Genomic DNA, 453906 nt, shown 5'->3' on the forward strand with positions numbered 1-453906 from the left:
CTGGAGCAACGGCATCTGGGTCGCCAACGGCAACCTGGCGATCCGTCACCTGGGCGTGCCGACCGTTACCGTGCCGATGGGTGTGATGGCCGACATCGGCATGCCGGTGGGCCTGACCTTTGCCGGTCGCGCCTACGACGACTCGGCGCTGCTGCGCTTCGCCGCCGCCTTCGAGGCCACCGGTTCCAAGCGCCTGGTGCCGCCGAGCACGCCGCCGCTGGGCTGATCGGCTCGTCGCTTCACGTCGTATAAGAAACCGCGCCCCAGGGCGCGGTTTTTTATGGTTGGCGGTAGGGCCTCTTCGTAGACACGGGTCAGTGCGGTGCCTTGTAGGATGGATGGAGCGCAGCGATACCCATGCTGTCGTGCGAAACCCAGATGGGTATCGCTGCGCTCCACGCCATCCTACGAACGTGTTCTATCGAGGGGGGCGGCATCTTCGGCGAGGTATTCCAGGCAGTCCCGTAGGGTGGATAACGCCTTCAGGCGTTATCCACCCATTCAGCGCATAACCCGTTCCGGGTTATGCGCCCTACGAGGCTGGTGCCGCAGTCAACCTGTAGGAGCGGGCCATGCCCGCGATTCGCGCGCATGGCGCGCTCCTACAGGGTTCGTTGGGCTTTCACGCAGCCGTGGCGCGCTTCCTTGGACGGCGAGTAGCCATAGAAGGACGTGTAGCACTTGCTGAAATGGCTGGGCGAGACGAAGCCGCAGGCCAGCCCGACCTCGTACATCGGCAGGCTGGAATGCTGCAGCAGGCGGCGGCTTTCGGTGATGCGCAGCTCCAGGTAATAGCGCACCGGCGTGGTGCCCAGCTGCTCCTGGAACAGCCGCTCGATCTGCCGTTTTGAACGCCCCACGTAGCTCGACAGCTGGTCCTGGCTCAGCGGCTCCTCAATGTTCGCGCTCATCAGGTTGATCGCCTCGCGCAGCGGTTCGCTGAGCTTCTCGTGCAGCGCCGGGCGGGTGCGGCGGAAGCGCGATTCTTCGAAGGCGAGGATATCGACGATGGCGTCCACCAGTTCGCGGCCGTGGCGGGCGTTGATCCACTCCAGTACCAGGTTGAAGGCGCCGGTGGGGCTGGCGGCGGTGAGGCGGTCGCGGTCGGCCTGGTAGCTCTCGCTGGTGACCTTGCTGTGCCGCGCGATCTCCGCCAGCGCTGCGCGGTTCTCGGGGTGGATGGCGCAGCGGTAGCCGTCGAGCAGGCCGGCCTGGCCGAGGAACCAGGCGCCGTTCCACAGGCCGGCGAGGGCGATGCCCTTGTCGGCGGCCGTCTGTAGCAGGCGCGTCAGTTCGGGCATCGCACGCAGCGGTGTGCGCAGGCCGCCACAGACCACCAGCAGGTCCAGGTCCGCAAGCTGCGCCGAGGTCAGCGTGGCGCCGGGGCAGATCACCAGGCCAAGGTCGCTGGTGACGGACTCGCCGTCGAGGCTGAACGTCTCGGTGGCGAAGGATTGCACTCGGATCAGGTTGGCGGTGACCAGCGTATCCAGCGCCTGGGTGAAGGCCGGCAGCGAGAAGTGTTCGAGCAGCAGGAAGCCCACCCGCGCGAGGCGGCTGGGCTCCTGGGGTTCGCCCTCGAGATAGCGCAGATTGCGGCCCTGCATGGCCCCACTGAACTGGCGGCGTTCGACCAATCGGCACCTCGTCTGCGTGTGGGTGGCTGGCTCAGCCGCGCACGGCGCGGCGGCCGATGGCGGTCTGGTGAGGGGGTGAAGTGCGCCGGCTGGTCTGGCTGAGCAGGATGATGATGACCGTCAGCGCCAGGGTCGAACTGACCTCGATGCGGTGCGTCGGCATGATGAACATCACCGCGAGGATGAAGCTGATGATCCCGATCACCAGCCAGGTCAGCCAGGGGAACAGCCACATGCGAAATACCAGCTCGTGGTTGCGCCGGCGCAGGATGCCGCGCATGCGCAGCTGCGACACGGCGATGGCGAGGTAGACGAGCAGGGCGATGGAGCCGGAGCTGGCCAGCAGGAATTCGAACAGCCGGCCCGGCGCAAAGAAGTTGAGCAGGGTGGTGAACATGCCGATCAGCGTGCTGGCGATCACCGCCGCGCGCGGCACGCCCGCCGCCGAGGTGCGCTGGATGAAGGCCGGGGCGTCGTGGCGGCGGCTCAGCGAATAGATCATCCGCGAGGCGATGTACACCGAGGAGTTCAGGCAACTGGCCACGGCGACCAGCACCACCAGGTCCATCAGCAATTGCGCGTTGGGGATGTTCAGCAGTTCCAGGGTGCGCTGGTAGGAGCCGATCTCCACCAGGCGCGGATCGTTCCACGGCACCACCGAGATGATCACCAGGATCGACAGCAGGTAGAACACGCTGATGCGCCAGATCACCGAGCGCGTGGCCTTGGCGATGTTGCGGCTGGGGTCGCTGGATTCGGCGGCGGCGATGGTCACCGCCTCGGTGCCGATGAAGCTGAACAGGGTGGTGATCAGCGCGCTGAAGATGGCTGTCCAGCCGTTGGGCATGAAGCCGCCGTGCTCGCCCATCAGCTTGTGCAGGCCGCTGACTTCGCGTCCCGGCAGCAGACCCAGCAGCGCCGCCGCGCCGAGGCCGATGAAGGCGACGATGGCGACCACCTTGAGCATGGCGAACCAGAACTCGAACTCGCCGTACTTGGCGACGCTGAACAGGTTGGTGACGGTGAGCAGCAGCGTCATCGACAAGGCGAAGACCCAGGTCTCGACCTGCGGGAACCAGTTGTTGAGGATGACCCCGGCGGCGATGGCCTCGATGGGAATCACCAGCACCCAGAACCACCAGTACAGCCAGCCGATGGTGAAACCGGCCCAGCGGCCGATGGCCTGGTCGGCGTAAGCGGAGAAGGAGCCGGTGTCAGGGCTGGCCACGGCCATCTCACCGAGCATGCGCATGACCAGCACCACCAGCAGCCCGGAGAGGGCGTAGGCGACTATGGCCGCGGGGCCGGCGGCGGCGATCGCGTGGCCGGAGCCGACGAACAGCCCCGCGCCGATGATCCCCGCGATGGAGAGCATGGTTACGTGGCGGGGCTTGAAGCCCTGCACCAGATCGCCATTGGCGCCTTTTGCATGGGGAGCACTCATCTGTCGGCCTTTTCTTGAAATTGTTAGGTCGGGCGCGGTGACGCAGCGCGGTGCGCTTCACGCGGGACTCAAGCTAAGGCAGAGGGTGGGTGGCGAGTTGCTCGAAATCGCCGTGGGCATGACCAAAAACGACATGGCCGGCAGACGGGGTGCTGGCCAGGAGCCGCTCCGGGAGACCGATTCCTGCGTGCGCAGGCCCGCCGGTGCAATCGGCGCAAAGGCTCTCAGCGATCGTCTTCGGACAGGCTGGCGAGGAGTTTTTCCAGCAGGCCGGCGAGCTTCTTCTGCTCGGCGGTGCTCAACCCGGAGAGTACCCGGCGCTGGTTGTCGACGTGGGCGCCGACAGCCTGATCGATCAGCGCCAGGCCGGCATCGCTGAGGCCAACCAGCGAACCGCGGCCGTCCTCCGGGTTGGGCAGGCGCTGCACCAGGCCCTGTTTCTCCAGGCGGTCGAGGCGGTTGGTCATGCTGCCGGAGGAGATCATCGCCGCCTCGTAGAGCACCGTGGGCGTGAGGCGAAAGGGCGGGCCGCTGCGACGCAGGGTGGCGAGCACGTCGAACTCGCCCGGCTGCAGGCCGAAGTCGGCGAACAGCGGATTGAGGTGGTCGCGGGCGATCACCTGCGCGGCCTCGCCCAGACGGCCGAGCAGGAGCATGCCGTCGGTATCCAGCTCGGGCAGTTGCTGGCGCCATTGCTCGACGGCGAACGCGGCTCTGTCCATGGGGGCTTCCTTTTTATCTTGATGTCGAGATACATTGAATTTGTCTTGATGTAGAGATATTCGCCTGTGCCGCCGCTGCGATCAAGTGCCGGCGCCCCACTGAAAGGATGCGTCCCATGCCCCGAAGCATTTCCCTGACCGCCTGCCTGCTGGCGGTCGTACTGGCCGGCCTCAACCTGCGCCCGGCACTGGCCTCCATCGGTCCGCTGCTGGATGCGCTGCAGGCGTCCGCGAAACTGTCCGACAGCCTCGCCAGCCTGCTCACCAGCCTGCCGGTGCTGCTGATGGGGCTGGGTGCGCTGGGCGCCGCCCAGTTGCTGCGCTATCTCGGCGTACGCGGTGGCGTTGCGTTCGGCTTGCTGCTGATCGCCCTGGCCTGCGCGCTGCGCCTGCTGCCAGGGCAGGTCGGGCTGCTCGGTGGCGCGGTGCTTGCCGGCCTGGGCATTGCCGCCTGCCAGGCGCTGCTGCCGGTATTCATCCGCCAGCGCTTCGGCGCGCGGGTCGGTGGTGCGATGGGCGCCTATTCCACGGCGATCATGGGCGGTGCGGTGCTGGCCAGCGTCGCGTCTCCCTGGCTGGCGAAAGCCTGGGGCGAGCTGCCGGCGCTGGCGTTCTGGACGCTGCCCGCCGTACTGGCGCTGCCGGTCTGGATGCGATCCGCGAAGGGCGAGGCGTCTGTCCGTTCGGCGGCGCCGGCCTTCTCCGGGATCGCCCGGCGCGGGGCGTGGCTGGCGCTGTTCTTCGGCCTGGGCACGGGTGCGTACGTGCTAGTGCTGGCCTGGTTGCCGCCGTACTACACCTCTCTGGGGTGGACTCCGGCCCAGGCAGGGGCCTTGCTGGGCGGGCTGACGTTGACCGAAGTAGTCGCCGGCATGCTGGTGTCCGCTTTCATCGACCGTCTGCCGGACCGTCGCCCGGCTTTGCTGCTGGCCATCTTGTTGCTGCTTGGCGGTCTGCTCACGCTGGTGATGTGGCCGCAGCAGCTGGTACTGGTGGCGATGATCGGGCTCGGGTTGGGCATCGGCGCGCTGTTCCCGTTGTCGCTGATCGTCGCCATGGACCGCGCCCGCAGCCCCGCCGAAGCTGGTGCGCTGGTGGGTTTCGTGCAGGGCGTGGGCTACCTGATCGCGGCGCTGTTCCCGCTGCTGGCGGGGCTGGCCCGGCAATCCATGGCCAGCCTGGCGCCGGCCTGGATCGGTATGGCGCTGGTGTGCCTGGTGATGTTCGCTCTCGCCAGCCGCTTCGCACCGCCGCGCTCGCTCCAGGGGCAGGCGCCGGCCTGCTGAGCAATCCATGGCGCGGTCATTCGGGTCTACGCTGAGTACTTTCGTCTGCCCCCGGTGACCCCGCCATGTCCCTTGTCCTGTTCGGCCACCCGTTTTCCTCCTATACGCAGAAGGTGCTGATCGCCCTCTACGAGAACGCCACGCCCTTCGAGTTTCGCGGCCTCGGCCCGGACGAGCCGGAGAATGGCGCGCACTGGCTGCGCCTGTGGCCGCTGGCGAAATTCCCGGTGTTGCTGGACGGCGAACACAGCGTCGCCGAGACCAGCATCGTCATCGAGTACCTGCACCTGAAGCATCCCGGTCCGGTGCGCCTGCTGCCGGACGACCCGCTCAAGGCGCTGGAGGTGCGCTTTCTCGACCGCTTCTTCGACTGGCACGTGATGACTCCGGTGCAGCACGCCGTGCTGGGGGCCATGAGCGGCGAGGCAACCAAGCGGGCAGAAGGCCTGGCCCACGCGGTGAGCAAACTCGAACTGGCCTACGCCTGGCTCGAAGAAGAACTCGCAGGGCGCACCTGGGCCGCGGGGGACAGCTTCAGCCTCGCCGACTGCGCTGCGGCTCCGTCGCTTTTCTACGCCGACTGGACCCATCCCATCGGCGATCAGTACCCGACGCTACGTGCCTATCGCTCGCGCCTGCTGGCGCGCCCCTCTTTCGCCCGCGCGGTGGAGGAAGCGCGACCGCACCGGCCGCTGTTCCCGCTGGGGGCGCCGGATCGGGATTGAGCTTCTCCAACGGCGGGCCGCCCGCCGTTGTTGGAGCGCGCTTGCTCGCGAACAGACGTACTGGCGACTTGGGGGCTGGGCGGTTCGCGAGCAAGCTCGCTCCTACAGAACGCGCTCGGTTTGGCTCCCGCTCAGGGGTTGGGAAACAGAAAAAAATCCCCCGTGCGCTGCCGCGACCGGGGGATGCAAGACCCGCGCAGGGGGACCGCGCGGGCGAGGTAGACAAGCGGGCTGTTACAGGCGGATCAGCACCGACTTCAGCTCGGTGTAATGCTCGATGGCGGCGGCGCCCATCTCGCGGCCCACGCCGGACATCTTGAAGCCGCCGAAGGGCAGCGCCGGGTCCAGCGCGCTGTGGCAGTTGACCCACACCGAGCCGGATTTGATGCGCGGCACCATGCGGTGCACCGCCGCCAGGTCGTTGGACCAGATGCTCGCGCCCAGGCCGTAGGGGCTGTCGTTGGCCAGGCGCAGGGCGTCCTCGATGTCGTCGAAGGGCATGGCGACCAGCACCGGGCCGAAGATTTCTTCCTGCACCAGCGGGTTCTTCTGGTCGACGTCGACGATCACCGTGGGTTTGACGAAGTAGCCGGGACCGAACTGCTCGCCGCCGCAGGCGATGGTCGCGCCCTTGTCACGGCCCAGTTCGATGTAGTCGAACACGCGCTTCTGCTGCTTGGCGGAGATCAGCGGGCCCATGTCGATGCTTGGGTCCAGGCCGTTGCCCAGCTTCATCCCGTTGGCGATGCCGGAGATGTCGGCGATCACGTTGTCGAAGTGCTTGCGCTGCACGTACAGGCGCGAGCCGGCGCAGCAGACCTGGCCCTGGTTGAAGAAGATCGCCTGGGCGGCGCCGGCGGCGGCGGTGGCCAGGTCGGCGTCGGCCATGACGATGGTCGGCGACTTGCCGCCCAGCTCCAGGGTCACGCGGGTCATGTTGTCCATGGCCGCCTTGCCGATTTCCTTGCCCACCGGGGTCGAGCCGGTGAAGGTCAGCTTGTCCACCAGCGGATGGTGGGAGAGGGCGGCGCCGGCGGTGATGCCGGCGCCGGTGACGACGTTGAACACGCCGGCCGGGTAGCCCGCTTCGAGCACCAGCTCGGCGAGCTTCAGCGCGGACAGCGGGGTTTCGTCGGCGGGCTTGAGCACCACCGAGCAACCGGTGGCCAGCGCCGGGCCGAGTTTCCAGCAGGCCAGCAGCAGCGGGAAGTTCCAGGCGACGATAGCGCCCACCACGCCGACGGCTTCGCGGCGGATGTAGCCGTGGAATTCGCCATCGGGCATCAGCGGCATGGACACGTCCACGGTGGTGCCTTCGATCTTGGTGGCATAGCCGGCCATGTAGCGCAGGAAGTCGATGGCCAGTTGCACGTCCATCACGCGGGCGACGGCGGCGCTCTTGCCGTTGTTCAGGCACTCCAGCTCGGCCAGCAGGTCGGCGTCGCGTTCCATCAGGTCGGCGAGCTTCCACAGCAGGTTCTGCCGCTCGCGCGGGCGGGTGCGGCTCCAGGCGGAGTCATCGAAGGCCTGGCGCGCGGCGCGTACGGCGCGGTCGACATCGGCGGCGGTGCCGGCCGGCACCTGGCAGAGCACTTCGCCGGTGGCCGGGTTGCGCAGGTCCATCAGGGCGCCGTCGCTGGCGGAGGTCCAGTCGGCACCGATCAGCATCTTCGGGGCGCGCTGCAGGAAGGCGCGGGATTCGGGCTTGATGGGCAGGGAAGCGAGCATTGCGGTGGCCTCTTGTTGTCTGTTTCAGGAACGTTGAGGCGGAGCATCGCAACGGCTGTGCCAAGGCTGCTATTTTGGTTTAACTGATTGAAATTAAAATAGTTATTTTGTTTATGAATAACGACGAAGTGGAACTGCTGTCGCACATTGCGACAGCAGTTGAGACGTTTGAAGGGTTGTTTGTGGAGGGGCGCGGAGCAGGGTGAGCCCTCTCCCTGAAGGGGGAGGGGACTGTTCGGCGCTGGGTCATGGTCTGCCTTCAGCCGGCAACTCAGTCAAAGACGCGCATCAGGATTCTGCATCGTACGGAAACCCCCTCTCCCTTCAGGGAGAAGGCCGGGGAGAGGGGGCCGGCGTGGCGTCGCAACCTCAGTGGGTGATATCCCGATCCTTGGTCTCCGGCAGGAACAGGATGCCCAGCACCGCCGTCATCACCGCGATGACGATGGGGTACCAGAGGCCGTAGTAGATGTCCCCGGTGGCGGCCACCATGGCGAAGGCGACGGTGGGCAGGAAGCCGCCGAACCAGCCGTTGCCGATGTGATAGGGCAGCGACATGGAGGTATAGCGGATGCGCGTCGGGAACAGCTCGACCAGCCACGCGGCAATCGGCCCGTACACCATGGTCACGTAGATCACCAGGATGGTCAGCAGCACCAGCATCATCAGGTGGTTGATCTTCGAAGGATCTGCCTTCTCGGGGTAGCCGGCTTCCTTGAGCGAGGCGGCCAGCTGCGCGGTGAAGACTTCGGACTGCACCTTGAACTCTGCCGCCGGCATACCGGCCCCTTCGAAGCTGGCGATGACCTTGTCGCCGATGTGCACCTGGGCGACGGCGCCCGTTTCGGCCTTGAGGTTTTCATAAGGGATCGCGCGTTTCGCCAGCAGGCTTTTCGCCATGTCGCAGGAGCTGACGAATTTGGCCTTGCCCACCGGGTCGAACTGGAAGGCACACGCGTTCGGGTCGGCCACCACCGTCACCGGGTTCTTCTCCTGGGCGGCGAACACGTCCGGGTTACCGAACTGGGTCAGGCCATGGAAGATCGGGAAGTAGGTGAGAGCGGCCAGGATGCAGCCGGTCATGATGATCTTCTTGCGGCCGATGCGGTCGGACAGGCTGCCGAAGAACACGAAGAACGGCGTACCCAGCAGCAGCGAGCCGGCGATCAGCAGGTTGGCGGTCTGCGGGTCGATCTTCAGGGTCTGCAAGAGGAAGAACAGCGCGTAGAACTGCCCGGTGTACCAGACCACGGCCTGGCCGGCGGTGCCGCCAAGCAGCGACATGATCACCACCTTGAGGTTGTCCCAGCGGCCGAAGGATTCGGTCAGCGGCGCCTTCGACGCCTTGCCTTCTTCCTTCATCTTCATGAACACCGGCGACTCGGCCAGTTGCAGGCGGATGTATACCGAGATGATCAGCAGCAGGATCGACAGCAGGAACGGAATCCGCCAGCCCCAGGCCTCGAATGCCTCGGTCCCCAGCACGGTGCGGCAGGCCATGATCACCAGCAGCGAGAGGAACAGCCCGAGCGTCGCGGTGGTCTGGATCCACGAGGTGAAGAAGCCGCGCTTGCCCTTGGGCGCGTGCTCCGCGACGTAGGTGGCAGCGCCGCCGTACTCACCGCCCAGCGCCAGGCCCTGCAACAGTCGCAGGGTGATGAGGATGATCGGCGCCGCGACGCCAATGGTGGCGTAGGCCGGTAGCAGGCCGACCACGGCGGTGGACACGCCCATGATGACGATGGTGATGAGGAAGGTGTGCTTGCGCCCGATCATGTCGCCCAGGCGGCCGAACACGATGGCACCGAAGGGCCGCACCGCGAAACCGGCGGCGAAGGCCAGCAGGGCGAAGATGAAGGCGGTGGTTTCGTTGACCCCGGCGAAGAAGTGCTTGGCGATGATCGCCGCCAGGGAGCCGTAGAGGTAAAAGTCGTACCACTCGAAAACGGTGCCCAGCGAGGAGGCAAAGATGACCTTGCGCTCCTCCTTCGTCACTCCGGTGGAAGGCGCGTTGCCCGCGGACGGGCTGTATGTCTGTGCCATGTTCGTCTCCGTTTTGTTCTTGTGTTGGGCCGGAGTCCCTCAATACCGTTACCGCACTCGAGCCCAGGGCTGATGTCAGGTCGTACGGATTGCGCAAAGCGTGCATACAGGCAGCCCTGCGGCACGCCGCAAGGTCATTGAAAAGCATAATCGGCCTGCCACGGATATCCACTGGCCATCACCGGCAATCCCCCGGCTGGCGCGGATTGGCACCTGTTCCGGACAGCCGATGCACAGCGACGTGTCTGGCTGGCGCCTTTCTCGCGATCACTGCTGGAGAGTGGCGCAGTGCCATTAGACCATCGTCTATAACGGGTAAAACTGTCTCAGGCTGCTACAGCTGTCGCGATCTGCCACGTCGCGTCGCTTGCTGCCTTGGCTCATATTGCTGATTCACAAGGTTTTTTCCCTCTGGCACGCAACGTGAAGCGCTGGCTGTTTCGCCCGGCGCCGCATCGGCGCTGCACAAGGAGGCCTGGCTTGAAGAGGATGCACCTGTCGTTGCCGTGGAGGACGGGGCCGCTGGCCGCCGCGCTGATCTGTCTTTTGCTGTGGCTGCTGCCCGGTACGGGCAATGCGTTGCTTTGGGGGCTGGCCGCGCTGATTGCCCTTGGCGCGGTCCGCCAGGAGTGGCGCGCGCTCGCATGGCCGGTGGCGGTCGGCGCGCTGTGCGGCGCCTGCCTGGCACTGGCGCTGCACCTGGTGGCCGACCACTTCCAGCTGCGCTACGCCTGGCTCTACAGCAGTGCGGCGCTGCCGGCTTACCTGAAGTTCTCCAACCTCTGGGGCGGCGACGAAGGCACGGTCCTGTTGCTGGGAACCTTCTGCATGGCAATTGCCCTGAGGGGCGCTGGGCTGCCCGGTTGGGCAGGGCGCGGCATGGCGCTGATCGCCGCCTGGTACGTGGCGACTGCTGCCTGGCTCGGCCCCTTCAGTGCGACGCCGGCAGAGTGGCTCACCGCGCAGCCGAGCCAGGGCATGAACGCCCACCTGCAGACTTTCTGGATGTCGCTGCATGCACCGCTGATCCTTTGCGCCTACGCCTGGGTGCTGGCACCGGCCGGTGCCGCGCTGGAAGCGCTGGGACGAGGCGGCCATGCCTATGGCTGGGTGATGCCGCGCTACAGCCGCTGGGCCTGGCTGATTCTCAGCGCCGGGATTGGCGTGGGCATGGCATGGGCCATGGAAGACTTCACCTACGGCCAGCTGTGGCATTGGGACCCGGTGCAGACCTCGGCGTTCATCATCTGGGCGCTGCTCGGCGCGGTGTTGCACGGCGCCCGTCGCTGGCGCGCGGACGGCGCCTACGCTCGGTTGCTACCAGCGCTCAGCCTGCTGGCGGCAGCCATGGCCTGCGGCGCCATGGCGGTAACCCGCAGCACGGTGCTGGCCAGCTCGCACCGCTACATCGGCACCACCTCCTGGCTCAGCCATCTGGCTCTGGCATTCATCCTGCTGGCCTTCGCAGCGTTCTATCTGCTGTCGGGGTGGCGCTTGCGCAAGCGGGCAGGGCGTCGGCGTGGGGCCTCGGACTGGACGTTGGACGTGGCCATTTACCTGTTCGCCGGCATCGGGCTGCTGGCCCTCGGTGCGCTGCTCCAGGCGCACCTCTACGAATGGCTGGGGATGGAGCGGCCGAGCGAGCTGAAACCCTTCTTCGAAACCCTGACTGCCTGGGCCACCACCGCCGAGATGGACAGCCTGCGCCGCGCCTTCGACCAGTGGGACGTCAACGGCTACGGCCTGGCCCACTGGGTCGTACCGCTGCTGGCGGCGATTGGTCTGATGGGCGGCTACAGCTTCCTTCGCCGTTGCGGGCGACCCCGGCTGGCGCTGCTGGCGACGGTACTGATGGCCGCCGTGATGTTCTGGACCGGCTGGCGCGGCGGTTGGCTGAGTGACGGCTACAACGGCGATGGCATGCTCTCGCAGAACATCGTGCGGGTGCTGCCGTGGTTGGATGCGGCGCTGTTGGGCGGTGCCTTCCTGATGGGCAGCTGCCTGCTCTGGGGCATGCAGAGCCTGTGGCGCAGCCGGCGGGTGGGCAACCTGCGCTACAGCGGGGGGCTGGCGCTGGTACATGGCGGCGCGGTGATCGCGCTGGTGGGCGGGCTGGCCGCCACGGCACTCAACAGCTACCAGCAGATCAGCATCCCGCCGGGCACTTCCTTCGAGCAATGGCACGCGGTGATCGGCGGCATGCAGATGCGCGTCTCGCCGGACTCCAGCCGGCCGGACTTCTCCGGCTACCACGCGGTGGCCAAGGTCGAGCTGCGCGATGGCGAGCGCACATTGGCCGGGCACGCGCTGTTCCAGGACAGCCGGGGCAACCCGCCGGCCTACCAGGGGCCGGTGCGCCAGCTCTGCGAAATCCTAGACTACCACTACGCGCGCTTCGCCTCGGACCGCGGCTATGTGCTGCATCCGTTCATCGTCCGTGGCTGGAGCGGTGATCTGCAGATCTGGGTGCCGGCCTCGGCGCGTCTGCTCAAGGAGCCTGGCGACGACATCGAGAGCGTGGTGGTGGTACGCCGCTTCCCGTTCCTCTCGCTGGTCTGGGTCGGCTTGATCACCATGCTGTTCGGCGCCCTGATGCTCCCGGCGGGCGGCGCTTTGCGCAAGCCGGACCATACTGCTTCGGAGGGTGTCTCACGGGCCCTGTCTCAGAGTTAGACAGCAATCGCGAAATGTGACGTCGCAACCCCGGTGGTATCCACCGGGTGTGCCTGCAAATACCGCCGAAGGCCTGATTTGGCGGGGTTTGCGCAGTAGTGGCACACAACCTGCAAAACTGCTTTCAAGAGCTCGCTCTTAGCCCATCGGTGGGCGCGAATAACCAACAAGAATACCGAGGAGGCCTGACCTTGAAGATGACACGACTTCGGCACTATCTGGGTGCCGGAACCCTGGCCGCACTGGCCCTTGCGCTGCACCAGACGGCCCAGGCCGCACCCGAGGGCCAGGCGATCATCAACGCCAAGTGCCAGGCGTGCCATACGCCCGAAGGCAACAATTCCCTCAGCCGTATCAGCCACCAGCGCAAGACGCCCGAGGGCTGGCTGATGAGTATCGGCCGCATGCAGGTGATGTATGGCCTGAAGATCACCGACGAGGAGCGTCGTGCGGTGGTCAAGTTCCTCGCCGACAAGCAGGGCCTGGCGCCCAGCGAGACCGAGGGCGTGCGTTACGCCCTCGAGCGCCGGCTGAACACCGTCGAAAAATTCGATACCAACTTCGAGCAGATGTGCGCCCGTTGCCACTCGGGCGCGCGCATCGCCCTGCAACGCCGCCCGGCGGCGGAGTGGGAGAAGCTGGTGAACTTCCACCTCGGCCGCTGGCCGTCGCTGGAGTATCAGGCCCTGGCCCGCGACCGCGACTGGTTCGACCTGGCGAAGAAAGAGATGGTCCCGGAGCTGGCCAAACGCTTCCCGCTGGAAGACAAGGCCTGGAGCGACTGGCAGAAGAACCGGCCCAAGGCCGAGACACTGGCGGGCGAGTGGAGCTTCGCCGGGCACATGCCGGGCAAGGGTGATGTGGCCGGCAGCATGAAGGTGGCGAAGGATGGCGACGACGCCTTCAAGGTCAGCGTGACCGGCAAGTATGCCGACGGCTCGCCGTTCGACGGCGAGGGCAGCGCGGTGCTCTACAACGGCTACGAATGGCGCGGCGCGGTGAAAGTCGGCGACGTGACCATGCGCCAGGTATTCGCTGCCCTCAACGGCCAGATGCAGGGCCGCATGTTCGACAAGGCCCACGACGAGCGCGGCCTGGACTTCGTCGCGGCGAAGGACGGCACCAGCCACGTGCTGGGCGTGCAGCCTGCCTACCTGAAGGCCGGTGCGGAGACCGAGGTCAGCGTCGTCGGCACCGGGCTCAAGGGCAAGCCGTCGTTCGGCAAGGGCGTGGAAGTCGTCTCGGTGGTTTCCGAGACGCCGGAGCGCGTGACCGTCAAGGTCAAGGCCGATGCCGCTGCTGCCGTGGGCGAACGCGATGTCAGCGTGGGCACCGCCAAGGGTGGCAGCCTCGCCGTGTACAAGGACATCGCCGAAGTGAAGGTGGTGCCGGAGTTCTCCATTTCCCGCATCGGCGGCAATGGCGGCTCTACTCCCAAGGTCCAGGGCAGCTTCGACGCCGAGGCCTGGGGCAAGGGCGCCGACGGCAAGCCGTTCCGCATCGGTGTGTTCCCCGCGCAGTGGTCGGTCGAGCCGTTCGATGACCGCGCCAAAGAAGACGAGGACGTGAAGTACGCCGGGGTGATGGACGCCGACAGCGGCATCTTCACGCCGGGCGACGCCGGCCCGAACCCGGCGCGCAAGATGATGACCAACAACGCCGGCAACCTGAAGGTGATTGCCGCGGTGGACGACGCTGGCCAGTCGCACAAGGGCGAAGGGCACATGATCGTCACCGTGCAGCGTTGGAACAACCCGCCGATTCCGTGATGCGGGATCGGATGAACTGAACGCGTGTGGCCCGCCTGCGGGCGGGCATAACAAGAAAGTTCCGGGAGGTCGCCATGGGCGCCATCTTGAATCTGGTCGAGCGCAACCTGCATGAAGTGCAGGTCGACGCCGACCGCCTGTTGTTCCACATCCCCAGCTCCTCGCTGTTCGCCAGCGACGAGTTGACCGGCGGGATCATCGACGCGCTGCGCGGGCATGCCTGCTCGCCGGACGAGCTGACCCAGCGTCTTAGCGGGCGCTTCGGCGCCGAGGAAATCGACGAGACCCTGCGCGAGCTGATCGCGCTGGAGCTGGTCAGCGACGGCTCGCCGCTGACCCCTGAAATCGGCATCAAGAAGGTTGACCGCACTGCGCTCAACACCGTGGTGCTGAACGTCAACACCGGCTGCAACCTGAGCTGCACCTACTGCTACAAGGAAGACCTGGACAAGCCCTCCGCCGGCAAGAAGATGGGCGCGGAAACTGCCGAAGCCTCGGTGGAAATGCTGATCCAGGAATCCCCCGACGAGCAGCGCTACACCGTGGTGTTCTTCGGCGGCGAACCGCTGTCCAACCGCCCGCTCATCGAGCACATGGTCGCGTATTGCGAGCGCCGTTTCGGCGAGCTGGGCAAGACGGTGGACTTCGTTATGACCACCAACGCCACACTGCTCACCGAGGAAATCGTCGACTGGCTCAACGCCCATCGCTTCGGGCTGTCCATCAGTATCGACGGGCCGAAGACGGTGCATGACCGCAACCGCATCACCGTAGGCGGGCAGGGCACCTATGACGTGGTGCGGCGCAAGGCCGACATGCTGTTGTCGCGCTACACCGCACGGCCGGTCGGCGCGCGGGTGACCCTGACCACCGGCGTCACCGACGTCGAGACCATCTGGAACCACCTGTTCAACGAGATGGGCTTCGCCGAAGTCGGCTTCGCCCCGGTCACCTCGGGCGATATCAGCAGCTACAACCTCACCGGGGACGAGCTGAAGGAGGTCTTCGCCGGCATGAAGGCCCTCGGTCGCCGCTACCTGGACGAGGCGCTGGAAGGGCGCAACATCGGCTTCTCCAACCTGCACCAACTGATCACCGACATCCACGAAGGGCAGAAGAAGGCCCTGCCGTGTGGTGCCGGGTTGAAGATGCTGGCGGTGGACCACAAGGGCGAACTGAACCTGTGCCACCGCTTCACTGGGTCGTCCTTGCCGACCTTCGGCAACGTCCATGAAGGGGTGAAGCAGGCCGAGCTGAACGACTTCCTGTCGCAGCGCCTTGACCGTACCGATACCGGCTGCGCCAGCTGCCACATCCGCAACCTCTGCTCCGGCGGCTGCTACCACGAGAGCTACGCGCGCTATGGCGACCCGGCGCACCCCACCTACCACTACTGCGAACTGATGAGGGACTGGGTCGATTTCGGCATCGAGGTCTACAGCCGGATCATGGCTTCCAACCCCAGCTTCATCGACCGCCACATCACTCCGCGGAAGGCGCACTGACATGAAACATCTGAAAGCGATCAACACCAAAGCACAGAAGCTCGAACAGGCCGCCGCCGAGGATCGCATCGAGGACGTGGTGGCGATGAACTCCGTGGCCGGCTGCGCGGCCACCACCGACCCGGGTTGGGAAGTCGACGTGTTCGGCGGCGTTTCTTCGCTCTGCCAGCCGATGGAAGCGGACCTCTACGGCTGCTCCGACCCTTGCTGGTGGCCGGCCCAGGTGCCGGACATGATGAGCACCTACCCCGACTGGAACAAGGATGCGCAGGCTTCGGCCGAGAACTGGCGCAACCTCGGCACCGTATTCCCGGACGACAAATGAGCAGTCAGAAGAACAAGAGGAAAACCTGCATGTCCAGAAAAGCATTCGCCGCCGCGCTCGGCGGCCTCTCGCTGGCCTGCGCGCTGCAAGCCGTCGCCGCCGATGCCGGCGCCGACACCGGCAAGGCGCTGGAAAGTGGCCACGAGTACCTGATCAGCACCAACTACCCGAACAACCTGCACGTCATCGACATGCAGACCGACAAGCTGTTCAAGACCTGCACCATCCCCGGTGCCTATGGCCCGGGCATGACCCAGCTCTCGCCGGACCGCAAGGTCGCCTACATCCTCAGCAACCACTATGCGGACATCTACGGCATCCAGCTCGATGACTGCAAGCCGGTGTTCCACGCCACCATCGCGCAGAAGCCGGGCGAGAACGCGCGGGCGATGTTCTCCATGACCGTCAGCCACGACGGCAAGGAGATCTACGCCATCGCCAACCCGACGCTGATCCTCGCCGAGCACTACGAGGTGCAGCAGCCGCGCCTGCAGGTGTATTCCGTCGCTGATGGCATGGGGGCCAAGCCCGTGCGCACCTTCCCGGCGCCGCGCCAGCTGACCATCATGCAGAGCGGCGACGACGGCACCCTGTACGTGGCGGGCCCGGACATCTACAAGGTGGACGTGAAGACCGGCAAGTTCGACGTGGTCATCCCCAGCCGCAACTGGAAGCGCCCCAACTACGCGCCGCCAGATGTGCTCTACGTGTGGAACCAGCAAACCTACCCGCGTGACTTCTCGCTGCTCTACACCACGGCGAAGTTCAAGGACGCCAAGCAGGACATGGCCACGGCCGATTTCCTATACGGCTTCTTCAACATCGACCTGGCCACCGGCAAGACCGAGACCGTCGACTTCGGCCCGGTCACCGAGGTGTACTTCAGCGGCATCCGCTCCGCCAAGGACCGCAACATCGTCTACGGCGTGCTGAACCGTCTGGCCAAGTACGACATCAAGGAGCAGAAGCTGGTCAAGGCGGCGAACCTGGACCACTCCTACTACTGCCTGTCGACCAACAAGGCCGGCAACAAGCTGTACCTGACCGGCACCCTGAACGACGTGGCGATCTTCGATGCCGACAGCCTGGAGCGCATCGGCGACCTCAAGCTGCCCGGCGGCGACATGGCGATCACCACCAGCCAGGCCTTCGTGGCCAACTGATCTTCAGCCAGCAACACCCCGATGCCCGGAGCACCTGCGTGCTCCGGGCTTTTTTTGCGGCCGACCTCAGCCGTCCGGCTCGGGGCTCAGATAACGCTGCGCACCGCAGCGCATACAGCGTTGGCAAACCATCGGCACATGGCCGACCTCGGTCAGATTCCCTTCATCCCAAACACAGCCCAGGAAAAAGCAGCGCAATCGCATGTGTCCTCCTCCGGCATCGCCGGTGTTGAGACAGGCAGAAAGGTGCAGGGGTGGCTCCCGGTTTGTTCTTGTGTGGAGACGCCGGAAAGACTCTCGCGAGCGCTCTAGAATGGGCAATCTAAACTGCCGGAAGGCTGTAGGCCGCGGCGTGCGTGGGTTCTGCCGATTTCCCGACCACTCGTCACCCTTGCGAGGAGGGTGTTGACAGATAATATTATGAGCATAATATTCAACTTCAGATGACGGTCGACATCCAAAGCGCGCCGGACATTCCAGACGGCCTGCGGGCCCTCACATCCCTTGCATGCGGGCGAGTCGCCCCACTGGAGAAAGAACCATGAATGCCAAATCCGAACTGGGCCGCGCTCTGATCACTGGCGCTTCTTCCGGCATCGGCGCCACCTATGCGCAACGCCTGGCTGCCCAGGGCTACGACCTGCTGCTGGTGGCCCGTGACCAGCAACGCCTGGAGGCGCTGGCCGCGCGCTTGGGTGAGGAGTACGGCGTCTCGGTGGATGTGCTCAAGGCCGACCTGACCCGCCGCGAGGATCGTGCTCGCGTCGAAGCGCGCCTGGCCGAGGACACCAGCATCAGCCTGCTGCTGAACAACGCCGGCGTGGCGATCAACGGCACTCTGCTGGAGACCGACCTGGACCGCCTGGAAAGCATGATCGAGCTGAATGTCATCGCCACCGCGCGTCTGGCCGGCGCTGCCGCCAAGGCCTTCGCCGGGCGCGGTCGCGGCACCATCATCAACGTGGCCTCGGTGCTGGCGCTGGCGCCGGAGCTGTTCAACGGCAGCTACAGCGCCACCAAGGCCTTCGTGCTCAACCTGACCCAATCCATGCAGCAGGAACTGGCGCCGCAAGGGCTGCGCATCCAGGCCGTGCTGCCGGGTGCCACCCGTACCGAAATCTGGGACCGCGCCGGCACCGACATCTCCGCACTGCCCGCGGAGATGCTGATGGACGTGAACCACATGGTCGACGCCGCGCTGGCCGGCCTGGCCCAGGGCGAAGTGGTGACCTTGCCGGCGCTGCCGGATGCGAGTGAGTTCGAAGCCTTTACCGCCGCACGCCTGAAGATGGCGCCGAACCTGTCGCGCAGCGCTCCGGCGCAGCGTTATGGCGTCGCGGTGGAATAACCGAGCAATTGAGTGGCGAAAAGCTTGCCCCGGCCTTGTGCCGGGGCTTTTTTATGCGCGGCTCTTTGTAGGAGCGAGCTTGCTCGCGAACTGCTTGGCACCGTGCCTTGCAGGTTCGCGAGCAAGCTCGCTCCTACAGGGTCCGGGCGCAGGGCTGGCCGTACGTCAGTGGCGTAGGGCGAATAACCTGGAACAGGTTATCCGCCGGCCCTTGATTGGCGGATAACGCTGGCGCGTTATGCGCCCTACAAAGATGCCGCATGCATCTATCGTGGGGAATTCACTCCGCCGCACCGATCTCCCGCTTCAAATGCCGGCGCGTGCTGTCCAGGATGCGGTCGGACATCTCTGGGTCGGCCACGCTGCGCGACAGCACCAGCGCACCGATCAGGGTGGCGAGGAGGGCGACGCTTTCATCTTCCGAATGCTCGGTCGGCAGCGCCTTCTCGATGGCATCGATGCGCGCCTGGACGATGGCATCGGTGGTGGCGCTGGCGTGGCCGCGTGCGCCCAGTTCCGCCGAGATGGTGGGCAGCGGGCAGCCCTTGCCCGGCGCATTTCGGTGGCCGGTGGAAAGGTACTGGTCGATGAAGCCGGGCAGCGGGTCTTCCTTCTCGAACTGCTGATCGACGACCGGACGCAGCTGCGCAGCAGCCTGCTGCAGGGCGATTTCCACCAGCTCGTCCTTGGACTTGAAGTGCGCATAGAAGCCGCCGTGGGTCAGGCCCAGCGCCTTCATAAGGGTCTGCAGGCCGGTGGCATCGACGCCTTCGCTGCGGAAGCGCTGCGCGGCTTCGTTGATGATGCGTTCGCGGGTCTGGGCCTTGTGGTCTTCGGAGTAACGCATGACCGGTTGTCTCCTGCGGTGCATGGAATGCTGGATGTCATTCTAACGCAGGGTGGGCGCAGGGGGGTGATTCAGGGCAGGCAGCAAGATGGCCAGGGCCCAGAGGCGATCCGTTGATAGGCTGCGCCAGTGGTTTCCCTCTCCCTAACCCTCTCCCTTCAGGGAGAGGGCATGCTCAGGCAGAGGAGCATTTCGAGACGATAAGCGAGTGTTCAGCGCACGGCTTCCAGCAAAGTCGCCACCCCTTGTCCGCCACCAATGCACTGGGTGGCGATGGCATAGCGCCCGCCGGTTTCCTTCAGCAGCGCCGCTGCCTTGCCGGTGATGCGTGCGCCGGTAGCGCCCAGCGGATGGCCGATGGCCAGGGCGCCGCCATGCAGGTTGACCCGGTCGATATCCAGTTCCAGGCCGCGCAGGCAGGCCAGGGCCTGGCTGGAGAAAGCTTCGTTGATCTCCATCAGGTCGATGTCGGCCATCCGCAGTCCACTGCGATCCAGCAGTTTGCGGGTGGCGTAGAGCGGGCCCATGCCCATGATTTCCGGCGGACAGCCGACCACGGCGACGGCTTTCACCCGCGCCAGGATGTCCAGTCCGTTGTCGCGGGCGAAGTCTTCGCTGCACACCAGCACGGCCGCTGCGCCATCGGTGAGCGGCGAGGCGGTGCCGGCGGTGACACTGCCGCCAAAGGCCGGCTTGAGCTGCGCCAGTGCTTCCAGGCTGGTGCCGGGGCGGATGCAGCCATCTTCGCTGACCACGCCGTTGGGTGTGTCGATGGGCACGATCTCCGCTGCCAACAGGCCTTGCTCACGGGCGCGGGCAGCCTTGGCGTGGGAGCCCACGGCCATGGCTTCCTGGTCCTCGCGGGAGATGCCGAAGCGCTCGGCGACGATCTCGGCCGTCTGCCCCATGGGCATGTAGGCCTGTGGGAATTCGGCCAGCAGGCGCGGGTTGGGCGCGAGGTTGAAGCCGCCCATGGGGACGCGGGTCATGGACTCCACGCCGGCACAGATGAAGGCCTCTCCGGCGCCGAGCTGGATTTGCCCGGCAGCGAAGTGGATAGAGGTCATGGACGAGCCGCAGAAGCGGTTCACCGTGGCGCCCGCCACCGTCTCCGGCAGCCCGGCGAGGAAGCCGGTGATGCGCGCCAGGTTCATGCCCTGTTCGGCCTCGGGGTAGGCGCAACCCATGATCAGGTCCTCGATCAGGTTGGCATCCAGCCCGCTGCGTTGTACCAGTGCCTTCACCGTCTGTGCAGCGAGGTCATCCGGGCGCACGTCGATCAGCGCACCTTTCTTGGCGAAATGGAACGGGGAGCGGGCGTAACCCGCGATGACGACGGAAGTCATGGTCGTTCTCCTGGGAAGTTCAGCGCCCGAGGATCAGGCAGGTCGTGGAGCCGGTGGCGTACAGGCGGCCGTCCACGTCGTAGAGGCGGCCCTCGGCCAGGGCGGTGGAGCGGCCGACATGCACGATGGTGCCCTCGGCGCGAATCGGTCCGGTGTCGCGGGTCAGCGCACGGATGTAGCTGATGCGCAGGTCGGTGGTGGTGTAGCCCAGTCCCGGTTCGAGCATGGTGTGCACCGCGCAGCCCATGGCCGAGTCCAGCAAAGTGGCCGCGTAGCCACCGTGCACGGTGCCCAGCGGGTTGTAATGGCGCATGTCCGGGGTGCCCTGGAAGATGAAGCGGCCCTGACCCCATTCCAGCGGAACGAAGCCGATCAGCGCGTTGATCGGCGGGGCAGGCAGCTCACCCGCGCCAATACCGTCGAAGAATTCCTGGGGGGTCTTGCCACGCATCTCCTGCAGTGACACCACGCCGGGCTCGGCCAGACGCTGGCGCATCTGCGCGGCGACCGCTTCCCAGGCAGCAATCTTCTGTTCACGGGTCAGTGTCAGTTCGGTCATCGCGGGCTCCAGCGCTTGCAGAAATATTATGGTCGTCATACTAGCATTGAATGACGGTCGGCATATAAGTGACGGAAGCGCCATCCAGCAGGGCTGAAGCGACAGAGCGAGAGGAGGAAGGAGAGGGGAAACAGGAGAGGGCAGCTGGCGGAGCGGGCTCCGCCAGCGCGATGGGGCTTACTCGGCGGTGGCCGTCATGCTGGCGGCTCGCGCCTGGCTGCGCTGGGCCTTGTACTGCAGGGCGACGGCGGGCACCGGCGAGGCGACGCCGGTTTCCACCCAGCGGCGGATACGGGCGGCGTCGGCCACGTGAGTGCGCTTGCCGAAGGCGTCTAGCAAGGCCAGGGCGACGGGGCGACCGTTCATCATGGTGACCATCACCAGACAGTGGCCGGCGTCGTTGGTGAAACCGGTCTTGGTCAGGCGGATGTCCCACTTGCCGCTGCGCACCAGCGGGTTGGTGTTGAAGAAGCTCAGCGAGTAGCTGGGCTTGCTGAAGCGCGCGTCGCTGGTGGCGGTGGTGCTCAGCTGGCGGATCTGCGGGTAGGTGTAGGCGGCCTTGGCCAGGCGGATCAGGTCGTTGGCGTCGGAGACGTTGTGGATCGACAGGCCGGTGGGCTCGACGTAATGGGTGCTGGTCATGCCGAGGGATTTCGCCTTGGCGTTCATGGCCGCGACGAAGGCCTTCGAGCCGCCCGGATAGTTATGCGCGAGGCTCGCGGCAGCACGGTTTTCCGAAGACATCAGGGCCAGCAGCAGCATGTTCTGGCGGCTGATCATGCTGCCCAGGTGCACGCGGGAGAACACGCCCTTCATCTCGGCAGTCTCGGAGATGTCCACGGGGATCAGCTCGTTCATCGGCAGCTTGGCGTCCAGGGTGACCATCGCGGTCATCAGCTTGGTCACCGAGGCGATGGGCACCACCAGGTTGGGGTTGCTGGAGTAGAGGGTCTTGCCGTTCTCCAGGTCGACCACCAGCGCGCTGCCGGAGGCCAGCACCAGATCTTTCGGGGAGGCCGCCTTGGCAGGAGTGGCGGCGAAGGAGTTCGATGTACAGACAACAGCGGCGCAGGCAAACAGCAGGCTCAGTATCGAACGACGAGTAGTCATGGATGTGATTCGCAAGCGTTGAGTGGGATTTTGTCTACATCCATGTAGGCATTTTCGTCGAATTCTACTGCAAGGCCCGTGCTAGCGCACGTGGCGCGGGGAGTCTCAGATTGCGACAACCTGAGACGTATCGACGGCTTTCCAGCCAGGCCGCTAGGACTGCTGGCGGCGGTGGCGCGGCAGCTTGCCCGAGCTGTTGCGAAATGCAACCGGAAAGCGTTCGCGGGGCAAGCCTGGAAATCTTCTCAAAGCCTTGTCGCATATGGCTTTCAGGACGGATGGCACGGTTTGTGAGTAGCTATCCTGAATGAAGCGGAGGCGCCCGGCTGACCGCGTGATCGAAGGTCGGGGTTGCGTTTACCTTTACGTTAACGTAAACATGCCCTGCAGCCCGCGACCGGTCAGTCAGTCCGAAGGTTGCAGTTGAGTCAGCCTGGTCCTCGGCGCTTTGCGCCGCTGCCTGGACCGATCGTTCAGCGTTGATCCCAGAACAAGCACAACAAGGGAAAGCCATGAACCACCTGAGTTACACCCGCGGCCCCCAGGACAAACCCCTGCTGGCCATGACCGTCGGCGCTGCCTTCGACGCCACCGTCGAGCGTTTCGCCGCGCGCGAGGCCCTGGTCGTGCGTCACCAGCAGCTGCGCTACACCTGGGCCGAGCTGGCCGAGGTGGTCAATGGCATCGCCCGCGCCTTCCTCGCTCTCGGTCTGCGTCCCGGTGACCGCCTGGGCATCTGGGCGCCCAACTGCGCGCAGTGGTGTATCACCCAGTTCGCCAGCGCCAAGGTTGGCGCCGTGCTGGTCAACATCAACCCGGCCTACCGGGTGAACGAACTCGAATACGCGCTCAAGCAGTCCGGTTGCCGCTGGCTGGTGTGCGCGGATGCCTTCAAGACTTCCGACTACCACGGCATGCTCGCCGACCTGTTGCCCGAGCTGGGGCAGGGACGGCCGGGCGAGCTGTCCAGCGACCGCCTGCCGGAGCTGCGCGGGGTGATCAGCCTGTCCGATACCGCGCCCACCGGCTTCCTGCGCTGGAGCCAGCTGGAGCCGCTGGGCCGTGGCATCGCCGCGGCCGAACTCACCGAGCGCCAGGCGCTGCTGCAGTTCGACGAGCCGATCAATATCCAGTACACCTCCGGCACCACCGGCTTCCCCAAGGGCGCCACGCTCAGCCACTACAACATCCTCAATAACGGCCTGATGGTCGGCGATAGCCTCGGCCTCACCGAAAACGACCGCCTGGTGATCCCGGTGCCGCTGTATCACTGCTTCGGCATGGTGATGGGCAACCTTGGCTGCCTGACCCACGGCTCTACCATGATCTACCCCGCGCCCAGCTTCGAGCCCGAGGCGACCCTGGCGGCAGTGGCGGAAGAAAAGGCCACCGCGCTGTACGGCGTACCCACCATGTTCATTGCTGAACTGGATCATCCGACTCGTCGCGACTTCGACCTGTCGAGCCTGCGCACCGGCATCATGGCCGGCGCGACCTGCCCGATCGAAGTGATGCGTCGGGTCATCGACGAGATGCACATGGCCGAGGTGCAGATCGCCTATGGCATGACCGAGACCAGCCCGGTGTCCCTGCAGACCGGCCCGGAAGACGACCTGGAAACCCGCGTCACCACCGTCGGTCGCACCCAGCCGCACCTGGAAAGCAAGATCATCGACGGCGACGGCCGCATCGTTCCGCGCGGCACCATCGGCGAGCTGTGCACCCGTGGCTACAGCGTGATGCTTGGCTACTGGAACAACCCGCAGGCGACTTCCGAGGCCATCAGCCCGGCGCGCTGGATGCTCACCGGCGACCTTGCCGAGATGGACGAAGCCGGCAACGTACGAATCGTCGGGCGCAGCAAGGACATGATCATCCGTGGCGGCGAGAACATCTATCCGCGCGAGATCGAGGAGTTCCTCTACACCCACCACGCTGTGGCCGACGCCCAGGTGATCGGCATCCCCGACGAGAAGTACGGCGAGGAGCTGGTGGCCTGGGTCAAGTTCCACCCCGGCCATAGCGTCGCCGAAGACGAGCTGCGTACCTTCTGCAAGAACGCCATCGCCCACTTCAAGGTGCCGCGCCACTTCCGCTTCTGCGACGAGTTCCCGATGACGGTGACCGGCAAGATCCAGAAGTTCCGCATGCGCGAGATCAGCATCGAAGAGGTGCGCAGCAAGCGTGGCTGAGCGTCCGGCAGCTTCCTGCGCCCACGTGCGCGCTCCTGAACACGGGGCGCCATGGGCGTAGAGAAGGGCACCATCTCGATCCGCCTGGTCAGCGAAGCGCTGGCCGAGTTTCGTCGCGCCAGTCGCGATGACGGGCCGTTATTGGCGGCCGCCGGCATCGCCCCCGATCTGTTCGGCAAGCCTTACGCGCGGGTTTCCAGCCAGGCCTACGCGCGGCTATGGCTGCGCCTGGCCAAGGAGATGGACGACGAGTTCTTCGGCATGAACGCCCGGCGAATGAAGTCCGGCAGCTTCAACTTCATGGCCGCCGCGGCCATCCGCGAACCGACCCTGGAAGCGGCAATGAATGCCGCGCTGCGCTTCATGGGGCTGGTGTTCGATGGCTTCACCCCGCGCCTGACTCGCCAGGACGGGTTGGCCGCCATCGTCGTCGATGAACCCGAGAGCCCGGCGCCGCGTGCCTTCTGCTACTTCACCCTGTGGCTGATGCTGCATGGGCTGGCCTGCTGGTTGGTGGGGCGACGCATTCCTGTGCTCGCCATCGAGCTGCGCTGCCTGCAGCCGGACTTCATCGCCGACTACCGGGTGATGTTCACCGAGAACCTCAACTTTGCCCGTCGCCAGTCGCGGCTGCTGTTCAATGCCGAAGCGCTCGATCTGCCGGTACGCCGCGACGAGCGCGAGCTGCGGCGATTCCTCGGTGGCGCACCCGCGAACATCCTGGTGCGCTACCGCGATCCGCAGAGCCTCACCGCACGCACCAAGGCCTACCTGCGTAGCCTCAAGTTCGAGCGCTGGCCGGACCTCGATGCCCTCGCCGGGCACTTCTACATGGCACCCTCGACCCTGCGCCGCAAGCTGGCTGCCGAGGGGCAGTCCTACCAGGCGCTCAAGGACCAGCTGCGCCGCGACCTCGCCATCGCGCGGTTGGACAGCGGCGACGGCAACTTCGCTGATCTCGCCGAGGAGCTGGGTTTTGCCGACACCAGCGCCTTCTACAAGGCCTTCCGCAAATGGACCGGCTCCACGCCGGGGCAATACCGCGCGCTGATCCGCCAGGAGCCCTGACATTTAAGGGCGTGGCTCAAGTGGCCGCCCTTGTAGCCGATACAACAACACAGATCCGCTCTCTCCCAAGGACGTCCCTCCATGCCCCTGTCCCGCCTCTCGATCCAGTGGAAGATCACGCTGCTGACCGGCCTCTGCCTGCTCTGCATCGTCTGCCTGCTGGTCGGACTCTCGCTGTTCCGGATGAACCACGACGCCGAGCTGATCAAGGCGGCCAACGCCGACATGCTCAAGGACGCCGCCAAGTCGCGGATGCAGGCGCGCAGCGAGCAGCAGGCGGAGATCATCCAGCGCTTCTTCACCGACGTTTACCACTTCGGCAACCAGTTCTCCCGCCAGGTCGCCCAGCTGCGCGATCAGTCCACCCAGCATGGCGCGGACACTGCCGCCGTACGCAAGGACCTCAACCTGCTGGTGCGCGACGGCCTCAAGAGCAATCCGAACCTGCTCAGCCTCTACGTGGTCTTCGAGCCCGATGCGCTGGACGGGCAGGACGCCGCCTTCCATGACCAGGCCGACGCCGGCAGCAACGAGAAGGGCCGCTTCGGTGCCTACTGGGCACAGAAGGCCTCTGGCGAAATGACCGGCCTGGCCGTCACCGAGGACATGATCGCCGACACCTCGGCCATGCTCGACGGCAGCCCGTTCAACACCTGGCAGCTGTGCCCGCTGCAGACCCGCAAGGCCTGCGTGCTCAACCCCTATTTCGACAGCGCCTCGGGCACCAAGGTGCTGATGACCACCGTGACCTTCCCGCTGATCGACCAGGGTAAGGTCATTGCGGTGATCGGCATCGACATCAGCCTGAGCCGTCTGCAACAACTGGCCACCGATGGTGACCGTCAGCTCTACGACGGTGCCGGCAGCATCAGCATCGTCAGCCCGGCCGGCCTGCTCGCCGGCTACAGCAGCGACGAAGGACTGCTTGGCCAGCCGCTGGCCAAGGCCATCCCCGACCAGGCTGCGGAGCTGCTGTCGTTGCAGGCCGGCGGCCGTCCGCAGGTGCTGGAGCAAGGCGGCCAACTGCGCGTGCTGGAGCCGCTGCTGCCGATCCCGGATGCTACCAAGCCCTGGGCCGTGGTCCTCGACGTACCGCAGGATGTGCTGCTGGCTCCGGCGCTGGAACTGCAGAAGCAGCTGGATGAACGCAACTCCAGCGGTGCGCTGTGGCAGACGATTTTCGGCCTGATTGCCGCCATTGTCGGCCTGCTGCTGGTGTGGCTCACCGCCCGTGGCGTAACCCGCCCGATCCTCAACGTTGCTGCCATGCTGCGCAACATCGCCAGCGGCGAGGGCGACCTGACCAAGCGCCTGGACTACAGCGGCAAGGACGAGCTGGGCGAGCTGGCTGGCTGGTTCAACCGCTTCCTCGACAAGCTGCAGCCGATCATCCGCGACGTGAAATCCTCGGTGCAGGACGCCCGCGCCACGGCCGACCAGTCCTCGGAGATCGCCAGCCAGACCAGCGCCGGCATGCAGCAGCAATTCCGCGAAGTCGACCAGGTCGCCACCGCCTCGCAAGAGATGAGCGCCACCGCCCACGACGTCGCCAACAGTGCTGCCATGGCCGCCGACGCCGCCCGTGGCGCCGACGGGGCAACCCGCGATGGCCTCAATGTCATCGACAACACCACCCGCCTGATCGATGAGCTCGCCAGTGACATGAGCAGCGCCATGAGCCAGGTCGAAGGGTTGGCGGCGAGCAGTGAACAGATCGGTTCGGTGCTGGAAGTGATCCGCGGCATCGCCGAGCAGACCAACCTGCTGGCCCTCAACGCCGCCATCGAAGCGGCCCGCGCCGGTGAAGCCGGCCGCGGCTTCGCGGTGGTCGCCGACGAGGTACGCAACCTTGCCAAGCGCACTCAGGATTCGGTGGAGGAAATCCGCCAGGTCATCGAGGGCCTGCAGAACGGCACCCGTGACGTGGTTGGCGCGATGAGCAACAGCCATCGCCAGGCGCAGGACAGCGTGTCCCAGGTCGAGCAGGCCGTGGCCGCGCTGAAACGCATCGGCGATGCGGTGGGTGTGATCACCGACATGAACCTGCAGATTGCCAGCGCCGCCGAGGAGCAAAGTGCGGTGGCCGAGGAGATCAACCGCAACGTGGCGGGGATTCGTGATGTGACCGAATCGCTGTCGAGCCAGGCGCAGGAGTCGGCGCAGGTCAGCCAGTCGCTGAACAAGCTGGCCAACCATCAGCAGGGGTTGATGGATCAATTCAGGGTTTGATGCTTGCTGTTGGTGCTCGGGCTTTTCCCTCTCCCCAGCCCTCTCCCTGAAGGGAGAGGGAGCCATTCGGCGTGATGCGACGAGCGTAGTCCGCCGGCAAGCGCAGTGCTATCAGAGCGCTCCGAACAGTCCCCTCTCCCTTCAGGGAGAGGGTTAGGGAGAGGGCAGCCCGCGTAGGGAACGCCCCGGTAGCACAACCGCTGTCCAATCCGCTCATCCAGATTGGCGGCTTTCGACATTGCCCGCGCCCCCGCGCGGCGGGAACATTAGGGGACTCCAACAAGAACAAACCGGGAGTCCCCAGTGATGCGTTCCCATACCGCCGCCACAGCCGAGTTCGACTACCGCACCACCGCCGATGCCGTCCTGGCCGGCAACCTCGATGCCCTCAATGCCTGTGTCGAATGCTGCGACCGCCACGCCATGCCTGGCCGCATCGCGCTGTTCTGGGAAGGCAAGGACGGCGACAGCGCTTCCTACACCTTCACCCAGCTCAAGGAACTCTCCGGCCGCTTCGCCAGCTTCCTGCACAGCCTCGGCGTGCGGCCTGGCGACGTGGTCTCCGGCATGCTGCCGCGCACCCCGGAACTGCTGATCGCCGTCCTCGGCACCTGGCGCCTGGGCGCGGTCTATCAACCGCTGTTCACCGCCTTCGGGCCGAAGGCCATCGAGCACCGAGTGAAGCTGGCCGGCAGCAAGGTGGTGGTGACCGACGGCGCCAACCGCGGCAAGCTCGACGAGGTGCCCGACGCGCCCATGCGGGTGACTGTCGGCGGGCCGAAGGGGCAGGGCATCCGCCATGGCGACTACAGCTTCTGGGCCGAACTGGAACGCCACTCCCCGGACTTCGAACCGGTACTGCGCAGCGGCGAGGACACCTTCCTGCTGATGTTCACCTCCGGCACCACCGGGCTGGCCAAGCCGCTGGCCGTGCCGCTGAAGGCCATCGTCGCCTTCGTCGGCTACATGCGCGATGCCGTGGGGCTGCGCGAGGAGGACTCGTTCTGGAACCTCGCCGATCCGGGCTGGGCCTACGGGCTCTACTACGGCGTCACCGGGCCGCTGGCCATGGGGCATCCGATCACCTTCTACGAAGGCGCGTTCACGGTGGAGAGCACCTGCCGCATCGTGCACAAGTACGGCATCACCAACCTGGCCGGTTCGCCGACCGCGTACCGCCTGCTGATCGCGGCTGGCGAGGCAGTGTCCAAACCGCTCAGGGGCCGCCTGCGTGCGGTGAGCAGTGCCGGTGAGCCGTTGACTCCGGAAGTCATCCGCTGGTTCGCCAGCGAGCTGGGTGTGACCATCCACGACCACTACGGCCAGACCGAGCTGGGCATGGTGCTGGCCAACCACCACGAGCTGCAGCACCCGGTGCACCTGGGCGCCGCCGGCTTTTCCATTCCCGGCCACCGCGTGGTGGTGCTGGACGAGCAGGGCAACGAACTGCCCGCCGGCCAGCCGGGCATCCTCGCCATGGATCGCAAGCGTTCGCCGATGATGTGGTTTGCCGGCTACCAGGGCATGGAGACCAAGTCCTTCGTCGGCGACTACTACCTGAGCGGCGATACCGTGGAGTTGAACGCCGACGGCAGCATCAGCTTCGTCGGCCGCGCTGACGACCTGATCACCACCTCCGGCTACCGCGTCGGCCCGTTCGACGTGGAGAGCGCGCTGATCGAACACCCGGCGGTGATCGAGGCGGCGGTGATCGGCAAGCCGGACCCGGAGCGCACCGAGTTGGTGAAGGCCTTCGTGGTGCTCTGCTCGTCCTACCGACCGGGCGCGGAGCTGGCCGAGGAACTACAACAGTACGTGCGCAAGCGACTGTCGGCGCACAGCTACCCGCGGGAAGTGGAGTTCGTCGACGAACTGCCCAAGACCCCCAGCGGCAAGATCCAGCGCTTCCTCCTGCGCAACCAGGAGATCGCCAAGCAACGCGAAGCGGCCGAGAAAGCGGCGGCTCACTAAGTCCAGCGGAGAGACTCCATGCAGATCCAGAACAAGGTATTCCTCATCACCGGTGGCGGTTCCGGCCTCGGCGCGGCCACCGCGAAGCTGCTGGTGAGCGCCGGCGCCAAGGTAGTACTGGCCGACATCAATGCCGAAGCCGGCGCGGCCCAGGCGGCCGAACTGGGCGAGGCCAACGCGCGTTTCATCCGCACCGACGTATGCAGCGAGGCGGACGGCAAAGCCGCCGTGCAACTCGCCCTGGATGCTTTCGGCGCTCTGCATGGCCTGGCCAACTGCGCGGGCGTCGCGCCCGCCGAGAAAGTCCTCGGCCGCAACGGCGTGCACGGGCTGGAGAGCTTCGCCCGTACCATCAACATCAACCTGATCGGCACCTTCAACATGCTGCGCCTGGCCGCCGAAGCCATGGCGAAGAATGAGCCGGACGCCGGCGGCGAACGCGGCATCATCATCAATACCGCCTCGGTTGCCGCCTTCGACGGGCAGATCGGCCAGGCCGCGTACTCCGCCTCCAAGAGCGCGGTGGTCGGCATGACCCTGCCCATCGCCCGCGAACTGGCGCGCTCGGGCATCCGTGTGATGACGATCGCCCCCGGCATCTTCGAGACGCCGATGATGGCCGCCATGCCCCAGGAAGTGCGCGACTCCCTCGGCGCCAGCGTGCCGTTCCCGCCGCGCCTGGGTCGCCCGGACGAATACGCCGCGCTGGCTCGCCACATCATCGAGAACAGCATGCTCAACGGCGAGGTGATCCGTCTCGACGGCGCCATCCGCATGGCCGCGAAGTAAGCAGGAGAATTGCCATGAACGATCCCATCGTCATCGTCAGCGCCACCCGTACTCCCATGGGCGGCTTCCTCGGCGACTTCAAGGACGTCACCGCCGCCACCCTCGGCGCAGCCGCGATCCGCGCGGCCGTCGAGCGCGCCCGTCTGGGCTCGGAAGAAGTGGATGAAGCCGTGCTTGGCTGCGTGCTCGCTGCCGGCCAGGGCCAGGCGCCGGCACGCCAGGCAGTGCTGGGCGCGGGCCTGTCACGTGGTACGCCGTGTTCCACGGTGAACAAGATGTGCGGCTCGGGCATGAAGGCCGCGATGATGGCCCACGACGCCATCCTCGCCGGCAGCGCCCGCGTCGCCCTGGCTGGCGGCATGGAGAGCATGTCCAACGCGCCGTACCTGCTGGAACGCGCCCGCAGCGGCTACCGCATGGGGCACGGCCGTGTGCTCGACCACATGTTCCTCGACGGCCTCGAAGACGCCTACGACAAGGGCCGCCTGATGGGCACCTTTGCCGAGGACTGCGCCGAGAAGTACGGCTTCACCCGCGAGCAGCAGGATGACTACGCGATTACCTCGCTGACCCGCGCGCAGAAGGCCATGAGCGAAGGCCGCTTCGCCGACGAGATCGTCCCGGTGACGGCCAAGGCCGGCAAGGAACTGCGCTCCATCAGCGAAGACGAGCAGCCGCCGAAGGCGAAGCCGGACAAGATCCCGACCCTGAAGCCGGCCTTCCGCGAAGGCGGCACCGTGACGGCGGCCAACGCCAGCTCCATCTCCGACGGCGCCGCCGCACTGGTGCTGATGCGCCTGTCCGAAGCAGAGAAGCGCGGCCTCACGCCGCTGGCGGCGATCCGTGGCCATTCGTCCTTCGCCGATGCGCCGAACCTGTTCCCGACCGCCCCGGTGGGCGCAGTTGAGCGCCTGATGCAACGCACCGGCTGGGCAATCGGCGACGTCGATCTGTTCGAGGTCAACGAAGCCTTCGCCGTGGTCGCCATGGCCGCCATGCGCGACCTGGATATCCCCCACGACAAGCTCAACATTCACGGCGGCGCCTGCGCCCTCGGCCACCCGATTGGCGCGTCCGGCGCGCGGGTCATCGTGACCCTGCTGTCGGCCCTCAAACAGTACGACCTCAAGCGCGGCGTGGCCTCGGTGTGCATCGGTGGCGGCGAAGCCACGGCCATCGCGGTCGAGCGCCTGGCCTAAGGAGCGAATCATGATTCCCAGCGAAGAAGACCTCCAGATTCGCGACGTTGCCCGCCAGTTCGCCCAGGAGCGGCTGAAGCCCTTCGCCGCCGACTGGGACCGCGAGCACCGCTTCCCGGCCGAGGCCATCAAGGAAATGGCCGACCTCGGCTTCCTCGGCATGCTGGTGGCGGAGCAGTGGGGTGGCGCACAGACCGGGCACCTGGCCTACGCCATGGCGCTGGAAGAGATCGCTGCCGGCGACGGCGCCTGTTCGACCATCATGAGCGTGCACAACTCGGTGGGCTGCATGCCCATTGCCAAGTTCGGCAACGACGAGCAGAAGCGCCAGTTCCTGGTGCCTCTGGCCCGTGGCGAGATGATCGGCGCCTTCGCGCTGACCGAACCGCAGGCCGGCTCCGACGCCAGCTTCCTCAAGACCCGTGCGCGCCGTGACGGCGACCATTACGTGCTGAACGGCAGCAAGCAGTTCATCACTTCCGGCCAGCATGCCGGCCTGGTGATTGTCTTCGCGGTGACCGACGCCGCGGCCGGCAAGAAGGGTATCAGTGCTTTCATCGTGCCCACCGACACGCCCGGCTACCGCGTGGTGCGTGTCGAGGACAAGCTCGGCCAGCACGCCTCCGATACCTGCCAGATCGCCTTCGATGACGTGCGTATTCCGGCGAGCTATCGGTTGGGCGAGGAGGGGCAGGGCTACGCCATCGCCCTGGCGAACCTGGAAGGCGGGCGTATCGGCATTGCCTCGCAAGCCGTCGGCATGGCCCGCGCGGCGTTCGAATACGCCCGCGACTATGCCCACGAGCGCGAGACCTTCGGCAAGCCGATCATCCAGCACCAGGCCGTGGCTTTTCGTCTGAGCGACATGGCCACCGAGATCGCCGTGGCGCGGCAGATGGTCCATCACGCCGCCAGCCTGCGCGAAGCCGGCCTGCCGTGCCTGACCGAGGCCTCCATGGCCAAGCTGTTCGCCTCGGAAATGGCCGAACGCGTGTGCTCCGCAGCGATCCAGACGCTCGGTGGCTATGGCTATCTGCAGGACTACCCGGTGGAACGCATCTACCGCGACGTGCGCGTGTGCCAGATCTACGAAGGCACCAGCGACGTGCAGCGGCTGGTGATCGCACGGAGTCTGTAAGGGGTTCGCCGGCAGACCCCGGCCTGTTCGTTGGACAGGCACTTCGGCAGGGCGGGGTCTGCGGGTGGCTTGTCAGGCGGAACGGATTGTTTTTCGTAGGAGCGAGCTTGCTCGCGAACAATGCTCGCCGGCAATTCTGCGGCTGGGCGGTTCGCGAGCAAGCTCGCTCCTACCAGGTCGGCCGCATCACGCGATCCAATCTTAGTAAACGTAGGATGGCGTGGAGCGCAGCGATACCCATCAATGGGCATCGCCTGAAGCATCAGGCGCGCTCTGCCGCCTCGCGCGCTTCCCGCGCCGTCACCTGCTGGCACAGCTCGATGATCTGCTCGCGCATCCAACGGTTGGCGGGGTCCTGGTCGGTGCTTTCGTGCCAGTACAGGTGGGTTTCCAGCTTGGGCACGTCGTTCACCGGCAGATCGACGAAATGCAGGCCGTGATGGCGGGCGAAGCGCTCGGGCACGGTGACCACCATGTCGGTCTGCTGCACCACGGTGGAGGCCATCAGGTAGTGCTGCGAGCGCAGGGCGATCTTGCGTTGCAGGCCCATCTTGCCCAGCGACAGGTCGACGTATCCCAGGCCACTGCGGCGGCTGGAAATCTGGATATGCGCCACCGACAGGTATTCCTCCAGCGTCACCTTGTCCTTGGCCAGCGGGTGGCCCTGGCGCATGGCGCAGACGTAGCGGTCTTCCATCAGCTTGACGTGGCGCACCTGCGGGTCGGTGTTCAGCGGCGCATCCACGGCGAAGTCCAGGCGGCCGGCGGCCAGTTCCTTGGTGGTCTCGCGGCGCTTGGAGAGGAAGCTTTCGATGTGCACGTTCGGCGCCAGGCGGCGCAGGCGCTGGAACAGCGGCGGCAGGACGATGGCCTCGGTGAGGTCGGTCATGCTGATGCGGTAGGTCTTGCTCGCCTGGGTTGGCGTAAAGGTGCGGCTCTCCTGCACCGAGACCCGCAGCAGCTGCAGCGCGTTGCGCACCGGGCCGATGATGTTCTGCGCCATCGGCGTGGGCACCATGCCCTGGGCGGTGCGCACGAACAGCGGGTCGTTGAAGGTTTCACGCAGGCGGGCGAGGGCGTTGGAAACGGCGGGCTGGGTAATGCCGACAATCTGTCCGGCGCGGGTCAGGTTGGCTTCGGTGTAGATCGCGTCGAAGACGATGAACAGGTTCAGATCGACCTTGCTGAGGTTCATTCCAGGGCTCCCGCTTGTCATTGTTTTGGCCCGATCATACCCGAACCTGCGCTCAGGTCCATACGGGTTATGAATGTTCATTGATTCGGATAATAGGCTGGGTAAATGCCCTTGGCTGTTCTAGCATCATCACCACACAAACAACCGCCGCCAGAAGGTTAGCCCCCATGGATTTCGCTTATTCCGCCAAGGTTCAGGACCTGCGTGAGCGCCTTACCGCGTTCATGGAAGCCAACGTCTATCCCGCCGAGAAGGTGTTCGAGGAGCAAGTGGCCCAGGGTGACCGCTGGCAGCCCACGCAAATCATGGAAGACCTCAAGGCCAAGGCCAAGGCCGAAGGCCTGTGGAACCTGTTCCTGCCCGAGTCGGAACTGGGCGCCGGCCTGACCAACATGGAATACGCGCCGCTGGCCGAGATCATGGGCCGCTCGCTGATCGGCTCCGAGCCGTTCAACTGCGCAGCGCCCGACACCGGCAACATGGAAGTGCTGGTGCGCTACGGCTCCGAAGAGCACAAGCGCACCTGGCTGGAGCCGCTGCTGCGCGGCGAGATCCGTTCCGCCTTCGCCATGACCGAGCCGGGCGTGGCTTCGTCCGATGCCACCAACATGGAAGCCAACGCGGTGCGCGATGGTGACGAATGGGTCATCAACGGCCGAAAGTGGTGGACCTCCGGCGCCTGCGACCCGCGCTGCAAGATCATGATCTTCATGGGCCTGACCAACCCGGACGCGCCGCGCCACCAGCAGCACTCGATGATCCTGGTGCCCACCGACGCCCCCGGCGTGAAAATCCTTCGCCCGCTGCCGGTATTCGGCTACGACGACGCCCCGCACGGCCACGCCGAAGTGCTCTTCGAGAACGTTCGCGTGCCCTACGAGAACGTGCTGCTGGGTGAAGGCCGCGGCTTCGAGATTGCCCAGGGCCGCCTCGGCCCAGGCCGCATCCACCACTGCATGCGCTCCATCGGTATGGCCGAACGCGCGCTGGAACTGATGTGCAAGCGTTCCGTCAGCCGCACCGCCTTCGGCAAGCCGCTGGCACGCCTGGGTGGCAACATCGACCACATCGCCAACTCGCGCATCGAGATCAACCAGGCCCGCCTGCTGACCCTCAATGCCGCATACATGATGGACAAGGCCGGCAACAAGTTCGCCCAGAGCGAGATTGCCCAGATCAAGGTCGTGGCGCCCAACGTTGCCCTGCAGGTGATCGACCGCGCCATCCAGATGCACGGCGGTGCCGGTGTCTCCAACGATTTCCCGCTGGCCTACTGGTACGCCATGCAGCGCACCCTGCGCCTGGCCGACGGCCCGGACGAGGTGCACCGCGCAGCCATCGGCAAGTACGAGATTGGCAAATATGTGCCCAAGGACGCTCTGCGCAGCAGCCGCTGATCGCTAGTCCCCAATAAAAAGGCCCGCTGATGCGGGCCTTTTTATTGGGTGGGGAGTGGCTTTTTTCGTAGGAGCGAGCTTGCTCGCGAACAGTCGTTTCCAAAGAACAAAGCCAGCTTGCGCTGGCCTTGTTCATTCATGGCGTAGGAGAAGGCTCCGGCCCATCGGTCATGGACCGCTGCTCGATCAACCACTCCCGCCGCGTGTGCAACTGGGCGGCAAAGGCGCGCGCGGCGGCCTCATGGGGGAAGCGCAGCGCGCGACGACCGAGACGGACCTGCCAATAGGCCCGGCCGCGAAACTCAACGGCTTCGATCCTCACCTCCAGCGCTTGCATGGATGCTCTCCTGGCTGACGATTTCCAGCGGCTCCTCGCTGGTTCTGCGGGTCTTGAGCAAGGATAGCAGTATGCCACCCGCCAAAAGTCCGAAGGTTACGCCAAGGGACAGGGCCGCGGGAACCTTGCCGATGAATCCATGCAGGAAAATCTTCGTGCCGATGAACACCAGCACCAGCGCCAGGGCGTACTTCAGGTAGACGAAGCGGTGGATCATCGCCGCCAGCGAGAAGTACAGGGCGCGCAGGCCGAGGATGGCGAAGATGTTCGAGGTGTAGACGATGAACGGGTCCTGGGTGATGGCAAAGATCGCCGGCACGCTGTCCACGGCGAACACCAGGTCAGCCAGCTCGATCAGGATCAGCGCCAGGAACAGCGGAGTGGCGTAGCGCACCAGCTTGCCCGAGGCGTCCGGCTTCCTCACGAAGAAGTGGTGCTCGTGAAGAGTGTCAGTCATGCGGATGTGCCTGCGCAGGAACTTCAGCACCGGGTTGTTGGCCAGGTCCGGCTCGGCTTCATGCTTGGCCAGCAGCATCTTCACGCCGCTGAACAGCAGGAAGGCGCCGAACACGTACATGATCCATTCGAATTCCTTCACCAGCGCTGCGCCCAGGCCGATCATCAGCGCGCGCATCACGATGGCGCCGAGGATGCCCCAGAACAGGACCTGGTGCTGGTAGCGGCGGGGAATGCCGAAGAAGCCGAAGATCATCGCCATGACGAACACGTTGTCCATGGACAGCGACTGCTCGACGAGGAAACCGGTGTAGTACTCCACCGCGCTGGTGGCGCCGAACTCGTACCAGACCCAGCCACCGAAGGCCAGGCCGCAGGCGAAGTAGCCGGCGGAAAGCATCAGGCTCTCGCGCACGCCGATCTCATGGTGATCGCGTTGCAGGACGCCCAGGTCGAGTACGAGCAGAAGAATCACGATGGCCAGGAAGGCCAGCCAGAACCAGGTGGCGGTTCCGAGGAATGGTTCGGTCAAAAAGGCGTGCAGAGCTGTCATGTGGCCCCTCCCTTAGTGTCGTTGTCGAAAAGTGACTCCGACATGGCGGTTGGTAACCGTCAGAGGGGCCCGGCGTCACTGGCGGGAAAATAGCAGAGCGCCCGACAGAGACAAGCGAAGGAACGTAACAAGTTCCTACATCATTTCCGGATCGGGCGATCAGCTTGCTTCAGACAGTCTAGACGCTGATCACCAGAAGGATCAGTAGACCCAGACTTCGACACGGCGATTCTTCACCCGCCCGTCATTATCACTGTTGGCTGCTACCGGCAGGGCGTCGCCCATGCCGCTGATCTCGCGGAACATCACGCCTTCCTTCGCAAGTTCGCGGCGTACGGCCATGGCGCGCAGCTTGGAGAGCAACTCGGCGCGGGCCGGGTCCTGCTTGGGGTCGCCGAAACCGACCAGCACCGCCTGCTTGTCCATCTTGCCGTTCTGCTGCAGGTAGGCGAGCAGGCGGTCGATGTCGCGCTGGGCCTTGTTGTCCAGGGTGGCGCTGCCCTCGCGGAAACGGAAGTTCACCGACAGGCGCTCGGCTTCACGTGCCAGGGCCTGGTAGTTCTCCGGCATGCTGGCGCGCGGAGCCATCTTCACCGCCTGTACGCGCTGGCCAACGAAGCCGCTGGCGCTCACCAGGGCCTGGCCCTTGTCGCCTTGGGCGAATTGCAGCAGGGCGCGGGCCCAGCGGTTCGGTTCCTCGGGTTTCATGTAGAGGAACAGGCGGCGCGACAGCGGGTAGTCCTCGGTGGCAATCAGGGTGGTCGACGGCGGCATGGCCTGGGAGTCGCCATCGGCGATACGCAGGGCCTTGGACTTCTGGATCGATGACAGGCCGACGAAGCCGATGCCTTGCGGGTCCTTGCTCACTTCGGTGGACAGCTGGTCGCTGGATTCGAAGCGCTGCACGCCACTGGCCAGCGCCTTGCCGTGGCTGGCCAGCACCAGCTCCTTGAAGGTATCGAAAGTTCCGGAGTTATCGTCGCGCGAGTACAGGCGGATGGCACCGCCGCGCCCGCCGATTTCCTCCCAGGTCTTCACCTCGCCCGAGAAGATTTGCGCCAGCGTATCGGTGGTCAGTTCGTCCAGCGGGTTGGCTGCGTTGACGATGATCGCCAGGCCGTCGATGCCGATCACCTGTTCGGCCTTGGCGCTGCGCAGGTTGCCCGATGCCGACAGGCCCGCGACCTCGGTGTCCTTGATCGGCCGCGATGCGGCGGCCAGCTCGGCGGTATTGTCCTTCAGGGCAACGAAGCCGGTGCTGGAACCATGCGCGGCGAGGTCGATGACGGCCTCCTTGCCTTCCTTGCTGCGGCCGATGATGCGTTGTTCGTTCTCCGCCTTGCCCGGCTTGGCGCTGACGTCGCTGTAGCCCTCGGTGACCAGCAGCCCCTTCACCAACTCCGGTAGCAGGTGTGCGCCGATGGTGTTGGAACCCTGGATGCGCAGCACCGGCTCACCGTCCTGGGACGAGGGCAGGGCGGCAAAGGCCGACCAGGGAAACGCGTAGCAGATGAACGCGATGGTGAGCCAGGCGATGGTGACGGGCCAGGGTTGGGTATCGCTGGGGCTCGACTTGTACTGCATGGGTCAACTTCCATTTGAGGCATCGTTGGCGCGGCAGATTAAGTCGGAATCATTGCATCGATATGACGCTTCGCAGCAGGACAGAGCAGTTCCAGCTGCCTTCAGACATGACTGCTGGATTGCCGGAAGTTTCCGATTTCGATCTCCTTGGTCCGTGGCTATACAGGTCACTCGAATCGACCGTGCCGGAGAACGAAATGGACGAGACCCTCGATTTTGCGTCGGTCCTGATGAAGCTGGTACTCATCCTTCTGGTAATGCTGATGGCCGGCACCCTGGTCATCGCTCCGGAAAGAGCGCTCGTGGCGGCAGCCCCGATGCTCCTGCTGGTGAGCCCGATTTTCGTCCTGGTGCTGCTGCTGGATCTCGCGAGCCTCGTTCAGCGCTTTTCCGACACTGGGGCCCGAAAGCCCTTGTCGCATTGGCGCCAGGACTGAGCCGGGCCTTGCCGGTGCTGATGACAAAAGGGCGCTGACGAAGTGATAGGAAAAATCTCCTGGCTCATCAGGAAAGTCTGATAACACCCGTTTTCCGGCCAAGCGAAACTTGCGTCGTTTCAATGTCCCCGCCCGGAAAGTGACCATGACCCAATCCCATAGCGCGCCAGCCTCTACTGGCCCTGAGCATCGCGTCAAACCGACCTCGCTGACCGTGCATGTCGCATCCGCCACCGCTTGGGGGCGGCCGTGGCGCCGCCGTGCTCTGAGTCTGCCGGCGCCTCGGGCATTGACCTTCCAGGGGATTCGCTTGCCACTGCAGCCGCTGCGTTCCTGGCTGCATTTGTTGTCCAGGGCAGGAATGCTGAGCGTTCGGCCGCCTGTAGCAAGTGTCCTGAGACACCCGGAGGAAGACGAGGATGTACCCGCCAGGATCGAGGACGTGGGATTCGAACTGGCCACCGAGATGATCCTCGACTTCGCGAATTTCGCCCGGCAGTCGAGGATCAACGCCGTCACTGAGCAGCTACCGCCGGAGGCAGGGAGCTCCGACGTCAATGAACCGTCTGCGATGGACTCTACTGCCGGTATCGACGAACTGCACGCGCTTGGAATGGCCGGCAGTGTCTCGTCGGAATCCGTGGATCAGGACTTCCTGACGGTTGGTGGTCACGAAGCGCAGGAAAGCCCCGAGGCCGCTTCGGTTCCCCAAGGGCAGGTTGCCGAACCGATTCCGACGATCGAGCAGCAGGTTGCAGCGGATGGGTGCCGGATTGTGGCGACCGCAGATGTGGCTGATGCTCCTGTCCCGACTGACCGGCTCGAGTCCGTTGCGGTACCTGCTGCACAGCAAACCCTGGAAAGCGTCGAACTACGCGAAATCCCGTCGCCCGAAACCGTTGCTCAGGTGGAGCTATCTGCAGAGACCGTTGCCGAGTTGCCTGCGCAGGAAGTCACCCTTAACGACATGCTGGAAATGGAAGCGCAAGTGGCAATTACCAAGATGGAACCTGAGCTCGAACTTTCAGCGGGTGTGGTGGCGGAAGCTGCGCAACAAGCCACGGCCCTACTGGAGGCTGGTGTGCTGAATGCAGAGACTAATGAACAATCCGAGCAATTGCAGTCGCAGAAGATAGGCTCCACCCAGGTGTCGGAAGCAGAAGCCCCTGAGGTTGTGGCAGAGATTGAGTTCGGCCTTCAGCCTGAGCCTGAGCCTGAGCCTGAGCCTGAGCCTGAGCCTGAGCCTGAGCCCGAGAGCGTATTGGAAGTACCGAAAGCGGCGACGCCAGTCATCGTTGTCAGCGGCGTGCGTCTTGCCAGGAAACCGGCTGCTCGGGCGCAGGTGTCGGCGAAGCTGGAGTCTTCTGCACCGATCGTTGATCGAGCGCAGATGGAGAGCATGAGCGAGGACAGGGTCGAGGCTGCGGTCGAGCAGTCCCCGACGGGAGGTGTGGCGGTAACCGGCGAGCCGGAAGTGGTTGCACCCGAAACCATCAATGTGCGCGCGCCTATTGCCGAAGAGACTGTCGGGCAAGCTAAGGCGGAAATCACTGATGCCTCGGCACAGCAGGAGATGGAGAGCCCTGCGGCCGTCGTGCCCATGCAACCCACCGAGTCGGATCACGAGGCCGAACCGGCCCCGGCGGCCGGGCAGGTAATGGTCCAGCCCGACGACGCAGCTGTCACCGGCGATTTTGGTCTCGAACCAATGATTGCGAGTCTCGAGGACGCGCTGGTCGTGCTGGCGGCGACCAATGCTGGGCACGAACAGCCTTCGATGGCGCAGGTCGATCCGGTTGTGGCTGCGAGTCCGGCGCAAGGCGCCTCCGCCCTCCATGTTGCCAACGTCCAGCAGGCCGACGACAGCATCCCCGAAGCAGCGGCGCTTCAGGGGATCTTTATCCAGAAGGAAACTGATATGACCGAAATGCACGATGAGTCAATCGAGGTTGATGCGCAGAGCACTGCTCCTATCACTTCGGTGGAACTGCAGGAAGTGGCGGCGACCTTGAGTGTGCCCCAGCTCGAAGCTGATCCCGACGATGTGCTGTCCGATGTGCAGAGCACCTTGAATTCCCTGGCGGGCATGGCTCAGGGACTGACCCAGCAGAAGCAGGCGGCGGGACGTTTACAGGAAGAGCTGGAGGAATGGAACAACCAACTGCAGGAGCGTGAGCGCCTAGCCAGCGACAAGGAGGAACGCCTGCAGCAACTGGAGAACCATCTCAAGGAAGCCAAGACCAATCTCGATCGCATGGCCGCCGAGAACAATCGCCTGCTTGCCGAGCGCAGTGAAGCGCTCAAGGAGTTGGCCCAAACCGTCGACCTGCGTGACAAGACCACGATCAAACGTGCCGAGTCGATCCAGCTGGAGCAGCAACGCATCGATGAGCAGGCGGCCGGCCTGCGCCATCGCGCCAGCGAGCTGGATGAGCGCGAGAGTGGCCTCAAGCGCAAGAACGAGGAACTGGGCGTTCGGCTCAAGCAGCTGCAGAGCGCCAAGGATAAGTTCAGCGCCATCGTGAAGAGCTTCAACGAGACTGTGCAGTTCAACAGCACTCTGTCTGCCATTTCCAAGACGGTTAGCGAATGACCGAAACGACTGGCGTGTCGTTGGGCGCGCTGGTCGAGAACTGCCGCTGCTGGGGGGGCTGGTGCAATGGAAACTGCCGAGACATGGAGTTGTCCGGCCCGTTCCGTTGCGCCAGTGGCGTATCCCCCTAGGGCAGGCCTTCAAAGACATTTCTGCGGGAACGACTGCTGCGGTGGGTTCTTTAAATACGCCATGTAGCACCCGGCCCGCGGGGCCTTCGCTGCAAGGAGTAACATGGCCCGCATAGTATTGATCGAGCCGTCGCGGCGTGATTTCGTCACGATTCGCCGGTTCCTGCTGGACCACGGCCATCAGTGCGACGTGCACTTCAAGTATGCGCGGCAGGCGTTGATCGGCCTGGATGCCAGTGAGTGCGATCTCCTGGTGGTGACCTTGGAGCTGCCGGACATTCATGGCATGGAACTGGTTACCATGCTCCGGCGCGATGGCAGGCTGAAACCGACCACCCCAGTGCTGGTGTGTTCCAGTCTTGCTTCGCCGCTGAACATTCAGCGAGCGATTCGTATTGGCGTGTCGGGCTTTTTGCTGATGGATGACCGTTCGACGCTGCTCGGTCGGGCCGTCGATGCCGTTCTGGCCGGTGGCAAGGTGTTTCCCGAACACTATCGACTGCCAATGAGTGGTGACATCAGGTTGGAGTCGGCGTTGGCGCTACCTACTCATTTGGTTGCCGTTCTGCACGGCTTGCATCGGGGGCGTTCGGTCGCTTCGCTGGCAGAGGTCCTTGCGTCGTCGGGTGCGAGCATCGGTCAGCACAAGCGGCAGTTGATGCGAAAGCTTTCGGCGACGAGCCTGGATGAGCTGTTCAGCATCAGCCAGGAGATTGGCCTGCTCTAAAGGGCATCATTCGGTCCTTTTTTGATAGGTCCGCCGCAGGTTTGAATGGAACGGTGCGCCTCGGGTATGAGGCGTCCCAGTCAGACTGGTCTTGCATAGTTTTCCTTCGTTCATGCAAGAAATTACTGACATTAAACCTAGAGCCGAGTTGTAAGAATTCTTCCTGCAACCTGTCCTGCTCTTCTGCAACCAAGGAAGAACGGGGCAGCTCATCGATTCTTTCCGTTGGCCTCGATGCCTTGTATTCCAAGCGGCATCACCATTGAGCCTGCGGTCCCGTTCGAGTTGTCGAACGGCGCGCAGGGGAGATGCGGCTGACCACCCTCAAGGTAGGACGTTTCATGACTTCAGATGCGAAGCGGTTCGAAGGAAACTTGGAGGAAGGCTTGTCAGCCATTACTGCCTCCCAGTCATCCGATCAGGTAGCCGTACTTCTTTCTCCGGGCACCGACGACGGGCTGTCCTGCCTCAAGGCGCACCAGTTCTCGTCCACCGAGAGCATCAAGCGCCCCGCGTTATCAGCGGGGTATATCCCGATCCCTGGTGGTACTAGTTCGCCTGCCGGGCAGTCCGCAGACCCGCAAACCGTCGAGGCCTTTGCAAACCTCGAGCGCGATCTCGCCGAATTGGCTTCGGCCTGCTCGGGGCTAGGGGCTGTAGGGGCTGATTGCTCCGAGACCGTCGATCCGCTGGAGCCGGCGGCTGGTGTTTCCTCTGCGGAGCACGCGGTTTCCGAAGCCGAAGCGGCCGCCATGCTGCTCGATTCGCTGCGACTGCCGGAGTCGCCACTGGATCATGAATGTAATAAGGCTCTGGCGACACCGACTTCGCCAGCCAGCCAGCCTACCTCCTACTTTTTCCACGAGGAACTCCCCACCATGAATGCTCAAGCCCAAGCCGCCAACACCGAAGCCGCGAACACCCGGGTATCCGTGGAGTCCGCAGTGTCCACGTACCAGTCTTCGGCTCTTGAAACCGATGGTGTCCTGCACGACGTGCAGTCCACCCTCGACTCTTTGGCTGGCATGGCCCATGGTCTGTCGCAGCAGAAACTGGAGATCGTGAAGATGCGCGAGGCGCTTGAGGAGCGTCGCCTGGCGACGCTGGAGCGTGAGCGTCAACTGGTCGAGCGGGAAGAGCGCCTGAGCCAGCAGGAGCAACGCCTGCAGGAAGAGAAGCAAGGTATCGAACGCGTCGCCGAACATAATGCCGCTGTTCTTGCGGAACGCAGTAGCGCTTTGCAGGCCCTGGCGGAAACTGTCGACAGTCGCGACCGTGCTACCACCAAGCGCGCCGAGGTCCTGAGCCAGGAACAGCAGAGCATCGACCGCCAGCAGACCCAGTTGCGTGCGCGGGGGCAGGAGCTCGACGACCGCGAGGCCGGCTTGCAGCGCCAGAGCTCGGAACTGGCCGATCGCTTCAAGCAATTGCTCGATGCCAAGGAGCGCTTCGGTGCCATCGTCAAGGGTTTCAACGAGACCGTGCGCTTCAATACGACCTACAGCGCTATCAGCAAAACGGTCGGAACTGGTGCGGACGAAGCCTGAGCTGTCACCGAGAAATGAAGAAGCCCGGCATTGGCCGGGCTTCTTCGTTCAGGGCGATTACTTCAGCTGCAGCCAGATCGGCGCGTGGTCCGAGGGTTTTTCCATCCCGCGGATGTCGTAGTCCACACCGGTTTCAGCGATGCGGCCGCGCAGGGCCTCGGAGGCGAGGATCACATCGATGCGCAGGCCGCGCTTGGGAGTGTCCTCGAAACCACGGCTGCGGTAGTCGAACCAGCTGAATCGGTCGTCCACGCTCGGGTTCTGCAGGCGGAAGCTGTCCACCAGGCCCCAGCCCTTCAGGCGCGCCAGCCATTCGCGTTCCTCCGGCAGGAAGCTGCACTTGCCGGTCTTCAGCCAGCGCTTGCGGTTCTCTTCGCCGATGCCGATGTCGCAGTCTTCCGGCGAGATGTTGATGTCGCCCATCACCACCAGCGGCTGGTCGGGCTGGAAGCGGGTTTCCAGCAGATCCTGCAGGTCGGCGTAGAAGCGCTGCTTGGCGGGGAACTTCACCGGATGGTCGCGACTTTCGCCTTGGGGGAAGTAGCCGTTCATCACGGTGATCGGCTGGCCGTCGGCGTCCTTGAAGGTCCCCCAGATGAAGCGGCGCTGGGAATCCTCACCATCGTTGGGGAAGCCGCGTTGCAGCTCCAGCGGCTCCTGGCGGGAGAGCAGGGCGACGCCGTAGTGGCCTTTCTGGCCGTGGTAGTGCACGTGGTAGCCGAGGGCTTCGATCTCCTCACGGGGGAACTGCTCGTCGGCGACCTTGGTTTCCTGCAGGCCGATCACGTCCGGCTGGTGGCGCTCGATGATCGCCTGGAGCTGGTGGGGACGTGCGCGCAAACCGTTGATATTGAAGGATACGATTTTCATCCTGAGCGCCCTAGCAAAAGCACGATGCTAGCCCAGGTTGGCCGACCCTGGCGACCCCGGCGAGGCGCTGCTAGGGTTTTGTGGCTGGACTCATAACCATAAGAAGAACTCACACGAAGAGGCGTCCGCATGCCTGATACCCTCGCCGAAGTCCGTCTGCTGGACGGCAACTACAGCCGTGAAGTCCGCTCGCTGCTTTATCACGCCTACCGCCACGAACCGACCTTCGCCTACCTGTTCGAGTCCGACCGCGCCGGATTCGACCAGCGCGTGCGGGCGACCGTCCGCGAACTGGTCAACCAGCACTTCCTCGAGGAACTGCCGGCGATTGGCCTGCTGGTCGAGGATCGCCTGGTGGGCGTGGCGCTGGTGGTTCCACCGCAACGTCGCCTGGATGTCACCGAGAGCTGGTTCTGGCGCATGCGCATGCTGCTTACCACCGGCCTGGGTTGCACCCGACGCTACCTGGACTACCACGCCGCCGTGATCGGCTGCCTGCCGCCGGGGCCGTATCACGTCGTGCCGCTGATCGGCGTGTATCCGGAGTTTCAGGGCAAGCACCTGGGAGAGCAATTGCTGGACGCGCTGCATGCCTGGTGCGCCGAGGACGGTGGTTCGCAAGGGCTGGTGCTGGATACGGGCAATGCTCGCTATCTGGAGTTCTACCGGCGCCACGGCTACGAGGAGCTGGGAGAGGTGGCGCTGGGGCCGATCCGCGAGCATGTGTTGTTCCACCCCAACCATAGGCAAGAGGCGGCGAAAGTCTCTGCGGGATAGGCCTGAAAATGTTTCCTCAGACCTTTCCTGCGCTCTAGGGGAAGGCATGGCGGGGAAAACCCGTGCTAGCATTTCGCGCCATGAGAGTTGTCCAAGGATTGCTTGGGCTGCTGCTGGTAATGGCCTTCTGCTTGCAGAGGGCCCTGGCGGCCGAAGCCCATCTCGACGTTCGTGTCACCCCCGCCAACACTGCGCTCAAGGCCAATATCGAGGCCTATGTGGGCAGTCTTGGCGAGCGTGATCAGGCGGCCCTGCAAAGATTCCGGCGCAATGCCGTGGAGCAGGCGCAAAAGGCCGCCCAGGCTTTGGGCTACTACCAGGCGCGCATCCGTGGCCGGGTGACCGATGACAAGGTGCCCACCCTGCGCATCAATGTCCGGCCCGGCGAGCCCATTCACCTGCGCAATGTCACCGTGCGCGTCGATGGCCCGGCAGCCAAGCTCAAGAGCTTCCGGGTGCCCGGGGGGGACGCACTGAAGCCCGGCGCGCAGCTCAACCACGGTGCTTACGAAGACGCCAAACGGTTGATCCAGAACCAGGCCTCGCGCTTCGGTTTTTTCCGTGGCCAGTTCACCCAGCAGCAATTGCGTATCGACCCCGAAGCCGGCGTGGCGGACATCGAACTGGTGTACGCCAGCGGGCCGCGTTACCGCCTGGGCAAGGTGGATTTCGCCGGCGATTTCCCCTTCGACGAAGACCTGCTGCAACGCATGGTGCCGTTCAAGGAGGGGGCCGACTACGACTCCGAGCAGATTGCCGACCTCAACCAGGCGCTGCAGTCCAGCGGCTACTTCGATGGCGTGCGGGTGGATGCCGCGCCGACCAATGCCGATGGCGAGGTGGTGCCGGTGCACGTCCATCTGGAAGCGCGCAAGCCTCGGACCATGGGGCTTGGACTGGGCTTCTCGACCGACGTCGGGCCGCGTGCGCGGGCCACCTGGACCCGCCACTGGGTCAACCCGCAGGGCCACAGCCTGGGCTTCGAGGCTGAGGTTTCCGCGCCCCGTCAGAACGTCGGTGCCTGGTACGAGATTCCGCTCGATCCGCCGCTCACCGACAAGCTGCGCTTCACCAGCGGCTATCAGTACGAAGACCTGGTGGACACCGAGAGCAAGCTGCTGACCCTCGGCGGCGAGTGGCACCACAAGCTCGACAGCGGCTGGCAGCGGGTCGTCTCGCTGAACTGGCAGCGCGAGGAGTACAAGCTTGGCGATGATTCGGGCCTGAGCAGCTTCCTGATGCCGGGCATCGGCTACTCGATTCTCGAAGCCGATAACAAGATCGACCCTGGCAAGGGCTATCGCCTGCAGTTCGAAGTGAAGGGCGCCAAGGAAGGGCTGCTGGCGGACGCCGATGTTGCCCATATCAATGCCATGGCCAAGGGCGTGACCAGTTTCTGGGGAGGGCAACGGTTGCTCGGACGCATCCAGGTGGGCGGTATCGCCACCAACGACTACAGTGCGATCCCGCCGTCGCTGCGCTTCTTCGCCGGCGGTGACCAGAGCGTGCGCGGCTACGACTACCAGACACTGTCGCCGAAGAACTCCGACGGCGACCGCATCGGTGGCCGCTACATGGTTGCCGGCAGCGTCGAATACCAGTACCCCATCGCCGAGCGCTGGCGCATTGCCGCCTTCGTCGACCAGGGCAACTCATTCAACTCGCTGGACTTCCCCTCGATCAAGACCGGCGTCGGCATCGGCATCCGCTGGATTTCCCCGGTCGGCCCGCTGCGCCTGGACCTCGCCGACGGCCTGGACGAGGACGGCGGCATCCGCCTGCACTTCTCCATGGGGCCTGAGCTGTGAGCCGCGCGGGCTGGATGCGCACGCTGCGCTGGAGTCTGGTCGGCCTGTTCGGGCTGATCCTCCTGTTGGTGATAGCGGTCGGGCTATTGATCGGCACGCCCGCTGGCAGCCGAGCGGTGCTGAGTTGGGTGCCGGGCCTGAGTGTCGATGAATTCGACGGCCGCCTCGCGGGCGGCTTCAGCGCCAAACGCCTGGAATGGACCGACGGCGCCACCCACCTGGTGCTGGACCAGCCGCAGATCGACTGGTCACCTGCCTGCCTGCTGCGTATGACCCTGTGCCTGCACAAGGTCGTGGCGAACGAAGTGCTGCTGACCCTGCCGCCGAGCGAACCGAACGAGTCATCCGGCCCTATCGAACTGCCCGACCTGAACCTGCCGCTGTCGCTGGAGCTGGGTGATATCCGCATCGGCCGCTTCCTGCTCGATGGCCAGGAACAGCTGCGTGACGCCGAGTTGGCGGCACATTGGGACCATGAAGGCCTGCACATCGACTCGGTGAAACTCGCGCGCGATGGTTTGAGCCTATCGCTCAAGGGCCTGCTGAAGCCGACCCAGGGCTGGCCGTTGGAGGCGGAGGGCACCCTTGGACTGCCCGCGCCGGGCGAGAAGCCCTGGACCTTGCAACTGCAGGCCAAGGGCGAGCTGATGGGGCATCTCAAATTGCAGGCGCAGAGCAGTGGGTACCTGAACGGCAACCTGGACGGCGACCTGCAGCCGCTGGCCGAGAACCTGCCGGCCACTGCACTGGTGACTGCCGACGGTTTCAAGGCAGATGCCTCGCTGCCCGATACCCTGACGCTGAACCAGCTGCGCCTGAATGCCAGCGGTAACCTCAAGGATGGCTATCAGCTTGCCGGCGCCGCCGTGCTGCCCGCCGAGGAAAGCCCGGTGGTGCTCACCCTGCGAGGCCGTGTCGATGCCGAGGGCGCGGACATCGCCGCGCTCGACCTGAGCGCCGCCCAGGACCAGCGCGTGGCGCTGACCGGCCGTCTGGACTGGGAGGATACCTTCGCCGCCAACGCCCAGCTCGACTGGCTCGACTTCCCCTGGCGTCGTCTGTACCCGGCAATCGACGAGCCGCCGGTGAGCGTGCACACCTTCAAGGCCGAAGTGAGCTACAGCGACGGCGCCTACCTGGGCAACTTCGACGGCGCCTTCAAGGGGCCAGCCGGCGACTTCACCCTGGCCAGTCCAGTGTCGGGCAATCTCTCGGAAGTCTTCCTGCCGTCGCTGAAACTGGTGGCGGGGCAGGGCAAGGCCGAAGGGCACCTGAAAGTTGGATTCGCCGATGCGGTGACCTGGGACGCCGCCCTCGACCTGTCCGATCTCGACCCGGCGTACTGGCTCGAAGAGATGCCCGGCCGCCTCGGCGGGCCGTTGCGCAGCAAGGGCTCGCTCAAGGGCGAAGCGCTGAACCTCGACGCCAACCTCGACTTGCAGGGCCGCCTGCGTGGCCAGCCGGCCACCTTCAAGGCGAACGCCACGGCGGCGGGGCAGGCGTGGAAGGTCGATGGCCTGGCGCTGCAGTTGGGCGACAACCGCATCAGCGGGCAAGCCGCGCTGGACCAGCGGCTCTCCGGTCGACTCGATATCGCGCTGAATCGTCTCGGCCAGCTGTGGCCGCAGCTGTTCGGCCAGGTCAGCGGTCGCCTCGATCTGGCCGGTACGCTGCAGGCGCCGCAAGGGCAACTGAAGCTCGACGGCCAGCGCGTCGCCTACGCCGACCAGGGCTTGCGCACACTGGACCTGAGCGCCTCCCTCGATGCCGCCCAGCGCGGCCGGGTGAACCTGACGGCCCAGGGGTTGCGTAGCGGCGATACGGATTTCGGCGTGCTCAAGCTGGACGGCAGCGGCGACCTCAAGCGCCAGCAGATCGCCTTGAACCTGCAAGGCAAGCCGGTGGTGCTCGACCTCGGTCTGGATGGCAACTGGAACGGCAAGGATTGGCGCGGGCGTCTCGCAAAAGGCGATATACAGAGCGGCGGCCAGGACTGGCGCCTGCAGCAGCCGGCGCGCCTGGAGCGCCTGGCGGACGGGCGCATCAACCTCGGCGCCCATTGCTGGGCTTCCGGCCCTGCCAGCCTGTGCATGGAAGACCAGCGGCTGATGCCCGACCCGCGCCTGCGCATGCACCTGCGCGAGTTCCCGCTGGACAGCCTGGCACGCTGGCTGCCCGACGACTTCGCCTGGAAGGGCAAGCTCGACGGCGATGTGCAGCTCGACCTGCCCGCCAGCGGCCCCAACGGCTCCATCCTGATCAATGCCAATAACGGCACCCTGCGCATCAAGGAGCAGGAGGAGTGGGTCGACTTCCCCTACCAGCGCCTGCAACTGGAGAGCCGCCTGACGCCCCGGCGCATCGACACCAGCCTGCAGTTCCTCGGCGACAAACTCGGTAGTCTGCAGGCCCAGGTCCAGCTCGATCCGCGGCCCAAGGCCAAGCCGGTTAGCGGCACCTTCAGCCTCAATGGCCTGGATATTTCCGTGGCGCGGCCCTTTGCGCCCATGGTGGAAACCCTGAAGGGCCACCTCAATGGCAGTGGGCAGATTTCCGGTGGCCTGCTGGCGCCACGGGTGGATGGCGAGCTGCGCCTGAACGACGGCGAAATCTCCGGCGGCGACCTGCCGACCCGTTTCGAGCAGTTGCAGGTGACCGCGCGGATTGCCGGTGAGCAGGTCGATCTGAGTGGCGACTGGAAGGCAGGAAAGACCGGCAACGGCAGCCTGTCCGGACGCATCGCCTGGGTCAGTGGCCTGGAAGTCGACGTGAAGCTGCGCGGCAGCCGCCTGCCGGTGACCGTCGAGCCCTACGCCAACCTGGAAGTCGAGCCGGATCTCACCGTGCAGATGGCGGGCGAAAGACTCGCGGTTTCCGGCTCGGTGCAGGTGCCGCGCGGCGCTATCACTATCCGCCAGTTGCCGCCTTCCACGGTCAAGGTCTCCGATGACACCGTGATCGTCGGCGAGAAGCAGGAGCCGAAAAGCGCCCTCGCGCTGAACATGGATATCGACGTCAGGGTCGGCAGCGACAAGCTGACCTTCAGTGGCTTCGGCCTGAACGCCGAGCTGGCCGGGCAGGTACACATCGGCGACAACATGGACACCCGTGGCGAGCTGCGCCTGAATAACGGCCGCTACCGCGCCTATGGCCAGAAGCTGACCATCCGCCGTGCGCGCCTGCTGTTCGCCGGGCCAATCGACCAGCCGTTCCTCGATGTCGAGGCTATCCGCAAGGTCGACGATGTGGTGGCCGGCCTGCGCCTGACCGGCAATGCCGAGCAGCCGCGCAGCGAGGTGTTCTCCGAGCCTGCCATGAGTCAGCAGCAGGCGCTGTCCTACCTGGTGCTGGGCCGCCCGATGTCCAGCGGCGAGGACAACAACATGCTCGGCGAAGCTGCCCTGGCGCTTGGCCTGGCCGGCAGCGCGCCGCTGACCGGGGAAGTGGCGCAAAGGCTGGGCATCCAGGACTTCCAGCTGGACACCGAAGGCACCGGCAACAGCACCAGCGTGGTTGCCAGTGGCCAACTCTCCGACCGACTGAGCCTGCGCTATGGGGTGGGTGTGTTCGAACCGGCCAACACCATCGCGCTGCGCTACCTGCTGAGCAAGAAGGTCTACCTGGAGGCCGCCAGCGGACTGGCCAGCTCGCTGGACATCTTCTACAAGCGCGATTTCTGAGTGCGGTCGGCAGCGGTGCTTCACGCTGCCGATTCGCTGCGCCTTGGCACTCTGCCAGCCTTCATGGCCCCTTAAGGTAGCCAGCACAGACTGCCCCCGCCGCCGGACGATGTGGCGCACAAGGGGAGAGTCATCATGCGCCTGGACCTGATCAGGACCCACCTGCTCGAATTCATCAACAAGGGCTTCCCGGCCCGGCAACTGCGCCGGCTGGCCGCGCGCGACCTGCTGCGCGGTTCCGCCGCCGGGAGGCAGGCGCCCAATTCGCTGACTGCGGCCCTGCTGGAGTGGTCCGCGCTGGAATCGGCTACGGTGCTGGAGCGCCTGGAAAGCCGGCGCGAAGGCCTCAACGAGACCCAGGCGAGCGAGCGCCGCCAGCGCGACGGGCTCAACGAAGTGGACCAGGACCGCCCCATCGGCGCCTGGATGCACCTGTGGTACTGCTACTGCAATCCTTTCAACCTGCTGCTCACCGTGCTGGCGACCATTTCCTGGTTCACCGAGGACGTCGAGGCCGCCGTGGTGATCGGCAGCATGGTGGGTATCTCCACGCTGCTGCGCTTCATCCAGGAGAAGCGCTCCAACCGTGCCGCCGAGAAGCTCAAGGCGATGGTCAGCAACACCGCCACGGTGTTCCGCAGTGCCGAAGGCGATGGCCCCGCGCTGCGGCTGGAAGTGCCGATCCGTGAGCTGGTGCCCGGCGATGTGCTGTGGCTTTCGGCTGGCGACATGGTGCCGGCGGACGTACGCCTGCTCAGCGCCAAGGACCTGTTCGTCGGCCAGGCTGCACTGACCGGCGAATCCCTGCCGGTGGAGAAATTCGCCCAGCTGCGCGACGCCCGCCAGGGTAACCCGCTGGAGCGTGACAGCCTGTGCTTCATGGGCACCACGGTGGTCAGTGGCTCCGCCCTGGCGGTGGTGATCGGTACCGGTACGCGCACCTACTTCGGCTCCCTGGCCGAGAAGGTCATTGCCAGCGACCCGACGCCGACGGCCTTCCAGACCGGCGTCAACCGCGTCAGCTGGCTGCTGATCCGCTTCATGCTGGTGATGGCGCCGGTGGTCCTGCTGATCAACGGTTTCACCAAGGGCGACTGGCTGGAGGCGGCGCTGTTCGCGTTGTCCATCGCAGTCGGTCTGACCCCGGAAATGCTCCCGATGATCGTCACCTCGACCCTGGCCAAGGGCGCGGTGGTGCTCAGCCGGCGCAAGGTGATCGTCAAACGCCTGGACGCCATCCAGAACTTCGGCGCCATGGACATCCTCTGCACCGACAAGACCGGCACCCTGACCCAGGACCGCATCGTCCTCGAGCGTCACACCGACGCCTTCGGCCAGGTGCAGGACCGCGTGCTGCAACTGGCCTTCCTCAACAGCCATTACCAGACCGGGCTGAAGAACCTGCTGGACGTCGCCGTGCTCGAGCACGTCGAGCTGCGTCATGCGCTGAAGGTGGACAGCCGCTTCCGCAAGCTCGACGAGATTCCCTTCGATTTCGCCCGCCGCCGCATGTCGGTGGTAGTCAGCGAGCGCGAGGACAACCACCTGCTGATCTGCAAGGGTGCGCTGGAGGAAGTGCTGTCGGTCTGCGCTACGGTGGAAACCGCCGATGGCATCGAGCCCCTCACCGGGGCGCGCCTGGAGAACATCCGCGCGGTCGCCGACGAGCTCAACCAGGAAGGCCTGCGGGTGGTAGCCGTGGCCACCCGCGAGCTGCCGCCAACCCGTGACACCTATGGCGTGGCGGACGAGAGCGACTTGTGCCTGGCCGGCTACATCGCCTTCCTCGATCCGCCCAAGGAAACCACCGCCCCGGCGCTGCGAGCACTGGCGAAGAACGGCGTGGCTGTGAAGGTACTGACCGGGGACAACGACCGGGTGAGCCTGAAGGTCTGTCGCGATGTGGGGCTGGTGGTCGAGGGCGTGCTCCTTGGACCGCAGCTGGACGAACTGGATGATGCGGCGCTGGGCGAATTGGCCGAGTGCACCACGCTGTTCGCCAAGCTGACTCCCAGCCACAAGGAGCGCCTGGTGCGTGTGCTGCGCGAGCGCGGCCACGTGGTCGGCTTCCTCGGCGACGGCATCAACGATGCCCCGGCGCTGCGCACGGCGGACATCGGCATCTCGGTGGATTCGGCGGTGGACATCGCCAAGGAAGCCGCCGACCTGATCCTCCTGGAAAAGAGCCTGATGGTTCTGGAAGAGGGCGTGATCGAAGGGCGCCGCACCTTCGCCAATATGCTCAAGTACATCCGCATGACGGCCAGCTCCAACTTCGGCAACGTGTTCAGCGTGCTGGTGGCCAGCGCCTTCATTCCCTTCCTGCCGATGCTGCCGCTGCAACTGCTGGTGCAGAACCTGCTCTACGACCTGTCGCAGATCGCCATTCCCTTCGACCATGTCGACGACGAACTGCTGCGCAAGCCACAGCAGTGGAACCCGGACGGGCTGGGGCGCTTCATGGTGTTCTTCGGACCGATCAGCTCGATCTTCGACATCGCCACCTTCCTCGTGCTCTGGCACGTGTTCGGTGCGAATTCGCCGACGCACCAGACGTTGTTCCAGTCCGGCTGGTTCGTCGAGGGACTGATCTCGCAACTGCTGGTGGTGCACATGATCCGCACCCGACGCATTCCGTTCCTGCAGAGCCGTGCTGCCTGGCCGCTGCTGGGCATGACCCTGGTGATCGTCGCGGTGGCGATCTTCCTGCCCATGGGGCCGCTGGCGCATTCCTTCCGCATGCAGGCGCTGCCGCTGGGCTACTGGCCGTGGCTGGTGGCAATCCTGCTGGGTTACATGGCGCTGACCCAGGCCGTGAAGGGATGGTTCGCCCGGCGCTACGGCTGGCAGTGAGCGAGGCGGGACCAACGTGCGAAACAGATCAGTGCTGGCAAGGCGGGCACCGGGTTCAATACACTCCGGGCATCCGCCTTCTCCAGCCGTGAGTCGTGATCTTGCCGTTGCAAGCCTTTCGCCTGCCATTCATTGCGCATGCGCGCCTGAAGCGCCTGGTCCTGTTGGGCCTGGCGCTGGCCAGTGTGCCGCTGGCCGCCTGCGAAAAGACCCTGCGCTGGGATGACGACCCACCCTTCAGCATGCAGCTGCCCGACGGTAGCGTCGGTGGCCTGTACGTCGATTTGAACCGTGAAGTGCTGGAGCGCCTGGGTTGCGAGGTGCGGATGGTCAAGCTGCCCTGGGCGCGGGCGCTCAAGGAGCTCGAGCTCGGTCGCCTCGACGTGCTGCCCGGTGCCTTCCGCAAGCCCGAGCGCGAAGCCTACGCCTGGTTCTCCGGCACCGTGTTGCCGCCCTCGCGCAATATCCTCTTCGTCCGTCGCAGCCTGGCCCAGCGCGACAGCCTGCAGCAGCTTTCCGACTTGCCCGGCAGTGACTTCCGCCTCGGCGCGCAGATCGACGTCTCCTATGGCGAACCTTACCGCCAGCTGATGGCCGACCCGGACTACGCGGCACGGGTGTTCTTCAACCCCAGCCGCAGCAACCTCTGGCACATGATCGACAAGGGCCGTATCGACGGCATCATCGCCGACGAACACAGCGGCCAGTACGAGCTGCAGCAGCTGGGTCTGGCCAAGCGCATCGAACCTACCGGCGTGGTGGTTTCAGCGGAGTCGGCGGAAGTCGCCTTCAGCAAGCGCACCCAGGACGAGGACTTCGTCCGTCGCTACGCGCAGACGCTGAAACAGCTGGTCGAGGATGGCGAGGACCGCCGCATCCTGCAGCACTACGTCAGCAATTGAGCTCAGGGCTTGCGCCAGAGGTTGGTGCGGCGTGCCTTGGCCTCGTGTTCCTCGAACTGGTACTGGCCGACTTCCTCAGGCGTCTGCGCGTCGCTCTGCCGCCAGCGCGCGAGGCCGATGCTCAGTTGTGCGCGACCGATATCCAGTGTGTGACCGCAGTTCGGGCATTCCGCCGGGGTGACCCAGACCGCCGCGCGCAGGCTGCCGTCGGGAAGCTGCTCGGCGTGCTTGAGGGTGGCGCTCTTGCCCAGGGCGAGTTGCACCAGGGCCGCGCGGGAGCGCTGGCCGAAGGGCTGTTCCAGTTCCGGGGCGGTGATGCCGCGCAGGTGGATGGTGGTATCGCCGCCGTCCGCGCGCTGGCAGGTCAGCTGGTCGCCGCTGAACACGGCTGTCACCTGGCATTCCTCATCCGCGTGGGCGGCGAGGGGAAGGAAGGAAAGCAAGAGCAGTGCGGCGGGAACGAATCGCATGGAGCCTCCGGTAGACCTCGTCAGCATAACCGCTGCGAGCGTCCACCGGAGCCCCGATGCAGAGCTTTTACTGGATCAGCGCCATCACCTGTTCGCTGTAACGCCCGCCAGCGGCTGCCCCGGCCGGGAAGATCGCGTCCAGTTCGAGTCGTTCTGCCTGGGTCAGCGCCAGGTCCACGGCGGCGACGTTCTCTTCCAGGTACTTGCGTTGCTTGGTGCCGGGGATCGGCACCAGGTGCTCGCCCTGGGCCAGCACCCAGGCCAGTGCCAGTTGCGAGGGCTTCACTCCGCGGGCGGCGGCCAGCTCGGCGACCTTGTCCACCAGACGCAGGTTCTTCGCAAAGTTTTCCCCGGTGAAGCGCGGACTGGAGCGGCGGTAATCATCCTCGGCGAAATCATCCGGGCTCTTCAGCGCGCCGGTGAGGAAGCCACGACCCAGCGGACTGTAGGGCACGAAGCCGACACCCAGGCGTTCGCACGCGGCCAGCACACCGTTCTCTTCCGGATCGCGGGTCCACAGCGAGTACTCGCTCTGCAGTGCGGTGATCGGGTGCACCTTGTGCGCGCGCTCCAGGGTTTCGGTCGAGGCTTCGCTCAGGCCGAGATAGCGCACCTTGCCGGCCTTCACCAGCTCGGCCATGGCGCCGACGGTTTCCTCGATGGGCACCTTGGGATCGACGCGGTGCTGGTAGTAGAGGTCGATGTGGTCGGTACCCAGGCGCTTCAGGCTGCCTTCCACAGCCTGGCGGATGTACTCGGGGCTGCCGTTGGCGCCGCGCACCTGCGGCTGATCCGGGGTGCGCACGATGCCGAACTTGGTGGCGAGGAAGACCTGTTCGCGCTTGCCCTTGAGGGCGCGGCCGAGCAGTTCCTCGTTGGTGTGCGGGCCATAGATGTCGGCAGTGTCGAGCAGGGTGACGCCCAGCTCCAGCGCGCGGTGCAGGGTGGCGATGGATTCGGCCTCATCGCTGCCGGTGGTGTAGAAGTCGGACATGCCCATGCAGCCGAGGCCGATGGCGGAGACGACGGGGCCTTGCGAGCCCAGGCGACGGGTCTTCATGCGGGATTCTCCGGGGTGAGGAAAGGGGCAGGACCATTCTTGTTGTTTGTCAGGCATGGATAAACTGGCAGATTGCGGTTTAACTATTCGGCCTGGATGAATAATCGGAGCGCGCCATGGACCGCTTGCAGGCCATGCAGGTCTACACCCGCATCGTCGAACTCAAGGCCTTCGGCAAGGCGGCGGATAGCTTGCAGATGCCGCGCGCCAGCGTGACCCAGCTGATCCAGCAACTGGAGACGCACCTGGGGGTGCAACTGCTGCGCCGCACTACGCGGCAGGTCAGTGTCACCGCCGATGGCCAGGCTTACTACGAGCGCTGCGTGCGCCTGCTGGAGGACCTGGAGGAGGCGGAGAACTGCTTCTCCGACTCGCCTGACAACCCGCGCGGCAAGCTGCGCATCGACCTGCCCAGCTCGCTGGGGCGGCTGGTGGTGATCCCGGCGCTGCCGGAGTTCTGCCGGCGCTACCCGCAGATCGAGCTGGAACTGAGCCTGAATGACCGCCAGGTGGACCTGGTGCGCGAGGGCGTGGACTGCGTGCTGCGCGCCGGTGAACTGCCGGATTCCAGCCTGGTCGGTCGACGCATCGCCGAGCTGGAGCAGTTGACCTGCGTGAGTCGCGCCTACGCGCAGGAGTTCGGCCTGCCCGAACATCCGGATCGGCTCGAAGGACATCTGGCGGTCAATTACCAGTCGGCCTCCAGCGGGCGCATCTTCGACCTGGAGTTCCGCTTCGACGGCCAGTTGCGGACCCAGCGGCTACCCAGCCGCATCGCGGTGAACAACGCCGACGCCTACATCGCTGCCTGCCGTGCCGGCTTCGGCCTGATCCAGGCGCCGCGCTACCACCTGCGCGAGGGCCTGGCCAGCGGTGAGCTGGTGGAGGTTCTGCGCGCCTGGCAGCCGCCGCCGCTGCCGGTCAGCGTGCTGCATCCGGTGCGCCGGCAGATGTCGCGGCGCCTGCGGGTGTTCTCCGACTGGCTCGGCGGGTTGTTCGCGGCGGGTATCGGCTGAGCCGTCGCTCGTCGGAAAGCTGCCGGGAGCGGGTGCCGGCGTCACCGCGCTGGCTATGCTCAAGGCCGCCGTAGAGCGCTCCGCTATCGCTGAAGTTGCGGCGTTTCTTTTCAACCACTCCCTGAAGGAAACGACCTAAATGAGCTTCGTCAAAGCGAAAGATGGTACTGAGATCTTCTACAAGGATTGGGGCAGCGGGCAGCCGGTGGTGTTCTCCCATGGCTGGCCGCTCAACGCCGACGCCTGGGATGCGCAGATGCTCTTCCTGGTGCAGAAGGGCTACCGGGTCATCGCCCATGACCGGCGCGGCCATGGCCGCTCGGGCCAGCCGGCCAACGGCAATGACATGGACACCTACGCCGACGACCTGGCGGCGGTGATCGAGGCGCTGGACCTCAAGGGCGCGACCCTGGTCGGCCACTCGACCGGTGGTGGCGAGGTGACGCGCTACATTGGCCGCCATGGCACCAAGCGCCTTTCCGGCGCGGTGTTGATCGGTGCGGTGCCGCCGCTGATGCTCAAGACTGCGGCCAACCCCGGTGGATTGCCGATCGATGTGTTCGACGGCATCCGCAAGGGCGTGAAGGAAGACCGTTCGCAGTTCTTCAAGGACCTGGCAGTGCCGTTCTACGGCTACAACCGGCCGGGCGCGAAGCAGTCCCAGGGGGTGATCGACAACTTCTGGCTGCAGGGCATGACCGGCGGGCACCTGGGCCAATACCTGTGCATCCATGAGTTCTCCGAGGTGGACTACACCGAGGACTTGAAGAAGATCGACGTGCCGGCGCTGATCCTCCATGGCGACGACGACCAGATCGTGCCCATCGGCGCCGCTGGCCAGCGTTCGGTGGAGCTTGTCCAGCGCGGAGCGCTGAAGGTTTACAAGGGGGGCGCCCATGGCATGTGCACCACCCTGGCCGACCAGGTGAACGAGGACCTGCTGGCTTTCCTCAATCGCTGAGGTCATTCGCGAACAGGTTCGCTCCTGCAGGTGCCTGGGTGCTCCTCCTGCAGGAGCGAGCTTGCTCGCGAACCTTCTTCAATGGACGTGCTGCAGCACGTTCACCAGCGTCCCCAACGGATCACGCAGGAAGAAGCGCCGCACGCCCCACGGCTCCAAGGTCAGTGCGTAGGTGATCTCGTGGCCAGCTGCGAGGGCGCGCTCGTGTACCTCATCGAGGTTGTCTACCTCGATGGACAGGTCCGGTACCGGCGCTCCCGAGCCGCCTTCACTGGCCAGGCTCAATTGCGCCGGCGCGCTGTCGCCGCTGGCGAGGGTGATCAGCCAGCCGTGGTCCATCACCACGTCCAGGTCGAACAGCTCGCGGTAGAAACGCGCGACCTCGGCAGGCTTGCCGGTGGCGAGGTTGGCGACGATGCGGCGGACGGTCATGGCGGCGCTCCGAAAAGGGGACGCCGCCAGCATAGACCCTTAGTGCGCCGGGCGTGCCGGTGGCATGCGGCGGCGATGGATGCGGTAGAACTGGTAGAGCACGCCGATGATGAAGACCAGCAAGGCGATCATCACGGCCGTCTGTACCGGCGGCGAGTCCGGGCCGTGGCCTATGGGGTTGGACGGCGGCAGGCGCGACAGGGATTCGTTGAGCGTGGGGATCATCATCAGGAAGAAGCTGAAGCTCATGGCTGCGGTTTCCAGGTATTCGCCCAGTCCGCCGAGCGCACTGATCCGTTGCGCGTAGCTGCCCACCGCGATGGCAATCAGGCAGAGGATGCCGATGGCGTGGCCCGCATTGAAGCCTCCCGTGCTGGAGAGTCCGAACGCGGTGAGCACGCCAAGGATCATCCCGTAGACGTACCAGCGTCCGGCCGGGCTGCGCGGATCGATGCGCCCCGCCTGGTAGAACGCCCACAACCCGGCGACCAGCGGCACCAGGCTGATGGCGGTATGCACGATACCCAGGGTGGAAAGGGGGTTGGCCATGACGAACGCCTCCGCAGTGAGCACAGGGACGCCACGCATCCACGAGCTGTGCCGGGGCACGGAGGGGCGGGTGTGTTGTCAGGTTAGACGCAACCCGCGTGGGAGCAGGGCCGTGGCGGACTCAGCCGACGAACGTCACAGGCGCTTGTTGAGCCAGCGCGCAAGGCGGTCGCCGCCGAACTGGATCAGCGTCACCAGCGCCACCAGCAGGATGATCACGGTGAGCATCACCTGGGTATCGAAGCGCTGGTAGCCATAGCGGTAGGCGAGGTCGCCCAGGCCACCGGCACCGATGGCGCCGGCCATGGCCGAGGAGTTGATCATGGTCACCAGGGTGATGGTGAAGCCGGCGACTATGCCCGGCCGCGCTTCGGGCAACAGCACGTTCCAGATGATGTGCCGGGGCTGGCAGCCCATCGCTTGCGCGGCCTCGATCAGGCCGTGATCGACCTCGCGCAGGCTGACCTCGGCGATGCGCGCGAAGAACGGTGTGGCGGCGATGGTCAGCGGCACTACCGCGGCCCACACGCCATAGCTGGTGCCGACGATCAGCCGGGTGAAGGGAATCAGCGCGACCATCAGGATCAGGAACGGAATCGAGCGCAGCACGTTCACCACGCTGCCCAGACCCTGGTTGATCAGGCGGGCCTGGAAGATCCCGCCGGGGCCGGTGGTGACCAGCACCAAAGCCAGCGGAATGCCCACCAGCAGGACGATGGCCGAGGACGCGCCGATCATCAGCAGGGTGTCGAGCAGGCCTTGCAGCAGGCGTTCAGGCATGGGTGAGCACCTCCAGGCGGTCGGCGACATCGCGGGCACGTTCGAGCAGTTGCGGGGCGCTGGCGGCGGGCACGGCGACGCTCAGCAGCAGGCGGCCGAGTGCCCGGCCCTGGATGCGTTCGATGCCACCGTGCAGCAGGCTGACGCGGCTGCCCAGGGCCTGGGCGATGGCCAGCAGGTCCGGCTCCTGTTCGCGCACGCCGGTGTAGTGCAGGTCGAGGATGACTTCGTTGTCCGAGGGATGCTCCAGCCGCGCCAGCAGGTCCGGCGGCAGGTGCTGTTGCAGCGAGCCGAGCAGGGTGCGGCTGACCTCGTGCTGCGGATTGCCGAAGACTTCCCAGACATCGCCCTGCTCGACGATGCGCCCGCGTTCGAGTACTACCACGCGATCACAGATCTCACGGATCACCGCCATCTCGTGGGTGATCAGCACGATGGTCAGGCCCAGGCGACGGTTGATGTCGCGCAGCAGTGCAAGGATGGCCTGGGTGCTCTCCGGGTCCAGCGCCGAGGTGGCTTCGTCGCAGAGCAGGATTTCCGGCTGGTGCACCAGCGCGCGGGCGATACCGACGCGCTGCTTCTGCCCGCCGGAGAGCTGCGCCGGGTAGGCGTGGCGCTTGTCTTCCAGCCCAACGAGCTGCAGCAGTTCGTCCACCCGCTCGGCGATGCGCGCCTTGGGCACGCCGGCCACGCGCAGGGGCAGGGCGATGTTCTGCGCCACGGTCTTGGCTGACATCAGGTTGAAGTGCTGGAAGATCATGCCGACGCGACGGCGCAGGCCGACCAGTTGCTGGGCGTTGAAGGCGCCAATGTCCTCGCCGTCGATCAGTACCTGGCCGACGCTGGGTTGCTCCAGGCGGTTGAGGGTGCGGATCAGCGAGCTCTTGCCGGCGCCGCTGCGGCCGATGATGCCGAATACTTCGCCACGGCGGACGGAGAGTTCGATGTCGCTCAGTGCCTCCACCGGGCCATGGTGGCCGGCGTAGGTCTTGCCCAGCCCGCGCAGGGCGATGTGCTGGGTGGCGAGTTCGAGATTGCGGTTGAAGCTGACCATGGTGGGGGCCTGTTCTGGAGTTCGGAGCGGGGCTGTTTCCCTCTCCCTAGCCCTCTCCCTGAAGGGAGAGGGGACTGGTTCGGTGTGTGCGGCCAGTCTGGCCTTCCACCGGAAATGCCAGCCTTGCACGAGGGCTTTTCGTAGGAGCGAGCTTGCTCGCGAACCAACTCCCGCGCCGGGGCGGTTCGCGAGCAAGCTCGCTCCTACAGATACGGGATGCGTCGGCGGTTACTGCCATCCCGGCTGGTAGAGCGAGCCATGGGCCTTGTCCAGGGCGGCGCGGACCTGCGGCGAGTGCTGGTAGAGATCGACGAATTGCTTCAGCCGGCCGTCCGGGTCCTTGAAGTCGTCACGGGTGACGAACTGGATGACATACTCGCGGTTCTCGATGCCGTCGAACAGCAGCGCGCTGTTCGGATCGATGGTCCCGGCAAGGCGGATGTAATGCGGGTAACCCTGGGCGAGGTCGACGTCATCCAGCGCGCGCACCAGCTGCACGGCCTCCAGTTCGATGATCTGGAGGTTCTTCGGGTTGGCCACGATATCGTCCAGCGTCGCCTTGTAGCCCACGCCATCCTTGAGCTTGAGCAGCCCGGCTTTCTGCAGCAGCTGCAGGCCGCGACCGCCATTGATCGGGTCGTTGGCGATCGCGACCTTGGCGCCATCGGGCAGGTCGGCGATGGCCTTGTAGCGGGTCGAGTACAGGCCGACGTTGTTGATGATTCCCGGCGCGAACGCCTTCAGGTGCAGGCCGCCTTCGCGGTTGGCGTTCTCCAGGAAGGGCGTGTGCTGGAAGTAGTTGGCGTCGATGTCGCCGTGATCGAGGGTGATGTTCGGCGCGTTCCAGTCGGTGAATTCCACCAGCTCGACCTTCAGGCCCTGTTGGGCGGCCTCCTTCACCGCCACTTCCAGCGGCGGGGCAAAGGCGGCGGTGGTGCCCAGGCGCAGGGTGTCGGCGGCTTGGGCCAGGCCAGCGGCGAGGAGGCTAAGCGAAAGGCCGAGTGTGAGCTTGAAGCGTGCATGCATGGCAACGAATCCTTTTTAGTTTTCTTGAAGAGAGAAGGCTGGAGTCGCTCCAGTGGCGGTTGCCTGGCGGTAGCTCGCGCCGACGTGCCGCGCGGGCAGTCGGGCGCGGCCGGCGCCGAAGAGTTTTTCCCGCAGGCTGCCGTCGGCGTAGGCGGTCTTGTAGGCGCCGCGGTTCTGCAGTTCGGGCACCACCAGCTCGATGAAGTCGGCGTAGCTTTCCGGCTCCACGGTGCGGGTGAGGTTGAAGCCGTCCAGGCCCGCCTCGTTGATCCAGCCCAGCAGCTCATCGGCGACCTGCTGCGGGTTGCCCACCAGCGTGGTGTAGCGCCCGCCGAGGGCGAGCTGCTCGAGCAGCTGGCGCACGGTGGCGTCGGTGCGGGCGACGGTCAGCGCCTTGGTGGCGGACTCGATGGCGTTGGTCTTCTCGTAGCGGATCGGCTCATCCAGCGCATAGCGCGAGAAGTCGATACCGGTGGTGCTGGCGAAGTGCGCAAGCCCCGCCTCGGCACTGGCGAAGCGGCGGTACTCGGCGAGCTTGTCGCGGGCCTCGGCCTCGGTTGGTGCGACGATGACGTTGATGCCCATGAACACCTTGATGTCGTCCGCCCGGCGGCCGGCATCCACCGCCGCCTGGCGGATGCGGTCCACCAGAGCGCGGGTGGCTTCGCGGGTCTGCGCCGAGACGAACACGCACTCGGCGTGGCGCGCGGCGAAGGCCAGTCCGCGATTCGATGCGCCAGCCTGGAACAGAAGAGGCGTGCGCTGCGGCGATGGCTGGCTGAGGTGGTAACCCTCGACGTCGAAGAACTCGCCATGGTGACGGACCTTGTGCACCTTGCCCGGCTGCGCATAGAGGCGGCGCTGGCGGTCGGCGAGCACCGCGTCGTCTTCCCAGCTGCCCTCCCAGAGCTTGTAGAGCACTTCCAGGTATTCATCGGCGCGGTCGTAGCGACGGTCGTGGTCGATCTGCCGCTCCTGGCCCATGGCGCGGGCGGTGCTCTCCAGGTAGCCGGTGACGATGTTCCAGCCGATGCGGCCGTCGCTCAGGTGATCCAGCGTCGAGAGCCGCCGGGCGAACGGGTAGGGCGCCTCGTAGGTGAGGTTGGCGGTGACGCCGAAGCCCAGGTGCCGGGTAACGCCGGCCATGGCCGAGACCAGCATCAGCGGATCATTCACCGGCAGCTGGATGGCTTCTTTCGCGGTGAGCTCGATGCCGTTCTGGTAGACGTCGTAGACGCCGAGGATATCGGCGAGGAACAGACCGTCGAACAGGCCCTTCTCCAGCAGGCGGGCAAGGTCGGTCCAGTGGCTGAGCTTGTTGAAGTCCGTCGAGCGGTCGCGCGGATGGGTCCACAGGCCGTGGTTGATGTGGCCGACGCAATTCATGCTGAAGGCGTTGAGGAGAATCTGCTTCTGGCTCATGGGAAATCCTCGCTGGCAGAGGTCCTGTAGGAGCGAGCTTGCTCGCGAACCGATTGGCGCTGGGGCTGTTCGCGAGCAAGCTCGCTCCTACGAAGAGCCGATACGGCAAAGGGCATCACAGCGTTCCCCGGCGCGGCGGCAACTGGCCGTTGAGGTAGTAGTTGCCCACCGCGAAGTACTTCCAGCGCGCCGGATCGTGCAGGGTGTGCACGCGGGCGTTGCGCCAGTGACGGTCCAGGCCCAGTTCGGCGAGGCTGGCGCGGCTGCCGCCCAGTTCGATCAGCTTGCTGCCGGCCAGCAGTGAAACTTCGGTGGTGATCGCCCGCGCCTCGGCCACGGCAATGGACGCAGCGGCAACGCTTTCGGCCGTCGGTTCGACGGTGGCGGCATCGAGCACGCGGCCGGAGCGATCCAGCAGCGCCTCGGCGGCATGCAGGCGGATCGCCAGGCGGCCCACTTCGTTGATCGCCAGGGGATCGTCGCTGGCCTTGTCGACGCCGGCGTCGATCCATGGCCGCGCCTTCTCGCGCAGGAACACCAGCGCATCCTCGTAGGCGCCGCGGGCGATGCCGACGTCGATGGCGGCGTGGAGAATCTGCGCGTACGGGCCGACTGTGGTCGGGCGCTCGAAGGCACTCTGGAACGGCACGATGTCGCGCTCGTCCACCGGCGCGCCGTCGAACACCACGCTGCCGCTGCCGGTGGTGCGCTGGCCGAAGCCGGACCAGTCGTCGATCACTTCCACGCCCTTGGCATTGCGGGCGATGAAGGCGAACTGCTGGACGCCGTCGTCATCGATCACCAGGGTCGGAATGCGCTGCGCATAGAGCGCGCCGGTGCTGTAGAACTTGCGGCCATGGATGCGCAGTTGGCCGTCCTCGCGCTTGAGGCGAGTGGTGCGGTCGTGGGCGGTGCGCGTGCCGATTTCCGCCAGCGCATTGCCGAAGCGCACACCGACCAGGACCTCGGCGAACAGGCGAGCCTTCTGCTCTTCGCTGCCGTTCACCCGCAGCAGTTCGACGGCGTAGAAATGATTCTGCGGAATCTGCCCCAGCGAGCCGTCGGCGGCCGAGATGATCGCGATGACGCGGGCCACCGTGACGCGGGAAACGCCCGCGCCACCGTGTTCGCGCGGCACGGTGATGCCCCACAGGCCTGAGCGGCTGAAGCGCTCCAGTTCGTCCCAGGGCAGGCGGCGCTCGCGGTCGCGGGCGATGGCGCCCTCGCGGAAGTCGGCCGCCAGGGCGCGGGCGACGTCGAGGGCTTCGTCGTCGCTGCGGATAATATGGACGGGAGTGATCGGCTTGGGATTGTTCAGTACGAGGCTGTTCATCGGCGCTCCTCAGATCCAGGAATGACGCGCCGGGCGGGCGCCGTTGAGGTGGTAGGCGCCGACCGCCTGGACCTTCCACCGCACCGGGTCGTGCAGGGTGTGCACGCGGGCATTGCGCCAGTGGCGGTCGAGGTTGAATTCGGCGAGGGTGGCGCGGCTGCCGGCCAGTTCGAAGAGCTTCTCGCTGGCGGCCAGGCTGATCTCGGTGGTCAGCACCTTGGCCTCGGCCACGGCGATGGAGGCGCGGGCGGCGGACTCGTCGTCGATGGGCCGCGCGCTGACTTCGTCGAGCGCATGACCGGCGCGCTCCAGCAGTGCTTCGGCGGCGTGCAGTTCGACCTGCAGGCGGCCGATCTCGGCGATGGTGAAGGGCTCTTCGCTGGCCTGCTCGACGTTCGCATCGATGAAGGGGCGGGTGCGCGTGCGGATGAAGTCGATGGCATCTTCCAGGGCGTTCGCCGCGATACCCGCATCGATGGCGGCCTGGATCAGTTGCGAAACGGCGCCCTGAATGTTGGGCACGTCGGCCAGGCGGCCGTTGTGGATCACCAGCGAGCCTGCGACGGGGGCATTGTCCAGCAGCACGGTGCCGCTGGCGGTGGTGCGCTGGCCGAAGCCGGACCAGTCGTCGACGATGCGCAGGCCTTCCACGCCGCGCTCGACGAAGCCCATGACCGCGCGGCCCTCTTCATCGATGGCCTTTACCGCGACCCAGTGGGCGAACAGCGCGCCGGTGGAATAGAACTTCTCGCCGCTGACGCGGAAGTGTTCGCCGTCACGCACCAGCCGTGCCTTGAGTTCGAGGGTGTTCCTGGTATTGCGCTCGGGCCCTGCGTTGCCGATGCGCCGACCGTTGAGTACGCCGCCGAACAGAATGCGCTTCTGCGCGTCGCTGGCGACGTTGTCGATGACGTTGAGCAGGCCGAACTGGTTCTGCGGAATCTGCCCCAGCGCGGGGTCGGCGGCGCAGATCACGCGGAAAACTTCGGCCACGGTGGCGTAGGAGACCTGGGCACCGCCGTACTCGCGGGGGATGCTGATGCCGCCCAGGCCCAGGGCCGTGAAGTGCTCCAGTTCACTCCAGGGCAGGGCGCGCTCGCGGTCGCGGGCGGCGGCGCCGGGTTTCGCCAGGCGGGCCACTTCGTGGGCGGCTTCGATGGCCTGGGCGTCGTTGAGGATGCGGCGCGCCGGGAGTTGCCGGGGCGCCTGGTCACGAAAGTCCTTGGGTGCGGATTCGTTGGTCATGCATTGCCTTCTTGTGGCTGAAGTTACGACGTGGGTGGTCCCTCACCGCACGGGCTTTTCGTAGGACCGAGGGGGGCGCCTCAGCCCTTGCTCGCGAACGAACCCCGCTGCGGGGCGAAAGGTTCGCGAGCAAGCTCGCTCCTACAGGGTTCGGCGTTCGCTTAGAACGCCGGGGCGATCTCGCCCTTGTAGCGGGTCAGGATGAACTGGCGGACTTCCGGCGAATTCAGCGCCTTGGCCAGCTTCTGGATGCCCGGGTCCTGGATGTTGTCCGGACGGGCGACAAGGAACTCGGCGTAGAGGTCCTTGCCTTTCTCGACGATCAGCGCGCTCTTGGTGTCGATGCCGGCTTCCAGGGCGTAGTTGGCGAAGATGAAGGCCAGGTCGACCTGCTTCACCGCGCGGGCCAGCAGGGCGCCTTCGAGTTCACGAATCTTCAGGTGCTTGGGGTTGTCGGTGATGTCGCGCTCGGTGGACTGCGGATTGGTCGGATCCTTGAGCTTGATCAGGCCGCTTTCGGCCAGCAGCACCAGGGCGCGGCCGGTGTTCACCGGGTCGTTGGGGATGGCCACGCTGGCGCCGTCGGGCAGCTCGGCGAGGGACTTGTACTTGGTGGAGTAGGCGCCGAACGGCTCGATGTGGATGCCCACCACCGGCACCAGGTCGGTGTGGCGGGTCTTGTTGAAGTCATCGAGGAAGGGGCGGTACTGGTAGTAGTTGGCGTCGAGGTTCTTCTGCGCGAGCTGCAGGTTGGGCTGGATGAAGTCGGTGAAGACCTTGATGTCCAGGTCGACGCCTTCCTTGGCCAGTTCCGGTTTGACGAACTCGAGAATCTCGGCGTGGGGCACCGGGGTGGCGCCAACAACGAGTTTCTCCCCTGCGTGGGCAGAGAAGGCGACGACGGCTGCCAGAATGGCGATGGCCTTTTTCATGGGTGTTGCTCCTTGGCAGTAGTGGGTGGGCCGTCGTGGTGTGGACGTGGGGCCTTGATGGCAGCGGGGCCCGGCTGCCGGCGGGTGTTCTGGATGCCGCTCCCGGAGAGGGAGTGGGCGGGGAATTCAGCGTCGGGTGTAGCGTGCTACAAGTCGGTCGCCGCTCATCTGCAGGGCCTGCACCAGCAGGATCAGCAGGGCGACGGTGATGATCATCACGTCGGTCTGGAAGCGCTGGTAACCGAAGCGGATGGCCAGGTCGCCGAGGCCGCCGCCGCCGATCACGCCGGACATCGCGGTGTAGTCCACCAGCACGATGGCGGTGACGGTCACGGCGGCGATCAGCCCGGTGCGTGCTTCCGGCAGCAGGGTGTGCCAGATGATCTGCCAGGTGCTGGCGCCCATCGCCTGGGTGGCTTCCACCAGGCCGCGGTCGACTTCGCGCAGGGCGGTTTCCACCAGCCGCGCGAAGAACGGTGTGCAGCCCACCACCAGCGGCGGGATGGCGCCGGGCACGCCCAGCGAGGTGCCGGTGACCAGCGTGGTGACCGGGATCAGCACGATCAGCAGGATTATGAACGGCAGCGAACGCAGCATGTTCACCACCACGGAAAGCGCGCGGTACAGACCGGGTTTTTCGTGTAGCTGGCGCTTGCCGGTGAGGTACAGCAGCACGCCCAGCGGCAGGCCCAACAGCACGGTGAAGGCCAGCGCGCCGCCGAGCATGGCCAGGGTGTCCAGGCAGGCCTGGGCGAGGTCATGCCAGTCGAGGTTGCGGAACCAGCCGTCCATCATTCGGCGCCTCTTCGAAGCTTCGCGGCGCGGTGCGAGGCGCCGAGACGGTCGCCCTGGCCGAACAGCTTGTGGCGCAGGGTGCCCTGCTCGTACTCGCGCTTGAACAGGCCGCGTGCCTGCAACTCCGGCACCAGCAGGTCGACGATGTCGACGAAGGTTTCCGGCGCCACCAGGCTGGAGAGGTTGAATCCATCGACATCGGTTTCCTCGACCCAGGCCTGCAACTGGTCCGCCACGGTTTGCGGCGAGCCCACCAGCAGCGGGCCGTCACCGCCCAGGGCGCAGTAGTCGGCGATCTCGGCGGCGGTCCACTGGCGCTGTGGGTCGGCAGCGCTGAAGGCATCCACCGCGGACTGGATAGCGTCGCTCTGTACGTGGCGCAACACCTGATCCGGTGCGTACTCGCCGAAGTCGATGCCGGTCCAGCCGGAGACCAGCGCCAGGGTGCCTTCGCGGTCGCTGTACTGGCGGTAGTCTTCCAGCTTGGCCAGGGCCTCCGCGTCAGTGGGCGCGACGATTACCGTGAGCTGGTTCAGCACCAGCACGTCGCTGGCCTGGCGGCCGGCTTCCACGGCGAGGCGGCGCAAGTCGGCCACCTGGTCGCGGAGAATGTTCCTGGTGGGCGCGGCGACGAACACACACTCGGCATTGCCGGCGGCGAAGACCTTGCCGCGGCTCGACGCGCCGGCCTGGTACAGCACCGGGGTGCGCTGCGGCGATGGCTGGCTGAGGTGGAAGCCGGGCACTTCGAAATGCTCGCCCTTGTGCTCGATGGGATGCACCTTGCGCGGGTCGGCGTAGACGCCGCTGGCGCGGTCGGCGACCACCGCGTCATCGTCCCAGCTGGCTTCCCAGAGCTTGTAGCAGACCTCCAGGTATTCCTCGGCCAGGGCATAGCGCTGCTGGTGGTTGAGCTGCTGCTTCAGCCCCAGGTTGCGCGCGCCGCTGCTCAAGTAGGAGGTGACGATGTTCCAGCCGGCGCGGCCACCGGTCAGGTGGTCCAGCGTGGAGATGCGCCGGGCGAAGGGAAACGGATGTTCGAAGGATACCGAGGCGGTGATGCCGAAGCCCAGGTGCTCGGTGGCCGCGGCCATCGCCGGGACCAGTTGCAGCGGGTCGTTGGCCGGCACCTGCGCGCCGGCGCTGAGCGCCGCGTCGGCGTCGCCGTGGTAGACGTCGTAGACGCCCAGCACGTCGGCGAGGAACAGGCCGTCGATCTTGCCGCGCTCGAGGGTTTTCGCCAGCTCTATCCAGTAGTGGATGTCGGTGTAGCGCGCAGCCTGCTGGTCGCGCGGGTGGCGCCAGAGGCCGGGCGAAAGGTGGCCGACGCAGTTCATGGCGAAGGCGTTGAGGCGAATCTGCTTGCTCATGGCGAGGGCCTCAGTTCCAGTCGTGGCGCGGCGGGCGCTGGTCGTTGAGCAGCCAGTTGCCGACCAGGTGGTACTTCCAGCGCACCGGGTCGTGCAGGGTGTGCACGCGGGCGTTGCGCCAGTGGCGGTCGAAGCCGTGGCGGGCGAGGGTGGAGCGGGTGCCACCCAGTTCGAACAGCTTGTTGGTGGCGTCGATGGCGACTTCGGTGGTCAGCACCTTGGCCTTGGCCACGGCGACCGAGGCGCGGGCCACGCTGTCTTCGTCCGGCGCCGGGCGGGCGGCGTCCATTACCTTGCCGGCGCGCTCCAACAAGGCGTCGGCGGCTTCGATGCGGATGCCCAGTTCGCCGACCTGGATGATGGTCAGGGGGTCTTCACTGGCCTTCTCCACGCCGGCGTCGATCCACGGGCGCGCCTGCTCGCGGACGAAGGCGATGGTGTCGCGCAGGGCGGCGCGGGCGATGCCGGCGTCGATGGCGGCGGTGGTGATCTGCGCGAATGGGCCGGCCAGGGTCGGTACGTCGTAGGAGCGGTGCGTGGGGAAGACATTGAACGCTGGTACGCGCAGGCCTTCCAACAGCACGGTACCGCTGGAGGTTGTGCGCTGGCCGATGCTGGCCCAGTCGTCGACGATCACCAGACCCGGCGTGCCGCGCGGGACAAAGGCCAGTTGCGCGTTGTTCTGCTCGTCCAGGCCGAGCACGCCGATCCAGTGGGCGTAGAGCGAGCCGGTGCAGTAGCCCTTGCGGCCATCGATCAGCACGCTGTCGCCGTCGTGGCGCAGGCGAGTCTGGATGTCCTGGACGTTCTTGCCGCCGGTTTCCGACAGGGCGTTGGCGAAGCGGTTGCCCTTGAGCGCGAGGTCGAAGAAGAAGCGCTTCTGTTCGTCGCTACCCTGCAGGCGGATGTCCTCCAGCAGGCAGTAGTGGTTCTGCGGAATCTGCCCCAGTGACGGGTCGGCGGCGGAAACGATGGCGATGACTTCCGCCAGCGTGGCGTAGGACACCTCGGCGCCACCGAACTCGCGCGGCACAGTGATGCCCCACAGGCCGCTGTTGGAGTAGACCTCGACGACCTCTGGCGGGACTTCGCGGTTGCGGTCGCGCTCGGCGGAGCCTTCGAGCAGGAAGGCAGCGATCTGGTGGGCGACTTCGATGGCTTGCGCATCGGAAACGATCCGCTGGGCGTTGGGTTCGCGGATGTCGTAGTGGGCGGATTCGGGGAGTGGGGGCATGGCAGTACAGCGACCTCGGCAGATGAATCGACCCGGCGTTCGGGTCTGTCTGATCAGGTCATTGCACAAGCTGTGCCGGAAATTAAATTACATATAAATCAACGACTTGGGAGTTTTGTCCAACAGTTGCGCGGCTGGGCAGGCAGCAAAGTGTTGGGCAGGTGTTGCTGTGGCAACAGCGCTGGAGCACACCGGCAGTTCATGGGGCGGGGAGGTAAAGCGTTCGCGAGCAAGCTCGCTCCTACAAGGTGTGCGCCGACGCTGGCCTGTAGGAGCGAGCGTGCTCGCGAACCCGGTCAGGAGAGCAGGGGCTTCAGGCAAGCTCCTGGCACACGTCTATCCAATCGGCCTCGACCAACTCCAGCATGCGTTGCAGTTCGATCCTTACCGCGCTGTGCACCGCTCCGGCGGCTGGCAGAACCTCGTCGAACGCCTGCAGCGACACATCGCAATACACCGGCAGCGGCGTAGCCAGGCCAAACGGGCAGACGCCGCCCACCGGATGGCCGGTCAGTTCTACCACTTCCTCGGCGCCGAGCATCTTGGCCTTGCCGCCAAAGGCTTCCTTGAGCTTGCGGTTGTCCAGCCGCGCATCGCCGCGGGCGACCACCAGCACGGTGCGCTCGCCGACCCGCAGGGACAGGGTCTTGGCGATGCGGCCCGGCTCCACACCGTGGGCCTCGGCGGCGAGGGCGACGGTGGCGGTGCTGGTTTGCAGCTCGATGATGGCGATGTCGGGGGCCTTTTCGGCGAAGAAGGCGCGAACCGATTCCAGGCTCATGGGGCAATGCTCCGTGTCATGCGAAAAGGACTGAATCTAGGGAGCACGACCGGGGCTGTCCAGTCAGCCATTCGTCTGTCGGTGTCGGTAGGGAGGCTGGCTGGCGAGAAGATTGAACTCGCTCCCGGCCTTGATGGACGGCCGTGAATCCGTGGTCCGTCCACAGCGCCAACGCGATCGCCGGCCTATGCTCAGTGCCCCCGTAGCCCTGCCCGGAAAAATAATGAAGTGGTCTGTCGAAATGCCGGCGCGCCCTTCGACTACTTGTCAGGAACCGGTAACCACCGGCCGCCACGCTGACAACGACAAGAGAATGACAAGAGGAGAAAGACCATGCGTTTCATGGTGATCGTCAAAGCCACCGCCGACTCCGAAGCCGGTGTGATGCCCAAGGAAGAGCTGCTCGCCGCCATGGGGGCCTACAACGAGGAACTGGTGAAGGCCGGTGTGATGCTGGCCGGCGAAGGACTGCACCCCAGCGTGAAGGGCGCGCGGGTGCGCTTCGATGGCGCGTCGCGGCAGGTGATCGACGGCCCGTTCGCCGAGACCAAGGAGCTGATCGCCGGCTTCTGGATCATGCAGACCGCGTCGTTGCAGGAGTGCATCGACTGGGTCAAACGCTCGCCGAACCCGTTCGACGGCCAGTCGGAGATCGAAATCCGGCAGATATTCGAGGCCGAGGACTTCGGCTGCGAATTCACCCCTGAACTGCGCGAGCAGGAAGAGCGCCTGCGCGCCGAAATCGCCAGCAAATCCTGAGCCTGGAGGATACCGCCATGTTGATGAATGCCTACCTGGTCTTCGACGGCAACTGCGAAGAAGCCTTCCGTTATTACGCCGAAGTGTTGCGTGCCGAGCTGCCAGCGCTGATGCGCTTCTCCGACGCGCCGGGCTGCGAGGACATGCCCGAGGCGTTGAAGAACCGCATTATCCACGTCCGCCTGGAAGTGGACGGCCACGTGCTGATGGGCTCGGATGCTTCGCCCCAGTGCGGCCAGTACGAAGGGGTGAAGGGCGTATCGATCACCCTCAACGTGAACAGCAAGGCCGAGGCCAGACGTCTCTTCGAAGCGCTCGGCAAGGGCGGCAAGGTGACCATGCCGCTGGACCAGACCTTCTGGGCCGAGCTGTTCGGCGCCGTGGAGGATCGCTTCGGGGTGCCCTGGATGATCAACTGCGAGAAGGAAGCCTGATGCGGCTGCCCTTGTAGGATGGTGTGGAGCGAAGCGATACCCATCGATTCTCGATCAGGCGCAATGATGGGTATCGCAAGCTCCACCCAGCCTACGGTTGCTCCTTCCCCCCATTGGCACGGAATCGCTCCGGCGTCGTCCCGGTAAACCGCTGGAATGCCCGGTGGAAACTGGTGACGTGCTCATAGCCGAGCAGGAAGGCAATTTCCTGCAATGCCATCCGGCTGGCCAGCAGGTAACGCTGGGCCAGCGCCATTCGCACTTCCAGCACGATTCCCTTGAAGGTCAGCCCGTATTCGCGCAGTCGACGTTGCAGCGTGTGCGGCGGCAGGCGCAGCCAGGCGGCCGTCTGTTCCAGGTCCGGCAGCGGGATGCGCGCGTTCTGCAGCAGGTAGTAGCGCACGTCATCGGGCAGCGCCGGGCCGCGTTCGAAGCTGGCCAGGGTCGCCGCGCCCTGTGCCTGGCACAGCCGGCTGACCGAGGGGTTGGCGGTGGAGAAGGGCAGGTCATGGAATGCCTTCGGCATCCACAGTTCCGCCTGCCCGGCATTGAACTGGCAGGGGCCGGGAAAGAGTTCACCATACAGGGCCGCATGGGCTGGCGGCGGGTAGGGCAGGTGCAGTTGCATGCTGGCGCAGTGCTCCAGGTCCGGCAGGCGCTGGCACAGCCAGCGCCAGGTGCTGCTCAGCCATTCCTCGCAGAGTGCGATACGTTCGACCTCGCTGAAGGGTGGCAGCTGCAGCGTCAGGCGGATGTGCTCGCCAACTTCCTCGCGGTGGGTGTGGATCGGGTGCGGCATCAGGCTCGACGGCTGGCCGAGGGAAATGTCCCAGGAACGCCGCAGGTTGGCCGCGCTGATCAGCGCGTAGCCGATCACCCCCAGGTCATAGAGGTTGTAGCGCTGGCCCAGGCGCAGGAAGAAATCGCTTGGGCCGAGCAGCCCGGCGGCTTGCTGCAGCAGCCGGTAATAGCGGGCGAAGTTCATCTCGGCGGCTGCCGCCTCGCTGCCGGTAGGCAGGCCAAGACCACCCAGCAAAGGCGCCAGTGCCGGCAAGGCGGGGCGGGCGCGCCACTCGTCGAGGAAGTGGCGGAACAGCTGGCGGGCGGCGTAATCGATGTCGAAGGAAGCGGCGGGCATGGCGCAGGCTCAGGCTGTCTTCTTGTGCTAGTGAGTTGTCATCTTATGCTAGTCGGTGGCCGAAAGCCGAGCCCTATACTGCCTCCACGGACAAGAACAACAAGGGCTTCCCATGACCGCTCCGGATCGCTTCCGCTCCTCCAATTCCCCCACCGACCGCTTCGCCGAACTGCTGTTGCACAACGGCCGCTTCTATACCCTGGACCCCGCCCAGCCCTGGGCCGAGGCCGTGGCCATCCGCGATGGCCGGCTGCTGGCGGTGGGTCGTCGCGAGGACATGGAGCACCTGATCGGCTCGGATACCCTGGTGCGTGACCTCGAAGGTGCGTTCTGCATGCCCGGCCTGCACGACATGCATACCCACCCGGACCTGGCGCTGAACCCGCGCTACGCCGATGACCTCGATGTCGGTATCGAGGATCCGACCCCGGAGCAACTGGCCAAGGCGATCCGCGACTACGCCGACAGCCACCCCGGCGACGGCTGGGTCTACGGCCAATACTGGGTGCGCTACACCTTCCGCGAAGCCGGGCTGAAGCCGGGCCGCGAGTGGCTCGACAGCATCCTGCCGGATCGCCCCGTGGCGCTGCTGGACCGCATGTGGGGCACCATGATGGTCAACTCCCGCGCGCTGGAGCTGGCCGGCATCGACGCCAGTACTGCCGACCCGCGCAACGGCTACCTGGAGCGCGACGAACTGACCGGCGAGCCCAACGGCCTGCTGATCGACGGCGCCTACGCGCTGATCCACGCCGCCATGCCGCCGACCCCGGCCAAGGTGCTGCGCCAGTCTTACCGCGAAGGCGTGCACTTCCAGAGCTCGCGCGGCGTCACCGCGGCCAAGTACCTGCACGTCTGCGAGAACCGCCTGGACGCCCTCAAGTACCTTGACGACGCCGGTCAACTGACCCTGCGCGTGGAAGCGGCGATCAGCTGGCAGGACGACATTTTCCCGGTGCGGCGCCGCTGGGAGCTGCTCGCCGGCGAGCGTCACTATTACCGCAGCGCGCGGCTGTCGGCGAACGCGGTGAAATTCCACTTTGACGGCACCGTCGAACCGCGCTCTTCCTTCCTTATTACGCCCTGGCCGGGTGAGGACGCCTGGCGCGGCAAGCTGAACCTGACGCCGGAGCACATCACCGACATGGTGGTGGACATGGATCGCCGCGGCATCCGCGTCATCGCCCACTGTACCGGCGACGCGGCGTCCGACGTATTCCTCGATGCGGTGGCCGAGGCGCGCCGGCGCAACGGTTTCAGCGGCGTGCGCCACCAGTGCGCGCACAGCACCATCCTGCATCCGGGCAACCTCAAGCGCTTCCGCGAGCTGGAAGTGATCGCCGAGTTTTCCCCGGCGGCCTGGTACCCGACACCCTTCGCCAGCGGCGCGCGCTCGGGCTACGGCACGGATCGCCTGACGCGCATCTATGACTTCAAGGGTGTGCTGGCCGCCGGCGGCATTGCGGTATTCGGCACCGACTGGCCGGTGGCGTCCATCGACCCGTGGCTGGCGCTGGAAACCCTGGTGACCCGGCAGAACCCCTGGAACGACGACCCGGCCTGCTTCGGCGAGCCGATCAGCCTGGAACAGGCGATCCGCGTGGCGACGCTCAATGGTGCCTACGCCATGGGGCTGGAGAGGCTCACCGGTAGCCTGGAGGCGGGCAAGTCGGCGGACTTCATCGTGCTCGATCGCAACCTGTTCGAGCAGCCGGCGCGCAATTACATCCATCGCACCGAGGTGCAGCTGACGTTCGTCGAGGGCCGTCCCGTGTATGACCGCCTCGGCCAGTTCAGCGATACCGCGCTGGCGGCGGTGTGGCAGGGCGAGCCGCCGCGCATCGAAGGGGTCAACGCATGAACGCCGCGAGCATCCCGGTGACGGTGGTCGCCGGCTTCCTCGGCGCGGGCAAGACCACGCTGCTGCGCAACCTGCTGGAGCGCTGCGAAGGCCGGCGCCTGGCGGTGATCGTCAATGATTTCGGTGAGCTGAACATCGACGCCGGCATGATCGCCGAGCAGACCGAGGCCGTGTACAGCCTGGAGAACGGCTGCATTTGCTGCAGTGTTCAGGATGACCTGCTGGCGCAGCTGGAACGCCTGGCGAATATGCATCCGCCGCTGGAACAGGTGGTGATCGAGTGCAGTGGGGTGTCCGACCCGCAGCGCATCGTGCAGACGCTGGGCTACCCGAAGCTGCGCAGGCGCCTGCACCTGGACGCCGTCCTTACGGTGGTCGATGCCGCCCGCCGCGAGCCGCTGGAAGGCGAATACGCGCGACTGGAGCGCATGCAGGCGGCAGCTGCCGACCTGCTGCTGCTGAACAAGTGCGATCTGCTGGATGCCGATGAGCGCGCCAGCCAGCGCGAGCGCTTCGCTCGTGGCGCGCGGGTGCTGGAAACCATTCAGGCGCAGATTCCCGATGAGCTGCTGCTTGGTGAGCCGTCCCGCAAGCTGCGCCCCCATGGGCAGGAAGGCATCGACCATGGCGATCTGTTCGACAGCTGGAGCTGGCAGGGCGACTCCACCTTCGATGGTGCGCGGCTGAAACACTGGCTGGAGGCCTTGCCGCGCGGCCTGTTGCGCCTCAAGGGGCTGATTCACCTGGCGGGGCAGGGCGAGGCGGTCTGGCTGCAGTATGTGGGCGGGCGTTATCAGCTGCGCCCGGCGACAGCGGCCGAGGCTGCGCAGGGCTCGCGACTGGTGTTCATCGCGGAGAAGGATGCGGGGTTGCGGGCTGATCTTGAGGCCGGGCTGCACAGGTGTATTTCGTAAACGGAGGCTCCTGGGACCCTGTGCCTGAGTTTTCCCCTCTCCCTGAAGGGGGAGGGGACCGTTCGGCGCAGGTTGAAACAATGGCCGCAGCCGGCACGGAAAGCTCCCTCTCCCTTCAGGGAGAGGGCAAGCTCCCCAACCGATGTTTCGTCAGAGCTTTGCGCGGGCAATAAAAAACCGGCCACCAGGGCCGGTTTTCATGACGCGCCGAATTCAGCGGTATTCGCAGAGGTAGGCGGTGTCCTGGGCGACTTTCAGCTGGAACTTGCTGTTCGCCGGCACGGTGAAGTTGCTGCCGCCTTCGAAGGTTTCCCAGCTGTCGCTACCCGGCAGCTTGACGGTCAGCGCGCCGGCGACGACATGCATCACCTCCAACTGGCTGGTGCCGAATTCGTATTCGCCGGGAGCCATCACGCCGATGGTGGCGGGGCCTGCGGTCATGTCGAAGGCGATGGATTTGACGGTGCCGTCGAAGTACTCGTTGACCTTGAACATGGGCTTCTCCTGCTAGAGGGGTGAAAAAGGGCCCGCCAGTATGCCCAAGGCCGCAGGCCCCGTCACTAGAGCGGCGCAGGCGACCGTGCGGTCAGAAGGTGAAGGGTGCTTTCAGCCGGCGACCGGCAGTGTCAGCGGTAACAGGCGGGCAGTGTTGCGGGCGTCCTCCAGGGCCCGGTGCGGCTGCCCCTGGAAGTGCAGGCCGGCCAGGTGCAGCGCGGCGTTCAGGCCCACCTGGCGTTTGAGCTGGCGGGCCTGGGCGAAGCGCTGCTTGAGGTTGACGTGGGGGACGCGGGAAAGGTGGCTGTCCAGGTGCTGGCGGCGCCATTCCAGTTCCAGCTGGTGACGGTCGTAATCGCCCCAACTGGTCCAGCCGGCCAAGCGCGGGCTGTGCTGGGCGAGCCAGCGCTCGAATTGCGGCCAGACCTCGTGCAGCGGCGCGGCAGCATCGACGTTGGCCTGGGTGATATGGGTGAGTTCGCGGCAGAAGCTCGTCAGCAGTGGGCGTCGCTGCGGCCGGACGAAACGCTGGAAATGGTCCAGCTCGCGGCCGTCTGCCTCGGCGACCAGGCTCGCGCCGATTTCGATGATCTCCATTTCCTCGACCGGCCAGCCGCCTTCCTCGGTGGTGGCTTCCAGGTCGATCACCAGCCAGTGGGGCATAGTCGGTGCTCGTGGTTGGGTTAGAAAATTGGGTTCGAATCGAGTATGGAAGGCGTTTGCGGGACCGGCAAACCGCTGTGCTAGGCTGACCGGCTACAAGGACAAGGGGACTGCAATGGCGAAAGTGGCATTCATCGGTCTGGGCGTGATGGGTTACCCCATGGCCGGGCATCTGGCGCGCGAAGGGCATGAGGTGTGCGTCTACAACCGCACCGCGAGTCGCGCCGCCCAGTGGGTCAAGCAGTTTGGCGGGCGCTCGGCCGAAACCCCGCGTGACGCCGCACAGTGGGCCGATTTCGTCATGTGCTGCGTGGGCAACGATGATGACCTGCGCAGTGTGGTGCTGGGCGAGGAGGGCGCGTTGGCCGGCATGCAGCCCGGCGCCGTGCTGGTGGATCACACCACCGCTTCGGCCGAAGTGGCCCGCGAACTGGCAGTGGCGGCGGCCGAGCGTGAGCTGGGCTTCCTCGATGCGCCGGTGTCCGGCGGACAGGCCGGCGCCGAGAATGGCGCGCTGACGGTGATGGTCGGCGGCGACGCGAACCTCTACGCCCGCGCCGAGCCGGTGCTCGCCACCTATTCGCGCATGGTTCGGCGCATGGGGCCGGTGGGCAGCGGCCAACTGACCAAGATGGTCAACCAGATCTGCGTTGGTGGCCTATTGCAGGGGTTGTCCGAGGCGCTGCACTTCGCCCAGAGCGCCGGCCTCGACGGCATGGCGGCGATGGAAGTGATCAGCAAGGGCGCCGCGCAGTCCTGGCAGCTGGAGAATCGTCACCAGAGCATGCTGGAAGGTCGCTTCGACTTCGGCTTTGCCGTGGACTGGATGCGCAAGGACCTGGGGATCGTCCTTGACGAGGCCCGTCGCAACGGTGCGCAACTGCCGGTCACGGCGCTGGTGGACCAGTTCTACGCCGAGGTGCAGGCCGCTGGCGGCGGGCGCTGGGACACTTCCAGCCTGATCACCCGCCTTCAGGACTCGTCCGAGTCCTGATCTCCGTTCAATGCCGAAGGTGGCGCCATCGGTCGCAGAGATCGTCGTGCGCCGCTCCTGATCGCTTCAGGCGCGGAAGATAAAGTACACCGCGCCCAGCAGGCACAAGCCGGCCCATAGATAGTCGAGCTTCAGTGGCTGCTGCATGAAGTACACGCTGAACGGCACGAAGACCGCAAGCGTGATGACCTCCTGCATGATCTTCAGCTGCCCCACCGACATCACTGTGTAGCCGATACGGTTGGCAGGCACCTGCAGCAAATACTCGAACAGTGCGATGCCCCAGCTGACCAGCGCCGCGATGATCCACGGCTTGCTGCTCAGGGTTTTCAGGTGGCCGTACCAGGCGAAGGTCATGAACAGGTTGGAAAGCGACAGAAGAAACGCGGTTTGCAGCCAGACCGGCATGGCAGCGGCTCCAGTAAGGGACTGCGCCTGAGCCTAGTGGATGCGCGACGCGACAGCCAAGGGGCGGAAGATTGATCAGGTTCGTATGGCGGGGAATGGCGGCGCTACTGGCGCTGGGGTTGCTGGCGTTGGGCGGCTGGAAGGGGTGGCAGTGGTGGCAGCAGAGGCCGGTCTGGGCGCAGTTGGCGGTGGCGCCGGCCATGGCGGCCGGGCAGAGCTGGCAACTGGCTGACTATCGCCTGGAGTGGGATGGTGCTTCCTTTGCCCTGCGTGCCGGCGAGCACCCTGCGCAGACGCTGTGGCAGACCCGTGGCGGATTCCTCGCCGCGGGCATCGGTCGCGTCGAGGCCGAAGAGCATCGCGGCGCGATGTTCGTCCACGAACACCGTGAGCTGCTGTGTCGCCAGCAACAGTTGGCCGCCGTGCGCGCTGAAGCGGACAGATTACTGATCTCCGGTACGCTCAGCTGTGCCGATGGCCGGCGGGCTCCCTATATTCTTGCGCTGCGTGCCGATGGCGAACGTGGCGTGGTGATGGATGTGAGTCTGGACGATCCGGCGCTGAACCGTCTCTACCTGGCGTGGGCGCGGGAGGCAGACGAGCAATTTCATGGGTTCGGCGAGCAGTTCACCCGTTTCGACCTGAGCGGGCGCCGCCTGCCGATTCTGGTGCAGGAGCAGGGCGTTGGACGCGGCCTGCAACCGATCACCCTGGCCGCCGACCTGACCAACCGCGCCGGTGGCGATTGGTGGACCACCTATGCGCCAGTACCTTTCTATCTCACTTCACGCTTGCACGGCTTCTTCAGCGAGGCAGCGGAGTACCAGGTCTTCGACCTGCGCGACGAGCAGCGGGTGGCGCTGGAGGTGCATGCCAGCAAGCTTCAGGCCCACTTCTATAAAGGCAACAGCCCCAAGGCCCTGATCGAGGCGCATACCTCGGTGGTCGGGCGCATGCCGCCGTTGCCGGCCTGGACCCAGCAGGGCGTGATCCTCGGGCTGCAGGGCGGCACCGAACGTGTGCGCGCCATCGTTCGGCAATTCGAAGAGGCGAAGGTGCCGCTGGCGGGCGTCTGGGTGCAGGATTGGGTCGGCCAACGGACGACCAGTTTCGGCAAGCAGCTGTGGTGGAACTGGGTGCTGGATGGCGATCGTTATCCGGGCTGGTCGGCTTTCAACGCCGAGCTGCGCGCCAGGGGTATTCGCAGCCTGGCCTACGTAAATCCCTTCCTTGTGGACACGGCGGAGAAGGGCGGGGCGACCCGCAATCTCTACCGGGAAGCGCTGGAGCACGGCTACCTGACTGTGGGTCCGCAAGGGCAGCCGTTGCTGTTGCAGAACACCAGCTTCAGCGCCGGCCTGGTCGACCTGACCAATCCCCAGGCAGCCGATTGGCTGCGCAGGGTGATGCGCGAGGAAATGCTCGGTGCCGGCTTTTCCGGCTGGATGGCGGACTTCGGCGAGGCCTTGCCCTACGAGGCGAAGCTGGCATCCGGCGAGTCGGCTGCCGTCCTGCACAATCGCTATCCGGAGTTGTGGGCGAAGCTGAACCGGCGACTGGTGGACGAGGAGGGGCCCGGCGACCTGCTGTTCTTCATGCGTTCGGCGTACAGTCGCAGCCCGGGCCTGACCACCAGCCTGTGGCTGGGCGACCAACTGGTGACCTGGGATGCCGACGACGGTCTGCACAGCGCGCTGCTGGGGCTGCTGTCCGGCGGCGTCTCCGGTTTCAGCCTGAATCACAGCGACACCGGTGGCTACACCACCATCAGCAGCCCGATCAGGAACTACCACCGTAGCGAGGAGTTGCTGCTGCGCTGGATGGAGTTCTCGGCTTTCACCAGCCTGCTGCGTACCCACGAGGGCAATCGCCCGGACGACAACGTGCAGGCCTACAGCACGCCGGCCACCGTGGCCCAGTTGCAGCGCTTCGCCACGGTGTTCCGCGAGCTGGCGCCCTACCGTCAGCGCCTGATGGAGGAGGCGGCGCAGCACGGCTGGCCGCTGGTGCGCCCGCTGTGGCTGGAGTTCCCCGCTGATCCGGCCAGCTTGGCGGAAACGCCGACGAGCTATATGCTCGGCGACCAATTTCTGGTGGCCCCGGTGCTGGAGCCTGGGGTGCAGCGTCTTAACGTGGCGTTACCCGAGGGCCGCTGGGTGCACCTGTGGAGCGGCAGCGCCTTCGAGGTAGCTTCCGGCGGGATGGTCGACGTCCCCGCGCCCATTGGTGAGCCGGCGGTGTTCTACCGCGCTGGCTCTGCCGAGGGTGAGCACCTGGTGGCGGCGCTGCGCGAGCAGGGGCTGCTGCTCCCCCGGCCCTGAAACGCCCTGACGTCGAATAGAGAGTTCACCCATGCAATGCCGTATCGGCTGTGGCGCCTGTTGCATAGCGCCGTCGATTTCCTCGCCCATCCCCGGCATGCCTGACGGCAAGCCGGCGGGCGTGCGCTGCGTGCAGCTGGATGAACGCAATCTGTGCAAACTATTCGGCGATTCGCGGCGTCCAAAGGTCTGTGCGGCCTTCGATGCGGACGCCGAAGCCTGCGGCAGCAGTAATGAGCAGGCGTTGCAGATCCTCACCGAGTGGGAACGCATCACCGCCGCCTGATGTGACTTGGAAGTCACGTTTTCGCGGTCCATACTGACGCCCCGACCCGCTCAAGACCGCGGATTGCGACGGGGCAGCGGCATTTGCTGCCCCCACAAGATCAAGAATAAAGAGAGGTAAGACGATGCGTGGTGTATTGCGTATGACCCTGCTGGCCACTGCCGTGATGGGCTTTGCCGGTGCTGCCCTGGCGGAAGACTGGAAGCTGGAGAAGGAAGACGACGGTGTGAAGGTCTTCCTCAGCCCGGTGGCAGGTTCCAAGTACAAGGCCTACCGTGGCGTCGTCGACATCAAGGCCGATGTGGCCAAGATCAACGCCCTGCAGGAAGACGTGGCCGGCTCCTGCAAGTGGATTCATGCCTGTGCCGAGATGCGCCTGCTGAAAACCGAGGGCGACAATTCCTGGACCTACTCGAAGATCGACATGCCCTGGCCGGTGACCGGCCGTGACGTGGTGATCCATGTGACCACCGAGAAGACCGCCGATGGCGGCCTGATTCGTCACCTGAAGGCCGAGCCGACCTACATTCCGGAAGAGAAGGGCGAAATCCGCGTGCCGAAGCTGATCGGCGAGTGGAAGCTGGTGCCCAAGGGCGCCGGCGTGACCGAAGTGACCTACCAGGTACAGACCGAGCCGGGTGGCAGCATCCCGTCCTGGCTGGCCAACAGCTTCGTGGTCGATGCGCCGATGAACACCCTGAAGGGTCTGCGCAGCGCTGCCGAGAAGTAATCGGCGCTGTTCTTCCCCTCCATGAAAAAGCCGCCTTCGGGCGGTTTTTTTGCATCTGCAGGAGCGACGGGCACCCAGTTGTTACTCGCGAAGGGATTGCCCGGCCGCACCGGCGTGAAGCGGTTCGCGAGCAAGCTCGCTCCTACAGAAAAGCCAGGGCAATAAAAAAGGCCGCCCGAAGGCGGCCTTTTCTCGTACGCCGTTGCGCTTAGCGGGCCTTGAGGTCCACGAAGTCGCGCTGGGTGGCGCCGGTGTACAGCTGACGCGGACGGCCGATCTTGTACGGACCGGAGAGCATTTCCTGCCAGTGCGAGATCCAGCCCACGGTACGCGCCAGGGCGAAGATCACGGTGAACATGCTGGTCGGAATGCCGATGGCCTTCAGGATGATGCCGGAGTAGAAGTCCACGTTCGGATAGAGGTTGCGCTCCACGAAGTAGGGGTCGTGGCGGGCGATTTCTTCCAGCTTCATGGCCAGTTCCAGTTGCGGGTCGTTGATGCCCAGCTCCTGGAGAACTTCGTCGCAGGTCTGTTTCATGACCTTGGCGCGCGGGTCGAAGTTCTTGTACACGCGGTGGCCGAAGCCCATCAGCTTGAACGGATCGTTCTTGTCCTTGGCCTTGGCCACGAACTTCTCGATGTTCGATACATCACCGATCTCGTCCAGCATGCGCAGAACGGCTTCGTTCGCACCGCCGTGAGCCGGTCCCCACAGGGCAGCGATGCCCGAGGCGATACAGGCGAACGGGTTGGCACCCGAGGAGCCCGCCAGGCGTACGGTGGAGGTGGAGGCGTTCTGCTCGTGGTCGGCGTGCAGGATGAAGATGCGGTCCATGGCCTTGGCCAGCACAGGGCTGATCGGCTTGGTCTCGCAAGGGGTGTTGAACATCATATGCAGGAAGTTTTCTGCATAGTTCAGGTCGTTGCGCGGGTACATCATCGGCTCGCCCTTGGAGTACTTGTACACCATGGCAGCGATGGTCGGCATCTTGGCGATCAGGCGATGCGCCGAGACTTCGCGGTGCTTCGGATTATTGATGTCCAGGGAGTCGTGGTAGAAGGCGGAGAGGGCACCGATCACGCCGCACATCACGGCCATCGGGTGCGCATCACGGCGGAAACCGTTGAAGAAGGTCTTCAGCTGTTCATGAACCATGGTGTGGTTCTTGATGGTGCCGACGAACTTTTCCTTCTGCTCGGCAGTGGGCAGTTCGCCGTTGAGCAGCAGGTAGCAGGTTTCCAGGTAGTCGGACTTCTCGGCGAGCTGTTCGATCGGGTAGCCGCGATGCAGCAGCACACCTTTATCACCGTCGATGTAGGTGATCTTCGACTCGCAGGAGGCGGTGGACATGAAGCCGGGGTCGAAAGTGAAGTGACCCGTGGAGGTCAGGCCCCGCACGTCGACGACATCGGGACCCAGCGTGCCGGAGAGGACAGGCAGTTCGACGGGGGCAGCGCCCTCGATGATCAACTGCGCTTTTTTGTCAGCCATGATGGCCTCCTATTTATGCTTGAAATCATCTGTACGACCCCCCACGCAGGGCCCGCACCACTATAGAGAGATAAATCCGAATGTCAATTTGCACAATCGGAGAAGTTTGGCTCCTCCAAGCCTCTGTTTTGCCGGAAAAATTTGCCTGTTTACGCCTTTTCGGGGGGTGCGGCAATTAGTCCTTAGGTGAAGGTCTTTCCGTTGTCATTAGGAGCCTAACTGTCTATACTCGGCGACCAGCCGCCAAGGGCCGTCCGGCCTCGCTTGATTGGTGGTTGTCACTCCCGAAGGTGATGGGTACCTGACAAGTGCACCTCCCGACAACTAGCCCTGATCCATAGAAGGGCTCTCAGTGTGAAAAAAGCCGTGAATAGCAAACGACCCGTAAACCTAGACCTAAGGACCATCCAACTCCCTATCACTGCTTACACGTCGATTCTCCACCGTATCTCTGGCGTCATTCTGTTCGTGGGTATCGCAGTGCTGCTGTTTGCACTGGATCGTTCCCTCGCTTCGGAAGAAAGCTTCGAGCAGGTGAAGGCGTGTCTGACCCATCCGTTGGTCAAGCTTGTGATCTGGGGCCTGCTGTCTGCGCTGCTGTACCACCTGGTAGCCGGTATTCGTCACCTCATCATGGATGCAGGTATTGGCGAAACACTGGAAGGCGGTAAGCGTGGTTCGAAAATCGTCATCGCTGTCGCAGTGGTGCTGATCGTTCTGGCGGGGGTATGGGTATGGTAACTAACGTCACTAACTTGTCGCGTTCGGGTCTCTATGACTGGATGGTCCAACGCGTCTCCGCGGTCGTTCTCGCGGCTTATGTTCTCTTCCTGCTGGGCTTCCTGATCGCTCACCCGGGTATCACCTACGCCGAGTGGCATGGTCTGTTCTCCCACAGCCTGATGAAGATCTTCAGCCTGTTGACGCTGGTTTCCCTGAGCGTGCACGCATGGGTCGGTATGTGGACCATCACGACCGACTACCTGACTCCGATGGCGCTGGGCAAGTCCGCGACTGTCGTGCGTTTCCTCGTCCAGGCGGTATGCGGCATGGCCATGTTCGCATTCTTCGTCTGGGGTGTGCAGATTCTCTGGGGTAACTGATCCATGGCTAGCATTCGTACTCTTTCCTTCGACGCCATCATCGTTGGTGGTGGCGGCGCCGGCATGCGCGCTGCGCTGCAACTGGCCCAGGGCGGTCACAAGACTGCCGTGGTGACCAAGGTCTTCCCGACCCGTTCGCACACCGTATCCGCCCAGGGCGGCATCACCTGCGCCATCGCTTCGGCCGATCCGAACGATGATTGGCGCTGGCACATGTACGATACCGTCAAGGGTTCCGACTACATCGGTGACCAGGACGCTATCGAATACATGTGCTCCGTCGGCCCGGAAGCCGTGTTCGAACTGGAACACATGGGCCTGCCGTTCTCCCGTACCGAGCAGGGCCGCATCTACCAGCGTCCGTTCGGTGGCCAGTCCAAGGACTTCGGCAAGGGTGGCCAGGCTGCCCGTACCTGCGCCGCAGCCGACCGTACCGGTCACGCCCTGCTGCACACCCTCTACCAGGCCAACCTGAAGAGCGGTACTTCCTTCCTTAATGAGTGGTACGCCGTTGACCTGGTGAAGAACCAGGACGGTCATGTGGTTGGCGTCATCGCCATCGACATCGAAACCGGCGACACCGTTTATATCCGCTCCAAAGCCGTGGTCCTGGCCACTGGCGGTGCCGGCCGTATCTACGCCTCCACCACCAACGCCCTGATCAACACCGGTGACGGCATCGGTATGGCCCTGCGTGCTGGCGTGCCGGTGCAGGACATCGAGATGTGGCAGTTCCACCCGACCGGCATCGCCGGCGCTGGTGTACTGGTCACCGAAGGCTGCCGCGGTGAGGGTGGCTACCTGATCAACGCCCATGGCGAGCGTTTCATGGAGCGTTATGCTCCGAACGCGAAAGACCTGGCCGGCCGCGACGTGGTTGCCCGTTCCATGGTTAAAGAAGTGATCGCCGGCAATGGCGTGGGCCCGAACAAGGACCACGTACTGTTGAAGCTCGACCACCTCGGCGAAGAAGTTCTGCACAGCCGCCTGCCCGGCATCTGCGAGCTGTCCAAGACCTTCGCCCACGTTGACCCGGTCGTCGCTCCGATCCCGGTTATCCCGACCTGCCACTACATGATGGGCGGCGTTGCCACCAACATCCATGGCCAGGCCCTGACCATGGACGCCAACGGCAACGAGCAGATCATCGAAGGCCTGTTCGCCGTAGGCGAAGTGGCTTGCGTATCGGTACACGGCGCCAACCGCCTGGGCGGCAACTCGCTGCTCGACCTGGTCGTGTTCGGTCGTGCCACCGGTCTGCACCTGGAAAAGGCCCTGAAAGAGGGTATCGAGCACCGCGGTGCTTCCGAGTCCGACCTGGAGTCCGCGTTCAATCGTCTGAATGGCGTGAACGAGCGCACCAGCGGCGAAGAAGTCGCCCCGCTCAAGCGCGAGCTGCAATCCTGCATGCAGAACTACTTCGGTGTATTCCGTACCGGTGAATACATGCAGAAAGGTATCGCTCAGCTGGCTGATCTGCGTGAGCGTATCGCCACCGTCAAGATCAACGACAAGAGCCAGGCATTCAACACGGCGCGTATCGAAGCGCTGGAACTGCAGAACCTCCTCGAGGTGGCCGAAGCCACTGCGATTGCGGCCGAAGCCCGCAAAGAGTCCCGCGGCGCGCATGCCCGTGAAGACTTCGAGGAGCGCGATGACGAGAACTGGCTGTGCCACACCCTGTACTTCCCGGGTGAGAAGCGTGTAGCCAAGCGTGCCGTCAACTTCGCGCCGAAAACTGTTCCGGCATTCGAACCCAAGGTTCGTACTTACTAAGGGTGCCCGCCATGTTGCAAGTGAGTGTTTACCGCTACAACCCTGAGAAGGACGCTGCACCCTACATGCAGGACTTCCAGGTCGATACCGACGGCAAGGACATCATGGTCCTGGACGTGCTGGCGTTGATCAAGGAACAGGATGAGGGCTTCTCCTACCGTCGTTCCTGCCGTGAAGGCGTGTGCGGTTCCGACGGTATGAACATCAACGGCAAGAACGGCCTGGCCTGCATCACCCCCCTGTCGGCCGCTGGCCTGAAGGGCGGCAAGCTGGTCCTGCGTCCGCTGCCGGGCCTGCCGGTCATCCGTGACCTGGTCGTCGACATGCGCATCTTCTACAAGCAGTACGAGAGCGTGAAGCCGTTCCTGCAGAACAAATATGCAGCCCCGGCCATCGAACGTCTGCAAAGCCCGGAAGAGCGCGAGAAGCTGGACGGTCTGTACGAGTGCATCCTGTGCGCCTGCTGCTCGACCTCCTGCCCGTCGTTCTGGTGGAACCCCGACAAGTTCCTGGGTCCCGCCGCGCTGCTGCAAGCCTATCGCTTCCTGGCCGACAGCCGTGACACCGAAACTCAGGCGCGCCTGGCGAGCCTGGATGACCCGTTCAGCGTCTTCCGCTGCCGCGGGATCATGAACTGCGTGAACGTCTGCCCGAAGGGTCTGAACCCCACCAAGGCAATCGGTCACATCCGTAACATGCTGCTGCAGAGCGGCACTTGATCTGAGGGCCCAGCGCCCAAAGATCATTGCAAGAGCGACACCTGTGCCGCCGGAACATTGTCCGGCGGTACAGTCCCTAGGACCCAAGCCCACAAAGCGGGGGTCCTGTTTTGAAAACGTATATATGACCAGCAGGGGCATCCGGGCTGGTACCCGGACTATCTGCGGGGATCGGTGGCTTGAAGTCGCTGTGTATGACTTCGCGCCAGAGATTCCACAGGTGGAGTCCCCTTACCGAGGGTGACCAAGCATGCACGAAAGCGTAATGCAGCGGATGTGGAACAGTGCCCATCTATCCGGTGGAAACGCTGCCTACGTCGAAGAGCTCTACGAGCTCTACCTGCACGACCCGAACGCTGTGCCAGAAGAGTGGCGCACGTACTTCCAGAAGCTCCCCGCCGACGGCAATCCTGCCCCCGACGTCTCGCATTCCTCTATCCGTGATCATTTCGTACTCCTGGCCAAGAACCAGCGCCGCGCCGCGCCTGTTTCCGCTGGCAGCGTAAGCACCGAGCACGAGAAAAAGCAGGTTGAAGTCCTGCGTCTGATCCTGGCATACCGTCTGCGTGGACATCAGGCAGCATCGCTCGATCCGCTGGGTCTCTGGGTGCGTACTGCTCCCTCCGATCTGTCGCTCGAACACTACGGGCTCACCGCTGCAGACCTCGACACTACATTCCGTACCGGTGAGCTCTACATCGGCAAGGAAGAGGCGACCCTGCGTGAAATCATCGATGCGCTGAAGCAGACCTACTGCAGCACCATCGGCGCCGAGTTCATGCACATCGTCGACTCCGAGCAGCGCCACTGGTTCGCCCAGCGCCTGGAAAGCGTGCGCGGCCGTCCGACGTACTCCGCCGACGCCCGTTCCCACCTGCTCGAGCGCCTGACCGCTGCCGAAGGCCTGGAAAAGTACCTGGGCACCAAGTACCCGGGCACCAAGCGCTTCGGCCTGGAAGGCGGCGAGAGCCTGATCCCGATGGTCGACGAGATCATCCAGCGCTCCGGCTCCTATGGTGTGAAGGAAATCGTCATCGGCATGGCCCACCGCGGCCGTCTGAACGTCCTGGTCAACACCCTGGGCAAGAACCCGCGCGAGCTGTTCGACGAGTTCGAAGGCAAGAAGCTGGTCGAGATGGGCTCGGGTGACGTGAAGTACCACCAGGGCTTCTCCTCCAACGTCATGACCACCGGCGGCGAAGTCCACCTGGCCCTGGCATTCAACCCCTCGCACCTGGAAATCGTTTCCCCGGTGGTCGAGGGCTCGGTACGCGCTCGTCAGGACCGTCGCAAAGACGGCACAGGCGACAAGGTCGTACCGATCTCCATCCACGGTGATGCCGCCTTCGCGGGGCAGGGCGTGGTCATGGAGACCTTCCAGATGTCGCAGACCCGTGCTTACAAGACGGGCGGCACCATCCACATCGTGATCAACAACCAGGTCGGCTTCACCACCAGCCGTCAGGACGATGCTCGTTCCACCGAGTACGCGACTGACGTGGCGAAGATGATCCAGGCGCCGATCTTCCATGTGAATGGCGACGATCCGGAAGCGGTCCTGTTCGTGACCCAGCTGGCCGTCGACTACCGCATGCAGTTCAAGCGTGACGTGGTCATCGACCTGGTCTGCTACCGCCGCCGCGGCCACAACGAGGCCGACGAGCCGAGCGGCACCCAGCCGCTGATGTATCAGCAGATCGCCAAGCAGCGCACCACCCGCGACCTCTATGCCGACGCATTGATCGCCGCTGGCGTGCAGACCACCGAACAGGCCCAGGAGAAAGTCGACGAATACCGCGACGCTCTCGACAACGGCCTGCACGTGGTGAAGAGCCTGGTGAAGGAGCCCAACAAGGAGCTCTTCGTCGACTGGCGCCCGTACATCGGCCACGCCTGGACCGCGCGTCACGACACCCGCTGCGACCTGAAGACCCTGCAGGACCTGTCCAACAAGCTGCTGGAAACTCCGGACGGCTTTGTCATGCAGCGTCAGGTACAGAAGATCTACGAAGACCGCGCCAAGATGGCTGCCGGTGGCTTCCCGATCAACTGGGGCTTCGCCGAGAACCTGGCGTACGCCACCCTGCTGTTCGAAGGTCACCCGGTCCGCATGACCGGTCAGGACGTCGGCCGCGGCACCTTCTCGCACCGCCACGCGGCGCTGCACAACCAGAAGGACGACTCGGTCTACATCCCGCTGGCCAACCTGTTCGACGGCCAGCCGCGCGTCAGCCTGTACGACTCCTACCTCTCGGAAGAAGCTGTACTGGCGTTCGAATACGGCTACGCCACCACCACCCCGGATGCACTCGTGGTGTGGGAAGCGCAGTTCGGTGACTTCGCCAACGGTGCGCAGGTCGTGATCGACCAGTTCATCACCAGCGGCGAAACCAAGTGGCAACGACTGTGTGGCCTGACCATGCTGCTGCCGCATGGCTACGAAGGCCAGGGTCCGGAGCACTCCTCCGCGCGCCTGGAGCGTTACCTGCAGCTGTGCGCCGAGCAGAACATCCAGGTCTGCGTGCCGACTACCCCGGCCCAGGTCTACCACATGCTGCGCCGTCAGGTGATCCGTCCGCTGCGCAAGCCGCTGATCGTGATGACGCCGAAGTCGCTGCTGCGTCACAAGCTGGCCATCTCGACCCTGGAAGATCTGGCCGACGGTTCGTTCCAGACTGTGATCAACGAGATCGACAGCCTGGATCCGAAGAAAGTCGACCGCATCGTGCTGTGCAGCGGCAAGGTGTACTACGACCTGCTGGAGAAGCGTCGTGCCGAAGGTCTCGAGAACATCGCGATCGTTCGTCTCGAGCAGCTGTATCCGTTCCCGGAAGACGATCTTGCCGAGGTGCTGTCGCAGTACAAGAACCTCAAGCACATCGTCTGGTGCCAGGAAGAGCCGATGAACCAGGGCGCCTGGTTCTGCTCGCAGCACCACATGCGTCGTGTCATCGCCGCGCACAAGAAAGGTCTCAACCTGGAATATGCGGGCCGCGAAGGCTCGGCAGCTCCGGCTTGCGGCTACGCTTCGATGCACGCCGAGCAGCAGGAAAAACTGCTGCAGGACGCCTTCACCGTTTAACGCCAACGCGCAGTTGATACCGAATTTAAGGAAACACACATAATGGCTATCGAAATCAAAGCCCCAACCTTCCCGGAATCGGTTGCCGACGGCACCGTCGCAACCTGGCACAAGAAGGTCGGTGAAGCCGTCAAGCGTGACGAGCTGATCGTCGACATCGAAACCGACAAGGTCGTGATCGAAGTACTGGCCGAAGCCGACGGCGTCCTGGCTGAGATCGTCAAGAACGAAGGCGACACCGTTCTCTCCAACGAGCTGCTGGGCAAGCTGAGCGAAGGCGGTGCTGCCGCTGCCGCTCCGGCTGCCGCCTCGGCTCCGGCTGCCGCTCCGGCCGCTGCTGCCCCGGCTGCCGCCGCTGGCGACGACAACATCCTCTCGCCGGCCGCCCGCAAGCTGGCCGAGGAGAACGGCATCGACCCGAACAGCCTGGCCGGCACCGGCAAGGGCGGTCGCGTGACCAAGGAAGACGTCGTAGCCGCTGTTGAAGCCAAGAAGAACGCCCCGGCTGCTGCTCCGGCCGCCAAGGCCGCCGCTCCGGCTGCTGCCGCCGCTCCCGTGTTCGCCGCTGGCGACCGCGTCGAGAAGCGCGTTCCGATGACCCGCCTGCGCGCCAAGGTTGCCGAGCGTCTGGTCGAAGCCCAGTCCTCCATGGCCATGCTGACTACCTTCAACGAAGTCAACATGAAGCCGATCATGGACCTGCGCAACAAGTACAAGGACCTGTTCGAGAAGAAGCACAACGGCGTTCGCCTGGGCTTCATGTCGTTCTTCGTCAAGGCCGCCACCGAAGCCCTGAAGCGCTTCCCGGGCGTCAACGCCTCGATCGACGGCAACGACATCGTCTACCACGGCTACCAGGACATCGGTGTGGCAGTTTCCAGCGACCGCGGTCTGGTCGTACCGGTTCTGCGTAACGCCGAGTTCATGAGCCTGGCCGAGATCGAGAACGGCATCGCCACCTTCGGCAAGAAAGCCAAAGACGGCAAGCTGTCCATCGAAGACATGACCGGTGGTACTTTCACCATTTCCAACGGTGGCGTATTCGGTTCCCTGCTGTCGACTCCGATCGTCAACCCGCCGCAGACTGCCATCCTCGGCATGCACAAGATCCAGGAACGCCCGATGGCCGTTAACGGTCAGGTCGTGATCCTGCCGATGATGTACCTGGCGCTGTCCTACGATCACCGCATGATCGATGGCAAGGAAGCGGTAAGCTTCCTGGTCACCATGAAGGATCTGCTGGAAGATCCGGCTCGCCTGCTGCTGGACGTCTGATACGTCAGTTCACACGACGGCCCCGTACTACACGACGGCCCCGAAAGGGGCCGTCCGCTTCACCGGAATAAGGATTGAGACATGAGCCAGAAATTCGACGTGGTTGTGATTGGTGCCGGCCCTGGCGGCTACGTAGCCGCTATTCGTGCCGCCCAACTCGGCCTGAAGACCGCTTGCATCGAGAAATACATCGGTAAAGAGGGCAAGGTCGCTCTCGGCGGCACCTGCCTGAACGTAGGCTGCATTCCGTCCAAGGCCCTTCTGGACAGCTCCTGGAAGTACAAGGAAGCCAAAGAAGGCTTCGACATCCACGGTATCTCCACCGGCGGCGTGAAGATGGACGTTCCGGCGATGATTGCCCGCAAGGCCAACATCGTGAAGAACCTGACCGGCGGCATCGCCACCCTGTTCAAGGCCAATGGCGTAACCTCCTTCGAAGGCCACGGCAAGGTCCTGGCCAACAAGCAGGTCGAAGTGACCGGCCTGGACGGCAAGACCCAGGTTCTGGAAGCCGACAACATCATCATCGCCTCGGGCTCCAAGCCGGTCGAGATCCCGCCGGCCCCGCTGACCGAAGACGTGATCGTCGACTCCACCGGCGCCCTGGAATTCCAGAGCGTGCCGAAGAAGCTGGGCGTGATCGGCGCTGGCGTCATCGGCCTGGAACTGGGTTCGGTCTGGGCTCGCCTGGGCGCTGAAGTCACCGTCCTGGAAGCCCTGGACAAGTTCCTCCCGGCTGCCGACGAGCAGATCGCCAAGGAAGCCCTGAAGGTCCTGACCAAGCAAGGCCTGAACATCCGCCTGGGCGCTCGCGTCACCGGTTCGGACGTGAAGAAGAAGCAAGTCACCGTGACCTTCACCGACGCCAACGGCGAGCAGAAGGAAACCTTCGACAAGCTGATCGTGGCCGTGGGCCGTCGCCCGGTGACCACCGACCTGCTGGCCGCCGACAGCGGCGTGACCCTGGACGAGCGCGGCTTCATCTTCGTCGATGACCAGTGCAAGACCAGCGTTCCGGGCGTCTACGCCATCGGTGACGTGGTTCGCGGCGCCATGCTGGCGCACAAGGCCTCGGAAGAGGGCGTGATGGTTGCCGAGCGCATCGCCGGCCACAAGGCCCAGATGAACTACGACCTGATTCCGTCGGTGATCTACACCCACCCGGAAATCGCATGGGTCGGCAAGACCGAGCAGCAGCTGAAAGGCGAAGGCGTCGAAGTCAATGTCGGCACCTTCCCGTTCGCCGCCAGTGGCCGTGCCATGGCTGCCAACGACACCACCGGTCTGGTCAAGGTCATCGCCGATGCCAAGACCGACCGCGTACTGGGCGTCCACGTGATCGGCCCGAGCGCCGCCGAGCTGGTTCAGCAGGGCGCGATCGGCATGGAATTCGGCACCAGTGCCGAAGACCTGGGCATGATGGTCTTCTCCCACCCGACTCTGTCCGAAGCGCTGCACGAAGCGGCCCTGGCAGTGAATGGCCACGCCATCCACATCGCCAACCGCAAGAAGCGCTAAGGAACGGGACCACGGCGGGGAGGGCGGCAGTCTTTTGCGAGGGGCTGCCGCCCGACCCGCCGGATCGTTTCTCCCCCGAGGGGGACTCGGTCACAGGTGGCGTGGTGCCACGAGCGCCGCGCCGAATGCGCAATACCCAAGACGAAAACGGTAGACAAGCATGAATCTCCACGAATATCAGGGTAAGCAGCTGTTCGCTGAGTACGGCCTGCCCGTATCCAAGGGCTTCGCCGTCGACACACCCGAAGAGGCCGCAGAAGCCTGTGAAAAGATCGGTGGTACCGAGTGGGTCGTTAAAGCCCAGGTACACGCCGGTGGCCGCGGTAAAGCGGGCGGTGTGAAGCTGGTCAAGAGCAAAGAGGACGCCAAGGCGTTCGCCGCCAACTGGCTGGGCAAGCGTCTGGTGACCTACCAGACTGACGCCAATGGCCAGCCGGTCAGCAAGATCCTGGTGGAATCCTGCACCGACATCGACAAGGAGCTGTACCTCGGCGCCGTTGTCGACCGTTCCAGCCGTCGCATCGTCTTCATGGCCTCCACCGAAGGTGGCGTGGACATCGAGAAAGTGGCGCACGAAACCCCTGAGAAGATCCTCAAGGCCACCATCGATCCGCTGGTTGGCGCTCAGCCCTACCAGGGTCGCGAGCTGGCCTTCCAGCTGGGCCTGAAAGGCGATCAGATCAAGCAGTTCACCCACATCTTCGTCGGCCTGGCCAAGCTGTTCCAGGACTACGACCTGGCGCTGCTGGAAGTGAACCCGCTGGTGATCAAGAAAGACGGCAACCTGCACTGCCTGGATGCCAAGATCAACATCGACTCCAACGCCATGTACCGTCAGCCCAAGCTGCGCGCCATGCACGACCCGTCCCAGGACGACGCTCGTGAAGCCCATGCGCAGAAGTGGGAACTGAACTACGTCGCGCTGGAAGGCAACATCGGCTGCATGGTCAACGGCGCTGGCCTGGCCATGGGCACCATGGACATCGTCAACCTGCACGGCGGCAAGCCGGCCAACTTCCTCGACGTTGGCGGCGGTGCCACCAAAGAGCGCGTGACCGAAGCGTTCAAGATCATCCTGTCCGACAGCAACGTCGCTGCCGTTCTGGTGAACATCTTCGGCGGCATCGTTCGCTGCGACATGATTGCCGAAGGCATCATCGGCGCCGTGAAAGAAGTCGGCGTGAAAATCCCGGTTGTCGTTCGTCTGGAAGGCAACAACGCCGACCTCGGCGCCAAGGTCCTGGCCGAAAGCGGTCTGAACATCATCGCGGCGACCAGCCTGACCGACGCTGCCCAGCAAGTCGTCAAGGCCGCGGAGGGTAAGTAATGAGCGTCCTGATCAATAAAGACACCAAAGTCATCTGCCAGGGCTTCACCGGCTCGCAGGGTACCTTCCACTCCGAACAAGCCATCGCCTACGGCACCAAGATGGTTGGCGGCGTGACCCCCGGCAAGGGCGGCACCACCCACCTGGGCCTGCCGGTGTTCAACACCGTCAAGGAAGCCGTGGAAGCTACCGGCGCTGACGCTTCGGTCATCTACGTTCCGGCTCCGTTCTGCAAGGACTCGATCCTGGAAGCGGCCTTCGGCGGCATCAAGCTGATCGTCTGCATCACCGAAGGCATCCCGACCATCGACATGCTGGAAGCCAAGGTCAAGTGCGACGAGCTGGGCGTACGCCTGATCGGCCCGAACTGCCCGGGCGTGATCACTCCCGGCGAGTGCAAGATCGGCATCATGCCGGGTCACATCCACCTGCCGGGCAAGGTAGGCATCGTGTCGCGTTCCGGCACCCTGACCTATGAAGCAGTGAAGCAGACCACCGACGCCGGCTTCGGCCAGTCCACCTGCGTGGGCATCGGTGGTGACCCGATCCCGGGCTCCAACTTCATCGACATCCTGAAGCTGTTCCAGGAAGACCCGAAAACCGAAGCCATCGTCATGATCGGCGAGATCGGTGGTTCGGCTGAAGAAGAAGCCGCTGCCTACATCAAGGCCAACGTGACCAAGCCGGTGGTGTCCTACATCGCTGGTGTCACCGCACCGCCCGGCAAGCGCATGGGCCACGCCGGCGCCATCATCTCCGGCGGCAAGGGCACTGCGGACGAGAAGTTCGCCGCCCTGCAGGACGCTGGTGTGAAAACCGTGCGTTCCCTGGCTGACATCGGCAAGGCCCTGGCCGAGCTGACCGGCTGGCCGGTCAAGTAAGCGCCTCGCTTATTTAACCGTCCGTCAACAGAGGCCACCTTCGGGTGGCCTCTGTCGTTATGGCTGCGTCTACAAAGTGTCGTTCAGGCGACATCGCCGATCATTGCGCGGACGATCTGACGTATGTCAGTGCAGTTCATCGGAATAGATCGTTAGGCTAGCAACTATATGAAGCGTCGCGTTCCCCACAAGGGAAGGCTCGCTCACCGTCAATTCCTACCCGGAGGCGACGGCGATTCCTGACCGGCAAGGATGTCGGGATAACCAGAATGCAGGAGCAAACGGGCCACGAGCCCTTGGAAAACCTCTGCTATCGGACTTCCAAGAACAACTCTCCGTACCGATGACAGCAGCATCACAGGAGGCGCAGGCGTGAGCCGGCCAATCCCGTTCGATGCGGCTTTGTCACGTCCGTACGGCGTGCGTGCCTTGGGAGACCACGAAACCGTTTCAGCACTGTGGTATTTCCCTTCATGAAAGTCTTGAAAGGCCAGGACGTCCTGGCACTTGGTTTTATGACCTTCGCGCTGTTCGTCGGCGCGGGCAACATCATCTTCCCGCCGATCGTGGGTCTGCAGTCGGGACCGCACGTGTGGATGGCCGCGCTGGGCTTCCTGATCACCGCCGTTGGCCTGCCGGTGATTACCGTGGTTGCCCTGGCCAAGGTCGGTGGTGCGATGGACACGCTGAGCCACCCCATCGGCAAGGTCGCCGGTGGGTTGCTGGCGGCTGTCTGCTACCTGTCGGTTGGACCGCTGTTCGCCACCCCGCGTACCGCCACCGTCTCCTTCGAAGTCGGCCTGGCGCCGCTGACCGGGGAGGGCGCGCTGCCGCTGTTCCTCTACAGCCTGGTGTACTTCCTGATCGTGCTGGTGATCTCGCTGTATCCGGGCAAGCTGCTCGATACTGTTGGCCGCTTCCTTGCGCCGCTGAAGATCATCGCCCTGGCCGCACTGGGCATCGCCGCCTTCATGCTGCCGGCCGGTCCCATCGGCGTTGCTGAGCCGGCCTACCAGACGGCCGCGTTCTCCCAGGGCTTCGTCAATGGCTACCTGACCATGGATACCCTCGGCGCGCTGGTCTTCGGCATCGTCATCGTCAATGCGATCCGTTCCCGTGGCGTGCAGTCGCCGCGGCTGATCACCCGCTACGCCATCATCGCCGGCCTGATCGCCGGGGTGGGCCTGGCGCTGGTGTACATCAGCCTGTTCCGCCTGGGTGCCGGCAGCCACGACATCGCCGCTGGTGCAGCCAATGGCGCAGCCGTGCTGCACGCCTACGTGCAGCACACCTTCGGCTCGCTGGGCAGCACCTTCCTCGCCGTGCTCATCGCGCTGGCCTGCCTGGTCACCGCCGTGGGCCTGACCTGCGCCTGCGCCGAGTACTTCTGCCGCATCCTGCCGCTGTCGTACCGGAGCCTGGTGATCATCCTGGCCGGCTTCTCGCTGCTGGTGTCGAACCTGGGTCTGACCAAGCTCATCCAGTTCTCGATCCCGGTGCTGACCGCCATCTACCCGCCGTGCATCGTGCTGGTGGCGCTGAGCTTCTGTGCCAGCCTGTGGCGTTCGCAAACCCGTATCGTCGCCCCGGTCATGGTCATCTCCTTCGTCTTCGGCATCATCGACGCGCTGAAAGGCGCCAAGCTCGATGCCTGGATGCCAGCCTGGATGGAGCACCTGCCGCTGGCCGAACAGGGCCTCGCCTGGCTGATCCCCTCGGTGGCCATGCTGGCCGTGATGGTGGTGATCGACCGTCTGCTGGGCAAACCCCAGGAAGCGATGGCCTGATATCCCGCCATCCCTGAAAAAGGCCGCCCACAAGGCGGCCTTTTTATTTTCCCAGAATATCTCAGAACGTCCCATTTTTCGCCTGGAGGCCCCGTGTTTGCTGGGTTTCGTGATCGAGTGAGTCTCAAGACGTCCCAAGACGCTTGACTGAATCCCAGTGAAAGTGGGGGAATAAGTGGGGGGTTGAGTGGGGGGTTGGCAGTGAGTGGCCTCCTTGTTTTAAGACGATAGAGGAGCTCTGGGGATGGGGAAGTTAACCGCTAAGCAGGTGGAGAACCTTCTGCAGGCAGGTAGCTATGAGGATGGAGAAGGGTTGCGGATAACCGTCCAAACCTCGGGCAGGAAGAGCTGGATATTCCGGTATCAACTAAATGGCCGTCGCCGCGAGATGGGAGTGGGCGCCTATCCCCAGGTGGGGCTGAAGGACGCTCGTCTGGCATGCAGCGCTCTTCGCCTTCAAATCAGCTCGGGTATTGATCCTTTAGAGGCTCGCGATGCTGAACGGCGAGCTCGTGAAGATGCCGAGAGAGAAAGGCTGGCTCGGCTGAAGACATTTGAGCTAATTGCAAGGGAATACTTCGAAGCGCATAGCGGGGGGTGGTCTGATCGTTGGCGCAAGGGGTGGATTCGCAAGCTAGAAATCTACGTCTTTAGCAGCATCGGTAAGCTCAGTCCTAGAGACGTATCGACCGAAGATGTCTTAGGTATTTTGAGACCAATCTGGGCTGTCAAAAGCCGTACTGCGGATGAGGTGCGCTCGCAAATTGAGCAAGTTCTAGATGCTGCTAAAGCCCGGGGTCTTCGAGACGGTGAGAACCCTGCGCGCTGGAAAGGCCACCTGGACAATCTTCTGAGCAGGTCTGATAAGAAGAAGGCACGGACCAGTAAGAGCTTTGTTGCTCTAAAGTGGAAAGACGCTCCAGCATTGATGCGCAAGCTTGGTGAACTGAATATTAGGAACGCTCAGGCTTTGCAGTTCCTGCTACTCACCGGTGCACGCAGTCATATGGTTCGGTTCGCCAAATGGGATGAGTTCGACTGGGAAAAGCGGACCTGGAATCTCGAAGGCTCTCGGATGAAAACACGCCAGCCATTTACAGTTCCTTTGGCTGACGAGGTTGTCGCGTTTCTTGAATCAATCCCGAGGGTAAAAGACTCCCCGTATGTATTTCCTGGGCATGGTAGGTCTGGGGTTATGCACGCAAATGGCATGCGAAATCTTCTGCTCGATGATTTGGGGTATGAGGATGTGACTTGCCACGGTTTCCGCTCGACGTTCCGGGATTGGGCGGGGGAGTGCACCAACTATCCGAGAGAGGTCTGCGAGTTGTCTTTGGCGCATGATGAGCGGAGTAGCACGGAGAGCTCGTACTCACGAACCGATTTTTTAGAGAAGCGCCGACCTTTGATGGCCGACTGGGCGAGGTTTCTTTTGGAGGTGACTGATTCGGTAAATTGATGTTCTTCTTTTCGATCCCGTCACCGGAGGGCATTTGTGCTTACCAGTAGGACAGTATCTTTTGCTTAGGTGTTGGGGTTCTTAGGGCCTGCGTCGGTGAATCGAGAGATCGCTCGGCTGTAACCATTGCGTACCCCAGAAGAGAAGAACCCTCCACACTGCGATTTACGTGTGCAACCGTCGCATTCAGGAACATATTCGTTTTTCCAGTCACTGATGGACTTGCGGTAATAGGGGAGTACGTCGTCGTTCACCAGGCACAGCTGGTGGTTATAGACCGAGACGTTCATGCGATAGGCCGCCAGAATTCCTACTGCCTCACTCAAGACGTCTCGGTAGTCCGCGGGGTCAATCCATAGGGCGTCCAGATTGGCGCGTGTGAAGCCGATCATCTCCAGCCCCATCAGCGTCACGTGATCGACGAACAGTAGGTTCCTTGCGATGTATTCGCACAGCTGCGGCAGGCGACTGATTGACTGCTTGTGCACCACGATCCGAATCTCAACCTTCTGACCAAGACGCTTGAGGTTGAGGATTCCTTGTACGGTTTCCTGGAATGCCCCCGGTGCTTGAACGATGTAGTCATGCAGGTCGGGATCATCGGAGTAGAGCGGGATTCCGATCATGATGTCGGGGTGATCGATCTCGGCATACTGGCGAGCAAAATTCTCGTCAGCGAACGTACGTCCATTGGAGAGCACATGGACGACAGTCCTCGGCAGATACGACTTCATCATCCGGATGAGATTGATGAATCGAGCGCCGGCCAGCGTCGGTTCCCCGCCTGAAAAACCTACCTCAGGTGTCTCCCTGGGGATCAGGGGAATCAGCGTCTCAAGTTCATCGAGGATCCAGCTGTCGTCGATGTTCTTGGGGGGCTGAGAGCACATCAGGCAGTAGTGGTTGCACTGCTCTGTCACCAATAGCGAGTTGTGACCGGAGTTGGCCCTGAATAGCACTCGGATCGCCTGGCCGTCCAGCCGGATGATGTCGTTGTGGCCTAGGTAGTCGTAGTCATTGGGCAGCAGAGTGAAGGAGCTTTTGCCTTCCAGTTCTTGGGTACGCCAATCAAGAGATTCCGGGAATAGGTAGTGCTGGTAGCCTGCCGGAATATCTTGCGAAGAAACCAGAAATGCTCGAGTCGTTCGTAGCACCATCGGAAGCTCCGGGTTGGTGCTGACCTGCAGAAGCAATGGCCGATCCTGGACTTCGACGAGTTGGATTCGACCGACTTTCCCAGCGAGTTTCAGCATGCGTTTGCCCACTGCATGAAGAGGCGGCGAGTGGATGCATCAGACTGCATCAGGCCGATGAGATGTTTGAAGATGGTCATGTTCCGCTTGCAGAACGAGGACTCAGCTTTGCGGCCCAGGACGTCTTTGAAGATGGCGTGATGGAAGACTGGCTCAGCGCCGCAATAGGACTCAAAGGCACAATCGGAGCACATCGGCGCACTTAGCGTGAAGGACTGCTCCAAAGCATCGAGCAGCGCATCGGAGAGGATGATGTCTTCGTAGCTGCCAGTCAGGATGTTGCCCAGCCGGAACGACTGGTCACCCATCTCTGCGAGCATCCGGCTCTCGTCCGAGGCGTAGACCGAACCGTCGTAGTTGAAGACGATCGCAGCAATGCCGGCGCCGGCGGGGTTCATCAGGTCGACGTAGCCCGGATCATTGCTAGTCAGCATTTTCTTCAAGACCAGCGATGCATAGTGCTCAACGAAGGGGATGCCTGCCTTGTTCAGCTCAAGGATGTACGCGAGCCCTTCCTTGTAGAACTCCAGCCAACGCTCCGTATCGTAGGTCATGAATTTGCGTGTTTTGATCGCAAATCCATACGGAGAAAGTGCTCGCAGAAAGATGCCGTTGAAACCCAGGCGGACGTACTCATCGATGATCTCTCGGACGCGAGCCAAGCTCTTATCTGTCGTAGTCATCAGGGCGCTGACTCTGTCCACGCCGAGGACATTTCTAGCCTTGGTCAAGCCTGCTTCGAAGCGCTCGTAGCTATCACGACCGACGCGCGGGCGATTTGCGTTGTGCAGGTCTGCTGGGCCATCGAGCGAGGTTGACAGGATGATGTCGTGCTCGTGGCAGAACTCAAGGACTTCGTCCGTGAGCAGTGAAAGCGTGGTGGCGATAACAAATTCCAGGTCGCGCTTTTCAACCAGGTTGCGCCGTTTGGCGGCCTCGACCACATAGCGCACCATCTCGAAATTCAAGAGCGGCTCGCCGCCCTGGAACTCGATCTTGATCGCTGGGTTGGGGGATCGGAAAACGAAATCCAGCGACTTATCTGCCATCTCTGGCGTCATGTCGAACGAGGTTTCCCCGTCCATCTGCCGGGACACTTGGCAGTATGGGCAGCTGTGGTCACACCGCAGGGTCACGACAAAGATGTGCAGGCTGGTGAAGCCGGCTAATCGCGAAAGTCGTGTGCGTAGTTTCAGCGCAAGCAGATCCAGCGGTGCCTGCTCATCGGCGTATCGGATGAAATGCTTGGCACGTAGCGACGCGTACAGCGGATGCTCAGCGGTCAGATCTTTGGAGAGGAGGGCGCGCAACTCCGGCATAGGCACGACAAGGTGTTCGCCGGTCATGTTGGTAATGACATAGTCATCACCCTCGAGACGATCGAATTTGAACGGCAGCAGCTCGTACCCATCTCGCCGGGTATAGGCATCCAGTCCCTGGAATTTACTCACTTCAGTTCAGCCTGGCGTTGGAGAAAGCCAATCCCATGATGAGGTTTCGGATGGGAGCGGTTTCAGTCTGAAGCTGCGCACGCAGCTGGTAGTCGAGGACGTCCTTGCGGAATTCTTCGACAGCGCGTTCAAACGCGTCTTGCTCAGTTGTGATGTTCCCGATCAGCCTGCAAATCATGCTCCCGCCATCGACCTTAAGATCGAGCGTGAAGGCGTGCATAGAGCGATATGCCGCCTTCTGGATCGCTTCGGCACCGTACAGCTGACTGTCGAAGGTCAGCTCAGCGAGACCAGCCATTAGCGGCTCGAATAGTGCGAGCTGTGAGAGCTATGGGATGCATGCGAGCTATGCGAGTAGTGAGCAGCAACCATCTGGCCGTCTTCACCACGCTTAAGGATGAAGCTGAAGAGGTTCTCACCTTGGCGGCCGGTGACCACTTGCTCGCCGACGTTGACGATAGGCAGTGCCGCAGCCTGGTTCTCAATGACGGTGTCTTCCGTAGCTTTATCGGTATTGGTGATGGCAGTGGATGCAGATGCTTGGTTAGCGGTTACCGCAGCGGTAAGCGTGGCGAGCGGCAGTAGGAATTCGCGCTTTTTCATCTCAACGTCCCTTTGAGTAGTGTGGATATGTCGGCACTATATCGATGTTACAAAAAGAGTCAAAGTGCCATTAGTCAGTGTGGGCAGTAGCTGCCGTTGAGCTCCTAACCTAGCTGGGCAGTCGCTAATGCCTTTTTTGCTTACCGGGGTGGTTAAAGGTGCTCTCCTTTTGCCCTTCCGATGCTGTTGATCGCTTGAGCTAAGGCTTGAGTGCGCCCGACGCAGGAGATCTGAATGCGCTCCAGCAAACCTGTGCTGCTCGTAAACTGCACCTCTTCGTAGCGTACGACGGGCAGCTTGCGGTTATTTTTGAAGCGCTTGTCCGGTCCACCTTTCTTGTTCACGAATTTCCAAGTCGTGCTGACGATCTCAGAGTCCTTAGGGACGGCGCCGTCTTCGATGAAATTTGTCGTGGAGATGTCGATTCGTAGGTTTTCGTAAGAGACAGCACCGACACCATTGGCTTCGAATACCAGTACCTTGTCCGGGAAAAAATACAGCGTCTGACGGCCAACCGGGATGCTTGGGGTTGCGACATTGGTTTTGACGAAGGGTGGATTTTTCAGTCCCAGGGCTATCGAGCTTCTGGTGACTAAGTGACTGGCGCCGGCGTGGTACTTGCGATCTGTTACTTTCCCCTGGGCTTGTAAATGCCAGGTCGCACGGCAGCTTCTGACTCCTTCGAAGGCCGCATGCAACTGCTCGACAACACCTGAAAATTCCGACTCGATGTCGTACAGCATTACGGTCGTTTTTCTCAATTGATCCCAGTAATAAGCTGCCGCCGTCAGCAAGCCACCTGCGATTAGCACAGTGAGGCCAGCCCAAGACGGTAGTTGCTTGTTGGCGATGAGAACGTATGCGCCGACCGTGAGAGCAGTGATAAAGGGCCAAAGACGTATACGTCTGCGCTTGGTGTTGAGTTCTTCGACGAGCGCCTGAGATGAAGAGTCCACCATCAGGCCGATCTCGCCACTGTCAATTTCCCTGAGGGGCTCATGCGTGCTTGATTGGATCTCCTGTGCGGGAGGCGGAGTGGGCCTCGATTTGGGGGTAGCAGTAGTGGGGGGAACACCTTGCGATGAGAGCGTTTGGCGGTAGTAGAAACCGCCGCGCCCCATGTGGATGTAGTTTCCTTTTGGGCCGGTCCCAACCCGCAGTCCTTTGATGCCTGCTGAGACCCCTATCCCGGATTTTGACAAGTTGAACTTGAATGGCCCGACGCGAACGGACTTGCGAATGTATAAACCCATGTTCCCTCCGGGTATGGCGACGGACGCCATACGGCTGGAGAGTCTTCCACCGTATGGCCGTCGTTTTGCGCGATAGCTGGTTCTGGAGCGCCGCCAGCTGTTCAGGAGAACAGCTTGTCGATCACCCCTTGGATCCTTGCTCGTGCTGAGGCAGATACTTTGCTCAGTCCGAGTTCCCGCGCCATGGCATATAGCAGGTCATCGCCAACAAGACTCTGATCAGCTAACGAGCGAGCGAGCGCAAGAAGCTCCAAGCCGCATATCTCGTCTACCGGGCGAATACTGTTGGCATCGGCTGGTTGCCGGTACACGATGGACTCGCGATCGGCTAAGCGTCGAGGCCAGTAGAACTGGCCAAGTTCGTCTTCAACCTTGCTTTGTTCACGATCTGCCACGGAGGCTACTCGATCACGAATTCTTGCCCCGGTTTTCTTCCATCCGTGAACACGGGCGATTCGGCGTGCAAGCGTTGTGTCGAGAATAGGGCCTTCTTCTTCGATGACGTGCTTGATCATCATGTCCAGGACGGTGTCATAGCTCGCCTCGAAGAATGCGTCTGGGTCTACACCTTCCACGGCGCTCAGCGGGTCGCTCTCACGGTAGAGAGCGAAGCCAATTGCGGTACGCCCTGTGTCGTTTTGGGGGCGCGCATAGCGCGCCATCGGCATCTCGGCCTCTTCGGGTTCAGCTTCCGGCTCTACGGAGCCGTCAGCTTCTTTGAGATGAGAGCGGTCGACTGGCAATTCAACGACATTGTCTTCAAGTGGAACTTCGCTCTTAGCTGCCATAGCCGCCAACTGCTCTTGGACTTCCCGTGCCGCGCGGTGCTGTCTGCTTTCGACCAACAGAGTTTCAAGGCGCTCGTGAATCTTCTGAGCGGTACCCTGGCCGTCGATCCACCAGTCAGTCGACCAGATGCGAAGGATTTCCCATCCAAGGCCTCTGAGTACCTGTTCGCGGAGCTTGTCGCGATCACGAGCTGTTGCGCTGCGGTGGTAGGTTGCTCCGTCGCACTCTATGCCGGCGAGGTAACGGCCTGGGGCATCGGGATCGACTACTGCCAGGTCGATTCGGAATGACGACACGCCGACCTGAGTGACAACTTGCCATCCCTTAAGGCGCAACGCGTTTGCAACGGCCTCTTCGAAAGGACTGTCGTATCCGCCCAGGCTGCCAGTGTCTATCTCGGCCAGTGCACGAGCACCGCGGTCTGCAAATTCAAGGAAGTGCTTGAGATCGCGTACACCCAATGCCTGAGTGCGTGCCAAATCGATTTTCTCGGCTCGCAGTGTGCTGAAGACACGAAGCTCATGGCGGGCTCGGGTAACGGCAACGTTGAGCCTGCGCTCGCCGCCAGTACGGTTGAGCGGGCCGAAGTTCATCGCCACATTGCCCGCTGCATCTGGTCCGTAGGTGATCGAGAAATACATGATGTCTCTCTCGTCACCCTGCACGCTCTCCAGGTTCTTCACGAAGACGGGTTCTAGCTCGCTCTCCGAGAAATAGCTTTCCAGCGCGGGATCCTTTCTACGCTCGGTATCGAGAAGGTCTTCAATTAGCTTCTGCTGCTCACCGTTGAAGGTCACGACACCGATGGTCAGTTTGCTCTCTTTGAATCCGGGGCTGCGAAGACGGCCGATCAAGTCGCCAACCAAGGCTTTGGCCTCAGCCGGATTGGTACGTGCCGACCCTTTCTCATAGACACCGTTGACGATGTGCAGGCTGACAGCGCGATCGGTGGTAACAGGGGAGGGGAACGTTACTAGCTTGGATTCGTAGTACCTTTGATTCGAGAACGCGATCAGGCTTTCATGCCGGCTGCGGTAGTGCCAGTTAAGGTTTCGGATTGGCAGGTTAGCACTGATGCACTCGTCCAAAATGCTTTCAAGGTCGGCTTCGACATCAGCGTCATCCTGAGTTGATTCAGCTCTATCAAAGAACGATGTTGGTGGAAGCTGTTTGGGGTCTCCGACCATCACCACTTGCTTGCCTCGAGCGATCGCACCGATCGCGTCCCATACCGGAATTTGCGACGCCTCGTCGAAGATCACTACATCGAAGACGCTCGAGTTTGCGGCCAAGTACTGGGCGATGGAGAGAGGGCTCATCAACAAGCACGGCGTAAGCTTGGTGAGCGCGTCGGGGATCTTCGACATCAGCTCACGCAGCGGCAGGTGGCGAGTTTTTTTCGTGATCTCGTGCCTAAGCACACCCCATTCCGAGTTCTTGCTCACCGAGTCCTGGGTAGGTAGTTCAGCGCAAAGGCGTGCACGCAACAGATCGCGAGTAAGCGCGGTGAAGCGATCGTCCAATGCTCGGAAGTCGCGAATACGTTGCTCATGCTCGACGCTGACGAATGTGCGAATGACAGGCTCATGATCAACAGCCGTGTTGAGCCACCAACGCGCGTAGTTTGTCTCGAAGGACTTGCGTACGGATCCCTGCGGTACGTGGCCGGCTTTTAGGGCATCAACTAAAGGCAGCAGGCCAAGCGCTGATGCTTCATCGCATGCCTTCTTCCAAGCACACCAAGCGCGTAAGCCATTGCCAGCTTGCACAATTTGCTCGCAGTGAAGGCGCTGCTGGGTGAGGTCTTGTTCACCAAATCTTGCCGCATCCTCTGCTATGAATTGCCCAGCTTCGACAAACGTGTGTGTCTGCGTGATGTAGTGGTCCAGCGAATCTAGTAGCTCGCGTCCTGCTTGAGTTAACGGAGCTTCGGGTTCGAGTAGTGCGTTGGCGTCGCCGAGCAAGCGCGCCAGGGCAGACTTCACACCTTCGACATGCTCAGGCGTTTGGACAAGTGCGGAGATTGCTCCGGCTAAGTGTGCATGGAACTTCAGTACGCGAGAGACCGCATCCTCTTTTGTTTGCAGCCCCAGCCAGAGACCCGAGGTTAGCTCACGTAGGTCAGTCAGATTGCCCAGCTCTCGCTCGATTGTCTCACGTTGCCTGAGAGTCCTTAGTTCGCTCTGGAGCGAATCGCCACAAGCACCGCTGGCGACGAGCTCATGCTCTTCCTCAAGTCGACCCTCGTGCTGAACCGGCCGCCGTGCACGTTGGAATGCCATCGCTGCGTTGAGTGCCTTTGCCTCAGTCTGCAAGCCGGACCAGAGCGAGCCCGTGGCCTTGGAAAGTGGCTCCAGCGTAGAAATCTCACTCTCGATAGAACGAATTTCCCGCATGCGCTCAAGTGTCTCTTTGATCGCGAGGCCGGCTTTCCCTTGAGTGATGAGATCGAACCCTTCATCTGACCATTGACGGCCCTCAGCAGAAGCTGCAAGCGCTGCCTGTGCTCGCATGGTCACTGCAAGAAGTGCTGGATCTGTTTTGGAGCCATTCCAGACAGGGCTACCGGCCTGTCCTGGATCGATAGCATCCAATCGAGCTCGGAGCTCGCGAATAGCGATCCAGCGTTGAAGGTCCTCAGCTATGGATGTAGGCGACGGGGATACTTGAGTACCTGTTAATAAGCCTCGAATCTTGCGCTGGACGAGCCAGGATTTGGGCCAGAATGCCTCACTTCCTATTTCCCATTCTTTCAGAAGGGCTTGGACATCCAAGGCTTCGATCGTGTCGTTGTAGGCGACAGATAGGGACTGTTTGATTCGCTCAGCCTCTGTGAGGGTCTCCAAGCCTTGGTTGAGCAAAATCATGCCCGCCACTGGCCAGGGTTCGGGGAGGCCGGATCTAAGCTCCGCATGCCGAGCCAATAGACCGACTCCGCGCTGACAGTCTTCCAGCGTGCTGGATGTCCAGAAGGCTGGGAGTTTTTGATTGAGGGCACGGTGTTGCTCAATGAGCTTCACGCCTGCTTCTAAGCGTTGCCCGATGGCCCGTGCATCGGGGCGTAGGACAAAGCTCCAGTTCTGTCCGGCGGCAGAAGGAAGGAGTTTCGCCAACGCACCCAGTCCCCTGAGAGTCCTGCTATTGGCTGGCAGCGAAGGCAAACCCGACATCTGGCAATAGCGCTCACTCGCCTTTTGCACAACAGATATGGATGGGCCAAGTTCACGTGCTGATTCGATGACCTTGTGCTGCCAAGTCGGAGACCAATCGTTTTTCCCGATCAGGTGCAACGGGTGTTGGTTTAACGTACTGAATCCGACAGCTTGCGCATTCACCTCGAGCCGATCCGCAACTTCTCGTAGTGCAAGCATGTCAGCGGATTGGTGCTGCGAATGAGATAGCCAGGCGAGATTTATGGGTGCGAGATCCTGGTTGGTACTGACGATGCCAATAGCGTTGTAGATCGTGTACCCGTTGGGATAGCACTCATGTAGCCGTTCGACATACAGGTTCAGGACGTCGCGATGCCCCTGGAGGCGCTGGGCCTCGATTTGCCAAGTCGCGGCATCCGCAGTGCCGCGAGCCTCCCATGCAGAGTGTAGTTGGGAGAGAACTTCGGTTTTCTTCGACTTGCTCGAGTGAACCTCAAGACAAAATTCGCCCAGTCCGACTTCTCGCAGTCGTCGATAAACTACGTCTAGTGCAGCGATCTTCTCGGAGACGAACAGCACTCGTTTCTGCTGAGCGATGAACTGGGCGATCATGTTCACGATCGTCTGACTCTTGCCGGTGCCAGGTGGGCCGATGAGCACAAAATCGTGCCCTTGAGCCGCCGACAACACAGCTGATAGTTGTGACGAATCAGAGGGAAGAGGGCAGAAGACCTTCTGTGGGCTGTACTGCGAATCCAGTAGACGTTCTTCTGGGAATGTGCCGCTCCCGCCACCGTCAAACGCATCGCGGGGCGTATCCAGTAGATGCTTGACCACGGGACTCTGACGGAGGGCTTCAGAACGCTCCGATAGATCCTTCCACATTAGGTATTTGGCGAACGAGAACATCGATAGCACGACGTCTTCGCTGACTTCCCAACCTTTGATGTCTTTGACCGCTTGAGCGACCGTTCGCCAAATCAGCGCGACGTCCAGACCTGAATCATCTTTTGGAAGCTCACCCTCACCGATCCCCAGGCTAAGTTCAAAGTCCTGGCGAAGCATTTCCTGCAGGGTTGGGTTGAATCGCGGCTCGTCATCGTGAATGACCAGCGTAAAGCCCGCGCGCGCGCTCTTTCGCTCTAGCGTTACGGGGACCAAAATCAGTGGGGCCCGATAGCGTTGGCTTTCTCGGTCTTCTCGTGTCCAGGTCAAGAATCCAAGTGCTAAGAAAAGAGTATTGGAGCCCCCCTCTTGAAGGTTCGTGCGCGCACCGCGATAAAGCTCGGTGAGTCGGGTGTCGAGCTCCGAGACGGGCAGACCCACGAACACCTCTTTGCGCTTTAGTGCGTCCAAGGCGTGCTGACGTCGCACATCTTCTCGCTCTCGCTCTTCATGCAATGCTTGGTCGCGAGGATCAGAACCATCCATGAGGTCTGGTCGAGTCAGCAGCTTCAACTGCTGACCGCTGGCGAGAATGTCCTCCAGTGCGGCAGCGTCGGGAGCCTCCAGGCGTACCGCTTTCTTCCCTGCTTTGAAATTCAACAGGTTGTTGCGCAAGGACAGGTCCAGCAGCTTTCGTTGCCAGCGCGCGAGGCGGTCCTTTGGATCCAGCGAGGCAACATCAAACTCCACGGGGGCTTCATCTGGAAGCTCAGGTGGCAGGTCGATAAGTAGTTCCTGCCCCTCGTTGTGCTGCTCGTGATCCGTGCTGCTCAGAACTGGTGTCGCCTCCGCACTGGCCAAAGGCTTGATTCGCTGTAGCCGAGCACGACGGATATCTAGTGCGAGCTCAAAGTCGTGTTCCTGTCCTTCAGCGAGGTGCTGAGCGCCGCGCTCGATCGCGTAAGAAAGTGAAGGTGTGTTTGGTTGGGTGATCAGCGTGGTTTCGAAAAGTTTCAGTTCGTTGAGCTTTACCCGCTTACGCAGAGCGGTGATGTCGTCGACGGTGCTGTTGGAGAACTCCTCAGCTTTGAGCCAGAAGCCTGAAAATGCGTGGCCACGAGTGAAGATCAGCAAGGAGTTTAGGCCCGCCTGCTCCAGTGCGGCGCAGAACAGCAGAGACAGGTCAAAACAGGTTGCCAGACCACTCTCAAGGATGTGGCTTGGGCTACGGACTTTCTGGCCGAACTGTTCGAAACTGGCGGGCGGAAGGGCATAGTCCAACTTGAGGGATGCGACTGCAGCCCAAATGGCTGAGGCAATCTCCCACGCATGTGCGGAGCCGCCGGAGTAACCATTGAGAGCGGGATCTTTCCCTTGTGCTCGTAGCAACTCCGCTGCCTTCTTCAACAACCGTTCGACTGCAATGTCGTTAGGTTGAACAAAAGCGGCTGTCATGTCGGGAAGATGTGATAAACCGCCCCAGTGGTTGCGGGGAAGGAGCTCCAAAGCCAACTCAAGGCGAGCGATTTCTTGGCGCTCTGTGTCACTAGTGCCTTGAGCTGTCAGAGCTAGGGTGACAACCGCTTGCTCGGCTTCAGTAAGCCGGGCGAGCAGGGCACCATCAATTTGTAGGTCTAGGCCTGGAATGGGTAGGAACGTGCCAGGCGAAAGCGTGTCGATGTGCCATGTTTTGGCTTTAAAGACGAGCGGGTCAGAAAGGAGTTGAAGTTCTAGGCCGCTGTATTTCCGATCCGTGTCGTTGACCAGACGCAGCTCTCGAATCACCGGTACCGAGTTCTGGAAGTCTGCCAGGTTTAGCTTTGCAACCAACGTGGCCTGGATGCGGACTGTTTTAATCGGAGCAGACTCAACAGCCTGAACGATTGCTTGTGTGTCCTGGGGCAGTTCGCTATCGGGCTGTTCAATCACTTCGTCACTCATACGGCTCTCCTTGTACCTACCCGACCATACGGCCAAGCGGCGGAAGGCTCTCGAGCCGAGTCCTCCCTCGGCACGCGCTTCCTTGCATAGCGCATCCTAGCCAAGGGGGAATGTGATGGCGAGTGGCCAAAAGATTCTGCTGACGAGTTGTTGCGCACATAGCGGATATAGCAGGTAGCGCGCGATGAGAGCGTGTCTTGACTGTCCTGAAATGCACAGCAAGGCCCGCCTCAGCACGAGTCTTCGCGCTGAGGCGGGCCTTTGGTCTAGAAAATTAGGATCTTTGGGCTAGAGGTTTATTTCTTCTTAGGTTTTCCAGCGTCGCTGCGTTTTTCACGTATACGGCCGTCGTTATTTCTGGACCGGGGCTGCTCTCCACCTCCGGGCTTGGGCACATTGACGTCGGGATTGATTGGGCGTCTGTCGGTCATAATCTCTTCCTAAGATTCAGACATATCATTGTCGCTAAGCTCGTTGCAGAGCTTACGACCCCTTGTTCCAATGAGGGCCAGGATCCAGGCAGATCAAAATTGTTGGGCCCATAATGCGGATCCCTGGCGCATGTTCCTTGATAGATCCACTGTTGTAGATTGTCCAGAGTCGCGGCCAGGATTTGTTGTACGGCAGCCTTCGCCTACAGCTCGTTAGGATCAGTTTGGCAGCGTTGTAGGACATATTGGACTAGTGCTCTGCCGCTAGATATCACCAATTGCTTCTACCGCATAAGTAATCCGCTTCGGTGGTTGCTCTCTGCCGCGAATCACGTCGACCTCCATGCGCCATTCAGTGTCTTGATGACGCAGGTTGCGTATTGCACCAAGCGTCGGGCAGGTTGCGGAATAGGCTGAGTACGAAATCCCGATAATCCAGGTACTTTTCGCAGAATTCCCTAGCGCGCAAGCTCATGAATACATAGGCGTCGGTATGTGGAGTGATCAAGCAAGCCTCTAGCGTGGGGTTGGCCAGCGCGACGTACTTGCGCTCTATTCGCAGGCTTTCGAAAGGATGCCTTGAGATAGAGGCTTTGATAGATAATTAGGCGTTCGCTTGGAGAAAGGTAGAAACACTTGACGGGCATTCCGAAGTCCATGTCGATGTCGTGGAGTGGTCGCTTTCAGATTCGTAATCTACTTGAAATAAATTTCTTGATATCAACTGCTGCTGCCTGGCCTGAAAATGGTGAAATCTCTTCGCTCTTGAGCGGATTCGAATAATTGTAAATTTGAATCCGGGTAGTGGTTGAAGATTACTATTTTTTTAGCTATTGTAATTGACCTATCCAGCTGTAGAACTAAAGGAAACCAAGTATGTCTAGACTCGCTGAGTTTCGTGCCGCAGAAAAAGCCCTCCAGGAGCAGCTGGCCTATCTGGAGTCTATGAAAAATGATGCTGGCCTCAAGCGTGAGATAAAATTCGAGGAAGACCTGAAGAAGCTGATGCAGGAATATGGTAAGAGCCTGCGTGATGTCGTTTCCATTTTGGATCCCGAGTCCCATCTTGCGGTTGGGAGGTCCGTGGTTCGAGGTTCTGCGACTCAACGTAAGGCCCGTGCCATTAAGGTCTACAAGAACCCGCACACCAACGAGGTTGTCGAGACCAAGGGTGGCAATCACAAGGTTCTGAAAGCTTGGAAAGCTGAGTACGGCAACGATCTTGTTGAGTCTTGGTTACAGCGCTGAAAAAGAGGCCGCAATCGCGGCCTTTTTTTTGGCCTGAGTTCAGATGTCTTCTTTACAGAAGGTGCGAGATGCTCCACGGGCGGCGCTTTTCGCATAACTCCTAATAGTATCAATATTAGTAAAGGCCGGTGCCGTAGATGTGCGCAAAGCCATCGATGACTCGGTGTATTAATTAATAGTAATTCTGTATGTCCATAAATTTCTGAATTTGGATGTGCCCTTGAGATATGGCGGTTATCTCGTCCGTGCTGCTGTTTTTGTAGTATGTCGCTATGGAAAAGGAGCGTGATTACCAATTTTAGATGTGAAACTATATTGTCGTTCCGTCGATGTCGGTGTGTCAGCTATGAGGGCCTGCTGTTAATGTGCACTTTTGAGGCGCGCCTGGTTTAACTTGGTCGTGCTTTTATGTCTTTAATGTTTTCTCCTTGTTGTGCAATCTTGCGGGCTATAGATTGGTTTTTCCTATGGTTTGGTCGGGTGTATTTCATGCAGGTTGGGGGGTGGAAGGCTAATGTTTAATTTTGAGGGTTTTCTCGATTTTGGTGTAAAAGTCTGTCGATTTTATTTATTCGTAAATAGCTTGTGAGTCATCCTTAGCGATCCTGCAAGGCTCCCTCTGTCTCCCAAATGCTAGTCATCGGCTATTTCACTGCCTTGTGTCGAATTTTTTAGATGTCAAGCGTAATATTGTCGAAATTAAGGTCGGCAATTGCTCTTCTGAAAGTGTCCTCTGGTGCCGGATTAATGTCCCTGGATGACAGTGCTTGACTTAAAAGTATTGTGCTTTGATTTTGGTTAAGGGGGTAGTCAGGTTAATAGCGATTGGATGGCTCTTGTCTGGAGTTTTGAAGGGAGGAATCAAGTGTTCAGAATAAGCTCAGGATTGATAAGTCAGCTAGTGAATGTCTTAAAGTATGAAGGCTTAGATACTGAGCGTTTGTGCCAGGAAGCGGGTGTTGACCGAAATAAGCTGCAAGCTACCGGCGGCTTCTTCGATTCGGATGATCTTGTCAGGCTGGCAGATATATCGGCTAAGGAATGTGGGGTGGCTCATGTTGGGTTGCGTGCCTATGAAAATTTCCTTCCTGGTGTATTTCAATTGGTGGGCTACGTCATTCTGTCGAGCCATAGTTTGATGGAAGGATTAGAGTACTTAGTGAAGTACTCGGAGTTGATAGGGAATGGATTGATAGTCGGACTGGATGACGAGGGGGGAGGGGTTAGAATTTGGTCGGTTGTTTATCAAGAGAATAAAAGCGAGGCTTCCCACGTCCTGCAGGACATAGCGGTTTCCTCGCTGTTAGGTTTCTTGAAGTGGGCCTTAGGAGGTCGGGAGGTACTGATTGAGGAGGTTGTTTTCTCTTATGAGGAGCCGTTGGATGTATCTGAGCACACGCGCCTATTCGGTAGCAATGTGAAGTTTGGCGCAGGTAGGACCAGCGTCGTGCTTGATAAGAAAATGCTATTAGAGCCTTTGAGTACTGCTGATGAAGGCTTGCTGATGATGCACGATAACTTTGCGAGATCGCAAGTAGATAGGCTCCGCCGGCTGACCTATAGCGATTCAGTGAGGAAAGTGCTTCTGGAGCAATTGGCACAAGGCGTGAGTGACATGAAGTCAGTTTCAGTGGCTCTAAAACTCGGGGAACGAACCTTGCAGCGTGGTCTGGCAAAGGAGGGGAGTAATTTCAAGATTCTATTGGATGAAGTTCGCAATCAATTGGCTGAATATTATCTGGCTCATGGTTCGCTAGATATCTCTAAGATATCGGAGTTGCTAGCATTTAAGGAGGTTAGCAGTTTCCATAAGGCCTGTCGTCGCTGGTTTAAGATGAGCCCTGGAGTGTTTAGAGCTAACAAGCTGAAGAGGATACTGCCTGCGCAGAACTAGCGAAATGGGGCGCGGGCCTTAGTGCGCTGTGACAGCGAGAGATTTCAGGACGTTTAGGTGTGAGGGGACACCTTGGCGGTTTCGTGGGATATTGCTTTATTATTCCAGCTTAGCGATCATTGATAAAAAGCAATGACCTATGTGTTGCCTTGGGTTTTTGTGCTTGTTTGTTTATGGTTTTTGTCTGGGCTGACTGTTTGTGAGCTTTTGAAGTTTTTTATAGTTCCTTTGTCATGGTCTGTTGTTTGTTTTTCCTGAGAGGCTATCCGCCTTTTTATGTGATTTCCTCAGGATTGACGCCTGGTTAGTTTAAGCAAGGTCAGTACGGACGCTGAGGCTGATGTTGATGGGGCAGTTTAATAGAAAGATTGTTCGGAGAAGGGTCCATTGTGGAGATTGCACCCTAGCTGAGCTTTGTCTGCCTTTTTCACTGGCGCATGATGAGGTTGACTTGCTTGATAAGTTGGTTAAGCGCAGTCGGCCAATTGAGCGGGGAGAGTTTTTGTTTCGCCAGGGAGAGGCTTTTCAGGCAGTATTTGCTATTCGCAGTGGGTCAGTTAAGAGTTTTTGTATCACTGACAGTGGCTTGGAGCAGATTACAGGTTTTCAATTTCCTAGTGAAATACTTGGAATGGCTGGTATGGATGAAGGTTTTTATCCAATGTCTGCGCAAGCACTTGAGTCTACATCTGTCTGCGAAATTCCCTTTGAACAGCTCGAGGAGCTGGCTGAGAAAATTCCCCAATTGCGGCGTCAGTTGATGCGGACGATGAGTCGCGAAATTAGGGTAGATCAGCAAATGATGTTGCTCTTGTCAAAAAAGGCTTCTGAAGAGCGAATAGCCACTTTTCTACTGAATTTTTCTGCTCGACTTAGTACTCGTGGGTATTCTGCGAACGTCCTTCGTCTCAGCATGTCCCGCAGTGAAATCGGTGATTATTTAGGGGTCGCGATGGAGACGGTCTCGCGAGCATTTGCGAGGCTGCAGCAACGTGGGTTGATTACGGTGCACGGAAAAGAGCTGGAGATAGTCGATTATACAAGATTGTGCCAGTTGGCCGGCGGAGCAGGTGATGGGTCTACATGATGAAGAAGGTCTTTTCTTCCTGCGGGTTTTCGCATGTTTGTAAAGCTCTGGATGATATTGGTTGCTGTTACTTGCACTCTCTCAGCCATACTGCTTGCAGTGGCTCTTGTTTTGGGGTTTGTACTCTTCATGGAGGGATTTGAGAGTGGGACTTTAAGTGAGCGGGCCATGTCCTTCTTGGGGGGAGGTTTGGTCATTTTTCTTGTCGTGGCTATAGTTTATTCGGCTGCTCCCTTGAAGCGTCTTAGCGACTTGTGGGGGGGGAGGTTCTGATCAAGTTTCTTGCTTGTTTTGTTGCGTGGGTGTCTTTCCTGTTACGAGATTTCCATATACAAGCACCGCGGTAGCGCCTGAATAGTATTTACGAAAATTCTTAGCCCCCCCCTTACTATTCATCCTTCGCAATATGTGATCCCAACGCGGTGGACAGCAAAGTTTCGGCTAACGTTGGGGTAACCGCAGGCCGGCTAGGCGGGAGTACTTATGTGCTGCCGCATAGCCGATGCTGGAGCAGGTTAACTTTGATTAATGGGTATGGAGCACTGCGTGCCTCCGCATGGTGTATGGGCGATAGAAGGGGGGGTGTCCCAACCGATCAGTGCACCTCCACGAACGCTACCCGGGGCGTGGTCACAGGTGGCCAAAATGTCTCCACCCGGTGCAGGGCTACCAGGTTTCAGCAAGCTCCAACGATTATGGTCCCAGTCCGCACTGTTGTGCGCGCTCACGCCCTCGGAAGTTGGGTGCTGGACAGACTTTCCGTGTTTGTTGCCTGGGCCAAAGGAGTACACCAGTCGCTTGTAGTCAACGTCTGCAGGCGGTTTGGGAATGGGGCTTGCTTTGTCGAGATCTGCTCCGTGGTGAGGCGCGACCAAGCCCACAGGGGGAAGCGGAGCCAAGCTCTCCATGAAGTATAGATAATCGCAGTCGCCGGTAAGCAGCCAGCTCCTAGCAGGTACGTGGTTAGGTTCCTCGATAGCTAGGACGATGCCTGTTCCATTTCGGTCCGCACCCTCTCCGCGCATAAAGCGAATTCGCCTTTGAGGCGAAAGTGCCGCATTGCCAATCTCACCTGGTGCGGGATCGTAGATGAAAAATTCCCCGCCATTTCTGATTACATCATGGGCGAAAGCGATGTGCAGTGGTCCGACGTCCTGCATCGGGGCGATCCATTTTCTTTTAAGCGCAGGGTAAGTGTTATTGACCATGACCGCGTAGGCGCCGGCCCAATGATCGGCATCCCAGTGGGATAGCAGAATTGGCGGTTCCATCGTAAAGCAGAATGCGAGCGGGTAAGGGGTTGTGTGCTGGTTTCGATAAACCCCTGCACCGAGATCGTAGTAATGCGTTGGTATTCTTGCGTAGGAAAGCAGTGCATTGGCATTGCCTTGCCCTACGTCATATACCGCCAATAGGTCGGCCACCGCGGTGGATAGCTCGCTCTCCAGCTGCTTGGTGGTTAAGGTTGGAAGGTGTGCCAGCGAGAAGATCGCCGACAGTGCCCGATTCTTTCGCGACGACGGCATCCTCCCGCGCACGTAAATCGGCGTTGGTGCGCTGAAAAGCCCAGGATAGAGCTGTGCCACGACGCCTTTTGGATCCACCTGGCGGGAGACAATCACCTCAAACCACATTTTCTCAAGATCTCCGGCTACGTTGCGCAGGGCTCGAGGGTTGTCTATCGGAGGTAGAGACGGCTGGCCGAAAAAGCCTTGCCCATCGCCCAGTTTGAGTTCTAGTCGGTACATTGGCATCGACTCAAACGGATTGGGTGCGTCATGTGGACTTAATCGCTTCCACTCCTTCCAGGCATCTGCTGTACCCATGGGGTTCGCCATGTTGAGTAGCGGATTCTGTTGCCCTTGCTGGTCGAGCCATTTCGCATCGACCAGATCAAACGCCAGAAGAACGGACTTGGCGTCTGTGTCTATTTCCAGATGATCGAAGCGGGCATAGGTGCGCGAGGGAATTCGCGCATCGGGGGGTACCTCTTTGGGGTATTCCTCTTTGGGGAGGTCTTCATTTGGACGAGCGCTGCGGCGAAAGTGAGTATTCATCGTTTCTAATCTCGGCGGGTAAGTAGTGGAAAAAGCGTTTCACCAATGACGCTGCGCTACCCGTCAAGGGGCGCGTTATCCAGCTTGTGGTTTACCCGAGCGCGTGCCGGGAGCAGGTCCATTACATCGCAGAAAAGTGGCCGGTTGGCCCAGTCATCCCTATCGCCAATAACATAGAAGCGCCGTTTGGCACGAGTAGCTGCGACGTTCAGCAAATTAGGGGTGGAGACCACCCAGTCACGAGCTCCAGGGCTTGCGGTGTTACCACCCAGCACCATGATTACCACAGGCGCCTCTTTGCCTTGCATGGTGTGGATCGTCCCGCGGGTCGTCTCTTCGGGTAGCATGGTATTGAGACGACGGCGTACGTCCTGGAAGGGCGTGATGACAGAGATATCTTTGTCAGGCACACCATCGTCTTTTAGCCGGGCCATCAGGTGCTGTAGCGCGTCCCCTTCGGCATCCACCCAATTGCCCGTGGATATACCCGTCGCATGAATCCAGCCGGTGGATAGCTTGGCTTTGGTTTCTTTTGCAGGGGAGGGGGCCAGCGTCCCGTACACCATGGCATTGTCGTAGGCTATTCGGTTGGCAAGATCGAACATGGGGCGATCACATCGGCGATGGACCACGAGAGGCAAGCCTACCCAGTTCTTGGAGTCGCGAGGGCCGAGCATGTTTCCCCAAGGGGTAGCTTGGTCGGCGAGGGTTTGTGCTGATTGCCGGTTAGGCAGCCAATGTGTCCCTACTCCAAAGCACTTCCGCATATGCTCCAGAGCAGCATCAGACACACTGATGATCGGGGGCAGTTGCAAGGGGTCTCCTACAAGCACTGCGCGCCTTGAGCGCCACAATGCGCCAACGGCCGCCTGTGGTGTCGCTTGCCCGGCTTCATCGACCAAGAGCCAACCTATCTCGCCTGCATTTAATGAACCGAAAGACCGCGCGAAGGATGCAAAGGTACTGCTCAGCACCGGGACAACCATGAAAAGCGAGGCCCAAACTGAGCGGATCGCGTCTCTGGAAACACCTGAGTAGCGTCCACCACCCAGCATATCGGTGACGAAGCGCAGGTTCGCTCTGATTCGCTTGGCTTCGATTTGGAAGAACGTGCGGTGCAACTGCAGGGCTTGTAGGAAGACCTTGGCCCTGGCTTGACGCCAGTCTTTAATTATCCAAGGCTCTGCCAGTTCAATCTCGTTACCTCTGCCGATGACGTCGGTGTCGAGCCAGGAGAGTAGATGGACCGCCTGACAGGTGATGGCCAGCGCCCGGGCTTTCGCGAATTGCGTTTGGGCGTGTTCGCGCAATTTCTTGAGCTCATCTTGTCCATCCCTCTGGAGCTTCTCCTGGACCATCTGCTCGGCGTGCAATCGTATCTCAGCCGAGGCAATAGGCTGATGTGCCTTTTTTGCCAGGTCGTACTGCAGTTGCAGAGGTCCGAGCAACGCGGCCCAGCGTCGATAGGCGCCCCAGAAGCTGAAGAGATTGGCCCAGAACCCCGGTTTGCGATTCTGGTGATTCTGCAGCGCCACCGAGCGAAGTCGCAGATTGTTGTTAGCGATCGGTAGACTGCCCTTCTGGAGGGTGGCTAGTTCAGATTTGGCAGCTGCAAGCTTTTGGGCCTGCAGTTGCAAGCTTTCTTCCTTCTGGCGGGCCGCACAATCTGTCTTGAGGAATGCCTCGATGATCTGGCCAATTTCCGCTGCACTGGCACTGAGTTTGTTGGCCCGGCTTATGGCCGTCTTATATTCTTCTACTGCAGACTCCCAGCTGCTTTGGTGCTGCTCCTTTGTCCGCCCCAGATCGATTTGCTTGCTGAGCCAGTCCAAGAATCCTTTCGCATGGCTTTTGGCTTCGGACGCTGTGCCGGAGTATTCTGGCTCCGGTGTTGGCTCATCTTCCGGAGCCTCGACATCAATCTCGTCAAGGTTGGGCTCGATATCGTTTGCTTTTGTGTCTTTCGGTACATCCTTGGAGCTGTCGCCATAAAAGAAACGGCTTACGAACTGGGTACGCTTGGCCTTGCTGCCCAGTGCGGCAGAGATGAGGCCCCAAGCCGGCTTTCCAGTTACCAGCTCGCCAATTTCGCTGAAATAGTCCGCCTCTTTGAGCCAGCTTTCATCAATCTTGTCTCTCTGCGGAAGCTCAAGGGTGACGTTCTCGACGGCGCCATTGTTAGAGGAGGCAACCACAATTTCATGGCCGTATAGCTTGGGGTTCAAGTTGTAGCTGATCAGCTCTTTCCCCCCACTATTCGCCTTCTCCCTCCCGTTCTTCAGGAAGGCCTCCGACGGCCGTGCGAACGAGGCAAGTACATCGGCGCGTTGAGTGACGATAGCTGCAATAAGGTCACGCAATAGCGTAGTTTTGCCGGTCCCGGGCGGCCCATTGATCCCGAGCAGTCCCTCGCTGTTGGCGAGCTCGGTCAGGATCGTGTTGACGGCCAGTTGCTGCGAATGAACAAGCCCTAAGTGTTTTTCAGCAGGCCAACATCCCTTTGAATAATGTGTGGGGAAGAGGCGCTCCACGAGTGCTCTAGAGTTTCGATCTTCGCTTATGTGCAGACGCTTCGCGGAATCATGGAGGCTGAGGTAGCCAGTTAGTGGAGCGCTGCTGATGCCTATTGCCAAACTGTCTCCAACATCGGCCAAGTCGCCCATGATGAAGCTGTTTAGTGGGTCATCTTCCAACTCTGGTTTGCTGGGGTTGGTAGGCATCGATCGCACGCGATGCGAGCGCTTGCCTAGGGGGCCGAAGAAGCTTTCAAGCCCGAGGTATTTCCGGATGAAGTTGGTCAGACGAATAATGCCGCTATCTGTGACTTCACCACCCAGATGAGCCTTCGCCCTTGCTCGGACAGCGTCCTGATCCTCATCGAAACCGCGCGTCCAATCCTTGTTGGCCATCGCCTTCGCCAGAAACCAGGCTTCGCTGGAGAGCACTAGGCTCTCATCAATCATGTGGCCGCTGGCATCGAACTTAACTGAGAACAGGGCAGAGTCGCGTTTTTGCGGCTCCTTGTAGCCTTCGTCCTCACCATAGAGCTCTGCCAGCTTCTTGGCGATATCGCGGCTGTCGTAGAGATGGCAAAAGAGCGTGTGGCTCCAGACCCTACCTTTTCGAATCGCCTCACGCGCTAGAGGGCTGTTTGCTGACCAAGGAAGTACAGGGGCAGCCGCCGATATGTCATGGAAGAAGGCTTCGTAATTCTTGTCCCGTTTCTTAATGGCGGGAGCGGCCTGCGGTTGCAACAGTTCCACCGCTTGCCAGTAGTGGACGATACTTGCTTGGATCATTGGATTCCTTTCAACGCACTCATTGCCCAGTCATTCCTGATTCGCTCTGCTGCGCTAAGCGAGGGGGATAGGATTATGCCAAAGTGCCACCATGTCGTTCAAAGTTTGCTTAGGGCCCATCCTGATCGAGCCATTGGCTGGCCATCTAAAGTAGGCTGAGCGCTTTTGGTGGCGAAGGGCGCACTGAGCCTGTCTAGGATTGACTCTCAATGCCGGGATTTAGCTGGCTATTCTCGAGGTGACCTGGAGCCATCCCCTGCCTGGGTATTGCACGTTACTGTTGCCGCATAGGCAGACCTAATCGCATCCACGCGGGTCTATCTGTGGGCCTTCGCAAGGGGCTGGCAAAGGCTGCAAATGGCATTGATTCACGCAACGTGGAGTGCCTCGAATCGTGGTGGCTACGCCACATCGAACTCTATCCACACGCGACGAGGGTCACCTCCCTTGCCGACACTACCTAACCGTACTTTCTGGATGGAGCCCGAAGGAGCGCTAAATGGGGCGGTTCCGCCCAGCAATTGAGGGTCGTCCGCACGAACAACGCGTGGTCCACAATGATCCCCAAGAGCTTTAAGCAACGAAGGGAAGGGCATTTCACCCCAGCGAACTTTTTTCGCATCGCTCTCGTTGGTAGGTATAAATGCCGAAAGATCTTCGCTGGTCATTAGCTCGAGACCTTTGGCCTTTGCCGTGGCATTTTCGCTGCCATGGTGCCCCACCTTGTAGTAGACCGTCCGCTCTAGCAGGTCAGGTCCTGTAACAACTGAACCGTTGGCCATAGTCCACTTTGTGTCTTCCCAGCTCAGCCAGTTGCCTATCTGGGCATCAGCGGCAAAGAGGAATACGCGTCCTGATTCAACAATTTCGAAGGCCAGCACGAGGCTTGTGTTGTTGATTTTATTGTCGAGTTGCATTGCCAGAGCACCGGCCGAGCTAAGCCAGTCAAAATCGATTCGACGCCATTGCTGGTCCGTTTCATTTGTGTCGGAAGTCCGCCGACGTTTTTTGGAGGCAACGAGAGGGCCGGGCTCACAGGGGCCAAAGTAGTGCGAGGACGCAAAGTCGCAGATGGGATTCCCGCGAGACTTGGTTACCTGGCGAAGCTCGTCGAGCGGTGTACCCGCGGCAGGATCAAACGGCGCTGTTATGTCAGTGAAGCTGCTATCCGGCCTGGCCGCAGAAAACGCATTTGAAAGTGTCTCGGCAATACGTAATCCATCCTCGTCACTGGCCATTTGGTAACGCTCACCCACTCTGTCGACGATATTCAGGTAGGTCGCGTTTCGTGAAGGTGCTAAGACGAATGCACGGATGGCCGGGTCGCTAGGAATGTCCAGCGGGGCCAGTCCGGGCTCAAGGTAGCGGATGCCATTTTTGGCCAGTCTGCCGGCAGCATCGCGCATGCCGCGCACCGTCTCTCCTTGTGCGCCGAAACTAAAGCCCAGGAGCTCATCGATGCCGTCGCGTAGCGTCGTGGCTGAGTTTTCCACTCCGAAAGGGAGGGCCCCATGCAACTGACGGCTGGCACTGGAGAGTGCGTTCAGCGCCTGCTTCTTGAACTTGTCCAGTTCCTGGGCTTTAGGGTCGCTCGGAGATTCTGTCCAGGCCATCCACACTTGATCGACAGTGAATTTCTCAAACCGCTTTGAGGACTCCCTAAAGGCTGAGATGTGATCAGTATGCTCGTGGGTGAGCACCAGAACGTCGATTCTTCCGTCAGTGCGTTGGTAGATATCGGCGACTATGTCGTCGATGATTTGGGAGCCTCCCGTAACAGCCGTATGGATCCCGCAGTCGATGAGCATCCAATACGATTGGCCGCCTTTTTTCCGAAAGCGAAGCAGGTGACAGTCTCCGATGCCTTGGCAGTAATGGCGGATGGTGAAGCCAGAGGGCTTAGCGGGCATGGCTGAGCCCTCCATTGTGTGCGTGCAGAAGAGCAAACGGTTCGTTCGGCGAGGAGGCAAAGTAGAGTGCTTGTAGCGCTCCCAGAGACTGGTCAGAAGCGCTCCGTCGCTGCCGATCTAGACGAGTCTCGCTGCCGCTATCCTTGATGATCGCGTAACGGATACTGCAGTCGTTTACTCGCGGGTCCAGTAGTAGCGTTGCCCCGCCGCGGAACCACATTTGGGGCCCATCGGGGTCCGCGGGATCCACCGGGACGCGTCGACGCTGCAGGACGGTGGCAACAACTTCGGTGAGAAAACTTCCATCGGGGGCAACCCGCCTCGCAGGGCGAACGCTGGGGACATCAAAAGTGGTTCTACCCACGTCTGCTTGCCCAACGACTGCCCCTGCGGCTGAGTATCGTGGTACGCCAGGAAGCAACCCGAACACTGGATAAAGTGAGGGATCGTGTTTGAGCAGATCAGAAATACGCGTCCACAGCAGCCAGCGGTTGGATTCGTTGAGCTGGTGGATTTCCTCTCTATTCAGTTTGAGATCCCATCCAAAATTCAGCCCTTTCAGCAGCTCTCCTAACCACGTCGGTTGCGGGTTCGCTAACGAGCCCCATGCCAATGAATCTTCGGAAATTGTTCGCACATCACGAGGCAGTAGGTTGCGCTTGCGGAATGCGTCCATGAAGGCCACGCGGTAGTAGTAGCGATCAACCGGTACTAGGTCGATATCTGCGGTTATTAGTGCCCGCAGATACTCACCGAACGTGATGTCCACTGCGGGGCAATAGTCCAGTGCGCGGATGCACATTCGCAGTACGTGACGGGCCGTCTTACAGGTTTCCTCGGTCAGCCGTTCGACCAGGTCGCTAGACAATGTTCCTTGGGGAGTATGTCCGACGCCGTTGGTGGCGATACGGATAAGGTCTGCGGTTCGGCGGTCAACGATGTTGAGGAATGCCTCATAAATCGCCGATACGAGGATCGAGCCACGCGCGTGTACATCTAGTTCTTCTGGGTAGATGGGTTTGTCGCCCACGGCGAGATAGGCGCGCAATGGTCCGCCACGATTAATTCCCTCACCGAACTGCTTGGCTAGAGAACCCAACAAGGCAGCGGCGCCCAGTGCACCCCGGGTCTGTCGGATCTGAAAGCGAACGAGCTCGGGAATGGAAAAGTGCTGGAAGATCGCCACGATGTCGGCGAAGGCCTCGTGGAACGCCGGCACGTCCGGATTCGATGCATCCTGGAAGCGGCGGTGTAAGCCATCGAGTAAAGCATGCGACATCTCATGGGCGATGATGTCACTCGATAGACAGGAAAAAACCATGGTGCCGTTTGGCGTTGGGTCGTTAGTCTGAGACTTCGAAGGGAAATAGCCGAACAGAAGCGCGACCTTGTCTGGACTGTAATAGGCATTGTCAGTGCGCAACGCATGGGGATAGATGCGCAGTCGGCGCACGCTATACGCTTTGAGCTGCGATTGACCATTGCGCTTAGTGACCTTGGCCCAGCGCGGCGCCCAAAGCACCCGTCGGCCGAGGGCTTCCTCGAAGTTCTTGATGGTCTTCATTGCCACTGCATAGACCATCTGTTGATGAAAGGCTGGATCCCCTTCGGAAGGCGGCAATCCGTGTTGTCTCAATACCTTGTCATTGTTCAGATCCACCGGATCGTAGAGACGGTTGGAGGCCGGATCGATGTCCACTACCTCCAGGTATTCGCCAACGGGTCCGGGTTTCAGGTCTTCTTCCCAGGGGACACTGATGGTGGTTTGGTTCACCTCAACAGCATCTAACGATTGGGCTATGGAGGGGTCGAGGGCATAGACGCGCAGGAGGCGAGGCGGTGATGGTAGTACCTTGGATTTGCGCTCGATCTTTGGTCTTGGCGCAACGGGGGTAGGTGCGATTCTCACCGCAACAGATCTGCGGCCGAGATGCTGCTCTAGGAAGGCTTTCAGTTGTGTGGAGGGGGTGCCAGCATCCAGTGCTGCTTCGAAATAGCGGTTGAGTGATGCTGGTGCGATGCCGGTGGTAACCCCAGTGTCTGCCAACGCTTCATCGACCTCCCTATAGCGCTGTGCCATTTGAGTTAGCTCGAGCGCGAACATTTCGGCTAGCACTGTTGGCTGATTGGAAGCTAGGCTCACGCCGCCGACGCCAAATATCAGATTCAACCATCCCCAGCTGGATTCTGCTGGAGGGGTCTTGTGAAGATCTGCTGCATTGGCCGGAGCAAATTTGAGCGCCGCATCGGCCTGCAATATGCCTCTGCCGATCTTCTCAAATGTTTCTTCCTTGCCCATAACCGCGGTGTTACTGAGTGCCGTTTTGAATAGGGCCATCCGCGTAGCTTCGATGCGCATCCAGGGCTTGGGGTAGGCGGCAAGTGCCTGTGCATGTGCTGCCATCCATAGGGCTGCGGCGGCGGCCAATTGCGGTGTGGCAGACGAGGTGCCGGCACCGTCCATGCTCACCAGGCTTTTACATCCAAACTCCGCCCATGGAACGTTTGGCGTGAAAGCGCCCATAGCAGTCTGCATCGCCGACATCGGCCCATAATTTCCTTGCATTGTGCCGAGGTCGAGGCCTGCATAGGCTCTGCCGTCGGCCATCACGCCACAGGCTGCGAGTACACGCTGGTATCGTGCCGGGAAGACAATGGAACCAGGCGTTGGCATCTTCGCGTAATTGTTGCCTGCGGCGGTGACCATAAAGAGGCCATGCTCGTAAGCAAGATTGACCGCGTCTACCAGCGCGCGTGAAGTCAGTCCCCCCATGCTCATCGACAGTACATGGGCTCCTTGGTCTATTGCATATTGAAAGCCTTGGACCATGGTGCTGGTGGAGAACCGCACGACCCAGTCCGCGATGCGGACGGGGATGACTGTCGCGTAAGGGGCTCCACCAATAAATCCAGCTATGGCATTTGTGGCGGGAAGGGGCTGGATCTGGTTGCCCGCCAGCAGACTCAGCGTGGCGTGACCATGGCCTTGATTTCGAATGCTGGTCCAACCAGACGGTGTGCGATCGGCCGCATTGTTAGGAAAGCCAGGATCGCGGAAGTTTCGCTGATTCTGCCTGTCCAGGTTCAGCGGCAAGGAAGCATGATTGGGGTCGTAGCCGGTATCTAAATGGGCTATCCGAATAGCCTGCTGTTGTGCACGGCCGACAAGGTTCCTCGCAAGGTCTAACTGCGAGTACTGGCTCTGTAAATGCCAGTCGTTGCCTGCGTGTGCTACAGCCTTTTGGCCGGACGGGTCCTGAGCGTGAAAAGTGCAGGCGGCAGCTCCCAGTGCTTGCATGGCGTGTGTAGCTTCAGGAAACCAGGCCTGCTCGATATCCGGTTCGATGAATTCGATTTGTGCGCCAGCGGAGCCCGCCAGGGCGGCTCCCTGGGCCTGTAGTAGCATCGCATGGGCTGCATCCCATGGGTTCGCTCCAGGCTGCAAGGGCGCCCTGTACCAAGTCGAACCTGGGGGCGCCGCTACGCCTGCTGCTCCGGCGATTCCCCGTTGGGCGGGAATCTTTAGAATTTCCTCCAAGCCTGTGCTGCCAACTGATGCAGCAATGCCTTTCATCTTCGTTGCGTTCAAGCTCCCACGAACCTTGACTAGCAGTGCCTTACTCATCCTGATTCTCCCTTGCGGGCGGCGCAGTTTCGATTGCCAGAGCGAAGGCCAACTGCCTGCATTCACTTTGAAGCGGGCTTAGTCTCGAGGCCGGAGTTGAGATGCGCATACGTTGGATGGATGCGCCAGAATTTGTAGCTTTTACCTTAGTTGAGCGGAGCAAAAACTCATCATTCAAATGAATGAACGGAGAGTGCTCCTGACGGCTGCTATCAACTGTGGATTCAACCGGTGAACGCAACACACTGAACCCTGTGTAATCAGGAGGAGTGTTGCAGATGAAGCAAAGGCCTCGGATCTACTACACCGAAAGCCAGAAAGCACTGATGTGGGATCGCTGGAAGGCAGGTGATTCCCTCCAGCAGATTGCCCAGCTGTTTGACCGGAATCATTCCTCGATCCAGCGGATTCTTGCGGAGACAGGCGGTATTCGCCCAGCTACTCGACGACGTTCCAGGTTGGCGCTCACACTAGCTGAGCGCGAGGAGATTTCGAGAGCACTTGCTGTTGGCCAGTCGATTCGGCATATAGCGATGCGCCTGGAACGAGCTCCATCCACCATCAGCCGCGAGATCAGCCGTAACGGTGGTTGTCGAAGCTACCGTGCCAACCAGGCTGATCAGGCGGCATGGGATAGGGCCCGTCGCCCCAAGCTTTGCAAGCTTGCCCAGTCCCCAAAGTTGGCGCAGCTTGTTGCCCAGAAGCTTCAGATCCAGTGGTCGCCCGAGCAGATCGCTGGATGGTTGAAGCGTACATATCCGGACGTGGCCGACCAAGTGTCACACGAGACCATCTACCGTAGCCTCTTCATCCAGGCCCGCGGCGCATTGAAGAAAGAGTTACTGGAGTATCTGCGCCGTAGCCGTGCGATGCGCCGGTCGCGTCACCACACCCAGAAAACCGACAACCATGGTCGCATCAGCGATACGCTTTCCATCAGCGAACGGCCGGCCTGCGTTGAGGATCGTGCGGTACCAGGGCACTGGGAAGGCGATCTGTTGTGCGGCAGTAAGAACAGTCAGATTGCCACGCTGGTTGAGCGCCGCAGCCGCTATGTGATGCTGGTGAAAGTAGATGGAAAGGACACCGAGACAGTGGTGAATGCACTGATCGAGAATGCCCGGCGATTGCCTCAGGAGCTCTACCAATCCCTGACCTGGGATCGAGGCCAGGAGATGGCTGCTCACAAGCGCTTCACTCTGGCGACGGATATCCAAGTTTACTTTTGTGATCCACAGAATCCTTGGCAACGCGGGACGAATGAGAACACCAACGGCCTGCTACGGCAGTACTTTCCGAAGGGAACTGATCTCTCGCTGTACTCGCAGGACTCGCTGGATAAGGTCGCTCGGCGGTTGAACGAACGACCCAGAAAGACCCTGGGGTACTCGACTCCCGCCGAGTGTTTTAATCAGGCTGTTGCGTCGATCGGTTGAATCCACAACCTATAGCGGACATTCAGTCTCTCAAGATCGCCCCACTTGAGGTGTCTACTTACCGTGGGGTGGAGTCAGCCTGCAACCTTGAGCATTTGAGTGGTGCGGGCGATAACTGAATCGATCATGGTTGTGTCCTGGTAGATCCGCGCTAGCAGGATGGCCCCTTCGTAGTCCGCCACAAGTTGTCGGCCAAGCGCCTGGGCGCGCACCTCGCCGTGGCTGCTTGTCAGGACGTAGGCAAAGGCCGCCGCCCAGTCATCCATGAAGGCGCGGATTGGCTCCATCAAGTCTGTATTGGCGTAACTCGCATCGACGGCCACCACACCCATCAGGCAGCCGATCGTGTCGTCCTGGAAAAGCTTCTTCGCCTTCTTGCCCAATACCGTCATGCGCTCAACCGGGGGCTTGCTGTCGTCATAGGCAATTGCGAACAGGGATTGCTTCAGCTTCTGGTGAGTTGTCTCCAACACATCCCTCAGCAATGACTCCTTGTTCGGGTAGTGGTGATAGAAGGACGCTTTCGTCAACCCGCAAGCAGTGGACAGCATGTCCATGGTCGTCCCGTGGTAGCCATGGCGTTTGAAGGTGCTAGCGCATCGGTGCAGCAGCTCATCTCGACTGATTTTCAACGGGCGCACGGACAAATCCTGGTCATGATTAGGTGCGCTGATTGTATGTCATAAGCCTGGCTATCTCAATTTGACGGTTACCGAATGTTTGGTTAGTTTCCAGTAACCGAACGGGTGGTCAGTAACCTGAGTTCGGATTTCAATTATCCAAAGGAGGTCAGCAGATGAGCGAAGCGAACAGTGGGCCGGGGCGTGTTTCCCGTGGGCAGAGAGGTGCAGTTCTCCTGATTGGTCTGGACAGGGCCGGCAAACGCAATGCGTTCGACAGCGCCATGCTGGAAGACTTTTCACTGGCTATGGGCGAGTACGAACGCAACGATGAGCTGCGCTGTGCAGTTGTATTTGCCCACGGGGAAAACTTCACCGCTGGGCTCGATCTGATGGAGCTCACTCCGAAACTGATCTCGGGTGGCTTCCAGTATCCAGCGGATGGAATCGATCCCTGGGGTGTCGCTAAACCTCGCCGTACCAAGCCGGTGGTCATCGCTGTTCAGGGCACCTGCTGGACGGCGGGGATCGAGCTGATCCTGAACGCTGATATCGCTGTCATCGCCAGCAATGCGCGCTTTGCGCATTTGGAAGTCTTGCGCGGGATTCCGCCCTCGGGGGGCTCCACCGTGCGGTTCACGCAAGCAGCTGGCTGGGCAGACGCCATGCGCTACATGTTGACCGGAGAGGAGTTCTCAGCCGCTGAAGCTTTGCGCATGCGACTGGTTAACGAGGTGGTCGAGCCCGGCCGGGAGCTCGATCGTGCCCTTGAGTATGCAGATCGAATCGCCAAGGCCGCGCCGCTCGCCGTCAAGGCCACGCTGCGTTCGGCGTTTCAGGCGCGAGATGAGGGTGATGATGCAGCGCTTTCTCAGCTCAATGAACTGCTCTTCGCTCTGATCCGCACGGAGGACGTACGCGAAGGTGTGATGGCGATGATGCAGAAGCGGGAGCCGGCATTCAAAGGCCGCTAAACCTCGCCCTGAGGGGGCTCTGACTTTCAGGCCACCTCTTCGTCAAATCGGTTCTGATCGTCTGGATTAAAGGTATGAACACAAGGCAGGAATACAGCACTCTGGCAATCGAGATAGTCCCGCTGCGAGTGTTGGCCAAGGACGGATTCAGCCTGTCCGCCTACCGCTATCGCGCTTTTGGTGTCGCGAGGGGCAATTTGCTGATGGCGGGTGCAACAGGAGTCTCTCAGAGATTCTATCGACGATTTGCAGAGTTTGCGGCCAGCCAAGGATTCAACGTCCTGACCCTGGACTATCGCGGAGTCGGAGAGTCAAAACCAGCCTCCCTTAAAGGGTTCGAGATGTCCTATCTGGACTGGGCTTATCTTGACCTGGCGGCGGCAGTTGATCTGCTAGGCGAAGAGGCGTTGCCGATCTATTGGGTAGGCCACTCCTTTGGTGGTCACGCCATCGGTTTGCTGCCCAATCATCAGAAGTTGGCGGCGGCGTACACCTTTGGTAGCGGAGCAGGTTGGGCGGGCTGGATGAGCAAGGCTGAAGCGCTGAAGGTCAGGTTTCTCTGGCGCTTCGTTTTGCCCGCCATCGTGAGGTGGAAGGGGTATATGGCCTGGAGTTTGCTCGGCATGGGGGATGATCTCCCACTCGGTGTATACAAGGACTGGAAGCGGTGGTGCGCCTATCCGCACTACTACTTCGACGCCCCCGACATGCAACACCTGGTTGACCTCTATGCGCAGGTGCGCACGCCTTGTGTATTTGCAACGGCGATCGATGACCCATGGGCGCCACCGCAATCGAGAAATGCATTCGTGAAGGCCTACCAGAATGCGCCTTTACTTCGCCGAGATATCACGCCTTCCGCCGAGCTGCCGCAGATTGGTCACATGGGCTATTTCAGGGCGAACGCGCAGCCATTATGGGCGGATGTGCTTCGATGGCTTACTGCTCAGCCAACAGCCACCACTGGGCATTTTGGGGCCAAGTCGTGAGGTCTCTATCCGGGCAGGGCTTTGCCGAAACGCAGGCCACGAATTTCCGTGCTTTGGCAGAAAGCAGGCGCGCTGTTCGCCGGTTCACGTCAGAGCCAGTTCCTGATGGTGTGATCTGGGATTGCCTGCAGACTGCAGTGCTGGCGCCCAGCTCGTGCAACCTGCAGCCATGGTCATTCGAGGTGGTGCGCAATCCACAGTTGCTGCAAAAGCTGCATCCAGTCTGTCTGCGCCAGAGTGCATCAAAGGCACCGCTGCTGATCGCGATCTTAGCGCGCCCTGATACCTGGAAGCAGGCCTGCTCCGACATTCTAGAACACTGGCCAGAACCTTTGATCCCGGAGCGTATTCAGCACTTTTACCAGACCATTGCACCCTTCCAGTACAACCAAGGGCTCTGGGGAGTCCGTGGATTTTTCAAACGCATTCTTCTTCGAGTCTCGGGACTGAGTAACCCTATCATGCGCTCCCCGAATAGCCATGAGGAAATGCGGCTATGGGCAGTCAAGTCTTCGGCTCTAGCTGCTCAGAATTTGATGCTGGCTTTCCAGAGTCATGGGTTTTCGACTTGTCCGATGGAGGGCTTCGACGAGGTCAGGTTGCGTGAAGTCCTACCGATCCCGCAGCAGGCGATTCCCATCATGGTGCTCGCAGTGGGGATGGCCGGTGAGCAGGCGGTCAATAGCCCGAGGCTTCGCTTTCCGCTCGATGCTCACGTGCGGTGGCATTGAGAAATTCACTCATACCCGAGGCAACGCAATGTCCTTGCTATTGCAGCTGCATCTATTCGGCGTCGCCTTTTGGCTGGGCGTCGTGTCGGTCGAGTTTCTTTTGGAGAGAAGCCGTAGTCAAAGCAGAGCCCAGGGCTTCTCGGTGGCTGCGATGCATAGAAAAATCGACTTGATGTTCGAGACGCCGGCGTTTTTGCTGGTGCTGGTGAGCGGCTTGATGCTGGTGGACACCGACCGGTTTTCGGGCCTGTACGCAGTGAAGATCGTGGCAGGCTTGATTGCCGTTGTCGGCAATATCCTCTGCGTAATCCCTGTCCTCCGGCGAAGCAGGGCTGCCGAGATGGATGACCTCACTGACGTCATCAAGCGCTCGCGACAGATCGACTTCATATCACTACTCGCAATTCCCGCCGGCCTGGTTGCGCTAGCCGTCGGCATCCACCTGGCAAGCACTCGATGACGGTAGTACTGCCAGGTATGCGCTCAGTTCCGGAGCGCTTTGGGCTGCCGTCAGGCGGCCCCTTTTTCATCCGCAGGCAGCGCGCTTACTACGGAAGGCTGCAGAGACCTTGCACCGACCAGCCTATTTTCGATTTTCACCAGGGAGGCTAAAGTCCGCCAATGTTGCCCCTGACGAGAGGCAGCTACCGACCCAGGCTGTGTGAAAACGTCGTCCTCGCCTAGAGTTGCTGGAGCAACCTCAGCGGGGCGGCGTATGAAGCGATTCATCGAAGAGACGAGCCGGGCACAAGTCAGCTTGCTTCCCGAATGCCTGGATGACTTCGTCGCCGAAGACAACCCGATCCGCGTGGTCGAAGCCTTCGTCGAGCAACTCGATCTGGTGGCCCTGGAGTTCGATGGGGTCACTCCTGCCGTAACTGGGCGACCGTCCTATCACCCCGCCGTACTGCTGAAGGTCTACATCTACGGTTACCTCAACCGCATTCAATCCAGCCGTCGCCTGGAGCGCGAATGCCAGCGCAACCTCGAGCTGATGTGGCTGACTGGGCGACTGGCTCCGGACTTCAAAACCATTGCCGACTTCCGGCGCGACAACGGCAAAGCCATTCGCAATGTCTGCCGGCAGTTCGTCGTGCTGTGTCGCCAACTCGATTTGTTCTCCCAGTCGCTCGTGGCTATCGACGGCAGCAAATTCAAAGCGGTCAACAACCGTGATCGCAACTTCACCCACGGCAAGTTGCGCGCCCGGATGGAGCAGATTGAAAAAAGCATCGACCGCTATCTGGCAGCGATGGACACCGCCGACCGAACTCAATCCGATGTCGCCGAAGCCAAGGCCAGTCGCCTCCAGGACAAAATCGAGAAACTCCGCCAGCAGATGCAGGCGCTCAAGGAGATGGAGCAGCAGCTACGTGAAGCACCGGATGGGCAAGTCTCGCTCACCGATCCGGATGCACGCTCCATGGCTACCAGCGGCAAAGGCACCGGCGTAGTCGGCTACAACGTGCAGACTGCGGTCGATACCCAGCACCACCTGATCGTTGCGCACGAAGTCACCAACGTCGGCCATGACCGTGCGGCGCTCGCCTCGATGGCCGAGCAGGCTCGAGAGGCCACCGGGTCTGAAAGACTTAGTGTTGTTGCCGATCGAGGCTACTTCAGCGGGGTGGAAATCCTCGCGTGCGAGCAGGCGGGCATTACTCCCTTCGTGCCCAAGCCGATGACCTCCAGCAGCAAGGCTGAAGGGCGTTTTGGTAAACAGGACTTCGTCTACATAGCCGCTGATGATGAGTACCAATGTCCTGCTGGGCAGCGTGCAATCAAGCGCTTCTCGACGGTGGAAGATGGCCTCGAGTTGGATGCTTACTGGAGTTCTGCCTGCCCGAGCTGCCCGATACGCAGCAGCTGCACCACGAGCAGTTATCGCCGACTCAAACGCTGGCGGCACGAGGCGGTGCTGGAGGCCATGCAGCAGCGGCTGGATCGCGAACCCGAGATGATGAGCGTGCGCCGCCAGACCGTGGAGCACCCGTTTGGCACGCTCAAACATTGGATGGGCGCGACGCACTTCCTGACCCGAACACTCCCCCGAGTCAGCACGGAAATGAGCCTGCATGTGCTGGCCTACAACCTCAAGCGGCTGATGAGCATCTTTGGCGTCACCGGTGCAATGGAGGCAATGCGGGCCTGAGGCCGGCCATTTTCCGGCGTCTCTCCACCACAAAAACCGCTGCAGATCGCCTCAGCAGGTACTGGCAGCGGCTAACAGCCTGTGGTCGATCCAGTCGCACGCTCCTTCGGGGCCCAATTCCAAATGCGGTTCTGATGTAAGTACTTCGACGTTTTCACACAGCCTGGACCCATAGCGGACATTCAGGCGCTGGAAAAAGGCGGCCCCCACTAGTACTGGGCAGCCCGTCACCGAATGAGTTTTGTATGATCAGCGAGTTCGGCTGATTTCAGCCTGGAGGGCAGTCAGCTCGCTGGATCGATGACCGCTACGCCACACGAGATGGGTGCGGCTGCGTGCGAATGGCCCGGGGAGGGGAAGGACTCGCACCAGGTGCTCGGCCTGCACTGCTCGCAGGACAGAAAGAGGCATAATAGAGACCCCTGTCCCCGCAGCGACGCAAGCAGTGATCGCGTGATAAGAGGCCAGCTCCAGGACGCGTGCAGGGGCAATCTCGCAGGCAGCCAGCCACCCCTCCATTACGCGTCGATAGGAGCATCCCTCGGAAAAGGCAATGATGGTCGTACCCTGCAGATCTCGGGCGTTGCTCACCGGACTGCTGCGGGACACGATCAACGCCAGTTCTTCGACAAATGCTTCCTGACAATCGAGGCCCAGGGCGTTGAAGGGATCAGCAACGAAAGCGGCCTCGATATCACCCCGATGCACTTTGCTGATCAAGACGTCCGACGATCCTGAAATGAGTTCAAGCAGTACGTCCGGAAAGCGTTCGTGATAGCTCGACAGCAACGGAGGCAATCTGGCTGCTGCCGTGCTTTCGAGTGTTCCTATACGCAACGTGCCTCTCAGAGCTCCGCTGCGAAGGGCGGCCTCAGCCTCCGCAGAAAGGCGCAGCAACTTTTCCGCATACTCGTACAGCAAGTTACCTTCCGTGGTCGGAATCAGCTTGCCCCCAGTACGGTGGAAGAGCTCGACGCCCAGGCGTTGCTCCAGATTCTTCACACGGGTTGTGATGTTGGACTGCACCCTGTTGAGCTGGGCGGCGGCGTTGGTGATGCCGTTGAAGTCCACCACCGCCTTGAATATCTGCAGGGAGTCGAGATCCAGGTTTCTCAAAACAAGAACTCCGTATTTCAATAATTCATTTTTTGAGAATCATACGTCAGCCTAAACTGCCTCTCCATCCACAGGCGACAAGCGATGCAGGAGACTCGGGTGCGAAAAATTGGGCTTATAGGTGGCATGAGCTATGAAGGCTCGGCGGTGTACTACCGCGAACTCAACCAGGCAATCAACCAACGGCTCGGCAAGCTGCATTCTGCGCCTGTACTACTGCACTCCGTCGACTTTCAAGACATTGTCGAGCTGCAGCGATCTGGCCGTTGGGATGAAGCTGGTCGACAGTTGGCAGGTGTAGCCAGAAGCCTGGAACTGGCTGGTGCCGAATGCGTGATGATTTGTGCGGTGACGATGCATCTGGTCGCGGAAGAGGTCGCCGCAGCCACTTCGTTACCTTTCATCCATATCGTCGATGTGATGGCGGATAAGCTTAAAAAAAATGGCTACAACAGGCCCTTGCTGATCGCTACCCGCTACACAATGGAGGGCGACTTCTATCCAGCCCGGATGCGCAACCGTGGGATCGAAGTGATGGTACCGGCGCAGCCAGATCGCGAGCGCATTCATGACATCATTTTTGACGAGCTCAGTTTGGGTAGAATTCTTGAGTCGTCTCGCTCGGCTCTGGTCGAGATTGTAGAGCGCGCAAAGGCAGGGGGAGCTGACTCAGTAATTTTCGGTTGCACCGAGATTTGCTTGATTCTCCATCCAGATCGATTGCCGCTGCCCGGCTTCGACTCCACAGCCACCCACGTTGAAGCCGCAGCGGAATTCGCCCTCGGCGATTGAACTCCCGATAGCACTTCTGGCCACCTGAACGCGAATTCGCGGCAAGGGCAAGCTGAATGGCCAAGCCTCAGGTCTCTCCATGCAAATTCATTCAATCCTGCTGCTGCAGGTAGGTACTCCGCCGGCGGAGATACGCGATGTCCATGGCGATCTCTGCGACTGGTTCAGTCGGCTGCTCGCCGTTCCTCTGGATGAAATGATGGTAGTGCGAGTGTTTGAAGGCGATCCTCTGCCACCACCTGATCCAGATCGAATTGCCATCATCACCGGCTCCTGGGCGATGGTCACAGAACGGCTGCCTTGGAGTGAATTGACGGCTCAATGGATTCGCGATGCCTTGGCTTTGGAAATGCCGTTGTTCGGTGTTTGCTATGGCCACCAACTCATGGCCCACGCCTTGGGTGGTCGAGTCGACTACCACCCTGACGGACGTGAGCTGGGGTGCAAGCGGGTTCTGTTACTGTCGGACGCCAGCGATGATCCGTTGCTGGAAAGCTGTCCCCAATCGTTCTTCGCTCAACTGACGCATGAGCAGAGCGTTCTCGAAGCGCCTCCTGGGGCGACAGTTTTGGCGCGAACGGAGCATGATGGACACCAAATCATTCGCTATGGACGAAACGCGATTTCGGCGCAGTTCCATCCGGAATTCACCCCTGAGATCTTGTCGGCTTGCATCCGGCGTCGGGCGCCGTTGCTCCGATCCGAAGGGTACGATCCTCAGCAGATGATTGATGCCATCGTGCCTGCGCCGGAAGCAGCAGAACTGCTCAGAAGATTTGTGGCGACACATCGTGAGCAGCAAGTATTGAGCTAGGACTCGTCGAGCCGGTTTCCGCTTATGGTCAACAGACGCCCTCCGTGGAGGGCAGCCATTGAACGGGGTCGGTTATCGGAAGGGGAAGGGCAATACCTACAGAGGCGAGCTTGCTCCTCGTAGTTCTTCGCACGAGTTTGAGACCGGGCTCTCTCCTGTGGCGGCCGGTACGTCAAATCATCGGATCCCAGCGCTGTGACCAGTCCGGGTCCTGCGACACCACCTCGCGCAGCAGCTCGAACGCCTGCTGCAGCGCCTGCGAATCGCGGTCCCGCGAATACACCAGATAGGTCGGGTAGCTGAACTCCGGCGCCTTGGGCACCCGGCGCAGCACCTTGCGGTCCAGGTAACTTTGCACCACCCGCGTGCGGAAATAGCCCGAGCCACCGTTCTCCAGGATGTACTGCAACGCCAGCGGGCCGAGGTTGAACGACACCGGCGCCTTGGACAGTTCCGGCAGGGCACTGTCGTGTTGCTGGCGGAAGCCTTCGCCCCAGTCGATGTAGACGTAGGGCTCGGGGTTCTGCGCACGCACCAGGATCAGTTTCTCCTCCAGCAACTGCTCCACCTGCATCCCCGGCCAGTAGGTTGGCTGGTAGACCAGGGCTGCGTCGAGCACCCCCAGCTCCAGCTGGCGCAGCAGGCTGTGGCCGTCGCCGATCTCGGCGCGTACCGCGTGGTCGCCGATTGCCTGGCGGATACGGCTGACCCAGCGCAGCATCAACGGGTTGCACAGGCTCACTTCGCCACCGATGTGCAGCACGTTGTGGATGCCTTCGGGCAACGGCAGGTCGCGCTGGGCCGCCTCCCAGGTCTGCAGGATCTGGTTGGCGTAGGTAACGAAGGCCTCGCCGTCCGGCGTCAGGCGTGCACCGGCGCGGTTACGCACGAACAGCGTGCAGTTGAGATGCGCCTCCAGCTTCTGCACCCGTGCGGTGATCGCGGTCTGGGTGACGTGCATGCGTTCGGCGGCGGCCACGAAGCTGCCGTGGCGGACGATTTCCAGGAAGGTACGGGTGAGGTCGATGTCCATGCGGAGGCTTCTGCGCGATTCAGTCGGCCAGTGTAACGGAAAGGTCGGTCAGCCCAGATGACTGAGCAGGTCGCGTTCCAGGGCGGCGATCAGGTCGGTCTGGGTGATCACGCCTACCAGTTCGCCGCGCTCCAGCACCGGCAAACAGTGCAGACCGTGGTCGGAGAGCAGCGGGATCAACTCCACCGCATGGGTGTCGGCATCCACGTGCAGCACCGGGCTGGTCATCACCTCGCCCAGCAGACGGTCGCGGCGCAGGCCGATGCCGCCGAGCAGTCGCGTCCACCAGACGCCCCTGGGCACCAGGAGGTCGATCAGGCTAACGATGCCCACCAGCCGGCGCTCCTCGTCAAGGATCGGCAAGGCCTTCAGGTGGTGCTTCACCAGCAGGCGCAGGGCGTGACTGAGCGGGGTTTCCGGCGAAGCGCAGATCAGGTCGCGGGACATCACCTCCCGCGCGCGGGTCTCGCCCATGCTGCGGCGCAGGGCATGTCGCTCGGTACTGCGCACCAGGCGTTCCAGGTCGTCGCGGGTGATGTCGATGAAGGAGTCCAGCTCGTCCAGCGCCTGGTCGAGGTCGGCGGCCTGGATGCCGACTCGCGCACCGGGCGCCGGGTCCTGGGTCTGGTGGTTGTCCGGCGCAAAGCTTCGGCGGCGCGGGTAGGGCATGCGCGTGAGGTTGTTGAACAGCAGGGCCAGGAGCACCAGGCAGAGGCCGCCGCTGATGGCCGGCAGCGGCGCCATCCAGCTGGGCTCGCCGGGCAGCGGCGAGGCGAACACCATGCAGAAGGCCAGCGCGCCGCCCGGCGGATGCAGGCAGCGCAGTGGGTACATCAGCAGCAGGCTAAGCCCAAGGGCGAGGGCCGCGCTGGCGATGCCGGCGGGTAGCCATAAACCGATCAGCAGCGCTACCAGTGATGCGCACAGGTAGCTGCCGATCACCGACCAGGGCTGGGCCAGGGCGCCGGAGGAAACGGCGAACAGCAGCACTGCCGAAGCAGCCCAGGTTCCGGCGAAGTGCAGGGCCACCGCGGAGCCGAACAGCAGGCCGCAGGTGGCGGCACTGAGCAGGAAGCCCAGGCTGGCGCCTAGCGAGGCGCGCAGCCATTCGCGCGGGCGGGTGTGGGGAATGTCTGGCAGGTACGCGGCGGCGCGGTGCCGCCAGCCGGTGAGGGCGGGCATCGGTAGGTCCGTGGAGCGAAGTTTGAAAAAAACGGGCTCTCGCGGGGAAGAGCCCTGCAAGGTGCCAACATCGGCACTCGGGGAGGCCCCGTCCATGGGGCTGGGAAACCAGAAGGCTGGAAAACAGGAGCGCTGGAGATCAGGCGCGCATTCGGTACGGTGGTGGTGGTTCCGGCAGGGGCTGGACGATCCGCTCGCAGTGCCGGCCGGTGGCCGCGCTCATGCGCCGCGCGGCATTCGGGTCGTCGGCGAAGGGCAGCAGCGCCGCTTGTTCGCCGTCGCTGCGGCAGGTCCGCCAGCAGGCGGCTGTACAGGCGATCAGGCCGATCAGGCTCAGCAGCATCGTCGAGTCCTCAGGCCGCAGCCGCTGCAAGGTTCGACACCGGCTTGCCGGAGCGCACTGTGGCCCAGGTGTTCCACGCCATCAGCAGCATGCCGCTGGCGAAGGTGGAACCGCCGATCAGCCGCACGATGTAGCCCGGATGGCTGGCAGCCAGCGCTTCGACAAAGGAGTAGGTCAGCGTGCCGTCCTCGTTCACCGCGCGCCACATCAGGCCCTGGGTGATGCCGTTGACCCACATCGAGGCGATGTACAGCACGGTGCCGATGGTAGCGAGCCAGAAGTGCGCGTTGATCAGCCCGACGCTGTGCATCTGCTCGCGGCCGTAGAGCTTGGGAATCATGTGGTAGAGCGCGCCGATGGAGATCATCGCCACCCAGCCCAGGGCGCCGGCATGCACGTGGCCGATGGTCCAGTCGGTGTAGTGCGACAGCGAGTTCACCGTCTTGATCGCCATCATCGGTCCTTCAAAGGTCGACATGCCGTAGAAGGCCAGCGACACCACAAGGAAACGCAGGATCGGGTCGGTGCGCAACTTATGCCAGGCACCCGAGAGGGTCATCATGCCGTTGATCATGCCGCCCCAACTGGGCGCCAGGAGGATCAGCGACATCACCATGCCCAGGCTCTGCGCCCAGTCGGGCAAGGCGGTGTAGTGCAGGTGGTGCGGGCCGGCCCAGATATACAGGGTGATGATCGCCCAGAAGTGCACGATGGACAGGCGATAGGAGTAGATCGGCCGCTCGGCCTGCTTGGGCACGTAGTAGTACATCATCCCGAGGAATCCCACCGAGAGGATGAAGCCCACCACGCTGTGGCCGTACCACCACTGGATCATTGCGTCGGTGGCGCCCGAGTAGATCGGGTAGGACTTGAGCAGCGTCACCGGAATCGCCAGGTGATTGACCACGTGGACCATCCCGGTGACCACGATGAAGGCACCGTAGAACCAGTTGCCGACGTAGATGTGGCGCACCTTGCGGCGGGCGATAGTGCCGAAGAACAGGTAGGCGTACACCAGCCAGAGGAAGGTCACCCAGACGGCGATGGGCCACTCCATCTCGGCGTATTCCTTGGACGTGGTGATGCCCAGCGGGTAGCTCACCAGCATCGACACCAGGCTCGCCTGCCAGCCCCAGAACAGCAGGTTGGCCAGGCTGTCGGAGATGATCCGCACGCGGCAGGTGCGTTGCACCACGTAGAAGGAGGTGGCGAACAGCGCGCTGCCGCCGAAGGCGAAGATCACCAGGTTGGTGTGGATCGGCCGGATGCGCCCGAAGCTGGTCCAGGGCATCTCCAGGCTCAGTTGCGGCCATACCAGTTGGGCGGCGATGAACACGCCCATGAGCATCCCGAGGATGCCCCAGCCCAGGGTGGTGAGGGTGAAGCGGCGAACGATGTCGTAGTTGTATTCGGCGTCGCGGGAGGTGTGCTGATCGAGGGGTATCGCGCTGTCCATCTTGATTCCGTCGTACTCCGGTTGACTGACGGCTCCCTGCCCGCACGAATGCGGCAAGGCGAACTAGGCAGTTAGGAGGCAATTCGCCGCAGGGAGCCCGATCAGTCTGAACAGACGCGATGGATGCAACAAACGAATAATAATGCTGCATAAGTGCAGTAACTTTGATCTTAAGGTGGGGTGTTGGCATGCGGCGGCTCTGCAATGCCTTGTCCGGGATCAACGCCGACGAGCGACGCAGCGGAAATGAAGAGGTACAGCGCAAGCTGGATGCATTCGAGAAATTGCAGCGTCAGTGCAATTCAATTCATTTAAAACCGCTTCATGAGGCAGTCTAGGATGGGCTCTCGCCAAGACCTGGAGGGCTTCATGTCCGACGAACTGATTGACTGGTTGCAGACGCTGATGCGCGCCGAGCGTGCCGGTGCGCGGGTGATGCTCGACAGCCTGCGGCAGGCCGAGGAGTTGGTGGCACGTAATCGCCTGGAGCATCTGCATCAGGGCGAGGCGGAAAGCTGCCGGCGCCTGCGTCGATGCCTGGAACGCCTTGGTGTCACGCCCGATACCGGCGTCGGTGACTTCCACGCCAGCGCCATGGCCATTGATGACCTGGAACTGCGCTTCGACTTCATTGGTCGCGGCCAGCGCTGGGTCGCCCGGCAGATAACCCAGCGCCTGCCGGAGATCGACGAGCCCTGGCTGCGCGAGGAGTTGGAGGCGGTGTTGCGGTTGCATCGGTGAATGGAGCGCTGAGGTTATCCGCGATGCCTTTCGGGATCGTCTCGCGGCGAAAACCAACAATGCTGAACATGGTGCGCGTTACATCGCTGCGTGCCTTTCCAGGCTGCTGCCCCGACCAGTTGAAGCGATAGCCGAAATCCGACTCGCTCAGAAAGAACGTACTGCCGGGCTGGCCAGGTCCTGCAAGTAGGTGAGGTCGCACAGCAGCCATTGCCGGAGTCGCCCCTGGATGCGTCCGGCCTGCTGCCAATCGGACAGCAACCGGCTGAGTGATTCCGGGCGAATACCCAGGTGTGTGGCGAGCTGGCGCTGACTGATCGGCAGGTTGAGACGCTCGCCTTGGCGACGGTGCAGGCCGAGCAGATAGGCGGCCAGACGCTGGGAGGCGGAACTCGCCGTCAGCCAGTCGACCTCGTTCACCTGGCGGTAGAGGCGCAAGCTGAGGTTTTCCAGCATGCGCATGGCCAGCGGCGGATGATTCTCGCAGGCCTTGCGCAGCGCGTTGCGGCTCAGTCGGAAGAACTCGCCGCTGCCCTGGCTGCGGGCGTTCATCGGGTAGCGGCCGTGAGGCATGAACATGGCCGCTTCAGCGATCAACTGACCTTCGCGGAACAGGTGGAAGACGCGCTCCTCGCCATCGCAGGTGAAGCGCAGCATTTCCACACAGCCACGCCGTACCAGCAGGAAATGCTCGGCAGGATCGCCTTCGCGGAACAACAGCCTGCCGGCTTCAGCGCGGAGCAAGGTTGCCGACTCACACAATCCGGCCATGAGGGCGTCCGGCAGGTCGGCGAACTGGGGGAGGGCGCCCAACAATCGCAGGCATTCACCACGATCTGGCGCGAACTTAACATTTGTCATTCGTGATGAGCGTGCGGGCTGCAATGATTTGCGAATGAAGATAAGACTTATTCGCATATCAATCAATCGGAGGCTACCGCGCCTCTTCCTTTCACTTGCACTGGTCGCCGGCACCTGCCTGGCGTCCCCGGCCGGCATGGCCCGGGAAAAGGTTTTGCGGTTGGGTGGCCCCGGCGCGGTGGTCAGCTTTCCGCTGCTGCACATGGTGGAAACCAATGCCCTGGCGGAGTACGCCGAGCGCGTCGAATTCCACCTCTGGCAGAACCCCGACCAGCTGCGCGTGCTGCTGGCCAAGAACGAACTCGACTACAGCGCTGTCCCGGTGAACCTGCCGGCGCTGATGGCTGGGCGCGGGCAGCACGTGCGGCTGCTCAACGTCTCGGTGTGGGGAATCATCTGGCTGGTGAGCCGCGACCCTCAGGTGAAAGGCTTCGCCGACCTGGCCGGCAAGGACGTGGTGCTGCCTTTCCAGCGCGATCTGCCGGCGATCCTGATCGATGAGCTGTTGCTCAGCCATGGCCTGAAGCCGGGCAAGGACCTGACGCTGCGCCCGGTCCGCGACGGCCAGGACGCCCAGGCGCTGCTGCTGGCCGGTCGCGCCGATCACGCCCTGCTGGTGGAGCCGGCGGTGTCCCTGCTGCTTTGGCGCAACCGCAGCAAGGGTGGGGCGCCGCTCTACCGTGTGCAAAGTCTGGAGAGCGCCTGGAAGCAGGCCTTCCCTCAACAGCCTGAACTGCCTCAGGCAGGACTGATGAGCAGCCCGCAGCGCGCCGAGGACGGCGAGTTGGCGCGCGCCGTGGAGGCCGCCTATGCCGAGTCCGCCCGCTGGTGCAGTACGCAGCCGCGGGACTGCGCGGAGCTGGTGCATCGGCACCTGCCGCACTTGCCGGTGGAGGCGGTCGAGGAGTCCATCCGCGTCACGCGCCTGGACAGTGTTGCCGCCAGCGTCGCACGCGGGCCTCTGGAGGCGCTGTTCGGCCTGATCGCCGAACGTCATCCGCAGGCCATCGGTGGCTCCATGCCACTTGCCAGCTTCTATGGGCCGTGAGATGAGTCGAATGACTTCCCGACGCTGGGCCGTGCTGGGTGGCGCCTTGTTGCTGGTGGGCTGGCAACTGCTGGCGATGCGCCTGGGCTCGCTGCTCATGGCAACTCCCTGGCAGACGCTGCAAGCCATGGCTCGCCTGCCTTTCGAGGCCGACTTCCGTCTTCATGCCGGCGCCAGTCTGCTGCGCATCGTCTTGGGTGTTGGACTGGGTTGCCTGCTGGGCTTCTGTCTGGGCCTGCTGGCCGGGCTGGACGCTCGTGTACGCGGTCTGCTGGAACCCCTGCGCTGGCTGTTGATGTCGGTGCCGCCGGTGGTGGTCGTGGTGCTTGCGATGCTGTGGGTCGGCCTGGGCTCGGCCATGGTGGTGCTGATCAGCGTGTTGATGCTGGCGCCGGGCATGTACGTGAACACCGTCAAGGGCATGCAGATGGTTGACCGCGGCCTGCTGGAGATGGCGCGGGTCTACCGCTTCAGTCCCTGGCAGAAGTTGCGGCGGCTCTATATCCCTTCATTGACCGCGCCGCTTGGAGCGGCAGTGTTGATCGCCACCTGCGGCGGCGTGCGCCTGGTGGTGATGGCTGAAGTGCTTGGCGCGGAAAGTGGAGCCGGTTTCGCGCTGGCCAACGCGCGCAGTACGTTCGACAGCGCCGGGCTGTATGCCTGGACTCTGCTTATCCTGCTGCTGGTCGCTGCACTGGAGTTCCTCCTGCTGCAACCGCTGCAGCGGCGCATGGGCCGTTGGCAGGAGGCCGCCCATGCTTGAGTGGCACGGAGTCGATCTGCGGCTGGGCGAACGGCAGGTACTCGCCGACGCTTCCCTGCGCCTGCTACCCGGTGAGCGGGTTGGCATTCTCGGGCCCAGTGGCGCCGGCAAGAGCAGCCTGCTGCGCCTGGCGGCCAGCCTGCTGAGGCCCCATCGAGGGCAAGTGGACAACGGATTCCGCCATCCCGTGCTGGCCTTCCAGGAGCCGCGCTTGCTGCCCTGGTGCCGGGTCGCGGAGAACCTGGAAATCCCCCTGCGCGCCATCGGCCACGACCGTACGACGGCGCGTCGGCTGGCCAGCCTTTGGCTGGAGCGAGTCGGCCTCGCCAGCCACGGGCGCGCCTGGCCGAATCAATTGTCCGGGGGCATGGCACAGCGCGTTGCCCTGGCGCGCGCTTTCTCGGTTGAGCCGGACCTGCTGCTGCTTGACGAGCCATTCAGCGCGCTGGACCCGGCCCTGCGCGAATCCTTGCTCGAGCTCTGCCGCGACTGGCTTGCCAGCTCGGGTGCTGCCCTGCTTTGCGTCAGCCACCACCCCGCCGAGCTGGTCGGTCTGGTTGAGCGCTTCGTACTGGTCAATAACGGCGCGCTGCTGCCGTTCTACCTCAATGGACACACCGCCGATCAAGCGGTGGCGCTCCTCCATCAGACCCTGCTGGCCCTGGAGATACCCGCGCGATGCTCTATCCGATCCTGCTGACCCTGCACCTGTTCGCCGCGCTGATGTTCATCGGCACGGTGTTCTTCGAGGTGCTGATCTTCGAGAGCGTGCGCAAGCACGTGCCGGCCGCGGTAATGCGCCAGGTGGAGCAGGGTATCGGCAAGCGTGCGCGGCGGCTGATGCCCTGGGTGTTGCTGGTGCTGTTCAGCGCCGGCCTGGGCATGGTCTGGACGCGCTACCTGCCGCTACTGGCAGACCCGCTGGCGTCCTCCTTTGGCACCTTGCTGAGCCTGAAGATCCTCCTCGCTCTGAGCGTACTCGGGCACTTCTTCACCGCCATGTTCCTGCTCTACTGCGGGCGCATGAACTCGACGTATTTCCGCCGGATTCACCTGAGTGTCTTCAGCCACATGGTCGGCATCGTGCTGCTGGCCAAGGGCATGTTCTACCTGAGCTGGTAAGTCAGATTTCGTGCAGACGGAGCTTGTCATGAGTCGTTGCTTGTCCCCCAAACGCCACTTCCCTTCGAAACTCTCATTTCCCCTGCTGGCCCTCGGCCTGCTGCCGCTGGCGGCGTTGGCGGAAGATCGCATCGAACTGGAGCCGATGCAGGTCAGCGGGAAAAGCCCCGCGCCGGTCAGCGTTTCGGCGCAGACCGAAAGCGAGCGCCTGGCCCGCGTGCCCGGCGGAACCAATCTCGCCGAGCCGCAGCAGGAGACGCGCCTGGCGACCCTGCGCGACGCGCTGGACTACCAGCCCGGCCTGGTGATCCAGGACTTCTTCGGCGGCACCGATCAGCCGCGCCTGAATATTCGCGGCTCGGGTATCCAGAGCAACCCGGTCAACCGCGGCGTGCTGTTGTTGCAGGACGGTCTGCCGCTCAACGAGGCGGATGGCTCCTTCATCATCGGTCTGCTGGAGCCGCGCAACGCCTCGTGGATCAGCGCCCGACGCGGTACAAACGCCGGCAGCCCCGGTGCGACTGCCCTGGGTGGCGAACTGGAGTTCAACTCGCTGACTGGCGCCGACGAAGCCGGACGTGTCCGACTGGAGACTGGTAGTTTCGGCCGCCAGGGCCTGCAGGCCGCCGCCGGGCTGGATGGAGGCGGGCACGATGCGCGGTTGAGTGTCAGCCATGACGAGTACGACGGCTATCGCCATCACTCCGCTTCCCATCGCACGGTGGTGCAGAGCAACGTCGGCCTGGACCTGGGCAACGGCGTTCAGAACCGCAGCTACCTGTCCTACAGCGACCTGACCTTCGAGATCCCCAACGTCATCACCAAGGCTCGCTTGAAGGACGATCCACGCAGCGTGCTGGGCGACGGCAACACCCCGCAGGACCGCCTGCTGAACATCTACAAGCGCGATCCGCACCGCGACACCCAACAACTGCGCCTGGCCAACCGTACGCAGTGGAGCGGGGCGGGCTGGCAGCAGAGCTTCGGCGTCTACGGGCAGAACACCCAGGACGACTTCACCGACCCGCTCAGCCACACCCTGACCGACAGCGATACTTTCGGCGCGCAATGGCTTTTCGAAGGCGAACAGCGCCTGTTCGGCTATCGCCTGGGCACCAGTTGGTCCTACAGCGACATGACGCGCGAGCTGTATGCCAACAATCCGCAGAACGGCAGCCGCATGCAGCGCTTCGGCAACTTCGACCTGGAGGCGTCAAACCTGGATCTGCTGCTCGGCGTGGACTGGCACCTGGCGCCGGACTGGACCCTGGTCACCGAGGTGAAGTGGAGCGATGTCCGCCGCGATGCGGACTCGCGTGACGGCGCCGGTCACCTCGATCAGGGCTGGAACTTTGCAACGCCGAAGATCGGCCTGAACTGGACGCCCAGCCCTGACCTGCGCTGGTACGCCAACATCAGCCGCAGTCACGAAGCGCCGACATTCTGGGAAATCATTTCCGCCGAAGTCTCTCCCGTGGCCCCCGCGGCGGCACAAGCGCAACTGGTCAACCTCGACGTGCAACGCGCTACCACGTATGAGATCGGCGGTACCGGACGCGTCGCCCAGACCGACTGGAGCCTGACGCTGTACCAGAGCGACGTGGAAGACGAACTGATCTCCACCAGCGACTCCTACGGGGTGAAGGTGGGAACCTACAACTACGGATCACGTACCCGCCACCGCGGTGTCGAAGCGGGGCTGAACGGCCTGCTGCCGACCTCGGCCAGCATCGGCGGCGACCTGGCCTACCGAGTGGCCTGGACCTTCAGCGACTTCCGTTTCCGTGGCGGCGAGTTCCAGGGCAACCAGATCGCCGGCGTGCCGCGTCAGCTCTGGGCGGCGGAGCTGCTCTACCGGCGCGGGCCTTGGAGCGTCGGACCGAACCTGCGCTGGCTGCCGCAGGACACTCCGACCGACCACGCCAACACCCGCAACAACTATCAGGATTCCTACGCGCTCTGGGGGCTCAAGGCCAGCTATAAGGCCCGCGAAGGACTGAGCGTGTACGTGCAGGGCGACAACCTGGCGGACAAGACCTACGCCAGCAGCTACGTGATCCGCAACCGTGCCGATGCCAGCCAGCCGACCTTCCTCAGTGGCAACGGGCGCAGCCTGAGTGTGGGGGCGGAGTACGCCTTCTAGGATGGCTGTCTGCGGGGCAATGAACCGCGGTGAGGGTGGTGGGCTTTCGCCGTTATCAGAAGATACCGAGCAGGTTGGGCGAAATTGTGTGGCTCCTGGTCATACACCAGCCGGGCTGCACCCGTGCCAACCCGACGGCGATGCTGGATTGGTTCTCTATCTTCGGTGTGGGCTATTCCGGAGGAGGACGCGAACGTCTGTTCGGCGCATCCGATCGCGCTGACCACCGTGCTGCGACTCATTGGGATCCTGATGGTAAGGCACTGCGGTGGTCCATGGATTCGATACATGGGTGATCTGAAACGCAATCTCCGTAGCGGGCAGGATTGTCTCAGTCGAATCGAGGGCAAAACCTAGGTCAGAGATGCCCGGCTACGCGATGTGCAACCGGGCATCAGCCAAGTCATGATGTCCTTGTGGCTGGCGCACCGGTTTCTTGTAAGGTCGGGACGCTCCGAGAGCTTGGATGAGACCGCTACGCGATGGCAGCGAGACGAGCCTGAATCGACATTCTCCTGCTGCTCAACTTGTCTTTGCGGATGTCCGCTTCTGGCCGATTGCTGACCGAGGCTAAGGGCCTCAACCTAGAGCGGAGGGTCATAAACGTCCGCGAACGGTTACAAAGCAACCCGGCCGAAGCTTGAAGCCAATGTTGCGATCTCGCCGCAACCCGTTGGGCTACGGCGAGGCTGGAACACCTCAGTTCTCGTATCGCAGGGTGATGGCGAAGTTGCGCGGCTCGCCGTAGTAGTTACCCAGGTTCGAGTTATAGATCGAGGCGTAGTATTTCTTGTCGAACACGTTGTCGAGATTCAGTTGCGCACTCAGGTTGCGGCTGATCTGGTAGTTGGCGTTCAGACCGACTAGGTTGTAAACGCCTTGCTCCACGTTGCCCAGGTAGACCTTGCTCTGATGGTAGAGGTCGCCGCCCACGCGCCAGTCGCTCAACTCTCCGGGAAGACGATAGCTGCTCGCCAGTTTGAACAACCGCTGGGGGGCGGTTTCAGTTGCATAATCAGTGCCCTTGCGGGCTCCAGCTACATATTCGGGGTGGCTGTAGGTGTAGCCCACTACCGCATTCCAACCCTTGAGAATCTCGCCGGACACCTCAGCCTCGAAACCGCGATTGCGTACCTTGCCGCCTTCCTCATAGCAGGTTGAGGTACGCCCCGGCCCGCAAATACGTGCTGCGCCAGTAACCGCCTGGGGCATATGGCTCTGGTCGACCTGGAAAATCGCCAGCGAGGTATTGAGCAGCCCGTTGTAGAACTCGTTCTTAAGGCCTATTTCGTAGTTACTGCCAGTGATCGGGTCGAGCAGCTTGTTGTCAATGTCGTAGTTGTTTTGAACCTGATAGATCTCGGTGTAGCTGGCGTAAACCGAGGCGCTGTCAGTCAGGTCATAGACCACACCGGCGTAGGGAATGACTTTTCCGTCTTCCTTGAAGCGGTCCTCATAGTCGGCAGAGGCGTAGTCGACCCAGCTGAAGCGGCTGCCAAGGATCACATGCAGGTCGTCGGTGGGGTTCAACCGGGTGGCGGCATACACTCCCTTGTCCTTGCGCACGTTACGGTACTGGATGCGCTCGTAGCCATAAGTGGGCGAGGCCACTTGCGACGGGGCGAAATCAAGGATGTCGACCACGCTTGGGTTGTTGTTGTAGCGCGATTCGTTGATGAAGCGATCCTTGCGTGCGTTAGCGCCGAACACCAGTTCGTGGCGTTGGCCAAGCAGGTAAAACGCGCCGTTCAGCGCCGCATCCAGGCTGATTTGCTCATCGTCGTATTTGGTGTCGTTGGTGAACAGGCGGAACTGGTCATTACCAATGTTGTTGCCGTAGAGCCCGAGAAAATCTGCGTTCGACCAGGTCAGGTTGGTGTTGACCGTCAGTTTCCAGTCGTCGTTGAACGTATGCTTGATGTCAGCAAATACTGTGCGATTAATTTTGTTTAGGTGGGCCCAGCTCGGCGCAAAAGAGCTGGAGCGCGACAGTGGATAGAAGCTGCCATTGAGTTGAGTGGGAAGACCGCCCCAGTCATAGCCGCCGTGATAATCCTTTTGCAGCACGGTACCCAGGCTTACGGTAGTGGCTTCGCTCAAGTCGGCTTCACCGATGGCGTAAAAGAGTTGGTTCTCTTTGTCAGCGCGGTCTACAAAACTGTTGCCGGCGTTGTACAGCAGCACTGCTCTGGCGCGCAGTGTGCCCTGTTCGTTTAATGGCCCGCCCACATCGATCTGGCTGTGATAATTGTCCCAGGAGCCAGCGCCAATTTCTGCTTTGAACTTGTAGGTGTCCGTTGGGCGCTTACGCACCAGGTTGATGGCTGCCGAGGGGTTGCCAGCCCCCTGCATCAGACCGTTTGCGCCGCGAACGAACTCTACACGGTCGTAGATTGCCATGTTGTTCACCGAGGTCACATCCATCGAGTAACTCTCGGAAATACTCGTTGGCACGCCGTCGTATTGCAGGTCGTTTACCTGGAATCCACGAGAAAAGTAACGCGAGCGCTCGGTGCCAAAGTCCTTGGCTGTGCTGATGCCGGTGGCAGCCCTGGCAACGTCCTCCAGAGACTGCATATTCTGATCGTCCATTTGCTGGCGCGTGACGACGCTGACCGACTGTGGCGTTTCCCGCAGCGAGAGGTTCAGCTTCGTCGCGGTGCTGGAGCTGCCGGTGGTGTAGGAGCCGGTGCCTTCGGTCACCGACCCCGGGGACAACCCCGAGATAGTCAGAGGATCCATTTCCAGGGCACCTTCGGCGGCGGGAATGGGCTGGATCAGCCAATTGCCGCCGGCGCTCCTTCGAGCTGCCAGCCCACTGCCGCTCAGCAACTGATCCAGGCCACTCTGTACGTCGAATTCTCCATGCAGCGCTGGCGCCTGCTTGCCCTGGGTCAGTGATGGATCGAAAGGCAGCGTGATCCCGGCAGCCTGGGCAAACCCGTTCAGAGAATCCTCCAGCGCGCCGGCGTGTAGGTCGTAGCGATGAGTCCCGTTTTGATCAGCGTGCACGCCGATGCTGGCCAGTGACACGACGGCGGTGCTGCTGAGGAGAATGCCGCGAAGGGTGAGGGCGAGGGTGGTGCGACGCAATGCTCGCGACGGCGAGGAAAGGGATGGCATGGACAACAAGCTCCTTGGCAATGGCAGTGTGTTTTCCTGTCTGCCGAAGGGCTCGGAAAAAACCGTAATCGTTATCGAGAATTTTTTGCATTTAGCTCAGCGAGCGACGATGCGAATCCACAGCGGCGTGAAGCGCTGGACGCGCAGCGGCATCGAATCGGCGAGGGCGTCGAGGACGTCATCGATGCTGTCGAGCTGGAATACGCCGGAGACCTCCAGCGCAGCAATCGACGGGTCGCAGCTGAGCCATCCCTGGCGATAGCGCCCTAGCTCCTCGATCAGGTCGGCCATGCGCATGCGCTTCGCCACAAGCTGGCCGCGTGTCCAGGCGCTGGCATTCATGGTGCTGTGTTCGACCCGTCGGGTGCCTGAGCCGAGGATCAGGTATTCCTCGCCCGCCAACACCCGGATCGGCTGTGCGTCTGCGCGATGGATAGCGACGATCCCGTCCTCGACCCGCAAGCGCGTTCCTTCGGCTTCATCGCGCACAGCAAAGGCGGTGCCGATGGCCTGTAGTCGAACATGGCGGCTCTCCACCCATAGGCTGCGATAACCCGCCGGTGCCTCGCTGTCCTTGCCCGAGTCGATGAAGATCTCGCCGCGCAGCAATGCGATCGTCCGGCGCTGTGCGGTGAAGCGCACGTCCACCGCGCTGGAGGTATTGAGCTGCAGACGAGTGCCGTCGCTCAGGAGGAACTGCTGATGCTCACCAACACCGGTGACGTAGTCCGCCCCCCAGGTTGCTAGCGGGCGCTCACGCAGTCCCCAGCCACTGAGGCTGCCGATTGCCACGCCAAAGCCCAGCACCTTGAGTGCCTGGCGGCGGCCGTGACGCTTGCCCTGCAGGCGTTGCAGGATGTCCAGTGCGACACCGCCGGGTAGTTCGGCCATGCGTCCGAAGGCCGACTCGCTGGACTGCAAGGCTTGCCAGGCGGTTTCGTGAATCGGATCTGCCTGCCGCCAGAGCAGGCAGGCCGTCTGCGTTTGCTCGTCCGCATAGCCCGATTGCAGACGCACCAGCCAGCCGATGGCCTGGTCGAGTACTGCGTCCGGCAGTTCCCTGGTGCTCATTGCTGTGCCAGAAAGCAGTGGCGAATGGCGGTGGCCATGTACTTCTCCACTGAGCTCAGACTCACGTTCAGGCGCTCGGCTATTTCTTTGTAGCCCAGGCCCTCGAGCCGTGACAGCAGAAACGCGTTACGTACCTTCGGCGCCAGGCCATCCAGTACCGCATCGATTCGCGCGAGGGTCTCCAGCAGGATCAACTGCGACTCTGGGGAGGGCATCTCCGCTTCGGGGAGATGGGCAATGGCTTCCAGATAGGCCTTCTCGACGCGCTGACGGCGCACCCGGTCGATCAGCAAACCGCGGGCGACGACGCTCAGCCAAGCACGTGGCTGCCTGACTTCCTGCAGTTGCGTTGGCTTGCCGAGCAGGTGGACAAAAGTGTCGTGGGCCAGGTCGGCTGCATTGTCTGCGTGGCGCAGGCGTTTGCGCAGCCAGCCGAGTAACCAGGCGTGGTGATCGAGATACAGCGAGTGAATGTCGGCGTGATGGACGCTGGGAGCGGGCGGAGATGTCAACGCGAATCCTTGCGTGATAACGGCTTGCAGATGCGAATTTGTCGCATCTTAAGTGGGCGTTATCCAGACGGCAAGAAGGACGGTTACTGGAAATAGGGAGATGGGGACGCGTTTGGGCTTTCCGAGACTGGTCGATCGCCCTAGCTGAAGAGGGTCTGAGATCGATCCATAGCGGGCATCCAGGCAAAAAATCCGCTGCATAGTTCTTCCTGCAGCGGAGAGTGTGAGAGCTATGATTCTCTTTAGCCGGCGCGTCAGGCGTGGACGCGCGAGTCATGGCCCTCGGATTTTCGCCGAGGACCAGATTGCGCTTAGATTCCGCTAGCTTCAGACAGTGAACGGCCTTTGGTTTCCGGTGCCAAGAAGTAGGAGATGACGAAGCCAACTGCTGTCATGGCCGCCATGATCAACATGGTACCGCCGTCGCCGTAGTGCTCCAGTGAAAGTGGCAGCAGGAAGGTTCCCAGCGCTGCGCCGATTCGGCTGACCGCAGTGATCACACCCATCGCGGTAGCGCGGATGTCGGTGGGGAACAGTTCGTTCGGATAGGACCATTCGAGGATGTTCGGGCCGCCCGAGGTTACTGCGTAGAGACAGAACCAGAAAACGATCAGCCCAACGGGGGCCTCAGGAGCAATGCCAAGCGCGAGGAACGGGAGAATCATCAGAGCGAAGGACCACAATAGAAGTGGTCGGCGTCCGACGGTTTCCGAAAGGCGTAGTGCCGGAAGGCAACCCAACAAAAACAGCAGGGAGATCAAGGCGTAGCCGATATTGCTGAGATTTCCTTCGCTCAGCCCGAATGCCGACAGCATGACGGGGCCAAAGGTGTAAATCGCAAAGACCGGTGTGACAGCGCAGAGATAGAACATTCCGCAGAAGAACGTACGTTTGAGGTACTCCCCCTGGAGAAGCGCCGAGTATCCGAGACGCTTCGGACGAACCGATTCGGCATCGCGGATGGACGAAAGATCTGCCTCTTGTCCATAAATCTTTCTTACGACTGCCTGTGCTTCTTCGATCCGGCCTTTGGATATCAGCCACCGCGGGGATTCCGGGGTACCGATTCGCATCAGTAGGATAATCAGGCCTGGTACACCTGAGCTGGCCAGCATCCAGCGCCAGGAATCCTCGCCAAGATACTCGACCATTGTAAAGCCCAGGAAGGTCGCGACGGTTGCTCCCAGGAACCATGCAACCACCAGCGAACCGAGCATTGCTGCACGCTGTTTGGTGGGAAGCCATTCGGCGAGCAATGACGTAGCGATGGGGTAGTCGGCACCAATAGCCACCCCGATCAGGAAGCGCAGCAGAATGATCTGCCAGGCATGATCGACGAAGGCGCAGAGCACGGACCCCACAACCAGAACGATGAGGTCGATCGTGTACATCAGTTGACGCCCGATGATGTCGGTCATTCGACCGAAAATCAGACCGCCGAAGAAAATGCCGATGAGTGCAGCCGCGCCAGCCAGACTTAGGTCCGTACCGGACAGACCGAGCGCTGGCGTCATACCGATCAGCGCAACGCCGATGATGCTCAGCAGCCAACCATCAAGGAAGGGGCCGCCAGCGGATTGAAAGAGCAGCCGCCAATGGAAGAAGGTCATTGGGCTGTCGTCGATGATGGAGGAACCACGATTAGCCGCTGATGAGGAGTCAGCGAGTGTTGTTGAGTCGGATCCGGTGATCACTGTCATTTCATTCACCCGTTCTAATTGTTTTCATTCGTGGGTTCGGCAACGACCTGCTCGTTCATCGAGCGGCGCCGATCAAGGACATTTCGCGCGCAAGTAGATGTACGGACGGGACTGGATCCTCCGTGAGAAGCTTAAAGGAATCCGGCCCGTGAGAACCGGAGTGGGGGATCAGGCGTTCAGGAAGTCCTGCCAGCGACTTTCTGCAACGAAGTCGAGTTCCTGACGAGCCTTGTCGCCGGAGAAGATCGAGGCGTAGGGGTCGCGCTCGTAGCGTTCCTTGTCGCGAATCTCCGGGAGCTTGCCGTGTACTCGTTCCACCCATTGCAGGGTTGGCTCCGCACGGCAGCTGTCCTGGGCGGTGATGAAGAAGTTACCGCTGTTGACGTGAGTCGCTCGCAGCGCAGCCTCGAAGGCGCGCGCGCAGTCCTCGGGGGTGATGTAGTAGAACAGCCAGCGAGAGGACTGATCATCGGCGCGCTCGATGGTCGGCGCGATGTTCTCAGGAATCAGTACCATCATTGGGCGCAGGCACACGACCTGGATGTCGCCGCGGCGAACAAAGCTGGCGGCCATGTTCTCCATCAGCTGCTTGCTGACGCTATAGGCCTGAATGGGGTAATGAGGATGTTCTTCGTCGACCGGCAGATATTCCGGAGTGAACGACGGATTCGCTTCGGAGAGACCACAGGCCGAGATGCTGGAGCAGAGAACGACGCGCTTGATGCCCAGTTCATTGGCTGCCTGAAGCACGTTCCAGGTTCCCTGGACGTTGACGTGAATATAGTCCTCGGGCTTCGCCTGGTGATCAAAATCGATGGCGGCTAGGTGGACTACTGCGTCTGCACCCACGAACTCTTTACGAAGAGTATCTAGGTCGAGAACATTCGCCTCTGCGAACTCGACATTCTGTTTGGGCGGCCGAAGATCAAGAACTTTGACTTCGAAGTTTTTGTGAAGTTGCTCGACTACATATTGGCCGAGACGTCCGCTGCCACCGGTAACTACAACTTTGTGCGGCTGGGGTAGGGAAGTTTCACGCACTGCATATCTCCTGCTCAGAAATTATTAGATTTATGAGGCAGGAGGGTATGGAATTCGTGCCGAAGGCGCGAAGTATAAATACTTGGTCACCTGTGAGAATTTTTCATTGGCTTGGATGAGATCCACTCATCGGGGCCACGGCCATCCAGCAGATGGCCGCAATCGCGTATCCCAAGAGTTATCGCAGAGCTATCAAGTCACTCAGGCGGCTTGGGCCTTGAGCCACTCGATGAAGATACGCGCCTGTGGATTGTTCAGGACGTCTGGGCGGTACAGCAGGTAGTAGGAGTAGTGTGGTAATGCCGTGTGGAATGGCGCCACCAGAGTACCCTCACTCAGCTCCCGATCCAGCAGCGACAGGCAGGTCAGGATGAAGCCTTGGCCATCGATCGCTGCATGCAGCCTGACGTTCGTGTCGTCGATGCTCACCCGCTTGAACGGTTTCAGACGTGGCTGCCCGGCCATTTCAAGCCAACGATCCCAGTTGTCCGGTGTTTCCTCGTCCAGCAGGACTTGCCCCGCGAGCGAGGCCGCAGTCACTGGCTCTCCAAGGGCCGTCAAAGTGCGAGGGCTGCAGACAGGTGTGAGGTCGCCATTCACCAGAAGGTACGACTCCAGGCCCGGGAAATGCCCGCTGGCCCACGCAATGGCGATGTCGTAGGTGTCGAGGCTGGTTGGTGAGAACTGGATGGTGTGGTGCAGGCTCAGCTCGATTTCAGGGTGTTGCTGCCAGAAGGACGATACACGAGGCATCAGCCATTTCTGTGCGAAGTACGGGCGTAAGGCGATGCTGAGTGGGCGGTCATTCCCCAGCTCACGGACCTTCTGGGTGACATCCAGCAAATGCGCGAAAGTGCGGCTGCACTCCGGCAGCAGATAGCTACCCGCATCCGTAAGCAACAGGCGATTGTTCTCGCGACGGAACAGCCGGATCCCGAGGTTTTCCTCCAGCAACTTGATCTGATGGCTGATTGCGGAAGGAGTGACATTCAGCTCCAGGGAGGCCTGTGTGAAGCTGAGGTGTCGCGCCGCGACCTCGAAGGTCTTGAGGGTGTTCAGGGGGGGAAGTCGATTGGTCATGATTCTTGTTCTGTATGCAGCAAGGCTAGATCGACGTACGCATTGAGCGCTATTCGAGTGTTGGGCAAAAGACTTTTTGCGTCAATCATTCCTAGCCGATGAGTCATGTCATCTCTGTCCCATTTATTTTTTCTCATCCGCCTTTGAATTCTTATCGTTTGTTCCCCTGGTAGTGCGTTTTTAGGATGAAGGTCGAGTCATTCAAACTCGCCATCAGCCTGACCAGGAAGGAATAAAAATATGTCAGTCGTTGAAGAAGTTATTCGCATTCGTGAGCAGTCGTTCACCGAGGAGCCCGGTAATGTTCTCCCCGGGCTTTCCCAAGGTGCCTATATCAGCGAAGAGTTCTATCGTACGGAGCAAGACAAGGTATTCGCGAAGAACTGGGTCTTCGTCGGTTTTGTTCATGAGTTCGTCGAGCCTGGTACCTGTGCTCCGATCGAGGTCGCTGGCCAGCCGCTGCTCATCGTCTCCAACGACGATGGAGAGGCTGGCGTCTTCCATAACGTTTGCCGTCATCGCGGACTGAAGCTCGTCACCGATCGCTGCAACGTCCAGGGCTCGATCAGCTGTCCTTATCACGCCTGGTCCTATTCGCTCGATGGCGGGCTCGAAGCGGCCCCGCACTTTGGCGGCTTCCGCAAGCAGGACGTACCCGGCTTCTCCCGCGCCGATCACGGGCTCAAGCGTGTACGCCATGTGGAGTGGAACGACTGGATCTTCGTCAACCTGTCCGGTGATGCCGAGGACTTTGAGGAGTACTCCCGCTCCTTCGCCGAGCAGATCAAGATCCTCGACGTGAAGCTGCTCAAGCCGATCGGCAAGATTGATCTGGGTGAGGTGAAGTGCAACTGGAAGTTCCTGATGGAGAACTTCATCGAGCCGTACCACGTTCCGATCGTGCATGACGAGACCGCGTCGGGCCAGCCGCTGAAGGACCATTACACCATCGTCGACGGCCGCTGCCTGGGCTCGGCGATCGACCTTGAGGCGGAGAAGAAAACGACCGCGAAGTCCAGTGCCTTGGATATGAGCGCTCGCTACCTGACGTTGTTCCCCAACTTCGTCCTGGGTATCTACCTGCCGGACCAGGCGGGTGTGCATCTGAACATCCCGGTCTCGGCCGATCGCACTCGCCAGTTCCGCGTTCTCTACAGCGTGGGCGAGCAGCACTACACCGACTCCGACAAAGAGAACCTCTGCAACCTCTGGTACAGCGTGCACAAGGAGGACCACGAGATTGCCGAGCTGCTGCAGGAAGGTCGTCGTTCCTCGGTCATGAACGATGGTGGCGTGATGTCGCCGCACTGGGAAGACAGCGCCAATCAGTTCCAGAACCTCGTTCTCCAAGCGATGAAGGACTGATCCATGCAGGTACGCCTGATGCACACGATGCTGCGGGTCATGGATCTGCAGCGTTCGTTGGACTTCTACGTTGGCCAGTTGGGAATGCGCCTGCTGCGCAGTACGGATTACCCCAATGGTCGTTTCACCAACACCTTCATCGGATTCGAAGAGGAAGAGCGTGGAACAGTCCTGGAGCTGACACATAACTGGGATCGAACCGAGCCATACGAACAGGGGACGGCTTGGGGGCATCTGGCATTCGGTGTGAGTTCTCTCCGTGATTTTGTGGAGCGTCTGCGCGCCGCCGGCGTATCGGTGGTGCGGGAGCCTGGTCCCATGTCGGGCGGTACCCGGGAAATTGCGTTCGTACTCGACCCGGATGGCTATCGGGTCGAGTTGCTTGAGTCTGTGGTGGAGGACGCCTGATGACCGTGCGCGAAGAGGATTGGGCTGTCGCTTGTCGGGTAGATGACATCGGCGACGAGCAGGCCAAGCGAGTTCAGATCGGCGATGAGGCGATTGCCGTCTTCAACCTCAATGGTTGCTTCCATGCGCTGGCAGATCGCTGCCCCCATGGCGATGCGTCGCTGGCCGAGGGCTGGATCGAGAACGGCGAAGTGGAATGTCCTCTGCACCAGGCGCGATTCGATATCGCGACTGGCGAGGTCCTCTGCGCGCCCGCCAAATCCTGTGCCCGGCGCTATCCGGTCAAGGTTGAAAACGAGGTGGTGTTGATCGGTCTGTTCGAGAACACCCTGCAAATCGCATAACAAGAATTTAGGAGTCTACGCATGCCCGTCATCCAGAATGGTGTCGTCAGTTGGTCGGGAGAAAACCCGGGTATCTACCTGAAAAGTGCTTCCGATCCCCAGGGCGATTGGCAGGTCTTGGCCCTTTATTTCCGCGTGATCGCATCTGAGTACGGTCGTGGTCGCGGCATTCTCCTGCTGGGTGATCCTGCCACAAAGGCTGGGTATCCCGCGGCAAGGAATCTGTGCATCGGCGATAACCTGAAACTGATGGATTACCTGCTGACCAACTTCGTGCCGAAATTCGGCGCTTTCCGCGGACGTGAAGCGCTGCCCCACATCACGCTGCTGCAGGCCACCTGTGGGAGTACCGATGAGAAAGATCCGACTCAATGGGTGGAGACCATTGCAGCTGGTGATGTGAGTCTGTCGCTGGCCTGGAAAGGACTGCAGAGCCCTTTTGCTGCTGACGTCGGGCCGAGTATTTCTGCGACTGGTGAGCACCGGATGTACAGCCTGTTTCAGGGCGCGGACAAGGGAGAGATCCGGCTCAACGGAGAAATGCTCAACGGCGTGGTGGTGGAGCGCGACTTCCTCGACGGCAAGCTCAACTCGGCGTTTCTCGCCTTTGCGGAGACCTGGGTCGAAGAGGGGAGTGAGTAATGAATCTTGCCCTGCGCCGTCATCTAGCGGACTCCATGGCGGTCGATGCCATGATTGGTTCTCGCCCCCGTTGGACCACTATTGCCTCTGCCAGAGCGGTGCTCAGTCTGGAAGGGCGCTATCTGCTCCACGCAGGCCCGCCGATCACCGAGCGCAGCCTGATCTCACTTCCGCAGAAAAACTCGATGTTGATGGCCATTCTGTTCGAGGAATGGGCTACTGACCGGCAGGTTGCCGAAGAGCTGCTGATGTCCGGCAAAGTGGCTCTGTATGCCGCCCAGGATCACGGCTGTGCTGTTCCGCTGGCGGATGCGCTGTCTCCGAGTATGCAGTTGCTGGTGATCGAGGATGGCAGCTGCCCATCTCGCAAGAGTTTCAGCACCATCAACGGTGGTGACGGCCCAGTGATGCGCGTCGGGCAATACAGCGAGAATGTTCTGGAGCGCCTGCGCTGGATTAATCGGCATCTGGCGCCCCAGCTCCAGACCGTCATCGCACGCAGCCCGATAGATCTGCTCTCGGTAGCGGATGCAGCGCTTGCTGCGGGGGATGATTGCCACGGTCGGACACAGCAAGGCAGCCAACTGATTGCACAAGCGCTCCTGCTGCGTGCCGGCTCTGACGGCTTTGACGATGAAGCCAGACGTTTCCTTGAGCACTCCGCGGCATTTTTCCTGAACCTGTGGATGGCGGCTGTGAAGTGCTGTTTCCTCGCGGCGGAAGAGGTTCCGGGCAGCAGTGTCGTGACCGCTATTGGTGGCAACGGTAGACAGTTTGGTATCCAGATATCTGCGATGCCGGGTCGCTGGTTCGTGACGGCCGGAGATGCGCCGCTGGTTCCCGGAGCGGATGAACAGGTTCGTCAATGTGCGCTGGGAGCAATTGGCGACAGCGCCATTGTCGATGCCTTTGGTAGTGGAGCGATGGCGCGTGATCTCGCTCCGCTGACAGCAGAGCGTCTGGCGAAGACCTGCTCCGAGTATGGAAGGGCTTTCCCGAGCAAACTGCTCCAGTATCCGCACCCGCAACTGCTCAAGTCGCAGGCTTACCGTACCGGGCTGGATGCGAGGCAGGCCTGCCGGCTGGAGCTCGGGCCGATTATCAGTCTGGGCGTGCTGGATAAGCAAGGGCTATTGGGTCGTCTCGACGGCGGCTTCTTCTTCAGTCCGCTGAAACCCTTCCAGGCCGCCCTGGAGGCGTTGGAGGCTGCTGATGCGCCCGCATGAGCTTGGCCTGGTACAGGCAGCGGAGGCTATTGCGACCCGGGAGTTGAGTTCCGTGGAGCTGGCAACGGATTGTCTGGCTGTTGTTGCGGCGAAAGAATCTAAAGTGGGAGCTTGGGTCCATATTGACCCGGATCAGGTTCTGCGCGAGGCTCGGCGGTTGGACAACGAGCTGGTTCGTGGTCCTCTCCACGGCGTGCCTGTTGCCATCAAGGACATCATCGATACCTGCGATATGCCGACCTGCAGCGGCTCTTCGATCTATGCAGGCCGTCGTCCAGCAATGGATGCTGCCTCCGTGGCGCTGCTAAAGCGCGCGGGCGCCTTGATGATGGGCAAAACCGTCACCACTGAGTTTGCCTATTTCAAAGCCGGCAAGACCAGAAACCCGCACCACCTGGATCACACGCCAGGTGGCTCCTCCAGTGGCTCTGCTGCAGCCGTTGCCAGCCTCATGGTGCCGGCGGCATTGGGCTCGCAGACGGCAGGTTCGCTGATTCGCCCGGCGTCCTATTGTGGTGTCGTGGGTTACAAGCCGACTTACGGCGATTTCCCGACAATGGGAGTGAAGGGGCTCTCGCATTCGCTGGACACGCTGGGCGTCCTTACTCGCTCTGTCGAGGATGCTCGTCTGCTGCGCTCGGTGCTCACGGCTGACACCGTATTTCCCTTCAGTAGCAGTGAGCGCTGGATTCCTTCCATCGGGCTCTGCCGCACACCGGATTGGCTGCAGGCCTCTCCTGAGACACGCCACGCACTGGAGCAGCTGCTGTTGTCGCTTGGTGCCTGTGGTGCCCGAGTTGGAGATGCCCAGCTACCGCCCAGCTTCGCGCTATTTGCGGATATGCAGCGCAAGGTGATGGCCTACGAAACAGCACGCAGCCTAGCTCCCGAGCACGACGGCTATCGGGATCAGCTCAGCGAGCCGCTACTCGCGCTCATCGAATATGGTCAGAGCCTGTCCACCGAAGAGTACAGCGAAGCGCGTTCCAGCGCCGAGCAGGGTATGGCTGCGACTTCTTCGGTCTTTGACGAGTGGGACGTGCTGTTAGCCCCGAGCGCTCCTGGAACCGCTCCGCTTGCCAGCGAGGGTACGGGTGATCCGTTGTTCAGTCGGTTGTGGATGTTGCTGGGTGTGCCGACCATCTCGCTGCCGGCGCTCACAGGCCAGAACGGGCTACCCATTGGCATTCAATTGGTGGGGTCGCGCTTTGGCGATGATCGCTTGTTGCGCGCTGCGCAATGGGTCGAGCGAGTTCTTTTAGATCGCCCCAAGTTTTCGCTTCTCTAGGAGTACGCCATGCATGCGGATTATCTGATTGTCGGTGCGGGCCAGGCTGGTCGTCGTGCTGCTGAGTCGCTTCGTTCCCTGGCTCCTGCGGCGCAGGTTTGCCTCGTCGGAGAGGAGGCGGAGCTTCCTTATGATCGCCCCATCCTCTCCAAGGACGCGCTGTTCAACGTCGAAAATGAAGCCAAGGCTTTCATCCAGGAAAAGAACTTCTACGAGAGTCAGCAGATTGAGCTGCGCCTCGGGAGCCGTGTGGCGAAGATCGATCGTGGCGCCAGGCAGGTCGAGCTGGCGAATGGGGAAACGATCACGTACGAGAAATTGCTCCTGGCAACTGGCTCACGCGCGCGTCCTTACCCTGGACAGGTCGGCGAGGGGGTGGAACTGCTCTACCTGAGGACCCTCGAGCAGGCTCGTCAGTTGCGTGAACGATTGGTCGCTGGCAAGCGGCTGGTCATTCTCGGGGGTGGCTTCATCGGTCTGGAGGTCGCTGCCAGCTCCTGCAAGTTGGGTTGTACAGTCACCGTGGTCGAACCCGCGCCTTCGCTGCTACAGCGTGTAATGCCCAAGGTCATCGGCGATTACTTGTTGGAACTGCACCGCCAGGCTGGTGTAGACGTGCAGTTGGATACCCTCCCGAGCAAGATCTCGCGAGGGGCAAACGGCTTGGTCATAGAGACAAATCGGGGCACTCATGAGGCCGATGAGATTCTCGTCGGTATCGGTGCTCTGCCGAATGTCGAACTGGCGACCGAGATGGGGCTGCTGGTTGAGAATGGCATTGTGGTCGATGCGCAGTGCCGAACCAGCGATCCGCATATCTTTGCCGCTGGTGACGTGACCAGTCACTTCAATCCTCTTCTCGGCCGTCATGTGCGGGTGGAGTCCTGGCAAGTAGCCGAACATCAGCCCCAGGTGGCCGCGGCGAACATGGTCGGAAACGAGGAGAGTTACGCGCAAATGCCGTGGCTGTGGTCCGATCAGTATCAGTGCAACCTGCAGACCCTCGGATTCTTCACTGGTACTGGGCAGGTGTTGCTGCGCGGCAAGATGGGGGACGGTGCGTTCAGCGTCATTGAGCTGGATGCAGAAGGGCGTTTGCTCGCGGTGGTGACTGTGAACCAGGGGCGCGATATGGCCGCTTTCAAGCGCATGGCGGCTTCCGGAAAATCCATTGATGCGGCCACATTGACGGACAGCACCACCAATCTGCGTAATCTGCTTTAGGGTGGCGGCCACAAGAACATGGCGCCCCCAGTCTTACTTCTGAGGCGCCATGTTCTTTTGTGGGGCCCCAGTTTCCACGGTGTTTGTTAAATGCGCCTTACAAGCTTGCAGCGGCGTGTCCGAGAAACCCAAGCTATAACCCCCTTTAGAAGGTTGAACTGCCTGCGAGAGTTGGGCCCTGCATCGACTCAGTCGTTGTGTTTGTGCCAACGTGTCGACCCCGAGCGGATGCCCTGACTCTCCTAAATTGCCGTAATTGAGGCTGTTTTGGTATTCAGGTAGGCCTCTAGGGCTTCGCTGCCGCCCTCAGTTCCATAGCCAGAATCCTTAACTCCGCCAAAGGGCAGTTCGGCATAAGGGGTCGCTCGCTGGTTGATCCAGACCATCCCCACCTCAAGACGATTGGTGAGCGCATGTGCGGTCTTTATGGATCGCGTGTAAGCGTACGCGGCGAGTCCGTATGCTAGGCGGTTGGCCTCATTTATCGCTTCCTCGAGGTCATCGAACCCTCGAATGCCAGCGATTGGCCCGAAAGGCTCGTCGTTGAATAGAGACGCGTTCAGCGGCACGTCGTCCAAGATGGTGGGTGCGTAGAAATTGCCACTTTTGCCGACTTGTTTTCCACCAGTCAACAGCACTGCACCCTTGTCCTGGGCATCCTCAACGCAGGCGAACATGGCGCTCAATCTCCGTGCATTCGCCAGTGGGCCTAGGGTGGTGTTCTCATCCAGGCCATCACCTATTCGCAACGCTTCGGCGTGGCGTACCAGCGCTTGGCTGAACTCAGCTTTGCGGCTGTTGTGTACCAGGAAGCGAGTAGGAGAAATGCAAACCTGGCCCGCGTTGCGGAACGCAGATAGCCCTGCAGTGCTGACTGCCAATTCAACATCGGCATCCTCTGCGACGATCACGGGAGCGTGGCCACCCAACTCCATGGTTACCCGCTTCATGTGCGCGCCGGCCAAGGCTGCTAGTTGCTTGCCAACGGGAGTCGAACCGGTGAAGGTGACCTTGCGAATGATTGGGTGTGCGATCAGGTGCGAGGAAATCTGTTGCGGATCTCCGTAGACGAGGCCCAGCACTCCTGGGGGAAGGCCTGCATCTAGGAACGCCTGGATCAATGCAGCCGGCGAGGCAGGTGTTTCTTCCGGGGCCTTGACCAGGAAGGAACAGCCGGTAGTGAGGGCTGCGCTTAGCTTACGTACGATTTGGTTGACCGGGAAATTCCACGGAGTGAACGCAGCGACGGGTCCAACAGGCTCTTTGAGCACCAATTGCTGAACATCGAGCGAGCGTGAGGGGACAATTCGGCCATATACCCGCAGCCCTTCATCGGCAAACCACTCGATGATCGGAACTGCTGCTGCTAACTCAGCGCGAGCTTCGAGCAACGGCTTGCCTTGTTCTTGCGTGATCAGCGGGGCGATCTGTTCGATTCGCTCTCGAAGCAGACCTGCCGCGCGCCGCATCAGGACTGCTCGCTCATGGGCGGGGGTTGCTCGCCAAGTTTCGAAGCCTTTTTGCGCAGCAGTCAAGGCAAGTTCCAGATCATCGACGGTGGCGTGCGCTACTCGGCCGATGCACTGGCCGGTGGCGGGATTGATGACTTCAATCCAACGATTATCACTCCCTGGCCGCCAGACATTGTCGATAAGCAGCTTCGTATCGGGATAAGCGAGTGCATTCATGGTGGCCATTTCCATCCTGTTGAGGCAGAGACCCTTCGGATGTGTCGGAAGGTCTGCTGTATGACGAGCCAGGCTCGTCGCTGGGGGCTTCAGTGCTTTCTCAGATACTCCTGGCTCTCGACCCAAACCGCCAGTTCCTTGCTCATGAGATCCACCTCGCTTCCGATTGCTTCGGAGGGACGCACAATGGCGTTCCAAGCGATATCCAGGCCGTCGTTCAGCTGTGCCCATGCTAGCTCGCCGCGCTCGATACTGGGCGTTACCAAGTCTCGCTGCAGGATGCTGATGCCATAACCAGAGCGTACTAGCTCCACGATGGCTTCGATAAGTTCAACGGTAATCATGCGCCGGGGCAGGATACTGGCGGGCGCAAAGAAGCGGTCGTACTCCCAACCGGCCGCGCGGTCGGTGGAATAGGTGATCAAGTTGTAGGTCTTGAAGTCCTCGGCAGTGATGCTCGTGCGCTCGGCGAGCGGATGATCCGTTGCCATGATCGCGATCAGGTCGTCGCGGAACAGCGGCAAGCGGGCGACACCGCTGGGTACCATGCCATCGTCGACGATGGAGACGTCCAGCCGTCCTTGCATCAGGCTGGCGTAAACTTCGTTACGCGGCACCGTCACCAAGGTTATTTCGATGTCCGGGCGCAGGTTGGTGTAGTGCTTGATGAACTTCGGAATCCAGCGGAACGGCCCGTAGGAGGTGACGCCCATGCGCAGGAACGCGGTGACGCCTCCGCCCATTGACCTGGCTTCCGCCTCAGCTTCGCGCAACGTGGTGATGACGTCGCGCGCGGCGCGTTCGAGCCTGATGCCGGCAGGGCTCAGTCGCAATTTTCCGCCCGTGCGTTCGGTCAGCTCCACGCCTAATCGGCGCTCTGCCTCGCGCAGGCGATGGCTAATGGCCGAGGGGGTCAGCCATAACCGTTCGGCCGCTGCAGTCAGCGAATCAACTTCCGCCAGCGTCTGCAGCATCACCAGGTGATCCAGTGTCAGTCTCATCGCTCAGGCCTGAAAATTTTTCACAAAAATCCGTAAAATTATGAGCGTGACTTGATTTTCCCTCCAATGCAATCTGCTTTCGCAGGAGCCACTGGAGAACAACAATCATGACGACCCACCCCCTCGCTAACCCCGTACCACTGGCCGAGATCGTCGATCTTGAGCTGTACCCGATTACTGACCGCAACAGCATTGCCTATAAAGACCTGGTCACTCGCAGCCGCGCCACGCTGGAGCAAGAAGGGGTAGCTATCTTCCCCGGCTTCGTCCGTGACGATGCGGTGGAAACCACGGCGCGGCAGACCCTGGCCCTGCACCCGAAAATGTTCCGTTTCCGCGAGCAGCACACTGTCTACTTCAAACCGGCCGTGGACGACGTCGATGCAGGGCACCCTCTGCGTCGATTGATGACTACTGCCAAGGATACGGTCGCTTACGCCGACATCCCCGAGGAGAACCTCACCCGACACATCTATCAGTCGGATGACGTGCTTGCGTTCATCAAAGACGTGCTGGGTCGCGACGTGCTTTACCGTCACGCCGACCCATTGGCGGCACTGAACCTGCAGGGCTTTTCGGTGGGACAGGAGCTGGGCTGGCATTTCGATCGCTCGGACTTCAGCGTCACGCTGTCCCTGCAGGCGGCAAACGCCGGCGGCGACTTCGAATACGTGCGCATGCTTCGTCGGGAGGGTGATGATTGCTTCGAAGCAGTGCGCCAGTTCCTCGATGATCCGTCCACCCAGAAGGTGGAGGCGCTGCCCCAGGTGCCGGGCACACTGACAATGTTCCGTGGTCGCTATTCACTGCACCGTGTCTCGCCAGTGGAGGGCGACCGTTTGCGTCTCAACGCCGTCTTTGCCTATGTCGATCAACCCGACGTTGAGTTCAGTCCTTATGCCCGCCAGCTCTTCTACGGGCGTACGACCGCATGACCACAGCCACCAGAGCTGGGCAGTACAACTAGCAACACCGTTGATACGCTTGCGTGCGCAGGCGCTCAGAAGATCCACATTCCAGGCAGGGTGATGCCCGCTGCCACCCAGAGTGGCGGCGCGCGGAATCCGACTCAGATGGCTATGCAGGAGCGTCCGAAAATGAACTACAAGAAAGCCCTGATGGTGTCGTTGATTTCCTTGGGGGTGCTAGGTGCCAGTGGGTCGAGCCAGGCCGCCGGATGGTGCGAGTCTGGTAAGCCGGTGAAGTTCGCCGGGCTGAATTGGGAAAGCGGCATGCTGATCACCGATCTCATGATGATCGTGCTGAAGGAAGGCTACGGCTGCCAGACCGACGAGATGGTTGGCAATACGCTGATCATGGAGACGGCGCTGATCGGTAACGACATCCAGGTCTTCGGTGAAGAGTGGATCGGCCGCAGCGAGGTTTGGAACAAGGCTGCCGCTGCCGGCAAGGTCGTGGCGGTCGGCGCGCCTATCGTTGGCGCCGAGCAAGGCTGGTACGTACCTCGCTTCGTGGTGGAGGGAGACGCCAAGCGCAACATTCCCGCCAAGGCGCCGGATCTCAAGTCCATCGCTGACCTGAGCAAATATGCAGCGTTGTTCAGCGACCCGGAGGAGCCTTCTAAAGGCCGTTTCTACAACTGTCCCGCCGGCTGGGTATGCGAAGTAGACAACACCAATATGCTCAAGGACTACGGCCTATCAGAAAGCTACACCAACTTCCGCCCCGGCACCGGCGCAGCTTTGGACGCCGCTGTGCTGTCCAGTGTCAAACGCGGCGAGCCTGTGCTGTTTTACTACTGGTCGCCGACGCCGCTGATGGGGCAGGTGGATGCCATCAAGCTGGCGGAGAAAGCCGGCGGTATTGATCGCACAGTGAAAACTGCGGTTGGCCTGTCTCGCACCTTCAAGGACGAGGCGCCCGAGCTGGTGGCTGTGCTGGAGAAGGTCAACATCCCCATCGGTTTGCTGAACCAGAACTTGGCGCGCATGAGCCAGGAACGGATCGACTCGGAGAAGCTGGCCCGCCTGTTCCTCAAGGAGCATCCGGAGGTCTGGCATGAGTGGGTCAGCGCAGATGCCGCCCAGCGAATCCAGGCCTCGCTCTAACCGACGATCCGGGGCACGGACGCCCCTTTCTTACTAGCGGCCAGCACGCCGTCATTTTCTCATCGGAAACGGCCCGCCCAGGCGGCGGGTCGCGTCCGAGCTCATCCAGGATTTCTACATGATCAAGTCTCGTGCCGCCGTCGCCTTCGCTCCAAACCAGCCGTTGGAAATCGTCGAAGTGGATGTGGCGCCGCCGCAGAAGGGTGAAGTGTTGGTGCGTATCGTCGCCACCGGTGTCTGCCACACCGATGCGTACACCTTGTCCGGCCAGGATTCCGAGGGCGTATTCCCGTGCATCCTCGGCCACGAAGGTGGCGGCATCGTCGAGGCGGTGGGCGAGGGCGTGACCTCGCTGAAAGTGGGCGACCACGTGATCCCGCTGTACACCGCCGAATGTCGTGAGTGCAAATTCTGCAAATCCGGCAAGACCAACCTCTGCCAGGCCGTGCGCGCCACCCAGGGCAAGGGCCTGATGCCCGACGGCACCAGCCGCTTCTCCTACAAGGGCGAGCCGATCTACCACTACATGGGCTGCTCGACCTTCTCCGAGTACACCGTGCTGCCGGAAATCTCCCTGGCCAAGATCCCTGAGGAAGCGCCGCTGGAGAAGGTCTGCTTGCTCGGCTGCGGCGTCACCACCGGCATCGGCGCAGTGCTCAACACCGCCAAGGTGGAGGAGGGTGCCACCGTCGCCATCTTCGGTCTCGGCGGCATCGGCCTGGCGGCGATCATCGGCGCGAAGATGGCCAAGGCTTCGCGCATCATCGCGGTGGACATCAATCCGGCCAAGTTCGACATCGCCAAGGAACTGGGCGCCACCGACTTCGTCAATCCGAAGGACTATCAGAAGCCGATCCAGGAAGTGATCGTGGAAATGACCGACGGCGGTGTGGACTATTCCTTCGAGTGCGTGGGCAACGTCCAGTTGATGCGCGCGGCGTTGGAGTGCTGCCACAAGGGCTGGGGCGAATCCACCATCATCGGCGTCGCCGGCGCTGGCCAGGAAATCAGCACCCGTCCGTTCCAGTTGGTCACCGGTCGTATCTGGCGCGGTTCCGCTTTTGGCGGCGTGAAGGGCCGTACCGAGCTGCCGAGCTACGTGGAAAAGGCCCAGAAAGGCGAGATCCCGTTGGATACCTTCATCACCCACACATTGGGTCTCACCGATATCAATCACGCTCTCGAGCTGATGCACGAAGGCGAGAGCATTCGCAGCGTTATTCATTTTGGTCGCTGATATCAGGCGATCCTGCTCGACCATCCCACACCACGAACCTCACAGGAGAACATCCTCATATGGGCGTCTTCACTCACGTCACCGTCGGAACCAACCACCTGGGCAATGCCCGAACCTTCTACGACAACGTACTGGGCCGGCTCGGTCTGAAACGCATTGCCGATCTCGACGACAACGGCTCAATCTGGGGAGAGGCTGCGCCGTCGTTCTTCGTCCTCAAACCTGCCAATGGCGCCGCTGCCAGCGTCGGCAACGGCGTCACCGTTAGCTTCGAGGCACCTGATCGCGCCGCAGTGGACGCTTTTCACGCGGCGGCCGTCGCAGCCGGCGGTGTTGATGAAGGCGCACCGGGGCCGCGCGGTTGGGCGCCCCACGCCTATGCGGCATATGCCCGCGATCTGGATGGCAACAAGCTGGCGGTGTACTGCTTCCGGCCGGTCTGACGTGCGGCAACGCTGATCTTTTTCGCTAGCAATTTAGCGTCTTCGGCAACGAAGGCGCTTAACTCACAACGGTTAAAGCTCTTTCCGTCGGAATGGGGGGGGCGGCAACCATCACTTCATTGCCGTCTCGTTGATCGCCGATTCGATCGCCAGCATCCAGTCAGTTTTGCCAGCTGCCTGGGACAGAGCACGGGCACCAACCATCGCAGAAAAAAGCACCAGGGCATTCCGCTGCTGGTCAGTCCCCTCTGGGCTGAAAGCTGAGCAACCGATCTCGCTGAGGAACGTGTCGAGCAGATCTTTCGTTCCCACCTGGTAGGCCTTCCTGGCGGGCGCGGTGGAATTGGCATTAGCGACATGGGGGGCGAATGCCAGCAGTGGACAACGCCGTTTCGGCGACTTGTTGAGCAGGTACTGACGAACCAGCGCGACCGAGCGGCTTTCCTCCTTCCTGTCTGCCTGCTGAAAAACGCCTTCCCACGCCGCACGAGAGTCATCAAATGCCTGTGAGAGCGCTTCCGTTACCAGAGCGTCCTTCGAATCGAAGTGTTTGTAGAACCCGCCAACGGTCATCCCTATGGTAGACATGATGTTGGCCACCGAGACTTGATCGACGCCAAACTCGCGGAACAGAGCCGCCGCCGTATCAATGATCTTCGCGCGATTCTCTAAGGCCTTGGCGTGCGACGAGCGTCCCATGAGTTCAGTCCTTTCTCCGGAAGCACAGCACCTTGGTTACCAGGCGCTGAAGCACGTTGCCCTCCTGGTTCTTGGTGATGCACTCGACGACGATGATTCCGCGATCAGGTTTGGAGCGAGAGGGGGTGATATTGACAATCTTGCTGGTGACCTGAAGCACATCGCCTGGGCGAGTGGGTTGGGGCCAGGAAATCTCTGCGCCAGCTCCGATTACACCGGAGGCAAGGGGGAAACTCTTCACAAGCAGGCGCATGGTGATCCCAGTCGTATGCCATCCGCTGGCGGCCAGCCCTCGGAAAAACGAGTCTTCGGCAGCCTCGGCATCCAGATGGAAGGGTTGTGGATCGAACTCCGACGCGAACTCGACGATCTGCTCGGCATTCAGCGAATGCGTCTCGCTGATGAACACGTCTCCCACGGACAGGTCATCGAGGTACAGCGGTTCTGCCCTGTTAGATGCTTCCATTTCATGTCCTCTCGCACGCTGGCATTTATCGGCTTGGCTTGAGAAAATAGATTACTGTCATTATCTTTTTTGACGCAACCTTGGCAAAACCAAACTGCCTGCTCCTCATGGCATTCGAATACTGGCCACTGTATGACGCTCGAGCTGCACGACCCCACAAGTCAGGACTGGATCCGAGTTCGCCGCGATCAGGACACCGGCATCGAGAGCTTGCACGCCCATTTCCAGGGGCATGCCTACGATCCTCACGATCACGATGAGTTGCTGGTGGGCGTCACCTACCAGGGCGCGCAGCAGTTCAACTGCCACAGAGCCGTTCATACCAGCACTCCCGGCAGTGCAATGCTCATCGAGCCGGGTGCTGTACACGATGGACATGCAGCGGAACAGGATGGCTTCACCTACGGGATGCTCTACCTTCCGCAGACCTACGTCTCCGGCATGACTGAGCGGCTGGGGCTCGGAGACGCGTCCAGTCTTCAGGCTGCTTTCCAGCACACCTTGAGCGACGATGCCCAGTTGATTGGGGCAATCCAACAGGCGTTCCTCGCTATTCACAACACGGAGGGCCGCCTGGCACGAGACCAGAGCATGGATGACTTGCTCCGCCTGCTTTCTCGGCACCTTTGCCTGCGCGCGCCTTCCATCAAGCAAGACTCCAATGCGGAGATGCAACGCGTACGGGATTTTCTCCATGCGAACATGGCCGAAGATGTTGGGCTGGACGAATTGGCGACTTATTCAGGGATCGATCGCTTCAGGCTCACGCGGCAGTTCAAAAAAGCCTTCGGCCAGTCGCCGCACGCCTATCTCGTAAGGCTTCGCCTGCGCAAGGCGCGCGCACTTCTGGCGGCGGGACTCACACCATCGGCGGTGGCTGCCGAGGTGGGCTTTGCCGACCAGAGTCACCTCGGTGTCTGGTTTCGCCGCGCATACAGGCTGACTCCAGCAGCCTATCAACGACAGTGCACGAACCTTACAGACTGAGTCTTCCCTGTCTCCGAACATGGCATCTCCGCTTTGCATGGAGATTGCGATGTTCGACACCAAGATAGCCTTCATCGTCCGAGACGACCTGCCGACCTGGCAGCGTCTGAATGTAGTCGCCTTCCTTGCCACCGGGATCGCTACAGCAGCTCCCGAAATCATGGGCGAGCCGTATGTGGACGCGGCCGGCCATCATTACGGCAAGCTTTCCGGACAGCCGATGCTGATCTTCGAGGCCGACCTTGCAGGCTTGCAGAAGGCCCGACGTGTTGGTCTGGAGCGCGAGCTGACGATGCTGCCGTACGTCTTCGCGATGTTCACGACCTACCACGATGAGGCAAATCGCGAAGTATTTCGCGCTGAAGACGCTGACGGCATGAACCTGGTCGGGCTGGCGGTGCGTGGCCCGAAGAAGGCGGTGGACAAGGCGATCAAGGGCCTTGCACTGCACAAGTGACTGCCGGGTACCGACGATGAGTAGCGCAACGCTGTTGGCCTTCTGGGCTTTTTCCCTTCTGTTCGTCTTCACACCAGGGGCCGATTGGGCCTATGCGATATCAGCGGGAATTCGTGGGCGGGGAGTCATGGCCGCTGTGGGTGGATTGTTGGCGGGTTACGTCGTGCTGACGCTGATCGTGGCAACCGGCTTTGGCATGCTTATCGCGGGCAACCGGACGGTCATGCTGGCCCTGACGATTTTCGGCGCGCTCTATCTGACCTGGCTCGGAATCAGCCTGCTACGCAATCCACCAGTGCCGCAGGCTTCGGATGCGGCCGACGCCTGTGGGAGCAGGTGGAGGATGTTCCTGCGTGGCGCGCTAGTCAGTGGGCTGAACCCCAAGGCATTTTTGTTCTTCCTGGCATTCTTGCCGCCGTGGACGAGCCTGACGGCTGCATGGAGTCTTTCGACTCAAATACTGGTTCTCGGCCTGCTCTATACCGCCAGTTGCGCCGTCGTGTATTCCCTAGTGGGCGTTGGGGCTGGAATCATGCTCGCGGCGCGCCCATCGGCTGCGCGGCTAGTGGGGCGAGTTTCTGGCGTGATGATGCTCGGATTGGCCGTACTCTTGGTGTGCAAGTAATGCTGAGTTTCCTCATCCGCAGCACTCACAAGAAAAGCGACTGCTGCTTCCTGGTACTCGCGAGCATCGTTGGTATCGCAGCGGGGCGCGTCGTATCGCAGTTTGCGCCAGTGACCTCCATCCCATTCAGCGTTGGGGCAATCCTGCTGCTGTATTTCATGTGGCGCACGCCCCTCAGGAAGTGAATATCTCAGCGGCCGCTAATGGCCGGTAGCAGACCTTCGGAAGCGAGGTTCTATGGACGCAGATGATCGTCAATGGTGCTGGGTACGGGGATGGAGGGGATTGATGTCATCCGCGGCTGAAACGACGGATGTTTCAGTGCTTCTCCTACAGCTATTGGCTGGGAGCTCTGATCGAGCAGATGGTGGGAACTCGCGGCCTGCGGCCATTCGTGATACTTCCCTGAATGAAGCTGATAGCATCGCGCGCCTTCGAACTATCAAACTTTGCGGTGGGGGGGCGGTTGCATCAGTACCCTGGTCAGTTGGCCCTTACAGCTGCATAGAAGCACGGATATTCAAATGAAACGGCTCAAGCTTGACCGCATCAATCAGGCCATTCTCGAACAGCTGCAGAACAATGCGCGCATCAGCAATCTGGAGCTCGCGGAGAAGGTCAACCTGTCCCCCAGCGCATGCCTGCAGCGGACCAAAGCGCTCGAGGAAGCTGGCTACATCCGCCAGTACATGGCCTCCATCGACCTCGATGCGATCTGCATCAATGTCATGGCCTACGTTATGTTCCGCCTGCGCGATCACGCCACCCACCTGCGGGTGCAGTTCGAGCGCTACATTCGCCAACGGCGCGAGTTCGTCGATTGCCTGAAGGTCGACGGCGAGTACGACTACATCGCTTTTGCCACCTGTTCGACGGTAGGTGATTTCAACGCCCTGTGCGAGCAGTTGATCGACGACAACCCCAATATCCAGAACATCAACAGCCACTTCATTCTCGACAAGCCCAAATGGTTTGCCGGCTACCCGCTGGATAACCTGATCTGGCGCGAGTGATGCTCGGCGGCGCATAAATTGCGGCGGCCGGTGGCGAAAGACGCAGCATCTGCGGTATGACCCCGGCAACTTCGACTTCCCAGCAGGGCCTGCTGACGACAATGGGGCACCACCCGATTGTCGAGGTCCGAATGCTTAACATCCAACCTGTCGTGACTCTGGAAACCTCCATGGGCAGCTTCAGCGTGCGTCTGCATGCTGACCGCGCACCGCTGACCGCTGCGAACTTCCTGGCTTACGTCGACTCCGGTCGTTACGACGGCAGCAGCATCTTCCGCATCGTCAACCCCCGCAACCAGACGCCGAGCGATCCGGTCCGGATCAGAGTGATCCATGGTGGCACGCGTCCGCTGGCGGCGAGCAACTTGCCGATGATCCCTCTGGAGTCCACGCTGCAGACCGGTCTCAGCCACCGTCATGGGACCCTTTCCATGGGGCGCGAGGAGCCCGACAGCGCCGAAGGTGACTTCTTCGTCTGCATCGGCGACCAGCCGCATTTCGACCATGGCGGCGCCCGCCAGCCCGACGGGCAGGGCTTCGCCGCATTCGGCGAAGTGTGCGAAGGCATGGCGGTGGTGGAGGCGATCTTCGCCGCCGCCGGCCCCGAGGAATACCTCGCGCCCGAGGCAGAAGTCCGCATCCTGCGCGCCTACCGGAGGGCCTAAAGCATGTATGCAGAACGCCTGGAAGCGCTGCGGCAGTGCATTGCCGAGGTCGGCGCCGCTGCTTTCCTGCTGCCGCGCAGCGACGAATACCTGAACGAGGATCTGGCCCCCGCTGACGAACGCCTGCGCTGGATCAGCGGGTTCACCGGCAGCCAAGGGCTGCTCGCGGTGGTGGCGGACGGCGGCGCACTGCTGGTCGATGGCCGTTACAGCCTGCAAGCCCAGCGGGAATGCGCGCAATGGCTGGAAGTCCTGGAACTGGACGACGACGAGCTGTTCGCCTGGTTGGAGCACCGGTTGCCGGCCGGTGCCGGCCTGCTGGCCGATGCCAGGTTGCACAGTGTGGCGCAGTGGCAGGCCTGGGAGCGTCTGGCCGGCGCGCGTGGCTGGAGCCTGCGCGGCTGCCCGGGCAACCCGGTCGATACGCTGTGGCGGGAGCGTCCTGCTGCCGCAGCCAGCAAGGTGGTCGCCCAGCCCCTGGAGTGGGCAGGAGAAAGCGCCTCCAGCAAGTTGCAGCGACTGTCCGCACAACTGCGCGACAACGCTTGCGATGCCCTGTGGTTGCCGGCGCCGGACATGCTGGCCTGGTTGCTGAACGTGCGCGCCCAGGACATCGCCATCGCGCCGCTGCCGTTCAGCTGCGGCCTGCTCTATGCCGACTGTGGGCTGGACTGGTTCATCGATGCGCAGCGCCTGGATTTGCCGGATGACTGGTTGCCGGAGGCGGTGCGCCTGCTGCCCCCAGGCGCCAGCGGGCGCATGGACGAATTGCTGCGCCAGCGCGGTGCCCTGCGTGTCTGGGTGGACGAAGCCGGCTGCAATGCGGACAGCCTGGAACTGTTGCGCGCCAGCGGCTGCGCGTTGCACCTGGCGGCTCACCCGGTGCTTCTGCTGCGCGCCTGCAAGAACGCCACGGAGCTGGCCGGCACTCGCGAGGCGCACCGCCGAGATGGTTTGGCGTTGTGCCGCTTCCTGCACGCATTCGACAACCGACCCGAGGACTTCCTGGGCGCGGACGAACTCGCGGTTTCCGCCGCGCTGGAGCGATGCCGGCGGATGGATGCCGACTATCGCGGCGCGAGCTTCGACACCATCGCAGCCAGCGGCGCCAATGGCGCGCAACCGCACTATCTACCCGTGCCAGGGCAGGCTGCCACCCTGCGGCCGGGCGACCTGCTGCTGATCGATTCGGGCGGCCAGTATCCCCAGGGCACGACGGACGTCACCCGAGTTCTGTCGTTGGGGCTGCCCACGCCGCGCCAGCGTGAGCTTTACACCCGGGTCCTGAAAGCTCACATCGCCCTGGCCGACTGCCGCTTCCCGGCAGGCACCAGCGGTCGGCAACTGGATGTCGTTGCACGGCAGGTAATGTGGCAGGCCGGTCTGGACTATGCCCACGGCACCGGTCACGGGGTCGGCAGCTACCTGCAGGTTCATGAGGGGCCGCAGCGTATTGCACCGCATGCCAGTGCCGTGGCCCTGTGGCCGGGAATGATCACTTCGATCGAGCCGGGGGTTTACCTGGAAGGGGAGCTGGGGATTCGCCAGGAGAATCTCTACGAGGTGGTCGAATGCCCGGTCCATCGCGGTTTCCTGGGTTTCCGGGCGCTGACGCTGGTGCCGTTCGAGCCGGGGCTGATCGATCGCGATCAGCTCTCGGCGAGCGAGCGAGACTGGCTGGATGCCTACCAGCGCAATGTCTGTCGGCAGCTCGCGGCGGACCTGGAGCCGGAGGTCGCCGCCTGGTTGCGGGCGAAGGTCGCCGGCGCCGAACAATCTGCGGCCAGGGCCTGAAAATCCGTCGGATGTGCATTCCGCCACCGCTAAAAACGAAGTTTACGTTTGCTCCGGGCAGATAAGATTCTCTCCGCGTTCGCGAGCGCCTCATAACAATTCCAATGACTGGCTGGAGTCCCTTCTGTCACGGCGGGGACCGGCATTGCCCTGTGAGAGGCGAGCATGAGCAATAGTGAAAGCGTGATAACCGAGGGGTACACCCGCAGACCGGTTCCGCAGGAAGAGACGGTATCGGGCTACGGACTGGCGTTGATCACTTTCGGCATCGGCATGACCCTGCCTGTGTTCTGGCTGGGCGCCGATGTCACCGCCAAGGTGGGTTTCCACTCCGCGTGCTGGGTTTTCATTGGCGTCTGCGCCGTGCTCGGTGTGCTGGCTGCGCTCGCCGCGCTGGCCGGTGTGCGCAGCCGCCTCAGCACCTACATGGTGCTGCAGTTCTCTTTCGGTCGACATGGTGCCAAGCTGCTCAATGTGATCATGGCGGTAACGCTCCTGGGCTTCTATGCCGCCACGGTGGACATCTTTGGTAGCACGGTGGCCAGTGCGCTGCACGGCGCCTTCGGGATGGACACCCCGGCATGGCTGCACAGCCTGTGGGGCAGTGTGCTGATGACGCTGATGGCCATCTTCGGCCTGCGCGGGCTCGATCGCTTGTCGATCTGCGCTGTGCCCTTGATGGCGGCGTTCCTGCTCTACACCCTGTACCTGGGGCTGGGCCGCGCCGCTTCCGGGCAACTGCTCGGCTTTGCCGGCAGCGGCGACAGCGTCGCGCTGGCGATTTCCAGCACCATCGGCATGGTGGTGCTGACCCCGGTGCTGATGCCGGACTTCACCCGCTATGCACGCAGTGATCGGGATGCCCTGATCACGCTGCTGGGCATGGTGGTCGGCTTCCCGTTCGTGCTGATCGTTGGCGGGCTACTGTCGATCGTCAGCGGCAAGGGCGAAATCATGGAGATCATGGCGGTCCTCGGCGTGCTGTTGCCGGCGCTGGTGGTGCTGGTGTTCTCCACCTGGATCACCAACACCGCCAACCTCTACTCGGCAACTCTGACCCTGGCCACCGTGACCCCCGCCGCCAGCTGGAAGCTCAGCGTTCTCGGCAGCCTGGTCGCCACGGCGCTGGCCCTGGGCGGCTTCATGAGTCATTTCCTCGACTTCATCCTCGCGCTGAGCATCGTCATCCCGCCGCTGGCGAGCGTCTACTTGGCCGACTTCTTCATCCTCAGCCACCAACGCTACCGCGTCGAGGACCTGGAGCGCCTGCCGGGCTTCGGCTGGCCGGCTCTGTTGAGCTGGGCGCTGGCCAGCGTCCTGGCGTGGATGACCACCTACGAAGGCTGGACCCTCACCACCCAGCCGACCCTCGACTCGCTGCTGGTGGCGCTGGTCGCCTACCTGGCGCTGCAGCGATTGGCCTCTGGCCTGCGCAGCCAGGGGCGCGTCCACCGCGAACGCAGCTGATCCCTCACTGAACCGCTGAACCAGGGCACCGGGCCCGGCCCGGAGGGCGAAGCCTTGCCCGCAGGAAACCGACAGAGACGCTCGGCTGGCTTCGCTCGCCCCACGACAACAAGAATGCTTCAGGAGCAGATTCCCTTGAACAACAGCAAATCCCTACTTCTCGCCGGCCTGGTCTGCTGCGGCGCGGCCCAGGCGCAGATCTCCAGCACGGTGGCGCTGACCAGCGAGTACCAGATGCGCGGCATCGGCTACTCGGGCAATGACCCGGCGCTCAGCGCAACGCTGGACTGGGCGGGTGAGAGCGGCGCCTACGCCGGCACCTGGGTGTCCAACACCGACAGCTTCAGGGATGGCGACCCCTACGATGACGGCTCCGACATCGAGGTCGACCTCTACGCCGGGTACAACCTCCAGATGGCCAACGGCATGCGCTATGGGATGATCGGTTACTACTACTACTTCCCCGACACCAACTACAACATCAACTACACCGAGGTCGGCTTCAGCGCCGGCTACGGCAACTTCAATGCCTATTACTACTACTCCGACGACATGATCAGCACGTCGCTGGAGTCTCACTACGTGGCGGCCGACTACACCTTCAATCTGCCCTGGAAGACCGATCTGTACCTCATGGCCGGCCATGCCTTCGGCGAGTACTACCGCGAGACCGCGCTGACCGGCGCCCACGAGTACAGCAACTGGGAAGCCTCGCTCAAGCGCAGCTTCGGGCCGATCGACACCAAGCTCAGCTGGGTCGACACCGACCTGCACGGGCGCTTCCACAACAGCGGCGAATACCTGCGCAACGACGGCCGCTTCATCTTCAGCGTTTCCCACACTTTCTGAACGCCAGCGTGCCGGCCGCCGCCGGCACGCCTGGCCCTAGCAACCGGAGCAAGCCATGGCAATCCGCGTCGCCACCGATATCGGTGGCACCTTTACCGACCTGGTCTATCTGCAAGACGGCGTGATCCATGCCGTCAAGGCCGACACCACACCCCCGAACTTCGAGCGGGGCCTGCTCAATGCGCTGGACAAGAGCGGCGTCGACAGTGCCGACATCGCATTCTTCGCCCATGGCTCCACGGTGGTGATCAACACCCTGACCGAGCGCAAGGGCGTGAAGACCGCACTGATCACCACCCGTGGCTTTCGCGACGTGCTGGAGATCGCCCGTGGCAATGCACCGGACATTTTCAATCCGCGCTACCAGAAGCCGCCGCCCTTCGTAGCGCGCCAACTGCGCCTGGAAATCAGCGAGCGCCTGAACCATCGCGGCGAGGTCCTGACCCCCCTGGCCCTGGAGGAGCTGCCGGGCCTGCTGGAGCCGCTGCGCCAGGCAGAAGTGCAAGCCATTGCCATCTGCCTGCTGCACGCTTATCGCAACCCCGAGCACGAGCAGCGCCTGGTCGCGGCCATCCACGAGTACTGGCCGGAAGTGGCGGTGATCGCGTCCCACCAAGTCAGCCGCGCCTGGCGCGAATACGAGCGCAGCAACTCCTGCGTCCTTTCGGCCTACGTGATGCCCGCCACCTGCGCTTACCTGGACAACTTGCAGAAACACCTGCTGGAAAAGGGGCTGCGCCAGGCGCCCTTCATCATGAAGTCCAACGGCGGCATCGCCCCAGTGGCTGCGGTGAAGAACGACCCGATCAGCCTGGTGGAGTCGGGCCCGGTGGGCGGCATGCTCGGCGCCCAGGCCTACGGTCGGCTGATCGGTGAGACCGAGCTGCTGGCGCTGGATATCGGCGGCACCACCGCCAAGTGCTCCTTGATACACGAGGGCAGCGTCGAAATCAGCAATGACTACGTGATCGAGAAGACCCCGACCAGCTCCGGCTACCCGATCATGACGCCGGTGGTCGACATCGTCGAAATCGGCAACGGCGGAGGCAGCATCGCCTGGGTCGATGCCGCCGGCAGCCTGCGGGTCGGCCCGCAGAGCGCGGGCTCCACGCCGGGACCAGTAGCCTATGGGCGGGGTGGCCAGGCGCCGACCACCACCGACGCCAACCTGTTCACCGGGCGTATCAACCCGCGGCGCTTCGCCAATGGCGAAATCGAGCCTGATCTCGACGGCGTGGAACGGGCTTTCGCCGAACTGGGTGAGCGCCTCGGGGTTTCCGCCGGGCTGCTGGCCCATGGCGTGCTGCAGATCGCCAACGCCAACATGGTCAACGCGCTCAAGCTGATCTCGGTGAATCGTGGCTACGACCCGCGGGACTTCGCCCTGATGGCCTTCGGTGGTGGTGGCGCCTTGCACGCGACTGCGCTGGCCGCAGAACTGGGAATTCCGAAGGTAATCATCCCGCCGTTCGCCGGGGTGTTCTCCGCCTGGGGCATGCTCATGCTCGACGTCCGTCGCGACTACATCCAGACCCACTTGCAGGTCCTCGACGAAGCCGGCCTTGCAGAGCTGGAGCAGGCTTTCCAGGCGCTGCAGGCGAGCGCCGAGGCCGAGTTCGCCGGTGATGGCCTAGCTCGCCAGAGCCTGCGCTTCGAGTGGCAACTGGATGCCCGTTACCTGGGCCAGGAGCACACCGTGAAGATCCCGCTGCAAAGCCGAAATCTGGAGGAGGTGCTGGATACCTTCCACGAGCGCCACCGGCAGAACTACACCTTCCGCCTGGACGGCGCAGTGGAGGTGGTCAACCTGCACATGGTGGCATTCGCCGAGGTGCCCAAGTCACCCATCGCGCCGCTGGCGCCGTGTCTGGGCGTGGGCGCCGAGGTGGCCCGCGACGGCGAGCGCCTGGTCGAATTCGAACCCGGCCAGGCGTTGCCGACGCCGATCTACCAACGCGAGGCACTGCTGGCGGGCATGCGCTTCGCCGGCCCGGCAATCATCGAAGAGGCCACCACCACCAGCGTTGTGCGCCCGGGCGACAGCGTCGAGGTCGACGCCTACGGCGGCCTTCACATCCATATCCAGGCACAGGAGGCATGACGATGCCGCACGCCAACCCCTTCACCCGAGAGATCATCAAGAACGCCCTGGTGGCCATCGGCGAGGAAATGTTCATCGCCCTCAAGCGTACCAGCATGAGCCCGATCATCTATGAAGCCTTGGACTACGGCATCGGGCTGACCGACGCCGGCGGCCAACTGATCTCCCAGGGCAACGGCATCCCCGGCTTCATCGGCACCCTCGATGGCGCTGTGCGCAGTGTGCTGGAGAAGTTCAAGGCCCAGGACATCCACCCCGGTGACATGTTCATCACCAACGACCCCTATGGTGGCGGCGGCACCCACCTGTCCGACGTCTCGATGATCATGCCGGTGTTCCATGACGATCGACTGATTGCCTGGACCGCCAACAAGGCACACTGGACTGAGGTGGGCGGCAAGGACCCAGGCAGCTTCAGCTCCGACGCCAGCGAGATCTATCAGGAAGGGCTGCAGTTCCCAACTGTCCGTCTTTACGACCAGGGCCGGATCAACCAGGCGCTGGTCGACATGATCGCCGCCAACGTGCGCCTGCCGGAGATGACCATCGGCGACATGCACGCCTGCGCGGCGGCCCTGCGGGTTGGTGAGCGACGTCTGCTGGCCATCGTCGGTAAGTACGGCGAGGCCACCACCCTGGATGCCATTGAGCGCCTGCTGGAGCACGGCGAGGCGATGACGCTGGAGAGTTTCAAGGCGCTGCCCAAAGGTGTCTTCCACGCCGAGGAAGTTATCGACGAGGACGGCCTCGGCAACGGTCCATTCCAGGTCAAGGTGCGCGTGGAAATCAGCGACACTCGTTTCCTGGTCGACTTCAGCGGTTCCAGCCTGCAGGCACCGGGGCCGATCAACAACACCCTGGCTGGCCTGCACTCGGCAGTGCGCGAAGTATTCATGGGTGTGGTGCGCCCGGGTGTGGCGGCCAACGCTGGATGCTTCCGCCCCATCGAGGTGATCTGCCCGGCCGGCACCATCTGCACGGCGCAGCGTCCGGCGCCGGTTTCGGCCTATTTCGAGTCGATGGTTGCTGCCGCCGACGTGATCCGCCGGGCTCTGGCGCCGCTGCTGCCGGACCGCTTGATCGCCGGCCAGCTAGGATCGGTGTGTTCGATGGTGCTCAACGGCCACGACCGCCAAAGCGGCGAGGAATACCTGTTGGTGCAACCTCTGGTCGGTGGCTGGGGCGCCGCCCAGGATGCTGATGGGCAAAGTGGCCAGTTCTGTGTCGGTAATGGCGAAACCAGCAATATTCCGGTGGAGATCACCGAGCGCTGTTACGACGTGTTAGTCGAGCGCTATGCCTTCAATCCCGAGGGCGGCGGAGCAGGGCGCCAGCGGGGTGGGCGGGGAGTGGTGCTGGACTATCGCATACTCTCGGACAAGGCCTGGATCTCGACCTTCTTCGGCCGGGGTGTGACCCCGCCGTGGGGCGTGGATGGCGGCGGCGAAGGAACCTGCAATTACGCGGAAGTCCTGTCGGCCGACGGGGGCCGCAAACGCTTCAGCCGCGCCAACCGGGTGCCCTTGCAGCAGGGCGATCTGTTGCGCCTGGTGACGGCCAATGGCGGTGGCTGGGGACAGCCGAAAGAGCGGCCGCTAGCGGCCATCGAGGCCGATGTGGCCGCCGGTTATCTGCAGCGCGACCAGGCGCTGGCGGAGTATCCGCAGTATCGGCCCAACGTGGGCGATGCCTGATCAGGACGTGGCCGGCCATGGAAGTGGCCGGTCACCCGGTTCACGGAGCGTCCTATGACCGATGACAGAGGCGAATTCAACTTCATCAATGGAACGGGCCGGCAGCTGTTACTGGTGCTGGAGCCTAAATCCCATGAGTTCTGGATAGCGCCCGGAGCCCTTCTGCAAATCCGGACTGATACCGAAGAAGGCTCATCATCGTTCGACATGGAGTTTCTCGCCCGCGCGGTGGTTGTGTACTTGCCGGAGGGACAATCAGCCCGTGTGTTCCAGGACGGAAAGGAGGTGCTGCCTGCCCCTCATAGCAGAAGGCGCTGGCGAGCTATTAATTGATGAGCAAGCCACACGGACCTGATGGTAGCAGCGCCTTCTGCTCCGGGAAATTCAGCTGTAGGGCAAAAGGGGCCACAACTTTCGGGGTTAGATCGTCCGCTATCTGCCCATTTTTGCTGTTGGCGAGAGGCGGCTCCCGACCCAAAGCGGACTTTCTTTCACACGCATCCTGCAGGCTAGCCTCTTGGCCTGTGCAGTAGCAGCTCGCCCTTAATCGAGACGTAACCTAGGGCTGAAGCAACTCCCCTCGAAGAATCGTGATCTGCTTAGGTGCATCAATGCTTACTCGAATTTGGTTTGGGTTCGAGGTTGCATTGATTTGGATAGTGATGCCGTTGCGCAGAAGTTCTTGGAACAGGATCTCGGCATTGCTGCCTGGCTCAATGATCAATCGGATTTGCTCCCCATCGCGGCGATTTAGGCCCAGAAATCCCATAAGAAAAATCCTTCTTGATTGAGGAAGCCAGATAGTGCTGATGCCAGCTTAGAGCATGAAGAGAAGTGGGACGAACAGTCGGACTGTAGGGCAGACGAGGGGCAGCCATGAGCGACAGCTTCGCGCTGCTGCTTTACAGCATCTGTTATCGACCCATGGCGGACGTTCAGCCTGGGAAACTCAGCGCTTCACTGACCGTTCTTCGTGAGTCGTGCCTTCAGCTTGGTCTTCGCCACGAGACAATCGACGCTGGCGAAATGCATTCCAGCCACTCCAGATCAGTCCCACTGCAACCGCCGCATAGGAGGCGAAGAGGGCAATTTGGTTGAAGGGGGCCAGAATCTGATCCAGACCGTTCGCGGAGATCGTTGTTGAGCCAATCAGCGTCGTGCCGATCAGCCCGACCAGTACGAGAAATACAGGGAAACCATACAGGTATAGGCTTCTCTCAAAACCTCTCATGACGGAGCTATCCTCCCTTGATCGATGCAACTCCGTCCCTGGGAGTTGCGGTTATCCCTGACGTCAGGCAAGACCGATGCCATGAACCTTTCTCAAGACAGATGCCATGCCAGAGCCACGCCTGCCCGTTGTGCTTTATCGCCTCAACGAGAACATCAATGCCATCGGCGCAGCTGTCGAGGAGTTGGCAATTTGGATCGAGCTGCAGCATGGGGATAGCGAAACCGCCGCGCTAGTCAAAAGCCATCTTCAGGTGTTGGTGCGGAACTCCGACGTAATTGTCGACGCACTGGCTGAGCTCATTACTGAGGAAAATTAGCAGTGCCTGCGAGGCCTGCAAAGTTACTCAGAATGGCGCGAGCAGTCATACTGGCATAGTGCAATTATCGGTAAATTCTTTATGCGCCTGGCAGAAAGGAAGCTGAAGGCGTAAGGCGACATCCGCAAATGTGGCCTTTGTCCTTGCATAGTTTTTCAGGCCAAGCCGGTCGTAGAAAGCTGGCTAATCTGGACTACATTCGTCATTCGCGTCCCGTGCTACCCGGCTCGCCCCCCCGAGTCGGGTAGTTTTTTATCGACGCATAGCGGACGTTAAGCATAAGAAGCTCAGTGCTCGCCTGACGAGCTGGCGGCGCTATCAGTCAACTCCATTAACGCCTTGAACTGGTCGGCCTTGATCGGAACGGTGAGCAGCTACCTACCCATATCGGACATCGCGAAAGCCCATTTGCAACTAGCCATGCCTAGAAGGATCGAACCGCGCTGAAGCGATAGGCGGGCGAGTTGTGGACACATTTATTGATCCAGGTCGATGAAGCCTGCAGGTTGATTTGTCCGTATTTTTTGCGTCCTACAGACTGGTTGTCTTGTGTACAGTTCTGAGGATGAAATGATGCGAAAGTCTCTCTCTGCCCTTGCAATCACTATTTTGGCCTCGCAAGGCGTCATGGCTGGTGAAACCGCTAACACGGCAGTTGGTGGCGGACTGGGTGGTGCATTGGGCAGCGTTGTTGGTAATGCGGTAGGTGGCAGCACCGGAGCAGCAATCGGCGCAGGGGTTGGCGGTGCGGCTGGTGGCGCTATGTCTGCGAAAGATGGAAAGAAGACTGAAGCTGCAATCGGTGGTGGCCTGGGGGCGGCGGGTGGCCAAGTGATTGGAAGCAATGTGGGTGGTTCTACCGGAGGTCTAATCGGAGCCGGTCTAGGTGGGGCGGCAGGCAGCGCAGTCGGCAATAGCCTAGCGGACGATCACGACCATCATGACAGCCACAAACATAAGCATAAGCACCACTGACAGTTTCGGGGCGCTCTTGGGGGGCGCGGATCAGCGGGATCTGCCGAGCTAGTTTCCCTATTGTCGCCGCCCATGATTCGCTTGGCAGCGTCCGTTGCCACGAGCACTCTTTCAGAAAAGAAAGCCGCCCGGCCATGGAGTAACCGGGCGGCTAAAGTGTCTTGGTCAGAAGACATTTGCAGCGTAGCTCAATGGTTAATGAGCATCCGGGATGAATGTGCCCTGACCGGTCGGCAGCACGGGCCTTGTAACGTAGATCTCCCGTAACACCTCCTGCCTCTTTGCTGACATAGATCCCTATCACTCATTTCGCGTCAGTCGATGAGTGGCGCTACGTTTTATCACTCCCATGAGCCCCGCAGACAGCGCTCTTTCCACGACAGCAATCATCGGAGTTGAGCTGCCTTTATGCACCTTCCCGTGTCGTGCATTACGTCTTAATCGCGTCTTGAATCAAAAGCCAGCTTGCACATCGCGATTGGCTATCTAGGCTACTTTGACAGTCAAAGATTCCTTTGGGTCTAACCAGTAGTCGTCTCCAGAGTGCATTCGGAGCTATGGCCTACCGCGCATTGCGTGTGTGGTAGGAGGTATCAGAATGAGCAAGGAGCGCTAAATGAACTCTGATCAAAGGCGAGCCAAGTGGGCGTCGCTACCCTTGGTTCCTGGCCTGCTCCTTGTTGGCTTCTGCAGTCCCACGTTCGCTGGCGGCATTCTGATCTACGAGGCTGGCCAGGAAGGAAACGGCCTCGCCAACGCTGGCTCGGCAGCATTGGCAAGCGATCCCAGCATCCTAATGAGCAACCCCGCCGGCATTGCACAGTTGGCCGGTACCCAGCTCAGCGTGAACGCCCAGGTCATCCTTGGCGATCTGCGCTTCTCACGCGACAGCAACAATCAGTTCGATGGCAACGAAGGCGGCAACGCCTTGGAATGGCTGCCGGGTGCAAGCCTGTTCATCAGTCATCAGATTGATGACCGCTCAGCTATCGGCTTCGGTATGTATGGCAACTTCGGCCTGGCGGTGAACTACGACGATGACTGGGCCGGCCGTTACTTCAGCCAGGAGTCGGCGGTTATCGGTGTGTCCTTCCAGCCCACCCTGGCGCACAAGTTCACCGACCAGCTCTCTGTCGGCATTGGCCCCCGCATCGTCTACGGTTACTACCGCACTGAGATGGCCATCAACAACAACTTACTGGGATTGCGCGACACCCCCGACGGCCAGTTGGAATACAAGGACACTGACGTCGGCACCGGCGTGAATATCGGATTGCTCTACGACCTCAGTGAGCGCACCAAGATCGGCCTCACTTACACCAGCAAAGTGAAGCTGGAGTTCGAAGACAGCCCGAATCTTCGCAAGGTCAGCAATCCGATCATCAATGCGGCGCTCAATCGGCTGGATGTGGATTCGCTGGAACTGGATATGAACATCCCGCAGACCGCAACTCTGAGCATCGCCCACCAACTCGACCCGCAGTGGAAACTATTGGGCAGCCTGGGCTGGCAGGACTGGAGCGACTTCGGCCAGATCGGCGTGGAGGTGGATGCGAACGCAGGTGGGGTGGATCGCACTGTAGACCGCCAATACAAGGACACCTGGCACGCCTCCATCGGCACTCAATATCAGGCCAACCCTCGCCTGCGTTGGAGCTTTGGTCTGGGCTACGACAGCTCGGCTGTCGATGACAAAGACCGCACCGTCGACAACCCCATGGCCGAGACTTGGCGCCTCGCCACTGGAGTCAATTACCAGCTCGATGACGGGCTGGACGTTCACCTGGCTTACACCCTCGTATGGCTGGGCGATATGGACGACGAGCAGACCAAATCGCGCTCTGGCGAAACCCTTTCTGGCACATACAACAACGCCGCTCTGCACATCATCGGCGGGGGCGCGACGTGGCGCTTCTGACAGCACGCGGCAAGAAGACCGTGGCCCTGACACTGAATGAAAATCCGTCCACAAGGAGCAACTCGATGAATTGGAAACTGTTGGCGTTACCGCTGTGTCTGGCCACATTGACGCTCGCGGGGTGCGCGAGCAAATACGTGGCTCCGGAGGAGTACTCCGGCTTCCTCAAGGACTATAAGGCGCTCAAAGAAGAGAAATCGCCCTCGGGCGCCCCGGTAATGCGCTGGATCAAACCTGGTGTGGACGTAGGCAGTTTTACCAGTGTGTACGTTGAGCGCAGTCAGCTGTACCCGCAACCGCAGCCGACCGAGAAGATTCCGGAGAAGACCCTGCAAGGCATTACCACCTACTACGACCAGGTTCTCCAGACCCAGTTCGCCAAGGCACTGCCACTCGCCAATGGCCCAGGCCCGGGCGTGCTGATAGTGCGCCCGGCGATTACCGCCGTCAGCGCTTCGACCAAGGGGCTGCAACCCTACGAAGTGATCCCAATTGCCCTAGTCGCCGCTGGCGTCAGCGCAGCTACTGGCATCCGTGACCAGGACACCAGCATCGCTACCGAGGCCGCTTTCCTCGACGGCGGCAATGGCGAAGTGGTTGCCCAGGTTGTGCGTAAGGGCGCGGGCGCTGAACTGGATAACTCCTCCCAGGTCATGACCGCCAACGACGCCAAGGCCGTGCTCGATGGCTGGGCGCGCGACATGGTCAAGTCCTACGAGAGCCTCAAGAACAAGTAACCCCGGCACCGGCACCGGCGCCGACGTTGTTGGTGCCGGGTGCTTTGCAGCCTTCAAATAGAAAGACCCAGAGCCAAATGGCTCATCGATCACCGCTGGCAGTTGCCCCGGAGGGTACAGCGCACCCCCGCAAGGAGCTTGAGATGAAAACGATCATGCAATCGACCAGCAAGGAACGAGCTACCAATGGCCTGTGGAAGCTGAGCGCCTCCTTCCTCCTGTCTGCCGCCATTTCTATGACCACCCAGGCCTGGGCCGCTGAAGCGCCCAAGCCGGCCACCGACGCCACCAAGGCCGCTAACGATGCCCTGCTGCAGGAGCTGCCGTTCAACGACAAGACCTCGTTCGAACTGGCCCACAAGGGATTCATTGCGCCGTTACCCACCGAGCCGGTCAAAGGTGAAAAGGGCAACTTGATCTGGGACCCGGCCAAATACAACTTCATCAAGGAAGGTGAGGCGGCGCCGGCCACTACCAACCCCAGCCTGTGGCGGCAATCGCAGCTGATCAATATCTCCGGCCTGTTCGAAGTCACCGATGGCATCTATCAGGTGCGCAACTACGACCTATCGAACATAACCTTCATCGAAGGCAAGAAAGGCATCACGATTATCGATCCGCTGATTTCCACAGAAACCGCCAAGGCAGCGCTGGATCTCTACTACGCGCACCGACCGAAGAAACCGGTGGAAGCGGTGATCTACACCCATAGCCACATCGACCACTACGGCGGTGTGCGCGGCGTGGTCGATGAGAAGGATGTGAAGTCCGGCAAGGTGAAGATTTACGCACCGCTGGGCTTCCTCGAACACGCCGTGGCAGAGAACGTCATGGCCGGCACCGCGATGAGCCGGCGTGCCAGTTACATGTATGGCAACCTGCTGCCGCCAAACGCGAATGGTCAGTTGGGTGCAGGTCTGGGTACTACCACCTCCACCGGTACTGTGACACTGATCCCGCCGACCGATATCATCGGGAAAACGGGTGAGACGCGCGTCATTGACGGTCTGACCTACGAGTTCCTCTATGCCCCAGGCAGTGAGGCGCCCGCCGAGATGCTTATCTACATCAAGGAGAAGAAGGCCCTCAACGCGGCAGAGGACTCCACCCATACCCTGCACAACACCTACTCGCTGCGCGGCGCGAAGATCCGCGAGCCGCTGCCCTGGTCGAAGTACCTCAATGAGTCGTTGAAGCTGTGGGGTAAAGACGTGCAGGTCATGTACGCCCAGCACCACTGGCCGATCTGGGGCAACAAAGAAGTCCGCGACCAGCTGTCCTCGCAGCGCGACATGTACCGCTACATCAACGACGAGACCCTGCGCCTGGCCAACAAGGGCCTGACCATGACCGAGATCGCCGAGCAGGTGAAGCTGCCCAAGGGCATCGCCGATCGCTTCTCCAACCGTGGCTACTACGGCTCGCTGAACCACAACGTCAAGGCCACCTACGTGCTCTACCTGGGCTGGTTCATCGGCAACCCGGCGACCCTGTGGGAACTGCCGCCCGAGGAAGAAGCCAAGCGCTACGTCGACATGATGGGCGGCGCCGACGCCGTGCTGAAGAAGGCCAAGGAGTACTACGACAAGGGCGACTTCCGCTGGGTGGCCGAGGTGGTCAACCACGTGGTCTTCGCCGACCCGAACAACCAGGCGGCGAAGAACCTGCAGGCCGATGCGCTGGAACAGCTTGGCTACCAGGCCGAGAGCGGCCCGTGGCGCAACTTCTACCTGACCGGCGCGCAGGAACTGCGCAACGGCGTGCAGAAGCTGCCGACCCCGGACACCGCCAGCCCCGACACCGTCAAGGCGATGGACCTGGACCTGTTCTTCGACTACCTGGCCATGCGCCTGAAAGGGCCTGAGGTCGCCGACAAGCACATCACCCTCAACTTCGACTTCACCGACCTGAAGCAGAAGTACACCCTGGAGATGGTCAACGGCGTGCTCAACCACACCGAGGGCATGCAGGCGAACGATGCCGACGCCACCATCACATTGACCCGCGACACCCTAAACAAAATCATGCTCAAGGAGACCACGCTGAAGGACGCAGAGGGCTCGGGCGAGATCAAAGTGCAGGGCGATCAGGGCAAGCTGGACGAGTTGATGAGCTACATGGACAACTTCGACTTCTGGTTCAACATCGTCACCCCCTAACGCTCCTTCTGATGCCGGACGGTATCAACGGCAAGCCATCAGCGACGGCGGATGGCTTGCCGCTTTTTTCACAGGGAGCGCCGCAGCATGGACACCATTCGCGGGACTGCATTTCTGCAATTTGGTGAGTTACTTGCTGAACGAGGGGGCTCACTTCGCGAGCACCTTTCACCGCATCGGATTGGTATGGATGTGGTCGGCAATTACGAGAAGAAGTTTTCGTACAAGAGCCTTGCGCAGATTTTTGAGGGCAGCGCCTATGCGCTCGGGATGCCCGAGCTTGGACTCGAACTGGCAACCCGGCAGAAATCGACATTGCTGGGACCTCTGCAGCATCTGGCTCAGACTGCCCCCACGGCTGGGGAAGGGCTGATTGCCGTTGTACGCTACATGCGTGTTTATAGCCCCTCAATTCTGTTCCACCTGGAGCGCCGGCCTGGCTGCACCTTGCTTTGCTTCGACAACGCCCTGCCGTGCATTCAGGACATACCGCAAATCGTCGAAAAATCGCTGCTGCACGGACGTCTGCTGATGTCGGAGCTATTAGGCAGCCCCCTGAGACCGGCGATGGTACTGCTGCGCCACCAACCCCAAGCTAGCCTCGATGTTTACCAGCGTTACTTTGGTTGCCAGGTGCTATTCGGCCAGGATCACAACGCAATTGCGATCAGCCAACGTGACATGCAACAGCCGTGCTCTCGGCATGACGCAATGCTGCATTCCATCGTTCGGTTCTACTTGGAGGCCCATACGAGTGCCGACGAGAAGTTGGGCTTCGAAGTTGAGAGGCACATCCAAGCTTTGTTGCCTAAGCAGACGTGTAGCCTGGAGCAGATTGCCAAGCTACTTGATCTACACCCGCGGACTCTTCAGCGACGCCTAGCCAATGACGGAATCGATTTCGAGGAGCACGTCGATGACATACGCCGTCGGCGAGCCGAAGAATTGCTCAGCGAGTCAGACTTGAGCATCGGACAAATCGCCTCGGAACTGGGTTATCGGCGCACTACCTCGTTCTGTCGTGCACACCACCGATGGTTCGGTGTTCCCCCAATAGAGCGACGACGGCAGCTCAAGGTGGGTAAAGGAAATAGTGATTGATGCGCTTACTCAGCATTCTCGCTGGGGTTTTAGGAAACGTGTTCAACCTCATCAAGACGAATATTTCCACCTCGGTTTAGATGTACTCGGTGGCACTCAGCGAAAGCGATCGCCTGTTTGTCAGGGGAAGGTTAGGTATGTCTACCTTACCTACACTCAGGGTTGTCGCAGCACATAGAGGCGGGATACTCGATGCGCAGATGGCCTGCTGTCCTACTGATTTCCTGTATTGCCGGAGCGGCCATCGCCGATGAAGTACCGGATGCGGTCCAAGCCTGTGCCGTGTGCCATGGAATGCATGGCGAGGGTACGGCGCAAGGGCCCGCGCTGGCGGGGCTCTCAGCCGAATATATTTCGGCGCAAGTGGCGCATTTCAACTCACGACAGCGCAGCAATTCGCTGATGGGGCCGATGGCCGAAGCCTACGCCTCGGCCGATCTGCTGCAGCCGGCTGCCGCTTACTACGCCGCCCAGGGCAAGCTGCCGGCGCTGCAGGTTCGCGGGCAACAGCCCGCCGCCTCGCCGGCCGAGAGGCTCTATTACCAGGGCGACCTGTCCCGCGACATTCCAGCCTGCTTCAGCTGCCACGGCCCGTCGGCCGTCGGCTCGGGGCCATTCCCGCGGCTCGCCGGGCAACAGGCGGCCTACCTGCAGGCGCAATTGCAGGCCTGGCGCAAGGGCGAGCGTGGCGGTGACTCGGGGGGCATGATGGGCGCCATTGCCAAGCGCCTGAACGACAAGGACATCACTGCGCTGGCCAGCTATCTGGCGGCGATTCGCTGAGGAAAGCTCATGAACAGAACCCTGCTCTGCATGACCTTGGCGGGAAGCCTCGCGCTGCCGGTACACGCGGCCGATGTGGTGACCACGGCGATGGAGGAAATCAGCGCACAACCCAAGACCCAGGACTCCCATTACTTCACACCGCGTGACCTCTCGAAAGTCCCTGCCGGCGCCTTTGGCGACAAGGTTCGCCGTGGCTACCAGCTGTTCGTCAATACCCAGCAACTCAAGGGTCGCTATGTGGGTAACCAGCTGAACTGCACCAACTGCCACCTGGATGCCGGCACGAAGGCCTATGCCGCACCGATGTGGGCGGCGTACCTGGCCTACCCGGCCTTTCGAAAGAAAGACAACCGCGTGAACAATTTCGCCGAGCGCATTCAGGGCTGCTTCAACTACTCCATGAACGGGAAGGCCCCCGAGTTGGGCTCTCCCGAGCTGGTGGCGATGTCTGCCTATTCCTATTGGCTGCTCATGGGCGGTCTGCTGGATATGTACGGCATGCAGAATAAGCCGGTGCCGGAACTCAGCGACGATGAACTGCAGCGTGGCGGCCGAGACGAGTCCTTCGTCTTGCCGGGCCCTTTGGCTGACAGAGTAAAGATGGAAGGACGCGAACGCATGCCCGGGCGCGCTTTTGCCGCCTTGCCAGCCCCGCCCCAGACCTACTCTCCGGAGCGGGGCGTGCAGGTCTATACGGAGTATTGCGCGATCTGCCATGGCCAGCAGGGTGAAGGGCGCAGGATGGCGGGTCTACCGGTGATTCCTGCGCTGTGGGGCAGCGAGTCCTACAACTGGGGTGCAGGCATGCACCGGGTCAATACCGCCGCCACTTTCATCTACGAGAACATGCCCCTGGGCAAGAGCGTGCAACTCAATGTCCAGCAGGCATGGGATGTGGCGGCTTACATGAACAGCCGGGAGCGGCCGCAGGACCCCCGTTTCAAGGGAGACGTTGCCAAAACGGCGAAAGACTTCCATGCGTCCGACCAGGGCTATTACGGCAAGTCGCTCAACGGAGGAGTGCTTGGCAGTAAGGCCTACCCAGCAGGTGTGAGCCCCTGAATCGCAACGATGAACGTCGCCGGTGTCCGCATGGCCTGATGACCTCCAATGTTCGCCCACAAGGAATTAATGAACGAGTCTTATCTCAGCGCATCGCCAGTAGAAGGGAAAACACATGAATACGGTCTTGCTCAAGATTAAACATGAGTTCATGAAGGCACTTCCGCCGACCATTTTTTTCTTCGTCATCCTGCACATCGTCGCTGCCATTCGCGCGCTCATGATCAAAGGAACGGGCGTACCACTTCCCGTGACAGCTTCGGTTCTGATCGCCTCGCTGGTACTTGGCAAGTCGGTACTGGTGGCCGACATGCTGCCATTCATCAACCGCTTTCCCGAAAAGCCGCTGATCTGGAACGTCTCTTGGAAGACCCTGATGTACGCTCTGGTTGCACTTTGCGTGCACTACCTGGAGCGGCTCTACGAGTACTGGAAGGAGGCCCCCAGTCTGATGGATGCAAATTCCTTGCTGTGGACGTCCATGAACTGGCCGCGTTTCTGGGCGGTGCAGATTCTGCTCGTCACCTTGATATTCATGTACTGCGTAATCGCGGAACTGGCGCGGGTGATCGGCCATGAGCGCCTCAGGAAGATGTTCCTTGGACCGCTGCCCGAGGGGCTCGGAGGGGATAGCAGGACCAAATAAAGGGTCCATTGTCCCTCCAAGCGGTCTACTAGATGCAATGCCATGGAAAGCAACGTCGGGCGGACTAATGCTGGTATCGAGATTCAGCGGGAGGGCGTTGCAATGCGCCTGATTACGGATAGACCCGGCCCAATCAGCTATATCCACCCGAACGGAGCGAAAGCCCTCATTGAGTTCGAGTGGGGAGCTCCAGGTGACCTGGTACCGCGCGAAGTGTTGGTAAGAGCCGCCAACCAAATCGTCTGCTCTGCCACGGGCCCTTGGAAATGCTTTGCTGATGCGCGAAGGCAAGGTATTGAAATGGCAACTGTCTGGTGCGAGCGGCGCCATTGATTGAGAGTCTGCGCGGGATTTGGTGGGGATCGCCGTTCTGCCCAGACCTCTGTGGGGCGGAAATGGCGTCGCATCTGGGGCAGAAATCGACCCATAGCTGACATCGACAGGTACTAGGTGACACGCCCTTAGGCCCTGTGTTCAACCAAATCGATTGCAGAATCAGAGATAAGGGAGGAGTGTGACCTCATAGCGCCCGAGTTTTGGCGGAAATCCCTTCCCCCGTTCGGTCGTCAGCCGAGGACGGTATGGACGATCGACGATTCACCTCTGGTCTAAACATCGCTACGTGCTTTCTGAGGATGTTGGCGGATGAGCTCTCTACAGAAGCCCCCCCATCTGATCCCCCCTTTTCTGCTCAGCGCTTCAACGAGCTTCGGCGCAACATTGAGTGCTGCGTATTTATTTTGGAGAGCCTACAAGCGAGTCACGGGCATTCACCGGGCATTCAAAAGCAGCCTGAAATTACCCACAGCTCTGGATGGCTCGCAGCGAGAGGTCAGAGTACTGGCGTAAACCTGATTTGGCTGAGCTACCCATCAACTCCACCGTGCGTCGGATAAAAAACGGGTAACGCGAATAATGTGAACGTAGGCGAGGCAGTGCCTTCTACCGCTGCACACGCAGGAGATTAGGCATGGAAACGCTCCGAGGCCCACCCACAGAATGCGTCACATACGTACTCATTCTCGATGATGATTCGACTCTTGCCAGAGTCCTGGGGCTGGCGATGGAAGATTACGGAATCCCCGCCATCGTTCTTGGAAGTGCTGATGATGGACTCGCGTGGATCAATGCAAATCCAAGTCAACTTGCCCTCCTGCTCACTGATATCTCAATGCCAGGAGAAATTGACGGCTTGGAGCTAGCGCGCCAAATTGCGCAGAGATCCCCAAGCATCCCCATTATCATTATGTCAGGTGGCTCCTGGAGTAGAGACTTCCCGGCCTACCGCTTTCTCGACAAGCCATTTGATCTCACGGCACTCATGACCACAGTAAAAGAGGCTCTTGCGCTTCCACACTAAGCGAGTGGATCGCATGGGCGCCTATCCAAGTAGTTTGAGTAGATCCCCGGGGGGCAGCCGTCTGTCCTGCGCAAGGTCACGACGATACAGCTCTATCACCTGGCTCGCGTAATCCATTGGTTGAATGCCTGCTTGCTTTGCCGCATGGCACAGCTCTGACCAGGCTTTATGCCGAAAGAAAGACGCAGCCTCCTCGCGAGACATCGAAGCAGGAATTAGCAGTCTGATCTGTTCGCGTAAGGAGGGAGTCAGCTCTAGGAAGGCTAGGGTTGCGAGCTCGATCATTTCACGTTCGGTGTCTTTCATGGCTGCTGTCCGGAAGCAAAAATGAAAGTTAAGCGATTGTTTGGGCTGGTCTTCCGCGGTTGCGGCGTCTACAACGACCAGAGCCTTTTCAACATAGCTCAGCATCGGAAAATCATCACCAGCTACGCCGCAGAAGAAGCTATGAGCTGCTACGACGGTCCGCTAGTGGCCGATTGCTGCCCCTGGGCAAAGGCAGCTTCCGGCCAGAAGCAGGTACCGATCTCGATGAAAAAACGATCTCCGTGCGGGCACCGTGCGCACCGTTGAGATCACCGATCTGGCCACGTGTGCACGCCGCATTCCACGAAAAGCATTCGAGTGACCTAAAGGTAAATGCTTGCTGATGCGGCAAGTAGCGTTTTACTGAGCGGTGCCATAAAGCGCTGAGCGGAAATACTCGTTGATCGGATCTGGGAGGAGGTCTTGAGGATGGTCGCCACCCAGGGTGGCAATCCCACTTTTGCCATCAATCACAGTGGAGCTTTCCGCTTCACCGGAGAATACATCCACGATATCAATTTTTACTTCGACCTTATCGCGCATGAAATTCCATTCAGTGGCGCGGTCTTCCCAATGCAGGATGGTCGGAAAAACCAGATAGCTGTAACCGCCGATACGGGCGCTGTTGAGGGCTTGATCGAAGTCTTCAACGCGACTTGAACTCGTCACCTTCTGGGAGTTTTTCTGAAGTGCGGATTTAATGATGCTGGAGGTCATCTTGCCCGAGCCAGGGTAGGGCTTCGCGCCGTACTGCCCATCTTCAGGGAGAGCCACGTAGTAGCTCGAGTGGGCGGGCAGGCCGGTCGACTTGCCGTCTTTGACAAAATGAGTCGAGTCCATGCAGCCCACTGACAAAACCGCGAACGCTGCGACTGCTAGAAGCCTTAAGCCTGAAACCGAGATCATCTTCTTTCCTTAGAGTGATGTGCAGCCACCCTCCGATGAGGGTGAAATTACCGAGCTCAAAGAGTACCTGCCCGCGCCATTATTTCGCCATGGGTTTACAGCGCCTGGATACACGGCCCGACTGGTTCAGCCTTGGAGTATGTCCTGGTCGGCTGGTGGCGACTTGTCACTTGAGGCAGAGCAGCTGACATTAGCCGAAGCAGCAAACATCAGGTCGCCGTGTGTGCTTCGCTGCAGCTTTGGTCCGCTAACGGCCGATTGCAGTAGTTGGCTTGCGAAGACTGCCGCCCCATTTCTGTCATTTAGCTTTCGCCCTCTGGATTCGGCTCCGGCTCCGGCACCGGCCTCGAAGCGGAAGCGCTTCCTGCAGCTGCGGGCGGTGTTAGTGCTTTTTTTTTAGTGCTCGGCCTGCAGCTCTGCAACCAACTCTTCTCTGGTCGTGGTGGTGTAATCGCCTCGTTTGAGCTTGAGATTGTCGAGCATGAAGCCGTGCGTCAGCTCGAAGCCATCAAGCAACGTGTACCAGTTCATGACATATAGCTTCATGCGCGGGTCATCAGTCACTAAGCCTGGATCGTTGCGCAAGACATGATCTTTCAATCGGCTTTTGATGATAGAGTCCGCTGAGGAAATCTGGCGACCAAGGAGGATGAGTTCGAAGTGAATCTTCTCCGACTTGAACTGTGGTTCCCTGGCAATGATTTCTGCGTAATCCTCAAGCTGCCGAAGGTGCTTCTTATTAAGAGATATCGCCGGCCGTTTTATCTCTACCACGATGCATTTGTAGATTCTGTTCCCTAGCGAATCAAAGGCTGGAAACTTGCGAGCCATGAAAAGGTCGACTTGCCGCTGTGCGCCAGGGAAATCGGCCTCTTCATCTATGTCTTCCAGGCTCAGCGGCGACCGGGCAATGACTTCATCCCGCATACGGCGAGCAATCTTGGCAAACGTATCCTCCTCCGCGCCTATGGTCTCGTAGCGCGGCCCGAGTAGCCATGTGTTGCTCTCTATGATCTTTTGCAGGTCAGGCGTTTCGAGAACCTCGCGGTAGTGCTCATTCATCACATACCGCAGCTGCTGCACCGCAGTAGCTCGTCGCTGCAGCACCTCGATGCTCGCGACGATATTCTCAAGCGTCGTGCGATGCAGTTGTTTCGCTAGATCCTGCATCGATTTTTCGTCGAGATCGAGCGCGCTTTCAAGCACATCAAGTAGGGCATCGTTCTCGTTTGAAACGGCGAGCCTATCTAGAAGGCGAATGATCAGCTTCGCCTGCTTCTTGTTGGTATTGTGGAAGACTCGCGGTTCAGCGATGTAAATCTTTCGCACCAGCTCGCGGGTGTGCTTGTGTCGCCATGCTCTCTCCGATTCATCCATTCCCGCGTAGCTAGGGAAGTAACCTTCATCTTCGTAGCCCTGAACCACCTCCTCGGCACGCAGGCGCAGGAAGTCGTCATAGACGGATTGACTCAAACGGTCCAATTGGGACTTGAACTTCTTCCAGGTAGGTGACGCCGGAGTGTGCGCGTCCGGATTCAGCAGATCCCTCTCTTTCGAGAAGGTGTCAGCCCATGCTGATGTCACACATATACTGGTAAAAAAATTCGGCTTCTGATTGAGCGAGCTCAGTATTTTTTCGACAGGTGCACCTTTGGAATTGAGCAGGTATAGGTACGACAGCTCCGAAGTGGGCCGTTGCTCCCAGCGAAACACCTGGGCCAGGAAGATAGCGTCGTCAGCTGCAATTTCCTTCTGAACCACTTCATGTTTCGGGACCTGAACGGGTACTCCATTCAGCACAACCAGTTTTTCCGGATGCACCGCAAGGTACCAACCGAACTCGACGGAGAATTTTTCGCGAAGCTTATCCAGTTCTGGCAGAGCTCCAGTGAAGTGCGTTAGCTCTACCAGAGTACCTTTCCCCTGCGTCAGCAGCTCCTGCTTCTGCTCGGTCCTATCTAGAAGTCGCCCTTCAAAATCTTTGATGGTTGGCTCAGCGACGTCAATTACAGCATCAATGTTGTTGAACCTAGTGAACCATGATGCGTTGCGACAAAGCAGATGGAACGCGAGGCGCCCGCGTCCGTGCTCGCCCTTCATTGAAAGGTTGGCTTTCTTCGCTGAGTCATTAAAGCTGCCAAACGTATCGCTCAAGGTGTCAAACTCTATGCCGTCACCATTGTCTAGTACTACGACACGCTCCACGCCGTGCATATCGTTCTCGACCACAGTGATGGATACGATGCTCGCGGCAGCATCGAAGCCATTCCAGACGAGCTCGAATAGAGGTTGCCAAAGCTCCGCCTTTTTGAAGTGCTTCTTGATACCGGAGTTGCCGATTGAGGCACTTCCCTTGAAAACAGCATTCGCTTTCATACGTATCCCCGTCACATTTCGGACGATTTTTGCATACCTCCCGGAGCAAAAGGGAGGCCGCTTTCAGTCTGTAAAGGCCGGCAGAGGTTATGAGGCGACCGGCCGTTTCTGGCTGAATGCGGATGAGCCAGCGGAGCTAGATTACTGATTCGATTACGGGATCTCGTAGGTGCACCACGCTGCAAACTCATTCCCATCTCGTTCTCCCACCTGCCGGCCACCGGCATAGATGCGAACATCAGTTGTAAGGCGGCCGCTGTCCCGAAGATTATTGGCGGTGTGAACGACCACGCCCTGGTGGGAGAGGGCGCTGAGCTTTTTACCGAGAATATGCCAGCGCCCCATCACCGAATGAGCCGGATTAATCAGGATGTCGAAAGGAAGCTTGATGCCGGATTTTTCTGATCCATCTGCTTTGAAGGCATTAATCTCGCCGCACAGAATGAATGAGACCCAATGCTTTCCGACTTGCACGGTCCGGTATGGGAAGCACGACTCAAGGTCCAGAAGATCTTGCTTGGTTGGCGAGGTGCCGAATACCTGTTTAGGGAGCTTGTCGATTGCGGAGAAGGAAATCAGATAAGGCGAAGCCTGCTGCTTTTCACCGGCCTCAAGAAAGACAAACGTGCCTTGTGGAAGAGCCCTACGGACTCGCGCTGCGGAGGGAGTGTTGGCACAGTGCCCTGGAAGAATGATCAGGTTTGCGTCGAGCGTCTTTATCAGCGCGAGGATCTGCCCCGCACTGGAGCTTGCTAGTGGAGCTATAGCGATAATTTTCAAGCTGGTAGCCTTGCTGCGAGTTCAACAGACGACGATTCCCCTTCAATCATCGCTAACCGCACAGAAGAGGGCTAGCCTTGGCCGGAGCTATCGGCGGTGGTTCGTGATTGCGCGGCGTAGGGGACATCAGTGTGTGTTTGCCTGTCGCTACCTTTGGCGACTCAGCGACGATGTCAAAAGCACTTTTTCCTCACGAAGCTGCATCGAGCAGGATATCGATGGCAGTGAGAATTCCCGGCACTGAAAATTTTCAGGCTAGGTAAATAGCAGGTAAATTAGCGCCTCACCTCTCGTCTATCTGGTATTTCGCAGAGCGCTTGAAACGCTCCAACTGAGCGTGAAAACCAGACCTGCAGTATGAATTGGAGACACACCATGATTCGGCTCCGCGTCAAGAATTTCGGCCCTATAGGCCCCGGTCTTGGGGATGACGGCTGGATTGAGTTCAAGCGCGTTACCGTCTTCATCGGCAATCAAGGCTCCGGGAAGAGCACCTTGGCCAAGCTCTATTCCACGTTCGCTTGGATCGAAAAAGCTCTGGTTCGTGGGGACTATGAGAAGAAATGGTTCGAGCGTAAAGGCCGATTGAAGAGCCAATTCCTGAGCTATCACCGCCTAGAAAATTATTTGGAAACAGGTGACCGAGGGGATACGCAGATTGAGTACGAAGGCGACGCGTACTCGATCAGTTACGCCAAAGGCCAATTGAGCATCATGGAGTCTCCAAGCCGGGTCTACAAACTGCCTCAGGTGATGTACGTCCCAGCAGAGCGAAATTTCATCTCTTACGTCAGACATCCCAAGGAGTTGAAGCTCTCTTCTGAGTCGCTGAAGGAGTTCCTCACGGCTTTCGATCTGGCCAAGCAGAGCATGAAAGGATCGGTCAAATTGCCGATCAACGACACCGAGATCGAGTACGACAAGCTAAATGACATCCTGAGCCTCAAGGGTACAGGGCATAAGCTGCGGCTTACCGATGCATCTAGCGGCTTCCAATCCCTCGTTCCTGTATATCTGGTGAGTCAGCACCTTGCCAGAACCGTGCGGGAAGGCGCCGAAGAAAGTCAGCAGCTCATGAGTACACAGGAGACAGATCGCTTCAGAAAAGAAGTGGAAGAGATTTTGTCGAACTCAGCCTTGACGCCAGAGCAGAGGCGAGTGGCGATGTCAGTGCTTTCGTCACGCTTTAACAAGCAGGCCTTCATCAATATCGTTGAGGAGCCTGAACAGAACCTTTTCCCATCATCACAGTGGGAAATGCTCAAAAGTCTGTTGGAGTTCCAGAATGAGGGGGCGCACAACCGTCTTGTGCTAACCACGCACAGCCCCTACATCGTCAATTACCTCAGCCTTGCGATTCAGGGAAGGCACCTCCAGCAGCGCCTTCTCAAGGAAAAGCGAGAGGATCTGTTGGCAAAGCTCTACGGGATCGTTCCTGAGGAAGCCTTGCTGGAGGCTGATGATGTGGCGATTTATCAGTGCAACGAGCGCGATGGCAGCATCAGTCGACTGCACACGTTTGAGGGTATACCTTCGGACGGAAATCTACTGAACAACTGGTTGAGTGTGGGGAACGAGCTGTTTGACCAACTGCTGGACTTGGAAGAGGAGATTTAGGTGAATTTCTTCGATTCACAGTGCCAGAGCGGCCCTCACACGGAAGCGCAGTTTGGGGTGTGTGATGATCAGAACCATACCCGCGCCTATGTCGACACTGCTACTCAGAAAAAGTGGGTTGCCACGGTCCACAACCCCTCACAGCACGACGTTTTCTTCACCGCAATCGACAAGTGCGTGATGCAGGATGCCGATGAGCCAAATCGAGGGCGCTGCGATGGAATGCTGACCACAGACCGGGCCCTGTACTTGGTGGAGCTAAAGGATCAGAGGGCCCATTGGCGAGAGCACGCCGTCTCACAATTGTTCTCGACGGTTGAGTTTCTCCACCAACATCACTCAGCTGAACTGCAACGCTTCCAATACAAGAAAGCGTTCGCTTGTAACAAGCGTCATCCTGCCTTCGTGGTTGTCCAGCACGCGGAGAAGCGTCGCTTTCAGCGTCTTGGATTTCGAGTCGACATTCAGGCGACTGTGGTCGTGGTCCCAGCCACGTTGTGACTGCCTCCGCGGGCCGCGGAAGCACTCCATCATTAGCTCTCGCTTGAGGCGCGGATTTCCACTACAACCCATGTCTGCTCTGCGACTTTGCAGTCTTGGAACCGGTCATTCGAGCCCTCAAGAGAGTCGAGTCCGTAGCTGAGTCTTCGTCCGGCTCCGCACGTTAAAGCGACTGCGGGGATGACGAGCTGGTCCAAATTTAATGTCTGGCGGTAGATGCCTGTCGACCAAAAAAGAAAAAGCAGCAGGAGCCCGGCGGGCTCCTGCTTATGGCGCTTTATCTCTTAGATTTGTGAGCTGACTTGGGCCTAAATTGAAATAGGACAAGGGTCAGCACGATGACCAGCATCAGTGGCCAAAAACGCACCGCGATGATCACCAGCGCCACTACGGCTGCACTACCGGCGAAGATGCTGATCAACACAAATAGCAGGCCTAAAAAACGCATCAAACCCATGGATGATCTCCTGCGAGACTGCCTAGCAGCAGGGCGGTGCCGGGTTAGCTTGGATGCGGCGATAGACTTCATCGCGATGCACCGTGATGTGGGGCGGCGCGGAGATTCCGACTCGCACCTGGTTGCCTCTGATGCGAAGAATGACGACCTCAATGTCATTGCCAATGCGAATGGTTTTGCCGACGCTGCGTGTGAGGCTAAGCATGGTTCTTACTCCTGTGGGTATAGGTCGGCCTCGAGCTGATCTCGATGCCTGTCGTCGTCCATTGGTGAATTACTGATTGCGTGCTTGGGCCCTATCACGCAGGAGCGCCGAGAGCGTGGGGCGTGTGGTTAAGCTGTCAGGTGTGCCCGCTGTGGTTGGGGATATGCCTGCAGCGGTTGGGGCTTCTGGAAGGAGCTCCTGGACTATGACTTCACACGCATCTTCGCTGTCCTCGAATGCTCCATTGGCTAACCCCAAATGCGCTGCTGCGTCCAGGGAGCTCTGATCAAAGCCTGCAGCCTGTCGTGCCTCATCGACTTCACGAGCATGGTGAAGCGCTTCTTCCATCGACATGCCGTTACGTACAGTGATGTCCACGTAGAAAATCGGCAGCCCATGACTTTGTCGTGTCGACTTTCCACGAAGACGTAGCTCCAGCGGAAGACAGGCCAAACGATTGCCGGAAATTGCCTGGAGGTACTGCAGTCGAGCCGCCAAGGTACGAATACTGTTGAAGCCCGTCGTGCGAAACACAAAGCTGCCTAGCGAGTCCTCATCTCCGATGGCAACGTTGAGCCGGCCATAGGGCTTACAGGCGCCGCCCTTGGCGAGTGGGCAGCCGTCAGGCGAAGGGCAGGGCATCGACTCGACTCCGTCTTTACCGCGGCGCCTGCAGGTCTCGCCATCACCCACGCAGACAGGGCGACCAGTCTGGCGATCGAATAGGTAGTACTCAGCACGAAAATTTAGATCTGGAGCATTGAATAGCAGGCGGATCGGGATGCTGCGGATCTTGCCGCCTTGAGCATTGCGTAGCTCTTCATCGATAGGGTGTAGCAGCCAGTGATCCCGCACCTGAACCTGGGTGGTGATAGTGAATTGGTCGTCCTTCTCCGGTAGGCGTTTGCCGTTCTTTTCGACGACCTTGCCGATGGAAATCCGCCCGATCACTGGCGGGGTGATAGCCAGGCCTTTGAGCATTGGTGGTTCTCCAGTGGATGAATAAAAAAGGCCACCCGATGAGCAATCGCATCGGGGTGGCCAATGGGGGAATCGCATTCAGAGAATCAAGAAACGGCGGCTGCCCAATTTGGTGGTGGGGTAGCGTGCGAGGAGATAGGGTTTCTCTTTTAGGGCTTGAGCGACATCGAATACGACGCTGTCTTTTGCCTTGCGCCAGGACACCATGCCATTAGCGAACACCGCTCGACTGGCATCGCCCATTGCCTGTTGCAGCTGCTGTTTCAGTTCCGCCTCACGTTTGCTCTGGCGATCGAGAGTGGCGCGTAGAGATTTCAATTCGTTGAATGCCGCCGATAGGACGACGTCCTCAGAGAAATCCAATGTGCGCCCTTGGTCGAGAGGGTACAGGCAGCGCAGAGCGCGCTCGGCAGATTCCGATCCGTCAGCCGGTGGAGGCGTGTCACGTTGGACATAGCCCCAAAACTCCTTCTCCAGTTCGATGAGCCAATGGATGAGCTCGTCATCACGCTCGATGCGGTGGATCTCCAAGTGCTGACCACCGAGCAGTACGGCGACGTCCGCCGCCGGCTTCCCCGTGACCGCCAGTTGGTGCATTACCTGCAGTTGTACGTAGACGGGTACTCCTTCTCTCCAAAGGATGGCGCCATTGATCCCAGCGGTCTTGCACTCGAGGATTTGGACTTCCTCTGAGCCGATGACCTCACGATCGATGTTTGCGAGCATCCAATCGAGCTTCGCGTCAGGATGCTGCAGCACGGCATTGACACGGCGTACTCGATTGCCGGTGCGCTGGGTGTAATGCCGCGCAACGATCGATTCCAGGATGTTGCCCCAGTAGGTGGGGCTTTCCTCATCGTTCACATCACACTTAGGCAATCCAGAGTCGCGGCCAGTTTTCTCCAGCCATAACTCCAGCTGTGACTTGTAGGGGTTAAGGCCGACAGCAGCGGCTGCATCGGAGCTGCCAATGCCGCGTTTGCGGACAGCAAGCCAGTCATCGCGAGACAGATCCTTCGTGCTTACCAAGCGTAGGGCTGGGCGAGGTAGGTCCGAGCTGGGGGTGAAATAGGCGTGAGCCATAGAAGCCTCCGGGCATAAAAAAGCCCAGCAGGTCTTCACCGGCTGGGCATGCAAGGGATTTGCTGCTGATGCGTTGGGGCGCTTAGCCCTGGTGAGCACCAATGCTGATGAAGAAACAGACGATCCAGGTGATGAAGTAGGCGAGGTTTTGGTTCAGCAGTTTGGAGCGCTGATACAGGTAAACCGGCACCACAAATACCCAGCCTTTGAAGCGGCTGACATCATGACCGGCTTGCTTGAGGCGCTTGGAGTCGAGCACGGATAAGCCAATGTTCAATGCCAGGGTGACGTACCAGTAGCGGTTCTCCGACATGGCTCGCTCCCACTGTGCTTCATTCGCACCGAACAGACCGGCAACGAAGGACTCCAGCAGATAGCCAATGATCGGAGCGAAGGCGATCAGCCAGACAATCTTGTTGTTTACGCCGGAGCCGGTGAGGGGCGGCGGCCCAAACTCGTCCAGGTGCTGGCGAAGCTCGGTTTGCTCGATCTTGGCCCATGCGGTCATGCCTTTCTTCCAAACCATCGAGCCGTGGGTCAGCGTTCCACTGCGGATCAAATCGATGATCTGCTGTTGATCGAAGCCGCCTTTACGTTCGCCGTTCTGCTCGTAGTGCCATTGATTGCCGACGGCGTCAGCGCCGTTGGATTGGGCGTTATCAAAACTGGTGCTCATGTCATTTCCTTAGGGTGAGCGAGCCCGCTGCGGAAGATGGCTTCCACAGGGCATTGGGGGGATTTAGGGGGTTATTTTTTCGGGAGCATGTCGGCATTTACGCCGATCTGATTGCCGTTCTTGTCGTAGCACATGGGCAGGGAGTCGCAGTTCCCTCCTTTGGCTGCCACATCCGCTTCATTGACGGCCGGAATGCCAAAAGTGGGCAGATTGGCGAGCTTCACCGTGACAAACCCCACAGGCGTATCGACGGTGCAGTAGTCGCTGTCGTTGATAGGGCAGACGGCATGGAATTTTTCACCGGGCTCTCGCTTGCCTAGAGAGTTGGCAGCCTGACGGTTCCCGTTGAAACCCGGGCCTGTGCCGTTGGCATAGGAAACCGGGTTGCCGGCCGTGTCGACGCCCATGTACCAACCTGCCGCGACGACATAGTTTCCTTTGGGCGCATTGCCATAGAAATCCTTGCCCAGGGCGCAGATTCCATCATCACCACAGGTGACCGGCTTGTACCCGGAGACGAACCGTACTTCGCCATTAGGCATGACGAGGCGAGCGACTTTAGGGGCATCGAGCGGTAAGCACGTACTGACCGGCCCCTCAGCAGCAGTGAATAGACCGTCAAATGGTGTGCTTTTCAGATTCCACGGCTTCGAGCAGGGCATGACGTTGTTAGCCGCTTGAGTGACCGTTGCTGCGGTAGCCAGAACAAGGGCTACGATTACTGCGATTTTCATTGGGTTCCCTCTTTGAATTTCCTTGCTGGGTAGATTTGTTAAGAGGGGGCTCGCTCGTTGCCAGCCCCCAGTTCGTCTTGTCGAAACCGTCAAACCTCAGTCACTTAGAGCTAGGTCCACGATCTGCTGTCTCACGAAGCTGCAGTTGCGTTCGTAATGCCCTCTCCTGGCCGATCACACTCCTTTTGTTGAAATTCCACTCATAAGGTGGATATTCAAATTTCTATGTACTTAATGTCAACCAGGCGATGGCCAACCATTCGAGTTGAATGGAGGGTTGTATGCTCAGTGACGATGTAAAACGACTGGCGCTGCTGACAGGTCAAGCGATTGCCAAGCAGCGGAAGCGGGCGGGAATGACTCAGGAAGAAGTGGCCGAGCTTTTGGGGCTTGGTAATGAAGCTGTGTCTCGGATCGAGCGCGGGCTCGTGAAGCCCAATATTGAGCGGTTGATCGAGCTTTCTTCGATTTTTGAGTGCGATCTCGTTGAGCTATTGACCGAATCTAGCCCGCGTGCAGTCGATCAAGCCAATCGCATTCATGATCTCTTGGAGCCGCTTGCCGTTGAGGACAGGGAGTTGTTGGTTGAAACTCTTGAGCGCTTTGCCAACCGATTGAAGCCTCCAAAGAAAAAGCGCTGAACCCGGGATCGGAGTCAGCGCTTTTTCTGGCCGTATCTACCTAGTCAGGCTGCGAGCGCAAGAGCAGCATCCAGCGCCTTCTGCTTGATCACCGCCCCCTGACCAAACCACGCCGAGTCAATGCGGTACTCATTACTGCGCGCGCGCCGTTCGTGATCCACGTACTCAGTGACTGCGTTGAGCAGTCCCCACGCGGTTCCCTTGGCTGCTTCCAGATGCGAACCGCGCCCGGCACCCTCATATAGTTCGTGCACCTTACGCAGGGCGCGCTCGTTAACGAGCTTGTCGGGTATCTCCTGGTTTGCTCTCACGTCGCATAGGACGTTCATGAAGAAGCTCGTTGCTTCGCGCGGGTGCACCTCGGTGTCAGCCAAGATACGCATGCGGTACATGAACTCGTCCCATTGCGAGACTGCGATGCCTAGTTGCTTCTTCACAGCCTGAGCATCGAAGCGGGTGCTGTGCGGCACTTTGATCGCCCGGGTGGCGCCGTCGACGGCGATGGTGAGGGTGTTATTGCACACGACCCGCACAGTTGTCGGAGTTGCAGTGGTAGCCAGAGTCCCGTCGCAGGACGTAGCCAACAGCAGATAACCGTTAACCAGATCGTTGCCCTTCAGCGAGGTGTTCTGTCCGGTGCGAGCCAGTGCCCAAAACTTACGACCGCCTTTGAGCACGCCGGCGGTTTCAAGCTCGTAGCCGGAGACTTGTGTGAGGTCCCGGTAGAACTCCAACACCTCTCGCGGTTGCACAACTTGATAGCGTTGTGAGACGACGGAGAGGGGGGCCTTCGTATCAGAGCGATAGAGAACTTTCTGCTCGGGGAAAGAGTGGATGCTGCCGAGATGGCCAGCGGCGTCTGATTTGAAGTGAACGGGGCTTTCCTGGATTTGCCAGTTCATGCCGGCTTCACGCTGCCAGACTTCCAGCGGCTGCCGTTGAGACAATCGGCTACCTAGGCCGTGCCAGGGCGCTGCACCGACATACGCCATGCTTTCTACGAGATGAGCCATGATGAGTTTCCTTGTGAACAATGGCCGGCATAAAGCGCTGCGCAACGCGCAGCACCGGCGGAATGAAAGGGAAGGGGAGAAGAGGAGCGAAGTTGATCAGGCTGGTAGGTTGAAACGATGTCCGCAGGTCAAACAGAGGTGATCGGCGAGTAGCTGGCGATCGATTTGCTCGCCGAGTTGTACGCCGAGTACGCATCCACTAATGGCCCCGGTCAGACCTCGTAGAATGACCGCAGAGAGAAAGCTGAGGGAGATAGTTAGAGGGCTGGCGAGGGGGCCTACGACGCTGAATCTATTAGCAGCCAACGCCGCGGATGCGCCACGAGCTGCGCCACAGAGAGTCCCGACAATAATGCCGGCCTTCATAGTGGGCTTTGCAGATATGATCCTGAGCGAATGACAGCTAGGGCAGTGCAATGACATGGTCGGAGGATCTCCTGGTGGTATGTCATTGCAGTGATGTATGACTGAGTTTTTTTCGAATCAGATCTCTACTGGAGGTAAGACAGATGGGTAACGTCTGTTGCTAGATATAGATCTAAGTGGCTTCGATCTCGCTCTCAGCGTTGCGCACGCGCTTGGGGCATCAGCAATAGGGGGGGCGACGCTATAACACGCAGCGCCAATTCGAAGTGAGATTGTTCAACGGCGACGTCAGGCGGCCGCGCTAAGCCATGTTTTTTGTTTTGCATGGCGCACGCGGATCCAGTACATGGGGAGAGTGGAGGCATTAGTCCTGAATGAAGTTACTGATGCCTCGCACTCCTGATTGCTCGCGTGCGCTAGGCGAGTGCAGCAGGCAAGGCGCGACGTGCGGTCAAGTCGTCTCTCCACTTCTTCAGAGATTCGAGATCAGCTCGCAGCTCTGGTTCCTCAGGGATAAATGCTGGTGCCTCTGCAGATTGGCTGTGCTCGTAACAGCTGTACTTGGTCATCAAGCTGTCAATGAGTTTGCAATCATCAATAGTGACGCTTGGAACGCCTCCGAGCCGGCCCTCGGTTGTGACGCTTCTGCGATGCCGCTGCACCACTTTGTTCAGCAGGTCGTCCTCCACCGAGCGCTCCACGAGCTTGCGGAACTCACTACAGATGCCTTGGGCAAGTGCCCTATACATAGCTGCACCATCGGAGTCTCCGGCCTTCTTCGCTGCATCAAGCCTCGTTAACAGAATGTTATTGGCCTTCTTCGTGGTAGCCCTCCAAACGTCTTGGTCAGCAGGATGGCCGGCAGCGCCGCTGTACGCTTCGATGCACATTGGTCTGTAATGCTCGTCCTTCCATTTATCCCCTGCCTTTCTAGATACATCCTCCAGGATGCCGTATAGGGACAAGCGGTGTGTCAGGACAATCACCTGCCGTGTCTTGGCTAGCTCAACCAAGCGGCACGCGACAGACCATTCGAAGTCTTGGTCCAAGGAGGAGATTGGGTCGTCAAATACAAACGGAGCAACGCCGGGCTTGTCGCAAACGTCGGCCAAGAAAGCTGCTAGAGAGATAATCCGACGCTCACCCTCGCTCAGTACACTACCAACGATTTCCCGCTCATTGCGAGCTCCCCTCAAGCGGATCTGGTGGAAGACTTTCGCGCTTCTGGTTCTCGTTTTGACCAGCTCGACTTGGATTCTGGTTGCACCGAGGGCTTGTAGCTCTCGATTGAAACGGGCGATGTACGCGTCGGTAACTACCTTCTGTGTGACGTCAGCAGCTTTCAACGAAATAGCGCGTGAGCCCGCAGATCCTTTCCAAGTTTCGTACTCATTTACCTTGGTGACGCGTGTGGCCTCAGCACGAATGGCAGCTGCTTGCTCTGTCACCCATTTTTTAGCTTCTAGCTCTAATTTGTCTCGAGATGCTTGGGCGCGATCGAACCCAACAGCGTCTTGATCGTACTGAGCTGCTGAGCCTTCCAACTGGTCTTGATAGCCAATCAGGACCTGTATGTGAGCTGAGATATCACTCAGCGGCACAGCCGCTTCTACCTGTTCATGGCTGCGAAGCGCTATCTGCACGAGGGAGGCGTTGTGCCAGAAGCCCTTGAAGAATTGATGCCAATCATCAGATGTGAGGCCGGCAGCCTCACACTGCGTTTGAATCTGTTGCGCTGTGACGATAGCTGGGAGCTGCGCAAGATTCTGGCTATAGAGCGCTTCGGCAGTTTCGGCGTCGGACTCCAGCTTGCTGTGGACGAAAGTCTCGAAATCCTTGAGGCGCTGCTGGGCCTCAGCGGTTAGTTCTTGATGGCACAAAAGGCAGCGTGCTTCTTCCGTTACGGGGTATGGTTTTTCTGGATAGGGGGTCGAAGAGTACTCTCGAGCCGCCTCCCACATCGCGCGCCATGTCGGAGTTCCTATGCCGTCAAGTACCGCCGATTTTACTTGGGCTCCTTCAATCGCGATCTGCCGCTTTTCATGGGCCTCGGCTCTTAAATTACGCAGCGTCTGCACATTATTGGCCCCGTACAGGATCGAGGCCTGGTTTAGAGCGTTGACAGTCTGTTGCACCTGAGCTTTTGTGCGGCGCTTCTGCGCTGCCAAGCCACTTGGGTCATCTGCCTTCAATCGCTCAGTCAGGTCAACCAAGCGCTGCTCATCCTCTGCCTTCCAAAGCAAAGCGGAATCTAGAGCTGCTGCCTTAAGGGTGCCCAGGGTGGAATAGGTTCGACTGGTCTCTGTTCCTTGATATACAGCTGGTAGCGCTGGCAGCGTGCTGATCAGCTTCGATTGCTCAGCACTCAGCAGTTCCCGGACCTGTTCGGTAACGCTTGCCAGCTTTTCGAATAACCCCACCATTGGCGGTATATAGGTGGCTGCACTTTCAGCAGTGAGGTAGTGGCTGGCTTCGTCGCTGTCGAAGATATCAACGGCCATTAAAATATCGATTGGGGCGTCGCCGACACGCCACGTAGAGCTGCTTTCAACACCATTCTGGAGAGAAGTGATCTGACATTTGCTCTCCTGAGGAGGAGCTTTGAAGACGTTTGGCTTCAGCTCTAGAGCTCGCGGCTTGCCCGTAACCTTCTTGAGAATGCGGGTGTAGCTGGATTTTCCCGAACCATTATGGCCGTAGATGACCGTCAGGTTCGCAGACTCAAATTCGAGTGGGCTCCTAGGCTCGAGATTCTCGATACCACTAATTTCTCCAATGCGTACCAAGCGGAGCGTATCTGTGGCGTTTGGGGCCTTCAGCAATGCGTCGAACTGTCGATGTTTCGTTGGTTTTTGGCCGGCCGGCGTCTTGATAAGAGCCACTAAGGCAGCCAGATCATCTGCCCCCAATTCTCCTTTATTCAGTAGTCTCTCGGTTGCTTCCTGTAGCCAATCTGGTTGATTGAGCAACCATTCGCGAATTTCATCCTGGATAGCCATTTTACCTTCCTTGTCATGGGGGGAAGGCAAAAAGCTATCAGAGTGACTTGGCTACATCCAGAGCATTGCAGGAAGGTGTTTATGGGGATGGAACCCTGTCGACGCCTCGCCCTGGTCGTTGATTGAGGGGGCTGCGGAGCATCCAAGGACTGTGCGGTTCAACGGGGGGATCTTGCTATGCAGCAAGGTGATGCGCGTTCAAGTCGCCGCGATAAGCAGGGAGGGTGCAAAAGGGGCGGCGGTCGCCATGCAAAACTCTACCTTAGGATGCATTAGAATTTGATACAGCTAGAAGGGGCTGTTAGGAGTGCAGCGGGTGAGTGAGAAGGGAGATCGATGCTTGCAGCATTACCAGCAGATCTTCAGGCGGAGTCAGTCGGTAGGAGGTAGTAGCCGCGCTCTAGATGAGTGCCTGCATCACTTTCTGGATCAGCGACCTGCCGGTAAGCACACTTCGGCTCATGACCGAGCTTTAGGCTTGGCTTCAGCACCGTTCTGGCGGGATCAACAGACTGTCCAGGACTCCAAGCTAGCAAGCCTCGCATTAAGCCGAGTGCTGTATTTCGACGACGCAATTAGTCTCGATCTATTGGTGCATCTGGCTACCCAAAACCCTGAGACACTCAGGTGGGCGATTCGCTATTCGAAGCTCTTTGAACGTGTAGATTCGCCTCTCTTGATTGGCCTTCGAACCGCGCTGGATGATGAGGAGTGGCGCGTCTTCTTCGGAGTTTGCGACCGCCTCCTCGAGCAGCTAGAACCCTTCGATGCGCTCATTCTTCAGGCCGAAAATCAGCTGAAACAATTGTCACTGTTCGAGCTGCTTACGTACCTGAGCATCCTCGCTTATCAGTCGTTCGCTGATGCTGCTGGAGGCGATCCCGCTGGTAGGCAGTGGGAGGTCTACAACCGCATCATTCTTCGCAAGCTCCAAACCTGCCAGGAAGAGGATTTTCGCCTGAGCGAGCAGCGATTGGGGCAGTCCTTGAAACAGCATTGCGCTCCGATTCTCTTCACGGAGCCAGGTACCGTGATCCCGGCAGCGACCCGTACCAATCTAGAGTCGCTAGCCGTGCTGACGACAGCAATGCAGGAGCGAATTGATTACGAAGGCTCGATTAACTGGTTCTGCTTCGACCCTGATTGCCGTTACCAGTTAAAGCCAGGCGAGCCTGTCATCTACAACGGCTCGGAGGAGGGGGAGCAGCAGTGGCGTCGCACTGGGCGTAAGTACGATCTGCTCTGGCACTACTGGATGAACCGTGCTGTACAGGAGTTCATCGACTCCGGCATGGCAGGAGAAGTGATCGGCTCGGCTGAGAATCATGAACTGAACCAGCTGGCATACATCAAGACGATTCGCAGCAAGCTACAGCTGCAGCAGGTCTACGGCATCGGAGATGAACTATCACTCGGTGATGGTTCATGGGTCCAGCTTCAGCACGTTTTGCTGGCGAGCGAGCTGACGTCGGTGTTTTTCCAGAAGGAGTTTATCCAGCCCTTTCAGGACCACTTCCGTGAGTCTGGAGTGGTTGCTCACGCGCTTGGTCGACTGGCTATGAAGGGCATGGAGGTGGGCGAGAATAGGTTCCCGATGACATGGTCTGAGGGTGAGGAAAAGCTACTGCGAATTAAGGCATGGACTGCCTGTGAGGAGCACCCCAAGGGCAGCATAGATTCGGCCAGGTCGATCCTGAGATTCTGGAGCAGCGACCTAAAGTCCTTATCAGAGCAGCTGAAATTGCAGCCGCGGATGCCCGTTCCAAGGCTCTATGAGCGACCCTTCTACAAAATTGGGCGCTACAGTTTTCAATTCCCATGGGTTGTTGCACTCCAAAACAACGTGACTGCAGCGCTGAATAATTTGCGGCGTGTGGATGCGCGTCGCTCTAGCCTGCTCGCAGAGACTCAACGCGTGGAACTCATGCTGGCCGAGCGTCTGAGAGAACGTGGCTTCGCTGTTGAGGTTGGATATCGCCCGCCGGCGTCAGAGGAGGAGGACGCTGGAGAGGTGGATTTGATCTGCCAACTGGATGGGGTGCTCTTGTTGCTTGAGGTCAAGTCGGGATACATCCGCTCGACACCCCACGAGGTCTGGCTCCATCGGACGACCACACTGCGTAAGGCTGCGTGGCAGCTGCGTCGTAAGCGCGTTACAGTTGCTGATGCACTGAGGACAGATCAGAGTTTACGTGCCAGGTTGAGCTACCGCGGTCAGCATCCAGAAGTGGACATGCATGCCTGGATAGTCGACACATCCATCGAGTTAGATGGACAGTCAGTGGATGGGTTCAGAGTTGTGTCTCGTGAGGTGCTTGAAGTCATTCTGAGGGACGAAAAGCATCTTCTGCGCCCGGTGGGGCAGGCTAGTGAGGACGACCACGGCTCGATGTACGCCGAAGGTTTCTCTGCTGAGCGATTCGTCGAAGTCGTTGAGTTGGGAGAGCTTTGGCGAGGGCTTGGTTGAATACTGCCTGGCCTCGTTTAGAGAATGACAATGACTCGCCAAGCGATCTCGACCCTTTGCCCGCAGCAATTTTGCGGGGGGGGCTGAGCAATTTTTTTTGCAACGAGCCTCTACTGAGGCTCGTTAGGCTCGAGAATATAATTATCTAGAGACAGTGATGTAGTAATGCCCTTTCTCGTGTCGTCCGACGCGCCGTTCAAGTTCTACGAACTCTTGATCGTTGAACAAGGGGAGGGCGTTAACTGTTATGTCGATTCCATTTCTGAGCCTTGGCGGCTCATCTAGCAAGATGGATTCTTTGAATTTGTAGTGGGGGCCCTCTTTTTTTAGGTGGCCAATTTTAGTGAGCAGTTCAATAGCCGCTTGAAGCCTCTCGGAGTTAGCCCTGCCTCGAAGTCTATTGGGGCCGTATTGCTTGATTTTTGTAAGGGTAACCGTTGCTCTTGCTCCCTGCTTGAGATGAGGGGGGAGAGTCGAGTTCGCTGCGCGCTCTCTGGCTCCGGGTAGACCATCATCAATAATGTCCTTATTTCTTGTGTCTTTATGGCACTCTTGCAAGAGATAGTTCGCAAGCTCGCACGCGTCAGTGACAATTTGCGGCTCATTCGCTAGATGTTTTGCAAAATGCCTAGAACAGGTCTGAGTAAACTTCCAACTGAATTGCAAAGTGAATAGGTCTATCTCGGTATCATCATTAGAATCGCGCTCAAATGCATGCAGAACTGCAGCTAGGCGGCTGGTGTTCTCTAATAGTTTTGATGCATGGTCTTTCATGTGGTAGTACAGTCCGTCTTCATCCATGTTTTTCTCAATATATTCGTTAATTTCAAACCAGAGGCTTTTGGCTGGCTCGGAGAATTTCAGTATTTGTCGATTTTTTGGCGCTGGGGTGTTCATGATTTTTCGGAGTTTGTTGCCAAATGCTTCTTTTCGTGGCCATTTGGATACTCCTTGTTTACTTGACCGTTTACCGGCCATGGATTTAGGTTTCACAACAAAGAAACGGGCAAGAAAACCTGTACCTCGAGCCTCTTCTCCTCGTCGTCCCATGAACTTTGATATTACGCTTGGCTGTGTCATTAACGACAATGTAAGCCGAGCGCCGCTGAGCGTGATTGGCTCCCTGGATAGACGGTCGACAATCAGGGTTCCGCCGTCCCAGAGCGTATTTAGTTTGTCGAGATCATTCAGAGCTTTTCCGTTGAAGATGCTGTTGGCTTCGCTGCTCAATAGGCAGCCGTGCTGAGCATTCTCATAGAGAAACTGAACTAGCGCTTGAGGGGTTGTGTCCTCATAGAGGAATTTTTGTGATGCCTCGGGAGCCGGCTCATTTTGTAAATGCTCCCGAATACTCTCAATGGCTGCATCGGCAGCTTCCTTTTCACCTGCACTTGCATGCTTGCTATACATTCGCTCTAACTGTCGCTTCTGAGTTCCCCAGATCTGGTGCTGGATGCGGTGTTCTCGGAGTGCATCATTGTTAGAGTCGAGAGCCTTCTGATTGATAGCGATGATTGGCTCAAAAAAGTACTTCTGAGCAGTGGTCTTGCGCTCGCCGGAGTCTGCAATCGTTAACAGCATCAGGGCGATCGGCGATCGGTTCCCTCGAGGCATTTCAACATCAACGTACTGCTGACAAACCGTTGACATGGCACCGAGCGCGCACATCATTGACATTTCTCGGGGCACTTCCTGCTGGCGGGAAGATTCCTCCACCGCACTCTCAAAAAGGCTGTGCTCTCGGAAGCATGGCCATCCATCGCTCCATCTCAGCTGCTCGTTTTCTATGGATTCAGTCTTCGCGTCGCTCATCTCGTTTTCCTAAAAATCCGCTATTGCTGCTAGGCGTAGCAAAAATAGCAGGGGTGCAATGACGATTGGCCTTAGGTTTTTGGGAGATTCCGGCGCGTATTGACGTGGCTCAAACTTTCCGAAAATTCAGGTCTGAGCGACCATTTTCCTGCGGGATGGACGGTTTGATAGCTGCTGAGGAGCATCCTTAGCGTTTTTTTTTAAAGACTCCGCCAATCCTCTGAACGAACAGGAGGGCCACGTTCATGAGGATCATGCGACTGCGAGAGGTAATGACCACCACGGGTTTGCCCAGGTCGACCATCTATAGATTTATCGCTAATGGGACATTCCCCAAGCCTGTCTCTTTGGGTGAACGTTGCACGGGCTGGGTAGAGGAGGAAGTACTTGATTGGGTGCTCACCAAAATTGATGAACGTGACTCCGATCTGAGTGTTGCGTAGAGCGGGTAGGTATTCAGTAATTTGGCATAAACACCAGGGCTGCGCTCAGCGCAGCCCTGGTGTTTATGCCGAAGTGGTAGGAGAGACAAGGAATGGCCGTAACTACGATAAAAGAGAGGCTTGAGGGTGGTTGAGGGGATGTGTAGTTAAGGTGTGCGATGATATATCTTCGGAGTGATTGGGCTGTTGTGGGCGTCAAGAAGTCTTGGGTTTTTGAGATTTGATATCCATGTCTGTCGAGGTTTTCTTCTTCGGTGCGGGTAATATGAATCTTACACCTCTATAGATTCTTCGGGGTCTGGTGTGTATATTGCCTTATAGACTGTCTGTATTTAATTTTGGTTAGAGTAAATTATTTATTTGTTAAGATTTAATCATTTGGTGAAGAGTATGAGACTTACAAAGGAGTTAGTTCCATGCCTCGCCATTCAAGCAACACAAACCTCCGGCTCCACAGCGCTGAGACCTTTCAGGGGCTTCCCGTAATGGTTGAGGCGGGAGCACTTATTGAGCAGTATCTCCAGCGCTTCTTGCGCACAATTGAGCGAGCTATAGATCAATATCCACGGGTTTTTGCATTCAGAGTGGATCTGCGTTTGCCGTTGGGTGTTTCTCTACCAGAGCACGCTTACACCAACGAGGTCATCAATCTTTTTCTAGAATCCTTTAAGGCAAAGATCAAGCATGATCGACAGCGTGCTCAGGCTCGTAATCAATACGCTCATGACAGCAGGGTGAGATATTTCTGGGCCAGAGAGGTGGGTAAGGGAGAGCGACCACATTATCACCTGCTAATACTGCTCAATGCAGATGCCTACTTCACGATAGGTAAGAAAACGTCCTGCGAGCAGAACATCTTCAATCGACTCCAAGAGTCTTGGGCCCGTGCATTGGAACTGCGTGTAAGCGATGTCCGCGGCTTGGTCGAGATCCCTGGAGGCGCCGGGTACAGACTCAAACGGCATGGGTTTTATATCGAAGGATTAGACGAGTTTTTCTATCGGGGTAGCTACCTCTGCAAGGCCTCCACAAAAAACTATGGCGATGGACGGCATGGCTTTGGATACAGCCAAGGCTAGTCCTCATCACAAGGCTAGGACCGAGAGAATAGGCAGACGCGGTTCGTGTAGATCAATGTGAGAAAGGTGCTCAGTCTACTAGTGCGTGTCGATGATTACTGTGTAATGGTGGAGCGCTAATTGGATCTCAGGATGTTGAAGAAGGATCTGCTCGATGTCGCGTTTTGCCAGCTTGCGCCACTCTCCACACGAGACCCGTGCCATTTTACGAGAACGCTTTGCCAGCAAGCTCAGCGTCGGCCCACGGCATGGTTCGTACCGTGCCAACGTGAGAGTGGTCGAGGACGAAGTGGCTCGAAGGTTCTTGGCTGGCCTGGTGCTTCATCCCAATTCAGAGTGGTCGACTGCTTGCACGTCCTACAACCGGCTATCTGCAGATAACACAGTTTTGGCAGACCTTGAGGCAGCAGTTGATGCGGGGTGGCTTCGTTGCATTTGGGGGCGCGTCGGAGCCGAGCGAAGCCTTCGCTACGCAATAGCTCAGTCGCAGCGAGGAGATTTAGGCGCCGTTCAGAGAGTGTTGTCGGATCTACATTGTTATCGACTCGAGTTCGAGGTTGAGACTCGCCATGACCCGGGCGTGGCAGAGCTTGTTGAGTCATTCGCGTCGACCGACGGAAACCTGCCAAAGATCGTTGTTCGGACGCCGGAGTGGGTCGCTGCAAGGCTATGGGAAGACTTCCTGCAGAAAGAGACCTCTCCTGCTCAAGCACTGCGCCGATGGGTCGACTGCTGGAAGCTCTTGGAGTGCCCATCCTTGGTTCCTCGAGTGGTATGGAGCGACGCTGACGCTGAGATATTCCAAGAGACGGTCCTCACGTTATTGTTTGAGGAGCCTGAACTCCTCTCGTGGGAAAAGTCACGCGACAGATATCTCAGGCAGGTGGAGCTAGCACCAGAAGGGTTTCGACTCTTTGGTGACATTCGGCCTACGCCTTGCACTGCGGTAGAGAAGGCACTCTGGACTCAATCCAGGTCAGTGGAAGGATTCACTTTCGAGTCTTACGTGCTGTCTAGTGATTTGGTTGCTTTGATGAGGATTCTCCTCTCAGACGTGGTCAATGCTGACCACTCTCCGGCGCCATATCCTCTCGCGACGCGACTGGTCACCCTTGCTATTGATCGCGCAGTGCTTTTCAACACGCTACTGCTTGATGTCAAAACTTCCCCGAGCCTACTTGCCGACTTGGTGCTGGATCCTAGGTGTTCGGGTCTGGTGTGCCTGGTCATCGCACAGTGGGCATCTCCGTCGGGAGGCTGGGAGCGCGAATTGCTGAGTCGTACGCATCTGCTCGATCGGGCGGAGGCTTTTGATGACGCAGTCTCGATTCTCGGTGAGCACCTGCGGGCGAACAGTGCTGACGTCCAGGATGTTGCAACACTCCTTAGGTGGTTCCATGAGCGAGCGCCACGAGCCTTCATCGACGATGCTGCTCTTGGCGATTCGTTGTATTTGGCATTCAAGCGAGAGCTGGCCACATGCAAGAGTGGGGTACTGATCGAGCTCGCCGAGTCGTTAAGTCATGATGAAGTTCAGCGTGGCTTAGGGGAGCCAGCCTTCGCTGCGGTATTAGACTTGTGTGTCATTGGCGCGCTTGATGAGCAAATTGATGCTGACGCAGTTGTCCGCGGCTATGCAGGCTCGATTGCTTCTGGCAGCTATTCATTAGAAACGCACCGAATTGGATCCGCGGCAGCGGCTGCACTAGGGCGAGTCTCTCTACGAGATGGACAGTTGCGCCAAGCGTTTCTCTATCCACTCGATGTACGGGCTAGGCTGAACGCTTTACTCGACGAGTCGGGGAATGAGTACATTGCCGCGACAACGATTGCTCGGTCCATTCGCGCCCACATTCGAATTCTATGCCGAGCAACCGTTGGTAGCGCGGCGGATGTTGCTGAAGACCTGTTTCAAGCGCTGATCTCAGCCGTCAAAGTTGGTGCTATTGAGCACAAGGAGAAGGGGCGCGTTGCTGCATTTGCTCCGCGTGAGGAATCTCGAGTCGGTGTGCAACCGCAAGATCGCCCCTTGGCCTTTGACTTGGCTGCTGTTCTAGGGAAGGTCAACAGGGCTCATCAGGAGCGCCTTTTGGCTGCGATTTTGGAGACCGATGAGCCGCTGCTTCTGGCACAGATACTTCAGCGGAGTCCTTCTCACCTGCGACTCCAGATCGAACAGCGTATTGCTGATCTTGCACCGGGTGATGCAGGAGCCATTTATTCCCTACCGGAGATGCAAGCGCGAATCACCCAGCTGATCGCGGCCGGAGCAGCAAAAGCTGCAATGAAATACATGGAGGCGGAGGAGCAACTCAGAACCTGGGGACAGGTACCAGGGCGAGAGCTAGAGCGGTTTCAAAACAACCTCCAGATTCTTTGTTTGCATCAGGATTGGGATGCTATTGCTCGTATCGAGGTGCCTGCCCACTTTTCTCAAGTGGACCGACAGCAAGCCCGGGAGTCGTTGGAGTTTACCCAGGCAATCTCAGCTCTGAATGGCATCAACGGAAGCCCAATGGGCGCAAGATCCACTTTCGCTCAGCTTTTTTCCAGGCGCCCATCTTGGGCAGTAGCAACGAACTGGTTTGCTGCTGCACTGCGAGCTCTTCTGGGGAGTGACGGATTCTGTTTGCTAGAAGGGAAGCAGGTCCGAGAAGGTCAGCAAATACTCATGGAAGCCCAAGGCATGACGTCAAAGCTGCAGGGAGGAGCTGAAGGAGCAGACGAGGCGTTTGAGTGCAATAGGGCTCTCCTGCTGCTAGCTCTATCCGAGCCCGCGCAGGCACAGGCAAGCTTGGCTGCCGTGACTTTTACCCGACTGCAAGATACTGCATCAGCCTATCGGGCTGTTGCTTTGGCAAGAATGGGCCAAAAGTCCAAGGCAACAACTGAGCTGGACACGGCAGAGCATGCTTGTGGCCGAACACCCATCCTTGCTGCCGCACGATCTCATATTGCTAGCGGCGCGCCTTATCTGTCAGTTCCGGAAGCCTCGATATACGATAGCCTCAGGGACGAACTTCCTTCCGCCCTTGCGCGCTTTCTTGCGTTAGACCCTCAGCAGCAAGCCCAGATGCTTACGCAAGAGGAGAATGCATTTGAGTCGCTGCTAATTGAGTTCGTGCGAGCTGCTGGAGATGCTCTGATCTCCCTGGTACCCATGATGAAAGGCGTTTGTATCGACTCTTGCGAGGACGATCTGAACGCGTTCATCCAGCAGATACTTGCCGCCCGTGTGCGATTCCTGGGTTGGACTGTGGTGGATCAATCCAAAGGTGGATTCACCGCGAAGGGCAACCCCGGAGAAAGGGACCTCCAGGTCATGTGGGGGAGCACAACGCTATCGGTGATAGAGGCGCTCATCTGCGAGAGGTCGGTAAACCAGAACGCAGTGAGAGCTAATGTCGAAAGCCACTTCCAGAAGTTGCTTGGCTACAGCACCACGCGAATGTTCTTCCATCTTAGCTACGCCTACCTGGAGGATAAGGTGTCGCTTTTGTCGTTCCTGGAGACTGCGTGCGAGGCTGCCTGCCCCCCGGAGTTTACGTATTTGGGGCAGGAGGCTTTAGCACATGTGGACTCCCGCCCGCCCGGATTTGTAGCGCGCTACCAGGGAGATTTCGGAGAGGTGAAAGTCGTGTTTCTCATCTTAAACCTTGGTCAGCAGCGCCAGAAGGGGGCGGCTAAAGTGGCGGCGACCACGAAGGTTCGGAAAGCGCCAGCTAAGGCCAGTGTTAAGGCAGCTGCGAAGCCCAAGCCAGACCCAAAGCCTAAATCCAAAACTTGAGTATGAGGGTAGGTTGGTCTGTCCCGGGCTGAGTGAACACTGACTTAAGGTGGATAATGGCCACCGCAAGGAGTGTTCATGACCCAGACCAGACGACGTTTTCCCGAATCCTTCAAACGCGAGGCGGTAGACCAGGTGCTTGCCGGCACGCCGCTTCGTCATGTAGCCGAGACGCTCGGTATCGCTGAAAGTCTGCTGGGCAAATGGAAGCGCCAGTACGAGCAGCAAGGTGACGATGCCTTTCCGGGCAACGGCAGGCAGCGGGGCGAGAGCGCGGAGCTGCGTCGTCTACGCCAGCAGTTGGCGCAGGTCACCATGGAGCGTGATGTTTTAAAAAAGGCGCTCGCCATCTTCTCGCAGCCCACGAAGTGAAGTTCCGCGCGATCGAGGCGTTGGCCGGTCGCTATCCCGTAGCGCCGATGTGCCGGCTGCTGCGGGTATCCCGTAGCGGCTTCTATGCCTGGCAGCAGCGGCCTCCCTCGGCGAGAGAGATGGCGAATCGGCGCCTGAGCAAGGAGATCCGTACCATCCACCATGAGGTGAATGGGATCTATGGCCATCGCCGAATCAAGGCCGAGTTGGCGGCCATGGGGCATGCGTGTGGTCGACACCGGGTTACTCGACTGATGCGCGAGGCCGGTCTGCGCGTTCGCTCGCGCAAGCGCTGGCGGTTGGTTTCCAGCAGTCGCCATGCTCTGCCGATTGCCCCGAACCATCTGGATCGCCAGTTCGCCTCGGATCGCGCCAATCGGCACTGGGTATCGGACATGACCTACGTGCGGACGGATCAAGGCCGGCTGTATCTGGCCGTCGTGCTCGATCTCTACTCACGCGCCGTCGTCGGTTGGGCAATGCACCACCGCATGCAACAGGGTTTGGTACACGCCGCGCTGGAGATGGCCGTTGTACGCCGACAGCCGAAAGAAGAAGTGCTGCTGCACTCGGATCGTGGCAGCCAATACTGCGCGTACGACTACCAGGCTTTGCTCCGGCGCCATCGAATCGTGCCCAGCCATTCACGTCCGGGGAACTGCTGGGACAACGCTGCGATGGAGAGCTTCTTCCGTTCGCTGAAGGCTGAGCGGGTGCACCTGACGCGCTATGCCAGCTATCACGAGGCGAAAACCGACCTGTTCGACTACATCCGCTTTTACAATTACCGTCGCCGCCATTCGACGCTGGGCTATCTCAGTCCGATGGATTTTGAGCGGCGCTATGCGAGCAGTAACTCTTAACTACCTGTCCACCAGTTCCGGGACAGACCAGGGTGTACCAGGTATCTAAGTCATTGTCACTTCGTGGTGGTGTTTACAATCTCGGAGATAAGACTATCAGATATGATGATTATGGTTACGTCGAAGACGGTCGCCGATTTTATGTTGGCGCAACGTTAAAGTTCTAAATTGCGGCTTTAAACGAGCAGGGCAGCTGCGGATATAGCTGCCCGCTCGTTACTCTAGTAGACCCTCCACACGAGCAGTGGCTCTGTCGAAGCAGCTGAAGTCGCCGTAAATTCGAGAAAGGAGTATCGCTCCTTCATAGTCTGCCACAGTCTGCTTGGCCTGTTTCAGGGCCATAGTCTTGCTCATTCGAGTCTCGAACAGATGTGCGAGTGCCTCGGCCCAGTCGTTGAGGAATTGGCGGATCTGGGGCATCAGCTCTGGGAGCGAATACGTAGCATCCACCGCGATGACTCCCATGAGGCAGCCGATACTATCGTCTTTGTAAAGGTTCTTTGCCTTTTTAGCCATGTCCAACAGCCGCTTCTTAGGCGTCCTGCTCTCGTCGTATGCAATGCTGAAAACTTTTTCGTTTACCCACTCGTGAGTCCAGACGAGGACGTCGCTCATCAAGGCTTCTTTATTGGGGTAGTGATGATAGAAGGAGGCTTTCGTCAAGCCGCAAGCGCCGGCCAGAGCATCCATCGTCGTGCCGTGGTACCCGTAACGCTTGAACACGTTGGCGCAAAGGCCAAGCAATTCAGCGCGCGAAATTTTCTGAGGTCGCACCGATTGACTCCTGGGTAGGTTGAGATAGGTGGTCGTTGACCACTTACCGAACGTTTGTTTAGATTAAGCCGAACAGATGTTCGGATACTTTCTACCTCAATGGATAGGCCTGCAACTGTCTTGCAGGTGACACAGCGTGTGTCGATGTGACGAACAGACTGCTCTCGCATGACCACCGATGGGAGCCAGAACAAGAATGAGCGGCTTCAACTGGATCGAAGACCTGAGTTCAGGGGTTCGCGCTGCGTTGCACGCGAATGCGCGGATCAGAAGCTACGGCGATGGCACTACTATCTACCGCCAGGGGGACCCCGTCATTGAGGTGTTCCAGATCATAGCTGGGGAGATACGTCAGTGTATCTTCACTGAGGATGGCCAAGAGGTTCTGATCTACATCTATCAACCTGGCGACATGGTAGGGGACAGTTCCGTCTCCGATGGCGACCCTTCGTCAGTGTCTTTCATCACTCGCGGTGAGGTTCAGTTGAGGGCCTGGCCGGTCAGAGATTTTAACGCACTGTTGGCGGCTCATCCTGAGGCAGCCGCTGCCGTTTCTGCTCAGTTGAGCCGTCGTTTGCGAGGGGCGCTAAGGCTTTTGGAAGAGCTGCTTACGCAGCCTGTCCCAGCGCGAATTGCATCTCGCTTTTTCTGGATTTCTGATGCCCAAAGAGGAACCAATATTCCTCTGTCCCAGGCTGACATCGGATTGATGGTTGGTTCGACTCGCCAGAGCGTAAATCGCGTGGTTACTGAGCTGAGGAAGCTTGACCTCATAGAGACCAATTACGGAAAGGTCACTGTGAAGGACCCCGATGGCCTTCGTCGGTACATCACAGCCAATCAACGTCATGGGCGAGATCACTGACAGACTAGTGGCAGCGAAAAATGCTCAACGAAGTGTCATCTGGAAGACGTTGTTGAGGTCCGGGTTTTCCTAGCATCGATTCCTGAAAGCGCCATCCAAAAATAATCACGGCGCTCAGGAGATACGTTGATGACTGAGTTGACCCTCGCGGACGTCGCTCGCGCGAACTCTGCTTTGCCGCCTGATCAAACAGCTCTTGTCTGCGGAAATGCTCGCACCACCTTTGTGGAGTTGGACTCTAAAGCCAACAAGGTGGCTAACGGCCTCGCAGCTTTTGGCGTGACAGAGCAAGAGCGTGTCGCGATCCTCGATTTTAGCAGTGACCAATTCTATGAGGTATGGATAGGCTCTGCTCGAGCCAACCTTGCGTTAACCCCGCTCAATATCAGGCTTTCCGCAGCCGAAATCGCTCAGGTCTTGACCGATTGTCGCCCTCGAGTTCTTTTCGTCGGTGTGGCTTTTGAGGCATTGCTCGACCAGATCAGGCCGCAGCTTGATTTCATCGAGCAGGTAATTGTCATGGGCGATGCCTATGCGTCATGGCGTGACAAGTACTCGGACACCGCCGGCCAGTCGACGATGCGTGAGCGCGACGACTGTCTACAGATCTACACCAGTGGGACAACGGGCCTTCCGAAGGGGGTTCGCCTTTCCAGCGAAAGTATCTTCAAGGCGCCTCTTTCGTCCCTGGTCACTGGCGAGCGGAGTCCTTGCGGTCAGATTGGTCACGGCGATGTCGTGCTTCTCTGCCTGCCACATGCACACGTGGCAGGTTCCCTGCTCGGCATCTTCGGGCTGGCACGAGGTGCACGGTTAATTATTGTCAGCGACTTTGTCCCCGCAGATATCGTCGCGACCATCGAGCGCGAGCAAGTGACCATGACGCTCATGGTTCCTGTGATGGTTCGCGGTTTGATTGCCGCCATGGAGCAAACTGGCAAGTCGTGCAAAAGCCTCAAGAAAATTCTCTACGGCGCAGCTCCGATGGCTACATCGCTGCTGAAAGAGGCAATGGCCGCGCTGCCTCACACCGGCTTTGGGCAGATCTATGGACTGACGGAGACCTCGGGACCGATCGCTTATCTGACGGTCGATGACCACGAAGAGATTGCGGCAGGTGACGCTGATCTTGCGCTTTCCTGCGGCCGTGCGACTGCAGGTGTAGAAATCCGTGTTATCGACGAATTCGACCAGCCCCTACCGTCCGGGGATATCGGCGAAGTCGTCTGCCGCTCCACCCAGATAATGACAGGCTACTGGAATCGCGAGGATGAAACGCTCGCGGTGATTCAGGATGGCTGGTTCCGTACCGGCGACATGGGCTACATCGACGACCGTGGGTATCTCTACATCTACGATCGCAAGCGGGACATGATCATTACGGGGGGAGAGAACGTTTACCCCGCAGAAGTAGAGAACATCCTCTACAGCCATCCCGCAATCGCTGACGTCGCAGTGATTGGTGTTCCCGACGAGAAATGGGGCGAAGCAGTTAAAGCCGTAGCCGTCCTCAAACCGGGAGTCGCACTCTGTGCTGAGGAGCTCATTGCCCACGCACGAGGAAAGGTTGCTGGCTTCAAGATCCCTAAGACAGTCGATTTCGTCGCAGACCTTCCACGTAACGCCACCGGCAAGATCCTTCGCCGCCTAATCAAAGAACCCTACTGGAAGCAACAGGGACGCGGTGTCGCCTGACGCTACGCGAACGCGAGCGTGTTTCCGATTGGTTTATCAGCAGCCCCTAAAGGAAGGATTACTTCATGAGCGAAGAGAAAAAAGCTGGCGAAGTTCGCATGAGCGTCGAGGATCACATTGCCGTTATTTCCGTCGACAACGTCGCCAAGCTCAACTCATTTAGTCCGGAAATGATTGAGCAGTTGGCTGAGCACCTGACCACGGTTAACAACGACGATGACATCTGGGTTGCAGTGCTGTGCCCCGAAGGTGAACACACTACTGCCGGCCTCGATATGCCGAAATTCTTCGGTCCGAATGCGACCGTCAAACCGCTACCCGAGGGTTGGGTGGATCCGTTCGGTCTGTACAACCGCTGCACAAAGCCAGTCATTTCTGTGGTCCATGGCAAAACCTACACCGTAGGCATCGAAATGATGCTGGCGGGCGACATCGTGATTGCGGCGGATACAGCCACGTTCTGCCAGATGGAGTCGAAACGCGGTATCGCTCCGCTCGGTGGGGCTCACTTCCGTTACCTCACCCGCACGGGTTGGGGCAACGCGATGTACCACCTTTTCCTGTGCGACGAGTTTGACGCCCAGCGCGCACTGGAGATCGGTTTCGTCCAGGAAGTGCACCCCTTCGGGCAGCACAAGGAGCGCGCAATGGAGATTGCCCGTCTTATCTGCAAGAACGCGCCGATCGGCCTGCGTGCGGCCAAAGCCGCTGCGCTCAAGTATCTGCAAGAGGGCGAGCAAGCCGCTATCGACTGCATTCCCGAAATTCAGAAGAAGTGCTTCTCCTCGGAAGACTTCATGGAAGGGTTGCGCTCCTTCGCCGAGCGTCGGCCGGCTGTCTTTAAGGGACGCTGATTTTTCATTTTTCCTGCCTGCTCTTCGTGAGCGGGACGCTACCGGCTTGCCCGGTGAAACCTGCACTTAGGAGTTAAAAGCATGACCGTTAAATTCGAAATGGATGGCGCTCTGGCGATTGCAACTTTCTGCGGCGGCCCAATGAACCTGCTGACCAACCAATCCTTCCGCGGCTTGATGGATGCGGTGGATCAGGCAATTGAGGCCAAGGCCCGTGCGTTCCTGACGATCGCTGAAGGTGATCACTTCTGCGCCGGGGCCGATGTGATCAGTAACTTCACCGGCAGCGATGCCAATTTCGCTCGCCGTATGCTCAACCGCTCGATCCCGGAAATGCAGCGGTTCGAAAACCTGCCGTTCCCGACGGTAGTCGCCGTGCGGGGCATGTGCCTGGGCGGCGGCTGCGAAATGGCGCAGATCCACGACATTATCTTCGCCGGCGAGTCGGCCAACTTCGGTCAGGTGGAAGCACGTATTGCCACTACCACCCTGCTCGGAGGGGCCCAGCGTCTGGTTGCCCGCGTTGGCCTGGCTCGCGCCAAGGAGATGGTCTTCAGCGCCGGGATCTACGATGCCAAGACGATGCTCGAGTGGGGGCTAGTGAATCGCGTAATGCCGGACGCCGAAGTCGAAGCCAAAGCCCGCGCTTACGCCGCCAAATTGGCGAATGGCCCCACCGTCGCCTATGCCGCGTCCAAGCACCTGATCAACACCGCAGTCGCTCATGGCTTGGGCGCTGCCGATCAGCGTCTGCTGGAGTCCGGCCCCGCCACCTTCGCCACCGCCGACATGATCGACGCTGTAGACCGTTTCACCAAAGAAGGTGCTGCTGTTCTGCAGAAAGGCCTGACGTTCAAAGGCGAATGAGGACGTAGGCGATGACTACCTACCAAGCCCCTGTGGGTGAATACAAATTCCTGGCCGGCCACGTGCTGGCCAAGGAGTACGAGGCGATTTCGGGCGAGGACGCTTCGGCAGAGACGCTCGGAACCGTGTTGGAAACCCTGGGGCAGTTTGTCTCCGAGCGGTTGGTGCCGCTCATTGCATCTGCTGATAGTGCGGGCTGCCTGGTTACCAATGAGGGTGTGAAAGCGCCTGCTGGATACCACGAGGTTTACAACGACTTCGTAACGGATGGCTGGGGTGCCTTACACACGGCTATCGAGGATGGCGGACAAGGGCTTCCCTTACCTTTTGGTTTTGCCTGCGACGAGCTTCTGAGTGCAGGCTCCATGTCGTTCGCGCTGTATGCGTCGATTCGACTGGGCGTGTACTCGGTGCTGAAGACAATTGGCTCCCCTTATCTGCAGGAAACCTATCTGCAGAAAATTGGTAGCGGGGAGTGGAACGGCACCATGTGCCTGACCGAGCCGCAATGCGGTACCGATCTCTCCTTGATACGCACCATCGCGACCGAGGCTGAGGACGGTACTTATAGACTCTCGGGCACCAAGATCTTCATCACCGGTGGCGATCACGACCTCACCCCAAATATCGTGCATCTGGTCTTGGCACGAATCCAGGGTGCGCCAGCTGGCCTGGCCGGGTTGGGCTTGTTCATCGTGCCTAAGTTCAGCGTTGCTGCTGACGGGGCGCTGGGAGCCCGCAACGGGGTGACTTGTCCTCGCGTAGAAGAAAAGCTCGGCATTCATGCATCAGCTACTGCTGAACTGCTCTTTGAGGGGGCCCAAGGCTGGATTGTGGGCGCGCCCGGAGCAGGGCTGATGGGCATGTTTAGCATGATGAAGCTGGCCCGGATTGGTACCTCTTTCCAGGCTATCGGTGTGGCGGAGATTGCTAGTCAGAATGCAATCGCGTATGCCCTGGAGCGAATTCAAGGCCGCGATTTGGTCGGTGGCAATAAAGGTTCGATTCCCATCGCTGACCACCCCAACATCCGCCGCGAGATCGTGCGCATGCGTACGCTAACTTCGTCGGCGCGGATGCTGGCATTTATGACATCGCTGGTGAATGAGCAGTCGCTTGGTCCCAAAGGGGCTGACTCGACGAAGCGTGCTCAGGTCATCCTCCCGGTCTTGATGTCCGCATCCAAGGCCATCAGCAGCGAGATTGGTGTCGACGTCGCAACAGCCGCGATGCAGACACACGGCGGCCACGGTTACATCCGCGACACCGGCATCGAAGTTCTTTTGCGCGACGTGCAGATTCTGCCGATCTACGAAGGCACCAACGATGTTCAGTCTTTGGATCTGATTCTCCGGCGCCTTGATGACGGTCGACATCAAGCTATCGACGCAACAGTGGATTGGCTACGCAGCCAGATAGCGGAGCTTCCGAGCAACGAGAGCCACGTTGAGTACGTAAAGCGGACACTCAAGCTCCTTAGCCGTATTGAAGATGTGGTGAGCGTGCTGAAAGAAGAGCTGCAGCGCTCTCCTTTTGCGGCTCTGCAGTGTGCACGCGAATTCCTCTGGCTAGTTGGTCACGGTGTCATGGCCACGCTTTGGCTACGCGTGCTCTTCGCCTTGGATAGCAACAACCTTCCGATCGATAAGGTCGCAAAACGCGCTCAGGCCCAGTTTTACTTCGCCTACCTGCTGCCAGAAACCGAGGTTCGCGTCAGTCGTTTAATGGCGGGTCTCGAGATCGAGCAGTCCCTTCGCGCTTATCCAGTAAGCCTCAATTTTTAATTGGAATTTGTTGACCATGAGAAATGATCTGTTTGATGTGAGCGGAAAAGTCGCGCTGGTGACCGGCGGCACACGTGGTATTGGCCTGATGATTGCCAAAGGCCTGGTTAAGGCCGGCGTGAAGACCTATGTGGTTTCCCGCAAAGCCGAGGCATGCGCTGAAGCTGAAGCCGAACTTAAGCAGTACGGCGAAGCCATCGGAATCGCAGCAGACCTCTCCTCAATGGAGCAGGTGAACGCATTTGCGGAGGAGTTTCTCCGCCGCGAGCCAAAGCTGCACATCCTGGTAAACAACGCCGGCGCAACTTGGGGCGCCAAGTTCGGCGAGTTCCCGGAGAACGGCTGGGACAAGATCATGGACATCAACCTGAAGTCCATTTTCTTCCTGACTCAAAAGCTGGGAACTGCCCTGCAGAGTGCCGGTACCGATGAAGACCCCGCCCGCGTCATCAACATCGGCTCCATTGATGGTCTGACCAGTCCCGGCTACGGCAACTACTCCTACTCGGCAAGCAAAGCCGCCGTGCATCACCTCACTCGCCATCTGGCCGCGCATCTGGCCCGCGCGAACATCAACGTGAATGCCATCGCCCCGGGCCCGTTCGAGACGAAGATGACTGAGTTCATGTTGAAGGAGAACGCGGACCAAATCACCGAGACGATTCCCCGCCGTCGCGTCGGCTTGGCATCTGACGTAGCCGGGACCGCGATTTTCCTCTCGTCGGCGGCCTCGGCTTACATCACCGGCGCCATCATCCCGCTGGATGGCGGCTACTCCACCACCCGCTGAAGGACTCGGTCATGACCAATCGTACTGTCTCCGCTGACGAACTCCGCCAGCTCATTGGCAAGGATCTGGAACCGTCTCCTTGGGTGCTTCTGGACCAGGAGCGAATCAATGGCTTCGCCGATATCACCGAAGACCATCAATTCATCCATATCGATCCAGTTAAAGCTAAGGGAACACCGTTCGGTGGAACCATCGCTCACGGTCTGCTGACGTTATCGATGCTGCCTTCCCTGATCGAGAAGACCCTTCCTGCTCTCGAGGGAATGAAGGCCAGCATCAATTACGGATACAACAAAGTCCGCTTCCTGGCTCCTGTACGCAGTGGCAAGCGCATCCGCGCCAAGTTCGTGATTACGGACTTCACCGAAGCTGGCGAGGGCCGCTATCAGGTCATCACATCCATCACCGTTGAGATCGAAGGCGAAGAAAGGCCGGCACTTGCTGCTGAGTGGATCTCGATGATCCTGGTCTGACCCGACGTACAGAAGGACAAGAAATGACTATTCGTTTTGACGGTCGAGTAGCGATCGTAACTGGTGCAGGCAATGGTCTTGGGCGTTCTCACGCCCTTGGCTTGGCAGCTCGTGGTGCCAAGGTCGTCATCAACGACCTCGGTGGAACTCGGGATGGAAGTGGAGCAAGTTCAGACGCTGCTCTGGCAGTGGTGGAGGAGATCCGCACAGCCGGCGGCGAAGCGATTGCCAATGGTGCCAACGTGGCCAATTACGACGAAGTCGAGGCCATGGTGGAGCAGGCTCGATCCAAGTGGGGGCGCGTTGACATTCTGATCAATAACGCCGGAATCCTTCGCGATGCGACCTTCGCTAAGGGATCTCTCGACGACTTCTGGAAGGTGATTGATGTTCACCTCCGCGGCACTGTGAACTGCACCAAGGCTGTATGGGATCTGATGCGCGAGCAGAACTATGGCCGCATCGTTCTGACCTCGTCCGCGTCGGGCCTCTACGGCAACTTCGGCCAGGCGAACTACGGTACCGCAAAGGCCGCGATGCTGGGCCTGATGAACGTGCTGCATTTGGAAGGCCAGAAAAACGACATTCGCGTGAACGTATTGGCGCCCACAGCGGCAACTCGGATGACCGAAGGACTGATTCCTCCACCTATCGTGCCGCTTCTTGCTCCGGAAACCATCACTCCAGGCCTGCTGTTCCTCGCCAGTGAAGAAGCACCGTCCAAGGTCATCCTGGGTGCCGGCGCAGGTGTATTTGCCTGTAGCCACCTTTACGAAACCGATGGCCTATTCCTACACGAGCAGGAGCGCACTCCCGAAGTAATCGCCTCGCGATTTGGCGAGATATCCAACCCTGAAGGTGAGGCGGCGCTGGAAGGCGCTTTCGATCAGACCATGCGCTTTGTCCGCAAAGCTGCCGGTGCCCTGGGCGTCAAATTGCCCAGCTAATTCGAGGATCTCGCAATGCGTGAGGCTGTTATCGTTTCGACTGCCCGTACTCCGATTGGCCGGGCATTCCGCGGCGCTTTTAATGACACAAAATCACCGACCCTCATGGCGCACACTATTCGCCATGCGGTGGAGCGCTCCGGCCTTGAAGGTGGGGTGTTCGAGGATGCAGTAATCGGCACTGTACTGGCAGCAGGTACTGCCGGCGGGAACATCGCTCGTAATGCAATCATCGCAGCTGGCCTGCCAGTCACAGTGCCGGCGCAGACTATGGATCGCCAGTGTTCCTCTGGTCTGATGGCCATTGCGACGGCAGCGAAACAGATCACTTTCGATGGAATGGAAGCTGTCATTGCCGGCGGCCAGGAGAACATCTCCGCTGTGCAGAGCGAATACTTCGGTTGGGTCGCCAAGGAGGCCGATCCGAACGTCGTGGCAGCGGTAAAAAATGCTTACATGCCGATGCTTCACACTGCTGAGTTTGTCGCGAAGAAGTACGGCATCTCCCGGGAGGAGCAAGACAGCTACTCACTGGAGTCGCAATTGCGTACGGCGCGCGCCCAGGATCTAGGTCTCTTCGGCAATGAGATCGTTCCGTACCAGGCTCGCATGAAGCTGCAGGACAAGGAGTCTGGCGAGATCAGCTTCCGAGACTTGCTGCTGGACAGGGACGAGGGCAATCGCCCGGATACTTCTTATGAAGGACTCTCTCAGCTTAAGCCTGTCCTCGAAGGCGGCGTCATCACCGGTGGTAACGCAAGTCAACTGTCGGACGGCGCATCCGCCTGCGTACTGACTGAGGCACGATTTGCTGAGCAACGTGGCCTTGAGCCGCTCGGTATCTATCGGGGAATGACCGTTTCGGGTTGTTCTCCCGAAGAGATGGGCATCGGTCCGATCTATGCCATCCCGAAACTACTAAAGCAGCATGGCCTGAAAGTGTCGGATATCGGCCTGTGGGAGCTGAATGAAGCTTTCGCGTGCCAGGTGCTCTACTGCCGCGAAAAGCTTGGAATCGACCCAGAGCTTTACAACGTCAATGGCGGAAGCATCTCCATTGGACATCCGTACGGTATGACTGGCGCGCGCTTGGTTGGTCACGCGCTGCTTGAAGGCAAGCGCCGGGGCGTGAAGTTTGTTGTCGTCTCGATGTGCATTGGCGGCGGTATGGGCGCAGCCGGTCTTTTCGAGGTCGTCTGAGAAATTTTCCTTCCCTTGTCCCAGGGCTTGAGAGCTGTCGAGGGCCACGCACCTTCGACAGCTCTCGTTTTTTTGGGCAAATCACCGATGGTAGTACCTATGTGGAAGCACATTCAGCTCGATGCAATTGAGTCCGTCGCGGTGGTCAGACTGAACCGCCCTGATAAGCACAACTCAGTCAGCACGGAGATGCTCCTGGAGCTAATTCGGTGTGCTGAATACCTAAAGACCAACCTCGAAATCCGCGCTGTGATCATCACAGGTAATGGTCCGTCTTTTTGCTCAGGCATGGATCTCAAGTCCATTCTCAGTGGCGGTAAATGGGCAAAGCTTCGAGCGTTCATTCCCCTCTGGAAACCCACAGAAAACCGCTATCAGCGTGTTTCCATGATCTGGCGAACGCTGAGCGTTCCCGTGATTGCAGCTATCCATGGCAACTGCTTTGGCGCAGGTCTGCAGATATCACTTGGAGCCGATGTTCGCATCTCGTCTCCGGATGCTCAGCTCTCCATCATGGAGTCCAACTGGGGACTCGTACCTGATATGGGGGGATCGGTGCTATTGCGTGAGCTCTTGCCCAAGGACGTGGCTATGGAGCTGACCTTCTCTGGAAGGACCATATCTGCTAGCGACGCAAAAGAGCTTGGGCTGATTACGCACATTGCCGAAGACCCGATGTCCGCAGCCTATGCACTGTGTGCGGAGTTTGAAAAGCAGTCCCCAGATGCAATAGCAGCGGGGAAGCGCTTGCTCGTCGGTGCGTGGTCGGGGACGGAAAGATCTGCCCTGAGCCTGGAGCGACTTTGGCAACGGCGGGTGATTGGTAAGCGCAATCAGACCATTGCGACCATGCGCCGTCTGAAGAAGTCCGAACAGAGCTATGTCAGTCGAACCTGGTAGTGCCAGGAGTCAAGCTATGAGCAAAGCATCAAGCGAGAAAGCCGCGCGTACCCGGCAAGAAATACTGAGCGTCGCCGTCTCTCTGTTCCGCTCGCGTGGGGTAGATGCAGTGAGTATCTCCAATATCATGGGCGCATTGGGTATGACGACAGGTGGGTTTTACAAATACTTCGAATCGAAGGAAGCGCTTGCGCATGAAGCCTTCCAACAAGCATTCAAGGATGCGCTTAATTTCTGGGAGTCTTCGGCAGAGCAGGCTACGGAGAGTTCTCCTATCCATAGCCTGACTTCCGCCTATCTTGCGATTGCTGAAAAGGGACTCTGTCCGGTGCTTGCTTTTAGCCGAGACGCTCCAGATGAAGACCACGCCGTATCGTTAAACCAGGAGTTCAGAGTCGGCGTGGAGCGATTGCTTAACACTGCAATCAGGGCTGCTCTAGACTCTGGAAGGAACCGTGAAGAGGCGATGAGTCACTTTGCTGCAATGCTGGGAGCAGGGCTGCTGATTCGGATCGCAGGGTCTGAATCTTGGGCTAGAGAGGTTGCAGAGGCCACAGAGTACTCGATGGACTATCTGGCGTCCTATCCCAGCATTCCAGGCCTGTACTAGGGGAGATCATGAACACTGCCTTGAGCTACCCCTTCGCAAAGCCAGAACTGGGCTCAGTGACTGCGGTTTCGCCAGAGGTACTCTGGATACGCATGCCACTCCCGTTTCGTCTGGACCATGTAAACCTATGGGCGATTAAGGACGGTGATGGGTGGGCCATCGTCGACACCGGCATTCGTAATGACATCGTCGAGTCAACCTGGCGTTACGTGCTTGACGAGGCACTCTGTGGTGCTCGTATTTCAAAGGTCATTTGCACGCACATGCATGCCGATCACGTTGGTATGGCTGGTTGGTTGGTGCATCGTTTTGGCTGCGAGTTATGGATGACCGCAGGCGAGTACCACGGGTGCCAAGCACTGCTCGAGCCGGAGTTACAAGCGCCACCAGCGAAGATTGAGTTTTATCGCCGCGCCGGGTGGAGCGATGAGGCGTTGCAGAGTTTCCAACAATCGTACGGCGGCTTCAGTAGCTCGGTTCACCCACTGCCGAGTTCTTTCAGATGTCTGTCAGATGGGGATCTGATCTCGATAGGAGACGTCGATTGGAAGGTCATTGTAGGTAAGGGGCACACGCTAGAACACGCTTGCCTCTACTGCCCACAGCTTGCGCTTTTCATCTCCGGTGACCAAGTCCTCCCCAGAATCACTTCCAATGTATCGGTTCCATCCCTGCAGCCTAATGCCGATCCCATGCGGGATTGGCTTGCTTCCTTGAGCAAGCTTAAACAGTCTGTAAGTGATGATGCGCTTGTGCTGCCATCTCATAACGAGTGTTTTAGGGGATTGCACGCGCGCCTTGATCATCTGAGAGACATACAGAGCTGCATCTTCGATGAGTTGCTCAAGCTGCTGCAGCGACCTCACCGAGCCGTGGACATATTCGAATGCCTTTTTGGTCGACCGATTACGATGTCTGATGGCTTTCTGCTGACTATGGCTACAGGTGAAAGCGTCGCTAACCTCAACTATCTGATTTCAGATGGCTTGGTCGATAAAAGCATCGACGGTGCTGGTATTGCTTGGTATCAGAGCACTTCAGGCGACATGTAGTCAGGTAAGAAAAGTCGCTTACCAGCGCCCCTCTTAGGCTTTCGATCCGCACGACTTTCAGCACTAAGGGGGCCTCCCTCCCGTCAACTGTCACCTGGCCGACACTTCGTTCCCAGGGTTCTCAATAGGATTTCGGTCGCCATATTTCGAGACGCGTTTGCCAAAAACGTCGGAATGCGGTTGCGACCATCTCAGTAGTCACGAGATGGCCATTTTCCGAATCGGAGTCAGCTGACAATGTACAAGAAGACTTTTCCGGGTGCCGTGGCCCTTGCGGCCTATGCTTTTTCGCTGCAAGTACACGCGAACGGCTTTGCCTTGAATGAACAAAGCGCCAGTGGAGCTGGTACCGCTTACGCTGGCCGAGCTTCAAGCGCCCTGGATGCCAGCACTATCTTTGGTAACCCTGCTGGACTGGTGAAGCTCAAACGTGCCGAGGTGAGCGGGGGATTCGCTGTCATCGATCCCAGTGTTGACATCAGCGGAGTGTCCAGCGATGCCTCTGGGTCCAATAAGGGCGACTCTGCGCCGCTTGCAGCGGTTCCATTCGGTTACGCCTCAACCCCGTTGAACGATGACTTTAGTGTCGGCATCGGCGTATATGCCCCTTATGGGCTAGTCAACGATTATGAGTCTTCGTTTCAAGGGCGGTATCACGGCTCGTATAGCATGGTGAAGGTCGTCACCTTTCAACCAACCATAAGCTACCGCATCAACGATTCCATCTCCGTTGGCGGGGGCGTCACTATCAATCGCATTGACGGCGAGCTGAAAAACAACTTGGCCACTGCAGCATTGAACCCTGCTGGCAAGGACGCAGAGATCAAAATCAAGGGGGACGACACCGCAGTCGGATATAACCTCGGCGTGATGGTTGAGCTTAGTGATGCTGCAACGTGGGGGCTTACGTATCGATCGAAGGTCGATTACACCCTAAAAGGCCATACGACGGTTTCAGACTCACCTGCTGCCTTTGGCCTTAACGGCCGCTATGGCACTAGCTTAGACGTAACCTTGCCAGAATCAGTAGACACCTCTCTAACCTATCGTTTCGACGATAAGTGGACGGGCTACCTGGGGACGACCTGGACGCGATGGAGTCGCCTCAAGGCGTTCGTTGCTGAGAATGAAGGCGTCCCTCCGCTTGGCCTGGCTTTGGGATTTGGAAGTATTGGTGAGGACGTGGACTGGCATGACACTTGGTCTGTAGCACTGGGGACGTCTTACCAATTGAGCCCGCAGTGGGTGCTGCGGACCGGCTTCGCCTATGACCCATCTCCGGCAACAAACGAGAACCGTTCGGTGCGCATTCCAGTAGGGAATCGTCATAGTGTCACGCTAGGAGCCGGTTACTCGCCGGCGGATGATCTGACGATCGACTTCGCCTATGCCTACATATGGGAAAGCACGGCCTCGATTAACCAAGAGAACACTTCCGGCCTGCAGCCGGCCTACAGCGCTAGGTACGACAACAGTGCTCATGGCCTCACCGCGCAGCTGACCTACCGCTTCTGACGAGTCCGATGCCGCCAGTTGGAATGAGCTGGCGGCATCCACAAAGCAGTAGCGACTACTTCTGAACCGGCGAAAAAGAGTGCAGCAAGAACTGGCTGACCACAGAAAGGATTTCCTTGGACAGCTTGTCATCCGATACGGCGCGAGATAGGCCAAGTGCCCCCACCATGGCGCAGAAAGCGACCATCGCATCCGCACTCACAGCCTGTTTCTCCGACTGCCCAATTAGTCTCGAGATGCCGCGCAAATTTGCTTTCACCTTCTGGGTATAAAGGTCCTTTGCCTCTCCCTGGAGTCGACCTACATCGTTGACCAGTGCCCCGACAGCGCAGCCGGTCCCCACCGCATCTCGATGACTATCGCTTAGGTACTCTGAAACAAGAGATTTAAAGGTGACTTGGGTTGCCCGCGGTGGTGCTTCCGAGCGCTTAAACGCGCTCGCGAGTGCCTCTGCTACCAGCTCATCTCGCGAAGCAAAATGCTTGTAGAAGCCACCGTGCGTGAGGCCGGCTTCCTTCATCAGGTTGGCGATGCTTAGGCCATCGATACCCAACTCGCAGAAGCGCTCGGCCGCAATCTCCACGATGCGATCATGCGTCGACTCTTTGCTGGCCTGTGAGTGCCCCATTGCGTCTGCCTCTCAGTTGATGCTGGGCCGGAGCATACCATCCGGCCCAACGACACAGACTTACCACTTTTCGCCGAAGGGGCGTATCTCGGCGAGGAAAGTCCATGCGCTCCTGGGCTGATGAATGAGATGGGATATCTCTGCTGCAATGTCATCTGACTGGATGAAGAAATCGTCAGCCGCATCGGGACGCATTTTCCGAGTCCACTCAACATCGATGACGGCATCGATGACTAGATAAGCCACATGCACGCCTTGCGGCCCCAGTTCACGTGCGATGGATTCAGCCAGAATCCGCTGAGCCGCCTTTGTGGGAGCGAAACCTGCAAAATGACTTTTGCCTCGGAGTGCAGACGTATTCCCTGTGACGACGATCGCTCCTTCGCCTTTCTCGATCATTGAAGGGGCAAGCCGCCTGACCAGGTGCAGCAGCGCCATTACGTTGGTTTGGAAGTTGGCCTCCAAAGCCTTGGGATCGATCTGCTGGAAATTGCCAAAGGTACCTCCCACAGCGTTGTGCACCAGTACGTGTGCACGCCCCAACTGTTCCTCAATACGACTCAATGCGTCATCAAGTTGGTTGGTATCGGTCACATCAACCGCGAAAGCCAACGCACCTGGCAGCTCTTCTTCAAGTTTTCTCAGCCGCTCATTGTTGCGGGCGATCATGGCGACCTTGAAACCGTCTGCGACCAAGCGACGGACAATGGCAGTTCCTGTACCAGGGCCAACACCGGTAACGATTGCGATTTTTTGCTCGTTCATTTCACGCCTCTTGTGCTGATTTCAATGCAGCTCTGACAAAGTCGAGCCGGTCGTTTCCGAAGAATTGCTCATCCCCACAGAAGAACGTGGGTACGCCGAAGACTCCCCGGCTAGCCGCTTCATCGTTGGCTTCGGCTAGCTGTTCGCGAACAGGCGCGGAGTCTGCTATCTGCCAGATATCTACTTCGACGCCGAGCCGCTCTAGAAACGCCTTTCGTCCATCAACGCTGAGCAGGTCGTCGTCGCCGGCCCAAATGGCCTCGAAAAGTGTGGGGTGGACGACTTCAAAAGCACCGAGCAACTGAGCAGCAATCCCCGCCCTGGAAAACAGTGAACCGTCGAATTCTTGGCTGCGAAGTGCCTTGAAAAGCCGGCTATTGGGCTTCAATGGAACTTGGTAGAGCGCTGCCCACCGGCCAGCATCTACACCCGAGTACCTGGATTTTGCAGGGCAAGCCGGTGAGGGCTGGTTATTGACCTTCTTCATGACCGCGACGATGTCCACGGCACAGTACTCAACTGGGTGATTCAGGCTCGCCAGCTGGGTATTTGCCAGATAGGCGTAAGGGCTTCGGTAGTCGTAGACGAACTGAAGGTGCATTTGAGTTGTTCCTTGCCGTAAGTGACGGGGACTGCCTAATGCATCGATCTGGATGCTATTCATCATCCATTCTGGATGTCAAATAACATCCAGAATGTAATCTGCATGACACTTCGCTCGAACGGTGAATCCTAGGATTGGTGATTCCTCATTCCTAACGTTCTGGAGACGAACGCCATGCTCGCCCTTAAGCATCACCACGTGTTCACTAACGGAATCCGCATGCACTACGTCGAACAAGGCGAAGGCCCTGTTGTGGTTCTCCTTCATGGATGGCCGGAGTCCTGGTACTCATGGCGGCACCAGATCGAGCACTTGGCAAATGCGGGATTTCGCGTAATTGCACCTGACCAGCGTGGGTACGGTGACACAGAGGTCCCTTCGGATATCCCCAGTTACCACATCATGAATTTGGTCGGCGACGTGGTTGGGTTGCTCAATGAGCTGGGGGTCCGCGATGCAGCGGTGGTCGGCCACGATTGGGGATCGATGGTGGCTGCAGCCTGTGCGCTGTTACGCCCAGATCAGTTCACTAAGGTTGGCTTGCTCAGCGTGCCATACATGCCCAGGCGAGGAGCGCGCCCAAATCTGAGATTCGCTCTAGCGACGCAGAAGAAGCACTTCTATCAAGATTACTTCCAGAAAATTGGGCTGGTAGAGAAGGAGTTTGAAGAAGACGTCCGTCGTAGTCTTCTGGGGATCCTCTATGCCGGCTCCGGGGAAGCGAAGCTGAGCAGCAACCCGCCGAACTTCATAGCCTTCAGTAAGACGACTCGCCTGGTCGATAACCTCATCCAGCCGGAGCAACTTCCGTCCTGGCTCACCGAAACCGACTTGCAGGTGTTTGTCAGCCAGTTTGAGAAGTCAGGCTTCGTTGGAGGGATCAACTGGTATCGCAACATGGACAGAAACTGGGAGATGACTCCGTTCTGGAATGGCGCCGTCGTCACCCAACCCCTGCTCTTCATCTCAGGAGAGCAAGATGGTGTCCTAACCATGACACGTGAGGAGTATGACGCCCTCGAGTTCAATGCCATCCAGCTTTCGGGCAAGTACCTGATTGAGGGGGCGGGTCACTGGATACAGCAAGAGCGTCCGGTTGAGGTGAACCAACTGCTCACCGAGTTCCTTGCGCAGAGCTGACGATTGAAAGGCTAGGGCTAGCCAGCCCTAGCCTTTTAACCGCACATGAGCGCCACATACCAAGGCCGTTAATCCGCTTAGAAGGCTATGCACTGGTTCAGCCTCGCTGGCAATATCAACAACCGCGTTTTCTTCGTCTAACACGGCAGCTTCATTCGCCATCAACTTCGGAAAGTCGCTGCGTAGATCGGCGCTCTTGAGTTTTATAGGGCAGGGAGAGCCGCTGGCATCCCATGAGTAGCTCTGCAGCACAACATCGCCAATCCAGGGGGAGACTTCATTCGCGCAGTCGACCTGGCTCGACCTCCAATCGGCGAAGTGCTGTCCGGCGACAACAACCAGCTCTACAAAATACAATTGCAGCCTGATCCGTTCGAGCTTTTGCATTGACTGCGGCGATACAAAAATAGCCTTCGGTCGACAGTCTTTCAGAGCCTCCAGAATTTTCTCTGCGGAGAGGCTGTGAGCTAGTGGCACGAGCGTAGCTCCAGCACGCGCGGCCCCTATGCCTATCTCGTACAGCTCTGTGCAGCCATCAAGAACTGTCGCCACTTTTCGGCCGCCGTATACGCCCGCGGCCCACAGCCCGCGAGCTACTTGATCCGCCCTACGATTCAGCTCTTGGTAGGTGATGTGACGGCTTTCGAAAGAAAGTGCAAGACGCTTGGGCATTTCTTGGGCTTGACGGCGAGCTATACAGGCAAGCGGTGAGGTATTCATTGGACTCTCCAGAGGCACTTGATTTGTTTTTGTGGGGCCTTCGGATCTGATCGTAGAGAGCTTGCGGAGAGAGAAACGTCTTCTGGACGACACTCGATTGGCGGGTAGGGTGATGCTGCCGGCTGGATGAGTTACTGCTTGTTTAGAGTGGGGGCAAATTTGCCCCCACTCGATCTTTCGTCAGGGGCGTACTGCCACCACCTCGATTTCCACTAGATAGCCGGGATTGGCTAGACCAGCGACTTGGAATGCCGAGCGTGAGGGCAGGTTGGGTTGCTTCGCTCCTCCGAAGAACTGCGTATAGCCCTTCATGAATCCAGCGAAGTCCATCTTGCCGCCCTTGGCCGGGTCACCCACCAGGTAAACCTGCATCTTCACCACATCGCCCATCTTCAGGCCGAGGGATTGCAGGTTCTTCTCGATGCTCTGCAGCACATTGACCGTTTGCGCCTCGGTGTCGCCATAGGCCTTGAGGCTGTCTTTCGGTGCGTTGGTGTTGATCACGCCGGGCACCACGCCACTGAGGTTGACCACGGTGGCGGAGGCCGGGATTTCCACCGCCAGGGCGATGGGAAAGTCCGAGCCCGGTAGTTTGTGTCGGATCACTTCCGCGGCCTGTGTCGTGACGCTTGCGGCCAGCGTGGCGCAGGCCAATCCTAGGGTTAGCAGAGTCTTGTTCATGGAGTCCTTCCTGTGTGATGCGCGAGTCTCAGCGCTGGGTGATCTTCTTCACGTCGTCGACCTTCACGGTGTCGGCGTAGTGATTGTCGAAGTGGGTTCGAACGTAGTTCACCACCTCGGCGATCTGTTCATCGCTGAGGTAGTCCTTGAAGCTGGGCATGCCACCGTTGCCGTGGCTGACCATATAGATCGGGTAGGCCGCCGCGGCCAGGCGCGAGTTGTGGGCCAGCGCGGGGTAATGGCCGGCCCCTTCGGCGCCTTGCGCCTGCGGCATGTGGCAGCCCTGGCAGATGCCCTGGAACAGCGCCTGCCCGCTGCTTTCGTCGAAGTGGTCGGGACCTGAGAAGGGGGGCTGTTCAGCGGCTTGAGCGGCACCAGCGGACAGGGCTGCACAGAGTGCCAGGGCGGCGAGTGGTGAGCGGGGGCGGGTCATGGGCTTCTCCTTGCCTCAGGCGGCGCGCTGGCTGGCGACGATGTGGGTGTGCAGTCGGGTGATCGCATCCAGCGAGGACAGCACGGCTCCTTCCTGCCACGCTGGAATGTACGAGGCGTGTTCGCCAGCCAGGACGATGCGTCCGTCGATCTGGCACAGGTTGCGGTAGTGTTGGGCGCGGGTTTCCTCGGTCCACATGCCATAGCAGCCGTTGGTCCAGGGCACGCGATGCCAGCCGACGGCAATACCGTTGTCGAACTCGGCGGTGTACTGCGGGTGGATCTGCGCGCCGTACTCGACGGCCTTCTTCACCCGTTCCTGTGGGCTCATGGCGGTGAATTCGTAGGCGTTTGGTCCCCAGACGTAGCCACCCAGCAGCACCCCCTTTCCAGGCTTGCCGTAGTCGGTGCTGGGATAGCTGATCTTCTCGATCGGCAGGTCGGTGTAGCTGATGCCGCCGAAGATGCGCTCGTCTTCCTCCCAGAAGCGCCGCTTGAACTGCAGACCGATCTTCACCGAGGCGTCGTAGGGCACCGAGCGGATCGCCGCCTGCATGTCCTGGCTGACGTTCAGTGGCAATTGGCCGAGGATCGACAGCGGCAGGGTGCACACGCACCAGTCGGCCTTGGCCTGCATCGGTGCGCCGGCGCCTTCGCGATCGACATAGGTGACGGTGACGCCCTTGTCATCCTGCTGGATGGCGGTGACTTTGCTGTTGTAGCGGATCAGGTCGTTGACCTGGCGGGCGAAGGCCTGGGCGATCATGTCCATGCCGCCGACAGGCTGGAACAAGGTGGTCTGGTAGTCGTATTCCTGGCCATCAATCAGGTGTCGCCAGAGGCCGGAGCGCACCAGCTCCGCGGCGTCCAGCGGATCAGAATCCTGCGCCAGCGGCATCAGCCCGCCGGCTGGGTCGGAGACATAACCACGGCGCAGGCTCGCTGCTGGCGACTTCAGGTAACGCCCCTGACCGTCCAGAGCGCCCCAGTCGCGCAGGGCTTCCAGTAATTTGTCGCCATCCTCGCGGGTCACGCTGGCCGACAGCGCGTTCTGGCCGACGGCCTTGTGCAGCAGTTCGGCGATGTGTCCCTGGAAGTCGGCCTGTACAGCGCGTATTTTCTGTGGCTTTCCGCCGAATGCCTTGCTGGCGTGGAACACCGCGTTGTGGTTGACCTGAACGAAGGGCTCCAGGTGCACGCCAAAGCGCTTGCAGTAATCCAGCACCGCGTAATGGTGATACGGGATACGCCACGGCCCGGGGTTGAGGTAGAGGCCCGAGTCGAACTCGCAGTGCTGGGTGGCGCCTCCCATTTCGGTGAAGCGGTCGCCGCCACGCAACGTCCAGCAGCGGCCACCGGCTTTGGCGTTGTATTCAAGTACCTGCACCTTGTAGCCGGCCTTGCGCAGTTCGTAGGCGGCCGTCATACCTGCCAGACCCGCTCCCAGCACGAGGACGCTGGCACCCTTGGGTGCCCCCTGGAGGTGTATCTCACCGTGGTAGTCGGACTCCGCTGCGAAGCCCAACGAAGTCATTGCCTGATACATCGCTGCCGCGCCCGCGGTCTTGCCAATCAATGCCAGCAAGTCGCGCCGGCTCATGCCTTGTCGTGCTTCCATACAACCTCCTTGGCTTTCATTCGGGCAAAACTTTCCCCTCCCGGCGGGCCTTTTCTGCCGCAGGTTGAGTGCTTGGAAATTTAATTAGCAAGCAAACGAACCATTGCAACCGATATGCCAATTTGCTGAGTCGCGTTCTTCCGTTGAACGCTCGATCAATAGTTTCAAGGTGTCGCGGAGAGGGTCTGGCAAGATGCCATTAGAAGCGAGGGATGTTGACGGTATGCACTGAGATAGAGCCTTCGAGGCCTATCAGCCTATTGTTTGCACCTAGGTGGGGCCGTTTGGCTGTTTTGTAGCGAAGATTAATTCGGGAAACAGAGAATCGGCACTCAGCCGAAAAGTACGATGGTGTAGGGGCGATTTACGGGGTGGATGTGGTGCTAGGGCTAGCTCCACTGGCAAAAGTCAGGATCAAGGTGTATGTCCGTTTTCTTGAGCCCTGTGTTTTATTTACGGGGGGCAAGAGTGTCGCTTAGGCGACACTCTGATGGAAGTCGTTTCCGCAGTATGGCAATGACTTGCAGGGTGAGGGGGTGGATTGCAACGAGGAGGGGGTGGTGGATTCAGAATCCCTCAGTTTTCTGTGCATCCTCCGAGCCCTGGACGTGATGTTTTGCAAGCTCCTTTTTTAATGGGCCTCCTGCTTCGGCAGGAAGCCACGCCTCGCGGGCAGAATTCATATCCAGATTGACGGGGGCCCTTGTCTTCGCTGCATAAAGACCACCTAACTCGATGCGCCTTAATAGATATCAATGTCGTGATCAGTCCTGTCGTGGATCCTGGGTGGCACGGAGATTCGCGCCTGAGTCGGTAGCACGCTTTGGTGGCTCGGGCCGCAGTAATCTGTGAATCAAAAAACAAGGAACGTCATCGACCATGAAACTGCAAGCGCTTCGTCTGTCGAATTTTCAATCTTACGGGCTGGAACCTACTGAGCTCACTCTCGAAGACATTACGTACCTGATCGGCCCGAATGGATCGGGGAAAACAGCCGCGCTCCAGGCCATTTGCCGGCTATTCGCGTTTGATCCTGCTCTTCGGCGGGTACAGCGTTCTGATTTCCACGTGCCGTTCGACGAGCAGGCAGCTCCAGACGAACGTCAGCTTTGGGTCGAGGCCGATTTTGTGTTCCCGGAGCTAGGGCTCGACTCTGATAACAGTACGGTCGCCCCTCATTTTGGGCACATGCGCCTAGACGAAGCGGATGGCCTGGCCCGGGTTAGGTTTCGCCTCACTGCGACGATGGGGCTGGATGGCGACATCGAGGAAAGTCTGGTGTATGTCCTGGACGTCAATCCTGACGGTTCGCCTCTGTCGACCACGAAAGTGCCACGCTCTGAGCGGAACCACATCCAGGTCCACTACCTACCTGCACGCAGAGACCCTGCTGATCACATCACCTATGGGGCGAATGCCTTGCTAGGTCGGATGCTTCGATCAGTTCAGTGGAGCGCCGAGCGAGAGGCCGTTAAGGAGCTCACGGATCAGATCAGTGGCAGCTTGGAGGCTAACCCTTCAGTTGGCATGCTGAGCGAACAGCTAAGGGCAGCATGGGCGCGGCTCCATAAAGGACAGTTTTTTACTGATCCAAAAATTACCTTCGTGGCTTCTGAGATTGAAGCGCTTTTACGCCACATGTCGGTCTCTTTCACACCTGGCCATGATGACCAAATGGTCGATTTCTCTCGGCTTAGCGATGGCCAAAAGTCGATGCTGTACCTGTCGCTTGTTCTTGCATCTCAAGCCATCGGACGTGCTGTTCTCTCGGAGGCCGATACCTCATTTGACGTGATAAAGCTTCGCCCCCCTGTGTTCACTATTGTGGCGGTCGAGGAGCCTGAGAACAGTCTGTCGCCGCATTATCTGGGACGGATTGTCAGTGCTCTAAATAGCATGACAAGTCAGAACGATGCTCAGGCCTTGATCGCGACCCATGCACCCTCAATGCTGCGGCGGGTCGAGCCTGGTCACATTCGGTACCTGCGACTGACTGGGTCCAGGCACACTAAGGTCACCACGATTCAGCTTCCGGCTTCGACCGATGATGCGCACAAGTTCGTGCGTGAGGCTGTCCAAGCGTTTCCCGAGATCTACTTCTCTCGACTGATCATTCTCGGAGAGGGCGATAGCGAAGAGATTGTGTTGCCTCGACTCTTTCGCGCGAAAGGGGTGCCCATCGATGAAGCTGCCGTAACGATTGCTCCTTTGGGTGGGCGTCACGTTAACCACTTCTGGCGCCTATTGGAGGCGTTGGAGATCCCTTACTTGACGTTGCTGGATCTCGATACTGCGCGCTATGCCGCCGGCTGGGGACGAATCAAGTACGTTAACGACAAACTGGCCATCTTCAAGCCAGCGATGGTGCTGCCTTCAACCCTCACCATTCACCCCTGGAACCACCCTACTGAACTTGTACGCGACTACCCGGAGCACCTCAGCGAGCTAGAGGAGCGGGGCATATTCTTCTCTTCGCCCATGGACTTGGATTTCGCAATGTTGCTTGCGTATCCAACAGCCTACTCTGTTTCCTACGGCGCTCCAGACACAGCTACGATCAAGGCGGTCCTAGGCAAGAGTCACGTTAACTCCGCCCAGTACAGTGCCTCTGAGCTGAGCCTTTTCGATACCTATCACCAGCGCTTTAAGCTCGGGAGCAAGCCTGCTGCTCACATCGACGCGCTTGCAAAGCTAGAGGATCAAGACCTACTGGCGTCTATGCCGCCCTCACTAAGCCGACTGATTGATGCAGCAATCACGAAGTTGGAGGGGCTGCCCGAATGATCAAGGCAGAGGATTGGACGCCGGCAGATGGGCTTCAACTTGAGCCAAATGCACTTGCGGCTGCTAAGGCGCGTAAGCAAAGCCTCGCTCTGACGGCGGGGCCAGGTGCTGGTAAGACGGAAATGCTGGCGCAGCGGGCCGACTTTCTTTTACGAACCGGAAACTGCCGCTACCCGAAGAGAATTCTGGCCATCTCGTTCAAGGTCGACGCCAGCAAAAATCTGAAGGAACGTGTCCTCCAGCGCTGTGGCACGGATCTCGCGGTGCGGTTCGATAGCTACACATTCCACGCGTTTGCGAAGCGGATCATCGATCGCTTTCGGGCAGTATTGACCGGAAAGTACGCATTGGCTCCGGGCTACAAAATCAGCGATAGGAAGGTAGACGGGGTAAAGAATCAGATTGAGTTTTCTGATTTGGTGCCGCTGGCCATTCGAATCTTGAGAGAGTCTACGGTTGCGCGAAATGCAATTCGCCAGACCTATAGTGATGTCTTTTTGGATGAGTTTCAGGACTGTACAGACCGCCAGTATGAGCTGATCAAACTGGCCTTCCAGGACACGCCAATTCGCCTGACAGCAGTCGGCGACACGAAGCAGAAAATCATGGGGTGGGCAGGTGCCCTGGATGGGATCTTCGAGGCGTTTGCCAAGGACTTCAATGCGCTGCCTTTGAACATGTACCGCAACTTCCGCTCCAAGCCCCGCCTGTTGCGCATGCAGAACGAAATTGTTCGCGTGCTTGACGAAGCCGCCGCAGTACCTGAGTCGCAGATCAAGGGAGGCGAGGGGGAGATCATTGCCTGGAATTTCGAGAATAGCGGAAAGGAAGCTGAGTACCTGGCGGACCTCATTGCCGGCTGGGTGAATCAGGAAGGGGTGCCTCCCTCAGAGATTGCTGTTCTGGTTTCAAAGCAGCCAGATCTCTACGTTTGGCAGTTGGTCGCCGCCCTGGAGAAGAGGGCAATACCTTACCGAAACGAACAGCAGATGCAGGACATTTCGGTAGAGCCTGCCGCACGTCTCATCGTGGACTACTTGTCTTGTCTATATGGACAGCGAGAGCCGAAGGCCTGGGTTCGATTGATAAATCTGTTGGCACCATTTGCCGACGACGAAGACGTTCAGTCCAGCGCCCGAAAAGAGCTTGATCGCCTGATTAAGCAGCAGCGAGCCGCGATCGCATTGGCGGAGCTACTTGATGATCCATTTTCTGGTTGGTGGGAGGCTGCAAGAGCGTTCCTGCAGCATGTGCAGATTGAGACGCTGATGGCCCTGTCGCCTGACTACGAAAGCCGTGAGCGGCTTGTCGAGGTCATTCGATTGACCAAAGAGCGAATTGCTGAGCTGCTCAAGCTTGAGCCTTGCCTGCCAAAGGCCTTGGAGCGCTTTGCTGATGATCAGTCAGTGCGGATCCTGACGATGCATAAGAGCAAGGGGCTGGAGTTCGATTCAGTGATCATCCTAGGGGTCGAGAAAGAGACCTTCTGGGGCAAGGCCGCAGAAGAGCGCTGCACATTTTTTGTTGGGGTCTCGCGAGCGAAGCGCCGTCTTGTAATGACAGTCTGCGAAGAGCGAGAGACTCCGCCCTCTGAACCGAGGCGTTGGAATGTGAAGCGCTCCGTGCATGAGGAGTTCTACGGTTACGCTAGGCCGTTTTTGACCAGCGTCTGAACGCGCCGCTCACACCAGAATGCGCTCCCGTGCTGCCTCGGAGATCCGTAGTTCCGGTCTCTCTTTTTCAGTGGAAACCCCCGCTTGGAGACTGGGAGCTATCGGCGATCTATTTCGGTCCAGCGTAACGCACGAGTCCGGCTTAAAGTCGCGTGCTAGACGGTCGCTATAAGGAGATATCCATTTGACCGGAGCTCGCATGCAGCACGAAAATATTCCAAACGTCCAAGGGCAGGGGTTAGCCCTTTGGGTCTTGAATGTCGTCAAAGATCACTACGGCTGGATTTTCGCCGTTGTTGCGGCATTGTCGCCTCTCGCCGGTATCGTCAATTTGGCGATTTACACCCATTACATCGGTCGTCCTGATGCGCTCTTGCCGTCGCTTGAGCTAGGCCCCGGGCTGGTAGTTCTCTGGCTCGCCTACATACTGGCCTTCGTGCTTATCCTCGGCGCCATGCTGATCACTTCCCTGATTCTGTCTGGGCTTTTTGGTTGGCTGCGGCCTTTTCCGGGTCAGGCCGAAAAGGTTGTGCGCCAGGTAATCGCTCTGACAGGAGCGGCCATGCTTGGAATTATCGTTCCCATCGGCGTTGCTTATGCGGTGGATGGCTCAGCAGGACCTGCTTGGTTGCTAAGTGTCTTCATACCGCCCGCGGTGTTCTCCTGGTCCTTCATCCGAGCTAATGGCACAAGGGTTGAAGCTTTGGTTGCAGCTCATACCCTACCGAGGAAGCTTCTAGCCTGTGCGACGTTAACGGTGATGGTCGGTGCTACGGCGTTTTGTGGAATGTACCCGGCAACCTTCGTGGAAGCCTCTTTTGAGGCGAAATTGGGCGTGGGTGATTGGCAAGAAAAGCTGCTGTTCTGCTTTGTCACGATGATTGCCTCTATGTCTCCGGCCATTGGCTACTTCATCGCAGCATCGAAAGGGAAGCGAGCTCAGATCAAGGCCGCACTGTCCGGCGTTCTGCTGTTTCTGGGGGTACTGGTACTGACGATGCCTAGCCTACTGAGCCTGCCATCGCTCGCTGCAGCCAAGCTCCTAGGAGTCAGCGACCGTACGGTAAAACGCTACTTAATTAGCAATGAGGAATACCCAGCGCACAGCTTGGATGCCAAGAAATGGGCACTCTCCTTCAGTCAGGAGAAGCAGTATCTAGTGGAAGGTTTCGCCTTGTATTCGTACGGGGCGGTTGTGCTGCTGTGTCCCGCTTCCCTGGCAAAAATTTGGGGGAAGGATCTGGATCAGTACACCGCGCAGTGCATCGCGTTTGAGCGCCGTGCTGTGAAGTCCCTGGATGTGGCTCAGCGTGACTCTCAGACAGCCAGCGCTAACTGACGTGGAGTTGAGATTGCACAAGATCTTCGATGCTCCGCCCGACCAGCGTGCCCCAATATCCAGCGCGTGCCCAATAAAAAAAGCTGGAGAGATGGCCATAAGGCATCATGCTCGCTATCGTTCCGACTTTTATCAAAGTGCGCTGAGTCGCACTGACATAACCTGTCAAAGGTAGGCGCTAGATTTCCTGTTCAACGCTTATTGGAAGAGCATCTGAATGGCATCTGAGTTCCATGACACCCTTGCATGGCGCCTGGCGGAGATCCTGCGCCTGCTACATCTGGGCGAGCAATTGGACCGTCAACAGCTCGCCGAGCGCTTCGGGGTAAGTGAACGCACGATTTATCGAGATCTGAACCGATTGGGTGACGTGATCGCTCCACTGGGGAATGGCCGCATCCAACTCGCTGCTGAGTACCAGAGCGAGCTCTCCCCGACGGACCTGCAGGCCTTTGCCAGACTCAGTGGTGTCGAGCAGATGTTTCCCTCTGCGATTAGTCGTCGCTCCTGGCTGGAATTGTTGAAACAAGGCAATACCAGTTTTCTGGTGCGTAACGGCCATTTTGAGGCCAGCCAGCCGCATGACCAGGTGTTTCGCCAACTGCGCCAAGCCATCGAGCGACGCCAACGCTGCCGAATGCTCTACACCGACAAGGCTCGGCAGGTGGAGCCCTATCTGCTGATCCACAACAAGGGTATCTGGTACTTGGCTGCCACTGAAAGTGGCCACCTGAAGAGCTTTGCTCTGGGGCGTATCTGCGACCTACAGGTGATGCAGGAAGTCTTTGAGCCTCTCCCTGAGGTGCAGAATCAGATCCATGAGGATGACGATATCTGGTTCGGTCAAAACCGATTCGAAGTCACCTTACAAGTAGCCGCCGACAATGCTCATTACTTTCTGCGGCGTAATGTGCTCCCTCGTCAGGAGCTGATCGAACAGCGAGAAAACGGTCAGCTGCTCCTGCGTTGCCAAGCCAACCATCCCAATCAATTGCTACCCATCATCCGCTATTGGATTCCACACGTACGGATCATCGAACCCGTCTGGCTGCAGCAGAAGCTGCTGGACGAACTAAACGACTATCTGCAGTGAAGCAGGACACACCATGACTGAAATGGAAAAGCCTTTAGGCGACGACTACGACAAGGACAGCAGCGTTAATCTTGATGAGATCGCTGAGGGCCAAGCGGCTCGCATTGAAGGCACTCTCTTCGGAAGCGAAGAAAACGTCGACAAGGCCACCTCAGTAGTCGCCTCGTTCGTCGCCTCGTGCAATGAGCGCGGTGAGAAGCCGTTGGAAGAGTGGCTTAGCGACGAGTTCCGCAAGTACCCGGAGCTTTGGAAAGACGAAGAAGAGCTGCTGGAAACAAGCCGTCAGGTGATCCGGTCCACTGCCGTCTTCAATGACACCCGAGAATCGCTGCAGACCCATTTGGACAAAGGGCGCAGCAAGGCGTCGTGGCTGGCTGGAGAGATCGAGACGAGTGCTGCTGTTTCTGGCTCGGTGCACGTGGGCCTGTATGCCGGCAACATCGATGAAGCGCTGGCTAAAGCCACTGAAAATGCCAAAAGGATCGTGACCACCCAAGCTGGTGCGATTAACCAGAATCCCCAGCTGAATGGATTGATTGCTGAGCAGCATCACGTTGATACCTTCAACATCGATGCGGCTGTCAAAGGCAGCCCCTACCGTGCACGGATGGTCCACTCGCGCGAGTTGAATTCGGTCGACATCGAGATCGTCGACGGTAAGGGCAATGTCGTAGGCAGTTACCAGTCGAAGTACGGGGCTGACGCCAGCGCGACCAATAGTCAGTTCGAGCGTGGTGACTACGGTGATCAGCAGCGTTTGGTTCCCGAGGGGCAGGGCGCTGATGTGCCCAATAGCACCGAGGTAATCGAAGCTGGCGGTGTGAAATCAAAGCCGTTGTCGAAGGAGGAAGCTCGGGATCGACAGCAAAAGGCACAGGCTGAAGAGGAAGCTCGGCAGTACGATTGGAAAGACACCAACCGTATCGACATCGCTAAACAAATTGGTAAGCAGGCTTTGCTCGGCGCCTGCATCGCTGCGGGCATGCAAGGTGCGCGGATCCTGGCTCGCCGCGGTTGGAATCGACTAAATGGTCGAGAGAATCCCAGTGCCAGTGAAGACCTCAAGGAGTTCTTCGAGAGTTCGCTCCGCTCCGGCACGAACATCGCCGCTCAGGTTGCGATCTCTGGTGCATTGGTTGTTGCGGCGAAGAATGGCTTCTTGGGTGCCGCCTTGCGCAATACCCCTGCGGGCTTGATCACCAACATCGCTTGTGTAGGTCTGCAGAACGCGAAGGTGCTTTACAAGCTGGGCAAGGGAGAGCTCACAGGGCAGGAAGCCATCGATGAAATCGGGAATACCACTGTCAGTGCGACTATGGCGATTGCAGGAGCCACTAAAGGGGCAACAGTTGGGGCCGCTATTGGCACCGTGCTGGGTCCGATAGGCACGGTCGTCGGTGGGTTCGTTGGTGGTGTAGCCGGTGGGATGGCCGGTGGGAAGATTGGCGAGGTGATCTACAGCGCTAGCAAGATTGTGGCGAAGGTTTCGGTCCGGGTGGCAGCTACTGTCGCTCAGAGTGCGGGACGGGCCATTGAGTCTGTTGGTCGCGGCATCAGCGATTTTGCCTCGAATTTTCTTTCGTCCTGGTGACCACGATGAGCCTTCTCGAACTCAAGGATAAGATCAAGTCCCACCTGGTTGCCGGTTACCCCGGGTTGTTCATTCAGTCCGGTGAGGAGGCCAGGGTCGACGCCATGCTGCAGGACATCTCCAGTGACCTAGGCCTGCATCCTAAAGAGTGGAATCTGGGCTATGGATGGGTGGATTTCTTCAACAAGCAACCACGCTCCAGCGAGACGTCGAACACTGACTTGGCCACCAGCTTACCGTCGCTGCTTGATGATGATTTGGACGGCAAGCTGTTTGTCATCAAGGATGCACGGAGTGCATTGGAGAACCAGCCACTAGCAGTGGCTCGGCTAAAGCAGTTGCTCAACCGGATCCAGCGTCATCACAGAGGGACAGCTGCAGTGGCGCTGGTCTCTGAAACGCTGCATATCCCGCCTCAGATTGAAGCGCAGATAACGCTGCTTCCTATGCAACTGCCTCGTGGTGATGAAATCGCTCAACAGCTCGATGCGGTCTGTCAGGAACTCGAGCTGTCGGTACCTGAAAATTTTCGCCAGCGTCTGCATGCTGCCTGCAGCGGCCTAAGCCAAGAAGATATCCGTTCGGCGTTGGCGATGGCTCGCCAGCAGCATGAGCAAATCAACGACGCCGCGTTGTCTCTGATCCAGTACGAGAAGGAGCAGGTCATTGCCAAGAGTGGCGTGCTGGAAATGCTCAAGGTGAGCGAAAGTGCCTCGGACATCGGCGGCCTGGAGAATCTTAAGCAGTGGCTACGCCGTCGGGAGCAGATTTTCCGCCGGCTGAGCGAGGCACATGAGTCTGGAGTACAGGCACCTAAAGGGGTCCTGATTGCAGGCATGCCCGGCTGCGGTAAATCGCTGACTGCCAAAGCTGCGGCCGGCCTTTTTCAATTGCCGCTGCTGCGCCTGGACATCGGATCGCTGCTAGGTAAGTACGTCGGAGAAAGCGAGCACAACATGCGCCGTGCTCTGTCCATGGCGGAATCTGTGAGCCCTTGCATTCTCTGGATCGACGAACTGGAGAAGGCGTTCGTTGGTATGAATAGTGGCAGTGGCTCGGAGGTCTCCTCACGGCTATTTGGCTACTTCCTCACATGGATGCAGGAGAAAACCGGTGCGGTGTTCGTAATTGCCACTGCCAATAACATTACCGCACTACCTCCAGAGCTCCTCCGCAAAGGTCGATTTGACGAGGTGTTCTACGTTGGCTTCCCCAATGCAGTGGAGCGAGGAGCGATTCTCGATATTCACCTTAAGGGGGAGCAGTCAAATCTAACTGCAGAGGCTCGTAGCAAGCTGGTCAGTCAGTGCCGTGATTACGCCGGTGCGGATATCCAGAACGCGGTCAACGAGGCGCGGGAGACTGCATTCTTAGAGGGGCGCGAGCTTCGCTTCGAAGATCTGGAGGCTGCCATCGAGCGGACAGTACCGTTACGAGAGACCCTGCGTGATCAAGTAGCGAAGTATGAGGAGCTGTTTGAGAAGCTCAAGCTGAAGCCAGCCTCCACGTGTGACGGGCTAAGTGTGGCTCAGTTGATCCAAATGGCTGAGAACCCCAACCCGCTGCGCCGCGAAGAAGTTGCTAAGAGTGAGGACTGCCCAGACGACCTTTTGGAGAAACTGGCGGGTGACGGCGATCTGAAAGTCCGGACCGCGGTGTATCGCAACCCCAACTGCCCAGAGAAAGTACTCACCCTAAGAATCAACATTGTGGAGAGTGAGGGTGGCTTCGACCCTGAGCTACTGCAGTTGGCATGCATGCATGCACACGCGCCCCAGGATCTGCTAGCAGCTCAATTTGATCGACTGAAACTGGAGCCTCTACAGAAGCTTCAGTTGGCTCGCAGAAGTACACATGAAGCGCTCCAGCAGAGGCTCGCTGCAGATGAGGATCCGGTCGTGCGCAGGGCACTAGCCTTGGGTAAAAGTCTGAGCAAAGAGCTTCAGCAGCGGCTGGCAAAAGATCCAGCAACCACTGTGCGCAACTTCCTCGCCAGTAATGACATTCTGCATCCGGACGTGCAGATGACGCTGGCTCGCGACGAGTCTTTTGAAGTCCGCGAAAGCCTCGCTGAGCTAGTGGGTTTAAGCGAAGCCATGCAGCTAGTTCTAGCTCGTGACGAGAATCAAGACGTGCGGGAAGCGCTGGCTAATCGTGATGGCGAGGCGATGCTTCCAGATTCAGTTCAGTTGAAACTGGTCACGGACTGCTTAGAGGTGCGTCGCGCGTTGGCACGCAACAGCAATCTGGGGGCTCCCGCACAGTTACTGTTGGCACAGGACCCCAGCGTGGCAGTGCGCTGCGACCTGGCTGAACATCCGGCTCTGGCTAGTGCGACTATCCAATGCCTGATGAAGGACGTCGAAGATGTGCAGGAGAAGTTGGCCGGCAGCCGCCACCTAGCTTCGCCATTGCTGCAAATCACCTTGAGTCGGCACGAGTCGCGCAGAGTACGCACGGAGTTGGCTGGTAATAGTGCACTTAACACCGATGTTCAGGCACAGCTGGCTAAGGACAGTAGCCCCTCCGTGCGTGAGGCGCTTGCCGGTAACGAGGCTCTCACGGCTGCCGTCGCCGAGAGACTGATGCACGACACGCATGAAGACGTTCGTAAATGTTTGGCACGGGGGCGGAGAAAGATATTTCCGAGTGTTCAACTTCACCTAGTGAATGATTCGGCTCTTGACGTTCGCGTATGCCTTGCCTCTTCGGCCGATTTACCCGATGAGGTCCAGAAAATTCTTGCTGGCGACTTGCCGGAAGTGAGGTGGGCTCTGGCAGAGAACACCTCAATCAGCGTCGATGTGCAGCAGGACCTATTCGATAGCGGCGACCTGATTACACGACTGTCGCTGGCGCAAAATAAGGCCTTGGCAGGTTCGATACAGGCACAAGTCGCTGACGACAAGGTAATCGATGTTCGCGCGCGCTTGGCTAGCATTCCTGATCTGACCGCATCTGTTGTTAACAAGCTCATCCATGATGTCGAAGATGTGCAGACCGCGCTAGCGCATAACCCAAGCCTTGTGGAGTTCGAGTATGAGCGACTCTTTAAGGCAGGGACTCAGCAGGTGCGGGAGGCTTTGGCAGGTAACTCTGCAATTGGGCCGGCCTTGATGGCAGAGATTTTTCGGGTCGAGTCAGCCCAATCAATCTTCGGAGTGGCTATGGGTTTTTGGGGGACAGCAATCTCCGGAAGTACCCAGACGCAAGCGCTTAGACTCAAGCTGGCCCTGGCTAGTAACCGTAAGTTGCCCGCTGAACTTCAAGCGACCTGGGTTGAGAGCTCACCGTCACTGGAAGTGCTTCAGGCACTAGCGAGCAACCCCGCGCTGTCGAAGGACCTGCATGAGCGACTGGCTACTCACCACAACGCGAAGGTGCGTGAGATGGTGGCTGGAAATGACAGTGTCGGTAGAGACGTCTTGATCAAGCTGCTAGCCGACCCCGAGGCGGGGGTACGTGCAGCATTGCTTCGTGATTCGCGGATGGATCGTGAGCTGGAAATACAGTTGGCCCAGGATCAGGAGGTTGCCGTTCGGCGCGCCGTTGCGGCCCTGAATCGTCCAAGTAAAGCTGCTCAGCGATTGCTGGCTTTTGACCCCGATAAGACTGTGCGCGCTCGTTTAGTCCAGCATTCGGATCTTCCGGGAAAGTCCATTTCCCTTCAGGTGCAGGAAGTGCTTGCTCGCGATGATGAGCAGCCGATTCGCCAACTACTTGCGACTTATCCAGCTCTGGAGCCTAGTGTGCAGGTACTACTGACAGGTGACGAGTCGATTAGCGTCAGAAAAACTCTGGCCAAATTTCCTTGGCTTGGAGAGTTGTGCGAAGAGGCACAAATACGTCTAGCCCAGGACATTGATTTGACTGTGCGTTTGGCCTTTGTCGAGAGCAAGAAAATGCTACCGAACGCTCAGGCGGTTCTCGCTGAAGACTCGTTCCAACAAGTGAAATTGAAACTGATAGCTGAGGCTGCACCTCGGTCTCAGTTGGGGCTTGAGGCGCAACAGGTACTCGTCACGGACCCTGACAATAAGGTTCGAGTTGCTCTGGTGGATGCGCTTCTGAGTTTTCCTCAATTCGTGGGTAGTGAAGAGGCTCTGTTGGAGCTTGCGGGTGACCCGGACGAGGAAGTGCGAGACCGGTTTATCTCCCGTCCCATGAACCCACAGCTGGGCGATAGTTGCATCGCCGCTGTCAAAGCACGGTTACTTGAGGTCGCTGATCATGTCCTTCGAGCGAAACTGGAAGAGGCGGATAGGCTTCGAGAGTCTTGAATCCGTTCCATCATGAAGATGCCAGTGCAGACTATCACCGAGTGTGCCGGCACCCAGTGATTGAAATGATGGTACGCCGTCTCTGCGTGCTAGCTCCTCTTCGTCAGAGCGCCCCCGACCAGACTCCTCAGTGAGAGTTTCTGGTCAGGGGGCATACGAGCGGATTAGTCGAGGTTGGACGCGATGTGATGGACCATTTTTAACGGTTCACGGCTCGTCGCAATGTTGTGGAGGATGTCGCGTTTGCTGCGTGGGAGCTGCTTAGCACAGCGCTTCGCTGTTACCCTGAGGGCGCTATCGGTACCGTGAATTTTTGCGGCGAGCAGTAATGCAAGAATTGCGTCTTGGAGGTTCACGCTTGAAACGAGTTCCGATTGAGGTGTGCATAGGCGCAACGAGGGAGGGCTGCTCGCTGAGTTTGGCATTCTGAGCTGATTTACCCAACCTTGCATTGCTCGGTTAGTTCGACAACTGCCCCTAGCGGAGAAAAATGCCCGCGGGTGCCCGTGAGAGTCAGGGATAGACACATGAAAGGATCAACAGGGTTTTTCGTAAGGCTTGCTCTTGTTGCTACGCTGGCTGGCGTCTCGAGCTATAGCTCTGCCCAGGTATACAAGTGCAAGGATGCTGCAGGTAACACCACTTTTGGGCAAGTACCTTGCGGTGGTGTAATCGATGATGCCGACAGTCAGTCAAAGAGGAGTGATGTGCAAGAGTCGCTCGTCAGCAGTACGGCGCCCAATGCGCCGCGAGTAACTTACCCAGCCCCCGAAGGTAGTGAGTCTAAGGCAGTCAACGCGCTTTCTGCGAAGCTAAAAGACCCTGGCTCATTACAGGTGCGGAACCTTGTAGCTAAGGGTATCTCCCCAGACCCGTCAAAGTGGGCTATTTGCGGGGAGTACAACGCTAAGAATGGATTTGGTGGCTATGTGGGATTTCAAAGGTTCGCAGTCATCGATGACAAGGCATACTCAAGTGGCGATGACATCCAAAACATCATGGTGGTCGCACTCTGCGGCGAGTAGTGAGCTAAGGCCAAATCCGAATTTAGAACTGATTGCCGCGTCCTGCTCAGGTCCAGATATCTAATCTTCGCTGTACGCTTTCAAACGAATTTATATGCAGTCACTGGCGGAGGCGCGTTAGCTAATATACCGTCCAGAGCAGTCTATATGGTAATCCCCGCCAGCACGGCTCGATGGAGCATGCTGGGGAGGATATGCAAGTATCACTCTTGCGTCAGTCCGCTTGCTATTAATCGTACAGTCAGGAGGCAGCCGAATTAAACTGAAGTCTATTAAATTCCTTTGTATCCAGGAATTTTAAACCAGATAGTTCCGGATTCGGTTTTCCAGATGTCGTAAATATATACTATTCCGTTTTCGGTGATGGCGCCTCCGTTTGTCTTTCTTCGGATATCTATGCTGCTCCCTGTTTCGGTAAGGTATTGGTAGCTTAAAGCTATGGCTTCTTGGCTTGTTCTTGCGTTCTTAAAGAAAAATGCTGTCTCTTTTGAGCGTCCGTCGCCTTGAGGGACTGGCTTCTTAGTAGAGAAAACATTAGTGATTTTTGCTCCTTTTTGAAGGCAGATCTCCACGTAGTGGTGTGCTTGCCAGGTAAGGTAAGGGTAGGTGGTGTGATTAACTTTTCGGCTAAAATTCAGTAGATTGCAACTGATGGATGCAATCTTTTTTATGGACTCGTCGGAGTTTTCGCGACTTCCTATCTTACCCGTCCCTATTACTCCACTTGAAATCAGTAGGTTGTTTCCATAGTTTGGATGGACAAATTCGCACAGATAATCGTAAGACTGCTGTGCGTCAGTGATTATTTTCTGTAGCTCTCTTATGGAGGAGCTTACGTGTATAGCTTCCTCCTCTTTTGGTCCACCTTTTTTACCTCCCCGGCCGGCATAGGTTCTTTGTAGTGTTGTCTCTGCTTTTAGAATTATATTGTTAATTTTTTCTAGCGCTCCTTGGTCCTTTAGGTCGTTAATCATCTCCTCAATCGCTTGCATGCAATAATTTAGTGTGGCTATCTGTTCCAAGAGGGAATGGCAATTGTTTGCCAGTGAGAGAGGGTTGCTGGTTTCTAGAGCGTGAATAATTCCCTTGGCTAGTAGGTAACACTTATAGTTAAAAAGCTCTACGCAGTAAAAGGAATGGTCTGCAATCGTGTAAAGACGCTGCGAGACGACGTTAAGTGGTGGGCGGAGGTTCGCAGATTTTTTCTTTACTGAGCTCCTTAGCTCTTGGAATCTGGAGTCATGATCTCTAAGGAATTCATTTTTTTCTGCTTCTGAAATGTATTCCATTAACAAGGATGACACTATTTCCATGGTTTCCATTTCTTTTCCCCGGGTGAAGATTTCAGATTCTTGGGTGTGTGCTGTTCGCTGGTGAGCTTCAGTGTCGGTCGGCTAAGTGGTGGCAGAATTGAAATTTAATTGCTTCAGATTCAAGGGCCTTCCAAAGGAGATTTTTGTCGTTGTAGAGCTACCGATTTTATCCAGGAGGCGCAATGGGAAAGAGGGGGGGTACGCTTGGAAAATTTCCGTTTGGTTTGATAAAAATCAAACCTTCATTTATTGATAGCAGGCTCCTGAGGCTCCATTATTGGGCTGATGGGGCGGTAAGATGTGATTTCCGCAGCTATCCCCTCCAGCTGGGTAGTCGCCCTAAGGGATGAGGGGATTAGGGCACCGGATGGTTGGTGTAATTCGAGTAGTGAAGGACTCACGCGAGATACTGACATGGAAGAGAGCACTCAGCAGCTTACCGAGCGTTATGTCTCCTCTCGCAGCCAGCATCCGGCTTGGCTGCTTTTGGCCTCGCGACGGGCGCCTTTAGTCCTTAGTTGTCTCCGCACGCTATTCGAGAAAGCCAACGATGGGATCGTTGTAGAGGATGCGCTTCAAGGCTTGTCAGAGCTCCTTGCCAGCTACGCAAGCCAAGAGCTTTTCGAGATCGATGCTGACAATGTCCACCTCCAGGCAGGGCGTGAGTTGCGGGAGTGGATCAAGCGACGCCTGATCGTCGAGCGCGAAGGTCGTGTCTACGCGACGGATGCTCTAGAAGTCGCGATTCAGTTTGTAGAGTCACTAGACAGCCGAATGATGACGTCTACCGCATCACGACTATCCGTCGTGCAGCGCGAGATCGAGAATCTCGAGACCAATCTGAACCCCAGCCCGACGGGGCGCATTGCTAGCCTGCGTCGTCGTATCCAAGATCTCGAGCATGAGCTGAAGCAGGTGGAAGCTGGCCACATTGTCGTTCTTGATGAGGCCCAGGCGATCGAGGGGATCCGAGAGGTATATAGCCTGGCGACGAGCCTGCGCGCGGACTTCAGGAGGGTTGAGGACTCTTGGCGCGACGCAGACAGAGCACTTCGCCAGTCGATCATTAGCGAGCAGTACCACCGTGGCGACATCGTGGACCTTCTACTCGATGGACAGGACTCGCTATTGAGCACACCTGAAGGGCGGGTGTTCGACAGCTTCCAACAGCAACTGCGACAGTCCATTGAGCTGGACGAGATGCGCGTGCGAGTTCGAACAATTCTTCGTCATCCAGCTGCTTCCAAAGCCCTCCAGCGTGGCCAGCAGAAAGAAATGCGATGGCTCGTCCTGCGACTGGTCCAGGAATCTCAGTCGGTGCTGCAGGCAAGAGCGCGCAGCGAGAGGGACGTCAAAGGGTTCATGAAGACTGGGCTTGCCCTCGAACACCACCGAGTAGGCCAGTTACTTCACGACATTTTCAGTGCGGCGTTGGGGCTGGACTGGCAGCGCCAAAGCGAGCGCCGCAAAGCTGTGCCATTGCCTCCTATTGGGATCCCAATTTCCGGTGTCCCGTCTGTTGAGCGTCTGCGGTTTAAGGACTTCAGTACGGAGGGCGACGCAGAGTTGAATCTGGATGTCGTTTCAGCTGGTTTGGACGAAATTGATTCGGACTTTTGGGATGCATTTGATGGGTTGGATCGAAATGCACTCATCCAAGAGACACTGTCGGTACTGGCTCAACAGGGACGACCGTTGAGTCTTGGCGAACTAGCCGCATTGCTGCCACCAGCGCACGACCTGGAGACATTCTCCCTGTGGCTAGGAATGGCGCGTGAGGCGGGGCTCCATGTTTACGAGGATGAGGCTGAAAGCGTCGAGCTGGTTGACTCAGAACAGCAACGCTGGCGGTTCCATCTTCCTCTCGTCGGTATGGATAGCGCTGCACTCAAAGACATTGATTGGGAGTTGTGAGCATGGCGGGAATTTTCGATCAATTGGCAAGTTCGGCAGGGGATGATCCGCGGCCGGAAGGTTTGCCTGCTGATGAGTCAGAGCAAGCGACTCCCCCTCAGACTCACGAGCCATCCGACGATAGTCATCGTACTCATGGCCGCATTAGAGAAACCGTGCAGGAGCTTCTTAAATACGGCTTGCTGGAGGACAGCCACAAACCAAATCTCTATCGCCTAGCCGTCACCCATGCCGCTGAGATCGCAAACATTCTTGAGCCCCTCGATCTGGGCGTTAGTATCGACGAGATAAGGGGGCTTGCCTTCGTGACAGTTCGGCAGGACGTCCGCGCAGATCCAGATGAGTGGTCACACCCGCTCGTGCGAAGGCAGCGCCTGAACCTGGAGCAATCACTGCTCATCGCGATACTGCGCCAACACTTCATTGTGTCAGAGCAGGAAAGTGGTGTCGGGACGACGGTTGCGCAGGTTGCGGTGGACGATCTCATCCCTCAGCTACAGGTCTACCTTGGCGACTTGGGGAGTGATGCGAAAGAGCGTAACCGCGTTCTCACGCTTCTGGATCAGTTGAAGGGGCATGGCTTGGTGTCCACGCCGGACGTACATGACAACATTATCATTCGGCCGATCATTGCCCACCTGGCAAACCCTGAGAACCTGCAGGCTTTACTAGCTTGGATTCAGGACCAACAGCGATTGGGAAGCGACCAGAACGATGCGACCAGGGAGGTCGAAGAGTGATGCAGGAAGCTTTGTGGCGGGATAGCGAAACCTTCGTTCTCACCTCGCTTGAGATGTTCAACTGGGGTGGCTTTCAAAGGTTTCATCGAGCGCCGATTGACGGTGCGGGGACCGCAGTCATTGGTCCGACTGGGAGCGGTAAGACGACCCTCGTTGATGCGCTAATGACGCTCATCTGCTCGACCCCCCGGTACAACCTTGCATCCACTGGTGGTCACGACAGCGATAGGGATCTGGCCTCGTATGTTCGTGGTGTAACAGGTCCTGGAGATGGGAGTGCTGGGCAGTCCCACATCGCTCGTTCTGGCAAGACGATTACAGGAATCTCCGCCACGCTCAAGCGTGAGTCTGGGATGGTTAGGCTTGGTGCGTTGCTCTGGTTTGAGGGCACCAGTTCATCTGCCACTGACATGAAGAAGCTTTGGATATTCAGTACCTCTCCCGACCATACGCTTGAACACTGGCTCAGTGTTCAGCATGAGGGTGGGATGGCTGCCCTGAATAAGATGGGGAGCTCGGAAGCGGGGATTTGGACGTATCAAAGCAAGAAGCAATACCTAGCTCGGCTACGGGATTTCTTTGAGGTCGGAGAGAACGCATTCAATCTTCTGAATCGAGCCTCAGGGTTGAAGCAGCTCAATAGCATCGACGAGATTTTTCGTGAGCTGGTGCTGGATGATCGTGCGGCTTTTGATCGTGCTGCAGAAGTGGCTGATAGCTTTGATGACCTCACTGAAATCCATAGTGAGCTCGAGGTCGCGCGCCGGCAACAACGTACGCTGGAGCCGATTGCAGATCTATGGTCGCGTTATCAATCACTTGAAAGCCAAGCAGGTGAGAAGGCGACCCTGCAGCGGCTTGTGCCTGTTTGGTATGCGGAGCAGGGCCACCGCTTGTGGTTGGCGGAGACTGAGCGCCTGCGGATCGAACATCGACGGGCTGAGACGGACGTGGCCTCTGCGCACGAACTCCTCGAAGCACAGAGGCGTCGCGCTGGCGAATTGCGACAGCTCTACCTGCTGAAGGGTGGCACCAACATTGACCAGCTGAGAGCGCGCGTACGTGATTGGAGCGCAATTGCATCGAGGCTCGAAGTAGCCTCACGGCAGTATCAATCGCTTGCTCGAAACCTAGGTCTGTCGGGGGAGCTCGACTCATCGATATTGCGTGAAAACCAAGCTAAGGCCGAGTCGCGCCTTGTGACATTGAAGGTAGATCTGGAGCAGGCTCAAATGACGTCCTTTCAATTGGGCGTCACAGAGAGTGGGCAGTCGAGCTTGCTCACAAAACTTAAGACTGAACGACAAGAGGTTGAGCGTCGTCCCGGATCAAATTTGCGCCCTGATTTCCAGAGCCTTCGCTCTGATTTGGCCACAGAGCTTGGTCTCGACGAAAGCGCTCTGCCGTTTGTGGCAGAGCTCGTTCAGGTCAAGAGTGAGGAGCATCGATGGAGAGGGGCCATTGAACGGGCAATTGGCGGTCATCGCCTACGGATTCTGGTGCCGCCGGACTCCATCGAGCATGCCCTTCGTTGGATCAATAATCGGCATAACCGACTGCATGTCCGTTTGTTGGAAGTTAAGCGTCCTGAGTCAGCCGCGGTCTTCATGCCGGATGGCTTCACCCGAAAGCTCACTTACAAGGATCATCCCTATCGAGAGGCACTGAAGGTGCTGCTTGCGGAGAATGATCGGCACTGCGTTGACAGCCCAGAGGTTCTGAGATCGACACCTCATGCGATGACTGCCGAGGGGCTCATGTCAGGTAAGGCCCGCTTCTACGACAAACAGGATCAGCTGCGTTTGGAAGACGATTGGCTCACAGGCTTCGATAACCGCGACCGCTTGGCCCAGTTGGCTAGTCAGATCCATGAGGTCAGTGACCGGCAATCGCACGCTGCTCGAGAGCTCAAAAATGCTCTAGCAGCGGTTAGCTTGCTTGAGGGACAAATTAGGGCCTTGGAACAGATCGCCCAAGTCGATTTCGCGGACATTGACCTTCCTGGAGCGCAAAGGCAGCTCGACGAGCTGAACCAGGGAATCCAGGCGCTATTGCGGCCTGATACTGACCTTGCGGCTGCCAAATTAGCCGTGGATGAGGCTGAGGAGCTGATCCAGGGGCTAGACGAGCATCACCAAAAGGCGATCGTGAAGAGAGCCACGGTGAATACCAGCCTGGATCAGGCTGCATCGAATACTCGTAAAGCCTTCAATCGGTCTGAGGAAGGGATGAGTGATCAGGAACGTGAGCTCGCGATTAGATACTTGCCTGAGATCGCTCCGAAGTATTTGGCGGAAATTGGAGACCTTGAGATTGGCTTGACTCGAACGCTGCAGGGGGAAGTTCGGGACCTTGACGATCGACTGGGCAGGCTGAAAACCGAACTCGCAAAAAAAATGTCGGATGCGCTGAAAGAGGACACCGGAGCTCTGGTAGATGCTGGGCGCGAGCTTGATGACGTGCACAAGTACTTGGATCGGCTGAGGGTACTCACCGAAGAGGCATTGCCAGAGAAGCTGAAGCGATTCCGGGACTACCTAAACCGCTCCTCCGATGACGGTGTGACTCAGTTACTGAGTTACATCGAGCAGCAGGTCGCGCTGATTGAGGAGCGACTGGACGATTTGAATAGCACAATGTGCCGGGTCGATTTCCAGGCAGGGCGGTACCTGAGACTGATTGCAAATAAGGTCTCACACGACAGCATTCGTTCACTGCAGCGTGCGCAACGTGCTCTCAATTCGGCCAGGTTCATTGAGGATGAAGGGGAGAGCCACTACAAGGCCCTTCGAGAGCTCGTGGTGATTCTTCGCGAGGCTTGTGAGCGGAATCGGACTCAGGCCGCTCGTGCCCTACTTGATCCTCGCTTCCGGCTGGAGTTTGCAGTCTCAGTGATCGATCGGGAGACAGGTAACACGATCGAGACCCGTACAGGTTCGCAAGGTGGGAGTGGTGGCGAGAAAGAAATCATCGCCTCCCATGTCTTAACGGCATCGCTGAGCTATGCGCTGTGCCCAGACGGAAGTAGGAGGCCGCTTTTTGGCTCCATCATCCTGGATGAAGCTTTCTCCCGAAGCTCTCATGCCGTGGCGGCTCGAATCATTGGAGCGCTACGGGAGTTCGGTTTACACGCCATCTTCATCACTCCGAACAAGGAGATGAGGCTGCTGCGCCATCACACTCGGTCCGCGATCGTTGTTCACCGTAGAGGCATGGACTCCAGTTTGGTCTCTCTTAGCTGGGAAGCGTTGGATGAGCACTATCAACAGAGGATGAAGGTGCAGAGTGAAATCACCACTTGAGATAAGCCGGAAGCTAGCTCGTCAGTGGTATCAGTCTGAGACGCGTAGCAATCGGCTTCTTGGCTTCAGCGAGTGGCCTCTTTGCGTGAGCATTGGTACGCCTTCCGCTAGGGAGTTTTCTCAAGATCCCGGCGCCGTGCAGCGCCACGCTGATTCATGGAGATCGGTGGCAATTGGGTCGGTGGAGTGGGGGGCAGTCAGTTATCGCGCTGGCGCCGAACCGATTCTGCTTCCTTCGCAGTGGTGTCTGCGCAACCCATCCGAATGGGTCGCTGCAACGATGGATGCGACGATAGGCAAGGAGTATGCAGACCTCGAGCACATCGTTGAGGGCGTGGATGCGGCCTTCAGAGCGTTGCTCGTCACTCAGCGCAGTCTCTGGATCAAGAAAGATCCGGGGGAGGTCATTGCTGCTGCTGACTTGGCCCTGCGTCTCCAGCCACGCTGCGCCATGGGGCGCCCCTTACGCTTGTTGGCCGAGCACGGGGTGGATACGAAGTTCTTCGAGCGCAACGCCGGACTACTAACTCGGCTTTTGGATGAGCGTTTTGAGGGCGAGCCTTCTGAGGTGGGGCTCAACACCTTCCTCGGGGCCCTGGAAGAGAGCGAACACTGGGTACTGGTTGCACCTCTGTGCGATGGACTGCTTCCCTTTAAGAAGCTCCGCCTCACAACCGCTGAGCTCATGGAGTCTCGGCTTCCGGGGTCTCGGCTGATTGTTGTGGAGAACGAAAAATGCTTCCACCAACTGCCTGAGATTGCTGACACCATCGCGGTACTTGGTTGCGGACTTGATCTGCAGTGGATGGGGGCACCCTGGCTAAAAGAGAAGAAGGTGGCCTATTGGGGGGACATAGACAGTTGGGGGCTATTGATGCTCGGCAGGAGCCGGGAGTTATGCCCAAATGTTTCTGCTCTTCTTATGTCAAAGGACATATATGAGCTGTATGCACCCGGATCGGCTGTAGAGGAACCAGTGACAGCCCAAGTATCTCCGCCGTGTGGGCTTCAAGCGGACGAGAGGAATCTATACTCATATTTGCTGGGATTGGGTAAAGGTCGATTGGAACAGGAGTATATACCTAAGAATGAGGTGGGTGCTGAGGTCGGGAGGTGGATGGTCCTGAATTTTTAAGGTGGTACAAGATGATAGATATTAATCGAGCGATGTGAGTTTTCTGCCGGTTGTCTATGTTTGCATGGTAATGCTTATCTTCGCTGGGTGTTCATTTGTATTTTGGAGTGGTTGAAGATGCTTACAAGGGAAGTTGTAAGAGCGCTTAATAAAGGGGTTCTGGATGAGTTGGATCTTACGAGGGAAATTAAGCATCCAGGTGAGAATGGTCGAGCAAGAGAGCAGATTTTAAGAAGATTTCTGGAGAGGATCCTTCCAGGGAAGTATAAGGTTGGGACAGGTTTTGTTATTGATGCCGTTGGCGGTATTAGTAATCAAATAGATATAGTTGTGTATCGAGACGATTACCACTCGGTGTTTGAGATTGGTGATGTAAAGCATTTCATGGTTGAGTCTGTTGTGGCGGTTATCGAGAATAAGGCGTCCATTGCTAGCGCTGCTGTTCTTAGGCAGTCATTTGAAAATATAGTTTCGGTTAAAAGATTAGATAGGACAAATGGCGGGAAAAACTATTTTGTTCCTAGCAGGGAGCTTCTGAGTAAGGATAAATTTTACCATCAGATTTTTGGTGCTATCTTGACTGAGAAGTCACTGTCCGCGGAAAGTCTTCAGTCGGAGTTTTGTGGTTTTTTTGAGAGGACAAGAGATAAGAATCTTTGGCCTAATATGTACTGCGATGTGCGGGGCTCTTCTTTCAGGTATATCTCCGCGGATGAGCACGTGATTGTTGATCCTCGGGTCGCTACAGCTTTTGCGATATCTGATCCCTCGGCGGATACATATAATCCCCCTTTAATTGAACTCGCATATGAGGTAATTTCGTTGCTTAGGGTCTTGCAGTTAGTTGATTTTTCTCCTGCGGACTATTTCCATGGAGTGACTGGCAGAGCATTAAAGTACGTACGATTTCCTGATGAGATGTTGCAGTAGGGTTTTCTCCGCTTCAGACGACGATTCGAGAGGGCAAGTTAGAAGTTGCTGGCACGTTATTAGTTACCGGCGCGCTAGCCCCAGGCGCAGGCTCTTCAAAATTGTGGCTCTACAGAAGCCAAGCCTGTTCTTTCCATGCCCTAGCCGTTTGAAGTTGTTGCCCCGTTTAGTCTGTAGCGCCCAGATCACAGCATGGACGTGATTAGTGCATGCCATCCCCTTCTGCAGAGGGCGAGAGAGTCACTTGCAAGGTTAGGGGGACAGTAGCAATAGCTCAAATGTGCCAGGATTCTAAGTGGGGGGTTAAGTGGGGGGTTGTTTAGATTGTGATTTTAAAAATACTTAAAAAACATATAGTTATATCAAAAAGCCGCCGTCCACAAGGCGGCCTTTTTCATGCGGGTCGGTTTACCCGGTTGGCTGAAAATCAGCGTATGCCCTGGTTCCTCAGCGCCGTCGGGGTGTAGTCGACGCTGCTGGCCCTGAAGCCGAACTCCACCTGGGACTTCTCCTGGTTGGTCAGGCCGGATACGAGGTAACGGCCATTGATCAGGTCGTAGATCGCTTCCACGCCCAGCCAGGGAATCTGCTTGTCGTACAGCGGCGTCATGAAGCTTTCGCCCACGCGCCAGAGGGTGCCGCGGCCGTCGTAGTGGTCGGCGAGCACGGCCTGCCAGGTGTCCTCGTCGAGGAACAGCACGCGGCGGGCATAGATGTGCCGCTCGCCAGCGCGCAGGGTGCCCTCGACTTCCCAGACGCGGTGTTTCTCGTAGCGCACCAGGTCCTGGTTGAGATGGCCGGGTTTGACCAGGTCGTCATAGCGGTGGGCGGTGGAGTCGAGGGTGAAGCTGTTGTACGGCACATAGATTTCCTTCTTGCCCAGCAGCTTCCAGTCGTAGCGGTCCGGTGCGCCGTTGAACATGTCCAGGTTGTCCGCCACGCGCAGGCCGTCGGAGGCCGGGTAGGGGCCGTCGTAGGCGATCTGCGGGGCACGGCGTACGCGACGTTGGCCGGCGTTGTAGACCCAGGCCATGCGCGGCTCGCGGACCTGGTCTAGGGTCTCGTGGACCAGCACTACGTCGCCTGCCAGGCGCGCCGGTGCGGTGACCAGTTGCTTGTAGTAGAAAAGGACGTTGTTGTCCTTGTCCGGGCTGTAGTCGGTGAGCTGGTCGCGGTAGCTGAACTGCTGTTGGAAGTAGGTCGGCGTGTAGGTGCCGTTGGCGGTGGGTGTCGCCTGCACGTGCAGGCGCTGGGCGCTGCCACCGCGATAGCGGGTGATGTGGTTCCACAGCGCCTCGACGCCGCTCTGCGGAATGGGGAAGGGAATCGCTGTCTGGAAGTCCTTCAGGCCGTTGCCGCCTTCGACCAGGCTGGCATGCCGCGCATTGGCGGCCACGGCCTGCAATACGGCGGCCGGGTAGGTCGCCGAGCGGTGCGCGGGGTACACGTTGAGGTGGTAGTCGGGGTAGCGCTGCAGCAGCGCCTGCTGGCCGGGCGTGAGGTTCGCCGCGTACTGCGCCATGTTCTGCGCGGTGATGGTGAACAGCGGCTTGTCGGCAGCGAAAGGATCGCTCAGGCGGCCGTCGGCGCCGCGGCTGCCCGCATTGGCTGGCAGTCCGCCGTCCCAGGCAGGAATGCTGCCGTCGGCGTTGCCGGCGCGCTCCGCGCCCAGGGGCGTAAGGACGTTGCCCAGTTTCGCCGCTTCCGCTTCGGGAACGGCGGCCTGGAGGTTGAAAGGCAGGGCCAGGAACAGCAGTGAAGCGCACGCAAGTTTCTTGTTCATGGGGTTTCTCCGCTTAGAACGACACGCCAAGGCTCAGGGCAAGGAAGTCCCGGTCGGTATTCACGTTGTACTTACCGCCGAAGAAGTTGGTGTAGGAAAGGCTCAGGTTGTAGGTGTTGAGGTAGGTGGTATCGACGCCGACGCTGATCGCTCGCGCGCCCTGGTTGAAGCCCGGCTCCGGGGCGTAGCCGTGGACGTCGTGGGACCAGGCCAGGTTGGGCCGTACCGTGGCGCCGTCGATGAGGTCGGCGTACTCCCAGATCGCCCGCGTCTGGTAGCCCCAGGCGGTGCTGGTGACGAAGCCCGAGTCGTTGCAGTACTGCGGCGTGACGCTGTTGCCGGTGCACAGGCTGTTGTCGGGGTAAAGCGCGCCCTGGCCGAACACTGGGCTGCGGCCGTAGCGCAGCTCGTCGTCGCCGCCCAGGCCGCCGACATGGGTGACGCCGATCTCGCCGATCAGGGTCAGGCGGTCGGCGCCCATCACCTGGTCGAAGAAGTGCGTGGCGGTGACCTGTGCCTGGGTCACTTCCTTGCGCCGATAGCCCTTGAGCGTCGCGTCGTTGGCCGGTGCCGGAGCATCGCCGTAGACCGGTGTGAGCGCAGGGATGCCCAGGGTCGCGGTGACCAGATCGACCGGGTTGATCTGTACCGGCATGTTCGGCCGGTAGCTGATCTCGCCGGCCAGGGTGGTGCCGGTGGGCAGGCTGGTGCTGAAGCTCAGGCCGTAGAGCTGGATGTCCTCGGGGTAGTCGGCAAAGTACTGGGCGCTGCCCAGCCGGTAGGCCTGGGTCAGCTGTTGGCCGGCACTGCTGCCGATCACCGCGCCGCAGAGGGCGTCGGGTATGCCGAGGTTGCCGCAAAGCTGCGGGGCGAAACCCAGGTCGGCGGCATGCGGGCCGCTGCGCACGCTGAGGTAGGGCTGGCGGCTGTGGTAGTTGATGAAGTAGCCGGCGAACTCGCTGTCCAGCTCCGGGGCGAACCAGCGCAATGCGGCACCCCACTGGCCGTCGTCGCGGGCCTCGCGGTCCTTGCCACGGGGGATGACGATGCCTTCGTCGGTCAGGTTGATCCCGGCCGGCGCCAGGGCCTGGACCGCCAGCGGGTTCTGGTCGATCACCGGGCCGGCCGCCAGGCCGTTACAGCCGTCGGCCATCACGTCGGTGGTGGAGAAGAAGGTGCCGCAGTTATCGATCACCGTCTTCTGCCATTCCAGCTGGTAGAAGGCCTCGGCGGACAGGTGCTCGCTGAAGTTCTGCGACACATAGAACATGTTCACCGGGATCAGCCCTTCCTTGATCTCCGAGCCAGGACGGCGGAAGGCGGCGACGTCGATCGGGTTGATGGCGTTGATGCCGCCCTGGATGAAGGTGCTCTCGCCCCAGCTCACCACCTGCTTGCCCAGGCGCACGGTGCCGGGCAGGTCGCCGATGCTGTAGTTGTGGTAGAGGAAGGCATCGAGGAACTCGGCGCCGGAGGCCTTGGCGCCTTCCTCGCGGCCGTGGTCGTCGATGTCCTTGAAGTGCAGGTGCTCGTCCTTGAGCTTGAAGTCGTACCAGTACTTGCCGCGGACGAAGGCGCCGGAGTCGCCGTACTTGAGCTCCAGGTCGTGGATGCCCTTGAACACCTTGGAGAAGGTGTCGCCCTCGCGGAAGTTGCGCTTGCCGTCATCGGAGCTGTGGCTGTGCAGCAGGCCGGCGTCGGCATTGCGCATGGCCCAGCTGGCGCCGACCGACAGGCTGGAGTCGAACTGTCCCTCGATCTCGCCGAGGGAGAAGGTGAAGGCCTGCGCACCGTCGCCGTAAAGGGCCAGGCCGATGGCGGCGGGGAGCGCGAGCAGGTGCAAGGCGGGTGATCTGCGGTTCATCTGAAACGACCTCTTGTTGTTGTTCTGTCGTCTGCCGGCCCTTTTTCGGGCGCAGCGGTTCCCCGCTGGCCCGCGAGGCGCGGGCCAGTTGATGAAGGTGGTGGGGTGGAGGCGCTAGAGGCTCAGGTCGAGGGCGTCCTCCCCGAGCGTGATCTCGCCCGAATATTCATCGGCCATGCCGCTGACGAACATCCGCCGGGCGAGGACGTTGTCCGGAGCGGGAATCAGGTGGGTGAGCAGCAGATGGCGCACGCCGGCACGTTGGGCCATGCGGGCCAGCTCCAGGGTGTCGGCGTGGTAGTCGAGCACGCGCACGGCCTGCGCGCCGCGATCCTTCTGCTCGGTGCGTTCGAGCGCGGCAGCGCCCTCGCGGACCAGGTGGGCGTTGATCGCCTCATGCACCACCAGGTCGGCATCGCGCATGGCTTCGAGGTAGCGCTCGCTGACGCGGGTGTCGCCGCTGATGAACAGCTTCTTGCCCTGGTAGCGCAGCACATAGCCGTAGGCCGGCTCCACCGGATGGTGGTCGACGCGGTAGGCATCGATGGTCACGCCGCCCTGGTCATAGACGCGCACCAATTCCTGTCCCTGGGCGATTTCAACCCGGCGAGGTTCGGCGAACGCCAGCTGCTTGTCGGTCGGAGGCAGGGCATGGGCGCTGCGGTAGCCGGCGTCCTGGGCGTAGACCATGGCCAGTCCCTCGACGACCTGTTCGACACCGGGCGGGCCATAGACCAGGAAGGGCGTCTGCCGGCCGTAGATCCAGCTGTGGTTGATCAGCGCGCCCAGGCCGTTGAAATGGTCGGAGTGCCAGTGGGTGATGAACACCTGGTTCAGCGCCTGCATCGGGACGTGGCTGGTCTCCAGGTTGCGCATGGCGTTCTCGCCGGCATCGAAGAGGAACAGCCGGCCACCGACCGCCACCAGGGTGCAGGCCTGGCCTCGGGTGGCGTTGGCCTGCGGCGTACCGGTACCGCAGAGGATGACGCGGATGGCGTTGCCGCCCTGGATCAGCGACGGGTCGGTGTGGTCCTTGACCATCGCGTCCAAGGCCGCGTGCTGGATGCGTTCGCAGCCGGGGAGGGCGAGGACGAGCAGCAGGGCAAGGGCTCGGGGCAGTCGGGGTCGCATGGCACTTCCTTCATCTTGTTCTTGTTCTGGATGCGAGCGGTGCGGTCAGGCTCAGCCGTGCCAGTCCACCGCGAAGCTGTAGCGGCCCAGCGCGCGGGCCAGTTCATCGCGCCCGGAGCCGGCGCGAACCTGCGCCACCAGCCCGCGACGGGCGTCCTGCACCACCTCCACGGTGATGCCGGCGAGGCCCTGGTTGTCCGCTTCCTGGTGGATCACCCGGGCGATCTCGCGTTGCTGCAGCGCGGGCTTGAAGATCTTGCCCACCGGCGTCACCGGCAGGGCGTCGAGAATCTCGATGCGCTTGGGCACCGCGGCGCGTTCGCTGATCCGCTGGTTGGCGAAATCCAGCAGCGCGGCAGTGTCGGCACGCTGACCGGCGGCGAGCTGCACATAGGCCACGGGAATCTCGCCGGCATGCGGATCGGGGCTGCCTACCGCTGCCACAAGCGCTACTGCCGGGTGGGCCTGCAGCGCCTCCTCGATCTGCTTCGGATCGATATTGTGGCCACCGCGGATGATCAGCTCCTTCTTGCGCCCGGTGAGCCAGAAGTAGCCCTGGGCGTTCTGCCGCCCGAGGTCGCCGGTGTTCAGCCAGCGCTGCCCGCCGATGTCGATCCAGAGGCCCCTGTTGTGGCTGGCCTCGAGGTAGCCGAGGAAGACGTTCGGGCCGTGGATGGCGATCACCCCGACTTCGTCGGCTTCGGCGTCGCGAAGGTAGTCGCCGTGGTCGTCGAGCATCACCGCGCGCATACCCTGGTAGGCCAGGCGCAGGCCGATGGAGCCAATCGGGCGCTCGCCGTCGGGCGGGTTGCTCGACGAGACGCAGGCGCCTTCGGTCAGTCCGTAGCCTTCGAGGATGCGCACACCGACCACGCGTTCGAACTCGCGGAACAGCTCCACCGGCATCGGCGCGGCGCCACACAATGCGTACTGCAGGCTGGACAGGTCATGGTGGGCGACAGGTTGCTGCAGGAGCGCCGAATAGACGGTCGGCACGCCGGAGAAGAAGTTGATGCCGAAGTGCTGGACCATTGCCCAGAAGGCCGGGATGACCCCTTCGCCGCGATAGCCCTGGGGCGTGCCGATGATTACCCGGTCACCATGGGTCCAGGGCATCAGCCCGGTCACCAGCTGGCCGTTGACGTGGAACAGCGGCAGCCCGCAGAAGATCACCTGGCCGCTCTGGCGCGGCTGCAGGTTGGCGGCCATGGCCCAGGCGTTGAAGACTTCCGAGCCGTGGCTGCGCTTGGCGATCTTCGGCAGACCGGTGGTGCCGCCGGTGCAGAAGTAGGAAGAGGCCTCCTCCGCGCGGATCACGCGGCCGCTGCTGAGCTGCTTGCCATTCTCGCGGCGCATCAGGTGGCGCAGGTCGTGGATGCGCAGACGCGGGTGGCGCCCGCGTTCGCGTCGGGCCATCCAGCGCAGCGCCAGGGATGCCACGGTACCGACGTAGGGCGTCATGCTCACCCAGAGCACGTCGCGCACGCTGGGCAGGCTGTCGAGCTGGCTGACCAGCTTGGGCCACAGGTCGCTGCCGGGTGTCGGCGCCAGGGTCACCACCAGCCGGGCATTGGCGGCGCGCAGCAGGTCGCCGATCTGCGCGGCTTCCAGCAGCGGGTTGATCGCCAGGACGATGCCCGCGGCTTCACCGCCCCAGATGACGAAATGGGTTTCCGGCAGGTTCGGCAGGAGGAAGGCGACCACGTCCTTCGGGCCGATACCGAGCCGGTGGAAGGCGTTGGCGGCACGGGTGATGTCGGCGAACAGCTCGGCGTAGGTCCAGTCGTGGGTACGGCGGAAGTTGCTGGCTTCGAGGAAGAAGCTCAGCGCCGTCGCCTGGCCGTGCTGCACGGCGCAGCGACGCAGGGCCTCGTAGGTGCTGGCAGGCAGTTCGCGGCGGGCCAGCGGGACGCTTTCCAGCGCCTGGATGTCGGCGAGGGTCTGCACGGCCATCAGGCTTGCTCCACCACGCGGTTGCGCTGCACGCCCAGGTCGATCACGCCGTCGGCGCTGCGGATGCTCGCCTCGACCAGGTCGCCGGCCTTGAGGTACTGGCTGCGCCCCGCCTGCGTCTTGAGGAAGGCTTTCCACTTGATGTGCTCGGGCAGCAGTGCGGCGATGCGCTGCTTGGCCGGTGAGGGGACCGACAGCGCACAGCCTGCCGGCGTGCCGGTGGCGATCAGGTCGCCGGCGACGAAATCCTGCACGCCGGACAGCTCGCTCAGGGTCTCCGCCGGGCCGTGCACCAGGTTGGCGGTGCTGTCGCTCTGGCGTACTTCACCGTTGACCGTCAGACGCAGCTGCAGCTCTTTGAGGTAGCGCATGTCGTTCTTCTGCAACAGACACAGGTAGGGGCCGACCGGGCCGAAGGTGCGGAAGCTCTTGCCCTTGTAGAACTGCATCTGCGGGATCTGGATGTCGCGCGCCGAATAGTCGTTGACGATCACCACGCCGGCGATGAACTCATGCAGGTTGGCGTCGGTCACCGCCACCTTGCCGGTGATGTCGCGGCGCAGCACCAGGCCCAGCTCGATCTCGTAGTCGAGGAAGCGTACCTGACGCGGTTTGATCAGGTCGCTGTCAGCGGCGACGATGCAGCTCTGCGCCTTGGTGAAGATCATGTTGAAGTGCTTGGCGTCCGGGTCCATGCCCGACTCGATCATGTGCTGGCGGTAGTTGGCGCCCTGGCAGACGAACTGCTGGTCGCGGGTGATAGGCGAGAGCAGCTTCACCGAGTCCAACGCCAATTCATCCCCGTGCACGTTCGTGAGTTCCTCGACCTCAACCTGGCGGATCAGCTCCCCGGTGCTGGCGTAGCGGCCGGGCAGGGGGCTGATGCGCCCTTGGCGCAGCACGCCCCAGCGGGTTTCGTTCTGGTGTTCGAAGCGGACTACGTGCACGGGCATGGGAGCGACTCCTGGGACTGCGTTGGGCCGCGTCGGGGCGGCGATTGTTGTTGTGCTTTTTGTTGTACTGCGGACCTAGCCGAACATCCGCGCCAGCGTGATGAGCTTGCGCAGCGTCAGGTCCGGGCTGTGCCGCAGGTTGTGCAGCAGGATGCGCAGCTTCTGCAGGTTCATCGCCGGCTTGGTGAAGCTCTTGGGCATGCGCTGACCCCACTGCGACATGGCCTCGGGGCTGACGCCGTGCAGCCCGGTGGGGCGCTCGGCGGTGAACAGGTCGCCGTCACAGTAGTGCTCGTGCTTGTCGCCCCACGGGTCCTGCCAGTAGTCGAAGATCTGGCTGCCGAGGATGTGCCGGCCCATGCCCCAGGCATGCTTCCAGCCGCGCTCGCGCAGTACCCGCTGGCCCATGCCGACGGCGTCGGCATCCACCACTTCGTAGGCGCTGTGGCTGTAGGCGGCCATGAAGCCCTGGGCCAGCGCCAGGGTGTGGTGGTCGGCGGGCGTATCACCCAGGTCCAGGCGCAGGAAGGCCACCGCCGGGGAGCCATCGGGCAGCACCTGCACGTCGCTGGGGATGAAGCCGAAATGCTCGGTGTACCAGGCGCAGGTGGCCTGGTAGTCGGCCACTTCGAGTACCACGTGGCCGAGCTTGATGATGTCCGGCGGCGCCACCGGCGGGCGCTGGGTGGCGTTGATTCGCGGCGCCTCGTCGGCCTGGTTCAGTGGCAGCGGCGGGCGGTGCGCCAATTCGCTGGCTGGCTGTTGGCCGTGGATCGCCTCGACGATGAAGCCGGATGGGTCACGCAGGCTCACGCTTTCGCCGCCGCCGGGTGTGCCCAGCTTCTGGATCGCTGATGCACCCGGCAGGTGTGCCAGCCGTTGCAGGTCCTCACGTGATGCCACGGCCAGGCCGAAGCCGACAAAGCGTGCCTGCGCCGCCCGTTCCACCCGATAGCAGTAGGGCACCGGGCCGGTGCCGCGCAGGTACAGGCAGTCGGCATCGCGGCGCGCCAGGGTCAGGCCGAAGTCGCCGAGAAAGCGTTCGGCCTGCTCCAGGTCCGGGCGCTCGAAGATCAGGTGGGCGAGCGCCCGAGCCCTGACCGTCGGCTGCGGATGGCGTGCCGGCTGCGGCGTGGCCTGGGCGACGGGCTGACTTGTGGAAGGGGGCTGACGGCTCATGCTTGTTGTTCTCCGTGGCTTTCGTCAGGCAAGGCTTCGCCATCGCCCCTGAAAAGGGGCGTTGGCAGGTTCGGGTGGATCAGTCTGCGGGTGGCAGCATCGGCAGCTCACCGGTGGACAGGCTGCGTGCTTCCTCCGGCGCCACGCCGAGCGCGCGCAGGGTCAGTTCCGCTGCGTCGCTGCCGGCCTGACGCCAGGCCCGGTGGCCCTCCAGGACCAGGAACATGGAGCTGAGCACGGCGCCGGCGATCATTGAGATCGCCGACGGCAGCTGCTCCTGGCGGAAGCTGTAGCGGCCGTTGGCGAGCCCGCTGAGCAGATCGGCGGTGGGTGGGCCGAACCACATCCCGCGCAGTGATTCGTCGCTCATCGAGAAGCGGCTGATGAAGGCGCCCCAGTGCGGTTCCTCGTGGGCCCGGCGGATGAAGAAACGGATGCCGTTGGCCAGGCGCAGGGCCGGGTCCGAGGTCTCGCCGAAGCTCTTCACCACGCGCTGGTGCATTTCTGCCGCCAGGTGGCTGGCCACGTGCTGGAAGAGGTCGTCGATGGATTGCAGGTTGTTGTAGATGGTGCCCCGTGCCACACCGGCTTCCTGGGCGAGGTCGCTGATATTCACCTGGCTGGCGCCTTTCTCGGCGAACAGGCGCAGGGCGGCCTGGTGGATGCGGCGTTGTACGGGGTTGAGGGTTTCCATGAAAAGACGGCTCCAACGTCAAGCGTGGAGTGATTGAACACGTGCGTTCAAAATAAGTCAACAGGGTCTATTGCTCGTCATTTCTGCTGCTTTTTCCTCGGTTTCTCCCGTCCCTCGCGCCTTTTGGGTACTTGGGTGGCTCTTTGGAAAGGCTCTGGACAGGGAGTTTCTGGGGTTAAACCCGATCAAGATTGATCTCCAGTTGACTGAATTGAACACTGGTGTTCAAAATGATTCGGCGATGTCTTCCCCTGGAGCAAGCAATGCAAGAGTCCACAACAACAACGACAACCTGTGACGTGATCATTGTCGGCCTTGGCCCTACCGGGGCGGTGCTGGCCAATCTGCTGGGCCGCTACGGCTGGTCGGTGGTCGGCCTGGAGCGCGACGAGGACCTGTACTACGCCCCGCGTGCCGTGCACTTCGACGATGAGATCATGCGTATCTTCCAGTTCGCCGGCCTGGCCGACGACATCGGCCGCACCAGCGAATCGTTCACCGACATGGAGATCATCCTGCGTCCCGGGCGCAAGCCGGTCACCCGCTCGCGCATCGGCAGCCAGGACCGCCGCTACGGCCATCCCGGCGCCTGGTGGTTCCACCAGCCGACCCTGGAGCGACATTTCCACGACGGCCTCAAGCGTTACCCCAACGTCACCCCGGTGTATGGCTGCCGTGTCACTGGCGTCGAGCAGGACGCCGAAGGTGTGCGTGCCACCGCCGTGCAGCGTGACGGCAGCACACGCGTGTTCCAGGGGCGCTACCTGATCGGCTGCGATGGCGGCAAGAGCTTCGTCCGCCGCGAGGCCGGGTTGCGCCTGGAGTCGGCCGATTTCGACGAGGCCTGGGTGGTGGTCGATACCAAAACCCGTTCGGGCGAGAAGGATGCGTTGTTGCCGGCGAACCATTCGCAGGTGTGCAACCCGGCGCAGCCGGTGACCTATGTGCCGATGGCCGGCCCGTACTACGAATGGCAGTTCATGGTCACCGGAGGCAAGTCCGAGCGCGAAGCCACCGACCCCTATCTGGTGCGCCAGCAACTGCGCGACTTCGTCGATCTCGACAAGATCGAGATCACCCGTATCGCCTACTACAAGTTCCACGGCCTGTGGGCCAACGATTGGCGCAATGGCCGGATCATTCTGGCCGGCGACTCGGCACACCAGATGCCGCCGTTCCTCGGCCAGGGCATGTGCTCGGGCGTGCGCGATGCCAGTAGCCTGTGCTGGCGCCTGGACATGGTGCTGCGTGGCGCAGCGCGGGAAAAACTGTTCGACGACTACGAGGCCGAGCGCTCGGCCCACGTGCGCGAAATCATCAATGGCGCGATGTTCCTGGGCAACGTCATCCAGACCCGCCACCGCGGCGTGGCCTTCCTGCGCGACTGGCTGCTGTTCCGCATCGCCGGCATGCTGCCATTCGCCAACAAGGCGTTCGCCGACAAGGCCAACCGCAAGAAGCCGCTGGCCGCCGGCTTCTGTGGCTGGGGCCACCGGTTGTCCGGTCACCTGGCCCTGCAGCCGAAAGTGTTGCGGGACGAGGAGGGCGAGCGAGTGCTGCTCGACGAGGCGCTGGGCCACGGCTTCGCCTTGCTCGCCCGACGCGGTTGCCTTGACACCCAGCGCGCCCAGCTGGAGCACCTGGCGCAGCAGGTGGGCCTGCGCGTGCTGGAGTTCGCCGAAGACCCGGACGGCCCGGTACTGGGCGACCCTACCGGTGCGTTGCAGGACTGGTTCGACGAAGCCGACATGGACTTCGTGCTGATCCGCCCCGACCGCTATGTCTTCGATGCCGGCCGCGCCGACCAGCTGGGTCGCGTCGCCGAGCGCTTTCTCGCCGGCCTCTCGCTGGTCCGCCACAGCAATCAACCCCAAGGAGTGGCGGCATGATCGACACCCCCGTTCTCATCAGCGGCGCCGGCCCGGTCGGCCTGACCCTGGCGCTGAACCTCAGTCGCCTGGGGATTCGCTCGGTGCTGCTCAACGATCGTCGGCAGACCACCACGCATCCCAAGCTGGACGTGGTGAACTGCCGCTCGATGGAAATCTTCCGCCAGCTGGGCCTCGCCGAGCGTATCCGCGCGGCGGGCAACCCGGTCGATGCCAACCAGTATTCGGCGATGGCGGCTTCGGCCAGCGGGCCGTTCTACAGCGTGATGTCCGATCGTCACCTGATCTACCAGCCGGTCAGCCAGGCCGAGAAGGCCATCCGCGCCTGCCGCGACGGCAGCCTGCCATTGGAGTCGATGCAGCGCATCGCGCAGATGCACCTGGAGCCGGTGCTGATGGCCGAGGTGGAAGCCGACCCGAACATCGAGTTGCGCATGGGCTGGCGCCTGTATGGCTTCGAGCAGGGCTCCACTGGCGTGGTGGCGATGGCCCATGAAGTGGATAGCGGCGAAGCGCAGCAGTTCTTCGCCCAGTACCTGATCGGTTGCGATGGCCCCAACAGCCGCGTGCGCAACTTCCTCAATATCGATTACGACGGCACCCGCGACCTGGTTGGCGAGCTGTTCATCATTCACTTGCGCTCCGATGAGATCGCCGGACTGTTCCCGGACAACCAGCCCTATTGGCACACCTGGCTGACCCGGCCGGGTTTCGCCGGCCTGCTGGTGTCGCCCGATGCCAGCCGCAACGACTACGTGCTGCACCGGCCCTTTGCGCCGCGCCCCGGTGAGTCGCTGGAAAGCGTGGTGGACGCTGCCCTCGGCACCCGGCTGCGCTACGAGATCGTCCAGTCCGGCCCCTGGCGCCCGCAGTTTCTGGTGGCCCGTTCGTTCGGCCGGCAGCGGGTGTTCATCGCCGGCGATGCCACCCACCAGTTCATGCCCACCGGCGGGCTGGGGATGAACACCGGGGTCGCCGAGGCGCACAACCTGGCCTGGAAACTCGCGGCCTGCCTGGCCGGCTGGGGCGGACCGCGCCTGCTGGAAAGCTACGAGGCGGAGCGCCTGCCCGTGGCCCGGCGCAACCGCGACCACGTGAAGAAATGCGCGGCGGCGACCTTCGAGGCGCAGATGCGTCGCGACGATGGGCTGCTCGCCCAGGGAGCAGCCGGTGAGGCGGCGCGCGAGGCCGCCGGACGCGAGTTCGAACGCAAGGTATCGCGGCTCTACGAGTCGCTGGGTGTGGAGATCGGCTACCGCTACCACGGCTCGCCGGCGATCGAAGCGGACACCGCCAGCGAGCCTGCGTATGAGGAAATTCGCTACGCGCCCACCACCTGGTCCGGCGCGCGCCTGCCCAGTGCGTTTCGCGAGGACGGCACGGCACTCTTCGATCAGCTTGCGCTGGGTGGCTACACCCTGCTGGTGTTCGACACCGATGCCGAGGCCTGCGCACCACTGCAGGAGGCGGCGCAGGAGTGCGGCGTACCGCTGAACGTGCTGCCGATCCACGAGAAATACTTGGCGACCCTGTATGAGCGCCGCTTCGTGCTGGTGCGGCCTGACCAGCATGTGTGCTGGCGTGGCGACAGCCTGCCGGTCGATTGCTATTCGCTGTTCAACCGTCTGCGCGGAGTCCGCTGACCATGAGCCTGTTCATCGATTCGCTGAAACTGCGCCTGCTCCTGCTGGCCTCCATCCCGCTGCTGCGCCGGGCTGAACGACGCTCGGCGCGCCTGCGCGAACTGCTCCACGAGGACTCGTTCGTGCTGCAGATACGCACCGCCGATGGCGTCGGCGGCTATTACCAACTGCGTGGCGGAGTACTCAGCCTGCATCGCGGCGAGCACCGCCGGCCGGACTTCATCCAGCACTGGCAACGCAGTGCGGATGCGCTGCGGGTGATGCTCAGCCGCGACGAAACCGACATGCTGCGCGCCGTCGAAAGCGGGCAGTGCCAGCTGCAGGGGCGCTTCGCGGTGGCCCTGTGGTTCAACGAAGCCATGAAGATCGCCCGGGCGGCGTAGCCCCTCACGGATCACACAAGGACAACAAGAATGACGATCCAACAAGGTCGAATCGACGTGCACCACCACATCATCCCGCCGGCCTTCGTCGAGGTCATGGCGAACAAGGGCCTGGATAGGGTGGCCGGCGCGCCGCTGCCGAAATGGTCGCCGCAGAAGTCCATCGAGGTGATGGACCTCAACGGCATCCAGACGGCCATTACCTCGCTGTCGGCGCCGGGCGTGCACTTCGGCGGGGGAGTGGAGCAGGCCCGCGAGCTGGCGATGCGCTGCAACGACTTCGCCGCGCAGATGCGTAGTGATCATCCGGGGCGTTTCGGCAACTTCGCCGTGCTGCCCACCCCCTTCACCGAAGCTGCCTGCCGCGAGACCGTCCGTGCCCTGGATGAACTCAAGGCCGAAGGCGTGGTGCTGCTGGGCAGCACCGATGGCGTGTTCCTGGGCGATGAGCGTTTCGACGAACTGATGGCCGAACTGGACCGCCGCGCGGCCATCGTCTTCGTCCACCCGAACATGCACGAAAGCAGCGAGAAACTCGGCATCGCCGCGCCGGGATTCCTGGTCGAGTTTCTTTGCGACACCACCCGCGCGGCGGTGAACCTGATCCTCACCGGCACGCTGGAGAAGTACCCGCGCATCCGCTGGATCCTCGCCCACGGTGGCGGTTTCCTGCCCTACGTGGCCTGGCGCGTGTCCCTGGCCAACGCCCTGCCGCAGTTCCAGGACAAGGCCCCGCAAGGGGTGATGACCTACCTCAGGCGCTTCTACTTCGACACGGCGCTGTCGCCGTCGCGTTACTCCATGGCGGCGCTCAAGGAACTGGTGGAGCCCTCGCAGATTCTCTTCGGCAGCGACTTCCCCTTCGCCCCGGCGCCGGTCACGACCTTGTCCTGCCAGACGCTGGAGCAGAACACCCTGTGGTCGGACACGCAGCGCTACGGGATCAACCGTGGCCACGCGCTGAGCCTGTTCCCGCAGTACCGGGACGCCCGCGAGCAGGTGGTGCCCGCGCCGATCCACAGCGGCGAGTCGTTCGCCAGCCGGATCAAACGCAGCCTCACCCGCCCGCTCGGCGCCTATGTCGAGCGCGTGCGCAGCCGTTGAGCCAGGGCCCATTACCGGAGAAGCGAATCCATGAGCACTCTGTTCGAACCATTGCGCCTGCCCAATGGGCAGGTGATCCGCAACCGCATCGCCAAGGCGGCGATGGAAGAGAACCTTGCCGATGCCGACCACGCCCCTGGCGATACCTTGCTGCGCCTCTACCAGCGTTGGGCGGAAGGCGGCGCCGGGCTGATCATCACCGGTAACGTGATGGTCGATCGCCGCGCTCTGACCGGCCCGGCCGGGGTGGTGCTGGAGGACGACGGCCGGCTGCCGCGTTTCCGTCGTTGGGCCGAGGTCTGTCGCAGCCAGGGCGCGCAGGCCTGGATGCAGATCAATCACCCCGGTCGCCAACTGATGGCCGATCTCGGCCAACCTGCCCTGGGGCCTTCGGCCATCGCCGTGGATATTCCCGGTCTGAAGGGCGTCTTCGCCCAGCCGCGGGCGCTGTCCGGCGCAGAGATCGACGGGTTGATCCAGCGCTACCTGAACGCCGCCGTGCTGGCTGAGCGTGCCGGCTTCACGGGCGTACAGGTGCACGCCGCGCACGGCTACCTGTTCAGTCAGTTCCTCTCGCCGCTGAGCAACCGGCGCGACGATGACTGGGGCGGCAGCCTGGAGAATCGCGCACGCATCCTGTTGCGTACGGTGGAGGTGATCCGCGAGCGCGTGGCGCCGGACTTCTGCGTGGCGGTGAAGCTCAATTCCGCCGACTTCCAGCGTGGCGGTTTCGCGGCGGAGGATGCCGAAGCCGTGGTGCGCCTGCTCAACGAGCGGGGCGTGGACCTGGTCGAGCTGTCCGGTGGCAGCTATGAAAGCCCGGCGATGCAGGGCCAGACCCGCGACGGCAGCACGCTGGCGCGGGAGGCCTACTTCCTCGAATTTGCCGAACGCATCGCCGCGACGGCGCGCATGCCGCTGATGGTCACTGGCGGCATTCGCCGGCGAGAGGTCGCTGAGCGTGCCTTGCAGGGGCCGGTGGCGATGATCGGCATGGCCACGGCGCTGGCGGTCGATCCGACGCTGCCACGGCGCTGGCAGGCGGGCGAGGGTGCGCAGGTCGAGCCGATAGTCGTGGCCTGGAAGAACAAAGCCTTCGCCGCGGTGGCGACCCAGTCGGTGGTGAAGAAGCAACTGACGCTGCTCAGCGAGGGACGCCCGACCAATCCTCGCACGTCGCCGCTGCTGGCGCTGATCGGCAATCAGCTGAAGCTGCGCAGGCTGTCGCGTCGCTACCGGCGCTGGGTCGCGCAGGCCTGATGGGCGTTCAGTCGCCCTGCGGCAAGGGCAGGGCGGCTATCTTCGCGGCCTTGGCGGGCGTGGCGCCGAGGGCGCGAAGGATCATCTCGCCGAGCAGGATGTCCTGGCCCTCCGGCGCCCGGCCCTCGAGGCTGGCGCGGATGGCACCGGTGGCGCAGGCGATCACCAGGTCCAGGGCAATGTCTTCATTGGCATAGCTGAACACGCCCTCGGCCAGCCCGCCGCGCAGGTCCTCGCGAACGTGGTTGGCCAGCGTCGAGTGCATGGCCTGGTCGTAGTGGATCACCCGCAACAGCGCACTGGCCCACTGCGGGTCGGACTGCGCTTGCAGGACGAACATGCGTACCCCGATGGCCAGTCGCCGGGAACCGCTGGAAATACCGGAGCTGAGCTGGCTGATGGTCTCGGAGAAGTCGCTGGCCAGTGAGATGCCCACGGCCTCGGCCAGCTCCTCCCGCGTCTTGAAGTAGTTGTAGATAGTGCCGGTGGAGACCTGCGCCTCGGCGGCCAGGTCCTGGAACACCGTGGCCGCGATGTCCTGCCGGGCAAACACCCGCAGCGCCGCATCGAGCAGCCCCTGGCGGGTGCGTGCGCGCTTCTTGTGGCCGCGGGTGAGCGGTTCGCTGTCGTCTTCGCGGGGCTGGCGGTCGGTCATGGCGGTCATTCGTCTGCGGAGCTGCGGCGATGATACGGGAAGCCCATGGCCGACCGGTACCCGCTCATGCCCGCAGCAGCGCCTGGCAATGGCGCAGCAGGTCGGCGGCCTGTTCGGGCCTGCCCTGGTGCATGATGATGCGGTCAGGGCGCACCACGGCCAGCGTCGGGGCAGGCCAGGGCGCCAGCAACGAGCCGTCGAGGGTTTCGGCGAGATCGGCGCGGCTGTCGTCGCGGGCATGGCCGATCTGCAGGAAGCTGCCGCCCAGTTCCAGCCATTGCTGCTGTTGCGCAGCGTCGAGCCAGCGGCGCGGGTCGGTGCCCAGGCCGACCAGTTGCAGGCGGTCGCCGAGCAACTGGTCGCTCAGGCAGATGCGCCCGGCATTGCGTACCCAGGCCTGGGGGAACAGCCCGCCGCTGGCCAGCCGCGCACGCCGCGCGCTGCGCACGAACAGGCCGCGGCGGAAGCGGTGCTTGGGCTTGATGTCCAGCTCCTCGAAGTGCCGTCGTGCTGCCGGGATCAGTCGCAGCGTTTTCATCAGGCCGTGGATCAGCGCCGCCGCCAGCGCATTGCCAGGCATGACCAGGCGACCCATGAGCTTGGCCAGGTCGATCATCTCCCGCGCGTGGGGCCGGCGCTCCTGATCGTAGCTGTCGAGTATCTGCGGTTTGGCGCGGCCCTGCAGGACCCAGGAGAGCTTCCAGGCCAGGTTCGCCACGTCGCGCAAACCGGCCACCAACCCCTGGCCGACGAAGGGCGGGGTGATGTGCGCGGCGTCGCCGACGAGGAATACCCGTCCCTGCTGGAAGCGCTCGCAGCAGCGGGCGTGGAAGCGATAGACCGCCCGGCGCTCGATCGTCAGCTGCTGCGGCTCGATCCAGGGTGCGAGCAGGGCGCGGATGCGGTCCTGGTCTTCCATCTCGTCGCGGGTTTCGCCGGGGCGGAGCATGAACTCCCAGCGCTCGCGGCCACCGGGGGCGGGCATGTGCGGCGTCGGTCGGCGGTGGTCGCAGAGGAATTCGACGTGGTCGATGGCCTTCCCCTGGCGGGACCCGGCATCGACGATCAGCCAGTCCTCCGAGTAGCTCTGGCCGTTGAACTCCTGGCCGATCAACCCGCGCACCCGCGAACTCGCGCCGTCCGCGCCGACCAGATAGCGACAGCGTATCGGGTGCTGTACGCCAGCTTCATCGACCAGGGTGGCGGTGACGCCGCCGCCGTCCTGGGTGAAGTCCTTCAGCTCCAGGCCTCCCAGGCAGCGCAGGTTTGCATAGTGCCGGGCCTGCCGGCGCATCGCCTGTTCGAGATCCGGTTGATAGAAGGTCACCAGTTTGTGGTGGCCATCGATGCGGCCACTGGTGTTGGCCTGACCGAACTGGCCGACGATGGGGCAGTGCATCTTCACCTGGGGGATGACCACGGTTTCGAACGCGTCTTCCTCCAGACCGGCGAGCTGGAGGATGCGCAGCGCTTCATTGTCCAGGGCAATCGCGCGCGGCATGGGCAGGATGTCGTGGGCCTTGTCGATCACCAGGGCGTCCACGCCATAGCGGCCCAGCAGGGAAGCCAGCGTCGCGCCGACCGGGCCATTGCCGATCACCAGGACATCGACCGATTCGGGGAGGAGCTCATTGTTGTTATGCATGGGGGAGATCCGCAGCCAGACAGTGGGCCCGGATGCTGCTGATCCGGGTAGGCGGAATCTAACAAAAATGACGATATCGTCAATATTGGTTTTTTAGTCAGAAATGGTGTTGGTCGGATCGAGGCCCTGGGTGGGCAGTGCGGGTGGTGGGGCGCTGTGGGCGAAGGTGTTGTCCTCGACAGCGAAATTCGTGTCCTGAGAGCAGGAACTGGCGTCTATCGGCTGCGTACTGACTTCATTCCGTCTCGAATCGCAAGGAAATCCATGACCGACGTCGTCGACCTGTTCGACATCCAGTATTTCTGGAATCTGCTCGCCATCCTCTGGTTCGTCTTCTGCTGGATCGGCTACACCCGCTACGCCAAGACCAAGGCCCGCGACACGGCGTGCCTGGCCAGCGTGCTGCACCTCTACCGCCAGGACTGGATGCGTCGCGTGCTGCTGCGTGACAACCGCGTGGCGGACGCCAGCGTGATCGGCAACCTGGAGCGCAACGCCTCGTTCTTCGCTTCCAGCACCCTGATCATCCTGGCGGGCATCCTTACCCTGCTGGGCTCCGCGGAGCGCACGATCTCCGTGCTGGCCGACCTGCCCTTCGTCACGCCACCGACCCGCGGCCTCTCGGAGCTGAAGCTGCTCTGCCTGGCGGTGGTGTTCGTCTATGCCTTCTTCACCTTCAGCTGGTGCATGCGCCAATACAACTTCGCAGCGGTACTGATCGGCTCCGCACCCATGGTGGGGGAGCGCAACGTCGGTGAGCTGGAGCGCAAGTCCTTCGCCGAACGGGCAGCACGCGTGGTGTCGCTGGCGGCACACCAGTTCAACCAGGGCCTGCGGACGTACTATTTCGCCCTGGCCATGCTGGCCTGGTTCATCAACCCGTGGATCTTCATGCTGGTGACGGCGGGGGTGGTAGGCGTGCTGTACCAGCGTGAATTCCACTCCAGCGTGCTCCACGTGATGGTTTACACGCCGACGCTGCAGGGCGACGCGCCACGGGACAACGACATTCCCCCCAGCGGCTGACCGGCAAACGACAGAAACGACAAGGCCCGCAATCAGCGGGCCTTGTTCTGTGCGGCAAAAGCGCTGTTACTGCTGCTTCTGCTCGTCGCCGGCGGGCTCCTGCGGCGCGGTGGCCGGGGCAGCCGGAGTAGCCGGGGAGGCTTCAGGTGCCGGCGGGGTGGTCGGCGCCGGAGTTGCCGGCTGCTCGGTCGCGGCGGGTGCGGCCGGCGCTTTCGGCTCTTCTTTCTTGTCGCAGGCGGCAAGGCCGAGACCGGCAACGATCAGCAGAGCGAAGGGAAGGGTTTTTTTCATGCGGAGCCTCCATGTGCGGCTTTCCTGGTGTTAGCCCTTTGAACCAGGGTTGTGTGAATTAGTTCAACGAATATTCCGCAGGCCCTGTAATCCATCACTGCAGGAGTGACGACGCACGGGGTATGATGCGGCCCCGTGCAGTCAATCGGTCGACCCCTCCCATGTCCGAAAACCCACTCCTGGAGCGCGCTCAACGCTTCCTGTCGGCGCTGCGCCACTGCCAGTTGCTGGGCATCAGCGCACACGCGGCGGACGCCTCCGGCCTGACCCTGCGGCTTCCCTACAGCGAAGCCATCGTCGGCAACCCGGAGACCGGCGTGATCCACGGCGGCGCCATCACCACGCTGATGGATACCACTTGCGGCATCTCCACGGTCTGCGTGCTGCCGCAATTCGAGATCTGCCCGACCCTGGACCTGCGCATCGACTACATGCACCCGGCGCAGCCGCACAAGGACGTCTACGGGTTCGCCGAGTGCTACCGGGTCACCCCGAACATCATCTTTACCCGCGGCTACGCCTACCAGGACGACCCCGCGGAGCCCATCGCCCACGTGGTTGGCACCTTCATGCGCATGGGCAAGGCGGTATCCGCCGGCACTGTGAAGCGTGACGTCGATGGAGGCCAGGGATGAGCGCGGTGAGCATCGAGGCGATGGTGCGTGCAGCGCACGAGAGCAAGAACTACGATCCGCTGCTGGAGATGATTCCCTACGCCCGGCTACTGGGCATCCGCTGCCTGCGCCTGGGCGACGACGCCATCTTCCATCTGCCGGCCAACCCGGACAACATCGGCAACCCAACGCTGCCGGCCCTGCATGGTGGCGTGATCGCCGGCTTCATGGAGCAATCGGCGCTGCTGCACCTGCTGATGTTCATGGGTATCCCGCACATGCCCAAGATCATCGATTTCTCCATCGATTACCTGCGCGCCGGGCATTTCCGCGATACCTACGCGCAGTGCCAGGTCTGGCGCCAGGGCCGGCGCGTGGCCAACGTCGCCATCACCGCCTGGCAGACCACCCGTACCGAGCCCATTGCCACCGCCCGCGCGCACTTCAAGGTCGACGGCGCCTGAATGGATACGCTGCTGATCCTGCTCGGCCTGCTGCTGATCCTCGCCGGGTACGTCTGGCTGATCGCCCGCGCCTTCGAGCGCAGCCTGTTCTGGGGAATTGCCAGCCTGCTGCCGCCGCTGGCGTTGCTGTTCGTCCTGATTCACTGGCGCCAGGCCCGCAGTGCCGTCGCTCTCGGTGGACTGGGCTGCATTCCGCTGGTGGTCGGCCTGACAATGCTGGCCAGCCAGGACAGTGCTCGCCTGGAAGCGATCTTCCGCCTGGAATGGCTCAAGCCGGAGCCGGTGGTGAAGCCGGAGCTGGCCATCGACTTGCGCGGTGAGCTCAACGGCAAGCCCTTCGTGCCCGAGCAGGCCGAGTTCATCGATGGTGTGCTCAGCCTGCGCGAAGGGCAGGACTTCTACGCCCACCGCGAAGTCCAGGTACGCCTGGCCGCGCCGGTCAGCGGCCCGGTCCGGCTGGACGTGCTGCCCGACGACAAGGGCAGCCTGCCGGAAATCGAAGTCAGCTGGCTCGCGCCGGGCCAGGATCTGCCCGAGGCCGTGCGCCTGCAGCGCGGCTACAGCCTGCACCTGGACCTGACGCCCAAGGCGCCCAACCGCATGGAAGGCGCCTTCCACCTAGTCCTGCCGGCCCAGATGCAGACCACCTTGTCGGGCAGCATCGAAGTCTTCACCGACCGCCTGCGCTACCGTGACGGCGAGGTGGATCCCCGCTTCGACTCCCGCGATACCCAGCGCTACGTATTGCAGGACTACCTGCAGCGCCGCTTCGCCCGGCGCGACGTCGCCATCACCCGCCTGCCCACCCTGGATACCCAGCGAGCCACCCAGGAGGTCCCGTTGACCGTCGAGATGGACGGCCAGGCTCAGGACCTGCAGGTGAAGCTGGAGAAGAGCCCGACGCGCGGCTGGGGTGTGTACGGCGACCACTATCCGCGATTGAAGGCGGCAAGCGCCTCCGCGGTGCCGTCTCAGACTCCTTCTCCTGCCACGGTCAGCACCTCGGCGCCGCTGGCGAAAGAAAGCGGCCACCTGTCCCTTGAGCGCCTGTTGGCCGCCCCCCAGCGCTACGTCAACCGCAGCATGCGCGTGACCACCGAGCGCGGCCGTACCGCCGAGGGCGTCTTCGTCGGGCTGAATGCCGACGGCCGTGTTGTCATTCGTCGGGTTATCGAGGGGCCGGGCGAGGCCAGCTACACGCTGCGCCCCAGCGAAATCACCGAGATCGAGTTGCCGACACACTGACCTTTGGCCGGTGCTCCGGCGCCTGGGCTCCGGCTATTTTTCGCCAACCCCTTGAATTGGTTCGGGAAGCCCCCATCTCGCTGACATCGGCCGCATGACGCGGCATTTGTCATCCTCGGAGCGAGAAACAATGAGCGCGGAGACTCAAAAAGAAACACTGGGCTTCCAGACCGAAGTGAAGCAGCTGCTTCACCTGATGATTCATTCCCTGTATTCGAACAAGGAAATCTTCCTTCGCGAACTGATTTCCAACGCTTCCGACGCCGCCGACAAGCTGCGTTTCGAAGCCCTGGCCAAGCCTGAGCTGCTCGAAGGCGGCGCCGAGCTGAAAATCCGTGTGAGCTTCGACAAGGACGCCAAGACCGTCACCCTCGAAGACAACGGCATCGGCATGAGCCGCGAGGAAGTCATCGCGCACCTGGGCACCATCGCCAAGTCCGGCACCGCCGACTTCCTGAAGAATCTCTCGGGTGACCAGAAGAAGGATTCCCACCTGATCGGCCAGTTCGGCGTGGGCTTCTACAGCGCCTTCATCGTCGCCGACAAGGTCGACGTGTTCACCCGCCGCGCCGGTGCTCCGGCCAGCGAGGGCGTGCACTGGTCGTCGAAAGGCGAGGGCGAGTTCGATGTGTCGAGCATCGACAAGGCCGAGCGCGGCACCCGTATCGTCCTGCACCTGAAGGACGGCGAGGACGAGTTCGCCGACGGCTGGCGCCTGCGCAACATCGTCAAGAAGTACTCCGACCACATTGCGCTGCCCATCGAGTTGCCGAAAGAGTCGGTTGGCGAAGAGGCCCCGGCCGAGACCGAGTGGGAAGTGGTCAACCGTGCCAGCGCCCTTTGGACCCGTCCGCGCACCGAGGTGAAGGACGAGGAGTACCAGGAGTTCTACAAGCACATCGCCCATGACTTCGAGAACCCGCTGACCTGGAGCCACAACAAGGTCGAGGGCAAGCTCGAATACACCTCGCTGCTCTACGTACCGGCCCGCGCGCCGTTCGACCTGTACCACCGCGAGGCCCCACGCGGCCTGAAACTGTACGTGCAGCGCGTGTTCATCATGGACCAGGCCGACCAGTTCCTGCCGCTGTACCTGCGCTTCATCAAGGGCGTGGTGGACTCCAACGACCTGTCGCTGAACGTCTCCCGCGAGATCCTGCAGTCCGGCCCCATCGTCGATTCGATGAAGTCCGCTCTGACCAAGCGCTCTCTGGACATGCTGGAGAAGCTGGCGAGCAACGACGCCGAGGCCTACAAGGGCTTCTGGAAGAACTTCGGCCAGGTGCTGAAGGAAGGCCCGGCCGAGGACTTCGCCAACAAGGACAAGATCGCCGGCCTGCTGCGTTTCTCTTCCACCAGCGACGAGAGCGGCGAGCAGAGCGTTTCCCTGGCCGACTACATCGGTCGCCTGAAGGAAGGCCAGGACAAGATCTACTACCTCACCGGCGAAAGCTTCGCCCAGGTGAAGAACAGCCCGCACCTGGAAGTCTTCCGCAAGAAAGGCATCGAAGTGCTGCTGCTCACCGACCGCATCGACGAGTGGCTGATGAGCTACCTGCCGGAGTTCGACGGCAAGCAGCTGGTCGACGTCGCCCGTGGTGACCTGGACCTGGGCAGCCTGGACTCCGAAGAGGACAAGAAGGCCCAGGAAGAGATCGCCAAGGCCAAAGAGGGCCTGGCCGAGCGCCTGAAGGCCGCGCTGGGCGATGAAGTCGCCGAGGTGCGCGTGTCCCATCGCCTGACCGATTCGCCGGCGATCCTCGCCATCGGCGAACAGGACCTGGGCCTGCAGATGCGCCAGATCCTCGAGGCCAGTGGGCAGAAGGTGCCGGAAGCCAAGCCGATCTTCGAATTCAACCCGGCCCACCCGCTGATCGAGAAGCTCGACGCGGAAGCCGACGAAGACCGCTTCGGCGAGCTGACCCACATCCTCTTCGACCAGGCCGCCCTGGCCGCGGGGGACAGCCTGAAAGACCCGGCCGCTTATGTGCGCCGCCTGAACAAGCTGCTGGTGGAGCTTTCCGCCTAAGCCCCGTCCGGGCTGGAACAGACGCCACGATTTCAGTGCTGGAATCGTGGCGTTTCTCATTGGGCCGGACTGCGAAAGACCCAGTGCAAGGATTGGCCGACGCCAGCTATTAACGACTCGGCAAGCTGACTCGGCGCGGACACGGGCTCCTGCGCCCCAGGGGAGAATGGCATGACGCAACCTGCCGGTAGAACCACGGGGGCCTTCGCGGGCTTCGATCTTGAAGGCTTCTGGGACGATGGCGACTATTCGGCCAGCCACTACACCGAGCCTGCGCCCAGCGACGAGCTGATTGCGCAGATCGAGGCAGAGTGCGGCTATCGGTTGCCGGATGCCTACGTGGAACTGGCACGCCTGCGCAATGGCGGTGGCGTCGAGCGCTGCTGCTATCCGATGACCGAGCCAACGTGCTGGGCCGAGGATCACATCGCGATCAGCGGTCTCTACGCCATCGGGCGCACCGCCACCTATTCGCTGTGCGGTGATCTTGGCTCGGCGTTCATGCGCGCCGAGTGGGGCTATCCCGACATCGGCATCGCCATTGCCAATACCCCCAGTGCCGGGCACGAGATGATCATGCTCGACTACCGCCACTGTGGGCCGCAGGGCGAGCCACGGGTCGTCCATGTCGACCAGGAAGCCGACTATGCGATTACCGAGGTCGCGCCGGATTTCGCGACCTTCATCCGCGGGCTGGTCAGTGAGGGCGAGTTCGACGAGGACGAGGCAACCCTTGAAGCCGACCTCGCCACAGTGCAGCGCGGCACATTGTCGCCCATCCTGCGCCGTGCGCTGGATGCCGCGGCGGTCGAACTGCCCGATGGCGAGCGCAGCATCCGGCGCCTGGCCGAGCGAATCGTGCGCGCCAAGGGCTTCTTCGCCCTGCATGCCGACGCGGATTCGCATCTGATGTACGACGCCATGTTCTGGCTGTTCTCCCATCTCAAGCTCGCCGAGTCGTACGAGGACTTCCATGACTGCTCCCGGGAGCAGAGCGACTACCGGCGCCCGTGCTACACGCTGATGCTGACCACCCGCTATGTGACCGATCCTTACGGATTCTGCACGGGCGGCTATGCCCCCGGTTTTCTGAGTGACTGGTGGGACGCGCGGCTCGCCGCCGGCAGCATCGTTCACGCCGGTGGTGGTTACCGCTTCGATGCGCACTACGCCGCCCGACTGGTTCGTAGCTTGCTGGCGATCGACGAGCCGTCATGACAGCCACCCGGTATGTTCTGCGTGTCGGCAACTGCGGAGAGTAAGGATGCCCTCAGAGAAGAAGTTCGACTGGAAAGCCCTTGAAGACGTCGCCGTGGGCCAGGTCGTGAACGCGGTGCGGAACATTCGCCAAACCTGTCCGGACGAGACCGTCTACGGCGCGATGTTTCACGAGTTCTACGGCGATGGTTCGGTGCTCTATTGGCCGATGGTGACGGTCGGTACCGAGGAGGTCCTGGCCCGGGTGGCCACAGACTACGGCGATGAGAGCGAGGACTTGCGCTGGTCCGGCCCGGATCTGGGCCAGTACGCCGATGACCATGGCTTCGAGCCGGGCGACGAGCAGGACCAGTGGGCGACGCAGTGCGCCGAGTTCGCGCAAGCCACCGCCAAGGGCAGCTTCAGCGCCTGGGAGGCGGTCTATGAACGCTTCCTGCACTGTTTCCCCCGGGCGGCCAAGCGGGCTCGTGCTCAGTTGCTCAAGGAAGGTCTGGTCGACAAGCACTTCATCGTCGTCGCCACGGATGAAGCCGGTGAGCTGGTGCCGCTCAGCCTGACTCGCGCACAGCTGCTGCGCCACTTCCCGATGTACGACGAGGCTGAACGCGAGCGTGCCCGCATCGCTGCATTGCCGCTGACGGAGCGGATCGCAGAGGTGGTGTCGCAAGCCGTGCGGGCCGCTCCGCCTGGACCGCTGCTTGGCGAGTACGACGCACTCGCCCGCGTTCTGGGCGAAGCAGCCGTACCGGCCCTGCTCGATGTGGTTGCCGGGCGCAGCGCTGGCGAAGCATGGCAGGCAAGCATGCTGCTTGCCGAGATCAACCACTCGAGTCCCGACGTCATCAGCACGCTTGAGGCTACCCTGTGCAACGCGGCGGCCAGCGAGAGCGAGCGGGCCTGGGCCGCATCAGCCCTGGCACGCCTCGAGCGCATGGACCTGATTGCCGCGCATCTGAGCGAGCTGCCCAGCGAGGTGGCTGCGCGTGGGCTCAGCGCTCCCTATCGCTCCTTCCGCGATCGTGGCAAGCACCGCCCCCTTGACTACCGCCCACTCGAAGCAGTGCTGGCGCAGTACCCGGATATGGCGCCAGCTGTCGCCGAGGCCCTGGCGCCCGGCTGTGGCTTCTGCACGCTCGAGGCCGACGAAGTGAAGGCCGCGCAACAGGGTTTGACGTCGAAGTGGGCCTTCATCCGCGAACATGCCCGCGATGTGCTGGAGGAGTTCGAGCAGCGATGATGCTCGGCAATTCACAGCGATATGTGCTTGTCAGCATCTACTGAAAGGGGGCAGGGGCGGTTGCTTGTCTTCCGCTGGCCCTGATTGGATTTTCTGTCGAAACCCGAGATCGTTGGTTAAGGTTACTCTCGGTTCGACAGGCTTCTCCGGCATTTACTAGAGGAATACCCGAATGAGTCAGATCAGCGTGCAACCTGTGGCCTACAGCCTCGATGGCGTGGCTTTCGAAGGCCAACTGGTGTTCGATGCTGCCAGCACCGCTTCGCGGCCCGGCCTGCTGATGGCGCCCAACTGGATGGGCGTCAGCCAGGGCGCAGTGGACATCGCCCGCAAGGTCGCCGAGCGCGGCTATGTGGTGCTGGTCGCCGATCTCTATGGCAAGGACGTCCGGCCCAATGGCCCGGAGCAGGCCGGCGCCGCCATGATGCCGCTGAAGAACGACCGTGCGTTGCTGCGCCAGCGTATGCAGCTTTCGCTCAAGACCCTGCTTGACCAGGCCGACAAGGCGCCGATCGATACCGCGAAACTCGCCACCTTCGGCTTCTGCTTCGGCGGCTGCTGTGCCCTGGAGCTGGCCCGTGACGGTGCTCCATTGGCCGCCGCCGTGTCTTTCCATGGCACCCTGGATACGCCGAATCCGGCCGATGCGCAGAACATCAAGGGCTCGGTGCTGGTCCTCGACGGCGCCATCGACCCCTTCGTGCCGCGAGAGCAACTGACCGAGTTCGCCAGGGAAATGATCGACGCCAAGGTTGACTGGGCCCTGACCAGCTACGGCGGCGCCGCGCATTCCTTCACCGATCCGCATGCGCAGATCCCAGGCAAGATGCAGTACGACGCCAAGGTGGCGCGCCGCGCCTTCGCTGCGATGTTCGATCTGCTGGACGAGCGCTTCGACGCCTGACCGGATCGGGGGAGGGTATCGCGCCGCTCCCCCGTGCCGGACTCAACGCAGCTTGGCCACCTTGAACTCCAGGTCCGGCCAGGCTGGCAGGCCGGCAAAGTCCTCCCGCAGATAGCGCGCCAGCGCGATGATCTGCTCGTTGTTCAGACTATTGCGGAAAGCCGGCATGTAGCCCAGCTCCGGCCGCGCCGGATGGCCGATGCCGTCCAGGATCACCCGCAGCAGATTGTCCGGCGCAGCCGCATACAGGTTGTTGCTCACCGCCAGCGACGGCCGCACACCATTGAACTTCGGGCTGTCACCGTCATGGTGGCAGGCCATGCAGGCGCCATTGAATATCCGCCCTCCGCTGCCACTGACGGGTTGTAGCGTGCCGTAGGTGCGCTGCTCCAGTTCGACGGCGCGTTTCTCTGGTGAGAAGTCGCCGACCTGTTCCGGAAGGAAGGTCGCGAGGTAGCGCGCCATGGCCTGCAGGTCTGCGTCCGATTGCTGCGTGAGCCCGGCGGCCACCGGCGCCATCGGGCCGGCGGAGGCGCCGTGGTAGCGCGAGTAACCGTTGCGCAGGTAGTCGTACAGGGTTGCCTGGGTCCATGGGACGGCGGGCTTGCTGTCACCATTGAGCGGCGGGACCTGCCAGCCGTCCACGGTCGCGCCGGCGAAGCGATGCTTGCCGGTACGTTCGGCACCCAAGGCGTTGCGAGGTGAGTGGCAGGCACTGCAATGGCCCAGCCCTTCCACCAGATAGGCGCCGCGATTCCAGGCCGCATCACGCTGCGGCTGGGGCTGGAAAGGGCCCTTGTCGAAGAACAGGAAGTTCCATCCCGCCATGATCTGGCGCTGGTCGTAGGGGAAGGGCAGGCGGTCGTCCGGGGTATCTGCCTCGACGGCCGGGCGGCTCATCAGGTAGGCATAGAGGTCGCGCAGGTCCTCGTCGTCGACTCGGGTGAAGGCGGTGTAGGGGAAGGCGGGGTAGAGGTAGTCGCCCTCGCGTGAGACGCCTTCCCGCATGGCGCGCTTGAAGGCCTCGAAGGACCAGACGCCAAGACCGGTCTCGCGATCCGGGGTGAGGTTGGAGGTGTAGAGCGTGCCGAACGGCGTCACCATGGCGCGGCCGCCCGTCAGCGGCGTGCCACCCTCGCGGGTGTGGCAGACCGCACAATCACCCAGGGCCGCCAGTTGTCGCCCGCGGGCGATGGATTCGACACTGAAACTGTCGGGGTCAGGTGGGTCGATCGGCGCAATGCGTGGTTGCCAGGAGACGGCAAGGCCCACTGCAACGAGAGCGGCCAGCCCACCGATGACGGCCAGAGAGAGGTTCTTCATGCGGAATGGTTCTCCTGCAGTGCGGCACGAACTCGCTCTGGTGTGAACGGCGGGCGAGTGAAACGCACGCCGGTGGCGTCGTGCAGCGCATTGGCGATGGCGGCGGCGCTGGGCACCGAGGTGGATTCGCCGGCTCCCAGCGGCGGGGTGCCGGGACGGTCGAGCAGGAGCGCGGTGATCTTCGGCACCTGCGGGAATCCGAGGATCGGGTAGCCGCCCCATTCGAGGCTGGTGACGCCGCTGCGATCAAAGGTCGCGTACTCCAGCAGAGCCCGGCTGGTGGCCTGGATCACGTTGCCGTGGACCTGGTGGCGCACGCCGTCGGGGTTGACCATCTGCCCGCAGTCTTGCGCTACGTGGACGTCGGTCACGCGGACCGCGCCGGTGTGCGGCTCGACCTCGACGTCCACTATCCAGGCGGCCCAGGCCGAACCGAACCCCGGGAAATCGCTGTGGAAATAGCGTGCGTAGGCGAAGCCGCGGCCGACCAGCAGGTTGCCCTGGCGCGCCTGCGGGTTGGGGGAGATGCGCGGCTGCCAGTGGGCGGAAGCAGCCAGCGCCTTGATCAGCGCAATGGCGCGCTCATCGTGCAGGTAGCGCAGGCGGAACTCGATGGGGTCGGCGCCGGCCATCTGCGCCAGTTCGTCGATATAGGATTCGTGGGCGAAGACGTTGGGCAAGGCCGACACGCCGCGCATCCAGGACGCCCGGACGATGGGAGCTGCGTCGTTGCATACCACGCGCAGGTGTGGGTAGGCGTATTGCGGCACGGCGGTGCGATCACCCATCCGCGTCACCTGGGGCTTCGCATCTACCCGCGAGGTGAGCAGCAACGCCAGGTTGATGCCGTTGTTGGAGGGGTAGCAGGTGGCGAAGTCGTAGGCGGCTACGTTGCCGTCCTTGTCCAGTCCGCCACGGACATCGATCAGTTGCGCCGAGCCCTTGGGTTCCCAGCCATGCTCCTGTTCGCGCATCAGCTGCACTCGTACCGGCTGGCCCACAGCCACGGCCAGCAGGGCAGCATCGGCGGCCACGTCGTCGGCACAATTGCGGCCATAGCAACCGGAGGCTTCCATCCGTATGACTTCGACCTGTTCTGGCGGCATGCCCAACAGTGTTATCAGGTCGGCGCGCAGGTCGTGGGGGTTCTGGCTGCCGGACCAGACCTTCATCACGCCATCTTCGAGGTGCGCGAGTGCGCAGGACGGACCGATGGAGGCGTGCTGCTGGTAGGGCCAGACGTAGGTGCGTTGCAGCGGACGGTCGAGCTGCTTGAGAACGGCGTCCATCTGCGTGTCGTCCTGCAGCATGCGCGGCTGCTTGGGGTGGGCGCGCAGGGTCGCCGCCAGGTCGTCGAGGCCCAGGGGCGGCAGGTCGCTCCAGCCTTTCCAGCGCACCTTCAGCGCCCGAGCGATGCGAATCGCCTGCTCCTCGCGCTCGGCCACCACGCCGATGAAATCACCGATCACCAGCAGGCGGACGAAGCCGGGCAAATGGGCCACGGATTGTTCGTCGACTTCCAGCAGGCTTCGGCCCACGGGAGCGTTGACGTCGGCGCCGGTGTAGGGCGGGCGCACCACGCGGCCGTGGAGCATGCCCGGCAGACGCATGTCGTGCACGTAGGTCAGCCCTCCGGTGACCTTGGCAGGGATGTCCAGGCGCGGCACCGAATGGCCGACCACCTGGTATGTGCTGTGGGGTTTGAGCGGCGCGCTGGCATCGATCTTCAGCTCGAAGCGCTGCCCTTGCAGCAACTCGCCATAGCCGATGCGGCGGGCCGGTTTGCGTTTGACGAAGATGGCACCGTCGGCGCAGTCGAGTTGGCGGATGTCGATCTTCAGGGCCTGCGCCGCACGCTGCATCAGGAACTCCCGCGCTTCGGCCGCAGCACGGCGCAGGGGAATGGCGCTGACCTGGATGCTGGAGCTGGCGATGGTTGGCCCCTGGTTGGGGGTGTAGCGGGTATCGCCGAGCAGCAGGGTCACCTGCCGGATGTCGACATTCAGCTCTTCCGCGACGATCTGGCTAAGGGCGGTGCGGATGCCGGTTCCGAGGTCGACATGGCCGCAGGCCGCGGTGATGGTGCCGTTGCCGGCGATGGCGATGAAGCTGTCGACCTGATCGAGCGGCAGCGTGGCGTCGGTGCCCTGTGCGAGCAACGGACGCGGCAACTGGACACTGACCAGCAGCACCCCGCCGGCCTTGAGGAAGTTGCGACGGCTGAGTGGAGTCATGCCGGATTCCCCTCTGCGTCATCACTGCTTCTGCCGGCAGCCCTGCGCACGGCGTTGAGGATTTCGATATGCGTACCGCAGCGGCAGAGGTTGTAGGCCAGTTCCTGGCGAATCTCGTCGTCGCTCGGGTTGGGGTTGCGGGCGAGCAGGGCGGCGCTGGTCATGACCATGCCGTTGGTGCAGTAGCCGCACTGCGCGGCCTGCTCGTCGATGAAGGCCTGCTGGACCGGGTGCGGGGCATCCAGCGTGCCGAGGCCCTCCAGGGTGGTGACCTGGCGCCCCAGGGCTGCGGAGACCGGCGTGATGCAGGATCGGGTAGCGACGCCATCGAGGTGGACGGTGCAGGCGCCGCACTCTCCCAGGCCGCAGCCGAACTTGGGGCCGTTGAGCTGCAGGTCATTGCGCAGGACGTACAGCAGGGGCGTATCGGTTGCCACGGCAAGCGGCCAGGACTGGCCGTTGACGACCAGCGAGAGGGGATCAGCCATGGGGGACTCCTTCCAGAGAGTGTCATGCCCGACACCCTGACCATGGCCGGGTGTAGGGAAAAGGAAGGAAGTCTTCGGGAGCAGCGTGACGCCAGCTAGGGCGAGCAGGCCGAAAGGGCGGTAGGAATCAGGTGATAGGGACGCAGGTACTGCGCCCTGTCAGGGTTCAGCGTCAGACACTGCCAGCGGGGGCCGTGGCGGGTTGGTCGGCGCGGTAGCCGCGTGCGCCGAACCAGATGATGTACAGGTAGCACACCAGCGGCACGGCGAAGGAGGGCAGCAGGCCGATGCGGTCGGCGAAGAAGGCCTGCACCAGCGGCATCAGGGCGCCGCCGACGATGGCCATGCAGAGCAGGCCGGAGCCCTTGCTGGTGAGGTTGCCCAGGCCTTCCAGGGCGAGGGAGAAGATGGTCGGGAACATGATCGAGTTGAACAGGCCGATCAGGATCAGCGCCCACATCGCCACATGCCCGCCGACGCTCAGCGCGATGCCGATCAGCACGGCGATGACCACGGCGTTGAAGGCCAGCAGGCGGTTCGGCGCGATGGCGCGCATCAGGGCGCTGCCGATGAAGCGGCCGACCATGGCGCCGCCCCAGTAGAACGACAGGTACTTGCCGGCCTGGTCCGCCGGCAGCCCGGCGATGTCCGGCTGGCCCATCAGGCTGACCAGGTAGCTGCCGATGGACACTTCGGCGCCGACGTAGCAGAAGATCGCGATGACCCCGAAGATCAGGTGGCGGTGGGCGAAGATCGACTGGCGTCCGGCCACACCGTCGGTGGGTTCGCCGTGGTGGATCTTTGGCAGGCGGAACAGGGCGATCAGCACCGCGATGGCGAACAGCAGGCCAGCCAGGACCAGGTAGGGTGCCTTCACCGAGTCCGCTTCGCTGGCGGCGGAGCTGCCGATCTGCGAGGCGGCACCGGCGCCAATGGCGAGTATGGTCACCGAGCCCACCAGCGGGCCGACGGTGGTGCCCAGGGCGTTGAACGCCTGGGTCAGGTTCAGCCGGCTGGCTGCGGTGGCCGCCGGGCCGAGTATGTTCACGTAGGGGTTGGCTGCGACCTGCAGGAGGGTGATGCCCGAGGCGAGGATGAACAGCGCGGCGAGGAAGAACGGGTAGGACTGCGCGCCGGCCGCTGGGTAGAACAACAGGCAGCCGATACCCGCGGTGGCCAGGCCGACGATGATGCCGCTCTTGTAGCCGACCTTCTCCACCAGCCGTCCGGCGGGGAAGGACATGATGAAGTAGGCGCCGAAGAAGCAGAACTGCACCAGAGAGGCCTGGACATAGGACAGCGTGAACACTGCCTTGAGGTGCGGCACGAGGATGTCGTTCAGCGAGGTGATCAGGCCCCACATGAAGAACAGCAGGGTCAGTACGGTGAGGGCGCTGGTGTGGCGGTTGGTGGTCGACTGGTCCATCACGGACTCCTTGGGCCAGAAGTAGCGGGCTTGCCGTCGGCAAGGGTTCGGGGCGCGCGATGCTGCGGCAAGCCGCTGCACGGGGCCTCAAGCATTCGCCGGTTTCGACAGCGGGGCGGCGATTTCTGATCGACTTCTTTGTACGGCTAGCGCGGCAATTCGATACGTTCCAGTTCGCCCGGCACCGTTGGCCAGTCGCGGGCGGCCCAGCGTTCGCGGGCGCTGTCGATCAGGCCCGGGTCGCTGGCGACGAAGTTCCAGTTCATCCGCCGGGGCCCGTCGAGCGGGTCGCCACCGATGATCACTGCATGGCAGTCGCCGCAGGCGGAGAGGGTGAAGTTTTCGCCTTCAGGCAGTACCACCAGTTGGTGCAGCGGCAGCGGCTCGTCGTCCAGCAGCGCTTCGCCTTCGATCAGGTATAGCGCGCGTTCGGGGTGCTCGTCCGGGATTGCCAGGGTCGCACCGGCACTGAGTTGCAGGTCGGCGTAAAGCGTCTTCGAGCGAACCGGCACCGGCGACTCCAGGCAGAAGCCGGCGCCGGCGATCATGCGGATACGCACGCCCAGGCTTTCGCTTTCCGGCAGGCTGGCGCTGGCGTGGTGGCTGTAGCTGGGCTCGCAGCCTTCCAGCTCGCGCGGCAGCGCCAGCCATACTTGCAGGCCGTGCAGGCGCGAGCCGCTGTGCAGCAGATCGGCCGGGGTCCGCTCGACGTGGGCGACGCCACGCCCGGCGGTCATCCAGCTGACGTCGCCGGGCAGCACGAGTTGGTCCGAGCCGAGGCTGTCCTTGTGCTGAACCTGGCCTTCGAACAGGTAGGTGAGGGTGGACAGGCCGATGTGCGGATGCTGGCGGATGTCCATGCCATGCTTCGGCGCGAAGCGGCTTTCGAGCATATGGTCGAAGAACACGAAGGGCCCGACGCTGCGGCGCTGTGCCGAGGGCAGGGGGCGCAGGATGGGCACGCCCTCGACGTCTTCGGCGCGTGGGCGGATGGTCAGCAGGCTGTCGCTCATGATGGTGTCCAGTGGTCCGATCCACGCATGATAGACGCTTGGCGCCCGGCCGACCCGCACGGCGTCAAGCTGTCATCAGGCTGTCACGGCGATGTCATAGCCTCGCGCGGACCCCAACAAGGAGCGCGACATGTCCATTTCCCGCCTGCCAGCAGTCCTGGCTCTCTCCCTGGCTTCCGCCTTCGCTTCCTCGGCCTTTGCCGAAGTGCGCGTCAACGGCCCGGTCGAGTACGGCGTCTTCGTCAGCAACTACAAGGACTATCAGCCGGGCGAGCGCGTGCTCACGCGCAGCGAGCAGGAGATCGAAGCCACGACCCGTGTGCCGGCCAAGCTGGGCACCAAGTTCGGCATGCGCTACCAGCTCAGCGGCAAGCAGGAAGGCGACGCCCCGCTGACCTTGCTGTACTTCACTCCCGGCGTGGTAACCCCGGACGGCCAGCGTCACGACAAGTTCGAGGTCGTACAGAAGCTGGTGGTGGGCGCGCCCACCGACGTGATGGCCTATCAGTTCACCGAGAATCACGAGGTGGTGCAGGGCCAGTGGCGCTTCATGGTGTTCCAGGGCGACCGCCTGCTGGCGGAGAAGACCTTCACCGTCGAGTAAGTCTCGCGGTCAGAAATCCCCGTACGAACTCGCTATACGAAAGAGCCCGGCCATGTGCCGGGCTTTTCTTTGCCTGTTGAAAGGCACGGATTACATCCTTTCCATTGGCAGGGGAGAAACAGTTTGTTACTTTGCCTGCACGATAGTCCCAACTCCCGGCGTGCAAGCAGAAGAGGAGAGGGGGCCAAAGCGCCCGCAAGCGCTCTGGCAGGAGTGTTACTGCACGGTAGCCCGGCTTGTCCGAGGCCACCGGCAGCCGAGAAACGAATAAGAACAGCACCGGCCGCAACGACCGGAGCGATAAATCTTGGCCATGGAGGTAATGCTGTCTATGAACAGTCGATTGGGTGCGCGTTCGTCCATTTTCTGGGCGCCGCGGCGGGCGGGGGCGTTGATGGGACTCTTGCCGCTGTTGGTGGCGGGGTCGGCCCAGGCCCTGGAGTTCAAGCTGGCCGAGAACGAGATCACCGGCTCGCTGGACAGCACGCTGTCCTACGGCGCCATGTGGCGGGTACAGGGCCGCGACAAGAACAACATCAGCGACATCAACGCCGACGACGGCAACCGCAACTTCGATACCGGCCTGGTTTCCCAAGTCTTCAAGCTCACCTCCGACCTGTCGGCCAAGTACCAGAACTATGGCCTGTTCATGCGTGGCACTGCCTATTACGACACGCAGATCATGGACAAGCGCAACGACTACTACAGCACCACCAACGGCGTGGAGCGTCCCAGTCAGTCGTACCCGCAGGACGATCATTTCACCGACGACACCCGCCACATTGCCGGGCGCAAGGCCGAGCTGCTGGATGCCTACCTGTCCGGTAGCTGGGACGTCGACGAGCATCCGCTGACCGGCCGCGTCGGTCGCCAGGTGCTGAACTGGGGCGAGGGCGTGTTCTACCGGGGCGGGGTCAACACCATCAACCCGGTCGACGCCGCGCGCTTCCACCTGCCGGGCTCGGAACTCAAGGAAGTGCTGGTGCCGGTGGAGGCGCTGAGCTTCAACCTTGGCCTCACCGACGACCTGTCCATGGAGGCCTTCTACCAGTGGAAGTGGAAGGAAACCCGCCTGGACTCGGTGGGTACCTACTTCTCCGACACCGACCTGTTCAGCGACGGCGGTGAAACGGCCTACACCACCGAAACCGACCCGCTGATCAAGGAGCTGCTGGCCGGCTACCCGACCGTCGCTTCCCTCGGTCTGCTCGGCAATGGTCCCCATGGTCCCAATGCCTTCCTCGATCCGAACACCGGCACCTTCAAGGTGGCCAACGTTGGCAAGGACATCGAGGCGCGCGACGACGGCCAGTTCGGCGTCGCCTTCCGCTACATCGCCGAGGAACTCAACTCCACCGAGTTCGGCTTCTACTTCGTCAACTACCACGCCAAGGAGCCCCAGGTCGCTGTCGATCTGCGCAACTACCAGGGCGTGGACGTCGACGCACTGAACAACCTGCTCGGTCCGCTGGGCCTGGGCGAAGCGGTGCCAGGCCTGGCCACGCTGGACATGGCCAGCAACGCCGAAGCCCGTCGTGACTATGTCGAAGACATCCGCATGTACGGCTTCAGCTTCAACACCACCCTGGGCGATGCCTCGGTGTCCGGCGAGATCGCCTACCGGCCGAACATGCCCATCAGCATCTCGGCGACCGACGACCTGCTCGGCGACCTGCTGACCCAGGGCGTGCTGGGCCAGACCAACCTCTACGACGGCAATGTCGCCGCTGGCCAGGCCTGCGCCGAAGTGGCCGGCAAGCAGCTGTGCCGTGGCAGCCTGTTCGAGAACTATGAGCGCGCCGAGACCTACAACATCTCGTTGTCGACCATCTACAACTTCGGCCCGCACCTCACCTTCGACTCCATGACCGGCGTGGCGGAACTGGCCTCCGAGCACATCCGCGGCAGCAGCCTGAAGTACACCGCCTGGGACGGCACAGAGCGCAAGTTCGTCGGCGCCCAGGACAAGGCCTACGTCGGCGGCAACGACGACGACGTGCAGATCAGCCGCGACAGCTACGGCTACACCCTGCTGCTCACCGGTAGCTGGAACGACGTCTACGCTGGGGTGAAGCTTTCGCCCTACGCCGTCTACCAGGAGGACTTCAGCGGCAACTCCGACCGCACCGGCAACTTCATCGAAGGCCGCAAGGCCTACACCCTCGGTATCGACGCCAGCTACCTGAACACCTTCGAGGTCGGCACCCAGTACACCAACTACTACGGCGCCGGCTCCAGCAACTCCATGCGTGACCGCGACAACGTCTCGATCACCGCGAAATACTCGTTCTGATCCGGAGAGAACCATGTACAAGAAGAGTTCCCTGATCGCCCTTGCCACGCTGGCGGCCCTGGCCGTCACCGATGCGCGTGCAGCGGTTTCGGCCGACCAGGCCGCCCAGTTGAAGAGCAGCCTCACCCCCATGGGCGCGGAAAAGGCCGGCAATGCCGCCGGCAGCATTCCTGCCTGGAGTGGTGGCCTGACGTCGGCGCCTGCCGGCTATAAGGGACCGGGCGCGCACCACGTCGATCCTTATGCCGGCGAGAAGCCCAAGTTCGTCATCACCAAGGCCAACCTGGACCAGTACAAGGGCAACCTGACGCCGGGGCAGATCGCGCTGTTCAACGCTTACCCCGATACCTACCAGATGCCGGTCTACGAGACCCACCGCAGCGGTTCGGCGCCGCAGTGGATCTACGACAACATCTACAAGAATGCCACCAGCGCCAAGCTGGTGGAGGGTGGCAACGGCTTCTCCGACGCTTACGGCGGCGTGCCGTTCCCGATCCCGCAAAGCGGCGTGGAAGCGGTGTGGAACCACATCGCCCGCTACCGTGGCACCTACATCGTGCGCCGCTCCTCCCAGGCCGGTGTGCAGCGCAATGGCGCGTACTCGCTGGTGACCTCCCAGGACGAGGCGCTGTTCCGCTTCTACGACCCCAAGGGCAGCTTCGAGAAGCTCGGCAACACCATGTTCTACTACATGACCTTCACCACCGCCCCAGCCCGCCTGGCCGGTAACGGAGCACTGGTGCAGGAGACCCTCGACCAGGTCAAGGAACCGCGCCAGGCCTGGGGCTACAACCCCGGCCAGCGCCGCGTGCGCCGCGCCCCTACGCTGGCCTACGACACCCCGATCGAAGACTCCGATGGCCTGCGCACCGCCGACGACACCGACATGTACAACGGTGCGCCGGACCGCTACGACTGGACCCTGGTGGGCAAGAAGGAAATCTACATTCCTTACAACAACTACCAGATCACCAGCCCGGAGGTTAAGTACAAGGACCTGCTCACGCCCGGCCACGTCAATCCCAAGTACACCCGTTACGAGCTGCACCGTGTGTGGGTCGTGGATGGCAAGCTGAAACCCGGAGCACGGCACATCTACTCGCGTCGTACCCTGTACCTCGACGAGGACAGCTGGGGTGCCGCCGTGGTGGACCAGTACGACGGCCGTGGTGAGCTGTGGCGTGTGTCGCTGGCGTACCTGAAGAGCTTCTACGAGCAGCCGATGGTGTGGACCGCGCTGGACACCTTCCATGACCTCCAGGCACACCGCTATAGCATCCAGTGGCTGGACAACGAGGAGCCCGGCACCGCCGACTTCAGCCAGCCGGCGCCGGACGATTCAAACTTCAGCCCGTCGGCGCTGCGCCGCAAGGCATCGCGCTGAGTTTGCCCTGATAGGACAAAGGCCCCGCAAGGGGCCTTTTCTTTTTCTGTCCCGGGTTCGCGAGCAAGCTCGCTCCTACGAAAAACGCAGTGGCATACCTGTAGGAGCGAGGGGGACGCCTAGTCCTTGCTCGCGAACCGCCGCCTGCCCCCAGAAACCGTTTCACGCCATCGGCGGCAACCGCCGCTTCACCGGGCTCTTCTTGACGATGGCGGTGTTGGTTTCGGCGAAGCCATTGAGGTGGTCGAGGATCTCGTCCAACTGCTCCATGGAGCGCACGCACATCCGCGCGTAGAAGCAGTCCTCACCGGTGACCTTGTCGCACTCGGTGAACTCGGGGATCGCCAGGATCTGTTTCTCTACTTCCTGCAGTTTTCCCGGCAGCGGGCGAACCCGGACGATGGCCTGCAACTGGTAGCCAAAGGCGCGTGGATCGACATTTACCGTGTAGCCGGTAATCACCTGGCGCTCTTCCAGCTTGCGCAGCCGCTCGGCAACGCTGGGCGAGCTCAGGCCGCTGACTTGCGCCAGTGCCTTGAGGGACAGGCGCGAGTCATCCATCAGCGCGGCAATCAGCAACTGGTCGATTTCATCGGTCATCTTGGCCTCGAAAGGTGAAGTCGGGTAATTGCCTTGATAGTAAAGGTGATGGCCGAGATTTGCCTGCGCCAGGCGATGGAGTGCACGAATCCGCCTGTTCATACTGGTCTCCAACGAGTGGAGGTGAGCCATGAACGAGCAGATCAAACGCGGCACCCTGGAGATGATCAGCGCCATGCTGATCTGCGGCACCATCGGCTGGTTGGTGGTGGTCTCGGGTCAACCGGTGCTGGACGTGGTGTTCTGGCGCTGTGTGTTCGGCGCCGCGACGCTCCTGGCGATCTGCGCGGCCATGGGCTTACTGCGCCCCGGTATTCTCACCCCCGCCACGTTCGGCCTGGCGCTGCTCAGTGGCGCAGCTATCGTCGGCAACTGGGTGCTGCTGTTCGGCTCCTATTCGCGAGCATCCATTGCCATCGGTACGGCGGTCTACAACGTGCAGCCGTTCCTGCTGGTGTTGCTGGGCGCGCTGTTCCTCGGCGAGAAAGTGACGGCGCAGAAACTCGTCTGGTTGGGCGTTTCCTTCGTCGGGATGCTGGCGATCGTCAGCGCGCACGGCGAGGCAGGGCAGGTGGGTAGCGACTATCTGGGCGGCGTCGCCCTGGCTCTCGGCGCGGCGGCCCTGTATGCGCTGGCGGCGCTGATCATCAAGCGCCTGACCGGCGTGCCGCCGCACCTGATCGCGCTGATCCAGGCGGTGACCGGTGTCCTGCTGCTGGCGCCCTGGGCCAACCTGTCGCCGCTGCCGCAGGCCAGCAGCGCCTGGGCCAGCCTGGCGACCCTGGGGATCGTGCACACCGGCATCATGTACGTGCTGCTCTATGGCGCGATCCAGAAGCTGCCGACGGCGCTGACCGGTGCGCTGTCGTTCATCTACCCGATTGCCGCGATCTTCGTCGACTGGTTAGCCTTCGGCCACCGCCTGACTCCGTTGCAATGGCTGGGCGTGGTCGCCATCCTGCTGGCCGCTGCCGGCATGCAGCGCGGCTGGAGCCTGAACCTGCGGCGCCTGGCCTGGCGCTGAAATCCGTGCTTGCCTGACAATGCCGGGGAACCTGTGCCGCTGCGCACCGGTCCTGTAGGCGGAATTCAAGCAAGGAACGGACTATGACTGCGGCTGCCCTGACGGCGGATTCATTCAGCCTGAAAAGGCCATCATCACGATTCATTCAGCTGCTGGGTGCGGCTGCGCTACTGGCGCTGGCCGGCTGCGGAACCCGTGCACCCAGCGTGCCGGAGCCGACGCCGGACGAGGTGCGCGGCACGTTGGCCAAGCTGATTCCCGCTGGCGCGTCCGACCGCCAGGGCTGGGCGAAGGACATCCAGGTCGCCTTCACCACCCAGCGCATTCCGGCGACCACCGAGAACCTCTGCTCGGTGGTGGCGATCACCGAGCAGGAGTCCAACTTCAAGGCTGATCCGTCTGTGCCAGGGCTGGGCAAGATCGCCCGCGCCGAGATCGATCGGCGTGCAAGCAAGGTGCATGTGCCGGGTTTCCTCATCGATACCGCGCTGGCACTGAAATCGCCGAACGGCCGCACCTACAGCCAACGCCTGGCGAGTGCGAAAACCGAGCGGGAGCTGAGCGCGATCTTCGATGACTTCATCGGCGGCGTACCGCTGGGGCAGCAGCTGTTCGGCCGCTTCAACCCGGTGCACACCGGTGGGCCGATGCAGGTCAGCATCGAGTTCGCCCAGGCACATGCCGAAGGCTATCCGTATCCGGTGGACGGCAGTATTCGCCGCGAAGTGTTCAGCCGCCGTGGCGGCATGTACTTCGGCATCGCCCACCTGCTGGGCTACCCGGTGAACTACCCGCGCCAGCTCTACCGCTTCGCCGACTTCAACGCCGGCTGGTACGCCAGCCGCAACGCGGCGTTCCAGCGTGTGGTGGCGGATCTCACCGGCATCACCCTGGCACTGGACGGGGACGTGATCCTCTACGGCAGCTACGATGCCGGCAGCACCGAGAAGGCGGTGCGCACCCTGGGGCCGAAACTGGGCATGAGCGAGCGGGAAATCCGTCGCGACCTGGAACTGGGTGACAAGCCGGAATTCACCAAGTCGGAGCTCTACACCAAGGTCTTCGCGCTGGCCGAACGTTCCGCGGGCAAGCCGATGCCGCGGGCGATGCTGCCGGGCATCACGCTGCACAGCCCGAAGATCACCCGCCAGCTCACCACTGCCTGGTTCGCCCAGCGCGTGGACGAGCGTTACCAACGTTGCCTGGGGCGCGCGCCGAAGAACTGAATCAGTCGCCCTCGGCGGGCTGACAGATGCCGTTTGCGCCTTTGGGCCCGGTATAGGAAACGGTGGCGCTGCCGTCGTCATTGAGGCTGATGGAGACGGTTACGCCTTCGCCCTTGGCCTCGATGTACTTGTCGTTCTTCTGTTTGATCTTGGCTTCCTTGCCATTGATGTAGATGGGCCCGCCCTCGTCGGTGTGGACCTGGACATCGTTCGGGCAGTCGTAGTTGAGCATGGGGATGGCGGCAACAGCGGGCTGCACGGCGATCAGCAACAACGAAGCGATCAGTAGCGGTTTCATGGCGTCTCCCGGACGGGTACGAGCGCGGTGCAAGGCCGCGCGGACTCCCACAGCTTAGTGCAGACGCCGCCGTACGCTACAGCGGGAGAGGGCGCAGGCGTGCGGCCGGCTCCGGTTCGGTGCCGCGCAGGACGAGGCGGGTGATGGTCATCGCCGCTGCTTCGAAGTCGTCAGCGGCGGGTTGCGCCTTGCCGGTGATCATCGCGATCTGCCAATCGAAATCGACGTAGGTGCGGGTGGCGGCCCAGATACTCAGCAGCAGGTGCTGCGGGTCGACCGGGGCGAGCAGGCCGCGGTCGATCCAGGCGGCGATGCACTCGACGTTGCGGCGCGATTCCGCGCGCAGGCGCTGCAGCCATTCCGACGGCAGATGCGGCGCCCCGTGGAGCATCTCGCTGGCGAATACCTTGTAGGCGTGCGGCCATTGGCGGGCGATGTGCAGGCGCGCGCGGATGTGCGCAGGCAGCGCCCAGGCAGGATCGTCGCACTCGCGCAGCAGGGCTGAGGCCTCCAGTACTGCATCCACTACGTTCTCCAGCAGGCGCAGGTAAAGGTTCTCCTTGCTCTGGAAGTAGTAGTAGACGTTGGACTTGGGCAGCTCGGCGCGGCTGGCGATGTCCTGGGTCTTGGCGGCGGTGAAGCCTTTCTCGGCGAACTCTTCGCCAGCGGCCAGCAGGATGCGCTGGCGGTTGCGGTCACGGATGCTGAGGGCAGGACGCTTTCGGCGGCGCGTCGGGGTAGGCGCGGTCTGGGGCATGGGAAAACATCGGGGCAGTGAAACGAAGGATCAGAATATAACTTTCTATATAGCGATTGCCCACCCACTGGACGCACTGGCGGATGGCCATTTATCCGCCAGTAGATTGAACCTGCCATATGACGAATCTGTCAGAGCCAGTCTGAAACCTGGGAAGGGCCTGAAATGCTGTTCGTAGTCATGCTGGGCGGACGCCATCCGCGTGCCCGGATCGAAGTCCACGATGTCGCCTTCGTCATCGGCGACAACCTGAAGTCCACTTATGCGCAACTGCGCGAGGCCTGGTTCGGCAGCCCGGACGGCCTGCACATCGACTCCTGGCTGGAGGTGGATGGCGTCGAGGCCTATCGTGTCGAGTTCAGCGAGGCGATGCCGGCTCCGGGCGAGCAGCGGCTGTTCTTCGTCAACCTGGGCGGCTACGAGCTGGGCAGTTTCGGCGAGGCGCACCAATATGTGCTGGTGGCCGCGCGCGACGCCGCCGACGCGAAGGTACGCGCCAAGCGCCGCATGCCGCGCAGCTGGGACAAGGCGCACACCGACGCGGTGATCGACGTCGACGACTGCATCGCCATCGACCAGGTCGGCGGGCGCTACGTGCACCTGGTGGAGGGCGAGAGCCGCGGCATCGTGCAGCGCAGCGACTACATCGTGTTGTGAGCCTTCATGGTACTGACACGGCCCTGTCATAAAGCCTGACGTATAAGGGGCGCATTGCCGACCCCGTGCCGAGGTAAAGATGACCGAGAAACGCCGAGTCCTGTTCGTCTGCGTCGCCAATGACGCCCGCTCGCCGATGGCCGAGGCGCTGCTGCGGCACACCGATGGCGAGCACTTCGAAGCCTTCAGCGCGGGTATCCGTCCGACCGCCATCGACCCCCGCGCGCGCAACGTACTGGAGCACGCCGGGATCTCCGTCGAAGGCCTGCGCAGCAAGTCCATCGACGAATTCCGCGGCCAGCATTTCGATTACCTGATCGACCTGTGCGACAAGTCCACCGACGAGGGCGACGAGCTGCCGACTTCCAGCGAGGTGATCGTGTGGAACTTCGTCGACCCGGCTCACAGCGAGCAGCACGACCCGTTCCGCCACACCCTGCAGGAAATCAGCGACCGCCTGAAACTCTTCGAAATGGTGAAGAACCGCGACTGAGGTTTCCGGCGATGACAAAGCAAAAAGCCCGCATGGAGGCGGGCTTTTTGCTTTGTAGGCCACAGGATTCGCCGTTGCCTGGGGAGGATTGGCGGCGGATTCCTGTAGAGATGGGGCGCTGGTCCTTCAGCGCAAGGGCATTCTGGCCGCCCCGCATGACAGAGCGGTGACCGCCTCGTGAACAGGTGATGGCAATGGGTAGGCAACCCTTTATCACTCGGCGGCATGAGCACTATCGATCCCGACAAGTGGTCAGGCGGGGAGGGCCTCGCTAGAGTCACGCTCAAAGTCATGTCCGCGGCGTTGCATGCTGGCGCCTGCGTGACCCGAATCGGAGTGCCTATGAAGTCCCTGTCAGATATTGCCTTCTCCATGCTCGACCTGGTGCCCGTGCGCGACCAGGGCACTGCCGCCGAGGCGTTGAACAATGCCGTTGCAGTTGCCCGGCACGTCGAGCGCCTGGGCTTTACCCGCTACTGGCTGGCGGAGCACCACAACATGGACGGCATCGCCAGTTCGGCCACCGCCGTACTGATCGGCCACATCGCCGGCAAGACCGAGCGCATCCGCGTCGGCTCCGGTGGGGTGATGCTGCCCAACCACCCACCGCTGGTGGTGGCGGAGAACTTCGGTACCCTGGAAACACTTTATCCTGGCCGCATCGATCTGGGCCTGGGCCGCGCGCCCGGCGCTGACCAGGCGACCATGCGCGCGCTGCGTCGTGATCGACTGGGCGATGGCGCAGACTTCCCCGAGCAGGTTGCCGAGCTGGAAATGCTCCTCGGCCCGCGCCGTTCCCAGCAGTCGCTGCTGGCGATTCCGGGGGAGGGCACCAACGTGCCGATCTGGCTTCTGGGCTCCAGCCTGTTCAGTGCGCATCTGGCGGCGCAGAAGGGCCTGCCCTACGCCTTCGCCTCGCACTTCGCGCCGCGCTACCTGCACGACGCGCTACGCATCTACCGCGAGAACTTCCAGCCCTCGGCGGTGCTCGACAAGCCCTATGCCATGATTGGCGTGCCGCTGGTAGCCGCGCCGACCGACGAGGAAGCCGAATACCTGGCGACCACCGCCTTCCAGCGTGTGCTGGCGCTGATCCGTGGCGACAGCCTCAAGCAAAAGCCGCCCGTGAAGAGCATGGCTGGCCTGTGGCTGCCCCATGAGCAGGATGCCGTGGGCAATTTCTTCGGCCTGGCGGTGATCGGCGGTCCGGAAAAGGTGCGCAGCCGTCTGGAAATCCTGCTGGAGCAGACCGGCGTGGACGAGATCATCTTCACCAGCGACATCTACGACCATGAGCTGCGCCTGCGCTCGCTGGAGATCGTTGCCGGCCTGCGTGGATAGACGTTCTTCGTAGGATGGTGTGGAGCGAAGCGATACCCATCGCAATCGTTCGGAAACGGCTGATGGTTATCGCAGGCTCCAGCCATCCTACGCAAGGGCAGCGCCTCAGGCCTGCTCGTCGTCCTTCTTCTTCAGCAGGTCCGCCAGCCCGGCCAGCCCCTTGTGGGTGACCTTCGGCCCTTTTGCGCCTGCATCGTTGCTGTTCTGGTAATGCAGGTCGACCTGCCGCTGGTGTTCGTTGTCGTGGCAGAACAGGCACAGCAGTTCCCAGTTGGAGCCATCCTCGGGGTTGTTGTCGTGGTTGTGGTCACGGTGGTGGACGGTCAGCTCGCGCAGGCGCACGCCGCTGAACTCGCGAGCGCAGCGGCCGCAGATCCAGGGGTACATCTTCAGGGCTTTTTCGCGGTAGCTGGTTTCGCGGCGGCGCTGGGCTTCGGCGAGGACGGCATCGACTTTACTGGTGGGCTGGTTCATGGCTCGTGGCAGAGGTGCGGAATCGGACCTTCAGCATAAGTCCGCTACTGCGCGCTGGCTACGGCCGGGGCATGTCCGGGCGCGACCAGATCCACAGATTGCCAACCGCCATGCCGAGGATCACCGCGTACAGCCAGAGGCCGTGGGGCAGGGTGATCAGCATGATCGCCAGGGCGGCGAGCATCGCCAGGCTGGCGCTGATCTTGGCGCGGCGGGCGACGGCGCGGCCGTTGCGCCAGTTGTGCAGGATGGGTCCGAACAGCCGGTGGTTCTCCAGCCAGGCAGACAGCCGCGGAGAACTCTTCGACGCGGCCCAGGCGGCGAGCAGGACGAACTCGGTGGTCGGCAACCCCGGCACCACCAATCCCACCATACCTACTCCGAGGCTGGTATAAGCCAGCAACGCAAACGCCAGTCGGGCCAGCCGCGAACGCGCGGGGCCGAAGGGATTGGCGCGCGCCGCATTGGCAGGCGCGCGCTCGAGAGCGTCAGACGGCGGCGGGAGCACTGTCGTAGCTGTGTTGCAGCAGGTGGGAGAAGCGCTCGAAAGCAGCGATGGCGCCGGCTTCGGCTTCACGCTCTTCGGCCTCGCTCAGCTCCAGGGCGTCGAGGGTACGGGTGAAGCGTTTCCAACCCTCGGCACGGCCGCCTTCGGGCTCGCCCAGGTGGCGCGCGCCAGTGTTCTCGTCCAGGCCCATCGCGGCGACGCGCTTGATCAGGAAGGCAGCGCCGAGCTTGGAGCCTTCGGAAACGAACAGCCAGCCCAGGGCATGGGCCAGGCTCGGTTTATCGACGGCGCCGGCAACCGGGGCGGGCACTTCGGTGTCGAGGTCGGCCAGGTCCAGGCGGGCCTGTTCGGCGCGGCAGCGTTGGGGCAGGTCAGGGAAGATCTTGCCCAGCTCGGCGTCCTGGTACAGGGCCTGCAACTCGGACTGGAACAGGTACTGGGCGACCACGAAGCGGGCGAAACGCTCGCGGCTGGAGAAGGGCTCGCGGGCCTTCACAGCGTGGTCGAGACGCTCGTGGGGGGCGTGGGTCAGCGCGTTCAGGCGCTGCGAGCGCAGGGTGGGGAGTTCCAGGGTGGTCATGTCCAATTCCTTGAAATTACAGGGCTTTACAGACGAGACGAATCAGCGTTGGGAAAGCGTAAAGATTGTCGGGTGTTCAATGGGTGATGCCGGATCGAAGCGGGTTCGCGAGCAAGCTCGCTCCTACAGGGTTTGATGCTCTTCGTAGGACCGAGGGGGACGCCTAGTCCTTGCTCGCGAACAGAGTTGGCACGGGGTTCATCAGCAATCCCGTGCCAGTCAGTGCATCAGATATCCCACACCAGGTTGATCGCGAAGTTGCGGCCCGGCTGGGTCAGGCGGTCGAGGTTGGCCGGGGCCAGTACCGAGGCTTCGCCGACACCGTCGTAGCCGCGCACGTCATCCCACAGCCAGTACTTCTTGTCGGTGAGGTTGTACAGGCCGGCGTTGAGGGTCAGGTCGTCGGTCAGCTTGTAGTAGCCGGTCAGGTCGAGGATGCCGAAGCCCGGGGTCTTGAACTGGCTGCTGGTGCCGTCCGGGGCGTTGAACTGGCTGTCGTCCACGCGGTTCTTGCGCTTGACGAGGGTCCAGTCGAGCAGGGCGCCGTAGCGGCCGGCCTGCTCGTCGTAGCCCAGGCCGAATACGCCGGTGAGCGGGTTGACGCTGTTGATCGGCTCGCCGGTGTCCTTGTTGCGGCCGTAGGCGTAGGCCACCGAGCCCTTGGTGTAGAGGCCTTGTGGTGCGCCGAAGGCACCCAGTTCCAGGCGGCCCTTCAGCTCCACGCCCTTGATGATGGCGTGCTTGATGTTGTTGCTGGTGAAGGTCGGTTCATCGTAGCCGGGGGTGATGGCATCTTCGTTGATGAAGTCGCGGTACTTGTTATAGAAGACCGCGACGTCGAACGAGCCTTCCTCGAAGTTGCCGCGCAGGCCGGTCTCGTAGCTCTGGCTGCGTTCCGGGTCCAGGTCCGGGTTGGGCTCCACGCGGTAGCCGCTGGTGGGGTTGTCGAAGCGGCCGTACAGCGCCTTGGCGGTCGGGGTGCGGAAGCCCTGGGCGTACTGGCCGTACCACAGGTAGTTGTCGTTGAACGCGTAGGTCACGCCGAGCTTGGGCGAGAGCTGGTGCCAGGTCTTGCTTTCGCTGCTCACTTCGCCATCGCCGCTCTGGTCGACGGTGTTGAGGAATTCTTCGGTGACGTGCGGCTTCAGGCGGGTGTGGTCATAGCGCAGGCCGGGCAGGAAGGTCCAGTCGTTCCAGCGGATCTCGTCCTGGGCGAAGAGGGCATAGGTGTCGATGGTTGGATCGGGAAAGTCGCTGCTGCGCGCCAGTTGGTCGCTGGCCACGGTGCTCGGGCCGCCAATGGTGGGGCAGGTGCGGCTGACGGCCAGGCAGGTGGCGCCGCCTTCACGGTAGCCGGTGACTTTCTGGCGCTTTAGGGTGGTGCCGTAGGTCAGCAGGTGGTCGGTGTCGCCCAGGGCGAAGGCCTTGTCCATCTGCAGGTCGAGCACCCACTGGCGTTCCTTGTACTGGGTCTCGCGGGTGCGCAGTATCTGCCGGGTGATGGGGTAGTAGAACTCGTCGGTGCTCTGGTCGGTCTTGGCGATCTGGTAGTTGAAGGTCCACTTCAGGTGATCGGCCACCGCGCTGTCCAGCAGCATCTGGTGTTCCAGGCCGTAGCGTTCGCGGGTGATGGTGTCGTTGCCGGTACGCCACTGGTACATGCCGCCGGGCAGTACGGAGTCGGGGATGGTCGGCGCGCCATTGAAGTACGGGCCGCCGTAGGCGCTCTTCTGGTCGGTATCGACGTCGTCCTTGTACTTCTCGTAGACCAGGCCGAAGCGGCTGCCTTCGGCGTAGTTCCAACCCAGCTTGGCCAGCACGTTGGTGGTGCGCACATCTTCCGGGTTGGCTTCGGTGCGCGACAGGCCGGTGCCGCCGTGGCTGCCGTAGGACTCGGTCTCATGGCCGTTGCGTTGGCTCAGGTGCAGCAGGCCGTCGAAGTCGTCGTGGCGGCCGGCGACGGTGGCGGAAGTCAGCCAGCTGTCATCCGCGGAGCTGTAGCCGGTCTTCAGGCGCGCGCCGACATCCTGGCCGTCCTTGATGATGTCGTCCGGGTCGAGGGTGAAGTAGCTCACCGCGCCACCGATGGCGTTGCTGCCGTACAGGGCCGAAGCCGGACCACGGAGAATTTCCACGCGCTTGACGATTTCCGGGTCGACGTAGTTGCGCTCGGTCTGCGCGTACGGGCCATTGAAGAAACTGTTGGGAATCTCGACGCCGTCCACCTGCGTCAGCACGCGGTCGCCGTCGATGCCGCGGATGTTGTAGCCGGTGATGCCGGCACGGTTGCCGGTGCCGCCGACGGAGACGCCGGGCATGTCGCGCACCAGTTCCTTGATGGTGTTGACGTTCTTGCGGTCCAGCTCTTCGCGGCCGACGACGTTCACCGTGGAGGGCACCGAGGTGACGCTCTGCGCCTGGCGGGTAGCGGTGACGGTGAGCGGCTGCATCTCGGAGACCGAGGACAGGTTGCGCTCCAGCACCACGTTGCGCGGCCCGAGCTGGCGCACGGTGAGGCCGGTGCCGCCGAGCAGGGTCTTCAACGCGCGCTCCGCCGGTAGGCGGCCGCTGACACCCGGAGATACCACGCCGTCGGCCAGGTCGCCGGCAACGCCTACCTGCCAGCCTGTCACCGCGCTGAACTGGTTCAGTGCCTGGGGCAGCGGCTGACGGGCGATATCGAAGCTGTAGCCGGCCTGGGTCTGGCTGGCTTCGGCCGCGAGGGCGGAAGTGGCCGGGAGGCTGGCGAGGCCGATGGACAGGGCGAGCAGCGAGATGCTGGCCGGCGCGGACAGCCGGCGCAGAGGGGCACGCGAAGAAGCAATGGTCATCGAAGGGCTCTCTTAGTCAGTCTTTGTTCGCATTCGTAAATGCGAATCTATTGCATTGGCTTCTGACTAAACGAACGAGCCTTTCGAATCGCGTAAAAATATTTTCCGTGCTGGAAGGCGATCAGTTGAGGATCAGCAGTTTCGGGTATTCGTGCAGCTCGGCGGAGGTGATCTGGGCCAGCGAGCGGGCCACGCCCAGCGGGTCGTCCAGGCGCCAGTTGCCGGTGACGCTGACGTTGTCCAGGCGCTCGTTGGTGTTCACGATCCAGCCGGGGTAGTAACGGCGCAACTCGGCCAACACCTGGCTCATCGGGCAGTTCTCGAACACCATGCGGCCCTTCACCCAGGCCAGTTGGGATTCGGCCTCGGTGCCGTGCTGGCGTTCGCCGAAACCTTGCGGGCCGACGCGGATGCTGTCGCCAGCGCCAAGGCTGACGCGGGCGTCGTCCAGGCGCGTGCGCAGGTCCACCTCTCCGCGCTGCACGCTGACTTCCGCCTCGTTGCCCAGGTAGCGCACGGCGAACGCCGTGCCGCGCACGGTGACCTGCACCGGCCCGGCTTCCACCTCGAACGGGCGGCTGCGGTCGTGGGCAACGTCGAAGAAGGCTTCGCCGCGGTAGAGGCGGGCGACGCGCTGCTGGTCATCGACCCGGCTGGAGAACGCGGTGTCGGTATTGAGCAGCACGTTCGATCCATCGGCCAACTGGACTTTCTGCCGTTCGCCCACGGCGGTCAGATGGTCGGCGCGCAGGCGCGTCAGCAGGTCGCCCTGAACCATGATACCGATGGCGAGCACCAGCGCCGCGGCCGTGGCGACCGGCTTCCAGAAACGGTGCTGGCGACGCAGTGGCTGAACCATGGCCTGCCCCCGCTTGCGCTCCAGGCGCGCGGCAGCGACCGGCAGCAGTGGCGATTGCCACGCATCACGTACGCGCTGGTACGCCCGTGCGTTGCCTTCGCTGGCAGCGAGCCAGGCATCGAAGCGCGCGCGGGTGGCGGCGTCCATGTCGTCCTCGAGGATCAGCCAGTCGAGGGCTTCGGCCATCTGCTGGTCGTCGGGTGGGGCGGCGTGGGGCAAGGGGCGATCCTCGGGGCGGTGCTGAGAGGGTGAGCCGCGCATTGTTGTCGAATCGGCCGGCGAACGGTAGTCCGTCATACCGTTTCCTCAAGGCGGCTGACCAGTCCGACACAGATTGCCATGATCAGTTTCAGTTCCTTCTGCACCGTGCTGGCCGAAACATCGAGCTGCTCGGCGATCTCCGCGTAGCCGCAGCCATGCAGGCGGCTGAGGATGAAGATGCGCTGCTGGCGCTCGCTGAGTTCTTCGAGGGTGGCACCCAGGCGTTCGAGCAGTTTCTCCGCGTGCAACTGGTCTTCGGCGCTGGAGCCCGGCGCCGGCACAGCCTGCACCACATCGAAAGGCACGTCCTCGAGCATGGTCCGCGACTGCATGCGCAAGTGGCGCAGGTGGTCCAGGGCGAGGTTTCGGCCGGTCTGGAAGAGGAAGGGTTCCAGGTGATCGATGCGGCGTTCGAGCAGGGTGCGGGCGACGCGCAGGTAGGTTTCCTGCACCAGGTCTTCGGCGATGCTCGGGTTCTTCACCATCCGAACGAGCGTGCGCAGCAGCGGCAGGCGCTGGGCCAGAAAGACCGCGTCGAGGTTGGAAGTGCTCACAAGGGCGTCCAGCAGGAATAATTTTCAAATGATAATCAATGTTATTCAGCTGCGACTGATGGCACAAGCCCATCCGTGGTTCCGCTGGTGTAAGGGGAAATGAAAAAAGGGCGAGGCGCGCGGGGCGCCTCGCCCATTCCCTCAGCCGGCTGGTGAGGGGCAAGCGGGACTCAGGAGCGCACGGGGCGTGCGTTCAGGCGGGGTTCGTCGTTGCCGGAGTGTGCCTGGTTGGCCGCTTCCGGACGGCTGTTCCAGTGCGGGATCAGGATGCCGGCGGCGATCAGCGCGGTGACGGTGAAACCGATGAACACGGTGTAGGTGTCGAAGTAGCCCGGCAGCAGACCACCGAGGATCGCGCCGATGGAACCGCAGCCGTTGACGAAACCTGCTGCCGTGCCGGCTGCTTCGCCGGTGCCGAAGTCCACGGCAGCGGCGCCGCTGATCATGGAGTCCGGTCCGTACAGGGTCAGGCCCATCATGAACAGCAGGGCCAGTACCAACAGGCTGCTGCCGGTCTGCATGGCCGGGACGAACAGCGCCAGGCACACCGTCAGGCCGAGCAGGCTGATCACGCAGGCCGGCATGCGCCGCGCGCCGAAGATGCGGTCCGAGGCGTAGCCGATCAGGATCGGACCGAGCAACCCGGCGACTTCGAAGGCCGACGGCAGGATTGCCGCGCCGACCTTGCCCAGCCCCGGCATGCGTTCGTAGACGATCACCGGGCCCCAAAGCAGGATCGCGTAGCGCGCCGGCTTGAGCAGGAAGTAGGCAAGGCCCAGGGTCAGCACGGTGCGATTGCGCAACACCTTGCCGAGGATGCGCAGGGACTTGCCGTTCTCGCCCTCGTGCTTGAAGCCGGCGTAGTTCACCGCCTCGGGCTGCTGCACATCGGCTTCCACCGGCGGCAGGCCGACGTCCTGCGGGCGGTTGCGTTGCAGCAGCAGGAACAGGATGGCGACGGCGCCGACCACAGCGGCGGTGGAGTAGAACGCAGCATGCCAGGTGCCGAATACTTCATAGGCCCACCAGCCGGCGAAGGGCGAGGCGACCAGCCCGCCGAAGGCGTAACAGGTGCTCCACAGCCCGAGCACCCGGCCGCGCTCATGGGTGGCGAAGAAGCTGCCGATGTTCTTGCACAGCCCCGACCAGCCGGTGGATTGCGCCAGGCCCTGGACCACCATGCAGGTGGCGAAGATCGGCAGGGTGGCGAAGCTGCCCATGACCAGGGCGGCAGCGGCGGAGATCAGCAGGCCGCCGAACACCACCACGCGCGGGCCGTAGCGGTCGGCGAAGACGCCCCAGGTGAACTGGCCCACGGCGTAGGCCGTGAGGTAGATGGCGTCGAGGTTGGCCATCGCGATCTTGTCGAGATGGAAGGTCGGGTCTTCGGCGATGCCGAGCTTGGCCACCGAGAAGGCTTTGCGGGTGAAGTAGAAGGCCGCGTAGGCCAGCCAGGTGATGGCGAAGATCTGCCATTTCCAGCGCGCCAGGGAGGCGCGCGGCGAAGCGGTGCCGTGAGGGTTGAGCATGGTCTGACCTCGTTGTTGTTGTGCTGTGCCGGCAGTCAGTGAGTAACGCCTGTTTCTTGTTGTTGTTCTGGAAGCACGTCGCGCCGTCTTTGCGGTGCGGGTCAGAATCGCTGCAGCTGTTCTGTGCCGCCGTTCCTCGCAGGTGTTGAGAAGCGGCGGTGGAGCGATGGAAACAATTTCGAATAAATAACTGAAATCGATTTATCAGATTTCAAAAATAAGCTGGGCTTGTATGACAGAGCGCCATGACGCTAGTGTTCTGCGCGAATGACCTTTCAGTCGTGTTCTGTCCGATGGCGGATGACGGGTCAGAACCTTCCCGCAGAGGCGCGCCCATGTCCGTTTCCCACGCCCAGCTCAAGGCCTTCCATGCCGTCGCGGTACACGGCAGTTTCACCCGCGCCGCCGAGCGCCTGTTCCTCACCCAGCCGGCGGTGTCCGACCAGGTGCGCAAGCTGGAGGAGCGCTACGGCGTGTTGTTGTTCCACCGCAACAAGCGTTCGGTGCGCCTGACCGAACTGGGCGAACGCTTGCTGGCGGTGACCCAGCGGCTTTTCGTGATCGAGGCTGAGGCGCAAGAGCTGCTGCAGGAATCCAGCGCGCTGCAGACCGGCAGCCTGACCCTTGCGGTGGATGCACCGGTGCATGTGTTGCCGCAGATCGCGCGCTTCTGCCAGCGCCATCCGGGCATCCGCGTGAAGCTGGAGACGGGCAACACCGACGAATCCCTGCAGCGCCTGTTCGACTACCAGGCGGACCTGGCGTTGCTGGGGCGCGAGGTGCAGGACGAGCGCCTGCTGACCTTCACCTTGCGCAGCGATCCCATCGTTGCCTTCGTCGGCCGCAGTCACCCGTGGGCCGGGCGCGCATCCATCGAGCTGGCTGATCTCGACGACACGCCGCTGGTGTTGCGCGAGCAGGGCTCGGTGACCCGGCAGATGCTCGAAGCGGAAATGGCCCGCGCCGGCCTGCGCATCCGTCCAGCCATCGAAGTGGAAGGTCGCGAGGCATCGCTGGAAGCGGTGGCAGTGGGGATTGGTGTGGGTGTGGTTTCGGCTGCTGAACTGGGTGCGGATGCGCGCGTGCATGCGCTGCCGATCCTCGACTGCCACTGGCGCATGAGCGAGACATTGGTGTGCCTGCGTGAGCAGAGCACGCGGCGGATCGTGGCGACCTTTCTCGATCTGGTGAAGGAAGATTTACCGACGGAGTAGGGCGGCTGTTCGCATTCATCCGAAGGTTCCGTCGGCACCTGTAGGGCGAATAACCCGGAACGGGTTATCCGCCAGGACGGCGGATAACGCCCTACAGGGGATATCGGCGCGCGGCGTTCCTAAAGTCGATTCACAGGCGATGACTATCAGCCCTCCGCCAACTCCAGGAACGCACTCACCACCCGCAACCCCCGGCGCCGTTCCAGGCAGCCGATGGCGTGGCGGTTGAGCAGCCCATCGCCGCTCAGCGGAATCGCCTTTACCCGCGGGTCCGGGCTGACCTCCAGTGATGACACGATGCCGATTCCCAGCTCCGCCGCCACCGCTTCTGTGACCGCCTCGCGACTGTCCAGTTCCAGCAGCACGCGGGGCTCCACCGAGGCCGTCGAGCAGGCTGCATCGAAGGTCCGGCGGGTAATCGAATCGGGCTCGCGCAGCACCATGATCTGCTGGTCCAGCTCGCCCAGCGGCAGCTCGCCAGCGTGCCCGCTCCAGGCATGGCTGGCTGGCACCAGGGCGCAGATGCGTGACTCCACCAGCTCGCGCAGGAACAGCCCGGCGCGCGGCTCCACCTCGGTCAGCACGGCGATATCGACGTGCTCGTCCATCAGCGCGGCGAGGGTTTCCTGCGCGTTGCCCAGGCGCAGGTTGACGGTGATGCCGGGGTAGCGTGCACGCAACCGGGCGAGCATCGGCATCACCAGGTGTGGGCCGTCGGCGGCCACTTCGATACGCCCGGTCACCAGCTCGCGGCTGGCGTCGAGCATGGCCTCTGCTTCCTCTTCCAGGGCGAACAGCGTGCGACTGATGGCCGAAAGGCGTACGCCATCTTCTGTCAGCTCTACACCACGCGCAGTGCGGCGGAACAGGTTGACCTGGTAGTGCTCCTCCAGCGCCTTCACATGCCCGGTCACCGCCGGCTGGCTGATGAACAGGCGCTCGGCGGCGCGGGTGAAGCTGCGTTCGCGGGCGACGGCGTCGAAGGCGCGGAGCTGGAAGAGGTTCATGAGGTATATGTCCGGCTTATGCAGTGCATCGTGATAAACAATTTGAACGATATCTGCCCGGCCGGCAAGTTATGCCCAGGCCACGGCGAACCCGCCCGGCCCAACCGAATTCAGCCCTGACGACGTTCCCAAGAAAGAGGAATCGAGCATGAGCACTGCCGAGCGAGCCCCCATCCTGCTGACTCCCGGTCCGCTGACCACGTCCCCCCGCACCCGTCGCGCCATGATGGTCGACTGGGGTTCCTGGGACCGCGATTTCAACGACCTGACCGCCGACGTCTGTAAGCGCCTGCTGGCGATCATTCACGGCGAAGCGACCCACACCTGCGTTCCTCTGCAGGGCAGCGGTACCTTTTCCGTCGAAGCCGCCATCGGCACCCTGGTGCCGCGTGACGGCAAGGTGCTGGTGCTGATCAACGGCGCCTATGGCAAGCGCCTGGCGAAGATCTGCCAGGTGATCGGCCGCGAGTTCAGCACCTTCGAAACCGAAGAGGACGTGCCGACCACCGCCGCCGACGTCGATCGCCTGCTCACTGAAGACCCCAGTGTTACCCACGTCGCCCTGATCCACTGCGAGACCAGCACCGGCATCCTCAATCCGCTGCAGGACATCGCCAGGGTCATCGAGGCCCACGGCAAGCGCCTGATCATCGATGCCATGAGTTCCTTCGGCGCGCTGGACATCGACGCTCGCCACATTCCCTTCGATGCGCTGATCGCCGCTTCCGGCAAATGCCTGGAAGGCGTGCCAGGCATGGGCTTCGTCTTCGCCCGCAGCTCCGCCCTGAATGCCAGCACCGGCAACTGCCACTCGCTGTCCATGGACCTGCAGGACCAGCACGCCTACATGGCCAAGACTGGCCAGTGGCGCTTCACTCCGCCTACCCACGTGGTGGCTGCGCTGCACGAAGCGCTGAGCCAGTACGAGGAAGAGGGCGGTCTCGCGGCCCGTCATCAGCGTTACGCAAACAATTGCCAGACTCTGCTGGCGGAGATGGCCGAGCTCGGGTTCCGCAGCTTCCTGCCGGCGGAAATCCAGGCGCCGATCATCGTCACCTTCCACGCCCCGAGTGATGCTCGCTACAGCTTCACCGAGTTCTACAACCGGGTGCGCGAGAAGGGCTTCATCCTCTACCCGGGCAAGCTGACCCAGGTAGAAACCTTCCGCGTCGGTTGCATCGGCCAGGTCGACGCCAGCGGCATGCGCGCTGCAGTCGCGGCCATCGCCGAAACGCTGAAGGAAATGGAAGTCTTCGAAATCTGACGCCCGCCCGAATTCTCACAGGATTGAACGCCATGAATTACGAACAACCCAAGCAACTGCAAGCTGTCATCCTCGACTGGGCCGGCACCGTGGTCGACTTCGGCTCCTTCGCGCCGACCCAGATCTTCGTCGAGGCCTTCGCCGAGTTCGGCGTGCAGGTCAGCCTGGAAGAAGCCCGCGGCCCGATGGGCATGGGCAAGTGGGACCACATCCGTACCCTGTGCGATATCCCGGCCATCGCCGAGCGCTACAAGGCCAAGTTCGGCCGTGTGCCGAGCGACGACGACGTCACTGCCATCTACGAGCGTTTCATGCCGCTGCAGATCGAGAAGATCGCCGAGCACTCGGCGCTGATTCCCGGCGCACTGGACGCCATTGCTGCTGTACGCAAAGGCGGGCTGAAGGTCGGTTCCTGCTCCGGTTACCCGGCGGTGGTGATGGAGAAGGTCGTTGCCCTGGCCAAGACCAACGGCTACGTCGCCGACCACGTGGTCGCCACCGATGAAGTGCCCAACGGCCGTCCGCACCCGGCGCAGGCGCTGGCCAACGTGATCGCCCTGGGCATCAACGACGTGGCAGCCTGCGTGAAGGTCGACGACACCTGGCCGGGCATCCTCGAGGGCCGTAGCGCCGGCATGTGGACCGTGGCGCTGACCTGCTCGGGCAACGCCCTTGGGCTGACCTACGAGCAGTACAAGGCGCTGCCGGCCGAGAAGCTCGATCAGGAGCGTCGTCGCATCGGGCAGATGTTCGAGGGCTCGCGGCCGCACTACCTGATCGACACCATCGTCGAACTGCCGGCGGTGATCGCCGATATCAATGCGCGCCTGGCGCGGGGGGAGATGCCACAGGGCAGCTGACCGTTTGCTCCAGCCCAAAAAGCCCGCTCGATGCGGGCTTTTTTCTTTTGGCTCCAGAGGTCTTCCAGAGAAATGTCCGCACACTCCGAACTGCCCCTTTCAGGAGGCCTCGTTGATTCGGAGTTTCAGGGGTTGAGCGACATGGATGTCGCGAGAGCCGCGATGGGCCAGGGATGGCCCTTCGCGGCGTGCCCCTGAAACTTCGAATCAACGAGGGCATTTTTCGCCCCAAGCGAAAAACCGGATGGAGGGGCAAGACTTTTTGGTTCCTTTTGTGGCGTTTGACAAAAGGGACTCGCCGAGAGGCGAAACCAGAACTACCAGCACGCGCCGATGCGGCGCTTAAACATTGATCGCGACATTCAATTCACGACGTTGCGCACAAACCGCACCAGCACATCCCCATGGTTCTGGTAGGAAAACGGCTGGTTGCTCTTGAACACATGGAAGCCACCGGCCTCGACGTCCACTGTCTCTTCGGCGAGGACGATGGTCAGCCGGCCTTCGATCACGTAGGCCATGTCGTACCAGCCTTCGGCATCGGGCTCGGCGTTGTAGCGGTCGCCGGGTGCCAGGGACCAATGCCACAGCTCGGCCTGGCGGGTCGCGGGGGTGCTGGCGAGGAGGGTGCCGCGGCTGTCGGCCTGCTGGCCGCCCCAGGCTACCGCGTCGACACGGGTCAGGCCGCCGGTGGAGGGCGGACGCACCAGGTCGGCGAAGGTCACGCGCAGGGCGGCGGCGATGCGGTCAAGGGTGGCGAGGCTGACATTGGTGTCGCCGCTCTCGATGCCAACCAGCATCCGCCGGCTGACGCCCGAGGCCTTGGCCAGCGCGTCCTGGCTGAAGCCGGCGCTACGGCGGTGAGTCTTCACGTTATCGGCGACGTGCACCAGGACGCTGGGACGTTCGGAAGGAGTGGGCAGTATATTGCTCATTCTGGCCTTTTTGCGCATTATGTTGCGCATAACAGTCAACCAAGAAATCCCAACCGTTGCAACGCCTGTTCAGGTCCGCATCATGCCTCGCTCTCGCTTCATTTCCACTGCCTTCCCCATTCTCATCCTGATCGTGTCCATGGCCTCGATCCAGACCGGCGCGTCGGTCGCCAAGAGCCTGTTCCCGGTGCTCGGCGCCGAAGGCGTGACCTCCATGCGTCTGATCTTCGCGGCTATCCTCCTGCTGGCGATCCTTCGACCGTGGCGCACTTCGCTGCGTGGCAAGCCGCTCAAGCCGCTGTTCATCTATGGCGTGACCCTGGGCCTGATGAACCTGACCTTCTACATGGCGCTGCAGACCATCCCGCTGGGCGTCGCCGTGGCGCTGGAGTTCACCGGGCCGCTGGCGGTGGCGCTGTTCTATTCGCGCAAACCCATCGATTTCCTGTGGATCGCCATCGCCGTGGTCGGCCTCGGCCTGCTGCTGCCCATCGCCGACTTCGGCAACGGCATCGATCCCAAGGGCGCCGCCCTGGCGCTGGGTGCGGGTGTCTGCTGGGGGCTCTACATCATCTTCGGCCAGCGTGCCGGTAATGACCTGGGCGCGCAGGGTGCGGCGCTGGGCATCAGCATCGCGGCCATCTGCGTGGCGCCGATCGGCCTCGTGCACAGTGGCATGGCGCTGTTCGATGTCAGCCTGTTCCCGGCTTTGCTGGGCGTGGCGATCCTCTCCAGTGCCTTGCCCTATACCCTCGAGATGGTCGCCCTGACCCGTCTGCCGGCGCGCACCTTCGGCACCCTGATGAGCATCGAGCCAGCGTTCGGCGCGCTGTCCGGCCTGGTGTTCCTCGGCGAGCAACTGACGTCGCACCAGTGGATCGCCATCGGCGCCATCATTGTCGCCTCGGTGGGCACTACGCTGAGCAGCCGGCCGAAGCCGGCGCTGGTCACCGACTGAGCGCGAAAGGGGCTGTTCGTAGGATGGGTGGAGCGAAGCGATACCCATGCTGTCCGTGCACGAAATTGATGGGTATCGCTGCGCTCCACGCCATCCTACCCCGTTGCTTTTCCTGCAGGATTTCCCCAAGTAAAAGCCGCCCTCGGGCGGCTTTTTGCGTCATGGGACGTTCGTTATCCCGCTGTGCGCATTTCCTTCAGCACGATCTGCCGTCTGGCGCTGCGCGACAGGCGGATGCACAGCATCACCGCCGCGCAGGTCAGGCCGACGATCAGGCCTTCCCACAGCCCGCGCGGGCCGGTGGGTTCCTGCAGCCAGTGGGCGAGGCCGAGGCTGTAGCCGACCGGCAGGCCGATGCCCCAGTAGGCGAACAGGGTCATGATCATGGTCGCGCGGGTGTCCTGGTAGCCGCGCAGCGCGCCGGCGGCGGTGACCTGCACCGCGTCGGAGAACTGGAACAGCGCCGAGAACACCAGCAGCGTGGCGGCCAGCGCCAGTACCTCAGGGTCCTGGGTATAGAGCCCGGCGATGTGTTCGCGCATCAGCAGCATGCCGCTGGCGGATACGCAGGCGTACGCCAGCGCGGCTCCCATGCCCACGCCGGCAGCGAAGCGCGCATCGCGCGGTGCGCCGGCGCCGAGGGACTGGCCCACGCGCACGGTCACCGCCATGGCCAGCGAGTAGGGGATCATGAACACCAGTGCACTGAAGTTCAGCGCCACCTGGTGGCCCGCCACCACTTTCTCGCCAAGTTCGCCGATCAGCAGCGCGATCACCGAGAAGATGCTGGACTCGGCAAACACCGCAATGCCGATGGGCAGGCCGACGGCGACCAGACTGCCGATCACCTTCGGTTGCGGCAGCTCCCAGTGGCTGAACAGCTGGCTCGGCTTGTAGACCTTGGCCCCGTTCACCCACACCAGCATGCCCAGCAGCATGAACCACATCACCGAGCCGGTGGCCCAGCCGCAGCCGGGGCCGCCCAGGGCCGGGAAGCCGAGGTGGCCGTAGATCAGCACGTAGTTGATCGGGATGTTCAGCATCAGCCCGCAGATGCCCAGCACCATGCTCGGCCGGGTGCGCCCCAGGCCGTCGCTGAAGCAGCGCAGCACATGGTACAGCGCCACCGCCGGCAGGCCGCAGGCGATGCCGCGCAGGTAGAAGCAGCTGGGTTCGATCAGGGCTTCCTCGACCTTCATCGCCCGCAGGATCGGCTCGGACAGCAGCCACAATGTCGCGCCCGCCAGCGGGCCAACCAGCAGCGCCAGCCACAGCGCCTGGCGCACCAGTGGGCCGGTGCCGGCCTGGTCGCCCGCGCCATAGCGCTGGGCCACCTTGGCGGTGGTGGCGAGCAGGGTGCCGGTCATCAGCAGGAACACCGGAATCCAGATCGAGTTGCCCAGCGCCACTGCGGCCAGGTCGCGCGGCCCCACGCTGCCAGCCATCACCGCATCGACGAAGCCCATGGCGGTGGTCGCCAGCTGGGCGATCATGATGGGTGCTGCGAGGGTCAGCAGTTCCTTGAGTTCGATGGCGGTGCGCCGTCCGCGAGAGACGGGCTGGGTGAGGCTGGTCACGGCTTTCCTTGGCAAGAAGAATTGGCGGGAAGCCGGCCAGTTTAAGGGCTGACGCGTCAGTCAGGAAGTCTTGCCTGTGTCGCGCGGGACCGCGCGCAGGGCTGAAGGATCGGCGCTGACGTAGGGCGCATAACGCGCCAGCGTTATCCGCCTTGAAGGGAGCGGCGCATAACCTGTTCCAGGTTATGCGCCCTGCATGGCTGTGCGGGACCGCGCGCAGCAGCGCTGGTAAAGTACCCGCAGCCGATTTCTGGAGCCTGCCCATGCGTATCCTTGCCGATGAAAACATCCCCCTGGTCGAAGCCTTCTTCGGCGCCCATGGCGACATCCGTCGCCTGCCCGGACGCAGCATCGATCGCGCCGCCCTGGGCGACGCCGAAGTCCTGCTGGTTCGCTCGGTGACCGATGTCAGCCGCGAGCTGCTCGCAGGCAGCCAGGTGAAATTCGTCGGCACCTGCACCATCGGTACCGATCACCTGGACCTCGACTACTTCGCCAAGGCCGGCATCGTCTGGTCCAGTGCGCCCGGCTGCAATGCGCGCGGTGTGGTGGACTGGGTGCTGGGCAGCCTGCTGGTGCTGGCCGAAGTGCACGGCGCCAAGCTGTCCGAACGCCGTTATGGCGTGGTCGGCGCAGGACAGGTGGGCGGCCGCCTGGTGGATGTGCTGCGCGGCCTGGGGTGGGACGTGCGCGTGTGCGACCCGCCGCGTGCCGCCGCTGAAGGCGGTGATTTCCGCAGCCTGGAAGAAGTACTGCGCGAGTGCGACGTCATCAGCCTGCATACGCCGCTGACCCGCGACGGTGAAAACCCGACGCGCCACCTGATCGACGCGCAGCGTCTCAAGGCGCTGCGTCCCGGCACCTGGCTGATCAACGCCAGCCGGGGCGGCGTGGTCGACAACACGGCGCTGCGTATCCACCTGGAATCCGGCGCCGACATCGACGTCGCGCTGGATGTCTGGGAAGGCGAACCGGAAGTGAACGTACGTCTGGCCGAACTCTGCCGCATTGCCACCCCGCACATCGCCGGCTACAGCCTGGACGGCAAGCTGCGCGGCACGGCGCAGATCTACGAGGCTTTCTGCGCCTGGCAGCAAAGCGCACCGGCCGTCGACCTGGACGACCTGCTGCCCACGCAATGGCTGGCCGAATTGAGCCTGAAGGAAGAATGCGACCCGGAGTGGGCGCTGGCGATGCTCTGCCGTGCGGTGTACGACCCGCGCAGCGATGACGCCAATTTCCGCCGTAGCCTGGCAGGGGACACCCAGACCCGGCGGGCAGCCTTTGACGCGTTACGCAAGCACTACCCGCCGCGCCGGGAGATCACCGGGCTGTGGGTAGACATCCAGGGCGACTCTCCGCGCCTGGAAAGCCTGCTGACCGCGCTGGGCGCCAACCGGGTCGGGGAGTAGGGCGCACGCGTCGCCGTGCTTTGAGTCCGCTCAGCGGCGCGGCGGCTCGCAGGTCTTGTCCAGTTCCTGGCAGGCACGCTGGATCATGTCTTCGGTGATCGGGACTTCACGGCCCTGAGCATCGATGATCGAGCCGCCGACTGGTTGCTGCGGATTGCGCGGAGCGGGGCGGGGAGTGGATTCACGGTGGGTTTGCAGGCTCATGGCCAATCTCCTCTACATCAGTGCATTGCAGTCTAGGCAGATCAGATGAAACCCCGGTGACAGAGGCTGCGCAGGGCAGCGCCGAAGAACCGTCACCGAAGACAGACGACCGTAATGCCCTCGCAGATTGCGTGCCAATCGCGAAGTCCCCGGTCGTTTGCTTGTCGTTATAGTGGTTCGGGATTTGCCGCTCCTTGGTCCGACCCGGCGTTGCACCGGTGGTTCGAAGAAGTTTCCCTCGAGGATGAGTATGGACAGGATTCGCATAGGGCTGATCATCAATCCGCTGGCCGGTATCGGCGGCCCGACCGCGCTCAAGGGCAGTGACGGCGTCGCGGAGCTGGCTTTGGCGCGCGGCGCCGAACCTCGGGCGGCAGAGCGCACGCGTGTTGCGCTGGAGTACCTGCTGCCGGTGTGCGAGCGCCTGGAGTTCCTCTCCTTCCCCGGCGCCATGGGGGCTGATCTGCTGGCGGACATGGGCTTTGCCCATCGTCTGGTGGGCGAACTGGAGCAGGCGCAGACCAGCGCGGCAGATACCCGTCACGCCGTGCAGGCGTTGCAGGAGGCCGGCGTGGCGCTGATTCTCTTTGCTGGCGGCGATGGCACCGCGCGGGATGTGGCCGAGGTGGCCCGCGAAGGCCAGCCCGTGCTGGGCATTCCGGCCGGCGTGAAAATCCATTCCGGGGTCTATACCATCAGCCCGCGCGCCGCCGGAGAACTGGCGCGGCGGCTGGTGGACGGCGGGCTGGTGCGCCTGACCCAGGGCGAAGTGCGCGACCTTGACGAAGCGGCGCTGCGCGAGGGTCGTGTCGCTGCGCGCTGGTATGCCGAACTGACGGTGCCCGAGGAAGGTCACTTCATGCAGCATGTGAAGCAGGCCGGCATGGAGACCGAGGAACTGGTGCTGGCCGATCTTGCCGCCTGGCTGGAAGACAGCTGGGAAGACGACGTGCGTTACGTCTTCGGGCCCGGTTCGACCCTGCACGGGCTGGCCGCCGACCTGCACCTGGACACTACGTTGCTGGGCGTCGACGTGATCGAGAACGGCGAAGTGATCGCCCATGATGTCACCGAGGCGCAGTTGTTCGAGCTGGTGAGCGGGCATCCAGCCTTCCTGCTGGTCACCGCCATCGGCGGGCAAGGACACATCCTCGGACGCGGCAACCAGCAGATCAGCCCGCGTGTGCTGCGCGCCATCGGTATCGAGCGCCTGCGGGTGGTCGCCACCAAGCGCAAGCTCGGCACCCTCGAAGGCCGGCCGCTGCTGGTGGACAGCGGGGATACCGAACTGGACGCGAGCTTCCCGGCGGCCGTGAGGGTGTGGGCCGGCTACAAGGAAGAACTGCTCTATCCGCTGGGCTGGGGCAGCGACGACCAGCCGTCCGTGTAGCGCGTTATCCGCCGCGTCGGCACCGCTGGTGCTGGCGTCTGCCATGGCCATCTGTAGTGAGGCGGCAGCCGCGAAAGCCGAACCACCCCTCAGTACGGTGGTGCATGTCACCGGGCCTGATCTAGACTCCATCGCTTCGTGAAACTGGGCGGGGAGCAGGGCCATGCATACCGGCGGTTGTCTGTGCGGCGCGGTGCGCTACGAGATCAGCGGCGAGCTGGCGCCAATCCAGGTCTGCCATTGCGGCCAGTGCCGCAAGGCGCAGGGCGGGCCGTTCGCCACCAACCTTCCCGTGGATCGCGTGGCGTTTCGCCTGCTCAGCGGTGAGTCCGAGCTGGCCGAGTACCGCGCTACGCCAGAGAAGAAACGCGTGTTCTGCCGCACCTGCGGATCGCCGATCTACAGCGCCCGCGATGCGTTGCCGGAAACTTTGCGGGTGCGTGCGGGAACCCTGGACGAGCCCGTGCGGACAAAGCTCGAAGCACATTACTACGTCGATTCCCGCGCCACCTGGTGGCCGCTGGAGGACAATCTGCCCCGCTACGGGGGCGCAAAGCCGGGATGAAGGAGCTGGCACCGCCAGCAGCAGTCAGGGAGCAACAGGGTCAGTGGCAATGGAACGGAAATTTCGCGTGCTGGTGTTGGGCGGCTACGGCAACTTCGGCAGCCTGATCGTGCGCCGCCTCAGCGGCATCGACGGCATCCGCGTGCTGGTGGGCGGGCGCGACCAACGGCGCGCCAATGAGCTGGCCGCGCAGGTAGGCGGCGAGGCGGTTTGCCTGGACATGAACCAGCCGACGCTGGCCGGCCGCCTCAACGACCTGAAAGTCGACCTGGTGATCTCCACCGCCGGCCCTTTCCAGGGGCAGGATTACCGCGTCGCCCGCGCCGCCATCGGCGCCCGCGCGCACTACATCGACCTGGCCGACGCTCGCCAATTCGTCTGCGGCATCCACGAACTCGATCGTGCCGCGCGCAGCGCCGGGGTGCTGGTCTGTAGCGGCGCCAGTTCGGTGCCTGCGCTGGCCGCCTCGGTGATCGACGATTTGCTGCCGCGCTTCCAGCGCCTGGACAGCATCCACCACGGCATCAGTTCCTCGGCGAAGATTCCCGGCCAGGCCACGGTATCCGCGGTGCTGGGCTACTGTGGCAAGCCGTTGCGCCAGTGGCGCCAGGGTCGCTGGCAGGACGTGCACGGCTGGCAGGGGCTGAATCGCCACCGTTTTCCGGCTCCCTTGGGGCAACGCTGGCTGGCCCACTGTGACGTACCGGACCTCGACCTGTTCCCGCAGCGCTACCCCGGCGTGCAGGACGTGCATTTCTCCGCCGGCCTTGGCCTGGGCCTTACCCAGTTCGGCACCTGGGGCCTGTCCTGGCTGGTGCGTGCCGGGTTGGTGAAGGATGCCGCGCGCCTGGGCGCCGGCCTGCACCGCATCGCTGTGGCGATGGAGCCCTTGGGCGACGGGCGCAGTGGCATGTTCGTCCAGTTGCAGGGCGTCGATGGCGACGGCAAGCCGCTGGCGCTGTGCTGGGAAATGCTCGCGCAGCAAGACCACGGCCCGAACATTCCCTGCATGGCGGCGGTGGCTTTGGCGCGCAAGCTGGCGGCGGGGCAGTTGCGTCAGCGTGGCGCCACACCCTGCATCGGCCTGCTCACTACCGGCGAGTACGTGGCCGAGCTGGAAGGATTGAACATCTCCCACGGCCTGCGCGAAATGGCCGCGCACTGAGCCTTGGGTGTTGCCAGGGCAACAGTCGATCAGCAGCGCTGTTGCCACAGTGACACGAAGCACCGGGAAAACCGGCTGAAGTGCCCTGAAATCGCACATTTTCCTGTTGGTACGCCCCTTGCTCTAGGCCTCTGTACCTAGCGCAACAGTCAACAGGGAAAACCCATGACCAGCCCCATCAAAGTGGTCGCCGTCTCCGGCGGCACCTATCGCCCCTCGCGCACCCTGGTGCTCACCCAGGCCGTGCTCGACGCCCTCGGCGAGCAGCTTCCGGTAGACGCCCGAGTCATCGAACTGGCCGACATCGCCCGCCCGCTGGGCGCCGCACTGTCGCGCCAGGAGCTCTCCGCCGAGCTGGAAGCCACCCTGCGCGAGATCGAGACCGCCGACCTGCTGGTGGTTGCGTCGCCGGTCTACCGCGGCTCCTATCCGGGCCTGCTCAAGCACCTGTTCGACCTGGTGGACATGAACGCCCTGATCGACACCCCGGTACTGCTCGCCGCCACCGGCGGCAGCGAGCGCCACGCGCTGGTCCTCGACCACCAGCTGCGCCCGCTGTTCAGCTTCTTCCAGTCGATCACGCTGCCCATCGGCGTGTACGCCAGCGAAGCGGACTTCGCCAACTACCAGATCACCAGCGACACCCTGCGCGCCCGCATACAGCTGGCCGCCGAACGCGCCGCGCCGCTGTTCGTCCGCCCGCAACTGCGCAAGACCGCCTGAGGAGCCCGCGATGAACGTGTTCTGGTTCCTGCCGACCCACGGCGACGGTCATTTCCTCGGCACCAGCGAGGGCGCGCGCCCGGTGTCGCTGCCGTACCTGAAACAGATCGCCCAGGCTGCCGATTCCCTCGGCTATTACGGCGTGCTGATTCCCACCGGCCGTTCCTGTGAGGATTCCTGGGTCGTCGCCTCGGCCCTGGCGCCGCTGACCGAGCGCCTGCGTTACCTGGTGGCGATCCGTCCAGGGATCATCTCGCCGACCGTGTCCGCGCGCATGGCCGCGACCCTGGATCGGCTGTCCGGCGGACGCCTGCTGATCAACGTGGTCACCGGCGGCGATCCGGATGAAAATCGCGGCGATGGTATCCACCTCAGCCATGCCGAGCGTTATGAAGTCACCGATGAATTCCTGCGTATCTGGCGCCGCGTGCTGCAGGGCGAATCCGTGGACTTCAATGGCAAGCACCTGCAGGTGGAGAACGCCAAGGCGCTCTATCCGCCGATCCAGAAGCCTTATCCGCCGCTGTACTTCGGTGGCTCCTCCGCCGAGGCTCACGATCTGGCCGCCGAGCAGGTGGACGTCTACCTGACCTGGGGCGAGCCGCCGCAAGCGGTCGCGCAGAAGATTGCCGATGTGCGCGAGAAAGCCGCAAAACAGGGCCGCACCGTCAAGTTCGGCATTCGCCTGCACGTGATCGTCCGCGAGACCGCCGAAGAAGCCTGGCAGGCCGCCGACAAGCTGATCGCCAACATCTCCGACGAGACCATCGCCAACGCGCAGAAGTCCTTCGCCCGCTTCGACTCCGAAGGCCAGCGGCGCATGGCCGCGCTGCACGGCGGCCGCCGTGACCAACTGGAGATCTACCCCAATCTCTGGGCCGGTGTCGGCCTGGTACGCGGCGGCGCCGGTACCGCACTGGTGGGTGATCCGCAGCAGGTCGCCGAGCGCATCAGGGAATACGCGGACCTGGGGATCGACAGCTTCATCTTCTCCGGCTACCCGCACCTGGAAGAGGCCTACCGCTTCGCCGAGCTGGTCTTCCCGCTGCTGCCCGAGCCCTATGCGAGCCTCGCCGGGCGCGGCGTGACCAATCTCACCGGGCCCTTCGGCGAGATGATCGCCAACGACGTGCTGCCCGGACGCAAGGCCGGTTGAGATCCCCCTGATGTGCCGGGCAGGAGCCCGGCGCATCCCGAATCGATAGAAGAGGAAGCGAGCGTGAACGCCAATACGCGTCTCGACGCACAGACACCCGGGCAGATCGCCCAGCGCCTGGCCGCCGGTTTCGCCGAAACCGCCGCCGAGCGTGACATCCGTGGCGGGACGCCGAAGGCCGAGCGCGATGCGCTGCGCCAGAGCGGACTGCTGTCGCTGATCATCCCCACCGAGTACGGCGGCCTGGGTGCGGACTGGAGCACCACGCTGGACGTCGTGCGCCAGTTTGCCGTGGTCGACAGCTCCATCGCCCACGTCTTCGGCTTCCAGCACCTGATGCTGGCAACCGTGCGCCTGTTCTCCCGCCCGGAGCAGTGGCAGCCGTGGTTCGAGCTGACCGCGCGCAATCGATGGTTCTGGGGCAACGCGCTGAATCCGCTGGATACCCGCACCGTTTCGCGCACCTTCGCCGGCTGGCGCGAGTTCTCCGGACGCAAGAGCTTCTGCTCCGGCGCGCTGGACTCGGAAATGCTCATCGCTTCGGCACTCGACGGCGAGGGCGGCAAGCTGCTGATCGCTGCCATCCCCACCGCGCGCAGCGGCATCAGCCTGGGCCACGACTGGGACAACATGGGCCAGCGCCAGACCGACAGCGGCAGCGCCACCTTCGAGCGCGTGCGGGTGGAGGAGAGCGAGCTGCTGCTCGATCCGGGCCCGCTGAGCACGCCGTTCGCCTGCCTGCGCCCGCTGATCGCGCAGCTGATCTTCACCCATGTCTTCCTCGGCATCGCCGAAGGCGCCTTCGAGGAAGCGCGGCAATACACGCTCAAGGAGGCCCGTCCGTGGTTCCGCTCCAGTGCCGCCACGGTCGGCGAGGACCCCTACGTGCTCGCGCATTACGGCGAGTTCTGGGTCGGCCTGGAAAGCACGCGCCTGCTGGTCCGTCGCGCCGCACAACTGCTCGACGAAGCCTGGAGCAAGGGCGCTGCGCTGGATGCCGACGAACGCGGGCGGCTGGCCGTGGCCATCGCCACCGCCAAGGTCGCCGCTACTCGCAACGGCCTGGAAATCTGCAACCGCCTGTTCGAGGTCACCGGTGCGCGCTCCACCCACGCCGCGCTGCGCATCGACCGCTACTGGCGCAACCTGCGCACCCAGACCCTGCACGACCCGGTGGACTACAAGGTTCGCGAGCTGGGTGATTGGGCGCTGAACCAGCAACTGCCGCAACCGACTTTCTACTCATGAACGCGACCACCCCCGAGGGTCTGCTGACCCTGCCCAAATCCCCCGCGCTGGCCACTTCCATCCGCGCTACCGCCCAGGTTTTCGAGGACCCGAAATCCCAGGCGCTGCTCGACCACCTGCAGCAGGTCGCGCCCAGCGAAGCGAGCGTGCTGATCATCGGCGAGACCGGCACTGGCAAGGAGCTGGTGGCGCGACACATTCACAACCTCAGCTCACGACGCAGCGGGCCGTTCGTGGCAGTGAACTGCGGGGCCTTCTCCGAATCCCTGGTCGAGGCCGAGCTGTTCGGCCACGAGAAGGGGGCCTTCACCGGCGCGCTGGCGGCCAAGGCCGGCTGGTTCGAGGAAGCCGACGGCGGCACCCTGTTCCTCGACGAGATCGGCGATTTGCCGATGCCGATCCAGGTCAAGCTGCTGCGTGTCCTGCAGGAGCGCGAGGTGGTGCGCCTGGGTTCGCGCAAGAGCATTCCGATCAACGTGCGGGTGCTGGCGGCCACCAACGTGCAGCTGGAGAAGGCGATCAACGCCGGGCATTTCCGCGAGGACCTGTACTACCGGCTCAATGTCGTCAGCCTGGAGTTGTCGCCGCTGCGCGAGCGACCCGGCGACATCCTCCCCCTGACCCGCCACTTCATCGCCGAGTACAGCCGGCGCCTGGGCTACGGCCAGAGCCAGCTGAGCGCGGAAGCCGCGCAGAAACTGCGCAGCTATTCCTGGCCGGGGAACATCCGCGAGCTGGAAAACGTCATCCACCACACGCTGCTGATCTGCCGCGACGGCGTGGTGCGTGCCGAAGACCTGCACCTGTCGAACCTGCGCATCGAGCGCAGCGAAGAACCACGGTTGGAATCCCTGGGTGCCGAGCAGATTCTCCAGCAGGCCTTCCAGCGCTTGTTCGAAGAGCAGGGCGGCAACCTGCATGCCCGCGTGGAAGACGCCTTGCTGCGCGCGGCCTATCGCTTCTGCCACTGCAACCAGGTGCACACCGCCAATCTGCTTGGGCTGAGCCGCAACGTCACGCGCACGCGGCTGATCGAAATCGGCGAGCTGGTGGTGAACAAGCGCCGGGGGGCGACGGTGATCGACCCGCAGCGGGGCGTGCGGCTGTCGATCTAGGGCCTGCTGCTTGGGCCTGTCTATTTGGAGGTATTCGCCGCGGGCCACTGATCCACGGCAACGAAACGGGCCAGTGGCCAGCCTAGACTCCGGGACCGCCCATCCCAAGCGAAAGGAGTCACCCATGCACGTGGACATCGCCATCGTCGGCGCCGGCCCCGCCGGGCTTTGCCTGGCCCGCTCGCTGTCGGGCAACGGCCTGTCGATCCTGCTGATCGACCGCCAGCCGCTGGCCGCCGTGTCCGAGCCTGCCGAGGACGGCCGGGAGATCGCCCTGACCCATGCCTCCCGCGCCGAACTGCAGCGGCTGGGGATGTGGTCACGGATCGATCCCGAGGAAGTCTCGCCGCTGCGCGATGCCCAGGTGCTCAATGGCCCTTCGCTGTTCACCCTGCGCATCGAGGCCGAGCAGGCCGGCGCCGAGCAACTGGGGTATTTCGTCTCCAACCAGATGATCCGCCGCGCTGCGTTCGACGCAGTGCACGAGTGCGCGGATGTCTCGCTGGTGTGCGGACGCGCCTTGCGTTCGCTGCAGGTCCGGCAGGATGGCGTGGCGCTGACCCTGGACGATGACAGCCGCGTCCATGCGCGCCTGCTGGTCGCCGCCGACAGTCGCTTTTCCGAGACTCGCCGCATGCTGGGTATCGGTGCGAGTATGGAGGACTTCGGCAAGACCATGATGGTCTGCCGCATGGCCCATGAGAAACCGCACCACAACGTCGCCTGGGAATGGTTCGGCTACGGACAGACCCTGGCGCTGCTGCCGATCAATGGCGACCGCTCCTCCGTAGTGCTGACCTTGCCGCAGCGCGAGATGGCGCCGCTGCTGGAACTGGACGAGCAGGCCTTTGCCCATGAGATGGAGCGTCGCTTCGACCGCCGTCTGGGCGGCATGGAGCTGCTCGGCCCGCGTCACAGCTACCCGTTGGTCGGGGTGTACTCGGATCGTTTCGTCGGTCCGCGCAGTGCGCTGATTGGTGATGCCGCCGTCGGCATGCACCCGGTCACCGCGCACGGCTTCAACTTCGGTCTGCAGAGCCAGCGTCGGCTGGCCAATGAAATCCTTGCTACCCATCGCCGGGGCGGCGATATCGGCGGTACCTGGCCGCTGCGCCGCTACGCCATGGCTCACCGCCTGGCGACCTGGCCGCTTTACCAGGCCACCCGATTGATCGTCGGCATGTACACCGACCCGCGCCCGCCAGTTCGTCTGCTGCGCAATGCCGGCCTGCGCCTGGCGCAGAACCTGCCGCCGCTGCGCACGGCGATTGCGAAGCACCTGACACAGGGCGCCTGAGGGCGTTCGCGAGCAAGCTCGCTCCTACAGTCACTGGGACTTTCGGTGTGCTCTTCGTAGGAGCGAGCTTGCTCGCGAACCAAAGTCCGCCTGTGGTCCGGCCTGGAGACGATCGGGTGCGCCGAATCCCTGGTTATCAGGCCGCTTCGGTCTGCCGCGCTTTCTTCTGCTCCAGCTCGCGCACCAGCGGCAGTACCTTTTCACCGAAGTAGCGCACCTCTTCCTGGAAGTGCAGAAAGCCCGCCAGCACCAGGTCCACGCCCACGGCCTTGAGCGCGACGATTCGCTCGGCGATCTGCTGCGGCGTGCCGATCAGGTTGGTCTTGAAGCCGTCGTTGTACTGCACCAGGTCCTCGAAGCTGGACTTGGCCCAGTTGCCTTCGCCCTCCGGTGACGCCGCACCGGCCTGTTTCGCCGCGTGGCCAAAGGCGTTCACCGCTTCCGGGTCGGCCTTGTCGATGATCTCGGCGAGCACCGCGCGGGCTTCTTCCTCGGTGTCGCGGGCGATGACGAAGGCGTTTACCCCGATCTTCACCGAGTGCCCGTTGGCGACGGCTTTTTCGCGGATGTCGTCCACCTGGGCCTTGATGCCTTCCACGCTGTTGCCGTTCGTGAAATACCAGTCGGATACGCGCGAAGCCATGTCACGGGCAGCCCGCGAGCTGCCGCCCTGGAAGATTTCCGGGTGCGGGCGCTGGATGGGCCTGGGTTTCAGGTTGTAATCGTGGAAGCGATAGAAGTCGCCCTTGAAGGTGAAGTTGTCCTGGGTCCAGATGCCCTTCAGGGCGCGGATGAATTCCTCCGAGCGGCGATAGCGCTCGTCGTGCTCCAGCCAGGGCTCGCCGATGGCCTGGAACTCGCCCTTGAACCAGCCGCTGACGATATTCACGGCGATGCGTCCGGCGGTGAGCTGGTCGATGGTCGCCAGTTGCTTGGCCGCCAGTGCCGGCGTCCAGGGGCCGGGGAGGATGGCGGCGATCACCTTGAGCTTTTCGGTGGCGCCCAGCAGCGCGTGGCTGAAAGCGACCGACTCGTGCTGGTACTCGGCGCCGTAGCCGGCGGTGAAGCGGATCTGTGTCAGCGCGTAGTCGAACCCCGCATCCTCGGCGATGCGCGCCAGCTGGCGGTTGTAATCGATGTCCCAGTGGGTGCGCTGTTCTATCTTGCTGACCACCAGGCCGCCGCTGACGTTGGGGACCCAGTAGGCGAAGCGGATCGGTTGTTGGCTCATGGCTCGGGCTCCTCGGGGCTGCACAGCGGCGAAGGTGCCGCAGGGTGAGCAGAGCGAAAGCCGTGCCACGAGAGGAAATTTCTGGCGGATCAGACACTTGGTGATTGGCCGGGACAGCGGCTGCTGTTCCTTCTGGTGCAACGCTGCTGGCCAACTGTTGCCCAGGCAACAGCGCGGGGTGCGACAACCGGCCCCTGAGCAGGCGCCGGCAACGCTGTCAGAATTCGACGTTCACCCGCTCATAGAAGCGGGGACCTCCTGCGTGCGAATCCATAACAGGAAAAATCCAGGGGCACCACCATGGCCATCACTTCCAGCGATATCTGCACTGCCGCCGACGGGTTGTCGGGCTTCGTCGGCTTCAACCTCAAGACCGGCAAGTACATCGTGCGTTTCAGCGAGGATTCCTTCGGCATGGATGTGGCCGAGGACAGCATCCGCCCGTCCTGCGAGTTCGTCTGGGCGCAGAAGAACGGCCTGGTGATGACCCTGAGCCGCGAATGCCTGCAGATCCTCGCCGAGCAGAACATCCATGATCGCCTGAATCTGAACGAGGCACTGCTCACCTACCTGCGTCGCACCGACCTGCCGGAGATCGCCGCCGAGCGTCATCTGAAGTGATTGCCACGCCCGGGCGCCGGGCGTTCGCAGGGGCGGGGCGCCGGGCAGCGCGAAGCCGGGGAGGGGTTCGCGGGCCCGCTCCTGCGGAGTACGAGACAGCAGGATGCGTTGGAGCGGATAAAGTCCGCTCCAACGCTCTTTGCGCCTTACTGGGCCAGTTCCTTGCGCAGATCTGCAACCTGGCTGGTGGTGACCGGTGCCGCTGCATTGCCCCAGGTATTGCGTACATAGGTCAGCACATCGGCAATGTTGTCGTCGCTGAGGTTCCAGGCGAACGAGGGCATGGCCGGCGTCGTCGGCGCAGCATCGGTACCGCCGGCGCGACTGCCGGCCAGTACCACGCGGATCAGCGAGGTCGGGTCGTCGTTGTTGACCAGCGGGGCGGCAGCCAGTGTCGGGAACAGGTTCTTCACACCGGCACCGCTACTCACGTGACAGGCCGAGCAGCGGTCGGCGTAGATCGCCTTGCCCGCGACCATCGCTGCGTCGGTGGCTGCCACTGGCGCCGGTGATGCTTTGCCCGCCGCGCCATCCTTGAGGTACACCGCCACCGCCAGCAGGTCTTCGTCGGTCCAGTGCTGGGTGGAGTTCTCCACCGCTTCGGCCATGGGGCCGGAGGCGATGTCGAAGCGGTTGGCACCGGTTTTCAGGTACTGCACGAGGTCCTCGGTGCTCCACTGGCCGATGCCGCTGTGCGGGTTCGCGGTGATGTCCGGGGCAACCCAGCCCTGCAGGTTGGCGCCGGCGAGGAAGTGGTCGTTGTCGTCACCGCCAATCAGGTTCTTCGGCGTGTGGCAGGTACCGCAGTGGCCCAGGCCTTCCACCAGGTAGGCGCCACGGTTCCACTGTGCCGACTTGTCCGGCGCGGGCACGAATTCGCCCTGGGTGAAGTTCAGCCAGTTCCAGCCGATCAGGCTGGTGCGTACGCTGAAGGGGAAGGGCAGCTGGTTGGTTTCCACCGGGTTGTGCACCGGCTGCAGGGTCTGCAGGTAGGCCCAGAGCGCCAGGTTGTCCTCACGGCGCACCTTGGTATAGGCGGTGAATGGCATGGCGCCATACAGACGCTTGCCGCCACGGCTGTGTCCGGTGGACATGACGGCCTGGAAGTCCTCGAAGCTCCAGCGTCCCAGCCCGGTTTCCGGGTCGGGGGTAATGTTGGCGCCGACCAGTTTGCCGAACGGTGTCTCGATGGCCACGCCGCCGGAGAAGGGCGCCTGGCCGGGGATGGTGTGACACGCGGTGCAGTCGCCGAGTACGGCGAGGTAGCGGCCCTTTTCAACCAGGTTGTAGGAGTCCGCGGCGGTTCCGGCGAAGGCTGGCTGCAGGTTGAGGCCGAGCAGGGCGAGGGTGCCCAGAGAGAGAAGGGTCTTCATACGCTAATCATCTCCCCGGGGCGCTTCAGGTACAGCCGGCGGATCGCATCGGCGGCCTTGAAGGCCAGCGCGCCAACGGTGCCGGTGGGGTTGTAGCCGGGGTTCTGCGGGAAGGCCGAAGAGCCCACCACGAACAGGTTGGGCACGCCCCAGACCTGCAGGTGCTTGTTCACCGAACTGTTCTTCGGGTCGGCGCCCATGATGAAGCCGCCGACAATGTGCGAGGACTGGTAGGAGGTATTGGACCAGGGGCCTTTGCGCGGCGCCGGGACTATCTGCTGCGGGTTCATGCTGCGGGCGATCTCGGCGACCTTGTCGGTGCAGTATTGCGCCATCCTCAGGTCGTTCTCCGGGAAATCGAAGGTGATGCGCAGCAGCGGTCGGCCATGGGGGTCGTTGTAGTTGGGGTCCAGCGACAGGTAGTTGCCGCGCGTGGAATAGCTGCTGGCTTCGCAGCCGATGGACATGTTGCTCAGATAGCTCTCCACCGTGGCCTTCTTCCATGCCGAGCCCCAGGCCGGTGTGCCGGGTGGCGTGGGGCGCGAGTCGATGGGCGCGGCGCCGATCGGTGTCACGCGGGTGCTGCCGCCGCCGACGAAGCCGAGCCCGGAGTGGTCGAAGTTATCGTTGTTGAATTCGTCGATGCCCATGCCGATGGCACCGCCACCGATGAACGGGTTGAAGTTCTTGTCCTTGAAGAACAGCTTGACGCTATTGGCCGTCTGGTAGGCGAAGTTACGCCCGGTGGTGCCGGTGTTGGCGATCGGGTTGTAGGGCTCGCCGACGCCGGAGAGCAGCATCAGCCGTACGTTCTCGAAGATGAACGCGGCCACCACCACGATGTCCGCCGGCTGCTCCCATTGTTCTCCGCTGGAATCGACGTAGACGATGCCGGTGGCGCGGCTGCCGGTGCTGTCCATTGTCACCCTGAGCACTTCGGAGTTGGTCCGGGCACTGAAGTTGGGCTTGCGGATCAGCGCGGGCATGACGTTGACGATGGCGCTGGCCTTGGAATAGTTGGCGCAGCCGTAGTTGGTGCAGAAGCCGCAGAAGGTGCAGGGCCCCATGGTCACGCCCAACTGGTTGGTATAGCCCTGGGAGGCCAGCGCCGAAGGCACCGGGAAGGGTTTGTAGCCCAGGTTGCTTGCGGCCTCGGCGAACAGCGTCGGGGCATAGGTCTGCGCGGTGGGCGGGTTGGGGTACTCGCGTGAGCGCGCGCCCTCGAAGGGGTTGCCGCCTTCGACGATCTGGCCGGCCAGGTTGCCGGCCTTCCCGGAAACGCCAGCCAGCCGCTCGAAGGCGTCATAGTGCGGCTCCATCTCTTCCCAGGTGGTGCCCCAGTCCTGCAGGGTCAGCTCGGCAGGCACTTCCTTGCCGTAGCGCTCCTTCAGGTGGCTGGCCAGGCGAAATTCCTCGGGTTGGAAGCGGAAGGTAATGCCGGCCCAGTGGTTGCCAGCACCGCCGGTGCCGTTGCCGGGGTGGAACGAGCCCCAGGCGCGCATGGGCAACGCCGTTTCCGACTCCTTGTTGCGCATGGTGCAGGTGTTCTGCCGGGTACGCAGCATCAGTTCCTGGCGGCGGTTGTAGCGCAGTTCGTCTGCTGCTGAGGCAAGGTTGAAGTCGCTGGCGGTGTCGCGCCAGGGGCCGCGTTCGAAGCCGATGACATTGAGGCCGGCGTCGGCCAGCTCATGGGCGATGATCGAGCCCGCCCAGCCGAGCCCGACAACCACGACGTCGGTGGAAGGTAGTTTCTTGGCCATGGTGCGCTTAACCCTTCTTGGTCCAGGCGGAGCTGCCGATGATGGAGAGCGGCGTGAGGTTCAGCTTCTGGTTGTGCAGGCCGATGTAGTCGCGGTAGTCGTAGCGTGCGCCAGGGAAGCCGAGCATCTTCCACGACACCATGTCGCGATTGCCGCCGTAGATCGGGTCGGCGAAGAAGCCTTCCATGGTGTTGTCCAGCAGTTGCTGGAAGAACAGCTTGGCGTCGATGCCCTCGAGGCGGATGGCGCCTTTTTCCAGCTCACCGAGCACCTTGTCGCGCTGCTCGGGGGGCAGGGCGCTGAAAGGCTTCTGGAAGGTGGCCTGGCAATATTTGCCCAGCGCCGCCAGGCCGATGCGGTAGCGCTCGCAGGGCGTCAGCGGCGATTGGTCGGCCTGCGCCGGCGTGCCGGGGGTGAAGGGGCCTTGCATGTACAGGCGGCCGAAGTCGCCGTAGTCGCTGACCAACTGGCGGTCGATGAACACCGCGCAGCCGGCATCCTTGCCGCTGACGCTCAGCTCATCGGCGGGAATCAGTTGTTCGACTATCGCTTCCACTTCGGTGGCTTCTTCGGGGGTGAAGAACTGCCAGCCGGGGCTGTCGTAGTGCAGCGGGCCATTGTGGTCGAAGGGCAGCCATTTCGGCGTGCCGATCACGGTGGCGGCCTGGGCGCTGGCGGCGGCGCCGACGGCCAGGGACGCGGCGGAAGACTTCAGCAGCTGGCGCCGGGTGAAGCCCTTGGGGTATTCGGTCATTTCGGCTCCTGAGGCAACACCCGTCCGCTCGTTGTCGAGGGGCATGGGACGCGTGTTGCCAGGTCAGTTCACGGTGATCTGCACTCCCGGCGCGTGCCGGATGAGTGGAGCGTGGGTGCGAAGTCGCCCTATCGGGGCGCTGTGCAGATCGGCTGAACGGGTCCTTCGCCCAGGCGGAATCTGCGATTCGTCTTCTCCACGCGCGTTTTTAGACTAGAGGCCGTAACAGAATGTTGCAGGAATTTTCGCGGTAAATATTTATTGCGAAATTTGAGAAAATCCGCGAGCTAGAGCGGTTTCCAGAGACGAGGGGCTTGTAGGAAAAAGCTTGCTCGCGAACCGCTCACTGCGGGGAATGTTCGCGAGCAAGCTCGATCCTACGAAAAGCAGGTACCCGCCAGGGCGGTTAGAGGAACATGCCGCCCGAGGCTTCCACGCGCTGGCCGTTGATCCAGCGGCCTCCTTCGGAGAGCAGGGCCGCGATCACCGCGCCGATGTCGTCCGGCAGGCCGACGCGGCCCAGCGCGGTGTTCGCCGCGATCTGCTGGTTCAGCTGCGCGTCGTCGCGCACCCTGCCGCCGCCGAAATCGGTCTCGATGGCGCCGGGGGCCAGGATGTTCACCGCGATGCCACGCGCGCCCAGCTCCCTCGCCTGGTACTTGGTCAGCGTTTCCATCGCGCCTTTCATGGTCGCGTAGGCGGCGTAGCCAGGCAGCGAGAAACGCGTCAGGCCGCTGGATACGTTGAGGATGCGGCCGCCATCGGCGATCAGCGGCAGTAGCTTCTGGGTCAGGAAGAACGGGCCCTTGAGCTGGATGTTCATCAGCTGGTCGAACATCTCCTCGCTGGTCTCGGCGAAGCTGGCGTAGAGGCCGATGCCGGCGTTGTTCACCAGGAAGTCGAAGTGCTGCCGGCCAAACGTCTCGCCGAGGGTGGCACGGATCTGCTCGGCGAAGGCGGCGAAACCGGCGCTGTCGGCCACGTCCAGTGGCAGCATCACGGCGCGGCCGCCGTGCTGTTCGATCTCGGCGGCGACGGCGTGGGCTTCGTCGGCCTGGCTGCGGTAGGTGCCGATGATGTCGACGCCGGCAGCGGCGAGGTGCAGGGCGGCGTTGCGGCCAAGGCCACGGCTGGCGCCGGTGATGAGAGCGATCTTGCGGGTCATGGCGAAGCTCCTTTCCTGAGAGGGAGAGCGGGTGGGATTGAGAAGAAGCTTATTGTTCGATTGTCTTGTGATAAATCGTCTGAAATCGGAAAGAATGGTCGGTAATGGCGAACAATAGACCTGTCGGCGCTCCCCAGTGAGGACCACACCATGATCCGCCCCGACCTCCTTCGCACCTTCATCCGTGTCACCGAGCTGGCCAGCTTCACCCAGGCCGGAGAGCAGCTCGGCCTGCCGCGCTCCACGGTTTCGGAGCACATCCAGGCACTGGAGGAACTGCTCGGCACGCGGTTGCTGCAACGCACCACGCGGCGCGTCACCGCGACCCAGGACGGCCTGGTGCTGTACGAGCGCAGCAAGGACATGCTGGCCCAGCTCGACGAACTCCAGGGCCTGTTCCGCCAGGACGACGGAGCCCTCGGCGGCCGCCTGCGGGTGGACATGCCAACGGTGATGGCGCGCAAGCTGGTGATGCCGCGCCTGGGCGAATTCCTCGCGCGGCACCCGGCGCTGGAGCTGGAAGTGAGCTGCACTGACCGACGCGTCGACCTGGTGCGCGAGGGCTTCGATTGTGTGGTGCGGGTCGGCGCGGTGAACGACCCGTCTGTGGTGGCGCGCACCCTTGGGCATTTCCCGCAGGTGAGCTGCGCCAGCCCGTCCTATCTCGCCGAAAAAGGTACGCCGCAATCACTGGACGATCTTGCCGGACACCAGCTGATCCACTACGTGACCGTGCTGGGCGCGCGGCCGCCGGGCTTTGAGTACCTGCATCATGGCGAGGTGCGCTACGTACCGATGGGCGGTGCGCTGTCGGTGAACAACGCCGAAGCCTACGAAAGCGCGGCCATGGGCGGGCTGGGGATCATCCAGGTGCCTGTCCATGGCGTGCTGGATGACCTGGAAGCGGGGCGGTTGGTGCCGGTGCTGGAGCACATTGCGCTGCCGCCCATGGAAATCTCCCTGCTTTATGCCCATCGCCGCCTGCCGCAGCGGGTACGCGCCTTCATGCAGTGGCTGACGCAGCTGCTGGGCGAGCCCGGCGTGCTGGGCACGCCCCTGGCCGAAGAGCCTTAGCTGGCCCAGTCGGAGTTCAGGATCACCTCGCAGAAGTTGCCGCGCACGAAACTTGGGTCCTTCATTTCCAGTACGTCGGCCTTGACGTTGCCGAAGGTGGTTTCCGGCTTGGCTTTGATACCGTCGTAGAACGCCTGCAGGATGTCCTGCTTGAACTGCCCGCCGCGCGGGTGGGCGGCTACCACGGCGTCACGCTGGGCGTCCGGGAACTGTTCGTAGGCGATGCCCAGCACGTCCATTTCCACCCCGGCGGTGACCAGGGCGATCTCCGGCTTCATGTGCTGCGGGATGCCGGGCGTGGTGTGCAGGGCGATGGCGGTCCACACCGTGTCGATATCGCTCTCGGCGATGCCGTGGCTGCGCAGGAACTGCGCCGCGCAATCGGCACCGTCCACTTCGAAACGCTCGCACTGGCTGCAATAGCGCGGCATCAGGCCCATGTCGTGGAACATCGCACCGGCGTAGAGCAGCTCGACATCGAACTTCAGCCCCTTGCGCGCGCCAGTCAGTGCGCCCCAGTAATAGACGCGGGAAGAGTGGTGGAAGAGCAGCGGGGTGGCGTTGTCACGGACCATCTCGGTGATGGCCTTGGCGAGGCTGCTGTCGGGAACTTTGACACCGTTCAGATCGAGGCTCATGGCGGGCTCCAGGGCTGGATTGGCAAGGCGCGGCGCGGGTTGCATCGCGGTCGGTTCCATTGGAAATCCGTGGCCTTGCGCGGACAACGAGAGCGAGGGAGCGAATCCGGACAGCCGTCGTTCGTTTGCTGCCAATGGGGTGTCATGTCTTTTATCGGATACTTCTGTGGCCCTCTCCCCAGCCCTGGCTGCGCGCCCCGCTCCGAAGGGAGAGGGAGCCGTCTGTGCCGGCTGACGCAACGGTTTCAGCTTGCACCGATCTAGTCCCCTCTCCCTTCAGGGAGAGGGTTAGGGAGAGGGGCTTCTCCAGGCTTGACTTGAGAGGCCAAGGCAGCTTGATCAAACCCCCAGAAAACTTGTCGTTTTTCATCAAGAGTCACCGCAGGGGTGCCCCTAGATTTGTCCTCGAACCGAGCCGCCGGACCATGAGCCGGCCACGCCAGAAGAAGCCGAGGAGAGTCGAACATGTCGTCCATCGAGAGCCTGAAACTGCGTACTTCCATCGACGGCTGGGACCGCCAGGACCCGGAGCAGGCCTTCACCCTGCCGTCGCGCTATTTCTTCGACGAGGCGCTGTTCAAGGCCGAGCGGGACAACATCTTCCTGCGCTCCTGGCACGTCGCCGGGCACCTGAGTGAATTCGCCGAGATCGGCCAGTACGTGGTCTGCGACCTGTTCGACCAGAGTATCGTCATCGCCCGCAGCCGCAGTGGGGACATCCGCGCCTTCCACAACGTCTGCCAGCACCGCGGCAACCGCCTGCTGGAGGAGCGCCGCGGCAACACCGGGGGCATCGTGCGTTGCGCCTACCACTCCTGGTGCTACGAGATGGACGGCACGTTGCGCAGTGCACCGCGCTGCGAGCGGATCAAGAACTTCGACAAGGACGAGTTCGCCATCCCGCAGGTACGCCTGGAGGAATTGGGCGGCTTCCTCTACTTCAACCTCGACCCCAACGCGCCGTCGCTGGCCGAGCTGTTCCCCGGCGCGGACGAGGAGATGCACCGGGTATTCCCGAACCTGGCCAACATGCGTCTGATCGAGGAGGCCGACGTCATCGTCCCGGCCAACTGGAAGGTGATCATGGACAACTCCATCGAGGGCTATCACTTCAAGCTCTCCGGGCCGTGTCACATCGACCTCGCCAAGCTGATCGACTTCAAGGGCTACCGACTGACCAAGCGCGACAACTGGTGGACCTACATCGCCCCGGCGAACGTTGCGGCCGGCGAAGCCTACGGCGTGAAACTGCGCAGCGACCTCAACCCCGACGAGTGTTTCTTCAATATCGGCCTGTGGCCGAACAACACCTTCTACACCTTCCCGTTCTCCGAGTTCCTCGGCACCTTCATCATGATTCCGCTGGACGCCGAGCGTTCGCTGCTGCGCTTCGGCTACTACTCGGCGAACGAGCAGACCGCCGAGGTGAGCAAGGCCTGCATGCGCTGGATGAACGAGGAGTTGGGGCCCGAAGATATCGCCCTGAACATCAGCGTGCAGAAAGGCCTGCACTCCATGGGCTACGACCAGGGCCGCTACATGATCGACGCCGAGCGCAGCAACGAGAGCGAGCACCTGGTACATCACTTCCATCGCCTGGTGTTCCAGGGCATTCACGGCGCGCAGCGCTGAGGAATGGCCATGGACTACGACTACGTCATCGTCGGCGCGGGGTCGGCCGGCTGCGTGTTGGCCAACCGCCTGGGCGCCGATCCGGCCGTGCGCATCCTGCTGCTGGAAGCGGGCCCGGCGGATGAAAGCTGGACCATCGACATGCCCTCGGCGGTGGGCATCGTCGTTGGCGGCAGCCGCTACAACTGGAGCTACAGCAGCGAGCCGGAGCCGTACCTGGATGGCCGCCGTATCGCCACGCCGCGTGGGCGTACGCTGGGCGGCTCGTCGTCGATCAACGGCATGGTCTACATCCGTGGCCACGCCCGCGATTACGACGGCTGGGCCGCGCAGGGCTGCGAAGGCTGGGATTACCAGCGCGTGCTGCCGTACTTCATTCGCTCTGAGAACCACGCCAACGGCGCCGATGACTACCACGGCGCGGCGGGGCATCTGCATGTCACGCCGGGCAACATCGATACGCCGCTGTGCGCGGCTTTCGTCGCGGCCGGCGAGGAGGCCGGCTACGGGCGCAGTAGCGATCTCAACGGCCACCGCCAGGAAGGCTTCGGCCCGGTGGACCGCACCACGCGCCAGGGGCGGCGCTGGAGCACTTCGCGTGGGTATCTGAGCGAGGCGCTGGGGCGCGGCAATGTCACCGTCGCCACGGGGGCGCTGGCGCTGCGTGTTGTCTTCGAGGGTGATCGCGCGGTGGGCGTGGAATACGAACAGAACGGCCAGGCGCTGACCGCCCGTGCGAGCCGCGAAGTGCTGCTGACCGCCGGGGCGATCAATTCGCCGCACCTGCTGTTGCTGTCCGGCATCGGCCCGGCGGATGAGCTGCGCCAGCTGGGCATCGCGGTCAAGCACGACCTGCCCGGCGTGGGCCGGCGGCTGAACGATCATCCGGATAGCGTCGTGCAGTTCATGTGCAAGGCACCGGTGTCGATCTATCCCTGGACCCGCGCGCCGGGCAAGTGGTGGATTGGCGCCCGCTGGTTCGTCAACCACGATGGGCTGGCGGCGAGCAACCATTTCGAGGCGGGAGCCTTCATCCGTTCGCGCGCTGGCGTCGAACACCCTGATCTGCAACTGACCTTCATGCCACTGGCGGTGCAGCCGGGCAGCGTGGCCCCGGTGCCGGACCATGCCTTCCAGGTGCACATCGACCTGATGCGTCCCACCAGCCTGGGCAGCGTGACCTTGCGCAGTGCCGAGGCACGGCAGGCGCCGCGCATTCTCTTCAATTACCTGCAGACCGAACGGGACCGCGCCGACATGCGGGCCGGCGCGAGGCTGGTGCGCGAATTGATGCGCCAACCGTCCATGCGCGGTCTGGCGGGGCAAGAGCTGACTCCCGGCCCGCTGGCCCACAGCGATGACGAACTGGACGCCTGGGCGCGCCGGGTCACCGAGACCGGCTACCACGCCAGTGGTACCTGCAAGATGGGGCCGGCCAACGATCCCGAGGCGGTGGTCGATCCGCAGCTACGCGTACATGGGCTGCTGGGGTTGCGGGTGGTGGATGCGTCGATCATGCCGAGTATCGTCAGCGGTAACACCAATGCGCCAACGGTGATGATCGCCGAGAAGGCCAGCGATATGATCCGGGGAATACCTCCGCTGCCGGCGGCCAGTGTGCCGGTCTGGTTGCACCCGCAGTGGCAGTACCAACAACGCTAAGGAGAGTCGATGGCCAGTGTTGCACCGCCTTCCCGGTTTCGCCGCGAGCCCTTGCGGGTGGGGCTGCTGCTGTTGCCGTCGTTTCCCGGCCTGGGGTTGGCGGCGGTCGTGGAGCCGCTGGCCATTGCCAACTGGTTGGGCGGCGAGGCGCTGTTCGAGTGGCAGCTGCTGTCGCTCGACGGTGAACCGGTCACGGCCAGCAATGGCCTGACCAGCGTGGTGCACGAGGCCATCGACCCGGAGCGCGGCTGGGATGCCTGTTTCGTCATCGCCAGCTTCGACGTGCACAAGCATGCGCGCAATCGCCCACTGAAAAGCTGGCTGCGCCGGCAGGCGGCGTTCGGCACCACGCTGGCGGGCATCGAGACCGGCACCGAGCTGCTGGCGGCCGCCGGGGTACTCGATGGCTTTCCGGCGGCGGTGCACTGGGACAATCTGCAGGGCTTCCAGGAGAGTTACCCGAAGGTCCAGGCCCGCGCGCAGCTCTACACCCTCGACCGTCAGCGCCTGACCTGCGCCGGGGCCAGCGCCATCCTCGACCTGATGCTGGGCTGGATCGCCCAGCGGGTGGACGCTGACCTGTCGCGGGAGATCGCCATGCATCTCTTGCTGGGCGAAACCCGCGAGCCTGGCGCGCACCAGTTGCAGGGCCGGCAGAGCGATGCCCACGCCCACGGTGGCAAGGTACGCCGCGCCATCGCGCTGATGGAGCAGGCGCTGGAGGAACCGTTGGAGTGCGATGCCATTGCCGAACGGGTCGGCCTCTCGCGCCGTCAGCTGGAACGACAGTTCAAGCAGCACACGGGATTGTCGCCGCTCAAGTACTACATCGTCCTGCGCCTGGGGCGTGCGCACAGCCTGCTGCAACAGACACGCCTGAGCGTGGCGCAGGTGGCGGCCAGCTCCGGCTTCGGTTCGCTGGAGCATTTCTCCCGCGCCTACCGCGCCCATTTCGGCTGCCCGCCCAGCGCGGACCGCACCCAGACCTATACCGCACCGGTGATGCGCCAGCCGCTGGGGCGCGATAGCTGACGGCGTAAAGGCTTTTCGTAGGAGCGGACTCTGTCCGCGATGGTGTCTGGTGCGAAGCGGGGGCGATCGCGGACGGAGTCCGCTCCCACGCATGTCTGCAACTTGGGGCGTCAGCACCTCGTAGGGCGAATAACCCGGAGCGGGTTATCCGCCATTCACGGCGGATAACGCCTGTGGCGTTATGCGCCCTACGTTCTAGCGACTCTCGTAGGGCGCGATAGCCAGCACTGCGCGGTCGCCCTTTTGTAGGAGCGAGCTTGCTCGCGAACCGCCGGATGCACCGAACTGCCGTCGAGTGGTTCGCGAGCAAGCTCGCTCCTACAGAGGCCTGTCAACCCGCGAAGTTGGGCTCGCTCTCCAGCAGCATCTCCCGCAGTGCCGAGAAATGCCGCTCGGCGAAGCCCGGATAATCCAGCCATTGCTGCATGGTCTTGCGCGCCACCTCGTCGCTGGCGATGCGCAGTGGGCGGCCGCTGGCCAGGGCGGTGAGGTAGACCTCGCAGGCCCGCTCGAAGTAGTAGAGGTCATCGAAGGCCCGGGCCACGCTGGGTGCCGCGACCAGCAAGCCGTGGTTGCCCATCAGCAGGATCGGCTTGTCGCCCAGCAGGCGGCTGACGCGCTCGGCCTCGTCGCCCAGGCCCATGCCGTCGAAGCCTTCGTCGATGGCTACTCGTTCGAAGAAGCGCATGCTGTTCTGCTCGATGGGTGGCAGGCGTGAGTCGGCCAGGCACGCGAGGGCAGTGGCGTACTTCGAGTGCACATGCAGGATGCAGCGTGCCTGCGGGTTGTTGCGGTGCAGCGCGCCGTGCAGCGCCCAGGCGGTGATGTCCGGTGCGTCGGGGCGATTGAGCGCCTCGGGGTCGTCGGTGTGCAGGCGCAGCAGGTCGCTGGCGCGCATCTGCGAGAAGTGCCGGCCGTAGGGGTTGATGAGGAAATCGCGGCCGTCGGCCGACAGCGCCAGGCTGAAATGGTTGGCGATGGCTTCGTGCAGGTTCAGGCGTGCGGCCCAGCGGAAGGCGCAGGCGAGGTCGATGCGGCCCTGGCGTTCCAGGCCAGTGTCGAGTCCGTTGTCGAGGGTACGGCTGGCGAGCGTTGGCATGGCGGCTCCGGGTTCGATACCCGCGCCGGACTGGCCGGGTCTGGTGTCCCAGTCTAGGGCTCTGCCGCCGTCACACTTGATGTGGAACGACCGGGCCTGCCGCTCGCCCGGTCGACGATTGCATCGATGCCCTAGACGAACTGCGCCGCCGCGTAGCCCGAAGCCCAGGCCCACTGGAAGTTGAAGCCGCCCAGGTGGCCGGTGACGTCCAGCACTTCGCCGACGAAATAGAGGCCAGGGGATTTCAGCGATTCCAGGGTCTTGGACGACACCTCGCGGGTATCGACGCCGCCCAGGGTGACTTCCGCCGTGCGGTAGCCTTCGGTGCCGGCCGGCACCAGCTGCCAGTCGCCCAGGCGCTCGGCGATCGCCTTCAGCTCGCCCGGTGTGTACTGCTTCATGGGCTTGGAGACGAACCACTGCTCGGCCAGCAGGCCGGCCATCTTCTTGGTGAACAGCTCGCCCAGCAGCGTCTTCAGCTCGCTGTTTGGGCGCTCGCGCTGCTGCTCGACGAGCCAGACGGGCAGGTCGACACGTGGCAGCAGGTCGATGCTGATGGTGTCGCCCGGCTGCCAGTACGAGGAAATCTGCAGGATCGCCGGGCCGCTGAGGCCGCGGTGGGTGAACAGGATGTTCTCGACGAAGCTCTGGCCGTTGCAACTGACCCGGCAGTCCTCCACCGAGGTGCCCGACAGCTCGGTGCACAGGGCCTTGAGCTGCGGGTCGGTGATCGTGAAGGGCACCAGGCCGGCGCGGGTCGGCAGCACACTGTGGCCGAACTGGCGGGCGATCTGGTAGCCGAAGCCGGTGGCGCCCAGGGTCGGGATGGACAGGCCGCCGGTGGCGATCACCAGCGACTCGCAGCGCGCCGGGCCGAGGCTGGTCTGCAACTGGTAGCCGCCTTCGTCGAGGCGGGCGATCTCGCTTACCGAGGTATCCAGGCGCAGGTCGACGCCGGCCTGTTCGCACTCGTCCAGCAGCAGGCCGAGGATGTCGCTGGACTTGTTATCGCAGAACAGCTGGCCGAGCTTCTTCTCGTGGTAGGGCACACCGTGCTTGGCCACCAGGGCGATGAAGTCCCACTGGGTGAAGCGCGCCAGCGCGGACTTGCAGAAGTGCGGGTTGTGCGACAGGAAGTTGACCGGCTCGCAGTACATATTGGTGAAGTTGCAGCGCCCGCCACCGGACATGAGGATCTTCTTGCCGGCCTTGTTGGCGTGGTCGATCAGCAGGACCTGCCGCCCGCGCGCGGCAGCGCTCATGGCGCACATCAGTCCCGCGGCGCCGGCGCCGATGATGATGACCTGGGATGTGAGCACGGTGGATTCCTTCTGTACGGGGTAGCGGGCGCTTGAGGCGGCGCATCTTACCCGAAGCACGGGGCTACAGGCTGCCTGCGCTCGACCGCGCGTCGATTGCGCAGCTGCCGTGAGAGCAGGCTTCCCGACCGGCGCCGGGCATATCGGGATATCCCCGGGGCGCTTTTGTCCGGATAATGCCGGCCCGTTCGCTTTCTACTTTTTCACGGTAATGCCCGCATGGAAATCAAGGTCAATTTTCTCGACAACCTCCGACTCGAAGCCAAGTTCGATGACTTCACGGTGATTGCCGACCAGCCCATTCGCTACAAGGGCGATGGCTCGGCTCCCGGTCCGTTCGACTACTTCCTGGCTTCCTCGGCGCTGTGCGCGGCTTACTTCGTCAAGCTCTACTGCCAGACCCGTGACATCCCCACGGACAATATCCGCCTGTCGCAGAACAACATCGTCGACCCGGAAAACCGCTACAAGCAGATCTTCAAGATCCAGGTAGAGCTGCCGGCGGACATCTCCGAGAAGGACCGCCACGGCATCCTGCGCTCCATCGACCGCTGCACGGTGAAGAAGGTGGTGCAGACCGGCCCGGACTTTGTCATCGAGGAAGTGGAAAACCTCGACGCCGACGCCCAGGCGCTGCTGATGCCGAGCACCGCCGCCGGCGCCAGCACCTATATCCAGGGCAAGGACCTGCCGCTGGAACAGACCATCGCCAACATGTCGGAGATCCTCGCCGGCCTGGGGATGAAGATCGAGATCGCCTCCTGGCGCAACATCGTGCCCAACGTCTGGTCGCTGCACATCCGCGACGCGCAGTCGCCGATGTGCTTCACCAACGGCAAGGGCGCCACCAAGGAAAGCGCGCTGGCCTCGGCGCTGGGCGAGTTCATCGAGCGACTGAACTGCAACTTCTTCTACAACGACCAGTTCTGGGGCGAGGAGATCGCCAACGCGCCGTTCGTGCATTACCCCGACGAGCGCTGGTTCAAGCCGGGCGCGAAGGATGCGCTGCCGGAGGAAATCCTCGACGAGCATTGCCTGGAGATCTACAACCCGGACGGCGAGCTGCGCGGCTCGCACCTCTATGACACCAATTCAGGCAACACCGAGCGCGGCATCTGCTCGCTGCCGTTCGTGCGCCAGTCCGACGGCGAGACGGTGTACTTCCCGTCCAACCTGATCGAGAACCTCTACCTCTCCAACGGCATGAGCGCCGGTAACACCCTGGCCGAGGCGCAGGTGCAGTGTTTGTCGGAAATCTTCGAGCGCGCGGTAAAGCGTGAAATCCTCGAAGGTGAACTGGCGCTGCCGGATGTGCCGCAGGAAGTGCTGGCCAAGTACCCGGGTATCGTCGCCGGCATCAAGGGCCTGGAGGAGCAGGGTTTCCCGGTGCTGGTCAAGGATGCGTCCCTGGGCGGCGAGTTCCCGGTGATGTGCGTGACCCTGATGAACCCGCGCACCGGCGGCGTGTTCGCCTCCTTCGGCGCCCACCCCAGCCTGGAAGTGGCGCTGGAGCGCAGCCTCACGGAACTGCTCCAGGGCCGCAGCTTCGAAGGCCTCAACGATCTGCCCAAGCCGACCTTCGAAAGCCAGGCGGTGACCGAGCCGAACAACTTCGTCGAGCACTTCATCGACTCCAGCGGCGTGGTGTCGTGGCGCTTCTTCAGCGCCAAGGCCGACTTCGAGTTCGTCGAGTGGGACTTCTCCGGGCACGGCGACGACTCCAACGTGCAGGAAGCACAGACCCTGTTCGGCATCCTCGAAGAGCAGGGCAAGGAGGTCTACATGGCGGTGTACGAGCACCTGGGCGCCACCGCCTGCCGCATCCTGGTGCCGGGCTACTCGGAAATCTACCCGGTGGAAGACCTCATCTGGGACAACACCAACAAGGCGCTGGCGTTCCGTGCGGACATCCTCAACCTGCACAGCCTCAACATCGTTCGTCTCAAGTCGCTGCTCAAGCGCCTGGAGAGCTGCGAGGTGGACGACTACACCGACATCACCACGCTGATCGGCATCGAATTCGACGACAACACGGTCTGGGGCCAGTTGACCATCCTCGAGCTCAAGCTGCTGATCAACCTGGCCGTGAAGCGTTTCGAGAACGCCAAGGAACTGGTGGAGATGTTCCTCCAGTACAACGACAACACCGTCGAACGCGGGCTGTTCTACCAGGCGCTCAATGCGGCGCTGGAAGTGCACCTGGACGAAGAGCTGGAGATCGCCGACTTCGAGGCCAATTTCCGTCGCATGTTCGGCAACGAGCGCATGGACGCAGTACTCGGCTCGCTGGACGGCAGCGTGCGCTTCTACGGCCTGACGCCCACCAGCACCAAGCTGGAAGGCCTCGACAAGCACCTGCGCCTGATCGAAAGCTACAAGAAGCTGCACCAGGCACGGGCCAGGGCAGTAGCGCGCTGATCCGACAGCGCATGCCGCTCGTTCCAGTGCCCACTGCCGGGGATAGGGGCGAGCGGTGTTCGTAGGATGGCGTGGAGCGAAGCGATACCCATCGATTCCGATGCGCGAACAGCATGGGTATCGCTTCGCTCCACCCATCCTACGGAGTATGAACAGGCACCTTCGGGTGCCTTTTTCGTTTGCAGGGATTCTTGGCCACGGACTCGGCATGCCGCTCGACCGGTCGTCCGGTGAGGCGCGAAAGTCCGCCTAGACTTGTCGATTCCGTCGTCGCCCAGGCGACCAAGCTGCATGCCGGTCAAGCCGACCGCGCGAGAATCAGGAGATTCACCATGTCCAGCCTGCAACGCGTCACCCCCTGCCTGTGGTTCGACGGCAAGGCCGAGGAAGCGGCCGAGTTCTATACCGGGATATTCCCCAACTCGCGGATCGTGCAGACCGCCTATTACCCCGAGGCCGAGAAGGACCGCCATGGCGGCGTGCCCGGCTCGGTGCTGACGGTGGAGTTCGAACTCGATGGCCAGACCTTCATCGCCCTGAACGGCGGCCCGGCCTTCAACTTCACCGAGGCGCTGTCGCTGCAGGTGATGTGCGACAGCCAGAAGGAGATCGACCACTTCTGGGACAAGCTTGGCGCTGGCGGGCCGGTGGAAGCGCAAATCTGCGGCTGGCTGAAGGATCGCTACGGAGTGTCCTGGCAGATCTGCCCGCGCCATGTCGGCGATATGGTCGCCGACCGGGACAAGGCCAAGGCCAGCCGCACGCTGCAGGCGGTAATGGGCATGAGGAAGCTGGACATGGCCGCCATCGAGCGCGCCCACGCCGGCAACTGAGCCAGGAGGGCGCGAGGCATGTTCAGCCATATCACCGTCGGCACCAACGACCTGCCACGCGCCATCGAGTTCTACGGCAAGGTACTGGGCGCGCTGGGGATCGTCCTCAAGGTGCATCGCCATCAGCCGGAGCGGGCAATCTTCGCCCACCCGGACAGCGACGTAGTGTTCTGCGTCTACGAGCCCATCGACGGTGCGCCGGCCAGCGTCGGCAACGGTAGCCTGATCGCCTTCGAGGCGCGCACGCGGCATCAGGTCGACAGTTTCCATGCTCGCGCCGTGCAACTGGGCGGGGTGGACGAGGGCGCGCCCGGCCTGCGCCTGAACTACTCGCCGACCTATTACGGTGCCTACGTGCGCGACCTGGATGGCAACAAGCTGTGCTGCGTCTGTCATCTGGAAGAGTGAGGTGCGTGCGAGGGCGCTAGAATGCGCTCTCGCTATTTATTCAGACGAGGCCTCCCCATGACCGCCAGCACCTTCGCACCGCTGCTTTCCGTCGCCCTGCTGTGGGCGGTGGCGGTGGTCACTCCGGGGCCTAACTTCTTCACCACCGCGCGCATTGCTGCCGTGCATTCGCGCCGCCACGGCTTCATCGCTGCGCTGGGTGTGGCTTGCGGCACGGTGGTCTGGGGGCTCGCCGGAGGCTTGGGGATCAAGTCACTGTTCAGCGCAGCACCCGCGCTGTACCTGAGCTTCAAGCTGGCCGGCGGCGCCTACCTGGTCTACCTCGGCATCAAACTGCTCAAGCGCAAGGCGCCAGCCGACGGTGGCGAAAGCCTCGCCGAGGTCTCGCGGCAGCGCAGCGCCTTTTCCGCCTTCCGCCTCGGCCTGCTGGGCAACCTGACCAACCCCAAGACCGCTCTCTTCGTCGCCACCCTGTTCGCCACCGCCATGCCGGCTGCGCCCTCGGCTGCATTGCTGGGCATGGCCATCGCGCTGATGGTGACGCTGTCTTTCAGCTGGTACTGCTGCGTGGTCCTGGTCTTCGCCAGCGATCGCATGGCCGGAGTCTACCGGCGCTTCCGCCGGGCGCTGGATCGCTTCGCCGGTTGCTGCTACCTGCTGTTCGGTGCGCGGATGGTGGCGACGCACTGAGGCTCGTCCACGCCAGAAAATTCGAACCTCGCCGCGTAGCGGCCCGTCCAACTCCCTGAGCGTCGTAGTCAATCGGCACGCACCGCTGGCCCGACTGCGACACCGCCAAGCGGCGAGGGTGCGCTCGCCGGACAGGGAGAATCCGCGATGGTCACTCACTACAAGGTCAAAGGCCACCTGGCCTGCGGTCATGCCGGCAAGCACCTGGAATCCACCAGCGAGCTGAACCGGGTGAAATGCCGCAGCTGCCGCAACACCGAGGTCTACAAGGAAGCTCGGCGTCTGGCCCGCAATGCGGCGCGCCGGGCCCAGCGCAAGGCCCGCGCCGAAGCCGTGCACAACGACTGGCGCAGCTTCTGGGAGAAACGCCTGGCCGCCATGCCCGGCACCCAGCGCCTGCCGCGTGGGTTCCAGGACCAGGCCTTCGTGGGCGCTGCTGCCGGCGCTCCCGCAGCGGCTGCCGCTTGAGCCGGGCCTGAGGGGAGGGTTGGCAGGATGCATGTCCGAGCAATCCGCTCGGGCAAGTCGTGCTAGCATCTGCTCCGGCCCCGAATCCTCCTGCGGCGCTGGCAACCCGCCAGCGCCGCCATCCCTCACAGAAGGACCCAAGCAATGGCTCAAGTCACCCTCAAGGGCAACCCGGTTTCCGTCGATGGCAAGCTGCCGCAGAAAGGCGAGCAGGCTCCGGCCCTGTCGCTGGTCGCCGGCAACCTGTCCGACGTCACCCTGGAAACCTACGCTGGCAAGCGCAAGGTGCTGAACATCTTCCCCAGCGTCGACACCCCGACCTGCGCCACCTCCGTGCGCAAGTTCAACGCCGAGGCGAGCAAGCTGGCCAACACCGTGGTGCTCTGCATCTCCGCTGACCTGCCGTTCGCCCAGGCGCGCTTCTGCGGCGCCGAAGGCCTGGAGAACGTGGTGAACCTGTCGACCCTGCGTGGCCGCGAGTTCCTCGCCAACTACGGCGTCGCCATCGCCGACGGCCCGCTGGCCGGCCTGGCCGCTCGTGCTGTCGTGGTGCTGGACGAGCAGAACAAGGTGCTGCACAGCGAGCTGGTCGGTGAAATCGCCGACGAGCCGAACTACGCTGCCGCCATCGCCGCCCTGGCCTGATGACGCTGCTGCTTTCGTGAGAAAGCCGGGCCGACCCGCCAGGGTCGGTCCGTCAGGCCGGGAACCCTTCCGGCCAATCCGGGTCGCAATGCCCCGGAATTTCGTAAGCCACGGTTAATCAAAGGTAAATAGCGGGTAAAGAGACTTTGCCTGTGGCCTGGCTGTGCTTATCGTTCAGCCTCGCTATTCTCACTTCTTTGCGCCAAGCCCCCTTTTCAAAAGACAGAGCCCCATGACTGCAAGCAACGGATCGCCCTCGAAACTTCGCACCCTGCGCCCCTGGCTCATCACGGCGCTGCTGTTCGCCGCCGTGGTGGGGCTGATCATGTGGCTGCATTCGACGTCTTCGGGAGCGCCGGCAGCCCAGGGTGGGCGTGGCGGGCGTCCGGGGCCGGGACAGATGGCCGCGGGGCAGGGCGGTACGGCGGTGACCGTCAGCGTCGCGCCGGTGACCAAGGGTGACCTGCCGGTGCATTACCACGCACTGGGTACGGTCACGGCCTACAACACCGTCAACGTTCGTGCGCGGGTCAGCGGCCAGCTGGTCAAGGTACCGTTCCAGGAGGGCCAGGAAGTAAAGGCCGGCGACGTGCTCGCGGTGATCGACCCGCGTCCGTTCCAGGCGGCGCTGGACCAGGCCCAGGGCACCTTGCTGCAGAACCAGGCGCAACTGAAGAACGCGCAGATCGACCTCGCCCGCTACAAGGGCCTGTATGCCGAGGACTCCATCGCCAAGCAGACCCTGGATACCCAGGAAGCCCAGGTCCGCCAGTACGAGGGCACCCTGAAGACCAACCAGGGCCAGGTCGCCGACGCCAAGCTCAACCTCGAGTTCACCCAGGTGCGCGCGCCCATCTCCGGCCGCGTCGGCCTGCGCCAGGTGGACGTGGGCAACCTGGTCACCTCCGGCGACACCACGCCGTTGGTGGTCATCACCCAGGTCAAGCCGATCTCCGTGGTGTTCAGCCTGCCGCAGCAGCAACTGGGCACCATCGCCCGCGAGCTTTACAGCAACAAGCCGGTGCCGGTCGAAGCGCTGGACCGCAACCAGAACCAGACCCTGGCCACCGGCGTGCTGAAGACCCTGGACAACCAGATCGACACCACCACCGGCACGGTCAAGCTCAAGGCCGGTTTCGAGAACGCCGACCACAAGCTGTTCCCCAACCAGTTCGTCAACGTGCGCCTGCTCGCCGAGACCCTGCCGGGCGTGCTGACCATCCCGGCCAACGCAGTGCAGCGCGGCAACGACGGTACCTACGTCTACCTGGTCGGCGAGGAGAACAAGGCCAAGCGCCAGCTGGTTACCCTGGGCACCAGTGAGAGCGAGCGCGTGGTGGTCACCGAGGGCCTGAAGGAGGGCGACCGCGTCGTCGTCGAAGGCACCGATCGCCTGCGCGACGGCACTCGCATGACCATCGCCAGCTCCGACGAGAAGGCCCGCGCGGCCGCGACGGAAGAGGGCGACAAGTCCACCGCCAAGCCGTTCGGCTCGGACACTGCGGTCCAGGACAGCGGTAAGAGCGAATGAACCCGTCCCGCCTGTTCATCCTGCGGCCGGTCGCCACCACGCTCCTGATGGTGGCAATCCTGCTGTCGGGGATCATCGCCTACCGCTTCCTGCCGATCTCGGCCCTGCCGGAAGTGGACTACCCGACCATCCAGGTGGTGACCCTGTACCCCGGCGCCAGCCCAGACATCATGACCTCCTCGGTGACCGCACCGCTGGAGAACCAGCTGGGACAGATCCCGGGCCTGAACGAGATGTCCTCCACCAGCTCCGGCGGCGCCTCGGTGATCACCTTGCAGTTCAGCCTGCAGATCAACCTCGACGTGGCCGAGCAGGAAGTCCAGGCGGCGATCAACACCGCGCAGAGCCTGTTGCCCAAGGACCTGCCGAACCAGCCGGTGTACAGCAAGGTGAACCCGGCGGATGCGCCGATCCTGACGCTGGCGGTGATGTCCCCGGACATGCCGCTGCCGCAGATCCAGGACCTGGTGGACACGCGCCTTGCGCAGAAAATCTCGCAGATCTCCGGCGTCGGCCTGGTCAGCATCAGCGGCGGCCAGCGCCCGGCCGTGCGAATCCGCGCCAACCCCGGCGCGCTGGCGGCTGCCGGCCTGAGCCTGGAAGACCTGCAGACCACCGTCACCAACAATAACCTCAATGGCCCCAAGGGCAGTTTTGACGGCCCGACCCGTTCCTCGACCCTGGACGCCAACGACCAGCTCAAGTCCGCCGACGCCTACCGCGACCTGATCATTGCCTACAAGAACGGCTCGCCGCTGCGCGTACGTGACGTGGCGAGCGTGGAAGACGACGCCGAGAACGTACGCCTGGCCGCCTGGGCCAACACCTCGCCGGCGGTGGTGCTGAACATCCAGCGCCAGCCGGGCGCCAACGTCATCGAGGTGGTCGACAGTATCAAGAAGATGCTCCCGCAGTTGCAGGCGACCCTGCCCGGCAGCCTGGAAGTGACGGTGCTCACCGACCGCACCACGACCATCCGCGCCTCGGTGGCGGATGTGCAGTTCGAACTGTTCCTCGCCGTCTGCCTGGTGGTGATGGTCACCTTCCTGTTCCTGCGCAATATCTCCGCCACGCTGATCCCCAGCTTCGCCGTGCCGCTGTCGCTGATCGGCACCTTCGGCGTGATGTACCTTTCCGGCTTTTCGATCAACAACCTGACACTGATGGCGCTGACCATCGCCACCGGTTTCGTGGTCGACGACGCCATCGTCATGGTGGAGAACATCGCGCGCTACCTGGAAAAGGGCGACCCGCCGCTGGAAGCTGCGCTCAAGGGCTCCAAGCAGATCGGCTTCACCATCATCTCGCTGACCTTCTCGCTGATCGCCGTACTGATCCCGTTACTGTTCATGGGCGACGTGGCCGGGCGGCTGTTCCGCGAATTCGCCATCACCCTGGCGGTGGCGATTCTCATATCGGGCTTCGTTTCCCTGACCCTGACGCCGATGCTCAGCGCCAAGCTGTTGCGTCACATCGAGCCGGAGAAGGAAGGGCGCTTCGCCCGGGCCGCCGGGCGCTTCATCGACAACATGATCGAGCGCTACGCCGCCGCCCTGCGCGTGGTGCTGCGCCATCAGCCGCTGACCCTGCTGGTCGCCATCGGCACCGTGGTGCTCACCGCGCTGCTCTACCTCTTCATGTCCAAGGGCTTCTTCCCGGTGCAGGACACCGGGGTGATCCAGGGCATCGCCGAGGCGCCGCAGTCGATCTCCTTCCAGGCCATGGCCAATCGGCAGCAGGACCTGGCGAAGATCGTGCTGAAGGACCCGGCGGTAGAGAGCCTGTCCTCGTTCATTGGCGTCGATGGCACCAACGCCACGCTCAACACCGGCCGCCTGCTGATCAACCTCAAGCCCCACGCGGACCGCGACGTGACCGCCAGCGAGGTGATCCACCGCCTGCAGCCGGAGCTGGACCAGATCGCCGGCATCAAGTTGTACATGCAGCCGGTGCAGGATCTGACCATCGAGGACCGCATTGCCCGCACCCAGTACCAGTTCACCCTGCAGGACGCCGACCCGGATGTCCTTGCCGACTGGGTACCGCGCCTGGTGGACCGCCTGCAGCAGTTGCCGGAGCTGGCCGACGTGGCCACCGACTGGCAGGACAAGGGCCTGCAGGCCTACATCAACATCGACCGCGACACCGCTTCGCGCCTGGGCGTGAGCCTGTCGAGCATCGACAGCGTGCTCTACAACGCCTTCGGCCAGCGGCTGATCTCCACCATCTTCACCCAGGCCACGCAATACCGCGTGGTGCTGGAGGTGGCGCCGGAATTCCAGATCGGCCCGCAGTCGCTGGAGAACCTCTACGTGCCGTCCAGCGACGGCACCCAGGTGCGCCTGTCGAGCCTGGCCCGTGTGGAGGAGCGCCACACGCTGCTGGCGGTCAACCACATCGCCCAGTTCCCGGCCGCGACCATCTCCTTCAACCTGGCCAAGGGCGTCGCCCTCGGCGAGGCGGTGCAGGCGATCCGCGATGTCGAGGCACAGATGGAAATGCCCGTCAGCCTGCAGGGCAGCTTCCGGGGTGCGGCGCAGGCGTTCGAGGCCTCGTTGTCCAACACCCTGCTGCTGGTGCTGGCTTCCATCGTCACCATGTACATCGTGCTGGGCATCCTCTACGAGAGCTTCATCCACCCGGTGACCATCCTTTCCACGCTGCCTTCGGCAGGCGTGGGCGCGCTGCTGGCGTTGATGCTCTCGGGGCAGGACATCGGCATCGTGGCGATCATCGGCATCATCCTGCTGATCGGCATCGTGAAGAAAAACGCGATCATGATGATCGACTTCGCGCTGGACGCCGAACGCAACGAGGGCAAGCCGCCCCATGAGGCGATCTACCAGGCCTGCCTGCTGCGCTTCCGGCCGATCCTGATGACCACCATGGCCGCGCTGCTGGGCGCCTTGCCGCTGATGCTCGCCGGCGGTGCCGGTGCCGAGCTGCGCCAGCCGCTGGGCGTCACCATGGTCGGTGGCCTGCTGGTCAGCCAGTTGCTCACCCTGTTCACCACGCCGGTGATCTACCTGTACTTCGATCGCCTCGCCACGCGCTGGGCCAACTGGCGGCAGCGCCATGGCCTGGACGTGAACAGCATTGACCCGGCGGAGCGCGGCTGATGGGCGGCCTGTCGCGCCTGTTCATCCTGCGCCCGGTCGCCACCTGCCTGCTGACCCTGGCGCTGATGCTGGCCGGCGCGCTGTCGTTCAGCCTGCTGCCGGTGGCGCCGCTGCCCAACGTCGACTTCCCGACCATCCTGGTGCAGGCGGCGCTGCCTGGCGCCAGCCCGGAGACCATGGCCTCCACGGTGGCGACGCCGCTGGAGCGCTCGCTGGGGCGCATTGCCGGGGTCACCGACATGACCTCCAGCAGCTCTCTGGGCAACACCACCATCATCGTGCAGTTCGACCTGTCCAAGGACATCGACGGCGCCGCGCGCGAGGTGCAGTCGGCGATCAACGCGGCCATGAGCCTGCTGCCTTCGGGCATGCCGAACAACCCGACGTACCGCAAGGCGAACCCGTCGGACATGCCGATCATGATCCTCACCCTGACCTCGGACACCTACACCCGTGGTGAGATGTACGACCTAGCCTCGACCATCGTTTCGCCCAAGCTCGCGCAGGTGAAGGGTGTGGGGCAGGTGAGCATCGGCGGTTCCTCGTTGCCGGCAGTGCGCGTTGACGTCAATCCGGACCAGCTCAGCCACTACGGCATCTCCCTGGACACCGTGCGCACCGCCATCAACAACACCAACGCGGACGGGCCCAAGGGCTCGCTGGAGTTCGGTGAGCGGCACTGGCAGGTGGACGCCAACGACCAGCTGCGCAAGGCCAGCGAGTACGCGCCGCTGATCGTCCATTACAACGCCGAGACCGGCGCAGCGGTACGCCTGAAGGATGTCGCCACGGTCACCGACTCGGTGGAAGATGTGCGCAACGCCGGCTTCTCCGACGACCTGCCAGCGGTGCTGCTGATCATCACCCGCCAGCCCGGCGCCAACATCATCGAGGCCACTGACGCGATCCACGAGCAGCTGCCGGTCATCCAGGACGTGCTCGGTCCGCAGGTGAAACTGTCGGTGATGGACGACCGCAGCCCGTCGATCCGTTCGTCCCTGGAAGAAGCCGAGCTGACCCTGATCATCTCCGTGGTGCTGGTGATCCTGGTGGTCTACCTGTTCCTGCGCAATGGCCGCGCCACGCTGATCCCTAGCCTCGCGGTGCCGGTATCGCTGGTGGGTACCTTCGCGGTGATGTACCTGTGCGGCTTCTCGCTGAACAACCTGTCGCTGATGGCGCTGATCATCGCCACCGGCTTCGTGGTGGACGACGCCATCGTCGTGGTGGAGAACATCGCCCGGCGCATCGAAGAGGGCGACCCGCCGATCCAGGCCGCCATTCGTGGGGCCAGAGAGGTGAGTTTCACCGTTCTGTCGATGACCCTGTCGCTGGTGGCGGTGTTCATCCCGCTGCTGCTCATGGGCGGCATCACCGGGCGATTGTTCCGCGAGTTCTCCGTGACCCTGGCGGCGGCCATCCTGGTGTCGCTGGTGGTTTCCCTGACGCTGACGCCGATGCTCTGCGCGCGCTTGCTCAAGCCCGTCGAGCGCGGGCCGAAGAAGGCCTCGGTGGAGCGCCAGAGCAACCGCTATTTCGTCGCCTTCATGCAGCGCTACCGCGCCAGCCTGAGCTGGGCGCTGGAGCACTCGCGGCTGATGGTGATGATCATGCTCGGCTGCATCGCCTTGAACCTGTACCTGTTCGTGGTGGTGCCCAAGGGCTTCCTGCCGCAGCAGGACTCCGGGCGCCTGCGCGGTTTCGCGGTGGCCGACCAGAGCATCTCGTTCCAGGCGCTGGACAAGAAGATGGCGCAGTTCCGCAAGATCCTCTCCGAAGACCCCGGCGTGGAGAACGTGGTGGGCTTCGTCGGCGGTGGCAAGTGGCAGTCGAGCAACACCGGTTCGTTCTTCGTCACCCTCAAGGACATCACCGAGCGCGACTCGGCAGAAGCCATCGTCAACCGCCTGCGCAAGAAGCTGGCAGAGGTGCCCGGCGCCAACCTGTTCCTGGTCGCGGGCCAGGACGTGCGCATCGGCGGCCGCCAGGGCAACGCGCAGTACGACTTCACCCTGCGCAGTGACGACCTGAACCTGCTGCGGGAATGGGCGCCCAAGGTCGAGGCGGCGATGAACAAGGTGCCGCAGATCGTCGACGTGAACAGCGACGCCCAGGACAAGGGCGTACAGAGCCGCCTGGTGATCGACCGCGATCGCGCGGCGAGCCTGGGCGTGAACGTCGCCGAGGTGGACGCGGTACTGAACAACTCCTACGGCCAGCGCCAGGTCTCGACCATCTTCAACCCGCTGAACCAGTACCACGTGGTGATGGAAGTCGCCCAGCCGTACCAGGAGACGCCGGAGGAGCTGCGCCAGGTCTACGTGATCAACAGCGAAGGGCAGCGCATCCCGCTCTCGGCCTTCACCCATATCGAGCCGAGCCGGGCGCCGCTGGAGGTCAACCACCAGGGCCAGTTCGCGGCCACCACCTTCTCCTTCAACCTCGCCCAGGGCGCGCAGATCGGCCCGGCCCGTGACGCGATCCTGGCAGCGGTGGAACCCATCCATCTGCCGATGGAAATCCAGGCCACCTTCGAAGGCAACGCCGGCGCGGTGCAGGACACGCAGAACGACATGCCCTGGCTGATCCTGCTGGCGCTGATCTCGGTCTATATCGTGCTGGGCATCCTCTACGAGAGCTACGTGCACCCGCTGACCATTCTCTCCACGCTGCCCTCGGCGGGCGTCGGCGCGCTGCTTACGCTGATGCTGTTTCGCACCGAGCTGTCGCTGATCGCGCTGATCGGGGTGATCCTGCTGATCGGCATCGTGAAGAAGAACGCGATCATGATGATCGACTTCGCCCTGGACGCCGAACGCACCCTTGGCCTGTCGCCGCGCGACGCGATCCTCGAAGCGGCGATGAAGCGTTTCCGGCCGATCATGATGACCACCCTGGCCGCCATTCTTGGCGCCTTGCCGCTGATCTTCGGCATCGGTGGCGACGCCGCGCTGCGCCGCCCACTGGGCATGACCATTGTCGGCGGCCTGATCGGCAGCCAGTTGCTGACCCTGTACACCACCCCCGTCGTCTACCTCTACCTCGACCGCCTGCGCCATTGGGTCAACAAGAAGCGCGGCGTGCGCACCGACGGCGCCCTGGAGACACCCGTATGATCCGTTCCCGTTCACTTCTTCCCCTGGCGCTGGCCGTGGCCCTGGCTGGTTGCGCCATCGGCCCGGATTACCAGCGCCCCGAGCTGACGGTGCCCGCCAGCTTCAAGGAGGGCGAGGGCTGGCAGTTGGCGAAGCCGCAGGACGGCTTCAACCACGGTGCCTGGTGGGAACTGTATGGCGACACCAAGCTGAACGACCTGCAGACCCGCCTGGTTGCCGCCAACCAGACCCTGGCACAGTCGGTCGCGTCCTATCGCCAGGCCCAGGCGCTGGCCAAGGGCGCGCGCTCCTCGTTCTTCCCCACCATCAGCGCCGACGTCGGCAAGACCCGCTCCGGGCAAGGCACCGGCAGTGGCGGCAGCGTGCGCCTGCCTGACGGCTCCACCGTCAGCAGCGGGGGTGGCAGCAGTTCGATCAGCAATAGCTATTCGGCGAGCCTTGGCGTGAGCTGGGAGCTGGACCTGTGGGGCAAGCTGCGTCGACAGCTGGAGGCCGACACCGCCAGCATGGACGCCAGCGCTGCGGACCTCGCCGCCTCGCGCCTGTCGCTGCAGTCGGAGCTGACCCAGGACTACCTGCAACTGCGCGTGATGGACCAGCAGATCAAACTGCTCAACGACACGGTCACGGCGTACCAGCGTTCGCTCAAGCTCACCGAGAACCAGTACAACGCGGGCATCGTTACCAAGGCCGACGTCGCCCAGGCACGGACCCAGCTGAAAAGCACCGAGGCCCAGGCCATCGACCTGAAGTACCAGCGTGCGCAGCTTGAGCACGCCATCGCGGTGCTGGTCGGCCTGCCGCCGGCGCAGTTCTCCCTGGCCGCCGTAGAGGGCGTGCCGAGCCTGCCGAATGTGCCGGCGCTGCTGCCATCCGAACTGCTGCAACGTCGCCCTGACGTGGCTTCCGCCGAGCGCCAGGTGATTTCCGCCAACGCCAAGATCGGTGTAGCCAAGGCCGCCTGGTTCCCCGACCTGACCCTTACAGCCGCTGGCGGCTACCGAAGCGGCAGCTTCCAGAACTGGATCGAGACGCCCAACCGCTACTGGTCCATCGGCCCGCAGTTCGCCATGACGCTGTTCGACGGCGGGCTGATCGCCTCCCAGGTGGAGCAGGCCGAGGCGAGCTACGACCAGACCGTGGCCAGCTACCGGCAGACCGTGCTGGACAGCTTCCGCGAGGTCGAGGACTACATGGTCCAGCTCAAGGTGCTGGAAGAGGAGAGCGGTGTGCAGCATGAAGCGCTGGATTCCGCGCGCGAGGCGCTGCGCCTGACCACCAACCAGTACAAGGCCGGCACCATCGACTACAGCGACGTGGTCACCACCCAGACAACCGCGCTATCCAACGAGCGCACATTGCTGACCCTCACCGGCAGTCGTTTGACTGCCAGCGTGCAGCTGATCGCCGCGCTGGGCGGCGGCTGGGATGCGGCGAAGATCGCCGAGGAAGGGCAGGCGACGCGGGACTGAGCCCGCGTCAGTCCTCGCGCAGGGCGCTGAGGGGGATCCGGAAGCGGCTCTCGCCGTCCAGCGAGCGGACGCCTCGCGGCAATTCGGTGCTGACCAGCACGGTGCCGTCCAGTCGCTCGAGCACTTCGCAAGCGATGTGCCCGATGGCGGGCAGGCGGTCGTCCAGGCTGGCGGTACGCAGCAGTGCGCGCGGCTTGAGGAAGCGCCAATCGCGCCCGCCAGCGTCGATCAGGCGGCACTCGGCCCAGCCCGCGAAGCACTCATCGGTGTAACGCACAATCTCGACCAGCAGGCTGGGCATCGTCAGGGGGCGTCCGGTGGTGGAAGTGGAGTCAGCCGTTGAAGCGGCGTGCGGTGGTGAAACTGCGTTCCCAGTAGCGGTCGTCCAGGGAGTCCTGGCGAATTCGGCCACCGGTGCTGGGCGCGTGGATGAACTGGTTGTTGCCGATATACAGGCCGACATGGCTGACGTTGCCGCGCCCGTTGCGATTGAAGAACACGGCGTCGCCGGGTTTGAGTTCGGTGCGACCGACACGCTTGCTGCCGCTTTCGATCATCTCACCGGTGGTGCGCGGCAGCTTCATGCCGGCCTCGGTGCGGAACAGGTAGACCAACAGCCCGCTGCAATCGAAGCCGTTGGCCACGCTGGTGCCGCCATGGCGGTAGGGCACGCCGATCAGCTGGCGGGCACGAGCCACCACACGTGTGTTGGTGGTCGGCTGGGCCGGGTGCACGCCCGACTGCTGTGGGCGCTTCAGGTCGCGATGCGGCCGCACGTTGTTGCGATTGACGACTTTCCCATGGCTGGCACGGGACAGGCTCGACGTCGCCTTGTGCGGCGTTGCGCGCTTTGCTTCGCGGGCTTCGGCGAGGGGAACGGTCAGGGCGAGCAGCAGGACCGTGCTCAGCAAGGTGAGGAAGCGCATCTTGGGTACATCGTGTGACTAGGTAGTGGAACGGGGCGCTATCTTAGAAATCTCCCGCGTCGAGTTAACGTGGGGAAACTGCAAAACCCTGTAGGCATTTTCCGATTAAGAGATCAGGTGGTGACTTGCATTCGACGGTTAGCCGGATTCCCCGCTGAAGCGTCGGGCGGTCGTATAGCTGCGTTGCCAATAGTGGTTGTCCAGCGAGTCGATGCGGATGGTCTTGCCGGTGCGCGGTGCGTGGATGAAGCGGCCGCCACCGATGTACAGGCCCACGTGGCTGGCGCGCCCCGTGCCGTCATGATTGAAGAACACCGCATCGCCCGGTTGCAGCTCATCCTGATCCACGGCATTGCGCTTTTGCGCGATCATCGAGGTGGTGGTGCGCGGTAGCTTGCGGTTGGCGATGGTGCTGTACAGGTAGACGAGCAGGCCACTGCAATCGAAGCCGGACGCTTCGCTTTCACCACCCCAGCGGTAAGGCGTACCGATCAGTTCATGGGCACGCTCGATGATGCGTGAGGTAACCCGTGGGCTCAGCGACCTGTGCTCCTCCGCCTGTGGGTAGGGCGCCAGGAGCGGTTCCCGGGCGGAGCTCGATACCTTCAGGTTCCGTCGCGCGCTTCGGATCTGTGCGCGCAGTTCGATAGCGCGGGCGGAAAATCCCGCGCTCTGGTAGGTCCGCTCGATGGCAGCGTTGTCGTAGCGACGCCAATTGGGTGTGTCGTAGTCATCGGCGAGGGCGAACGGCGCGCCCAGGATGCAGAAGAGATAAAGGGTCAGCCAGCGGAGTGGGCGCACGTCGGGTCACCTCGAGGTGAACGGTGGGGACGGGCGCCATCCTAGAAACGGCTAGGGAAGATCGATGTAGGAAACCTCTAGTAGATTTGAAGGCGGATTCCACGGAGGATGGTCGGTCGCCACTCAGCGTGCGAACAGCTGGCCGATGTCCTTGAAGGCCTTGAACTCCAGGGCATTGCCGCAGGGATCGAAGAGGAACAACGTTGCCTGTTCGCCCACCTGACCCTGGAAGCGCACATGGGGTTCGATGACGAACCGCGTGCCGCGCTCGCTCAGCCTTTGCGCCAGACGCTCCCAGTCCTCCCACGGCAGCACCACGCCGAAGTGCGGTACCGGCACGTCATGCCCATCGACGGCATTGGTGTGCGCCGCCTCCTGGCTGGCGGTGCGTGGGTGCTCGTGGATCACCAGCTGGTGGCCGAAGAAGTCGAAGTCTACCCACTGGGCGCTGCTGCGCCCTTCGGCGAGGCCGAATACCTCGCCGTAGAAGTGCCGGGCCAGGGCGAGGTCGTAGACGGGAATGGCCAGGTGGAAAGGCGATAGCGCCATGGATGTGCTCCCTGTCAGGTTCAGGCTGGTGCGGCCAGCAGGCGGCTGATGGTGGCCTTGGCCGCGTTCATCTGCCCCTCGCGGGCGAGGCGGGTGAACTCCAGCAGGGCATGCTCGTGCTCGGCCAGGTCGTCGAGGATGTCGCGGTCATCGTCGTCGCCCTGGTTGGCAAGGCTGTCGTAGCGCTGGACGTAGGGCTCCACCAGCACTTCGAGCCTTTCCAGGGTCTGCGGCCAGTCAAGCCCGAGCCAGTCGGCGGCACGCTGGCGGCCCTGGGCGGCGGCGTGGGCGGTGTCGCCCAGCGGTAGGCCATGGCGTTGCAGCAGCCGCGCCATGCGCAGGCCGGTCTGGCGCTCCAGTCGCGCCAGCAGGAGCATCGAGGACGCCCCCTCCGGCAGTTGCTCGGCCAGGCCGAGGAAGAAGTTCTCACCGCGGACTTCGCCCAGGTAGGCGGCCTGCAGTTCACTGGCTTGTCGGTGCATGCGTCGGTCCCCCTTTGCTGAATGGGGACCAGCCTAGACGATGTGCGCCGGGCATCGAACCCGGCATGTCGTGTCTGGGCCAGAACGGGTCGCTCAGCGTTCGAAACCGTATTCGCGCTCGACCCGGCTGATACGCACGCGGAAGGCGCTGTACCAGTCGCGGCGGCCTGCCTGCTGGGCCATGCGGTGTTCGGCCTGTTGCTTCCACTGGCGGATGGCGGCTTCGTCACGCCAGTAGGAGACAGTGATGCCCAGACCATCGGCGCCACGGGCCGACTCGACGCCGAGGAAGCCGTCCTGCTGTGCGGCCAGTTCCAGCATGCGCTCGGCAGTGGCGCCGTAGCCTTCGTCCAGCTCGGTGCGGTAGGAGGTGAACGTCACGGCGTAGTAGGGCGGTTGCGGTGTGCTGGCGATCATGCGGCGTTCCCGGCGTGGACGGCTTCTTGGCTGGATGACTGGATGGGCGCTTGGCTGGATTGATGGCGGAAGGCGGCGGACAGGAGCGCCTCGGCCAGTGGCACAGCGATACCGGCCAGCGCCTTGCGCTCCGGCTGGAACAGGGTGGCGACGAAGAAGGGATGGTCGGTCGCTTCCAGCGCGCGGATGCTGCCGTCCTCTCCGTGGGCGCAGGCGCGTAGCGAGCCGCCGAACAGCTCGTCCTGGAACGCCGGATTCACCCCGTAGCTGCACCGGTAGCCCTCGCGAATCTCCGGCAGACCGTAGATGGCGGCCAGGTGCGAGCCGGCGGTGAGGCGGATGGTTTCGCTGACCTCAACCAGTGAACAGGGCAGGGCATGGACCACCGTGCGCATTGCATCCGGGTCCGTCTCGGCGTGTGCCGCGTCGCTCCAGCCGAGGACATGGCGCGCGCGCTCCAGCAGGGCATGCTGGAAGCCCCCGCAGGTGCCGAGGAAGGGTACGTCGTTTTCGCGGGCGAAGGTGATCGCCCGCAGGGCGCCTTCGGTGTCGAGGTAAGGGCTGCCAGGGATGCACCAGAAACCGGAGTACGGCTCCAGGTCCAGGCCCTGGGCGAGGCGCGGAGTGTCCAGCCAGTCCACGCGCAGCGTGCCCGAGTGCGGCAGCAGCGATTGCTGCAGGGCCAGGGGAATCGCCCAGTGGGCGGTGACGCGGCTGTCGCGGTCTCCGATCAGGCCGATCCGCAGTGCTTTACGACGTTTTCCCATCCTTTTTTTCCCCTGGCGTCGTGGCCCATTGGCGGGCCCATGGGAGGCAATTTATAGTTGCGCAGGCGCAATCGAAATGGGCGGTTGCGCAACCTTGGAGTGCGTCGATGCAATACCGTCTGGAGTACGCCGATCTGGCCCTGGTGCTGGCGCTGGTGCGAGGGGGCAGCCTTGCGCGTGCCTCGGAATTGCTCGAAGTAGACGTCTCCACCGTGTTTCGTGCCGTGCGCCGGCTGGAGAAGGCGCTGGGCACCGCGCTGTTCGAGAAGGGCCGCAACGGCTACCTCGCCACGGCCACCGCGCAGCAACTGGCGACCCAGGCAGAACTGGCCGAGCAGGCGCTGGAAGCGGCGCGACTGGGCCTGGAGCAGGGCCACGACGTGCTCAGCGGCACCGTGCGCCTGACCTGTTCCGACACCGTGCTGCAGGGCCTTTTGCTGCCGGCCCTGGCGCGCTTCATGAAGCGCTACCCGGCGCTGAATCTGGAACTGACCACCTCCAACGCCTTCGCCAACCTCAGCCGCCGCGACGCCGACATTGCCCTGCGCCTGACCAATGCGCCGCCGGAGCATCTGGTGGGACGCAAGCTGGGCGAGGTGCACTACGTCCTCTGTGCCCACCGCGACTACCTGGCCGAGCAAGGCGAGCGTCCCTGGCAGGATATGAGCTGGATCGCCCCGGACGACTTTCTGCCCGATCACTCCAGCGTCGCCTGGCGCCGCCAGGCGTTCCCGACGGTGCTCCCGGCCTATCGCTGCAACAGCATGCTCTCGGTGCTCGACCTTTGCCGCGCGGGGCTGGGGCTGGCTGCGCTGCCAGCGTTCCTGCTGCGCCCGGACGACGGGCTGCAGATACTGGAGCCGGAGCTTCCCGGCTGCAGCATCCATCTCTGGCTGCTGACGCGACCGGATTGCCGGGCGCTGCGGGCGGTAGTGACGCTGTTCGAGGAGTTGGCCGGGAGCATTCGTTTGCCAGCCTGAATGAAAAGACCCCGCCGGGAAGCGGGGTCTTTCGTCTGTCACAGCCACTACCAGTGACGGTAGTGTCCCGGCGGGCCATAGTAGCCTGGGCCGTAATAGCGCGGCGGACCATAGTAGCGGGGCGGCCCGTAGTAACGCGGGCCTGGCACCACCACGACCGGTCGGTACACCGGTTGATACACGGGCTGGTAGACCGGCGCAGGCTGGTAGTACACCGGTTGCGGCGGGTAATAGGCCACCGGGGGCGGCGGAGCGTAATAGGGCGCCGGCGCGGGTTGCGAGCCGGCGACCACTGCACCCCCGACAACGGCGCCAACCACTGCGCCGATCGCGGCGGCATCGGTATTGCTGTTGGCCGCGGCCTGGCCGGCGAGGGCAAGGCCGGCGCAGAGCAGGGCGATCTGGGGGAGACGGTGAAGCATGATGCACCTCCTGAGGAACCCGGCGAGGAACCAGGTATCTATGAGACATCGGCCTCGAAAGAATCGTAACGCCGCCGGTGTAAAGGTTGTGTAAATGGCGCCGTACGGCTCTGCGACGGGCCTGGCATGTATCAGCCTGCAATACATCCATCGCGCTGCCGCAGCCTTCGGGCTGGTAAGGTTGCGCCTTTCGCGTTTTATCCATGAAGAATCAGGGAGACCTTCCATGCCCTTCAACCGAGTGACTCTCTTGTCGCTTCTCGCTGTCGCCGCCCTTGCCGGTTGCAGTTCCAAGGATTCCTCGTCCGATGCGGCCCAGCCGGCTGCGGACAGTTCGCCGGCCATGACCGGCACCTGCAACGCCAAGGCGGTGCAGTCGATCATCGGCAAGGTCGTCACTCCGACCCTGACCGAAGAAGCTCGCCGCGATGCTGGCGCCAGCGTTGCCCGCGTGCTCACCCCGCACCAGCCAGTGACCATGGAGTACAACTCGCAGCGCCTGAACATCGACGTCGATGACAGCCAGGTGGTGAAGCAGGTCTCCTGCGGCTGAGTCTTTCGCCTGACTGCGCCCATGAAAAAGCCCCGCCTAGGCGGGGCTTTTTCATCTCCAGTGCGGATCAGCGGTTGGCGGGCTTCTTGATCACGCGCAATGCCTGGCTCGACTGGTTGACGCACTCCTCGTAATTGCCGGCCTTCTTCGCTTCCTCGGCCTTGGCGAGGTACTCGTGGACTGCGTTGACCTTCACGCCGGTGGCGTTCGGGTTGGCGGTCTTGAGGAAGTCGTTGATCTGCTGCAGGTTGCCGTCGCACAGCGCGCTGTCGGCGAAAGCCGGTACGGAAAACACCATGGCCAGGAGCAGGGCGTACTTTTTCATGCAGGTTCTCCTTGCATCTCGAATGCCGAATCGAAGAAGTTCGAAATTACGTTAGCTTGCTAACTACCGACAAGCGAATGTCCCGCGAATTCATTTCAGTTCTGACGCTAGTCAGGAAAACCCCGATCCGCCGTGTCGCTGGTCAGATCGCGCTGAACTTTCGCTCCAGGCCCTGGCTGCGAAAGTGCTCGATGACGTACTCGATGAATACCCGCGTCTTGGCCGGCAGCAGTTTCTGCGCGGCGTAGTAGAGCGCGGTGTTGCCAGCGTCCACGTACCAGTCCGGCAGCACACGCACCAGGCGGCCGCTCTCCAGGTACGGGACGGCGTGCTGCATGCTCACCAGGGTCACGCCCAGTCCCATCAGTGCGGCGACGCAGGCGGCTTCCGGGTCGCTGAAGGTCATGCGCTCCTTCAGCGCGATCGGCGCCTGGGCCTGCTGGCGGTTGGTCAGCGGCCAGGGGCGTACGCGGCCGGTCTGCGGCGAGCGGATGCGGATTCCGTCGTGGCTCGGCAGGTCGGAGGGGTAGCGGATCGCCGGGCGGCCCTCCAGGTAACTGGGAGAGGCCAGCAGCACCAGGTGCGCCGGGCACAGCTTGCGCGCCACCACGCCGGGCGGCAGCTCGAAGCCGCCGCCGATGGCGGCGTCGAAGCCTTCGGCGATGAGGTCGACCTGGCGGTTGTCGAAGTGCCAGTCCGGACGGATCGCCGGATAGCGACCGAGGAAGTCCCCCAGCAGCGGCAGGATGTAGTCGCGGCCGAACACCAGGCCCATGCTCACCTTCAGCGCTCCGCTGGGCTGGCCGTCGGCGCTGGCCAGGTTGGCGATGGCGCTCTGCAGGCTGGCGAGGCCGCCGCTGGCCTCATCGAGAAATCGCTCGCCGGATTCGGTCAGGGCCAGGCTGCGGGTACTACGCTGGAACAGCCGCACGCCCAGGTTGTTCTCCAGCCGCGCCACATTCTTGCTCACCGCCGCCGGCGTCAGGCCCAGGCGGCGTGCGGCGGCGGCGAAGCTGCCCGCCTCGGCGCTGCGGACGAAGCATTCGATACTGATCAGGCTTTCCATGGGTTTCATTCCGGACGTTTGGTATCGACTGAATATAGCGATTACCAGCTACCGGGTCAGGAGTGCAAGCGCGAAACTGGCCCCGTCGAACTTACTCCCCCACTCGATTCCTGGAGACACGAAATGACCACCACGCAAACCACTCAATCCCTCGCCGGCAAAGTCGCTTTCGTACAGGGCGGCTCCCGCGGCATCGGCGCCGCCATCGTGCAGCGCCTGGCTCGTGAAGGCGCCGCCGTGGCCTTCACCTACGTCAGCTCGGCACAGAAGGCCGAAGACCTCGCCGCCAGCATCGAAGCCGCCGGCGGCCGCGCCCTGGCGCTGAAGGCCGATAGCGGCGACGCAGCCTCGGTGCAGCAAGCCATCGATACCGCCGCACAACGCTTCGGCGGCATCGATATCCTGGTCAACAACGCCGGCGTGCTGGCCATCGCCCCGGTGGAAGAGTTCAGCCTGGAAGACCTCGACCGCACCCTGGCGGTGAACGTGCGCAGCGTCTTCGTCGCCACCCAGGCCGCTGCGCGGCACATGGGGCAGGGCGGGCGCATCATCACCATCGGCAGCACCAACGCCGATCGCATGCCCTTTGGCGGTGGTGCGGTCTACGCCATGAGCAAGTCGGCCATCGTCGGCCTGACCAAGGGCCTGGCCCGCGACCTTGGCCCGCGCGGGATCACCGTGAACAACGTGCAGCCCGGCCCGGTGGATACCGACATGAACCCGGCCGACAGCGACTTCGCGGCTTCCCTGATGGACCTGATGGCGGTCGGTCGTTACGGCCGTGCGGAAGAAGTCGCCGCTTTCGTCGCCTACCTGGCGGGCCCGGAAGCCGGCTACATCACCGGCGCCAGCCTGACCATCGACGGTGGCTTCGGCGCCTGATGGGTTCTAGATGACCGCAGCGCGATCGGGTTCAGGCTCGGTCGCGGCTCTGGATGTTCCAGTGTTCGGAGGTGCTGGCGAGCTTTTCCGACAGCATCTCCACTTGTTCATAGAGACGCAGGGTGAGCCAGTAGAAGCCCTGTTTCTCGAAGGAGTCGGTCAGGTTGTGTGGCCGTGTGGGCAGGTTCTCCAGGCCCTGGCAGGCCTGCACCAGCTTGCTGGTACGACTGAACTTCAAGGCGTGGGCCGATTGCAGCAGCAGGCGGCCGATGATCTGCCGGTGCGTGTCGAGGCTGGTCGGCACCGGTTCTATCTCCCCGGCCTCGGCGGCGAACTGCCGTGAGGCAATCAGTGATTCCAGGGTGCCCATGATGGCGCGGTGGATGCGCTGGAGCATTTCCAGCTCACGCAGCGGCATGCCCGTCTCCCGCGACACTGGCCCCAGATGGGCTCGCGAAGCCACGAGGCGATGGTCCAGTTCCTCCAGCTGGCGGGCGAAGTGTTCGGGCGTGAAGTCGTGGTTGGACGACAACTGCCCATACATCCGTGCGCAGGCGCGCAGGTTGTCGGAGAGCAGGTAGCGCCAGACATAGACTGCCCGCAACGGGTAGATCTGCGAGAACAGCAGTGCCACCGCGACGCCGATCAGCACATTGGCCGAGCGCCATAGTCCTTCGGTGAACCCCGTCTCGCCGGGGCCGGCGACAATGCACATGGTGATCCCCGCCAGCAGCGCGACGTAGCCGGGTCGGCGAATCGCATAGAACGCCGAGGCCGCGCCCAGTACCGACATCACCAGAAAAGTCAGCGTGAGCGAGCGGGTACTGTCGTAAACCGCGATCACACAGAGCCCCAGAACCGCCCCCACCAGGGTGCCGATCACCCGCTCGTAGGATTTGCCGCGAATCGTTCCCTGGTGGACCAGGCCACCCATGACCACCAGCACCGTCACCGAGGCCCACAGACCGTGGGGCAGCTTGAGCGCGCTGGTGATCAGCATCGAGGCGAGGAGGGCGAGGCCGACTCGTACGCAGTGGATCCAGGCGGCGTAGCGATAGCGGGTATAAGGATTGGCCAGGCGGCGGAAGGGCAGGCTGAGGATCGAGGGTTGCTTCGCCAAGGGTGGCTCCGATGGTGATGGTCAGGGAAAGGGTAGCCGTTTCGGCCGGAATGGACCTGTGGTGGATCATGCCCGCGTCCCGCTGAACGGCCTCAAGGCGGCTGCGGGCACGCCGATAGAAAATCCACCGGAAGCGCTGGTTCCGCTTCATCGGTCTTCGCTAGAATCCCGGACTTTTGCGCGCAGGGACCGCGTGCGCCCATCAGCGCCCGAGTGCATCAGAGAGCCCCCATGCTTGCCGGTAGTTACGATCCCGCCCTTGTCCTGATTTCGCTGTGCGTCGCCATGCTGGCGTCCTACACCGCGCTGGACCTGGCCGGGCGCATCGCGACCACCCGCGGCTGGCCGGTGCTGCTGTGGATCGGCGGCGGCGGGGTGGCCATGGGCATCGGCGTGTGGTCGATGCACTTCATCGGCATGCTCGCCTTCAGCCTGCCGATCCCGCTGGGTTATGACCTCACCCTGACCCTGTTGTCGCTGGCCATCGCCGTGCTCAGTTCAGGGTTCGCCCTGGCGCTGGTCAGCCAGGACCGCCTGCCGCTCTGGCATCTGCTCTGTGGCGCGCTGGCCATGGGTGCCGGGATCAGCTGCATGCACTACCTGGGCATGTACGCGATGCTCATGCAGCCGGGCATCGACTACGACCCGACGTTGTTCGGGCTTTCCCTGGTGATTGCCGTGGCGGCTTCCGGCGCTGCGCTATGGATTGCCTTCAAGCTGCGGCAGAACACGCCCTACGTGCGCCTGGCCCGTGCCGGTGCGGCACTGGTGATGGGTGTGGCGATCGTCGGCATGCACTACACCGGCATGGCCGCCGCGCGTTTCCCCGAGGACAGCTTCTGCGGCGCGTCACCCAGTGGCCTGGACAGTGACTGGCTGGCGCTGCTGATCATCATCGTCACCCTGGCGGTGATCGGCATCGCGCTGCTCACTTCGGTACTGGACGCACGCCTGGAGTCGCGCACGGCGCAGCTCACCTCGTCGCTGGCGCAGGCCAACCAGGAGCTGACCCAGCTTGCCCTGCACGACAACCTCACGCGCCTGCCCAACCGTGTCCTGCTGGAGGATCGCATCGAGCAGATGATCGGCAAGGTGCAGCGTAGCGGCGGGCATTTCGCGCTGATGTTCCTCGACCTCGACGGCTTCAAGCCGGTCAACGACGCTTTCGGCCACCATGTTGGCGACCTGTTGCTCAAGGCCGTGGCCCAGCGCCTGCGCGACAGCCTGCGCAGCGAAGACACGGTGGCACGCATCGGCGGCGACGAGTTCGTGGTACTCGCCGAACTGGCCGAAGCCGAGGATGCGGTGACCGTCGCCAGCCAGCAGGTCAACCTGCTGGCGCAGCCGTTCCAGGTGGCCGGGCAGGAGCTGCGCATCGCCGCCAGTATCGGCATCACGCTGTATCCGGGCGACGGTTCTACCCAGCAGGAACTGCTGCGCAACGCCGACGCGGCGATGTACCACGCCAAGGGCAACGGCAAGAACGGCTACAGCTTCTTCGAGCAGTCGATGAACACCAACGCGCGCAACCACCTGCAGTTGCTGCACGACCTGCGCGCGGCGCTGGATCGCCGCGAGTTCACCCTGCATTACCAGCCCAAGTTCGCCGCCAGCGGCGAGCCCATCGGCGCCGAGGCGCTCCTGCGCTGGCAGCACCCGCAGCGCGGGCTGATGATGCCTGACACCTTCATCGCTTTGGCCGAGCGAACCGGGCTGATCATCCCCATCGGCGACTGGGTGCTGGATGAGGCCTGCCGGCAGATGCGCGAGTGGTACCTGCAGGGCCACGAAAGTTGGCGGGTAGCGGTGAACCTCTCGGCGCTGCAGTTCTGCCATGCCGCCCTGGTGCAGTCGGTGGCCGACGCGCTGCAGCGCCACCAGTTGCCGGCGCGCTGCCTGACCCTGGAGATCACCGAGACCACGGCGATGCGCGATGCCGATTCCAGCCTGGAGATCCTCGGCAAACTGTCGGACATGGGCGTGGACCTGTCCATCGACGACTTCGGCACCGGCTACTCCAGCCTGCTGTACCTCAAGCGCCTGCCGGCCAACGAGCTGAAGATCGACCGCGGGTTCGTCCGCGACCTGGAGCAGGACAGCGACGACGCCGCCATCGTCTCGGCCATCGTTGCCCTGGGCCAGGCGCTGGACCTGCGGATCGTTGCCGAGGGGGTAGAAACCTCCGGACAGCAGAACTTCCTCACCCGCCTGGGGTGCGATTCGCTGCAAGGCTTCCTGTTAGGCAAGCCGGTGCCGGCCGAGCAATTCCTCGAACGTCTCAGCGTGCCGGTGTAGTCGCGGCCAGCTGCGCGCACAGCTCGCGCAGTTGCTCACACAGGCTGCGTCCGGCGCTGCCCAGCTCCGGACGGGCGTAGAGCGCCAGTTCCAGTCCCTCGATGGGGGCAAAACCGTCCTCGACGGTCAGCACACGGTGGCCTTCGTGACGACCGCGCAGGGGCAGCAGGCTGACGCCCATGCCCGCCGCCACCGCCGCCGACAGGCTTGCCAGGCTGGCGCTGCTGTAGCTGATGCGCCAGCGCCGACCGCTGGCCTCCAGGGCGTGGATCATCTCCTGGCGATACAGCGCTCCCAGCGGGAACACCACCAGCGGCAGCGGGTCGCGGGCGGCGGCGGGGGTGGTGGCGCTGTCCTGCCAAGCCAGCGGTTCGGGCCAGTGGGCGAGGCAGTCGCTGTCCGCGCCCCATTGCTTGACCAGCGCCAGGTCCAGCTCGCCGCTGCGGTACTGGCGCAACAGTTCCTGACTGAGGCCGCTGGATACCTCCAGGCGCAGCCTCGGACGTTCGGCGCTGAAGGCCGCGAGCAGCGGCATCATTCGCTCGCCGGCAAAATCTTCCGGCATCCCCAGGCGCAGCACGCCCTCGCTGTGCTCGCTGCTCAGTGCCTCGCGCGCTTCCGAGCCCAGTTCGAGGATGCGTCGCGCATAACCCAGCAGCCGTTCGCCCTGTTCGGTGGGCAGCACCTGGCGCTGACTGCGGTCCAGTAGACGGCAGTCCAGGCTCTGCTCCAGGCGCAGGATCTGCTGGCTCACCGTGGATTGGGTCAGGTGCAGCAGTTCCGCGGCGCGGGTGAAGTTGCCGGCGTCCACCACCATCACGAAGCTGCGCAGCAGGTTGGGATCAAGCATTCTGATTTCCACTGGAAGTCATGTTTCTATTTAATTTCAGCATAGAACATCCCTTCGTCATACTGCAGCTGTTCATTTGATCGAGCGAGAGTCGAGGCAAGACAGTCATCACGGGGGAGCGTCCATGGACATGCCGACTATCCAGACCGAGGACGTGCACAGCCGCGCCGCTGCAGACGCATTGCTGGCTGCGGCCGGCGAAGGTCACGAAGCCGAGGTCGCGGCGCTGCTCAAACGCGGTGTGCCAGTGGATGTGACCGACGGACAAGGCAATACGCCGCTGCTGCTGGCCACCGCTCGCAATCGTGCGGAAGTCGCGCGACTGCTGGTCGCCGCTGGCGCCGACGTCAACCGGCAGAACCGCATCCACGACAGCGCCTACCTGCTGGCCGGTGCGGCCGGGCACCTGGAAATCCTTCAGCTGACCCTGGCCCATGGCGCCGACCTGCACAGTACCAACCGCTATGGCGGCACGGCACTGATTCCGGCGTGCGAGCGCGGCCATGTGGAGGTTGTGGCCACGCTGCTCAAGGCTGGCGTCGATCCCGATCATGTCAACAAGCTGGGCTGGACCGGGCTGCTCGAAGCCATCCTGCTCAGCGACGGCGGCCCGCGTCACCAGGCCATCGTGAAACAGCTCATTGAAGCCGGGGCGGACCTGAACCTGGCCGACAACGACGGCGTTACGCCGCTGCAACACGCCCGCCAGCGCAACCAGACCACCATTGCCAGGATGCTGGAAGTCGCCGGCGCGCATTGATCGAACCGATTCGCTGGAAACTGCCATGTCACACGAAGTCTTCATGCGCGAGGCCCTGCAACTGGCCCGCGACAACATCGAGGCCGGCGGCCGCCCGTTCGGCGCCGTGCTGGTCAAGGACGGGCGGGTGATCGCCCGCGCCGCAAACTCCATCCACCTGGATTTCGACCCCACCGCCCACGCCGAACTGCTGGCGATCCGCCGTGCCTCGGCGGTGCTGGGCATGTCGCGGCTGGACGGCTGCGTGATCTACGCCAGCGGACATCCGTGCCCGATGTGCCTGGCGGCCATGCACCTTTGCGGCGTGGAGGGCGCCTACTTCGCCTATTCCAACGACGATGGCGAGCCGTTCGGGCTGTCGACTGCCGCCGTGTACCAGCAGATGACCCAGCCGCCGCAGTGGCAGTCGGTTCCGCTGCGCGCGTTGCGCCCGAGTGGTGAAGAAGGTCTGTACGGTTATTGGCAGGAGCAACGCACGTGAGCCGCGGCATGACCCTGCCGGCGCAGGGCGAAGCGGCGGGGCAGAGCAGCCACGCCGGCTGGATCGGCCTGCTGGTGATCGTCGCGCTGGGCATCAATCTGCGGCCGATCCTCACCTCCATCGGCCCGCTGCTGGCCGACATCCACGACGCCACCGGCCTGGGCTTCCAGGGCCTGTCGATGCTGACGGTGCTGCCGGTGCTGTGCATGGGCCTGTTCGCCCTGGGCCTGCCGTGGGTCGGCCCGCGCCTGGGCGAGAGCCGGGGCATGGTGCTCGGCCTGCTGGCCATCGGCGCGGCGTGCTTCTGGCGGCTGCTGCTGGACAGCGGTTTCGCCCTGATCGCCAGCGCAGTGCTGGCAGGCTGTGGCGTGGCGGTGATCCAGGCATTCGTGCCGGGCGTGATCAAGCGCTGGTTCCCGCACAAGGTGCCGTCGGCCATGGGCCTGTACTCGGCATCGTTGATGGCTGGCGGCGGTAGTGCAGCGGTGTTGGCGCCTGTGGTATCGGAACACTTCCATCGCTGGCAGGACGGCCTCGGTGCCTGGCTGCTGCTGGCCATTGTCGGCCTGCTGCTGTGGTCCGTGGCGCGTCCGCGAGAGGCGCCCGTGGCCGCACCGCCGCAGCAAAAGGTCCAGCACTATTTCGGCAGCCGCCGCGCCTGGCTGCTGGCCTTGTACTTCGGCCTGATCAACGGCGGCTACACCAGCATGGTGGCCTGGCTGCCGGTGTATTACCGCCAGCTTGGCTGGACGGCCCAGGCCAGCGGCCAACTGATCGGCCTGATGACCATCTTCCAGGTGATCGCTGCGCTGACCATCCCACTGCTGATCCGTCGTTCGCTGGATCGTCGTGGCTGGCTTTGCCTGTGCCTGCTGATCCAGCTTGCCGGGTTCATCGGGCTGATCTCGGCACCGTTGCACCTGCCGGGTCTGTGGGTGGCGCTGATCGGCTACGGTCTGGGTGCCTGCTTCGCCCTGAGCCTGACCCTGACCCTGGACCACCTCGCCGACGCCGGGGCGGCCGGGCGCCTGGCGGCCTTCGTGCAGGGCATCGGCTTCATCGTCACTGGCATCGTGCCTTACGTCACCGGCGCTCTGCGCGACAGCACCGGCAGTTTCCAGGCCTCCTGGATCCTGCTGGCGGTGTCGGTGGTGCTGATGCTGGGCGTGACCCTGCGCTTCTCGCCCAAGGGTTATGCGAGGGCGATGCGGCGCTAAGGCGGGATGAAACGAAAATGGCGCCCCGAAGGCGCCATTTTTTTATCTGCACCGCTACACGGAGGTGGCGAGGTAGATACGGTAGCTGATGATCGACAGCATACTCAGCGTGCCGACCCACATCAGGAATACCCCCACCGGGCGGTGGCGGATGGTGAAGCCGATGCCCAGCATGAACATGCCGAAGACGATGATGCCGAGGGTGATGAAGAGGGACGTGGGGTCCAGCGGGATGAAGTGAGCAGTGGCGTCCACGGTGAGTCCTTGTCTGAAAGGTCCGATATAGAGAGTCTAGGCCAGAGTAGGACCGAACTCCTTTGATCCCTGGCAAGTCGGCCCGGATCATAGCGGCCCGGGACGCTCAGCCCAAGCTCAGCTCTCCAGCAGAAGTCGGCCCTTGCCCGTGAGGGCGAGTTGCAGGCCGCGCAGTTCGGCGAATCCGAGGTGTACCAGCAGCCGTTTCAAGTGAGGGTGGATGACGTCGCCGCGCCTGACGCCGAGGAGAAGTTGGCACAGCTCGGTGTCGCGGGAGGGGGTTGGACTTCTCTCGACCTCGTTGTTGAGCACGGAGCGGGCTTCCCTGATTCATGACGTCAGTGAATTCTGAATTCGATCTGGGTTCAGCTTATTTTCGATTGCTATCAGAAAATACTGATCAGAATCTAAGTATCTGACAGATTCCGGAACATGTGTGCCAATAGCTAGGAGTCGCCAGTGTGCCGCGGGCATAAAAAAGCCCCGCGGTCCGGAGCGTCAGACCGCAGGGCCAGAACGGTCGAGAGATTCTCGACCGGGGAGGACCGATCAGGCCGCCGGTGTCGGCTGCCAGCCGCCGCCGAGGGCCTTGTAGATCGCCACGATGCCGCGATACACGTCGACTTCCGCCAGCGCCTGGGCGTCTTCGGCGGCGAGTTGCTCGCGTTCGGCGTCCAGCAGGTTGAGGAAGTCCACGGTGCCTTCGCGGTATTGCAGGCCGGCCTGTTGCGCGGCGTTGCGGCTGGCTTCGGACTGGCGCACCAGCGAGACCAGGCGCTGCTGGCGCTTGCCGTAGTCGCTGAAGGCGTTGGACGACTCTTCCAGGGCCAGCAGGACTTGCTGCTCGTAGGTCGCCAGGGCACCGTCGGCGTCGGCCTTGGAAGCGCGCAGACGAGCCCGCACGCTGCCCAGGTCGAAGGCCGCCCAGGTGATGCTCGGGGCGACGCCCCAGGCGCTGGCGGCGGACGAGCCGATCTGCGAACCACGGCCGGCGGTGTAGCCGAGGAAGCCGCCGAGGCTGACTTTCGGGAACAGGTCGGCGGTGGCTACGCCCACGTCCGCGGTGGCGGCTGCCAGGCGGCGCTCGGCGGAGGCGACATCAGGACGGCGACGCAACAGCTCACCCGGATCGCCAATCGGCAGGGCCTTGGCGATGGCCGGCAGCTTCTTCGGCGACAAGTCCACGCTCAGCGCGTCCGGGCGCTGGCCGAGGAGAGTGGCGATGCGGTTGCGCTGGCGCACTTCCTCCGCCTGCAGTTGCGGCACGCTGGCTTCGGTGGAGGCCAGGCGCGCTTCGGCGCGTTGCACGTCCAGCTCGCTGCCGACGCCGGCGTCGCGCAGCTGGATGGTCAGGTCGCGGGACTCGCGCTGGTTGTCCAGGTTGCTCCTGGCGATGCTCTCGCGCAGCTGCGCACCGCGCAGTTGACCGTAGGCATCGGCCAGCTCGGCGATCAGGCTGACCTGCAGCTGTTGCAGGTCGGCGACTATGGCTTCGCTCTGTGCGTCGCTGGATTCCAGCTGGCGGCGCACGCGGCCGAACAGATCGACTTCCCAGATCATGTCCAGGCCCAGGTCGTAGCGCTCCTGGTTGACCCGGTCCTCGGTCTGGCCGGGTACCTGGCCCTTGCCGACCTGGCCTTCGGCGCGGCTGGTGACCGTGGGGAAACGGTCATTAGCCACGTCGTCGCGGATTGCCCGCGAAGCCAGCACGCGGGCGTAGGCCACGCGCAGCTCACGGTTTTCCTTGAGGGACTGGTCGACCAGTTGGGTCAGCACCGGGTCGTCGAACTGCTTCCACCAGGCGTCTTCGAAGCGGTTGCGGTCGTAGTTCTGCGCCTGGGCGTTGCTGTCCAGATGGGCCGGCGCGGTGTCCGGCTTCTGGTAGTCAGGGCCGACCATGCACGCGCTGAGGGCCAGCGCGAGCAGGGAAGGGACGAACAGTTTCACGGCACTCTTGCTCACAGCATTGATGGTCATGACGCTCATGCCTGGTGGGCCTCGTTGTGGGTCGTGTGGCTCAGGGCGGCATGCGCCTGTTTCTTCGCTTCACGGGCTTCCATGAAGCGGCGGATCAGCACGTAGAAGACCGGGGTCAGCAACAGGCCGAAGAAGGTCACGCCGAGCATCCCGGAGAACACCGCGACACCCATGGCATGGCGCATTTCGGCGCCGGCGCCGGACGACAGCACCAGGGGCACCACGCCCATGATGAAGGCGATGGAGGTCATCAGGATCGGCCGCAGACGCAGGCGGCAGGCTTCCAGCACCGCGCTCAGGCGGTCCATGCCTTCGTCCTGTTTGTCCTTGGCGAACTCGACGATCAGGATCGCGTTCTTGCACGCCAGGCCCACCAGTACGATCAGGCCGATCTGGGTGAAGATGTTGTTGTCTCCACCGGACAGGATCACCCCGGCGATGGCCGACAGCAGGGTCATCGGCACGATCAGGATCACCGCCAGCGGCAGGCCCCAGCTTTCATACAGCGCGGCCAGCACCAGGAAGGCGAGCAGCACGCAGAGCGGGAACACGTAGATCGCGGAGTTGCCGGCGAGGATCTGCTGGTAGGTCAGTTCGGTCCATTCGTAGGTCATGCCATTGGGCAGCTCCTGCTTGAGCAGGCGCTCGATGGCGGCTTCGGCCTGGCCGGAGCTGTAGCCCGGTGCGGCGGCGCCGTTGATCTCGGCGGTGATGAAGCCGTTGTAGTGCATCACGCGGTCGGGGCCGGAGGTGTCGCTGATCTTGATGAAGGTGGCCAGCGGGACCATTTCACCCAGGTTGTTGCGCACTTTCAGCTGGCCGATCTGCTCGGGTTCGAGACGGAACTGCTGCTCGCCCTGGACGTTCACCTGATAGGTGCGGCCGAAGCGGTTGAAGTCGTTCGCGTACAGCGAGCCCAGGTAGACCTGCAGGGTGTCGAAGATGTCGCTGATCGCCACGCCGTGGGTCTTGGCCTTCTCGCGGTCGATGGCAGCATCCACCTGCGGCACGTTCACCTGGTAGCTGGTGAACACCGACATGGGGTTGAGCTCCGGCAGCGCACGGGCCTTGTTGAGGATGTTCTGGGTCTGTGCGTAGAGCTCCTCGTAACCGGCGTTGCCACGGTCCTCGATCTGCAGGCGGAAGCCGCCGATGGTCCCCAGCCCCTGTACCGGCGGCGGCGGGAAGATCGCGATGTAGGCGTCCTGGATATCCGCGAACTGCTTGTTCAGCTCGGCGGCGATCTCGTTGGCCGACATGCCCGGGCCTTTACGCTCGCTGAAGTCCTTGAGCGGGGTGAAGACGATGCCGCTGTTGGGGCTGTTGGTGAAGCCGTTGATCGACAGGCCCGGGAAGGACACGGTGTGCTCGATGCCCGGGTGCTTGCCGGCGATTTCCGACATGCGCTTGATCACCGCTTCGGTGCGGTCCAGCGTGGCGGCGTCGGGCAGTTGCGCGAAGGCCACCAGGTACTGCTTGTCCTGTTGCGGCACGAAGCCGGTCGGGGTGCTGGAGAAGCCCAGGTAGGTCAGGCCGATCAGTCCCGCATACAGCAGCAGCGCGATGGAGCTGCCACGCAGCACACGGGTGACAGTGCCGACGTAGCCATGGCTGGCGCGGTCGAAGAAGCGGTTGAACGGGCGGAACAACCAGCTGCCCAGCAGCTTGTCGAGGATCACCGAGAAGCGGTCCTTCGGCTCATGGTGACCCTTGAGCAGCACGGCGGACAGCGCCGGCGACAGGGTCAGCGAGTTGAACGCGGAGATCACCGTCGATATCGCGATGGTCAAGGCGAACTGCCGGTAGAACTGCCCGGTGAGGCCGGAAATGAACGCGGTGGGAATGAACACGGCGCACAGCACCAGCGCGGTGGCGATGATCGGCCCGGTCACTTCCTTCATGGCGCGCTTGGTCGCCTCGATAGGCGTCAGGCCCAGCCCGATGTTCCGCTCGACGTTCTCCACCACCACGATGGCGTCGTCCACCACGATACCGATGGCCAGTACCAGGCCGAACAATGACAGCGCGTTGAGCGAGAAACCGAAGGCGTGCATCACCGCGAAGGTGCCGATCAGCGACACCGGCACGGCGGCCAGCGGGATGATCGAGGCGCGCCAGGTCTGCAGGAACAGCACGACCACCAGTACCACCAGGATCAGGGCTTCGAACAGGGTGTGCACCACCGCTTCGATGGAGCCGCGAACGAAGATGGTCGGGTCATAGACGATGGAGTAGTCCACGCCCTGCGGGAAGTCTTTCTTCAGCTCGGCCATCTTCTCGCGCACCAGGTTGGAGATGGCGATGGCGTTGGAGCCGGGACGCTGGAAGATCGGGATGGCGACCGCCGGCTGGTTGTCCAGCAGCGAGCGCAGGGCGTACTGGCTGGAACCGAGCTCGACGCGGGCGATGTCCTTCAGGCGGGTGATCTCGCCGTCCGGGCCGCTGCGGATGATGATGTTCTCGAACTCTTCCTCTGTGACCAGGCGGCCCTGGGTGTTGATCGACAGCTGGAAGCTGGTGTCGCTTGGCGACGGCGGGGCGCCGAGGGAGCCGGCGGCGACCTGGCGGTTCTGCTCGCGGATCGCCGCGACCACGTCGGTGGCGGTCAGGTTGCGCGAAGCGACCTTGTTCGGGTCGAGCCACACACGCAGGGAGTAGTCGCCCATGCCGAACAGCTGAACGTCGCCCACACCGTCCAGGCGCGCCAGCTCGTCCTTGATGTTGAGGATGGCGTAGTTGGACAGGTAGAGCATGTCGTAGCGGTTATCCGGCGAGGTCAGGTGCACGACCATGGTCAGGTCGGGCGAGGCCTTGTCGACGGTGATGCCGATCCGCGTGACTTCCTCGGGCAGCTTGGGCTGCGTGCGGGTGACGCGGTTCTGCACCTGCACCTGCGCGTTGTCCAGGTCGGTGCCCAGGGCGAAGGTGATGGTCAGGGTCATCTTGCCGTCGGCGGTGGACTGCGAGGACATGTAGAGCATGTTCTCGACGCCGGTGATGGCCTGTTCCAGCGGCGCGGCAACGGTCTCGCCGATCACCTTGGGGTTGGCGCCGGGGAAGTTGGCGCGCACCACCACGGTGGGTGGCACCACTTCGGGGTATTCGCTGATCGGTAGCTGGAACAGCGAGATGGCCCCGCCGATCAGGATGATCAGCGAAAGCACGGCGGCGAAGATCGGCCGCTGGATGAAGAATTGCGAAAAGTTCATGGCTGGTTCCTGTCGCGAACGCTGCGGTTCGCCAAACCCGGGACAAAGGTCACCCAAGGCCCTGGTGGGACAGGGCCTGGTACATCGATTCAGGAATTACGGGTTGGGTCAGCCGCGAGGCGCGCCCGGTTTGCCGGATTTCTCGGCGACTTTCGGCGCCTCGATCTGCTCCAGCGCCTGGCGCTGGCTTTCGAGGTTGGCGAGGGTTTCCTTGCTGGCCATCTCGACACCCTGGGCATCGACCTGGGCGCCGGGGCGAACCCGTTGCAGGCCGTTGACCACGATGCGGTCACCCTTGACCAGGCCGCTGCGGACGATGCGCAGGCCTTCGAGTTTCGGGCCCAGCTCGATGCCGCGGTACTGCACCTTGCTGTCCTTGTCGAGCACCAGCACGAACTTCTTGCCCAGGTCGGTGCCGACCGCTTCGTCCTTGATCAGCGCGGCGGGGTAGGTGCCGCTGCCGACCAGCTTGATGCGGGCGTAGAGGCCGGGGGTGAACTGGTTGGCGTCGTTGTCGAACACGGCGCGGCCACGGATGGTGCCGGTCTTGGGGTTGACCTGGTTGTCGAGGAAGTCCAGGCGGCCCTGGTGGGGGAAACCGTCTTCGCCGGTCAGGCCCAGGTACACCGGGCTGGTGCCACGGGCGTCCGGGCCGCCCTTGCGGGCGAGGTCGACGTACTTCAGGTAGACGCGCTCATCGGCGTCGAAGTAGGCGTAGACCTTGTCGGTGGAGACCAGGGTGGTCAGCACGCTTTCGCCGCTGTTCACCAGGTTGCCGGCGGTGACTTCGGCGCGCGAGACGCGGCCGTCGATGGGCGCGGTGACCTGGGTGAACGACAGGTTCAGGCGAGCGTTGTCCAGTTCCGCCTGGGTCGCGGCGACCACGGCTTTCGCCTCGGTGGCGGCGGCGGTGCGGGCGTCGGCGAGTTCCGCGGAAATTGCGTTGGTGGCACGCAGGCGATCACCGCGGGACGCTTCGTTGACGGTACGGGTCTGGTTGGCGCGAGCCTGTTGCAGCTGGGCTTCCAGGCGATGCACCTCGGCCTGGAACGGCCGCGGGTCGATCTGGAACAGCAGGTCGCCTTTCTTCACCAGCGCGCCTTCACGGAAGGCGACGCGGTCGATGTAGCCGGAGACACGCGGGCGCAGTTCGACGGATTCCGGCGCCTCCAGGCGGCCGGTGAATTCGTCCCATTCGTTGATCGGTTGTTCGATGACGTCCGCCACGCTGACCTTGGGGGCGGCCATGTTCTGTGCCGCCTCCTGGCCCTTGCCGCAGGCGCTGAGAACCAGCACGGCGGCCAACGCCAACGGAATACGCAAGGTGTTCAGATTTCGCTCCATGGAAAAGACTCCGGCGATCTAATTGGTTTTGGGATTTCTGATGGAGCGGAGTCTGCGCAAGGGGGCGCTTGGGAACTAATCGAACGAGTGCATTTTGATTATCACGTGGAGTGATAAAAGCCTTTGCACTATGCGCATGAATAGATAGAAGGAATGGGCACGGAGATTGCGCGGAGGCGGCGTTATGTAGGGCGAATAACGCCTCGGGCGTTATCCGCCGCGTCGGTGCCGGCGGATAACCCGTTCCGGGTTATGCGCCCTACAGGCGGAATCGGGAGGGCGTTGCGTCAGAGGCTGTCCGGGTCACCGACGAACATGGTGATCCGCGAGCGCAGCCAGCGCTCGGCCGGGTCCTGGTCCTGGGCGCCGCGCCAGACCATGGACAGTTCGGCCAGGCGGGTGGGGAAGGGCGGCTCCTCGGCGCGCAGGCCGCCAGCGGCGGTGAGTGCCAGGGCCACGTACTCGGGGACGGTGGCGATGATGTCGGTGCCGGCCAGCAACTGGGCGAGGCCGACGAACTGTGGCACGGCCAGCACCACCTGGCGCTTGCGGTCCATCTCGGCGAGGGTCTGGTCGACGAAGCCGTCCAGGTCGCCCGCATAGGACACTAGCGCGTGCGGGCGCGCACAGTAGTCATCGAGGGTCAGCGCGCCGGGAATCGAGTCGGCGCGCAGGATCTTCCAGGTGCTGCGGCGCAGGGTCTTGCGCTTGGCGTTGGCCGGCAGCTCGTCGGTGTAGCTGACGCCAACGGAAATCTCCCCGGAGGACAACAGTTGCGGCATCAACAGATAGTTGGCGCGGCGAACCACCAGGGTGATGCCCGGCGCTTCGGAGCGCAGGCGGCGCAGCAGCGGCGGCAGCAGGCCGAACTCCACGTCATCGGACAGGCCGATGCGGAACACCGCCTTGCTGGTGGCCGGGTCGAAGTCGGCGGCGCGGCTCAGGGCGGTGGAGATGGAGTCCAGCGCCGGCGAGAGGTGGCCGAAGATTTCCTGCGCCCGCGCGGTGGGCTCCATGCTGCGCCCGGTGCGTACGAACAACGGATCGTCGAACAGACCGCGCAGGCGCGCCAGGGCCGCACTGATCGCCGGCTGGCCGAGGAACAGCTTCTCCGCGGCGCGGGTCACGCTGCGCTCATGCATCAGCGTCTCGAAAACGATCAACAGGTTGAGGTCAACCTTGCGGAGGTCGTTGCGGTTCATGGGGACTCCCTGGCGATGGGGGAAAAGTGAGGCCGAGCGTGTCCTGAGTCAAGCCTGTCAGATAAGTCCTTGATCAATTTCCACTTTTTTAATGAGAATCTCGCCCCGGCAGTGTGGTCTGACTCTGTATGAACAGAGCCACCCCGGCCCACTGGACAGCCCCGGCGCAGAGCCTTGCAGCCGCGCCGGACAAGGCTTGCGACACGTGCCGAATCATCGCCGTTTATGTCAATTATCAATGGTGAACGGTGGCGTCACCCCTAAAGCCCGGATAGAGTCCGTGGCTATGAGCACTACTAAGGCGAGGTATGTGATGTCCCGCATGATCCGTTTCCACCAGTTCGGTGACGCCTCGGTCCTGAAGATCGAGGAGATGCCGACCCCGCAACCGGGGCCGGGTGAAGTACTGATCCGTACCCAGGCACTGGGCGTCAGTTGGCGCGACGTGCTCTGGCGGCAGAACCTCGCCCCGGATCAGGCCAAGCTGCCGGCGGGCATCGGTTATGAACTCTCCGGCATCGTCGAAGCCGTGGGCGAGGGCGTTGAAGACCTCGAGCCCGGCATGGCGGTGGCCAGTTTCCCGGCGAACTCGCCGAACCTCTATCCGGCCTGGGGTGACCACGTCATCCTGCCGCGCACCTCGCTGACCCGCTATCCGGATGTCCTGACCCCGGTCGAGGCGGCGGTGCACTACACCGGCCTGATGTATTCGTACTTCGCTCTGGTAGAGCTTGCCCAGATCAAGCCCGGCCAGCGTGTGCTGATCACCGAGGCCGGTCATTGCCTGGCGCCGCAGGCGGTGCAACTGGCCAAGGCGTTGGGCGCCCAGGTGATCGCCACCACCAGCCACGAGGAAACCCGCGAGTTTCTGAAGGGCCTGGGTGCGGACAAGATCATCTACACCGAGGAACAGGACCTGGTGCTGGAAGTCGAGCGCTTCACCAAGGGTGAAGGCGTGGAGATCGTCCTCGACCAGTGCGCCGGCCCGCAGATGAAACTGCTGGGCGACGTGGCGGCCCCGCGCGGCAAGCTGATCCTGTACGGCATCAACGGTGGCAACGATGCAGCCTTCCCGGCCTGCGCGGCGTTCAAGAAGCACCTGCAGTTCTACCGTCACTGTGTGCTGGACTTCACCGGCCAACCGGAAATCGGCCTGACCCGCAACGACGAAGCCGTGCAACGGGCGCTGACCGCGATCAACCAGATGACCGCCGACCAGTTGCTCAAGCCGAGCATCGACCGGGTGTTCGACTTCGCCCAGTACCGCGACGCCAACTACTACATGGAAACCTGCCCGGGCGGTGGCCGTGTGGTGATGAAAATGCCGGAGTGATCCGTCATCCGTAGCTGAAAGAGCCACTCTTCGGAGTGGCTTTTTTGTGCGCGCACTCTTTTCCGGTATCCCTGCACCCATTGTCAGGCGCGTTCCTGGCTCACCCGTTTGTAGGATGGCGTGGAGCGCAGCGATACCCATGCTGTCGATGCGCGGGATCGATGGGTATCGCTGCGCTCCACGCCATCCTACGTAGAGCAGCAGTGGCATTTTTGAACAGGGCAGGAGCGGCTCCGGCCGGCCGCAAAGTTACGGAATAGAGCCTTCTATACACCGCTACATCCCCCGCAGTATCAGGCAAGCCTGAAGAGAACCAGGCAAACCGCTCGGCGCTTTCCTCGCGTATTGTCGCGGCACCTGCCGGCCCCTGCGCCTAGGCTGAACCCATTGCGTGTCGGAGCCGGTGCGCTTCGCCTCCATTCCATCACCCGCATGAAGAGGTGAACTCCCTGATGATTACCGTGAACCTGAACGGCAAGGACCACGAACTCGACGCCCCCGGCGAGATGCCCCTGCTCTGGGCCATCCGCGACGTTGCCGGGTTGACCGGCACCAAGTACGGCTGTGGCATGGCGCTGTGCGGCGCCTGCACCGTCCACATCGACGGCCAGCCAACCCGCTCTTGCGTCACACCGCTGGCGGCGGTGGCCGGCAAGAAGATCACCACCATCGAAGCAGTGGCCGAGCAGGCCGCCGGCAAGGCCGTGCAGGACGCCTGGCGCAAGCTCGACGTGGTGCAGTGCGGCTATTGCCAGTCCGGGCAGATCATGTCGGCCACCGCGCTGCTGGCCTCGAACAGGAAGCCCAGCGACGCCGACATCGATGCTGCCATGAGCGGCAACATCTGCCGTTGCGCCACCTATGCGCGGATCCGCGCGGCCATCCACGACGCCGCCCAGACCCTGGCCTGAGGACCGACACCATGCTCGAACCCCGTATCGACCCGCAGCCGGCCGAGCCCGGCAGCATCCTCAACGTCAGCCGCCGCAGCTTCCTGCGCGGCGCCGGCGGCCTGGCCCTGGGCATCTATTTCGCGCCGCTGCTGGGCAAGCTGGGTGATGCCCAGGCGGCTGTTGATTTCGAACCTAACGCCTTCGTCCGTATTGCCCCGGACGGCACCGTTACCGTGATCGCCAAGCACGTGGAAATGGGCCAGGGCAGCTACACCGGCCTGGCTACCCTGGTGGCCGAGGAACTGGACGCCGACTGGAGCCACGTGCAGGTCGAAGGCGCACCGGCGGACGCCAAGCGCTACGCCAACCTGGCCTTCGGCAACCTGCAGGGCACCGGCGGCAGCAATGCCATGGCCAACTCCTTCGAACAGATGCGCAAGGCCGGCGCCAGCGCCCGAGCCATGCTGGTCGGCGCGGCGGCGGAGCAGTGGAAGGTGCCCGCCGAGCAGATCCAGGTACAGAACGGCGTGGTCAGCCATGGTCCCTCCGGACACAAGGCGAGCTTCGGCGAGTTGGCCGAGGCAGCGGCGAAGCAGCCGGTGCCGGCAGATGTGAAACTGAAGGAGCCGAAGGACTTCAAGCTGATCGGCCAGGTACAACTGCCGCGCAAGGACAGCCCCTCGAAGACCGACGGCACCGCGCAGTTCACCCAGGACGTGCACCTGCCGGACATGCTGGTGGCGGTGGTCGCCCACCCTCCGCGCTTCGGCGGCGTGCCGGCGAAGGTCGACGCAAGCAAGGCCAAGGCCGTACCCGGCGTGGTGGAGGTCGTGCAGTTCCCCGGCAGCGAACGGCGTTTCGCCGGGGTTGCGGTGCTGGCAAAGAACACCTGGGCGGCGCGCCAGGGCCGTGATGCCCTGCAGGTCGAATGGGACGAGAGCAAGGCGTTCAAGATGGGCAGCAAGGAAATCTTCGCCCAGTACCGTGACATGGCCAGCAAGCCGGGCCTGGTGGCGCGCAACGATGGCGATGTGGCCAAGGCGCTGGAGAAACCGGCGCACCTGATCGAGGCCGAGTACCAGTTCCCTTATCTCGCCCATGCCGCGATGGAGCCGCTGAACTGCGTGGTCTTCCTCAAGGAAGATGGCTGCCAGATCTGGAACGGCGAGCAGTGGCAGACCGGCGACCAGATGTCAGTGGCGCAATTGCTGGGCCTGCAGCCCGAGCAGGTAAGCATCACCCAGCTGTACGCCGGCGGCAGCTTCGGCCGCCGCGCCAACCCGCACTCGGACTACGTGCTGGAGGCCGCAGCGATTGCCCAGGCCGCCCGCGCACAGGGCGTGAAGGTACCGATCAAGATGGTCTGGACCCGCGAGGACGACACCCGTGGCGGCTATTACCGTCCAGCCTTCCTGCACCGCGCGCGGCTGGCGGTGGACGCCCAGGGCAACCTGGTGGGTTGGGAGCAGCGGCTGGTGGGGCAATCCTTCATTGTCGGCACGCCGTTCGAGAAGTTCATGGTCAAGGACGGCGTCGACAAGATCGCCGTGGAGGGCGCCGCCGATCTGCCCTACGCCGTACCCAACCTGCGTGTCGAGCAGGCGCTGGCGGAGAACGTGACGGTACCGACCCAGTGGTGGCGCTCGGTGGGCCACACCCACACGGCGTTCTCCACCGAGACCCTGATCGACGAAGCGGCCATCGCCGCCAAGCAAGACCCGTACGAGTTCCGCCGCAAGCTGCTGGAGAAACACCCGCGGCATCGCGGCGCGCTGGAACTGGTGGCGCAGCGGGCGAACTGGCTGGCGCCGCTGGAAAAGGGCAAGGACGGCGAACAGCGCGGCCGCGGCATCGCCGTGCACGAGTCGTTCGGCAGCTTCGTCGCCCAGGTGGTGGAGGTGACCTACAAGGCGGACAAGAGCTTCAAGGTCGACCGCGTAGTCTGCGCGGTGGATTGCGGCCTGGCGATCAACCCCGACGTGATCAAGGCGCAGATGGAAGGGGGCATCGGCTTCGCCCTGTCGGCGGCGTTGCACAGCGCCATCACCCTGACCGACGGCAAGGTCGACCAGTCCAACTTCCACGACTTCCAGGTTCTGCGCATCAACGAGATGCCGGTGGTGGAGGTGCATATCGTGCCGTCGGCCGAACCGCCGACCGGCGTCGGCGAGCCGGGCGTGCCGCCCCTGGCGCCCGCGCTGGCCAATGCGCTGTTCGCGGCGACCGGCAAGCGCATCCGCACCTTGCCGATCGGCAATCAGTTGCAGGCCTGAGGCCCGCCCGTGATAGCAAATGCCCCGCATGAGCGGGGCATTTGCCGTTCAGGGTCTAAGCTTTCCTGAGATCAGGCGACCAGGGCCTGCTGTTCGTGCGCCTCGCAGATCAGCTCGCGCAGTACCCGGCGTTCTTCGGGCAGTGTGGTGGCGCTGTGCAGGGCAAGTCCGCCTTCCTCGTCGGTGACGGCGACCTGGGTCTCGAAGTGCAATTGCACCTCGTCCAGGGTGATGTAGGTGATGCGGTACGCCTCGTCGGTGCTGTGCATGGTCGCAGGCTCGATGTGGGAGGGCGCAGGCCCGATGGACGCATCGTCGCGCTAAGCCGGCGAGGGCGGAAGTGAAACGCCGTGATGGTGAACATCACGAAAGACGATGGTGCCGGCGAAGTTTTCCGGCATCTGTCATGCAGGACGGGTATCCTGCGCGGGCGTGCCCACACCGGGCACTTTGTAAATCGAATTGGAGCAGTGACATGAGCCGCGACAAGCAGCTTTTCCCGGAAGACGAAATCGGCGATGCCCTGTGGGCCCTGCAGGAAGACGGCGAAGACCTCTCCCTCGAGCATGAGGTGGAGTTCGCGGTGATCTTCCCGGACGAGCAGTCCGCCCTGGACTTCGCCATCATGCTGCTGCAGAACGGGCAGAAAGTGGCGTACTCCGAGTACGACGGCAACGACAAGCTGCCTTGGCAGGTCCTGGCCTACCCGGTGATGGAGCTCTCCCACGAGCACATCAGCGGCTACGCGGCGCTGCTGTCCGAGCACTCCGCTGACCTGGGTGGTCAGATGGACGGCTGGTCGGCGCTCTGATCGACCGATGCTGCATGGAAACGGCGCCTTCGGGCGCCGTTTTTCTTTGTTATGCGCCCTACGGCTGAAAGTCCGCGCCGGAGTTTCCCTCTCCCTAACCCTCTCCCTGAAGGGAGAGGGGACCGTCCGGAGCAGGATGAAGCCGCAGCGTCAGCCAGCACGGGCAGCTCCCTCTCCCTTCAGGGAGAGGGCGGGGGGAGAGGGTTGACCCTGAATGACAATCTCCCCTGGAAAAATCGAGGCCCACGCGAAGCATGCCTTTTCAGCAAGGCGGACAAGTCACTCCGGCAACGGCGCATGGCGCGCCACCTGGCGCAGCGCCTGCTCGTAGTAGTCGGTGCTCTGCGCCCCGGAGATCAACTGTCGGCCGTTGAGGATCACCGCCGGCACCGCGCGGATGCCATGGCTGGTATAGAAATCCTCCTCGGCCACTACCTCGTCGCCATAGGCGTCGCTGTCGAGAATCTCCCGCGCGCGCACGGCGTCCAGGCCAACGCTGATGGCCACTTCCAGCAGTACTTCCGGGTCGCTCGGGTCGCGCCCTTCGCCAAAGTAGGCGTGTAGCAGCGCCTGCTTGAGCGCCACGTCGCGGTGCGATTCCGCCGCCCAGTGCAGCAGGCGATGAGCATCGAAGGTGTTGTAGATACGGCTGCGCTTCTTCAGGTCGAAGTGCACGCCGACTTCCTCACCCATGGAACGCAGGTGCTCCTGGTTGCGGGCGATGTCCTCGGCGCTGCTGCCGTACTTGCGCTGCAGGTGCTCCACCAGGTCTTCCCCTTCGGCGGGCATGTCGGCATTGAGCTCGAAGGGCTTGATGCGCAGCTCCACGGTCAGTTCGCCGTCTACCCGGCGGATGGCTTCCAGCAGGCCGTTGAGGCCGATGGCACACCAGGGGCAGACCACGTCGGAGACGAAATCGATGGTGATGGCGTCGCTCATGGGGCGAACTCCGGCAAATGGGCGAGCAACTAGCATGGACCCGGATGGGTGTTCCGATCCAGTCACGAGACGGCCGGGAGTGTTGCGGCATGCTTGCCGGGCGCCAGCACTTCAGGGCTGAAGCGCTGGCGGCGAGGGGAGAGGGGCGACGTCCGTGTCGCGAAGAGGGTCAGAAGTCCACGGTCATCGACAGCTTCAGGGTGCGCGGGTCGCCCTGGGTCAGGTAGCCGCCGATGGTGGAGGCCCAGTAGGACTTGTTGGCGACGTTTTCCAGGTTGGCGCGCAGGGTCACGTCACGCTCGTCCACCTTGAAGGCATAGCGGGCACCGAGGTCGACGCGAGTCCAGGCCGGGATGCTCAGGTCGTTGGCAGCGTCCAGGTACTGGCCGCCGGTGCGCAGCACGCGGCCGTTGAGGGCGGCGCCCTGGAGGCCGGGAACGTCCCAGTCGGCGCCCAGGTTGTACTGGAAGGTCGGCACGCCCACGGCGCGGTTGCCGTCGGTCTTGCCGCCCGCGGTGTTCTTCAACTCGGTGTCGATCCAGGTGCCGCCGGCCAGCAGGCGCAGGCCGTCGACGGGTTCGCCGAAGACGTTCAGCTCGACGCCGCGGTTTTCCTGTTCGCCGTCGACGCTGAAGAGCTTCGAATCCGGGTCGGTGGTGCTGAACGGCTGCTCGATGCGGTAGAAGGCCAGGTTGCCGCCGTAGCTGCCGAAGTCCAGCTTGGCGCCCACTTCCACCTGCTTGGAGCGGTTCGGCGCGAAGACTTCGCCGAAGTTCGAGGCGCTGCTGGGCGCGGTCGGGCCGGCGGCCAGGCCTTCGATGCGGTTGGCGTAAAGCGACAGGTACTCGGTGGGCTTCACCACCAGGCCGTAGACCGGTGTGGTGATCGACTCGTCGTAGCTGGCGGTGCGCTTGCCGACGTAGTTCCAGCCGTCGGTACCGATGCTCTGGCGGCGCACGCCGACGGTCAGCAGCACACGGTCATCGAGGAAGCCCAGGGTGTCGGCGGCGGCCAGGCTCTTGTTCAGCGTCTTGCCGACGATGCCTGGGTCGCTGTAGTCGCCGCCGGTCAGGGTCGGCGCGGGCTTGGGCGTCTGCACTGGGTTATAGATGTCGGTGGGGTAGCGCTTGGTGATCATGGTGTAGGCGCTGCGTTGTTCGGCCCAGATGCCGGCGACGCTGAGGTTCATCTGGTGGCTGACCGGCCCGGTGGCGAAGTGGCCGTTGAGGCCGGCCATGGCGCTCTTGTTGTCCTCGTCGTGGGTGGCGTCCATCATGCCGCCGCCCGCGGTGCCATTGTTGTCGCTGAGGGTCAGGGCCGAGTAGGAGCCGTTCTCGCGGGTGTGCTTGGCGCCGCCGGAGAGATAGGCGGTCCAGTTGTCGTTCAGGTCGTACTCGGCACGGAACATGCCGAAGGTGTCTTCGAGCTGCGAATAGCTCCAGGACTGCGCGTAGTTGTCGTCGGCGTCCGGTGCGTGAGGGATGCTGGTAACACCGGTTCCGACGTAGACCACCGGGCGACCCTGGTTGATGCGTTGCTTCTGGTAGCCGAAGTCGGTCATCAGGCGCAGGCGCTCGCCACGGTAGTCGAGGTTGACGGTGGCCAGCTTGTAGCGCTGGTTCTCATCGTCGACGCCGGTCTCGCCCTCGCGCTGGGCGAGGTTGACCCGCGCACCGAAGCGGTTGTCCTCGCCGAAGCGCTGGCCCAGGTCCAGGTGCTCGCCGATCTGGTTGTCGCTGCCATAGCCCAGGGTCACGCTGCGGGTGGGGACGTCCTCGGCGCGCTTGGTCTGCAGGTTGACCGCGCCACCGATGCCGGAGCCGCTGGGTGTCACGCCGTTGATGAAGGCGTTGGGCCCCTTGAACAGCTCGACGCGCTCCAGCGATTCGGTGCCGATGATCTGCCGCGGGGTAACGCCGTACAGGCCGTTGAGCGAAACGTCGTCGGTGCTCAGCGGCAGGCCGCGGATGACGAAGATCTGCGAGAAGTTGCCGTAGCCGTTGCCCTGGCGCACCGAGGCGTCGTTGAGCAGCACGTCGCCAACGGTCTGTGCCTGGGTGTCCTGGATGGTCTTGGCGGTGTAGCTGGCGAAGCTGAAGGGCACATCCTGGATGTCCTGGTTGCCCAGCATGCCCAACTGCGCGCCACGGGCGACCTGGCCGCCGGCATAGGCGGGCGGTAGTTCGCCTCGCTGCACGGCGCCGCTGACGGTGGTGGCGTCCATTTCCAGGGCGCCGCTGTCATCCGGCGCCGCCTCCACGCCGTAGCCGCTGTTCTTGCGCACCAGGCGATAACCGCTGCCTTGCAGCAGGTGTTCCAGGCCCTGCTCGGGCGCGAAGCTGCCTTTGAGTCCCCCGCTCTGCTGCTGATTCAGCGCTTGCGCCTCGAAGGCCAGCGGCACGCCGGCCTGGGCGGCGAAACGCGCCAGCACCTCGCCCAGCGGGCCGGGGGCGATGTCGTACTGGCGCTGCTGGCTGGCGGCTTCGGCGGCCAGGGTGGGCAGCACGACGCCACCGGTCAGGGCCAGGCCGACGGCCAGGGCGAGGGAGTGCGGGCGAAGGCGGGAGCGGAGGAGCATGGAGTGTTCCTGTCGGCAAATAGAGGTTGTCTTCCTCTTCACCGGGCGAGAGCGAAAATGGTGTCAGGGGTGAGTGAATTTTTTTCAGGCGGTGTTTTGGCAGAACGAGTGAAGTGAGGCGGTTTTTGTAGGATGGGTGGAGCCTGAGCGATACCCATGCTGTCGGCGGCGGGCCCGATGGGTATCGCTCCGCTCCACGCCATCCTACGGACGTGCCCAACGCGATCGATCGCAGTGAGGCGGAATCAGCTCATGCAGGCTCCACAGTGACCCAATAGCGCGTCATCCGCCGCAGCTTCACCGGCAGCATGTCCGCCAGCAGCGCCAGCCCTGCGTCGCTGTCGCCAACAGGAATCGCCCCGGTCACGCGCAGGTCGGCCAGACGCGGATCGCAACGCAGGAAGCCGCTGCGGTAGCGGCCCAGCTCGCCCAGCAAATCGTCCAGGCGCATGCCCTGGGCCAGCAGCATGCCGTTCTCCCAGGCGCTGGCATTGGCGTCCGCCGTCTGCAGGGACTGGAATCCCTGTGTGCCGAAGACCAGCTGCTGGCCGGCGCTGACGACTTGGCTGGCGTACCCCGGCAGTTCGACGCTGACCTCCTTGTCCAGCACCGCGACCCGGCACGCATCGCCCAGATCGCGCAGGCTGAAGCGTGCGGTGGAGGTACGAAGCAGGCCGTGGCGGCTGTCGACGAGGAAGGGGCGCGGGTCGGGCAGGGCGTCGACGAGGATTTCGCCTTCGAGCAGGCTCAGGCGTCGCTCGCGGGCGTTGAAGACCACGTTCACCGCGCTGTCGGTATTCAGGGTCAGCTGGCTGCCATCAGGCAGGCGCAGGTGCTTGCGCTCACCCACAGCCGTACGCAGGTCGGCGTTCCACTCCGCCCAGGGCATCTGCCGCGCCGCCAGCCAGGCGGCCGGCGCCACGGCCATCAGCACGCCCAGGCGGTTGAGCATCTGCCGACGGCTCAGGCCCGTGCGTTGCAGGCTGTTGCGGCCCAGGCCCGGCGGCAGCTGGCGCAGGCCCAGCAGGGCTTCGGCGCGGCGCCAGGCTTCGGCGTGCTGGGCGCTGCGGGCGCGCCATTGTTCGATGGCTTGCAGGTCGGCGCTGCTGGCCGGGTGCTCATTCAGGCGCACCAGCCAGTCGGCGGCCTCGCCGAGGATGCCGGGGTCCAGCGGTTGCTCGCGCATCAGGCGACGCTCAGGCAGGCGACGAAACCGGCACGCATATAACGCTTCACGCTGGCCAACGACACGCCCAGGCGCTCGGCGATCAGCGGGTAGGTCAGGCCGTCCAGTTGCGACAGCAGGAAGGCCTCGCGGGCCAGTGCCGGCAGCTCGTTCAAAGCGGCATCGATGCGCTCCAGTGCCTCGAGGATCAGCTCGCGGGTTTCCGGGCCGGGCGCCAGCTCTTCGGGCAGCGCGGCGACGCTTTCCAGGTAGGCGCGCTCGATCTCCTGGCGCCGCCAGCGGTCCACCAGCAGGCCCTTGGCGATGTGGGTGAGGAGGGCGCGCGGGCGCTCCCCGAGATCGTCCAGCGGTCGCCGGAGCAGGCGCAGGAAGGTGTCGTGGGCCAGGTCGGCGGCATCCCAGGCGTTGCCCAGCTTGCCGCGCAGCCACTGCTGGAGCCAGCCGTTGTGCTCGTTGTAGAGGGTGTGCAGGTGCTGCGGGGAAGGGGTTTCGACGAGGGCCACGGTGCGTGCGTCAGATTTTCATTTGAGAATGCCTATCATTTTAGGGTTTTCCCATCTCTCAACGCAATGCCGCAGCGACGCAGTCGGTCGGACTGCGACATCCGCGACCGCGCGACACTGGAATTGCCACGAAGACGCGCTACCTTGAGCCTGTTGCGCTCAGAAATTTCTGACGCCGCTCTTCTCCCGCCGTCCCGCGCAGGCAACGGACCCGCAGCAGCAGGCCCGGCAGTCACCCAGCAGATACGGAGCACACCATGGCTCGCACCACGCCCATCGAGCTTTACCGCAATATCGGCATCGTCGCTCACGTCGATGCCGGCAAGACCACGACGACCGAGCGCATCCTTTTCTACACCGGTGTGAACCACAAGATGGGCGAGGTGCACGACGGAGCGGCGACCATGGACTGGATGGTGCAGGAGCAGGAGCGCGGCATCACCATCACCTCGGCGGCTACCACGGCGTTCTGGCAGGGCTCCACCAAGCAGTACGACCACAAGTTCCGCTTCAACATCATCGACACCCCCGGCCACGTGGACTTCACCATCGAGGTGGAGCGCTCGCTGCGCGTGCTCGATGGCGCGGTGGTGGTGTTCAGCGGCGCCGATGGCGTCGAGCCGCAGTCCGAAACGGTGTGGCGCCAGGCCAACAAGTACCACGTGCCGCGCCTGGCCTACGTCAACAAGATGGACCGCCAGGGCGCCGACTTCCTCCGCGTGGTCGCGCAGATCAAGCAGCGCCTGGGGCATACCCCGGTGCCGATCCAGCTGGCCATCGGCTCGGAGGAAAACTTCGCCGGGCAGATCGACCTGGTGAAGATGAAGGCCATCGTCTGGAACGATGCCGACCAGGGCACCAGCTACACCGAGGAGCCCATCCCGGCGGAGCTGCAGGCGCTGGCGGACGAGTGGCGCGCGCACATGGTCGAGGCCGCCGCCGAAGCCAACGACGACCTGATGAACAAGTACCTCGAAGGCCAGGAACTGACCGTCGAGGAAATCAAGGCCGGTCTGCGCCAGCGCACCCTGGCCAACGAGATCGTCCCGGCGGTGCTGGGTTCCTCGTTCAAGAACAAGGGCGTGCCGCTGGTGCTCGACGCGGTGATCGACTACCTGCCGGCGCCCACGGAAATCCCGGCGATCAACGGCACCGACCCGGACGACGAAGAGAAGCACCTGGAGCGCCACGCCGACGACAGCGAACCGTTCTCCGCGCTGGCCTTCAAGATCGCCACCGACCCCTTCGTCGGTACCCTGACCTTCGCCCGCGTCTATTCCGGCGTGCTGAGCAGCGGCGATGCGGTGCTCAACTCGGTGAAGATCAAGAAGGAGCGCGTCGGCCGGATGGTGCAGATGCACGCCAACCAGCGCGAGGAGATCAAGGAAGTGCGCGCCGGCGACATCGCCGCGCTGATCGGCATGAAGGACGTCACCACCGGCGACACCCTGTGCTCCATCGACAAGCCGATCATCCTCGAGCGCATGGACTTCCCCGACCCGGTGATCTCCGTGGCCGTGGAGCCCAAGACCAAGGCCGACCAGGAGAAGATGGGCATCGCCCTGTCCAAGCTGGCCCAGGAAGACCCCTCGTTCCGCGTCAAGACCGACGAGGAAACCGGGCAGACCATCATCTCCGGCATGGGCGAGCTGCACCTGGACATCATCGTCGACCGCATGCGCCGCGAGTTCAACGTCGAGGCCAACATCGGCAAGCCGCAGGTGGCCTACCGCGAGGCGATCCGCAAGAAGTGCGAGATCGAGGGCAAGTTCGTCCGCCAGTCCGGCGGCCGTGGCCAGTTCGGTCACTGCTGGATTCGCTTCGAGCCGGGCGACGAAGGCAAGGATGGGCTGGAGTTCGTCAACGAGGTGGTCGGCGGCGTGATCCCGCGCGAATTCATCCCGGCGATCCAGAAGGGCATCGAGGAACAGATGCAGAACGGCGTGCTCGCCGGTTACCCGCTGATCGGCCTGAAGGCCTCGGTGTTCGACGGTTCCTACCACGACGTCGACTCCAGCGAGATGGCGTTCAAGATCGCCGCCTCCATGGCCACCAAGCAGCTCTCGCAGAAGGGCGGCGCGGTGCTGCTGGAGCCGGTGATGAAGGTCGAGGTGGTGACGCCGGAGGACTACATGGGCGACGTGATGGGCGACCTCAACCGCCGGCGCGGGCTGATCCAGGGCATGGAAGATACGCCGGCGGGCAAGGTCATCCGCGCCGAGGTACCGCTGGGCGAGATGTTCGGCTATGCCACCGACGTGCGCTCGATGTCCCAGGGGCGGGCGAGCTATTCGATGGAGTTCACCAAGTACGCCGAGGCGCCGGCGAACATTGCCGAGGCGATCATCAAGAAGGCCCACGGCTGAGGCTCCTTCCTGAACCGACAACGGCGCCCGCGGGCGCCGTTGTCGTTGGTGGGCTCCGGCATGGCGGCTTTTCGTAGGGCGCATAACGCGCCAGCGTTATCCGTCGCGTGTCTATCGGCGGATAACCCGTTCCGGGTTATGCGCCCTACGGTGCTGAGCCAGCAACAGCACCTTCGGGCGCCGCTGTTATTCCACTGACGCGTTCAACGTTTCCAGAATCCACGCGGGCCGGTCGGCTTGTCCTCGATGCGGGTGAAGGTCGGCAGGTCGTCCAGCGGCACCCAGACCTCGCCCTGCCAGTCGAGCACGTTGACGTAGCCATCCAGCCAGACCAGGCGCATGCGCCGTGGCTGGTGCGGGTTGGTCTGGTACTGGTCGCGCAGCAGAGGGATCACCTCCTCCCGGAACCAGCGGCCGAGGGTGCGGTTCTCTGGGTGGCTGTGGCGGTACAGCGCCTTGTACAGGGCCGGCTCACTGATGACCTCGGTGGGCTCTTCGTTGCCGCTCTGGCTGAGCAGGCGGACCTCGCGGACTTCGTCCTCTTCCAGACGGCGTGCGAGCACCGTGGGGTGATGCAGGCCGATCAGGCGCGCCACGTCAGTGCCGACGAACCACGGCTGGTTGTCGATCATCATCGCCCGCAGCGGGCGGTTGTGGCGCAGGAAGGTAGTGGCGGTGAGTGCGGGTAAGACATCCATGGCGGGTACTCCGGTTCGACAGGGGAACCGCCATCCCTGGAAGGGAGGCGGACCGCGTGGGGGTGAAGAACCGGAGGCCGGCACCGGCAGGCCCGAAGGCCTCCCCACGCGATCCGCCATTGAGGCGCTGTAGTTTCCTACAGTTGCATGGGGGCCTACAAAAACGTTCGCCGTTTTCGTATGCACCTTCGGCGCAATCGCGCCGACCTTCGCACAGGTCTTCACACCCGGCCACGGGATTGACCGTGGCGGACTGGAATCTAGCGACGGCCCTTGTAAGCCCACAAGGCGGTTTGCCGGTGGGAAATTTCGAGGGGCCTGGCGGCTTTTCGTAGGGCGCATAACGCGCCAGCGTTATCCGCCGCAGGGGCGCGGCGGATAACCCGTTCCGGGTTATGCGCCCTACGGTGCCGGCCTTGCCATCGGTAGGATGGGTATCGCTGCGCTCCACCCATCCTACGAAGAGCGTCGTGCCTTGTTTACGACGGATCCGCCAACGGCAACCCGAAGCAGAACATCGCCCCGCACGGCTCGACGTTCTCCGCCCAGATATCGCCGCGGTGCCGCGAGACGATGCTCTGGCACAGCGCCAGCCCGATGCCGTTGCCGCTCACCTTCGAGGTGAAGAAGCCGTCGAACAGGCGCTCCTTGGTCCCGGCATCGATGCCGGGGCCCTGGTCGAGCACGCACAGCCGCGCGCTGTCGCCGTCGCGAGAGGTGCGGATGCGCAGCAGGCGGCGCTCCTCGGGGAGGTTGAGCATTTCCTCGATGGCGTTGAAGGCGAGGTTGAGGATCACCTGGCCGACCAGCACCTTCTCGCAGCTCACCCACAGCGGTTCGTCGCAGCGCTCCAGCTCCACCCGCACGTTGCTGGGCTGGGCCTTGAGGCTGATGAAGTAGAGCGTCTCGCCGAGCAGTTCGTTGAGGTCGATGCGCTGTTCGGCCTGCTCCAGTTTCACCACGTATTCGCGCACGCTCTTGATGATCAGCGAGGCGTGTTCGATCTGCCGCACGGCGCTGTCCAGGCCCCAGGCGGCGGAGGCTTCGGCCTTCTGTTCGCGGTCCAGGCGGATCAGTGCGCCCTCGATGAAATTGCGCGTGGCCGCCAGCGGCTGGCTGAGTTCGTGGGCAATCGCCAGGGCCATTTCGCCCATGGCGTTGTAGCGCGCCAGGTACTCCAGCTTCTGGTCGCTCTGGCGCTGCGCCTGGGCGGCGCGGACCTGCTCGGTGACGTCGCGGAACAGCAGCAGGTGGCCGACCAGGTCGTCCTCGATCTCGATGTAGCGGCAGGTCGCGTGGTGCCAGCGCCATTCGCCGTCCAGGCGTTGCAACTGATAGCTGACGGAGTACGGCTCACGGCTGGGCGGTTGCATCGCCAGGTGGTGTTCCAGGCGCGGGCGCGTGGCGCTGTCGCAGCGGCCGAGGAAGTTGTGCGCCATCCAGTCGTCCTGGCTGCCGCCCAGCAGCGGCAGGGCGGATTCGCTGAGGAAACGCAGCTTGCCGTCCGCATCCAGTACCGCCACGCCTTCGGCGAGGTCCTGCATGAAGGCCTTCAGACGGCTCTCGAAACGTTGCAGGTCGCGCTCGACCTGCTTCTCCCGGGAGATATCGCGGAACTGCACCATCAGCACGTCGCGCTCTTGAAGAGGCACGCGGGTGGCAACGGCTTCGGAGAGGATTTCCACGCCCTGCTTGGAGCGGTAGCACCACTCGATGGTGCGCTGGCCAGTGCGCGCGGCGCCTTCCAGCCAGCGCAGGCCGACCGAGCGGCGGTACTGCGGGGCCTTGGCAGTCATGTCCGGTGCCTTGAGCGGCACCAGCTCTTCGAGGGTGAAGCCGAGCACGGCCAGCGCGGCGTTGTTCGCCCAGAGGATTTCCTTGGTCTGCACGTCATGGAGGATCACGCACAGCGGCATGGCCTGGAGCAGGGCGAGGAAGTCGTCGGGCTTGGGCTGGAACATCATGCGGGACTCTTTGGGCAGTGCTGTCTTTATACCGCGCAGCGTAACGCGAAGGGACTGCGGAGTAACTCGGCACCGACTAGGGGATTTCTTTAGTCATGGGGCTGCACGCCCCAATAGTTGGGCGTGCACGGCGGTTCATACACTGGCCCCAACGACGACCGGCCCGCATCGAACGGGCCGGCCCTACAAGAACAACCGGAGATGACGCCATGTTGCGTGCCGCCCTCGCCGAACCGCTCGATGCGGACGGCCGTGCCCTCGAATTCCAGCGCGTGCTCGACGAAGTCCGCCAACGCCGCGACGAGTTCGACAGCCGCTCCCACGTTCCCCGCGACATGATCGAACGCTTCCGCGACGTGGGCATCTACCGCGCCGCGACCCCGCGCTGCTTCGGCGGCGACGCGCTGCCGCCGGCGCAGTTCCTGCGCCTGGTCGAACGCATCGCCGAAGCCGACGGCTCCGCCGGCTGGGTGGCCAGCTTCGGCAGTGCCAGCACCTACCTCACCGCGCTGCCGCGCCACACTCTCGCCGAGCTCTATGCCGATGGCCCGGACCTGGTGTTCGCCGGCGGCCTGTTCCCGATCCAGCCGGCCACGCAGGTGGAAGGCGGCTGGCGCGTCAGCGGCACCTGGAAGTTCGCCAGCGGCTGCAAGGGCGCTGATGTGCTCGGCGTTGGCATCGGTATCGGCGGTCCGGGCGGCAAGCCACGCACTGCGCTGCTGCGTGCCAGGGACGTGGAGATCGTCGAGAACTGGAACGTGGTCGGCCTCAAGGGCACTGGCAGCCACGACCTGAAGCTGGACAACGCCTTCGTCGCGGACGACTGGACCTTCATCCGTGGCGGCGAGTCGAACATCGACGAGCCGCTGTACCGCTACCCGACCATCGCCTACGCCGCCCAGGTGCTTGCCGTGGTCAACCTCGGCCTGGCCCGCGCGGCGCTGGACGAGATCACCCGCATGGCGTCTTCCAGCGGCGTGACCGGCGCGCCCAAGCTGGGTGATCGGGCCTACGTACGCATCGAGATCGGCAAGGCCGAAGCCGAATTGCAGGCCGCGCGCGGCTTCTTCTATGACGCCACCGAGAGCGTCTGGGAGTCCATCCTCGCCGGCAACGCCGTGACGCCCGAGCAGGTCAGCCAGCTGCGCCTGGCCGCCGTGCACGTATCCCGTGCCGGCGCCGATGTGGTGCGCCGCGCCTACAGCCTGGCCGGCACCACGGCGATCTACCTCAACCACCCGCTGCAGCGCTACCTGCGCGACGCCATGGTGGTGACCCAGCACGCCTTCCTGAGCGATGGCATGTACGACGGTGCCGGCGCGGTGCTGCTCGATGTGCCGCCGTTCCCCGGATACATCTGATTCGACCCCATAAGAACAAGGACCCAGAAACATGACTCGTCCGACCACCGAACCCTTGCGCGTATTGTTCTGCATCGGCATCGCCCAACCGTTCTTCGACCTGCCCACCGGTGAAGGCATCACTGTGTGGAAAGGCTTCTCGCAGATGATGAGCGACCTCGGCGCGCTGCCGGGCATGAACGTGCTCGGCGTGCTGGATGACGACCGCCTGATGGTCGGCCCGTCCACCACCTCGCCCTGGACCGTCTACATCATGGCCGACGTCGATTGCCACCAGACCGTGATCGACGCCTGCAACCTGTTCCGCACCACCCCGGTGGGCGAGTACAGCCTGTGGAAGTACGCCAAGGTCGAGGCGCGCATCGGCCGTCCGCTGACCATTCCCGAAGCCGCGCGGACCTGAGCCATGAGCAGCCTGAGCATGGCCGAGCTGAACCGCCGCCTGGAGACCCTCGAAGGGGAAAGCCAGGTGCGCCGGTTGATGGCCCGCTACATGGACCTCTGCGACGTGCCGCACGCGCCGGTGGCGATGAGCGAGCTGGCCGAACTGTTCAGCGAGGATGCGGTGTGGGAGGGCATTGGCACTTCCACCGCGCAGACCTTCGGCCATCACCAGGGCCGCGAGGCCATCGCCGCGTTCGTCTTCGGCTACCTGCCGCCGTCGCCGCACTTCACGCTGAACCTGCACTTCCTCACCAGCGAGTCGATCCGCGTCGACGGTCGCACCGCGCGCGGGCAGTGGATCATGCAGCAGCTCTCGACCTATGCCGAGGGCCACACCGAGCTGTTCGGCACGCGCCTGGACATCGACTTCCGCGAGATCGACGGGCGCTGGCAGATCAGCCACTTCCGTACCCAGCGCCTGTCGCAACGCCTGCTGGGCCAAGTCGAGGAGGGCCGCGCATGAGCACCTTCGTCAGCGAATTCATTCTCGGTAGTGGCGACAAACGCGTCGCGGTCAAGGACAGCATCGACATCGCCGGCCACCCGACCCGTTGCGGCACCCGCGCGCTGGCCGATGCCGCGCCGGCCGAGCGCAACGCCTTCGTGGTCGACGCCGTGCTGAGCGCCGGCTGGCAGATCGTCGGCAAGACCAACCTTCACGAACTGGCCTTCGGCGTCACGGGCATCAACGACTGGACCGGTACGCCGATCAATCCGATGGCGCCGGACCGCGTGCCCGGCGGCTCGTCCAGCGGTTCCGCGTCCGCCGTGGCGGCGGGCCTGGCGGACATTGCGCTGGGCACCGACACCGGTGGTTCGGTGCGCGTGCCGGCGGCTTGCTGTGGTATCGCCGGGCTGAAGCCGACCTTCGGCCGCGTCAGCCGCGACGGCGTGCACCCGGCGCAGAGCAGCCTGGATTGCGTCGGCCCGTTTGCCGCCAACATGGCCGACCTGATCGCCGCCATGCAGGTTATCTGCCCCGGTTTCGGCGACGTGCAGCTGCCGGGCGAGGGTGCCCGCGTGGCCTTCCTTGAAGTGCCGTCCGCGCCGCACATCCAGGCTTGCCTGGGTGCCGCCGCCGACCGCGCTGGCTGGCGCCGTAGCCACCTTTTCCTCGGCGAGTTCGAGGCGGCCTTCCAGGCCGGGCTGGTGGTGATCAATCACGAAAACTGGGCCGCCTACGCGGCGCTGACCGGCAAGGGCCTGATCGGCGCCGACGTCGAGCAGCGCCTGCTGCTGGCCAGCCGCACCACCGACGCCGAGCGCGCCGAGGCGGAGAAGGTGCGCGAGCACTTCACCCGCGCGATCGACGCCGCGCTGGAGGATTTCGAAGTCCTGCTGCTGCCGACCATGCCCGACCTGCCGCCGCTGCTCAGCGATGCGCGCAACGGCAAGTCGGTGGCCGGCATGACGCCTCTGGTGCGGCCTTTCAACCTCAGCGGACACCCGGCGCTGACCGTGCCGGTGGACCTGGATTGCGGCGGGCTGAAAGTCGGCCTGCAGATCGTCGGCCGCAAGGGCGACGACGAACGCGTCTGCGCCTTCGGCGCGCAACTCGAACACAGCCTGGCCGCCACGCGGCCTGCGCCAAAACATAAGAAATCGGCATGAGGAGATGGGCATGAGCGCTCACGAATACCGGCTGATCGCCCGGTCGCGCAGCGTCGAAGAGCTGGTCGGCGACGACCGCGTCGATGTTTCGCTGTACAACGACCCGCAGCTGTTCGAAGCGGAGATGGACAAGATCTTCTACCGCACCTGGGTGTGGGTCGCCCACGAAAGCGAAGTGCGCAACGCCGGTGACTTCAAGACCACCAGCGTCGGCCGCCGCCCGGTGATCGTGGTGCGCGACAAGAAGGGCAACATCAACGTCCTGGAAAACCGCTGCCGCCACCGTGGCGCCACCGTCTGCGAAAAGCACAAGGGCAACGCCACCGGTTTCACCTGCCCGTACCACAGCTGGTCGTACGCGCTGGACGGCAAGCTGCGTGCGCTGCCGTACCCGGATGGCTACGAGGACATCCTCGACAAGTCCGAGCTGCCGCTGACCAGCCTGCGCGTGGAGAGCTACGCCGGCATGGTGTTCGCCACCTACAACGACGAGATCGAGCCGCTGGAAGACTTCCTCGGCGGGGCGAAGCACTGGATGGACCTGTTCATGAAGCAGGGCGCCGGCTACCCGATCAAGACCCAGGGCGAACACAAGTTCACCTTCCGCGGCAACTGGAAGATCCAGCTGGAAAACACCACCGACGGCTACCACTTCCCCATCGTGCACAAGTCGTTCATGTCCTCGGTGGATGAAGAGACCGAGGAGATGCTCTCGTTCATGAGCGACGAGCAGGCGGTCACCCACGCCCTGGGCAACGGCCACAGCGTGATGGTGATGGTTCCCGAGCACGTCGACCTCGACCACGACGACGGCACCGAGCAGTTGCAGGAGCGCTTCGCCCACGTCACCGAGGAACTGTCGAAGACCATGCAGCCGGAACAGGTGCGTCGCATCGTTCGCTCGCTGCATGGCGCCGGCTTCAACCTCAACCTGTTCCCCAACGTGGCCATGTCGATGTCGTTCTTCCGCGTGCTGCGGCCGATCTCCGTCACCGAGACCGAGATTCGCCACGTCGCCCTGGGCATGGACGGCGGCCCGGAAATCGCCAACCGCGAGCGCATGCGCATCCACGAGCACTTCCAGGGCCCGTTCGGTTTCGGCAGCCCGGATGACGCCGAGGCCTGGGACCGTGTGCAGCGTGGCTCCTATGCCGGCGTCGACGCGCCGATCCTGGTCAATCGTGGCCTGAACCGCGAAGTGGTTGCCGAGAACGGCGACAAGGTCTCCCACGCCACCGACGAGGGCGGCATGCGCGAGGCGTACCAGATGTGGAAAAGGATGATGAGCCAATGAGCAACGACACCCTGAACGGTTTCTCCGGCCCGCTGGCCAAGGCCATCGAATTCGTCTGGCGCGAAGCCGAGCTGCTGGACCGCAAGGACTACGCGCAGTGGTCGCAGCTGTGGAGCGAAGACGGCGTCTACGTGGTGCCGATCGACGGCGAGGATGACGACTTCGCCTCGCGCCTGAACTACGTCTTCGACGACGCGCGCATGCGTGCGCTGCGTATCGAACGCCTCACCGGCGGCCATTCGCCGTCGGCGGTGGATGCGGCGAAGACCGTGCGCACCGTCTCGCGCTTTTCCCTGGTGGAAGCGGCGGGCGACCTCGTCGAGGTGAACTCGGCGCAGGTGCTCTACGCCTACAAGCGTGGCGTGGCGACGCCGTTCATTGCCGACCTGAACCACCGCATCCGCTTCGTCGACGGGCAAGCCCGCCTGGAGCGCAAGGTGATCCGCCTGATCAACGCCGAAGACGCGCTCAATGCGCTCGGCTTCCTGCTCTGAGGGCCGAGCCATGCAACGAGTAGCCCTGGTAACTGGCGCCGCACGCGGGCTCGGCGAAGTCATCGCGCGCCGCTTGCACGCTGCCGGCCTGCGCGTGGCGCTGGCCGACCTCAACGAGGAGGCGGTGCAGCGCCTGGCCGATGAACTCGACCCGGAGGGCCAAACCGCTCTTGGCTTGAAGCTGGATGCGCGCGAGAAGGCCGACTTCGAACGTGCCCGCGATGTGCTCGCCGAGCGTTGGGGCGGCACCGACATCCTGGTGAACAACGCCGGGATGTCGAAGGTAGCTGCGCTGATGGACATCAGCCCGGAGGACTTCGACGCCTCCATGGCGGTGAACCTGCGCGGCACCTTCGTCGCCTGCCAGGTGTTCGGCTCGCACTTCGCCGCGCGCGGCTTCGGCCGCATCGTCAACATCGCCTCGCTGGCCGGGCAGAACGGCGGCACCGCCACCGGCGGCCACTACGCCGCGGCCAAGGGCGGCGTGGCAACGCTGACCAAGGTGTTCGCCCGCGAGCTCTCGGCGCAGGGTGTGACCGTCAATGCGATCTCGCCAGGGCCGCTGGACTTGTCGGTGGTCTACGAAAGCGTCGCGCCCGAGCGCCTGGAGCAGATCCTCAAGACCATCCCCGCCGGCCGCCTGGGCGACCCGACCTTCATCGCCGACAGCGTGCTGCTGCTGTGTGCGGAGAATGCCGGGTCGGTCACGGGGGCCTGCTGGGATATCAATGGTGGGTTGTTCATGCGCTGAGGGTTTGGGCTGGGCGGACGGCGGATAGCGCTGCGCGTTATGCGCCCTACGCTTGGCCTGAGCTTGAGTGGGGGAACTGAAGAACCCCTCTCCCTAACCCTCTCCCGCAAGCGGGAGAGGGGACTGATCGGTGCAGGTTGAATCCTCAGCGTCAGCCGGCACGGACCACTCCCTCTCCCTTCAGGGAGAGGGAACAACCGTCCACTCCCAGATTTTCCGAGTGAGCCCCAGCTCGCTCCTTCACCCAACCGAAACACCCGTCCGCTCGTCACAAAGAGGCCGGGAAAGGGGCCACAGAGCCCGCACCCAACGCCTTGCAGGTAACGCCATGATGAAGGTCAGAATCGAAAGGATCGTCGAGGAAGCGCAGGACATCCGCTCCTTCCGCCTCGTACGTTGTGATGGCCAGCCGTTCGACGCCTACGAGCCGGGCGCCCATGTCGACGTCACCGGCCCCACCGGGGTGACTCGCCAGTACTCGCTGTGCAGCCCTCCGGATGACCGTGCCGCCTACCTGGTGGCGGTGAAGAAGGAGGGCGCTTCCCGCGGCGGCTCCGTTGCCCTGCACGAGGTGAAAGAAGGCATGGAGCTGGACATCGGCGCACCGCGCAATCTGTTCCGCCTGGCAGCGGAAGCCCGCGAGCACGTGCTGTTCGCCGCCGGCATCGGCGTCACGCCGCTGCTGAGCATGGCCTACCGTCTCAACGCCAAGGGCGAGCCCTATCGCCTGCATTATTTCGCCCGTTCCGCCGAGCACGCGGCCTTCGTCGAACTGCTGGCCAGCGAGGCCTTCGCCGGCAAGGTGGAACTGCATTACGGCGTCGAACCCGCTGACCTCGATCGCGTGCTGGGCGACTGCCTGGAACGCGCGCCGAAGCAGGCCCACGTCTACACCTGCGGCCCGGCGCCGTTCATGAACAAGGTGGTGGAGATCGCCGCGCGCAGCCGCCCGGAAGATGCCATCCACCTGGAGCACTTCCAGGCCGACCCGGCCGCCCACTCGGCACCGGCCGGCTCCTTCGAGGTGGAACTGGCCAGCTCCGGCGTGGTGCTTCACGTACCGGCGGACTCGACGCTGGTGGACGTGCTGCAGGCCCATGGCTGCGACATCGACACCGAGTGCCGCGAAGGCATCTGCGGCACCTGCATCGTCGAAGTGCTGGAAGGCGAGCCGGAGCACCGCGACAACTGCCTGTCGAACAAGGAGAAGGCCGCCAACAAGCAGATCTGCGCCTGCGTCTCGCGAGCCAAATCCGCGCGGCTGGTGCTCGACCTGTAAGCCGGACCGCTCTGCGTAGGATGGCGTGGAGCGAAGCGATACCCATCATTCTTCTGCACCAGGCAGCATGGGTATCGCTGCGCTCCACCCATCCTACGGACCCCGGCGTCCTGTAGGACCGAGGGGGACGCCTAGTCCTTGCTCGCGAACCCGCTTGACGCTGGCATATCCGGTGAGCCCGTTCGCGAGCAAGCTCGCTCCTACAAGGAAAGATCGGCGCGCGGTGGCACAGCTGGCAATTCGTCTGGCAGACAGCGACACTCGCGCGCCGTCGGCGCTTGCTAGCCTCCGACGACGAATCCCTCGTTCGGAGATCCCATGCCTGCGCTGATCGCGCGCCTGGCGCTCGGCTGCCTGCTGCCGGTCGCCGTCCTGCTCGGCCTCGGCGCCATGCCGGGGCTCGGCTATGCCTGGGATTTCGCCAATGCCGCCGGGTTGCTCGGTGGCTGCCTGCTGGGGCTGCTCTTCGTCATCGGTGGCCGCCCTCAGCCTCGCCCGCTCTATGAGGGCAAGTTCTTCCTGCGCCTGCACCGCGACCTGGGCTTTGTCGCCATCGCATTGCTGCTGGTACACATCGTCGTGCTGTTGGTCGATGAGCCCTTGCTGATAGAGGACCTGCTGCCCTCCGCGCCGGGCTACATGCTGGCCGGGTTGGCGTCGGCGGTTCTGATGCTGGTGCTGGCGATTTCCAGCCTGAATCGCGTGCGTCCGCGCTGGAGCAGCAGTGCGGCGTCGTTCCGTCGCTGGCACTACGGTGGCAGCCTGCTCGCCCTGTTGCTGATGGCCGTGCATGTGCTCGGTGCGGGTTACTACAGCGGCGGTGTCTGGAAGGGCGTGCTGCTGGTCGCGCTGATACTGGTGGTGGCCGTCTGGCCGCGCCTGCCAAAACCTGGCAACGGCATCAGCGGTCGTAAGCGAAATACCGCGCAAAGGGCCACCTGGTTCGCGCTGGCGGCCAGCATCGTGATCGTCGGGATGTCGGCGCTCTACAGCCTGTTGGCGAATGTGGAGCTGCCACTGTGAAGCGAACCTGGATCGGTCTTTGCGTCGCCGCTGGCGTGGCGCTGTCGGCGGGGGCCTGGTTTGCCCATGAGCACTGGCAGCAAGGCCGCCCGCTGATGCCGCTGGCGTTCCCCCATGAGCCGCACGCTTCGGTGAACTGCATCACCTGCCACCACGATTACAAGGACCAGTCGCCTTCGGTTTCCGGCAACCGCACCTGCATCCTCTGCCACAAGCAGAGCCCGGCGCTGGCCGTGCGCATCGAGGCGGACTTCCATCAGCTCTGCCAGAGCTGCCATCTGGAACGCTTGCAGGCTTTCCACGCCAGCGGGCCGGTGCGCAGCTGCCAGGCGTGTCACCGCAATGCAACGCAAATGCCGAACCTGTAGGAGCGGGCCATGCCCGCGATCGCGCGCATGGCGCGCTCCTACAAGGTGGCGTGCCGTGTGGTGGGCGTGATGTCGAACGAAAAAGCCCGGCGTGATGCCGGGCATTTTTCAGTTTTGTAGGATGGCGTGGAGCGCAGCGATACCCATCAGTAGTCCGTGCCCGGCAGCATGGGTATCGCAAGCTCCACCCATCCTACGTATTCCTGCGTGAGCCCGAACGTGCAGAAGTAAAAGCCCGGCGTGATGCCGGGTTTTCTCAGCTGCGATACAGCACCGGTCGCCGCAGGTGCACATAGCTGTACCCCTCGCGCGCCAGGGCGATGCGCTGCGGGTCCAGTTCGGCCACCAGCAGCTCCTCGCTGTGCTTGGCCTTGGTCAACACCTGGCCATCCGGGGCGACGATGCTGCTCAGGCCGCAGTACTCGATTTCGCCCTCGCTGCCGACATAGTTGGCGTAGGCGAGGAACACCTGGTTCTCGAAGGCGCGGGTCGGCACCAGCACCTGGGCGACGAATTCGTAGGGGCGCATGTTGGCGGTGGGCACCAGCACCAGGTCTGCGCCGGCCAGGGCGAGGGTGCGCACGGCTTCGGGGAATTCCACGTCGAAGCAGATCAGCAGGCCGACCTTCCAGCCGTCCAGCTCGAAGATCGCCGGCGGCTCGTCGGAGGCGCTGAACTGGCTGCGGTCGAGGTCGCCGTAGAGGTGCGTCTTGCGGTAGTTGGCGCGGCGCTCGCCCTGGCGGTCGATCAGCTGCACGCTGTTGAAGATGGCGTCACCGTCGCGCTCGGGGTAGCCATAGAGGATGCCGAGCTTGTGCTGGCGGGCGATCTCGGCGATGCGCAGGGCGGACGGGCCGTCGCAGCTTTCCGCCAGTTCCGCGACACGCTTGGCGCCGATGTTGTAGCCGGACAGGAACATCTCCGGCAGGACCAGCAGGTCCGCGCCGTTCTGCACCGCCTGCTGCGCGGCCTGCTCCAGACGCAGCAGGTTGCCGGCGACATCCTCGGGGCCGGGAGGGCACTGGTAGAGGGCGAGGTACATGATGGTCTCCTTGGAAAAAACGCGAGCGGGTCAGGCAGTGTGCACCTGAACCCGCTCTCATGCGAGGCGCTCTTCGTCAGCCCGGAATCAGTCCGGCAGTTCCATCGGGCCCAGTTCGGCGAAGCGGTCGCCCGGGCCGGGGTTCTGCGGATGGGTGGCGCCACCGAAGTGCTTCATGATGCCCCACACGGCGTTGAGCGAGGTCTGCACCGCGCCTTCCACCCAGGCCGGGGTCCAGGACACGTCGTCACCGGCGATGAAGATGCCGCGCTGCTCGGCGGGCATGTCCTCCTGCATGAAGTGTGCGTACATGCGCTGGTTGTAGCGGTAGTGGCCCGGCAGTGCGCCCTTGAAGGCGCCGAGGAAGTGCGGGTCGGCCTCCCAGGACACGGTGATCGGGTTGCCGATGATATGCCCGGCAATGTCGACCTTGGGGTAGACCTTCTTCAGGGCGTCCAGGGCCAGCTGCACGCGCTTCTCCACCGGGTGCGGGAGCATCTTCATGGCGTCGCTCATCCAGGAGTAGGACAGGCAGATCACCCCGGGTTTGTCGTCGCCATTGTCGAACAGGTAGGTGCCGCGGGTCAGGCGGTCGGTGAGGGTCATGCTCATTACGTCGCGGCCGGTCTGCGGGTCCTTGTCCTTCCAGAACGGCCGGTCGACCATCACGAAGGTCTTCGAGGACTGCATGTAGCGGGTGCGGTCCAGGGCCATCCACATCTTCTGCGAGAACAGCGCTTCCTCGCACTCGATCTGGGTGGTCAGCAGCCAGGTCTGGCAGGTCGCCAGGACGGCGGCGTAGTGGCGGGTATCGCCCCAGTAGTCGGTGACGGCGAAGGTGCCATCGGCAGCGCGGGCGATTTTCTTCACGCCCGGACGCGGTGCGCCGTTGTGCAGGGAGGCGAGGGACGTGCCGGCCGGCCAGTGCGCGCAGTTTTCCGGCACGTGGCTCCAGATGCCGCGCGGTACCTGCTCGACGCCACCCACGACCAGATGCTGGTGGTCGTCGCAGTTGGTCATCACCACGCGGAAGATTTCCAGCATGGAGTTGGGGAAGTCCGAGTCCCAGCCGCCGGTGCCGAAGCCGACCTGGCCGAAGATTTCGCGGTGGCGGTAGGACAGGCGCGAGAAGGCATTGGAGGTGGCGACGAAGTCATAGAAGGTGCGGTCGTCCCACTTGGGCACCAGCTCGTCCCACAGGGCCTTGAGCTTGACCGTGTCGCGCTCGCGGATGGCGTCCTGGATTTCGGAGAAGCGCGCGCCGTCTTCCAGCGCGTCGGCCCAGGCCTGGGCGACTTCGCGGAAGATTTCCGGCAGATCGGCCATCTTCTCGGCGTAGTGGCTGGTGCCTTCCAGGTCGACCACGGTGCTGCCCGAGGCCGGGGTCAGTGGGTTGGGGAAGGGCCTGGTTTCCAGGCCGAGCTTGTCGACGTAGTGGTAGAAGGCGGTGCTGGATACCGGGAAGCGCATGCCACCCAGCTCGGCGATGATGCCGTCGGCGCCCTGGAAGGTTTCCGAACGCAGCCGGCCGCCCATCTTCGACGCCTCGTAGACCACCGGCTTGAGGCCCATCTTCATCAGCTCGTAGGCTGCCACCAGGCCGGAAATGCCAGCGCCGACGATGGCCACTTCCTGGCCGTGCTTCTCGGCGGGGATGCTGCCCAGGCCGGCGGGGTGCTCGATCCAGTCGTCGAAGGCGAAGGGGAAGTCCGGGCCGAAGATGGTTACCGGTTTCTTGCCGGGGGTGTGGGGGTGGCGGTTCTTGTGCATGGAAGGCTCCCTTCAATCTTGTTCGACTTATGCGGCTCGCCGGCTTGTATCACCAGCTTGGCAAGGCTTTGCGCGGCCCGCAGAGGCCAGTCGATGGATGGCGCGCGGGCAAAGAAACGGCGAGCTGCCGGGCTCGCCTTGGCAATCACTATTGCAAAGCTCGTCGTTGAAATGAACCTGACAATCTGCAAGATTGGCGAGAGCTTTCAGGCAGATTGACCAATACCATGAGCAATATGACGAAAAACGCCGACGCAGCCTTGTTGAACCTGCTGCGCGCCAACGCCCGCGAGTCGATTTCCGAGCTGGCGCGCAAGCTCGGCGTGTCGCGCTCCACGGTGCAGAGCCGTATCGAAAGGCTGGAGCAGCAGGGCGTCATCAGCGGCTATTCGATCAAGGTGTCGGACAGCTACGCGCAGTCGCTGGTGCGCGCCCACGTGCTGGTGACGGCGCTGCCGAAGCTGTCGCACCAGGTGGTGCAGGCACTGGAGAAGATCGCCGAGGTGAAGACGCTGCATTCGGTGAGCGGCAACTTCGACATGATCGTGATCGTCGAGGCGCTATCGATCCGCGACCTGGATGCGGTGCTGGACCGCATCGGGGCGCTGGACGGGGTGGAGCGGACGATGTCGTCGATCATCCTGTCGACGCGCATCGATCGGTGAGAAGGGTGCCTTCCCGGTAGCGGCGAGTACCACGCCGGCCGGGCCGGCGAGGGGCGGGTTCGCGAGCAAGCTCGCTCCTGCAATCAGCCTCGGCGTGCTCTTCGTAGGACCGAGGGGGACGCCCAGTCCTTGCTCGCGAACTGCCCAGCGCCGATGTTTCCTGTTCTGTCGATCAGCCCAGCTCTTCTTCCAGCGCCAGCAGCTCTTCCACGCGCTGGCGGCGGCGGATCAGCTTCGCTTCGGCGCCTTCGAGCAGTACCTCGGCGATCAGCGGGCGGCTGTTGTAGTTCGACGACATGGACGCGCCGTAGGCGCCGGTGTCTTCGATCAGCAGCAGGTCGCCGACCTGGGCGCGCGGCAGGGCGCGGGGGATGACCACGCCACCATCGCCCTGGGTGAACACGTCACCGGACTCGCACAGCGGGCCGGCCACCACGGTGTCGATCACTTCGCGGCTGGCCACGTCGCCGGCCAGCACGCGGATGCCGTGGTAGCTGCCATACATGGACGGGCGCATCAGCTCGTTGAAACCGGCGTCCACCAGCACGAAGTGGTTGCGGCCGGCATCCTTGGTGGCGCGCACTTCGCTGAGCAGGCAGCCGGACTGGGCGACCAGGTAGCGGCCCGGTTCGATCTCCAGGTGCAGCGCGTGGCCGACCACGGCCTCGGCGGCCTTGCGCGCCTTGTCCCACAGCTGGAAGTAGTGCGCGGTGTCCACTTCCGGGTCGCCGGCGCGGTAGGGGATGGATAGGCCGCCGCCGGCGGAGATGCCCGACAGGTCGTGGCCGGCATCCTTCACCTGCTGCACCAGGCCGAGCATGGCTTCGCCGACCTGGGCCAGGTGGCCGTAGTCGACGCCCGAACCGATGTGCATGTGCAGGCCGACCAGGCGCAGGCCGCATTCGCGGATCACGTCCAGGGCGGCGCGCAGGTCGCTGTGCCAGATGCCGTGCTTGGAGTGCTCGCCGCCGGTGTTGGTCTTGTTGCTGTGGCCGTGACCGAAGCCGGGGTTGATGCGCAGCCACACCGGGTGGCCGGGGGCGACTTCGCCCAGCTGGCGGAGCATGTCGATGGAGCCGGCATTCACCGGAATGCCGTGCTCGACCACGGTTTCCAGGGTGGTGCGGTCCAGCAGGTCGGCAGTGAAGACGATCTCGGATTCATCTTCACGGCACGAGTAGCCGGCGGCCAGGGCGCGCAGCAGTTCGCCCTGGGAGACGGCGTCGACCTTCACGCCCTGTTCGCGCATCAGGCGCAGGATGTGCAGGTTGGAGCAGGCCTTCTGGGCGAAACGGATGATATCGAAGCTCTTCAGGCGCTCGATCTGGCCGCGGATGGTGGCTGCGTCGTAGATCCACAGCGGGGTGCCGAATTGCAGGGCGAGCTGTTCGGCGCGGGGCAGGGCGAGGTAAGTCATGAATGGGCTCCGAAGATAGATGGCGCTAGTCTACCGGCCCTTTGCATGGCTGAATAATGCCGCTTGTTATCTGGTCAATTCAATTTTGATATAGGGTGCAGCCGACGCCGGCTTCGCGCAGGCGCTGTACCAGTACGCCGGCTTCTGCCTGGAGTGCCGCCACGAAGCGCTCGCGCAGCGGCGTGGCGGGGCGGTACAGCGGCTTCGCCACGCTGACCTGGAACGGCAGCGAGAAGGCCAGCGGGCGCAACTGGATGCCTTGGCCCTGGAACATCAGCGCGGTGATCGGGTTGACCACGGCCAGGCCCAATCCGGCGCGGACCATGCTGCACACCGAGACGGCGCTGTGGGTTTCCACCTGCATCTGGCGTTGCACGCCGGCGCCGAGGAATACCGCGTCGATCAGGTGCCGGTAGCGGTCGCTGGTGGCCAGGCTGACGAAGGGCAAGCCGGCAAAATCCGCCGCCTCCAGGCGCTCGCGGGTCAGCAGCGGATGGCCGTCCGGGAGGATGCATACTTCGTCCACCGCCAACAGCGGCTGCAACTCGGTACCACGCGGGGCGTCGTCGTTCTCGATCAGGCCGATGTCGTGGTGCTGGGCGCTGAGGGCTTCCTCCAGGTGCGGCGACTCCAGCGCCGCCACTTCCAGGCTGATCGCCGGATTCTCCCGGCTGAAGCGCTTGCAGGCTTCCGGCAGCAGCGCCTGGGACAGCGCCGGCAGGCAGCCGATGGAGAACTTGCCCTCGGCGAACTGCCCCAGGCTGCCGGCGAAGGCGACGATGCGGTCCAGCCCGGTGAAGGAGCGTTCCACCTCCTCGAACAGCATCAACGCTCGCGCGGTCGGTGCCAACCGCCCGCGCTCGCGCAGGAACAGTTCGAAGCCGACCAGTTGTTCCAGCCGCGCCAACTCGCGGCTGACGGTGGGCTGGCTGGTGTGCAGGAACGCCGCCGCGCGGGTGACGCTGCCGGTGGTCATGACCGCGCGGAAGACTTCGATGTGGCGGAGGGTGATCATGCTCGGGGCCGAAAAGAGGAATGGCGGCAGCGTAAGGCGTCCGCGCGGTCTTTCGCAAATCGGCCGGGGTTGTGTAGTGTCGGGCCGTCATGCGAAGGAGCGACAAGGCTTATGGAAGGCGAACAATCCGCGCCCGCTGAACCAGGGCTGGTCCGGCTGGCGTGCTGGGTTTTTCTAGGGGCTCTGCTGGCTATTGCGCTGGGCGCGTCCGGCATGGCGCTGGCGATGTATCGGGTCATGGGCAGCGATATCTGGGCGCTGAGCGATTACGGCCGGTTCCACGCCATCTTCGATCCCGCCGTCCTGTGCGGCGCGTTGTTCGCGCTGGGTCAGATCTTCTGGCTGATGCTCCGCAGCCGCCGCGCCCGCGTGGTGCTGGTGCTGCTCTATACGCCGGTTGCGCTGCTCGTCTGGGTAGGTTTTACCGGGCCATACCTGTTCTCGTTGTCGGTGGGTGAGCTGGTCCTTTACCTGCTGGGTGGATGAGTGCTCTCGGTAGGATGGGTGGAGCGCAGCGATACCCATGCAGTTGGTGCGCTGAGCTGATGGGTATCGCTGCGCTCCACGCCATCCTACGAAGCTGCATTCCTGCGAGATTGGTTTTGCAGGCTCAGTGGAAATCCCGGCTCCGCACATCCAGCCCCTCCAGTAATCCGCTCAGGTCCGTCAGCCGTCCGGCGATCACATGCCGTACGCCGTCCTTGGCTTCCAGGGTGCCGTCCACCTGCATCAGGCGGGCGCTGAGGAAGGGTCGGCGCTGCTGGTCGGCGAGGTCGCGCCAGACGATCACGTTGATCATGCCGAATTCGTCTTCCAGGGTGACGAAGGTGACGCCGCTGGCGGTGCCCGGGCGCTGGCGGCCGACCACCAGGCCGGCGACGCGCACCGGGCGGTCGGCTTCCAGCGTGGTCAGTTCCCTTGAGCTGCGGCAGCGCCGGGCCTTGAGGGCGCCGCGCAGCAGGATCATGGGGTGTGGGCCGAGGGTGGTGCCCAGGGTCGCGTAGTCGGTGAGCAGGTCTTCGCCGCGGCTGGGCAGCGGCAGGCTGACGGGGGCTTCTTCGGTGACTTGGCCGGCGAACAGCGGCAACTGCGGCTCGACCCCGGCAATCGCCCAGCGCGCCTTGTGCCGGTGGCCGGCGAGGCCGCGCAGGGCGCCGGCGTCGGCCAATTGCTCGCGGGCGCGGCCGTCAAGGTGGGAGCGCAGGCAGAGGTCGGCGACGTCGGCAAAGGGGCGTTGCCCGCGTGCCTGGGCGATGCCGTTGGCGACGTCTTCGCGTAGCCCGCGCACCATGCGCAGACCCAGGCGGATTGCCGGCTGGCGATCGGCGATGGGTTCCAGGGTGCAGTCCCAGTGGCTGTGGCGCACGTCCACCGGGCGGATCTCCAGGCCGTGGCGGCGAGCGTCCTGCAAGAGCTGGTCGGGGCTGTAGAAGCCCATGGGCCAGCTGTTGATCAGCGCGCAGGTGAAGGCGGCCGGTTCGTGGCACTTCAGCCAGCAACTGGCGTAGGTGAGCAGGGCGAAGCTGGCGGCGTGGGATTCGGGGAAACCATAGCTGCCGAAGCCCTTGATCTGCTCGAAGATGCGCGCGATGTAGTCCTGCTCGTAGCCCTTGGCGGTCATGCGTTCGAATAGCCGTTGGCGGTGCGGTTCCAGGCCGCCGTGGCGTTTCCAGGCGGCCATGGAGCGGCGCAGGTGGTCGGCTTCGCCGGGCGTGTATTCGGCGGCGATGATCGCCAGTTGCATCACCTGTTCCTGGAACAGCGGCACGCCGAGGGTGCGCTCGAACACCGGCTTGAGTTCCTCGGAGGGATAGACGACCGGCTCTTCCTTGTTCCTCCGGCGCAGGTACGGGTGGACCATGTCGCCCTGGATCGGGCCGGGGCGGACGATGGCTACTTCGATCACCAGGTCATAGAAGGTCTTGGGTTTTAGGCGCGGCAGCATGGCCATCTGCGCGCGGGACTCGATCTGGAACACCCCCACGGTGTCGGCGCGGCTGATCATGGTGTAGGTCTTCGCGCATTCCTGCGGTAGTGAGGCCAGCGTGTAACGCTCCCCGCGATAGCGCTCGATCAGGTCGAAGCAGCGGCGCAGGGCGCTGAGCATGCCGAGGGCGAGCACGTCGACCTTGAGCAGGCCGACGGCGTCGAGATCGTCCTTGTCCCACTGGATCAGGGTGCGCTCGGGCATCGCGGCGTTCTCCACCGGCACCAGGGTTTCCAGCGGCTGCTGGGAAATGACGAAGCCTCCGGGGTGCTGCGACAGGTGCCGGGGGAAGCCGACCAGCTGGTCGGTCAGCGCCAGCACGCGGCGCAGGGTCGGGTTTTCCGGGTCGAAGCCGGCTTCGCGCAGGCGGTCGGCGTGTGGTGCTTCGCGGCTCCAGGCGCCGCAGCAGTCGGCCAGCGCGCCGACCTGGTCCGGCGGCAATCCCAGTGCCTTGGCCACGTCGCGCACCGCGCCGGCGCCCCGGTAGGTACTGGCCACGGCGGTGAGGGCGGCGCGGCTGCGGCCGTAGCGACGGAACACGTACTGGATGACTTCCTCACGACGGTCGTGCTCGAAGTCGACGTCGATATCCGGCGGCTCGTTGCGCTCGCGGGAGATGAAGCGCTCGAACAGCAGGTGCACATGTTCACGGGTCGGGTCCAGCTCGGTGATGCCCAGGGCGAAACAGACCACCGAGTTGGCCGCCGAGCCGCGTCCCTGGCAGAGAATCTTCTGGCTGCGGGCGAAGGCGACGATGTCGTAGACCGTGAGGAAGTAGCTGTCGTACTTCAGCTCGGCGATCAGTGCCAGTTCATCTTCGACGCGTTTGCGAACGGCGGGGGTAGCACCGTCTTTCCAGCGCAGAAGGATGCCTTCCTCGGTCTTCTCCCGCAGCCAGGTGCTGGGCGTATGGCCTTCGGGAACCAGCTCGCGCGGGTACTGGTATTTCACATCCTTGCCCAGATCGAAGCTGCAGCGCTCGGCAATCTTCAAGGTCTCCGCCAGCAACTCGGCCGGGTAGATCGCCGCCAGCGCCTCCTTCGGCCGCAGATGCCGTTCGCCGTTGGGGTAGAGATACTGGCCGGCCTCGTGCACCGGCAGGTGCTGGCGGATGGCGGTCATGCAGTCCTGCAGGGCGCGGCGGCCACGGATGTGCATGTGCACGTCGCCGCAGGCCACGGGGGAGAGGCCCAGGCGCGCGGCCTGTTCCTGCAGGCGACGCAGCTTGCCGGTGTCGTCCGGGCCCTTGTGCAGTTCGACGCCCAGCCACAGGCGCCCGGGGAAGCGCTCGCGCAGCCAGAGGCCGTCGTCGTCCTGGTCGTCTTGTGGCAGCCAGATCGCCAGCAGGTGGTCGAGATTGCCGTCGAAATCCGAACGCACCAGGCGATAGCTACCCTTTTCGGCGCGGCGACGGGCGTGGGTGATGAGGCGACAGAGGTTCTCGTAGCCCGTGAGGTTCTCGGCCAGCAGCACCAGCTTCGGACCTTGCTCGATGCTCAGTTCGCTGCCGGTGATGAGGATGAACTCCTGCTCCTTCGCCGCCTGCCAGGCGCGGACGATGCCGGCAAGGCTGCATTCGTCGGTGATCGCAAGCGCCCGGTAGCCCAGCTTCTTCGCCCGCTCGACCAGCTCGGCCGCACTGGAGGCACCGCGCTGGAAGCTGAAATTGGACAGGCAGTGCAGCTCGGCGTAGCCGATGCTTTGATCCGCCGCGCTCATGCGAACCAGCCGTGCAGCAGCAGCGGCCCCTTTTCGCCCACCGGGCGGAACACCCAGGCGCGCTGGCCGCTGCGGGTGCGTACCTGGTAGTAGTCACGGCGGATGTCCTCGCCGTCCCACCAGCCGGACTCGATGCGCTCGGGGCCGGCCAGCAGGGTCGGGGCGAATTCGCGCAGCGGCTGGGGCTCGGCCAGCAGCCAGCCGGGGCGCGGAACGTCGGTGACTTGCCGGGGCGGGGTGGACTGATCCTGCCAGGCACGCTCCGGCCGGTGGTCGGCGCGTGCCCCGAGACTGTGCACGGCGTCGTCGCCCAGCCGCGCGCGCAGGCGTTCGCGCAACTGTTCCCAGGGTTGGGATTGCTGCGGGCGGTCGTCGAACAGCTCGCGGTGCTGAGGCACGAAGGGCGGCAGGTCGTCGGCGATGAGTCGCACGCTATGTACCGGGGCGCGCAGTTGCAATTGCTCCAGCCGGCCACGGCTCAGTTCGAAGAGCATGGCCGCCTCGCGCTCGGCGCTGAGCAGGCCGACCGGCATTGGCGTGTCGGCACCTTCGTGGTGCTCCAGGTGCAGGACGAAGCGCTGCACGCCGCTGTCTCGCCCGGCGAGGAAGGCGGCGAGGTCGCCGGTCAGGCGGCGCAGCGGGAACAGCAGGGCCTGGGTGGACTCCACGTCGAAGTTCAGCTCGATGCGCGACTCGAAGCGGTCCGGCGGCCGGTAGTACTCCAGGGCCAGCGGGCGCAGGCCGAGCAGGGTGTCGACCTGGCGCAGTACCTGTGGCGGGAAGCGCCGGGCCAGGCTCTCGCGCGGCAGGGCGAGCAGTTGCTGCAGGCTGCGCAGGCCCATGCGGCCCAGTGAGGTGGTGGCGTCGCGCTCAAGGCCCAGGCGCTCCAGCGGCATCCTGCCCAGGTACTGGCGCAACTGCTCGTTGTCGTGGATCGCCAGGCCGTCGTGGCCGTTGGCGAGGATGCGCGCGGCGGCTGGGTTGGGCGCGGCGGTGATGCGATGGCGAAAGCCCAGCCCGTCCAGTTCCTCGCGCAGGCGTGCCTCGAAGCGCGGCCAGGGCCCGAACAGTTGCAGGCTGGACTGCACCTCCAGCAGCAGCGCGCGTGGATAGTGCTGGCTGACTTGCGAGCTGAAGCCATAGGCCCAGGCGGCCAGCAGGTCCTGCCAACGCTGCACGTCGCGCAGGTCGTACTCGGCGGTGGCGAAATCGCGGCTCAGGGCCTGGGCGGCGGTGAGCGACTGGCCGGGCTTGAGGCCCAACGCCCGCGCGGCCGGATTCACCGCCTGCAGCACGCGACGCTGGGTCGGCCCGGCGAGCAGCGCCAGGGCGGCGTCCGGTTCGGCACGCCCGCGCAGCACGCCGTCCATCGCCAGCTGTGGCAGGAGAATACAGGCCCAGAGCATGCCGGCCTCAGTGCCAGGGCAGTGGGATGGGGCGCGCCGGTGCCAGGCCGCCACGGCACTTGAGTACGCGCAGCTGTGCCGGATTGGCGTCCAGCGCCAGGCGCAGCGCGGCGGGTGACGGGTTGAGCGCTTCGCGCTGCGAGCGGTAGGCGATAGCCAGGGTCTGCCCGGTTTCAGCCGCCACCTGCAGGCGGCGCAGGGCGCGGTCATCGGCCTGCTGCGGCCAACACAGCACGACGCCACAACTACCCGAGCGCAGGCACTGCTCGGCGGCCCAGAGCGCATCGCGGCCGCTGGCCTGAACGATGGCGAGTTGCTCCAGCGCGACGCCGGCGGCCTGCCAGGCGGCCGGGTAGGGCACATGGGGCGGGGCGACCAGCACGATGCGCTCGCCTGCCGCGCTGAGTCGCGCAAGGGTCGGCCAGACCAGTTGCAGTTCGCCGGTACCCTCGGCGGCCAGGAGAATTTCGCTGAGCGCCGCTTCCGGCCAGCCGCCAGTGGGCAGGGCGGCATCCAGCACCGCATGGCCAGTGGGCTGCTGGCTGGGCGGCAGGCCCTGGGGCTGGCCTTTCCAGACCTGGCGTTGGTGGAGCAGGGTATCGAGTGCGACCACGCTGCCCATCACGGCCTCCCGGCCGGCGAGCGGCGACGGTCATGCGCCCGGCGGGAGGGCCAGGGAAGGGATATGGGGAGGATGAACATGGGGTTGCTCGGAGATAACTGTATGGATATACAGTTTATCCGGTAGAAAGGTGCCGTCAATGGCGGTTGGTCTGACGGCCATTCGGACGCATCGGGGCGTCATCCGTCGGAGCAGGCATGCCCGCGACCAGATCGCACCAGCATCACGGCGGAACACGAACGTACGGGGGCCACCCAATGCAATGGGTTACAACAGCAGATACCCTTGCGGCGCTTTGAACTGCGGCGGGTCGGCCACGAACTTCAACCGCTCGGTCTTCCACCAACTGGGCAACAACCGCCGTACCGCTGGCTGGTTGAAGCGATCATCGAGCAGGTAGATCACCCCCGAGTCCGTGGGCGTGCGGATCACCCGCCCAGCGGCCTGGACGACCTTCTGCAGACCGGGGAACAGGTAGGTGTAGTCGTAGCCGTCGCCGAACATCCCCTGCATGCGCTGCTTGATCTCCTCGTTGACCTCGTTCACCTGCGGCAATCCCAGCGTGGCGATGAAGGCGCCGATCAGGCGGTCGCCCGGCAGGTCGATGCCCTCGCCAAATGCACCGCCGAGTACGGCGAAGCCGATGCCCTGCGAGTGCGGGGTGAAGCGGTCGAGGAAGGCCTGGCGCTCCAGTTCGTTCATGCTGCGCGACTGCACCCAGCGCGGGATGTCCGGGTGTTCGGCGGCGAAGCGCTCCAGTGCCTGTTGCAGGTAGGCGTAGCTGCTGAAGAAGGCCAGGTAATTGCCAGGGCGAGCGCGGAACTGCCGGGCCATCAGGGTGCTGATCGGCGTGAGGCTGGCCTCGCGGTGCTGATAGCGGGTGGACAGGTTGCTCAGCGCGTGGACTTCCAGTTGCTCGGCGTGGAACGGCGATTCCACTTCGCGCCAGGTGGTGTCTTCCGGCAGGCCAAGCAGGTCCGCATAGTAATTGGCCGGGTTCAGCGTGGCGGAGAACAGCGTGGTGCTGTGGGCCACCTCGAAGCGTTCGGCGAGGAAGGGCGCCGGCACCACGTTGCGCAGGCACAGGGTGGACAGCGTGCGCTGGCCGCTGCCGTCGTGGCGGGTGATGTCGAACAGCGAGTGCGGCCCGTAGGCCTCGGCCAGCCGGCAGAACAGCATGGCGTCGAGGTAGAAGCGCAGCAACTCGGCCTCGTTGCCGGTGGGCTGGTCGGTGAGGTGATCGGTGATGGCGCTGACGGCTTTCTGCAGTGCGGCGATGAACAGGTCCGGCACCGTCGGGTAGATCTGGTAATCGACCTCCTGGTCGCGGTGCATCTGGTTCCAGTGCCGGCCGACGCGCTCCAGCACGCCTTTCAGTCCGGCCGGGGCGACCTTGCGCAGGGCGTTGAACTCGGACTGGTCCAGCTCGGCGCTGTACATGCCGCGGCCGCGCTCGATGAGGTTGTGCGCCTCGTCCACCAGCAGCGTCACCTTCCAGTCGTTGAGTACCGTCAGGCCGTAGAGCAGGGCGGTCATGTCGAAGTAGTAGTTGTAGTCGCCCACCACCACGTCGGCCCAGCGGCACAGCTCCTGGCTCAGGTAGTAGGGGCAGACCTGGTGTTCGAGCGCGACCTCGCGCAGGTTTTCCTGGGTCAGCCAGCGGCGCTTGAGCGCGGCCTCGCGGGCGGCGGGCAAGCGGTCGTAGAAACCCTTGGCCAGCGGGCAGGAGTCGCCGTGGCAGGATTTGTCCGGATGCTCGCAGGCCTTGTCGCGCGCGACGTGTTCGAGTACGCGCAGGGGCTGCGCGGCGTCCTGCTGGCGCAGGGTCGACAGGGCATCCAGGGCCAGGCGGCGACCGGGAGTCTTGGCGGTGAGGAAGAACAGCCGGTCGAGCTGCTGCCCGGGGAATGCCTTGAGCTGCGGGAACAGGGTGCCGAGGGTCTTGCCGATGCCGGTGGTGGCCTGGGCCATCAGTGTCTTGCCGTCGCGGGCGGCGCGGTACACCGACTCGGCGAGCATGCGCTGGCCCTGGCGGAAGTCGGCGTAAGGAAAGCGCAGCGCCTCCAGGCCACGGTCGCGCTCGATGCGATGGGCACTTTCCTGCTCGGCCCATTGCACGAAGCGCTGGCATTGCAGCTCGAAGAAGGCGCGCAGGTCGTCGGCGGCGAAGCGCTCGCGGAACTCGGTTTCCTTCTGGGTGATGACGTTGAAGTAGACGACGGCCAGGTCGATGGCGTCGATTTCCAGCGTCTGGCACAGCAGCCAGCCGTACACCTTCACCTGCGCCCAGTGCAGCAGACGGTGATTCTGCGGGATGCGCGCGACGTCACCGCGGTGGGTCTTGATCTCTTCCAGCAGGTTGGCATCCGGGTCATAGCCATCAGCGCGGCCACTGACCACCAGCCCCGGATACTCGCCGCGCAACGGCAATTCCGCGATGTAGCCCAGGCCACGCCGGGAGACCACCGTGGCGTGCCCGGCCATGCCTTCCTGGGCGGTGGGGGCTGGGGTGAATCGCAGGTCGAGGTCACCTTCCTTGGCGGTGAATTCGCACAGCGCGCGCACGGCGATGGCGTAGCTCATTCGCTTTCGTCCGCCTCGCCCTGCCAGCGCACATAGCAGACTTCTACCGGCATGCCGTGCTCGGCGCAGAAGGCCAGCCAGCGCTTCTGGTTATCCTGCAGGCGGTCGCCGGGGCCCTTCACCTCGATCATCCGGTAGCGCGCCTCGGCGGGCCAGAACTGGATCAGGTCGGGCATGCCGGCGCGGTTGGCCTTCGGGTCGGCCAGCAGGCGTTCGAACCACAATTTCAGGTGTGCCGCCGGCAGGCAGTGCAGGGCCTGGTCCAGCAGGTTTTCGTCGAGCAGCTCCCAGTGCACGAAGGGCGAGAGGATGCCGTGCTTGGCGGCGTAGGTCTCGCGGATTTCCACCCGGTACGCGTCACTGTCCAGCAGCGCCAGGCGCGCGGCGAAGCTTTCCGAGCGACGGCTGACGAAGTCGCCGCGGTTGAGGTCGCTGGGGCCGGCCTGGAAGGGGTGGAAGAACGCGCCGGGCAGCGGGGCGAAGATCACCTCCCAGCAGAGCAGGCCGAACAGGCTGCAGACCAGCGCGTTCTCCACGTAGTGCACGGGCGCTCGTTCCTCATGGAGCACGGCCTGCACAGCGAATTCGACGTTGACGTCCGGACGCGGCAGCTCCAGGTCGATGCGCAGCGGTGGCGCGGGCCTGGCGGTCTTTTCCTTCGGCAAGCCGAGCTGACGCACCAGCCGCGTCAGCGCGCGCTCGACCAGTTGCAGCTCGCCGTCGCTTTCCGGCGCGGCCCGTGCTGCCTGCACCAGTGCATGGGCCTCCTCGAAGCGTTGCAGGCGTTCCAGTACGCGGATCTGCCGCTGCCGCGAGCCCCCGGTGACGGTGCGCTGGTACAGCGCCAGCGCGTTCTCCAGCTCGCCTTCGCGCTCCAGTTGGTAGGCCATGCGGTACAGCAGGCGGCCGTGGCGCGCCTGTAGGTAATCGTTGTCACTGGCGAAATCGCCCAGCTCCGCAACCAACTCGGCGATGGGTTCGCCGGCTTCGAAGCGGACGGCGCCGTTCCACAGGTGGATATAGGCCTCCAGATCGTCGCGACGGCGGAAGGCGCGGGAGTCGGTGGTGAACGGGACGCTTTCGTAACGGAAGATGCCGAGGTCGGCGAGGACGAACTCCGACCAGTCCTGCTGCAGGTTGCCGAAGAACAGCAGGCGCAGGCGGTCGCACAGCGGCGTCGCCATCAGGGTGTAGAGGCTGTCGAGTTGCGGATACCAGCCTGCGAACGGCTGCACCTGCCCGTGGTAGGCGTGCAGGTGCTCGTAGAGATCGGCCTTCTTCAGCGGCCCGCGTGGCAGGTCCTCGCGGAAGCGCGCTAGCAGTTCGTCCTTGAGCAGCAGCGGCAGCAGCTCGTCTAGTGCGAGCGGACAAGCGTCGTCCAGCCAACCCAGCTCCAGCAGCGGCGCGGCGGCGTTGGGAATATCGCCGATCTCCGCATAGTTCAGCTTGCTCGCGCGAAAATGTGGCCCCTTGCGCATCACCAGCCGCACCAGCAGTGCCCGCGAGGGCAGCGGCAGCGCGCGGAAACCGGCGATGAAGCGGGCTTCCTCGGCGTCGAGCAGGTCGGCGTAGCGCTCGTCGATCCAGTCGAGGGCGCGGTGGAAGTTGGTCAGGTAGTAGAGGCTGGGGTCGAGCGGCGCGGGCATTTTCTTGAGTGGGCCAGGCACTGGTTTTACATACAGTGGCAAGGATGGCGTGATGGGGGCTCGGCCGCAAGGGTTGTGGCGGCCTTTCATCGGGAGATGTCGGGGTTTTCTGTAGGAGCGCCCCATGGGCGCGATCGCGGGCATGGCCCGCTCCTACAGGGGCAGCGGCATCAGCTCTGTAGGATGGGTGGAGCGAAGCGATACCCATGCAGCGGGTACTCGGAATCGATGGGTATCGCTTCGCTCCACACCATCCTACGGTCGCTCTTTGCTCTACCGCATCGCACCGACTCAGCGAATCAACCCAGGCGGAACACTAGCGCCTTCAGGCCGCTGTCTTCCTCGATGTCGGCAAATTCCGGCGGGTTTTCCAGGCGCTCGACGAAGCGTAGTTGCGGCGCCTCGGCGGCCATGCCCTGGAGCAGGAAGTCGACGCCGACGGCCGGGTCGTTCACGCAGGCCAGCACGGTGCCGGCACCGTCCAGCAGTTCCGGCAGGCGGCGCAGGACGCGGGCGTAGTCCTTGTCGAGGACGAAGCTGCCTTTCTGGAAGCTTGGCGGGTCGATGATGATCAGGTCGTACGGGCCGGATTTCTTCACCTTGCCCCAGGACTTGAACAGGTCGTGGTCGAGGAAGCTCACCCTGGACAGGTCGTGGCCGTTCAGGCGGTGGTTGTCGCGGCCACGGCTGAGCGCGGCGCGGGCCATGTCGAGGTTGACCACCTTCTGCGCGCCGCCGGCCATCGCTGCCACGGAGAAAGCGCAGGTGTAGGCGAACAGGTTGAGTACGCGCAGGCCTGCGGAGTTGGCCTGTACCCACTGGCGGCCATAGCGCATGTCGAGGAACAGGCCGTTGTTCTGCTTGCGGCCCAGGTCCAGTTGATAGCGCAGGCCGTGTTCGCTGATCTGCCAGCCGTCGAAGGCTTCGCCATGGAGCACTTCCATGGTGCTTTCCAGGGTGTAGCGGTGCTGCAGCATCAGGCTGCGGGCGCCCGTGGCGCGCCAGGTCTCGCTATCGGCCAGTTCGCTCAGCATCGTCCTGAGCGCGGCCAGTTCCTCGCCTTCCGGCTCGCGGAACAGCGACACCAGCAGCACACCTTCCAGCCAGTCGGCGGTTACCTGCTCCAGCCCCGGCCAGCGCCGGCCGCGACCGTGGAACAGGCGGCGGGTTTCCACGGGAGCGGGGTTCAGCGCGGCGAGCAGTTGCTCGCGCAGGGTGGCTATGGCTTCGGTGTTCATCTTTCCGGTCTTTCTGATTCAGGCGATCGGGGTCAATCGGGGCGGCGATTCTACGCGCTCAGGCGCCATGGCGCTGCACCTGCAGTCTTTCCTCCGGGCGCGGGGCGACGAAGTAGCGGTTGAGCGCCTCGTAGCCAGCCGGGTCCAACGGCGCTGCCAACGGGGCGATGGCGTGGCGCGCCAACAGGCGACTGCGGCAGGTGGCCGGGTCGACGTCGAGAAAGTGCAGGCAGTGCGCCGCGCCAGCCTGCTCCGCCAGGTCGATCAGCCAGCGGCGGTCGGCGAGGGTGTTGGCGGGGATGTCCAGCACCACGCTGGTGCCGGCGCGCAGCAGGCCGACCACGTGGGGGCCCATGACCTTGCGCACGCGGCGGGCGTAGAGCTGGTAGTCGTCGGGGTTGCTGATGCCCCAGGGAAACAGCTCGGCCAGCCAGTGTTCCTCGGCCAGCATCACGGTGCCCGGTGCTTCGGCCAGCTCACGCGCCAGGCAGGATTTGCCCGAAGCCGCCTTGCCACACAGAAGGTGCAGCGTGCCTGTCTGCGGGTTCATGTAGTCGCCTCCAGCAGGTCGGTGCCATAGGAATTGTCCACGGTGCAGCGCCAGGCGCCGTCGGCTTCGCGGCGGAACACGTAGGTGGCGCGACGGCTCAGCTTGCCGTGGCTGGTGTCGAGCAGGGTCTGCGCCACTACCAGCGCGGTGTCGCCGGTTTCGAGGATTTCCAGTCGTCCCTGGCGCACCCGCAGGTTGTGCCCGAAGTGTTCGGCGATGGCGACGAAGGCCTGGCGGATCTGTGCCTTGCCGCGCGCCAGCAGGCCGGGCTTGACCACCAGCAGGGCGTCGTCGCTGTAGAACTCGATCAGCGCATCGAAGTCCTCGCGACCGATGGCTTCGTCGGCGGCCTGAATGAGCGCCTGCAAGGGGTGCTGGTTTGGGTGGGTTGCCTGGTCCATCAGTGTCTCCTCTATCGGGAGCCTCGGACGGCGGGCATTAAAAAACCCGCCGGGAGGCGGGTTTGGTTGTTCGCTTGAATGCGCTAACCCACCATCGGAGCGATGGTGGTAATAATCGGCTGGAAGGTGCGGTTGGCGGCATTCATGGTTCAGAAGCTATCAGAAGTTTCATACGTCGCGCCAGCGCTCTTTTTTTGTTGGCGCCATGGCATGATCGCGCCGCGCCATGGTCCAACTGCCTAGCCTCTCTCCACGCTGTAGCGGAGTCCTTTCATGCCATCCCCCCTTGCAACCCGCCTCCTGCGCGCCCTGGTGCTGCTCGCCGGGTTGGCCGCGTCCGTCGACGCCCTGGCTGTGCCTTGCCCATCGGGGCAGCGCCAGGTCTGCCTGGACACCTGCATGTGCCTGCCGGACCTGGGCGCTGTGCTAGGGCCAGTCCTCACCGATACCCGCAAGATGGCCGCGCAGGCACTGGGCGTATGGCTCCAGCAGTCCCGCGATCAGGCGGTGCAGGGCGGCACCGAGCCGATCCCGCTGGAGATCCGCGCCCAGCTGCAGCCTTACTACCCCGACGACGTGCTGATGGCGGCGCGCTATTCCATCGGCGCGCTGGACGACCTGAATGCCGGCCAGGCGATCATGCAGAACCCCGACACCGAGGCCGTCACCCTGGTGGATGTGATCGTCTTCCGCAGCGAGGACGATGCCCAGAAGGACGTCGCCCTCTGGGCCCACGAGCTATGGCACGTGAAGCAATACCAGGAGTGGGGCGTGCAGGGGTTCGCTACGCGCTACACCGATGACTTCAACGCCGTGGAAGCGCCGGCCTATGAGATGCAGCGGCGAGTTGCCAAGGACCTGCGTGACGGCAAAGTCACCGCCCAGACAAACTGACCTCAGCGGCTGGCGCTGGCGTACCGCCGCCGAGCGCCTTGCACAGGGCGATCAGCGTCAGGCGCAGTTGGGTATTGCTGTCTACCACATCGCGGCGCGATTGCAGGTAGGCGCGCTGGGCGTCCAGCTCCACCAGAAAGTCGGTCATGCCGCCGGCATAGCGCGCCTTGGCCATGCCATAGGCGATATCGCTGCTGCGCAGTTTTTCCTGCAGACGCTGGTTGCGTTGGCGTTCGGCACCGTAGTGGGTCAGCGCGTCGTCCACTTCCTGCCAGGCCTTGAGCACGGTCTGCTGGTAGGACACCGCCGCTTCCTGCTGTTCCAGTTTGCGCAGGTTGATCTGTGAGCGCCGCCGGCCGTTGTCGAAGATCGGCAGCGACAGGCTCGGTCCGACTGCCCAGGTGCGGCTGCCCCAGTCGCCGAACTGGCTGTCTTCGACCGATTCGTAGCCGAAGTTCGCGCCCAGGCGGATCGTCGGGTAGAGGTCGGCCACTGCCACGCCGATGTTGGCGGTCGCCGCGTGCAGCTGGGCTTCGGCGGCGCGGATATCCGGCCGCCGGCGCGCCACTTCCGACGGCAGCCCCAGGCTCAGGTCCGGCGTCTGAGGTTCGGCCTGTTCCACTGGCATCAAGTCATCGCGCAGGCTGCCCGGTTCGGCGCCGATCAGCACGCCGATCTGGTTGATCGCCGCGCTCTCGCTGGCCTGCAGTTGCGGCAGGCTGGCGCGCAGTTCGGCGAGCTGGCCGCGCTGGCGTTCGACATCGAAATCGTCCACCAGGCCGCCGTCGGCGCGCACCTGGATCAATTGCATGGACTCCTCGGTGGCGGCGATGTCCTGCCGGGCCACGGCGATCTGCTGCTGCACGCCGCGCAGCTCGAAGTAGCTGCGCGCCAGCTCCGCCGACACGCCCAGGCGGGTCTCCTCGAACATCGCCTGCTGCGCCGCCACGCTGGCGTCGGCGGCCTCGATGGAGCGGCGGATGCGGCCCCACAGGTCGGGCTCCCAGGAGGCGTCGAAACCGGCCTGGTAAAGCGTGAAGGGCTCGGCCAGCACCTTGGCGATCTGGTCGCTGTCGCCGGTGAGGGCGATGCGCTGGATCATCAGCGCGTTGGAGCCGTTCTCGCTCAGGCGCTGGCGGTTCACCGCGGCCGAGGCGTTGACGTCGACGCCGCGCTGGGCGGCCACCATCTGCCGCTGCATGCGGCTCTGGGCGAAGCGCAGCACGGCGGTGTTGAGGTCGGGGCTGGCCTTGTCGGCCCGGCGTTGCAGGTTGTTCAGCACCGGGTCGTTGAACAGGCTCCACCAGTCCTCGCTGAGCCGGGTTGCGCCTTCGGCCGGGTGCAACTGCCCGCTGCCGGAGTGGGCGGCCTGCCAACTGACCGGCATCTGCGTTTTCGGCGCCTCGTAGTCGGGGCCCACGGCACAGCCGGCGAGGCTGCTACCCAGCAGGGCCAGTGAGACGAAGCGGGAAGTGAGGTTCATGGCTGACACCCTCTTGCAAAGCTAGTCATCCGAAGTGCCCTCGAAGCGTCGTGCGACATAGCCCATCAGCAGGCCGCCGAAGATGCCGATCAGGCCGCAGGCCAGGCCCATGGAGCGGTTGCTCACCATGCCGACGTTCTTCACGTGGGTGGGCAGGCCGAGCAGGCCGATGAAGAACAGCATCGCCGCCGACAGGGCGATCAGGTAAATGCCGCCGGCGCGCCAGGAGTTGGTGGGGATGCCCTTCTTCCGGCAATACAGGTACCCGAGCCCAAACGGCAGGGCGAGCTGGGTGACGGCGAAGACGATGAACTGGCTGGTGTCGCTCATGGCTGTCCATTTCCAAGGAAGTTCCCTGTCAGGGTATTGCATTGGCTCGTCATGTCGGGTGATCCGCTACGCAAGCCGGTGGCGGAACAGCCACGAGGCGAGCGGCAGGGTGACGGCGGCCACCACCAGCATGGGGATCAGGTTCAGGCCGACGTCGGCCAGCGTCGCGCCTTCCAGGTAGACGCGCTGGATCAGGTCGATACCGAAGCGCAGCGGGTTGGCGTAGGTCACGATCTGCAGGAACTCGGGCATGTTGCGCACCGGCGTGGCGAGGCCGGAAAGCAGTGTCAGCGGCATGATCAGCACGAAGGTGTAGAGCATCGCCTGCTGCATGTTCAGCGACACCGCGCTGATCGACATGCCAAGCCCGACGCAGGCGATGGTGAACACCGCCAGTCCTCCGTAGAGGTTGAACAGCGAGCCGGCCATGGGTATTCGGAACCAGAACAGCGCCATCAGCAGCACCAGCGTGGCCTGCACCATGCCGATCAGCAGGGGCGGAATGGCCTTGCCGAGCATGATTTCCAGCGGCGTGTAGGGCGTCACCAGCAACTGGTCGAAGGTGCCCTGTTCGCGTTCGCGGGCCACCGAGAGCGCGGTGAGCATCAGCGTCTGCATCATGCTCAGGGTGGCGATCAGCGCCGGGATCAGCGGCCAGCGGGTCTCCAGGTTGGGGTTGTACCAGGAGCGGCTGACCACGCTGATCGGCGCCGAGGCCAGGCCTTGTTCGCGATTGAACTCATCCACCACCACGGCCAGGCCGGCGGCGGCGGAGCCGGCGGTGTTGGAGTTGCGCCCGTCGAGGATGACCTGGATCGGTGCTGGGTCGCCCTGGGCCAACCGTGTCTGGAAGTCCGAGGGAATGTGGATCACCAGCAGGGCCTTCTGCTCGTCGATCACCGTCTGGATTTCCTCCACGCGGGTGAGCGTCGCCACGCGGTGGAAGATGCCGCTGCCATCCAGGCGCGAGATCAGGCGCGTGGAGGATTCGCTATGGCTGAGGTCGAGCACGGCGTAGGGCGCATCGTTGAGGTCGAAGGTCACCGCGTAGCCGAACAGCACGCTCTGCATCAGCACCGGTGCCACCAGCACGATGCGGTTGGCCGGGTCCTTGAGGATTACCAGCAGTTCCTTGCGCCACAGGTTGAGGATGCGCCAGAGAAATTCCATGGGAGTCAGTCCAGCCGCTTGCGCGTCACCAGCCGCGCCAGGCCCAGCAGGGCGACGGCGTAGGCGGCGAGGATGGCGCAGTTCTTGAGGATCATCGGCCAGAAGTCGCCGGCCAGGAACAGGGATTTCACCAGTTCCATGAAGTAGGTCGCCGGCAGCAGGTTGCCGATCACGCGGATGGCGGTGGGCACGTTGCGCAGGTCGAAGATGAAGCCCGAGAGCATCATCGCCGGGAGGAAGCTGGCGAGCAGGGCGATCTGGCTGGCGAGGAACTGGTTCTTGGTCACCGCCGAGATCAGCAGGCCGATGCCCAGCGCCACCAGCATGTAGAGCATGGAGGCGATCACCAGGACGATGAAGGAGCCGTAGATCGGCACGTCGAACAGGAAGCGCGCGGCGAGCAGGCACAGCGCCAGGCCGATCATGCCGATGCCGAAGCAGGGGATGATCTTCGCCAGGAGGATTTCCACCGGCCGAACTGGCGTGACGAACAGCGCTTCGAGGGTGCCGCGCTCCCATTCGCGGGCCATCACCAGGGCGGTGAGGAAGGCGCCGACCAGGGTCATGATGAGTACGATCAGCCCCGGCACCAGGTACCAGGTGCTGGTGTTGGCGGCGTTGAACCACATGCGCTGGACGATGGTGACCGCGCCAGCCTGGCTTGCCGGGCCGGAGCCACGGTCGGCCTGCTTCTCGGCGTAGCCGGCGAGGGCGCTGCTGACGTAGGTGGAAACGCTGGCGGCGCGGGTGGCATCCGAGCCCTGCACCAGCACCTGGATCTGCGCGTGGCCGTCGTTGAGGTTGCGGGTGAAGTCGGAGGGGAACTGCACCACCGCGTCCACCTCGCGAGCGCGCATCAGCTTCTCGCCTTCGGCGTAGGAACGTACGAGGTGCGGTTCCAGATACTCGGTGCGGCTGATCCCGGCGGCCACGTCGCGGGCCACGGGGGAGGGGTCGTCTAGCACGATGGCGACGATGGCGCGCTTGACGTCCAGCGACAGGCCGTAGCCGAAGATCAGGATCAGCGCGATGGGCAGGCCGATGCCGATCAGCAGGTTGCTGCGGTCGCGCACCAGTTGCCGCACTTCCTTGCGGGTAAGTGACGCGAGGCGCCGCCAGAAGCCGCCAGCGCTCATGCGGCGCCTGCCTTGGCGTGATGACGGTTGCTTTCGACTATTTCAATGAACGCCTGCTCCATGTTCAGCGTGCTGCCCTGGCCGCCGGCCTGTTCGCGTACCTGTTGCGGAGTGCCCATCGCCAGCAGCTTGCCGGCGTCCTGGATGACGATGCGGTCGCAGTACTCGGCTTCTTCCATGAAGTGGGTGGTGATGATGATGGTGGTGCCGGAGGCCGCCAGCGCCGTGATGCGCTGCCAGAAGCCACGGCGGGCCAGTGGATCGGCGCCGCTGGTGGGTTCGTCGAGGAAGAGGATTTCCGGTTCGTGGAGCAAGCCGACCGCCATCGCCAGGCGCTGCTTGAAGCCGCCGGGCAGTTGGCCGCTGGGCGAATCTTCCTGCCCGGTCAGATCAAACTGCCGGGAAACCGCGTCCATGCGCTGCTTCAGCTGTTTGCCGCCCAGGCCGTAGGCACCGCCGAAGAAGCGCAGGTTCTCCGCCACCGAGAGATTGCCGTAGAGGGAGAACTTCTGTGACACGTAGCCGACCTTGCGCCGCGCCTGGGCCCGCGCGTGGCGCAGGTTGACCCCGGCGACCTGTAGCGTGCCGCTGGTAGCCGGCAGCAGCCCGCAGAGCATGCGGAAGGTGGTGGTCTTGCCGGCGCCGTTGGGTCCGAGCAGGCCGAAGATCTCGCCGCGGTGCACGCTGAAGCTGGTGCTGGCCACGGCGGTGAAGTCGCCGAACTTGCGCACCAGGTCTTTTACTTCGATCACCGTTTCGTCGCTGTCGGCGTGGCGGTGCGTTCCGGCCTTGAGCGAATCCATGTCGACCTGCTCGGCATCGCTGCGGGCGCGCAGAAGGAACATGAAGCCGTCTTCCAGGCGCGCATCCACCTGGCGCACCGGGGCGCCGTCGAGCAGCTTGTCCAGGGCGGCCTGGTCGGCGTCGGGCTGGCGGATGAAGCGCACTTCGCCGGACTGCGGCACGGCATCGACGATGTTCTGGTGGTCGTCCAGCAGCCGGGCCTGCAGGGTGCGCGCGGGCTCGTCCGAGGGTGGCGTGGCGATGAAGCAGAGGTTGTCGGCGTGCTCGCGGATCGATGCCGGGTCGCCCTGTGCCATCAGTTGGCCCTGGTGCAGCAGGAAGACTTCGGCGCAGCGCTCGGCCTCGTCCATGTAAGAGGTGGAGACCAGCACGCTGAGCTGTTCCTGCTCGATCAGCTGCTGGATGATTTCCCACAGTTCGCGGCGCGACAGTGGGTCGACGCCGACGGTGGGCTCGTCGAGCAGCAGCAGGTCCGGCGAGCGCACCAGGGTGCAGGCGAGGCCGAGCTTCTGCTTCATGCCGCCGGAGAGCTTGCCCGCGGGGCGGTCGGTAAAACGCGCCAGGTCGGTCATCTCCAGCAGGCGCTGGTAGCGTTCCTGGCGTTCCTGGTGTGGCACGCCATGGAGGTCGGCATAGAGGTCAAGGTTTTCCTGCACGCTCAGGTCTTCGTAGAGGCCGAAGCGCTGCGGCATGTAGCTGATGCGGTCCTGCACCTGCTGCGGCTGGGCATGGACGTCCAGGTCCAGCACTGTCAACGTGCCGGAGTCGGCCTGCAGCAGCCCCGCGACCAGGCGCAGGAAGGTGGTCTTGCCGGCGCCGTCCGGGCCGACCAGGGCGGTGAGCTGGCCGCGCGGAATGTCCAGGCTGATGTCCTTGAGCGCCTGCACGGTCTTGCCTGACTCTTTCACCAGGAAGTGCTTGGCCAGGCCTGCGGCGCGGATGACCGGGCATTCGGCGTGGGTTGCCTGAACCGAGGCCATCAGCGCGGCTCGTCGGCGAAGCGCACCGTGGCCGGCATGCCCAGGCGCAGGCGGTTGTCCGGATCGGCCACCAGTACGCGTACCTCGTAGACGAGGCTGGTGCGCAGCTCCTCGGTCTGCACTGACTTGGGCGTGAATTCGGCCACCGAGGAAATGAACCCGACGTGGCCGTCGATGGCCTGGTCCGGGTGGCTGTCGGTGAACACCTGGGCTTTCATGCCGGGCTTGATCCGCCCCAGGTTGGTTTCGCTGACGTAGGCGCGAATCCATTTCGGATCGGTCAGGGCCAGCGAATACACCGGCCGCTGCGGCGATGCCATGTCGCCGGGTTCCAGCAGGCGCGAACGCACGGTGGCGTTCTGCGGCGCCTTGAGGTCGGCTTCGTCGAGGTTGTGCTGCAGCAGTGCCACGTCGGCACGGGCGGCAGCGAGCTGGGCGTCGGCCTGGGCGATGTCCTCCGCGCGCGGGCCGATCTGGGCCAGACGCAGGGACTTCTGCCGGTCTTCCAGCTCGGCCTGGGCGACTTTCTGTTGCGAGGTGGCGCTATCGATGTCCTGCTGGCTGACGGCGCGGCCTCCTGGGCTGTTGGCGCGAATGTTCTGCAGCCGGCGCAGCTGGGTGTTGGCGAGGTCGAGCTGGGCGCGGGCTGCCTTGTCCTGGGCTTTCGCCCGGTCGATGTCCTCGGGGCGCGAGCCGTTCTTCAGGCGCAGCAGATTCTGCTCCTGAGCGGCGATCTGCGCCTGGGCCTTGTCGATCTGCAAGCGCAGGGTGCGCGTGTCGAGGCTGGCCAACACGTCGCCAGCCTTGACCTGATCGCCTTCCTCGACATTCATCTTCGCGATGCGCTCGCTGCCGGTGAAGGCCAGCGACACCTGGCGAATGTCCACGTTGCCGTAGAGCACCAGGCGTTTGTCACCACCTTCGCGGGAGTGCAGGTACCACCACACTCCACCCCCCAGCAGCAGCGCCACGAGCGCTACCAGCACCAGCTTCTTCGGCATGAGCCCATCCCTGTTTCGTGACAGCCGGGTGAAGGATAGACAGTTCTGCACCGGGCACCCGGATCTGTATCAACGACGCAACGCTCTAGCGTGCGTCCTGACCGTTCGACGGAAGATTGGGACCTTGGTTTCAACTCGTTTTGCGGGTTGGCTATAACGATTCCCAGTAGCCGTCACACGCAGCGCAGTTCCGACCTTTCGGGCGACGGCTGGGGCCCTTCCCGGGCTCCGGTCCATTGCCCATCGCCACCGTACGGGGTCGACCATGTCCAGACTGCGCCTGCCGCTCGCCGCGCTGTGCCCGCTCGCTGCGTTCTTCCTGGGTGCCGCGTCCGCCGCGCCCCTCCAGCCGCCACCTGAATTCAGCTACGACGCCCAGGGCACCACGACGGCGACGCTGACCGCCGAACGCCGCGAGGTGGCGGTAGGCAACGTGCGCTACGACACCCTGGTGTTCAACGGCCAGTACGATTCGCCCCTGCTGCGGCTCAAGCCCGGCGGCACGCTGACCCTGCGCCTGGACAACCGCATGGACGACATCACCAACCTGCACTTCCACGGCATGACGGTCACGCCGCTGGACGGTGGCGACAGCATCTTTCGCGAGACCCGATCCCATGAAGTCGGTGACTATCACTTCGCGATTCCCGCCAACCACAGCCCCGGTGCGTACTGGTACCACAGCCACTTTCACGGCGGGTCGCAGTACCAGGTGTCGGCCGGGATCGCGGGGCCGATCATCGTCGACGGCATCCTCGATCCGTTCCCCGAGCTCAAGGGCATCAGGGAACGCGTGCTGGTGCTGCGCAACTTCCAGAAGACCCTGACCGGGCGTAACGCCACCGAGGTCATCACCAGCGCGCCTTCTATCCGCACCATCAACGGCCAGTTCGAACCGACCCTCGATATCCAGCCGGGCGAGACGCAGCTCTGGCATTTCATCAACATCGCCGCCAACCAGTACTTCCGCATCGCCATCGATGGCCAGTCGATGCAGGTGTTGTCCCGCGACGGCAACACGGTGACCCGGCGGGTCGATGCGAAAGAGGTGCTGATCGGCCCGTCGGCGCGCTTCAGCGTGCTGGTGGTGGGGCCGGCGGCCGGCCAGCACGACATCACCATGGGCGCCGCCAATACGGGACCGGCGGGGGATACCTATCCGGCGCAGCGGCTCGCCATCCTCAACTCCAGTGGCGCGGCGGTGGCGACGAAGCAGATCACCAGTGCGTATCCGCAGGTCGAAGACTTCCGCCAGGAGAAAGTCGCGCGGGTCCGCCAGTTCGCCTTCCAGGACTCGGACAGTGACCCCAATACCTTCTACATCAACGGCACGCGCTTCGATCCGGGCAAGGTGAATACCACGGTGAAACTGGGCGACCTGGAGGAGTGGCGGCTGTACAACCCATCCCAGGAACTGCACCAGTTCCACATCCACCAGACCGACTTCCAGGTCGTCGAGATCAACGGCAAGCCGGTGCGTTTCAGTGGCTACCGGGACAACGTGTACATCCCCGCTACCGGCTCGATCACCCTGCGCATTCCGTTCCGCGACCCGGTGATGCTCGGCAAGTTCGTCTACCACTGCCACATCCTCGAACACGAGGACGGCGGCATGATGCAGGCGATCCAGGTAGTACGCCCGGAGGATTACGAGCAGGCGGTGAAGCTCGAACCCCTGGGCGGCATCTACGGCGACAACCAGACGTGCGCCTATCTGCGTAACACCGGGCGGGACTTCGACAAGTCCAACCCGCTGGCCAAGTGAGGGCGCCGCCATGAACCCCAATCGCCTGACCCTGCCGCTGCTCGGCGCACTGCTGGCCAGTCCCGTCGCGCACGCCGACGACGGCCAGTACCCCAACGTCGGCCTGGATTACGACGCCACCTTCCAGTACGACTACACCCGCGCCGACCACTCCCAGCCCGGCGGCCGCGAGACGCTGGACGGCTACCCGGACATCAACAGCACCTTCTACTTGCGCTTCAGCCGCGACTCGCAGATTCGCTTCTCCACCGAGATCAACCCGATCGACCCGCCGAACAACGGCGAGAAGCGCTTCTTCGAAGATGTCGGCATGGTCATCAACGAGCTGGACTACTACCAGCAGTTCGACAACCAGGCTTTCGTCGTCGGCAAGTACCACGTACCCATCGGCCGCGCCATGGACCAGGCGCCGGGGCTCTATACCAGCGACTTCGTCGATACCTACGACATGGACGGCATGCTCGGCGGTACTTACTCGTACCGCTTCTTCAGCCAGAGTCTGGGCAACATCGAACCGAACCTGAGCCTGTATACCGCCGACAACTCGTACCTGGGCCGGCCGTACTTCCGCCACGGCGAGATGCTCAAGAAGGACGCCGGCGGCCCGGCCAATACCGGCAAGCTGGACTCCTACGCGGTGATGGTGAACTGGCTGGCGATCCCGGCGATTCCCTACCTGGAATTGCAGGCCGGCTACGCGCGCAGTCGCGAGGGCGACGCGGTGGAGGGGCAGGGCGAACCGGACGATGAAATCATCCGCCTGGCTTCAGCGCGCTATATCTGGGCCTTCCACGGCAATACCCTGGGGCCGACGCTGGACCGGCAATACATGGACCTGGTGCCCTTCATCGAGTACGCCGACGTCGACAACGAGGACGCCATCGCCGGCAACGACACGAAGTACCTGACCACCTCGCTGACCTTCGACTGGGGCCTGTGGGCCTTCGGCCTGACGCGCACCAACAAGAGCTACAGCCTGGGCGATACGCCCGACGACTACCTCAACGAATTCAGCGTGGTCTACAACATCACCGGGCAGCTCAAGCTGGACGTCTCCGCCGGCACCCAGAAACAGCAGGGTGAGAACTCCAACATCGTCGGCCTGGCGCTGACCTATTCGGGAGGCTATTGACCATGCGGCTCTGGATACTCTGCCTGGCCCTGCTGGCGGGTTGCGCTGGTGCAGCGACCCGCGATGATGTCGGTGGTCCGTTCAGCCTGGTCGACCAGGACGGCCAGCGGGTGACCGAGCGCAGCTACGAGGGGCGTCCGGCGCTGCTCTACTTCGGCTTCACTTCCTGCCCGGACATCTGCCCGACGGACCTCGCCAGGATGGCGCGCATCGCCCGCGCGGTGGAGCAGGAGAAGGGCGTGAAACCCCGCCCGATCTTCGTCACCCTCGATCCCGAACGCGATACGCCGCAGCAGCTCAAGGGCTATGTCGGGCACTTCGATGCGGAGTTCGTCGGCCTCACCGGAACGCCGCAGGAGATCGCCAGCATTACCGACGAGTATCACGTGTTCTACAAGAAGGTACCCACTGGCGACAGGCCCGGTGACTACACGGTCGATCACTCCACCTTCCTGTTCCTGCTGGACAGGGAGGGCGGTTATCTCGACCACTTCGGCCGGGGACTGAAGGAGGAGGAGATCGTCGAGCGTGTCGCGCAGAAACTGAGTCAGTGAGTACGGGTTGGCACTTTCGCCTGTCACGTCGCTGAGGCTCTGCGACGCTTGTTAGCGTGACGGATCACCCCCGCTGGAGAATCTGTCATGAACGATGAAGTCGAGAACCTGCAAGCCGTTCGCCAGTCCCCCTGGTTCCGCCGTGCGCGATGGATGCAAGGGTTCGGGCTGGTCATGTTCATCGTGGCCGTGTCGCTGGCTCTCTTCACCGATTTCACCGAACACCCGCGAGGCATCACTGCCATCGCCATACTGGGAGCGCTGGGGCTTCTGTCGCTGGTGCCGGCACGGTTCATCCTCACCGTTTACCTGATGAGCCCCGCAGACAAGAAGCGAGCGGGCGACCAGGCGAACCGCAGGCCATTTTCGTGATGCCATGTCGGCGGATCGGCCCGCTGGCGAGCGTTTCGTCAGCTATCGCTCCGTCCGCCGGATTGCCTGATAGCGTGGAAGAACACCTCTCGCGGAGATTGCAAAATGGACAACGAGAGCAACTTCCTGAGCCATCAGCGCTCATCCTGGCACCTGCGCGCCTTGCGGATGCAGTGGTTCGGTGTGGTATTGCTGTTCCTCGCCGCGGCCCTCGCGGCGCTGACCGATTTCCTCGACCAGGGTGGCGGCGTGGCGATCCTCATCGTCTTCGCCGTGGTTGGCTTGCTGGCCCTGCTGGTGGCGCGGTTGATCCTGCTGAGCCCGGCGGGCAGGCTCCGTACTCGGCACCCGTGAGATTTCGCTGCGGCGAAGAACGCTTGCCCTAGCGCCGCGGGATGGACTGCACCTGTGGCTGGATCTGTTGCTGCGGAATGCGCTGGTAGCCCATTTGACCCTCGTCCATGGGCGGCGGGGGTGGCGCGTCCGGGTGGCGATTGTGAGTACCGCAGGATGAGCCGCCGAGCAGCACGGCCAGTGCGACGATCAGCAGCAGAAAAGTGGACTTGCCCATGGCATGTCTCCTGGATGATCCCTCCCACGAGTGAAAGCGAAAACCCGGTGTTGGAGGGCCCGGCCTGACGAATGGGGCGTCTGCGGCATTTGGTATCTGGCGATTGTGCGAAACCGCGCCGTGCGGCCCTCTCGCCGCTCGTGCAGAACGCCGGGGCTCATCCATACTCAAGCCATTCGCCCTGGCGCTGGGCCAGGTGGCAAGGAGGGCGGGATGCTCGACTACGTTGCTTTGGGAATACTGATTTTTGCCGCGGTGGTGCTGTTCTACGGCATCATCGTGCTGCACGACATTCCCTATGAGATCGCGGTGCACCGCGATCACCCCCATCAGGACGCGATCCACGCGGCCGGATGGGTGAGTCTTTTCACCCTGCACGCACTCTGGCCGTTCCTCTGGATCTGGGCCATGTTGTACCGCAAGGACCGTGGCTGGGGATTCCACCACGGCCGAACACCGCAAGCCGAGGCGGAGTATCTCGAAGGACAACTGGCGGAATTGCGCCAGCGTCTGGAAGTACTGGAAGGCAGAGCGACCGGCGCCGACACGGCGCCGCCTGTACCGAAACAGCCGGGCGGGGAGGGCTGAAGCATGGATTTGTTGCTGATCCTGACCTACACCGCCATCTGCATTGCCATCTTCAAGATCTTCCGCATCCCGCTGAACAAGTGGACAGTCCCAACCGCCGTGCTCGGCGGTGTGGTACTGATCGGTGCGCTGATCTTCACCATGAACTACAACCACCCGTATTCCGAAGTGGCGCGTACCTATTTCGTCACCACGCCAGTGATTCCGGTAGTAACCGGGCAGGTCATCGAAGTACCGGTGAAGAGTAACGAGCTGATCGAGAAGGGTGCCGTGCTCTTCCGCCTTGATCCCAAACCGTTCCAGCTGAAACTGGACTCGATCAAGGCGCAACTGGTGTCGGCGCGCGCCGACCAGTCTCGCGCCCGCGAACTGGCCTTGCGCAACGTGGGCAACAAGCGCGACGTCGATCTGACCACCGCGCGGGTCGATGACCTGAACGCACAACTGGGGCTGGCCCAGTTCAACCTCGACAACTCGGTGGTGCGTGCTCCGTCCCGAGGCTTCGTCACCCACGTTTCGCTGCGCCCGGGCATGATGGCGACACGCCTGCCGCTGCGTCCCTCGATGGTCTTCGTGCCGGACGAGGGCCAGTACTTCGTTGCCTGGATGCGCCAGAACAGCCAGCTGCGCCTCACCGCCGGGGACGAAGCGGAGATTGCCTTCGACGGCATTCCCGGCAAGGTCTTCAGTGGCAAGGTCAAGCAGGTCATCGGTGTGATCGGTGAAGGCCAGGTACAGCCCTCCGGCACCCTGCTCAGCTACACCGGCTCACCGCCGGCTGGCCGTGTGCCGGTGTTCATCGAGATCACCGACCCCGACTACGCCCAGTACGCCACCCTGATGCCCGGCGGCTCCTACGGCCAGGCGGCGCTGTACAGCCAGCATTTCCACCACGTGGCGATCATGCGCAAGATCCTCCTGCGCATGGCGGCCTGGATGAACTACATCTTCCCGTTCCACTGATCCATCCCCGCGCTGCGGCCGCCCGGCCGCAGCCGTTCCCCCCAGAATGGCCCCCCTGTAGGAGCGAGCTTGCTCGCGAATCGCTTTGCGCCTGTGCCGCCGGTGAACACTGTTCGCGAGCAAGCTCGCTCCTACGAAAATCGGGCGCGTGCTGCCTGTCATGAAATGAAAAGCCCCTGTCGCACGATGTGAAGCTTCCTGCCCGGCCCCTGCCTATTGTCCGCTCAAAGGGCGCTTGCCTGCTCCAAACGGGGCGCCCACGACAACAAGACAACTGGAGATTCCGGCCATGGCCAAAGCCGTTCGTTTCTATGAAACAGGGGGACCCGAAGTCCTGCGTTACGAGGACGTGGAGGTCGGCGAGCCCGGCCCGGGGCAAGTGCGCATCCGCCATGTGGCGGTGGGCCTGAACTACGCCGATACCTACTTCCGCAATGGCACCTACGCCGTCCCGCTGCCCAGCGGCATGGGCGTGGAGGCCGCCGGTGTGGTGGTCGCGGTGGGCGAGGGTGTGAACAACGTCGTGCCCGGTGACCGCGTAACCTACACCGGCTTCATCAACACCCTCGGCGCCTACAGCACCGAGCGCCTGGTACCGGCGGCGCCGCTGATCCGCCTGCCGGAGAACATCGCCTTCGAGACCGCTGCCGCCATGACCATGCGCGGTCTGACCTCGGCCTACCTGCTGCGGCGCATCCATGACTTCAAGCCGGGCCAGAGCATCCTGCTGCATGCTGCCGCCGGCGGTGTCGGGCTGATCGTCGCGCAGTGGGCAAAGCTGCTCGGCCTGCGGGTGATCGGTACGGTTTCCAGCGACGCCAAGGCCGAGATCGCCTTCGCCCACGGTTGTGAGCACGTCATCAACTACAGCCGCGAAGGCGTGGCCGAGCGGGTGCGCGAACTGACTGATGGCCGTGGCGTGGACGTGGTCTTCGACAGTGTCGGCAAGGACACCTTCATGACCTCCCTGGAGTCGCTCAAGCGCCGAGGCCTGATGGTCTGCGTCGGCACCGCCTCTGGCCCGATCCCGCCGTTCGATCCGGTGCTGCTGGCGATGAAAGGCTCGATCTTCCTCACCCGTCCGGCCCTCGCCGACTACATCGCCGACCCGGCGGAGAAGGCGGCGCTGCTGGACGAACTGTTCACCCACGTGGGCAACGGCGACATCCGCATCGAGATCAACCAGCACTACGCGCTGGAGGATGCCGTGCAAGCCCACCGCGACCTCGAGTCGCGCAAGACCACCGGCTCGTCGATCTTCGTCATCTGAGGGCGCCGCCATGCACGTAGAACGTCTGACCTGCAGCATCGGCGCCGAGATATCCGGGGTGAACCTGGGTGACGCCTCCCGCGATGAAGGGCTGTTCGCCGAGCTGCGCGAGTTGCTGCTCAAGCACAAGGTGCTGTTCCTGCGCGACCAGGACATCACCCGTGCCGAGCACGTCGCCTTCGCCCATCGCTTCGGCGAGCTGGAGGACCACCCGGTGGCCGGCAGCGATCCGGAGCACCCGGGCCTGGTGCGGATCTACAAGACTCCGGACCTGCCCAACGACCGCTACGAGAACGCCTGGCACACTGACGCCACCTGGCGCGAGGTGCCGCCAATGGGCTGCGTCCTGCGCTGCGTGGAGTGCCCGCCGGTGGGCGGAGACACCATGTGGGCGAACATGGCGCTGGCCTACGAGATGCTGCCGGCCGAGATCAAGGAGCGCATCGCCAACCTGCGCGCACGCCACAGCATCGAGGCCAGCTTCGGCGCGGCGATGCCCATCGACAAGCGCCTGGCGCTCAAGGCCCTGTACCCCGACGCCGAGCACCCAGTGGTACGCACCCACCCGGAGACCGGCGAGAAGGTGCTGTTCGTCAACGCCTTCACCACCCACTTCAGCAACTACCACACCCCGCAGAACGTGCGTTTCGGCCAGGACGCCAACCCGGGTGCCTCGGACCTGCTGCGCTACCTGGTGAGCCAGGTGTACATCCCCGAGTTCCAGGTGCGCTGGCGCTGGCGCAAGAACGATGTGGCGATCTGGGACAACCGCTGTACCCAGCACTACGCGGTGATGGACTACCCACCCTGCACGCGCCGCATGGAGCGTGCCGGGATCATCGGCGACAAGCCGTTCTGAGTCTCGAAACAAGCCCCCTACAAGAACAATTCCAGGAGACAGACATGCAATTCTTCGACGATTCGCTGCACCCCGAGAACCAGGAAAAGGTGGTCATCACCACCGCGCCCTATGGTCCGGAATGGATGCCCGAGGACTTCCCCGAAGACATCCCGGTGACCATGGACGAGCAGGTGCAGAAGGCCGTTGACTGCTATGAAGCCGGCGCCACCGTGCTCCACCTGCACGTACGTGAGCTGGACGGCAAGGGCTCCAAGCGCCTGTCCAAGTTCAACGAGCTGATCGCCGGCGTACGCGAAGCCGTGCCGGACATGATCATCCAGGTCGGCGGCTCGATTTCCTTCGCCCCGGAAAGTGACGGCGAAGCGGCCAAGTGGCTGTCCGACGACACCCGGCACATGCTCGCCGAGCTGACTCCCAAGCCCGACCAGGTGACGGTGGCGATCAACACCACCCAGATGAACATCATGGAGCTGCTCTACCCGGAGTACCTCAAGGGCACCTCCCTGGAGAACCCGCTGTACCAGGCAGCCTACAGCGAGATGACCGTGCCGGCCGGCCCGGCCTGGGTCGAGGAACACCTCAAGCGCCTGCAGGCCGCCGGCATCCAGCCGCACTTCCAGCTCACCGGCATGCACGCCCTGGAAACCCTCGAGCGCCTGGTGCGCAAGGGCGTCTACAAGGGCCCGCTGAACCTGACCTGGATCGGCATCGGCGGCGGCTTCGACGGCCCCAATCCGTTCAACTTCATGAACTTCGTGCACCGCGCTCCGGACGGCGCCACCGTCACTGCCGAATCGCTGCTCAAGAACGTCCTGCCGTTCAACATGATGGCGATGGCCATGGGGCTGCACCCGCGTTGCGGCATCGAGGACACCATCATTGGCCAGCACGGCCAGCGCATGAGTTCGGTGGAGCAGATCCAGCAGTGCGTCCGCGTCGCCCATGAACTGGGTCGCGAGGTCGCCAGCGGCAAGGAAGCGCGCGCCATCTACAAGATCGGCGTGCAGTACGACAGCGTCGAGGAAACCCTGCGCATGAACGGCATGGCGCCCAACCGCCAGCCGGGCCAGAAGTCCGTCCCGCAACGCGCGTGACAGGCTCCGGCGCGGGTTCTGCCAGTAACCCGCGCCGGCTTTCAACCAGAACAACAAGAATCCACTGACCCACCCGGAGCACTATCGCCATGGCCATCCCCTCCGTCGCCCTGGGCGACATCCCTGCCGCTGAACCCAGCGTGCCGCGCCGCTATGCCTGGGTGGTGTTTGCCCTGACCTTCGGCCTGCTGATCTCCGACTACATGTCGCGCCAGGTACTCAACGCCGTCTTTCCGCTGCTCAAGGCCGAATGGACCCTGAGCGATGCGCAGCTCGGCCTGCTCAGCGGCATCGTCGCGGTGATGGTCGGCTTGCTGACCTTCCCCCTGTCGCTGCTCGCCGACCGCTGGGGACGCGTGCGCAGCCTGGCGCTGATGGCCATGCTCTGGAGCCTCGCCACCTTGGGCTGCGCCGTGGCACAGACCTTCCCGCAGATGTTCGCCGCACGCTTCTTCGTCGGCGTCGGTGAGGCCGCCTACGGCAGCGTCGGCATCGCCGTGGTCATCTCGGTGTTCCCGGCGCACCTGCGCGCCACTCTGACCGGCGCCTTCATGGCCGGCGGCATGTTCGGCTCGGTACTCGGCATGGGCCTGGGCGGAGTGCTTGCCGCGCACCTGGGCTGGCGCTGGGCCTTTGCCGGCATGGCGCTGTTCGGCCTGCTGCTGGCGCTGCTCTATCCGCTGATCGTCAGCGAGAAACGCATCGCGCCGGTTGCCGCCGCCGAAGCCAGGCAACAGGCCGGCGGACGCTCGCTGCGCAGCCTGTTCGGCAGCCGTTCGGTGATCGCCGCTTATCTGGGCAGCGGCCTGCAATTGTTCGTTGCCGCCGCGGTGATGGTGTGGATCCCCAGCTACCTCAACCGCTACTACCACCTGGACACCGGCAAGGCCGGGCTGATCTCGGCGGTCATCGTGCTGGTGGGCGGCAGTGGCATGGTGCTCTGCGGCATCCTCTGCGACCGTCTGGGGCGCGCCAATCCACCGCGCAAGATCATTCTCGCCATCGGCTTCTGCCTGGTCAGCTGTGTCCTGCTGTCCATCGCCTTCCACCTGCCGCCGGGCACCGCGCAACTGAGCCTGATCGCGATGGGCATGCTGGTCGCGGCCGGCACCTCGGGGCCGTCCGGCGCCATGGTTGCCAACCTCACCGCACCCGCTGTGCATGGCACTGCCTTTGCCACCCTGACCCTGGCCAACAACCTGCTGGGCCTGGCCCCCGGCCCGCTGCTCACCGGCGTACTGGCCGACCATATCGGCCTGGATCGCGCCTTCCAGCTCATCCCGCTGCTGAGCATCCTCGCCGCGCTGGTGTTCATCTACGCCCGCCGCCACTACCACAACGACATGCGCCGCCTGCGCGGCGAAGAGGAGGGCGCCTGATGCCGACTCTCAATCTGGACATGACTTTCGACTTCATCTGCCCCTGGTGCCTGATCGGCAAGCGCAACCTCGACGTCGCGCTGCGCCTGCTGGCCCGCCAGCGCCCCGAGCTGCAGGTGCGGGTGAACTGGCTCGGCCTGCAACTGCTGCCGCAGATTTCGATGGACGGCGAACCCTTTGCCGAGTTCTACCAGCGCCGTCTGGGCGGCAAGCGTGCTGTGAAGGCACGCATGGGCGAAGTGCGGCGGGCGGCGGAGGGCGCCAAGGTCGACCTCGACCTCGAACGCATCCTCACCATGCCCAACACCACCTATGCGCACCGGGTGTTTCAGCGCGCGGTGCACGTAGGCAGCGAGTGTCAGAAGGAGCAGCTGCTGGAGATGATCTTCCGCGCGCACTTCCAGCTCGGCCAGGACATCGGCAACCGCGACACCCTGCGCCGTCTGCTGCGCGCCTGCGATTTCAAGGAGGCTGACTTCGAGGATGCCCTGGCCGATGGTGCCCGCCAGTTCATCGGCCGCCGCGTCGCCCTGGCTGACTCCAGCGTGCCGATGTTCCTCCTTGAAGGCCGTGCCTTCGCCCTGGGCGGGCAGAGCCCGGAACAGCTGCTGGCAGCCCTCCACCGAGCTTTGGAACGACAGTTCCCGGAGGCGATCCCGGCATGAGCTGTTCGATCCACATCCCCGCCGAACGCCTGCCAGCGCGCGGCGGCCGGAGCCTGATCCACCACGAGCAGGGGCTCATCCTGCTCCTGGATATCGACGGCGAACTGCATGCCATCGACGACAGCTGCCCCCATGCTGGCGCCTCGCTGTTCAGCGGTCGCCTGGATGGCCGCTGGCTACAGTGCCCGGCCCATGGCCTACGCTTTGATGTGGCCACGGGTTGCCCGGCGGGTATCAAGGGCTTCGGCCTGCGCCGGCACGGGATCTCTTGGATTGCCGGCGAGTGCCACGTGGTGATTGCCGATGAAGAGGTGTCGGCATGACCGCGCTGACGATTTCTGCCCTCGGCAGCCGCAGCCGCACCTTGCTGCCGGGCCTGCTGGTCAGCGCCATGGTGGCGGCCGCTGCCACCTTCCTGTCCGAACACTATGGCGCGCCGGTGATGCTCTTTGCGCTGCTGCTCGGCTTGGCGATGAACTTCCTCTCCGCCGACAGCGTCTGCAAGGCCGGCATCGAGTTCACCGCCCGCGAAATCCTGCGCCTGGGCGTGGCACTGCTGGGTATCCGCATCACCTTCGGGCAGATCGCCGAGCTGGGCTGGCAGCCGGTGGTCATGGTGGTGGTGCTGGTCACGGTGACTATCCTGGTGTCCATCGCGGCGGCCCGAGCCATGGGCTTCAACTTCCTCTTCGGTTTGTTGACCGGCGGCGCCACGGCTATCTGCGGCGCCTCGGCAGCCCTGGCCCTGGCGGCGGCCTTGCCAGCGCACACGCAGAAGGAGAAGGCCACGCTGTTCACCGTGCTCGGTGTCTCGGCGCTGTCGACCCTGGCGATGATCCTCTACCCGATGATCGTCCGCTCGCTGGGCCTGCCGCCATTGCAGGCGGGCATCTTCCTTGGCGGCACCATCCACGATGTGGCCCAGGTGGTCGGTGCCGGTTACAGCCTTTCGAAGGACGTGGGCGACAGCGCCACGGTGGTCAAGCTGATGCGCGTGGCCATGCTGCTGCCGGTGATCCTCTGCGCGGCGATGATCACCCGCGCCCGCGGCGTGGAGCCGGGGGACAAGCGTCCGCCGCTGCTGCCGTGGTTCGCCGTGGGCTTCGTGCTGCTGGCGGCGGTGAACAGCACCGGCTTCCTGCCGTCGCTGGTGGTGGAGGCGGGCGGGAAGCTGTCGCAGTGGTGCCTGGTGATTTCCATCGCAGCGCTGGGGATGAAGACCCAGCTCAAGGCGCTGGCGACGGTGGGAGTGAAACCGATCCTGCTGATGGTGGGGGAGACGGTGTTTCTGGCCCTGTTGGTGCTGGGGATGTTGAAGGTCGCGGGTTGATCCCGCTGCGTCGGTCGTAAGTCGTAGGGCGCATAACGTGCCAGCGTTATCTGCCGACGTGGTATCGGCGGATAACCCGTTCCGGGTTATGCGCCCTACGCAACGACTCCTGTTTTGGCTTTGGCTTTTGAGGGCTTCCAGAGGAACTCCGATCACCTTGGCCCCCGATAACGCCGACGTAATCGGTGAAGCACTCGGTAGGATGGTGTGGAGCGCAGCGATGCCCATGCTGTTGCTGCACGGACTCGATGGGTATCGCTACGCTCCACCCATCCTGCGAACTGTTTTGGTTTTGGCTTTTGAGGACTTCCAGAGAAACTTCCGCGCGCGCCGAATGCCCCGTTCAGGAGTGCGCTGACGTTTATCTGGAAGCCTTGCCAAGCCAAAGCCAAAGCCAAAGCCAAAGCCAAAGCCAAAGCCAAAGCCAAAGCGTGCTCTTGTAGGAGCGAGCTTGCTCGCGAACCGCACCGCACCGTCCTATCAGGAATGAATCACTCCCCCTCTCGCCCCAGATGCTCCTTGCGCCAGACCGCCGGCGACACACCGAACTGCACCGCGAACCAGCGCGTGAACGAGCTGGGCATCGAATACCCCAGCAGGTCGGCGATGCGCCCCAGCGAATAGCGTGGGTTCTCCATGTAGCGCAGCACCAGTTCGCGGCGGACTTCGTTGATCAGGTCGGAGAAGGTCACGCCGTTGTCTTCCAGCCGCCGTTGCAGTGTGCGCACGTTCAGCCCCAGCGACTGGGCGATCTGCTCGATGGTCGCGCGGCCCATGGGCAACAGCAGGTAGATGGACTTGCGCACCTCGTTCAGCGTGCTGCCGTCGGTAGCGCCGGGCAGGGAGTCGACGAAGCTGCGCGCATGTCGCGCCATGGCCGGGTCGGCCATCGGGTTGGCGGCGTCGAGGTCGGCGGCGGGGATGACTATGCCGTTGAACTCGCTGCCGAATTCGATCTTGCAGCCGAACAGACGCCGGTGGACCTGCAGGTCCGCCGGGGCGTCGTGGCTGAAGTTGACGCTGATCGGTCGCCAGTGCGGGCCGAGGAGGGCGGCGCAGAGGCGGTAGAGCGTGCCCAGAGCCAACTCCAGGCCCTGGCGCATGGGCATCGGCGGTACGGTGAGGAGTTCCTCGCGCAGGATCGCCATCTTGCCTTCCTGGTCCACGTACAGCGCCAGGGATTCGTTGAGCAGGTGGCGGTAGCGAATGATGGTGTCCATTGCCTCGCGCAGGGTGGCCTGGTGCGACAGCAGCAGGCTGATCACGCCGAAGTCGGCGAGTTGGCGCGATTCGGCCATGCGCAGGCCGAAGGTCTCGCAGCCGCTGATGCGCGCCGAGTCCTCCAGCAGACTGACCGCCGCGGAGACGGGGATGCGCTGCTCCGGGTGCTCGAGCATGGATTGAGAGAGGCCCACCGCACTCAGTTGCTGCTGCGGGTTGAGGCCCAGGTGTCGGGCCACTTCCAGGTAGTTGGTCAGGGCCGCAATGCGAACCATTGGAGTCATGCCGATCGCCTTCTTGTTCTTGTGGTTGCTGCGTGCCGGCGGGGTCCGGGGACGCCGACGGCCGAGCGCACGCTGGCTGGGTCGATGACAGCAGATTCTATCGGCAGCTGTAACCAAGCGTGTACGAAGTTTCGCAGTTCGGCCAGTGCCTGCGGCGCTCTGGAATGCGCCGTACGTCCCGTGGTGCAAGCCATGCAGCCGGGCGGCGAGGCTTCAGGCGGGGCAGGGCCTGTCATCAAATGCGAAGTGCCTGACGCTCAATGCAAAGCACCTTCACCGGTGCATCTCTACTGTCTGTCCAACAAGTTCGAAATCACGGCAAAGGTGAATCGGTGAGCCATAACAAGACTTCCACCACCGTCCTCATGGTCCCCGGACTGCGCGACCACGTGGCCGAGCATTGGCAGACCCTGCTCCAGCAGCGCCTGCCCAATGTTCGCAGCGTGCCGCCGCTGACCGAGAACAAGCTGGACTTGAGCGCCCGTGTCGATGCCATCCAGCGCGAACTGGAAAGCATCGACGGCGAGGTGATCCTGGTTGCCCACAGCGCCGGTGTACTGATGGTCGCCCACTGGGCGGCACGCTACAGCCGACCGATCAAGGGCGCATTGCTGGCTACACCGCCGGATCTCGACGGCGATTGGCCTGCCCATTATCCCAAGCCGGCGGTCCTGGCCGAAATGGGTTGGGCGCCACTGCCGCTGGAGCCTTTGCCATTCCCCACGCTGGTGGCCTGCAGTGACAACGACCCGCTGGCGAGCCCTGAGGCCGTGCAGCGCATGGCCCGCCACTGGCGCGCCAGCCTGGTGGAACTGGGCCGTGTCGGCCACCTCAACCCCGCTTCGGGATTCGGCGACTGGCCTGAGGCGCAAGCGCTGATCCAGATGCTGGACAGCTGATTCACCACCCCTGACTCAACAGCAACCCCCGGTTCCGGCGTTCACGCCGGGGCAGGCCCTCGTGCGCCCTGGCGCACGCGAAAGGGGCTGCGGGACGGGCCCGGAAAGCGTCCCGACCACAACAAGAAACGGAGCACACGCATGCATCATCAGAGCAACCCCCTGCAACGCTGCCTGCTGGCAACCGCTGTCGTCACCGCGATGGCCAGCCAGTCGCTGCAGGCCTTCGAGCTGGACACCGGCAACCCCGACCTGTCGATTCGCTTCGACAACACCGTCAAGCTCAGCTACGGGCAACGGGTCGAGTCGCCCAACAGCAAGATCGCCGGTACTGCCAACACCAACGACGGCGACCGCAACTTCTCCTCCGGCACTCCGGTGACCCAGCGTTTCGACCTGCTCAGCGAACTGGACTTCGTCTACCGCGACAGCATGGGCTTCCGCCTGTCTGCCGCCGGCTGGTACGACCATGCCTACGATGATGTCGGCTCGGACAACCCGTTCCCCGGCCAGAAGGGCAACGCCGGCCACCTGGTCAGCCGCAACGGCACCGTGATTTCCCCGCGGGGTGCACAGCCGGCCACCCATGGCTTGAGTACCTTCGCCGACCGCTACTACAACGGCCCGTCCGGTGAGCTGCTCGATGCCTTCGTCTTTGCCAGCCACCAGGTCGGTGACGACATGCAGCTCAGCGGCAAGCTCGGCCGCCACACCATCTACTGGGGCGAGACGCTGTTCAGCGCCGCCAACGGCATCAACTACGGCCAGTCGGCCCTGGACCTGGGCAAGCTGTACAACGTGCCCGGCACCGAGGCGAAAGAGCTGTTCATGCCGCGCAACCAGCTGTCCGCCTCGCTGACGGTCAACCCGGAGCTGACCCTGGCCGCGCAGTACTTCCTCGAGTTCGAGAACTCGCGCTTCCCCGAAGGCGGCACCTACATGGGCCCCTACGACATGCTCAACGACGGCGGCAACGTCTTCTGGCTGCCGCTGCCCGCGCAGAACGCCTTCTATGGCGCGCCGCGTGGTCATGACCGCGAGCCGAGCAACACCGGCGACTTCGGCCTGATGGCCAAGTGGAGCCCGGAATGGCTCGACGGCACCCTGGGCTTCTACTACCGCAACACCTCCGACACCCTGCCGGCGGTGCTCATCGACGCGCCGAACCTGCACAAGCCCGGCCTCGCCGGCCTGCAGGGGATGAACTACATCACCGCGTACGCCGATGACATCGACATCTACGGTATCAGCCTGTCGAAGGAAATCGGCGGGGTGAGCGTCGGCATGGACCTGAACTACCGCGAGAACATGCCGCTGGCGAGCAACTTCACCACGGTCAACTCCACGCTCTATGCAGCGGCCAAGCGCGGCGCGGTCAACGGCGCCAACCTGATCGGCGAGCTGCCCAGCGACGGCGACACCGGCCTCGCTCGCGGCAAGACCTTCCACGTCGTGCTCAACGGCCTGGTCACTTTCGGCGCCACCCCGCTGTGGGACGCCTCGTCCCTGGCCGTCGAAGGCACCCTGACGCACCTGATCGACGTCACCGAAGGCGAGCAGACCTTCAAGGGCGACTCCAGCTACCACGGCGTCGACAAGGTCACCACCAATGCCTACGCCATGTCGGCCAACTTCACCCCGACCTGGTACCAGGCCTTCCCCGGCGTCGACCTGTCCATGCCCATGGCCTACAACGTCGGCCTGCACGGCAACTCGGCGGTGCAACTGGGCGGCAATGAAGACGCCGGCAGCTACTCCATCGGCGTGGCTGCGGACTTCCACCAGAAGTACCGCCTGGACCTGAAGTACGTCGACGCCTTCGGCCCCTTCGACACCTGCGAAAGCGGCCGCGACAACAACACCCCTGGCGCCAACGGCCAGTACCAGTGCATCCCCGGCCAGATCACCTCGCAGGGCGGCCTCGCGCCCCTGCTGAAGGACCGCGGCATGGTCACCGCCTCCCTGAAGGCCACCTTCTGATTTCACCCCAGGCTTCGAGCTCGAAGCAGGAGAAACACAGCATGAACTTCAAACCCACCCTGATCGCCACCGCCCTCGGCCTGAGCCTCTGCGGCCTGGCTCAGGCCGCCGTTTCCCCGCAGGATGCCGCCCAGCTGGGTAGCACCCTGACCCTGGTCGGCGCCGAGAAAGCCGCCAGCAGCGACGGCGCGATTCCCGCTTACAGCGGCGGCCTGACCAGCGCCCCGGCCGGCTTCAAGGCCGGCGACAGCATGCGTCCGGACCCGTTTGCCGGTGAAAAGCCATTGCTGGTGATCGACGGCAAGAACGTCGAGCAGTACAAGAACCAGCTAAGCGCCACGACCGTGGAACTGGCCAAGCGTTATCCGACCTTCCGCGTCGACGTCTACCCGACGCACCGCAGCGCCGCGCTGCCGGATACCGTGCTGGAGAACAGCAGGAAGAACGCCGTCACTGCCCAGTCGCTGGAAGGCGGCACCGCCATCGACAACGCGCTGCCGGGCGTGCCGTTCCCGATTCCGCAAAGCGGCGCCGAAGCCATGTGGAACTTCCTGCTGCGCTACCAGGGGGTGAACATCAAGGCCAAGTACGACTCCTGGAACGTCGACGCCTCCGGCAGCGCCAACCTCGCTACCACCGGCCAGGCCTTCATCAACTACCCGGTGTACGAAGACCTCACCCAGCCGGTGAAGGGCTCCGAGGTCTACTACCAGATGAAGCTGTACTACAGCGGCCCGGCCCGCCGCGCCGGCGAGGCGATGATGCTCAAGGACGCCGCCAACCCGTTGCAGCAGCCGCGCCGCGCCTGGCAGTACCTGCCCGGCCAACGCCGCGTGAAGCTGGCACCGAACCTTGCCTACGACACCCCGAACCCCGGCATGGCCGGTGCCGGCACCTACGACGACGTGTTCGTCTTCAACGGTGCGCTGGACCGCTACGACTGGAAACTGGTGGGCAAGCAGGAAATGATCGTGCCCTACAACACTTACCGCCTGACCTACGTCAGCGACATCAAGCCGGTGGTCACGCCCAACCACCTCTCGCCGGATTACGTTCGCTGGGAAAAACACCGCGTGTGGGTCGTCGAGGGCACCCTGAAGTCCGGGGCGCGACACATCTACGCCAAGCGCCGCTTCTACCTCGACGAAGACAGCTGGGTGGCCCTGGCCTCCGACCAGTACGACGCCCG

391 protein-coding genes and 2 pseudogenes (2 of these 393 only partly in view) are annotated in these 453906 nt (G+C 62.6%); 224 read left to right on the forward strand and 169 right to left on the reverse strand.

All coding sequences use genetic code 11. The annotated features are described in order from the left end of the window. On the forward strand, positions 1 to 226 hold the final stretch of the coding sequence (locus tag ACKI1H_RS16180; protein WP_440465587.1) for an amidase. 1469 nt of this gene lie to the left of the window's left edge; 226 of the gene's 1695 nt are visible here — the last part of the coding sequence; its start codon lies beyond the left edge, outside the window; it ends in the stop codon at positions 224 to 226. Between the two features lie 376 nt (positions 227 to 602). On the opposite strand, the gene ACKI1H_RS16185 is transcribed toward ACKI1H_RS16180, so the two are convergent. The 3 genes from ACKI1H_RS16185 to ACKI1H_RS16195 form a co-directional block, all read right to left on the reverse strand. Continuing rightward, positions 603 to 1607 carry a GlxA family transcriptional regulator gene (locus ACKI1H_RS16185; RefSeq protein WP_440468871.1) on the reverse strand — a complete coding sequence of 335 codons (1005 nt, stop codon included), beginning with the start codon at positions 1605 to 1607 and terminating at the stop codon, positions 603 to 605. A 61-nt stretch (positions 1608 to 1668) separates the two neighbouring features. Further along, positions 1669 to 3081 carry a GABA permease gene (gene gabP, locus ACKI1H_RS16190; RefSeq protein WP_440465588.1) on the reverse strand — a complete coding sequence of 471 codons (1413 nt, stop codon included), beginning with the start codon at positions 3079 to 3081 and terminating at the stop codon, positions 1669 to 1671. A gap of 224 nt (positions 3082 to 3305) precedes the next feature. Beyond that, entirely contained in the window at positions 3306 to 3803 is a 498-nt protein-coding gene (locus ACKI1H_RS16195; RefSeq protein WP_440465589.1) for a MarR family winged helix-turn-helix transcriptional regulator, read from the reverse strand. 116 nt (positions 3804 to 3919) lie between these two features. Between ACKI1H_RS16195 and ACKI1H_RS16200 the strand changes: the two genes are divergently transcribed. Together ACKI1H_RS16200 and ACKI1H_RS16205 are read left to right on the forward strand one after the other, a co-directional pair. After that, on the forward strand, positions 3920 to 5089 hold the full coding sequence (locus ACKI1H_RS16200) for an MFS transporter (protein ID WP_440465590.1): 1170 nt from the start codon (positions 3920 to 3922) through the stop codon (positions 5087 to 5089). Between the two features lie 65 nt (positions 5090 to 5154). Then, on the forward strand, positions 5155 to 5814 hold the full coding sequence (locus tag ACKI1H_RS16205) for a glutathione S-transferase family protein (RefSeq protein ID WP_440465591.1): 660 nt from the start codon (positions 5155 to 5157) through the stop codon (positions 5812 to 5814). Between the two features lie 234 nt (positions 5815 to 6048). Here the strand turns inward: ACKI1H_RS16205 and ACKI1H_RS16210 are convergent, their stop codons facing one another. Then, on the reverse strand, positions 6049 to 7542 hold the full coding sequence (locus ACKI1H_RS16210) for an aldehyde dehydrogenase family protein (RefSeq protein ID WP_138216217.1): 1494 nt from the start codon (positions 7540 to 7542) through the stop codon (positions 6049 to 6051). A 369-nt stretch (positions 7543 to 7911) separates the two neighbouring features. Beyond that, a complete protein-coding gene (locus ACKI1H_RS16215) occupies positions 7912 to 9585 on the reverse strand; it encodes an MFS transporter (protein ID WP_280056281.1) in 1674 nt (557 codons plus the stop codon). 489 nt (positions 9586 to 10074) lie between these two features. On the opposite strand from ACKI1H_RS16215, the gene ccsA reads away from it, so the two are divergent. The 5 genes from ccsA to peaD all read left to right on the forward strand — a co-directional run bounded on the left by ccsA (position 10075) and on the right by peaD (position 17020). Further along, on the forward strand, positions 10075 to 12258 hold the full coding sequence (gene ccsA, locus ACKI1H_RS16220; protein WP_440468872.1) for a cytochrome c biogenesis protein CcsA: 2184 nt from the start codon (positions 10075 to 10077) through the stop codon (positions 12256 to 12258). 197 nt (positions 12259 to 12455) lie between these two features. Further along, positions 12456 to 14027 (forward strand): quinohemoprotein amine dehydrogenase subunit alpha, encoded by a 1572-nt coding sequence (gene peaA / locus ACKI1H_RS16225; RefSeq protein ID WP_171049552.1) that lies wholly within the window; start codon positions 12456 to 12458, stop codon positions 14025 to 14027. 74 nt (positions 14028 to 14101) lie between these two features. Further along, positions 14102 to 15532, forward strand: a complete 1431-nt coding sequence (peaB, locus tag ACKI1H_RS16230; RefSeq protein WP_138526174.1) for a quinohemoprotein amine dehydrogenase maturation protein — start codon at positions 14102 to 14104, stop codon at positions 15530 to 15532. A gap of 1 nt (position 15533) precedes the next feature. Continuing rightward, the gene (gene qhpC / locus ACKI1H_RS16235) at positions 15534 to 15857 is read left to right on the forward strand and encodes a quinohemoprotein amine dehydrogenase subunit gamma (RefSeq protein ID WP_015477047.1); all 324 of its coding nucleotides are present in this window, start codon (positions 15534 to 15536) and stop codon (positions 15855 to 15857) included. A gap of 29 nt (positions 15858 to 15886) precedes the next feature. Next, on the forward strand, positions 15887 to 17020 hold the full coding sequence (gene peaD, locus ACKI1H_RS16240) for a quinohemoprotein amine dehydrogenase subunit beta (protein WP_440465592.1): 1134 nt from the start codon (positions 15887 to 15889) through the stop codon (positions 17018 to 17020). Positions 17021 to 17086: 66 nt separating this feature from the next. Here the strand turns inward: peaD and ACKI1H_RS16245 are convergent, their stop codons facing one another. Further along, positions 17087 to 17224, reverse strand: coding sequence for a PSPA7_2676 family Cys-rich small protein (locus ACKI1H_RS16245; protein ID WP_440465593.1), 138 nt, complete (start codon positions 17222 to 17224; stop codon positions 17087 to 17089). A 337-nt stretch (positions 17225 to 17561) separates the two neighbouring features. On the opposite strand from ACKI1H_RS16245, the gene ACKI1H_RS16250 reads away from it, so the two are divergent. Further along, positions 17562 to 18368 (forward strand): SDR family NAD(P)-dependent oxidoreductase, encoded by an 807-nt coding sequence (locus ACKI1H_RS16250; RefSeq protein ID WP_138526172.1) that lies wholly within the window; start codon positions 17562 to 17564, stop codon positions 18366 to 18368. Positions 18369 to 18648: 280 nt separating this feature from the next. Here ACKI1H_RS16250 and ACKI1H_RS16255 read toward each other — a convergent pair whose 3' ends face one another. The 4 genes from ACKI1H_RS16255 to pbpG all read right to left on the reverse strand — a co-directional run bounded on the left by ACKI1H_RS16255 (position 18649) and on the right by pbpG (position 22230). Next, the gene (locus tag ACKI1H_RS16255) at positions 18649 to 19215 is read right to left on the reverse strand and encodes a TetR/AcrR family transcriptional regulator (protein WP_440465594.1); all 567 of its coding nucleotides are present in this window, start codon (positions 19213 to 19215) and stop codon (positions 18649 to 18651) included. Between the two features lie 212 nt (positions 19216 to 19427). After that, the gene (locus tag ACKI1H_RS16260; RefSeq protein ID WP_440465595.1) at positions 19428 to 20561 is read right to left on the reverse strand and encodes a thiolase family protein; all 1134 of its coding nucleotides are present in this window, start codon (positions 20559 to 20561) and stop codon (positions 19428 to 19430) included. A gap of 19 nt (positions 20562 to 20580) precedes the next feature. Beyond that, a complete protein-coding gene (locus ACKI1H_RS16265; RefSeq protein ID WP_440468873.1) occupies positions 20581 to 21057 on the reverse strand; it encodes a PaaI family thioesterase in 477 nt (158 codons plus the stop codon). Between the two features lie 240 nt (positions 21058 to 21297). After that, entirely contained in the window at positions 21298 to 22230 is a 933-nt protein-coding gene (gene pbpG, locus ACKI1H_RS16270) for a D-alanyl-D-alanine endopeptidase (RefSeq protein ID WP_440465596.1), read from the reverse strand. Between the two features lie 512 nt (positions 22231 to 22742). On the opposite strand from pbpG, the gene ACKI1H_RS16275 reads away from it, so the two are divergent. From ACKI1H_RS16275 to ACKI1H_RS16310, 8 genes and pseudogenes are all read left to right on the forward strand, one after another. After that, on the forward strand, positions 22743 to 24422 hold the full coding sequence (locus ACKI1H_RS16275; RefSeq protein WP_440465597.1) for an AMP-binding protein: 1680 nt from the start codon (positions 22743 to 22745) through the stop codon (positions 24420 to 24422). 51 nt (positions 24423 to 24473) lie between these two features. Continuing rightward, positions 24474 to 25490 carry an AraC family transcriptional regulator gene (locus ACKI1H_RS16280; protein ID WP_440465598.1) on the forward strand — a complete coding sequence of 339 codons (1017 nt, stop codon included), beginning with the start codon at positions 24474 to 24476 and terminating at the stop codon, positions 25488 to 25490. 252 nt (positions 25491 to 25742) lie between these two features. Then, positions 25743 to 26861 (forward strand): annotated as a pseudogene (locus ACKI1H_RS16285) (PDC sensor domain-containing protein); the annotation flags it as partial. Positions 26862 to 26963: 102 nt separating this feature from the next. Further along, positions 26964 to 27719: a methyl-accepting chemotaxis protein gene (locus ACKI1H_RS16290; protein WP_401035584.1), complete on the forward strand. Its 756-nt coding sequence runs from the start codon at positions 26964 to 26966 to the stop codon at positions 27717 to 27719. A gap of 306 nt (positions 27720 to 28025) precedes the next feature. Then, positions 28026 to 29690, forward strand: a complete 1665-nt coding sequence (locus ACKI1H_RS16295) for an acyl-CoA synthetase (protein ID WP_138525774.1) — start codon at positions 28026 to 28028, stop codon at positions 29688 to 29690. Between the two features lie 18 nt (positions 29691 to 29708). Further along, entirely contained in the window at positions 29709 to 30479 is a 771-nt protein-coding gene (locus tag ACKI1H_RS16300) for a 3-hydroxyacyl-CoA dehydrogenase (RefSeq protein ID WP_440465599.1), read from the forward strand. An 8-nt stretch (positions 30480 to 30487) separates the two neighbouring features. Further along, positions 30488 to 31678, forward strand: coding sequence for an acetyl-CoA C-acyltransferase (locus ACKI1H_RS16305; protein ID WP_440468874.1), 1191 nt, complete (start codon positions 30488 to 30490; stop codon positions 31676 to 31678). Positions 31679 to 31688: 10 nt separating this feature from the next. Continuing rightward, positions 31689 to 32816 carry an acyl-CoA dehydrogenase family protein gene (locus ACKI1H_RS16310; protein ID WP_138525771.1) on the forward strand — a complete coding sequence of 376 codons (1128 nt, stop codon included), beginning with the start codon at positions 31689 to 31691 and terminating at the stop codon, positions 32814 to 32816. A gap of 262 nt (positions 32817 to 33078) precedes the next feature. On the opposite strand, the gene ACKI1H_RS16315 is transcribed toward ACKI1H_RS16310, so the two are convergent. Next, a complete protein-coding gene (locus ACKI1H_RS16315; RefSeq protein ID WP_017518016.1) occupies positions 33079 to 34011 on the reverse strand; it encodes a LysR family transcriptional regulator in 933 nt (310 codons plus the stop codon). A 167-nt stretch (positions 34012 to 34178) separates the two neighbouring features. Between ACKI1H_RS16315 and ACKI1H_RS16320 the strand changes: the two genes are divergently transcribed. Continuing rightward, entirely contained in the window at positions 34179 to 35408 is a 1230-nt protein-coding gene (locus ACKI1H_RS16320; RefSeq protein ID WP_138525770.1) for an acyl-CoA dehydrogenase, read from the forward strand. A 136-nt stretch (positions 35409 to 35544) separates the two neighbouring features. Here the strand turns inward: ACKI1H_RS16320 and ACKI1H_RS16325 are convergent, their stop codons facing one another. The 3 genes from ACKI1H_RS16325 to ACKI1H_RS16335 form a co-directional block, all read right to left on the reverse strand. Next, complete coding sequence (locus ACKI1H_RS16325; RefSeq protein ID WP_138525769.1) at positions 35545 to 35745, reverse strand: hypothetical protein; 201 nt, start codon at positions 35743 to 35745, stop codon at positions 35545 to 35547. Further along, positions 35711 to 36754 (reverse strand): TerC family protein, encoded by a 1044-nt coding sequence (locus tag ACKI1H_RS16330; RefSeq protein ID WP_440465600.1) that lies wholly within the window; start codon positions 36752 to 36754, stop codon positions 35711 to 35713. The genes ACKI1H_RS16325 and ACKI1H_RS16330 overlap by 35 nt, the downstream gene beginning before the upstream one ends. A 201-nt stretch (positions 36755 to 36955) precedes the next feature. After that, on the reverse strand, positions 36956 to 38338 hold the full coding sequence (locus ACKI1H_RS16335; RefSeq protein WP_440465601.1) for a substrate-binding domain-containing protein: 1383 nt from the start codon (positions 38336 to 38338) through the stop codon (positions 36956 to 36958). Between the two features lie 197 nt (positions 38339 to 38535). Here ACKI1H_RS16335 and ACKI1H_RS16340 point away from each other — a divergent pair, with 197 nt between their 5' ends. The 4 genes from ACKI1H_RS16340 to ACKI1H_RS16355 all read left to right on the forward strand — a co-directional run bounded on the left by ACKI1H_RS16340 (position 38536) and on the right by ACKI1H_RS16355 (position 43773). Then, a complete protein-coding gene (locus ACKI1H_RS16340; protein WP_440465602.1) occupies positions 38536 to 38775 on the forward strand; it encodes a hypothetical protein in 240 nt (79 codons plus the stop codon). 442 nt (positions 38776 to 39217) lie between these two features. Further along, positions 39218 to 41368, forward strand: a complete 2151-nt coding sequence (locus ACKI1H_RS16345; protein WP_440465603.1) for a hypothetical protein — start codon at positions 39218 to 39220, stop codon at positions 41366 to 41368. A 234-nt stretch (positions 41369 to 41602) separates the two neighbouring features. Then, a complete protein-coding gene (locus ACKI1H_RS16350; protein WP_440465604.1) occupies positions 41603 to 42226 on the forward strand; it encodes a response regulator in 624 nt (207 codons plus the stop codon). 308 nt (positions 42227 to 42534) lie between these two features. Next, positions 42535 to 43773 (forward strand): hypothetical protein, encoded by a 1239-nt coding sequence (locus tag ACKI1H_RS16355; RefSeq protein ID WP_440465605.1) that lies wholly within the window; start codon positions 42535 to 42537, stop codon positions 43771 to 43773. Positions 43774 to 43830: 57 nt separating this feature from the next. Here ACKI1H_RS16355 and xthA read toward each other — a convergent pair whose 3' ends face one another. Continuing rightward, complete coding sequence (gene xthA, locus ACKI1H_RS16360) at positions 43831 to 44643, reverse strand: exodeoxyribonuclease III (RefSeq protein ID WP_045208108.1); 813 nt, start codon at positions 44641 to 44643, stop codon at positions 43831 to 43833. A gap of 129 nt (positions 44644 to 44772) precedes the next feature. On the opposite strand from xthA, the gene ACKI1H_RS16365 reads away from it, so the two are divergent. The 5 genes from ACKI1H_RS16365 to ACKI1H_RS16385 all read left to right on the forward strand — a co-directional run bounded on the left by ACKI1H_RS16365 (position 44773) and on the right by ACKI1H_RS16385 (position 54663). Next, entirely contained in the window at positions 44773 to 45420 is a 648-nt protein-coding gene (locus ACKI1H_RS16365) for a GNAT family N-acetyltransferase (RefSeq protein WP_440465606.1), read from the forward strand. A gap of 80 nt (positions 45421 to 45500) precedes the next feature. Further along, the gene (locus ACKI1H_RS16370) at positions 45501 to 47228 is read left to right on the forward strand and encodes an autotransporter assembly complex protein TamA (RefSeq protein WP_425049021.1); all 1728 of its coding nucleotides are present in this window, start codon (positions 45501 to 45503) and stop codon (positions 47226 to 47228) included. Positions 47229 to 47242: 14 nt separating this feature from the next. Further along, positions 47243 to 50908 (forward strand): translocation/assembly module TamB domain-containing protein, encoded by a 3666-nt coding sequence (locus tag ACKI1H_RS16375; RefSeq protein ID WP_440468875.1) that lies wholly within the window; start codon positions 47243 to 47245, stop codon positions 50906 to 50908. Positions 50909 to 51043: 135 nt separating this feature from the next. Continuing rightward, on the forward strand, positions 51044 to 53761 hold the full coding sequence (gene mgtA / locus ACKI1H_RS16380; RefSeq protein ID WP_440465607.1) for a magnesium-translocating P-type ATPase: 2718 nt from the start codon (positions 51044 to 51046) through the stop codon (positions 53759 to 53761). A gap of 95 nt (positions 53762 to 53856) precedes the next feature. Further along, positions 53857 to 54663, forward strand: coding sequence for a substrate-binding periplasmic protein (locus tag ACKI1H_RS16385; RefSeq protein ID WP_138525751.1), 807 nt, complete (start codon positions 53857 to 53859; stop codon positions 54661 to 54663). 2 nt (positions 54664 to 54665) lie between these two features. On the opposite strand, the gene ACKI1H_RS16390 is transcribed toward ACKI1H_RS16385, so the two are convergent. Further along, positions 54666 to 55133: a thermonuclease family protein gene (locus ACKI1H_RS16390; protein WP_440465608.1), complete on the reverse strand. Its 468-nt coding sequence runs from the start codon at positions 55131 to 55133 to the stop codon at positions 54666 to 54668. Between the two features lie 67 nt (positions 55134 to 55200). Continuing rightward, positions 55201 to 56193, reverse strand: a complete 993-nt coding sequence (locus tag ACKI1H_RS16395; protein WP_440465609.1) for an aldo/keto reductase — start codon at positions 56191 to 56193, stop codon at positions 55201 to 55203. 116 nt (positions 56194 to 56309) lie between these two features. On the opposite strand from ACKI1H_RS16395, the gene ACKI1H_RS16400 reads away from it, so the two are divergent. Both ACKI1H_RS16400 and ACKI1H_RS16405 read left to right on the forward strand, forming a co-directional pair. Next, a complete protein-coding gene (locus tag ACKI1H_RS16400) occupies positions 56310 to 57209 on the forward strand; it encodes a LysR substrate-binding domain-containing protein (RefSeq protein ID WP_440465610.1) in 900 nt (299 codons plus the stop codon). A 139-nt stretch (positions 57210 to 57348) separates the two neighbouring features. Further along, positions 57349 to 58170, forward strand: coding sequence for an alpha/beta fold hydrolase (locus ACKI1H_RS16405; protein ID WP_138525747.1), 822 nt, complete (start codon positions 57349 to 57351; stop codon positions 58168 to 58170). A gap of 78 nt (positions 58171 to 58248) precedes the next feature. Here the strand turns inward: ACKI1H_RS16405 and ACKI1H_RS16410 are convergent, their stop codons facing one another. The 13 genes from ACKI1H_RS16410 to ACKI1H_RS16470 all read right to left on the reverse strand — a co-directional run bounded on the left by ACKI1H_RS16410 (position 58249) and on the right by ACKI1H_RS16470 (position 71123). Further along, the gene (locus ACKI1H_RS16410) at positions 58249 to 58602 is read right to left on the reverse strand and encodes a VOC family protein (RefSeq protein ID WP_440465611.1); all 354 of its coding nucleotides are present in this window, start codon (positions 58600 to 58602) and stop codon (positions 58249 to 58251) included. 39 nt (positions 58603 to 58641) lie between these two features. Beyond that, positions 58642 to 59151 (reverse strand): hypothetical protein, encoded by a 510-nt coding sequence (locus ACKI1H_RS16415; protein WP_246084927.1) that lies wholly within the window; start codon positions 59149 to 59151, stop codon positions 58642 to 58644. Between the two features lie 135 nt (positions 59152 to 59286). Further along, entirely contained in the window at positions 59287 to 59961 is a 675-nt protein-coding gene (locus ACKI1H_RS16420) for a methionine ABC transporter permease (protein WP_171049539.1), read from the reverse strand. Further along, entirely contained in the window at positions 59924 to 60985 is a 1062-nt protein-coding gene (locus ACKI1H_RS16425; protein ID WP_440465612.1) for a methionine ABC transporter ATP-binding protein, read from the reverse strand. The genes ACKI1H_RS16420 and ACKI1H_RS16425 overlap by 38 nt, the downstream gene beginning before the upstream one ends. Before the next feature lie 228 nt (positions 60986 to 61213). After that, entirely contained in the window at positions 61214 to 62011 is a 798-nt protein-coding gene (locus ACKI1H_RS16430; RefSeq protein WP_440465613.1) for a MetQ/NlpA family ABC transporter substrate-binding protein, read from the reverse strand. 15 nt (positions 62012 to 62026) lie between these two features. Continuing rightward, complete coding sequence (locus tag ACKI1H_RS16435; protein ID WP_440465614.1) at positions 62027 to 63433, reverse strand: LLM class flavin-dependent oxidoreductase; 1407 nt, start codon at positions 63431 to 63433, stop codon at positions 62027 to 62029. A gap of 115 nt (positions 63434 to 63548) precedes the next feature. After that, positions 63549 to 64766: an SfnB family sulfur acquisition oxidoreductase gene (locus ACKI1H_RS16440; RefSeq protein ID WP_440465615.1), complete on the reverse strand. Its 1218-nt coding sequence runs from the start codon at positions 64764 to 64766 to the stop codon at positions 63549 to 63551. 9 nt (positions 64767 to 64775) lie between these two features. Next, positions 64776 to 66011: an SfnB family sulfur acquisition oxidoreductase gene (locus ACKI1H_RS16445; protein WP_440465616.1), complete on the reverse strand. Its 1236-nt coding sequence runs from the start codon at positions 66009 to 66011 to the stop codon at positions 64776 to 64778. A 161-nt stretch (positions 66012 to 66172) separates the two neighbouring features. Further along, positions 66173 to 66943 (reverse strand): MetQ/NlpA family ABC transporter substrate-binding protein, encoded by a 771-nt coding sequence (locus ACKI1H_RS16450; protein WP_017518042.1) that lies wholly within the window; start codon positions 66941 to 66943, stop codon positions 66173 to 66175. Positions 66944 to 67069: 126 nt separating this feature from the next. Continuing rightward, a complete protein-coding gene (locus ACKI1H_RS16455) occupies positions 67070 to 67735 on the reverse strand; it encodes a methionine ABC transporter permease (protein ID WP_024765489.1) in 666 nt (221 codons plus the stop codon). Next, positions 67735 to 69108: an LLM class flavin-dependent oxidoreductase gene (locus tag ACKI1H_RS16460; protein ID WP_440465617.1), complete on the reverse strand. Its 1374-nt coding sequence runs from the start codon at positions 69106 to 69108 to the stop codon at positions 67735 to 67737. The genes ACKI1H_RS16455 and ACKI1H_RS16460 overlap by 1 nt, the downstream gene beginning before the upstream one ends. Before the next feature lie 10 nt (positions 69109 to 69118). Next, entirely contained in the window at positions 69119 to 70342 is a 1224-nt protein-coding gene (locus ACKI1H_RS16465) for an SfnB family sulfur acquisition oxidoreductase (RefSeq protein WP_440465618.1), read from the reverse strand. Between the two features lie 313 nt (positions 70343 to 70655). Next, a complete protein-coding gene (locus tag ACKI1H_RS16470) occupies positions 70656 to 71123 on the reverse strand; it encodes a YbaK/EbsC family protein (protein ID WP_440465619.1) in 468 nt (155 codons plus the stop codon). Between the two features lie 333 nt (positions 71124 to 71456). On the opposite strand from ACKI1H_RS16470, the gene ACKI1H_RS16475 reads away from it, so the two are divergent. Both ACKI1H_RS16475 and ACKI1H_RS16480 read left to right on the forward strand, forming a co-directional pair. Further along, on the forward strand, positions 71457 to 71882 hold the full coding sequence (locus ACKI1H_RS16475; protein WP_138525736.1) for a YciI family protein: 426 nt from the start codon (positions 71457 to 71459) through the stop codon (positions 71880 to 71882). Between the two features lie 17 nt (positions 71883 to 71899). Further along, complete coding sequence (locus ACKI1H_RS16480) at positions 71900 to 72316, forward strand: VOC family protein (RefSeq protein WP_138525735.1); 417 nt, start codon at positions 71900 to 71902, stop codon at positions 72314 to 72316. A gap of 91 nt (positions 72317 to 72407) precedes the next feature. On the opposite strand, the gene ACKI1H_RS16485 is transcribed toward ACKI1H_RS16480, so the two are convergent. Further along, entirely contained in the window at positions 72408 to 73454 is a 1047-nt protein-coding gene (locus tag ACKI1H_RS16485) for an AraC family transcriptional regulator ligand-binding domain-containing protein (protein ID WP_440465620.1), read from the reverse strand. Between the two features lie 112 nt (positions 73455 to 73566). On the opposite strand from ACKI1H_RS16485, the gene ACKI1H_RS16490 reads away from it, so the two are divergent. Next, a complete protein-coding gene (locus ACKI1H_RS16490; protein ID WP_440465621.1) occupies positions 73567 to 75315 on the forward strand; it encodes an amidohydrolase in 1749 nt (582 codons plus the stop codon). Beyond that, positions 75312 to 76229, forward strand: a complete 918-nt coding sequence (locus ACKI1H_RS16495) for a CobW family GTP-binding protein (RefSeq protein WP_440465622.1) — start codon at positions 75312 to 75314, stop codon at positions 76227 to 76229. Before ACKI1H_RS16490 ends, ACKI1H_RS16495 begins: the two co-directional genes overlap by 4 nt. 213 nt (positions 76230 to 76442) lie before the next feature. On the opposite strand, the gene ACKI1H_RS16500 is transcribed toward ACKI1H_RS16495, so the two are convergent. Continuing rightward, the gene (locus ACKI1H_RS16500) at positions 76443 to 76724 is read right to left on the reverse strand and encodes a pyrimidine/purine nucleoside phosphorylase (RefSeq protein WP_024765480.1); all 282 of its coding nucleotides are present in this window, start codon (positions 76722 to 76724) and stop codon (positions 76443 to 76445) included. A gap of 111 nt (positions 76725 to 76835) precedes the next feature. Further along, complete coding sequence (locus ACKI1H_RS16505; RefSeq protein ID WP_138525731.1) at positions 76836 to 77387, reverse strand: exonuclease domain-containing protein; 552 nt, start codon at positions 77385 to 77387, stop codon at positions 76836 to 76838. Positions 77388 to 77502: 115 nt separating this feature from the next. Between ACKI1H_RS16505 and ACKI1H_RS16510 the strand changes: the two genes are divergently transcribed. Next, on the forward strand, positions 77503 to 78381 hold the full coding sequence (locus ACKI1H_RS16510) for an NAD(P)-dependent oxidoreductase (protein WP_138525730.1): 879 nt from the start codon (positions 77503 to 77505) through the stop codon (positions 78379 to 78381). Positions 78382 to 78447: 66 nt separating this feature from the next. Here the strand turns inward: ACKI1H_RS16510 and ACKI1H_RS16515 are convergent, their stop codons facing one another. Further along, on the reverse strand, positions 78448 to 78789 hold the full coding sequence (locus ACKI1H_RS16515; protein WP_045208042.1) for a DMT family protein: 342 nt from the start codon (positions 78787 to 78789) through the stop codon (positions 78448 to 78450). Positions 78790 to 78860: 71 nt separating this feature from the next. Here ACKI1H_RS16515 and ACKI1H_RS16520 point away from each other — a divergent pair, with 71 nt between their 5' ends. The 3 genes from ACKI1H_RS16520 (at position 78861) to ACKI1H_RS16530 (ending at position 82126) form a co-directional block, all read left to right on the forward strand. Continuing rightward, the gene (locus ACKI1H_RS16520) at positions 78861 to 81110 is read left to right on the forward strand and encodes an alpha-glucosidase (RefSeq protein ID WP_440465623.1); all 2250 of its coding nucleotides are present in this window, start codon (positions 78861 to 78863) and stop codon (positions 81108 to 81110) included. A gap of 31 nt (positions 81111 to 81141) precedes the next feature. After that, positions 81142 to 81396: a YkgJ family cysteine cluster protein gene (locus ACKI1H_RS16525; RefSeq protein WP_138525728.1), complete on the forward strand. Its 255-nt coding sequence runs from the start codon at positions 81142 to 81144 to the stop codon at positions 81394 to 81396. 124 nt (positions 81397 to 81520) lie between these two features. Then, positions 81521 to 82126: an START domain-containing protein gene (locus tag ACKI1H_RS16530; RefSeq protein WP_138525727.1), complete on the forward strand. Its 606-nt coding sequence runs from the start codon at positions 81521 to 81523 to the stop codon at positions 82124 to 82126. Positions 82127 to 82334: 208 nt separating this feature from the next. Here the strand turns inward: ACKI1H_RS16530 and gltA are convergent, their stop codons facing one another. Then, positions 82335 to 83618, reverse strand: a complete 1284-nt coding sequence (gene gltA / locus ACKI1H_RS16535) for a citrate synthase (protein WP_045208034.1) — start codon at positions 83616 to 83618, stop codon at positions 82335 to 82337. Between the two features lie 354 nt (positions 83619 to 83972). Here gltA and sdhC point away from each other — a divergent pair, with 354 nt between their 5' ends. The 11 genes from sdhC (at position 83973) to ACKI1H_RS16590 (ending at position 98545) form a co-directional block, all read left to right on the forward strand. Continuing rightward, complete coding sequence (sdhC, locus tag ACKI1H_RS16540) at positions 83973 to 84359, forward strand: succinate dehydrogenase, cytochrome b556 subunit (RefSeq protein ID WP_236174646.1); 387 nt, start codon at positions 83973 to 83975, stop codon at positions 84357 to 84359. After that, on the forward strand, positions 84353 to 84721 hold the full coding sequence (gene sdhD / locus ACKI1H_RS16545; protein ID WP_024765472.1) for a succinate dehydrogenase, hydrophobic membrane anchor protein: 369 nt from the start codon (positions 84353 to 84355) through the stop codon (positions 84719 to 84721). The genes sdhC and sdhD overlap by 7 nt, the downstream gene beginning before the upstream one ends. Before the next feature lie 3 nt (positions 84722 to 84724). Further along, positions 84725 to 86497 carry a succinate dehydrogenase flavoprotein subunit gene (gene sdhA / locus ACKI1H_RS16550; RefSeq protein WP_138525725.1) on the forward strand — a complete coding sequence of 591 codons (1773 nt, stop codon included), beginning with the start codon at positions 84725 to 84727 and terminating at the stop codon, positions 86495 to 86497. Positions 86498 to 86508: 11 nt separating this feature from the next. Then, positions 86509 to 87216, forward strand: a complete 708-nt coding sequence (locus ACKI1H_RS16555; RefSeq protein ID WP_024765470.1) for a succinate dehydrogenase iron-sulfur subunit — start codon at positions 86509 to 86511, stop codon at positions 87214 to 87216. A gap of 250 nt (positions 87217 to 87466) precedes the next feature. After that, positions 87467 to 90298: a 2-oxoglutarate dehydrogenase E1 component gene (locus ACKI1H_RS16560; RefSeq protein ID WP_138525724.1), complete on the forward strand. Its 2832-nt coding sequence runs from the start codon at positions 87467 to 87469 to the stop codon at positions 90296 to 90298. A gap of 42 nt (positions 90299 to 90340) precedes the next feature. Continuing rightward, entirely contained in the window at positions 90341 to 91573 is a 1233-nt protein-coding gene (gene odhB, locus ACKI1H_RS16565; RefSeq protein WP_138525723.1) for a 2-oxoglutarate dehydrogenase complex dihydrolipoyllysine-residue succinyltransferase, read from the forward strand. A gap of 81 nt (positions 91574 to 91654) precedes the next feature. Then, on the forward strand, positions 91655 to 93091 hold the full coding sequence (gene lpdA / locus ACKI1H_RS16570; protein WP_138525722.1) for a dihydrolipoyl dehydrogenase: 1437 nt from the start codon (positions 91655 to 91657) through the stop codon (positions 93089 to 93091). Between the two features lie 160 nt (positions 93092 to 93251). Continuing rightward, positions 93252 to 94418: an ADP-forming succinate--CoA ligase subunit beta gene (sucC, locus tag ACKI1H_RS16575; protein ID WP_015477516.1), complete on the forward strand. Its 1167-nt coding sequence runs from the start codon at positions 93252 to 93254 to the stop codon at positions 94416 to 94418. Next, on the forward strand, positions 94418 to 95299 hold the full coding sequence (gene sucD, locus ACKI1H_RS16580; protein WP_038803160.1) for a succinate--CoA ligase subunit alpha: 882 nt from the start codon (positions 94418 to 94420) through the stop codon (positions 95297 to 95299). Before sucC ends, sucD begins: the two co-directional genes overlap by 1 nt. 473 nt (positions 95300 to 95772) lie before the next feature. Continuing rightward, positions 95773 to 97086 carry a branched-chain amino acid transport system II carrier protein gene (gene brnQ / locus ACKI1H_RS16585; protein ID WP_138525721.1) on the forward strand — a complete coding sequence of 438 codons (1314 nt, stop codon included), beginning with the start codon at positions 95773 to 95775 and terminating at the stop codon, positions 97084 to 97086. A 244-nt stretch (positions 97087 to 97330) separates the two neighbouring features. After that, positions 97331 to 98545, forward strand: coding sequence for a tyrosine-type recombinase/integrase (locus ACKI1H_RS16590; protein WP_017516595.1), 1215 nt, complete (start codon positions 97331 to 97333; stop codon positions 98543 to 98545). 65 nt (positions 98546 to 98610) lie between these two features. Here ACKI1H_RS16590 and hxsC read toward each other — a convergent pair whose 3' ends face one another. The 6 genes from hxsC to ACKI1H_RS16620 all read right to left on the reverse strand — a co-directional run bounded on the left by hxsC (position 98611) and on the right by ACKI1H_RS16620 (position 109872). Further along, positions 98611 to 99798, reverse strand: coding sequence for a His-Xaa-Ser system radical SAM maturase HxsC (hxsC, locus tag ACKI1H_RS16595; protein ID WP_440465624.1), 1188 nt, complete (start codon positions 99796 to 99798; stop codon positions 98611 to 98613). Then, on the reverse strand, positions 99792 to 101249 hold the full coding sequence (gene hxsB, locus ACKI1H_RS16600) for a His-Xaa-Ser system radical SAM maturase HxsB (protein WP_440465625.1): 1458 nt from the start codon (positions 101247 to 101249) through the stop codon (positions 99792 to 99794). The genes hxsC and hxsB overlap by 7 nt, the downstream gene beginning before the upstream one ends. Before the next feature lies 1 nt (position 101250). Further along, entirely contained in the window at positions 101251 to 101547 is a 297-nt protein-coding gene (gene hxsD, locus ACKI1H_RS16605) for a His-Xaa-Ser system protein HxsD (RefSeq protein WP_440465626.1), read from the reverse strand. Beyond that, complete coding sequence (gene hxsA2, locus ACKI1H_RS16610; RefSeq protein ID WP_440465627.1) at positions 101547 to 101852, reverse strand: His-Xaa-Ser repeat protein HxsA2; 306 nt, start codon at positions 101850 to 101852, stop codon at positions 101547 to 101549. Before hxsA2 ends, hxsD begins: the two co-directional genes overlap by 1 nt. Positions 101853 to 102004: 152 nt before the next feature. Further along, the gene (locus ACKI1H_RS16615; protein ID WP_026078745.1) at positions 102005 to 103105 is read right to left on the reverse strand and encodes a DUF4236 domain-containing protein; all 1101 of its coding nucleotides are present in this window, start codon (positions 103103 to 103105) and stop codon (positions 102005 to 102007) included. A 101-nt stretch (positions 103106 to 103206) separates the two neighbouring features. Continuing rightward, positions 103207 to 109872, reverse strand: a complete 6666-nt coding sequence (locus ACKI1H_RS16620) for a DUF3320 domain-containing protein (protein WP_440465628.1) — start codon at positions 109870 to 109872, stop codon at positions 103207 to 103209. A gap of 1307 nt (positions 109873 to 111179) precedes the next feature. Between ACKI1H_RS16620 and ACKI1H_RS16625 the strand changes: the two genes are divergently transcribed. The 3 genes from ACKI1H_RS16625 to fnr all read left to right on the forward strand — a co-directional run bounded on the left by ACKI1H_RS16625 (position 111180) and on the right by fnr (position 114532). Beyond that, a complete protein-coding gene (locus ACKI1H_RS16625) occupies positions 111180 to 111551 on the forward strand; it encodes a histone-like nucleoid-structuring protein, MvaT/MvaU family (RefSeq protein WP_440465629.1) in 372 nt (123 codons plus the stop codon). Positions 111552 to 112416: 865 nt separating this feature from the next. Further along, positions 112417 to 113445, forward strand: a complete 1029-nt coding sequence (locus ACKI1H_RS16630) for an AraC family transcriptional regulator ligand-binding domain-containing protein (protein WP_440465630.1) — start codon at positions 112417 to 112419, stop codon at positions 113443 to 113445. A 346-nt stretch (positions 113446 to 113791) separates the two neighbouring features. Further along, positions 113792 to 114532 (forward strand): fumarate/nitrate reduction transcriptional regulator Fnr, encoded by a 741-nt coding sequence (gene fnr / locus ACKI1H_RS16635; protein WP_440468876.1) that lies wholly within the window; start codon positions 113792 to 113794, stop codon positions 114530 to 114532. Positions 114533 to 115047: 515 nt separating this feature from the next. On the opposite strand, the gene ACKI1H_RS16640 is transcribed toward fnr, so the two are convergent. From ACKI1H_RS16640 to ACKI1H_RS16655, 4 genes are all read right to left on the reverse strand, one after another. Then, positions 115048 to 116589, reverse strand: coding sequence for a hypothetical protein (locus tag ACKI1H_RS16640; protein WP_440465631.1), 1542 nt, complete (start codon positions 116587 to 116589; stop codon positions 115048 to 115050). Between the two features lie 56 nt (positions 116590 to 116645). Continuing rightward, a complete protein-coding gene (locus ACKI1H_RS16645) occupies positions 116646 to 119888 on the reverse strand; it encodes an AAA domain-containing protein (protein WP_440465632.1) in 3243 nt (1080 codons plus the stop codon). Positions 119889 to 120289: 401 nt separating this feature from the next. Continuing rightward, positions 120290 to 121798: an MBL fold metallo-hydrolase gene (locus ACKI1H_RS16650; RefSeq protein ID WP_440465633.1), complete on the reverse strand. Its 1509-nt coding sequence runs from the start codon at positions 121796 to 121798 to the stop codon at positions 120290 to 120292. Then, entirely contained in the window at positions 121788 to 125423 is a 3636-nt protein-coding gene (locus tag ACKI1H_RS16655) for a S8 family serine peptidase (protein WP_440465634.1), read from the reverse strand. Before ACKI1H_RS16655 ends, ACKI1H_RS16650 begins: the two co-directional genes overlap by 11 nt. A gap of 278 nt (positions 125424 to 125701) precedes the next feature. Between ACKI1H_RS16655 and ACKI1H_RS16660 the strand changes: the two genes are divergently transcribed. Next, complete coding sequence (locus tag ACKI1H_RS16660; protein ID WP_440468877.1) at positions 125702 to 126859, forward strand: IS30 family transposase; 1158 nt, start codon at positions 125702 to 125704, stop codon at positions 126857 to 126859. Positions 126860 to 126933: 74 nt separating this feature from the next. Here the strand turns inward: ACKI1H_RS16660 and ACKI1H_RS16665 are convergent, their stop codons facing one another. After that, positions 126934 to 127500 (reverse strand): TetR/AcrR family transcriptional regulator, encoded by a 567-nt coding sequence (locus ACKI1H_RS16665; RefSeq protein ID WP_440465635.1) that lies wholly within the window; start codon positions 127498 to 127500, stop codon positions 126934 to 126936. Positions 127501 to 127655: 155 nt separating this feature from the next. Here ACKI1H_RS16665 and ACKI1H_RS16670 point away from each other — a divergent pair, with 155 nt between their 5' ends. The 5 genes from ACKI1H_RS16670 (at position 127656) to ACKI1H_RS16690 (ending at position 132325) form a co-directional block, all read left to right on the forward strand. After that, positions 127656 to 128453 carry a crotonase/enoyl-CoA hydratase family protein gene (locus tag ACKI1H_RS16670; RefSeq protein ID WP_440465636.1) on the forward strand — a complete coding sequence of 266 codons (798 nt, stop codon included), beginning with the start codon at positions 127656 to 127658 and terminating at the stop codon, positions 128451 to 128453. A 74-nt stretch (positions 128454 to 128527) separates the two neighbouring features. Further along, positions 128528 to 129442 (forward strand): alpha/beta hydrolase family protein, encoded by a 915-nt coding sequence (locus ACKI1H_RS16675; RefSeq protein ID WP_440465637.1) that lies wholly within the window; start codon positions 128528 to 128530, stop codon positions 129440 to 129442. Then, entirely contained in the window at positions 129388 to 130173 is a 786-nt protein-coding gene (locus ACKI1H_RS16680; protein WP_440465638.1) for a nitroreductase family protein, read from the forward strand. The genes ACKI1H_RS16675 and ACKI1H_RS16680 overlap by 55 nt, the downstream gene beginning before the upstream one ends. 28 nt (positions 130174 to 130201) lie before the next feature. Beyond that, positions 130202 to 130633: a hypothetical protein gene (locus ACKI1H_RS16685; RefSeq protein ID WP_440465639.1), complete on the forward strand. Its 432-nt coding sequence runs from the start codon at positions 130202 to 130204 to the stop codon at positions 130631 to 130633. A gap of 255 nt (positions 130634 to 130888) precedes the next feature. Continuing rightward, positions 130889 to 132325 carry an IS1182 family transposase gene (locus ACKI1H_RS16690; RefSeq protein ID WP_440465640.1) on the forward strand — a complete coding sequence of 479 codons (1437 nt, stop codon included), beginning with the start codon at positions 130889 to 130891 and terminating at the stop codon, positions 132323 to 132325. Positions 132326 to 132574: 249 nt separating this feature from the next. Here the strand turns inward: ACKI1H_RS16690 and ACKI1H_RS16695 are convergent, their stop codons facing one another. Continuing rightward, positions 132575 to 133441, reverse strand: coding sequence for a LysR family transcriptional regulator (locus ACKI1H_RS16695; protein WP_440465641.1), 867 nt, complete (start codon positions 133439 to 133441; stop codon positions 132575 to 132577). A gap of 84 nt (positions 133442 to 133525) precedes the next feature. On the opposite strand from ACKI1H_RS16695, the gene ACKI1H_RS16700 reads away from it, so the two are divergent. Both ACKI1H_RS16700 and ACKI1H_RS16705 read left to right on the forward strand, forming a co-directional pair. After that, a complete protein-coding gene (locus ACKI1H_RS16700) occupies positions 133526 to 134233 on the forward strand; it encodes an aspartate/glutamate racemase family protein (RefSeq protein WP_037005818.1) in 708 nt (235 codons plus the stop codon). 79 nt (positions 134234 to 134312) lie between these two features. Then, entirely contained in the window at positions 134313 to 135047 is a 735-nt protein-coding gene (locus ACKI1H_RS16705; protein WP_017516354.1) for a glutamine amidotransferase, read from the forward strand. 172 nt (positions 135048 to 135219) lie between these two features. Here the strand turns inward: ACKI1H_RS16705 and ACKI1H_RS16710 are convergent, their stop codons facing one another. The 4 genes from ACKI1H_RS16710 to ccoN all read right to left on the reverse strand — a co-directional run bounded on the left by ACKI1H_RS16710 (position 135220) and on the right by ccoN (position 139061). Beyond that, positions 135220 to 136080, reverse strand: a complete 861-nt coding sequence (locus ACKI1H_RS16710) for a LysR family transcriptional regulator (protein WP_017516353.1) — start codon at positions 136078 to 136080, stop codon at positions 135220 to 135222. Between the two features lie 48 nt (positions 136081 to 136128). Next, positions 136129 to 137262, reverse strand: a complete 1134-nt coding sequence (locus ACKI1H_RS16715) for an HPP family protein (RefSeq protein WP_440465642.1) — start codon at positions 137260 to 137262, stop codon at positions 136129 to 136131. Between the two features lie 139 nt (positions 137263 to 137401). Then, positions 137402 to 137605: a hypothetical protein gene (locus ACKI1H_RS16720; protein WP_440465643.1), complete on the reverse strand. Its 204-nt coding sequence runs from the start codon at positions 137603 to 137605 to the stop codon at positions 137402 to 137404. 10 nt (positions 137606 to 137615) lie between these two features. Next, positions 137616 to 139061 carry a cytochrome-c oxidase, cbb3-type subunit I gene (gene ccoN, locus ACKI1H_RS16725; RefSeq protein ID WP_024767233.1) on the reverse strand — a complete coding sequence of 482 codons (1446 nt, stop codon included), beginning with the start codon at positions 139059 to 139061 and terminating at the stop codon, positions 137616 to 137618. 369 nt (positions 139062 to 139430) lie between these two features. On the opposite strand from ccoN, the gene ACKI1H_RS16730 reads away from it, so the two are divergent. Continuing rightward, positions 139431 to 139802: a DUF6306 domain-containing protein gene (locus ACKI1H_RS16730; RefSeq protein WP_037007937.1), complete on the forward strand. Its 372-nt coding sequence runs from the start codon at positions 139431 to 139433 to the stop codon at positions 139800 to 139802. A 147-nt stretch (positions 139803 to 139949) separates the two neighbouring features. On the opposite strand, the gene ACKI1H_RS16735 is transcribed toward ACKI1H_RS16730, so the two are convergent. Further along, positions 139950 to 140573 carry a Crp/Fnr family transcriptional regulator gene (locus ACKI1H_RS16735; RefSeq protein WP_235376442.1) on the reverse strand — a complete coding sequence of 208 codons (624 nt, stop codon included), beginning with the start codon at positions 140571 to 140573 and terminating at the stop codon, positions 139950 to 139952. Between the two features lie 244 nt (positions 140574 to 140817). On the opposite strand from ACKI1H_RS16735, the gene ACKI1H_RS16740 reads away from it, so the two are divergent. From ACKI1H_RS16740 to ACKI1H_RS16760, 5 genes are read left to right on the forward strand one after another with little or no spacing between them, the layout of a single operon-like run. Beyond that, complete coding sequence (locus tag ACKI1H_RS16740; RefSeq protein WP_252858427.1) at positions 140818 to 141711, forward strand: ABC transporter substrate-binding protein; 894 nt, start codon at positions 140818 to 140820, stop codon at positions 141709 to 141711. Positions 141712 to 141721: 10 nt separating this feature from the next. After that, entirely contained in the window at positions 141722 to 142474 is a 753-nt protein-coding gene (locus tag ACKI1H_RS16745; protein WP_440465644.1) for an ABC transporter permease, read from the forward strand. Beyond that, positions 142467 to 143174: an ATP-binding cassette domain-containing protein gene (locus ACKI1H_RS16750; protein ID WP_440465645.1), complete on the forward strand. Its 708-nt coding sequence runs from the start codon at positions 142467 to 142469 to the stop codon at positions 143172 to 143174. The genes ACKI1H_RS16745 and ACKI1H_RS16750 overlap by 8 nt, the downstream gene beginning before the upstream one ends. Continuing rightward, positions 143153 to 143596, forward strand: coding sequence for a CopD family copper resistance protein (locus tag ACKI1H_RS16755; RefSeq protein WP_440465646.1), 444 nt, complete (start codon positions 143153 to 143155; stop codon positions 143594 to 143596). Before ACKI1H_RS16750 ends, ACKI1H_RS16755 begins: the two co-directional genes overlap by 22 nt. Positions 143597 to 143624: 28 nt before the next feature. Next, complete coding sequence (locus ACKI1H_RS16760) at positions 143625 to 145739, forward strand: TonB-dependent receptor family protein (RefSeq protein WP_440465647.1); 2115 nt, start codon at positions 143625 to 143627, stop codon at positions 145737 to 145739. A gap of 699 nt (positions 145740 to 146438) precedes the next feature. Here the strand turns inward: ACKI1H_RS16760 and ACKI1H_RS16765 are convergent. From ACKI1H_RS16765 to ACKI1H_RS16790, 6 genes are all read right to left on the reverse strand, one after another. Next, positions 146439 to 148862 carry a TonB-dependent siderophore receptor gene (locus ACKI1H_RS16765; protein WP_440465648.1) on the reverse strand — a complete coding sequence of 808 codons (2424 nt, stop codon included), beginning with the start codon at positions 148860 to 148862 and terminating at the stop codon, positions 146439 to 146441. Positions 148863 to 148958: 96 nt separating this feature from the next. Further along, a complete protein-coding gene (locus tag ACKI1H_RS16770; RefSeq protein WP_440465649.1) occupies positions 148959 to 149933 on the reverse strand; it encodes a FecR domain-containing protein in 975 nt (324 codons plus the stop codon). Next, complete coding sequence (locus ACKI1H_RS16775) at positions 149930 to 150445, reverse strand: sigma-70 family RNA polymerase sigma factor (RefSeq protein ID WP_138526262.1); 516 nt, start codon at positions 150443 to 150445, stop codon at positions 149930 to 149932. The genes ACKI1H_RS16770 and ACKI1H_RS16775 overlap by 4 nt, the downstream gene beginning before the upstream one ends. A gap of 311 nt (positions 150446 to 150756) precedes the next feature. Beyond that, complete coding sequence (locus tag ACKI1H_RS16780; protein WP_440465650.1) at positions 150757 to 152145, reverse strand: MFS transporter; 1389 nt, start codon at positions 152143 to 152145, stop codon at positions 150757 to 150759. Positions 152146 to 152313: 168 nt separating this feature from the next. Next, the gene (locus ACKI1H_RS16785; protein WP_440465651.1) at positions 152314 to 153186 is read right to left on the reverse strand and encodes an NAD-dependent epimerase/dehydratase family protein; all 873 of its coding nucleotides are present in this window, start codon (positions 153184 to 153186) and stop codon (positions 152314 to 152316) included. 201 nt (positions 153187 to 153387) lie between these two features. Further along, entirely contained in the window at positions 153388 to 154266 is an 879-nt protein-coding gene (locus ACKI1H_RS16790; RefSeq protein WP_440465652.1) for a LysR substrate-binding domain-containing protein, read from the reverse strand. 240 nt (positions 154267 to 154506) lie between these two features. On the opposite strand from ACKI1H_RS16790, the gene ACKI1H_RS16795 reads away from it, so the two are divergent. The 7 genes from ACKI1H_RS16795 to ACKI1H_RS16825 are packed head-to-tail and all read left to right on the forward strand — an operon-like array spanning position 154507 to position 160763. Then, complete coding sequence (locus tag ACKI1H_RS16795) at positions 154507 to 155631, forward strand: aromatic ring-hydroxylating oxygenase subunit alpha (RefSeq protein ID WP_440465653.1); 1125 nt, start codon at positions 154507 to 154509, stop codon at positions 155629 to 155631. 3 nt (positions 155632 to 155634) lie between these two features. Then, entirely contained in the window at positions 155635 to 156039 is a 405-nt protein-coding gene (gloA, locus tag ACKI1H_RS16800; RefSeq protein WP_440465654.1) for a lactoylglutathione lyase, read from the forward strand. Continuing rightward, positions 156039 to 156383 (forward strand): Rieske (2Fe-2S) protein, encoded by a 345-nt coding sequence (locus ACKI1H_RS16805; protein WP_416752572.1) that lies wholly within the window; start codon positions 156039 to 156041, stop codon positions 156381 to 156383. Before gloA ends, ACKI1H_RS16805 begins: the two co-directional genes overlap by 1 nt. Before the next feature lie 21 nt (positions 156384 to 156404). Then, on the forward strand, positions 156405 to 157025 hold the full coding sequence (locus ACKI1H_RS16810) for a hypothetical protein (protein WP_440465655.1): 621 nt from the start codon (positions 156405 to 156407) through the stop codon (positions 157023 to 157025). Continuing rightward, positions 157025 to 158251, forward strand: a complete 1227-nt coding sequence (locus tag ACKI1H_RS16815) for an oxamate carbamoyltransferase subunit AllG family protein (protein WP_440465656.1) — start codon at positions 157025 to 157027, stop codon at positions 158249 to 158251. The genes ACKI1H_RS16810 and ACKI1H_RS16815 overlap by 1 nt, the downstream gene beginning before the upstream one ends. Then, positions 158238 to 159539 carry an amidase gene (locus ACKI1H_RS16820; protein ID WP_440465657.1) on the forward strand — a complete coding sequence of 434 codons (1302 nt, stop codon included), beginning with the start codon at positions 158238 to 158240 and terminating at the stop codon, positions 159537 to 159539. Before ACKI1H_RS16815 ends, ACKI1H_RS16820 begins: the two co-directional genes overlap by 14 nt. A gap of 9 nt (positions 159540 to 159548) precedes the next feature. Beyond that, entirely contained in the window at positions 159549 to 160763 is a 1215-nt protein-coding gene (locus ACKI1H_RS16825) for an NAD(P)/FAD-dependent oxidoreductase (RefSeq protein WP_440465658.1), read from the forward strand. Between the two features lie 242 nt (positions 160764 to 161005). Here the strand turns inward: ACKI1H_RS16825 and ACKI1H_RS16830 are convergent, their stop codons facing one another. Together ACKI1H_RS16830 and ACKI1H_RS16835 are read right to left on the reverse strand one after the other, a co-directional pair. After that, positions 161006 to 162451: an NAD-dependent succinate-semialdehyde dehydrogenase gene (locus tag ACKI1H_RS16830; RefSeq protein ID WP_440465659.1), complete on the reverse strand. Its 1446-nt coding sequence runs from the start codon at positions 162449 to 162451 to the stop codon at positions 161006 to 161008. Between the two features lie 89 nt (positions 162452 to 162540). Continuing rightward, on the reverse strand, positions 162541 to 163452 hold the full coding sequence (locus ACKI1H_RS16835) for a LysR family transcriptional regulator (protein ID WP_440465660.1): 912 nt from the start codon (positions 163450 to 163452) through the stop codon (positions 162541 to 162543). A gap of 107 nt (positions 163453 to 163559) precedes the next feature. On the opposite strand from ACKI1H_RS16835, the gene ACKI1H_RS16840 reads away from it, so the two are divergent. The 4 genes from ACKI1H_RS16840 (at position 163560) to ACKI1H_RS16855 (ending at position 167201) form a co-directional block, all read left to right on the forward strand. Next, entirely contained in the window at positions 163560 to 164387 is an 828-nt protein-coding gene (locus ACKI1H_RS16840; RefSeq protein WP_331843699.1) for a HalD/BesD family halogenase, read from the forward strand. A 162-nt stretch (positions 164388 to 164549) separates the two neighbouring features. After that, positions 164550 to 165521 carry a glycine betaine ABC transporter substrate-binding protein gene (locus ACKI1H_RS16845; protein ID WP_440465661.1) on the forward strand — a complete coding sequence of 324 codons (972 nt, stop codon included), beginning with the start codon at positions 164550 to 164552 and terminating at the stop codon, positions 165519 to 165521. A 118-nt stretch (positions 165522 to 165639) separates the two neighbouring features. Next, on the forward strand, positions 165640 to 166758 hold the full coding sequence (locus tag ACKI1H_RS16850; protein WP_440465662.1) for an S-(hydroxymethyl)glutathione dehydrogenase/class III alcohol dehydrogenase: 1119 nt from the start codon (positions 165640 to 165642) through the stop codon (positions 166756 to 166758). A gap of 59 nt (positions 166759 to 166817) precedes the next feature. After that, positions 166818 to 167201, forward strand: a complete 384-nt coding sequence (locus ACKI1H_RS16855; protein WP_331843702.1) for a VOC family protein — start codon at positions 166818 to 166820, stop codon at positions 167199 to 167201. A 111-nt stretch (positions 167202 to 167312) separates the two neighbouring features. Here ACKI1H_RS16855 and ACKI1H_RS16860 read toward each other — a convergent pair whose 3' ends face one another. Both ACKI1H_RS16860 and ACKI1H_RS16865 read right to left on the reverse strand, forming a co-directional pair. Continuing rightward, positions 167313 to 167900 (reverse strand): TetR/AcrR family transcriptional regulator, encoded by a 588-nt coding sequence (locus ACKI1H_RS16860; RefSeq protein ID WP_440465663.1) that lies wholly within the window; start codon positions 167898 to 167900, stop codon positions 167313 to 167315. A gap of 4 nt (positions 167901 to 167904) precedes the next feature. After that, a complete protein-coding gene (locus ACKI1H_RS16865) occupies positions 167905 to 168366 on the reverse strand; it encodes a MaoC family dehydratase (protein ID WP_440465664.1) in 462 nt (153 codons plus the stop codon). A 132-nt stretch (positions 168367 to 168498) separates the two neighbouring features. Here ACKI1H_RS16865 and ACKI1H_RS16870 point away from each other — a divergent pair, with 132 nt between their 5' ends. From ACKI1H_RS16870 to ACKI1H_RS16920, 11 genes are all read left to right on the forward strand, one after another. Continuing rightward, the gene (locus ACKI1H_RS16870) at positions 168499 to 169353 is read left to right on the forward strand and encodes an AraC family ligand binding domain-containing protein (RefSeq protein ID WP_440465665.1); all 855 of its coding nucleotides are present in this window, start codon (positions 168499 to 168501) and stop codon (positions 169351 to 169353) included. A gap of 49 nt (positions 169354 to 169402) precedes the next feature. After that, the gene (locus ACKI1H_RS16875; RefSeq protein WP_440465666.1) at positions 169403 to 169810 is read left to right on the forward strand and encodes a DUF2000 family protein; all 408 of its coding nucleotides are present in this window, start codon (positions 169403 to 169405) and stop codon (positions 169808 to 169810) included. 16 nt (positions 169811 to 169826) lie between these two features. Continuing rightward, a complete protein-coding gene (locus tag ACKI1H_RS16880; protein ID WP_440465667.1) occupies positions 169827 to 170435 on the forward strand; it encodes a LysE family translocator in 609 nt (202 codons plus the stop codon). A gap of 524 nt (positions 170436 to 170959) precedes the next feature. Continuing rightward, positions 170960 to 171448, forward strand: coding sequence for an Lrp/AsnC family transcriptional regulator (locus ACKI1H_RS16885; RefSeq protein WP_236225634.1), 489 nt, complete (start codon positions 170960 to 170962; stop codon positions 171446 to 171448). Positions 171449 to 171579: 131 nt separating this feature from the next. Then, positions 171580 to 172113 carry a peptidylprolyl isomerase gene (locus tag ACKI1H_RS16890; RefSeq protein WP_440465668.1) on the forward strand — a complete coding sequence of 178 codons (534 nt, stop codon included), beginning with the start codon at positions 171580 to 171582 and terminating at the stop codon, positions 172111 to 172113. Positions 172114 to 172116: 3 nt separating this feature from the next. Continuing rightward, on the forward strand, positions 172117 to 173907 hold the full coding sequence (locus ACKI1H_RS16895; protein ID WP_440465669.1) for an aminopeptidase P family protein: 1791 nt from the start codon (positions 172117 to 172119) through the stop codon (positions 173905 to 173907). 165 nt (positions 173908 to 174072) lie between these two features. Further along, positions 174073 to 175374 (forward strand): purine-cytosine permease family protein, encoded by a 1302-nt coding sequence (locus ACKI1H_RS16900; protein ID WP_440465670.1) that lies wholly within the window; start codon positions 174073 to 174075, stop codon positions 175372 to 175374. 135 nt (positions 175375 to 175509) lie between these two features. Continuing rightward, entirely contained in the window at positions 175510 to 176223 is a 714-nt protein-coding gene (locus tag ACKI1H_RS16905; RefSeq protein WP_440465671.1) for a TorF family putative porin, read from the forward strand. Positions 176224 to 176278: 55 nt separating this feature from the next. Then, a complete protein-coding gene (locus ACKI1H_RS16910) occupies positions 176279 to 178324 on the forward strand; it encodes a hydantoinase/oxoprolinase family protein (RefSeq protein ID WP_440465672.1) in 2046 nt (681 codons plus the stop codon). Positions 178325 to 178326: 2 nt separating this feature from the next. Then, complete coding sequence (locus ACKI1H_RS16915) at positions 178327 to 180018, forward strand: hydantoinase B/oxoprolinase family protein (RefSeq protein WP_440465673.1); 1692 nt, start codon at positions 178327 to 178329, stop codon at positions 180016 to 180018. Positions 180019 to 180072: 54 nt separating this feature from the next. Next, on the forward strand, positions 180073 to 180351 hold the full coding sequence (locus tag ACKI1H_RS16920) for a hypothetical protein (protein WP_440465674.1): 279 nt from the start codon (positions 180073 to 180075) through the stop codon (positions 180349 to 180351). Between the two features lie 226 nt (positions 180352 to 180577). Here the strand turns inward: ACKI1H_RS16920 and ACKI1H_RS16925 are convergent, their stop codons facing one another. Beyond that, positions 180578 to 180787: a carbon storage regulator gene (locus tag ACKI1H_RS16925; protein ID WP_440465675.1), complete on the reverse strand. Its 210-nt coding sequence runs from the start codon at positions 180785 to 180787 to the stop codon at positions 180578 to 180580. 180 nt (positions 180788 to 180967) lie between these two features. Next, on the reverse strand, positions 180968 to 181249 hold the full coding sequence (locus ACKI1H_RS16930; RefSeq protein ID WP_440465676.1) for a hypothetical protein: 282 nt from the start codon (positions 181247 to 181249) through the stop codon (positions 180968 to 180970). A 106-nt stretch (positions 181250 to 181355) separates the two neighbouring features. Between ACKI1H_RS16930 and ACKI1H_RS16935 the strand changes: the two genes are divergently transcribed. From ACKI1H_RS16935 to ACKI1H_RS16985, 11 genes and pseudogenes are all read left to right on the forward strand, one after another. Then, a complete protein-coding gene (locus ACKI1H_RS16935; protein ID WP_440465677.1) occupies positions 181356 to 181568 on the forward strand; it encodes a hypothetical protein in 213 nt (70 codons plus the stop codon). A 573-nt stretch (positions 181569 to 182141) separates the two neighbouring features. Continuing rightward, positions 182142 to 182543 (forward strand): glycine zipper domain-containing protein, encoded by a 402-nt coding sequence (locus ACKI1H_RS16940; protein ID WP_416751711.1) that lies wholly within the window; start codon positions 182142 to 182144, stop codon positions 182541 to 182543. A 616-nt stretch (positions 182544 to 183159) separates the two neighbouring features. Next, positions 183160 to 184461 carry an OmpP1/FadL family transporter gene (locus ACKI1H_RS16945; RefSeq protein ID WP_416751646.1) on the forward strand — a complete coding sequence of 434 codons (1302 nt, stop codon included), beginning with the start codon at positions 183160 to 183162 and terminating at the stop codon, positions 184459 to 184461. 65 nt (positions 184462 to 184526) lie between these two features. Beyond that, positions 184527 to 185198, forward strand: a complete 672-nt coding sequence (locus tag ACKI1H_RS16950; protein WP_440465678.1) for a DUF3313 domain-containing protein — start codon at positions 184527 to 184529, stop codon at positions 185196 to 185198. 143 nt (positions 185199 to 185341) lie between these two features. Further along, positions 185342 to 187357 (forward strand): alkyl/aryl-sulfatase, encoded by a 2016-nt coding sequence (locus ACKI1H_RS16955; protein ID WP_440465679.1) that lies wholly within the window; start codon positions 185342 to 185344, stop codon positions 187355 to 187357. A gap of 87 nt (positions 187358 to 187444) precedes the next feature. Further along, positions 187445 to 188458 (forward strand): AraC family transcriptional regulator ligand-binding domain-containing protein, encoded by a 1014-nt coding sequence (locus ACKI1H_RS16960; protein ID WP_440465680.1) that lies wholly within the window; start codon positions 187445 to 187447, stop codon positions 188456 to 188458. 192 nt (positions 188459 to 188650) lie between these two features. After that, positions 188651 to 188857 (forward strand): annotated as a pseudogene (locus ACKI1H_RS16965) (c-type cytochrome); the annotation flags it as partial. A 12-nt stretch (positions 188858 to 188869) separates the two neighbouring features. Continuing rightward, on the forward strand, positions 188870 to 189241 hold the full coding sequence (locus ACKI1H_RS16970; protein WP_440468878.1) for a c-type cytochrome: 372 nt from the start codon (positions 188870 to 188872) through the stop codon (positions 189239 to 189241). Positions 189242 to 189250: 9 nt separating this feature from the next. Then, on the forward strand, positions 189251 to 190306 hold the full coding sequence (locus tag ACKI1H_RS16975) for a c-type cytochrome (RefSeq protein WP_440465681.1): 1056 nt from the start codon (positions 189251 to 189253) through the stop codon (positions 190304 to 190306). Between the two features lie 115 nt (positions 190307 to 190421). Further along, entirely contained in the window at positions 190422 to 190952 is a 531-nt protein-coding gene (locus ACKI1H_RS16980) for a hypothetical protein (protein WP_440465682.1), read from the forward strand. Positions 190953 to 191922: 970 nt separating this feature from the next. Next, entirely contained in the window at positions 191923 to 192312 is a 390-nt protein-coding gene (locus tag ACKI1H_RS16985; RefSeq protein WP_416773985.1) for a response regulator, read from the forward strand. A 21-nt stretch (positions 192313 to 192333) separates the two neighbouring features. On the opposite strand, the gene ACKI1H_RS16990 is transcribed toward ACKI1H_RS16985, so the two are convergent. From ACKI1H_RS16990 to ACKI1H_RS17005, 4 genes are all read right to left on the reverse strand, one after another. After that, positions 192334 to 192723: a hypothetical protein gene (locus tag ACKI1H_RS16990; protein WP_440465683.1), complete on the reverse strand. Its 390-nt coding sequence runs from the start codon at positions 192721 to 192723 to the stop codon at positions 192334 to 192336. Between the two features lie 255 nt (positions 192724 to 192978). Beyond that, complete coding sequence (locus ACKI1H_RS16995; RefSeq protein WP_440465684.1) at positions 192979 to 193524, reverse strand: DUF4823 domain-containing protein; 546 nt, start codon at positions 193522 to 193524, stop codon at positions 192979 to 192981. A 396-nt stretch (positions 193525 to 193920) separates the two neighbouring features. Continuing rightward, the gene (locus ACKI1H_RS17000) at positions 193921 to 195900 is read right to left on the reverse strand and encodes an ATP-binding protein (RefSeq protein ID WP_440465685.1); all 1980 of its coding nucleotides are present in this window, start codon (positions 195898 to 195900) and stop codon (positions 193921 to 193923) included. 153 nt (positions 195901 to 196053) lie between these two features. Further along, complete coding sequence (locus ACKI1H_RS17005; protein ID WP_440465686.1) at positions 196054 to 196680, reverse strand: hypothetical protein; 627 nt, start codon at positions 196678 to 196680, stop codon at positions 196054 to 196056. A gap of 375 nt (positions 196681 to 197055) precedes the next feature. Here ACKI1H_RS17005 and ACKI1H_RS17010 point away from each other — a divergent pair, with 375 nt between their 5' ends. Together ACKI1H_RS17010 and ACKI1H_RS17015 are read left to right on the forward strand one after the other, a co-directional pair. Further along, a complete protein-coding gene (locus tag ACKI1H_RS17010) occupies positions 197056 to 198297 on the forward strand; it encodes an AAA family ATPase (protein WP_440465687.1) in 1242 nt (413 codons plus the stop codon). Then, positions 198298 to 198798, forward strand: a complete 501-nt coding sequence (locus tag ACKI1H_RS17015; RefSeq protein WP_440465688.1) for a hypothetical protein — start codon at positions 198298 to 198300, stop codon at positions 198796 to 198798. Between the two features lie 277 nt (positions 198799 to 199075). Here ACKI1H_RS17015 and ACKI1H_RS17020 read toward each other — a convergent pair whose 3' ends face one another. The 6 genes from ACKI1H_RS17020 to ACKI1H_RS17045 all read right to left on the reverse strand — a co-directional run bounded on the left by ACKI1H_RS17020 (position 199076) and on the right by ACKI1H_RS17045 (position 202934). After that, the gene (locus ACKI1H_RS17020) at positions 199076 to 199255 is read right to left on the reverse strand and encodes a hypothetical protein (RefSeq protein ID WP_172441280.1); all 180 of its coding nucleotides are present in this window, start codon (positions 199253 to 199255) and stop codon (positions 199076 to 199078) included. Between the two features lie 22 nt (positions 199256 to 199277). Next, positions 199278 to 199460, reverse strand: a complete 183-nt coding sequence (csrA, locus tag ACKI1H_RS17025) for a carbon storage regulator CsrA (RefSeq protein WP_172441279.1) — start codon at positions 199458 to 199460, stop codon at positions 199278 to 199280. Positions 199461 to 199529: 69 nt separating this feature from the next. Further along, positions 199530 to 200441 (reverse strand): recombination directionality factor, encoded by a 912-nt coding sequence (locus tag ACKI1H_RS17030; RefSeq protein WP_440465689.1) that lies wholly within the window; start codon positions 200439 to 200441, stop codon positions 199530 to 199532. A 78-nt stretch (positions 200442 to 200519) separates the two neighbouring features. Then, positions 200520 to 201524 carry a YqaJ viral recombinase family protein gene (locus ACKI1H_RS17035; protein ID WP_440465690.1) on the reverse strand — a complete coding sequence of 335 codons (1005 nt, stop codon included), beginning with the start codon at positions 201522 to 201524 and terminating at the stop codon, positions 200520 to 200522. Between the two features lie 82 nt (positions 201525 to 201606). After that, on the reverse strand, positions 201607 to 202200 hold the full coding sequence (locus ACKI1H_RS17040; RefSeq protein WP_088171480.1) for a DUF4339 domain-containing protein: 594 nt from the start codon (positions 202198 to 202200) through the stop codon (positions 201607 to 201609). A 71-nt stretch (positions 202201 to 202271) separates the two neighbouring features. Then, entirely contained in the window at positions 202272 to 202934 is a 663-nt protein-coding gene (locus tag ACKI1H_RS17045; RefSeq protein ID WP_440465691.1) for a hypothetical protein, read from the reverse strand. Positions 202935 to 203215: 281 nt separating this feature from the next. On the opposite strand from ACKI1H_RS17045, the gene ACKI1H_RS17050 reads away from it, so the two are divergent. Continuing rightward, positions 203216 to 203575 (forward strand): helix-turn-helix domain-containing protein, encoded by a 360-nt coding sequence (locus ACKI1H_RS17050; RefSeq protein WP_440465692.1) that lies wholly within the window; start codon positions 203216 to 203218, stop codon positions 203573 to 203575. Between the two features lie 44 nt (positions 203576 to 203619). Here the strand turns inward: ACKI1H_RS17050 and ACKI1H_RS17055 are convergent, their stop codons facing one another. Beyond that, on the reverse strand, positions 203620 to 204588 hold the full coding sequence (locus ACKI1H_RS17055) for a DUF932 domain-containing protein (RefSeq protein ID WP_440465693.1): 969 nt from the start codon (positions 204586 to 204588) through the stop codon (positions 203620 to 203622). A gap of 782 nt (positions 204589 to 205370) precedes the next feature. Next, positions 205371 to 207953 (reverse strand): AAA family ATPase, encoded by a 2583-nt coding sequence (locus ACKI1H_RS17060; protein WP_440465694.1) that lies wholly within the window; start codon positions 207951 to 207953, stop codon positions 205371 to 205373. Between the two features lie 340 nt (positions 207954 to 208293). Between ACKI1H_RS17060 and ACKI1H_RS17065 the strand changes: the two genes are divergently transcribed. Continuing rightward, positions 208294 to 210420 (forward strand): NERD domain-containing protein, encoded by a 2127-nt coding sequence (locus ACKI1H_RS17065; RefSeq protein WP_440465695.1) that lies wholly within the window; start codon positions 208294 to 208296, stop codon positions 210418 to 210420. A 141-nt stretch (positions 210421 to 210561) separates the two neighbouring features. Here ACKI1H_RS17065 and ACKI1H_RS17070 read toward each other — a convergent pair whose 3' ends face one another. Continuing rightward, entirely contained in the window at positions 210562 to 212232 is a 1671-nt protein-coding gene (locus ACKI1H_RS17070) for a YfjI family protein (protein ID WP_440465696.1), read from the reverse strand. Positions 212233 to 212477: 245 nt separating this feature from the next. Here ACKI1H_RS17070 and ACKI1H_RS17075 point away from each other — a divergent pair, with 245 nt between their 5' ends. From ACKI1H_RS17075 to ACKI1H_RS17095, 5 genes are all read left to right on the forward strand, one after another. Then, entirely contained in the window at positions 212478 to 212675 is a 198-nt protein-coding gene (locus ACKI1H_RS17075; protein WP_440465697.1) for an AlpA family transcriptional regulator, read from the forward strand. 416 nt (positions 212676 to 213091) lie between these two features. Then, positions 213092 to 213754: an inovirus Gp2 family protein gene (locus ACKI1H_RS17080; RefSeq protein WP_440465698.1), complete on the forward strand. Its 663-nt coding sequence runs from the start codon at positions 213092 to 213094 to the stop codon at positions 213752 to 213754. Positions 213755 to 213908: 154 nt separating this feature from the next. After that, entirely contained in the window at positions 213909 to 217541 is a 3633-nt protein-coding gene (locus ACKI1H_RS17085) for a hypothetical protein (protein ID WP_440465699.1), read from the forward strand. Between the two features lie 78 nt (positions 217542 to 217619). Beyond that, on the forward strand, positions 217620 to 217913 hold the full coding sequence (locus ACKI1H_RS17090) for a transposase (protein WP_440465700.1): 294 nt from the start codon (positions 217620 to 217622) through the stop codon (positions 217911 to 217913). Next, a complete protein-coding gene (locus ACKI1H_RS17095; RefSeq protein ID WP_440465701.1) occupies positions 217910 to 218776 on the forward strand; it encodes an IS3 family transposase in 867 nt (288 codons plus the stop codon). The genes ACKI1H_RS17090 and ACKI1H_RS17095 overlap by 4 nt, the downstream gene beginning before the upstream one ends. A gap of 216 nt (positions 218777 to 218992) precedes the next feature. Here ACKI1H_RS17095 and ACKI1H_RS17100 read toward each other — a convergent pair whose 3' ends face one another. After that, positions 218993 to 219550 carry a TetR/AcrR family transcriptional regulator gene (locus ACKI1H_RS17100; RefSeq protein ID WP_440465702.1) on the reverse strand — a complete coding sequence of 186 codons (558 nt, stop codon included), beginning with the start codon at positions 219548 to 219550 and terminating at the stop codon, positions 218993 to 218995. Between the two features lie 196 nt (positions 219551 to 219746). On the opposite strand from ACKI1H_RS17100, the gene ACKI1H_RS17105 reads away from it, so the two are divergent. The 13 genes from ACKI1H_RS17105 (at position 219747) to ACKI1H_RS17165 (ending at position 233102) form a co-directional block, all read left to right on the forward strand. Beyond that, complete coding sequence (locus tag ACKI1H_RS17105) at positions 219747 to 220415, forward strand: Crp/Fnr family transcriptional regulator (RefSeq protein ID WP_440465703.1); 669 nt, start codon at positions 219747 to 219749, stop codon at positions 220413 to 220415. 129 nt (positions 220416 to 220544) lie between these two features. Further along, positions 220545 to 222110 (forward strand): long-chain-fatty-acid--CoA ligase, encoded by a 1566-nt coding sequence (locus tag ACKI1H_RS17110; protein ID WP_440465704.1) that lies wholly within the window; start codon positions 220545 to 220547, stop codon positions 222108 to 222110. Between the two features lie 65 nt (positions 222111 to 222175). Next, positions 222176 to 222964, forward strand: a complete 789-nt coding sequence (locus ACKI1H_RS17115) for a crotonase/enoyl-CoA hydratase family protein (protein ID WP_440465705.1) — start codon at positions 222176 to 222178, stop codon at positions 222962 to 222964. A gap of 81 nt (positions 222965 to 223045) precedes the next feature. After that, positions 223046 to 223831: an enoyl-CoA hydratase/isomerase family protein gene (locus tag ACKI1H_RS17120; RefSeq protein ID WP_440465706.1), complete on the forward strand. Its 786-nt coding sequence runs from the start codon at positions 223046 to 223048 to the stop codon at positions 223829 to 223831. Positions 223832 to 223842: 11 nt separating this feature from the next. Then, on the forward strand, positions 223843 to 225615 hold the full coding sequence (locus ACKI1H_RS17125) for an acyl-CoA dehydrogenase (protein WP_440465707.1): 1773 nt from the start codon (positions 223843 to 223845) through the stop codon (positions 225613 to 225615). Between the two features lie 16 nt (positions 225616 to 225631). Next, complete coding sequence (locus ACKI1H_RS17130; RefSeq protein WP_440465708.1) at positions 225632 to 226405, forward strand: SDR family oxidoreductase; 774 nt, start codon at positions 225632 to 225634, stop codon at positions 226403 to 226405. An 11-nt stretch (positions 226406 to 226416) separates the two neighbouring features. Further along, positions 226417 to 226878 carry a MaoC family dehydratase gene (locus ACKI1H_RS17135; RefSeq protein ID WP_440465709.1) on the forward strand — a complete coding sequence of 154 codons (462 nt, stop codon included), beginning with the start codon at positions 226417 to 226419 and terminating at the stop codon, positions 226876 to 226878. Between the two features lie 23 nt (positions 226879 to 226901). Then, positions 226902 to 227825: an SDR family NAD(P)-dependent oxidoreductase gene (locus ACKI1H_RS17140; RefSeq protein ID WP_440465710.1), complete on the forward strand. Its 924-nt coding sequence runs from the start codon at positions 226902 to 226904 to the stop codon at positions 227823 to 227825. Positions 227826 to 227840: 15 nt separating this feature from the next. After that, complete coding sequence (locus ACKI1H_RS17145) at positions 227841 to 229025, forward strand: acetyl-CoA C-acyltransferase (RefSeq protein WP_440465711.1); 1185 nt, start codon at positions 227841 to 227843, stop codon at positions 229023 to 229025. 99 nt (positions 229026 to 229124) lie between these two features. Further along, positions 229125 to 229925 carry a crotonase/enoyl-CoA hydratase family protein gene (locus tag ACKI1H_RS17150; RefSeq protein ID WP_440465712.1) on the forward strand — a complete coding sequence of 267 codons (801 nt, stop codon included), beginning with the start codon at positions 229125 to 229127 and terminating at the stop codon, positions 229923 to 229925. Positions 229926 to 229941: 16 nt separating this feature from the next. After that, on the forward strand, positions 229942 to 230535 hold the full coding sequence (locus ACKI1H_RS17155; RefSeq protein WP_440465713.1) for a TetR/AcrR family transcriptional regulator: 594 nt from the start codon (positions 229942 to 229944) through the stop codon (positions 230533 to 230535). 8 nt (positions 230536 to 230543) lie between these two features. Further along, complete coding sequence (locus ACKI1H_RS17160; RefSeq protein WP_440465714.1) at positions 230544 to 231587, forward strand: MBL fold metallo-hydrolase; 1044 nt, start codon at positions 230544 to 230546, stop codon at positions 231585 to 231587. A gap of 237 nt (positions 231588 to 231824) precedes the next feature. Then, the gene (locus ACKI1H_RS17165; protein ID WP_440465715.1) at positions 231825 to 233102 is read left to right on the forward strand and encodes an outer membrane protein transport protein; all 1278 of its coding nucleotides are present in this window, start codon (positions 231825 to 231827) and stop codon (positions 233100 to 233102) included. A 55-nt stretch (positions 233103 to 233157) separates the two neighbouring features. On the opposite strand, the gene ACKI1H_RS17170 is transcribed toward ACKI1H_RS17165, so the two are convergent. Genes ACKI1H_RS17170 through ACKI1H_RS17180 form a run of 3 tightly spaced genes read right to left on the reverse strand, consistent with a single transcriptional unit; the run spans position 233158 to position 235096 of the window. Next, positions 233158 to 233730: a TetR/AcrR family transcriptional regulator gene (locus tag ACKI1H_RS17170; protein ID WP_440465716.1), complete on the reverse strand. Its 573-nt coding sequence runs from the start codon at positions 233728 to 233730 to the stop codon at positions 233158 to 233160. Positions 233731 to 233790: 60 nt separating this feature from the next. Next, on the reverse strand, positions 233791 to 234495 hold the full coding sequence (locus tag ACKI1H_RS17175) for an SDR family NAD(P)-dependent oxidoreductase (RefSeq protein WP_440465717.1): 705 nt from the start codon (positions 234493 to 234495) through the stop codon (positions 233791 to 233793). Between the two features lies 1 nt (position 234496). Further along, positions 234497 to 235096: a 2-hydroxychromene-2-carboxylate isomerase gene (locus tag ACKI1H_RS17180; protein ID WP_440465718.1), complete on the reverse strand. Its 600-nt coding sequence runs from the start codon at positions 235094 to 235096 to the stop codon at positions 234497 to 234499. Between the two features lie 222 nt (positions 235097 to 235318). On the opposite strand from ACKI1H_RS17180, the gene ACKI1H_RS17185 reads away from it, so the two are divergent. Next, positions 235319 to 236239 carry an alpha/beta fold hydrolase gene (locus tag ACKI1H_RS17185; protein ID WP_440465719.1) on the forward strand — a complete coding sequence of 307 codons (921 nt, stop codon included), beginning with the start codon at positions 235319 to 235321 and terminating at the stop codon, positions 236237 to 236239. Between the two features lie 27 nt (positions 236240 to 236266). Here the strand turns inward: ACKI1H_RS17185 and ACKI1H_RS17190 are convergent, their stop codons facing one another. The 4 genes from ACKI1H_RS17190 to ACKI1H_RS17205 form a co-directional block, all read right to left on the reverse strand. Further along, a complete protein-coding gene (locus ACKI1H_RS17190; protein WP_440465720.1) occupies positions 236267 to 236959 on the reverse strand; it encodes an AMP-binding protein in 693 nt (230 codons plus the stop codon). Between the two features lie 180 nt (positions 236960 to 237139). Further along, a complete protein-coding gene (locus tag ACKI1H_RS17195; protein WP_440465721.1) occupies positions 237140 to 237640 on the reverse strand; it encodes a RidA family protein in 501 nt (166 codons plus the stop codon). Between the two features lie 28 nt (positions 237641 to 237668). Then, positions 237669 to 238073, reverse strand: a complete 405-nt coding sequence (locus ACKI1H_RS17200) for a c-type cytochrome (RefSeq protein WP_440465722.1) — start codon at positions 238071 to 238073, stop codon at positions 237669 to 237671. Between the two features lie 15 nt (positions 238074 to 238088). Next, positions 238089 to 239618 (reverse strand): flavin monoamine oxidase family protein, encoded by a 1530-nt coding sequence (locus ACKI1H_RS17205; protein WP_440468879.1) that lies wholly within the window; start codon positions 239616 to 239618, stop codon positions 238089 to 238091. Positions 239619 to 240569: 951 nt separating this feature from the next. Here ACKI1H_RS17205 and ACKI1H_RS17210 point away from each other — a divergent pair. The 6 genes from ACKI1H_RS17210 to ACKI1H_RS17235 all read left to right on the forward strand — a co-directional run bounded on the left by ACKI1H_RS17210 (position 240570) and on the right by ACKI1H_RS17235 (position 252450). Continuing rightward, positions 240570 to 242474: an ATP-dependent nuclease gene (locus ACKI1H_RS17210; protein WP_440465723.1), complete on the forward strand. Its 1905-nt coding sequence runs from the start codon at positions 240570 to 240572 to the stop codon at positions 242472 to 242474. Further along, complete coding sequence (locus ACKI1H_RS17215) at positions 242471 to 244147, forward strand: UvrD-helicase domain-containing protein (protein ID WP_440465724.1); 1677 nt, start codon at positions 242471 to 242473, stop codon at positions 244145 to 244147. The genes ACKI1H_RS17210 and ACKI1H_RS17215 overlap by 4 nt, the downstream gene beginning before the upstream one ends. A gap of 199 nt (positions 244148 to 244346) precedes the next feature. After that, positions 244347 to 245486: a hypothetical protein gene (locus ACKI1H_RS17220; protein ID WP_440465725.1), complete on the forward strand. Its 1140-nt coding sequence runs from the start codon at positions 244347 to 244349 to the stop codon at positions 245484 to 245486. A 217-nt stretch (positions 245487 to 245703) separates the two neighbouring features. Then, positions 245704 to 246579 (forward strand): helix-turn-helix transcriptional regulator, encoded by an 876-nt coding sequence (locus ACKI1H_RS17225; RefSeq protein ID WP_440465726.1) that lies wholly within the window; start codon positions 245704 to 245706, stop codon positions 246577 to 246579. Between the two features lie 13 nt (positions 246580 to 246592). Beyond that, a complete protein-coding gene (locus ACKI1H_RS17230) occupies positions 246593 to 248170 on the forward strand; it encodes a hypothetical protein (RefSeq protein WP_440465727.1) in 1578 nt (525 codons plus the stop codon). Between the two features lie 5 nt (positions 248171 to 248175). Next, positions 248176 to 252450 carry an AAA family ATPase gene (locus ACKI1H_RS17235; protein ID WP_440465728.1) on the forward strand — a complete coding sequence of 1425 codons (4275 nt, stop codon included), beginning with the start codon at positions 248176 to 248178 and terminating at the stop codon, positions 252448 to 252450. 164 nt (positions 252451 to 252614) lie between these two features. On the opposite strand, the gene ACKI1H_RS17240 is transcribed toward ACKI1H_RS17235, so the two are convergent. Continuing rightward, a complete protein-coding gene (locus ACKI1H_RS17240; RefSeq protein ID WP_440465729.1) occupies positions 252615 to 252902 on the reverse strand; it encodes a DUF7740 domain-containing protein in 288 nt (95 codons plus the stop codon). 75 nt (positions 252903 to 252977) lie between these two features. Between ACKI1H_RS17240 and ACKI1H_RS17245 the strand changes: the two genes are divergently transcribed. Further along, positions 252978 to 253475, forward strand: coding sequence for a DUF4124 domain-containing protein (locus ACKI1H_RS17245; RefSeq protein WP_440465730.1), 498 nt, complete (start codon positions 252978 to 252980; stop codon positions 253473 to 253475). Between the two features lie 272 nt (positions 253476 to 253747). Here the strand turns inward: ACKI1H_RS17245 and ACKI1H_RS17250 are convergent, their stop codons facing one another. Next, positions 253748 to 254797 (reverse strand): hypothetical protein, encoded by a 1050-nt coding sequence (locus tag ACKI1H_RS17250; protein WP_440465731.1) that lies wholly within the window; start codon positions 254795 to 254797, stop codon positions 253748 to 253750. Positions 254798 to 255202: 405 nt separating this feature from the next. Here ACKI1H_RS17250 and ACKI1H_RS17255 point away from each other — a divergent pair, with 405 nt between their 5' ends. The 5 genes from ACKI1H_RS17255 to ACKI1H_RS17275 all read left to right on the forward strand — a co-directional run bounded on the left by ACKI1H_RS17255 (position 255203) and on the right by ACKI1H_RS17275 (position 262809). Then, on the forward strand, positions 255203 to 256702 hold the full coding sequence (locus ACKI1H_RS17255) for a DUF3375 domain-containing protein (RefSeq protein WP_440465732.1): 1500 nt from the start codon (positions 255203 to 255205) through the stop codon (positions 256700 to 256702). Between the two features lie 2 nt (positions 256703 to 256704). After that, positions 256705 to 257442 carry a DUF4194 domain-containing protein gene (locus ACKI1H_RS17260; protein ID WP_440465733.1) on the forward strand — a complete coding sequence of 246 codons (738 nt, stop codon included), beginning with the start codon at positions 256705 to 256707 and terminating at the stop codon, positions 257440 to 257442. Beyond that, positions 257439 to 260744 carry an ATP-binding protein gene (locus ACKI1H_RS17265; protein ID WP_440465734.1) on the forward strand — a complete coding sequence of 1102 codons (3306 nt, stop codon included), beginning with the start codon at positions 257439 to 257441 and terminating at the stop codon, positions 260742 to 260744. The genes ACKI1H_RS17260 and ACKI1H_RS17265 overlap by 4 nt, the downstream gene beginning before the upstream one ends. Continuing rightward, on the forward strand, positions 260728 to 261879 hold the full coding sequence (locus ACKI1H_RS17270; protein WP_440465735.1) for a Wadjet anti-phage system protein JetD domain-containing protein: 1152 nt from the start codon (positions 260728 to 260730) through the stop codon (positions 261877 to 261879). The genes ACKI1H_RS17265 and ACKI1H_RS17270 overlap by 17 nt, the downstream gene beginning before the upstream one ends. A gap of 117 nt (positions 261880 to 261996) precedes the next feature. Further along, positions 261997 to 262809: a DUF6602 domain-containing protein gene (locus ACKI1H_RS17275; protein WP_440465736.1), complete on the forward strand. Its 813-nt coding sequence runs from the start codon at positions 261997 to 261999 to the stop codon at positions 262807 to 262809. A gap of 427 nt (positions 262810 to 263236) precedes the next feature. Here the strand turns inward: ACKI1H_RS17275 and ACKI1H_RS17280 are convergent, their stop codons facing one another. The 7 genes from ACKI1H_RS17280 to ACKI1H_RS17310 all read right to left on the reverse strand — a co-directional run bounded on the left by ACKI1H_RS17280 (position 263237) and on the right by ACKI1H_RS17310 (position 272366). Then, positions 263237 to 264592, reverse strand: coding sequence for a DUF1329 domain-containing protein (locus tag ACKI1H_RS17280; RefSeq protein WP_440465737.1), 1356 nt, complete (start codon positions 264590 to 264592; stop codon positions 263237 to 263239). Positions 264593 to 264605: 13 nt separating this feature from the next. Next, positions 264606 to 266456, reverse strand: a complete 1851-nt coding sequence (locus ACKI1H_RS17285) for a DUF1302 domain-containing protein (RefSeq protein WP_440465738.1) — start codon at positions 266454 to 266456, stop codon at positions 264606 to 264608. A 114-nt stretch (positions 266457 to 266570) separates the two neighbouring features. Continuing rightward, a complete protein-coding gene (locus tag ACKI1H_RS17290; protein ID WP_440465739.1) occupies positions 266571 to 267587 on the reverse strand; it encodes an MBL fold metallo-hydrolase in 1017 nt (338 codons plus the stop codon). 51 nt (positions 267588 to 267638) lie between these two features. Continuing rightward, a complete protein-coding gene (locus ACKI1H_RS17295; protein WP_440465740.1) occupies positions 267639 to 269540 on the reverse strand; it encodes an acyl-CoA synthetase in 1902 nt (633 codons plus the stop codon). Continuing rightward, positions 269540 to 270493 (reverse strand): fumarylacetoacetate hydrolase family protein, encoded by a 954-nt coding sequence (locus tag ACKI1H_RS17300; protein ID WP_138522773.1) that lies wholly within the window; start codon positions 270491 to 270493, stop codon positions 269540 to 269542. The genes ACKI1H_RS17295 and ACKI1H_RS17300 overlap by 1 nt, the downstream gene beginning before the upstream one ends. A 75-nt stretch (positions 270494 to 270568) precedes the next feature. Then, on the reverse strand, positions 270569 to 271672 hold the full coding sequence (locus tag ACKI1H_RS17305) for a VOC family protein (RefSeq protein ID WP_440465741.1): 1104 nt from the start codon (positions 271670 to 271672) through the stop codon (positions 270569 to 270571). Positions 271673 to 271751: 79 nt separating this feature from the next. Beyond that, a complete protein-coding gene (locus ACKI1H_RS17310; protein WP_138522777.1) occupies positions 271752 to 272366 on the reverse strand; it encodes a TetR/AcrR family transcriptional regulator in 615 nt (204 codons plus the stop codon). 263 nt (positions 272367 to 272629) lie between these two features. On the opposite strand from ACKI1H_RS17310, the gene ACKI1H_RS17315 reads away from it, so the two are divergent. The 5 genes from ACKI1H_RS17315 to ACKI1H_RS17335 are packed head-to-tail and all read left to right on the forward strand — an operon-like array spanning position 272630 to position 278645. After that, positions 272630 to 274255, forward strand: coding sequence for a bifunctional 3-(3-hydroxy-phenyl)propionate/3-hydroxycinnamic acid hydroxylase (locus tag ACKI1H_RS17315; protein WP_138522779.1), 1626 nt, complete (start codon positions 272630 to 272632; stop codon positions 274253 to 274255). Further along, positions 274252 to 275898 (forward strand): FAD-dependent monooxygenase, encoded by a 1647-nt coding sequence (locus ACKI1H_RS17320; protein WP_440465742.1) that lies wholly within the window; start codon positions 274252 to 274254, stop codon positions 275896 to 275898. Before ACKI1H_RS17315 ends, ACKI1H_RS17320 begins: the two co-directional genes overlap by 4 nt. A 2-nt stretch (positions 275899 to 275900) precedes the next feature. Further along, the gene (locus ACKI1H_RS17325) at positions 275901 to 276281 is read left to right on the forward strand and encodes a hypothetical protein (RefSeq protein ID WP_440465743.1); all 381 of its coding nucleotides are present in this window, start codon (positions 275901 to 275903) and stop codon (positions 276279 to 276281) included. A 30-nt stretch (positions 276282 to 276311) separates the two neighbouring features. Then, on the forward strand, positions 276312 to 277385 hold the full coding sequence (locus ACKI1H_RS17330; RefSeq protein ID WP_440465744.1) for an amidohydrolase family protein: 1074 nt from the start codon (positions 276312 to 276314) through the stop codon (positions 277383 to 277385). Between the two features lie 30 nt (positions 277386 to 277415). Beyond that, positions 277416 to 278645, forward strand: coding sequence for an NADH:flavin oxidoreductase/NADH oxidase family protein (locus ACKI1H_RS17335; RefSeq protein ID WP_440465745.1), 1230 nt, complete (start codon positions 277416 to 277418; stop codon positions 278643 to 278645). 7 nt (positions 278646 to 278652) lie between these two features. Here the strand turns inward: ACKI1H_RS17335 and ACKI1H_RS17340 are convergent, their stop codons facing one another. Together ACKI1H_RS17340 and ACKI1H_RS17345 are read right to left on the reverse strand one after the other, a co-directional pair. Next, a complete protein-coding gene (locus ACKI1H_RS17340; RefSeq protein ID WP_138522789.1) occupies positions 278653 to 279300 on the reverse strand; it encodes a TetR/AcrR family transcriptional regulator in 648 nt (215 codons plus the stop codon). Between the two features lie 64 nt (positions 279301 to 279364). After that, the gene (locus ACKI1H_RS17345) at positions 279365 to 280945 is read right to left on the reverse strand and encodes a bifunctional 3-(3-hydroxy-phenyl)propionate/3-hydroxycinnamic acid hydroxylase (RefSeq protein WP_440465746.1); all 1581 of its coding nucleotides are present in this window, start codon (positions 280943 to 280945) and stop codon (positions 279365 to 279367) included. A gap of 264 nt (positions 280946 to 281209) precedes the next feature. Between ACKI1H_RS17345 and ACKI1H_RS17350 the strand changes: the two genes are divergently transcribed. Then, entirely contained in the window at positions 281210 to 281971 is a 762-nt protein-coding gene (locus ACKI1H_RS17350) for a DUF599 domain-containing protein (protein WP_138522793.1), read from the forward strand. A gap of 66 nt (positions 281972 to 282037) precedes the next feature. Here ACKI1H_RS17350 and ACKI1H_RS17355 read toward each other — a convergent pair whose 3' ends face one another. Then, positions 282038 to 282262, reverse strand: a complete 225-nt coding sequence (locus ACKI1H_RS17355) for a hypothetical protein (protein WP_138522795.1) — start codon at positions 282260 to 282262, stop codon at positions 282038 to 282040. A gap of 161 nt (positions 282263 to 282423) precedes the next feature. Between ACKI1H_RS17355 and ACKI1H_RS17360 the strand changes: the two genes are divergently transcribed. The 7 genes from ACKI1H_RS17360 (at position 282424) to ACKI1H_RS17390 (ending at position 289973) form a co-directional block, all read left to right on the forward strand. Next, entirely contained in the window at positions 282424 to 282897 is a 474-nt protein-coding gene (locus ACKI1H_RS17360; RefSeq protein ID WP_138522797.1) for a PaaI family thioesterase, read from the forward strand. Next, positions 282894 to 283340 carry a PaaI family thioesterase gene (locus tag ACKI1H_RS17365; protein ID WP_138522799.1) on the forward strand — a complete coding sequence of 149 codons (447 nt, stop codon included), beginning with the start codon at positions 282894 to 282896 and terminating at the stop codon, positions 283338 to 283340. Before ACKI1H_RS17360 ends, ACKI1H_RS17365 begins: the two co-directional genes overlap by 4 nt. Beyond that, entirely contained in the window at positions 283341 to 284585 is a 1245-nt protein-coding gene (locus ACKI1H_RS17370; RefSeq protein ID WP_440465747.1) for an MFS transporter, read from the forward strand. It begins immediately after the preceding gene. Positions 284586 to 284715: 130 nt separating this feature from the next. After that, entirely contained in the window at positions 284716 to 286614 is a 1899-nt protein-coding gene (gene htpG / locus ACKI1H_RS17375; protein ID WP_138522803.1) for a molecular chaperone HtpG, read from the forward strand. 171 nt (positions 286615 to 286785) lie between these two features. After that, positions 286786 to 287832: an SMI1/KNR4 family protein gene (locus ACKI1H_RS17380; protein WP_440465748.1), complete on the forward strand. Its 1047-nt coding sequence runs from the start codon at positions 286786 to 286788 to the stop codon at positions 287830 to 287832. A 46-nt stretch (positions 287833 to 287878) separates the two neighbouring features. After that, entirely contained in the window at positions 287879 to 289069 is a 1191-nt protein-coding gene (locus tag ACKI1H_RS17385; protein WP_440465749.1) for a DUF4303 domain-containing protein, read from the forward strand. A 172-nt stretch (positions 289070 to 289241) separates the two neighbouring features. Then, positions 289242 to 289973, forward strand: a complete 732-nt coding sequence (locus tag ACKI1H_RS17390) for a dienelactone hydrolase family protein (RefSeq protein ID WP_440465750.1) — start codon at positions 289242 to 289244, stop codon at positions 289971 to 289973. A gap of 42 nt (positions 289974 to 290015) precedes the next feature. On the opposite strand, the gene ACKI1H_RS17395 is transcribed toward ACKI1H_RS17390, so the two are convergent. The 5 genes from ACKI1H_RS17395 to ACKI1H_RS17415 all read right to left on the reverse strand — a co-directional run bounded on the left by ACKI1H_RS17395 (position 290016) and on the right by ACKI1H_RS17415 (position 296457). Further along, positions 290016 to 291296 carry a cytochrome c gene (locus tag ACKI1H_RS17395; RefSeq protein WP_440465751.1) on the reverse strand — a complete coding sequence of 427 codons (1281 nt, stop codon included), beginning with the start codon at positions 291294 to 291296 and terminating at the stop codon, positions 290016 to 290018. Then, entirely contained in the window at positions 291293 to 293530 is a 2238-nt protein-coding gene (locus ACKI1H_RS17400) for a xanthine dehydrogenase family protein molybdopterin-binding subunit (protein WP_138522813.1), read from the reverse strand. The genes ACKI1H_RS17395 and ACKI1H_RS17400 overlap by 4 nt, the downstream gene beginning before the upstream one ends. Beyond that, positions 293527 to 294018, reverse strand: coding sequence for a (2Fe-2S)-binding protein (locus ACKI1H_RS17405; RefSeq protein WP_440465752.1), 492 nt, complete (start codon positions 294016 to 294018; stop codon positions 293527 to 293529). The genes ACKI1H_RS17400 and ACKI1H_RS17405 overlap by 4 nt, the downstream gene beginning before the upstream one ends. A 172-nt stretch (positions 294019 to 294190) precedes the next feature. Continuing rightward, a complete protein-coding gene (locus ACKI1H_RS17410) occupies positions 294191 to 295444 on the reverse strand; it encodes a sugar MFS transporter (RefSeq protein WP_138522817.1) in 1254 nt (417 codons plus the stop codon). A gap of 146 nt (positions 295445 to 295590) precedes the next feature. Continuing rightward, positions 295591 to 296457 (reverse strand): pirin family protein, encoded by an 867-nt coding sequence (locus ACKI1H_RS17415; protein WP_440465753.1) that lies wholly within the window; start codon positions 296455 to 296457, stop codon positions 295591 to 295593. A 130-nt stretch (positions 296458 to 296587) separates the two neighbouring features. Here ACKI1H_RS17415 and ACKI1H_RS17420 point away from each other — a divergent pair, with 130 nt between their 5' ends. The 3 genes from ACKI1H_RS17420 to ACKI1H_RS17430 all read left to right on the forward strand — a co-directional run bounded on the left by ACKI1H_RS17420 (position 296588) and on the right by ACKI1H_RS17430 (position 300738). Beyond that, positions 296588 to 297061, forward strand: a complete 474-nt coding sequence (locus ACKI1H_RS17420; protein ID WP_138522821.1) for a DUF3859 domain-containing protein — start codon at positions 296588 to 296590, stop codon at positions 297059 to 297061. Between the two features lie 331 nt (positions 297062 to 297392). Then, on the forward strand, positions 297393 to 299354 hold the full coding sequence (locus tag ACKI1H_RS17425; protein ID WP_138522823.1) for a DUF1302 domain-containing protein: 1962 nt from the start codon (positions 297393 to 297395) through the stop codon (positions 299352 to 299354). A gap of 13 nt (positions 299355 to 299367) precedes the next feature. Beyond that, positions 299368 to 300738, forward strand: a complete 1371-nt coding sequence (locus ACKI1H_RS17430) for a DUF1329 domain-containing protein (RefSeq protein ID WP_138522825.1) — start codon at positions 299368 to 299370, stop codon at positions 300736 to 300738. Positions 300739 to 300900: 162 nt separating this feature from the next. On the opposite strand, the gene ACKI1H_RS17435 is transcribed toward ACKI1H_RS17430, so the two are convergent. After that, positions 300901 to 301338 (reverse strand): Lrp/AsnC family transcriptional regulator, encoded by a 438-nt coding sequence (locus ACKI1H_RS17435; RefSeq protein WP_138522827.1) that lies wholly within the window; start codon positions 301336 to 301338, stop codon positions 300901 to 300903. A 130-nt stretch (positions 301339 to 301468) separates the two neighbouring features. Between ACKI1H_RS17435 and ACKI1H_RS17440 the strand changes: the two genes are divergently transcribed. Both ACKI1H_RS17440 and ACKI1H_RS17445 read left to right on the forward strand, forming a co-directional pair. After that, positions 301469 to 302362, forward strand: coding sequence for a DMT family transporter (locus ACKI1H_RS17440; protein ID WP_440465754.1), 894 nt, complete (start codon positions 301469 to 301471; stop codon positions 302360 to 302362). A 152-nt stretch (positions 302363 to 302514) separates the two neighbouring features. Next, a complete protein-coding gene (locus ACKI1H_RS17445) occupies positions 302515 to 303588 on the forward strand; it encodes a DUF1615 domain-containing protein (RefSeq protein ID WP_440468880.1) in 1074 nt (357 codons plus the stop codon). A 1-nt stretch (position 303589) separates the two neighbouring features. On the opposite strand, the gene ACKI1H_RS17450 is transcribed toward ACKI1H_RS17445, so the two are convergent. Further along, the gene (locus tag ACKI1H_RS17450) at positions 303590 to 303886 is read right to left on the reverse strand and encodes a hypothetical protein (RefSeq protein ID WP_138522831.1); all 297 of its coding nucleotides are present in this window, start codon (positions 303884 to 303886) and stop codon (positions 303590 to 303592) included. 76 nt (positions 303887 to 303962) lie between these two features. Beyond that, on the reverse strand, positions 303963 to 304643 hold the full coding sequence (locus tag ACKI1H_RS17455) for a TetR/AcrR family transcriptional regulator (RefSeq protein ID WP_138522833.1): 681 nt from the start codon (positions 304641 to 304643) through the stop codon (positions 303963 to 303965). 165 nt (positions 304644 to 304808) lie between these two features. Here ACKI1H_RS17455 and ACKI1H_RS17460 point away from each other — a divergent pair, with 165 nt between their 5' ends. The 3 genes from ACKI1H_RS17460 (at position 304809) to ACKI1H_RS17470 (ending at position 307134) form a co-directional block, all read left to right on the forward strand. After that, the gene (locus tag ACKI1H_RS17460) at positions 304809 to 305300 is read left to right on the forward strand and encodes a DUF1543 domain-containing protein (protein WP_138522835.1); all 492 of its coding nucleotides are present in this window, start codon (positions 304809 to 304811) and stop codon (positions 305298 to 305300) included. A 79-nt stretch (positions 305301 to 305379) separates the two neighbouring features. Next, positions 305380 to 305793, forward strand: coding sequence for an arsenate reductase ArsC (locus ACKI1H_RS17465; protein WP_138522837.1), 414 nt, complete (start codon positions 305380 to 305382; stop codon positions 305791 to 305793). A gap of 342 nt (positions 305794 to 306135) precedes the next feature. Continuing rightward, on the forward strand, positions 306136 to 307134 hold the full coding sequence (locus ACKI1H_RS17470) for an LLM class flavin-dependent oxidoreductase (RefSeq protein ID WP_280055852.1): 999 nt from the start codon (positions 306136 to 306138) through the stop codon (positions 307132 to 307134). A gap of 105 nt (positions 307135 to 307239) precedes the next feature. Here ACKI1H_RS17470 and ACKI1H_RS17475 read toward each other — a convergent pair whose 3' ends face one another. The 7 genes from ACKI1H_RS17475 to ACKI1H_RS17505 all read right to left on the reverse strand — a co-directional run bounded on the left by ACKI1H_RS17475 (position 307240) and on the right by ACKI1H_RS17505 (position 314730). After that, positions 307240 to 307608, reverse strand: a complete 369-nt coding sequence (locus ACKI1H_RS17475) for a YajD family HNH nuclease (RefSeq protein WP_138522841.1) — start codon at positions 307606 to 307608, stop codon at positions 307240 to 307242. A gap of 58 nt (positions 307609 to 307666) precedes the next feature. Next, positions 307667 to 308032, reverse strand: coding sequence for a YbaN family protein (locus tag ACKI1H_RS17480; RefSeq protein ID WP_280055861.1), 366 nt, complete (start codon positions 308030 to 308032; stop codon positions 307667 to 307669). A 64-nt stretch (positions 308033 to 308096) separates the two neighbouring features. Next, on the reverse strand, positions 308097 to 308696 hold the full coding sequence (locus tag ACKI1H_RS17485; protein WP_440465755.1) for a biliverdin-producing heme oxygenase: 600 nt from the start codon (positions 308694 to 308696) through the stop codon (positions 308097 to 308099). 227 nt (positions 308697 to 308923) lie between these two features. Further along, positions 308924 to 311527, reverse strand: a complete 2604-nt coding sequence (locus tag ACKI1H_RS17490; protein WP_440465756.1) for a TonB-dependent receptor — start codon at positions 311525 to 311527, stop codon at positions 308924 to 308926. 121 nt (positions 311528 to 311648) lie between these two features. Beyond that, entirely contained in the window at positions 311649 to 312572 is a 924-nt protein-coding gene (locus ACKI1H_RS17495) for a FecR family protein (protein WP_440468881.1), read from the reverse strand. A 107-nt stretch (positions 312573 to 312679) separates the two neighbouring features. Further along, a complete protein-coding gene (locus ACKI1H_RS17500; protein WP_138522849.1) occupies positions 312680 to 313201 on the reverse strand; it encodes an RNA polymerase sigma factor in 522 nt (173 codons plus the stop codon). A gap of 170 nt (positions 313202 to 313371) precedes the next feature. Beyond that, positions 313372 to 314730 carry an MFS transporter gene (locus ACKI1H_RS17505; protein ID WP_138522851.1) on the reverse strand — a complete coding sequence of 453 codons (1359 nt, stop codon included), beginning with the start codon at positions 314728 to 314730 and terminating at the stop codon, positions 313372 to 313374. A 335-nt stretch (positions 314731 to 315065) separates the two neighbouring features. Here ACKI1H_RS17505 and ACKI1H_RS17510 point away from each other — a divergent pair, with 335 nt between their 5' ends. Further along, the gene (locus tag ACKI1H_RS17510; RefSeq protein WP_138522853.1) at positions 315066 to 315944 is read left to right on the forward strand and encodes a LysR substrate-binding domain-containing protein; all 879 of its coding nucleotides are present in this window, start codon (positions 315066 to 315068) and stop codon (positions 315942 to 315944) included. 146 nt (positions 315945 to 316090) lie between these two features. Here ACKI1H_RS17510 and ACKI1H_RS17515 read toward each other — a convergent pair whose 3' ends face one another. Beyond that, positions 316091 to 316951, reverse strand: a complete 861-nt coding sequence (locus ACKI1H_RS17515; RefSeq protein WP_440465757.1) for a LysR substrate-binding domain-containing protein — start codon at positions 316949 to 316951, stop codon at positions 316091 to 316093. 148 nt (positions 316952 to 317099) lie between these two features. Between ACKI1H_RS17515 and ACKI1H_RS17520 the strand changes: the two genes are divergently transcribed. Together ACKI1H_RS17520 and phnX are read left to right on the forward strand one after the other, a co-directional pair. Continuing rightward, positions 317100 to 318215 carry a 2-aminoethylphosphonate--pyruvate transaminase gene (locus tag ACKI1H_RS17520; RefSeq protein WP_440465758.1) on the forward strand — a complete coding sequence of 372 codons (1116 nt, stop codon included), beginning with the start codon at positions 317100 to 317102 and terminating at the stop codon, positions 318213 to 318215. Positions 318216 to 318247: 32 nt separating this feature from the next. Beyond that, entirely contained in the window at positions 318248 to 319075 is an 828-nt protein-coding gene (phnX, locus tag ACKI1H_RS17525) for a phosphonoacetaldehyde hydrolase (RefSeq protein WP_440465759.1), read from the forward strand. A gap of 362 nt (positions 319076 to 319437) precedes the next feature. Here phnX and ACKI1H_RS17530 read toward each other — a convergent pair whose 3' ends face one another. Then, positions 319438 to 320040: a helix-turn-helix domain-containing protein gene (locus tag ACKI1H_RS17530; protein WP_138522861.1), complete on the reverse strand. Its 603-nt coding sequence runs from the start codon at positions 320038 to 320040 to the stop codon at positions 319438 to 319440. A 52-nt stretch (positions 320041 to 320092) separates the two neighbouring features. On the opposite strand from ACKI1H_RS17530, the gene rhtA reads away from it, so the two are divergent. Beyond that, on the forward strand, positions 320093 to 320968 hold the full coding sequence (gene rhtA, locus ACKI1H_RS17535; protein ID WP_138522863.1) for a threonine/homoserine exporter RhtA: 876 nt from the start codon (positions 320093 to 320095) through the stop codon (positions 320966 to 320968). A gap of 173 nt (positions 320969 to 321141) precedes the next feature. Here the strand turns inward: rhtA and ACKI1H_RS17540 are convergent, their stop codons facing one another. Continuing rightward, positions 321142 to 322545: an MATE family efflux transporter gene (locus ACKI1H_RS17540; RefSeq protein ID WP_440465760.1), complete on the reverse strand. Its 1404-nt coding sequence runs from the start codon at positions 322543 to 322545 to the stop codon at positions 321142 to 321144. A gap of 263 nt (positions 322546 to 322808) precedes the next feature. Here ACKI1H_RS17540 and pdxB point away from each other — a divergent pair, with 263 nt between their 5' ends. Beyond that, positions 322809 to 323957, forward strand: coding sequence for a 4-phosphoerythronate dehydrogenase PdxB (gene pdxB, locus ACKI1H_RS17545; protein WP_440465761.1), 1149 nt, complete (start codon positions 322809 to 322811; stop codon positions 323955 to 323957). Between the two features lie 30 nt (positions 323958 to 323987). Here the strand turns inward: pdxB and ACKI1H_RS17550 are convergent, their stop codons facing one another. Continuing rightward, positions 323988 to 324161, reverse strand: a complete 174-nt coding sequence (locus ACKI1H_RS17550) for a PA1571 family protein (protein WP_171049481.1) — start codon at positions 324159 to 324161, stop codon at positions 323988 to 323990. 250 nt (positions 324162 to 324411) lie between these two features. Here ACKI1H_RS17550 and ACKI1H_RS17555 point away from each other — a divergent pair, with 250 nt between their 5' ends. The 8 genes from ACKI1H_RS17555 to ubiM all read left to right on the forward strand — a co-directional run bounded on the left by ACKI1H_RS17555 (position 324412) and on the right by ubiM (position 332820). Continuing rightward, a complete protein-coding gene (locus tag ACKI1H_RS17555; protein ID WP_440465762.1) occupies positions 324412 to 325551 on the forward strand; it encodes an ATP-NAD kinase family protein in 1140 nt (379 codons plus the stop codon). A gap of 163 nt (positions 325552 to 325714) precedes the next feature. Then, on the forward strand, positions 325715 to 326116 hold the full coding sequence (locus ACKI1H_RS17560) for a GFA family protein (protein WP_138522871.1): 402 nt from the start codon (positions 325715 to 325717) through the stop codon (positions 326114 to 326116). A gap of 49 nt (positions 326117 to 326165) precedes the next feature. Continuing rightward, positions 326166 to 327281 carry a saccharopine dehydrogenase family protein gene (locus tag ACKI1H_RS17565; protein WP_440465763.1) on the forward strand — a complete coding sequence of 372 codons (1116 nt, stop codon included), beginning with the start codon at positions 326166 to 326168 and terminating at the stop codon, positions 327279 to 327281. A gap of 165 nt (positions 327282 to 327446) precedes the next feature. Next, a complete protein-coding gene (gene msuE, locus ACKI1H_RS17570) occupies positions 327447 to 328004 on the forward strand; it encodes an FMN reductase (RefSeq protein WP_440465764.1) in 558 nt (185 codons plus the stop codon). 10 nt (positions 328005 to 328014) lie between these two features. Beyond that, the gene (gene ssuD, locus ACKI1H_RS17575) at positions 328015 to 329160 is read left to right on the forward strand and encodes an FMNH2-dependent alkanesulfonate monooxygenase (protein WP_138522875.1); all 1146 of its coding nucleotides are present in this window, start codon (positions 328015 to 328017) and stop codon (positions 329158 to 329160) included. A gap of 63 nt (positions 329161 to 329223) precedes the next feature. Beyond that, positions 329224 to 330408, forward strand: a complete 1185-nt coding sequence (locus ACKI1H_RS17580; protein WP_138522877.1) for an acyl-CoA dehydrogenase family protein — start codon at positions 329224 to 329226, stop codon at positions 330406 to 330408. Continuing rightward, the gene (locus tag ACKI1H_RS17585; RefSeq protein ID WP_138522879.1) at positions 330405 to 331523 is read left to right on the forward strand and encodes a sigma-54 interaction domain-containing protein; all 1119 of its coding nucleotides are present in this window, start codon (positions 330405 to 330407) and stop codon (positions 331521 to 331523) included. The genes ACKI1H_RS17580 and ACKI1H_RS17585 overlap by 4 nt, the downstream gene beginning before the upstream one ends. A gap of 124 nt (positions 331524 to 331647) precedes the next feature. Beyond that, complete coding sequence (gene ubiM / locus ACKI1H_RS17590; protein WP_440465765.1) at positions 331648 to 332820, forward strand: 5-demethoxyubiquinol-8 5-hydroxylase UbiM; 1173 nt, start codon at positions 331648 to 331650, stop codon at positions 332818 to 332820. A gap of 136 nt (positions 332821 to 332956) precedes the next feature. Here ubiM and sfnG read toward each other — a convergent pair whose 3' ends face one another. Continuing rightward, positions 332957 to 334051 (reverse strand): dimethylsulfone monooxygenase SfnG, encoded by a 1095-nt coding sequence (gene sfnG, locus ACKI1H_RS17595; protein WP_138522883.1) that lies wholly within the window; start codon positions 334049 to 334051, stop codon positions 332957 to 332959. A 300-nt stretch (positions 334052 to 334351) separates the two neighbouring features. Between sfnG and ACKI1H_RS17600 the strand changes: the two genes are divergently transcribed. Then, positions 334352 to 334672: a DUF2025 family protein gene (locus ACKI1H_RS17600; protein WP_138522886.1), complete on the forward strand. Its 321-nt coding sequence runs from the start codon at positions 334352 to 334354 to the stop codon at positions 334670 to 334672. A gap of 146 nt (positions 334673 to 334818) precedes the next feature. Here ACKI1H_RS17600 and ACKI1H_RS17605 read toward each other — a convergent pair whose 3' ends face one another. The 4 genes from ACKI1H_RS17605 to ACKI1H_RS17620 form a co-directional block, all read right to left on the reverse strand. Continuing rightward, positions 334819 to 336045, reverse strand: coding sequence for a c-type cytochrome (locus ACKI1H_RS17605; RefSeq protein ID WP_440465766.1), 1227 nt, complete (start codon positions 336043 to 336045; stop codon positions 334819 to 334821). Next, positions 336042 to 337805 (reverse strand): GMC family oxidoreductase, encoded by a 1764-nt coding sequence (locus ACKI1H_RS17610; RefSeq protein ID WP_440465767.1) that lies wholly within the window; start codon positions 337803 to 337805, stop codon positions 336042 to 336044. Before ACKI1H_RS17610 ends, ACKI1H_RS17605 begins: the two co-directional genes overlap by 4 nt. A gap of 7 nt (positions 337806 to 337812) precedes the next feature. Next, positions 337813 to 338559 (reverse strand): gluconate 2-dehydrogenase subunit 3 family protein, encoded by a 747-nt coding sequence (locus ACKI1H_RS17615; RefSeq protein ID WP_440465768.1) that lies wholly within the window; start codon positions 338557 to 338559, stop codon positions 337813 to 337815. Between the two features lie 406 nt (positions 338560 to 338965). Further along, entirely contained in the window at positions 338966 to 339724 is a 759-nt protein-coding gene (locus ACKI1H_RS17620) for an SDR family NAD(P)-dependent oxidoreductase (RefSeq protein ID WP_138522894.1), read from the reverse strand. 150 nt (positions 339725 to 339874) lie between these two features. Between ACKI1H_RS17620 and ACKI1H_RS17625 the strand changes: the two genes are divergently transcribed. Further along, complete coding sequence (locus tag ACKI1H_RS17625; protein ID WP_138522896.1) at positions 339875 to 340798, forward strand: LysR family transcriptional regulator; 924 nt, start codon at positions 339875 to 339877, stop codon at positions 340796 to 340798. Here ACKI1H_RS17625 and ACKI1H_RS17630 read toward each other — a convergent pair. Beyond that, complete coding sequence (locus ACKI1H_RS17630) at positions 340795 to 341436, reverse strand: HD domain-containing protein (RefSeq protein WP_440465769.1); 642 nt, start codon at positions 341434 to 341436, stop codon at positions 340795 to 340797. The two genes, ACKI1H_RS17625 and ACKI1H_RS17630, sit on opposite strands and share 4 nt — an antisense overlap. Before the next feature lie 465 nt (positions 341437 to 341901). On the opposite strand from ACKI1H_RS17630, the gene ACKI1H_RS17635 reads away from it, so the two are divergent. The 3 genes from ACKI1H_RS17635 to ACKI1H_RS17645 are packed head-to-tail and all read left to right on the forward strand — an operon-like array spanning position 341902 to position 345762. Then, entirely contained in the window at positions 341902 to 343068 is a 1167-nt protein-coding gene (locus ACKI1H_RS17635; protein ID WP_440465770.1) for an aromatic ring-hydroxylating oxygenase subunit alpha, read from the forward strand. 3 nt (positions 343069 to 343071) lie between these two features. Beyond that, positions 343072 to 344730, forward strand: a complete 1659-nt coding sequence (locus ACKI1H_RS17640; protein ID WP_440465771.1) for a choline dehydrogenase — start codon at positions 343072 to 343074, stop codon at positions 344728 to 344730. Positions 344731 to 344739: 9 nt separating this feature from the next. Then, complete coding sequence (locus tag ACKI1H_RS17645) at positions 344740 to 345762, forward strand: GlxA family transcriptional regulator (RefSeq protein WP_440465772.1); 1023 nt, start codon at positions 344740 to 344742, stop codon at positions 345760 to 345762. Between the two features lie 331 nt (positions 345763 to 346093). Here ACKI1H_RS17645 and ACKI1H_RS17650 read toward each other — a convergent pair whose 3' ends face one another. Together ACKI1H_RS17650 and ACKI1H_RS17655 are read right to left on the reverse strand one after the other, a co-directional pair. Next, positions 346094 to 346861, reverse strand: a complete 768-nt coding sequence (locus ACKI1H_RS17650; protein WP_440465773.1) for a class II aldolase and adducin N-terminal domain-containing protein — start codon at positions 346859 to 346861, stop codon at positions 346094 to 346096. Between the two features lie 131 nt (positions 346862 to 346992). Further along, positions 346993 to 348180, reverse strand: a complete 1188-nt coding sequence (locus tag ACKI1H_RS17655) for an NAD(P)/FAD-dependent oxidoreductase (protein WP_440465774.1) — start codon at positions 348178 to 348180, stop codon at positions 346993 to 346995. Between the two features lie 219 nt (positions 348181 to 348399). On the opposite strand from ACKI1H_RS17655, the gene ACKI1H_RS17660 reads away from it, so the two are divergent. From ACKI1H_RS17660 to ACKI1H_RS17705, 10 genes are all read left to right on the forward strand, one after another. Further along, complete coding sequence (locus ACKI1H_RS17660; RefSeq protein ID WP_440465775.1) at positions 348400 to 350598, forward strand: OsmC domain/YcaO domain-containing protein; 2199 nt, start codon at positions 348400 to 348402, stop codon at positions 350596 to 350598. A gap of 332 nt (positions 350599 to 350930) precedes the next feature. Continuing rightward, positions 350931 to 351431, forward strand: coding sequence for a VOC family protein (locus ACKI1H_RS17665; RefSeq protein ID WP_440465776.1), 501 nt, complete (start codon positions 350931 to 350933; stop codon positions 351429 to 351431). A gap of 18 nt (positions 351432 to 351449) precedes the next feature. Continuing rightward, a complete protein-coding gene (locus ACKI1H_RS17670) occupies positions 351450 to 351839 on the forward strand; it encodes a VOC family protein (RefSeq protein ID WP_440465777.1) in 390 nt (129 codons plus the stop codon). A 57-nt stretch (positions 351840 to 351896) separates the two neighbouring features. Then, positions 351897 to 352529, forward strand: a complete 633-nt coding sequence (locus ACKI1H_RS17675) for a LysE family transporter (RefSeq protein ID WP_440465778.1) — start codon at positions 351897 to 351899, stop codon at positions 352527 to 352529. 147 nt (positions 352530 to 352676) lie between these two features. After that, on the forward strand, positions 352677 to 352997 hold the full coding sequence (locus ACKI1H_RS17680; RefSeq protein ID WP_138522916.1) for a hypothetical protein: 321 nt from the start codon (positions 352677 to 352679) through the stop codon (positions 352995 to 352997). A 144-nt stretch (positions 352998 to 353141) separates the two neighbouring features. Further along, the gene (tpx, locus tag ACKI1H_RS17685; RefSeq protein ID WP_024762304.1) at positions 353142 to 353642 is read left to right on the forward strand and encodes a thiol peroxidase; all 501 of its coding nucleotides are present in this window, start codon (positions 353142 to 353144) and stop codon (positions 353640 to 353642) included. Positions 353643 to 353874: 232 nt separating this feature from the next. Beyond that, on the forward strand, positions 353875 to 355173 hold the full coding sequence (locus tag ACKI1H_RS17690; protein WP_440465779.1) for an MdtA/MuxA family multidrug efflux RND transporter periplasmic adaptor subunit: 1299 nt from the start codon (positions 353875 to 353877) through the stop codon (positions 355171 to 355173). Beyond that, positions 355170 to 358292: an MdtB/MuxB family multidrug efflux RND transporter permease subunit gene (locus tag ACKI1H_RS17695; protein WP_440465780.1), complete on the forward strand. Its 3123-nt coding sequence runs from the start codon at positions 355170 to 355172 to the stop codon at positions 358290 to 358292. The genes ACKI1H_RS17690 and ACKI1H_RS17695 overlap by 4 nt, the downstream gene beginning before the upstream one ends. Next, complete coding sequence (locus ACKI1H_RS17700; RefSeq protein ID WP_440465781.1) at positions 358292 to 361408, forward strand: multidrug efflux RND transporter permease subunit; 3117 nt, start codon at positions 358292 to 358294, stop codon at positions 361406 to 361408. The genes ACKI1H_RS17695 and ACKI1H_RS17700 overlap by 1 nt, the downstream gene beginning before the upstream one ends. Continuing rightward, positions 361405 to 362880: an efflux transporter outer membrane subunit gene (locus ACKI1H_RS17705; protein WP_440465782.1), complete on the forward strand. Its 1476-nt coding sequence runs from the start codon at positions 361405 to 361407 to the stop codon at positions 362878 to 362880. The genes ACKI1H_RS17700 and ACKI1H_RS17705 overlap by 4 nt, the downstream gene beginning before the upstream one ends. Before the next feature lie 7 nt (positions 362881 to 362887). Here the strand turns inward: ACKI1H_RS17705 and ACKI1H_RS17710 are convergent, their stop codons facing one another. From ACKI1H_RS17710 to ACKI1H_RS17740, 7 genes are all read right to left on the reverse strand, one after another. Then, positions 362888 to 363181, reverse strand: a complete 294-nt coding sequence (locus tag ACKI1H_RS17710) for a hypothetical protein (protein WP_138522926.1) — start codon at positions 363179 to 363181, stop codon at positions 362888 to 362890. Between the two features lie 31 nt (positions 363182 to 363212). Next, on the reverse strand, positions 363213 to 363806 hold the full coding sequence (locus ACKI1H_RS17715) for a C40 family peptidase (RefSeq protein ID WP_440465783.1): 594 nt from the start codon (positions 363804 to 363806) through the stop codon (positions 363213 to 363215). A 138-nt stretch (positions 363807 to 363944) separates the two neighbouring features. Continuing rightward, positions 363945 to 364382: a C40 family peptidase gene (locus ACKI1H_RS17720; protein WP_425049024.1), complete on the reverse strand. Its 438-nt coding sequence runs from the start codon at positions 364380 to 364382 to the stop codon at positions 363945 to 363947. A 348-nt stretch (positions 364383 to 364730) separates the two neighbouring features. Further along, positions 364731 to 365156, reverse strand: a complete 426-nt coding sequence (locus ACKI1H_RS17725; RefSeq protein ID WP_138522934.1) for a VOC family protein — start codon at positions 365154 to 365156, stop codon at positions 364731 to 364733. 20 nt (positions 365157 to 365176) lie between these two features. After that, positions 365177 to 365638: a hypothetical protein gene (locus tag ACKI1H_RS17730; RefSeq protein WP_138522937.1), complete on the reverse strand. Its 462-nt coding sequence runs from the start codon at positions 365636 to 365638 to the stop codon at positions 365177 to 365179. 93 nt (positions 365639 to 365731) lie between these two features. After that, positions 365732 to 366055 (reverse strand): antibiotic biosynthesis monooxygenase family protein, encoded by a 324-nt coding sequence (locus ACKI1H_RS17735; protein WP_138522940.1) that lies wholly within the window; start codon positions 366053 to 366055, stop codon positions 365732 to 365734. Then, a complete protein-coding gene (locus ACKI1H_RS17740; RefSeq protein ID WP_440465784.1) occupies positions 366052 to 366822 on the reverse strand; it encodes a CTP synthase C-terminal region-related (seleno)protein in 771 nt (256 codons plus the stop codon). The genes ACKI1H_RS17735 and ACKI1H_RS17740 overlap by 4 nt, the downstream gene beginning before the upstream one ends. Positions 366823 to 366929: 107 nt before the next feature. Between ACKI1H_RS17740 and ACKI1H_RS17745 the strand changes: the two genes are divergently transcribed. Further along, the gene (locus ACKI1H_RS17745; protein ID WP_138522946.1) at positions 366930 to 367802 is read left to right on the forward strand and encodes a LysR family transcriptional regulator; all 873 of its coding nucleotides are present in this window, start codon (positions 366930 to 366932) and stop codon (positions 367800 to 367802) included. Positions 367803 to 367849: 47 nt separating this feature from the next. On the opposite strand, the gene ACKI1H_RS17750 is transcribed toward ACKI1H_RS17745, so the two are convergent. Next, the gene (locus ACKI1H_RS17750) at positions 367850 to 368224 is read right to left on the reverse strand and encodes a hypothetical protein (RefSeq protein WP_024762291.1); all 375 of its coding nucleotides are present in this window, start codon (positions 368222 to 368224) and stop codon (positions 367850 to 367852) included. 226 nt (positions 368225 to 368450) lie between these two features. On the opposite strand from ACKI1H_RS17750, the gene ACKI1H_RS17755 reads away from it, so the two are divergent. Then, entirely contained in the window at positions 368451 to 368777 is a 327-nt protein-coding gene (locus ACKI1H_RS17755) for an I78 family peptidase inhibitor (protein WP_138522948.1), read from the forward strand. Positions 368778 to 368844: 67 nt separating this feature from the next. Here ACKI1H_RS17755 and ACKI1H_RS17760 read toward each other — a convergent pair whose 3' ends face one another. Then, positions 368845 to 369102, reverse strand: coding sequence for a hypothetical protein (locus tag ACKI1H_RS17760; protein WP_138522950.1), 258 nt, complete (start codon positions 369100 to 369102; stop codon positions 368845 to 368847). A 142-nt stretch (positions 369103 to 369244) separates the two neighbouring features. Continuing rightward, positions 369245 to 370168, reverse strand: coding sequence for a LysR family transcriptional regulator (locus ACKI1H_RS17765; RefSeq protein WP_440465785.1), 924 nt, complete (start codon positions 370166 to 370168; stop codon positions 369245 to 369247). Between the two features lie 123 nt (positions 370169 to 370291). Here ACKI1H_RS17765 and ACKI1H_RS17770 point away from each other — a divergent pair, with 123 nt between their 5' ends. Next, on the forward strand, positions 370292 to 371050 hold the full coding sequence (locus tag ACKI1H_RS17770) for a 3-oxoacyl-ACP reductase family protein (RefSeq protein WP_440465786.1): 759 nt from the start codon (positions 370292 to 370294) through the stop codon (positions 371048 to 371050). Between the two features lie 31 nt (positions 371051 to 371081). Here ACKI1H_RS17770 and ACKI1H_RS17775 read toward each other — a convergent pair whose 3' ends face one another. Next, the gene (locus tag ACKI1H_RS17775) at positions 371082 to 372170 is read right to left on the reverse strand and encodes an FUSC family protein (protein WP_440465787.1); all 1089 of its coding nucleotides are present in this window, start codon (positions 372168 to 372170) and stop codon (positions 371082 to 371084) included. 231 nt (positions 372171 to 372401) lie between these two features. Here ACKI1H_RS17775 and ACKI1H_RS17780 point away from each other — a divergent pair, with 231 nt between their 5' ends. Next, positions 372402 to 374465 (forward strand): putative bifunctional diguanylate cyclase/phosphodiesterase, encoded by a 2064-nt coding sequence (locus ACKI1H_RS17780; protein ID WP_440465788.1) that lies wholly within the window; start codon positions 372402 to 372404, stop codon positions 374463 to 374465. Here the strand turns inward: ACKI1H_RS17780 and ACKI1H_RS17785 are convergent. Next, the gene (locus tag ACKI1H_RS17785) at positions 374449 to 375315 is read right to left on the reverse strand and encodes a LysR substrate-binding domain-containing protein (protein ID WP_138522959.1); all 867 of its coding nucleotides are present in this window, start codon (positions 375313 to 375315) and stop codon (positions 374449 to 374451) included. The two genes, ACKI1H_RS17780 and ACKI1H_RS17785, sit on opposite strands and share 17 nt — an antisense overlap. A 124-nt stretch (positions 375316 to 375439) precedes the next feature. Between ACKI1H_RS17785 and ACKI1H_RS17790 the strand changes: the two genes are divergently transcribed. From ACKI1H_RS17790 to ACKI1H_RS17800, 3 genes are read left to right on the forward strand one after another with little or no spacing between them, the layout of a single operon-like run. After that, positions 375440 to 376075: an ankyrin repeat domain-containing protein gene (locus tag ACKI1H_RS17790; RefSeq protein WP_440465789.1), complete on the forward strand. Its 636-nt coding sequence runs from the start codon at positions 375440 to 375442 to the stop codon at positions 376073 to 376075. A 25-nt stretch (positions 376076 to 376100) separates the two neighbouring features. After that, positions 376101 to 376556: a nucleoside deaminase gene (locus ACKI1H_RS17795; RefSeq protein ID WP_440465790.1), complete on the forward strand. Its 456-nt coding sequence runs from the start codon at positions 376101 to 376103 to the stop codon at positions 376554 to 376556. An 8-nt stretch (positions 376557 to 376564) separates the two neighbouring features. After that, entirely contained in the window at positions 376565 to 377773 is a 1209-nt protein-coding gene (locus tag ACKI1H_RS17800) for a CynX/NimT family MFS transporter (RefSeq protein ID WP_440468882.1), read from the forward strand. A gap of 54 nt (positions 377774 to 377827) precedes the next feature. Here the strand turns inward: ACKI1H_RS17800 and ACKI1H_RS17805 are convergent, their stop codons facing one another. The 6 genes from ACKI1H_RS17805 to ACKI1H_RS17830 form a co-directional block, all read right to left on the reverse strand. Beyond that, the gene (locus ACKI1H_RS17805) at positions 377828 to 378028 is read right to left on the reverse strand and encodes a hypothetical protein (protein ID WP_440465791.1); all 201 of its coding nucleotides are present in this window, start codon (positions 378026 to 378028) and stop codon (positions 377828 to 377830) included. A 117-nt stretch (positions 378029 to 378145) separates the two neighbouring features. Beyond that, complete coding sequence (locus ACKI1H_RS17810) at positions 378146 to 378340, reverse strand: hypothetical protein (protein ID WP_440465792.1); 195 nt, start codon at positions 378338 to 378340, stop codon at positions 378146 to 378148. Positions 378341 to 378577: 237 nt separating this feature from the next. After that, positions 378578 to 380005, reverse strand: coding sequence for an efflux transporter outer membrane subunit (locus ACKI1H_RS17815; RefSeq protein WP_440468883.1), 1428 nt, complete (start codon positions 380003 to 380005; stop codon positions 378578 to 378580). Between the two features lie 5 nt (positions 380006 to 380010). Next, entirely contained in the window at positions 380011 to 383214 is a 3204-nt protein-coding gene (locus tag ACKI1H_RS17820) for an efflux RND transporter permease subunit (protein ID WP_440465793.1), read from the reverse strand. Positions 383215 to 383322: 108 nt separating this feature from the next. After that, entirely contained in the window at positions 383323 to 384558 is a 1236-nt protein-coding gene (gene mexE, locus ACKI1H_RS17825) for a multidrug efflux RND transporter periplasmic adaptor subunit MexE (protein ID WP_138522974.1), read from the reverse strand. Between the two features lie 287 nt (positions 384559 to 384845). After that, positions 384846 to 385760, reverse strand: a complete 915-nt coding sequence (locus tag ACKI1H_RS17830; protein ID WP_017517481.1) for a LysR family transcriptional regulator — start codon at positions 385758 to 385760, stop codon at positions 384846 to 384848. A 313-nt stretch (positions 385761 to 386073) separates the two neighbouring features. Between ACKI1H_RS17830 and ACKI1H_RS17835 the strand changes: the two genes are divergently transcribed. The 3 genes from ACKI1H_RS17835 to ACKI1H_RS17845 all read left to right on the forward strand — a co-directional run bounded on the left by ACKI1H_RS17835 (position 386074) and on the right by ACKI1H_RS17845 (position 390259). Next, positions 386074 to 387093 carry a zinc-dependent alcohol dehydrogenase family protein gene (locus ACKI1H_RS17835; RefSeq protein WP_138522976.1) on the forward strand — a complete coding sequence of 340 codons (1020 nt, stop codon included), beginning with the start codon at positions 386074 to 386076 and terminating at the stop codon, positions 387091 to 387093. Between the two features lie 452 nt (positions 387094 to 387545). Next, complete coding sequence (locus tag ACKI1H_RS17840) at positions 387546 to 388004, forward strand: (2Fe-2S)-binding protein (protein WP_138522978.1); 459 nt, start codon at positions 387546 to 387548, stop codon at positions 388002 to 388004. Between the two features lie 11 nt (positions 388005 to 388015). Continuing rightward, positions 388016 to 390259, forward strand: a complete 2244-nt coding sequence (locus ACKI1H_RS17845) for a molybdopterin cofactor-binding domain-containing protein (RefSeq protein ID WP_440465794.1) — start codon at positions 388016 to 388018, stop codon at positions 390257 to 390259. Between the two features lie 71 nt (positions 390260 to 390330). Here ACKI1H_RS17845 and ptrC read toward each other — a convergent pair whose 3' ends face one another. Next, the gene (gene ptrC / locus ACKI1H_RS17850; RefSeq protein WP_138522983.1) at positions 390331 to 390528 is read right to left on the reverse strand and encodes a type III secretion system co-regulatory protein PtrC; all 198 of its coding nucleotides are present in this window, start codon (positions 390526 to 390528) and stop codon (positions 390331 to 390333) included. Positions 390529 to 390734: 206 nt separating this feature from the next. Here ptrC and ACKI1H_RS17855 point away from each other — a divergent pair, with 206 nt between their 5' ends. Then, complete coding sequence (locus tag ACKI1H_RS17855; protein ID WP_024762270.1) at positions 390735 to 391070, forward strand: ribonuclease E inhibitor RraB; 336 nt, start codon at positions 390735 to 390737, stop codon at positions 391068 to 391070. A gap of 279 nt (positions 391071 to 391349) precedes the next feature. Here ACKI1H_RS17855 and ACKI1H_RS17860 read toward each other — a convergent pair whose 3' ends face one another. The 4 genes from ACKI1H_RS17860 to ACKI1H_RS17875 all read right to left on the reverse strand — a co-directional run bounded on the left by ACKI1H_RS17860 (position 391350) and on the right by ACKI1H_RS17875 (position 396276). Beyond that, positions 391350 to 392009, reverse strand: a complete 660-nt coding sequence (locus ACKI1H_RS17860; protein ID WP_440465795.1) for a DsbA family oxidoreductase — start codon at positions 392007 to 392009, stop codon at positions 391350 to 391352. A 169-nt stretch (positions 392010 to 392178) separates the two neighbouring features. Further along, positions 392179 to 394587, reverse strand: coding sequence for a TonB-dependent siderophore receptor (locus ACKI1H_RS17865; protein ID WP_440465796.1), 2409 nt, complete (start codon positions 394585 to 394587; stop codon positions 392179 to 392181). Between the two features lie 250 nt (positions 394588 to 394837). Then, complete coding sequence (locus ACKI1H_RS17870; protein ID WP_440465797.1) at positions 394838 to 395773, reverse strand: FecR domain-containing protein; 936 nt, start codon at positions 395771 to 395773, stop codon at positions 394838 to 394840. Next, positions 395773 to 396276, reverse strand: a complete 504-nt coding sequence (locus ACKI1H_RS17875; protein ID WP_440465798.1) for a sigma-70 family RNA polymerase sigma factor — start codon at positions 396274 to 396276, stop codon at positions 395773 to 395775. The genes ACKI1H_RS17870 and ACKI1H_RS17875 overlap by 1 nt, the downstream gene beginning before the upstream one ends. A gap of 257 nt (positions 396277 to 396533) precedes the next feature. Here ACKI1H_RS17875 and fusA point away from each other — a divergent pair, with 257 nt between their 5' ends. After that, positions 396534 to 398642 carry an elongation factor G gene (fusA, locus tag ACKI1H_RS17880; RefSeq protein ID WP_440465799.1) on the forward strand — a complete coding sequence of 703 codons (2109 nt, stop codon included), beginning with the start codon at positions 396534 to 396536 and terminating at the stop codon, positions 398640 to 398642. 203 nt (positions 398643 to 398845) lie between these two features. Here fusA and ACKI1H_RS17885 read toward each other — a convergent pair whose 3' ends face one another. Together ACKI1H_RS17885 and ACKI1H_RS17890 are read right to left on the reverse strand one after the other, a co-directional pair. Further along, positions 398846 to 399340, reverse strand: a complete 495-nt coding sequence (locus ACKI1H_RS17885) for a BRO-N domain-containing protein (protein WP_440465800.1) — start codon at positions 399338 to 399340, stop codon at positions 398846 to 398848. Between the two features lie 479 nt (positions 399341 to 399819). Continuing rightward, a complete protein-coding gene (locus ACKI1H_RS17890; protein WP_440468884.1) occupies positions 399820 to 401301 on the reverse strand; it encodes an ATP-binding protein in 1482 nt (493 codons plus the stop codon). Positions 401302 to 401513: 212 nt separating this feature from the next. On the opposite strand from ACKI1H_RS17890, the gene ACKI1H_RS17895 reads away from it, so the two are divergent. The 10 genes from ACKI1H_RS17895 (at position 401514) to ACKI1H_RS17940 (ending at position 409929) form a co-directional block, all read left to right on the forward strand. Then, on the forward strand, positions 401514 to 402665 hold the full coding sequence (locus ACKI1H_RS17895; protein ID WP_138522995.1) for an acyl-CoA dehydrogenase family protein: 1152 nt from the start codon (positions 401514 to 401516) through the stop codon (positions 402663 to 402665). 31 nt (positions 402666 to 402696) lie between these two features. Continuing rightward, positions 402697 to 403068 (forward strand): hypothetical protein, encoded by a 372-nt coding sequence (locus ACKI1H_RS17900; RefSeq protein WP_017516776.1) that lies wholly within the window; start codon positions 402697 to 402699, stop codon positions 403066 to 403068. Between the two features lie 3 nt (positions 403069 to 403071). Continuing rightward, on the forward strand, positions 403072 to 403572 hold the full coding sequence (locus ACKI1H_RS17905) for a nuclear transport factor 2 family protein (RefSeq protein WP_425049020.1): 501 nt from the start codon (positions 403072 to 403074) through the stop codon (positions 403570 to 403572). Further along, complete coding sequence (locus ACKI1H_RS17910) at positions 403569 to 404720, forward strand: amidase (protein WP_138522997.1); 1152 nt, start codon at positions 403569 to 403571, stop codon at positions 404718 to 404720. Before ACKI1H_RS17905 ends, ACKI1H_RS17910 begins: the two co-directional genes overlap by 4 nt. Positions 404721 to 404730: 10 nt before the next feature. After that, entirely contained in the window at positions 404731 to 406014 is a 1284-nt protein-coding gene (locus ACKI1H_RS17915) for an aromatic ring-hydroxylating oxygenase subunit alpha (protein WP_440465801.1), read from the forward strand. Continuing rightward, positions 406011 to 406508: an aromatic-ring-hydroxylating dioxygenase subunit beta gene (locus ACKI1H_RS17920; RefSeq protein WP_440465802.1), complete on the forward strand. Its 498-nt coding sequence runs from the start codon at positions 406011 to 406013 to the stop codon at positions 406506 to 406508. Before ACKI1H_RS17915 ends, ACKI1H_RS17920 begins: the two co-directional genes overlap by 4 nt. A gap of 10 nt (positions 406509 to 406518) precedes the next feature. Then, complete coding sequence (locus ACKI1H_RS17925; RefSeq protein WP_440465803.1) at positions 406519 to 407259, forward strand: SDR family NAD(P)-dependent oxidoreductase; 741 nt, start codon at positions 406519 to 406521, stop codon at positions 407257 to 407259. 328 nt (positions 407260 to 407587) lie between these two features. Continuing rightward, positions 407588 to 408538, forward strand: a complete 951-nt coding sequence (locus tag ACKI1H_RS17930; protein ID WP_440465804.1) for a PDR/VanB family oxidoreductase — start codon at positions 407588 to 407590, stop codon at positions 408536 to 408538. A gap of 318 nt (positions 408539 to 408856) precedes the next feature. After that, positions 408857 to 409561, forward strand: coding sequence for a ferric reductase-like transmembrane domain-containing protein (locus ACKI1H_RS17935; protein WP_440465805.1), 705 nt, complete (start codon positions 408857 to 408859; stop codon positions 409559 to 409561). After that, on the forward strand, positions 409558 to 409929 hold the full coding sequence (locus ACKI1H_RS17940) for a cytochrome c3 family protein (protein ID WP_440465806.1): 372 nt from the start codon (positions 409558 to 409560) through the stop codon (positions 409927 to 409929). The genes ACKI1H_RS17935 and ACKI1H_RS17940 overlap by 4 nt, the downstream gene beginning before the upstream one ends. 256 nt (positions 409930 to 410185) lie before the next feature. Here the strand turns inward: ACKI1H_RS17940 and ACKI1H_RS17945 are convergent, their stop codons facing one another. After that, positions 410186 to 410971 (reverse strand): carbon-nitrogen hydrolase family protein, encoded by a 786-nt coding sequence (locus ACKI1H_RS17945; protein ID WP_440465807.1) that lies wholly within the window; start codon positions 410969 to 410971, stop codon positions 410186 to 410188. Positions 410972 to 411058: 87 nt separating this feature from the next. Beyond that, on the reverse strand, positions 411059 to 412741 hold the full coding sequence (locus tag ACKI1H_RS17950; protein WP_440465808.1) for a flavin monoamine oxidase family protein: 1683 nt from the start codon (positions 412739 to 412741) through the stop codon (positions 411059 to 411061). A 227-nt stretch (positions 412742 to 412968) separates the two neighbouring features. Here ACKI1H_RS17950 and ACKI1H_RS17955 point away from each other — a divergent pair, with 227 nt between their 5' ends. Next, on the forward strand, positions 412969 to 413406 hold the full coding sequence (locus tag ACKI1H_RS17955) for an Lrp/AsnC family transcriptional regulator (RefSeq protein WP_218939111.1): 438 nt from the start codon (positions 412969 to 412971) through the stop codon (positions 413404 to 413406). A gap of 172 nt (positions 413407 to 413578) precedes the next feature. Here ACKI1H_RS17955 and lysA read toward each other — a convergent pair whose 3' ends face one another. Both lysA and ACKI1H_RS17965 read right to left on the reverse strand, forming a co-directional pair. Beyond that, entirely contained in the window at positions 413579 to 414823 is a 1245-nt protein-coding gene (lysA, locus tag ACKI1H_RS17960) for a diaminopimelate decarboxylase (RefSeq protein WP_440465809.1), read from the reverse strand. Between the two features lie 79 nt (positions 414824 to 414902). Then, positions 414903 to 415838, reverse strand: coding sequence for a LysR family transcriptional regulator (locus ACKI1H_RS17965; protein ID WP_440465810.1), 936 nt, complete (start codon positions 415836 to 415838; stop codon positions 414903 to 414905). A 111-nt stretch (positions 415839 to 415949) separates the two neighbouring features. On the opposite strand from ACKI1H_RS17965, the gene ACKI1H_RS17970 reads away from it, so the two are divergent. Continuing rightward, a complete protein-coding gene (locus ACKI1H_RS17970; RefSeq protein ID WP_440465811.1) occupies positions 415950 to 416324 on the forward strand; it encodes a hypothetical protein in 375 nt (124 codons plus the stop codon). 124 nt (positions 416325 to 416448) lie between these two features. On the opposite strand, the gene ACKI1H_RS17975 is transcribed toward ACKI1H_RS17970, so the two are convergent. From ACKI1H_RS17975 to ACKI1H_RS18010, 8 genes are all read right to left on the reverse strand, one after another. Further along, positions 416449 to 419544: an error-prone DNA polymerase gene (locus tag ACKI1H_RS17975; protein WP_440465812.1), complete on the reverse strand. Its 3096-nt coding sequence runs from the start codon at positions 419542 to 419544 to the stop codon at positions 416449 to 416451. Then, complete coding sequence (locus ACKI1H_RS17980; protein WP_138523021.1) at positions 419541 to 420950, reverse strand: Y-family DNA polymerase; 1410 nt, start codon at positions 420948 to 420950, stop codon at positions 419541 to 419543. Before ACKI1H_RS17980 ends, ACKI1H_RS17975 begins: the two co-directional genes overlap by 4 nt. A 7-nt stretch (positions 420951 to 420957) precedes the next feature. Continuing rightward, on the reverse strand, positions 420958 to 421572 hold the full coding sequence (gene imuA, locus ACKI1H_RS17985) for a translesion DNA synthesis-associated protein ImuA (protein ID WP_440465813.1): 615 nt from the start codon (positions 421570 to 421572) through the stop codon (positions 420958 to 420960). 267 nt (positions 421573 to 421839) lie between these two features. After that, complete coding sequence (locus ACKI1H_RS17990) at positions 421840 to 424155, reverse strand: ATP-dependent DNA helicase (protein WP_440465814.1); 2316 nt, start codon at positions 424153 to 424155, stop codon at positions 421840 to 421842. Beyond that, positions 424152 to 425801 carry a VRR-NUC domain-containing protein gene (locus tag ACKI1H_RS17995; RefSeq protein WP_440465815.1) on the reverse strand — a complete coding sequence of 550 codons (1650 nt, stop codon included), beginning with the start codon at positions 425799 to 425801 and terminating at the stop codon, positions 424152 to 424154. The genes ACKI1H_RS17990 and ACKI1H_RS17995 overlap by 4 nt, the downstream gene beginning before the upstream one ends. Before the next feature lie 299 nt (positions 425802 to 426100). Beyond that, complete coding sequence (locus tag ACKI1H_RS18000; RefSeq protein WP_138523028.1) at positions 426101 to 427039, reverse strand: class I SAM-dependent methyltransferase; 939 nt, start codon at positions 427037 to 427039, stop codon at positions 426101 to 426103. Positions 427040 to 427097: 58 nt separating this feature from the next. Beyond that, positions 427098 to 427589 carry an AAA family ATPase gene (locus tag ACKI1H_RS18005; protein ID WP_138523030.1) on the reverse strand — a complete coding sequence of 164 codons (492 nt, stop codon included), beginning with the start codon at positions 427587 to 427589 and terminating at the stop codon, positions 427098 to 427100. Then, a complete protein-coding gene (locus ACKI1H_RS18010) occupies positions 427586 to 427990 on the reverse strand; it encodes a YybH family protein (RefSeq protein WP_138523032.1) in 405 nt (134 codons plus the stop codon). The genes ACKI1H_RS18005 and ACKI1H_RS18010 overlap by 4 nt, the downstream gene beginning before the upstream one ends. Positions 427991 to 428263: 273 nt before the next feature. Here ACKI1H_RS18010 and ACKI1H_RS18015 point away from each other — a divergent pair, with 273 nt between their 5' ends. After that, positions 428264 to 428884 carry an eCIS core domain-containing protein gene (locus ACKI1H_RS18015; protein ID WP_440465816.1) on the forward strand — a complete coding sequence of 207 codons (621 nt, stop codon included), beginning with the start codon at positions 428264 to 428266 and terminating at the stop codon, positions 428882 to 428884. Here the strand turns inward: ACKI1H_RS18015 and ACKI1H_RS18020 are convergent. From ACKI1H_RS18020 to ACKI1H_RS18045, 6 genes are all read right to left on the reverse strand, one after another. Further along, a complete protein-coding gene (locus tag ACKI1H_RS18020; protein WP_440465817.1) occupies positions 428865 to 430367 on the reverse strand; it encodes an efflux transporter outer membrane subunit in 1503 nt (500 codons plus the stop codon). The two genes, ACKI1H_RS18015 and ACKI1H_RS18020, sit on opposite strands and share 20 nt — an antisense overlap. 21 nt (positions 430368 to 430388) lie before the next feature. Next, positions 430389 to 430697, reverse strand: coding sequence for a hypothetical protein (locus tag ACKI1H_RS18025; RefSeq protein ID WP_440465818.1), 309 nt, complete (start codon positions 430695 to 430697; stop codon positions 430389 to 430391). Positions 430698 to 430763: 66 nt separating this feature from the next. Continuing rightward, a complete protein-coding gene (locus ACKI1H_RS18030) occupies positions 430764 to 431867 on the reverse strand; it encodes an ABC transporter permease (RefSeq protein WP_440465819.1) in 1104 nt (367 codons plus the stop codon). A gap of 5 nt (positions 431868 to 431872) precedes the next feature. Further along, complete coding sequence (locus ACKI1H_RS18035; RefSeq protein WP_440465820.1) at positions 431873 to 433003, reverse strand: ABC transporter permease; 1131 nt, start codon at positions 433001 to 433003, stop codon at positions 431873 to 431875. Beyond that, entirely contained in the window at positions 433000 to 434787 is a 1788-nt protein-coding gene (locus ACKI1H_RS18040) for an ATP-binding cassette domain-containing protein (RefSeq protein ID WP_440465821.1), read from the reverse strand. Before ACKI1H_RS18040 ends, ACKI1H_RS18035 begins: the two co-directional genes overlap by 4 nt. Beyond that, the gene (locus tag ACKI1H_RS18045) at positions 434787 to 435788 is read right to left on the reverse strand and encodes an HlyD family efflux transporter periplasmic adaptor subunit (protein WP_440465822.1); all 1002 of its coding nucleotides are present in this window, start codon (positions 435786 to 435788) and stop codon (positions 434787 to 434789) included. Before ACKI1H_RS18045 ends, ACKI1H_RS18040 begins: the two co-directional genes overlap by 1 nt. A 265-nt stretch (positions 435789 to 436053) precedes the next feature. Here ACKI1H_RS18045 and ACKI1H_RS18050 point away from each other — a divergent pair, with 265 nt between their 5' ends. From ACKI1H_RS18050 to ACKI1H_RS18070, 5 genes are all read left to right on the forward strand, one after another. Then, on the forward strand, positions 436054 to 437553 hold the full coding sequence (locus ACKI1H_RS18050; RefSeq protein WP_440465823.1) for a multicopper oxidase family protein: 1500 nt from the start codon (positions 436054 to 436056) through the stop codon (positions 437551 to 437553). Between the two features lie 10 nt (positions 437554 to 437563). Next, on the forward strand, positions 437564 to 438685 hold the full coding sequence (locus ACKI1H_RS18055) for a hypothetical protein (protein WP_440465824.1): 1122 nt from the start codon (positions 437564 to 437566) through the stop codon (positions 438683 to 438685). 2 nt (positions 438686 to 438687) lie between these two features. Beyond that, complete coding sequence (locus ACKI1H_RS18060) at positions 438688 to 439239, forward strand: SCO family protein (protein ID WP_440465825.1); 552 nt, start codon at positions 438688 to 438690, stop codon at positions 439237 to 439239. Between the two features lie 87 nt (positions 439240 to 439326). Then, positions 439327 to 439611, forward strand: coding sequence for a hypothetical protein (locus tag ACKI1H_RS18065; RefSeq protein ID WP_138523053.1), 285 nt, complete (start codon positions 439327 to 439329; stop codon positions 439609 to 439611). Between the two features lie 105 nt (positions 439612 to 439716). Continuing rightward, positions 439717 to 439965 carry a hypothetical protein gene (locus ACKI1H_RS18070; protein ID WP_138523055.1) on the forward strand — a complete coding sequence of 83 codons (249 nt, stop codon included), beginning with the start codon at positions 439717 to 439719 and terminating at the stop codon, positions 439963 to 439965. A 28-nt stretch (positions 439966 to 439993) separates the two neighbouring features. Here ACKI1H_RS18070 and ACKI1H_RS18075 read toward each other — a convergent pair whose 3' ends face one another. Beyond that, positions 439994 to 440182 (reverse strand): hypothetical protein, encoded by a 189-nt coding sequence (locus ACKI1H_RS18075; protein WP_138523057.1) that lies wholly within the window; start codon positions 440180 to 440182, stop codon positions 439994 to 439996. Between the two features lie 213 nt (positions 440183 to 440395). Here ACKI1H_RS18075 and ACKI1H_RS18080 point away from each other — a divergent pair, with 213 nt between their 5' ends. From ACKI1H_RS18080 to ACKI1H_RS18120, 9 genes are all read left to right on the forward strand, one after another. Then, the gene (locus ACKI1H_RS18080) at positions 440396 to 440770 is read left to right on the forward strand and encodes a DUF3302 domain-containing protein (RefSeq protein ID WP_440465826.1); all 375 of its coding nucleotides are present in this window, start codon (positions 440396 to 440398) and stop codon (positions 440768 to 440770) included. Between the two features lie 3 nt (positions 440771 to 440773). Continuing rightward, positions 440774 to 441733 carry an HlyD family secretion protein gene (locus tag ACKI1H_RS18085; RefSeq protein WP_138523061.1) on the forward strand — a complete coding sequence of 320 codons (960 nt, stop codon included), beginning with the start codon at positions 440774 to 440776 and terminating at the stop codon, positions 441731 to 441733. Positions 441734 to 442022: 289 nt separating this feature from the next. Beyond that, positions 442023 to 443003 carry a quinone oxidoreductase family protein gene (locus ACKI1H_RS18090; protein WP_138523063.1) on the forward strand — a complete coding sequence of 327 codons (981 nt, stop codon included), beginning with the start codon at positions 442023 to 442025 and terminating at the stop codon, positions 443001 to 443003. A 10-nt stretch (positions 443004 to 443013) separates the two neighbouring features. Further along, positions 443014 to 443862 carry a TauD/TfdA dioxygenase family protein gene (locus ACKI1H_RS18095; protein ID WP_138523065.1) on the forward strand — a complete coding sequence of 283 codons (849 nt, stop codon included), beginning with the start codon at positions 443014 to 443016 and terminating at the stop codon, positions 443860 to 443862. Between the two features lie 44 nt (positions 443863 to 443906). Next, positions 443907 to 444959, forward strand: coding sequence for a 3-keto-5-aminohexanoate cleavage protein (locus ACKI1H_RS18100; RefSeq protein ID WP_138523067.1), 1053 nt, complete (start codon positions 443907 to 443909; stop codon positions 444957 to 444959). 89 nt (positions 444960 to 445048) lie between these two features. After that, on the forward strand, positions 445049 to 446338 hold the full coding sequence (locus ACKI1H_RS18105; protein ID WP_440465827.1) for an MFS transporter: 1290 nt from the start codon (positions 445049 to 445051) through the stop codon (positions 446336 to 446338). Next, on the forward strand, positions 446338 to 447003 hold the full coding sequence (locus tag ACKI1H_RS18110) for a DsbA family protein (protein ID WP_440465828.1): 666 nt from the start codon (positions 446338 to 446340) through the stop codon (positions 447001 to 447003). Before ACKI1H_RS18105 ends, ACKI1H_RS18110 begins: the two co-directional genes overlap by 1 nt. Next, positions 447000 to 447326, forward strand: a complete 327-nt coding sequence (locus ACKI1H_RS18115) for a Rieske (2Fe-2S) protein (protein ID WP_440465829.1) — start codon at positions 447000 to 447002, stop codon at positions 447324 to 447326. The genes ACKI1H_RS18110 and ACKI1H_RS18115 overlap by 4 nt, the downstream gene beginning before the upstream one ends. After that, complete coding sequence (locus tag ACKI1H_RS18120; protein ID WP_138523075.1) at positions 447323 to 448333, forward strand: YeiH family protein; 1011 nt, start codon at positions 447323 to 447325, stop codon at positions 448331 to 448333. The genes ACKI1H_RS18115 and ACKI1H_RS18120 overlap by 4 nt, the downstream gene beginning before the upstream one ends. A 491-nt stretch (positions 448334 to 448824) precedes the next feature. On the opposite strand, the gene ACKI1H_RS18125 is transcribed toward ACKI1H_RS18120, so the two are convergent. Further along, positions 448825 to 449829, reverse strand: a complete 1005-nt coding sequence (locus ACKI1H_RS18125) for an AraC family transcriptional regulator (protein WP_440468885.1) — start codon at positions 449827 to 449829, stop codon at positions 448825 to 448827. A gap of 374 nt (positions 449830 to 450203) precedes the next feature. Here ACKI1H_RS18125 and ACKI1H_RS18130 point away from each other — a divergent pair, with 374 nt between their 5' ends. The 3 genes from ACKI1H_RS18130 to ACKI1H_RS18140 all read left to right on the forward strand — a co-directional run. Next, positions 450204 to 450737 (forward strand): RBBP9/YdeN family alpha/beta hydrolase, encoded by a 534-nt coding sequence (locus tag ACKI1H_RS18130; protein WP_425467715.1) that lies wholly within the window; start codon positions 450204 to 450206, stop codon positions 450735 to 450737. A 141-nt stretch (positions 450738 to 450878) separates the two neighbouring features. Then, positions 450879 to 452717 (forward strand): DUF1302 domain-containing protein, encoded by a 1839-nt coding sequence (locus ACKI1H_RS18135; protein WP_138523081.1) that lies wholly within the window; start codon positions 450879 to 450881, stop codon positions 452715 to 452717. 41 nt (positions 452718 to 452758) lie between these two features. Beyond that, positions 452759 to 453906, forward strand: partial view of a DUF1329 domain-containing protein gene (locus ACKI1H_RS18140; RefSeq protein ID WP_440465830.1) — the 5' portion only. Its footprint extends 211 nt past the window's final position; 1148 of the gene's 1359 nt are visible here — the first part of the coding sequence; its start codon is at positions 452759 to 452761; its stop codon lies off the right edge, out of view.

The sequence above is a fragment of the Pseudomonas sp. YH-1 genome, assembly GCF_051990045.1.
Classification (GTDB): domain Bacteria; phylum Pseudomonadota; class Gammaproteobacteria; order Pseudomonadales; family Pseudomonadaceae; genus Pseudomonas; species Pseudomonas nicosulfuronedens.

What these genes read in the sequence shown, in the direction of transcription:
- ACKI1H_RS16185 (WP_440468871.1), bottom strand. Translation starts at nt 1,607, where the DNA reads ATGCAGGGCCGCAATCTGCGCTATCTCGAGGGCGAACCCCAGGAGCCC.
- gabP (WP_440465588.1), bottom strand. Translation starts at nt 3,081, where the DNA reads ATGAGTGCTCCCCATGCAAAAGGCGCCAATGGCGATCTGGTGCAGGGC.
- ACKI1H_RS16195 (WP_440465589.1), bottom strand. Translation starts at nt 3,803, where the DNA reads ATGGACAGAGCCGCGTTCGCCGTCGAGCAATGGCGCCAGCAACTGCCC.
- ACKI1H_RS16200 (WP_440465590.1), top strand. Translation starts at nt 3,920, where the DNA reads ATGCCCCGAAGCATTTCCCTGACCGCCTGCCTGCTGGCGGTCGTACTG.
- ACKI1H_RS16205 (WP_440465591.1), top strand. Translation starts at nt 5,155, where the DNA reads ATGTCCCTTGTCCTGTTCGGCCACCCGTTTTCCTCCTATACGCAGAAG.
- ACKI1H_RS16210 (WP_138216217.1), bottom strand. Translation starts at nt 7,542, where the DNA reads ATGCTCGCTTCCCTGCCCATCAAGCCCGAATCCCGCGCCTTCCTGCAG.
- ACKI1H_RS16215 (WP_280056281.1), bottom strand. Translation starts at nt 9,585, where the DNA reads ATGGCACAGACATACAGCCCGTCCGCGGGCAACGCGCCTTCCACCGGA.
- ccsA (WP_440468872.1), top strand. Translation starts at nt 10,075, where the DNA reads ATGCACCTGTCGTTGCCGTGGAGGACGGGGCCGCTGGCCGCCGCGCTG.
- peaA (WP_171049552.1), top strand. Translation starts at nt 12,456, where the DNA reads ATGACACGACTTCGGCACTATCTGGGTGCCGGAACCCTGGCCGCACTG.
- peaB (WP_138526174.1), top strand. Translation starts at nt 14,102, where the DNA reads ATGGGCGCCATCTTGAATCTGGTCGAGCGCAACCTGCATGAAGTGCAG.
- qhpC (WP_015477047.1), top strand. Translation starts at nt 15,534, where the DNA reads ATGAAACATCTGAAAGCGATCAACACCAAAGCACAGAAGCTCGAACAG.
- peaD (WP_440465592.1), top strand. Translation starts at nt 15,887, where the DNA reads ATGTCCAGAAAAGCATTCGCCGCCGCGCTCGGCGGCCTCTCGCTGGCC.
- ACKI1H_RS16245 (WP_440465593.1), bottom strand. Translation starts at nt 17,224, where the DNA reads ATGCGATTGCGCTGCTTTTTCCTGGGCTGTGTTTGGGATGAAGGGAAT.
- ACKI1H_RS16250 (WP_138526172.1), top strand. Translation starts at nt 17,562, where the DNA reads ATGAATGCCAAATCCGAACTGGGCCGCGCTCTGATCACTGGCGCTTCT.
- ACKI1H_RS16255 (WP_440465594.1), bottom strand. Translation starts at nt 19,215, where the DNA reads ATGCGTTACTCCGAAGACCACAAGGCCCAGACCCGCGAACGCATCATC.
- ACKI1H_RS16260 (WP_440465595.1), bottom strand. Translation starts at nt 20,561, where the DNA reads ATGACTTCCGTCGTCATCGCGGGTTACGCCCGCTCCCCGTTCCATTTC.
- ACKI1H_RS16265 (WP_440468873.1), bottom strand. Translation starts at nt 21,057, where the DNA reads ATGCGCCAGCGTCTGGCCGAGCCCGGCGTGGTGTCACTGCAGGAGATG.
- pbpG (WP_440465596.1), bottom strand. Translation starts at nt 22,230, where the DNA reads ATGACTACTCGTCGTTCGATACTGAGCCTGCTGTTTGCCTGCGCCGCT.
- ACKI1H_RS16275 (WP_440465597.1), top strand. Translation starts at nt 22,743, where the DNA reads ATGAACCACCTGAGTTACACCCGCGGCCCCCAGGACAAACCCCTGCTG.
- ACKI1H_RS16280 (WP_440465598.1), top strand. Translation starts at nt 24,474, where the DNA reads ATGGGCGTAGAGAAGGGCACCATCTCGATCCGCCTGGTCAGCGAAGCG.
- ACKI1H_RS16290 (WP_401035584.1), top strand. Translation starts at nt 26,964, where the DNA reads ATGCAGCAGCAATTCCGCGAAGTCGACCAGGTCGCCACCGCCTCGCAA.
- ACKI1H_RS16295 (WP_138525774.1), top strand. Translation starts at nt 28,026, where the DNA reads ATGCGTTCCCATACCGCCGCCACAGCCGAGTTCGACTACCGCACCACC.
- ACKI1H_RS16300 (WP_440465599.1), top strand. Translation starts at nt 29,709, where the DNA reads ATGCAGATCCAGAACAAGGTATTCCTCATCACCGGTGGCGGTTCCGGC.
- ACKI1H_RS16310 (WP_138525771.1), top strand. Translation starts at nt 31,689, where the DNA reads ATGATTCCCAGCGAAGAAGACCTCCAGATTCGCGACGTTGCCCGCCAG.
- ACKI1H_RS16315 (WP_017518016.1), bottom strand. Translation starts at nt 34,011, where the DNA reads ATGAACCTCAGCAAGGTCGATCTGAACCTGTTCATCGTCTTCGACGCG.
- ACKI1H_RS16320 (WP_138525770.1), top strand. Translation starts at nt 34,179, where the DNA reads ATGGATTTCGCTTATTCCGCCAAGGTTCAGGACCTGCGTGAGCGCCTT.
- ACKI1H_RS16325 (WP_138525769.1), bottom strand. Translation starts at nt 35,745, where the DNA reads ATGCAAGCGCTGGAGGTGAGGATCGAAGCCGTTGAGTTTCGCGGCCGG.
- ACKI1H_RS16330 (WP_440465600.1), bottom strand. Translation starts at nt 36,754, where the DNA reads ATGACAGCTCTGCACGCCTTTTTGACCGAACCATTCCTCGGAACCGCC.
- ACKI1H_RS16335 (WP_440465601.1), bottom strand. Translation starts at nt 38,338, where the DNA reads ATGCAGTACAAGTCGAGCCCCAGCGATACCCAACCCTGGCCCGTCACC.
- ACKI1H_RS16340 (WP_440465602.1), top strand. Translation starts at nt 38,536, where the DNA reads ATGGACGAGACCCTCGATTTTGCGTCGGTCCTGATGAAGCTGGTACTC.
- ACKI1H_RS16350 (WP_440465604.1), top strand. Translation starts at nt 41,603, where the DNA reads ATGGCCCGCATAGTATTGATCGAGCCGTCGCGGCGTGATTTCGTCACG.
- ACKI1H_RS16355 (WP_440465605.1), top strand. Translation starts at nt 42,535, where the DNA reads ATGCGGCTGACCACCCTCAAGGTAGGACGTTTCATGACTTCAGATGCG.
- xthA (WP_045208108.1), bottom strand. Translation starts at nt 44,643, where the DNA reads ATGAAAATCGTATCCTTCAATATCAACGGTTTGCGCGCACGTCCCCAC.
- ACKI1H_RS16365 (WP_440465606.1), top strand. Translation starts at nt 44,773, where the DNA reads ATGCCTGATACCCTCGCCGAAGTCCGTCTGCTGGACGGCAACTACAGC.
- ACKI1H_RS16370 (WP_425049021.1), top strand. Translation starts at nt 45,501, where the DNA reads ATGAGAGTTGTCCAAGGATTGCTTGGGCTGCTGCTGGTAATGGCCTTC.
- ACKI1H_RS16375 (WP_440468875.1), top strand. Translation starts at nt 47,243, where the DNA reads ATGCGCACGCTGCGCTGGAGTCTGGTCGGCCTGTTCGGGCTGATCCTC.
- mgtA (WP_440465607.1), top strand. Translation starts at nt 51,044, where the DNA reads ATGCGCCTGGACCTGATCAGGACCCACCTGCTCGAATTCATCAACAAG.
- ACKI1H_RS16390 (WP_440465608.1), bottom strand. Translation starts at nt 55,133, where the DNA reads ATGCGATTCGTTCCCGCCGCACTGCTCTTGCTTTCCTTCCTTCCCCTC.
- ACKI1H_RS16395 (WP_440465609.1), bottom strand. Translation starts at nt 56,193, where the DNA reads ATGAAGACCCGTCGCCTGGGCTCGCAAGGCCCCGTCGTCTCCGCCATC.
- ACKI1H_RS16400 (WP_440465610.1), top strand. Translation starts at nt 56,310, where the DNA reads ATGGACCGCTTGCAGGCCATGCAGGTCTACACCCGCATCGTCGAACTC.
- ACKI1H_RS16405 (WP_138525747.1), top strand. Translation starts at nt 57,349, where the DNA reads ATGAGCTTCGTCAAAGCGAAAGATGGTACTGAGATCTTCTACAAGGAT.
- ACKI1H_RS16410 (WP_440465611.1), bottom strand. Translation starts at nt 58,602, where the DNA reads ATGACCGTCCGCCGCATCGTCGCCAACCTCGCCACCGGCAAGCCTGCC.
- ACKI1H_RS16415 (WP_246084927.1), bottom strand. Translation starts at nt 59,151, where the DNA reads ATGGCCAACCCCCTTTCCACCCTGGGTATCGTGCATACCGCCATCAGC.
- ACKI1H_RS16420 (WP_171049539.1), bottom strand. Translation starts at nt 59,961, where the DNA reads ATGTCGCCGACCGCCTGGAGGTGCTCACCCATGCCTGAACGCCTGCTG.
- ACKI1H_RS16425 (WP_440465612.1), bottom strand. Translation starts at nt 60,985, where the DNA reads ATGGTCAGCTTCAACCGCAATCTCGAACTCGCCACCCAGCACATCGCC.
- ACKI1H_RS16430 (WP_440465613.1), bottom strand. Translation starts at nt 62,011, where the DNA reads ATGCATGCACGCTTCAAGCTCACACTCGGCCTTTCGCTTAGCCTCCTC.
- ACKI1H_RS16435 (WP_440465614.1), bottom strand. Translation starts at nt 63,433, where the DNA reads ATGAGCCAGAAGCAGATTCTCCTCAACGCCTTCAGCATGAATTGCGTC.
- ACKI1H_RS16440 (WP_440465615.1), bottom strand. Translation starts at nt 64,766, where the DNA reads ATGAACAGCCTCGTACTGAACAATCCCAAGCCGATCACTCCCGTCCAT.
- ACKI1H_RS16445 (WP_440465616.1), bottom strand. Translation starts at nt 66,011, where the DNA reads ATGACCAACGAATCCGCACCCAAGGACTTTCGTGACCAGGCGCCCCGG.
- ACKI1H_RS16450 (WP_017518042.1), bottom strand. Translation starts at nt 66,943, where the DNA reads ATGAAAAAGGCCATCGCCATTCTGGCAGCCGTCGTCGCCTTCTCTGCC.
- ACKI1H_RS16455 (WP_024765489.1), bottom strand. Translation starts at nt 67,735, where the DNA reads ATGGACGGCTGGTTCCGCAACCTCGACTGGCATGACCTCGCCCAGGCC.
- ACKI1H_RS16460 (WP_440465617.1), bottom strand. Translation starts at nt 69,108, where the DNA reads ATGAGCAAGCAGATTCGCCTCAACGCCTTCGCCATGAACTGCGTCGGC.
- ACKI1H_RS16465 (WP_440465618.1), bottom strand. Translation starts at nt 70,342, where the DNA reads ATGCCCCCACTCCCCGAATCCGCCCACTACGACATCCGCGAACCCAAC.
- ACKI1H_RS16470 (WP_440465619.1), bottom strand. Translation starts at nt 71,123, where the DNA reads ATGAGCCTGGAATCGGTTCGCGCCTTCTTCGCCGAAAAGGCCCCCGAC.
- ACKI1H_RS16475 (WP_138525736.1), top strand. Translation starts at nt 71,457, where the DNA reads ATGCGTTTCATGGTGATCGTCAAAGCCACCGCCGACTCCGAAGCCGGT.
- ACKI1H_RS16480 (WP_138525735.1), top strand. Translation starts at nt 71,900, where the DNA reads ATGTTGATGAATGCCTACCTGGTCTTCGACGGCAACTGCGAAGAAGCC.
- ACKI1H_RS16485 (WP_440465620.1), bottom strand. Translation starts at nt 73,454, where the DNA reads ATGCCCGCCGCTTCCTTCGACATCGATTACGCCGCCCGCCAGCTGTTC.
- ACKI1H_RS16490 (WP_440465621.1), top strand. Translation starts at nt 73,567, where the DNA reads ATGACCGCTCCGGATCGCTTCCGCTCCTCCAATTCCCCCACCGACCGC.
- ACKI1H_RS16495 (WP_440465622.1), top strand. Translation starts at nt 75,312, where the DNA reads ATGAACGCCGCGAGCATCCCGGTGACGGTGGTCGCCGGCTTCCTCGGC.
- ACKI1H_RS16500 (WP_024765480.1), bottom strand. Translation starts at nt 76,724, where the DNA reads ATGTTCAAGGTCAACGAGTACTTCGACGGCACCGTCAAATCCATCGCC.
- ACKI1H_RS16505 (WP_138525731.1), bottom strand. Translation starts at nt 77,387, where the DNA reads ATGCCCCACTGGCTGGTGATCGACCTGGAAGCCACCACCGAGGAAGGC.
- ACKI1H_RS16510 (WP_138525730.1), top strand. Translation starts at nt 77,503, where the DNA reads ATGGCGAAAGTGGCATTCATCGGTCTGGGCGTGATGGGTTACCCCATG.
- ACKI1H_RS16515 (WP_045208042.1), bottom strand. Translation starts at nt 78,789, where the DNA reads ATGCCGGTCTGGCTGCAAACCGCGTTTCTTCTGTCGCTTTCCAACCTG.
- ACKI1H_RS16525 (WP_138525728.1), top strand. Translation starts at nt 81,142, where the DNA reads ATGCAATGCCGTATCGGCTGTGGCGCCTGTTGCATAGCGCCGTCGATT.
- ACKI1H_RS16530 (WP_138525727.1), top strand. Translation starts at nt 81,521, where the DNA reads ATGCGTGGTGTATTGCGTATGACCCTGCTGGCCACTGCCGTGATGGGC.
- gltA (WP_045208034.1), bottom strand. Translation starts at nt 83,618, where the DNA reads ATGGCTGACAAAAAAGCGCAGTTGATCATCGAGGGCGCTGCCCCCGTC.
- sdhD (WP_024765472.1), top strand. Translation starts at nt 84,353, where the DNA reads ATGGTAACTAACGTCACTAACTTGTCGCGTTCGGGTCTCTATGACTGG.
- sdhA (WP_138525725.1), top strand. Translation starts at nt 84,725, where the DNA reads ATGGCTAGCATTCGTACTCTTTCCTTCGACGCCATCATCGTTGGTGGT.
- ACKI1H_RS16555 (WP_024765470.1), top strand. Translation starts at nt 86,509, where the DNA reads ATGTTGCAAGTGAGTGTTTACCGCTACAACCCTGAGAAGGACGCTGCA.
- ACKI1H_RS16560 (WP_138525724.1), top strand. Translation starts at nt 87,467, where the DNA reads ATGCACGAAAGCGTAATGCAGCGGATGTGGAACAGTGCCCATCTATCC.
- odhB (WP_138525723.1), top strand. Translation starts at nt 90,341, where the DNA reads ATGGCTATCGAAATCAAAGCCCCAACCTTCCCGGAATCGGTTGCCGAC.
- lpdA (WP_138525722.1), top strand. Translation starts at nt 91,655, where the DNA reads ATGAGCCAGAAATTCGACGTGGTTGTGATTGGTGCCGGCCCTGGCGGC.
- sucC (WP_015477516.1), top strand. Translation starts at nt 93,252, where the DNA reads ATGAATCTCCACGAATATCAGGGTAAGCAGCTGTTCGCTGAGTACGGC.
- sucD (WP_038803160.1), top strand. Translation starts at nt 94,418, where the DNA reads ATGAGCGTCCTGATCAATAAAGACACCAAAGTCATCTGCCAGGGCTTC.
- brnQ (WP_138525721.1), top strand. Translation starts at nt 95,773, where the DNA reads ATGAAAGTCTTGAAAGGCCAGGACGTCCTGGCACTTGGTTTTATGACC.
- ACKI1H_RS16590 (WP_017516595.1), top strand. Translation starts at nt 97,331, where the DNA reads ATGGGGAAGTTAACCGCTAAGCAGGTGGAGAACCTTCTGCAGGCAGGT.
- hxsC (WP_440465624.1), bottom strand. Translation starts at nt 99,798, where the DNA reads ATGCTGAAACTCGCTGGGAAAGTCGGTCGAATCCAACTCGTCGAAGTC.
- hxsD (WP_440465626.1), bottom strand. Translation starts at nt 101,547, where the DNA reads ATGGCTGGTCTCGCTGAGCTGACCTTCGACAGTCAGCTGTACGGTGCC.
- hxsA2 (WP_440465627.1), bottom strand. Translation starts at nt 101,852, where the DNA reads ATGAAAAAGCGCGAATTCCTACTGCCGCTCGCCACGCTTACCGCTGCG.
- ACKI1H_RS16615 (WP_026078745.1), bottom strand. Translation starts at nt 103,105, where the DNA reads ATGGGTTTATACATTCGCAAGTCCGTTCGCGTCGGGCCATTCAAGTTC.
- ACKI1H_RS16620 (WP_440465628.1), bottom strand. Translation starts at nt 109,872, where the DNA reads ATGAGTGACGAAGTGATTGAACAGCCCGATAGCGAACTGCCCCAGGAC.
- ACKI1H_RS16625 (WP_440465629.1), top strand. Translation starts at nt 111,180, where the DNA reads ATGTCTAGACTCGCTGAGTTTCGTGCCGCAGAAAAAGCCCTCCAGGAG.
- fnr (WP_440468876.1), top strand. Translation starts at nt 113,792, where the DNA reads ATGGGGCAGTTTAATAGAAAGATTGTTCGGAGAAGGGTCCATTGTGGA.
- ACKI1H_RS16640 (WP_440465631.1), bottom strand. Translation starts at nt 116,589, where the DNA reads ATGAATACTCACTTTCGCCGCAGCGCTCGTCCAAATGAAGACCTCCCC.
- ACKI1H_RS16645 (WP_440465632.1), bottom strand. Translation starts at nt 119,888, where the DNA reads ATGATCCAAGCAAGTATCGTCCACTACTGGCAAGCGGTGGAACTGTTG.
- ACKI1H_RS16650 (WP_440465633.1), bottom strand. Translation starts at nt 121,798, where the DNA reads ATGCCCGCTAAGCCCTCTGGCTTCACCATCCGCCATTACTGCCAAGGC.
- ACKI1H_RS16655 (WP_440465634.1), bottom strand. Translation starts at nt 125,423, where the DNA reads ATGAGTAAGGCACTGCTAGTCAAGGTTCGTGGGAGCTTGAACGCAACG.
- ACKI1H_RS16660 (WP_440468877.1), top strand. Translation starts at nt 125,702, where the DNA reads ATGAAGCAAAGGCCTCGGATCTACTACACCGAAAGCCAGAAAGCACTG.
- ACKI1H_RS16670 (WP_440465636.1), top strand. Translation starts at nt 127,656, where the DNA reads ATGAGCGAAGCGAACAGTGGGCCGGGGCGTGTTTCCCGTGGGCAGAGA.
- ACKI1H_RS16675 (WP_440465637.1), top strand. Translation starts at nt 128,528, where the DNA reads ATGAACACAAGGCAGGAATACAGCACTCTGGCAATCGAGATAGTCCCG.
- ACKI1H_RS16680 (WP_440465638.1), top strand. Translation starts at nt 129,388, where the DNA reads ATGGCTTACTGCTCAGCCAACAGCCACCACTGGGCATTTTGGGGCCAA.
- ACKI1H_RS16685 (WP_440465639.1), top strand. Translation starts at nt 130,202, where the DNA reads ATGTCCTTGCTATTGCAGCTGCATCTATTCGGCGTCGCCTTTTGGCTG.
- ACKI1H_RS16690 (WP_440465640.1), top strand. Translation starts at nt 130,889, where the DNA reads ATGAAGCGATTCATCGAAGAGACGAGCCGGGCACAAGTCAGCTTGCTT.
- ACKI1H_RS16700 (WP_037005818.1), top strand. Translation starts at nt 133,526, where the DNA reads ATGCAGGAGACTCGGGTGCGAAAAATTGGGCTTATAGGTGGCATGAGC.
- ACKI1H_RS16705 (WP_017516354.1), top strand. Translation starts at nt 134,313, where the DNA reads ATGCAAATTCATTCAATCCTGCTGCTGCAGGTAGGTACTCCGCCGGCG.
- ACKI1H_RS16710 (WP_017516353.1), bottom strand. Translation starts at nt 136,080, where the DNA reads ATGGACATCGACCTCACCCGTACCTTCCTGGAAATCGTCCGCCACGGC.
- ACKI1H_RS16715 (WP_440465642.1), bottom strand. Translation starts at nt 137,262, where the DNA reads ATGCCCGCCCTCACCGGCTGGCGGCACCGCGCCGCCGCGTACCTGCCA.
- ACKI1H_RS16720 (WP_440465643.1), bottom strand. Translation starts at nt 137,605, where the DNA reads ATGCTGCTGAGCCTGATCGGCCTGATCGCCTGTACAGCCGCCTGCTGG.
- ccoN (WP_024767233.1), bottom strand. Translation starts at nt 139,061, where the DNA reads ATGGACAGCGCGATACCCCTCGATCAGCACACCTCCCGCGACGCCGAA.
- ACKI1H_RS16730 (WP_037007937.1), top strand. Translation starts at nt 139,431, where the DNA reads ATGTCCGACGAACTGATTGACTGGTTGCAGACGCTGATGCGCGCCGAG.
- ACKI1H_RS16735 (WP_235376442.1), bottom strand. Translation starts at nt 140,573, where the DNA reads ATGGCCGGATTGTGTGAGTCGGCAACCTTGCTCCGCGCTGAAGCCGGC.
- ACKI1H_RS16745 (WP_440465644.1), top strand. Translation starts at nt 141,722, where the DNA reads ATGACTTCCCGACGCTGGGCCGTGCTGGGTGGCGCCTTGTTGCTGGTG.
- ACKI1H_RS16750 (WP_440465645.1), top strand. Translation starts at nt 142,467, where the DNA reads ATGCTTGAGTGGCACGGAGTCGATCTGCGGCTGGGCGAACGGCAGGTA.
- ACKI1H_RS16755 (WP_440465646.1), top strand. Translation starts at nt 143,153, where the DNA reads ATGCTCTATCCGATCCTGCTGACCCTGCACCTGTTCGCCGCGCTGATG.
- ACKI1H_RS16760 (WP_440465647.1), top strand. Translation starts at nt 143,625, where the DNA reads ATGAGTCGTTGCTTGTCCCCCAAACGCCACTTCCCTTCGAAACTCTCA.
- ACKI1H_RS16765 (WP_440465648.1), bottom strand. Translation starts at nt 148,862, where the DNA reads ATGCCATCCCTTTCCTCGCCGTCGCGAGCATTGCGTCGCACCACCCTC.
- ACKI1H_RS16770 (WP_440465649.1), bottom strand. Translation starts at nt 149,933, where the DNA reads ATGAGCACCAGGGAACTGCCGGACGCAGTACTCGACCAGGCCATCGGC.
- ACKI1H_RS16780 (WP_440465650.1), bottom strand. Translation starts at nt 152,145, where the DNA reads ATGACAGTGATCACCGGATCCGACTCAACAACACTCGCTGACTCCTCA.
- ACKI1H_RS16790 (WP_440465652.1), bottom strand. Translation starts at nt 154,266, where the DNA reads ATGACCAATCGACTTCCCCCCCTGAACACCCTCAAGACCTTCGAGGTC.
- ACKI1H_RS16795 (WP_440465653.1), top strand. Translation starts at nt 154,507, where the DNA reads ATGTCAGTCGTTGAAGAAGTTATTCGCATTCGTGAGCAGTCGTTCACC.
- gloA (WP_440465654.1), top strand. Translation starts at nt 155,635, where the DNA reads ATGCAGGTACGCCTGATGCACACGATGCTGCGGGTCATGGATCTGCAG.
- ACKI1H_RS16805 (WP_416752572.1), top strand. Translation starts at nt 156,039, where the DNA reads ATGACCGTGCGCGAAGAGGATTGGGCTGTCGCTTGTCGGGTAGATGAC.
- ACKI1H_RS16810 (WP_440465655.1), top strand. Translation starts at nt 156,405, where the DNA reads ATGCCCGTCATCCAGAATGGTGTCGTCAGTTGGTCGGGAGAAAACCCG.
- ACKI1H_RS16815 (WP_440465656.1), top strand. Translation starts at nt 157,025, where the DNA reads ATGAATCTTGCCCTGCGCCGTCATCTAGCGGACTCCATGGCGGTCGAT.
- ACKI1H_RS16820 (WP_440465657.1), top strand. Translation starts at nt 158,238, where the DNA reads ATGCGCCCGCATGAGCTTGGCCTGGTACAGGCAGCGGAGGCTATTGCG.
- ACKI1H_RS16825 (WP_440465658.1), top strand. Translation starts at nt 159,549, where the DNA reads ATGCATGCGGATTATCTGATTGTCGGTGCGGGCCAGGCTGGTCGTCGT.
- ACKI1H_RS16830 (WP_440465659.1), bottom strand. Translation starts at nt 162,451, where the DNA reads ATGAATGCACTCGCTTATCCCGATACGAAGCTGCTTATCGACAATGTC.
- ACKI1H_RS16835 (WP_440465660.1), bottom strand. Translation starts at nt 163,452, where the DNA reads ATGAGACTGACACTGGATCACCTGGTGATGCTGCAGACGCTGGCGGAA.
- ACKI1H_RS16840 (WP_331843699.1), top strand. Translation starts at nt 163,560, where the DNA reads ATGACGACCCACCCCCTCGCTAACCCCGTACCACTGGCCGAGATCGTC.
- ACKI1H_RS16845 (WP_440465661.1), top strand. Translation starts at nt 164,550, where the DNA reads ATGAACTACAAGAAAGCCCTGATGGTGTCGTTGATTTCCTTGGGGGTG.
- ACKI1H_RS16850 (WP_440465662.1), top strand. Translation starts at nt 165,640, where the DNA reads ATGATCAAGTCTCGTGCCGCCGTCGCCTTCGCTCCAAACCAGCCGTTG.
- ACKI1H_RS16855 (WP_331843702.1), top strand. Translation starts at nt 166,818, where the DNA reads ATGGGCGTCTTCACTCACGTCACCGTCGGAACCAACCACCTGGGCAAT.
- ACKI1H_RS16860 (WP_440465663.1), bottom strand. Translation starts at nt 167,900, where the DNA reads ATGGGACGCTCGTCGCACGCCAAGGCCTTAGAGAATCGCGCGAAGATC.
- ACKI1H_RS16865 (WP_440465664.1), bottom strand. Translation starts at nt 168,366, where the DNA reads ATGGAAGCATCTAACAGGGCAGAACCGCTGTACCTCGATGACCTGTCC.
- ACKI1H_RS16870 (WP_440465665.1), top strand. Translation starts at nt 168,499, where the DNA reads ATGACGCTCGAGCTGCACGACCCCACAAGTCAGGACTGGATCCGAGTT.
- ACKI1H_RS16875 (WP_440465666.1), top strand. Translation starts at nt 169,403, where the DNA reads ATGTTCGACACCAAGATAGCCTTCATCGTCCGAGACGACCTGCCGACC.
- ACKI1H_RS16880 (WP_440465667.1), top strand. Translation starts at nt 169,827, where the DNA reads ATGAGTAGCGCAACGCTGTTGGCCTTCTGGGCTTTTTCCCTTCTGTTC.
- ACKI1H_RS16885 (WP_236225634.1), top strand. Translation starts at nt 170,960, where the DNA reads ATGAAACGGCTCAAGCTTGACCGCATCAATCAGGCCATTCTCGAACAG.
- ACKI1H_RS16890 (WP_440465668.1), top strand. Translation starts at nt 171,580, where the DNA reads ATGCTTAACATCCAACCTGTCGTGACTCTGGAAACCTCCATGGGCAGC.
- ACKI1H_RS16895 (WP_440465669.1), top strand. Translation starts at nt 172,117, where the DNA reads ATGTATGCAGAACGCCTGGAAGCGCTGCGGCAGTGCATTGCCGAGGTC.
- ACKI1H_RS16900 (WP_440465670.1), top strand. Translation starts at nt 174,073, where the DNA reads ATGAGCAATAGTGAAAGCGTGATAACCGAGGGGTACACCCGCAGACCG.
- ACKI1H_RS16910 (WP_440465672.1), top strand. Translation starts at nt 176,279, where the DNA reads ATGGCAATCCGCGTCGCCACCGATATCGGTGGCACCTTTACCGACCTG.
- ACKI1H_RS16915 (WP_440465673.1), top strand. Translation starts at nt 178,327, where the DNA reads ATGCCGCACGCCAACCCCTTCACCCGAGAGATCATCAAGAACGCCCTG.
- ACKI1H_RS16920 (WP_440465674.1), top strand. Translation starts at nt 180,073, where the DNA reads ATGACCGATGACAGAGGCGAATTCAACTTCATCAATGGAACGGGCCGG.
- ACKI1H_RS16925 (WP_440465675.1), bottom strand. Translation starts at nt 180,787, where the DNA reads ATGGGATTTCTGGGCCTAAATCGCCGCGATGGGGAGCAAATCCGATTG.
- ACKI1H_RS16930 (WP_440465676.1), bottom strand. Translation starts at nt 181,249, where the DNA reads ATGAGAGGTTTTGAGAGAAGCCTATACCTGTATGGTTTCCCTGTATTT.
- ACKI1H_RS16935 (WP_440465677.1), top strand. Translation starts at nt 181,356, where the DNA reads ATGCCAGAGCCACGCCTGCCCGTTGTGCTTTATCGCCTCAACGAGAAC.
- ACKI1H_RS16940 (WP_416751711.1), top strand. Translation starts at nt 182,142, where the DNA reads ATGCGAAAGTCTCTCTCTGCCCTTGCAATCACTATTTTGGCCTCGCAA.
- ACKI1H_RS16945 (WP_416751646.1), top strand. Translation starts at nt 183,160, where the DNA reads ATGAACTCTGATCAAAGGCGAGCCAAGTGGGCGTCGCTACCCTTGGTT.
- ACKI1H_RS16950 (WP_440465678.1), top strand. Translation starts at nt 184,527, where the DNA reads ATGAATTGGAAACTGTTGGCGTTACCGCTGTGTCTGGCCACATTGACG.
- ACKI1H_RS16955 (WP_440465679.1), top strand. Translation starts at nt 185,342, where the DNA reads ATGAAAACGATCATGCAATCGACCAGCAAGGAACGAGCTACCAATGGC.
- ACKI1H_RS16960 (WP_440465680.1), top strand. Translation starts at nt 187,445, where the DNA reads ATGGACACCATTCGCGGGACTGCATTTCTGCAATTTGGTGAGTTACTT.
- ACKI1H_RS16970 (WP_440468878.1), top strand. Translation starts at nt 188,870, where the DNA reads ATGGCCGAAGCCTACGCCTCGGCCGATCTGCTGCAGCCGGCTGCCGCT.
- ACKI1H_RS16975 (WP_440465681.1), top strand. Translation starts at nt 189,251, where the DNA reads ATGAACAGAACCCTGCTCTGCATGACCTTGGCGGGAAGCCTCGCGCTG.
- ACKI1H_RS16980 (WP_440465682.1), top strand. Translation starts at nt 190,422, where the DNA reads ATGAATACGGTCTTGCTCAAGATTAAACATGAGTTCATGAAGGCACTT.
- ACKI1H_RS16985 (WP_416773985.1), top strand. Translation starts at nt 191,923, where the DNA reads ATGGAAACGCTCCGAGGCCCACCCACAGAATGCGTCACATACGTACTC.
- ACKI1H_RS16990 (WP_440465683.1), bottom strand. Translation starts at nt 192,723, where the DNA reads ATGCTGAGCTATGTTGAAAAGGCTCTGGTCGTTGTAGACGCCGCAACC.
- ACKI1H_RS16995 (WP_440465684.1), bottom strand. Translation starts at nt 193,524, where the DNA reads ATGATCTCGGTTTCAGGCTTAAGGCTTCTAGCAGTCGCAGCGTTCGCG.
- ACKI1H_RS17000 (WP_440465685.1), bottom strand. Translation starts at nt 195,900, where the DNA reads ATGAAAGCGAATGCTGTTTTCAAGGGAAGTGCCTCAATCGGCAACTCC.
- ACKI1H_RS17010 (WP_440465687.1), top strand. Translation starts at nt 197,056, where the DNA reads ATGATTCGGCTCCGCGTCAAGAATTTCGGCCCTATAGGCCCCGGTCTT.
- ACKI1H_RS17020 (WP_172441280.1), bottom strand. Translation starts at nt 199,255, where the DNA reads ATGGGTTTGATGCGTTTTTTAGGCCTGCTATTTGTGTTGATCAGCATC.
- csrA (WP_172441279.1), bottom strand. Translation starts at nt 199,460, where the DNA reads ATGCTTAGCCTCACACGCAGCGTCGGCAAAACCATTCGCATTGGCAAT.
- ACKI1H_RS17030 (WP_440465689.1), bottom strand. Translation starts at nt 200,441, where the DNA reads ATGCTCAAAGGCCTGGCTATCACCCCGCCAGTGATCGGGCGGATTTCC.
- ACKI1H_RS17035 (WP_440465690.1), bottom strand. Translation starts at nt 201,524, where the DNA reads ATGGCTCACGCCTATTTCACCCCCAGCTCGGACCTACCTCGCCCAGCC.
- ACKI1H_RS17040 (WP_088171480.1), bottom strand. Translation starts at nt 202,200, where the DNA reads ATGAGCACCAGTTTTGATAACGCCCAATCCAACGGCGCTGACGCCGTC.
- ACKI1H_RS17045 (WP_440465691.1), bottom strand. Translation starts at nt 202,934, where the DNA reads ATGAAAATCGCAGTAATCGTAGCCCTTGTTCTGGCTACCGCAGCAACG.
- ACKI1H_RS17050 (WP_440465692.1), top strand. Translation starts at nt 203,216, where the DNA reads ATGCTCAGTGACGATGTAAAACGACTGGCGCTGCTGACAGGTCAAGCG.
- ACKI1H_RS17055 (WP_440465693.1), bottom strand. Translation starts at nt 204,588, where the DNA reads ATGGCTCATCTCGTAGAAAGCATGGCGTATGTCGGTGCAGCGCCCTGG.
- ACKI1H_RS17060 (WP_440465694.1), bottom strand. Translation starts at nt 207,953, where the DNA reads ATGGCTATCCAGGATGAAATTCGCGAATGGTTGCTCAATCAACCAGAT.
- ACKI1H_RS17070 (WP_440465696.1), bottom strand. Translation starts at nt 212,232, where the DNA reads ATGAGCGACGCGAAGACTGAATCCATAGAAAACGAGCAGCTGAGATGG.
- ACKI1H_RS17075 (WP_440465697.1), top strand. Translation starts at nt 212,478, where the DNA reads ATGAGGATCATGCGACTGCGAGAGGTAATGACCACCACGGGTTTGCCC.
- ACKI1H_RS17080 (WP_440465698.1), top strand. Translation starts at nt 213,092, where the DNA reads ATGCCTCGCCATTCAAGCAACACAAACCTCCGGCTCCACAGCGCTGAG.
- ACKI1H_RS17085 (WP_440465699.1), top strand. Translation starts at nt 213,909, where the DNA reads ATGTCGCGTTTTGCCAGCTTGCGCCACTCTCCACACGAGACCCGTGCC.
- ACKI1H_RS17090 (WP_440465700.1), top strand. Translation starts at nt 217,620, where the DNA reads ATGACCCAGACCAGACGACGTTTTCCCGAATCCTTCAAACGCGAGGCG.
- ACKI1H_RS17105 (WP_440465703.1), top strand. Translation starts at nt 219,747, where the DNA reads ATGAGCGGCTTCAACTGGATCGAAGACCTGAGTTCAGGGGTTCGCGCT.
- ACKI1H_RS17110 (WP_440465704.1), top strand. Translation starts at nt 220,545, where the DNA reads ATGACTGAGTTGACCCTCGCGGACGTCGCTCGCGCGAACTCTGCTTTG.
- ACKI1H_RS17115 (WP_440465705.1), top strand. Translation starts at nt 222,176, where the DNA reads ATGAGCGAAGAGAAAAAAGCTGGCGAAGTTCGCATGAGCGTCGAGGAT.
- ACKI1H_RS17120 (WP_440465706.1), top strand. Translation starts at nt 223,046, where the DNA reads ATGACCGTTAAATTCGAAATGGATGGCGCTCTGGCGATTGCAACTTTC.
- ACKI1H_RS17125 (WP_440465707.1), top strand. Translation starts at nt 223,843, where the DNA reads ATGACTACCTACCAAGCCCCTGTGGGTGAATACAAATTCCTGGCCGGC.
- ACKI1H_RS17130 (WP_440465708.1), top strand. Translation starts at nt 225,632, where the DNA reads ATGAGAAATGATCTGTTTGATGTGAGCGGAAAAGTCGCGCTGGTGACC.
- ACKI1H_RS17135 (WP_440465709.1), top strand. Translation starts at nt 226,417, where the DNA reads ATGACCAATCGTACTGTCTCCGCTGACGAACTCCGCCAGCTCATTGGC.
- ACKI1H_RS17140 (WP_440465710.1), top strand. Translation starts at nt 226,902, where the DNA reads ATGACTATTCGTTTTGACGGTCGAGTAGCGATCGTAACTGGTGCAGGC.
- ACKI1H_RS17145 (WP_440465711.1), top strand. Translation starts at nt 227,841, where the DNA reads ATGCGTGAGGCTGTTATCGTTTCGACTGCCCGTACTCCGATTGGCCGG.
- ACKI1H_RS17150 (WP_440465712.1), top strand. Translation starts at nt 229,125, where the DNA reads ATGTGGAAGCACATTCAGCTCGATGCAATTGAGTCCGTCGCGGTGGTC.
- ACKI1H_RS17155 (WP_440465713.1), top strand. Translation starts at nt 229,942, where the DNA reads ATGAGCAAAGCATCAAGCGAGAAAGCCGCGCGTACCCGGCAAGAAATA.
- ACKI1H_RS17160 (WP_440465714.1), top strand. Translation starts at nt 230,544, where the DNA reads ATGAACACTGCCTTGAGCTACCCCTTCGCAAAGCCAGAACTGGGCTCA.
- ACKI1H_RS17165 (WP_440465715.1), top strand. Translation starts at nt 231,825, where the DNA reads ATGTACAAGAAGACTTTTCCGGGTGCCGTGGCCCTTGCGGCCTATGCT.
- ACKI1H_RS17170 (WP_440465716.1), bottom strand. Translation starts at nt 233,730, where the DNA reads ATGGGGCACTCACAGGCCAGCAAAGAGTCGACGCATGATCGCATCGTG.
- ACKI1H_RS17175 (WP_440465717.1), bottom strand. Translation starts at nt 234,495, where the DNA reads ATGAACGAGCAAAAAATCGCAATCGTTACCGGTGTTGGCCCTGGTACA.
- ACKI1H_RS17180 (WP_440465718.1), bottom strand. Translation starts at nt 235,096, where the DNA reads ATGCACCTTCAGTTCGTCTACGACTACCGAAGCCCTTACGCCTATCTG.
- ACKI1H_RS17185 (WP_440465719.1), top strand. Translation starts at nt 235,319, where the DNA reads ATGCACTACGTCGAACAAGGCGAAGGCCCTGTTGTGGTTCTCCTTCAT.
- ACKI1H_RS17190 (WP_440465720.1), bottom strand. Translation starts at nt 236,959, where the DNA reads ATGAATACCTCACCGCTTGCCTGTATAGCTCGCCGTCAAGCCCAAGAA.
- ACKI1H_RS17195 (WP_440465721.1), bottom strand. Translation starts at nt 237,640, where the DNA reads ATGAACAAGACTCTGCTAACCCTAGGATTGGCCTGCGCCACGCTGGCC.
- ACKI1H_RS17200 (WP_440465722.1), bottom strand. Translation starts at nt 238,073, where the DNA reads ATGACCCGCCCCCGCTCACCACTCGCCGCCCTGGCACTCTGTGCAGCC.
- ACKI1H_RS17205 (WP_440468879.1), bottom strand. Translation starts at nt 239,618, where the DNA reads ATGTATCAGGCAATGACTTCGTTGGGCTTCGCAGCGGAGTCCGACTAC.
- ACKI1H_RS17210 (WP_440465723.1), top strand. Translation starts at nt 240,570, where the DNA reads ATGAAACTGCAAGCGCTTCGTCTGTCGAATTTTCAATCTTACGGGCTG.
- ACKI1H_RS17215 (WP_440465724.1), top strand. Translation starts at nt 242,471, where the DNA reads ATGATCAAGGCAGAGGATTGGACGCCGGCAGATGGGCTTCAACTTGAG.
- ACKI1H_RS17220 (WP_440465725.1), top strand. Translation starts at nt 244,347, where the DNA reads ATGCAGCACGAAAATATTCCAAACGTCCAAGGGCAGGGGTTAGCCCTT.
- ACKI1H_RS17225 (WP_440465726.1), top strand. Translation starts at nt 245,704, where the DNA reads ATGGCATCTGAGTTCCATGACACCCTTGCATGGCGCCTGGCGGAGATC.
- ACKI1H_RS17230 (WP_440465727.1), top strand. Translation starts at nt 246,593, where the DNA reads ATGACTGAAATGGAAAAGCCTTTAGGCGACGACTACGACAAGGACAGC.
- ACKI1H_RS17235 (WP_440465728.1), top strand. Translation starts at nt 248,176, where the DNA reads ATGAGCCTTCTCGAACTCAAGGATAAGATCAAGTCCCACCTGGTTGCC.
- ACKI1H_RS17240 (WP_440465729.1), bottom strand. Translation starts at nt 252,902, where the DNA reads ATGCAAGGTTGGGTAAATCAGCTCAGAATGCCAAACTCAGCGAGCAGC.
- ACKI1H_RS17245 (WP_440465730.1), top strand. Translation starts at nt 252,978, where the DNA reads ATGAAAGGATCAACAGGGTTTTTCGTAAGGCTTGCTCTTGTTGCTACG.
- ACKI1H_RS17250 (WP_440465731.1), bottom strand. Translation starts at nt 254,797, where the DNA reads ATGGAAACCATGGAAATAGTGTCATCCTTGTTAATGGAATACATTTCA.
- ACKI1H_RS17255 (WP_440465732.1), top strand. Translation starts at nt 255,203, where the DNA reads ATGGAAGAGAGCACTCAGCAGCTTACCGAGCGTTATGTCTCCTCTCGC.
- ACKI1H_RS17260 (WP_440465733.1), top strand. Translation starts at nt 256,705, where the DNA reads ATGGCGGGAATTTTCGATCAATTGGCAAGTTCGGCAGGGGATGATCCG.
- ACKI1H_RS17275 (WP_440465736.1), top strand. Translation starts at nt 261,997, where the DNA reads ATGCTTACAAGGGAAGTTGTAAGAGCGCTTAATAAAGGGGTTCTGGAT.
- ACKI1H_RS17280 (WP_440465737.1), bottom strand. Translation starts at nt 264,592, where the DNA reads ATGAACAAGAAACTTGCGTGCGCTTCACTGCTGTTCCTGGCCCTGCCT.
- ACKI1H_RS17285 (WP_440465738.1), bottom strand. Translation starts at nt 266,456, where the DNA reads ATGAACCGCAGATCACCCGCCTTGCACCTGCTCGCGCTCCCCGCCGCC.
- ACKI1H_RS17290 (WP_440465739.1), bottom strand. Translation starts at nt 267,587, where the DNA reads ATGCGACCCCGACTGCCCCGAGCCCTTGCCCTGCTGCTCGTCCTCGCC.
- ACKI1H_RS17295 (WP_440465740.1), bottom strand. Translation starts at nt 269,540, where the DNA reads ATGGCCGTGCAGACCCTCGCCGACATCCAGGCGCTGGAAAGCGTCCCG.
- ACKI1H_RS17300 (WP_138522773.1), bottom strand. Translation starts at nt 270,493, where the DNA reads ATGCCCGTGCACGTAGTCCGCTTCGAACACCAGAACGAAACCCGCTGG.
- ACKI1H_RS17305 (WP_440465741.1), bottom strand. Translation starts at nt 271,672, where the DNA reads ATGAGCCGTCAGCCCCCTTCCACAAGTCAGCCCGTCGCCCAGGCCACG.
- ACKI1H_RS17310 (WP_138522777.1), bottom strand. Translation starts at nt 272,366, where the DNA reads ATGGAAACCCTCAACCCCGTACAACGCCGCATCCACCAGGCCGCCCTG.
- ACKI1H_RS17315 (WP_138522779.1), top strand. Translation starts at nt 272,630, where the DNA reads ATGCAAGAGTCCACAACAACAACGACAACCTGTGACGTGATCATTGTC.
- ACKI1H_RS17320 (WP_440465742.1), top strand. Translation starts at nt 274,252, where the DNA reads ATGATCGACACCCCCGTTCTCATCAGCGGCGCCGGCCCGGTCGGCCTG.
- ACKI1H_RS17325 (WP_440465743.1), top strand. Translation starts at nt 275,901, where the DNA reads ATGAGCCTGTTCATCGATTCGCTGAAACTGCGCCTGCTCCTGCTGGCC.
- ACKI1H_RS17330 (WP_440465744.1), top strand. Translation starts at nt 276,312, where the DNA reads ATGACGATCCAACAAGGTCGAATCGACGTGCACCACCACATCATCCCG.
- ACKI1H_RS17335 (WP_440465745.1), top strand. Translation starts at nt 277,416, where the DNA reads ATGAGCACTCTGTTCGAACCATTGCGCCTGCCCAATGGGCAGGTGATC.
- ACKI1H_RS17340 (WP_138522789.1), bottom strand. Translation starts at nt 279,300, where the DNA reads ATGACCGACCGCCAGCCCCGCGAAGACGACAGCGAACCGCTCACCCGC.
- ACKI1H_RS17345 (WP_440465746.1), bottom strand. Translation starts at nt 280,945, where the DNA reads ATGCATAACAACAATGAGCTCCTCCCCGAATCGGTCGATGTCCTGGTG.
- ACKI1H_RS17350 (WP_138522793.1), top strand. Translation starts at nt 281,210, where the DNA reads ATGACCGACGTCGTCGACCTGTTCGACATCCAGTATTTCTGGAATCTG.
- ACKI1H_RS17355 (WP_138522795.1), bottom strand. Translation starts at nt 282,262, where the DNA reads ATGAAAAAAACCCTTCCCTTCGCTCTGCTGATCGTTGCCGGTCTCGGC.
- ACKI1H_RS17360 (WP_138522797.1), top strand. Translation starts at nt 282,424, where the DNA reads ATGTCCGAAAACCCACTCCTGGAGCGCGCTCAACGCTTCCTGTCGGCG.
- ACKI1H_RS17365 (WP_138522799.1), top strand. Translation starts at nt 282,894, where the DNA reads ATGAGCGCGGTGAGCATCGAGGCGATGGTGCGTGCAGCGCACGAGAGC.
- ACKI1H_RS17370 (WP_440465747.1), top strand. Translation starts at nt 283,341, where the DNA reads ATGGATACGCTGCTGATCCTGCTCGGCCTGCTGCTGATCCTCGCCGGG.
- htpG (WP_138522803.1), top strand. Translation starts at nt 284,716, where the DNA reads ATGAGCGCGGAGACTCAAAAAGAAACACTGGGCTTCCAGACCGAAGTG.
- ACKI1H_RS17380 (WP_440465748.1), top strand. Translation starts at nt 286,786, where the DNA reads ATGACGCAACCTGCCGGTAGAACCACGGGGGCCTTCGCGGGCTTCGAT.
- ACKI1H_RS17385 (WP_440465749.1), top strand. Translation starts at nt 287,879, where the DNA reads ATGCCCTCAGAGAAGAAGTTCGACTGGAAAGCCCTTGAAGACGTCGCC.
- ACKI1H_RS17390 (WP_440465750.1), top strand. Translation starts at nt 289,242, where the DNA reads ATGAGTCAGATCAGCGTGCAACCTGTGGCCTACAGCCTCGATGGCGTG.
- ACKI1H_RS17395 (WP_440465751.1), bottom strand. Translation starts at nt 291,296, where the DNA reads ATGAAGAACCTCTCTCTGGCCGTCATCGGTGGGCTGGCCGCTCTCGTT.
- ACKI1H_RS17400 (WP_138522813.1), bottom strand. Translation starts at nt 293,530, where the DNA reads ATGACTCCACTCAGCCGTCGCAACTTCCTCAAGGCCGGCGGGGTGCTG.
- ACKI1H_RS17405 (WP_440465752.1), bottom strand. Translation starts at nt 294,018, where the DNA reads ATGGCTGATCCCCTCTCGCTGGTCGTCAACGGCCAGTCCTGGCCGCTT.
- ACKI1H_RS17410 (WP_138522817.1), bottom strand. Translation starts at nt 295,444, where the DNA reads ATGGACCAGTCGACCACCAACCGCCACACCAGCGCCCTCACCGTACTG.
- ACKI1H_RS17415 (WP_440465753.1), bottom strand. Translation starts at nt 296,457, where the DNA reads ATGAGCGACAGCCTGCTGACCATCCGCCCACGCGCCGAAGACGTCGAG.
- ACKI1H_RS17420 (WP_138522821.1), top strand. Translation starts at nt 296,588, where the DNA reads ATGTCCATTTCCCGCCTGCCAGCAGTCCTGGCTCTCTCCCTGGCTTCC.
- ACKI1H_RS17425 (WP_138522823.1), top strand. Translation starts at nt 297,393, where the DNA reads ATGAACAGTCGATTGGGTGCGCGTTCGTCCATTTTCTGGGCGCCGCGG.
- ACKI1H_RS17430 (WP_138522825.1), top strand. Translation starts at nt 299,368, where the DNA reads ATGTACAAGAAGAGTTCCCTGATCGCCCTTGCCACGCTGGCGGCCCTG.
- ACKI1H_RS17435 (WP_138522827.1), bottom strand. Translation starts at nt 301,338, where the DNA reads ATGACCGATGAAATCGACCAGTTGCTGATTGCCGCGCTGATGGATGAC.
- ACKI1H_RS17440 (WP_440465754.1), top strand. Translation starts at nt 301,469, where the DNA reads ATGAACGAGCAGATCAAACGCGGCACCCTGGAGATGATCAGCGCCATG.
- ACKI1H_RS17450 (WP_138522831.1), bottom strand. Translation starts at nt 303,886, where the DNA reads ATGAAACCGCTACTGATCGCTTCGTTGTTGCTGATCGCCGTGCAGCCC.
- ACKI1H_RS17455 (WP_138522833.1), bottom strand. Translation starts at nt 304,643, where the DNA reads ATGCCCCAGACCGCGCCTACCCCGACGCGCCGCCGAAAGCGTCCTGCC.
- ACKI1H_RS17460 (WP_138522835.1), top strand. Translation starts at nt 304,809, where the DNA reads ATGCTGTTCGTAGTCATGCTGGGCGGACGCCATCCGCGTGCCCGGATC.
- ACKI1H_RS17465 (WP_138522837.1), top strand. Translation starts at nt 305,380, where the DNA reads ATGACCGAGAAACGCCGAGTCCTGTTCGTCTGCGTCGCCAATGACGCC.
- ACKI1H_RS17470 (WP_280055852.1), top strand. Translation starts at nt 306,136, where the DNA reads ATGAAGTCCCTGTCAGATATTGCCTTCTCCATGCTCGACCTGGTGCCC.
- ACKI1H_RS17475 (WP_138522841.1), bottom strand. Translation starts at nt 307,608, where the DNA reads ATGAACCAGCCCACCAGTAAAGTCGATGCCGTCCTCGCCGAAGCCCAG.
- ACKI1H_RS17485 (WP_440465755.1), bottom strand. Translation starts at nt 308,696, where the DNA reads ATGACCACCCTGGAACTCCCCACCCTGCGCTCGCAGCGCCTGAACGCG.
- ACKI1H_RS17490 (WP_440465756.1), bottom strand. Translation starts at nt 311,527, where the DNA reads ATGACCATTGCTTCTTCGCGTGCCCCTCTGCGCCGGCTGTCCGCGCCG.
- ACKI1H_RS17495 (WP_440468881.1), bottom strand. Translation starts at nt 312,572, where the DNA reads ATGGCCGAAGCCCTCGACTGGCTGATCCTCGAGGACGACATGGACGCC.
- ACKI1H_RS17505 (WP_138522851.1), bottom strand. Translation starts at nt 314,730, where the DNA reads ATGCTCAACCCTCACGGCACCGCTTCGCCGCGCGCCTCCCTGGCGCGC.
- ACKI1H_RS17510 (WP_138522853.1), top strand. Translation starts at nt 315,066, where the DNA reads ATGTCCGTTTCCCACGCCCAGCTCAAGGCCTTCCATGCCGTCGCGGTA.
- ACKI1H_RS17515 (WP_440465757.1), bottom strand. Translation starts at nt 316,951, where the DNA reads ATGAACCTCTTCCAGCTCCGCGCCTTCGACGCCGTCGCCCGCGAACGC.
- ACKI1H_RS17520 (WP_440465758.1), top strand. Translation starts at nt 317,100, where the DNA reads ATGAGCACTGCCGAGCGAGCCCCCATCCTGCTGACTCCCGGTCCGCTG.
- phnX (WP_440465759.1), top strand. Translation starts at nt 318,248, where the DNA reads ATGAATTACGAACAACCCAAGCAACTGCAAGCTGTCATCCTCGACTGG.
- ACKI1H_RS17530 (WP_138522861.1), bottom strand. Translation starts at nt 320,040, where the DNA reads ATGCGCAACATAATGCGCAAAAAGGCCAGAATGAGCAATATACTGCCC.
- rhtA (WP_138522863.1), top strand. Translation starts at nt 320,093, where the DNA reads ATGCCTCGCTCTCGCTTCATTTCCACTGCCTTCCCCATTCTCATCCTG.
- pdxB (WP_440465761.1), top strand. Translation starts at nt 322,809, where the DNA reads ATGCGTATCCTTGCCGATGAAAACATCCCCCTGGTCGAAGCCTTCTTC.
- ACKI1H_RS17550 (WP_171049481.1), bottom strand. Translation starts at nt 324,161, where the DNA reads ATGAGCCTGCAAACCCACCGTGAATCCACTCCCCGCCCCGCTCCGCGC.
- ACKI1H_RS17555 (WP_440465762.1), top strand. Translation starts at nt 324,412, where the DNA reads ATGGACAGGATTCGCATAGGGCTGATCATCAATCCGCTGGCCGGTATC.
- ACKI1H_RS17560 (WP_138522871.1), top strand. Translation starts at nt 325,715, where the DNA reads ATGCATACCGGCGGTTGTCTGTGCGGCGCGGTGCGCTACGAGATCAGC.
- ACKI1H_RS17565 (WP_440465763.1), top strand. Translation starts at nt 326,166, where the DNA reads ATGGAACGGAAATTTCGCGTGCTGGTGTTGGGCGGCTACGGCAACTTC.
- msuE (WP_440465764.1), top strand. Translation starts at nt 327,447, where the DNA reads ATGACCAGCCCCATCAAAGTGGTCGCCGTCTCCGGCGGCACCTATCGC.
- ssuD (WP_138522875.1), top strand. Translation starts at nt 328,015, where the DNA reads ATGAACGTGTTCTGGTTCCTGCCGACCCACGGCGACGGTCATTTCCTC.
- ACKI1H_RS17585 (WP_138522879.1), top strand. Translation starts at nt 330,405, where the DNA reads ATGAACGCGACCACCCCCGAGGGTCTGCTGACCCTGCCCAAATCCCCC.
- ubiM (WP_440465765.1), top strand. Translation starts at nt 331,648, where the DNA reads ATGCACGTGGACATCGCCATCGTCGGCGCCGGCCCCGCCGGGCTTTGC.
- sfnG (WP_138522883.1), bottom strand. Translation starts at nt 334,051, where the DNA reads ATGAGCCAACAACCGATCCGCTTCGCCTACTGGGTCCCCAACGTCAGC.
- ACKI1H_RS17600 (WP_138522886.1), top strand. Translation starts at nt 334,352, where the DNA reads ATGGCCATCACTTCCAGCGATATCTGCACTGCCGCCGACGGGTTGTCG.
- ACKI1H_RS17605 (WP_440465766.1), bottom strand. Translation starts at nt 336,045, where the DNA reads ATGAAGACCCTTCTCTCTCTGGGCACCCTCGCCCTGCTCGGCCTCAAC.
- ACKI1H_RS17610 (WP_440465767.1), bottom strand. Translation starts at nt 337,805, where the DNA reads ATGGCCAAGAAACTACCTTCCACCGACGTCGTGGTTGTCGGGCTCGGC.
- ACKI1H_RS17615 (WP_440465768.1), bottom strand. Translation starts at nt 338,559, where the DNA reads ATGACCGAATACCCCAAGGGCTTCACCCGGCGCCAGCTGCTGAAGTCT.
- ACKI1H_RS17620 (WP_138522894.1), bottom strand. Translation starts at nt 339,724, where the DNA reads ATGACCCGCAAGATCGCTCTCATCACCGGCGCCAGCCGTGGCCTTGGC.
- ACKI1H_RS17625 (WP_138522896.1), top strand. Translation starts at nt 339,875, where the DNA reads ATGATCCGCCCCGACCTCCTTCGCACCTTCATCCGTGTCACCGAGCTG.
- ACKI1H_RS17630 (WP_440465769.1), bottom strand. Translation starts at nt 341,436, where the DNA reads ATGAGCCTCGATCTGAACGGTGTCAAAGTTCCCGACAGCAGCCTCGCC.
- ACKI1H_RS17635 (WP_440465770.1), top strand. Translation starts at nt 341,902, where the DNA reads ATGTCGTCCATCGAGAGCCTGAAACTGCGTACTTCCATCGACGGCTGG.
- ACKI1H_RS17640 (WP_440465771.1), top strand. Translation starts at nt 343,072, where the DNA reads ATGGCCATGGACTACGACTACGTCATCGTCGGCGCGGGGTCGGCCGGC.
- ACKI1H_RS17645 (WP_440465772.1), top strand. Translation starts at nt 344,740, where the DNA reads ATGGCCAGTGTTGCACCGCCTTCCCGGTTTCGCCGCGAGCCCTTGCGG.
- ACKI1H_RS17650 (WP_440465773.1), bottom strand. Translation starts at nt 346,861, where the DNA reads ATGCCAACGCTCGCCAGCCGTACCCTCGACAACGGACTCGACACTGGC.
- ACKI1H_RS17660 (WP_440465775.1), top strand. Translation starts at nt 348,400, where the DNA reads ATGGAAATCAAGGTCAATTTTCTCGACAACCTCCGACTCGAAGCCAAG.
- ACKI1H_RS17665 (WP_440465776.1), top strand. Translation starts at nt 350,931, where the DNA reads ATGTCCAGCCTGCAACGCGTCACCCCCTGCCTGTGGTTCGACGGCAAG.
- ACKI1H_RS17670 (WP_440465777.1), top strand. Translation starts at nt 351,450, where the DNA reads ATGTTCAGCCATATCACCGTCGGCACCAACGACCTGCCACGCGCCATC.
- ACKI1H_RS17675 (WP_440465778.1), top strand. Translation starts at nt 351,897, where the DNA reads ATGACCGCCAGCACCTTCGCACCGCTGCTTTCCGTCGCCCTGCTGTGG.
- ACKI1H_RS17680 (WP_138522916.1), top strand. Translation starts at nt 352,677, where the DNA reads ATGGTCACTCACTACAAGGTCAAAGGCCACCTGGCCTGCGGTCATGCC.
- tpx (WP_024762304.1), top strand. Translation starts at nt 353,142, where the DNA reads ATGGCTCAAGTCACCCTCAAGGGCAACCCGGTTTCCGTCGATGGCAAG.
- ACKI1H_RS17690 (WP_440465779.1), top strand. Translation starts at nt 353,875, where the DNA reads ATGACTGCAAGCAACGGATCGCCCTCGAAACTTCGCACCCTGCGCCCC.
- ACKI1H_RS17695 (WP_440465780.1), top strand. Translation starts at nt 355,170, where the DNA reads ATGAACCCGTCCCGCCTGTTCATCCTGCGGCCGGTCGCCACCACGCTC.
- ACKI1H_RS17700 (WP_440465781.1), top strand. Translation starts at nt 358,292, where the DNA reads ATGGGCGGCCTGTCGCGCCTGTTCATCCTGCGCCCGGTCGCCACCTGC.
- ACKI1H_RS17705 (WP_440465782.1), top strand. Translation starts at nt 361,405, where the DNA reads ATGATCCGTTCCCGTTCACTTCTTCCCCTGGCGCTGGCCGTGGCCCTG.
- ACKI1H_RS17710 (WP_138522926.1), bottom strand. Translation starts at nt 363,181, where the DNA reads ATGCCCAGCCTGCTGGTCGAGATTGTGCGTTACACCGATGAGTGCTTC.
- ACKI1H_RS17715 (WP_440465783.1), bottom strand. Translation starts at nt 363,806, where the DNA reads ATGCGCTTCCTCACCTTGCTGAGCACGGTCCTGCTGCTCGCCCTGACC.
- ACKI1H_RS17725 (WP_138522934.1), bottom strand. Translation starts at nt 365,156, where the DNA reads ATGGCGCTATCGCCTTTCCACCTGGCCATTCCCGTCTACGACCTCGCC.
- ACKI1H_RS17730 (WP_138522937.1), bottom strand. Translation starts at nt 365,638, where the DNA reads ATGCACCGACAAGCCAGTGAACTGCAGGCCGCCTACCTGGGCGAAGTC.
- ACKI1H_RS17735 (WP_138522940.1), bottom strand. Translation starts at nt 366,055, where the DNA reads ATGATCGCCAGCACACCGCAACCGCCCTACTACGCCGTGACGTTCACC.
- ACKI1H_RS17740 (WP_440465784.1), bottom strand. Translation starts at nt 366,822, where the DNA reads ATGGGAAAACGTCGTAAAGCACTGCGGATCGGCCTGATCGGAGACCGC.
- ACKI1H_RS17745 (WP_138522946.1), top strand. Translation starts at nt 366,930, where the DNA reads ATGCAATACCGTCTGGAGTACGCCGATCTGGCCCTGGTGCTGGCGCTG.
- ACKI1H_RS17750 (WP_024762291.1), bottom strand. Translation starts at nt 368,224, where the DNA reads ATGCTTCACCGTCTCCCCCAGATCGCCCTGCTCTGCGCCGGCCTTGCC.
- ACKI1H_RS17755 (WP_138522948.1), top strand. Translation starts at nt 368,451, where the DNA reads ATGCCCTTCAACCGAGTGACTCTCTTGTCGCTTCTCGCTGTCGCCGCC.
- ACKI1H_RS17760 (WP_138522950.1), bottom strand. Translation starts at nt 369,102, where the DNA reads ATGAAAAAGTACGCCCTGCTCCTGGCCATGGTGTTTTCCGTACCGGCT.
- ACKI1H_RS17765 (WP_440465785.1), bottom strand. Translation starts at nt 370,168, where the DNA reads ATGGAAAGCCTGATCAGTATCGAATGCTTCGTCCGCAGCGCCGAGGCG.
- ACKI1H_RS17770 (WP_440465786.1), top strand. Translation starts at nt 370,292, where the DNA reads ATGACCACCACGCAAACCACTCAATCCCTCGCCGGCAAAGTCGCTTTC.
- ACKI1H_RS17780 (WP_440465788.1), top strand. Translation starts at nt 372,402, where the DNA reads ATGCTTGCCGGTAGTTACGATCCCGCCCTTGTCCTGATTTCGCTGTGC.
- ACKI1H_RS17785 (WP_138522959.1), bottom strand. Translation starts at nt 375,315, where the DNA reads ATGCTTGATCCCAACCTGCTGCGCAGCTTCGTGATGGTGGTGGACGCC.
- ACKI1H_RS17790 (WP_440465789.1), top strand. Translation starts at nt 375,440, where the DNA reads ATGGACATGCCGACTATCCAGACCGAGGACGTGCACAGCCGCGCCGCT.
- ACKI1H_RS17795 (WP_440465790.1), top strand. Translation starts at nt 376,101, where the DNA reads ATGTCACACGAAGTCTTCATGCGCGAGGCCCTGCAACTGGCCCGCGAC.
- ACKI1H_RS17800 (WP_440468882.1), top strand. Translation starts at nt 376,565, where the DNA reads ATGACCCTGCCGGCGCAGGGCGAAGCGGCGGGGCAGAGCAGCCACGCC.
- ACKI1H_RS17815 (WP_440468883.1), bottom strand. Translation starts at nt 380,005, where the DNA reads ATGACCATCAATGCTGTGAGCAAGAGTGCCGTGAAACTGTTCGTCCCT.
- ACKI1H_RS17820 (WP_440465793.1), bottom strand. Translation starts at nt 383,214, where the DNA reads ATGAACTTTTCGCAATTCTTCATCCAGCGGCCGATCTTCGCCGCCGTG.
- mexE (WP_138522974.1), bottom strand. Translation starts at nt 384,558, where the DNA reads ATGGAGCGAAATCTGAACACCTTGCGTATTCCGTTGGCGTTGGCCGCC.
- ACKI1H_RS17830 (WP_017517481.1), bottom strand. Translation starts at nt 385,760, where the DNA reads ATGAACCGCAACGACCTCCGCAAGGTTGACCTCAACCTGTTGATCGTT.
- ACKI1H_RS17835 (WP_138522976.1), top strand. Translation starts at nt 386,074, where the DNA reads ATGTCCCGCATGATCCGTTTCCACCAGTTCGGTGACGCCTCGGTCCTG.
- ACKI1H_RS17840 (WP_138522978.1), top strand. Translation starts at nt 387,546, where the DNA reads ATGATTACCGTGAACCTGAACGGCAAGGACCACGAACTCGACGCCCCC.
- ACKI1H_RS17845 (WP_440465794.1), top strand. Translation starts at nt 388,016, where the DNA reads ATGCTCGAACCCCGTATCGACCCGCAGCCGGCCGAGCCCGGCAGCATC.
- ptrC (WP_138522983.1), bottom strand. Translation starts at nt 390,528, where the DNA reads ATGCACAGCACCGACGAGGCGTACCGCATCACCTACATCACCCTGGAC.
- ACKI1H_RS17855 (WP_024762270.1), top strand. Translation starts at nt 390,735, where the DNA reads ATGAGCCGCGACAAGCAGCTTTTCCCGGAAGACGAAATCGGCGATGCC.
- ACKI1H_RS17860 (WP_440465795.1), bottom strand. Translation starts at nt 392,009, where the DNA reads ATGAGCGACGCCATCACCATCGATTTCGTCTCCGACGTGGTCTGCCCC.
- ACKI1H_RS17865 (WP_440465796.1), bottom strand. Translation starts at nt 394,587, where the DNA reads ATGCTCCTCCGCTCCCGCCTTCGCCCGCACTCCCTCGCCCTGGCCGTC.
- ACKI1H_RS17870 (WP_440465797.1), bottom strand. Translation starts at nt 395,773, where the DNA reads ATGCGCGAGCAACCGCTGGACCCCGGCATCCTCGGCGAGGCCGCCGAC.
- fusA (WP_440465799.1), top strand. Translation starts at nt 396,534, where the DNA reads ATGGCTCGCACCACGCCCATCGAGCTTTACCGCAATATCGGCATCGTC.
- ACKI1H_RS17885 (WP_440465800.1), bottom strand. Translation starts at nt 399,340, where the DNA reads ATGGATGTCTTACCCGCACTCACCGCCACTACCTTCCTGCGCCACAAC.
- ACKI1H_RS17890 (WP_440468884.1), bottom strand. Translation starts at nt 401,301, where the DNA reads ATGTTCCAGCCCAAGCCCGACGACTTCCTCGCCCTGCTCCAGGCCATG.
- ACKI1H_RS17895 (WP_138522995.1), top strand. Translation starts at nt 401,514, where the DNA reads ATGTTGCGTGCCGCCCTCGCCGAACCGCTCGATGCGGACGGCCGTGCC.
- ACKI1H_RS17900 (WP_017516776.1), top strand. Translation starts at nt 402,697, where the DNA reads ATGACTCGTCCGACCACCGAACCCTTGCGCGTATTGTTCTGCATCGGC.
- ACKI1H_RS17905 (WP_425049020.1), top strand. Translation starts at nt 403,072, where the DNA reads ATGAGCAGCCTGAGCATGGCCGAGCTGAACCGCCGCCTGGAGACCCTC.
- ACKI1H_RS17910 (WP_138522997.1), top strand. Translation starts at nt 403,569, where the DNA reads ATGAGCACCTTCGTCAGCGAATTCATTCTCGGTAGTGGCGACAAACGC.
- ACKI1H_RS17915 (WP_440465801.1), top strand. Translation starts at nt 404,731, where the DNA reads ATGAGCGCTCACGAATACCGGCTGATCGCCCGGTCGCGCAGCGTCGAA.
- ACKI1H_RS17920 (WP_440465802.1), top strand. Translation starts at nt 406,011, where the DNA reads ATGAGCAACGACACCCTGAACGGTTTCTCCGGCCCGCTGGCCAAGGCC.
- ACKI1H_RS17925 (WP_440465803.1), top strand. Translation starts at nt 406,519, where the DNA reads ATGCAACGAGTAGCCCTGGTAACTGGCGCCGCACGCGGGCTCGGCGAA.
- ACKI1H_RS17930 (WP_440465804.1), top strand. Translation starts at nt 407,588, where the DNA reads ATGATGAAGGTCAGAATCGAAAGGATCGTCGAGGAAGCGCAGGACATC.
- ACKI1H_RS17935 (WP_440465805.1), top strand. Translation starts at nt 408,857, where the DNA reads ATGCCTGCGCTGATCGCGCGCCTGGCGCTCGGCTGCCTGCTGCCGGTC.
- ACKI1H_RS17945 (WP_440465807.1), bottom strand. Translation starts at nt 410,971, where the DNA reads ATGTACCTCGCCCTCTACCAGTGCCCTCCCGGCCCCGAGGATGTCGCC.
- ACKI1H_RS17950 (WP_440465808.1), bottom strand. Translation starts at nt 412,741, where the DNA reads ATGCACAAGAACCGCCACCCCCACACCCCCGGCAAGAAACCGGTAACC.
- ACKI1H_RS17955 (WP_218939111.1), top strand. Translation starts at nt 412,969, where the DNA reads ATGAGCAATATGACGAAAAACGCCGACGCAGCCTTGTTGAACCTGCTG.
- lysA (WP_440465809.1), bottom strand. Translation starts at nt 414,823, where the DNA reads ATGACTTACCTCGCCCTGCCCCGCGCCGAACAGCTCGCCCTGCAATTC.
- ACKI1H_RS17965 (WP_440465810.1), bottom strand. Translation starts at nt 415,838, where the DNA reads ATGATCACCCTCCGCCACATCGAAGTCTTCCGCGCGGTCATGACCACC.
- ACKI1H_RS17970 (WP_440465811.1), top strand. Translation starts at nt 415,950, where the DNA reads ATGGAAGGCGAACAATCCGCGCCCGCTGAACCAGGGCTGGTCCGGCTG.
- ACKI1H_RS17975 (WP_440465812.1), bottom strand. Translation starts at nt 419,544, where the DNA reads ATGAGCGCGGCGGATCAAAGCATCGGCTACGCCGAGCTGCACTGCCTG.
- ACKI1H_RS17980 (WP_138523021.1), bottom strand. Translation starts at nt 420,950, where the DNA reads ATGCTCTGGGCCTGTATTCTCCTGCCACAGCTGGCGATGGACGGCGTG.
- imuA (WP_440465813.1), bottom strand. Translation starts at nt 421,572, where the DNA reads ATGGGCAGCGTGGTCGCACTCGATACCCTGCTCCACCAACGCCAGGTC.
- ACKI1H_RS17990 (WP_440465814.1), bottom strand. Translation starts at nt 424,155, where the DNA reads ATGAGCTACGCCATCGCCGTGCGCGCGCTGTGCGAATTCACCGCCAAG.
- ACKI1H_RS17995 (WP_440465815.1), bottom strand. Translation starts at nt 425,801, where the DNA reads ATGCCCGCGCCGCTCGACCCCAGCCTCTACTACCTGACCAACTTCCAC.
- ACKI1H_RS18000 (WP_138523028.1), bottom strand. Translation starts at nt 427,039, where the DNA reads ATGAACACCGAAGCCATAGCCACCCTGCGCGAGCAACTGCTCGCCGCG.
- ACKI1H_RS18005 (WP_138523030.1), bottom strand. Translation starts at nt 427,589, where the DNA reads ATGAACCCGCAGACAGGCACGCTGCACCTTCTGTGTGGCAAGGCGGCT.
- ACKI1H_RS18010 (WP_138523032.1), bottom strand. Translation starts at nt 427,990, where the DNA reads ATGGACCAGGCAACCCACCCAAACCAGCACCCCTTGCAGGCGCTCATT.
- ACKI1H_RS18015 (WP_440465816.1), top strand. Translation starts at nt 428,264, where the DNA reads ATGCCATCCCCCCTTGCAACCCGCCTCCTGCGCGCCCTGGTGCTGCTC.
- ACKI1H_RS18020 (WP_440465817.1), bottom strand. Translation starts at nt 430,367, where the DNA reads ATGAACCTCACTTCCCGCTTCGTCTCACTGGCCCTGCTGGGTAGCAGC.
- ACKI1H_RS18025 (WP_440465818.1), bottom strand. Translation starts at nt 430,697, where the DNA reads ATGAGCGACACCAGCCAGTTCATCGTCTTCGCCGTCACCCAGCTCGCC.
- ACKI1H_RS18030 (WP_440465819.1), bottom strand. Translation starts at nt 431,867, where the DNA reads ATGGAATTTCTCTGGCGCATCCTCAACCTGTGGCGCAAGGAACTGCTG.
- ACKI1H_RS18035 (WP_440465820.1), bottom strand. Translation starts at nt 433,003, where the DNA reads ATGAGCGCTGGCGGCTTCTGGCGGCGCCTCGCGTCACTTACCCGCAAG.
- ACKI1H_RS18040 (WP_440465821.1), bottom strand. Translation starts at nt 434,787, where the DNA reads ATGGCCTCGGTTCAGGCAACCCACGCCGAATGCCCGGTCATCCGCGCC.
- ACKI1H_RS18045 (WP_440465822.1), bottom strand. Translation starts at nt 435,788, where the DNA reads ATGCCGAAGAAGCTGGTGCTGGTAGCGCTCGTGGCGCTGCTGCTGGGG.
- ACKI1H_RS18050 (WP_440465823.1), top strand. Translation starts at nt 436,054, where the DNA reads ATGTCCAGACTGCGCCTGCCGCTCGCCGCGCTGTGCCCGCTCGCTGCG.
- ACKI1H_RS18055 (WP_440465824.1), top strand. Translation starts at nt 437,564, where the DNA reads ATGAACCCCAATCGCCTGACCCTGCCGCTGCTCGGCGCACTGCTGGCC.
- ACKI1H_RS18060 (WP_440465825.1), top strand. Translation starts at nt 438,688, where the DNA reads ATGCGGCTCTGGATACTCTGCCTGGCCCTGCTGGCGGGTTGCGCTGGT.
- ACKI1H_RS18065 (WP_138523053.1), top strand. Translation starts at nt 439,327, where the DNA reads ATGAACGATGAAGTCGAGAACCTGCAAGCCGTTCGCCAGTCCCCCTGG.
- ACKI1H_RS18070 (WP_138523055.1), top strand. Translation starts at nt 439,717, where the DNA reads ATGGACAACGAGAGCAACTTCCTGAGCCATCAGCGCTCATCCTGGCAC.
- ACKI1H_RS18075 (WP_138523057.1), bottom strand. Translation starts at nt 440,182, where the DNA reads ATGGGCAAGTCCACTTTTCTGCTGCTGATCGTCGCACTGGCCGTGCTG.
- ACKI1H_RS18080 (WP_440465826.1), top strand. Translation starts at nt 440,396, where the DNA reads ATGCTCGACTACGTTGCTTTGGGAATACTGATTTTTGCCGCGGTGGTG.
- ACKI1H_RS18085 (WP_138523061.1), top strand. Translation starts at nt 440,774, where the DNA reads ATGGATTTGTTGCTGATCCTGACCTACACCGCCATCTGCATTGCCATC.
- ACKI1H_RS18090 (WP_138523063.1), top strand. Translation starts at nt 442,023, where the DNA reads ATGGCCAAAGCCGTTCGTTTCTATGAAACAGGGGGACCCGAAGTCCTG.
- ACKI1H_RS18095 (WP_138523065.1), top strand. Translation starts at nt 443,014, where the DNA reads ATGCACGTAGAACGTCTGACCTGCAGCATCGGCGCCGAGATATCCGGG.
- ACKI1H_RS18100 (WP_138523067.1), top strand. Translation starts at nt 443,907, where the DNA reads ATGCAATTCTTCGACGATTCGCTGCACCCCGAGAACCAGGAAAAGGTG.
- ACKI1H_RS18105 (WP_440465827.1), top strand. Translation starts at nt 445,049, where the DNA reads ATGGCCATCCCCTCCGTCGCCCTGGGCGACATCCCTGCCGCTGAACCC.
- ACKI1H_RS18110 (WP_440465828.1), top strand. Translation starts at nt 446,338, where the DNA reads ATGCCGACTCTCAATCTGGACATGACTTTCGACTTCATCTGCCCCTGG.
- ACKI1H_RS18115 (WP_440465829.1), top strand. Translation starts at nt 447,000, where the DNA reads ATGAGCTGTTCGATCCACATCCCCGCCGAACGCCTGCCAGCGCGCGGC.
- ACKI1H_RS18120 (WP_138523075.1), top strand. Translation starts at nt 447,323, where the DNA reads ATGACCGCGCTGACGATTTCTGCCCTCGGCAGCCGCAGCCGCACCTTG.
- ACKI1H_RS18125 (WP_440468885.1), bottom strand. Translation starts at nt 449,829, where the DNA reads ATGGTTCGCATTGCGGCCCTGACCAACTACCTGGAAGTGGCCCGACAC.
- ACKI1H_RS18130 (WP_425467715.1), top strand. Translation starts at nt 450,204, where the DNA reads ATGGTCCCCGGACTGCGCGACCACGTGGCCGAGCATTGGCAGACCCTG.
- ACKI1H_RS18135 (WP_138523081.1), top strand. Translation starts at nt 450,879, where the DNA reads ATGCATCATCAGAGCAACCCCCTGCAACGCTGCCTGCTGGCAACCGCT.